This is a genomic window from Neisseria lactamica (assembly GCF_901482445.1).
Classification (GTDB): domain Bacteria; phylum Pseudomonadota; class Gammaproteobacteria; order Burkholderiales; family Neisseriaceae; genus Neisseria; species Neisseria lactamica.
This window is the reverse complement of record NZ_LR590477.1, coordinates 57,672-519,044: the sequence shown is the minus strand read 5'-3', so window position 1 is coordinate 519,044 and position 461,373 is coordinate 57,672. Positions and strand designations below refer to the sequence as shown.

The following is a 461,373-nucleotide window of genomic DNA, read 5'->3' as shown; positions in this document are numbered from 1 at the left end:
AGGGCTGCCTTAGCTGCGACTTTTGATAATTCCGTACGGGCTATCGAACATTTGAATGAAGAATATTCAGATATTCAGGCTGCTATCCATCTATTTAATAACGAGAACTGTGATTTTGTTCCTTTTATTGCCCCAAGAAATAAAGCTCAATGGTCTTATTTGGATTCCAAAAGTAAGACAAGACGTAAAGTCTTATTTGGTAAAATTGAATATTGCGGAAAAACATTTTGGCTAATTGAAATTCAAGCGCGAGATAATGAACATTTTGTTACCGCTATTCTTCATTTAGATACGAATAATGAAATAGATTATTTTGCTAATTTATTACATGAATTGGCGAAGAATAAAGGTATTTGGGGTAAACTTGTAGGCATACAAAATATGAAAACTTTTAAGCATACGCATACAGATATTAAAAGTTTTGCAGAGAAGATTTATACTAAGATTATTAACTTTAACAAGTAAGGATTTCCAATGATAGATAGTAAAATTCAAGACCAATGAACCAAAAGGCGCACATTTGATAGCAACAGATTCTTGGAAACAAGATTTCTTAAATGCGATTACCACACGATACGGTAAAAATAGGATTTTGCAAAAAGATACACCGCATTATCGTTTGATTGGCTTGCCGTTTTTTGCTGATAAAGAGAAAAATCCTAAACAATATGATAAGTTTGACCAGTTATTTCCATTGAGTTGATTTACCTGACAATTAGCATAATTTCAGGCTGCCTGAACAAGTAACAGGCAGCCTAAAAATCATAATTTGAAAAACAATCGCAATGGTTCATCAATCAATGCTTGAAAACCCATTTTTTCGTAAAACAATTTAGCTGATTCATCTTTTGCTTCTACCATCACAGCAAACGCAGCAATATCAGAACGGCTCACGCGCTGAATTGCATCAACCAACAATACTCGCCCTAATCCTTGTCCTATAAATCGTTCATCAACTGCTAATCGTCCCAACAATACACACGGAATAAGCGGATATTTCGGCAATTTTTTGGCTTCGCTTTCAGGCAACAAGTCAAGGCAAATACCTGTCGCTGCCAACGTGTAAAAGCCAACTATCTCGCCTTGTTCATTTTCCGCCACAAAACACGAACTCAATTTACGTTTTACATCTTGGCTAACGGTTTTCTGAAAATAGTGATTAAGCGGTTCTGACGTGCAATGAAAAGTTTTGCGATTGATGGATTTATCAAATGCTTTAATTTTAATCATGACTGAACCATTTTTTCGTGCAGTTTCATTGCTTCTTGCATGGCTACGGTAGGTTGGTTAGACGATCGCATTATTTCTACAAAACGCTGTTGGTCTGCCATAGATAATTTAACCATTTGATTTTCTCCAATGGTTTGTTTAGCTGCTTCTGATAGTGCTTTAATCATAAAATCGGTTAGTGTTCTTCCCTCCAAATTAGCAGCTTGTTTAATCATTTGCTGAATTTCAATAGGAATACGCGCTTCAATTCGGGCATAAGTCGTGGACATTTTCCTTATCCTTTTACTGATTAAGAAAATTCTATTTTACGGCAAATTGCCACATTTTGTGAAATGTTTTATTGTGAATTTGAAGACATATACAACTCTTTATGCACATTCCGATTCATTTGCGACACTATTTCCCGAAAGCTATCAGGACAATCCCGAAAATCTTTTAGTAAATGGTTGTAGCGAACCGCTTTATCCTGCCATGCCTGAATTAGGTTGTTGGGATAATCTTGCAGCAACCATAAGCAAGCGTGAATGGTGCTGTGTCGCTCGGCTAGGCTACGGCTTTCCCAAATTAGGCGTTTGCTGCGGTCTAGATTGAGTGGTTGCTGTTGAATTTGGTCACATAAATAGGCGTATAGATTGGGCGCAAGTCGTTGTGATGTAGCAATCACAACGAAATGGTGCAAAATTTTCAGCCAATCTATTTCAGGCTGCCTGAAATGATAATGTGGGTCGGCAATTTGGTTTAACCACGTTTGCCATTGTTGCCCTATTTTATCGTTGGTAAATACAACGCTTTCACTTAGGCTTTGGCTTAAATCGTATTGGCAATGCCAACAGTATTTTAATGCTGTGAAATGGTGCAAATTCGGTCTGCCTAATTCTTGGCGATGAAAGGCAATGTATGCACCGCATTCAGGGCAGCAGTCGTGTAACATGGTTAGATGTTTGGGGCAAAAGGTGTGCAAAGCTACGCGCCATGATTTGCGAAAATACGATTCTTGGTCTTCTGCAAAGCATTTGGGGCAATAGGCAATGGCGTTGTTGTCGCATTTGCGATGATTGGCTTTCAGGCTGCTTATCCATGCTAATTGGCTGAAAATTCTATTGTATTCAAATAATTTACCTTTTAGGCTGTCTAGCGTTGTTTCATGAATTTGAGCAATCGGGCAGCCTGTTTTTTCGGCTAGCGCGTGGATTAACCAATCGGGTGCGTGTCGGTCTATATCTCTATTCCAAATTTCGTAATCAGGAAACAGCAAATGGTAAAAAGTTTGCACTTTCAAACCATTGGCATGAGCTAACCGAATCAACCACGATGTAAACAATTCATCAGGATAAGGTTTCGGATGAGCGGGTAGAATCATCTGAGTTTATCCAATTGACGTTTACGTTGGCTTGGGCTAATCCAGTTGATTGAATTTAAGATTGTTTCGTTAATACATTCAGTTTGTTGTTGAATAGCGGCTACAGCAGCTTGTGTCAGCAAACGAGAAAGCTCTCCAATATATCCTTCACTCATGGCATATAACTTTGTAGCCAACGAAATTTCATGTAAATCCGACGGCTGACTAAGCGGCAGCATCCGTTCAAAGCTCATCAATAAACGCATAAAATCCTTATTTAATTCCCAACGAGGAAGCACCGCAGGTTCAAAACGGTTGGCCAACTGTGCATCAGTTTGAATGGCTCGATATGCGTCTTTAATACCTACACCTACAATCGGAATTTGTAATTCATTTCCTAAGTATTTAATTACATTTAAAAACGTTTTCTGCTTATTCAAACTCCCGGAAAGGATATGGTGGATTTCATCAATAATCAACATTTTAGTATTAACGTATTTGAGCAAATGAAGCACTTGGGCAAGTTTTTTATCTGTCCTGTCATGAGTTTTATAGGGGGCAAACAGTAAGTCTAAAATAGCATTGTAAAAACGGCTTTCATCAGGTATAGGCGGTGCTTGAATAATCACTACTGGTGCGATAATACCATTTCCATGTGGATTATCATGGGCTGGATGTTGCCGCAAAAAATGTTTAATCAACATGGTCTTACCGTTATTAGTATCACCAACCAACAACATATTAGGCATACGGTTTTGTTTCGGGAAACTTAGCAAATCTTCCAGTTTTACCAAAATCTGTTGAGCCTGCGGATAATCTATCCAACGAGGGGAACGTATGTATTCGATGCGCTCAATATCGCTATACTTTAGTTGTTCTTTTGCTTTGGGAGAAAGGTGAGGATAATTCATGATAAATCGTCCAAATCATCAAAAGGCTGAATATCATCAAACATATTTTCCTCATTTTCAGACGATATAATATTCCTCTAACCGGATTCGAACTGTTCCGATAAGGTATTGGAAAATACATCAATAAATCTGGGTCATAAAACCAAATCACGCTTAAATCACGTGGATCTATGCGAAAAATGAACTGGCGAGCCTGTCTAGGATTAGTCGGATTAGTTGCTGCAATCCACGGTCGTAAAACGTCATGCCAATAAGTGATTTTATGGATAACTACCCCATATTGCTGCACCGTTCGCATTTCAAACGGCATAAAGGTCAAGCGCAATAGTGTCTCATCAACCACTTTATCAGGTAGTCCTGTTCCTAGAGAAACATTATCTCCTAATACACCTGATTTCCATTTGGCTAACGGTGAGATTCCCAATCCAGAATGAGTACGCTGATGATAAACATCACAAATAAATAGTGTTAACCACGTTTCAAATTCAGTTAGCGTTAATGCCGACTTGCTTTCGGAAGCATAATCTTTTCTTTGTTGTGTATTTGCAAAAGTAGTACCAGTTAAACCGTGGACTTCATCCAAAATCGTACCCAGTAAACGCTCAATGTATCCTCCGAAATGAGGACGTGCCACAGGCCTCCACTCAATTTCAATACCGTATTGTTTACACGCCTTTTCCAGCATTTTGCCACGGAATTCTTTTGCATTATCCAAATGAATTTTGCGTGGCAAACCCCACACAGGCCACCGCCCTTTCACTCCATGTTTTGCCAACCAGCTTTCTTTAGACAAAATACTATGTGCTAAACACAAACCTGTAGATAATGCACTTGGTGGATCGAATGACACATAAAATCCCGTAACCATTCGGCTGAACACATCAATCGCCAGCGTAATCCACGGCCTACCAATAGGCTTACGATATACATCGTCAACTAAAATAATGTCTAACTTTGTATGATCTATTTGCACCACTGAAAGCGGGTAATCGGCATTTGGAAAGCTACCTTGTAAAGGAGAAAATTTCATTTCTGCTGCTTTATGGCTTAGCCGTTTAGCAGTTTTAATTTGAGGTGCAATATTTTTGATTCGAGAACGAATGGTATTAGCATGAGGAGCTGGTAAATTTTGTTTATGGCAACGCCGTGTAATTTCTCTAATGATTTTCTGTATTGATTTACGTTGTGTGCTTAAATAATCCACTTCCAATACTTGCCTGATAAGCTGTTCTACATCATCAGAAAGCTGTGTTTTACCACTATCACTACGCTGCTTACGTGTTAAAGCAGTCAGAACGCCGCTTTCCTTATAACTTTTTAACCAGCGATAAACCGTACTGATATGTACACCGCATTCGGCAGCTCTCACTTGAACATCAGATTTACTACGTTTTGGATTTCGGATAAGTGGCTCAATTACATCGAAATGTTGTTGAGCTAATTGCCATTTTTGCTCAGGAATACTATCTAAGTGGGTTAATTCAGCACTCTGGACTGTTGATAGATCCGCTAATTTTGCTTGGTAATCTGCACCGGTTACACTATCGCGTAACTGATATGTTTCTAAATCCAGGACTGCTGTAATTACACAGATTTTGTTTTGAAACAAAACCATTGCACCGACATTCACATTTAAAGTTGCTTTCATTTTTTAAACCATATAGAGGATTGCATAGTGAGTGGTTGATTTAAATCTGCGCCAATTTTTCGTTCTGCAATTAAGTACCACAATACAGGCAATAATTTTGCTTGATTGTATTCATCCTGAAAAGTCTGTTGAATAAGCTGTTTAGGTGTGGATTTTTTCAATTCGCGTAACGATTCATCCAATAAAGTCATATATGCTTCGCTGTATTCGCCAGATAAGCCATTTTGTTGATATGGCAATAAAAAGCGTACGTTGCATAAATAATCAGTATGAATCTCTAACTCTGTAATCAGTTTAAAATGCCAACCGTGTGATTTGCAAAAATGTAAGGCAGCCTGAAATTTAGGTTTAAGTTCACGCCAGTTTTTACGTAAATCGCTACGATATTTTACTTCGTAAATAATTACATCATTTTGATAATGAACCAAAACATCAGGGGTATAGATATGCTTCTTTCCTACTGGGTCAAACCACTCAATCGCGATAGGCTGTACTTCGAAATGCTGTACATTAGAATCAAATTCCAGCAGAGTTAAAAAATCACGCTCCAAAGATGACTCATAAGCTGCAATGCCTACAGCTTTGTTATATGGAGCGATGCCTGTAATATTTCGATAGTTTTTAGGAATTTTACGGATTGGCATAGTTTTATATGTGTAGTAGAAAAAGGATTAAAAGGAAGACAATCTTAATGAGTTAATGCCCTTTATCAATAACCCAAACTCAATTAGCTTTCTTATAATTTAGTCTCAAATAACAATATTATTTTCAAATCTTAGTGCAAAATTTTTGTTTTCAGTCGCAAATAACATTATTAAAAGTATAAGATTTTGCATATTCTAGTAGCAAACAACGTTGGAATTCACAGCGAAAGCCACGGCGGTTGCGGGCATCATTAAACTCAGGATACCGTTCCGAAGTAAAAAACGATTCCCTGCGCCTGCCGCTCCGTTTGGCGCAAGCTGCACCCGCGTTAGCCGCCTATGCCGTCTGAAAGCCCTTCAGACGGCATAATTTATTCTCCGAATCCGATGTAAATTCGGACACTATTTGCAACTTTATGACGATAAGCACGACCGGGCAGATATGGATCAACAACCGGTTATTGAAATTGCCGAATTTACACATAATAAATTTGTGGCGAATGGGTGGGTTAGAGAAGATTTTTTCCCAATTGAAAAATAACAACAAGCTGTTTATTGAAACCTATTTACGCCCGGTTAACTTTGCCGGTAACAATCAGGGTACGTTGTCAGTTTTTTATTGACAATTTAATTCAAATTTTCTATATTTTGTCCTTAACTATTCCTTACATTTCATCTAAGAAAACCCATCATGAACAAGCAATGCTACAAGGTTATCTTCAACAAGAAACGCAGTTGTATGATGGCTGTGGCAGAAAATGTTCATCGTGACGGCAAGAGTATGCAGGATAGTGAGGCGGCTTCGGTTCGAGTGACCGGCGCCGCTTCTGTTTCTTCTGCCCGGGCAGCCTTCGGTTTCCGTATGGCTGCCTTTTCTGTCATGTTGGCTTTGGGCGTTGCCGCGTTTTCCCCTGCCCCTGCTTCCGGCATCATTGCCGACAAATCCGCCCCTAAAAACCAACAAGCCGTTATTCTTCAGACGGCAAACGGTTTGCCGCAAGTCAATATTCAAACTCCGTCCTCCCAAGGCGTTTCTGTTAACCGGTTCAAGCAGTTCGATGTTGGTGGAAAAGGCGCAATACTGAACAACAGCCGCAGCAATACGCAAACGCAACTCGGTGGATGGATTCAAGGTAATCCCTATCTGGCACGCGGCGAAGCGCGGGTAATTGTGAACCAGATCGACAGCAGCAGCCCTTCGCTGTTGAACGGTTATATCGAAGTTGGCGGCAAACGTGCCGAGGTAATCATAGCCAATCCGTCGGGCATTCGCGTGAATGGCGGCGGATTGATTAATGCCGCTTCGGTTACGCTGACTTCGGGCGTTCCTGTTTTGAATAACGGCAATTTGACGGGCTTTGATGTTTCTTCGGGTAAAGTCGTGATTAGGGGCAAAGGTTTGGATACCTCCGATGCCGATTACACCCGTATCCTTAGTCGTGCTGCTGAAATCAATGCGGGCGTTTGGGGTAAAGATGTCAAGGTAGTTTCGGGTAAGAACAAATTGGATTTTGACGGCTCTCTTGCCGAAACAGCTTCTGCGCCATCTTCTTCGGATTCTGTTACTCCTACCGTTGCCATCGACACCGCCGCACTGGGTGGGATGTACGCAGACAAAATCACTTTAATCAGCACCGACAACGACGCCGTAATCCGCAACAAGGGTCGGATTTTTGCCGCAGCAGGCGGCGTTACGTTAAGCGCAGACGGCAAATTGAGCAACAGCGGTTCGATTGATGCTGCCGAAATCGCCATTGCCGCTCAAACCGTTGATAACCGCCAAGGCTTTATCCGCAGCGGTAAAGGCAGTGTATTGAAGGTCTCAGACGGCATAAATAATCAAGCAGGCTTAATCGGCTCGGCCGGTTTGCTGGATATTCACGATACAGGCAAAAGCAGCCTGCATATCAATAACACAGACGGCACGATTATTGCGGGCAAAGATGTCTCCTTACAGGCAAAATCACTGGACAACGACGGCATATTAACCGCCGCACGCGATGTTTCCGTTTCTCTTCATGATGATTTTACCGGCAAACGCGATATTGAAGCCGGACGCACACTCACGTTCTCCACCCAAGGCCGTCTGAAAAACACCCGCATCATACAGGCAGGCGATACCGTATCACTGACCGCTGCCCAAATCGACAACACTGTCTCCGGCAAAATCCAATCCGGAAACCGCACCGGGTTAAACGGCAAAAACGGCATCACCAACAGGGGCTTAATCAACAGCAACGGTATAACGCTGCTGCAAACCGGAGCCAAGTCGGACAATGCCGGCACGGGCAGAATTTACGGCAGCCGTGTGGCAGTTGAGGCAGATACCTTGTTGAACCGGGAAGAAACGGTCAACGGCGAAACCAAAGCAGCGGTGATTGCGGCGCGGGAGCGGTTGGATATTGGAGCCCGGGAAATTGAGAACCGAGAGGCGGCATTATTGTCCAGCTCCGGCGATCTTCATATCGGTTCTGCATTGAATGGAGGCCGACAGGCGCAAGGAGCAAATACATCACTGCACAACCGCAGTGCGGCAATCGAATCATCAGGCAATATCCGTATCGCTACAAAAGATTTGCAGAATACCAATGAGCATCTGCGTTTCCATACGGAAGAAACCCATCGCGAACACCGTATCGAATATCAGGCGGAAGGCAGAACAGAACGCTATCTGGAAGGTTCTCAAAAAGAGTCGGGCTGGGAAATATTTGAAGATGAGTCTTTACATATGCGGACTCCGGACGGCATCCCCCACTCTGTCTGGTACAAATACGATTACGAACGAATCACCGCCGAGAGCAAAATTACCGAATCCAAGCCCGGTCAAATCATCAGCGGCGGCAATTTGGTTTTAGATGCCGCCAAGCTGAAAAACCATAACAGCCGGATTATTGCCGGCGGCAGATTGATCGTCGGTACGCCCGAATCCGCATTGGACAATGATGAAACTTTGGGAACAAAAACCATAACCGATAAAGGGGACTTGCACCGTTACCACCGTCATCACAAGAAAGGGCGGGATTCTACTGGACACAGTCGGTCTCCCTACGAACCGGCTCCCGAAGTCAGCTCTATCCGTATGGGTATTTCAGCCTATAAAGGCTATGCACCCCAACAGGCATCTGATATATCCGGCACTGTTGTACCCGCTGTTGCCGAAAACGGCATCCATCCTACATTTACTCTGCCGAACAGCAGCTTGTTTGCCATTGCGCCAAACAACAAAGGCTATTTGATTGAAACCGACCCTGCCTTTACCGACTACCGCAAATGGCTGGGCAGCGGCTATATGCTCGCCGCACTGCAACAAGACCCGAACCATATCCACAAGCGTTTGGGCGACGGCTACTACGAGCAGAAACTGGTAAACGAACAAATCGCCAAGCTGACAGGCTACCGCCGCTTGGACGGTTATACCAATGACGAAGAGCAATTCAAGGCTTTGATGGATAACGGCATTACCATAGCCAAAGAATTGCAGCTTACTCCGGGTATTGCCCTGTCTGCCGAACAGGTTGCCCGTCTGACTTCCGACATTGTTTGGCTGGAAAACGAGACCGTTACCCTGCCCGACGGAACAACTCAAACCGTATTGAAACCCAAAGTCTATGTCCGCGCACGCCCTCAAGATATGAACGGACAAGGGGCGTTGCTGTCCGGCGGTGTTGTTGATATCGGCAGCGGCGCCATTGAAAACCGAGGCGGCTTAATTGCCGGTCGCGAAGCACTGATTTTAAACGCACAGAATATTAAAAATCTGCAAGGTGATTTGCAGGGCAAAAACATCTTCGCCGCAGCAGGCGGCGACATTACGAATACCGGCAGCATCGGCGCAGAAAACGCCCTGCTGCTCAAAGTGGGCGGCAATATCGAAAGCAGCAGCGAGACCCGCAGCAATCAGAATGAGCAAGGCTCGGTACGCAATATCGGCCGGGTGGCAGGCATTTATCTGACCGGCAGACAGAATGGAAGCGTCTTGCTGGATGCAGGCAACAATATCGTCCTGACGGCTTCCGAATTGACCAATCAATCTGAAGACGGTCAAACCGTACTGAATGCCGGCGGCGACATCCGCTCGGATACGACGGGCATTTCCCGCAATCAGAACACTATCTTTGATTCCGACAACTATGTGATTCGCAAAGAACAAAACGAAGTCGGCAGCACCATCCGCACACGAGGCAATCTCAGTCTGAATGCCCAAGAAGACATCCGTATCCGTGCAGCAGAGGTCGGCAGCGAACAAGGCCGTCTGAAACTGGCAGCCGGACGGGATATCAAAGTCGAATCCGGCAAAGCCCATACCGAAACCGAAGATGCCCTGAAATACACCGGTAGAAGCGGGGGCGGCACCAAACAGAAAATAACCCGCCATCTCAAGAACCAAAACGGACAGACCGTATCCGGCACGCTGGACGGCAAAGAAATCATACTGGTTTCAGGACGCGATATTACCGTTACCGGCAGCAATATCATTGCAGACAACCATACCGTCCTCTCGGCAAAAAACAATATCGTCCTTAAAGCAGCCGAAACACGCAGCCGCAGTGCCGAAATGAACAAAAAAGAAAAATCCGGTCTGATGGGCAGCGGCGGCATCGGCTTTACGGCGGGCAGCAAAAAAGACACGCAAACCAACCGATCCGAGACCGTCAGCCACACAGAAAGCGTCGTCGGCAGCCTGAACGGCAATACCCTGATTTCGGCAGGAAAACATTACACCCAAACCGGTTCGACCGTATCCTCGCCCCAAGGCGATGTCGGCATTTCCTCCGGAAAAATCAGCATCGATGCCGCACAAAACCGTTACAGCCAAGAGAGTAAGCAGGTTTACGAACAAAAAGGCGTAACCGTCGCCATTAGCGTTCCGGTTGTGAATACCGTAATGGGCGCGGTTGATGCCGTAAAAGCAGTCCAAACCCTCGGCAAAAGCAAAAACAGCCGGGTCAATGCGATGGCTGCCGCCAACGCCTTGAATAAAGGAATAGATTCCGGCGTGGCGCTCTATAATGCCGCCCGAAATCCCAAAGAAGCAGCCGGTCAGGGCATCAGCGTCTCCATTACCTACGGCGAACAGAAGAACATCTCCGAAAGCCGCATCAAAGGCACGCAGGTGCAAGAGGGCAAAATCACCGGCGGCGGCAAAGTTTCCCTGACTGCTTCAGGCGCAGGCAAAGACTCCGACATTACGATTGCCGGCTCCGATGTGTACGGCGGCAGAGGAACACTCCTCAAAGCAGAAAATGCCGTTCAGATTGAAGCCTCCCGCCAAACGCATCAGGAACGCAGCGAAAACAAATCCGCAGGCTTTAATGCCGGAGTCGCCATCGCCATCAACAAAGGCATCAGTTTCGGCTTCACAGCCGGAGCAAACTACGGCAAAGGTTACGGCAACGGCGACGAAACCGCCTACCGCAACAGCCATATCGGCAGCAAAGACAGCCAAACCGCTATTGAAAGCGGCGGCGATACCGTCATCAAAGGCGGGCAGCTTAAAGGCAAAGGCGTTGGCGTAACGGCAGAGAGTCTGCATATCGAAAGTTTGCAGGATACCGCCGTGTTTAAAGGCAAACAGGAAAATGTTTCCGCCCAAGTTACGGTAGGCTACGGCTTCAGTGCCGGCGGCAGCTATAACCGCTCGAAAAGCAGCTCGGATTATGCATCCGTCAACGAGCAAAGCGGTATCTTTGCAGGAGGAGACGGCTATCGGGTTCGCGTAAACGGCAAAACCGGATTGGTCGGTGCTGCCGTTGTTTCAGATGCCGACAAATCAAAAAACCTGCTGAAAACAAGCGAAATCTGGCATAAAGATATTCAAAACTATGCTTCGGCGGCGGCTTCCGCCTTGGGCTTGAGCGGCGGTTTTTCATACAGCCCGAAGCCTGCCGGCGGACAATATTCCACCAAAAAAGAAGCAGAAATCGGTAAAATCGGCGGCAAACCAGTCAGCCTGATGCGTTTTGACCAGGTTTCGGCGAAAGACGACGAGTTGAATGAAAAATATCGAAGTGAGCGTATTGAAAAAGGGGAAACCTTTAAAGAGGCAAATTTAAATCAAAACAACGCCGGCGGCTTGAAATTCGGTTTGAAGCAAAACGATATACACAGCAACGACAAATACGCCTTGGCAAAAATGGGTTTGGGCAATCTGTTGGGCAATGCCAAAGAATCAGAAAGCCGCCAATCCATTACCCGCTCCGTCATCAGTGAGGGAGATTGGCAAATTGTTTCCGCGCAGGGCAGGAAAAATATTGCCGGTATTGAAAAAGGCACTTCATCCGCACATAGGGCATTGGCAAAAGCAGACCGCGAAGGCTTGCTGAAAGAAGTCGAACTCAATAGGGATATTGCCAAAGAGTTTGTCAATGAGACGCTGATCGGCGGCATTGCAGACGAGGCCTACCGCAGCCAGTTTATTGCAGAACACCGCCTGATGACCTTTAAAATGGATGAAAACGGCGAGCCGATTGAAGATAAGCAGCTTGAAGAGGATATGAAAAAACAGTTTGACAACTCAGTAAAGTTGAAAAAAGAATTTGCCTCATCTACAGATTATTGGGAAGCCTATAAAGCCATGGGGGGAAATATCTATGAATTGCGCGAAGTATCCGACCAGGAACGGAAAAATCTGAAAACCGCCCGTTACACCGACCCGGAAACCGGCAAAACCGTCGAAAAAATCGTTGTCGGCGTCAACGGCATTTTCAATAATATCCAAGCGGCCGCCAAATTTGCCGCCCAACAATATGTGGGGCGTTTCAATCCCGAGAAAAACCGATATGAACGTGTCTATAAAAATGTTTATTTCCTGCACAATCCGGAAACCAATGGGCGGGGCTTTTCAAAATTGCCCGAAATCGCCGTTGCGGCCTTTCATAAAATGCTTGAAGGGGCAAAAATAGGCAATAAGACCATTATCGGATTGGGCAATTCAGGCTTGGCTTTGGGCAATATCATGGAAGACTACGGGAAAGATAAAAACGGTTTGTTTGTCGGCTCGCACAGCAGGGGAACCCTGGTGGTCGACAATGTACTCAATACCTTGAATACCCGAGCCAATCGGGATAAGAAAATTTTATCCAATACCGAACTGAAAATGGTCGGCCCTGCCGCCAACGTTGTCCGGGCAGATAAAAGGCTGTTTCAACTGCAGCAGGGGGTAACGACACCCAGAACGGCAGATTTCGCCCGTCAGTCCATCCAAATAGAAAACCACGAATTAGACCTTATCGGCATGCTGATTGGCAAGAATCCGGCAACAGTCGGAACCAATACCCGGCAAAAAAGCCAATGGCAGGCGATAAGGGATATTATAGGGGATTACACCTCGCCGCATAATTGCTACGGTATGGGTAATGATCGATGTGTAAACGATGGTTATAGAGATGACAAAAATAAACAAACCCAAAGTCCGACAGGTGTATTTGAAAGAGGAGTATCCAACGAAATCGAAATTATGTATCGTCCTGTACGCATTTATGATTTACAACATCCGAAAGGAAAAACAAAATGAAATATATCGTATCAATCTCTCTGGCTATGGGATTGGCTGCCTGTTCGTTTGGGGGATTCAAGCCTCCACCCGATGAATCGACATACTGGAAGTATTCTCGCCTTGAACAAGAATATCCGGCAACGATGAGTAAAAATATCAATTTACGCATATATTCTTATGAAGAATATAGCAAACAATTCGATGATTATTTTGCAAAAAAAAAGAAAGACATGAAAGATTGCGGCTATGACCCGATAGCCGGGGGAGGAGGAAGTGAAGCAAATGCCTGCCTGAGAAAAAAAGGCTGGTATCGTACGGGTTACGACCTTTATCCCGAAAACAAAAAATACGAATGGCCTCGCGAAAATTGAAACAAGGCTGCCTGAAGGGAAACTTTCAGGCAGCCTTGTTTTATTGTTTCGACAGCCCTTGAAACCTCATAATCCGTTTTCCTTTTTCACTCCCCCGGTGGTACAGCCACCTTATTTCACGTTCCGGAAACAGATGCACCAGCATTCTTTTCATCATACGGCTGTCGCCGAAAGGTGCGAACCAGTTGATAAGCCACATTCTGTTTCCGCTGCGCCGGTTTTCCGGGTGGCGCAGAACATCATCGGATTGGAGATATTGCCATTCGGTTTCTTCGTCGAAATAAGCCCAAGTGCAGTAGGCGACGGGGTGTCCGTTGCTGCTGAACAAGGCAAATTGCCCGTTTTTCAATACCGGCAAGATATTGACGGCGGCTTCTTGTACGCCGGCATGCCGATAAACAGGCGAAACTGCCCACAACCATACCAAAGCGCCGAATGCTTCGGTTTCATTGAATGCTTCCTGCGGGAACAGTTCCGGCGAAATAATATCGATATTTTCTATCTTCATGATTTTAAATTTAAGTTTTAATAAGGTTTGGAATAAATAGCGGATATTGACCCCGGCAGCCGTGCGCTTCGTCCTAAAATACCGGGCTTCTTCAAAGCTCCTGCCGCAAACACATCATACGACAGATTGCCCTTCGCATTAAACACACCCTCAAACCGACAGCCGCTCCAAGCAGCGTCTGTCCGGGCAGGCATGCCGTCTGAAAGCCCTTCAGACGGCATAATTTATTCCCAAAATCCGATAATCTCAAAAGAATCTGTCAGTTAATGAGAACGATTCATTATAAATTTTGATAAAAAACCGTGCCGTATTTGCTTTTCGCTATGGTTAATAAATGTAAATGTTCTTTATGGATGAGATGGATTCTTAGTTTTAGCAGCACAAAAAACCGATAAAAAACAGCATACTGATTTGGAAAGCATCAGCAAACCCACCCTATCTCTTTTGATAATTGTTTGTATTTTAAATAGAAAATTTGTCATGCCGACAGCTTTTGCATACAATGCACGCATCCCGAACAGTGCTACATCCACTGTTTAACCACACGAAACCCAAATTAAGAAAAGAGAAATATTATGCAAGGCAATCAAGCAGTTGTTGATTATATGAACGAATTGCTGTCCGGCGAGCTGGCGGCACGCGACCAATACTTCATCCACTCCCGCCTCTACTCCGAATGGGGCTACACCAAACTTTTTGAACGTCTCAATCACGAGATGGAAGAAGAAACCACACACGCCGAAGACTTCATCCGCCGCATCCTGATGCTGGGCGGCACGCCGAAAATGGCGCGCGCCGAGCTGAATATCGGCACGGACGTGGTTTCCTGCCTCAAAGCCGACCTGCAAACCGAATATGAAGTACGCGATGCGTTGAAAAAAGGCATCAAACTGTGCGAAGAGGCGCAAGACTATGTCAGCCGCGATTTGATGGTCGCCCAACTGAAAGATACCGAAGAAGACCACGCACACTGGTTGGAACAGCAGCTGCGCCTGATCGAGCTGATTGGTGAAGGCAACTACTACCAAAGCCAACTGTAATCCGTATTCGGAATAAAAGGAGTCCGTATGAAAGGCGACCGTTTGGTTATCCGCGAGCTGAACAAAAACTTAGGCTTGCTGCTGGTAACCATCAACCAATATTTCCTTCACGCCCGAATTTTGAAAAATTGGGGCTTTGAAGAACTGGGCGAACATTTCTTCAAACAGTCCATCGTTGAAATGAAAGCTGCCGACGATTTGATCGAGCGCATTCTGTTCCTCGAAGGTCTGCCGAACCTGCAAGAACTGGGCAAGCTTCTGATTGGCGAGTCCACCGAAGAAATCATTGCCTGCGATTTGACCAAAGAACAGGAAAAACACGAAGCCCTGCTTGCTGCCATCGCTACAGCAGAAGCGCAACAGGATTACGTCAGCCGCGATTTGTTGGAAAAACAAAAAGACACCAACGAAGAACACATCGACTGGCTCGAAACCCAGCAGGAACTGATCGGCAAAATCGGTTTGCCGAACTACCTGCAAACAGCGGCGCAAGAGGACTAAAACACAAACCACTGCCAAATATAGCAGTCCCCTGCACCATCAGACGGCATATCTGCATAAACGGATATGCCGTTTTTCTTTGCCGGTTTGCGAATAAAATCCAAATTGATTTGAATCAATACTCGATAACGGTTTTTGTTTGATAATACCAATATGAAATCTAGATTGCTTGTTTGCTGTTTCCCAATCTATCTTGATTTTATCTCTTTCCTCTTGATGTGTGTGTGTTTGGGTGTGGCTGCCGCCACCCCTTTTTTTTGGCTTTTATGTGAAGTAAAATCCGTAACAGCAAATGCTTAACTTTAACCATTTATCCGGAAACAAATGATGGGCAACAAATTGACTCTGCCTGCCGAACTGCCTGACGAACAGGATTTGCGGGCGGTATTGGCATACAATATGCGGCTTTTCCGCGTGAACAAGGGTTGGTCGCAAGAAGAATTGGCGCGGCAATGCGGTTTGGACAGGACTTATGTGTCGGCAGTCGAGCGCAAACGCTGGAACATCGCCCTGTCGAATATCGAAAAAATGGCGGCGGCTTTGGGCGTGGCGGCGTATCAGTTGCTGCTGCCGCCGCAGGAACGGTTGAACCTGATGACCAATTCCGCCGATACCCGACAAATGCCGTCTGAAAGCGGTATTTGACCACCGAACCACCCGCCTCCCTTTTTCCCGCCAATCGAAAGAATAAAAATGCCTGCAAACCTGTCTTCAGCACTGGAAACCTTCAAACAGCAGCGCGATACCGCCGAAGCGCATTATTTGAAAGCCAAGCGCGTGCCGGTATTTTTCAGAGAATACACGGCGGCAGTCGAAACCCTGCTGGCGGCATTGTGGGCAGAACATTTTCAAAACAGCGCGTTATGCCTGATGGCGGTAGGCGGCTTCGGGCGCGGCGAACTGTATCCTTGTTCGGATGTGGATTTGGCAGTGGTTTCACCCAATCCGCTTTCAGACGGCATTCAGGAACAGATTGCCCGGTTTGTCCAAACCCTGTGGGACTGCAAACTGATGCCGTCTGTAAAAAGCGGCGGCATTGACGAACTGTGCGAAAGCGTGCGCGACGATATTACGGGGGACACGGCGTTTTTAGAGGCCCGTTTTTTGTTCGGCAACCGCCAAACGGCGGACGAACTGGCGGAAAAAATGAACGCGCAGCGCAATGTGCCGGCGTTTGTCGAAGCGAAACTGGTGGAGATGGAACACCGCCACGCCAAATCGCAAGGCTCGGGGGCGGTATTGGAACCGAACATCAAAAGCTGCCCGGGCGGTCTGCGCGACATCCACACCCTGCTTTGGATAGCGAAGGCGCAAGGCTTGGCGGCCAACCTGCCCGACCTGCTCAAACAGCGGATTTTGACGCGTGCCGAAGCCGGTATGCTTTCGCACGGCTACCGCCGCCTCGCCCACATCCGCATCCGTCTGCATTTAAACGCCAAGCGCGCCGAAGACCGCCTGCTGTTCGATTTGCAGCCGCAAGTCGCCGAAAGTATGGGTTATCAAGATGAAAACCGCCGCCGTCAAAGCGAAGAACTGATGCGCGTGTTTTACCGTGCGGTCAAAACCGTCAAACAACTGAGCGGCATCCTCACGCCCATGCTGCGAAGCCGCGTTTCCTCCGCGCCGATGCGCGTTACCCTGCGGATTGACGACGACTATATCCAAGTCAACAACCAAATCGCCGCGCGGCACACCGATATTTTTTTGAGGCGGCCCGAACACATTTTCAAAGTCGTCGAAATCATGCAGCAGCGCAACGACATTACCGCGCTCGAACCGCAAACCCTGCGCGCCTGGTGGGGCGCGACGCGCAAAATCAACCGCAGCTTTTACCAAAATCCCGAAAACCGCCGCCGCTTCGCCGGTTTTTTCCGCAACGGCAACGGACTGACCCAAACCCTGCGCTTCCTCAATCTCTACGGCGTATTGGGACGCTACCTGCCCGCGTGGGAAAAAATCGTCGGCCTGCTCCAACACGACTTGTTCCACATCTATCCTGTGGACGACCACATCCTCACCGTCGTCCGCAACGTCCGCCGCCTTGCCTTGGATATGCACAGCCACGAGCTGCCCTACGCCTCTGCGCTGATGCAGTCCTTTGAAAAACAAGACATCCTCTATCTCGCCGCCTTCTTCCACGACATCGCCAAAGGACGCGGCGGCGACCACGCCATACAAGGCATCGCAGACGCGCGCCAATTTGCCGCCGACCACTTCCTGACCAAAGAAGAAAGCGACCTGCTCGCCTGGCTGGTCGAAAACCACCTCCTTATGTCTGCCGTCGCCCAAAAAGAAGACATCCAAGACCCCGACGTACTCGATGCCTTCTGCAAACGCGTGCAAACCCACGAACGCCTCAGCGCACTCTACCTCTTGACCATTTCCGACATACGCGGCACGAATCCCAAACTGTGGAACGCCTGGCGCGCCAGCCTGCTGGAAAGCCTGTTCCACGCCGCCGGACGCTGCCTCGCAGGCAACGGCGGCAACCCGCACGCCCTCTTCGGCCGCCGCCGGCAGGAAGCCGCCGAATTGCTCACTCGCGCCGCCGTCCCCGAAAAACAGCAGAAAAAACTATGGAACGCGCTCGGTTCCGCCTACTTCGCCCGCCACCAGTCCCGCGAAATCCTGTGGCACGCCGCCAACCTCGTACACGATTTTGAAACCCCCATCGTCCGCAGCCGCATCCTGCCCCAAAGCGACAGCTTCCAAGTGATGGTCTTTATGCCCAACGGCCCGCGCCTGTTCGCCCGCCTCTGCCGCATCTTCAGCCGCCACGGCTTCGACATTCTCGCCGCCCGCGCCTTCATCACCGAACACGACTACATCCTCGACACCTTCATCGTGCAAATCCCCTCGCAGCACGCCCCCGAAGACTACCCCGACATCCAAAGCGCGCTCGAAGCCGAACTCAACAGCTTTATCCACGGACACACCGTTGCCGAAACCCAAAGCCGCAGCCGCCGCATCAGCCGCCGCAGCCGCTATATGCCGATCGCACCGAGCATCACCATCACTCCCGAAGAAGACTATCCCGACTGGTATTCCGTCGAAATCACCGCCGTCAACCGCCCCTTCCTGCTCGCCGATATGGCGGAAGTCTTTTTCGCCCACAACGTCAGCCTGCGCTACGCCAAAATCTCCACGTTGGACGAACGCGCCGAAGACAGTTTTACCGTTTTCAGCCCTGATTTGAACAACCCCAAAATCCAGTCCTCATTGAAGCAGACGCTGCTGGAACAATTATCATAACGCCTGCCTTCAGACGGCATTCCGCCGCCGCGCCGTATGCCGCCTGAAGGCGGGGATATTGCAAACAATATAAACTGTCAAGCCGCCGGCAACGTGCTATAATGCCGTGCATCTTGCACAAACTGAAAGACCGAGCATTATGCGTATCGTAGAAAAAGCCTATACTTTCGACGATGTTTTGTTGGTTCCCGCACATTCGACCGTGCTGCCGCGAGACGTTAAACTTCAAACCAAGCTCACCCGCGAAATCACACTCAACCTCCCCCTGCTTTCCGCCGCGATGGACACTGTTACCGAGGCGCGCCTCGCCATTTCGATGGCACAGGAAGGCGGCATCGGCATCATCCATAAAAACATGCCGCCCGAAATGCAGGCGCGCGCCGTTTCCAAAGTAAAACGCCACGAAAGCGGCGTGGTCAAAGACCCCGTAACCGTTGCGCCGACAACGCTCATCCGCGAAGTCTTGGAAATGCGCGCGCAGCGCAAACGCAAAATGTCCGGCCTGCCCGTCGTTGAAAACGGCAAAGTCGCCGGCATCGTAACCAACCGCGACCTGCGTTTTGAAAACCGCGTCGATTTGCCCGTTTCCGCCATTATGACCCCGCGCGAACGCTTGGTTACCGTCCCCGAAGGCACAAGCATAGACGAAGCGCGCGAACTGATGCACACGCATAAAGTCGAGCGCGTTTTAGTCTTGAACGAAAAAGACGAGCTTAAAGGCTTGATTACCGTCAAAGATATTTTAAAAACCACCGAATTTCCCAACGCCAACAAAGACTCCGAAGGCCGTCTGCGCGTCGGTGCGGCAGTCGGCACCGGCGGCGATACCGAAGAACGCGTCAAAGCCTTGGTCGAAGCAGGCGCGGACGTAATTGTCGTCGATACTGCCCACGGACACAGCCAAGGCGTAATCGATCGCGTTCGCTGGGTCAAAGAAACTTATCCGCACATCCAAGTCATCGGCGGCAACATCGCTACCGCCAAAGCCGCTTTGGATTTGGTTGCCGCCGGCGCGGATGCCGTCAAAGTCGGTATCGGTCCGGGTTCGATTTGCACCACCCGTATCGTGGCAGGCGTGGGCGTGCCGCAACTGACCGCCATCCACAACGTCGCCGAAGCCCTCAAAGGCACAGGCGTTCCCCTGATTGCCGACGGCGGCATCCGCTTCTCCGGCGACATCGCCAAAGCCCTCGCCGCAGGCGCGTACAGCGTAATGCTCGGCGGTATGTTTGCCGGTACGGAAGAAGCACCGGGCGAAATCGAACTCTATCAAGGCCGCTCGTACAAATCCTATCGCGGTATGGGTTCATTGGGCGCGATGAGCCAAGGTTCTGCCGACCGCTACTTCCAAGACAAAACCGACAGCACCGACAAATACGTCCCCGAAGGCATCGAAGGCCGCGTTCCTTACAAAGGCCCGATTGTGAACATCATCCACCAGCTGACCGGCGGTCTGCGTTCCAGTATGGGTTATTTGGGTTGCGCCAATATTGCCGAAATGCACGAAAAAGCCGAATTTGTGGAAATCACTTCCGCAGGTATGAGCGAATCACACGTTCACGACGTTCAAATCACTAAAGAAGCACCGAACTACCACCGCTGATTCAAGCCATCTTTATTAAAATGCCGTCTGAAGCCCTGTTTTCAGGTTTCAGACGGCATTTTTGTTTGTTGAAGGCAAACCGCACGGGCTGATTGTGCGGACGGGCAAAGCCATTCGGACAGACGCACCGGAAGAATGAAAATGCCGTCTGAACGCCGTTTGAGCCACGTCTGCCGAATACCGCCGGCCTTTAAAACGGCGGTGGAAATAAACGCAATCTTTCAATACGGGCGTTTCGATTGGCCTGAAATGATGCGCCGGCCGCCATATCAAAAAATCGGGTGGAGGCTTCGGGAAAATATGCCCCGCCTCCTCAAGTCGCCCTGCCGGAATTATGATTTGCCTTTCCGTTTTTTAACCTTCATCGAAACCGGTTTCTTTGCCTTTTTCCCCGATTCGGCGGCGGCTGACCCGCCCCTTTCCCTTACTTTGCCGCCCCGGGCTGTTTTTTTCTCGGCGGCGGTTTTCGGTTTCCCTTTCCCCGCCGCCCCTGCCGGTTTGGCAGATGCGGATGATTTGACCTTCCGCCGCCTGCCGCTTCCGCCTGCAATCAGGACAAAATCGATTTTTCCGTCATCCAAATCGGCGCGCGCGACCCGGACGGCAACCCTGTCCCCCATATTGAAACGGATGCCGCTGCGTTCGCCCTCTATCGCCATAATTTCGGGGCGGAAGTTGAAATAATCTTCGCCCAAATCGCTGATATGTACCAAACCGTCGATATAAATATCGTCCAAAGTCACAAATATTCCAAAATTTGCCACTCCCGAAATTTTGCCTTCAAATATTTCGCCGACCTTATCGCGCATATAATAAGTTTTCAGCCAATTTTCCACATCGCGGGCGGCATCGTCGGCACGGCGTTCGCAAAACGAAGTATGCACGCCCAAAGCCTGCCAGCTTTTACCCGGTTCATAATTTTGTCCATTTAAAATCGCCTTGATGGCGCGGTGGACGGTTAAATCAGGATAACGGCGAATAGGCGAAGTAAAATGGGCATATGCTTCATAAGCCAAACCGAAATGCCCTTCGCAATGCGGTTCGTAAACCGCCTGCCGCATAGAGCGCAACATCATCACTTGCAGCAACTCGGCATCCGGCCTGCCTTTGAATTGTCCGGCAAGCGCGGCATAGTCTTTCGGCGACGGGTTGTTGTCGCCGCCAAGTTGAAGCCCCAACAGACCGAGCTGTTCGCGCAAGGCGGCGAGTTTTTCGGGCGTGGGGCCCAAATGGTTGCGGAACAATGCGGTATGCTTGTTTTTCAACAGAAAATCCGCCGCGCAAACGTTTGCCGCCAACATACATTCCTCAATCAGCTTGTGGGCATCGTTGCGGACAACGGGCACGATTTTTTCAATCTTGCCGTTGCCGTCGAAAAGCATTTGCGTTTCTATGCTTTCAAACTCCACCGCCCCGCGCGCCAGACGTTTTTTCTGCAAAATTTTAAACAGCTTATAAAGCGTGTCGATTTGGGTTTTGAACGGATGCCCGATGCCGTCTGAAAGCCATTTCCAAACTTGGTTGTAAGTCAGCCTTGCGTGGGAGCGCATCACGGCGGGATAAAATTGATATTCCTTGACATTGCCCGCGTAAGTGACGGTCATATCGCACACCATACACAAACGCTCCACATCCGGATTGAGCGAGCAAATGCCGTTGGACAGGTTTTCCGGCAGCATCGGAATCACACGGCGCGGGAAATAAACGCTGGTACTGCGTTCCTGCGCGTCCATATCGATCGCATCATCGGGACGGACATAATGGCTGACATCGGCAATCGCCACGACCAAACGGTAATTGCGCCCGATTTTCTCGGCAAACACCGCATCGTCGAAATCGCGCGCCGTTTCGCCGTCTATCGTTACCAAAGGCAAATCGCGCAAATCGACGCGGCCTTTCAAATCGCTTTTGCGTACATGGCCGGGGATTTTTTTCGCGGCTTTGGCACACGCTTCACTGAATTGGTGCGGCAAATGGTGTTTACGCACGGCGATTTCGATTTCCATACCGCTGTCGGCATAATCGCCCAAAACTTCGATGATTTTCGCCACTGCCGGGCGGTTTGCTTCAGGATAAGCCTCGATTTCACCGACGATGACCTGACCGGATTCGGGCTTGAAACGCGCCACGCTGTCGGGTTCCAAGACAATGCTTTGGTTCAGGCGTTTGTCTTCCGCTTCCAAAACCGCCACGCCGCGATCCATATAGAAACGCCCGACCACTTTGCTTTGCGCGCGTTCGACAATATCCAAAACCACCGCTTCCCGCCGCCCCCTGCGGTCGATGCCGGCAGGACGAACAGTGACAATATCGCCGTGCATAATGCCGCGCATCTGGCGTTCGTACAAAACAAAATCACCGTCTTTGGCGGGCGTGAGCGGCACGGCGAAACCGAAGCCGTCTTTGTGCGCCTCGACACAGCATTTGACCAAATCCAATTTGTCCGCCGCGCAAACCGCGCCCCGGCGGTTGATTAAAACCTGACCGTCCCGCGCCATCGCCTTCAGACGGCGTTCAAAAAAGACATACTCGTCTTCCGTAATCGAAAGCTCGCGCGCAAGCGATTCGATTTTTGAAGGTACACCTTTACGTTCAAGCAGCTCGACAATCCATTCCCGACTGGGCAAAGGATGCTCGTAACGCTGTTTTTCACGACTTAAAAACGGGTCTTTTTCCCGTAAATTTAAAAATTTAATATTTTTATTCATTTTGACCGTTGACATTCTTTTTATGGACTATATAATAGCGACTTCTTTTGCGGAGGCACACTGTACCGCAAAATACTCAATAAAGCAAAGCCCGGGTGGCGGAATTGGTAGACGCGCCAGCTTCAGGTGCTGGTATCCTCACGGGTGTGGAAGTTCGAGTCTTCTCCCGGGCACCAAATCAAATGCTTTGCTTTATTTCAATATTTAGATTGCCCAGGTGGCGGAATTGGTAGACGCGCCAGCTTCAGGTGCTGGTATCCTCACGGGTGTGGAAGTTCGAGTCTTCTCTTGGGCACCAAATAACAAATTATCCCGATTGGGATAATTTCCGCCATTAGAGAGGTGGATGAGTGGTTTAAGTCGCACGCCTGGAAAGCGTGTATACGTGAATAGCGTATCGAGGGTTCGAATCCCTTCCTCTCTGCCAAATACGAATCCCAAACTTTTACAGTTTGGGATTTTTTGTTACTTACGTATTGATTTTATTGCGTAAAATCAGCTACAACCTATTACCCTACGTTACCATTGATTACTATCCGTTACCGTTTTTTTATGGTATGTTTTATGGTACGTTTTAACCACTTTCCCCCGTACCACAAAAATGCCAAAAATAATCACCCCACTTACTGCCGCCCAAGTAAAAAACGCCAAGCCCAAAGACAGGCTGTACAAGCTGGCGGATGGCGGCGGGCTGGCGTTATGGGTTAAGCCGAACGGATCTAAGGTTTGGCGGTTTTCTTTCAACGGCGAAAACGGTAAACCGCAAACGCTGACATTGGGCGCGTATCCCCTATTCAGTCTCGTGCAGGCGCGGGAATGGCGGGACGAACAGAAGCGGAAGCTCGCGTTGGGGCAAAACATCAAACGTGTAAAGGTACGGACGGCATACACCTTGGAGAAAATCGCCCGTGAATGGCACGGAAAATGGCGCAAGGATATGGCTGAAAAATATACAGTCCAAGTTATGCGCAATTTTGAGCGGTATATTTTCCCCGTTATTGGAAACCGCGATATAAGACAAATCAAGACGATAGATGTTGTCGAATGCTTGCGCATTATGGAGCAGCGTGGCATTGCCGACAGCTTGCGGAAAACTAAAAACAGCCTGAATCTGGTTTTTTCCTATGCCGTGGGCAGCGGACTGATTGAGTATAACCCTGTTTTACAAATCGGCAAACAGGTGTTTGAAAAACCAAAAAATCAGCATATGGCAGCCCTACCCCCTTCAGAGCTTCCGCTCCTGATAGATTTTTTAGAGCAGCGCAACGGGTTTGCCAATCCGACCAACCGCCTGAAAATCACGCCGACGACACGGCTTGCTATCTATTGGCTGCTGCTGACTATGACGCGCGTACAAGAAACCGCACTGGCACGATGGGATGAAATAGATGAGAAATCGGGTCAGTGGATTATACCGGCGGAACGGAAAAAAGAACGCAGAGAGCATATCGTCCCCCTCTCCACTGCTATGAAGCTGATATTGCAGCAGGCGCGGGAACTGAACGTGAACGGCGTATATCTGTTTGAAAGCTACAATTACCGAAGCCACATCAACAGGGAAGCTCCGCGTATGGCAATGCAGCGTGCAGGCTTGAAAACGACCGCCCACGGCTTGAGAAGCCTTGCCAGAACGTATTTGCGCGAAGAGTTGAACATCGACAACGACGTTGCCGAGAAACTGCTTGCACACTCTCTCGGCACAAAAACGCAAACCGCCTACAACCGTTCCGAACTGCTGAAAGAGCGGGGAGAAGCATTAGAAAAATGGGGAAATGTCATTTTGACGATGATGGGCAATTCACAACAAGAGTAACGCCGGTGTGTGAAACTTTTGCCGTTTTTTTGACAGCCGATTAAAAGCCGCCTGATTTTTCTGGCGTCATAGCGTTTCAACATTTCAAAATACATCCATTAAGAACTGCTATAATAGCCGCCTGTCATCGTCAGGAGCGGCTAATGCCTTTAAAATTCCAACCACAGGAACGTTCGGTTGTCATGTGCGACTTTCGCGGTTATGAAGAACCGGAAATGGTCAAGAAACGCCCTGTTGTCGTCATAGCGCGAAACAGGCACAACGGCAAACTGGTAACGGTCGTACCCTTAAGCAGCACAGAACCTGTCCCTTTGGCGGACTACCACCACAAAATGAGTGAAAACCCCTTACCGGACAAGCCGCACATCCAATGTTGGGCAAAATGCGACATGACGGCAACAGTCGGATTGGCACGATTAGACCGATACAAACCCAAAGGGCGCGACCGCTGCATTCCAATAATCAGTGAAGAGGATTTTCAGGCGATTAAAACAGCCGTTGCCAAGGCATTCAAACTGTACTAGAATAAAACCGTTCCCTTAAAGGGGCTTGCAAGACTGTTCTGAAATATGGGCAGCCGCGCACGGGCGACAGGCGATGACAAGCCGTCCGTGCGTGTGATGGGGCGCAAAATGCGCCCCTTGTCATATCTGCAAACGCCTGCAAATCCCAACCGGCCTTTCAAGCAAAGCCGTTTTGGACAAACCCGCCTTTGCCGCCTCCTGTTCCAGTTTGGCTATCGTTTCCTGCTTCAGCTTGAACGAACAAAGCTTCACGCCCCGTTTTTCATCGCTTCGTTTTTGGATTTCCGCTTTCGCCATTGCCATTTTTCACGCCTCCGCAAAAGACCTGACCGCCAAGGCAATCAGCGCGGCTTGCGACACCCCCCGCCTTTCCGCCTCCGTTTTAATCAGCTCCACCGTTTCAGACGGCAGCTTGAAGTTTTTCTGCACGATACCGCGTTTCTCATCGCTTCGCTTTTGGATTTCCGTTCTTGACAGAGCCATCATTACCTCCTAATATTTTAGAAACCGCCGACGGGGTTGCCGCCCCGTCAGCGTCTTCTGTTACATCAAGCTATCGCTTTTCAGTATCAGAAGCAGGATGATGATTAAAATCAGCTTAATCATGATCCGTCTCCTTTGAAAGTGCCTTCAGCGGGATTGCAGGTTGGCGTTTTACCTGCCGGTTCTTGTTCAACCGACAGGTGCAATTACACGGTAGCCTACCATAAGACGCAAGCATTTTCAGCACAAAAGCCCGATTTTTCGGGCTTTTTTTATGCCGTCTGAAACCGCCTGACAAGCACGCGGTTTGGCAAAAAAAAACCGCCTGAACCACGGTTCAGACGGCATAGGCACTGTATAGGAAATAGAGGTTTAAGAAAGGGCAATATTCAGTTTCTTGCCCAGTTTGGCGGCGGCTTTTTCCAAAAAATCGATTTTGGTATTGTGGCGCAAATCAAGCAGGCGGTCGATTTGGGGCATATGCACATCCAAACGCCGCGCCATTTCCGCCTTACGTACGCCTTGAGCCAACATTTCATTCAGCAGCAGAACCTTGGCGGTTTCCAAAGCAGGCAGGGAAACGGCATATTGCCCGTCTTTCGGCATTGAAGGCAGGGGAATCGGGCGGCGGTCGTCAAAATAGCCGTCCAGGGCACACAACAAGCCGTCCAATGCTTCAATGGCGGCAGTTTCTTCGTCTTCGCCAACCGCTGCCGCTTCAGGTATATCGGGGAAAGTAACCAAAAACGTGCCGTTGCTGTCGGGCGTGAGGATATAGGGATAGTTCAACATGGTTTTCCTTGTAAAAATCGGTTTGCGGTGCAGACAGCCCTTTCGGGCTGCCCTTTTTATTTCAATCCCAAATCTTTTTTGATTTTGTTCGTCAGGTCGGAACCCATCTCCCTACTGCCGTGAAACGGGAAAACCGACGTTTTGTCTCCAAGCCTGAGATTGTAATGGCTGCCGCGCTTTTGGCTTTTGAACTCCACGCCCCGCGCTTCGAGCCATCGTTTGAACTCACTGTATTTCATATAACCTCCTTTCCTATACAGTAAAGATATAATACAACAAATTTGTTGCACTGTCAAATATTATTTAACAAATTTGTTGCCAATGTTGACGCAAACGCACGGCTTGGGTATGATGGCGTTCGTGGCGTAAGAACCACACACTAGCGGCAATCACTCCGTCAATGTGATTTTTTCATATCTGTAAGTTTCCTTTCGTGTTGTTTGTTTCGATGGCACAACCGAAGTTTCTTATGGACGCGTGGGCGACGAATACAATACCCGTAAGGGGAATAAGTCCGCCCATCTAGTGAGGGTTCTTAACCACGCGTCCGCCCTAACGGGCATTAAGAAAACTCACTAGGAAACTTCATTATGAACGTAATTCAATCATTTAATTTCAATACTACTTCTCCCGTTCGTGCCTTTGAAAAAGACGGCTTGACTTGGTTTGTTGCCGCCGATGTATGTAAGGCTTTAGAAATCCAGAACCCAACGCAAGCACTTGAAAAATTAGATGATGACGAGCGGTCTATGTTTAACATAGGGCGGTCTGAAATTCACGGAGGCGGCGGTAACGTGAACATCATCAACGAAAGCGGTTTATATATTTTGATTCTTCGCAGCCGTAAAGCAATGGAACAAGGCTCAACCGCTTGGAAATTCCGCAAATGGGTAACATCTGAAGTCCTGCCCACCATCCGCAAAACAGGCGGCTACCAAATTACCCCCAAAACCACCGCCGACGACCGTACCGGATTGCGCCAAGCCGTTGCCGCGCTTGTCGGACGCAAAGGTATAGACTACTCCTCCGCGTACAGTATGATACACCAACGCTTCAACGTCGAAGCCATCGAAGACATCCCCGCCGAGAAGCTGCCCGAAGCCGTCGCCTACGTCCACGCGCTGACCCTGCACACAGGCTTGACGGGCGAAGTCCTCGACCGCGAACCGCTGCCCGCGCCGCAACCTGCCCTGCCCATAAGCAGCAACGCTCTATACGACCTCGCCGTCGCCGTCAGATACGGCGCGTGGGCCATCCAAATGGGCAGAGACGTTTCCGCGCCGCTGTTTGCCAGTGCCAAAAGGGCGCGCATCGCCCAGTTGTCGGCGTGCGCGGCGGACATTTCGGTGATCAGGAACACGCGGCCTTTATCCCGCCCGTGTTCGATCGTGATTTGTTTGGTTTTCAACGCCATTTCAGATTTCCTCCGGTTTCACCACGATGCGGAAGCTGTAGGTTGCAGATTCCAGCGTTTTCTTGGCGGTTGTGCCGCCCGGGACTTCCACTAAAAATCCCGTGGCGGTGTAACGTTTTTTCACGGCGGAAATCTCAACCGAAAATTCCACCATACGCGTTTCCTGCCGTTGCAGGATGTCGTTGGTGAATTGGTCGAAGTAGTCGCGCGATTTGCTGGTGGGCGCGAGCTGGATGTTGAAGTCCACTTCATAGGGCGTGAAGCCGCCGGACTGTTGTCCGTCCACGCCCATCAGGGTTTCGCCGATTTTGCCCTGCCCGAAGTCGAAGGCGTTGTCGGCGGCGTAGCCTTCAATCTGTACGAAGTTGTCGTTAAAGCCTTTCACGCGCATCAGCAGGATGCTGTTGGCGGCGGTCAGGGTGCGGTCGGATACGGTTTGCATCTTTGGGTTCTCCAATAAAAAAGCCCGCAGATGCGGGCAGGACTAAGGCCGCCGAACCTTGCGGCGCGGCGGTCCGGCTGCGGTCAGGCAGCATTAGGGGTTAAAAATCATTCTGATGCGCCAAGCACGGAATCATTCTGTCTTCACGCGGAGACGTGATGTAGCTGACGAGATGGCGGTAGATTTTGCCGCCCTTCACGGTAACGGCGTAATGCGCGTTGCGGTTCAGGTTGAAGGGGATATTGGCCTGATTAGCAAACAGCTTCGGCACGGTTTCCAGATTCACGGCTTCGGCTTCGCGGTATTGCGCCCCTTTTTCTACGGACACCCGCGCCATCAGGCTCAACACTTCGGGAAACTGTTCGGGCGGCACGTCTTTGTAGCCGACCTTGAATTTCGATTTGACCGCGCTCCATAACGTAATCGCCAAAGCCTTCTGCTTCTCGAACGGCACGGATTGGAGCAGGATGTTGTGCAGGGCTTTGACTTCCGCCTGTTGTTCGTGGGTTAAACCTGACGGCAGGGCTTTGCGCGGGGCTTGCGGTTTCAGACGACCTGAAATTACTGCATCGAAGGTTCGGATAACCTGTAAAAAGAATTTTGCACTAATCCAAGTAGCGTAGGCATACACCAATTCTTTGCAGGCGTAAGTGCCGCGTTTGTTGCCGCCACGAACCACCTTGATAACCTGTTGATTTTCTTTCAAACCTGAAATTTCAGGTTTGGACAATTCATCAATCAATTCAGTAGTTTGCTGCAATTTCAGCCAGTTTGTCAGTTCATGGCGTTTCTCACCGCCGCTGGCTTTGTGCAAATCATTCAAATTGTAAAGGTTGTTTTCGGTTTGGCGGATAGCCACATTAGAGATTGCGATTGCGTTCATGACGAACTCCTATGTAAATTGATTGGATGGCCGCATAAGGGCGGCGGGCTTCAATCACCGTACATAGTCGGCGGAACTTATTCCCCCTTCCGGGTATTGTATTCGTTCTCTCGACCCGCCTTTGACTGGCATTCCCAAGTCTGGAAATCCAGCCTTGGAAGAAAATCAAAGACTTATATTTTGCAACAGATGCAAAAAATCCGCTCTGTCGGGGCGTTGCGTTTCCGCTATGTAAAGTGATGGCGCAATCATATCCAATCTTTTTATTTCATGCAAGACAAACAATATTCCTTTTTTTAAAGGCTGCCTGAAAATCAAGCCTGCTCCCGCCCGAAATTCAGCTTCGCCTTTCCGCATTGCTCCGCATTGGTATTGGCGGTGCGCGCCCAGCGGCAGGCTTCCTGCCAAAGCTCCTGCAGGCGGCGGTGGGCGGTGTCGATTTTTTCCATTTCGGCCACGGGGTCTAATTTCGGCACCGGCTGCCCGCCCGCCAGTTCGTCCAAAACAAACGGCAGTTGTTCGGCGGCGGCTCTAACCGTTCCCGCGTGCTGTTTCATCTCGCGCAGCAGCGGTTGCAGTTTTTCGCAGGCTTCGGTATAGCGGCCTAATGCTTCGTAGTTCATTGCGTTTCCTTTTCAGTAATGGTTAAAGTGCCGTCTGAAAGCCTTTCAGACGGCATTGTTGGTTTACTGGACGTTGATCGAGCCTAGGTTGATGTTGTGCACGCTGCCGCCGTCGGTGTACCACAGCTTCATCGGCATAGATTGGCGGTTGCCGCGCGTCTGCGCCGAGGCGTTCTGAATCAGCAGGAAGTAGCCGGTGCTTTCAATCTTCGCTGCGGCATCGGCGCGCGCTTCGTTGTTGATCAGGGCGCGTTGCTGTTCGCCCAACGGCACGCCCGGCTGAATGCTGCCGAAGTTCAAGGCCTCGTTAATCGGGTCTTGGCAGGCGGCGCGTTGCAGGGCGATACCGACGGCGTTGTACGGCACAGCCTTGGCAGAAGTGAGCAGGGTCATCAGGGCAAGCTGGAGCTGGCTGTTGAGGCGGATTTGGTTCACATAGGCATCAATCCATTTCCATTTGCCGGGCATCTGGCCGGGATAAAGGAAGGTAAAGCGGTCGTTGGCGGTTGCCCACGCGCCGTAGTAGTTGTAGCCGTTCTCTTTCAGGTTGTCGGCATCGGCGGCATTGTCCACGTCCACGCTCAAGCCCGATTGGTTTTTGAACGCCAGCGTGATGCGCCCTTGCGTTTCGGTAAAGTCGATGGAGGCAATCGCGCCGCACAGGAAAGCGGCTTTGTCCAGCCCGCCGTAAATCGGGGCGGTGCCGTCATAGGCGGCGGCTTTCAGTTGCGCGCCAAAGCAGGTCGTGTTGCCGGTTTGCAGCGCGGCGGCTTCTTTGCCCCAAGCGGCGTAAAGGAAGCGGTTGTTTTGCGCGTTGCTCCATTTTGCCAAAGCCAGCTTGTCGGCCGTTTCCGGCTCGAACACGGTGGTAAAGGTGGCAAAATTCAAGGTGGACTGAATCACGCCCTCCATCACGGTTTCCGCGCTGTCGCCGTCGCTGCCTTTGGAAATGATTGCGCCTTTGGCTTCGGTCAGGTTCAGGGCTTCGGCCAGCGTGCCGGCGGCAAAGCCGATTTCGGAACTCTTGCCTTGGATGGCGGAAACGATTTCAAACGCCTGCAACTGCTCGTCAAACTGCACGGCGGCATTGATGGCGGTGCCGATTTTGTCGGCGGCATCGGAAAAGCTGGTGGCGGCGGAAAGGTTGATGTTGTCGCCGCTCTTATCGCTGCCGTCGATGTTCACTTTCAGATTGCCCGAAAGTTTTTTCAGGGCGGCAAGGCTCATACTTTTCACGCTTGCGCCGCGCAGACAGGCGGCTTCTTTGCCGACGTTGTAGGGGTAGAAATACAGCGTGCCGGGTTTGATGTGCGAATTGTCGAAGCCTTTAAAGTACACTTGCGCGGCTTTAAACTCTTCGCTTGCCAAGCCGAAAAACTCGCCGACCGCCGAAGCATCGGGAAAGGCGGTGTGCCGGCCGGTGGGCAGGTTGTCGTTTTTACTCAAAAAGACGGCGTTCATCGACAGGGGAGAACCGCCGGAACTGAGTACGGCGGGATTCACGCTGACAATTTTACTTGCCGGAATAGATTGGAACATAGATATATCCTTTACGGTTGGGTCAGGGTTAAATCAAAAGCGTTTACAAACTGTTGCGGGTGTTCTGCCTGCGGCGCGTAGGCAAGATGGACGGTGGTCGTCCATCGTTCTTCGTATTCGCCCTCTTCGTTGGCGAGCGGCATAAAGCGTGTGGGGTCGGCATATAGCGGTTGGCAGGATTTCAGCCGTTCGCAGGCGTAGAAATCGCGCCAAAGCAAAACGGTTTTCTGCGCCATCTGCCCCGCCTCTGCGCCGTAGAAATCAAGCTGCATCTGTATTTCGGATTGGCGCGAAACGGCGGCGGTTTCATCCGCAACGGCGTAAGCGTGCTCATTCGTGGCGGCATCGGTTTCGTTCAGGATGTTCATCACCACGAACGGCGGCTTGGGCAGCGGAACATTGTTGCCGTATCCGCGCACGACTTCGCACGAAAAAAGCCCGAGCAGCATTGCCCGGACTTCAGTGTAAATATCGTCTAATGTTGCCGCCATAACAGCACCTTGCACCAATCCGGCCAGCTTTCCACCACCTGCTTCACCAGCCATTCGGTTGTTTCGGTTTCGCCGTAGGCAGCGAACACCAGCTTGTCCGCGCCTTTGCCGCTCTGCCGCCGCAAGCCGCGGAATTGTCCGGTTACATAGGCATAAAGCAGCGTTCCCTGCTGCGCCAATCCTTCAAACAAGGACAAATCCTGCGTGCTGAGGGTTTGGGTCTGCACGGTTACAGGATGCTCGCTGTAGCCTGATTTTCGTTTTCCCGAGGCATCGGTGGTGTAGCCGTCATTGAGTTTCAACACGGCGGGCAGGTTCGGATTGACGGATGTAACCGCGCCGTTGGCAATGGCTCTAAGATTCATCGGCTACCTCGCAATCAATACTGCGCCACAGCGTCCCCGTGTCAATCAACGGCTTGTCAAAGCCTTTTTTCTTCACGGTTGCGGCGGCGTTGGGCGGTTCGCGGAAGTTTTGGATGGTTTCCACAATCTGCCCCTTTACGCCTTCGCCCATCAATTCCAAGGTCTGCCGCACATCGCCGCCGTTGGCTTCCATCAGTGCGGCAGCCTGCTTCGGCCATTCGTCCTTATGTCGGGCAATGGTATTGCGGAAAAACGGGCGCGGGGGAATAGTTGCCGTGCCGTATTCATTCCAAAAGGCGACTTGCGCCACGCTTTCGCCGTCCGAACCTTCGTAGTTTGCCTGCTCGATGATGCCGACGCGCACCTTGCCCGTTGCCGCCTGCGCCGCCAGTTCGGACAGATGCCGTCTGAACCTATCGCCGCCGCGCATAACAGCCTCCCTGCACATAGCGGAAGCGGCGGTATTTGGCGGTAAGCTGCCAGTAGGTCGCGCCGTAAGGCGTTTGCAGATACCAGGCGGCATTGCCGCCCGCCGCGCCCATATCCGCGCTCACGGACACGCTGCCTTCGGAAGCCGAAGCAATGCGCCCCACCAATCCGCCCTGCGCGGCACGTTCGGCCAGCGCGGCGAAATGGCGCACCAGCAGGAACAGCAGCATTTCGCGCTCTTCCGGTTTTTTCACGATGCTGCGGCCGGTGTTGTCCAGCAGGCTTTCGGCTTGCGCGAACCACATTTCAAGCTGCGCGCCTGCCGCCCGTACTTCGGGATAGGCCGTCTGAAAGCGCGCTTTATCGAAGACGACGGCGGGCATAGTCAGTCTTCCTTGGCGGTGCTTACGCCGTTAGCCTTGTCATCGGGTTTGATGGCTTCCAACTTGGTTTCGTTGCCGGTCTTTTCCTGTGCTTCGGCTTTGGTGTCCTTGGCATTTTCGTGGGCGAAAACGAAGCCGTTTTTGACCATATCGCGGTCTTGGTGCGCTTCCATCCAAGCGTTGAAGAAATCGGCATCTACGTTGTAGGTAATGCCGTGGCCGCCGATGATGTTTGAAGCGTTCGCGCCGTTCAACTCTACCGACTTGCCGCCGGCTTCGATAATCAGACCGTTGGGCAGTTTGCAGCCGACGGTTACAGTTTTTTGTTTTGCCATTTGGGTTCTCCAATAAAAAAGCAGCCTGAAAGATTTCAGGCTGCTTATGCAGGTTACTATTTCTTTTCGGGCGGATCGGGCGGAATGAAAAGAAAAACCGCACCGAGAATAAGGGGAAGCAGAAATCGGGCATAGGGATACCACGGATCATCGACATACCAATAGCTGTATTTCCTATAATGAACAATGTCGTATTCGTAAGTAGCGGGGAAGAAGTTGATCCATACTGTCACAATTACCCAGATAGTGAGCTTTCTATGGTTGGCTACCCACCGCACCGGCTTGCTGTTGCGGATGCTTTCCGGTACCACTTTTTCCCATATCCAACGAAAAAACAGCCGATACATACCTGCCCCCTGCGGTTACAAGCCCGGCAGTTCGATTTCGACTTTTGAACGCCAACGGGCTTGTGCCGTAACAATACACATTCTTAATTTTCGGTCTGCCGCGCTGTATTTAATCCAGCTTTGAATAAAAGCCTCCAATACTTTGAGCGCATTTACCAATTCTTGTCCCTGTAATGCTCGGACAGGGCAATCAGTATTATCCACAGGCGGCAGACAAATCCGCTGACGCCGGCTGCCATAAACAGGAATTTTTCCCAAGCGTTCATAGGGGGCATAGGCGTTCGGCTGCCCTCAGTGGTCGGCCCGTCAAGCAAAATATAGATGATGACGGTAACAACATACAAAAGCACCGGTTTGCGATACAGCATCCAAATATGTTTCAGCCTGTCCAACATACCCCCTCCCGGACGAATCAAAGATCGAGAAAAGCCAGCTCCAAACGCGAGCGGTAGTTGAGTGCGGCGGTATTCACGCAGGCGACATACTGCCGCCGGCCGCGCAGCACCCTAATCCAACCGATATAGGTGGTAAGCGGATTGCGCTTATCATCATAGCATAGGTTTGCAATCATATCGGCAGCCATACCCTCAATCACTTCCCAAATCGTACCGGGAGCAGTATAGAGAAAGTTATAGGTAATATCTACTGCCAACAGACGCTTGGAGCAGGTTTTGATTTGGTTTACCGCATCGCTTACTACGGCAGCCACTTCCGGAGTAATGTTCTCGGGGCGGTTTGATGCGACACCGTCACCCCAAATCTCCTTGATGATGCCACTAATTGTTACACGAATATCGTGATCGGTAAAGGTTTTATTCTTCATCGTATTTCCTTTTCAGGTGCAGGGAAAGCCGCCTGTTTCAGACGGCCTTGTTTTTCAGGCAGCCTAGCTCACCGTCATGGAAGCAATGCAGAACGGACGGTAGATAATCGCGCCCCATGTGCCCTGCGATTTCTTCTGCTTGATGCTGGAGGCTTCCAAAACCATATTGTGCGCGCGCAGTTTTTCGGTGAAACCGCATTCCAAGGTGCGCTGGCCGTCCAACTCTTCCACAATCAGCTGCACCATCTCGCCCGATGCGGCGGAATATTCCGGCACGGTTTCGATACGCAGGTTGGGGAAGTTCTTTTTCAGTTGGTCGGTAACATTGACGTTGTATTGGTTGGTTTTGGTCAGTTCCACGCTGGCGGTCGGGCTGCACACCAGCAAGAGCGGCGTGTTCATATCAATCAGGCCGCCGGTCTGCTGCAACAGTTTTTGGAACAGCTTGCGGATGGATTCGTACACCTGCTCGCCGGTAGCGGCCGCCCACGTTTGGTCGGCGGCGGTGGCAGCCGGCAGGCTCGGGTCGTTGAGGATGCCGTAGTTCTGCAAGCCTTTGATACCGAACAGATAGGATTTGTTCTGGAAACGGTTCAAGGCGTTCACGCTTGCCTGATTGACGCGGTTCACATAGTCAATCTTCGCTTCGCCCGCGCGTGCCACTTCGCGTTCGCCCCAGCGGGTGAACACTTGGTAGTGGTAGCTTTGGCGTTGCGGGAAATTGACGTTGGCACCGCTCACGCCGTTGTTGTTGTAGTCGCCGTAGCCGGAGACTTCGCCGGTCGGTTCTACCAGCATGAACATGGCGGTTTCGGTCGTCCAGTCGCCTTTTTTCACTTCGCCGAAGATTTCGGCGGCCTTCATCGGCTGCAGGGCGACTTCAATCAGCTTCGGATCGACATAGGTCAGCATCCATGCGGGAATGCCGCTGTTACCGGCGGTAGTCAGTGCGGGCTGCGCGTCCATCGCCAAAGCAGCCTGCACCTGTTCGTTCATCAGCTTTTTGCCGCCGCCCATAAAGACGATGCCGGCATCGCGTTCGAGTTGTTGCAAGGTGTTCATTTAATCGTTACTCCCATGTGGTGATTTTGGCCAGTTCGCCCGCTGCGGCTTGGGAAGCCACTTTGAAGCGGGTCAGGGTATGGTCGGTTTCGGTTTCGTCGGCAGATGCTTTCAATGTGCCGTCGGCGTCTTTGGCAAACACGTTCTGGCCGATTTCGGCACCGGCGGGGAAGTGCGCCCAAAAATCGCCTGCTACGGCCAACGTAATGATTTGACCGGGCAGGATTTGGTTGCCGTGTTCCGCCAGATAGGCAGTGATGCTTGCCTGCTGTTCGCGGTGGACAAAGCCGATGCGCGCGCCGGCGGTTTTTTTGTTGGACACTTTGCCGTCTGCATCCGCCCAGGCAAACACGCCGACGGTTACGCCGTCCGTGCCGCTGACGAGCGCGCCTTCGCCCGCCAGCATGGAAGCGTTCGGGTTGTGGGCGGCAAAATCCCCCGCAACGGCGGGGGCTTGGTAAGGTTGGACTGCTTTTTGGAATGACATAGTTTAAGCCTTTCTGATTCGTGACAAACCGGGGAACTGTTGGGCGGTTTTGGCCGCATCTTGCGCCATCGGCTGTTTGGGTTTGCCCAACATACCGACCATCGCGCGGTAGGCGGAAGGATGCACGCCGGTTACATCAATGCCGCTCTGTTCCAGCGCGAACTTGTACACGTCCGCCGCATTATCCATCGCCACATCGCCGACAATGTGCGCCACTTCTCGCTGTGCCGCCGCCAAGGCTTGTGCGCGTTTGCGCTCCGCAGCCACGGCTTTTTGAATCGCCGCATCCATCGCCATTTTGGAAATGGCGGCATCTTGCGCGGGTTTGGGCGCGCCGCCTTCGGGTGCTTCCGGCTCTTCGTCTTCGGCGGGGGCGGTGTTGTTTTCGCCGTCCTCCGGTTCGTCTTCGTCCGTGCCGACATTCTCGACGTTTTCGGGCGGCAACTCTTTGCCGTCGTCTTGTGCCGTCTGTACTTCGTTGGTGAGCGAGCCGATGACCTGCAACAGTTCGTCGGGACTCAATTCGGCATCCTGCGCCAACAGGGGCTGCACGGCTGCCTGAATACGCGCTTTCGCGCCTGCTTTCAGTTTCATGGTGTTTTCCTTCTTGTTGAATGGGTCTGCATCGCTTACGACAACATCACGCCCCGCCCGACCCACATCGACAAGGGCTACATGGTTTCCGACAATATCGCGCATCACGCCGTCGTAATGCCTGCCTTCAAATTCGCCTGCGGTCATGTCGGCGGTGTAGTGGTACGCGCTGGACAGCTCCACCTGCTCGCCGCTCTCGATGCCGGCAATCGCCTCCGCGTCCCACACGGCCAGCGAACATTTCAGGTAGCCGTCTTCAAACACGGTATCGCTGCCGGTCGTGCCGGCAATCACTTCTTTCTGCGGTTCGTCCGCCGATACCGGAATGTGCTTGTTCAACAGCGGCAGGTTGTTGAAGGTCGGCGCGGCCTTTTCCAACTCTTCAGGGTCCCGCAGCAGGTAGTAAACCTTTTTCGGCTCAAGCCCCAGTTGTCGGTAATTGGGGATTTCGCCGCCGTAGTACGGATTTACCGTTGCCTTGCTGATGTTGGAGCTTTCAACGTGCAGCCTGCCGTCCTTATCGTAGGAGCGCAGGGAGCGGTCTTGGGCGAGGGTGTTTTTGTCCCTTGTTTTCATATTGTTTCCTTTTCGGCTGAAACCCCGCCCACTTGGACATCCGCCCTTTAAGGCGGTAGAATCAGAATTTATTTGGGAGGGGTGTAACCCTTCCAAATCAGGGCAACACATAGAGCGACGCTTTATGTGTCGTCCTGTGTGTTGAAACTGCTCTACGGTTTTTGCTAAACTCAATATATCCCCTGCGGAGCGGATTGAAGTCGGGTCAAGCCCGTCGGCTTGAACAGTCGAGTCAACCCATTGAGCCGCAGGGGATTTTTCGTTTAGCTCAATCGCTTCTATTGTGTAGTATTTGTTTTCCTGTTCCGGTATGGTTTCGTCGTAGGTTTTACTCACATCATTGCCTTTCGGGTCGGTGATTTTGAGGATGCGGAACAGTTGTACAGAATCGGCGGCAGGGGTATGATTTATGTCGGCAGTAAATAGCGAATCTGGTATCCGGGTGCTGTCCGCAGCAATGTCCGTGGAAGAGTGGCTGTTTACTGCTTTTTCTTCTTGCGCCGAATCGGCGGCCGGAGTAGGATTGACCTTGAAGGCAGTTGAACCAAATTCCAGTTTCCGGATGCTGTTCGCAGCATCGTCCGCGTGGAGGTTTTGACTGCCTTTTTCCGATTTTGAATCAATCTTCTTATACGCATAAGCGGCAAATTCGCAGCCTTGCATTTGGTTTTGGGCGGGGGTATGATTATCTGCGTAGGAAACAAAACCCGCCGCTTGGCCGCTGTCTTTTGCGGTTTCAATGCTTGCAGGCGCGTTTCCTACTTTTTCTTTGCCTGCCAAACGCTGGTTATAGGCAATCATCTCATCTGCCGCTTCCAATTCTCCGTTGGGCAACTCTCCCGCTGCGGCTTCCAATAACACCCGATAACCGTCAATCTCCACTTGTTTTTGATATTTGTGGAAAGCAACGAAATTATCTTTTCTTTCATGTGCAAGCTCTTCCCTGCCGATAAACCTACCCGTCTGAAACACATCGGCAACAAATGTGACTGCCTGTGCGTGCAGCTTTGAACGGCTGGCATTAAAGCTAAGATGGTCTGTGCTGTCGTTGCGGTTGAAAGTTACTTTTTTGCCGTCTGATGTCGGGACTGTTTTACCTTGCAGGTTTTCGGACAGCCATTGCTTGGCTGCGCGGCGCAAATCGCCCCTTGTCGGATTTTCAGGCAGGTTTAATCTGCCGTTTTCAGACGGCCTGCCGCTGCCGAACCGCCCGTTCTCCGCCCTCGGATGTTTGGATTCGTCCCATTCGGCATCCATCGCCGACAATCGGCTGGCTTTGCTCAAAATGGCTCTCTGTTGCGTATTCATGAGTTGAATCCTTTAATCACACTGCGGCTGGTACAGCGGCAGTTGATTTCCTCTCCGGGCTGTACCCATTTGCCGTCCAGATACATACCTTTGTCCACGTCAAACCGTTTGCCGTTGGCGGCAACGTGGCTCGGGCGCGGTTCTTTGCCTGCGTGGGAGTGCATCCATATGGCTTCGGTAATGCCCAATTCCTGCCGCCGCGCCTTTTCGATGGCGGCTTTTGCCTTATTGGTCTGGTCTCGCGCGATAAAGGCGGCGCGGCGTTCGCTGATGCCGTAATCCTTGCGCAGTTCGCGGGTCAGTTGCGCCATATCGTAACCTGCATTCACGCTGCGCCATACGCTTTCTTCCACGCGGTTCAAGTATTGTTGTCCGATGGAGCGTATCAGCGAGACGTTGCCGCCCAATACGGCCTGCAGGGCGGTTTGCTGCCGCGCTGCGGTACGGAAACGGACGGTAAAGCCCGCCTCCCGCAATGCCGTCTGAAAGGCCCTCTCTGTATGGTTCGCGCTTTGATTGGCGAATATCTCGGCAATTTGCGGGGCAAGCTTGTCCAACCGTGCCAGCCAATAACGCAACAGGGCGGACAAAGCAGCCTGCAAGCCGTCGGACAAGCCGTCTTGGGCGATGCCTTTCGGATAGTGCCGTTCAAGCAGGCCCTGCACGTCGGTACGCATTTCACGCAGCAGCTTTTTCAGGCTTTTGCGGTAGGCGGCTTCCACGCCGAGGTTGGGCCGTATCGGCTTTAAGACGATGTCTTTATCGGACGGAGCGGATAACTTCATGGCTTGCTTTCGGCGGTTGGTCGGCATACAATGGAATCAAGCGGTATCGCTAATCAATTAAGAGGTCGGTCGCATACGAACGCGCGAAGGTGCTGATTGATGATGCCGCTTCCCCAAGGCAACGGCGGTTCAATAACCCGGTCTTAGCAACCGGCGATATACCGTAGATTAAACGTTGCCTTTTTTCTGTTGCGTTTTTTTAGATGCAATACTAGAATGTCTATGCGGTTTTTCTGGGCAAAGAGGTGGCGTACTCAGAAAGCGTCAAGGTGCTGGCTTGAAAAAACCGCTTTTATTGTGTCTTTAAGTAGCCGTGGTCGTAATAACGTCTGCCGTCTGTTTGGTGTTTCACAGCTTGCTTTCATCTGATTAGCGGCATACAATAAAGACATACCCTTAATTTGAAGGCTGGGTTAAATGCTTGGTATCCAAGCTATCCCAGATGTACCGGATTAAGGGTTTTTTCATGCGTCCTTGATTTTCGGGGCGGGTGGAAATACAATACAGACAGTCCCTTATGTAAAGGCTGGGAGCCGTACTTGCCCACCTGGGTATCCGACCCAGAGCTACACTGCATAAGGGATTTTCTATTGGTCTTTCAAAATGAAGTGGTCGTAATGCTTATGACTGTCTTTCATTATCCTGTTGCTTTTTTTAATGGCGGCTATATAATGGGATTAAGCCATGAACAAGGGGCGCAGGACGTTATCGGACGTTTAGCGGACGCAGGCGAAAGCCGGGAGTCAGGCACTGCGTGTTTCATGGCTTTTTCTTCGCCTTCTTAACCCACATACTCTTCACAACCATCTTTTTCCTGCCTGTCCAAACTTCTTGGGCGCAGTAAATTTCATCATCTATCCGTTTTTTGACTAGAAACGTTTCGTTTCCAAATTCATTTGTCCCACTGTACTGCATATTGTCAAAATCGCTCAATATTTCAGGCAGCTTTTCTATATCCTGTCGAGTAACGGCACGCTGCCCACGGCTGTTTTCCGTTTTTTCGTTGCCATGTTTTTTCAGGATATGACGTATGTCAGCTTCACCGATACTGTGTCTCCAACCTGAAATATCGATACCTGTTTCAGCTTTGACAATCCCTGCTGTTTTCCCATCGATAACGGCAAAATCCGAATAAACGGCATTGCCGCCGCTGTTGGATATTGCCGTTTGGAACAGACTGCCCAAGTCTGTTTCCCCCTTTGACGGTTTTTTGGTCTGCTTTTCCCCGCTCCCTCCACCAAACCGCCCGTTCTCCGCACGCGGATGCTTGGATTCATCCCATTCGGCATCTTGGGCAGGTTCAGGCTTTGGGGCGGCTTGTCCTCCGACATCTTCCTCCGCGCCGTCATTCATGCCGTCTGAAAAGCCGTCATCGGGCATTTCGGGCACGTCTTCCACGTCGATGCCGTTGTAGCCGCTGCCCGGTTCGCCCGCCAGCCGTCCGCGTACTTCCTCCGCCGATACCACGCCCGCCTGAATGTAGGCAACATCGCGGTCGGTGTCGGATTTGCGGATGGTGGAAAGCTCGGTTTCGCTCATCTGCCGCAAGGGCACAAAGTCGAACGTGATGTTGTCGTCCACTTTGCCGAACAGGTGCAGTTGCACCAGTTTGAGCAGCTTGTCCAGCGGGTCGCGCAGCAGGTTTTCCTGCATGGCGCGGATGTGGTCGTAGTAAACGGCAATCTCGCCCTCCGTGCTGGCATTCAGGCCGCTGGGCGTGATGCCGAGCAGCTTCACCAGCGGCGTATGGCTGGGCGCGGCCATTTGCTCTTGGGATTGGGCAAGCAGCGCGTCCAAGCCGGACAGCGGGGTGTTGAACTGGAAAAACTCTTCTTCGTCTTTGCTCAACAGCATCAGGCCGCGGTTGTCGCGCAAACGGTTGTACAGTTCGGCACGCAGAATGATGCTGGTGTCGCCGTCGTCGCTGCCGCCCAGTATCGCGCTCATATCGGTTTTGATGCCGGACAGGGAGAAGCTGTGCAGCAGGTCGCTGACGGAATCCACGGATCATCGTCATCACTGCCCAACATCGAAGCCACCGCAAGCAACGTAGACACAAACGGCAGCCCCAAGATGCCCGAAGCCATCGCATGCGAAACCAACAGCCCCGCCAGCGTCTTACGCGCCTCCTTATCGCCCTTAAACGCAAGATAAGCATTACGCCCCAGCGCATACAGGATATTCTGCGAATACTGCTTAAACAGAAAGACCACCTTCGCCACATTGCCCATCATAAAGCGCGGACGGTTTTGTGCCGCATAATCAAAGTGCCCGTCATACGTCGCCTTTTTCGCCTGTTCGAAAGCCGTATCACTGTCCGCCCCCGCCTGTTTCGCCAAACGGTAGGCCGCAACAAACGTAACCTGGCGGTTAAACTTCTCCGCATGATGGAACAACCAGCTCGCCTTATCCATCACCTTCTGCCAAGCCGACCCCGCCAATCCCGGGTCTCCGTTTGCCACACCCGCCAGATCATGCGCCTGCGACAAATCAATCACACCATAATCCACCGCCTTTTGGAACGCCGCCTTCTCATCCTCGTTCAAACTGTCTTCAATCGTATTGAACTTCTCCCCGACCCTCAGCCCGATCTGTTTTGAAGCCCGCAACAATTCCCGCGCCGCATCGGCATAACCCCACTTCGCCGCCATCACCGGATAAGCCACCATCGCCGTCTGCGACAGGTTCACAATCGCCGAAGCAGGCGACATCCCCATCATCCACAAAAAGCCGAAGCCCGTTAAAGCCTGAGCCAGCTTGGAAGGATTCGGATTCATCACCGCCTCGTGGCGTTTCCTCATCTCATCCGCCACACGCTGCAACTGACGCTGGTTGAAACCCTCCTCATATTTGCGCCCGTCCACAAAATCCTGCATCACATCCAACTGTTCCGCCATACGGTCCGCATAGCGCAACTTCGCCAGATAATTCGCACCGCTGCCCATATTCTGCGCATATGCACGTCTCGCATCATCACTGAAGCCCGGCACACCCTTACGGTGGATACCGTGTTTCGCCCAAGACGTATCAGGCAGGGAGTTCAAATAAAGCTGCGTCAGCGTATCGTTCAATTGAGCCTGTTGCGCAGGGTCCAAATCCAACATACCGACAGCCTCGCCCAGCTCCTTCATAAAACCGCTGCCGACCGCATCACGGCTTTGAATATAATCCCTAGACTTCATCACAGGCGAAACCTTAAACCCCGCCCCGAAATCAGCCTTCAGCGCATCGCGCAGTTTTTCCGTCTCGCTCAAAGTTTCCGCGCGGGACACATTCACATTATTCCCGTCCGCATCCTTGACCACCACCAGATAATCGCCAAAACGCGCCAAAGGGAAATACACACCGCCCAGCTCATTATCAAAACGCTCCTTCAGACGGCGCACAATTTCCGCATCCTGCCCCGAACGCGCCAACCGCTCGGCAATCGCATCGCGCACCTGCCCGAAATGCGCCCTATAATCATCCCGCGCCTTGCGGTACACCTTCTGCGCCGCATCAGGCAGCTTGGCAAAACGGCGGTTCAACAAAGCAAGCCCCTCCAAAGCCTTTTGCGCCTCAACCTCATCCTTTTCCAAACGCTTCACATCCGCGCGCGCCTGCTTCAACATCTGTACCGCATCCGTTTTAGCCCGGCTTTCCGCCATCACATCCGCCTCGGCGTGCCTCAACGCCCGCTTCGCCTCCGAATCCGCATAAAACAGACGGCGCAGGCGCATATCCGCCTCATCCGCCAAAATCTCACGTCCGGCCTTCTCCTCAGCGGCAAGCAAAGCCGACTGAGCCTTCTTCGCCGCCTCCGAAGCCTTATTGTAGGCAGCATCCGCACGGGCGATACGCGCATCGGCAGAAGCAATGACCGCCTTCGCCTTCCCGATTTTACCGTCCGCAATATCCAAAGCCGTCCGGATACCGTCCAAACGCTTCTGAGCATCCACACGCATCAGCGGGTCGGCATCAACCTTCGCCAGCGTCGCATCGTGCATCAGATCCGCAAGCGCTTTCGCATCCTCCTTCTTCAACCTGCCCCATTCCCTGACAACCTTGTCCGCCTCCGTAACCGCCTTGTTCGCATCCGCGCCGAAGAGTTCCGACAAACGCCCGTATTCCTTCAGGCCGTCCAAACTGCCGCCGTAAATATCCTCGATCTGCCGCCTGCTGAATCCCCTTGGAAGCATCCCAGCGGTCTTTCAGCGCGTTTCTCAAATCGGATTTTTTACCCGTTATATGACTGATTGCAGCCCCGATGTTCGCCGCACGGGAAAAACGCACCGCCTCCGTATCGAAATCGGCAATGCCGCCCTTGCCCGCATCTTTATCTTGCAAAATCTGCAACAGGCGTTTATCATCAATACCCGATAAAGGCGATTGATTGGAAATCTCCGCACCTGATAAGCGAGAGGTCATTTCCAAAAGGTCGCCTTTTTCTATTCTCGTCAATTTATGGTCATAGTATTTATCGCCTGTTGTCGCAACGGCGATTGCCGCTTTTACCGTGTAATCAGTCCCGCCGATATTCAAGCCTGCAACATAATATTCATACTCTTGAATATCGGGATTTTTGGCTTTGTCTTCATTCGGCAAAGTATCGATATAAATCGACTTCTCGATAATCTGCGGGATGGCGGCTATGCTTTGCAAATGTTCAGGGTTGCTGACATCGTGATGCAACACCTCCGTTATACCCGCCCGTCCGAGTGAAATTTCACGCCCCGTGTCTTTATTCACATAAGACCCGCGCAACGATTTCCCATACTCCATTGCACGGCGACGATACTGGCGCAAATCATCACCCGCCTCAATCTCCCTGCCCGAAATGCGGATGGTTTCCGCACGGCGCAGCTTCTCAAGGCTTTCCGACTTGGAACGTTCCGCCGCCCTGCTGAAGCGTGTGCCGTCCGCCGTATTGACAGATTCATCCTTCGCGCGTACATTAGGCGTATCAGACGCTCCCACATCACGACGCGCAGGTGTAGGCGTGGTGTGCGTAGCGGCGGAGGTATCAAATCCTACCCCGTCGGCATCGTTCTGATACAGCTCATAGCCGGTAATCAACCAAGCGTTGTTTCCGGCATTTTTAATAAGGTTCGTTTCGTAACCGTTGTGCCGTAGCTGCAAACGTTCGGAATTACCGTTAACAACGTGTTTGTAAACCTTGCCTCGTGCGATAGCTTCAACAATATCATTAGTCAGCATCCCCACAACTTCATCACGGCTCATCCCGTCTTTGCGCATACGGCTTTCAATCACGTGCGCCAAGCCCATCGCGCCCTTAGTCTTGCCGTTTGGCAAAACCCTGCCCGTACTGCCCCAAACGAAATCAATCCAACCGATGTCGTTGCGGTACATCGCACGGCGCACATCCGCCTTTTCCACCAACGCCCGATTCATCGCCGCCCGTCCGCGCCGGATATTCGCGTCCATATCCTTCATCGCGCTCCTGCTAGGCTTCACACCGTCCGAAACCGCATCCCGCGCCCCTTCCGCATTCCCGTGCAAATCCGCCAGCATCGCAAACACATCCGCGTCCGACATCGCACCGTCAGCCTTACCCGTCAGCCGTTGCAGCACACGGCGCAATACCGCGCCGATACGCGCCAGCACGCCCGCAATACCGCGTTTCAAACCGTTGCCGACCTTCACGCCGTAACGGTTTTCAATGCCCGACCAATCGCCGGTACGCTGCGCCGCATAAAGCTCCACGATTGCCTCTTCCACCGCGGCAGACCGCACCGAAGCCGCCGCATCGCCCCTACCTTCGCGCTCTTCCTGTACCGCATCCGCAATACGCCGAATCAGGCTGTTGCCGTCCGCACGTTCCAATTCTTCACGGTACTTGGCAAAACCTTCCGCCGCAAAGCCCCTGTGCCCCAGCTCGTGCCACGCCGCCCATACCGCACGTTCGGGCGTAAGGTTTTCCGCCACCAGCGTAATTTTGCCCGTCCTGCCGTCAAACCAGCCCTCCACACGCTCCGACAACAGCATCTGCGCCTTGTCCGGTGCAGTTTCCGACACGGCGGCGACATCCACCTGTTCCGCCAGTCCGCCTATACTTTCGGCAAGGCGTTTTTTGATGCTTTCGGCGTGTTGCCGCGCCATTCGTTGCGCCTTGTCAACAGGAACCTGTTTTTTCGCGGATGAGTATTGCGCCAAATCGGAATCGGTTTTAATATTGCGCTTAACAAGGTCGGTATCTGACGTAATATCCCAATGCAATTGAAGCGGACGGGTAGTCAGGAAATGTCGGTCTTTTGCCTTGTCCAAATACAACAAATCCTGATTGAACGCACGGGTAAGCTGACCGTTGTTACGTCCGTACACACTCGAAATATCCAACAGTTCCAAACCGTTTTTCGCCCTGCCTAAATTCAAGGCGGCGATAATCGACTTGTCCTTGCCTTTCTCACGCTCCACAAGCTCCGTCAATACCACATAGCCGTCAGGATTACTCGAAGAAGCAGACGATTTGAATACCGCAATCGGACTGTTCAAATGGCGCGGCAAATCTTTCAACGCTTCCGCCGTAACAGAGTGTTTGCCGTTCATCGCCTTATCGATCACACCGCCGGAAATACGGACTTTCCCGTCAGGCAGGCCCACCAGCTTCCATACATCGGGCGTAGTGCCGAGACTGATAAAGCCTGCCGGCACTTTTCCACCCGTTACATCGTCCACCGCCCGCACAAAAGCAGAATCAGGCGATTCGTTGAGGCTGAAACGGATATCGTCATTACCCGAATCAAACGCGCCCGTATTGCCGGTTGCCGATTTGATTTGGTTGGGGCGCAATGCCGCATACTCAATGCTCAAATGCCCGTCATACGAATCATCTACGACAGTCCCGTCAAAACCATTTTGTACAAGCCCTTCCCTTAAAGCCTTACCGTCCTTCCCGCTGGAAATGACAGGTTTGTCTGCAGGATTCCTAATATTCAAAAACACCTGCATTTCATGACTTCCGTACTCCATCCCCATCTCAGGGTCTGTGGTAAAGAAGAAAGCGGGAATATCGGAACTTTGCCGCGCCTTATTCAGATTAAATGTATCAAACTGCTCCTCCGTGTAGTGATACACCACCAACGGCTCGCCCGTTTTCGGATTCACAACCTTGGACGCATTGTCGGGATCATTCTCCCAATCCCCGAACCAAGCCTTAAATTCAGGCGTGCGAACCTGCACCCACCGGCGGTAGGACAATACCGTTTTCCCATCCTTTTCCGCCTGCCTGTACGCCGCCTCGCCGCCGTAGCGTCGCGCCGTTTCCTCAAAGCTGCCGGAATGCCCGCCGTCGGTTTTCTTGGCCGAACGGCTGAACCTTAGCCCTTCAGACGGCATATTCTCAAGATACACCGCATAATCGAACTGCGTTTTCGTAATCGGCAGCGCATCACCCGACTGCTTGTGCTTCATCAGGTAAACAGTTTTAGGCGGATGCTTCTCCCGCAACGCCTCATCCGTTTGCGCCTTCAGCTTCGCATCGTCGCTGTTGTCATAATCGAAAGATGAATCTTCGCCGTATGCCTCGCGGTGCAACTTGAAGAACATTTTGTCCCGCTCTTTTCCCATACGCGCCGTCTGCTCCCGTATTTCCTCATACGGCACAAAACCTGCGGACAAGGTTTTCTCCACCTGCCCCGCCTTCGTTGTCCTTCCGTTCAATTGCGGATACTTCGCGCCGCCGTCCAAAAGCGCGTCAGCCGTCAAATGTTCCACGGCGCGTTTCTGTTGCAACTTAGGCAGGGTTACGGAGAAGGCTCGAACAGATTCCGGCGTGCGGTGCGTATCGGCTTCAGACTCAGGATTTGATTCAACTTGTACCGACGCTTCCGACACGGGATATATTGAACGGATAAAACGGTTCAACCTCTCTGCCGTCTCTTTCGGAGGCTCGGAAGGGTTGAAAACAAATTCAATTTCATCAAATTTCTTTTCAACCAGTCTGCTGTTGTAAACAGAAAAACCTATAACCGCATGTTCACTGTACAGGCTTTCCAGCCGCCGTAAAAAAACAACCTCCTCGCCATCGACACGAAACTCAAGCTTTCCATACTTCCTGTTATTGACCCGCCATCCGTCCAATTTGGACAGTTCTGCAACAAACTTCCGATAATGCGCCTCACTTATTCCTTTATAATCCTGACCTGATTCATAAAGCGATAAGCCGAAATAATCCTTGCCGCTCTTTGGTTGTGCTTCAGACGGCACACCCCCTGCTTCAGATTCAGCCTGCCGTTTCTGCTGTTTTTTACCGACAGATACGCCTTTACCCGTTTCCGTCTTGTATTCCAAGAGTTTTTTCAGTACACTGGCGATGTCTCCTGAATACAGTTTCCCACGCGGCTCGGACGCTTCAGCGTCAGCGGTGGAATCGCCGTCATATCCGGCAAGAGCTGTCTTCAGGAGATTTTCTTTTGTCGTCACGCTGTGCAGGTACATCCGTTTTTTATTTACATCGTGATGCACCAAAACGGTCACAATGTCTTGTTTGCCTTCAATCTCGACAGGCGCGCTGATGAAATAACTGCTTACGCGTCCGTGCCGTGTCCGAACAATCACAGCACCTTTTTCAACCACATAAGGCACAGCTTCAAATGCCGATGCCTTTTCAGGACTGATGCCGTGCGCCAAAGAATCTTTGACAGATTTTGCCGTTAACGCCACCTCCCCGATTTCAGGATTGACCGCCTTATTGCCCGCCTTATCGAACAGCGCGACCGCCCACTCGCGCAACGCCTTGTTTTCCCTGGGCGCGGTACGCTCTTTCACGGTATAAACAGGCTCTCCCTGCAAGACCCGCGCCTTGCGTCGTGCCTCTTGCGGATTGTCCAAAGCCGTTTTCACAAGCGTTTCAGGTTCGGCAGCCTTATCCGAAGACGGCTTTTCAGTTGTTGCATTTTTTGCAACAGCCGCCTTGCCTGCAACAGGCGCGTCTTTTGCCCGGGCAGACTGCGCCCTGCCCGCCGGTTTGCCGTCGGCGGCGGCATCGCGCGACCGCGCCATCACTTTGGCCAACGCCCTTCCTTCCTGCGTCAGACGATAATCCCAACCCGACTTGGACGGCACGGCTTCCAACAAACCGCCCGCCTGCAAGGTTTCCGCCTCCCGCCCCTTCAAATAACGGCGGCTGTCGAAGACAAGGCCGTCAGAATGGGAAGAACCGGCCATATCGGCAAACTCCTCCAACATCCCGCCTTTGCCCAGCCTGTCCAGCACACCCGCAAGCGCATCAATATGCTTACGGTTCGTATGCTCGAAACGGTATTCGCCGTCCCCCAAAGGCACACCCGCCTTTTCCAGCTTGCGCCTGTCCGCCGCCAAACGGCGCGTGAAATCCGCCGCCGCATCCGCCATCCGTTTCTTAGGCGATACCTTGACTGCCGATTCCGCAACCTGCGGATTCAGCACCGGCAACACCGTATCGGGGCGTTTGCCCGCAACAGGCGCACGTTTCCCGCCGTCCGTTCCGGCAAGGTTTTCAGACGCGGGAAGACCGGGCGCGGCACCTTCCGCGCGTGTCCGAACCTGTAAGTTTTGATGATGGGTTGGCGCATTACCGGACGCAACGGCGGCGGATGCGGGCAAACCCTGCAAGGCAGCCGCATTTGCATCAGCCCCCGCATCAGGGGTCAAACCCCTGCCGCCTTGGGTCAAACCCTGTCGCACATCCTGCTGCACATCCTGCGCCAAACCCTTATCTTCCATGGGTAAAGCCCGGGGTAAACCCCTGCCGCCGCCAACAACAGCCTCAGACGCGCCATCATCCGGCAACGCCGTCCGAACCCCTTGCAAACGCTCCCCCTCACGGCTCAACAGCGGCACGTTCCAACCGTTGTTGCGGCGGTAACCGTAAACCGCACGGTTAAGCCTGTCCAACACATCCGCCGATTCCGGATGTTCCGCACGGTAAGCGCGTACAGCCCTGACCGATTCCGCCAAACCCTCAGGATAATGTCCGCGCATATCCCGTGGCGCACCCTGCGTCAAACCCTCGTCTTCTCTTTCCGCCCGCAACGGCGGCTGCGCTCCTTGGTTTTCTTATCCCTTGGCTTGAAGCGGGAAAATAAGGAGTATTACCTAATGTCCGGATGCCTTCGGTACGGCTGAGTTTGACGATGGGGAAGACAATGAGAAGGAAATGGCAAACCGGCTTGTGAGCCACAGACCTTTGTTTCAAGAAATATAGTGGATTAACAAAAACCGGTACGGCGTTGCCTCGCCTTGGCTCAAAGAGAACGATTCTCTAAGGTGCTGAAGCACCAAGTGAATCGGTTCCGTACTATTTGTACTGTCTGCGGCTTCGTCGCCTTGTCCTGATTTTTGTTAATCCACTATATTAAAATGCCCCGCTGACACACGCCTGCCTCCATACAACTGCCCTGACGCATAAATAGTTCAAAAAACACCGGATACCGATGCAAAGCCCGCCCGAATAAAAAAATGCCGTCTGAAACACTTTCAGACGGCATTAGCTCATCATTTAAACATCAATCCAGCTTTTTAAAATGACGGCGGCGTTCCAATTCGCTCAGGTAGCGTTTACGCAGGCGGATGGATTGCGGCGTAATTTCTACCAGCTCGTCATCGTCGATAAACTCGACCGCGCCTTCCAGCGTCAGTTTGATCGGCGTAGTCAGGCGCACCGCTTCGTCGGTACCGCTAGCGCGGATGTTGGTGAGTTTTTTGCCTTTGAGCGGATTGACCACCAAATCGTTGTCGCGGCTGTGGATGCCGATAATCATACCTTCGTAGATTTTGTCGTTGGGCGATACGAACATACGGCCGCGGTCTTCTAAGTTCCACAAGGCGTAAGCAACCGCCTCGCCCTGCTCTTGGGACACCAGCACGCCGTTGTGGCGGCCGGGCATATCGGGTTTCACGGGTGCATAGTCGTCGAACACGTGGCTCATCAGCCCGACACCGCGCGTCAGGGTCATAAATTCGCCTTGGAAACCGATTAAGCCGCGCGCGGGAATATGGTATTCGAGGCGGGTACGTCCGTTGCCGTCGCTTTCCATATTGGTCAGTTCGCCACGGCGGCGGCCGAGTTCTTCCATTACCGCGCCCTGGTTGTCGTCGGGTACGTCCACGGTCAGGTTTTCATAAGGTTCGCATTTTTGACCGTCGATGTCGCGGTATACGACGCGCGGTTTGCCGACGGCGAGTTCGTAGCCTTCGCGGCGCATATTTTCCAACAAAATGGTCAGGTGCAGCTCGCCGCGCCCGGATACGCGGAACACATCGGCATCGGCGGTATCTTCCACGCGCAGGGCGACGTTGGTCAGCAGTTCTTTTTGCAGGCGGTCGCGGATTTGGCGGCTGGTTACGAATTTGCCTTCCGTGCCCGCCAGCGGGCTGGTGTTGACCATAAAGTCCATCGTCAGCGTCGGTTCGTCTACGCTCAACATCGGCAGGCCTTTGGGGTTATCTTTATCGGTGATGGTTACGCCGATGCCGATGTCTTCGATACCGGAAATAATCACGATGTCGCCGGCTTCGGCTTCTTCAAGCGGCACACGTTCCAAACCTTTGAAACCCAAAAGTTGGTTGATGCGGCCTTGGGCGATTTGCTGATCGTGGTTCATCACGGCAACGGTTTGGCCGGGTTTGATGCGTCCGTTCAGGATGCGGCCGATACCGAGGCGGCCGGTGTAGTTGTCGTAGTCGAGTTGGGAAATTTGCAGTTGCAGCGGCTCGTCCGCGCTGCCGCTCGGTGCAGGCGTGTATTTTAGGATGGTGTCGAACAGCGGGCGCATATCGCTGCTCTCGTCGGTTTCTTCCAGTTTGGCGAAACCGGACAGGCCGGAAGCGTAAACAATCGGGAAATCCAACTGTTCGTCGGTCGCGCCCAAGTTGTCGAAGAGTTCGAAAGTTTGGTCGATGACCCAGCTCGGACGGGCGGACGGTTTGTCGATTTTATTGATGACGACGATCGGTTTCAGTCCCAAAGCCAAGGCTTTTTTAGTTACAAAACGGGTTTGCGGCATCGGACCTTCTTGCGCGTCCACCAGCAGGACGACGCAGTCCACCATCCCCAAAACGCGCTCCACCTCGCCGCCGAAATCGGCGTGTCCCGGCGTGTCGACGATATTGATGTGGTAGCCTTCGTAATCGATGGCGGTGTTTTTGGCGAGGATGGTGATGCCGCGTTCTTTTTCGAGGTCGTTGCTGTCCATCACGCGCTCGTCAACCTGCTGGTTGGCGCGGAATGTGCCGGATTGGCGCAGCAGTTGGTCGACCAATGTGGTTTTGCCGTGGTCGACGTGGGCGATAATGGCGATGTTGCGGATTTGTTTCATAATTAATGTTTTTCAAAAACTGTAAGAGATAACTGCGCATTATACCACGCTTTACCGGACAGTATTTGGGAAATGAAGATGCCGTCTGAAGCCCTTGCCTTTCAGACGGCATCTTCTTACATACTTTCAGTTATCCAGTTGCGCAACCACCTTGCCGCAGGGGCGATTTCGCCCGCCAACAGCCCCGCCGCAATGCCTGCCGATTCTTTTATGACATCCGCCGCCGCACCGTGCAGCCAAACGCCGGCACACGCCGCTTCAAACGGTTTCACGCCTTGTGCAAGCAAACTTCCGATCATACCGCCCAACACATCTCCGCTTCCCGCCGTTGCCAGCCCCGCGTTGCCGCTATGGTTGGCATAGATTTCCGTATCGGGCGCGGCAACCAGTGTTTTGTGTCCCTTTAAAACCACGGTTGCGCCGAAAATTGCCCCTATCTTCCTCACTGCCGCCGTCCGATCCGCCTGAACCTGTGCAACCGTCGTTCCAAGCAGGCGCGCGGCTTCGGCGGGGTGCGGCGTTAAAATCAGGTTTTTACACCCACGCGCCAGATTTCGGGTTTCGGCATCGGTTGATAATATGTTCAGCGCGTCCGCATCCAAAAGGACGGGCTTGTCCGTGTGTTCCGCCAAAATTCCGGCAAGCGTTCCGACCGCCGCCTTATCCGTACCCAAGCCGCAACCTGCCGTCCAAGCGTTTATGCCTTGACGCTTGGTCAAACCGTCTGCCGTGTCCAACATAATTTCGGAAAAACCGGCAATGACGGCGAAAGGCAGCGTTTCCTGATTGAAACCCGCCCACACCTTGCCGCAGCCGAGATACATCGCCGCCGATGCCGCCAATATGGGCGCGCCGCTCATACCCGCAGCCCCGCCGACAACCGCCAGCGTGCCAAAAGTCCCTTTGTGCGAATCTTCCGCACGGGCTTTGAAAATATGGGGAAAACGCAATGCCGTCTGAAGCATCCGGCGGCGGCTCTCGCCTGAAAGATGAAAAACGGGAAACATTACCCCTCCAATCGGTTAAAATAAGGCTCGAAAACAAACCGATTCTACCGCCGGAAACCGATTATGAAAAACAAAACCAAAGTCTGGGACCTCCCCACCCGCCTTTTCCACTGGCTGCTTGCCGCATCCCTGCCCTTTATGTGGTATAGCGCGAAAGCCGGCGGCGATATGCTGCAATGGCACACGCGCGTCGGGCTGCTCGTCCTTTTCCTGCTCGTATTCCGCATCTGCTGGGGCATTTGGGGCAGCGATACCGCACGTTTTTCCCATTTCGTCCAAGGCTGGGCAGGCATACGCGGCTATCTGAAAAACGGCATTCCCGAACACCTCCAACCCGGACACAATCCCTTGGGCGCACTGATGGTCGTCGCGCTTCTGGCCGCCGTCTCATTTCAAGTCGGCACGGGGCTTTTTGCCGCCGATGAAAACACCTTCAGCACCAACGGCTACCTCAACCATTTGGTTTCCGAACATACGGGCAGCCTTATGCGGAAAATCCACCTCAACTTTTTCAAGCTGCTCGCCGTTTTTTCCGCAGTCCACATCGCCGCCGTCGCCGCATACCGCGTGTTCAAAAAGAAAAACCTCGTCCTCCCGATGATAACCGGCTTCAAATACATCGAAGGCAAAACCTCAATCCGCTTTGCAGGCAAAGCCGCGCTTGCCGCCGCATTATCGGTTGCCGCACTTGCCGCAGCCGCCATTTTATTCCTTTCCTGAAATTTGGACATTATGCCGTCTGAAGCCCTTTTCTGCCTTTCAGACGGCATTCCCCTCACCACGCAAACGGTCTGAATGCCCGAAACGGCTTCAGGCCGTTTTTCTTCCGAAACCGTTATAAAACGGAAAACCGCCGTATCCGCAGCCGCCCCCATATAGCTTTCAGCTTCTAACAAATACCTTTTTATTATTTAACCGGGGAAATCCTTTTGTCTAAAATGACTCGCGTTCCGACAAAAATACCGCGACGCACCATATCGGAAACAAGGTGCGGGCAAACAGCAAAGGAGTTCGCCAGTGAATTATTTCCCCATTTTCGCCAACCTCGCCGGCCGCCCCGTATTGGTCGTAGGCGGCGGTTCGGTCGCCGCGCGCAAAATCAGCCTGTTGCTGGATGCCGGCGCGCAAGTCAGGGTTGTTGCAAATCAGTTGAATGCTGAATTAAGTGCGCTGGCGGCAGAAAACAAAATCCTGTGGCTTGCCGAAGAATTTCGTGCCGAACACATCAGCACAGTTTTCCTCATCATTGCGGCAAGCAGCGACCAAGCCCTCAACCGGCGCGTTTTCCAGCTTGCCGAAAGCTGCCAAAAACCGGTCAACGTGGTGGACGATCGCGATTATTGCAGTTTTATTTTTCCTTCGATTATCAATCGCAATCCGATTCAAATTGCCGTTTCCAGTTCGGGCAGCGCGCCCGTCCTCGCTCGTTTGCTGCGTGAAAAACTGGAAGCCCTGCTGCCTCATTCTTTGGGCGATATGGCGGAAATCTCCGGAAGATGGCGCGATGCGGTCAAAGCCAAACTGAAATCCGTTACCGAACGCCGCCGTTTTTGGGAAAAGCAGTTCAACGGCCGTTTTGCCGCCCTCGTTAAAAATCAACAAACCGCCCAAGCCGAACAGGAGTTGGCAAAGCAGTTGGAACAAAATTATCAAGGCGGTTTTGTGTCTTTGGTCGGTGCGGGCCCCGGCGATGCGGGGTTGCTGACGCTCAAAGGGCTGCAGGAAATCCAACAGGCAGACGTGGTGCTTTACGACGCGCTGGTTTCAGACGGCATACTGTCCCTCGTCCGCCGCGATGCGGAACGGATTTTTGTCGGCAAGCGCGCGCAAGGCGGCTGCATTGCACAAGAAGAAACCAATGCGCTTTTGATCAAACTGGCCCGCGAGGGCAAACGCGTGGTGCGTTTGAAAGGCGGAGATTCTTTTGTGTTCGGACGCGGCGGCGAAGAATTGGAAGTGCTGGCTCGCCACCACATTCCGTTTTCGGTTGTGCCCGGCATTACCGCCGCCATCGGTGCGACGGCTTACGCCGGCATCCCGCTCACGCACCGCGATTATGCCCAAAGTGCGGTTTTCGTTACCGGCCACCGCAAGGCGGATGCGCCCGATATCGAATGGCAGACGCTTGCCCGCAGCCGCCAAACCTTGGTGATTTATATGGGCACGCTCAAAGCCGCGCTGATTGCCGAACGGCTGCAACAATACGGCCGCCCGCCCGACACGCCTGCCGCCGTCATCAGCCACGGCACGCAATCAACGCAATCAACGGCAATCGGCACGCTCGCCAACCTCGCCCGCCTCGCCGAAAACGCGCCGAAGCCGGCTTTAATTGTTGTGGGCGAAGTGGTGGAACTGCACGAAAAACTGGCTTGGTTCGGCGAAAACGCCAAAAAAGCAAGCAATCCGGCCGAACACGCGTATTTTGCATTGGACGGACTGGGCACCGGACAAGAACAACAAGCCGCATAAAGCAAGGCGGATAAAATGAAAATTTTCAAACCTGCTTTATGGAAAATTCCGCCGATTGAAAATGGCAGTGAAACGGCTTTGGCGGAAAAAACGGAAACCCTCAAACAACGCCTGCACCGGATTGCCAGCAGCCACCGGGATGCACGGTTTGCCAGCAGCCTTGCTGCGGAAGATATGGTAATTACCGACCTTATCGCCGGAGAAAACCTCAATATCGGTATTTTTACTTTGGATACGGGGCTGCTGCACGCGGAAACTTTAAATCTGTTGGATAGGATTGAACGTGTTTATCCGCATATGCAAATCAAGCGTTTCCAACCGATATGGGAAGATGCCCTGCATTATGTAGAAAGCAAAGGCAGGTTTGCCTTTTACGACAGCGTAGAAGCGCGCCGCGAATGCTGCCGCATCCGAAAAACCGAACCGCTCGACCGCGCCATTGCCGGGGCGGATGCTTGGCTTACCGGGCAACGCCGCGAACAGTCCGCCACACGCACGGAACTGCCGTTTGCCGAATATGATGCCGGACGGGGCATCGATAAATACAACCCGATTTTCGACTGGTCGGAACACGACGTGTGGGCATACATCCTTGCCAACAATGTGCCTTACAACGATTTGTACCGGCAAGGCTTTCCCAGTATAGGCTGCGACCCCTGCACCCGTCCCGTCAAGGCCGGCGAAGACATCCGCGCCGGGCGGTGGTGGTGGGAAGATAAAAACAGCAAAGAATGCGGGCTGCACAAATAATTCATAAGGATCAAACAGAGGAAATAAGGAATATCGTATGACGAAAACCGAACCGAACAACGCCCAACTCAACTGGTTGGAATCCGAATCCATCCACATTATCCGCGAAGTGGCGGCAGAATGCGAAAACCCCGCCCTGCTCTTTTCCGGCGGCAAAGATTCCGTGGTTCTACTCGCCCTCGCCTGCAAAGCCTTCCGGCTGGGCAGCCGGCCGGTAAAACTGCCCTTCCCGCTGGTGCATATCGACACAGGACACAATTATCCCGAAGTGATTGCCTTCCGCGACGCGCAGGCGGCAAAACTCAATGCCCGCCTGATAGTGGGGCGCGTGGAAGACTCCATCGCCAAAGGCACAGTAGTTTTACGCAAAGAAACCGATTCGCGCAATGCGGCGCAGGCGGTTACGCTGTTGGAAACCATCGAGGCAAACGGCTTTGACGCACTGATGGGCGGCGCGCGGCGCGACGAAGAAAAAGCCCGCGCCAAAGAACGGATTTTCTCGTTCCGCGACGAGTTCGGACAATGGGATCCGAAGGCGCAACGCCCCGAGCTGTGGTCGCTGTACAACACCAAGCTGCACAAAGGCGAAAATATGCGCGTCTTCCCGATTTCCAACTGGACGGAACTCGACATCTGGCAATACATCGCCCGCGAAAACCTCGAGCTGCCGCCGATTTATTACAGCCACAGGCGCGAAGTGGTCAGACGCAGGGGGCTGCTGGTCCCCGTAACGCTGCTCACCCCGAAAATGCCGTCTGAAACCTCCGAAATCCTTGATGTCCGCTTCCGCACCGTCGGCGACATCAGCTGCACCTGCCCGGTAGAAAGCACCGCGTCCACGCCGACGGAGATTATCAGAGAAACAGCGGTTGCCGACATTTCCGAACGCAGCGCGACCCGGCTGGACGATCAGGCAAGCGAGGCGGCAATGGAAAAACGCAAAAAAGAAGGCTATTTCTAAATTTCAAGAACCCTTTAAGCAGATATGAGGAAGAAAATATGACGGCACAACACCAGACCCCGCTCCGCTTCATTACCGCCGGCAGCGTCGATGACGGCAAAAGCACCCTAATCGGACGACTGCTCTACGACAGCAAAGCCCTGCTGTCCGACCAAATCAAAACCTTGGAATCCGGCAAAAGCAAAGGTTTGAAAGAAGCCATAGACTTCTCCATCCTGACCGACGGACTGGAAGCCGAACGCGAACAGGGCATTACGATCGATGTGGCATACCGCTATTTTTCCACGGCGAAACGGAAATTCATCATCGCCGACACGCCGGGGCACGAACAATACACGCGCAATATGGTTACGGGCGCAAGCACCGCTTCGGCGGCAGTCGTACTGGTTGACGCATCCCAACTGGATTTCGGCGCGCAGCCCTTGCAGCTTCTGCCGCAGACCAAACGCCATTCCGCCATCCTCCGCCAACTCAACTGCCCGCATATTGTGGTGGCGGTCAACAAAATGGATCTGCTGGATTACAGCGAAGACAAATTCAACGCCATTGTGGAGGCATACCGCCGACTTGCCGAACAGCTCGGTTTGAAAGACGTGCATTTCGTACCGGTGTCCGCACTCTTGGGCGACAACATCGTTTACCCCGGCGGCAATATGCCTTGGTATAAAGGCGAACCCTTATTGTCCATTTTGGAAAACCTGCCGGGGGAGGACGAAGTCAGCCGCACCGCCGACGATTTTTATTTCCCCGTGCAACTGGTCGTCCGCCAAGATGCCGACAAGGCCGATGATTTCCGAGGCTATCAGGGGCGCATCGAACGCGGTTCGGTCGCCGTCGGGCAAACCGTCCGCATCGAACCGAACGGGCTGACCGCCGAAGTGTCCGAAATCATCACGCCGAAAGGGGAAGTGGCGCAGGCTTTTGCCGGCGAGGCGGCAACCCTCCGGCTGGACCGCGACATCGATGTTTCGCGCGGCGACCTTTTTGTCGATAAAAATTCCCCGCTCGCCCCGCAAAAACATCTGGAAGCCACGCTTTGCTGGTTTGACGAACGTCCGCTCAACACCGCGCGCAAATACCTGCTCAAGCACGGCACGCAAACCGTGCCGGCAAAAGTCGGGGAAATTGAAAGCGTTTTGGATGTCCGCACGCTGGAACAAGAGGCCGGCGCGGAATCCTTGAAGATGAACGACATCGCCAAAGTCCGCATCAACCTTCAAAAACCCGTTACGGCAACGCCTTATGCGGAAAACACCGCCGCCGGTTCGTTTATCCTGATAGACGAAGCGACATACGGCACTGTTGCGGCAGGTATGATTTTATGAGTGAACACGATATGCAGAACACAAATCCGCCATTACCGCCTCTGCCGCCCGAAATCACGCAGCTCCTGTCGGGGCTGGACGCGGCACAATGGGCGTGGCTGTCCGGCTACGCTTGGGCAAAAGCAGGAAACGGGGCATCCGCAGGGCTGCCCGCGCTTCAGACGGCATTGCCGGCGGCAGAACCCTTTTCCGTTACCGTCCTTTCCGCCTCGCAAACCGGCAATGCGAAATCCGTTGCCGACAAAGCGGCGGACAGCCTGAAAGCCGCCGGCATACAAGTCAGGCGCGCCGAACTGAAAGACTACAAGGCGAAAAACATCGCAGACGAACGCCGCCTGCTGCTGGTTACGTCCACCCAGGGCGAAGGCGAACCGCCGGAAGAAGCCGTCGTGCTGCACAAACTGCTGAACGGCAAAAAAGCCCCGAAATTGGACAAACTCCAATTTGCCGTACTGGGCTTGGGCGACAGCTCCTATCCGAATTTCTGTCAGGCAGGTAAAGATTTCGACCGGCGTTTTGAAGAATTGGGCGCAAAACGGCTGCTCGAACGCGTTGATGCGGATTTGGACTTTACCGCCTCCGCAAACGCCTGGACAGATAATATCGCCGCACTCTTAAAAGAAGAAGCCGCAAAAAACCGGGCAACGCCCGCGCCGCAGGCAACGCCCCCCGCCGGCCTTCAGACGGCATCGGAGGGCAGGTACTGCAAGGCAGCCCCCTTTCCCGCCGCCCTGCTGGTCAATCAGAAAATCACCGCCCGCCAATCCGATAAAGACGTGCGCCACATCGAACTTGATTTGAGCGGTTCGGATTTAAGCTATCAGGCAGGCGACGCGCTCGGCGTTTGGTTTGACAACGATCCGGCACTGGTCGGGGAAATCTTAGACCTGCTCGGCATCGATCCGGCAACGGAAATACAGGCAGGCGGAAAGATGATGCCGGTTGCGCGCGCACTTTCATCTCATTTCGAACTCACGCAAAACACCCCGGCTTTCGTCAAAGGCTATGCCGCGTTCGCCGATGATGACGAACTCGACCGTATTGCTGCCGACAACGCCGTTTTGCAAGGCTTTGTGCAAAGCACGCCGATTGCCGATGTGCTGCACCGCTTCCCGGCAAGCCTGACGGCAGAACAATTCATCCGTTTACTGCGTCCGCTTGCGCCCCGTTTGTATTCGATTTCTTCAGCACAGGCGGAAGTGGGCGATGAAGTGCATTTAACTGTCGGCGTGGTTCGTTTTGAACACGAAGGCCGCGCCAGAACGGGCGGCGCATCCGGTTTTCTTGCCGATTGCGTCGAAGAAGACGGCACGGTGCGTGTATTTGTGGAGCGCAACGACGGCTTCAGACTGCCCGAAGACAAAAGCAAACCCATTGTAATGATAGGCTCCGGTACGGGCATTGCACCGTTTCGCGCTTTTTTGCAACAACGCGCCACAGAAAATGCAACAGGCAAAAACTGGCTGTTTTTCGGCAATCCGCATTTTGCCCGTGATTTTCTCTATCAAACCGAATGGCAGCAGTTTGCCAAAGAGGGTTTCCTGCATAAATACGATTTCGCCTGGTCCCGCGATCAGGAAGAAAAAATCTATGTGCAGCACAAAATCCGCGAACAGGCGGCAGAGCTTTGGCAATGGTTGCAGGAGGGCGCATATGTTTATGTGTGCGGCGATGCGGCAAAAATGGCAAAAGATGTCGAAGCCGCCTTATTGGATGTGATTATTCAAGCAGGACATTTAAACCGGGACGACGCAGAAGAATATTTAAATACGCTGCGTGAAGAAAAACGCTATCAGCGTGATGTTTATTGATTAAATGAAATCGGAAGGAACACAAAATGACCGTACAGACCAAGACAAAAGGTTTGGCGTGGCAAGAAAAACCGCTATCCAACAACGAACGCCTGAAAACCGAAAGCAATTTTTTACGCGGCACGATTTTGGACGATTTGAAAGACCCGCTCACGGGCGGCTTCAAAGGCGACAACTTCCAACTCATCCGCTTCCACGGTATGTATGAGCAGGACGACCGCGACATCCGCGCCGAACGCGCCGAGGCAAAACTCGAGCCCTTGAAATTTATGCTTTTGCGCTGCCGGCTGCCGGGCGGGATCATCAAACCGTCCCAATGGATAGAACTGGACAAATTTGCCCGCGAAAACAGTTATTACCGATCCATCCGGCTGACCAACCGGCAAACCTTCCAATTTCACGGCGTGCCGAAAACCAAGTTGCAGACAATGCACCGCCTCTTGCACAAACTGGGTTTGGATTCCATCGCCACGGCGGCGGATATGAACCGCAACGTGCTTTGCACCTCCAATCCCATCGAGTCGGCACTCCACCAACAGGCTTACGAATACGCAAAAAAAATTTCCGAACACCTATTGCCGCGCACGCGCGGTTATCTGGATGTTTGGGTGGACGGCAAAAAAGTTCAAAGTTCCGACGACTTCCTTCAAGAAGACGAGCCGATTTTAGGCAAAACCTATCTGCCGCGCAAATTCAAAACCGCAGTCGTCATTCCGCCCTTAAATGATGTGGACTGCTACGGCAACGATTTGGATTTCGTCGCCGTTTCAGACGGTAACGGACAGCTTGCCGGCTTCAATGTTTTGGCAGGCGGCGGGCTTTCGATGGAACACGGCAACACCAAAACCTATCCGAACATTTCACTGGAACTGGGTTTCGTGCCTCCGGAACACGCGCTGAAGGCCGCCGAAGCGGTGGTAACCACGCAGCGCGACTTCGGCAACCGCAGCGACCGCAAAAACGCCCGCACCCGCTACACCATTCAAAATATGGGCTTGGACAACTTCCGCGCGGAAGTCGAACGCCGTATGGGTATGCCGTTCGAACCCATACGCCCGTTCAAATTTACCGGGCGCGGCGACCGCATCGGCTGGGTGAAAGGCATAGACGGCAACTGGCATTTGACCCTTTTCATCGAAAGCGGGCGTTTGGTTGACGAAGGCGGGAAACAGCTTCTGACCGGCGTGTTGGAAATCGCCAAAATCCACAAAGGCGATTTCCGCATCACCGCCAACCAAAACCTCATCGTGGCAAATGTGCCCGAAGGAGAAAAAGCCCGGATCGAACAGCTCGCCCGCTCATACGGGCTGATACGCGACGGTATCAGCAAGCTGCGCGAAAATGCGATGTCGTGCGTTTCCTTCCCGACCTGCCCGCTGGCAATGGCGGAAGCCGAACGCGTGCTGCCGGACTTCATCGGCGAGCTGGATAAAATTATGGCGAAACACGGCACGTCGGACGACTACATCGTTACCCGCATTACCGGCTGCCCGAACGGCTGCGGACGGGCGATGTTGGCGGAAATCGGACTGGTCGGCAAAGCCGTCGGACGCTACAACCTCCACATCGGCGGCGACCGCGAAGGCGTACGCATCCCCCGCCTCTACAAAGAAAATATTACCCTGCCGGAAATCCTTTCCGAATTAGACGACCTGATCGGCAAATGGGCGGCGGGACGCGATACCGACGAAGGTTTCGGCGATTTCGCCATACGGACGGGCATCGTCAAACCCGTATTAAATGCACCTGTTGATTTTTGGGACGCATCCAAAGCCGTCGCGATTGCCCGCGCCTGAACCCGTCCCCGCATTCCTGCGGGGATTTTCTTTTTTGCCGCACGCCGTTTCAATCCCGCAAAATTCCGATACTTGGTATAAAATATCTTTTTTTTCATTTCAAAACACAACAAAAATGCCGTCTGAACGCCTTTTGCCGTTCAGACGGCATAGCAGACAAGGAAACACACTATGCCGGACTACCGCTCCAAAACCTCCACCCACGGCCGCAATATGGCGGGCGCGCGCGCATTGTGGCGCGCCACCGGCGTGATGGAAACCGACTTCGGCAAGCCCATCATCGCCGTTGCCAACTCGTTCACCCAATTCGTGCCCGGCCATGTCCACCTGCACAATATGGGCCAGCTGGTTGCCCGCGAGATTGAAAAAGCCGGTGCAATCGCCAAAGAATTCAACACCATCGCCATCGACGACGGCATCGCTATGGGACACAGCGGTATGCTCTACTCCCTGCCCAGCCGCGATCTGATTGCCGACTCCATCGAATATATGGTCAACGCCCACTGCGCCGACGCGCTGGTGTGCATTTCCAACTGCGACAAAATCACCCCGGGTATGCTGATTGCCGCCATGCGTCTGAATATCCCGACCATCTTCGTTTCCGGCGGCCCGATGGAAGCGGGCAAAGTTATCGGCGTGGCAAACATCCAACCCGAACGCCGTTTGGACTTGATTGACGCGATGATTGAATCGGCGGACGACAATATCAGCAACCGGCAAGTCGAGGAAGTCGAACAAAACGCCTGCCCGACCTGCGGTTCGTGTTCGGGTATGTTTACGGCAAATTCGATGAACTGCCTGACCGAAGCGCTCGGTCTGTCCCTGCCCGGCAACGGTTCGTATTTGGCGACCCACGCCGGCCGCAAAGAATTGTTCCTCGAAGCTGGACGTATGATTGTCGAAATCACCAAACGCTATTACGAGCAAGACGACGAAACCGTACTGCCGCGCAGCATTGCCACCAAAAAAGCATTTGAAAACGCTATGACGATGGACATTGCGATGGGCGGCTCTACCAACACCATCCTGCATTTACTCGCCGTTGCCAACGAAGCGGGTGTGGATTTCAAAATGGCCGACATCGACCGCTTAAGCCGCGTCGTGCCCTGCATCTGCAAAACCGCGCCCAACAACCACGACTACTATATGGAAGACGTGCACCGCGCGGGCGGCATCTTCGCCATCCTGAAAGAATTGGACAAAGCGGGCAAGCTGCACACCGACGTGCACACCATCCACGCGCCGACCCTGAAAGACGCGATTGAACAATGGGACGTAACCAATCCCGAAAACACCCGCGCCATCGAACGCTTCAAAGCCGCACCCGGCGGCGTACGCACCACCCAAGCGTTCTCGCAAAACCGCATGTGGAAAACCCTCGACCTCGATCGCGAAAAAGGCTGTATCCGCGATGTCGAACACGCCTACTCGCAAGACGGCGGTTTGGCGGTCTTGTTCGGCAATATCGCCGAGCGCGGCTGCGTGGTAAAAACCGCAGGCGTGGACGAGAGCATCCTCAAATTTACCGGCCGCGCCCGCGTGTTTGAAAGCCAAGAAGCCGCCGTCGAAGGCATTTTGGGCAACCAAATCGTGGCTGGCGATATCGTCATCATCCGCTACGAAGGCCCGAAAGGCGGCCCCGGTATGCAAGAAATGCTGTACCCGACTTCCTACCTGAAATCCAAAGGCTTGGGCAAAGCCTGCGCCCTCTTAACCGACGGACGCTTCTCCGGCGGCACATCAGGCCTCTCCATCGGCCACGCCTCGCCTGAAGCGGCGGAAGGCGGCGCAATCGGTTTGGTACACGAAGGCGACACCATCGAAATCGACATTCCCAACCGCAGCATCCGCCTTGTCATTTCCGATGAAGAGCTTGCCGCACGCCGTACCGAAATGGAAGCACGCGGCAGCAAAGCGTGGAAACCGGAAAACCGCGATCGCTACGTCTCCGCCGCATTAAGGGCTTACGGCGCGATGGCGACTTCCGCCGACAAAGGCGCGGTGCGCGACGTATCGCAAATCGAGAGATAAGCCCCAAAACGTGCGGCAAATGCCGTCTGAACAGTAAAGGTCTGATTATGGACAAATTTATCTGGGCGATGGCGGTATTTTCCGCAATTTTGGCCCTCGTTATCGGCAGCGGTTTTACCGCGCTCGAATATGTGAAAGAGCCGCTGCCGGCCGCCCCTTATGCCGTTTCCGCACCGCAAACCGCCGGGGTCAAGCCCTCGGCGCATCCTGCCGGAACGGAATCCCCCGTGCTGCCGATTGACAGTTCAAACCACGCGCCCGTTTCAAACACCGGCGATGCGGACGGACAGGATACGCCTGATGGAAAGGCAGCCGATACTGTTTCCATCATCGGGGTCGGCGACATTATGCTCGGCAGCAATTATCCGGTCGATTACCTGCCCGATACCAATATCCTGAAAAACATCGAATCCGTCTTGCAAGATGCGGACATTACCGTCGGCAACCTCGAAGGCACGCTGTTTGACGAAGGCGGTACGCCGAAAAAATGTGCAAACCCCCAAATATGCTATGCATTCCAAACGCCCTCCGCATACGGGCAATACCTTGCCGATGCGGGATTCGACTACCTCAGCCTCGCCAACAACCATAGCAACGACTTTGGTGCACAAGGCATCACGGCAACGGCAGGCAACCTTGACGAATTGAACATCAAATATTCGGGCATCGAAAACAGGTTTGAAACCGCCATCCTGAAGAAAAACGGCGTGAGATACGGCTTCGTCTCCTTCGCCCCCAACCTTGCCGCCGTCAAACTGAACGATTACGCCAAAGTTAGAAAACTGATTCGGAAAACCAAACAGAAAGCCGACATCGTTATTGTGATGTTCCACGGCGGCGCGGAAGGGAAACAGGCGGAACACCTGCCGTTCGATACCGAAATGTTCTATGGGGAAAACAGGGGCAACGTCGTCGAGTTTGCGCGGCTTGCCGTCGATTCCGGCGCGGATGTCGTATTCGGGCAGGGGCCGCACGTTACACGCGCCGTCGAACTTTACCGCGACCGCTTCATCTCTTACAGCAGCGGCAACTTTGCCACCTACGGCGCAATCAACACCTCCGGCATCAGCGGCATCGCCCCCATTTTCAAAATCATCACCGACAAACAGGGGCGGTTCGTTTCCGGCAACATTATCCCCATCACTCAAGCTGGCGACAAAATTCCCAAAATCGACCCTGAAAAAACCGTTATTGAGCGGATTATTTATCTGAACCACAGCGACTTCCCCAACGGGAACGGACTAGATGTCTCGCCCGACGGCAGCATCACGCGCCGGTAAAGAGATATTGGAAATGCCGTCCGAACAAATGCCGTCTGAAAGCCTTTTTTCGGGTTTCAGACGGCATTCAAGTTTCAGACGGCATTTTTGCAATCATCAATAATCGACTTTAATCCCCGAGGCTTTTTCCGCTCCGCCCGTGCCGCTACAAGAATGAAACAGCAATTTTAGCAATACAGATATACGGTAAAAACCTCAACCAATGGTCTGTTCGACAGAAAAACCATATAAATGCCAATACGAAGCATACAGCCCATACGCCCCAAGATGTTTCCGACAGCAGCATATGGATAGTTTTACCGTCGGTAATCAGCAGCAGGAGCGTAAACGGCAACGACATCAATAAAGTCCCCCATCGGTTTTTGACAAAGGGGAGGCGTTCGTCAAGAAACATCAGAAAGTCGATAATTTTTTCCGGCATAACCTGTCAAATTCCCATAAGCTCCATCTCTAAAGCCGACCGCCAATCCAATGCGGCGGCAGCGATACAAACACGATAGTGCCTGTCTTTTACTATCGTTTCAATCCATTTTTCGATCTTCCGGCTCGAACTGCAAGGGATACAGGTCGGGCTTTTCCAAATGCCGTCTGAAGCTCGTCAGGATTCTTTGGAAATGCTGTGAACAAATACCGTCCGAACCTTTCCGGGTTTCAGACGGCATCCGCGTTTCAGACGGCATTTTTGCAATCGTCAATAATCCACTTTAATCCCTGAGGCTTTTTCCGCCCCGTCCGCGCCGCCTTCCGGCTCGAACTGCAAGGGATACAGGTTGAGCTTTTCCATCAGGATTCTGTCGCCGTCTTCGTCCGGATTGCCCGTGGTCAGCAGCTTGTCGCCGTAAAAAATCGAGTTCGCGCCCGCCATAAAGCACATCGCCTGCATCGCTTCCGACATATTGCTGCGCCCTGCCGAGAGGCGGACATAACTTTGCGGCATCGTAATCCGCGCCACGGCGATGGTGCGGACAAATTCCGTCCAGTCCAAATCTTCGGCATCGGCAAGCGGCGTGCCTTCCACTTTAACCAACTGATTAATCGGCACGCTTTCGGGCTGCGGGTCGAGATTGGCGAGGCTGGCAATCAGCCCGGCACGTTCGGCGCGGGTTTCGTTCATCCCGACGATGCCGCCGCAGCAGACTTTCAAACCGGCGTTGCGGACTTTGCCCAAGGTGTCCATACGGTCTTCGTGTTGGCGGGTGTGGATGATGTCGTTGTAGCGGTCGGGGTCGGTATCGAGGTTGTGGTTGTAATAATCCAATCCTGCTTCTTTAAAGTCTTCCGCCATACCTTCTTCGAGCATACCGAACGTGCCGCAGGTTTCCATACCCAAACCCTTGACGGCTTTGATGATTGCGGAAACCGTCTCCACGTCTTTGGGTTTGGGGCCGCGCCACGCCGCACCCATACAGAACCGGCTTGCGCCGCGCGATTGGGCGATTTTGGCTTTTTCGACGATTTCATCCACATCCATCATCTGCTCTTTGCCCAGATTGGTGTTGTGGTGCGCCGATTGCGGACAGTAGGCGCAATCTTCGGGACAGCCGCCGGTTTTGATCGACAACAGCGTGGAAAGCTGGATTTCGCGCGGGTTGAAATTTTGGCGGTGGACTTCTGCCGCCTGATAGACAAGTTCTAAAAACGGCAGTCCGAAAAGTGCCTCGACATCGCATTTTTTCCAATAGCGTGCGGTGGGATGCGGCTTGCGCTCGGTCTTACGGCGCAAGGCGACGGGGGATATGGTCATAATGTGTTCTTTCGTATTTACAGCGGCGCAATGACGCTGACGTGCAGACCGCCGGCGCAATGACGGCGGTTGCGGGTAATCAAATGGCTGAAAACAGCGGCGGCAAGTGTAACGCGTTTGAAAATACGGGGCAAACGGTTTTTCCGCCTTTGTGCCGCGCAGGTGGAAAATGCCGTCTGAAGGGCTTTCAGACGGCATCGCCCAGACTATTTTAAAGCGTCCAGCAGCTTTCCGTGTATTCCGCCGAAACCGCCGTTGCTCATCACCAAAATATGGTCCCCGGTTCGGGCGTTTTTCACGATTTCGGCAACAAAGGCATCGAAATCCTTGCCGACGTGCAGCCTGCCGCCCAAAGGCACGAGGGCTTCGGCAACGTCCCAATCCACGCCGCCGGCGTAGCAGAACACTTGGTCGGCTTCTTTAAGGCTTGCGGGCAGGGCGGCTTTCATCGTACCCAGCTTCATCGTGTTGGAACGCGGTTCGAGGACGGCGAGGATGCGCGCGCCGCCGACGCGTTGGCGCAAACCTTGAATCGTGGTTTCGATGGCGGTCGGGTGGTGGGCGAAGTCGTCGTAAACGGTGATGCCGTTTGCCGTGCCTTTGATTTCCATCCGGCGTTTGACGTTTTTAAACGCGCCCAAGGCTTCGCAGGCCGTCCGAATATCAACGCCGGCGTGACGAGCGGCGGCGATGACGGCAAGTGCGTTCATACGGTTGTGCCTGCCCATCAAATCCCATTTGACGCGTCCGGCGGTTTTGCCGTCAAGCAACACGTCGAACGAGCCGTCGGCATTGGCTTCGCCGGCCTGCCAGCCGTGTTCCGTGCCGAATTTCTCCACCGGCGTCCAGCAGCCTTTGTCTAAAGTATCTTGCAGGCTTTGCTGCCGTCCGTTGCAGACGATGAGGCCTTCAGACGGCACGGTGCGCACGAGGTGGTGAAACTGGGTCTGTATCGCGCCCAAATCGGCGAAGATGTCAGCGTGGTCGAATTCCAGATTGTTCAACACGGCAGTACGCGGACGGTAATGTACGAATTTGGAGCGCTTGTCGAAAAAAGCGGTGTCGTATTCGTCGGCTTCGATGACGAAAAACGGCGATTGGCTGTTCGGGTCTTGGCGCGGCGTTTGCGGCAGGCGGGCGGAAACGCCGAAATTTTCCGGGATGCCGCCGATGAGGAAGCCCGGCGCGAGTCCGGCATATTCCAAGACCCATGCGAGCATAGACGCGGTGGTGGTTTTGCCGTGCGTCCCCGCCACGCCGAGCACCCAGTGCCGGTGCAACACGTTTTCAGCCAGCCATTGCGGGCCGGAAATATAAGGCAGCCCTTTGTTCAAAATCGCCTCGACCACATCCATCCCGCGCCTGGCGACATTGCCGATGACGTAAACGTCGGCTTGAAATTCCTCCAACTGCGCCGCATCGAAGCCTTCGTGTACGCCTATGCCCAAGGCTTCGAGCTGGGTGCTCATCGGCGGATACATCTTCGCGTCGCAACCGCTGACTTCAAACCCCGCTTCTTTGGCAATGGCGGCCACTCCGCCCATAAACGTGCCGCCGATACCGATAATATGGATGTGTTTCATCAAAGTTCCCCAATCGTTCAAATTTTGCCGTCCGACAGCGCAAGGGCTGATTCGGCTTCAATCAGTGCGGCTTGATGCCGGCAGCCGAACCGTCTTTCTGTGCATTTCCTTTCGGATTTTGGGCGGCTTCGTCCCTCACCGAATCCAAATGATCGTCAGTCCCTGCGTCTTCCGCCCTGTCTTTCACGGCAGGCCTGACCGAACTGTACACACGATCCCGCCCCAAACCCGCGTTGGTACAATGTTTTCCCGGAGTTTGGCTGTAACTGACCTTACCGTTTTGACGGCATTCATACACTGCCGCAGATGCCGTCTGAACCGCCACAGCCAGCATCAGCCCCGCAATAATTTTAGATGTTTTCATATCAAGACTCCTTCAAAACCATTTCCACCATATCCAAAACAAAGCCGCCACCATGACGGCATTGGACAATATGATGGCTTTCCACTGCCCGTCCTTCCGCAATGCCGCCTTCTTGGGCTTCAAAGCCCCCGCATAAAAAAACGGTGTCAGCAGCATAGAAGCGATACATAAGAAAATCAATACACCGTAATAGATTTTTTCAGACGGCATTTCTCTTCCTCAATACGCCGCCCGTTGGCGCATTTGTTCAAACAGGCAGATTGTCGCCGCCATCGCGACATTTAAAGACTCGGTTGCATCGTGCATCGGAATCCTGACACACTTGTCCGCCCTGTCTAAAACTGCTTTACCGACACCCGCGCCTTCGTTGCCAAACACCCAGGCTGTCGGTTCGCGCAAATCTTCGTTATACAGAACCGCCTGTTTTTCCTCACGCAACGCGGTGGCAAACACACGGTCTTCATAACGCGCCAACCATATTTCCAAATCCGCCTGCGGATAAATCTCCGACAAGAAATGCGCACCCATTCCGGCTCGCAGCACTTTGGGCGACCACGCGTCCGCACAACCTTTGCCCAAAACGACCGCGCCGATTCCTGCCGCCGCCGCGCTCCGCAACACCGTGCCGACATTGCCCGGATCTTGCACGCCGTCCAAAACCACACAGTCGCCTTTGTCCGGCAAAGCACCCGCATCCGGAATATCAATCAGCGCAAGCACATCATCCGCACAACTCAAGCTGCTGATTTTTTTCAATATGCCGTCTGAAACGGAAAAAACCTTGCCTTCCGGCACAACCGCCATCAATTTACGGACTTCTTCAGACGGCATTTTCGCTTCGGGAATATATACCCCGACCGGCCTTCCGCCGGATTGCAGGAAAACCTGAAGCAGGTGTACGCCCTCCAAAACGGTTTGGGCATACTGCCGTCTGAACTTTCCCTGCGACAGCAGGCGGTGCAGGTGTCTGATGTGTTCATTGTTTGCCGAACTGATATGCTTCACTTTACCGCCTTTTCAAGAATATATAATAGGCAACGGCGATTCCGATTCCATCAAAATAAAACGGGAAAATCCGGATGGACGGGCAAAATGCCGTCTGAAACCGAGATTTGAAAATCCGTACCGTAATTTGCCAACGCCAGCGGACGGTTGTCCTTGTCGGCGACGACCGGCCAAAACGGGCGCAGCGCGGGCAAAACCCGCTTTTCCTGAAGGATTTTCTTCACATCCTTATGGATACCGCCGACAGCCAGCCTGTCCGATGCCGCAACCGTCCGCAAGATTCCGTCCTGCTCCAAAAGATGCCCGGGAAGTCCGAACGGATGACGTTTTAAAACAAATCCCTGCCCCTTCAATATTTCCCTTAAATTTCCGCTTATCTGCCTGTCTTTCAAAAACCGCAGTTTATCCGTTTTTTCCAATTGGAACACAAACAGCCTGCCCGCATAATGATGCAATTCGAAGCCTTGCACGTTCCAACGTCCGGTTTTTGCCTCCGTCAAAACCCGGGCAATGTCGGCAAGGGCATTCTGATTCGGCACGGGAACGCCGTTTTCCTTCAGAAAATGCCGCAAAATATGGGTTTTCCGGCGCGGGGAAAACGTCAGCCACCGCGCCGTATCGAAATAACCCGCCCCGCAAACCCAACGGCAGTCTTGAACGACGACCTCGTCCAACAAAGCCAAATCCTCCTGCAAAGCACGGACATTGTTCAGCAGATGCCGCCCGAAATGGGGAATCTGCGCCGAAAGTTCGGGCAAAATACGGTGCCGGAAACGGTTTCGCAAATAAGCCGTATCGGTATTGCTTTCATCCTCGATATTCGGCAAACCGTGTTTTTGGGCATAATCCCATATGTCTTGGCGCGAAAAAGGCAGCAAAGGCCGCCAGATAATGCCGTTTTCCCCCAAAGGGCGGACGGCGGGCATAGCCGCCAAAGCACGCAAACCGCCGCCGCGCGCGACCGCCAGCATAAAGGTTTCGATTTGATCGTCCCTGTGGTGCGCCAACGCCAAAACGTCAAAGCCTTTTTCGGCAAACGCGGCATAACGCTTTTGCCGCGCCGCCGCCTCGATGCCCAAACCGTTTTTTTCCACGCAGACCTTAACCGTTTCCAGCCTCACCCCGAGCATATCGCAATAGTTTTGGCAGAAATCCGCCCAATCGTCGGCACGGGGGCTTAATCCGTGATGGATGTGCACGGCCTCCGGAATAAAGCCGCCCTTTTTTCCGGCGCGGACAAGCAGGTGCAGCAAAACCACGGAATCCAAGCCGCCGCTTAATGCCACCGCTGTTTTTTTTTCATTCAGACCTTGAGGAAAACAATCCTTCAAGCATTGCTCAAACGCATCTAAAGTCAGCACGGCTCCATCCCGATAAAGAAAAAGCAAGCAGTTTCAAACAAACTGCTTGCCGCCGGTTTCATTTGAATTATTGTTCGGAAAATTTGCCGTAAGCCATAATGCGGTCGAAACGGCGCGAAAGCAAATCGGCAAGCGGGATGCTTTGCGCTTCGTGCAGTTGTTTTTCCAAAACGGTTTTTACGTTGTCCATAACCTGCCCGAAATTCCGATGCGCGCCGCCCAAAGGCTCTTTAATGACGGTATCGACCAGTCCCAATTTTTGCAGCCGGTCGGCGGTAATGCCCAAAGCCTGTGCCGCATCCGCCGCCTTTTCGGCGGTTTTCCATAAAATAGACGCGCAGCCTTCGGGGGAAATGACGGAATAGGTCGAATATTGCAGCATATTGACGTAATCGCCCACGGCGACCGCCAACGCGCCGCCCGAACCGCCCTCGCCAATAACCGTACACAAAACAGGGACGTGCAGGCGCGTCAGTTCGTACAGGTTTTTGCCGATGGCTTCCGACTGCCCGCGCTCTTCCGCACCGATGCCCGGATACGCGCCCGGCGTGTCGATAAAGGTAATGACGGGCAAGCCGAATTTTTCCGCCGTCTTCATCAGGCGCAGGGCTTTGCGGTAGCCCTCGGGGCGCGGCATACCGAAATTGCGGCGGATTTTTTCTTTGGTGTCGCGCCCTTTCTGATGACCGACGACCATCACGCTTTGCCCGTTGAAACGTGCCAATCCGCCGACAATTGCATGATCGTCGGCAAAGTGGCGGTCGCCGTGCAGCTCTTCAAAATCGGTAAACAGCGCCTCAATATAATCCAAAGTATAGGGACGCTGCGGATGCCGGGAAACCTGTGAAATTTGGGCGGGCGTGAGTTTGCTGAAAATCGATTTGGTCAGGTCGTCTTTCTTTTTCTGCAGGCGCAGGATTTCATCGGAAATATCGACGGCCGAACCGTCCTGCACAAAACGCAATTCGTCGATTTTGCACGACAATTCGGCTATGGGTTGTTCAAAATCCAAAAAAACAGGCTTCATAAACAAAAACTCTCGTCAACGGGTTCTGCCGCCATCATACGCCCTTCGGATGTATTTGACAGGCGGTTTGCCATATTTTCACACCGGCTGCGCGGCAGGTAATTAAAAACAGGTAGTGCATCTGCACTAGCCGTTATCGGGCGTATCTTATGCTAAACTTGAAACAAATTCAAACAAATTCAATTTTTCAAACGAAACCGTATGAAAGACGATAACGATATTGCCGTCATGCGCCTGGATAAATGGCTTTGGGCGGCGCGCTTTTTCAAAACCCGCGCTTTGGCGCAAAAGCACATCGGACTGGGCAGGGTTCAGGTAAACGGTTCAAAGGTTAAAAACAGCAAATCCGTCTGCATCGGCGATATTATCGAGCTGACACTCGATTCCCTTCCCTATAAAATCAAGGTTAAAGGTTTGAACCACCAACGCCGCCCGGCACCCGAGGCACGGCTTCTGTATGAAGAAGACGCGAAAACGGCAGCATTGAGGGAAGAGCGCAAACAGCTCGACCGGTTCAGCCGCATCACTTCCGCCTATCCCGACGGCAGACCGACCAAGCGCGACCGCCGCCGACTGGACAAGATGAAAAAAGATGTTTGGTAACGCGCCTGCCTTTGCAAAATACGCGCCGGCGGCGGACAGGCTTCAGACGGCATCGGAAGGCGTTTATTCCGCTTCTTCTATCCACGCCTGTTGGACGGCCTCGAGGATGCGTTCGCCGCAACGCGCCGGATCGTCGTCAAAATCGGGCAATGCCATAATCAGGTCGCGCAATCGGGTAAAGCGCACGGTTTTGGGATCGATGGTTTCGCCGTGCAGGTCGTAGAGTTCTTCGGCGATGCGCCGGGTATCGGTCCATTTCATATAAATTTCCTTTTATCGTCCGGCATTGAAGCCGCATAAAATATGTTTCGGCAAAACGCCCTTTTTGAAGGATGATTTGTCGACCCCGCCCCGAGTGTTGCGCCGATCGGCAAGAGTGTCCCTCCGCTCGGACAAACCCGAATCCTACCGCCCCAGAGGGCGGGGTTTCAAGCATTAAAGAGTAATGATGAAGCACATATCCGCTGCAAAATTGTCCAAACTGGTTTATACCGCTTCCGACCATCCCGACCCACTGTCGGAGATGGAGGAGTTTGACCGCCTGATTTTGCTGATACGCAAACTGTATCAAATATTGGACGGGCAACATATCCTCTCCAGAGTAACGGTTTGCCTTCACTACCAAAACCGGCGCGGTCTGATTGCCTTGGAGAAAGCGGCTGCCGGTTGCGATGCGGCAATGTTGCGCACCCGGCGTTGGCGCATCTACACGCAGATTGCGGAACGCCTTGCCGGGTCGGACGGCGGCTTCACGGTTACGGCAGAAAGCGTGTCCGCCGCCTGCCCGGAGCTTGAAGGACGCTATCTCGAGCTTGTCCGCCGCGCCGCCGTTTCTTTCGGTTTCGCACAAGAACGGGGGAATCCGGCCGGCGGTCGGGAAGAAACACAATCCGCCCCGGATGCCGCATCAGGCCGTTCCGGCAGGAAACCGATTAAAATCAATATAGAAGCGAAAGTGGAACGCTATCCGGCATACCGCCCGACCGTCGCCCTGAAAGCAACCCGCCGACGGTTTTTCCGGCTGCGAAACCGGTGAATATCCGTAAATCGCGCCTGCGCGATTCCGCCTGTACGAACGCCTGTTTTCGGGCGATTGCGCCTTATCCGCGCAACAATGCCGTCTGAAGCGCACCGGCTTCAGACGGCCTGTTTTCAGTGTTCTTCGCGCGCGTGGTTGATGGTGTATTTGGGGATTTCCACAATCAAATCTTCGCCGGCGACAACCGCCTGACAACTCAGGCGCGAATCGGCTTCCAAGCCCCAAGCCTGATCGAGCAGGTCTTCTTCCAATTCGGTCGGCTCTTCCAAACTGTCGAAACCTTTGCGGATAATCACGTGGCAGGTGGTGCAGGCGCAGGATTTTTCGCAGGCGTGATCGACTTCGATATCGTGGTCGAGCAGTACGTCGAGGACGGTTTTGCCTTCCGGCGCGTCTTCGATAACCGCGCCTTCGGGGCATAATGTCGTGTGTGGGAGTACGGTGATTTTGGGCATTTTTATTGTCTTTCTGTAAAAAGTGGTTGCGTTCGTTTTTCGGAAAATTGTCTGCCTAATGTCGCGGTTCGAGCAGGTCGGCAACATTTTGCCAGCCCGTCAGGCGGGCAAAATCGAGGGCGGTATAGCCTTCCGATGTCGTTGAGGCAGGATTTGCGCCGTATTCAAGCATGGCTTGAACCATAAGTGCATTTCCTGCGATGGCTTCATGATGAAGCGGCGTATAGCCGTCTTCGTCCTGCTCATGCAGAAAATCCGAATTTTGGGACAACTGTTGCCGAAAATCGTCAATACAGTTCCGGCACATCGGATGCTCTTCCAGATTTTCGGGATGTTCTTTTTCTTCATACACCAGCAATACCTGCCCGGGATCGCCGAAATCGATTCCCCATGCAGCATCGTGTTCGGTGCGCTCCTCTTCCGTCATCTGCCCGCGCATTGCCTGTACGGTAAAGCCGCCGTAGGGAATGCCGTTGCACACGAACATCCAGTCGCTGATGTCGTCAACCGGAACGCAAACGCTTTCGCCTTGTTCGACATTAGTCAGTCCGCCGGGTTCATTGTTCAGCACACCGTAAATATAAAGACCGTCAAAATAAATATCGTCGATCCACATATGTTCGCAAATTTCGCCGTCTTCGCCGTCTTGGAAAAAAGGGACTTTGACCATGGCAAAATCCAGGGCGGGAATAATGCGGCGGCGTTCCCAAAAAAGCTCGCGCCAAAAGTATTTGAATGTTTTACGGGCGCGTTCGCCGGCACGGTTTACCGGTTCGTCTGCCTGTTCTACATAATAAATGACGGAATCGCCCATCATACTGCTCCTCAACGTGTACGGTATCTGTTTGCACCTTACTGCGGCTTTCTGCCTTCGGCATCCGATTCGGATTTGAAAAGTTCCAAATATTCGGAATAGGCTTTTTCCAAATCCGCCCGCGAAAATCCGCCCGCGAAAAACAGGTGTAAATATGGATGCCGTCTGCAATTTCGTCGGTCAGCCTCGTGCCGCTTTTGCCGAAATATGCTTCTTTAAAAAGGCGGATTTTCGATTTTCTCGGCTTGTAGGATGCCGCGCCCGCCAAAAGCCGGGGTAGCGCGTAAGGGTATTCCCGGTGTCCGCGCCGTACCAAATCAAGCAGTTGTTTGCGGCCGGACCCGGCATTCCCTTCCTGCCTGCGTTCGTGGACGCTTTTTTCAAATTCCGATTCCGCCGTTTCGTTTTTCGGGAATACGATTTCGCCGCGAAGCGATAAAAACAAACGTTTCACAAGGTTTTCGTCCACGGCGAACAATTCGGTATCGCCTATCCTGCTTTTGCTGAAAATTTCATGGAGCAGGTTTTCTTTTTCTTTGTAATTGTCGGTTTTGACGGCGAGGATGCGCTCCAATCCGGCAACGTTCGCATAGCCGTTGTTTTCCAAATGGCGCATTCTGCCTTCAAAATTGCTTACGTCCGAAATGCCGATTTTATACACGCCCTTGATGACGGTTTTCATCAGATAGTCAATGCCTGACTTTTCCATATCGATGTTTTCCAAGTGTTTTCGAGCCTTCAGATGGCATCAGGTTATCTCTATGCCGTCTGAAACCATTTGCCGTCAAATATTATCGACACTCTGCCCCGTCAGCGCGCGTTGGATGTTGCGGTTCATGCGTTTGGCGGCAAAGTTGTCGGTAATGCTGCCGAGTTTGGCGGCGGCGGCACGAATGTCTTCGGCTTTTCCGTCTTTCAGACGGCCTTGCAAATCTGTGATGCCTTGCCGAATCTGTTGCAATTCTTCGGCATCCAGCAAATCGCTGTCCAACTCGAGGGCGGCGTTGACGGCATCGGTCAGGCTTTCGGCTTCGACCACGGCTTCGGCGCGGGCGCGAGCCGCCATATCTTCGGCGGCGTTGTCCATACTGTCTTTAAGCATTCGGGTAATCGCGCCGTCATCCAAGCCGTAGGAGGGTTTGACTTCGATTTGCGCGTGTACGCCGGTGCTTTGTTCTTGGGCGGAAACGGACAGCAGCCCGTCCGCATCGATTTGGAAGGTTACGCGGATACGCGCCGCACCCGCCGCCATAGGCGGAATGCCGCGCAGGGTGAATTTGGCAAGGCTGCGGCAGTCGGCAACCAGTTCGCGTTCGCCTTGCACGACGTGTATCGTCATCGCGGTCTGACCGTCTTTGAAGGTGGTAAAGTCCTGCGCGCGCGCGGTGGGGATAGTGGAATTGCGCGGGATGATTTTTTCCGCCAAGCCGCCGTAGGTTTCCAAACCGAGCGACAAGGGCGTAACGTCCAGCAGCAGCCATTCGCCGTCGGCTTTGTTGCCTGCGAGGACGTTTGCCTGTATGGCTGCGCCGAGTGCAACGACTTCGTCGGGATTGAGGTTGTTCAGCGGGGTTTGTCCGAAGAAGGTGGCAACCGCTTGTTGAACGTGCAGCATACGGGTAGAGCCGCCGACCATAATCACGCCTTTGACATCCGCCTTGGTTACGCCCGCGTCTTTCAACGCCTGTTTGACCGGTTCGAGCGTTTTCATCACCAAATGCTGCGTCAGGTTGTGGAACTCGGCGCGACTGATGCTTGTGTCGATTGCCATGCCGTCTGAAAGCGTCGCCTGAATGCGCGCTTCGGTTTGCGTGGTTAATTGTTCTTTGGCGGCGCGGACGAGTGAGAGCAGGAGTTGGCTGTCTTGTTCGTTGAGTTGGGAGAGTCCGTTTTGTTCGAGCAGGTAGCAGAACAAACGATGGTCGAAATCATCGCCGCCCAACGCGCTGTTGCCGCCGGTGGCTTTGACTTCAAACAGTCCTTTGGTCAGTTGCAATACGGATACGTCGAATGTGCCGCCCCCTAAGTCATACACGACAAACGTGCCTTCCGAGGCGTTGTCCAGCCCGTAGGCGATTGCGGCGGCGGTGGGTTCGTTGAGCAGGCGCAATACGTTCAAACCCGCCAGACGCGCGGCATCTTTGGTGGCCTGGCGTTGGGCATCGTCGAAATAGGCGGGAACGGTAATCACCACGCCGACCAAATCGCCGCCCAAGGTTTCTTCGGCACGCGATTTAAGGGTTTTGAGGATTTCCGCCGACACTTCGACAGGCGTTTTCACCCCCTGCCGCGTATGCAGTTCGATAACACGTTGATTGTCGCCGAAACGGTAAGGCAGGTAATGCGTATTTTGATGCAGATCGGCAAGCGTCCGCCCGATAAGGCGTTTGGCGGAGCTGACGGTGTTCAGCGGGTCGGTTTTTTGGGCGGACAGGGCGGTTTTGCCGACTTCAATGCCGCCGTTTTCCAGATAGCGGACGACGGAAGGCAGGGTAACGTGCCCGTCGGCATCGGGCAGGCAGGCCGCACTGCCGCTGCGGACGGTGGCAACCAAGCTGTTGGTCGTACCCAAATCGATGCCTGCCGCCAAACGGTGCCGGTGCGGAGCGGCGGACATACCCGGTTCTGAAATCTGCAAAAGAGCCATAAATTCTGCCTGTCGGTGCGGTGTGTAAAGGAAGGAAAGCGGCATTTTAACAGAATTTGCGCCGATAGTTGAGCAAACCGCTAAGGATTGAGCCGTGCCGCCGAAATTGCCCTCTACCGCCAAATGCCGATAAAATCCGCCTTTCCCGCCCATCATTAGGAATATAAATCGTGAAAGTACTCGACTATTGCCGTCAAAAAGCTGAAGAAAGCCGCTCCAGTTTTTTATCGGGCTTCCGTTTCCTGACTCAGGAAAAACGGGATGCGGTAACGGTTTTATATGCTTTTTGCCGCGAATTGGACGATGTGGTTGACGAATGTTCCAACCCCGATGTTGCACAGGCAACATTGAACTGGTGGCGCGGCGATTTGGACAAGGTGTTCGGCGGCAAGATGCCGGAACACCCCGTCAATCAGGCCTTGCGGCAGGTTAAAGAAACCTTCAAGCTGCCGAAATATGAACTGGAAGCCTTAATCGACGGGATGCAGATGGATTTGGTTCGGGCGCGTTACGGCAGTTTTGAAGAATTGAAACTGTATTGCCACCGCGTCGCAGGCGTGGTCGGCTGCCTGATTGCGCGGATTTTGGGATTTTCAGACGGCAAAACGCTGCAATACGCGGATAAAATGGGACTTGCGCTGCAACTGACCAACATCATCCGCGATGTCGGCGAAGACGCGCGCAGGGGACGAATTTACCTGCCGATGGAGGAAATGCAGCGGTTTGACGTACCCGCAAGCGTGATTTTGCAATGCAGCCCGACGGACAATTTTGCCAAACTGATGGCGTTCCAAATCAAACGCGCCCGCGAAACCTACCGCGAGGCGGTGTCGCTGCTGCCTGATGCCGATAAAAAAGCCCAAAAAGTCGGACTGGTTATGGCGGCGGTTTATTACGAGCTATTGAACGAAATCGACCGGGACGGCGCGCAAAACGTCCTCAAATACAAAATCGCCCTCCCTTCGCCGCGCAAAAAACGCATTGCCCTGAAAACCTGGTTATTCGGATTCAAACCGCGCCCCGGCACGCCGGAACGGGCATAAGGCGCATACCGCCCGCCCTTCAGGAAAACCCAACCCCCGCCGCCCCGAAAAACGGGGTTTCAACCATTGGAGGAATAAATGATGAACACGCCGCATCCGCGCCCGAAAATCGCCGTCATCGGCGCAGGCTGGGCCGGCTTGTCCGCCGCCGTTACCTTGGCGCGGCACGCCGACATTACCCTGTTTGAAGCCGGCAGGCAGGCGGGCGGCAGGGCGCGCACACTGGCCGGAAATACCGACGGTTTCGGTTTTTTGGACAACGGGCAGCACATTTTGCTCGGCGCATACCGGGGCGTGTTGCGCCTGATGAAAACCATCGGTTCAGACCCCCGTGCCGCCTTTTTGCGTGTACCGCTGCACTGGCATATGCACGGCGGTTTGCAGTTCCGCGCCCTCCCCCTGCCCGCGCCGCTGCATATTTTGGGCGGCGTGCTGCTTGCCCGGCGCACACCGACCGCATTCAAAGCCAAACTGCTTGCCGATATGTCCGATTTGCAGAAGTCCGCACGCCACGGACAGCCCGACGCGACAGTGGCGCAATGGCTGAAACAGCGGAACGTGCCGCGTGCCGCCGTGATGCAGTTTTGGCAGCCCTTGGTTTGGGGCGCGCTCAACACGCCTTTGGAAACCGCAAGCCTGCGCGTGTTGTGCAACGTTTTGTCCGACGGCGTGCTGACGAAAAAATCCGGCAGCGACTATCTCCTACCCAAGCAGGATTTGGGCGCAATCGTCGCCGAACCCGCCTTGGCGGAACTTCAGCGGCTCGGCACGGACATCCGCCTCGAAACGCGCGTATGCCGTCTGAACACCCTCCCGGACGGGAAAGTGCTCGTCAACGGAGAACCTTTCGATGCCGCCGTCCCCGCCACCGCGCCCTACCACGCCGCCGCGCTCCTGCCCGAAGGCACGCCCGAACACATTTGGACGGCATATCAAAACCTTCGCTATCACGCCATCACCACCGTCTATCTGCGCTACGCCGAACCCGTCCGCCTGCCCGCCCCGCTGACCGGCCTTGCCGACGGCACGGTGCAATGGCTGCTTTGCCGGGGCAGGCTCGGACTGCCTGAAAACGAAGTGTCCGCCGTCATCAGCGTTTCCGACCGCGTCGGCGCGTTTGCAAACCGGACGTGGGCGGACAAAGCCCACGCCGACCTCAAACGCATCCTTCCGCATTTGGGCGAACCCGAAGCCGTGCGCGTCATCACCGAAAAACGCGCCACAACCGCAGCCGATGCCCCGCCGCCGGATTTGTCGTGGCTGCACCGGCACCGCATCTTCCCCGCCGGCGACTACCTCCACCCATACTACCCCGCCACGCTCGAAGCCGCCGTACAATCAGGTTTCGCTTCCGCGGAAGCCTGCCTGCAAAGCCTGAACGATGCCGTCTGAAAACGCCGGCCGGCATCAGGACGCTTTACAAGGTGCGGCAAAACGCTAAAATACCTTAACCGACAACCAAAAAGGAAAAAGTATGGCGACACTGACCGACAAAACCATCTTAGTGACCGGCGCATCGCAAGGGCTGGGCGAACAGGTTGCCAAAGCCTACGCCGCCGAAGGGGCGACCGTGATTTTGGTTGCCCGCCATCAAAAGAAACTGGAAAAAGTCTATGACGCAATCGTCGGCGCCGGACACCCCGAACCCTTCGCCATCTGCTTCGACCTGATGAGTGCGGAAGAAAAAGAATTCGAACAGTTCGCCGCCACCATTGCCGAAGCCACGCAAGGCAAACTGGACGGCATCGTCCACTGCGCCGGCTATTTTTACGCCCTCTCGCCGCTGGATTTCCAAACCGTCGCCGAATGGGTCAACCAATACCGCATCAACACCGTCGCCCCGATGGGGCTGACCCGCGCCCTGTTCCCGCTGCTGAAGCAGTCGCCCGACGCGTCCGTCATCTTCGTCGGCGAAAGCCACGGCGAAACACCCAAAGCCTACTGGGGCGGCTTCGGCGCGTCCAAAGCCGCGTTGAACTACCTGTGCAAGGTCGCCGCCGACGAATGGGAACGCTTCGCCAACCTGCGCGCCAACGTCCTCGTCCCCGGCCCCATCCACTCGCCCCAGCGCATCAAATCCCATCCGGGCGAAGCCAAAAGCGAACGCAAAAGCTACGGGGACGTACTGCCCGCATTTGTCTGGTGGGCAAGCACCGAAAGCAAAGGGCGGAGCGGCGAAATCGTTTACCTATAAACCCGGAAAAGGCAGGCTTCGCGCCCGTCCCGCCCCTTCAGACGGCATCGGATCGGACGGTTTCGCCCGCGCCGCGCTTCCGTCTGGAAAATATCCGCACCTTCCGTCCGTTCCGAACAGACAAACACCTTGACTTAAATTTACACAAGGACAATAATGATAACCCGTTATTTCCTTAACTTGACCTGAGGGTAAATTTTATGAAAACCGTTTCCACCGCCGTTGCCCTTGCCGCCGCTTCCGTCTTACTGTCGGCCTGTGCATCCGAATCTTCACGCAGCCTCGAAGTTGCCACAGTCGCTTCTTACAGCACCCAATACCACGGCGTGCGTACCCCGATTTCCATCGGTGCTTTCGACAACCGCTCCGACTTCCAAAAAGGCATTTTCTCCGACGGGGAAGACCGTTTGGGCAGCCAGGCGAAAACCATTTTGGCCACACACCTGCAACAGACCAACCGCTTCAATGTACTGAACCGCACCAACTTGAGCGCGCTGAAACAAGAAGCCGGCATTTCCGGCAAGGCGCAAAACCTGAAAGGCGCGGATTACGTCGTAACCGGCGGCGTTGTCGGATTCGGGCGCAAAGATGTCGGCGACCACCAGCTCTTCGGCATTTTGGGGCGCGGCAAATCGCAAATCGCCTATGCGAAAGTGGCTTTGAATATCGTTGACGCCCGCACTTCCGAAATCGTCTATTCCACACAGGGCGCGGGCGAATACGCACTCTCCAACCGTGAAATCGTCGGCTTCGGCGGCACTTCCGGCTACGATGCGACTTTAAACGCCAAAGTTTTGGATTTGGCCGTCCGCGAGGCAGTCAACAACCTCGTCCAAGCCGTCGACAGCGGCGCGTGGCAACCCCGCCGTTAAGGACAAATCATGAATCCGAAAACATTTATCCGCCTGCCGCTGTATGCCGCAGTCTTTGCTTTGGCCGCCTGCGGCGGCAGCGGGCATAAAGACCTGTATTATTACGGCGACTATCCCGATACCGTTTACGAAGGTTTGAAAAACAGCGATACCTCTTTGGGCAAACAGACCGAAAATATGCAAAAATATTTTGTGCAGGCACGCAACAAACAAATGAACGCCGCACCGGGTGCGCACGCCCATTTGGGACTGCTGCTTTCCCATTCGGGAGACAAAGAGGGCGCGTTCCGCCAGTTTGAAGAAGAGAAAAGGCTGTTTCCCGAATCGGGCGTATTTATGGACTTCCTGATGAAAACCGGTAAAGGAGGCAAGCGATGAAACCTTTGATTTTAGGGCTTGCCGCCGTGTTGGCGCTGTCTGCCTGCCAAGTTCAAAAAGCTCCCGATTTCGACTACACGGCATTCAAAGAAAGCAAGCCCGCCTCGATTCTGGTCGTACCGCCCCTGAACGAATCGCCCGATGTCAACGGCACTTGGGGGATGCTGGCTTCGACCGCCGAGCCGCTTTCCGAAGCCGGCTATTACGTCTTCCCCGCCGCAGTCGTGGAGGAAACCTTCAAACAAAACGGCTTGACCAATGCCGCCGATATTCACGCCGTCCGGCCGGAAAAGCTGCATCAGATTTTCGGCAATGATGCGGTTTTGTACATTACAATTACCGAATACGGCACTTCATATCAAATTTTAGACAGCGTAACGACCGTATCCGCCAGAGCACGGCTGGTCGATTCCCGCAACGGGAAAGTGTTGTGGTCGGGTTCGGCCAGTATCCGCGAAGGCAGCAACAACAGCAACAGCGGTCTGCTGGGTGCTTTGGTCGGCGCAGTGGTCAACCAGATTGCCAACAGCCTGACCGACCGCGGTTATCAGGTTTCCAAAGCCGCCGCATACGACCTGCTGTCGCCCTATTCCCGCAACGGCATCCTGAAAGGCCCGAGGTTTGTCGAAGAGCAGTCCAAATAAGCATATGCCGTCCGAACCTCTCCGAGCTTCAGACGGCATATGCGAATCTTGATACTTCCAAGCCGCACCGCCCAAAATCGGGCAGCCGATTTCAATATCCGAACAAGGTTCGGGTTCTGTATTTTGCAGAACCCGAACCTTTTATTCAAATTCAAACTTAATTCCGGCGTGGTTGTATGGTAAATTATAGTGGATTAAATTTAAACCAGTACAGCGTTGCCTCGCCTTGCCGTACTATCTGTACTGTCTGCGGCTTCGTCGCCTTGTCCTGATTTAAATTTAATCCACTATAACAAGCAATATGCCCTGACCGGCAAAACTTCCCCAAACTTCATCAAAAAATCAACTGTACCCGTCTTTTTCAGACGGCATTGATACCGTAAGAGACTTCCCATGCAGAAATGGCAAACCGAGCTTTATTCCACGCCGTCTTGGCTGTTGCAGACCTTATTGACGGTCGCCGCCGCTTCAGCGGTGATTCTGTTTTTGACACGGAAAACGCGCTTCGGGCGCGAGTTTGCCTATATCCTGCGCCTTTGCCTGACACCGAAAAGTACGGTCAAAGTCTTGCTGCTGATTACGGCGATGATTACGCTGCTGTTAACCGAAGTGCGGCTGAATGTGTTAAGTACCTTTATGTCCAAAGGGCTTTACGACTCGATGCAGGATTTGAATGCTTCGGCATTTTGGATGTTTGCCGCAATGAACGCGGGCGTGGTGCTGATACGGGCGTTTAACAACGTCGTCAACGACTTCCTCGATCAAGGCTTGGCGATTAAATGGTCGGAGCGTCTCAATGAAGTGCTGACCACGCGCTGGCTTGCCGGCAAAAACTACTACCGCCTGCAAATGCGCCGCCACGCGCCGGACAACATCGACCAGCGTATCCAACAGGACGCGCAGGAATTTATCGCTTCGACCATCGAATTTGTGCGCGGCATGGTCAATTCGGTCGTTACTTCTCTGGAATTTGCCGTTGTTTTGTGGGGCTTGGCAGGCATCCTGACCGTGTTCGGCTTCGACATTCCGCACGGCATTGTGTGGTTCGTCTTTATCTTTGTGATTTTGGCGACCTTTATCGCCATGTGGATAGGCAACCCCTTGATTCGTTACAACTATGAAAACGAAAAGCTCAACGGCGACTACCGTTATTCCCTCATCCGCGTGCGCGACCACGCCGAAAGCGTGGCGTTTTACAGCGGCGAAAAACACGAACACGACCGGCTTTCCGACCGTTTTAAAGCCATTATCCGCAACCGTTGGCGCATTGCGCGGCAAAGCGTCTGCTTGAGCGGCTTTAACGATATGTTCACCAACGGCATCAAACTCTTCCCGATTATTTTGCAAGCACCGCGCCTGTTTGCCGGACAAATCAAAATCGGCGACATCCAGCAGACCGTCCAAGCCTTTGCACGACTGCAAAACGCGCTGTCTTTCTTCCGGATGTTCTACAACAAATTCACCGCCTACCGCGCCCGATTGGAGCGTCTGCACGGCTTTTTGCTGAGTACCGAAGAACAACACAGCACGCAACAACCCGAGATTAGCGAAGTTTCAGACGGCATTGCGCTGGAAAACGTCGCCCTGTTCCGCCACAACGGCGAAGTTTTATTGGACGGCATCAATATCAACCTCAAAAACGGCGATTCCCTGCTGATACGCGGTCCGAGCGGTTGCGGCAAAACCTCGCTGCTGCGCGCGCTGGCAGGGCTTTGGCCGTTCGGCAGCAGCGGCAAAGTCAGCCGTCCGCCGCATCAAGACATCCTCTTCCTGCCGCAACGCCCGTACACGGCACAGGGCAGCCTGCGCGACGCGGTTTGTTACCCCGATATCGACAAACAGCATCCCGAGTTAGCCGAAGCCATGAACACCTGCCGCTTGGGTTATCTGATTGACAAATTGGACAAAACAGACGACTGGCAGCACAAACTCTCCCCCGGCGAACTGCAACGCGTCGCCTTCGTCCGCGCCCTGCTTTCCAAGCCCAAAATCGTCCTGCTCGACGAAGCCACCGCCGCCTTGGACGAGCCGGCCGAAGCCGCACTCTACCGCGCCTTAAAGCAAAAACTGCCCGACAGCATCATCATCAGCATCGGACACCGAAGCACGCTCAACGCGTTCCACAATATGCACCTCGATGTCGGCAACGTTGCCTGCGGTTGAACGATGCCGTCTGAAGCCGTTTTCAGACGGCATTTTTCAAATTGATAAAGCACGCGAAAACAACGTACAATAAACCCGTTTACCACCCCTCGGAATGCCGAACCGTGAACCAGCTTATTTTCGACTTTGCCGCACACGACTATCCGGGTTTCGACAAATTCCTCGGCACGGAAAACGCGGAACTGGTCTATGTCCTCCGACACAAACACGGACAATTCATTTATGTCTGGGGTGAAGAAGGCGCGGGCAAAAGCCACCTTTTGCAGGCGTGGGTCGCACAGGCGCTCGAAGCCGGCAAAAACGCCGCCTATATCGATGCCGCCTCCATGCCGCTGACCGATGCCGCGTTTGAGGCGGAATACCTCGCCGTCGATCAAGTCGAAAAACTGGGCAACGAAGAACAAGCCCTGCTTTTTTCCATCTTCAACCGCTTCCGCAACAGCGGCAAAGGCTTTTTGCTGCTCGGTTCGGAATACACGCCCCAGCAGCTCGTCATCCGCGAAGACTTGCGGACGCGTATGGCATACTGCCTCGTTTACGAAGTCAAACCCCTGACCGACCAAGAAAAAATCGACGCGCTCGCCAGTATGGCGGCGGCACGCCAAGTAACCGTCGATTCCGAAATTTTCGAATACCTGCTCAAACACTGGCGGCGCGATATGGACAGCCTGATGATGATGCTCGACACGCTGGACAACTACGCCGTCACGATGGGCAAACGCATCACCCTGCCGCTTTTGCGCCAGCTTTTGAAACAACAGGAAACCCAATGAAAAACCTCGCCATCTTCGACCTCGACAACACCCTCATCAACACCGATTCCGACCACGCCTGGCCGCAATACCTCATCAAAAAAGGCTTGGTTGACGCTGCCGAAACCGAAGCGCAAAACGAAAAATTCTACCGCGACTACCAAAACGGCTGCCTCGACATCGACGCATTCCTCAAATTCCACCTCGCCCCGCTCGCCCGTTACAGCAAAGAAGAGCTGGCGGAATTCCACCGCGAATTTATGGCGGAATACATCATCCCCCACATCTCGCCTATGCAGCGTATGCTGGTGCAGAGCCACCAAATGGCAGGCGACGAAACCCTCGTTATCTCATCGACCAACGAGTTCATCATCACTCCCGTCTGCCACCTTTTCGGCATTGCCAACATCATCGGCACGCAACTTGAAACCGGGCCCGACGGCCGCTACACCGGCAATTACATCGGCACGCCCAGCCTCAAAGAAGGCAAAATCACCCGCCTGAACCAATGGCTTGCCGAACGCGGTGAAACGCTCGAAAGCTACGGCAAAACCTATTTTTACAGCGATTCCAAAAACGACCTGCCGCTGCTGCGCCTCGTCAGCGAACCCGTCGCCGTCAACCCCGATGCCGAACTGGAAAAAGAAGCCAAAGAGAAAGGCTGGCCGGTTTTGAATTTCAAATGACGCGATGCCGCCTGAAGCCCGATTCGGCGTTCAGACGGCATTTTTATAGTAAATTCAAAGGGAAACCCCTCTATCATCATTCCCTCGAAAGCAGTTGCATAGGGCGTGCTGCAGTCCGGGCTGTAGGACGTGATGTAATCCTGGCGTAGGGTGGGCTGTAGGGTGGGCTTCAGCCCACCAATCCACCGACTCCCGCCATCTTCATCCTAAAATCCCGTCATTCCCACGAAAGTGGGAATCTGAAACGCAGGGTTGGAGAAACCGTTTTATCCGACAAGTTTCCGTGCCGACAGGTCTGGATTCCCGCCTGCGCGGGAATGACGAAATTTCAAAGTTATGGCGTTATCGGAAAAACAGAAAATCAAAGCCGGAGAATTTATCCCAAACAACCGGATTTCAAAAAACCAGATTCCCGGCGGGAATGACGGATCTTAGGCTTCTGTTTTTGTTTCTATTTTTTCAGGAATGACGGTTTGGAAATTGCCCGAAACCCCAAAAACAGAAACCGGACAAACGGGCTTCCCGCCCAAGCCGGCATCTTCCGACTTTGCTTCAGGCATCTTCCCCACTGCCCAAAATCATCGAACCGATACCGGCATCGGTAAAGATTTCCAGCAAAAGCGCGTTGGGCAACCTGCCGTCGATGATATGCGTGGCTTTCACACCGTTGACGGCGGCTTCGACCGCAGAAGCGATTTTCGGCAGCATACCGCCATACAGCGTGCCGTCGGCAATCAGTTCATCAATCCGTTTCGGCGTGAGTTTGGTCAGCAGATTGCCCGTTTTGTCCATCACACCGGCGATATTTGTCATCATCAAGAGTTTTTCGGCGTTCAATTCTTCCGCCAATTTGCCTGCCACCAAATCGGCGTTGATGTTGAACGCTTCGCCTTTTTCACCTACGCCGACGGGGGCGACGACGGGAATGCAGCCGCGTTCTATCAGCCCTTTAACCAAACCGGTATCGATGCTTTCCACCGTACCGACCTGTCCGATGTCCACGCCATTCTGTTCGGGCGTATCGACCAAAAGTTTCTTCGCCTTAATGAAATGATCGTCGCGTCCGCTCACGCCGACGGCGTGTCCGCCATATGTGTTAATCATCGACACGATTTCTTTGTTGACGTGTCCGCCCAACACCATTTCGACAATATCCATCGTCTCTTTGTCGGTAACGCGCATTCCTTGGACAAACTCGCCCTTTTTGCCGACTTTTTCAAGCATCGCATTGATCTGCGGCCCGCCGCCGTGAACGATGACGGGATGAATGCCGACCAGCTTCAGCAGCACGACATCGCGGGCAAACCCTTCTTTCAAGGCAGGTTCGGTCATCGCGTTGCCGCCGTATTTGATGACGGCGACAGAACCGGAAAAACGGCGGATATAAGGCAGCGCTTCGGCAAGGATACGCGCTTTGTCGGCGGCGGAAATAATGTTTTCAGACTCCATAACGATCCCTATTGTTGACAATTTCGGCTTATGTTAACGCCAAACGCCGTCTGAAACAATCTTCAGACGGCATCCGGCACACCTTCGGGCAGGTTGAAGCCTTGCAATACGGGCGGTAAAATCACAACTTATCCGGTTCGAGAAACCGGCCGACAGCAAGGACTCCCTATGATTAAAATCAGCACCCGCTTCGATGCCGGCTCCGTCATCGTCAAAGACTTAAGCAATCCTGACAACATCCGCCTCGCCCTGCGTCCCGACAATGCTTCCGATTTCGCACAATGGTTCTACTTCCGGCTGCAAGGCGCGGCCTATCAAAACTGCACCATACGTTTTGAAAACGCGGCAGAAGCCGCCTACCCGAAAGGCTGGGAAGATTATCAGGCTTGCGCCTCATACGACAGACGCAACTGGTTCCGCGTACCGACTTCCTACGAAAACGGCGTACTGACCATCAACCACACGCCGTTATCCAACAGCATCTACTACGCCTATTTCGAACCCTATTCCGAAGAACAACATTTAAACCTTTTGGGCGACGCGCAAGGCAGCGGGCTGTGCCGTATCGACGACTTGGGCAGCACCGTGCAAGGGCGCGACATCAATCTGCTGACCATCGGCAATCAGGCCGAAAGCGATTTGAAAATCTGGATTACCGCCCGCCAGCATCCGGGCGAAACGATGGCGGAATGGTTCGTCGAAGGGCTGCTCGGCAGATTACTCGACCCGCAAGACCCGACAGCACGCACCCTGCTCGACCGCGCCACGTTCTACATCGTGCCAAACATGAACCCCGACGGTTCGGCACTGGGCAACCTGCGTACCAACGCCGCCGGTGCGAACCTCAACCGCGAGTGGGAAAACCCGACGGTGGAAAAAAGCCCCGAAGTGTTCTTCGTGCGCGAAAAAATGCTGGAAACCGGCGTGGATCTGTTTTTGGACATCCACGGCGACGAAGGGCTGCCCTTTGTCTTTGTTGCAGGTACGGAAGGCGTGCCGAACTACTCGCCGCGCATTTCCGCGTTGGAAACACAGTTCAAAACCGCCCTTTTGAACGCCAGCCCTGATTTCCAAGACGAATACGGCTACGAAAAAGACGCGCCCGGTCAGGCCAACATGACCTTGGCGACCAACTGGGTCGGCAACCGTTTCAACTGCCTTGCCTACACGCTGGAAATGCCGTTCAAAGACAATGCCAATCTGCCCGACGACGATTTCGGCTGGAACGGTCAGCGTTCGCTGCGTTTGGGCGAAGCCGCGTTGTCCGCCATTTTGAACGTCGCCGGCGATTTGCGTTGACACTCCCCACTGAAAAATGCCGTCTGAAAGCCCTTCCCCTTTTCAGACGGCATTTGAAATTGAAATCAAGGAACATCATGATTACCCATCCCCAATTCGACCCCGTCCTTATCAGTATCGGCCCGCTTGCCGTCCGCTGGTATGCCCTAAGCTACATCCTCGGATTTATTCTTTTTACCTTTCTCGGCAGAAGGCGCATCGCGCAAGGCTTGTCCGTTTTTACCAAAGAATCGCTCGACGACTTCCTCACCTGGGGCATTTTGGGCGTGATTTTGGGCGGCCGTTTGGGTTATGTCCTGTTTTACAAATTCTCCGACTACCTCGCCCATCCGCTTGATATTTTTAAAGTATGGGAAGGCGGAATGTCGTTTCACGGCGGATTTTTGGGTGTAGTTATTGCCATGTGGTTGTTCAGCCGCAAGCACGGCATCGGCTTCCTCAAACTGACGGATACGGTCGCCCCGCTCGTTCCGCTGGGTCTCGCTTCCGGCCGTATCGGCAACTTCATCAACGGCGAACTTTGGGGACGCATTACCGACATTAACGCATTTTGGGCAATGGGCTTCCCGCAGGCGCATTACGAAGATGCCGAAGCCGCCGCGCACAATCCCCTTTGGGCAGATTGGCTGCAACAATACGGTATGCTGCCGCGTCATCCCTCGCAGCTTTATCAGTTTGCCCTTGAAGGCATCTGCCTGTTTATCGCCGTGTGGCTGTTTTCCAAAAAACCGCGCCCGGCCGGGCAGACTGCCGCGCTCTTTCTCGGCGGCTACGGCGTGTTCCGCTTCATTGCCGAATTCGCACGCCAACCCGACGATTATCTCGGGCTGCTGACCTTGGGGCTGTCGATGGGGCAATGGCTGAGCGTCCCGATGATTGTTTTGGGTATCGCCGGCTTCATCTTTTTCGGCAGCAGGAAGCATTAAGCCTTTCCGACAAAAACGCCGTCTGAAACGCAAACTGCATTTCAGACGGCGTTTTATTCCGCCCGAGCCGTCAATTCTTACCGCAACACGCCTTGTATTTCCTGCCGCTGCCGCAAGAACAGGGATCGTTCCTGCCGGTTTTTGCCCCTTCCCTGCGGACGGTTTGCGGCTTGTTGATGACCGCCTGCCAGTAGCGGTAAATATCTGCTAAGGCATAAGGCAACTCGGATTCCAGTTCCGCCAGCTCGCCTTCTGTGAATTGCAGCCGGATAGCGCCGTTTTCCTCTTCGTCGTAAATACCGCCCAACGCCATGATGGGATAAAACAACTCTTCAAACTCTTCATCATCGGCGGCTTCAAACCAATCGGTCGGCACAATATCCAAACCGTAAAGATAAGCATTGCACCAAGTGTAAAAATCGCTGCCGCCGTCTTCGTTTTCATACAGCCACAAATCGGGCAGCTTTTTATCCGACATCGCGGCGGTTATGTCCATCGCCATTGCCAAAACCAGCCGTTCGATTTCGGAACGTTCGGCGGCGGTAAATTGCGATTCGTCGCCCAACACTTCCGGCAGCCAGTCGAACGGTGTCAGTTTGTCCGGCCCGCTCAACAGTGCCGTCATAAAACCTTGAACCTCGTCGCAACGCATCGTGTTGCCGTGTTCGCTTTTGGCATCCAACAATTCGCCCAACCGCCGTTTGGATGCTTCGGTAAATTTTCGGGAATCCATCATTTTCCTTTTCAAATGGGTTTTGCGCCCTATTATCGCCGCAATGCCGTCTGAAGCCTTTTTCTGCTTCAGACGGCATTGCCCGCTTTCACGCTCAAATCGTACCGCTGCCCTGCGCTTTCGGTTTGGCGGCACTAAATTCCAGTTTGCTCAAGGCGGAGAGGTAGGCTTTGGCGGTGGCGACCAAAACGTCGGTATCCGCGCCCTGACCGTTGACGACGCGGTTGCCGCGCGCCAGACGGACGCTGGTTTCGCCCTGGCTTTCCGTACCTTGCGTGACGGCGTTGACGGAATAAATCTGCAAAGCCGCGCCGCTTTGCGCCACGCTCTCAATCGCTTTGAAAATCGCATCAACCGGGCCGGAACCGGTTGCGGAAGCGCGTTTTTCTTCGCCTTTGATGCTGAACACGATGTCGGCGCGCGGCTCTTCGCCGGTTTCGGTGCTGATTTTTTGGGAAATGAATTTATAGCTTTCGGTATTCATATTGCCCATTTCGTCCGACACCAGCGCGTGCAGGTCTTCATCGAAGATTTCGCGTTTTTTGTCGGCGAGTTCTTTGAAGCGGGCAAACGCGGCATTCAACGCCTCTTCGCTTTCCAACTCGATGCCCAAATCCGCCAGCTTGGTTTTGAAGGCGTTGCGGCCCGACAATTTGCCCAAGCTCAAACGGTTTGTTGCCCAGCCGACCGATTCGGCGGACATAATCTCATAAGTTTCCCGGTGTTTCAGCACGCCGTCCTGATGGATGCCCGATTCGTGCGAAAACGCATTCGCGCCGACGATGGCTTTGTTGGGCTGGACGGGATAGCCGGTAATGGTGGACACCAGTTTGGACGAAGGCACGATTTGCGTGGTGTCGATGCCGGTTTCCAAGCCGAACAAGTCGTGGCGCACTTTCAACGCCATCACGATTTCTTCAAGGCTGGCATTGCCCGCGCGTTCGCCCAAACCGTTGACGGTACATTCCACCTGGCGCGCGCCTGCCTGAACAGCGGCCAGCGAATTGGCAACCGCCATACCCAAATCGTTGTGGCAGTGGGTCGACCAGACTACTTTGTCGCCGTTGGGCACGCTTTTGATGATGTTGCTGATACGTTCGTACCACACAGAAGGAATGGAATAGCCGACGGTATCGGGAATATTGATGGTGGTCGCACCCGCTTCGATAACCGCCGTAAAGATTTTGGCGAGGAAGTCCAAATCCGAACGCACGGCGTCTTCGGCGGAAAATTCCACATCGTCGGTGTATTCTTTGGCGATTTTCACTGCTTTGACCGCCGCATCGATGACCTGCTGCGGCTTCATTTTCAGTTTGTGCTCCATATGGATGGGGCTGGTGGCGATGAAGGTATGGATGCGTTTTTTCGGCGCAGGCGAAACGGCTTCGCCTGCCTTACGCACATCGTTTTCAACGGCACGCGCCAACGAGCAGACTGTGGATTTGGTGATGATTTTGGCAATCGCATTGACCGAATCGAAATCGCCCGGGCTGGCAGCGGCAAAACCCGCTTCGATGATGTCCACGCCCAATTTTTCCAATTGGCGGGCGACGCGGATTTTTTCCTCTTTGGTCATAGCGGCGCCGGGCGATTGTTCGCCGTCGCGCAGGGTAGTATCAAAAATAATTACGCGGTTGGTCTGTGTCATTTCTGTTCTCTCCAGAGATTCGTTTTTTTGTAAAAAAGCATTCAAATCCAGCGGCCTGCCTTGCGCCTCTGCCAGCGCGGTCAGCTTTTGCAGTTGCGCCAGGGGCAGCGACCCGCGCGTGCGCCATTTGTAGATGGCGGCGGTCGTCGCGGCATTTTCGGGATCGTGCTGTTTCAACGCTTCGGCAAGCGCGTTCACGCCGCCGAAATAAGCAACCAAGCGGTCAATGTCTAATTGCATAATGTTCCTTGTCTAAAATCAATCTGCCCACAACAGGAATATGGATGGGATTATACGCATTTTAGACAAAACGGCAATATCGATTTGAAAAAATCTCAATAAGCCGCCATAGATTTTATTAATTTTATACATTTTGTCTATTTTATTGCAGATGCGGCGTGATTGTTGACAATTGCGGCAGAACAGGGCAAATTCGGCGGTACAAGGCGGCAGCCCGACGGGACAAACCAACAAGGACGGAAACAATGAAATATAAAAGAATCGTATTTAAAGTCGGAACTTCTTCGCTAACCTGTCCGGACGGCACGCTCTCGCGCGGCAAAATCCAAGCCCTGACCCGCCAGCTCGCCGCGCTGCACCGCGCCGGACACGAGACGGTTTTGGTTTCATCCGGCGCGGTTGCGGCAGGGTTCGGCGCACTCGGTTTCAAAAAACGCCCGGTTAAAATTGCCGACAAACAGGCTTCCGCCGCCGTCGGGCAGGGGCTGCTGATGGAAGAATACACCGCCTGCCTGTCTTCAGACGGCATCGTGTCCGCGCAAATCCTGCTCAACCGCGCCGACTTTTCCGACAAACGCCGCTACCAAAATGCCGCCGCCGCGCTTTCCGTACTACTGCAACGCCGCGCCGTCCCCATTATCAATGAAAACGACACGGTTTCTGTCGAAGAGTTGAAAATCGGCGACAACGACACGCTCAGCGCGCAGGTTGCGGCGATGATACAGGCAGACCTCTTGGTACTGCTGACCGACATAGACGGACTTTATACCGGCAACCCGAACAGCAATCCCGATGCCGTACGGCTGGATAAAATCGAACACATCAACCATGAGATTATCGCAATGGCGGGCGGCGCGGGTTCGGCAAACGGCACGGGCGGGATGCTGACCAAAATCAAAGCGGCGACGATTGCGACCGAATCCGGCGTCCCGGTGTATATCTGTTCCTCGCTTAAAGACAACGCCCTTGCCGAAGCCGCCGGACATCAGGCGGACGGCTCGTTTTTCGTCCCCCGTGCCAAAGGCTTGAGGACGCAGAAACAATGGCTGGCGTTTTACTCGGAAAGCCGGGGCGGCGTTTATGTGGACGAAGGTGCGGAACACGCCTTGTCGGAACAGGGAAAAAGCCTGCTGATGTCGGGCGTTGCCGGAATCGAAGGGCATTTTTCCCGTATGGACACCGTAACCGTGTACAGCAACGCAACCAAACAGCCTTTGGGCAAAGGGCGCGTCCTTTTCGGCTCTGCCGCCGCCGAAGACCTGCTCAAATCGCGCAAAGCGAAAGGCGTGTTCATCCATCGGGACGATTGGATTTCCATTACGCCCGAAATACGCCTGCTTCTGACCGAATTTTAGAAAAGGAAACCCATGTCAAACACACAAAAACAGCTTGCCCTTGCCAAAGCGGCAAAAAAATCCGCCAACACGGCGGATACGGAAGAAAAAAACCGCGCGCTGCTTGCTATGGCGGACAGCCTGGAAGCGGCGGCGGAAAATATTTTGGCGGCAAACCGTTTGGATTTGAAAGCGGCGGCAGGCAAAATTCCCGAAAGCATGACCGACCGCCTTTTGTTGGACGAAAAACGCATTGGCGCGATGGCGGACGGCATCAGGGCGGTTGCCGCGCTGCCCGACCCCGTGGGCGAAATACTGGAAACCTCGACATTGCCCAACGGCTTGGAAATCATCAAAAAGCGCGTAGCGATGGGCGTTATCGGCATTATTTACGAAAGCCGCCCGAACGTTACTTCCGATGCGGCGGCTTTGGCACTGAAAAGCGGCAGCGCGGTCGTACTCCGCAGCGGCAAAGATGCATTCCAATCCGCACGCGCCATCGTTGCCGCCCTGAAAACGGGGTTGGCACAAACCCGCATCGACCCCGACGCGCTCCAGTTGATTGAAGACACCGGGCGCGAAAGCAGTTACGAAATGATGAGGGCGAAAGATTATCTAGACCTGCTGATTCCGCGCGGCGGGGCGGGGCTGATACGGGCGGTGGTTGAGAATGCCGTCGTGCCGGTCATTGAAACGGGGACGGGCATTGTCCACATCTACGTCGATAAAGATGCGGACTTAGAAAAGGCAATCCGCATTGTCCGCAACGCCAAAACCAGCCGTCCGTCCGTGTGCAACTCGATGGAAGTGCTGCTGGTGCATGAAGACATTGCTGCCGACTTCCTGCCCAAGCTCGAACGGCTGTTGGTTCGCGACCGTATAAAAGCCGGACTGCCGCCCGTCCGCTTCCGTTTGGATCCGCAGGCGGCGCGGCATATCGGCGGCGAAGCAGCGGGTGCAGACGATTTCGATACCGAGTTTTTAGACTACATCCTCGCCGTGAAAACCGTCGCTTCGATCGAAGAGGCGGTTGGGCACATCGAAGCCCACGGCACGCACCATTCAGACGGCATCGTTACCGAAAACCGCCACACTGCGGACTATTTCACGACCCATATCGATTCTGCCGCCGTGTATGTCAACGCGTCCACGCGCTTTACCGACGGCGGCGAATTCGGCTTGGGTTGCGAAATGGGCATCTCCACGCAAAAACTTCACGCCCGGGGTCCGATGGGTTTGAAAGAGCTGACGAGTTACAAATACATCGTACAAGGCACGGGACAGGTTAGGGAATAATCCGAATTCAAACATCCGATAAAAATGCCGTCTGAAACAGTCTTCAGACGGCATTTCCATTTGCAAAAAATCAAGCATTGTCCAAGGGGACGAGAATCGTACGGTTGCCGTTGTGTTCCGGTGCGGACACAATGCCTTCCGCCTCCATCTGGTCAATCAGACGCGCGGCGCGGTTGTAGCCGATACGCAAGGCTCGCTGCACGCCCGAAATGCTGGCTTTGCGCGTTTTCAAAACGACAGATACAGCCTCGTCGTACATCGGATCGGTTTCGCCGTCGCCGCTGCGCCCGATGCCGGGCAGCTCTTCGCTGCCGCCGCCGCTCAAAATATCGTCAACATAGTCCGGCTCGCCGAACTGCTTCAGATATTCGACCACGCGGTGCACCTCTTCATCCGAAGCAAACGCGCCGTGTACGCGCTGCGGATAGGCCGTACCCGGCGGCAGGAACAGCATATCGCCCTGCCCGAGCAGGTTTTCCGCACCCATTTGGTCGAGAATCGTGCGGCTGTCGATTTTGCTGGACACTTGGAACGCGATGCGCGTCGGGATGTTCGCCTTAATCAACCCTGTAATCACATCGACGCTGGGGCGTTGCGTGGCAAGGATAAGATGGATACCTGCCGCGCGGGCTTTTTGGGCAAGGCGGGCAATCAGTTCTTCGATTTTCTTGCCTGTGGTCATCATCAAATCGGCAAACTCATCGACCACGACTACGATAAACGGCAGTTTTTCCAAAGGTTCGGGATCGTCGGGCGTGAGGCTGAACGGATTGCCGATTTTCTCCCCCCTTGCTGCGGCTTCGGCGATTTTTTGATTGAAGCCCGCAAGATTGCGCACGCCCATAAAGCTCATCAGGCGGTAGCGTTTTTCCATTTCGTTAACACACCAGTTCAGCGCGTTTGCCGCCAGCTTCATATCGGTAACGACAGGGGCGAGCAGGTGCGGGATGCCTTCGTAAATGCTCAATTCCAGCATTTTCGGATCGATCATAATCATACGTACGTCTTCCGGCGCGGCTTTGAAAAGCATAGACAGAATCATCGCGTTGACACCCACCGATTTGCCCGAACCGGTCGTACCGGCAACCAGCAAATGCGGCGCTTTGCCCAAGTCGGTTACGACGGGCTGTCCGGTGATGTCCTGACCGAGCGCGAGCGTCAGCTTGGATTTGGATCCGGCAAACTCGGGCGAATTGAAGATTTCGCTCAGGCGTATCATTTGGCGTTTCGGGTTCGGAAGTTCCAAACCCATACAGGTTTTGCCGGGGATGGTTTCGACAACGCGGATGGAAGCCACGCCGAGCGAACGCGCCAAGTCTTTTTCCAGATTCAGAACGGAATTGCCGCGCACGCCGACATCGGGTTCGATTTCATAACGCGTAATCACGGGGCCGGAATAAGAATCGACAACCTTGACCTTGACTTTGAACTCCGCCAATTTTTCTTCGATGGTGATGCTGTTTTCCAACAGTTCTTCTTCGGTTTGCGTCGCCTCGGGATTGAACAGCGGAGGCAGAAGCAGGTCGGTTGTCGGCAGGTGTTCGGATACCGCACCGGTTTCTTCCGATTGGAACGCCCCTTCATCCGCTTCCGTATCCGATGCCCGGCAGGACGGGCGTTCAGACGGCATCGCCGCATCCGTGCCGCGATACCGGGACGCTCCCCCATCGGACAGATATTGCCCGCCTCCGCCTCCACCTCCGTCTTCATCTTCGTTTCTTTCGCTGCCGGCCTGTTCCTCCCTTTCGTCCGAAAGATTGCCTGCTTCCCCGTCCTGCAAACCGCCTTCGGGCGTATCGCAGGCAAGGCGGGCTATTTCGGCAAGGCGGCGGCCGTACGCCTGCTCGAACCCCTCCGGCAAATCATCATCGCGCCCATAGATTTCCGACACGGGCGGAGGCGGCAGAATATCGATTTCAGGCACGGCAACCGCCGGCACTTCGGGCGGCTCGACCACCCACGCATCCGGCGCGGCAGGCTTTACGATACGGACATCGGCAGCTTCATCCGAATCCCCGGCCGGACGGGCTTCATCCGCCGCGTTTTCAGGTTCGGACGGCAAACCGCCGAACCGCACCGCACCGGCAGCCTTATGTGCCGGAATCAGCCGCGAAATCCTCGCCTCCGCAGAAACCGTCGCCTTGTTCGGCTCTTTCAAATTGATGGGAACGCGGCGGACTCCGGCAATGCCGTCTGAAACGGATTCCCCCCGGGGCGCAGCCGGCGACGTTGCCGCCGGCTGCGCGTCAAATCCGGCATTGCCTCGGGGTGGGAAATGCCCGGCTTCAATTTCACGGCGTGCGGGCCGGGACACACGTTCAAAATAGGGTTCGAACGCATCGTCCGAAGGCTCGGGGCTTTTGTCCGCATCGGAAACGAACGCGCGCGCGCGCTGAAGCACAGGGTCGTCCAAACCGATAATCGGCAGCCCTTCCATCGGCGTATCGGATACCCGTACCTTGGGCGCGGCCATTCCGTTTTTTTCAAACGTGCCGATATACCGCTCCTTCCTTGCCGCCGCAAGCGCATTGTTCAAAGCCCGCTTCGCCTCTTCCAATGTGATTTCCTGAAACGTTTGAACCACGGGGCGGACAGGCGGATACCCGCTTTCAGACGGCATAGGGATGCCGTTCTCCCGGTCGGAACAGATGCTGCGGTTGCCGATGATGGCGGTTTCAATATCTTCCCCGCCGTCCGTCCGCTCCTGCGGGGCGCATCCTACCGCTTCATCCGCTTTATCCGCCGTATCCCCGGCCTCATCCCGAAATTCAGGCGCACCGGACGCACCGTCTCCATCATCGGAAGGAGCCGGCCGGTCCGGTTCGGACTCGTGTGCCAGATAATTCCGGCAAAAACGGACGATGCCGTCCGACAGGCAGCACACCATCGCCTTAACCGCCCGGACAAGCATCAGGGCAAGCTCGGAAAAATCGGGCATCCCGTCTTTGATTTCCGGCAACTCCGCCCGTCCGCCGCCTTCCTGCCGCTCCGCCAACTCCCTTACCCACTCTCGTTCCGAGCGGGCGCGGACAACAAACAGGCCGGCAAGGGCAAGCAACAAAATAACAATCAAAACTATCCAAAACATATGCCGTTTCCCGCAAGACGAATGATGAACGATTAGACCGGCTTATTTTAACGTGTTTCCATCCCAAACAAAACAGCCGGCCGGCAATTCCGCACAAACCGGCGCGGCTTTCGGTTTGCCCCCGCCGACAGTATAATGGCCGGCATTTCCTTGTCTTTTCGGCATTGTTATGATTTTCCAAACAGTTTGGTTTTCGGATATGCTGCTGGTGGCTTCATGGATCGCACTCATCCTCCTATTGGCGGCATCCGCGCCGTCGGCATTCCGCTCGCTCGTCCGCTACCGTTCCGCCGTCCCCGCCTGCGTGGTCATTTTCTCCGCCGCGTGGTGTTTGAACGCCTCTGCCGGCGGCGGACAACTTGCCCAAATGAGCTATCACCTGCTCGCCGTCAACCTGGTCGCTCTGATGGTGGATACCTCTGCCGCCTTTTGGCTTGCCGCGCTGCTGATGTTGCCCTACTACCTGCTGTTTGCCGGTTCTGCCGGCGCATATCCGTCGAACGCTTTGGTGCTGATTCTGCCCGCACTTGTCGTCAACCGCCTGTCGCGTATGCTGGTCGACCGCCTGCCGCCCAATATTTTCATCTTTATTTTCGTCAACGGCTTTCTCGCTTCCGCCGTCGGCATTCTGCTGACCGGGCTGGTGCTGACCGGTATTTTGGATGCCGCAAACGCTTTTCCGTCCGAAATATTGTGGACGACCGCCCTGCCCGTCTTTATTCTGCTGGCGTGGGCGGAAGCCTTCCTCAGCGGCATAGCCACCGCCATATTTGTTGCACTGAAGCCGCATTGGATCAACACTTTCGACGACAACCGCTATCTGAAGTCCGACCGCGGCATATGGCGGTAGCCTTCAGACGGCATAGGCAGACAAAACCATGCTTTCCAACATCATCCCCCTTTCTATCGGTGCGGCATTCGGTGCAACTGCGCGCTGGTTGCTCAACTTCGCCGTTCCTGCCGCCATGTCGCCTGCCACAGGCAACCTGTTTGCCAACTGGATAGGCGCTTTTCTTATCGGAATCTTTGCCGAAACCGTCAGCCACCCGCAATGGAAGCTGCTGCTGATTACCGGTTTTCTCGGCAGCCTGACCACGCTTTCCGGATTTTCACTGGAAACCGTAACCCTGCTCCAATCGAATCGTCCCGCTTCGGCACTTGCCAATATTTTCCTACATACGGCGGGTTCGCTGCTGCTGACCTGGATCGGGCTGAAGATAGGGGCGGCAGTCAAATAACCGCAAAAAATTGCTTCCTTTGGTTTTGACATAATCTATGTATAATCAAGAAAGCATAAAGAGGACAAATTACTATAGTGTAAACGGAATCACATAGAGCAATTCCAATGGTACAAAAAAATGATAAATGGAAGAATATAGCTATTGTTTTAATAGAGTTACCTATTGTTAGCTTTTTAGCATTCTTTACACTGGATGGCCATCATAGTTTGATAACATATAAAGAGCATCCATGGTCAATTTTCATGCAGAGGTTTGTATTTACTTCTACCCCTATATTAATTGTTGAAATTCTTGTTTTTTCTTCTATAAACTTGATTTTTATGTTATTATCTAAGGAGGAAGCATATAAAGGTGTCGTCACTAAAAGGTTTTTTATAAAACATGTTTTATATTTATTATTAATGGTTCTCACGGTACTCTTCATCAAGTTCTTAATATTTGATTATTGTTAACAGTGAAAAATCTTCTTTAAAGTTATAATTCTCAAGAATTTACATATATTAGAAATCAAATAATAACCAGCGTTCAAAATGAAAATAAAGAATATTTTAATTGTCTTTATAATTGTAGGAGGTATATCTTATGCTCTTTACTGTTCATTAATTACAGATTTTTTATTAAAATATGGTGAAACAATACATACAAAAGCAGTTGTTGAAGAGAGATTAACAGGTAAGAGTTCATATCCAGTTCTTCGTTATAGATTTTTTTATCATGGTCAAGCCTATATAGGTTTTGTATCAGAAATTTCATGTTTACGAGTGTCTGATACTATTAATGTTGTATTCTTAAAAAGTAATCCATCAATGAATAGACCATTATATAAAAAAAAGGAAGAACAATAAATCGGCTTCGCTTGTTTAAATACTGGCTGTGCCAATTACCGTTCTCAAATTAAGCTGTTAGGTCTATAACAAAGAAAAAGCCTTGGTAGGTTTATCCTACCAAGGCTTTTTATTAAAAAAAACTCTCTATTGCTGCGTCTAAAAATGCAAAAAAAGTAACCATCATAACCCTTTTGCCAAAATTAATATCATCTATTAATTCATCATGCCATGCATTAATAGATGGTATATAAGAAAGAGCCAATAAACTAATAAACCAGTAAAAAAAATTAGTAACAAAGATTTTCATTATTAACCATTCTTAAAAATTATCACGTTCTTTTGGGTAATTATCAGCCCATACCATACCCTACTCCTATTACTAAAGCACAAATTACTTTAAAGGGCGCGTCCGACGGCAAGCCGAACCCTTGCCTCCCCGAAGCCGAAATCAGAAAAACCATACCCCATCCGCCAAACAAACTGCCCGCCGATCTACTCCGGCGGGCAGTTCCAACATCCTGTCAATCCTTCATCAACCAGTATTGCAAACCGATTAATGTTTTACCGTCTTTAATTTCATCGTTTGCCAATGCCTGACGGACTTCCTCCTTCGACATCAATACGGTTTCCGTAATCTCGTCTTCGTCATTGGCAAGCGTACTGCCCAAACATACGCCTTCCGCTTCGAACAGATACATTTTTTCGTTGCAAAAACCGACCGCCGTATAAAAACTGTAAAGCAGGCGCACGCTGTCGGCGGTATAAGGCGTTTCTTCAGCCAGTTCTCGCAGCGCACACGCCGCCATATCCTCACCCGCCACATCCAGCTTGCCCGCAGGAAGTTCCAATGTCGCCTGATTTGCCGCATAACGCCACTGCCGCACCAAAACGACCTTTTCATCATCCGTTACCGCCAACACGCACGCCGCGCCCGGATGACGGATGACGATGCGCTGCCCTTCGTTACCGTTGGGCAGCCTGACCTTATCCTTGCTGATACTGACGAAACCGCCCTCGTAAATGGTTTCGCCGCCTAATTTTACTTCCCTTAAATCCACTTCATATCTCCTTTCCGTTTCCTATTCTGCCGTTCAATCTTCACGCTTGCCGCGCTCGATTTCCACTCCAACCTCGCGCACGCCTTCCAAAATACCCGGCTTGACGATTTTCACGCGCACCCACACCGCGCCGAAATATCCCAAAACCAAATCGGCAATATATTCCGCCAACGCTTCCAAAAGCAGGAAATCCTGTTCTTTCAGATGTCGGCGCAGCGTTTCGCATACCTCGGCATAATGTACCGTATTGGCAATATCGTCGTCCGAACCCGCTTTCTCGGGAATGCCGATGTCCAAATCGACAATCAGGGTCTGCAACCGTTCGCGCTCCCAGCCGTACACGCCGATAAGCGTATCCGCCTTGATGCCGTGCAAAAAGATTTTATCCATAATCCGCCCCGTTTTTTGCTAAAATAACCGCACCATTCTAAGTAAAGTACCGCAAATGTTCAACATACCGGCTGTTGCCGTTTCCTATCTGATCGGCTCACTTTCTTTCGCCGTCATCGTTTCCAAGTATTACGGGATGGACGACCCGCGCACCTACGGATCGGGCAATCCCGGTGCAACCAATGTTTTACGCAGCGGCAAAAAAAAGGCAGCCGCGCTGACGCTCTTGGGCGATGCTGCCAAAGGTTTGGTTGCCATTTTGCTTGCACGCGTGTTTCAAGAACCGCTCAGTTTATCCGACAGCGCAATCGCTGCCGTCGCACTCGCCGCGCTGGTCGGGCATATGTGGCCGGTGTTTTTCGGATTTAAGGGCGGCAAAGGCGTGGCAACGGCATTGGGCGTGCTTCTGGCACTCTCTCCCGCAACTGCCTTGGTCTGCGCGTTGATTTGGCTTGTGATGGCATTCGGCTTCAAGGTGTCCTCCCTTGCCGCATTAACCGCCACAATCGCCGCCCCCCTTGCCGCACTGTTTTTTATGCCCCACCCTTCTTGGATTTGGGCGACGCTCCTTATCGCCCTGCTGGTGTTGTTCCGCCACAAAAGTAATATCGTCAAGCTGCTCGAAGGCAGAGAAAGCAAAATCGGCGGCAGCCGCTGATTTCCCATCCATCCCTGTTTATGCCGTCTGAACCCCGCTTCAGACGGCATCCGAATATCCCGCCGTTTTACCGACTATGCTCAGTTACAGACACGCATTCCACGCCGGCAACCATGCCGATATGCTCAAACACTTCACCTTGTTTTTAGTGCTGCAATATTTCAACCGCAAAGACAAGCCCTACTGGTACATCGACACGCACGGCGGCGCGGGTTTGTACAATCTCGAAGGCAACGAGGCGCAGAAAGTCGGCGAATACCGGCAAGGCATCGCCCTGCTCCGACAGGCGCAAAACCTGCCTGCCGAATTGTCTGACTTTGCCGCGCACATACAAAAAATCCTGCCCTCGCCCGAACTTTACTGCGGTTCTCCGTGGCTGGCGCAATCGCTGACCCGCGTCGGCGACAAATTGCGCCTATTTGAGCTGCACCCCACCGACTTTGTCCATCTGCAAAACAATATGGGCGAAGCAGAACTGGGCAAACGCGGACAAGTGTTGCGCGAAGACGGTTACAAAGGGCTGATTTCCCTGCTGCCGCCCCCGCCGCGACGCGCTGTTATTCTCATCGACCCGCCTTACGAGGAAAAACAGGACTACCGGCGTGTAACGGAAACGCTGAAAGCCGCTTTAAAACGTTTTGAGTCCGGCTGTTATTTGGTTTGGTATCCCTGTTTGAGCCGCGAAGAAAGCCGCAAGCTGCCCGAAGAACTGAAAAAACTCGTTCCCGACAACTACCTTCACGCCGAACTGCACGTCCACGCGCCGAAAACCGACGGTTTCGGTATGCACGGCAGCGGAATGTTCGTCATCAATCCGCCCTATCTGTTGGCGGAACAATTGGCGACAAACCTCCCCGCCCTCACGCGGCTGCTGGCGCAAGACAAAGGCGCGCGCTACCTGTTGGACAGCAAAATCCGCTGACCCCGATGCCGTCTGAAACCCTTCAGACGGCATCTCCCATCAAACAAAGCCGGACGATATACCGGCAACCGGCACTTTTATAGTGGATTAACAAAAATCAGGACAAGGCGACGAAGTCGCAGACAGTACAAATAGTACGGCAAGGCGAGGCAACGCTGTACTGGTTTAAATTTATCCACTATAAGAATAAATATCCCCTCATCCACCTACCGCGTTCCGACTTGCCCCGCGCCGTTTTTTTCCACTACAATCCCACGCGATATCCTGCGGAACGCGCCAATCAATTCCGTCCCGCAAGGAACGCCCCGCAGCAATCTGCCGCCTTTCAGACGGCACAAACCTTTCCGAAACGAGCAAACTATGGACACACTGACCCGATTCCTCCCCGAACATCTGCAACAAAACCGGCTGCCCGAAGCACTCGGCGGCGTTTTGCTGTCTGTCGTTTCCGCCTGCACCGAAATCAACGCCAAAGTCCGCCTTGGCGCACTGGCCGGCGTATTGGGTATGGCGGGCACGGGCAATATTCAGGGCGAAGACCAGAAAAAACTGGATGTTATCGCCAACAACATTATGATTGACACACTCAAAGCCAACCCTGCCGTTGCCGGTTTGGCAAGCGAGGAAGAAGACACTTTCGTAAGTGCCGGTGAAAACGGACGCTATCTCGTCCTATTCGACCCTTTAGACGGATCGTCCAATATTGATGTCAACATTTCCGTCGGTACGATTTTCTCCATCCTTGAAAAACCCGAAGGCGCATTGGCAACCGAATCATTCCTTCAAACGGGCAGACAGCAGCTTGCCGCTGGTTACGTTCTTTACGGGCCTCAAACCCAGCTCGTATTCACATTCGGACACGGCGTATATATGTTCACACTCAATGCCGAAAACGAATTCGTGCTGACCAAAGAAAACCCGAAAGTACCCGAAAGCACCAAAGAATTTGCCATCAATATGTCCAACCGCCGCCATTGGTTTCCTCCCGTACAACAATACATAGACGAACTCTTGGCAGGCGAAACCGGTACGCGCGGCAAAAACTACAATATGCGCTGGGTAGCCAGTATGGTTGCCGAAATCCACCGCATCCTGATGCGCGGCGGCGTGTTCATGTATCCGCAAGACAAACGCGACCCGTCCAAACCCGGCAAACTGCGCCTGATGTACGAAGCCAATCCTATGGCCCTGATACTTGAACAAGCCGGCGCATCGGCAAGCAACGCCTGTCAGGACATACTCGGCATCCGTCCCGAAAGCCTGCACCAGCGCGTCGCCGTCATTATGGGCAGCAGCGAAGAAGTGGATTACCTCAACCGCCTGCATTCAAAATAAACAGGCTGCCTGACCGATAAAGAAAGGCGGCAGCGCGCATCCGCCGCTGCCGCCGATATTTCGTTTATAGCCTTAAAAAGACAGAAAACCGCCTTTCCAAACGGCAAAAATGCCGTCTGAAAAGTTTTCAGACGGCATTTTAAAAATTAAAGCCCGAATTTATTTGCCCGCCGCTTTTTGCAGGATGGCGTACAACTCGTCTTTCAGTTTCAATTTGGCTTTTTTCAGCTCATCAATGGCTTCCGCGCCGCTGGTAACCGGATTGTTGACCAAACCGGCAATTTTGTCGTCCAGCTCGTTATGCTCGTCAAACAGACGGGCGAAATGGGAATCTTCCTGTTTCAATTTGGAAATCAAATCACGGTATTCTGGGAACATATCGCTTTCCTCTCTTCATTAACGGGTTAAAAAGCAAACTGAATCTTTACATTGATTATAACAAAGATAATATTTTTATCCAGTATTTTATCGGATGCGGCAAAATTTTCTTCCGATGCCGCCGTCCGGTTGATAAAACCGTTGACAATATCACGCTTTACGCATAAATTTCCAGCCCCTACCCCTGATGACACAAAGGAGCCGAGAAGATGTTTTCAAAAAGCGTTACCCTAGCCCAATACGATCCCGATCTGGCAGCCGCCATAGCCCAAGAAGACCGGCGCCAGCAAGACCACGTCGAGCTGATTGCTTCTGAAAACTACGTCAGCTGCGCCGTAATGGAAGCGCAAGGTTCGCAATTGACCAACAAATACGCCGAAGGCTATCCCGGCAAACGCTACTACGGCGGCTGCGAATACGTCGATATTGTCGAACAATTGGCAATCGACCGCGTAAAAGAACTGTTTGGCGCAGCCTATGCCAACGTTCAGCCGCACTCCGGCTCTCAAGCCAACCAAGCCGTGTACGCTTCCGTTTTGAAACCGGGCGACACCATTTTGGGTATGTCTCTGGCACACGGCGGCCACTTGACCCACGGCGCAAGCGTTAATATTTCCGGCAAACTCTACAATGCCGTTACATATGGTTTGGATGAAAACGAAGTTCTCGATTATGCCGAAGTCGAACGCCTCGCGCTCGAACACAAACCCAAAATGATTGTGGCCGGTGCATCTGCCTACGCGTTGCAAATCGACTGGGCGAAATTCCGCGAAATCGCCGATAAAGTCGGCGCATACCTCTTTGTCGATATGGCGCACTATGCCGGACTGATTGCCGGCGGCGAATATCCCAACCCCGTGCCATTCTGCGACTTCGTCACCACCACCACCCACAAAACCCTGCGCGGCCCGCGCGGCGGCGTGATTCTGTGCCGCGACAACACGCACGAAAAAGCGTTGAACTCTTCCATCTTCCCAAGCCTGCAAGGCGGCCCGCTGATGCACGTCATCGCCGCCAAAGCCGTAGCGTTTAAAGAAGCCTTGCAACCCGAGTTCAAACAATACGCGAAACAAGTGAAAACCAACGCAGCCGCTATGGCGGAAGAACTGGTCAAACGCGGTCTGCGCATCGTTTCCGGCCGTACCGAAAGCCACGTTTTCCTCGTCGATCTGCAACCGATGAAAATCACTGGCAAAGCCGCCGAAGCCGCCTTGGGCAAAGCGCACATCACCGTCAACAAAAACGCCATCCCGAACGATCCGGAAAAACCGTTCGTTACCTCCGGCATCCGCATCGGCTCCGCCGCCATGACCACACGCGGTTTTAACGAAGCCGACGCGCGCGTATTGGCGAACTTGGTTGCCGACGTATTGGCCAATCCCGAAGACGAAGCCAACCTCGCCAAAGTCCGCGAACAAGTAACTGCTTTGTGCAATAAATACCCCGTTTACGGCGCATAAGCTTTTTTTAAAACCGATGCCGTCTGAAACTTTTCAGACGGCATTTTTGCAATCGGTTAAAATACGCGGTCTGTTTTTCGGGAAGTATTTTTTTATGCTCGCATCTGCCATCGATTTTATCCTTCACATTGACCGGCATTTAATCGCTTTGTCGGCACAATACGGCTTATGGATTTATGCTGTTTTGTTTCTGATTGTTTTTTGCGAAACCGGTCTGATTGTTACGCCCTTCCTGCCCGGTGATTCGCTGCTGTTTGCCGCCGGCGGGATTGCCGCGCTGGGCGGTATGGATATTCATTTGATGGTTGCATTATTAAGCCTTGCCGCCATACTCGGTGACGCGCTCAATTTTACCGTCGGCAGGTATTTCGGCGGCAGGCTGTTCGCCAACCCCGATTCTAAAATCTTCCGACGCGAATATCTCGATAAAACCCACCGTTTTTACGAAAAACACGGTGGCAAAACGATTATCATCGCGCGCTTCGTGCCAATCGTCCGCACCTTCGCCCCCTTTGTCGCCGGTATGGGCAAAATGCACTACGCCAAATTTATCCGCTACAACATCATCGGCGGCTTCTTGTGGGTTATCCTGTTTTCTTATGCAGGCTATTTCTTTGCCAACTTCCCCGTCGTAAAAAACAATCTGGGCTTGGTGATGGGCGGCATCATTATTGTTTCCATCCTGCCCGGCATTATCGAAATCGCCCGCGCCAAACTTGCGGCAAAATCCGAACATTAATTGTTGGGAATTGACATTATGAATATATTATCCGTAGAAAACGCTTCCTTTGCCATCGGCCACGTCGCCCTGCTCGACAAAACGTCCTTCCAACTCGACAGCGGCGAAAAAGTCGGCTTGATTGGTCGCAACGGCGCAGGCAAGTCTTCCTTTTTAAAAATCCTCGCCGGCGTGCAAAAGCTCGACGACGGGCAGATTATCGTTCAAAACAACCTCAAAATCGTTTATGTGCCGCAGGAATCATTTTTTGACAAGGAAGCAACCGTATTTGATACCGTTGCCGAAGGCTTGGGCGAAATCCGCGATTTGTTGCGCCGTTATCATCATGTCAGCCATGAGTTGGAAAATGGTTCAAGTGAGGCTTTGTTGAAAGAACTCAACGAATTACAACTCGAAATCGAAGCGAAGGACGGCTGGAAACTGGATGCGGCAGTCAAGCAGACTTTGGGGGAACTCGGTTTGCCGGAAAACGAAAAAATCGGCAACCTTTCCGGCGGTCAGAAAAAGCGTGTCGCTTTGGCGCAGGCTTGGGTGCAGAAGCCCGACGTATTGCTGCTGGACGAACCGACCAACCATTTGGACATCGACGCGATTATCTGGCTGGAAAACCTGCTCAAGGCGTTTGAAGGCAGCTTGGTTGTAATTACCCACGACCGCCGTTTTTTGGACAATATCGCCACGCGCATTGTCGAACTCGATCGCGGCATTCTGCGCTCCTATCCCGGCTCGTTCTCCAAATACAGCGAGAAAAAAGCGCAGGAATTGGCGATTGAAGCCGAACATAACCGCCTATTCGACAAATTCCATGCTCAGGAAGAAGCATGGATACGCAAAGGCATCGAAGCGCGCCGTACCCGCAACGAAGGCCGCGTGCGCCGTTTGGAAGAGCTGCGCCGCCAACGCGCCGAACGCCGCAACGTGCAGGGGCAGGTCAACTTCAAGCTCGACAGCGGCGAGAAAAGCGGCAAAATCATCGCCGAGCTGGAACACGCTTCGTTTGCCTATGGCGACAAAGTTATCATGGATAAATTCTCCGCGATTTTGCAGCGCGGCGACAAAATCGGCTTAATCGGTCCAAACGGCATCGGCAAAACCACCTTCCTCAAGCTGATTTTGGGCGAATTGCAGCCGACCTACGGCAGAATCCGTATCGGCAGTAAGCAGGAAGTTGCCTATTTCGACCAGTTCCGCAGCGCGTTGAATGAAAACGACACCGTGTTTTATACGCTCGGACAGGGCAATGATTATGTCGAAATCGGCGGCAAGAAAAAACACGTGATGAGTTATTTGGAAGATTTCCTGTTTCACCCTGCCCGCGCGCAAAGCCCCGTCTCATCGCTCTCCGGCGGCGAACGCAACCGCCTCCTGCTGGCAAAACTCTTTACCCGCCCTGCCAATATCCTGGTCTTGGACGAACCGACCAACGACTTGGACATCGACACCCAAGAGCTGCTCGAAGACCTGTTGCGCGATTACCAAGGCACGGTATTCCTCGTCTCGCACGACCGTATGTTCCTCGATAATGTCATCACCCAAAGCATTGTATTTGAAGGAAACGGAAGGTTAAAAGAATACATCGGCGGCTATCAGGACTATATCGACGCAAAATTGCGCGAAGAGAAAATTCAGACGGCATCCTCACCCAAAGCACCCGATGCCGAACCCGCCAAAGAAAAAACCAAAGCCAAGCGCACAGTCAAACTTTCCTACAAAGAACAGCGCGAACTCGATGCCCTGCCCGACGAAATCGCCGCTTTGGAAGCCGAACAGGCAGAAATCAATACCCAACTTTCCAATCCTGAAATTTTCAAAGATTACGAAAAAGCCGGCGCATTGCAAAACCGCACCGAAGAAATCGAAACACTGCTTTTGGAAAAGCTGGAACGCTGGGAGCGGCTCGAAGCCAAACAGAACGGCAATGCCGTCTGAAGCCCTGCCGGCGGGAAAACGCGCCCAAAGCCTGAAGCCGCCGCCTGCAAAATGCCCGCTCCGCGTACCTGACGGGCATTCAAAAGCACGCCGCACCGCAAGCCGCACCCTTCAGACGGCCTCTCAGTCAGACTGTCAACAATTCCGATAAAATGCTATACTCGCGCCCGTTACCGCGCCGTCCGAAACCGCCTTTTGGGAAAGCAGAAATGATCAGCAAACAAGAATACCAAGCCCAAGCCGCCCAAGGCTACAACCGCATCCCGCTCGTGCAAGAACTCCTTGCCGACTTGGATACGCCGCTTTCCCTCTATCTCAAACTCGCCAACCGTCCCTATACCTACCTGCTCGAATCCGTTGTCGGCGGCGAACGTTTCGGCCGCTATTCCTTTATCGGACTGCCTTGCAGCCACTATCTCAAAGCCGGCGGCAAACACGTCGATGTTTATCAAAACGGCGAAATTGTCGAACAACACGACGGCAATCCCCTGCCCTTTATCGAAGCCTTCCACAACCGCTTCAAAACGCCCGAAATTCCAAGCCTGCCGCGCTTTACCGGCGGATTGGTCGGCTACTTCGGTTACGAAACCATCTACAATTTCGAGCATTTCGCCCACCGCCTGAAACATACTGCCAAAGCCGATTCACTCGGCACGCCCGATATTTTGCTGATGCTGTCGCAAGAATTGGCGGTCGTGGATAACCTGAGCGGCAAAATCTACCTGATTGTTTATGCCGATCCGTCTCAAGCCAACGGCTACGAACGCGCCCGCGAACGCCTCGAAGACATCCGTACACAGTTACGCCAAAGCTGCGCCATCCCGCTCTCGCTCGGCAGCAAACACACCGAAGCCGTCAGCGAATTCGGCGAAGAACCGTTCAAAGCCTGCGTCGATAAAATCAAAGACTACATCTTCGCAGGCGACTGCATGCAGGTCGTCCCCAGCCAACGCATGAGCATGGAATTTACCGACAGCCCGCTCGCCCTCTACCGCGCCCTGCGCACGCTCAACCCTTCGCCTTACCTCTTTTACTACGATTTCGGCGATTTCCACATCGTCGGATCTTCACCTGAAATCCTCGTCCGACGCGAACGCAACGACGTTATCGTCCGCCCCATCGCCGGTACGCGCCTGCGCGGCAAAACCCCTGCCGAAGACCTTGCCAACGAACAAGATTTGTTAAGCGATGCCAAAGAAATCGCCGAACACGTCATGCTTATCGATTTAGGGCGCAACGATGTCGGCCGCATCAGCAAAACAGGCGAAGTCAAAGTAACCGACAAAATGGTGATTGAAAAATACTCCCATGTGATGCACATCGTTTCCAACGTCGAAGGCCGTCTGAAAGAGGGCGTTACCAACATGGACATCCTCGCCGCCACCTTCCCCGCCGGCACACTCTCCGGTGCACCCAAGGTCCGTGCCATGGAAATTATCGAAGAAGTCGAACCGGGCAAACGCGGCATTTACGGCGGCGCGGTCGGCGTATGGGGTTTCAACAACGACATGGATTTGGCAATCGCCATCCGCACCGCCGTAGTAAAAAACAACACGCTATACGTCCAAAGCGGCGCAGGAGTAGTTGCCGATTCCAATCCTGAATCAGAATGGCAGGAAACGCAGAACAAAGCCCGTGCCGTTATACGCGCCGCGCAGATGGTGCAGGAAGGGTTGGATAAATGACTTATGAAAAACTTTATGAGCTTCGCCAAACACTCAGACCGACTACCAAAGACGGGCTCTATACAGATAATGAAAAAAATCGAGAAATCCTAACGGTTAGATGGAGCGGCAACACAGAAAATCCTAAAAATTTCTCAGCTGTCGCTATAGGAATTAATCCAAGTAAAGCAAATGATGAAAGAAGCGACAAAACCCTTACCCAACTTGCACGTTTCTTGGATATGTACGGTTTTACCAACTTCAAAATGTTAAATATTTTTTCCAGTTACTCTACACAGCAAACAGGAATTAGGGCAAACACCCAAACCGATTTTTCCAAATTTAAAGGATGTTTGGAAGATACTGATATGATTATTCTTGCATGGGGTACAGACCGCGGTGCTTATAAGGATGAAAAAAACAGAATACTGGAATTTCTAAAAGCAGAAAAATTTATGGAAAAAGTATTCTGTATTTCTGAAACTGGTAATTCCAGCGATACAAGACATCCGTCAAGAATTAGTTATAGCTATCAACTTGTACAATTTGAAGAATCAGCATGAAAAACATATCTCTTTCCCCGCCCGCTATGCTCGGCATCCTCGGCGGCGGACAATTAGGCAGAATGTTTGCCGTTGCCGCCAAAACCATGGGCTACAAAGTAACCGTTCTCGACCCCGATCCGGACGCGCCGGCGGCGGAATTTGCCGACCGCCATTTGTGCGCGCCGTTTGACGACCAAGCCGCTTTGGACGAGCTAGCAAAATGCGCGGCGGTTACGACCGAATTTGAAAACGTCAATGCCGACGCGATGCGCTTTCTGGCAAAGCATACCAACGTTTCCCCCAGCAGCGACTGCGTTGCCATCGCGCAAAACCGTATTCAGGAAAAAGCATGGATACGCAAAGCAGGATTGCAAACCGCGCCATATCAAGTGGTTTGCTGTTCAGACGACATCAGCGACGAAAGCGCGCAATTTTTGCCCGGCATCCTGAAAACGGCTACTTTGGGCTACGACGGCAAAGGTCAAATCCGCGTCAAAACAGTGGACGAACTCAAAGCCGCGTTTGCCGAACACGGCGGCGTGGATTGCGTTTTGGAAAAAATGGTGGATTTGCGCGGCGAGATTTCCGTAATCGTATGCCGTCTGAACGATGAAAACGTGCAAACCTTCGATCCCGCCGAAAACATCCACGAAAACGGCATCCTTGCTTATTCCATCGTCCCTGCGCGACTGAGTACCGACGTGCAGCAGCAGGCGCGGCAGATGGCGCAACGCTTGGCGGACGAATTGGATTATGTCGGCGTGTTAGCGGTGGAAATGTTCGTCGTCGGCGACACGCATGAATTGGTCGTCAACGAAATCGCCCCGCGCCCACACAATTCCGGCCACCATACGCTGGATGCCTGCGCCGCAGACCAGTTCCAACAACAGGTCCGACTGATGTGCAACCTGCCGCCTGCCGATACCAAATTACTGAGCTCTTGCTGTATGGCGAATATTTTGGGTGACGTTTGGCAGGAAGACGGCGGCGAACCGGATTGGCTGCCCCTGCAAAGCCGGCCGGACGCGCACCTGCACCTTTACGGCAAAAAAACCGCGCGCAAAGGGAGGAAAATGGGACACTTTACCGTTTTAACCACCGATTCGGACACCGCATTTCAAGAAGCAAAAAAACTGCATCAGTCCCTATAATCCGACCAACGGCACAGATGCCGTCTGAAGCCGCCGACATACCGCCATGAGCCTGCTGACACTGTTACGCCCTGCCACCGTGCAAGACTGCAAAGACATCTTCAAAGTCCACCTGCACTCCGTCCAATACACCTGCATCCTCAGCTACAACGAACACGCCCTAAAAGTATGGGAAGGCTTGTTAAACACAGAAAGCTACCTGCCGACCATTTCAGATCCCGATAAAGAACTTTGGGTAGCGGAATATAAAGGCAAGATTCAAGGCTTTTTTCAAATCGACTGCCGCGAAGCGCAGCTTGACGCACTTTACGTCCACCCCTTGTTCCACAATCTGGGACTGGGCACTTCGCTGCTTCATCAGGCGGAAACCATCGCCCGCCGGTCCGGCCTGGGTTTCCTGAAACTCTACGCCTCGCTCAACTCCGTCCCGTTTTACCTTCTCAACCGCTACGAATCGCTCGGTTCGGCAGTATTGCAACTTGACCCCAGCATCAAAATCAAATGCGAACTGATGCGCAAACACCTCTAATCCATCTTTATAACCAAAACTGATAAACTTCAAATCAAACATTATTTCCACAAGCGCCGACAGCCGTATAAAGTTGCCCCATCTACCAACCGACAGGACAAGCATATGAAAACCTACGCACCGGCACTCTATACCGCAGCCCTGCTCACCGCCTGCAGCCCCGCAGCCGATTCAAACCATCCGTCCGGACAAAATGCCCCAGCCAATACAGAATCCAACGGAAAAAACATTACCCTGCTCAATGCCTCATACGATGTGGCACGGGATTTCTACAAAGAATACAACCCATTATTTATCAAAGAATACCAATCCAAACATCCCGGCACATCCGTCAGCATCCAACAGTCCCACGGAGGCTCCAGCAAACAGGCATTATCCGTAGCCAACGGCCTTCAAGCCGATGTCGTCACCATGAACCAATCCTCCGACATCGACCTGCTCGAAAAAAAAGGGCTGGTAGAAAAAGGCTGGCAACAAGCCCTCCCCGACCACGCCGCGCCCTACACCGGCACTATGGTTTTCCTTGTCCGAAAAAACAACCCCAAACAGATCTGCGATTGGAACGACCTTGCCAAAGACGGCGTTAACATCGTCATCGCCAATCCCAAAACCTCGGGCAACGGACGCTACGCCTTCCTCGGCGCATACGGTTACGGCCTGAAAGCCACCAACGGCAACGAACAGGAAGCCCAAAAACTCGTCGCATCCATCCTCAAAAACACACCCGTTTTTGAAAACGGCGGACGCGCCGCCACCACCACCTTCACACAACGGAACATCGGCGATGTACTCATCACTTTTGAAAACGAAGCCAACTACGTCAGCAAAAAACTGACCCAAGGACAGTTTGAAATCGTCTATCCGAGCTACACCATTTCCGCCGAAAGTCCCGTCGCCGTCGTCAACAGCGTCGTCGCGAAAAAAGGCACGCAAAAAATCGCCCGCGCCTATCTCGAATACCTTTGGAGCGAACCGGCGCAAGAACTCGCCGCCTCACTCTACCTGCGTCCCCGCAACCCCGAAGTATTGGCACGACACAAAGCCGACTTCCCAGACTTAGACACCTTCTCTCCCGAAGAAAAATTCGGCGGCTGGGACAACATCATGAAAACCTACTTCGCCGACGGCGGCATATTCGACCAATTAACCGCCCAAAAATAAACAGCATCTCGCCCAAACCGCCCGATGCCGTCTGAACCACTTTCAGACGGCATTGTCCAACCATCCCGGCAAGCCCAAACAAATTCCCCTACAATCACATTTTCAAGCCAAAATAACGAAAAAACCAAGTAACAGGAAAAAACATGAATACCGACTTCCAAAACATCCTCAAACAACTGGGCAAACAGGCCAAAAAAGAAGCGGCAGAAAAACAGGAATCCGAAAAAAACAAGCAAAAACAAGAACAGGATTTGGATTTTTCACAAGCGGTCGGACAAGTCTCCCCATTAAAAAACCGGCAGCAATATTATGCGCCGCCCGACAAAACCCCCATCAAAGTCCGTCCCAAAGACAACCGCGCCGACGAAGAAAACTATTTCTACATCGGCAGCACATACAATGAACCGCCCGCCAGCTTCAGCAAAAACGGACAGGGAAAAAACGACATCCAACGCCTGAAAAACGGATACTATCCCGTCGTTACCGATGTTGACCTGCACGGCTACACCCAAGAAGAAGCCCAAAAAGTCCTCAACGAATTCATTGCATTCACCCAAAAACGCGGCGTATGCGGCGAAATCATCCACGGCAGCGGATTAGGTTCCAAAGGCTACACACCCGTACTCAAAAACATGACCCGCAACTGGCTGATGCAGCACCCTGAGGTACTTGCCTATGTCGAACCCCGGGAAGGCAACGACGGCTGCGTCCGCATCCTGCTCAAACGCAAATTAAGGCAGCAAGACTGACAAATTTCTCCGACAGACTTGGCAGCACCGCACAATATCCGTATAATTTGCAAACCATTTCTGGGGGCGACCTTGGTTTCGACGGGGGTTGCGAAGCAGATGCGGGCATACCGGGGTCTCAGATTCCCGTAAAACACTGAATTCAAATAGTCGCAAACGACGAAACTTACGCTTTAGCCGCTTAAGGCTAGCCGTTGCAGCAGTCGGTCAATGGGCTGTGTGGCGAAAGCCACCGCAACGTCATCTTACATTGACTGGTTTCCAGCCGGGTTACTTGGCAGGAAATGAGACTTAAGGTAACTGGTTCCCTAAAGGCCTGTCGGTCGGCATGACGGGGATAAGATTCCAAATAGATACGACTAAGTATGTAGAACGCTTTGTAGAGGACTTTCGGACGGGGGTTCGATTCCCCCCGCCTCCACCATACCCTATTTTCAGCAGTATCCTGCAATACGCATAAAGCCTTGAAGTTCAACAGTTTCAAGGCTTTTTTATTGTCTTGGATATGCCGGGGTACGCCTGAATCTTCATCATTTATGGGATAACTTTTTGGGTAACTTTTCAGAAATCATCCCCAAAAAACGCCTCTAAAATGTAAAAGTCATCACACATTTCTTAAACAGGTTACCCAAAACTTAAATGAAAGCCTTGATTTATAAGACTTGCAGCTTTCCAAACAAGTTACCCCAAAACGGATAAAAAATACCAAAGCCGAAACAGGCAGCCAATGTATAGTGGATTAACAAAAATCAGGACAAGGCAACGAAGCCGCAGACAGTACAAATAGTACGGAACCGATTCACTTGGTGCTTCAGCACCTTAGAGAATCGTTCTCTTTGGGCTAAGGCGGGGCAACGCCGTACCGGTTTAAAGTTAATCCGCTATAAAAAAGCTGGCCGGCGCGGTGTTAGAGCCTTCACCGAAGGATGCGGGGCAATGAAGACCATCACGGACAAACCGGCAAACCGGTTTAACGGCAGGAAAAAGGCAAATACGGAGGAAATTAAGATATTTAAATGCCGAAGATTCAAAAATGAACGTCGGAGATTCAGATTTGCATCGGTAATCACATTAACCGCCGCGCTGCTGTCGGGAAACGGCGGCAAAAGCCACCGGCATTCCCGCATCCGGATTTCATTCAATCAGATAACCCCGTATTTCTTTGGTTTTCGCATCGGTTTCCCTAATGCGGCAGTCGGATTGCGCCAAGCCGTATTCGTCGCCGTCGGCGCATTTGGCGTTCAAACCGTTTTGCCAGTTGCGGTACTCGGGCATAACGGTTTCGGCAATATCGGCGGGCAATGCCTGCACCGCGCCGTCCAATGCGGCTTTGGCGGCCCTCTCTTTTTTGTCCGACTCCCTGACCATTTCGTCAATCACTGCCTTCTTGCGGTTGTACAAACCTTCCAGCCGCGCCTCGGTTTCCGCCGTCCTGCATACCAGTTCGCTGATTTTTATACCGTTCGGCGTTTCGCCTTCGGCTTTTGCCTTGCTGGCGCAAATTTTGTCCATCCCGCTTTTCCAAGTTTTCTGCGAGGCTTGCAGTTTGTTTTGGACGGCCGGCGGCAGCCCTTTCCAAAACTGTTCGAACTCGCTGCGCGCCAATTGGTAGCGTTCCTCCCATTCCGATACGCGGGCGGCCTCCTGTTCTTGGCCCAATGCTTCCTGCGCCGCCGCCTCTTCCGCCGCGCGCGCTTCCTGTGCTTCCGCTTCTGCCGCTTCAAGCTCTTCGTTCATTTTCCTCGCCGTGTCCAACGGCTCTTTCATTAATGCCATAGACACCAGCTCGCTGACAGGGCGGATAACGTCGTCGGCCTGATTCAGTTCGGCAAAAATTTTACGCTTGTCGTCCGTCTGTTGGACGCTGTACGCAATGGTTTTGATGTAATACGCGCCTTCTTTGCGGTAATGGCGTTCAAAAAAATCGGGCGTTTTTTTATTACTGCCGCCTATTGCCCGATTGGCGGCGGCGGCGTAGCCGACGATATCCTCCGGTATTTCCAACCTTAATGTGGCTTCGCATTTCAGTTTGCCGGAGGATGCGGTTTTTTCGGTGGTGCGGACTTCATCGATGCCGATATCCAAGCGTTCGACCATATTGCGGATATGCGCTATGCCGATGTCGGCAAATGCCTGTTCTTTAAAGTCATCGTCATCAAAGGTTTTGACGGTTTCCCCTTCGGTGCGGTCGCGGACGAGTTGGATCAAAATCCCTTTAACCTCTTCGCTTCCGCAGGAAACTTCGTTTTCGGAAAACGGGTTGCCTATCCCCAAACGGTCGCAGCCGGTCAGAACCAGCATACTTGCCAATGCCAGCGCGGGTAAGTTTTTTTTCATCGGATTTCCTGTTCCGTCCAAACGGACTGTCGGTCTGCCTGTATATTCCCGCACACGGGGTGGCGGAATGTATGGCTGTAAATGTCTGAAATGGTGCGGCACATTATACGGGATTGCGGGATGCCTTTGCCCCCCGTTTTCAAAACCGTATCGGGCAAAATGCCGTCTGAAAGGTGTTCAGACGGCATTTTGCCCGGGGATTTTATGATTTGCGGTTGGTTTGCAGGTAAAGCCTGATCAGGCGTTCGGTCGAGCTGTCGTGCTTTTGCGGCACGGTTTCGCCGGTCAGTTCGCCCAAAATGGTTTTAGCCAGTTGCTTGCCGAGTTCCACACCCCACTGGTCGAAGCTGTTGATGCCCCAGATGATGCCTTGTACGAAGGTTTTGTGTTCGTACATGGCAATCAGGCTGCCCATATTGCGCGGGTTGACCTTGTCCATCAGGATGAGGTTGGTCGGACGGTTGCCGGAGAAGGTTTTGTGCGGAACCAGCTCTTCGATGCGCGCTTCATCCATACCCTGCGCTTTGAGTTCGGCACGGACTTCGTCGGGGGTTTTGCCGCGCATAAAGGCTTCGGCCTGGGCGAAGACGTTGGCAAGCAGGATTTCGTGGTGGCCGGGCAGGTTGCTGCGTTTTTCAAGCGAGGCAATCAGGTCGATGGGCGTGATGTGCGTGCCCTGGTGCAGCAGTTGGAAGAAGGCGTGCTGGCCGTTGATGCCGGTTTCGCCCCAGATAATCGGCGAGGTTTCGTAACCGACTGCTTTGCCGTCGAGGGTAACTTGTTTGCCGTTGCTTTCCATATCGAGCTGCTGGATGAATTTGGGCAGGCGGTGCAAATGTTGGTCGTAAGGTGCGATGACGTGGCTGCCGCCGCCATAGTAGTTGATGTACCATATGCCGATAAGGGCGAGGATGGCGGGCAGGTTGCGCTCGAGCGGGGTGTTGATGAAGTGTTGGTCCATCAGGTGCGCGCCGTTGAGCATTTCGATGAAGTTTTCTTCGCCGAGATACAGCATAATCGGCAATCCGATGGCGGACCACAGGCTGTATCGCCCGCCGACCCAGTCCCAAAATTCAAACATATTGGCGGTGTCGATGCCGAATTCGGCAACGGCTTTTTGGTTGGTGGAAACGGCGGCGAAGTGTTTGGCAACGGCTTCTTCGTCGCCCGCATGATTCAAAAACCATTCGCGCGCGGTCAGCGCGTTGGTCAGCGTTTCCTGCGTGGTAAATGTTTTGGAGGCGATAATGAACAGCGTGGTTTCGGGGTGGACTTTGGACAATACGTCGCGCAGTTGCGATCCGTCCACGTTGGAGACGAAGTGCATATTGAGGCGCGGATGACCGAAAGGTTTGAGCGCGGTACACATCATCAGCGGACCCAAATCCGATCCGCCGATGCCGATGTTGACAACGTCGGTAATGACTTGGTTGGTATAGCCCAGCCAGCTTCCGCTGCGGACCTCGTGTGCAAATTCGCCCATACGTTGCAAAACGCGGTTGACTTTGGGCATCACATCTTCACCGTCAACCACAATCGGCGAATTAGTGCGGTTGCGAAGGGCGACGTGGAGGACCGCGCGGTTTTCCGTCGTATTGATTTTTTCGCCGTGGAACATCTGCCGCATCCGCTCCGGCACGCCGGCTTCGCGGGCAAGCTCGAACAGCAGCGCCATCGTTTCGCTATTGATGCGGTTTTTGGAGTAATCCAACATCAACCCGCCGACCTGCAGCCAGTAGCGTTCCGCACGCTGCGGGTCTTGCTCGAACATTTCGCGCATATGGTGTGCTTTGGTTTCGTCAAAATGATTCCACAATTTTGACCAGGCCGGTAAGTCGTGAAGGTGTTTCATCTGTATGCTCCCGATTGAGGTTTTCCGTGACGGGGGGCGTTTCCGCACACTAGGGAGCACATAAGCTTCGCTCCTGCGTGCCGCCCCGATTTGGAAAGGGTTAGCCCTGCCGCCTTAAAGGACGGGGTTTCCGCCGTTAAGAAAATTCTGATAAAAGGATTGCCGAAACCTGTCCGGACGTTCAGACGGCATTTGCGGGATGCCGTCCGGACATCAGTCTTTGTCGTAATCGATATGTTTGTTATGTATGCTTTTTTTTACTTTTCTGAAGCTGCAGGCTGGCTTCTTCGCCCAAACGCAGCGCAAGCCCGATGGCGAGGATGTCGATAACGGCAAGTTGCAGCAGGCGTGAAACCATAGGGGTGTAGAGTTCCGCATTTTCCTGTGTGGCAACGCTCAACACACAGTCGGCAAGCTGCGCCAACGGGGAATCGTTGCGCGTCAGGGCGATGACGGACGCGCCGTTTTCTTTGGCGATGCTGACCGCATCCAAAAGTTCGATAGAAGATCCGGTGTTGGAAATGGCGACCAAAACGTCCCGCCCGGTCAATACCGATGCCGCCATCAGTTGCGTATGCGTATCGACATAGGCGACGGTGGAAATGCCGAAACGGAAAAATTTGTGCTGCGCGTCCTGTGCCACAATGCCGGAATTGCCCACGCCGTAAAATTCGACGCGTCGGGCGTGCATCAGGGTGGCGATGCCGTTTTCGAGTTCGGATTCTTTCAGAAACCTCCTCTCCCCCAACAAGGCTGCGGCGGCGTTGCCCAACACCTTTTCAACCACGCTCGCCATATCGTCGTCGGCATTGAGTTCTTCGTGGACATAGGGCATACCTTCGTGCCCGATGCTGGCGGACAGGGAGAGCTTGAATTCCGGCAGCCCCTTATAGCCGAGGCTGCGGCAGAACCGGATGACGGTCGGCTGGCTGACCGAGGCGCGTTCGGCGATTTCGGCAACGGCGGCGTGGACAAACCACTTGGGTTCCGCCAAGGCGCATTCGGCAACTTTGCGTTCCGCACCGGACAGGTCTGCCAATGATTCGCTGATTTTGCTTAACATAATGATATGCCTTCAATGATGCGACCCTGCTGCGAGGGCGGTCGCGGTTAAACGTTTTTCAAGTGGTTGCCGAGCGCCGCCGCCGCGCCGGAAATGCCCGGAAATTCGCTCAAGACGACATAAACGGGAATCGCGGCAAGGTAGGCTTCAAAACGCCCTTTGTTTTCAAAACGGCTGCGGAAGGGGGAGGTTTTGAAGTAATCCAACATACGCGGGATAATGCCGCCGCACAAATACACGCCCCCGCGCGCACCCAAAGTCAGGGCGAGGTTGGAAGCGACCGTGCCCAGCATCGCGCAGAAAATATCCAATGCCTGCCGGCACAGGGGCGATTCGCAATTTAATGCCTTTTCGGTGATTTCAGACGGCATCAGTTTTGCCGGCCCGGCTTTCTGCTTGGCTGCCAATGCTTCGTAAATCAGGCTCAAACCCGCGCCGCTGAGGAAGCGTTCGGCGGAAACGTGGCGGTATTTGTTTTTGGCGTACTGCCAAATCAGCACTTCCATATCGTCAAACGGCGGAAAACTGGTGTGCCCGCCCTCGCCTGCCAACGCCACCCAGCCTGCGGCGCTGTGCACCAATCCGCTCACGCCCAGGCCGGTACCCGGGCCGATAACGGCTTTGGGGGCAAATTCGACAGGCTTCTGCCCGCCTACCTGCATTAGGTCTTTGCTTGAAGTCTGCGTTACCGCCAATGCCTGCGCGGTAAAGTCGTTCAAAAGGATGAGGGTGTCTAGCCCCAAAGTCTGACGGGTGGTTTCGATGGAAAACGCCCAATGGTGGTTGGTCATCTGCACCCAGTCGCCCAAAATCGGGTTGGCAATGGCAAAGGCGGCGTGCCGCACGCCTTCCGTCCCGTTTTGTTTCAGGTAGGCGCGCACCGCGTCGGTAACCGTGTCGTACTCCTTGCACGGCAGGACGGCGACTTTCTCAATCACGCACGGCGCGGTTTCCAATGCGAAACGGGCGTTTGTGCCGCCGATGTCGGCAACCAGCCTCGGGTAATCGGCGTGTTTATTCGGCGTAGAAGACATGGCAGTCCACTCCTTGATGGTTCAAAACGAGGCTGATCGGATATTCGCGGTTTGCGCCTGCCGCCGCCCGATCGAACACGGTTTTTTTCTCCGCACCCTGAATCGCCAAAAAGATATTTTGCGTCCGGGCGATTGCGCCCAAGGTCATACTGATGCGTTCGTGCGGCGCGGTCACGGGCGTGGTATGCACCAGCGGCACATCCGCCGAACTGTCGATTGCCGTCTGAAACTGCGGGGCTTTCGGGAAAATCGAAGCCGTATGCCCGTCGTTGCCCATACCCAAAACCAAAACATCGGGCTGTTTGTAATGTTTCAGTGCATAATCGACAACAGCATCGGGATGTAATCCGGTTTCGGTTTTTCCGTCTTCCACCATAGGAATCCACACCGCCGCCGCAGCCTTGTTTTGCAGCAGGTATCGGCGTACCAGGCCGGTATTGCTGTCGGCGTGGGTGGTCGGCACGATGCGCTCGTCAACCAAAGTCACACCCACTTTGCCCCAGTCCAAATCTTTTTGCGAAAGCGCATTAAAAAATGCTATCGGCGAACGTCCGCCGGAGACTGCCAACACCGCGCCGCCTTTTTCATCCAGCGCGTCCTGCAATGAAACCGCTACGGCATCCGCCAAAGACTGCGCCGCATCCGCCGCGTTTCCGTATTCGTGCCAAACAAACATATTTGTGTCCTTTTGTGATTTCAGACGGCATATCCCGAGCGGGACTGTTTTTCCTGCCCGCCTTCCTTCAGACGGCATTGCAAACCCTATGCCGTCTGAAGCGCATTATTGCTCTTCGTGCCACTTGTTGCCGTCTCGCGCCAACAGTTCGCGCGCGGCTTCCGGCCCCCACGAATGCGCGTCGTAGCCGTGCGGCGGGGTGGTGTTGTTTGCCCAGTTTTCCAAAATCGGCATCACATATTCCCAAGCGGCTTCGAGTTCGTCGCGGCGGTTGAACAAAGCGAGTTTGCCGTTAATCACATCCAGCAACAGACGCTCATAAGCCTCGGCGCGGCGACCCTCTAAGGCTGCACCCAAGTCCACGCCAATCGGTGTCACTTCGACTTTGTTGCCCGCACCCGGGGTTTTCACTTGCGTGTAAAGGCGGACGGATTCGGTCGGCTGAAGCTCGATAACCAAACGGTTCGGCGCAGCTTGGCTGTTGTCGAAAATATGGTTTTGCAGCGGACGGAAGTTCAACACGATTTCCGCCACCTTGCCCGCCATACGTTTGCCGGTACGCAGGTAGAAGGGTACGCCTTTCCAGCGTTCGTTTTCGATTTCGGCCTTGATGGCGACATAGGTTTCGGTAAAGCTGTCTTGCGGCACATCTTTTTCTTCGAGATAACCTTTCATACCGTTTGCTGCAACATATTGCCCGCGAATAACATTTTCGTTGACGGATTCGATGGTCAGCGGTTTCAACGCTTTGATGACTTTCACTTTCTCGTCGCGCACGGCATCGGCATCCAAGCTAGCAGGTGCCTCCATCGCGGTCATACAAAGCATCTGCATCAGGTGGTTTTGCACCATATCGCGCAACGCACCGGTAATGTCGTAAAACTCGCCGCGCTCTTCCACGCCCAACTGTTCGGCGATGGTCAGCTGTACGCTTTCAATATATTTGTTGTTCCACAAAGGCTCGAACATCACATTGGCAAAACGCAATGCCGGCAGGTTTTGCAGGCTTTCTTTGCCCAAATAATGGTCGATGCGGTAGATTTGGCTTTCTTTAAAATAGCGGGCGACATCGGTATTGATTTGTTGGGAAGAGGCCAAGTCCGTACCCAATGGTTTTTCCAAAACCACGCGCGCGTTGTCGGCGTTCAAACCGATTTCGGCAAGGTTTTCACAGGCTTGTGCAAAGAATTTCGGCGCGGTGGAAAGATAGATGACGACATTGTCGGTTTCCTTGCGGGCTTTGACTTTTTCGCCCAAGGCAATGAAATCGCCTTTCTCTGTAACATCGACTTTCAAATACTCGATACGTCGGATAAACGATGCCCACGCTTCATCTGAAAAATTTTGTTTGATATGGATTTTAGAATTCGTTTCCACTTTGGCCAAAAAGCCGGCGGTATCCAATTCGCTGCGGCTTACGCCCAAAATACGACCTTCGGGATGAAGCAAACCGGCCACATGCGCCTGATACAGGCAGGGCAAAAGTTTGCGCATTGCCAAATCGCCGGTCGCACCGAACAACACCAAATCAAAATTTGTCTGTGTACTCATCGCATTATCTCGTCAGGAAAGGATTTTTCAATGTCGCCTTAACGCCGCCCTCCCCTCATCGCCGGAACGACGGTCATCAGGCAGGGCAATCGGCATAATGTGAGTAGTAATACTACTCATCGCTACACTTTTTGTCCATTCATATTTTTTACAATTTGTTTGACCTGCCCCAAAAATAAGGCAAATTTCCCCGCGTCCCGACAAACGTCGGGGTATCCTGCGCCTTAAACCAAGCTTCTCCCCCGAATGTCTGACTTTTTTTGTAACAAAATTACAAATTTTGTATTATAATAGCTCCGCTTCCCACTTCAGACGGCATACCTTCAAAATATTCCCCGTCCGAACACCCGATACAAAAAATCAGAAACGCGCAAACACAATCCCAATACATACCACCTTTCCGACAGGAGACCGAACATGAACCCCACTCCTATCCACCCCAAGCTCGCCGAAATCACCGGGCGCATTATCGAACGCAGCCGCCCGACGCGTGAAAAATATCTGGCAAAAATACGCAGCGCCAAACAGATGGGACGCTTGGAGCGCAACCGGCTCGGCTGCAGCAATCTGGCGCACGGTTATGCCTCTATGCCCAAAAGCATCAAAATCGAAATGCTTCAGGACACCGTCCCCAACTTAGGCATCATCACCGCCTACAACGATATGGTTTCCGCACACCAGCCGTTTAAAGACTTCCCCGACCAAATCAAAGACGAAGCACAGAAAAACGGCGCGACCGCCCAAGTCGCCGGCGGCACGCCCGCGATGTGCGACGGCATCACGCAAGGCTACGCCGGTATGGAATTGTCGCTTTTTTCCCGCGACGTGATTGCGATGAGTACCGCCGTCGGGCTGTCGCACCAAATGTTTGACGGCGGCCTGTTTATGGGCGTGTGCGACAAAATCGTGCCGGGTTTGATGATCGGCGCGTTGTCTTTCGGCCATATTCCCGGCATCTTTGTTCCGGCAGGCCCGATGTCCAGCGGTATCGGCAACAAAGAAAAAGCCCGCACCCGCCAGCTTTTCGCCGAAGGCAAAGTCGGTCGCGACGAACTTTTAAAAAGCGAAATGGGTTCTTACCACAGCCCGGGCACCTGCACTTTCTACGGCACGGCAAACTCCAACCAAATGATGATGGAAATGATGGGCGTACACCTGCCCGCCGCCGCCTTCATCCATCCCTATACCAACCTGCGCGAAGCCCTGACCCGCTACGCAGCCGGACACCTCGCGCGCGGCATCAAAAACGGCACGATTAAACCATTGGGCGAAATGTTGACCGAAAAATCCTTCATCAACGCCCTGATCGGTTTGATGGCGACCGGCGGCTCGACCAACCACACTATGCACCTCGTCGCTATGGCGCGTGCGGCCGGCGTGATTTTGAACTGGGACGACTTCGACGAAATTTCCTCCATCATCCCATTGCTGATTCGTGTGTACCCCAACGGCAAAGCCGACGTAAACCACTTTACCGCTGCCGGCGGCCTGCCTTTCGTCATCCGCGAATTGCTGGACGCAGGCCTGTTGCACGACGATGTCGATACCGTCGTCGGACACGGTATGCGCCACTACACCAAAGAGCCTTTCCTCATTGACGGCAAGCTTGAATGGCGCGAGGCTCCCGAAACCAGCGGCAACGACGACATCCTGCGTAAAATCGACAATCCGTTCTCCCCGGACGGCGGTTTGCGCCTGATGAAAGGCAACATCGGACGCGGCGTGATTAAAGTGTCCGCCGTGCGCGAAGGCTGCCGCATCATCGAAGCGCCCGCCATCGTGTTCAACGACCAGCGCGAAGTGTTGGCTGCGTTTGAACGCGGCGAGTTGGAACGCGATTTTGTGTGCGTCGTCCGCTACCAAGGCCCGCGCGCCAACGGTATGCCCGAGTTGCACAAACTGACCCCGCCTTTGGGCATCCTGCAAGACCGGGGCTTCAAAGTGGCTCTGCTGACCGACGGCCGTATGTCCGGCGCGTCCGGCAAAGTGCCCGCGTCCATCCATATGACCCCCGAAGCCCTGATGGGCGGCAACATCGCCAAAATCCGTACCGGCGATCTGATCCGCTTCGACTCCGTGACCGGCGAACTCAACGTCCTGATTGACGAAGCCGAATGGAATGCCCGCGAAGTCGAACACATCGACTTGGGCGCGAACCAACAAGGCTGCGGCCGCGAACTCTTCGCCGGCTTTCGCAGTTTGACCGGCGGCGCGGAAACCGGCGCGATGAGCTTCGGCGGCGAATTTGCCTGATGTGCGTTTCAGACGGCCTTTTCATAAAACGAGAGGTCGTCTGAAAACCGTCCCCCATCACGTTTGACCGCAGCAAAAACAATACCCCATTCCATCCGGAGAACCGAAATGTCCAAACTGACCCCCCGCGAAATCCTGACCGCCGGCGCAGTTGTACCGGTAATGGCGATTGACGACTTGAGTACTGCCGTCGATTTGTCCCACGCCCTTGTCGAAGGCGGCATCCCCACCCTCGAAATCACCCTGCGCACCCCTGTCGGCCTCGATGCCATCCGCCTGATTGCCAAAGAAGTGCCCAACGCCATCGTCGGCGCGGGTACGGTAACCAATCCCGATCAGCTCAAGGCCGTCGAAGACGCAGGCGCGGTTTTCGCCATCAGCCCGGGTTTGCACGAATCCCTCGCCAAAGCCGGACACAACAGCGGCATCCCCCTGATTCCCGGCGTTGCCACTCCGGGCGAAGTCCAACTGGCTTTGGAACACGGCATCGACACCCTCAAACTCTTCCCCGCCGAAGTCGTTGGCGGCAAAGCAATGCTCAAAGCCCTCTACGGTCCTTATGCCGACGTGCGCTTCTGCCCGACCGGCGGCATCAGCCTCGCCACCGCACCCGATTACCTGGCACTGCCCAACGTCTTGTGCGTCGGCGGCTCTTGGCTGACCCCGAAAGAAGCTGTGAAAAACAAAGACTGGGACACCATCACCCGCCTCGCCAAAGAAGCGGCGGCGTTGAAACCCAAAGCCTGAACCGCATCGTAAAAATGCCGTCTGAAGCCCTTTCCTGCTTCAGACGGCATTTTGCCGATTGGCGGCGCAGTCGGCATACACGGCAGCACCGCTCCGACATACCGCCCCTAAAATACCCATCCATCTTCCGCATAATAAAAATAACGGTCAGTCTATTCGACAAATACAGCAGCCGGACAGCCCGTTTTACACGGCTGAAAAAATGCCGTCTGAAACGCATTCAGACGGCATCCACTTAAAAAACAACTGATTCAACGCCGATTAATCCGCTTCCAAAACCACTTTCATGGCTTGGTTTTCAGCGGCGTGTTTGAACACGTCGTAGGCTTTTTCCAATTCGCTGAATTTGAAACGGTGGGTCAGCATTTTGGTGTAATCGACGGAGCTGCTGGAAATCGCCTTCATCAGCATTTCGGTGGTGTTGGCATTGACCAAACCGGTAGTGATGGCAAGATTTTTAATCCACAGTTTTTCCAGTTTGAAATCAACGGATTGACCGTGTACGCCGACGACGGCGATATGACCGCCGGGTTTCACGATGTCTTGGCACATATTCCAAGTTGCAGGGATACCGACCGCTTCGATGGCACAATCTACGCCGTCTTCGCCGACAATGGCGAAAACTTGTTTGGAGACATCGCCTGAGGCGGGGCTGATAGTATGGGTCGCGCCCAATTCTTTCGCCAGTTTCAAACGGTTTTCGTCCATATCGCAAACGATGATGGCGGCAGGGCTGTACAGTTGCGCGGTCAACAGGGCAGACATACCGACAGGGCCGGCACCGGCGATAAAGACGGTATCGCCGGGTTTGACATCACCATATTGCACGCCGATTTCGTGGGCGGTCGGCAAGGCATCGCTCAACAACAGGGCGACTTCTTCGTTGACGTTATCGGGCAGCGGAACAAGGCTGTTGTCGGCATAAGGCGTGCGGACGTATTCGGCCTGCGTGCCGTCGATCATATAGCCCAAAATCCAACCGCCGTTGCGGCAGTGTGAATAAAGTTGGATTTTGCAGTTGTCGCAAGTGCAGCATTTGCTGACGCATGAAATAATGACTTTATCGCCGACTTTGATGTTTTTTACAGCCTCGCCGACTTCTTCTACAATACCGATGCCTTCATGACCGAGGATACGACCGTCGGCAACTTCGGGATTTTTGCCTTTCCAAATACCCAAATCGGTACCGCAAATCGTGGTTTTGACGATTTTCACCACCGCGTCGGTCGGATCGATAATCTGCGGACGGGGTTTTTCTTCAAAACGGATGTCGTTTGCGCCGTGATAAACCATTGCTTTCATAATGATACTCCTTGCTTGTTGATAAATAATTTCAATACTGCAATAAAGTCTCTTTATGTGGTTTATATACCCCTATAATCTGTATGTCAATAAGAATTACTTTCACAATGTTATACCATAACATTTTGTTTTCCATATAAATAAAACCACCGATTGATATTAATGAACACACTCATCCCCTTCTCCGAACGGCTCATCCGCTGGCAAAAACAACACGGCAGACACCACCTGCCTTGGCAGGTGCAAAACCCTTATTGCGTCTGGCTTTCCGAAATCATGCTCCAGCAAACGCAGGTTGCCACCGTCTTAGACTACTATCCGCGTTTCTTGGAAAAATTCCCGACCGTACAAACGCTTGCCGCCGCGCCGCAAGACGAAGTGTTGTCGTTGTGGGCGGGTTTGGGGTATTACAGCCGCGCGCGCAATCTGCACAAAGCCGCGCAACAAGTCGTCGAACAATTCGGCGGCACGTTTCCATCCGAACGCAAAGACTTGGAAACCCTCTGCGGCGTAGGCAGAAGCACCGCCGCCGCTATTTGCGCCTTCGCCTTCAACCGTCGCGAAACCATTTTGGACGGCAACGTCAAACGCGTACTCTGCCGCGTGTTCGCCCGCGACGGCAATCCGCAGGACAAAAAATTTGAAAACTCGCTTTGGACGCTTGCCGAAAGCCTGCTGCCGTCTGAAAACGCCGATATGCCCGCCTACACGCAAGGTTTGATGGACTTGGGCGCAACCGTGTGCAAACGAACAAAACCCTTGTGCCATCAATGCCCGATGGCGGACATCTGCGAAGCGAAAAAGCAAAACCGCATCGCTGAGTTACCGCGCAAAAAAACCGCCCCAGAAGTGCAAACCCTACCGCTTTACTGGCTGATTGTCCGCAACCGAAACGGCGCAGTCTTGCTGGAAAAACGCCCCGCCAAAGGCATTTGGGGCGGTCTGTATTGCGTACCGTGTTTTGAAAGTTTGAACGGGCTTTCCGACTTTGCCGCCAAATTCTCCCTGACCATGACAGATATGGACGAACAAACCGCCCTGACCCACCGCCTGACGCACCGGTTGCTGATGATTACGCCGTTTGAAGGGCAAATGCCGTCTGAAAGCCCTTCAGACGGCATTTGGATAAAGCCGGCGCATTTGAAAGATTACGGTTTGCCCAAGCCTTTGGAAATTTATTTAAACAGTAAAAAGTTTGGGACTATATCAGATAGAGAAAGTTAAGCCTGACAGCATTGTGTACACGGACACCTTTCGTAGTTATGATACGTTTAATGTCAGTGAATTCAGACATTTTCACATCAATCACAGCACGCATTTTGATGGCTGTGACCCAATGGCGCAAACCATTGAATGAACCAAATATAGTCGCCACAGTTCCAATCGCTGTTGTCGCGCAAATGACGGTCAGATTGCAAATAATGCGCCTGCGCCACTTCATCAAAATAAGCCCATGAGATATAACCGATTGGTTGGGTACCCTTGCAAAACAAAGCGAACTGCCCGTTTTTTAACACAGGCAACACATAAGTCGGCATCAGGCAATAGGCACTTGGCGATGCTTAGGCGACTGATACCACAACCAAGTGATAGCACCGGGTGCTTCGCTTTCGTTCCATTGTTCATTGGGGTAGAGTTTAGGGGAGATGATGTTTAAGGGTGGAGTGATGGGCATATTTTAGGTTAGGGTTGGTGTTGGTTAAAACAAAAAATGGTTTCAGCCTGAAATGAAATATTTCACGTTAAAACATAGTTTTAGCATACTAGACTGAATTGTAGGGGGCAATAAGCAACGACCCTACCATTCAACAATTCTCGTTAATTGCACAGGTTACACTGGCTATTGCACAAACAAATGACCATACTACTTATCTTTATGAACATTATAACCACCATTACTTTGCCTACATTGATAAGGTGTTTTATCAGCATTTCTAATATAAGTCATATTGACTTATATTAGAAATATTTTTTGCTCCACAATTTTTAAAAAAGATTTTAATAGGATTAAATGAATAATAATCATCTAAAAGTTTAATAGCGACAACAAAATAATTATCTTTAGTTCGTTCTCCAAGAATTGTGTCTCCCCACCAAAACCAAACTCTGTTCTCAGGATGCATAGTTTCTGCCCAGTCACTCAATCGCCAGGATTCGTATGCTGCCTTTTTAGCTTCTTCTAATTTTTGCTTATATGCTAATGAATAGAACCAATCACGTTCTTTTTCCACCTCTTCTATTGTGAGTTCTCGCGCAAAATTTTTGGTAAATTGATGCGGTAAAATTGCTTTCCATTGTTCTATATCATCAATCCATTTATGTTTTATATACAAATTATTGAATACAAACAACACTTCTTTTACTAATTTCCTAACCTCCTCCACATTGCCATCACATTCAATTACATAGGTTTCACCATAAGAATTCTCGATAAAATCGGGAAAAGCATTGATAAGAAGTCTTTCTCTTTCGATTCTAACCCACTCATAAAAAGATAAATTATCTGCCATTTTTTCCACTTCCTTTAATGATTTGGTTTTCAAAATTTCTAAAATCATGCGGACGAATACCAAATTGATTTGTTGCTTTAGTTGGGTCAGCAATAACAGGTCGTAATCTATTTGGGTCGTATGTTTTCACTTTATTTTCAGGTAATGCTATCTTATTCAAATCATCTACAACAGATTTTGGTACAGTGAAAGTTTTAACTTGTACATCAGGCAAATTTTGTCTTACTTTTTGTTCTAAATATTGAATTGCTCTTTGTCTATTGCCAAAATTTAGGTATAGTGTTGTATTCCCTTGTATTTGAACCATTCCTGTATCAGAAATTAATAATCTAGTATTAGGTGTTCCCTCGATACGGTAAACAGTTACTCGCTTTGGATTTAATGTCGGTAGCGGAACATAATATTTTTGCCCCTCTATTCGTATATTAGGATTAACTCTTTTTATTAAACGACTTATTCCTCTTATCCCTGTTGAAATCTGCCTTCCTGCTAATCCAAGTGCAGGAAAATCATTTAATGCACCTACTATGAATCTTGTTGTTCCTTGATTAAAACTACTATCAGCTTCGGTAGCATATACTTGAGCGGCTTGAATTAACTGCTGATGAGTTGCATTTGGATAATGTTTTCGTAACTCCGCGACAACATTATTTATACCCATAGAATAAACCCATTGCTTATTCATAGCTGTCAGTTCATCACAATAACCAGCAGTACACTTAACTTTTGCCCAAGTTAAACGGGTATCTTGTGCTTGACTTAAGATTCTAGCCTCATCAACTACTCTTTGTTTACATATTTCATCAGTAGCACATGCAAAATATGTTTTATCTACTTCAATTAACTGTTTAACAGATAACCAGTTATTCCCCACCGCACTTTGCGCATTCAGGCTGCCTTGCGCTGCATTGGTTGTTGTGTCGCCAATAGCTGCTCCTGTTGCCGTTCCCAACAAGCTTGTAATCGCTGAAACAGTTTCTTTCTCTTCCGCCGCTAAGTCGCTTCCTTTTTCTTTGCCATATAACCATTTGCTGATGTAAGGCGCAGCCGCTTCCGACCCGCCCGCACCCAATGCTCCTGCTAGAGCATTGTTGTCTCCTGCTGCGGCAACCGCTGCTCCTAATACCGCGTGGGCAAGAACGTGTGCGGTTTCTTGACTGGCGGTTAGTTTGCCATTCGCGTTTTGACCGGCTAAATCTTTAAAGTGCTGTCCAATCGCATACGATACGGCCGGTGATGCGGTAGCCGCAGCGATGCCCGCTCCGCTTTGGGTCGGCGCAGCCAAGCCTGAGGCTAACATGTTGAGAATGACTTTGCCTTGTTGCCAATTATCTGCTTTTGCTGCCGCATCTTGAGCTTCATGGGCTTTGCGTTTGGCAGTTTCCATATCGCCATCGGCTAATGCCTCGGCTGCTGCTGTTTCGGCTGCTTCTTTGTCTGCTTTGAGTTTGTCTAAATGTTGGTTAATCTCGGTATTGGCTTGTTGAACATTTTTACTAAAATCTTGGCTGACGGTTCTTTGTAAATCCAGTTCACTTTGCACTCTATCTTTGTCAAATACGTTTTTCAGACGGCCTGTGTGTTGATCGGCGGTGTCTGTTGTTGTGTTGGTATATATGTCGGCTTTGCTTTCCTCCGCTGTTTTGCCTGTCAGCCGGATTTGTGAGGCTTCGTCTGTGATTTGAATGTTGCGGGTGTTGATGCCGCTTTTCGTGATGCTGCTTTGGCTGTCGCTGTCGCTGCCATAACCCACTGATGAACTTGCGCCGTTTTTATCGGCTACGCTTGTCAGGTGTTTGTTTTGAGGTTTATTTTGTGCTCCCTGTCCCAGTGTTTTGCCGCTTATGGACGCACTTGCGCCCAATCCAAAACTTTCGCCTTTGTATTGGCTGTGGTTTTGAATGTCGCTGGCAGTAAGGGTGGCCGTCTGAAAGCGGTTTTTACCCTTGTCTTCTGCGCTTTGGCTGCTGGTGATGATGCTGCCATCAAGTTGTGTGTGTTGTTTCACATTGACTTGATAGCCCGAATCGGAGAGGCTATGTCATTGTCCGAGCAGGACGGCTTTGAACATGGACAACAGGGGATAGGCGGGACGGCCTCGGTGGTCTCGAACGTAACGGGTTCTTTGACGATTCAGGTATTGCTCAATCGGTTGCCAATCAATCACTTGATCCAACTTCAATAGTGGGAAGCGGTCGATGTGTTTGGCAATCATGGCTTGGGCAGTTTGCTGGAAGAAGATGCTCATGGAAAATCCCCTAAATGTCTTGCTGTGAATTTAGGGGATTTTGGAGAATTTTGCAAAGGTCTCAGGCTACGCTGGCGGAAACGAAGTACAGCGAAGCGAAAGCCAAAACCGCGGTGTATGAATGCATAACCTATAATTGAAAATTTGCGTTAATTACAGATAATGCCAGCTGAAAATGTTTCAAAAAAATTGCATCCATTTTATTAGAATTTATAAGATTGAAATATCACCAATCTATTTTCCCCTGTTTCCTTAGCTCTTCTTCATAACAAGCAAATCCATATCCCAAACTAAAAATATCCTTTACCGAAGCAGTTGTTTTTACTGAGCAAAAAAATAATTCTATTTCTTCATGCACATTTACAATTGTAAAATCAGTATGATGCAGTTGATTGTACCGATTAATTTCATCTTCTAATAAATTAGGAGAAATTACATCAATTTCAAAAATTACTTCTTGTGCCATTATTTTTTTACTCCATCTATTAATGTTAAAGTTACATTTGGAAACATTTTTCTAAACTGTTGAATAACATTGGAACAAGAACTACAAAAAGGATTTTCAGAAACATTTTTTAAATGTCCTCTGATATTAGGATAAACATTTCCTGCTTTTGCCCCCATTTTATATGCAAAATCATTCAGCATCCTATATTCTGCATCAGTAATTCTATTCCATAACTTACCATTTACTCCAACAGCATTTTCAGCTGTAAAAATGTGTATCTCGCGTTCTGCTCTTTGTATTGATGTACTACGCCAAATTTTACTATCCACTTGTTTACCGTTAATAATCCCATCTAAATATCCAAAATTTCCACCTTTTGTTTTGACATTTGCACGATGCTGAGAGATCCGTTGTGCAGCATTTGCAATTTCTGTTTTGGTTGGCCTGCCAAACTCTTGAATAATCGAAGGAATTGGTTTTAGCGTATATGGAGGTAGATAATTATCCGCAGCGCGAGAAATTTTCCCAGCTACATAAACTACTTTTATCCCATTTATTGTCGCAGAGCCTGTTCTTTTTAATTGTGTCAAGGCGGCACTAAAATATTTTAAGGCAGAGGGCGATTTTGCTACAAGTTGTGCTGCTCCGCCAACAGCCAATCCAATATCTCCGGTTGAGCGCCCAATAACCATGCTCTGACCAAACACATCATTTTGTTTTACAAATAGGTCATATTCTTGTTGACGTTCATTTACCAATAAAACAAATCCCAATTGTAAAAGCTCTACTCTATCGGGAGAAGTTGCTAGAAGTTTTAAAGACTGTAATGTTTCTTTGGGATTTAATATTGGTGTCGCTAAATCGCCAATAGCTGCTGCTGTACCTAATAATGAACCTCCTATTCGCTTTATATCTTGTTCCGCATCTTCTAAATTGTAATTATTCCCCACCGCACTTTGCGCATTCAGGCTGCCTTGCACCCCATCTGTTGCGCTGTTGCCGACTGCCGCACCCGTAGCCGTACCCAATAAGTTTGTAATCGCTGTTACAGTCTCTTTCTCTTCCGCCGTTAAGTCGCTTCCTTTTTCTTTGCCGTATAACCATTTGCTGATGTAAGGCGCAGCCGCTTCCGACCCGCCCGCACCCAATGCTCCTGCTAGAGCATTGTTGTCTCCTGCTGCGGCAACCGCTGCTCCTAATACCGCGTGGGCAAGAACGTGTGCGGTTTCTTGACTGGCGGTTAGTTTGCCATTCGCGTTTTGACCGGCTAAATCTTTAAAGTGCTGTCCAATCGCATACGATACGGCCGGTGATGCGGTAGCCGCAGCGATGCCCGCTCCGCTTTGGGTCGGCGCAGCCAAGCCTGAGGCAATCATATTTACCAAAATATTGTCATGTTGATGCGAAAGGTGCAAGTATCCACCTTATCGGCGACCCACGCTACGCTTGCTATGGTTTATACCTATTTAAAGCTGGTACCCTTTCTTCGAAATCACAAGAAATAATTGTGATAATATTTGCATGGTTTAAATATTCTAAAAAATTATTAATTTTATTGATACATTCATCAATATCATATTGATTTAACATAATTATCTCTATGATAAATGGAAAATATAAAAAATTATCTTTAAAGTCAAAATTACGTTTTTCATCAAATTCATCATTATTAAAAAAATAAATATCTAACATTTCAGTTTCTATATATTTACCATTTATTAATGGCGATTTAAAGAAATTTTCAATCGCTGCAGAGATTAGATTTTTATCTTGACTACTAATAAATAATTTACAAAAATCAGAAATCATAAATTTTCCTTACTGAACTTTAATATAAGGTGGATTGTCAAATTTTCCACCTTGTTTAATGATAGAAATATCGACATCCATACCTAAATCTTTTTCTAATTCTTTACGAAAAGAAGATAATTTAGCTTCTCCAGATTGAATTTTTCCTGTTTGTATTGCGTGTAGCATAGTACGTTCTTTTGCCGAACCAGCATTCGGCTTTCCAAAGTATTTACTAATTAAATCATTGAAATCTTCGGAAGTTACTCTAATTGCAATATCTAAATCAGAATTTGGTTTGGCTGCTCCTTTTGCTCTACTACCTTGAATTAATATGTCACTGCTAATATTTCCTACTCGAGTTCGTAATTTTTGAGATAAGTTGGAAAATTTTTCATAACTAATTCCTTGTGGTAATTTTTTTGCTGTTTGGTAAATTCCTATTGTAGGTTTATGAACTTGGATAGGAGCTACATAATTATCCGCAGCACGAGCAATTTTACCACTAACATATACAACCTTAACTCCATTAATAGCTGCATGACCTGTCTTTTTCAATTGCGCCAAAGCTGTTTTAAATACAGCAGGTGTTTTAGATATCATAGTTACTGCAGAAGTAATATCAGCAACACTTCTACCAATAACCATGCTTTTACCAAATTCATCATTTAATCTAACAAAGGTTTCATAGTCTTGATTTCTTTCTTCCATTGTTAAAATTAGACTCATTTGTAAAACAGCTAATTTATCATCTGCATTGGCAAATTCTTTTAAACCGTTCCATGTATCAATCGGATGTAAAATAGGTTCTCCAGCAGAACCAATTGACGCGGCAACGCCTAATAATCCACCTGTTAATCTATTCCAATTGTCCTTTACATCTTGAAGTGAAAAATTATTCTCCACCGCACTTTGCGCATTCAGGCTGCCTTGCGCTGCATTGGTTGTTGTGTCGCCAATAGCTGCTCCTGTTGCCGTTCCCAACAAGCTTGTAATCGCTGAAACAGTTTCTTTCTCTTCCGCCGCTAAGTCGCTTCCTTTTTCTTTGCCATATAACCATTTGCTGATGTAAGGCGCAGCCGCTTCCGACCCGCCCGCACCCAATGCTCCTGCTAGAGCATTGTTGTCTCCTGCTGCGGCAACCGCTGCTCCTAATACCGCGTGGGCAAGAACGTGTGCGGTTTCTTGACTGGCGGTTAGTTTGCCATTCGCGTTTTGACCGGCTAAATCTTTAAAGTGCTGTCCAATCGCATACGATACGGCCGGTGATGCGGTAGCCGCAGCGATGCCCGCTCCGCTTTGGGTCGGCGCAGCCAAGCCTGAGGCTAACATGTTGAGAATGACTTTGCCTTGTTGCCAATTATCTGCTTTTGCTGCCGCATCTTGAGCTTCATGGGCTTTGCGTTTGGCAGTTTCCATATCGCCATCGGCTAATGCCTCGGCTGCTGCTGTTTCGGCTGCTTCTTTGTCTGCTTTGAGTTTGTCTAAATGTTGGTTAATCTCGGTATTGGCTTGTTGAACATTTTTACTAAAATCTTGGCTGACGGTTCTTTGTAAATCCAGTTCACTTTGCACTCTATCTTTGTCAAATACGTTTTTCAGACGGCCTGTGTGTTGATCGGCGGTGTCTGTTGTTGTGTTGGTATATATGTCGGCTTTGCTTTCCTCCGCTGTTTTGCCTGTCAGCCGGATTTGTGCGGCTTCGTCTGTGATTTGAATGTTGCGGGTGTTGATGCCGCTTTTCGTGATGCTGCTTTGGCTGTCGCTGTCGCTGCCATAACCCACTGATGAACTTGCGCCGTTTTTATCGGCTACGCTTGTCAGGTGTTTGTTTTGAGGTTTATTTTGTGCTCCCTGTCCCAGTGTTTTGCCGCTTATGGACGCACTTGCGCCCAATCCAAAACTTTCGCCTTTGTATTGGCTGTGGTTTTGAATGTCGCTGGCAGTAAGGGTGGCCGTCTGAAAGCGGTTTTTACCCTTGTCTTCTGCGCTTTGGCTGCTGGTGATGATGCCGCCTTTGAGGTCTGTATGGTTTCCGACCTTGATTTGATAACCGTCTTCACCCGCAAATATGCCGCTTTGTTCATTCACAGACGCATAATCGGCGTTGATTTTGCTTTGGCTGTAATCGCCACCGGCACTGAAGCCGTAACCTACGGTCACTTGTGCACCGGCGTTTTGTTGTTTGCTTTGATAAGTTTCTCTATCTTGTACGCTTTGAATACTTAAGTTTTTGGCATTGGCTTGTGCGCCTTTGCCGCGTACTTGCGCGCCTTTGATGGTAGTGTCGACACCACTTTGGATAAGGGTTTGGCTGCCTTTGTCGCCGATATGGCTATGGCGGTGGGTGATGCTGCCGCCATTGCCGTGGCCTTTGCCGACATTGCCGCCTGCGGTAACGCCTAATGACCAGCCTCCTTGTCCGAATGATACGGCAGCACCTGCGTTCCAGCCTGCCGATTTGTTTTGGCTGCGTTCGGTATTGCTTTGCTCGGCTGATTGGAGTGTGATGTCGTTATCGGCAATCAGGATTGTGCCTGCTTTGCCGGCAACATCTGAGCCTGCGATGTTGATATTGGATTGTTCTGCTGCGCCTGTGGCGATTAATGTGGTTTTGCCGCCTGCTTGAATTTGACTCGCTTGGGCTTGGCTTGCTTGAACTTGGGTGGTTTGTCGGTTTTGCTGTTCGCCGTAGGTTATGGAGATGCTGACTTGTTTGGCATTGGTTGTACCTTTGGCTAAGTTTTGTGCACTCTTACCTGTTTGATAGGCTTGCCAGCCTGCATTGGCAGCCGCCATGGCATTGACACGGTCGTTTTTGCTTTGTCCGACTTGTTTGCTGCTTTGTGCTACGGCAATCGCTTGTTGTGCCAAATCGGTAACGGGCGAACTGAATGCCACCGTTAGGCCTTTTTGTTCATAGGTTTGGGTGGTATTACTGTTTAATTTGTTGTGTGCCGCTTGAATGTCTATGCTTTGGGCATGGATGGTATTGTTGCCTTCCGGGCTGGAAACGGTACTGCCGATTTGTTCGTAGTGTTTGCCTGCAACAATGGTGGTATCGCCTTTCAGGCTGCCTACGGTACTGCCTGTATGTTCGTTGCTTTGGGATTGGTTTTCTTGTGTGTTTGTCTTGCTGCCAATAGTGAAGCCGATACCTGCGCTCATCAATCCTGATTTCTGGGTTTGATGATAGGTTTCGCTTTGGCTTTGAGTTTGGGTTGTACCAATGCGAACATGATTGCCTGCTTGAATCCGGGTGCCATTATCGGAAATAACATTGCTGCCAAGGATGTTGGCATCGTTTCCTGCCTGCAATACAACCTGCCTGCCTTCAAAGGTGCTGCTTTGGGCGGTTTCGTGATGGCTCTGGGCTTTGTCGGTAATAATCAATTTATTACCGCCGCCGCTTCTGCCTGTGTGTTTGGAAGCATCATCAACATAGGTCGTGTTGATGCCTGTGCTGATGTTGATGTCATTTTTGGCAGACACAGCGAGTGTGCCTTTTGCGCTGCCGACTTCGGCAGCTTTGGCATTGAGGTTATTGCCTGCTAACAGGGTAACATCGCCTTTTGTTTGAATGCTGCTGCCGACTTCGTTCGTTGAACCTCGGATGGTATGGTTATCGGCATCAAAATGGGTTGCTTGATGTTTGCCGGTTTGTACCGTATCCAGGTTAATGTCGCGCCCTGCCTGCAGCCGGGTTTGCCCTTGCTCTGATTGATTGCTGATTTGACCGGCAATGATGTTGATGTCTTTGCCTGCCTGCGCTGCTAAAACACCTTTTTCTTTGCCTGTGATATAAATACCTGCCATTCGGTCTAGGTAGGTGCTGCTGCCTTGTGTATTTTGACTGCCGGCGGTGGTGCTTTGGCTGTTGATGTTGTTGCCTGCGTTGAGCAATAATGTCTGTTCGGCAGAAAGCATGCCGCCAATATTATTGATGTCTTGTGTGGCCGTAACCGCTGATTTTTGCGCATGAATACGCCCACCGATATTGTCTAGCGTATCGGTATTGATAATAAGCGCATTGCGCCCTGCAATCGTGCCTGAGTTTTTCAGGCTGCCTGAAACATTGATTTGTGTATTGCTGCCTGACAACAATGCACCTTTACCGTCTATGTCGCCATTCTTAACGCGTACATAAACCTGTGGCACCAATACGGTTTGTGTGCCGCCATCAGAAAGTTTAACTTCTTTTTGTACCAACCAAACAATATCGCCGGTCAGTTGCGCTACTTGCTCGGCACTTAATGCAATGCCAACGCTGAGATTCATGGAGCGTGCCGCAGTCGCGCCATTATCCATCAAGGCTTTAAATTGTTCTTCGTCGTTTTGATAACCGTCTAAACGACGATGCCCTGTCAGCTCTGCGATTTGTTCATTGATTAAACGTTGCTCGTAATAACCATCACCCAAACGTTTATGTAAATTGTTTGGGTCTAGTTTGAGGCTGTCCAGCATATAGTCACTACCCAACCATTGACGGTAGTTGGCAAAGCGTGGATCGGTTTCAACAAGATAGCCTTTATTGGCAGGATTGATAATGTATAAACTGCTGCCGGGTAATGGGGTAAAAGAATTGGACGTATAGGGTAGCGAAATACCGTTGCTTTGCGGCAACTCAGTGCCTTGGCTGGGCGCATGATGGCTTAATGCTTTGCTATGCGATTCATAGGCAAATGAACCCAGTGAAATGTTGCGTGTGATTTCCTCCGGCAAAGTGTAATTTTGTTCGCTATGTCCCGTTGAGTCTCGTCCTTTATGTTTCTCACGCCAATAGCTGTGTAATTTGCCATTTTCACTGAATACTTTCTTTTCGCCAAAGGTTTGCTCGTTATGCAAACCGTCTTTTTCTGTTTGCACAAGCAAATCGCCGCCGGCGATGATTCGGCTGTCGGTATTAAATACTTCTTTACCATCAATGGTTAAATCATTACCTGAAATGATTTTGGCTGGCGCAGTTTGGGTAACTTGGGTTTTTTGGGTGACTTTTTCATAATCGTATTTATGCCAATTTTCATGCGCCACTCCATCAGGGGTGCGTAAGTGGTCTGATTCATCGTTATAGACAGACCAGCCTAATTCATGTTGCGTGCCTTCCCGCAATAATTCGTGTCGTCCAAATGCTTCGTAATCAACAATATGCTCGCGCCCTGTTTCCACCAACTGCGTTTGCAAGTGTTCATTGGTATTGAGCAGCTTTTCTACGCCTAAACGCATTTTGCCGGCGGCTTCAATGGTTGCGCCGGCATTGCGTATGCTTTGGGCTTTGCCTGTGGCTTGGCCATTGGTATCTAATGCGCCGCCAACCGCCATATCGTTACCGCTGTAAATCAGACTGTTTTCACGGTTGTTTAATTGTCCGATGCCTAAATTCAGGTTTTCGCGTGCCGCAATGGAGGCACCTGTACCGTTTTCATCTTGATTGTCTAAGCGGGTAGCCGCAATAGCGATATTGTCGCCATAAATCCGACCTGTCCCGATATTATTCACTTGCCCGGCTTGGATTTTGGTTTGTTGTCCGTCAATCAAGCCTCTATTGGTTAAATTGTGCTGCGTGCCAATATCTGTCGTACCGCCGGATTGAATGTTGCCTTGTGCTGCATTATCAAGGTTATTTGCTTTAATCCGAATGCGTTTTCCTGCTTGCAAGGTATGTGAATTTTTCAGGCTGCCTCGTGTACTGAGCGACAATTCATTGCCCGCGACGATCTTGCGTCCTACATAAAAATCATCTTGTAACGCAATATCCAGTTTATTATCAGCGGCAAGTGTGCCGTTGTTGGATAACGATTTTGCCTGAATAGCAACATCATGACCTGATTGTATCGTGCCGTTCGTATTATCAATGGCAGCGGTAGATTGCCGACCATCGTGAATAATCAGTTGTTGATTGGTAATTATTTCTCCATTTTGGTTGTTCAGGCTGCCTGAAACGGCTAGATCCGCTGTTCCTGCCGACAATAATTTGCCAGTGTTTTGAATCGATTGACTGTGAATTTGAGTGCCTTGTTGCGATACCGCCGTACCGCTGTTTTCAAAGGCTTGACTGCGGATATTGACTTTGTGTTCCGCTGTATTATTCATATCTTGCACATTGGCGGCAGCCATCGTGCCACTATTGACCAAACGGCCATTTGCATCAATCGCCACATTACCGGCAGAAGCAAACAACTGCCCTTGATTACGAATGCCTGCTTGTTCGGCCGTACTGATCAAGGTGATTTTGTTGGCATACATACCTCCTAATTTGCCTGTATCAATCGCAAATAAAGGGATATGTGTGCCGTTGTTGGCTGTATTGTTTGACGTATTGGCAGCAGCATTATTGAGAATAGGCGAATGTGCATCACCTGTTGCGGCCACATCGTTTTGTCCCGCGACGACACGAACATCTTGTCCCCATACGGGTGCATCAATTTTGGAATGATAACTGAGAATACGTGTGTAATCGGTATCTCGTGCATCCAAACCTTGTCCCGTGATCGCAACATGACCCGAACGAACCTGAAAGCCTGTTAATGCGCCTGTTTGATATTGCGGTTGGCCTGTCGTCAAAGTGGCACGGGAAGCATTGATAAAACCACCACCATTGACTGCAATCCCTGCCGGATTGGCAATAACGACTTCTGCACGTCGTCCGCCCACTTCAATATAGCCATTCAGTTGTGAAGAATGGCTGCTGTTGATTTGGTTTACAACCACACGTGCTTCGCCCCTTGCCAACCAAGGATTGCCTTGAATCCAACCGCCTAGCTGTGTTTGGGTGTTGCTGCGGCTGTTGTTTAAAATCGCCCCGCGATTACCCACATCAAACTGTGTATATTGATTAACAGAAACCCCTGCCGAAGTAGGGGTTTGAATATTGACTTGCGGTATGCCGTTACCTGTTTGCAGAATCGTGGCTTGTTGGGTTTTAGGAGCAGCTTTATCAGCAATAATGCCATCAGCAAAAGCAATATCGGCCGTACCTACAGCCAAACATAAAGAAAAGCCTAATGCAGAAAAGCAAAAGGCTTTGGAATGGGTAGGCGTGAAAGAAACAGATGGAACATGAACGCCGCCCGAACCACTATCGGCATAGCTTTTACCTTCGCGCTTGATGGTTTCAGCAACAGCTACCACAGCCCCGCGTTTGCGGTTGAAAATCACACGATAGAGGGTTTTATTCATGATTTCAGTTATTTGATTTTTATAGAGTTATTAGAAAAAATTGGGTAATCTAGCCATTCTATATCAAGGATTTTGGCGAGTCAATTACTGCCGTTTGTTCATTTTGAGCTGTATTTAATTTAAAGGAGGAATGTAAACGGCGTTTTAACAACAATGAAATAAATCTAAAATTTCAATTTTAAAACAATTAGTTAATGGAAATTTAATTTGGTTATCCGGACAGCCCCAAAAGTTTTTATATAAATAAATTGCCCTCCCCATTCTTTTGCCTCCTGAAACACAAATGCCGTCTGAAGCCTTTCAGACGGCATTTGTTGCTTTATATTCATTCTGCCTGCTTAGGCAAATTGCCGTGTAAAACCGACAAACTCCTCTTTTTTCGATTTGGCCCTACCTGAATCAATCGCTTCCCGTGCGGCAGATATGCCGTCTGAAAGCGAAGCAGCGATATTTCCGGCATACAGGGCGGCGGCGGTGTTGAGCAATACGATATCGCGTGCCGCCCCTTCTCTTCCTTCCAGCACCTCGTTCATTTTCAACAAAGATTCCTGAGTATCGGCAACTTTGATTTCATCCAAATTGCGGCGGGTTTTGATACTGAAATCTTCGGGGCGGATGTCGTATTCGCTGATTTTTCCGTCTTTGAGTTCGGCAACGCGCGTTTTGCCCGTCAGTGTAATTTCATCCAAACCGCCCTCCCCGCAAACAACTAAAACGTGTTTGGAACCAAGTTGTTGCAATACTCTGGAAAGAATACCGCACAAATCGGTGTGGAACACGCCCAAAAGTTGGTTTGGCGCGCCCGCAGGATTGGTCAATGGACCCAATATATTGAAAATACTTCGGAAACCGAGCGAACGGCGCACCGGGGCGACATAGCGCATAGCGCTGTGGTGATTGGGCGCGAACATAAACCCTATACCGGTCTGGCTGATACTTTGGGCAATCTGTTCGGGAGTCAGGTTGAGGTTTGCGCCCATTTGCTCCATCACGTCAGCCGCACCGCTGGAGGAAGAGACCGACCGGCCTCCGTGTTTGGCAACCTTCGCGCCTGCCGCTGCGGCAACAAACATCGAAGTTGTCGAAATATTGAAGGTTTTCGCACCATCCCCGCCCGTACCGACGATATCGACCAGCCCGTCCGCATCCTCCAGCGGCACTTTTGTCGCAAACTCGCGCATCACGGCGGCGGCGGCGGTGATCTCGGAAACGGTTTCAACCTTGATACGCAATCCTGTCAAAATGGCCGCTATCTGCTCCGGCGGAACCTGTCCACTCATAATCTGACGCATCAAGTCGGTCATTTCATCGTAAAACAACTCGTTATTGCTGATTAATCGTTCGATGGCCTGTTGCGGTGTAATCATTTTTTTGTCCTCCGTTCAATATTCGGACGAAAATGCCGTCTGAAGGGCTTCAGACGGCATCGCGTCAGATTTTTTGCGGTTTGAAGTTTTGAAATTCGATTAAAAAATTGTTCAACATATCATGTCCGTGTTCGGTCAAGAGGGCTTCGGGGTGAAACTGCACGCCCTCGACGGCATATTCCTTATGGCGCACACCCATAATCTCGCCGTCTTCCGTCCAAGCCGTGATTTCCAAGCAATCCGGCAACGTGCCGCGTTCGATAACGAGGCTGTGATAACGCGTACAGGTAACCGGATTGGGCAACCCCCTAAACATACCCTTGCCCGAATGGGACACGGGCGACACCTTACCGTGCATCAGCGTTTTGGCGCGGACTATCCTGCCGCCGAACGCCTCGCCTATCGTCTGATGCCCGAGGCACACGCCCATAATCGGCAGCCGGCTGGCAAAATGGCGCATCGCCGCCACGGAAATCCCCGCTTCTTTGGGCGAACACGGACCGGGCCCGATAACGAGATATTGCGGATTCAATGCCTCGATTTCCTCCAACGTAATATCATCGTTGCGGCGCACGGCGACTTCCTGCCCCAATTCAGCGAAATACTGGACGATGTTGTAAGTAAAACTGTCGTAATTGTCGATAAACAAAAGCATTTTGTGATTAACCTATTGATTTATAATTTGTTTATTATTAACTGTATTTCCGATACCCACATCCATACCCCTTATATCTTAGCGTGCCCGATGCGCCCTCGTGAATCTGGCGCAGAGCCTCGCGTTCTGACAAGTACGCCATTTTGCCACCTTTTCGACCATTCGGGAACGTACCGTTTTTATGCACTCATAAATTTTGGTTATCCCGCAGCCGAACATAATGGGCAAACATAGCGGAATCTGCGTCAACATCAACCGCGCCCCCGAATGACGGCGGATACAAATGAACACCGCCCAATGCCGCAACCGTGTCATTTGAAAAACTTTTGCCTATGCCCTCTGAGTATTCTCAAAATCTTATGATATAATGAATGTAATGTTATATAATAACAGACTTTTGAAATGCGACGAGAAGCCAAAATGGCACAAACTACACTCAAACCCATTGTTTTATCAATTCTTTTAATCAACACACCCCTCCTCGCCCAAGCGCATGAAACTGAGCAATCGGTGGGCTTGGAAACGGTCAGCGTCGTCGGCAAAAGCCGTCCGCGCGCCACTTCGGGGCTGCTGCACACTTCGACCGCCTCCGACAAAATCATCTCCGGCGATACCTTGCGCCAAAAAGCCGTCAACTTGGGCGACGCTTTGGACGGCGTGCCGGGCGTCCACGCTTCGCAATACGGCGGCGGCGCGTCTGCTCCCGTTATTCGCGGTCAAACAGGCAGACGGATTAAAGTGTTGAACCATCACGGCGAAACAGGCGATATGGCGGATTTTTCTCCCGATCACGCCATTATGGTAGATACCGCCTTGTCGCAACAAGTTGAAATTTTGCGCGGGCCGATTACGCTCTTGTACAGCTCGGGCAATGTGGCGGGGCTGGTCGATGTTGCCGATGGCAAAATCCCCGAAAAAATGCCTGAAAACGGCGTATCGGGCGAAGCCGGATTGCGTTTGAGCAGCGGCAATTTAGAAAAACTCACGTCCGGCGGCATCAATATCGGTTTGGGCAAAAACTTCGTGCTGCATACGGAAGGCTTGTACCGCAAATCGGGCGACTACGCCGTACCGCGTTACCGCAATCTGAAACGACTGCCCGACAGCCGCGCCGATTCGCAAACAGGCAGCATCGGGCTGTCTTGGGTGGGCGAAAAAGGCTTTATCGGCGCAGCATACAGCGACCGCCGAGACCAATACGGCCTGCCTGCCCACAGCCACGAATACGATGATTGCCACGCCGACATCATCTGGCAGAAAAGTTTGATTAACAAACGCTATTTGCAGCTTTATCCGCACCTGTTGACCGAAGAAGACATCGATTACGACAATCCGGGTTTGAGCTGCGGCTTCCACGACGACGATGATGCACACGCACACACCCACAGCGGCAGACCGTGGATAGATTTACACAACAAACGCTACGAACTCCGCGCCGAATGGAAGCAACCGTTCCCCGGTTTTGAAGCCCTGCGCGTACACCTGAACCGCAACGACTACCGCCACGACGAAAAAGCAGGCGATGCGGTCGAAAACTTCTTCAACAACCAAACGCAAAACGCCCGCATCGAATTGCGCCACCAACCCATAGGCCGTCTGAAAGGCAGCTGGGGCGTGCAATATTTGGGACAAAAATCCAGTGCTTTATCTGCCACATCCGAAGCGGTCAAACAACCGATGCTGCTTGACAATAAAGTGCAACATTACAGCTTTTTCGGTGTAGAACAGGCAAACTGGGACAACTTCACGCTTGAAGGCGGCGTACGCGTGGAAAAACAAAAAGCCTCCATCCGCTACGACAAAGCATTGATTGATCGGGAAAACTACTACAACCATCCCCTGCCCGACCTCGGCGCGCACCGCCAAACCGCCCGCTCATTCGCACTTTCGGGCAACTGGTATTTCACGCCACAACACAAACTCAGCCTGACCGCCTCCCATCAGGAACGCCTGCCGTCAACGCAAGAACTGTACGCACACGGCAAACACGTTGCCACCAACACTTTTGAAGTCGGCAACAAACACCTCAACAAAGAGCGTTCCAACAACATCGAACTCGCGCTGGGCTACGAAGGCGACCGCTGGCAATACAATCTGGCACTCTACCGCAACCGCTTCGGCAACTACATTTACGCCCAAACCTTAAACGACGGACGCGGCCCCAAATCCATCGAAGACGACAGCGAAATGAAGCTCGTGCGCTACAACCAATCCGGTGCGGACTTCTACGGCGCAGAAGGCGAAATCTACTTCAAACCGACACCGCGCTACCGCATCGGCGTTTCCGGCGACTATGTACGAGGCCGTCTGAAAAACCTGCCTTCCCTGCCCGGCAGGGAAGATGCTTACGGCAACCGTCCTTTCATCGCACAGGATAACCAAAACGCTCCCCGCGTTCCGGCTGCGCGTCTCGGCTTCCACCTGAAAGCCTCGCTGACCGACCGCATCGATGCCAACTTGGACTACTACCGCGTGTTCACCCAAAACAAACTCGCCCGCTACGAAACGCGTACGCCCGGACACCATATGCTCAACCTCGGCGCAAACTACCGCCGCAATACGCGCTATGGCGAGTGGAATTGGTACGTCAAAGCCGACAACCTGCTCAACCAATCCGTTTACGCCCACAGCAGCTTCCTCTCTGATACGCCGCAAATGGGCCGCAGCTTTACCGGCGGCGTGAACGTGAAGTTTTAAAATCGGAAACGCAGGCAGCCTGAAAAACACCCGTAGGTCGGATACTTGTATCCGACACCAAAAGTTCCCTTGAAATCAAAATGTCGGATTCGAGAATCCGACCTACTGCTGCTAATCTACGTCGGCCCCAAACAAAAAGCCATGTTTTAAGCCGTCCGATATGAATTAATCTTGACGTATTTTTTTTTTTTTTACTATAATTAATAAATAAGCTGCTTTGTTATTTTTTCGTTTATAAATTCAGAAGGAATAAAATTGAAACCTTATTTGTTGATTGTAGTATGTTTTTTAACTGGATGCGGTGTGCGTTCCGTGCGACTGCCCGAATGGCAGGCAATTGATGGCAGCCACGCTGATGGTACGGTTACTTTGGCTTATGAGCAAAATTTCCGCTCCCGCTTAATACCCCGCATAGGACAAGATAACGAGGTGGCGAAAACTCGTTGCCGAGTTTGGGGTTACAACAGTGCCGAGGCGTTTGGCGGTTCAACACGAAGCTGCGTGGCAACTCCCGCACGCGCCAATGCCAAAGTGCCGTGTCTGATTTGGCGATTTGAAAAACGCTATCAATGTACCAACCATGTCAGCGATAAAGTGCAACACACACCAGTGCAATACACGCCAATGCAACAGCAGCCCATTCAAAACAACATCACGATTGAATTAAGTCCCACCAACGTACCGCAAGTTAAAACGAAACAAACCAAATAGGCAACCTGAAAACCCATTTCAGGCTGCCTGAGACCTTTGTAAAATTCCCCAAAATCCCCTAAAATCCCACCAAGACATTTAGGGGATTTTCCATGAGCACCTTCTTCCGGCAAACCGCCCAAGCCATGATTGCCAAACATATCGACCGCTTCCCACTATTGAAGTTGGACCAGGTGATTGGCAGCCGATCGAACAGTACCTGAATCGTCAAAGAACCCGTTACCTCCGAGACCACCGCAGCCGTCCCGCCTATCCCCTGTTGTCCATGTTCAAAGCCGTCCTGCTCGGACAATGGCACAGCCTCTCCGATCCCAAACTCGAACACAGCCTCATCACCTGCATCGACTTCAACCTGTTTTGCCGTTTTTAGGCAAACAAAAAAGGTTTTCAGACGGCAGTCTGAAAACCTTTTTCTTACTTTAAACCAATTTTAAAACCGGCAATTAATCTTTCAACACATCACGCACAGCCGCTTGAATTTTAGCCGCCGCTGCTTCGATTTGCTGTTGTTCGGTAGATTGGCTTGCCGCTGTTTCAACCGAAGCAGCTTGTGAAACAGGCTCGGCTTGAGGATCAGTCAGTGGCAAACGCGCCAATACAGTGCTGACGCCGGTGACTTTATCGCCAATCGCCACTTGCGCCTGCGCATCGACAGGCAGATACATATCCACGCGCGAGCCAAAACGGATAAAGCCATAGCGTTCGCCGCGAGACAGTTTCGCACCTGCTTGGGTGTAGCACAAAATACGGCGCGCCACCAAACCGGCCACTTGAACAAAAGTAATTTCACGACCGGAAGCCGTAGTCGCCAACACCGCATTACGTTCGTTTTCCGTGCTGGCTTTGTCCAAATCCGCATTCACGAATTTGCCTTTGTTATAGACCACTTTCGTTACCGTACAATCGGCAGGCGATTTTTGCGAATGCACGTTGAACACGTTCATAAAAATACTGATTTTCAAAGCATCGACATCACGATACGGATCGCGTGCGCGCTCAACCACCACGATACGGCCGTCAACCGGACTCAACACCGCTTCAGGATTTTGCGGAATCTCACGCGCAGGGTCGCGGAAAAACTGTAGGGCAAATACGGTAAACACCCAAAACGGCAAAGACCACCAGCCGCAACACATCGACACCAGCAGGCTCAAAGCCAAACCGCCGCCGATAATCGGCCAGCCCTCACGGGCGATAATCGGGTGGGGGTAAAGACGGTTCATTTGTCATCCTTTTATTCAAGCGGGTTAAAATTGCCGCCATTATAACGGAATCCGCCGCGTTCCGCCGACAAATGCCGTCTGAACGCGGCTTCAGACGGCATCCGAGAAAGTGCTACAATATCGGTTTTCCTTTATTTTTCAGGCGGCATCCATTATGTGCAACCATCATCCCCAACATTCGCACGACAACGACACCATCCGCATACGCGGCGCGCGCACGCATAATTTGAAAAACGTCGATTTGGACATTCCGCGCCACAAACTCGTGGTCATAACAGGATTGTCGGGCAGCGGCAAATCGTCGCTGGCGTTTGACACGCTGTATGCTGAAGGGCAGCGGCGTTATGTCGAGAGCCTGTCCGCCTATGCGCGGCAGTTTTTGCAGATGATGGACAAACCCGATGTCGATTTGATCGAAGGCCTGTCGCCCGCGATTTCCATCGAGCAGAAATCCACCAGCCACAACCCGCGTTCCACCGTCGGCACGGTAACGGAAATCCACGATTATCTGCGCCTTTTGTACGCCCGCGTCGGTACGCCGTATTGCCCCGAACACAATCTGCCGCTGTCGAGCCAAACCGTATCGCAGATGGTCGATGCCGTATTGAAGCTGCCGGAAGACACGCGCGTGATGATTCTGGCGCCGGCGGTGCGCGAGCGTAAAGGCGAGTTTGTCGACTTCTTTGCCGACTTGCAGGCGCAAGGCTTTGCCCGTGTGCGCGTGGACGGCGAAGTCTATCAATTGGACGAAGTGCCGAAGCTGGAAAAAAACATCAAGCACAATATCGACGTGGTTATCGACCGCGTGAAAGTGAAGGCGGACATCAAGCAGCGGCTGGCGGAAAGTTTTGAAACCGCGCTGCGCCACGGCAACGAGCGCGCGCTGGCGATGGAGATGGACAGCGGCGAAGAGCATTGGTTTTCCGCGCGTTTCGCCTGTCCCGTATGCTCATACAGCCTGCCCGAATTAGAGCCGCGCCTCTTTTCGTTCAACAACCCGATGGGCTCCTGCCCGACTTGCGACGGCTTGGGCAACACCAATTTCTTCGACCCCGAAAAAGTGGTCGCGCATCCCGAATTATCCTTAGCCGCAGGCGCGATTGACGGCTGGGATAAGCGCAACCAATTCTATTTCCAAATGATTCAGTCGCTAGCGCGGCATTACGGTTTCGATGTGCAGGCTGCTTGGGAAACGCTACCTGCAAAAGTGAAAAAAGTCGTGTTGCACGGCTCGGGCAAGGAAGTCATTGATTTTACTTACCTGTCCGAACGCGGCACCACCTTCAACCGCAGCCACGCCTTCGAAGGCATCATTCCCAATCTCGAACGCCGCTACCGCGAAACCGACAGCGAAACCGTGCGCGAAAAACTGCGCGAATACCAAAACCACCGCGCCTGCCCGAGCTGCGGCGGTGCACGTTTGCGCAAAGAAGCGCGCTACGTTTACGTCAGCGGCGAACCTTTACACGAAGTCTCCGCTTGGCCGCTGACCAAAACCCACCAATTTTTCGAAACGCTGGATTTGGACGGCAACAAAAAACAAATCGCCGAAAAAATCCTCAAAGAAATCACCGAGCGGCTCGGCTTCCTGATTAACGTCGGGCTGGATTACCTGAACTTGAGCCGCTCCGCCGAAACCCTCTCCGGCGGCGAAGCCCAGCGCATCCGCCTCGCCAGCCAAATCGGCAGCGGCCTGACCGGCGTGATGTACGTTTTGGACGAGCCCTCCATCGGCCTGCACCAGCGCGACAACGACCGCCTGCTCGCCACCCTCAAACGCCTGCGCGATTTGGGCAACAGCGTGATTGTGGTCGAACACGACGAAGACGCCATCCGCGAAGCCGATTTCGTCGTCGATATGGGCCCCGGCGCGGGCGAACACGGCGGCAACGTATTGATTGCCGACACGCCCGAAAACGTCGCCAAATGCGAAAACTCCGTTACCGGACAATACCTCAGCGGCAAAAAATCCATTGCCGTGCCGTCTGAACGCACGCCCGTCAATCCCGGCCGAATGCTCGTCCTCAAAGGCGCGCGCGGCAACAACCTTAAAAACGTAACCCTTGAGCTGCCGCTCGGTTTGATTACCTGCATCACCGGCGTATCCGGCAGCGGCAAATCCACCCTGATTAACGACACCCTCGCCAAAATCACCGCCCGCGAACTCAACCGCGCCCAAGAAGAACCCGCCCCATACGACGACATCCGCGGTCTCGAACACCTCGACAAAGTCATCAACGTCGACCAATCCCCCATCGGCCGCACCCCGCGCTCCAACCCCGCCACCTACACCGGCCTGTTTACCCCCATCCGCGAACTCTTCGCCGGCGTACCCCTCTCGCGCGAACGCGGCTACAACGTCGGCAGATTCTCCTTCAACGTCAAAGGCGGCCGCTGCGAAGCCTGCCAAGGAGACGGCGTGATTAAAGTCGAAATGCACTTCCTGCCCGACGTGTACGTCCCCTGCGAAGTCTGCCACGGCAAACGCTACAACCGCGAAACGCTCGAAATCCAATACAAAGGAAAAAACATCAGCCAAGTCCTCGACATGACCGTCGAAGAAGCCCGCGAATTCTTCGACGCCGTCCCCACCGTATCGCGCAAACTGCAAACCCTGATGGACGTAGGCCTCGGCTACATCCGCCTCGGCCAGTCCGCCACCACCCTCTCCGGCGGCGAAGCCCAGCGCGTCAAACTCGCCCTCGAACTCTCCAAACGCGACACGGGGCGGACTTTATACATATTGGACGAACCCACCACCGGCCTGCACTTCGCCGATATTGCCCTGCTGCTGGAAGTGATAGGCCGTCTGAAAGGCAAAGGCAACTCGATTGTGATTATCGAGCATAATCTGGACGTGATTAAAACTGCGGATTGGATTGTGGATTTGGGGCCGGAAGGCGGCGACGGCGGGGGGAGGATTATTGCTTCAGGTAGCCCTGAACAGGTGGCGAAGGTTAAGGGGAGTTATACCGGCAAATATTTGAATGATATAGTATAATTAAACTGGAACAGTTCATTTAAAAGGATGTGTTTAAAATGTCTAAACGTATTGTTTTTTTCAATCATAAGGGCGGCGTGAGCAAAACAACCACAGTCTATAATATCGGATGGAAATTAGCAGAAAAATCTAGAGTGTTAATTATAGATGGTGATCCTCAATGTAACCTGACATCTCTGATATTAAAGGATAAGTTTGAAGAATATTACACACTTGAAGATACCAAAACACAAAATATTAAAGATGGTGTTAGTCCAGCATTTTCTGGCAGCCCCACACTTATATCCAAAGTAGTTTGCCCAACTGCAAGAAGAAATAGTTCATTATTTTTATTAGCTGGACATGCGAATCTATCAGAGTATGACGCATCCTTAACATTTGCTCAAACTGCTAATAATGCACTTGCTACTTTGCAAAATTTGCCTGGTGCTTTCAGTACATTAATTGAACAATGCGAGACAGAGTACAATATTGATTATACATTAATAGACCTAAACCCAGGATTAAGTGCAATTAATCAAAATCTATTTTTAAATTCTGATTATTTTATAATACCAACAAATCCAGATCCATTTTCTATAATGGCTCTTGAAACACTATCTAATATTCTCCCTAGATGGGGAAATTGGAAAAATTCTTCATTTGAGTCATTTTCTGAATCAGCCTATAAATTAAGAGAAGGCTTGCCAAAATTTATTGGAATTCTTACTCAGAGGTTTAATGTTCGAAATGGTAAGGCAGCAAAACCATATCGAGAAAATATTGATGAAATAAAAACTACAACTAGAAATCTGTTAGTCCCTAAATTAAAAAAAGCTGATATGCTATTAGATAATAAAAAATATTCTAGAAATTTAATTTCAAATAGTTATTGTTTAGCTGAGACACCAGATTTCGGCGGCTTATTACCTAAAGCATTCGATGCAGGAGTCCCCGTATTTGCTCTAACTCCTGATGATATTAGAGAGACGGGACCAATACTGGAAGGATTAAAGAATAAATCGAATCAGTTAAATAATATATTTACTGATACTTCTGACCTAATCATGGAAATGACTTCTGATGAATAATGCAAAACGAATATTTGATACTGAAATAGCTCGTATACGTTCATTTGGTCAATTAATAAATCATCTTAAAACCAATGGATTACATGATAATGAAACATATGAAAATATAAACAGAATGAAAATTGTATTTGCAGTAAGTGCTTTTGATAAATTTATGCATGATATTATAAAGGTAGGGATAATAGAAATGTTTCTCGGAAATAGAAATCACACAAATAAATATTCAAATGAACTTATTCCAATTTCAGTTTTAACAAAAATATATAATCAAGAGCTAATTCCTGCAGCAATGGAGTTTGAGACATCAATTTATGCTAAACTAAAAACAATATCTTATCAGGATCCTAAAAAACTAGCTGATGGATTAAGTTTTATATGGGACGAAAAACAAAAGTGGCAAAAATTTGCTTCAGAATTAGGATATCCTAATGATGAACAAGCTAGAAGTCGGTTAAAATTAATCATAACTAGAAGAAATGCAATTGTTCATGAGTCAGATTTGGAGCCTACTACTAATGAGAAACAAAATTTAGATGACATCTCAGCTGATGATAGTGTAGATTTTTTAGAAAATTTAGCTAACGTTATTTTTAATAATTGCTTTTTATCTGCTCATAAAAGCAAGCCGTAGCCTGCATACCCAACCGACCGCTTGCTACCTGTGAATTAACCAACGTGTAGGGTGTGTGTGGTACGCACGCACGCGGTTGCTTGATTAATGGTTTGCCGTTTCAACATTTAACTTCGTTAAAGCTAGCGCTTTCAGACGACCTCCAATGCCGTCTGAAAACATCAGCTTCAACAAAGTTAAAAACTTAAACAACAAACTATTCCTTCTTCAACACACGAACTATAAACAAAAATCCTATGGCGCGTTATCGCAGAAACTTCATTGCCGGCGGCACATTCTTTTTCACCGTCAAACTCGCCGCCCCAAAATCGCGCCATTTGGACGCTGCCGCCCGACGATACGGATTATTCCCTACTCCGGCGGCTGATTAAAACCAAATTCTCCGCATATTCCCCTCATACTAAAAACTTATCCGCCGGCAAACAGCGGCGGAACGAACGCGGTATTTGGCAACGGCGTTTTTACGAACACACCGTGCGCGACGAAACGGATTTGCAGCATTGCGCGGACTACATCCATTCCAATCCTATCAAACAAAAAATGTCGCGTGCTAAAACAGAATCCTGCAAAAAATAATATCAGTCTTTTCAAATGCGATACTTATCATTCCCTGACTTCAAAAAAGATATGTGCAACCTGACTTACGGGTTTGCTCCTGTTTGACCGATAAATATTCTGACTGCCTCAAAAGGCAAAAATATAGTGGATTAACAAAAATCAGGACAAGGCGACGAAGCCGCAGACAGTACAGATAGTACGGCAAGGCGAGGCAACGCTGTACTGGTTTAAATTTAATCCACTATAATGTGGGTATGTTGAGGCTGCCTCTTTTTTGAAACAACAAAAAAATGCCGTCTGAAACCCGATTTCCAGTTTCAGACGGCATTTGATGTTCAATCAGTTGTCAAACCTGATTATGCCAAACCTTTTGCTTTCAACACTTCCAGCATGGTAGTGCCCAATTCGGCAGGGCTGCGGGTGTAGGCGATACCGGCTTTTTCGAAAGCGGCGAATTTTTCTTCGGCAGTACCTTTGCCGCCGGAGATAATCGCACCGGCGTGACCCATGCGTTTGCCTTTAGGAGCGGTAACACCGGCGATATAGCCGACAACAGGTTTGCTTACGTTGGATTGGATGTATTCGGCCGCTTCTTCTTCCGCAGTACCGCCGATTTCACCGATCATGATGATGGCGTCGGTATCCGGGTCTTCTTGGAAGAGTTTCAGTGCGTCGATTTGATTCATACCGGGAATCGGGTCGCCGCCGATACCGATACAGGTTGATTGGCCCAAGCCCAGTTTGGTGGTTTGTGCCACGGCTTCGTAAGTCAATGTACCGGAACGGGAAATGATGCCGATGCGGCCCGGAGTGTGGATGTGGCCCGGCATAATGCCGATTTTGCACTCGCCCGGAGTAATCACGCCCGGGCAGTTAGGGCCGACCAAGCGGGTACCGTTGCCGTTGGTTTCCAAATAACGTTTGGCTTTAAGCATGTCCAGAGTCGGCACGCCTTCGGTAATCACAACGACCAAGCCTACGCCGGAATCAACCGCTTCAACGATAGAATCCAAAACAAACGGAGCGGGAACATAAATTACAGATGCATCCGCACCGGTTTCTTTAACCGCTTCTTTCATGGTGTTGAACACGGGCAGGTTCAGGTGGGTTTGACCGCCTTTGCCCGGGGTAACGCCGCCGACAACTTTAGTGCCGTAAGCCAGAGCTTGTTCGGAGTGGAAAGTACCGTTTTTACCGGTGAAACCTTGAACCAATACTTTGGTGTCTTTATTAATCAATACGCTCATTCTTTTCTCCTTAGGCGTTTACGGCTGCAACAATTTTTTCGGCTGCGTCATTCAGGCCGTCTGCAGAAGTCAGTTTCAGACCTGATTCGTTCAGGATTTTCGCGCCGAGTTCGGCGTTGTTACCTTCCAAACGAACAACGACAGGAACGTTGACATTGATTTCTTTAACGGCTGCCACGATGGCTTCCGCAATCATGTCGCAACGTACGATACCGCCGAAAATGTTGATCAATACGCCTTTAACGGATTTGTCTTCCAAAATCAGTTTGAACGCTTCAACCACGCGGTCTTTGGTTGCGCCGCCACCAACGTCCAAGAAATTGGCAGGTTGGCCGCCTTTCAGTTTGATGATGTCCATAGTGGCCATCGCCAAACCTGCGCCGTTCACCATACAGCCGATGTTGCCTTCCAAAGCAACGTAGTTCAGGTCGAATTCGGAGGCTTTCAGCTCACGTTCGTTTTCTTGGGATTTGTCGCGCAATTCGGCGATTTTTGGCAGACGGTAAAGCGCGTTGCTGTCGATGCCGATTTTGCCGTCCACGCAGGCGAGCGCGCCGTTTTCGCGAACTGCCAGTGGGTTTACTTCAAACAAGGCGAAGTCATTTTCGACAAACGCTTTGTACGCACCGGTCATCAGTTTGACGAACTCGTTGATTTGTTTGTCTTTCAAGCCCAGTTGGAAGGCAACTTCGCGAGCTTGGCAAGGTTGCAGGCCGACCAGCGGATCAACGGTTACTTTGAAGATTTTTTCTGGAGTTTCGGCAGCAACTTTTTCGATTTCCACGCCGCCTTCGGTAGAAGCCATGAATGTAACGCGGCGGGTAGAACGGTCAACCACTGCGCCCAAGTACAGCTCGGTTTGAACCGGATACATGTCTTCGCAAACCAAAACGCTGTTGACAGGTTGGCCGTTGGCATCGGTTTGGTAAGTTACCAAGTTGGTGCCAATCAGGCTTTCAGCCACTTCTTTGGCTTCTTCGCGGCTTTTGACGACTTTTACGCCGCCCGCTTTACCGCGCCCGCCGGCGTGTACTTGTGCTTTGACAACAGCGAATTTGCCGCCCAATTTATCATAAGCTGCAGCGGCTTCTTCGCCATTGTGTGCCAAAATACCGCCTTGTACGGGCAAACCGTAGCCAGCCAGCAGTTCTTTAGCCTGATACTCGTGTAGATTCATGGATTTCTCCTTAAGGTGAGTGGGTCTTAGGAATCGCCCTGCGGACAATCCTATATTTTCAGACGGCACTATTGTTTACTGAAAGGCAGCCACATCCGCGCCAACAAATACATAACTGCACCGCCGACTCCGAGAATAAAAAAGACGATGCCTTTTTTACGCGAATTCGGACAGAGTAGGTAAACGGCAAGGCTGAAACTGATAAACAACAATGCCACGCGCCAAACCAATTCTTTATCTTTGAAACGGTTGAGCGTATAAGTTTCGGTCATCATCACATACATCTGCCACAATGCGGCCATACACATACTGATGATGCCCGCCGGTATAAAGAAAATACCGACTATTTCTTTGTTCATAATGAATGTAAATGCTGTTTGTTTGCCTGACGGAATTATAAATCAGAAAACGAAGCTCTCGGAACATTCAATTTGTCGGAGGCCTTAAGGCCGTCTGAAAAGTTTCAGACGACCTTAATGTCTATCAACCGTGCAAAGCGCGTTTGTCGGCCGCCAATGCAGCTTCGTGAACCACTTCGGACAAGGTTGGGTGGGCATGGATAATGCGGGCGATGTCTTCGCTGCTGGCGAAGAATTCGAGCGCAGTCACGCCTTCGGTAACCAATTCGCTGACAACCGGACCAATCATGTGTACGCCCAAGATGCGGTCGGTTTTGGCGTCTGCCAACACTTTAACCGTACCTTTGGCTTTGCCCATTGCCAATGCGCGACCGTTTGCACCGAAACCTGAAGTACCTTTTTTGTACTCCACACCTTCGGCTTTGAGCTGTTCTTCGGTTTTACCCACCCAAGCGATTTCAGGGTCGGTGTAAATAACAAACGGTACGTTGTTGAAGTCGATATGCGGTTTTTGACCGGCAATGCGCTCGGCAACGGTAACGCCTTCGTCGCTGGCTTTGTGTGCCAACATCGGGCCGCGAACCACGTCGCCAATTGCCCATACGTTAGGCAGGTTAGTACGGCATTCGCCATCTACTTTGATAAAGCCGCGCTCGTCTTTTTCCAAGCCTACGGCTTCGGCGTTCAGACCTTTGGTGTTTGGAATACGGCCGATGGCAACGATCAGTTTGTCGAATACTTCGGTTTTGGCTTCGCCGGCAGCAGTTTCGTAGGCAACGGAAACACCTTTGCCTTCAGATTTGATGTCGCCGATTTTCACGCCCAATTCAATGCTCAGGCCTTGCTCTTTGGTGAAGTATTTGAAGGCTTCTTTGGCGATTTGTTGGTCGGCGGCAGCCAGGAAGGTCGGCGCAGCTTCAAGAATGGTAACTTCTGAACCCACGCGGTTCCATACGGAACCCATTTCCAAACCAATCACACCGGAACCGATCACGCCGAGCTTGGCAGGCACTTCGGTCAGGTTCAATGCGCCTTCGTTATCCAATATGTTCACGTTGTCGATAGCGACTTGCGGCAGCGGACGCGGTACGGAACCGGTGGCTACGATGACGTGTTTGGCTTCGATAACGGTTTTCTCGCCTTTGTTATCGACTTCGATTTGGTAAGCATCGCCATTTTTACCGGCAAAGGAAGCCGTACCGAACAGGCTGGTTACTTTGTTTTTTTGGAACAGGAATTTCACGCCGCCGGTCAGCTTGGTCACGATGGCATCTTTGCGCTCAATCATTTTGGCCGCATCGAATTTTACGTCGCCGACAGTGATACCGTGTTCGGCAAACTCGTGTTGCGCAGCGTGGAAATGTTCGCTGGATTGCAACAGGGCTTTGGAAGGGATACAACCTACGTTCAAGCAAGTACCGCCCAATGCAGGAGCATTGCCTGCTTTGTTAACGCCTGCATCGACGCAAGCGGTTTTGAAACCCAGTTGCGCGGCACGGATGGCGGCAACGTATCCGCCCGGGCCTGCACCAATCACTACTACATCATATTGAGACATCGTGTCATCCTTTACTTTTGGCAGTATCTCAAAATAAAAACGATACTTTTTGTTTCTTTTTTATTTTGAATGACTGCGTTTTGATGGTTTTAAGAAAAGACCGTCTGAAAGTCCATACCTACCGATTCATTCGAATCAAATGTTTCAGACGGCCTCAATCGTTTGTTGAGCCTATTGTAGCACGATACTACATTACGCTACATCTAAATAAAAATTCAGACGACCTTTTCATTAACAAATAAAAGACCGTCTGAAACGATTACAGATCCAACAACAGGCGAGCCGGGTCTTCCAACGCGTCTTTAATGGCTACCAAGGTCAATACAGCTTCGCGTCCGTCGATGATACGGTGGTCGTAAGACAGAGCCAGATACATCATTGGACGGACAACAACTTGGCCGTTTTCAACCACAGCGCGCTCTTTAGTGGCGTGCATACCCAAAATCGCAGATTGAGGCGGGTTGATGATCGGGGTAGACATCATAGAACCGAAAGTACCGCCGTTGGTAATACTGAATGTACCGCCGGTCAGATCTTCGATAGCGATTTTGCCGTCTTTGGCTTTTTTCGCGTAATCAACAATTGCTTGTTCGATGTCGGCAATGCTCATTTGGTCGGCATCGCGCAGAATTGGTACAACCAAACCGCGTGGGCTGCCAATTGCGATACCGATATCGAAGTAGCCGTGGTACACGATGTCTTTGCCGTCAACAGAAGCATTCACAACCGGGTATTTTTTCAGGGCGGCAACAGCGGCTTTAACGAAGAAGGACATAAAGCCCAGTTTCACGCCGTGTTCTTTCTCGAATTTTTCTTTGTACTTCGCACGCAAGTCCATGATCGGTTTCATGTTGACTTCGTTGAATGTAGTCAGAATGGCGTTTTCTTGTTGAGAAGCCAAGAGGCGTTCTGCAACACGGGCACGCAGGCGGCTCATCGGTACGCGTTCTTCAGGACGTGCGCCGGCAGGAAGTGCAACGGCAGGAGCAGCGGCTGCGGCAGGTTTGGCAGCGGCATTTTGTACGTCTTCTTTCAATACGCGACCGTCACGGCCGGAACCTTGCAATGCGTTCACGTCAACACCGGTCTCGGCAGCCAGTTTGGCGGCGGCAGGCATAGCGGCGTTGTTTTGTGCAGCAGCAGGAGCGGCAGCCGGGGCGGCCTCGGCAGGAGCGGCTACGGGTGCTTCGGCAGCGGCAGTAGCAGCTGTATCGATGCGTGCCAAAACTTGGTCGGCAACAACGGTTTCACCGTCTTGCGCTACGATTTCAACCAATACGCCGGCTTGTGGAGAAGGTACTTCCAAAACCACTTTGTCCGTTTCGATATCGATCAGGATTTCGTCACGGGCAACTGCTTCGCCAACTTTTTTCTTCCATTCCAAGAGCGTGCCTTCAGATACGCTTTCAGACAGCATAGGTACTTTTACATCAATAATCATTTTGTGTCTCCAATGGCCCTTTCAGACGGCCTGTTGTGTGTTTTTCATTCTGCATATGGGCATTCCGCCTGAGCAGCCTCAGATGGAATGCTGCTTGGCTTACAACGCCAAAGCGTCTTCAACCAATTGTTTCAATTGGGCAATGTGTTTGCTTGAGTAGCCCACTGCAGGCGATGCGCTGCTTGGACGACCGGCATAAGACAGTTTTTGCCCTTCGCTGATGACATCTTCGATGCGGTGGCGGATTTGGTAGAACGCGCCTTGGTTTTTCGGCTCTTCTTGCGCCCAAACCACAGATTTTGCGTTCGGATATTTCGCCAGTTCGGCTTTAACCTCGTCGTATGGGAACGGATACAGCTGCTCAACGCGGACGATGGCAACATCATCTTCCAGTTTACGCTCGGCACGGCCGGCTTCCAAGTCATAGTAAACCTGACCGGCACACAATACCACGCGTTTCACGCTGTCGTTGCTTGCACGTTCGGCTGTATCGCCGATAACCGGACGGAAGGTCGAACCTTCGGTGAAGTTTTCCAGCGGGCTCATTGCACCTTTGAAGCGCAACAGGCGTTTGGACATGAAAATCACCAGCGGTTTGCGGTATGAACCCAAGACTTGACGTTGCAAGAGGTGGAACATTTGCGACGCTTCAGACGGCATAATGACTTGCATATTGTTCTCAGAACACAGTTGCAACCAACGTTCTACGCGTGCAGAAGAGTGCTCGGGGCCTTGACCGTCGTAACCGTGCGGCAGGATGGTGGTCAGGCCGCACAAACGACCCCACTTGGTTTCGCCCGAAGACAGGAATTGGTCAATCGTCACTTGCGCGCCGTTGGCGAAGTCACCGAATTGAGCTTCCCAAATGGTCAGCTTGTCAGGTGCGGAGCAGGCAAAGCCGTACTCGAACGCCATCACGGCCTCTTCGTTCAAAATGGAGTCGATAACGAGGAATTCGCCCATTCCTTCGCCCATATGGCGCAGAGGAACATAAGTACCGTCGTCCCATTTTTCGCGTTTTTGATCGTGCAATACGGCATGACGGTGCGAGAACGTGCCGCGTCCCGAGTCCTCGCCGGAAATACGCACGCCGTGACCTTTGGTTACAAGGCTGGCATATGCGAGGGTTTCCGCCATACCCCAGTCGATAGGCTGTTTGCCGGATGCCATGGCTTTACGCGCTTCAATCACGCGTTTTGCAGTCGGATGCAGGGCAAAGCCTTCCGGCACGGCGGTAAATTTTTGGGTAAGACGCTCAATGTCTGCGGCAGGCAAACCGGTTTCGATGTGTTCGCGCCAATCTTTACCTTGATATTTGCTCCAATCGATTTGTGTGCGTTGGAAATTGCTCAAAGTTGTTTGCTCGACGTGTTCGCCTTTGTCCAAAGCATCACGGTAGGCTTGGATGTAACCGTCAGCCTCGGCTTGGGTTACCACGCCTTCGGCAATCAGTTGCTCGGTGTACAAAGCACGCGCACCCGGATGTTGCGATACTTTTTTATACATCATCGGTTGTGTCAAGGTAGGATCGTCGCCCTCGTTGTGACCCCATTTACGGTAGCAGACAACGTCGATCACGATGTCTTTATGGAATTTTTTGCGGTAATCCAAAGCGGCTTGGATGGCAAAGCAAACGCGTTCGGGATCATCGCCGTTGACGTGGATAACCGGGGCGGAAACCATTTTCGCGATATCGGTACAGTGTACGGTTGAACGGGTATCGCGGATATCGGAAGTGGTAAAGCCGATTTGGTTGTTGATGACGATGTGAACCGTACCGCCGGTGGTATAACCGCGCGTTTTAGACAGGTTGAATGTCGCTTGGTTGACACCCAAACCGATAAATGCGGAGTCGCCGTGAATCAATACGGGCAAGACTTTATCGCGGCCGTTTTCGCCCAAACGTTTTTGCTTGGCGCGTGCAGAACCTTCCACTACCGGATTGACGATTTCCAAGTGTGACGGGTTGAACGCCAAAGAAACGTGCATCGGGCCGTGCGGCGTGGCAATATCGGAGCTGAAGCCCATATGGTATTTCACGTCGCCGCTGGGCAGTTTGATTTCGGCACGGCCTTCAAACTCAGCGAACAAATCGCCGGGTTTTTTGCCCAAAATGTTAACTAAAACATTCAGACGGCCTCGGTGCGCCATACCGATGATGACTTCTTCCACGCCGTCCTTACCGGCGTTTTGAATCAGGTAGTTCAAACCGGCAATCGCGCTTTCGCCGCCTTCTACACCAAAGCGTTTTTGGCCGACATATTTGGTATGCAGGTAGCGTTCCAAAGTTTCGGCAGCAGTCATTTCTTTCAAGATACGGCGTTTTTGATCGGCATTGTAGTGCGGTGTGGACAATACACTTTCAAAATAATTGCGTACCCAACGACGCTCTTCGGTATTGGGAATATAGATATATTCCAATGCGATGTGGCCGCAGTAGGTTTGTTTGAGGTTGCTGATGATTTGGGATAAAGGCAGTTTGCCCCGATTGGCAAAATCGCCCTCGCCCATATTGAATTGGAGCGCCATATCGGTATCAGACAGACCATGGAATTTCGGATCGAGGGCTTCAATGTCGCGCGGCGGGATACGCTTGAGCGGATCAAGTTTGGCTGCGCCCACGCCTTGTATACGATAAGCAGAAATCAGCCGTAAAACGCTGACTTGCTTTTTCAGCATTGCCTCATCCGCACTGCCCGCAACGGCAGATGCGATTTTCTTTTTCGCCAAAGAAACAAATGATTCGCGAATCGGTGTGTGTGCGACATCGACAGCAACCGTCCCCGGCTGTTTGCTCAAATCGGTGAAATACTGCTTCCATTTTTCATCCACCGCATCGGGGTTTTCCAAAAAAGCCTCGTACAATTCCTCAATGTAAGGTGCGTTCGAACCGAACAGGTAAGAGAAATTGAGTTTTTCGTCCATCATGGCGTGCGCTCTTTTCTTTAAAATATAAACAAAGGGTAGAAGTCCGCGTCCTGACGGCTGAACTGATGCCGTCTGAAAAGACATTTTATTCTACCCTATTTTAAACCGGATTGCCTGTATTGATTTCATCCGACTACAATCAAATGTGTACAGAAAGCAATCCGATTCTCTAATATTGCCTGTTTGACAATATATTAATGTATGTTACCTCTCTCCTGCCGGCACATAATCGCGGCGTTCCGAACCGGTATAAAGCTGGCGCGGACGACCGATTTTCAGCGAAGGATCGCTGATCATCTCGTGCCAGTGCGAAATCCAACCTACGCTGCGCGACAGGGCGAAGATGACGGTAAACATTTCGGTCGGGATGCCCAGCGCGGACAGGACGATGCCGGAATAGAAGTCGACGTTTGGATACAGCTTGCGCTCCACAAAGAACGGGTCTTTCAGTGCAATTTGTTCCAATTCCATCGCCAGTTTGAATTTCGGACTGTCTTCCAAACCCAATTCTTTCAAAACTTCATAGCAGGTTTCGCGCATAATGCTGGCACGCGGATCCATGTTGCGGTACACGCGGTGTCCGAAGCCCATCAGACGGTATTTGCGTTGTTTCACACCTTCCATGTATGCGGCAACATTAGACACATCGCCGATTTCGTCCAACATTTTCAACACGGCTTCGTTCGCACCGCCGTGCGAAGCACCCCACAGGCAGGCGATACCGGCGGCAATACAGGCAAACGGATTCGCACCGGAAGACCCTGCCAAACGGACGGTTGAAGTTGAGGCGTTTTGCTCGTGATCGGCATGTAAAATAAAGATGCGGTCGAGCGCGCGTGCCAAAACAGGATTGGGTTTGTAGTCTTCACACGGTGTGGCGAACATCATATGAAGGAAGTTTTCGGAATAAGAAAGATTATTTTTCGGATAATTGAACGGCAGACCGTTTGAATAGCGGTAGCACATTGCCGCAATGGTCGGGATTTTGGAAATCAGGCGGTAAATCGCGATTTTGCGGTGTTCGGGATTGGTAATGTCCAAGCTGTCTTGGTAGAACGCAGACAGCGCGCCGACCACGCCGACCATCATCGCCATCGGATGCGCGTCGCGGCGGAACCCCCGGAAGAACCAAGTCAGCTGTTCATGCACCATCGTGTGGCGGCGGACGGTATTGTCAAATTCTGCCTTTTGCTCGGGAGTCGGCAGTTCACCGTAAATCAACAGATAGCAGACTTCCAAATAATCGGATTTTTCAGCCAGCTGCTCGATGGGGTATCCGCGATAATAAAGCAAGCCTTGATCGCCGTCGATATAAGTAATTTTAGACTCACAGCTTGCGGTTGAAACAAATCCGGGGTCAAAGGAAAACAAACCTGTATTTTTTGTCAGCCCCCGAATGTCAACCACATCGTGACCGATGCTGGCTTCCAATACCGGCAGCTCCAAGTCTGCTTGACCCGGCACGTTGAGTTTGATTGATTTGGACATATTATCGCTCCTTTGCAAGTTGTAACCCACGTTGCTGCATCCGCAGCACCTTCTTTGCTTTCAGACGGCCTTTGCATTTTGAAATCTGCCCGTAGGCAGATTTCAGATACTTCATACCCGTCTGATTTTTTCAAGCATAGGGATAAGGTGTCCTTTATCCGTTACCGAATGCCCGTTAATCAAGGCAAGCAATTCTTGATCTTGAAATTCAAGGATTTCGGAAAACTCGGACAGCTCTTTATCGCTCAAATGCTCGAATTCTTTTTCCATAAACCTGCCGAAGATTAAATCTAATTCCAACAATCCCCGGCGGGTTTGAAAACGGATTTTCCGTTTGGCAATATCGTCAAAAACCATCATTTCTTAAACGGCCCGCTTCAACATAATCTCTTTAATCTTACCGATGGCCCGGGTCGGATTCAAGTGTTTGGGGCATACGTCCACACAGTTCATAATGGTATGGCAACGGAACAAACGGTATGGGTCGTTCAAATTATCCAAACGCTCGTTGGTGATGGTATCGCGGCTGTCCGCAATGAAACGGTAAGCATTCAGCAAACCGGACGGGCCGACGAATTTGTCGGGATTCCACCAGAACGACGGGCAGGCGGTCGAACAGCAGGCGCACAAAATACATTCGTACAAGCCGTCCAACTCTTTGCGCTCTTCCTGAGTTTGCAGACGCTCTTTGTCCGCATCAATCGGATTGTCGTTAACGACATAAGGTTTAATGGAATGGTATTGTTTGAAGAACTGGGTCATATCCACAATCAAGTCACGGATGACGGGCAGACCCGGAAGGGGGCGGATTTTGACCGGTTGTTTCAGACTGCGTAAATCGGTCAGGCACGCTAAGCCGTTTTTGCCGTTAATGTTCATACCGTCCGAACCGCAAATACCTTCGCGGCAGGATCGGCGGAAAGACAAGGTATCGTCTTGCGCTTTCAGACGCACTAAAGCGTCCAAAAGTTTCACATCGGTCGGCTCCAATTCCAACTCGTAACGCTGCATATAAGGCTTGGCATCAACGTCCGGGTTGTAACGGTAAATTTCAAAACTCATTTTTTCCATGAGAAGTGTTCCTTTTCTCATCAACTGCCCAATGATTTTGTATTATGGATTCAGACAGTTCAATGTGGGTATGGTTAAGTTTCAGACGGCCTTTGAGGTAAAGGCCGTCTGAAAACGCATCAGTAAACGCGCTTGGCCGGTTTGATGTATTCCACGCTCAAGGGCTTGGTATGCACCGGTTTGTAAGACAAAGTATTGGTATCTGAATGGTACAGCGTATGTTTCATCCAGTTTTCATCATCGCGCTCAGGATGGTCGTCTGAAGCGTGTGCGCCACGGGATTCTTTACGTGCTTCGGCGGACACCAAAGTCGCTTTCGCTACTTCAATCAGATTATCCAATTCCAAAGCCTCGATACGCGCGGTGTTCCACACTTTGCTCTTGTCTTTGATTTCGGTGCGTTTCACGCGCTCGGCAATCTCCATAACCTGTTTCACGCCCTCTGCCAAAATCGCATCGGTACGGAACACGCCGGCATGCAGTTGGACGGAACGTTGCAGTTCGCGACGCAATGCATCAACGTTTTCACCATCGGTTTGATTGTCCAAGCGTTCGATACGTTGGCGGGTCAACTCGCCCGCATCGGCAGGCAGGGGTTTCCAGCCGCTTTGCTCTTTGATGAATTTAATCATACTGTCGCCGGCAGCTTTACCGAATACCACCAAGTCAAGCAGGGAGTTGGTACCCAAGCGGTTCGCACCGTGCACAGAAGCACAAGCGCACTCGCCCGCCGCATACAAGCCTTTTACAGGCACTTCGTATTCGTCTCCTTGCGGAATAACAACTTCGCCGTGGTAATTGGTCGGAATGCCGCCCATCATATAGTGGGTAGTCGGTACAACCGGAATCGGGTCTTTAATCGGATCGATACCGGCAAACTGGATGGAAATCTCGCGGATGCCCGGCAGTTTTTCCATAATTTTTTCGGCACCGATATGGTCGATTTTCAGCAGAACGTGGTCTTTGTTTTTGCCGCAGCCGCGACCTTCGTAGATTTCCATCGCCATCGCGCGGGAAACCACATCGCGTGAAGCCAAGTCTTTTACGGTCGGCGCATAACGTTCCATAAAGCGTTCGCCGTCGGCGTTCAACAGAATACCGCCCTCGCCGCGCACACCCTCGGTAATCAACACGCCCGCACCCGCCACGCCGGTCGGGTGGAATTGCCAGAATTCCATGTCTTCCAACGGAATACCCGCACGGGCACAGATGCCCAAACCGTCACCGGTATTCATATAAGCATTGGTAGAGGAAGCATAAATACGACCACCGCCACCGGTAGCAAACATCACGGCTTTAGCGTGAAAAATATAAACTTCGCCGGTTTCCATTTCCATGGCGGTTACACCGACGACATCACCATTCTCATCACGAATCAAATCTTGCGCCGTCCATTCCACAAAGAATTGTGTGTTGGTACGGACGTTTTGTTGGTACAAAGTATGCAGCATTGCATGACCGGTACGGTCGGCAACCGCACAGGCACGTTCTACCGCGCGCTTGCCGTGTTCGGCAGTATGACCGCCGAAAGGACGCTGGTAAATTTTGCCGCTTTCCACACGGTCAAAAGGCATACCCATGTGTTCCAACTCAATTACGGCTTCAGGCGCGGCGCGACACATAAACTCAATCGCATCTTGGTCGCCCAACCAGTCGGAACCTTTCACGGTATCGTACATATGCCAATCCCAACGGTCTTCCTGCACATTACCCAATGAAGCAGAAATACCGCCCTGCGCCGCTACCGTATGCGAACGGGTTGGGAATACTTTAGACAAAACGGCACAATTCAGACCGGATTTGGACAATTGGAGGGCTGCGCGTAAACCTGCACCACCACCGCCGACAATCACGGCATCAAACTTGCGAACAGGAAAACCCATACTTACCCCCAAATCACTTTAACTGAATACACCAGGCAGCCGGCCAGCCAAACGATGGTGGCAACCTGCAAAAACAAACGCACGCCGAAGGGTTTGATATAGTCCATCCACAAGTCGCGGATACCTACCCATGCATGCAGGAATACTGCCAAAAAGCTCACCTGGGTAAACACTTTTACCCAAGTTTGACTAAAAAATGCCTGCCACGCCGAATATTCTTTAGGCAGGGTAAACAGAACCACCAAAAGTGCAACGGTATAAATCAACATAATAACCGCAGTCGCACGCTGCATTGCCCAATCGCGCAAACCGTAATGGACGCCGGTTAATTTACGTTCTACCATAATAAAGCTCCCAAAACGACAGTCAGCACTAAAGCTGCGGTAAACACCAATTTAGCGGTATTGCGCGCAGTATTCAGCTCAAGACCTTTGTGCGCATCCAAAAATAAAAAGCGGATACCGGCGAGGGAATGGTGCAGATAAGCCCACAACACACCGATTAAAACCAGCTTGACCAAAGGATGGGAAACAATAGCGCGGTAAGTTTCAAATGCAGATTCTTGACTTAGGGTACCGGACAGGAAATACAGCAGGAAAGGCAGCATAATAAACAGCCCGACCCCGCTGATGCGGTGAAGGATGGAAACTATCCCGGGTATCGGCAGACGGATGTTCGGCAAATCCAGATAAACAGGACGCGGTTTGACAGACATAGTCAATTCCTCTGTAGTTATATATCGACTCAAAAACCGTAAGCCCATTGCTACACCGGGCTACATAAACGTTAATTTACCTGTTTTATCTCATTTTGAACAGTGTATTTTAAAAACAAACTGATAGATTTTGACAAACACGCGTGAAAACAGCAGATTAAAAAACGGATTTCTGATATGCCCTTTCCCCTTGCCTGAAATATCAACATCAGTTTCAATTACGGAAAGATAAAATGCCGTCTGAGAAATTTCAGACGGCATTCTTCACACATTAATCAAATTTTTAATTTCGCATCGGCATCGCGCAACGCGGTACGCAGACCTTCCTCGATAACGGGATGGTAGAACGGCATATCCAGCATTTGCGGAACGGTCATCTTCATTTGATGTGCCCAAGCCAACAAATGCGCCAAATGTTCGGCCGCAGGGCCTACGATTTCCGCGCCGATAAAGCGGCCGGTGGCTTTTTCGGCATACAGGCGCATATGGCCCTTGTTTACCAGCATCACGCGGCTGCGACCTTGATTCTTGAACGATACTTCGCCGATGACAAATTCGTCGGCTTGGTATTGCGCGGCAACCTGCGCGTATTTCAAACCGACAAAGCCGATTTGCGGACTGGTAAACACCACGCCGATAGTGCTGCGGCGCAAACCACCGCCGATATTCGGATAGCGTCCCGCATTGTCGCCGGCAATCTTGCCTTGGTCGGCAGCTTCGTGCAGCAGGGGCAGTTGGTTGGAAGCGTCGCCCGCGATGAAGATATGCGGAATGCTGGTCTGCATAGTCAGCGGATCGGCAACGGGTACGCCGCGCGCGTCTTTGTCGATATTGATGTTTTCCAAACCGATATTGTCAACGTTCGGACGGCGGCCTACGGCTGCCAGCATATATTCGGCAACAAATACGCCTTTTTCGCCATCCTGCTCCCAATGGACTTCTACATTGCCGTCTGCGTCGAGTTTGACCTCGGTTTTGGCATCCAGATGCAGTTTCAATTCTTCGCCGAACACGGCTTTCGCCTCGTCTGAAACGACGGGGTCGGAAATGCCGCCGATGATGCCGCCCAAGCCGAAAATCTCGACTTTCACGCCCAAACGGTGCAATGCCTGACCCAGTTCCAAACCGATAACGCCCGGCCCGAACACGGCAACGCTCTTAGGCAGCGTATCCCACGAGAAAACGTCGTCGTTGATAATCAAACGGTCGCCCAAAGACTGCCACTGCGGCAGGATGACGGGACGCGAACCGGTAGCAATCACGAAACTTTTTGCCGTGATTTGAGTATGGTCGTCGATTTGAACGGTATGTTCGTCGATAAATTTAGCCGACCCCATGATGCGTTTGTCGGCAGGCCATTCTTCCACATCGGCAACGACAAAGCCGACAAAACGATCGCGCTCGGATTTGACGCGCTGCATGACTTCTTTGCCGTTGACGACGATGCTGTCTTTGTCCAAATGCACGCCGAACGGGTCGGTATGCAGTGCGTGATGGCGCGCCTCTGCGGCGGCAATCAAAAGTTTGGAAGGCATACAGCCCACGCGCGCGCATGTTGTGCCGAACACGTTGTTTTCAATCAGATAAACATTGTCCGAATGTAAACGGGCATTGCGAAACGCACCCATACCGGCAGTACCGCCGCCGATTACGACGACATCTGCTTGAATTTTTTTCATAATCTTTGTCCTTCTTTATTAAGCGTCCGAAGCAGCATCAGCGTGATGCGTATCAGGTTTTCAGACGGCTTTTTTAATAAACTATCGGCAATATAAAACCAATAGCCATTTTAAAAGTTTCGATTTGAAACAATAATCTCAAATTCTACTTGTAAATATAGAGTTATTCAGAACGACCGTGTAGCGTATCGTCTGAATAACTCTATTTTTCTGTTCAGACAGCTTCGTTCAAACCGTCTTAAGCATCAGGCAATTAGTTTTTAGCCAAGTAAGCTTCCAAATCTTCGCTGCCGCCGATGTATTTGCCGCCGATGAAGACTTGGGGGGCAGTCATCTTGCCGGTAATGGCGCGAACGGAAGTAACGGTTGCATCTTTGCCCAATACGATTTCTTCGTAAGACAAACCCTTGTCTTGCAAAGCTTGTTTGGCTTTGGCGCAGAATTGGCAGCCGGGTTTAGTGAAAATTGCCACAGACTCTTGAGCCTTCCAATCGGGAGCAACGAATTTCAGCATAGTATCGGCATCGGATACTTTGAAAGGATCGCCCGGTTCTTCCGGCTCGATGAACATTTTTTCAACCACGCCGTCGTTAACCAGCATGGAGTAACGCCAAGAGCGTTTGCCGAAGCCCAAGTCTTCTTTACCGACCAACATACCCATACCTTCGGTGAATTCGCCGTTACCGTCAGGAATCATGTAGATGTTGTCGGATTCTTCTTCGGCAGCCCAAGCGTTCATCACGAAAGTATCGTTTACAGATACGCAGTAGATTGCATCAACGCCGTTTTCTTTGAACGCGCCGAACAATTCGTTGTAACGCGGCAGGTGGGAAGAAGAACAAGTCGGAGTAAATGCGCCGGGCAGAGAGAATACGACTACTTTTTTGCCTTTGAACAAATCATCGGTAGACACATCTTTCCAAGTGTCGCCAACGCGGGTACGGAATACTACGGAAGGTACTTTTTGACCGGTACGATCTTGCAAAGCCATTTTAAGCTCCTTAATAGATTGGTTTGAGAAATAATTGTGAATCGCTGGGCATTCTACCCCATACAAAATGATTTGTATAATTTATAGTTCAAATAATATAAATTATTTAAAACTATCGAATACAACTCTGGTTTGCTGTTTCCAATATATAAAGTCAAATTGGAGGAATACAAGCTGCAATGAGAAAATTTCCCGGCAACTGCACCCTTGCGCCGCAACTCAGGGCAAAATGCCGTCTGAAGGGCTTTCAGACGGCATTTGTTCATACGGTTCCGGCTTATTTCGCCAATTCGGCACGCAGTTTGCGGGTTACGTTCATCATCACTTGGAGTTGTTCCAGAGTTTCTTTCCAGCCGCGTGTTTTCAGGCCGCAGTCAGGATTCACCCACAGACGCTCAACCGGCACAACCTCGATGGCTTTACGCAACAGGTGCTCAACTTCGGCTTCAGTCGGTACGCGCGGGCTGTGAATGTCGTAAACGCCCGGGCCGATGTCGTTCGGGTATTTGAACTTGCCGAACGCGGTCAGGAGTTCCATATCGGAACGTGAAGTTTCGATAGTAATCACGTCGGCATCCATAGCTGCGATGGCCGGCAGGATGTCGTTGAACTCGGAGTAGCACATATGGGTGTGGATCTGAGTGCTGTCTTCACAACCGGCAGAGGACAGGCGGAAAGATTCGCCGGCCCAGTTCAGGTAGGCATCCCAATCGGCACGTTTCAAAGGCAGGCCTTCGCGGATGGCAGGTTCGTCGATTTGGATGACTTTGATGCCGGCTTTTTCCAGATCCAATACTTCGTCGTTCAGGGCCAGTGCGATTTGTTTGCACACGGTAGCGCGGGGAATATCGTTGCGGACGAAAGACCATTGCAGAATGGTTACAGGGCCGGTCAACATACCTTTCATCGGGCGTTTGGTCAGGCTTTGAGCGTAAGTGGACCAAGCCACGGTCATGGCTTCAGGACGGCTTACGTCACCGAAGATAATCGGTGGTTTAACGCAGCGTGAGCCGTAGCTTTGTACCCAGCCGTATTGGGTGAATGCAAAACCGCTCAACAGTTCGCCGAAGTATTCGACCATATCGTTACGCTCGGCTTCGCCGTGTACCAGTACGTCCAAGTCCAGTTTTTCTTGCTCTTCAACCACCAAGGCGATTTCTTTTTTCATCGCGGCTTCGTAATCGGCGGCAGACAGTTCGCCTTTTTTGAAGGCGGCGCGTGCCTGGCGGATTTCGGTAGTTTGCGGGAAAGAACCGATGTTGGTCGTCGGCAGCAGAGGCAGGTTCAACCATGCTTGTTGCGCTTTGATACGGTTGACAAATGGAGATTTGCGTTGGTCTGCGTTGGCAGGCAAATCGGCCAGGCGTTTGGCAACGTCTGCACGGTGGATTTCGCTGCTGTTGGCACGGGAGTCGGCGGCAGCTTGGCTGGCGGCCAGTTCTTCGGCAACAGAATCACGGCCTTCGTTCAATGCGGCTTTCAGAACGCGCAATTCTTGGGTTTTTTGCAGGGTAAATGCCAACCAAGAGTACAAATCGGGTTTGTTGGTTTTCAGTTTTTCTTCAACTGACAAGTCAAATGGAGTGTGCAGCAGAGAGCAAGAGCTGGAGATCCACAAACGCTCGCCCAGTTTGGCTTGCAGAGGCTCAACAGTTTCCAAAACTTTGTTCAGGTTGGCGCGCCAAATGTTGCGGCCGTCAATCACGCCGACAGACAGGACTTTGTCGTAGTCGGCAAATGCGTCCAGTTGCTCAGGGGCGCGTACCAAGTCGATGTGCAGACCGTCAACGAGCAGGGATTTCAGCAATGCGGCGTGTTCGGCAACAGAACCGAAGTAAGTGCCCAACAGGATTTTGGCGTTTACTTTGCTCAAAGTAGCGTAAACGTCTTTGTAGGCTTCCACCCATTCTTTAGGCAGATCGACAGCCAAAGCAGGCTCGTCGATTTGAATCCACTCGGCACCGGCCTCAACCAAAGCAGTCAGGATTTCAACGTAAACAGGCAGCAGTTTAGGCAACAGGCTCAGACGGTCGAATTCAACCGCACCTTTTTCCTTACCCACCCACAGGAAAGTCAACGGACCAACAACGGTCGGCTTGGCTTTCAAGCCCAAAGCTTGGGCTTCTTGCAGTTGTTGGACGTAGTGTTTGGCATTGGCTTTGAATTCGGTATCGGCGTGGAATTCAGGCACCAGATAGTGATAGTTGGTGTCGAACCATTTGGTCATTTCGATGGCGAATTGGTCTTTGTTGCCGCGCGCCAGTTGGAAGAATTGTTCCAAAGACAGGTTTTGGCTGTCGAAGCCGAAACGGGCGGGAATCGCGCCGGTAGCGACTTGCAAGTCGAGGATATGGTCGTAGAAAGTGAAATCGCCTACGGCAACGTAATCGGCGTTGGCAGCGGCTTGGTGTTTCCAGTTTTTCTCGCGCAAGTCTTTGGCAACAGCCAGCAATTCTTGCTCGCTGATTTCTTTGCGCCAGTATTTTTCTTGGGCGAATTTCAATTCACGGAAGGCGCCGACACGCGGGAAGCCTGAAAAATGTAATGTTGTCATACTAAACTCTCCAGTTGGATTTTGTAAGGACCGGTTCGATCCGAATCGGCCGGTATTGTAAATCAGAATGGCTCGGACGGGGCGGCGTTTTGCTTTTCAGACGGCCTCAAATGCCGTCTGAAGCCGTTTTCGGCTTTAAGGGCGCACGCCTAAAATATGGCAGATGGCGTAAGTCAGCTCGCTGCGGTTGAGCGTGTAGAAGTGGAAATCTTTCACGCCTTCGCGAGACAGGACTTTGACCATATCGATGGCGATACTTGCCGCAACCAGATTGCGCGTACCTTGGTCATCGTCCAAACCTTCATACATTTGCGACAGCCAGCTTGGGATTTTGACATTGGTCACTTGCGCCATTTTGCCCAGTTGTTTGAAATTGGTAACGGGCAGGATGCCGGGGACGATTTCCACATCGATGCCCAACATCACGCAGCGGTCGCGGAAGCGCAGGTAGCGTTCCACATCAAAGAAAAATTGGGTGATGACGTGGTTTGCGCCCGCATCGATTTTGCGTTTCAGATTAATCAGGTCGGCTTGTGCAGATTTCGCTTCGGGATGTACTTCGGGGTATGCTGCCACAGAGATGTCGAAGTCGGCGACGGAGCGTAATAGCTTAACCAAGTCTTCGGCATAAAACGGTTTTTTCTCGTAACCGGGCGGCTCGTCGCCGCGCAGGGCGACAATGCGGCGGATACCGCTGTCCCAATAATCTTTGGCAATTTGGCGCAATTCATCGGGAGAAGCGTCGATACCGGTCAGGTGAGGCGCGGCCTCCAAGCCGGTTTCCTGCTTGATGCGTTTGACGATGCCGTGCGTGCGGTCGCGTTCGCCGGAGTTGGCGCCGTAAGTTACGGATACGAACTTGGGATGCAGGGTTTGCAGACGGTGGATGGAATCCCACAGCATCGTTTCCATTTGTTCGTTTTTCGGCGGGAAAAATTCAAACGAAACGTTGATGTCGCCTTTCAAATCGGAAAGGCTGTTGTTTAACGCATTGATTTCTTTTGCGTAATTCATTGCTGTGTACCTTTTATTATCTTTTATATGATATTTCAGGCGACATAATAAAGTTGCACCGAATATGAGTCAATTTCAAAATTTTCAGGTTTATGATGAAAATTTTTAATATTTCGCAAAAACAATCTGCTTTTCTTGTACAAGCCTTCTAAATTATGATAAAGTTTGTTATGTTATAACACTTCAAATAAGGCGATATATGAAACCGAATATTCATCCTGACAATTACCGGACCGTCCTTTTTTTCGACAGCAGTGCCAATGAAGGCTGGCTGATTCGTTCTTGCGCCGAAACACACGGAAAAACGATGGTTTGGACAGACGGCAAAGAATATCCGCTGTTTTCGCTGGATACTTCTTCTGCATCCCATCCCGTCTATACCGGCAAACAGCGCAACGTCAATACCGAAGGCCGTGCCAGCAAGTTCAACCAACGTTTCCAATCCGTCATGTCATCGTTTAGAAAGGACAAATAATGCAGGTTCTGTCTTCACTCAAAACCGCCAAACAACGCCACCGCGACTGCCAAATCGTCAGGCGCAGGGGCAAAGTTTACGTCATCTGCAAAAGCAATCCGCGTTTTAAAGCGCGCCAACGCTGACCCCCTGCCCTTCCTGCTTCGGTTGTAAATCTCCTCCTGCCGCAAGCCCTTTTCAAAAAATGCCGTCTGAAACAGAAAAATAGCGTTTCAGACGGCATTTTTTTCCGTCAATACGAATCCGGAATGTGTTTGAAATACAGCATAAGCAGATACCAAAACAGCGTCGCGGCGGCCGCGCCGAGCAGCACCCGGGCACTGATTTCGGCGACTTCGCGCAGGGCGCGCTTTTGCCTGCGGCTGAAGAGGCGGTTGATAATCAGCGCGGCAAGTGCGAAAAAGAAAAAAATACGGAAAAGTCTGCCTATCATATCGGGAAGCGGGAAGCCGTCTGAAAAGTATGGTCCGTGTGCGGCGGTATGGGGGTCAAACGCGTCCGGCTGCCTGCCCGGCCGTGTCAAAAAGTCATACCGTTTGCGATATAATAACGCTTTTCGCCGCATTTGTTGGAACAGAATATGAGTCAAAACGCCTCGGTGGGCATTGTAACGCCCCAAAAAATTCCGTTTGAAATGCCGCTGGCTTTGGAAAACGGTAAAACTTTGCCGCGTTTCGATTTAATGATTGAAACTTATGGCAAACTGAATACACAAAAAAACAATGCGGTTTTAATCTGCCACGCGCTGTCGGGCAACCATCACGTTGCGGGCAGGCATTCGGCGGAGGACAAATATGCGGGTTGGTGGGACAATATGGTCGGTCCCGGCAAACCAATTGATACGGAACGATTTTTCGTGGTCGGTTTGAACAATCTGGGCGGCTGCGACGGCAGCAGCGGGCCTCTGTCGATCAACCCTGAAACCAACCAAGAATACGGCGCGGATTTTCCGGTGGTTACGGTGAAGGACTGGGTAAAATCCCAAGCCGCGCTTGCCGATTATCTCGGCATTGGACAATGGGCGGCGGTTGTCGGCGGCAGCTTGGGCGGTATGCAGGCCTTGCAGTGGACGATTTCCTATCCCGAGCGCGTGCGCCATGCTTTAGTGATTGCGTCTGCGCCGAAGCTGTCCACGCAAAATATCGCGTTTAACGATGTGGCGCGTCAGGCGATTTTGACCGACCCCGATTTCAACGAAGGACATTACCGCAGCCATAATACCGTTCCTGCACGGGGCTTGCGGATTGCCCGTATGATGGGGCACATCACCTATCTTGCCGAAGACGGTTTGGGCAAAAAATTCGGACGCGATTTGCGTTCCGACGGCTATCAATACGGCTATGGCGTTGAATTTGAAGTGGAATCCTATCTGCGCTATCAGGGCGACAAATTCGTCGGGCGGTTTGATGCCAACACCTACCTGCTGATGACCAAAGCTTTGGACTATTTCGATCCGGCGGCGGATTTCGGCAACAGCCTGACCCGCGCCGTGCAGGATGTGCAGGCAAAATTCTTTGTCGCCAGCTTCAGCACCGATTGGCGTTTCGCGCCCGAACGTTCGCACGAATTGGTCAAAGCCCTGATTGCCGCCCAAAAATCCGTGCAGTATATCGAGGTAAAATCCGCACACGGGCACGATGCCTTTTTGATGGAAGACGAAGCCTATATGCGCGCGGTCGCCGCCTATATGAACAACGTTTATAAGGAATGTCAGCAATGAACCTGCGCAATGATTTGCAACTGATTTACGACCGGATTCCCGAAGGCAGCCGCGTCTTGGACTTGGGCTGCGGCGACGGCGAATTGCTTGCCGCCTTGGTCGAACACAAAAAATGCAGCGGCTACGGCATCGAAATCGACACCGACAGCGTGATTGCCGCTATGTCGCGCGGCGTGAATGTGATCCAAGCCGATTTGGAAGAGGGTTTAACCGCATTCAACGATCAAAGTTTTGATGTGATTGTTTTGAGCCAGACCATCCAAGCGATGCAGAATACCGAAAAAATCCTGCGCTGCCTGATGCGCGTCGCCAAACAGGCGATTGTCAGCTTCCCGAATTTCGGCTACTGGCGCAACCGCGTCCAAATCGCACTCGGCGGTCATATGCCGGTTTCCGAACGCATGCCCTACCATTGGTATGACACGCCCAATATCCATTGGTGCACGCTCAAAGACTTTGATTTGTTGTGCGCCAAAAACAACATCCGCGTCCTCGAGCGCGCCGTGATGACGGGCAACAGACAGGTCAAACATTTCCCCAACCTGTTGGGCAGCCTGGCGTTTTACCGCGTCGGGTAAGACAGGTTGAGAACATTGTCGGCAATAACAGGTTCTTCGGTTCTATTAACAACAGGCCGTCTGAAAAATGAAACGGTAGGTTTTCAGACGGCCTCTTTAATACTGGAAACAATAGAATGAAAAACAAAACCTCATCACTTCTCTTATGGCTTACCGCAATCATGCTGACCGCGTGTTCTCCGAGCAAAGACGATAAAACCAAAGAAGTCGATGCATCCGCTGCTTCGTCCCCGGCATCCGCCGCTTCGTCTTCCGCGTCCCAATCCGATTTGCAACCGGCCGCATCCGCCCCTGATAACGTCAAGCAGGCAGAAAGCGCGCCGCCGTCAAATTGCACCGACCTGCACCCCGCCACCGGCATTGACGATCTTATGCAGCAAATCGCCGAACACATTGACTCGGACTGTCTGTTTGCCCTTTCCCATCACGAACTGGAAACCCGTTTCGGCTTACCCGGCGACTCTGACGACATACAGCGGCTGCTGTTTCCCGACATCCGCCCTGAAGATCCCGACTACCATCAGAAAATCATACTGGCAATTGAAGACTTGCGTTACGGAAAGCGCACGATCAGCCGGCAGGCACAAGATGCCTTGATGGAACAGGAACGCCGCCTCCGAGAAGCGACGCTGTTGCTGACACAGGGCAGCGAAGAAACCCGCGGGCAAGGCGAGGAGCCGAAACGCACGCGTTATTTTGAAGTTTCGGCAACCCCTGCCTATTCGAGCCGGCACAACAACGGTTTTGGCGGCAATTTCCAACACATCAGCCAATTGCCCGGCTATCTGAAAATACACGGAGAAATGCTTGAAAACCAATCACTCTTCCGGCTGTCCAACCGTGAACGCAATCCCGACAAACCGTTTTTAGACATCCATTTTGACGAAAATGGCAAAATCACGCGTATTGTCGTTTACGAAAAAAACATCTACTTCAATCCAAACTTGGGGCGAAGATAAAAAATGCCGTCTGAAACGTTTTCAGACGGCATTTTTCAATGCGGCAAATCAGGCGCGTTTGCGGAATTCGCCGGTGCGGGTGTCGATTTCGACTTTGTCGCCGTTTTCGATGTAAGACATCACTTGGATTTCAGTGCCCCCGACCAGGCGCGCGGTTTTCATCACTTTGCCTGAAGTATCGCCTTTGACGGCAGGCTCAGTGTATTCGACTTCGCGCACGATGATGGTAGGCAGTTCTACGGAGATAGGGTTGCCTTCATAGAAGGTAACTTCGCATTGGTCTTCCATACCGTCAACGATGAATTTCAACGCGTCGCCGATGTTGTCGGCTTCGATTTCGTATTGGTTGAATTCTTCGTCCATAAAGACGTACATCGGGTCGGCAAAGTAGCTGTACGTACAGTTCTTGCGGGACAGGATGACCACGTCGAATTTGTCGTCGGCTTTGTAAATGGTTTCGGAAGCCGCGCCGGTCAGCAGGTTTTTCAGTTTCATGCTGACTTTGGCGGAAGAGCGGCCGCCTTTGATGTATTCGGTTTTTTGAACGACCATAGGATCGTTGCCGACCATAAATACATTGCCGGCGCGCAGTTCTTGTGCTGTTTTCATTGTGATTTTCCAATCAAATCGGTTGTCGTAAAACGCGCTATTCTAGCGTATTTTTTGATGCTTTGAAACAAAGGCGGCGAGTTTTTCGGATGCGGACGGCTGCCCGAAAAGATAACGGCTCCAATCCTCCGCGCCTTGCCGCCAGCCGTTTTGGTGTTGTTGCAGGATTTGCCAACATTCGAGGCGTTGCGTGGCGGATAAAGCCTCTCCGCCGTTGAGGTCGTCTGAAAGGCGGCGGTGTGCCGAGGCGGTTTCGGGCGTGTAGAAACCGTGCGCCTTATCCCAAAAGGCGTGGAGTTTGTCGAGATGGACATTCTCATCTTGCGGGTAGATGTGCCAAAAAAAGGGTTTGCCGGCAAACTGGGTACGCACGAAACTGTCTTCGCCGCGGATGACGGCGCAGTCGGCGAGGTGCAGCAATTTGTCGAAGTCCTGTTGCGGCACGAAAGGAATCTTAACGAGGCGGACGGATGCCGTCTGAAAGACATCGCCGTCGTTTTGCAGGGCATCTTGCGGAATAACGCCGCTTTGTTTGAGGCTGTCGATAATTTGCGCCCCCGCCGGCAACAGGGTCATCGGGCTGCCTGCCTGTTGCCACATTTCCAGCCACTTTGCCCAAACATCGCTCCGATAGCCGAAAAGCAGCCATTCGGAGGCGTTTTTTTCGGGCAGCATCAGCCGCTCTCGCAGGGCTTCAGTATCGAAACGGACGGCATCTCGGTAATCGCGTTCGCGTATCAACCCGCCGCTTTTTTCGCTGAAACCCATAAACCAAAAATATTTTTGAACGCCCTCCTGCGGCGAAGGCATCAGGTGCAGCCTTTCATTGCTTTCTTCCGCGCTCAAATATTCCCAATTCAGCCAAAGCGGTTTGTGTCGGCGGATAATGTGCAACACATTCTCAGGCAGATCGCAGGCGAAAGTTTCGATGACGGCATCGGGAACAGGCGCGGTATCAATGTCTGCCGCATCGGAATGCCAAGTGCGGACATCAATATCCTGATGAACGCAGGGAACATCGGGCAAATCCGGGCAAAGCGCGCGCAAGGCGGACACATCGTCCGTCCACAAATGCACCTGCCAACCGAGCTCGCGGTGCAAAACACGGGCAAGCCGCCACGAAACGCCGATGTCGCCGAAATTGTCGATGACCTTGCAAAAAATCCAACAGACAGGAAAAGCGTGCGTATTCATAACCATCTGGAAAACAAGCTAAAACGCGCCGAAATAGTGGAACAAATACACAACCAGCAAAACAATCGGAACAAACAGAAACATAGTTTGACGTTTCAAATCAAACTCTTGTTTCAAATGATGCTTGATGGTGTCGAAAAGGACGAATTTGAACAAAAACGTCGCTTCGCAGGCAAGGATGATGCCGTTAATCAGATGCTGGGGTTTGTCTTCGGGCGGATTGGCGGCGAAAACGGCAAGCGTCGCCAAGGGTATCAGGCAGACGACAAGCCAGCGGACAAGCAGGTTTCGGGACATTGCAAGGCTTTCAAAAAAGCAAAACGCCATTATCGCCCCAAGCGCACGCCTTGTCTAACCGACGTATCGGCACAGGCTGCCGGCGATGCCGTCTGAAGCCTTGCCGCAGGAAAACGCGGTGCTGCCGCACCTTAAGGAAGATGGGGATTATGTAGAGCCGGTAATTGAATAGTGTATTAAAATAATTACGATATAATTTCACGGGTTCTGATAGTAAATAACAGATATTTGTTCAAAAAAAGATAGTTACAAATCGAAATTTTAGGAGGTACAGTATGTTAACGATAAGTGATATTCTCAATGACGATTTTGAATGGGACGAAGTCAAAATTGATGACGATGAATTTGAGAAATTAAGCACAGAGCTTATTATTGATTTTCTTAAGAAAAATACTCCGAAAGAAAGACAGCTATTAGCAATAAGTTGGAACTTTGATAATTCTAAAAAAGTAATCCAGTGGATAGTTGATCAGCCAGATACTGACAGAGGCACAATCCTTTATTTGTACTGGTACATGGCACCTGATTTTTATAAAGAGAACTGTGTGGACAGAAAAGAATGCGAAGAAAAATATTCATGGGGCTTAGAAGATTATGATATTTTAGATACCATTGAAACAAACTATCTTTCTGATTTTTATAATGATCAAATTTATGCATTTAATCCGGCTAACGATTTATATTCTGGAGGACATGATTGGACAAAAGGATATGACGATAGTAAAGCAAAATCAAAAATACCAGAAGTAATGTTTAAGGCGTTAGATGGTGAAATTCTTGAAAGTCCAGACTGGGATGAAGGAATTCCAGAAGCCCTTTCTGTAATTATGGACAAGCTTTACAACGCTTTGGATGAATAAAAAAGATAAATCCCAGTTTGTCGAGGTAATACCTTTTAACGATAACCTTAAGCTATCGTTAAAAAGTTCATGGATATGTTCCTACATACGAACGTAGCTACTTGACATACTTAGTGTTCACTCGTTAAATATACCTAGTGCGGACGTTCCCTGAAAAATCGGACACTGCCGCCGATGCCTGAGGACAAGGCTGCATCGGGCGTGGGCATATTGAAAACCCGGCGCATCGGTTTGAAATTTTATAAAGGCATACGGTAAACACGCCCCCTTGCCGTCGGCGTGCTTCTTCAAAGCAAAATATAAGGGCGGCGCGCTTTCCGCTATAATCCGCATTTTTCCAAACCCGAAACATTATGCCGATCCCGAAAGCCTTTGCCCTGCTCGGGCCGACCGCCTGCGGCAAAACCGCGCTCGCCCTCAAAATTGCCGAAACCCTGCCTGTCGAAATCATCAGCCTCGATTCCGCGCTGGTCTATACCGGTATGGACATCGGCACGGCAAAACCGTCCGCCTCCGAACGCGCCTTTGTCCCGCACCACCTTATCGACATCATTACGCCCGTTCAGACATACAGTGCCGCCCGTTTTGTCGCAGACTGCACGCGCTTGGTCGGGGAAATTTCCTCACGCGGCAGGTTTGCGCTGATTGTCGGCGGCACGATGATGTATTTCCGCGCCCTGACCCAAGGTTTGAACGATTTGCCCGAGGCCGATGCCTGCCTGCGTGCCGACTTGGACGAACAAAAACAAATGTACGGCTTGGATTTCCTCTACCGCACCCTGCAAAAAGCCGATCCCGAAACCGCATGCCGTCTGAAGCCGAACGACAGCCAGCGTATCGGACGCGCTTTGGAAGTTTATTATCTGACCGGCAAACCGATGAGCGAACACCTCGGCAGACAAAGCCCCCATACGCTCCCCTTCGATTTGCATACCGCCGCCCTGATTCCCGAAGACCGCGCCCGCCTGCACGAAAACATCGCCCTGCGTTTCCACCTGATGCTCGAACAGGGCTTTATCGGCGAAGTAGAAAACCTGCGCCTCCGCTATCCCGGCCTGACCGCCGACTCCCCCGCCATACGCTGCGTCGGCTACCGTCAGGCGTGGGAATATCTGGACGGAAAAACCGATTTCCCGGAATTTGTCGAAAAAGGCATTGCCGCCACGCGCCAACTTGCCAAACGCCAACTGACTTGGTTACGCAAAACACCTTTAGACTGCGTTGCCGACCCGTTTTCAGACGGCACTTCAGGCACGCGCCTGATTGAGGCGGCAAAACGGTTTTTCGGTGTATAAACTATGCTGACCACGCCGCCGCTCGCCCCCAAAACCGTCGCCGCCCTGCACAGGCTCGGTATCCGTACGCTCGAAGAACTGCGTCAAACCGGCGCGGTTCAAACCTTCTTGTTATTGAAGGCATCGGGTTTGACCCTCACGAAAAGCACGCTGTGGCAACTCGAGTCGCTGCTGGACGGCACGCCGCCGCAAGAAATGTCCCAAGCGCATAAAGCCCGCCTGCTTGCCGAGTTGAAAAACCATCCGCCCGTCGCCGCCTTTCCCCCGCAAGGCGAAATGGCGCATTTCATGGGTTTGGCATTGGAACAGGCAAAACTGTCCGCATTAATGGGCGAAATACCCGTCGGGGCAGTCATCGTTTCAGACGGCAAAATCATCGCATCGGCACACAACACCTGCATTGCCGACTGCAATGTCAGCCGCCACGCCGAAATCAACGCCTTGGCGCAGGCAGGCAGCGAAATGCAAAACTACCGCCTTGACGGATGCGACATATATATCACCCTCGAACCCTGTGCTATGTGCGCGTCCGCACTGATACAGGCACGAATCAGGCGCGTGATCTACGGTGCGGCAGAACCCAAAACCGGCGCGGCAGGCAGCATCGTCAACCTGTTTGCCGACAAACGCCTCAATACGCACACCGCCATACGGGGCGGAATCCTGCAAGAAGAATGCCGCGCCGTATTAAGCCGTTTTTTCCAAAACAAAAGAAAAGGTTGAAGCTATGACCGCCCTGCCCGTCATCCTCGCCCTCGCCCTGATAGCCGCCGGTACGGCGGGCATCGTTTACCCCGCCCTGCCCGGATTGGCATTGATGTTTGCCGGAACCTGGCTGCTCGCCTACTCCGGCGGCTACCAAATCTACGGCGCGGGCGTTTTGTGGACGGTCGGACTCATCAGCCTTGCCGGCATACTGACGGACTATATGGCAGGCATATGGGGGACAAAATATACCGGAGCGGGCAGGCTCGCCGTTCGAGGCGCATTGGCCGGCAGCATCATCGGCATATTTTTCTCCCTGCCCGGACTAATACTCGGCCCCTTTATCGGCGCGGCGGCAGGCGAACTCATCGACAGACGCAATATGCTTCAGGCAGGTAAAGCGGGCTTGGGTACACTGTTGGGACTTGTCGTCGGCACGGCGTTCAAAATCGGCTGCGCCGTATCCATCTTGTTTATCCTGTTGGTGAAATACATCGCCTACCTGTTTTAACCCCTTCAGACGGCATACCGGCAAATTGCTATAATGCCGTCCGAACCCTTTTCACAAAGCACCATCATGGCAAACCAAAGACCCATCTACGGCTTCCACGCCGTCAATGCCCGATTGTGGCAAAACCCCAAATCCATCGTCGAACTCTACATCCAAGAAGGCAAATCAGACGCACGCACGCGCGAAGTGTTGGAAAAGGCGGCAAACGAAAACATCCGCGTATATTTTGCCGATGCCGACCGCCTCAACGCCATCAGCAAAGGAGCGCGCCATCAGGGCGTAGTCGGATTTATCGATGCCTCCAAAAACCACGTCCACCTCGAAGACGTATTGGAAAACCTCAGCGAACCGCCGCTGTTGCTGATACTCGACGGCATCACCGATCCGCACAACCTCGGCGCGTGCCTACGTACCGCCGACGCAATGGGCGTACACGCCGTCATCGCGCCGAAAGACAAAAGCGCGGGGCTGAACGCCACCGTCAGCAAAGTCGCCTGCGGCGCGGCGGAAACCGTCCCCTACATCACCGTAACCAATCTCGCCCGCACCATGCGCGAGCTGAAAGAATACGGCATTTGGATCATCGGCACCGATATGGGCGGCGAGTCCGACCTTTACCATTGCAATCTGCCCGACAGCGCGGCGTGGGTAATGGGCAACGAAGGCGACGGTATGCGCCGCCTCACGCGCGAACACTGCGATATGCTGGTGTCCATACCCATGTTCGGTACAGTCGAAAGCATGAACGTTTCCGTGTCTGCCGGAATGGTATTAAGTGAAACCCGCCGGCAGCGCGTATTAAAAAACGAAAAAGCGTAAGCCTCAAAAACAATGCCGTCTGAAACAGGGATTCTGTTTCAGACGGCATTCGTTTTCAAAATCAGTGTTCCAAGTGATCGGTATCAAACTTGACCGCCGCCTCGGTTTTATCTTCGGGCAAGACCAAATTCAGCAAGACTGCCGTAATGCCGCCGGCGGAAATAGAGTTTTGGAACAAGACGGGCAGGTTTTTAAACACTTCCGGCTCAAACGCGACACCCAAGCCCAAACCGACCGACGTTGCCGCAATCACCGCCTCGCGCCTGCGGATGCCGTGGCTGACCAAAATCCGCACGCCCGCAATCGCAATCAAGCCGAACATCAAAACCATCGCGCCGCCTAAAACCGGACTCGGAATCGTCGTAAACGCGCGTCCGACAACGGGGAACAAACCCAACAGCACCAAAATCACGGCAATATATTTGCCCACATGGCGCGAAGCCACGCCGGTCATCTGAATCACGCCGTTGTTTTGCGCAAACGTCGTCAGCGGCAGCGAACCCAAAGCCGTCGCAATCACCGATACCAAGCCGTCCGCCAACACGCCGCCGCGCAAACGTTTGGTGTATTCCTCGCCTTCAATCGGCTGATCGGACACCATTGCCGTCGCCGTCAAATCGCCGACCGCCTCAAACACGCTCAACAGGAAAATCGCACCCGCCACAATAAATGCGTGCCAGTCAAAAGCAAAACCATATTTAAACGGTACGGGCAGCGTAACCGGCGGCAGGTTTTGCAGCGCGGAAAAATCCACCTTGCCCAAAAACAGCGCGACGATGTAGCCGGCAATCAGCCCGACCGCGATGCCGCTCATCCGCAACAGCGGGTTTTTCATGCAGTTGAACACCAACACAATCAGCAACACCAGCGATGCCAGCCCCAAGTTTTCCATCGAGCCGAACGTGCCGTCCGCCTTCGCGCCGAAGCCGCCGCCGAAATCGGTAATGCCGACGTGTACCAAACTCAGACCAATCAGCATCACGACCACGCCGCTGACCGTCGGCGTAATCACTTTTTTCAAATACGGCAGAAGCCACGCCGAGAAACACACCAAAAACGCGCCGACAAACGATACGCCCAAGAGCGTCGAAATCATCGCATCCTTAGTCAAACCGCCCTCTTTCATCCCCGCGCCCAGCGCAATCATGACGGTAACGAACGAGAAATTCACCGACTGGATGGACAGCATCCCCGAACCGACCGGCCCGAAACGGTTGACCTGCAAATAAGTGCCGACACCCGACGCAACCATCGCCATCGACACGAGATACGCCGTCATCTCCACCGGCAGTTCCAGCGCGCCGCCCACAATCAGCGCGGGCGTAATCATCGGCACGAAAATCGCCAAAAGATGGGTAACCGCGCTCAACAGCGCATTGCCGAACGGCGGCCTATCCTCCAAACCGTACACCAAATCAGGCGCATCCGCCCCTTTTCCCATATGACCGCTCATAATGTTTCCTTGCTTCAAATGTTGAAAAAACCAAAGCGCGGATTGTAGCGAATCCGCCATACCGCTTCAATTTCGATTTCGGACGGCATACGCGCCCGTCCGGCAAACAGATTCCGAACCGTCGCCGCCGGAATATCGTTTGCAAAACTCAATAACCTGATTTCAAACACAAAAATACAAACCCGACGCATCCGCCGTCAAGCCGCCCCGCTCATCCCGGACCCGCCGGATTTCACACCTGCGGTAAAGTAGGCTACAATCGGAAGCATTACCGCCCCCTACACCACAACTGATAAAAGGTTCTGTATGTTACAAGGTAGCCTGGTTGCCCTGATTACCCCGATGAATCAAGACGGCAGCATCCATTACGAACAACTCCGCGACTTAATCGACTGGCACATTGAAAACGGCACGGACGGCATCGTCGCCGTCGGCACGACAGGCGAATCCGCCACGCTTTCCGTAGAAGAACACACAAGCGTCATCGAAGAAACAGTCAAACACGTTGCCAAACGCGTCCCCGTCATCGCCGGCACGGGCGCGAACAACACCGTCGAAGCCGTCGCGCTTTCGCAAGCCGCCGAAAAAGCCGGCGCGGACTACACCCTCTCCGTCGTCCCCTATTACAATAAGCCCTCCCAAGAAGGCATTTACCGCCATTTCAAAACCATCGCCGAAGCCGCCTCGATTCCGATGATCATCTACAACGTGCCCGGCAGAACCGTCGTCAGCATGAACAACGAAACCATCCTGCGCCTTGCCGAAATCCCCAACATCGTCGGTGTGAAAGAAGCCGGCGGCAACATCGGCAGCAACATCGAACTCATCAACCGTGCGCCCGAAGGCTTCGTCGTTCTTTCCGGCGACGACCACACCGCCCTGCCGTTTATGCTCTGCGGCGGACACGGCGTGATTACCGTAGCCGCCAACGCCGCCCCGAAACTCTTTGCCGATATGTGCCGTGCCGCGTTGCAAGGCGATATCGCCCTCGCACGCGAGCTCAACGACCGGCTGATTCCGATTTACGACACCATGTTCTGCGAACCCAGTCCCGCCGCACCGAAATGGGCGGTATCCGCCTTGGGCAGATGCGAACCGCACGTCCGCCTGCCGCTCGTTCCGCTGACCGAAGACGGACAGGCAAAAGTCCGCGCCGCCCTGAAAGCCTCGGGACAACTCTAAATACAGCTATGCCGCCTGAACCGTTCAGACGGCATAACGCAACAAACACTTTAATATCCATCACACAGGATGACACGATGACCCATATCAAACCCGTCATTGCCGCACTCGCACTCATCGGGCTTGCCGCCTGCTCCGGCAGCAAAACCGAACAGCCCAAGCTCGACTACCAAAGCCAGTCGCACCGCCTGATCAAACTCGAAGTTCCCCCCGACTTAAACAACCCCGACCAAGGCGACCTCTACCGCCTGCCTGCCGGTTCGGGAGCCGTCCGCGCCAGCGATTTGGAACAACGCCGCACCCCCGCCGTCCAACAGCCTGCCGATGCCGAGGTATTGAAAAGCGTCAAAGGTGTCCGCCTCGAGCGCGACGGCAGCCAACGCTGGCTCGTTGTCGACGGCAAGTCTCCTGCCGAAATCTGGCCGCTCCTGAAAGCCTTTTGGCAGGAAAACGGCTTCGACATCAAATCCGAAGAACCGGCCATCGGGCAAATGGAAACCGAATGGGCGGAAAACCGCGCCAAAATCCCGCAAGACAGCATCCGCCGCCTCTTCGACAAAGTCGGCTTGGGCGGCATCTACTCCACCGGCGAACGCGACAAGTTCATCATCCGCATCGAACAGGGTCAAAACGGCGTTTCCGACATCTTCTTCACCCACAAAGCCATGAAAGAAGTGTACGGCGGCAAAGACAAAGACACGACCGTATGGCAGCCCTCCCCGTCCGATCCCAACCTCGAAGCCGCTTTCCTGACGCGCTTTATGCAATATTTGGGCGTTGACGGACAGCAGGCGGAAAACGCATCGGCAAAAAACCCGACCCTTCCCGCCGCAAACGAAATGGCGCGTATCGAAGGCAAAAGCCTGATTGTCTTTGGCGACTACGGCAGAAACTGGCGGCGCACCGCGCTCGCCCTCGACCGCATCGGGCTGACCGTCGTCGGTCAAAACACCGAACGCCACGCCTTCCTGGTTCAAAAAGCCCCGAACGAAAGCAATGCAGTTACCGAACAAAAACCCGGCCTGTTCAAACGCCTGCTGGGCAAAGGCAAAGCGGAGAAACCTGCCGAACAGCCGGAACTGATTGTCTATGCCGAGCCTGTCGCCGACGGCTCGCGCATCGTCCTGCTCAACAAAGACGGCAGCGCATATGCCGGAAAAGACGCATCCGCACTGTTGGGCAAACTCCATTCCGAACTGCGTTAAACCGTTCAAAACAAAAGCAGCTTCCAAACGGAAGCTGCTTTTTTGTGCGGAACTTTTTACAACAACCGAGGAAAAATATCCTCAACCGCCTGAACCAACGCATCCGCCAAAGGCGGATCGAACGCACAATGCCCTGCCTGAACCACCCTCAATTCCGCTTCGGGAAAGGCTTTCGACAGCTCCCACGCACTCTGCATCGGCGTACACAAATCATACCGCCCCTGCACGATAACGGTCGGGATATGCCGTATTTTGCCGATATTGTTCAAAATCGCCTTATCGTCCTGCAACCAGCCGCCGTTGACAAAATAATGGTTTTCCAAACGCGCAATCGACAGTGAGGCATAAGCATCTTCATCCACATCCTCCGGCTCGAAACGGATCAGATAGCTTTCCCAATCCGCCCAAGCCTTCGCGGCAGACAGGCACACTTCTTCATCTTGATGAAACAGCAATCCGTGATACGCCTCAATCAGCCGGTTCCGCCGATTTTCAGCAATCGGCGCGACAAATTTTTGCCATTGTTCCGGATAAATCCGGCTCACACCGCCCGCCTCGTTCAGCCACGCCGTTTCAGACGGCCTGCACAAAAATATCCCGCGCAATACCAATCCTTTTACCCGTTCCGGATGGGTTTGGGCATAAGCCAGCGACAAAGTGCTGCCCCACGAACCGCCGAACACCAGCCATTTTTCAATACCCAGCATTTCACGGACTTTTTCAATATCCGCCACCAAATCCCAAGTCGTATTGTCTTCCGCACAAGCATACGGGCGCGAACGTCCGCAACCGCGCTGGTCGATGATGACGATGCGGAACACATCGGGATTGAAAAAACCCCGACATTCAGGCGAAGCCCCCGCGCCCGGCCCGCCGTGTAAAAAAATGACCGGCACACCGTCGGGATTGCCCGACTCTTCCCAATAAATTTGATGAATTTCAGACACCTGCAAGTATCCGCTATGAAAAGGCTGTTTTATTTCATACATCATCTTCTCCCATATTGCTTCTGACAATCCGAACATCCCGACACGCAACATCACGCACGAGACACAAGCCGCCCCGAAAGGCAGATGCCGAAAAATCGCGATAAAAACCATCAATCGGAAAATATTGCATAAACAGGCGGAAATATATCATTTAAAAGAAAACCCATACAATGTCTGACAGAAACAAGCCTCTTTGCCATTATTTCCTAACAGTTAAACCCCCACCCTTCAAGGCGGCGGGTCGGCCTTGTTTCAAAATGGCGCAAGCCCTTTCCGGAAGCTGCAACGCGCAGGATTAAACCATAATGGCGGCTTTCTTATTGTTTCTTATTGAAACATCGCCCCAAACCCGATACAATCCGCCCTTGAACCATCAGTGAAAATCGTTCTCTTTTAATCAGTTAAACCGAATACGGAGCCGAAAATGAATCCAGCCCCCAAAAAAACCCTTCTCTTCTCTTCTCTTCTCTTCTCTTCTCTTCTCTTCTCTTCCGCAGCGCAGGCGGCAAGTGAAGACAATGGCCGCGGCCCGTATGTGCAGGCAGATTTAACTTACGCTTCCGAACTGATTTCTCGAGACTATCCTAAAGCAACCGATACCAAATTTGACAAAAACATCCATACGCATTCCATCCACCCCCGAGTGTCGGTCGGCTACGATTTCGGCGGCTGGAGGATAGCGGCAGATTATGCCCGTTACAGAAAATGGTACAACAATAAAAACTCCGTCCAAATCAAAGAAATAAATAACGTTCCACCTAACAGGAAAGACCTGAAGACAGAAAATCAGGAAAACGGTACATTCCACGCCATCTCATCGCTCGGTTTGTCCGCCGTTTACGATTTCGATACCGGTTCCCGCTTCAAACCCTATGCAGGCGTGCGCGTCAGCTACGGACACGTCAGACACAGCATCGATTCAACTAAAAAAACAACTGAAGTTGTTACAACTGCCGGTAGCAATGGAGCAGCAGATACAGTACTGCCTGGGGCAAGTACGCAAAACGCCTATCACGAAAGCCACAGCATCCGCCGCGTGGGCTTCGGCGCAGTGGCAGGCGTAGGCATAGACATCACGCCCAACCTAACCTTGGACACCGGATACCGCTACCACTACTGGGGACACCTGGAAAACACCCGCTTCAAAACCCACGAAGCCTCATTGGGCGTGCGCTACCGCTTCTGATTCCCCAATACCGATGCCGTCTGAACCTTCAGACGGCATTTTTGATGCACTTGCCGTTTACAGGCGCAGGACAGGCGTGGAAATACCCGAACCGTCATTCCCGCGCAGGCGGGAATCTAGACCTGTCCGCACAGAAACTTATCGGATAAAAACAGTTGCCCAAACCCCGCGTTCTAGATTCCCACTTTCGTGGGAATGACGGTTCAGTTGCGTAGGGTCGGATTGTCGAAAGGGGTGGATTCGATGGATTCGATGGATTCGATGAAAACGGTAGAAATGTTGGATTGATGGAAATGGCGGACTGAAGCCCACCCTACAGCCCCACCCTACAATACGCCTTGCGAATCTGCCCTACGCCCGCCCTTGTATGTCTCAAATGGGTTAAACTACATACTTCCCGACTTCCCGTTTCGGGCAGGGGTGCAGGTCCGATCTATATTTCAATAAAACAAGGAAACTTTATGCAGCACGAAGAAGGCAACCGCCAACGCCCTCAAGGCGAACTGCTCCTGCGTACCGTCGCTATGCCGCGCGATACCAATCCCAACCAAGATATTTTCGGCGGCTGGATTATGTCGCAGATGGATTTGGGCGGCGGCATATTGGCGGCGGAAATCGCGCGGGGACGCATCGTTACCGTCGCCGTTCAGGAAATGAACTTCATCCGCCCGGTCAAGGTCGGCAACGTCGTCTGCTGCTACGGGCATTGCGTCCGCGTGGGCAATACTTCCCTCCAGCTTAAAGTGGAAGTCTGGGTGAAAACTTTGATGAACGATTGCGTTACCGAAGACCGCCACCTCGTAACCGAAGCCGTGTTCACTTATGTCGCCATCGATGCGGAAGGCAATCCGCGCCCGATACCGAAAGAAGGCAACCCCAAATTGGCGGGCTTATTGCCTACTCCGTAAAAATACCCGTAAAAATGCCGTCTGAAACTGTCTTCAGACGGCATTCCGCATCATTTGAACCAGGACCTGATGCGGGAAAACAGCGACATACTCTGTTTTTCAAAGTCTTCCCGCACTTCCGGCACGGCTGTTTTTATGACCTTCATTCCTGCAAAAGTCTGCGCCACGGGCATAATTTCAATCGTGTTCACATTCATATGCGCCGGCCGGCGGTACAGCCACAATGCGGTTTCCGCAATATCTTCGGGGCGGATAAATTCCACACCCTCATACACGCCCGCCGCCCTCTCGTCATCGCCTTTGAAGCGCACGTTGGAAAACTCCGTATTGCCGCACAAACCCGGCTCGATATTGGTAATGCGGATGTTCTTATCCGCCAGCTCTGCGCGCAAATTCAGGCTGAACTGGCGGACAAACGCCTTGGTCGCCCCGTAAACGTTGCTGCCGGCATAAGCATAATTACCCGCAATCGAACCCAAATTCATCACATAACCGCCGCCCCGAGCCACCATATTCGGCAAAATCTTGCGCGTTAGAAACGTCAAACCCAAAACATTGGTTTGAATCATTGTTTCCCAATCTTCAAAATCCGCCTTGTCCGCCGTGTCCAAACCCAAAGCCAGCCCGGCATTGTTGATGAGGCAGTCGATGTCGGAAAATTCATCGGGGATGCCGTTTAAGGCGTTTTCCACCGACTCGCGGCGCGACACGTCCATTTCCAAAGGGTAAAACAAAGCACCCAATTCATCCGCCAAGGCCTGAAGCCTGTCCGCGCGGCGCGCCGCACCGATAACGCGGTATCCCGCCCCGACAAACGCACGGCACATCGCTTCGCCGAATCCTGCCGAAGCACCGGTAATTAAAACAGCCATTGTTTTTCCTTTCTTTCTCGTTTCCCAAACCTGTTTCAGGTATCATAACGCCTTTCAGACGGCATCGCGCCGGCTGAAAATGACAACAACCATACCACCACGACAGGACACATTCAATATGTTTCAACACACAGGACGACACATAAAGCGTCGCCCTATGTGCCGTCCTGATTCGGAAGGGATTGCACCCTTCCCAAATAAAATCTGATTCTACCGCCCCGAAGGACGGATGTCCAAGTGGGCGGGGTTTCAACCGAAAAGGAAACACGATGAACATTCAAACCCGCCTTGCCGCAACCGCCCTCGCCCTATTCCTTTCCGCCTGCGGAAACGGCGGCGCGCCCGCACAGCCCAAAGGCGAAATTTCCGAAAACCGCACCGCCGCGTTCAAATCTATGATGCCCGACTTCTCGCGTATGGGCAAAATGGTCAAAGGCGAAGAGCCTTACGATGTCGAAAAATTCAAACAGGCTGCCGCGGCGTTTGCCGAAAGCAGCAAGAAACCGTTCACACTTTTTGAGTCCGATCCGCAAGGCAACGGCCGCGCCCTGCCAGCCGTTTGGTCGGATGGTGCAAAATTTGAAGCCGAAAAAACAAAATTCGCCGCCGCCGTCGAAAAACTCAACGCCGCTGCCCAAACCGGCAAACTGGATGAAATCAAAGCCGCCTACGGCGAAACCGGCGCAAGCTGCAAATCCTGCCACGACAGCTTCCGCGCGCCGGAATAACATCCGAAACAGAACAATGCCGTCTGAAGCCTTCAGACGGCATTTTCTTTGTCATTTCAGCACGCGCAAAGCAATCAGAAATTATCGTCAATCCAAATGAAAAAACGCTATCCTTATTTTTACCCCACGCACTCCGCCATTTTCTATTTTGATTTGCTATGCGATTAATCTTTATCGTCAAATGTCAAAATCGGGATGCCGGATTGGGTAAACAGGGCATACACCGGCTTGAGCCAATAATCTTCCGGAAGGGAAGCCGGTTTCAATGCATAAACGTGCACATTGGGAAAATCCTTCATCGTCAACGCCGCGCCGCTGAAAAAGGTATAAATTTCATACCTCGTATGCGGGTTTTTCTTAATCTCGCGCAAAATATAGTCTTCGATGACATAGGGCGAATTTAATGTGGTTACGCCGGAAAGCTCGTAGGTTTGGCGGGGATGCGGTGCGACATATTGTATGTTGAAATCTTTTGCCGCCTTTTCCGAAATTTCCTTCATCTCTTTGTCGGGCGAACCCAAAAGTATCCGCACCGTGCCGCCCGTTTCATCCCCCGCCTTCAGTTCGGACGCATCGAACAGCGGCAGGTAAGTCATCTTGCGGCGGCCGTCGTCCATAATGTTTTTCAAACCCTTGAATATCGTGTAATGCTCGTCGGAAGCATTACGGGTTTTGGCGATGCTCCAATCTCCGATCATCATTCGGGCAAAATTCCGCTTGATCGTCCCGTTTACAGAAAACTCATCGCCCAAATAGCTGCTCTCCTGTATCAGGTTGTTTGTCCCGTCGTCAAAGGTTTTGATTTCCGCATCCGGGTAAGTGCTCAAAAAGGCGGCGATGCTGACTTTTTCCAAACTCGCCAAATAAATCCGCTTGACCTTCGGCAGCAGCATCGACTTCACCTTCAGCTCCGCCATCGTCGGAATGAAATTAAACGATTTGTTCAACCCGTAGGGCAGGTAGAAAAAATACGCCCGCTCCGCCTTATCCTTTATCTGATTAAAATAATAATCGTATTTTTCATTCCTGTTTTCAGACATCAGCACCACATAAAACCGCTCGCCCGGATGCTGCGCCATAATCCTTTCCGCCACCTTCATCTGCAATATGGTATAGCAGAAAATCAGATTGACCGGCTCCCCCTCTTCATTGAAGAGTTTCTCCTTCAGCAGGGAAACCGCATTCCTTTCCCCCTGATTTACCCGGTCAAATGTATAAAATATCCCGAAACAAAAAACAATCAGGCACAACACGGTCAAACAAGCCTTTTTCAAGCCCATATCCCTAAAACTCCATTCCGACAAATTAAACATACGCCCCGAGTGTCCCGGGGCGGAAAAATGCGGAATTTTAGCAGATATTCCGACAGTTACCGAATATTATAGTGGTTTAAATTTAAATCAGGACAAGGCAACGAAGCCGCAGACAGTACAGATAGTACGACAAGGCGAGGCAACGCTGTACTGGTTTAAATTTAAACCACTATAAAATCAATTTCACCGAAAATATGCCGCCGCACATCAGGCACAGCACCTCCGACACCGCCGCCAAACGCGGGAAAACCATTTCCCCCTTCCTTTCACGCTGCCGCGTTCAAACACGCCAAGATCGAACAAAGCGCGAACAAAGCCGCCAAAATATGCCATAATAGCCGCGCACATTCCCCGCGCAATGTGTTCCAAAAGAAAAAACCAACCTACAAGAGAATAATCCTATGACTCAAAAATCCACCATTGTTTATACCCATACCGACGAAGCCCCCGCGCTGGCGACCCAATCGCTGCTGCCGATTGTGCAGGCGTTTGCCCGCCACGCCGATATTGATGTCAAAACTGCCGACATTTCCCTGTCCGGCCGTATTTTGGCGGCATTCCCCGAATATCTGACCGAAGCGCAGCGCGTACCCGACGCGCTTGCCGAATTGGGCGAACTGGTGAAACAGCCCGATGCAAACGTAATCAAACTGCCGAACATCAGCGCATCCGTACCTCAACTGACCGCCGCGATTAAAGAATTGCAGTCTAAAGGCTTTGCCGTCCCCGATTATCCTGCCGACCCTCAAACCGATGAAGAAAAAGCCGTGCGCGAACGCTACGACCGCATCAAAGGCAGCGCGGTAAACCCTGTCCTGCGCGAAGGCAACTCCGACCGCCGCGCCCCCAAAGCAGTGAAAAACTTTGCGAAAAAAAATCCGCACAGCATGGGCGCGTGGGCGAAAGACTCCAAAACCCACGTCGCCACCATGCAAAGCGGCGACTTTTTCCATAACGAACAATCCGTTACCGTACCTGAAGCGACTTCCGTATCCATCGTGTTCACCGACAAACAAGGCAACAAAAAAGAGCTGCGCGCGCCTGTTGCCCTGAAAGCCGGCGAAATCATCGACGCGACCGTGATGAGCAAAAAAGCCCTGCTCGCCTTCCTTGCCGAACAAGTGAAAGACGCGAAAGCTAAAGGCGTATTGTTCTCGCTGCATATGAAAGCCACGATGATGAAAGTGTCCGACCCGATTATCTTCGGACACGCCGTCAAAGTGTTCTTCGCGCCTGTCTTTGAAAAATTCGGCGACAAACTGGCTGCCGCAGGTGTCAACGTCAACAACGGCTTCGGCAACCTGCTTACCAATCTGGACAAACTGGATGCGGACACCCGCGCCGCCGTCGAAGCTGAAATCGCTGCCGTTTACGCCGCCAACCCTGATTTGGCGATGGTTGATTCCGACAAAGGCATTACCAACCTGCACGTTCCCAGCGATGTCATCGTTGATGCTTCTATGCCTGCGATGATTCGTAACTCCGGCCGTATGTGGGACAAAAACGGCAAAGCGCAAGACACCAAAGCCGTCATTCCTGACAGCAGCTATGCCGGTGTTTACCAAGCAACCATCGATTTCTGCCGCGAACACGGCGCATTCGATCCGACAACAATGGGTACTGTGCCCAACGTCGGTCTGATGGCGCAAGCGGCGGAAGAATACGGCTCACACAACAAAACCTTTGAAATCGAAGCCGACGGCAAAGTCCAAGTCATTGATTCGTCAGGAAAAATCCTGATGCAGCACGACGTTGAAGCCGGCGACATCTGGCGTATGTGCCAAACCAAAGACGCTCCGGTTAAAGACTGGGTGCAACTTGCCGTCAACCGCGCCCGCCTGAGCAACACGCCAGCCGTATTCTGGCTCGACGAAAACCGTCCGCACGACAAAAGCCTGCTTGCCAAAGTCAAAGCCTACCTTGCCGAACTGGATACTGACGGCCTCGACATCCGCGTCCTCGCGCCCGAAGAAGCCGCCAAGTTCAGCTTGGGTCGTCTGAAAAACGGCGAAGACACCATTTCTGTAACCGGCAACGTCCTGCGCGATTATCTGACCGACCTGTTCCCGATTTTGGAACTCGGCACCAGCGCGAAAATGCTGTCTATCGTTCCATTGATGAATGGCGGCGGTATGTTTGAAACCGGCGCGGGCGGTTCTGCACCGAAACATGTTCAACAATTCCTCGAAGAAAACCACCTGCGTTGGGACTCTTTGGGTGAATTTCTCGCGCTTGCCGTATCGTTTGAACATCTGGCGCAAAAAACCGGAAACGCCAAAGCCCAAGTCCTCGCCGACACTTTGGATGCTGCTACCGAAAAACTGTTGTTGAACGACAAATCGCCCAAACGCAAAGCGGGCGAACTCGACAACCGCGGCAGCCATTTCTACCTTACCCTCTACTGGGCGCAAGAATTGGCAGCGCAAGACAAAGACGCGGAATTGAAAGCGGCTTTTGCGCCGTTAGCCAAATCGTTGGCGGAAAACGAAGCCAAAATCGTTGAAGAACTCTCCGCCGTACAAGGCAAAGCGGCCGACATCGGCGGCTACTACGCCGCCAATCCCGAAAAAGCCGCACAAGCGATGCGTCCGAGCGCGACCTTTAATCAGGCACTAAACGCCTTATAAGCACAAAGGCAAAAATGCCGTCTGAACATTTGTCGTTCAGACGGCATTAGTTATCCCTATCTGCCTGATTATAATTAAACGCCGCACCCATTGGATATAAATCATATAATCTTCAGTTTTGACCCTACGGAAAGACAATAATATGAAAGCTGTTCCAACCATCCTGATTAGCATCCTTTTGGCAACCGCCCTTCCCGCATCCGCACACGGTATGCATAAGAGCAAACCCCTGACTATGGACGAACTGCCGCCGATTTGCCAACAATATTTCAAACGCGCCGAAACCTGTTACAACAAAGCTGGAAACAAGGCAGATTTCGCACGCAACAACACCAAATTCCTATTCCAAGCCCTGCCTGCCGCCGATTTGGGCCAGCGCAAGCAAATGTGCCAAATCGCTATGGATTCGTTTGCAGAAAAAACCCGCAATCTGAATTGCGAATAAAGCCGCATCAGCAATAGCAATGCCGTCTGAAACAATGATTTCAGACGGCATTCTCACATCAAAACGCACCGGCTTGATAAAATCCGCCTTCCCCGCATCCCTGACCCGAACAGGATTAAACGAAGTAACGGCTTTAACCATTATGGCAAGTTCCCATTCTCAAAAATTACCATATAAATTACCATAAAAACCGTAATCAAAGCATCTGCCGATTGCGGTTCGTTGCAGGGCGTTACGGAAAATCATAGTAATCCAATGATTCTTTTATGGTAATTGTGCAGATTCGCGCAAAAAAGAACTGCCCTGATTCAGGGCGGTTTTGTTTTGTGGCGGAAACGGTGGGATTCGAACCCACGGAGGATTTGCACCCTCAGCGGATTTCGAGTCCGCTGCATTCAGCCTCTCTGCCACGTTTCCGATAATGAAGTAAAACCAAATAAAAATGCCGATGCTTTATGCTACTTCATTTTTATTTGGTTTTTGACCTCAAGGATTGGCGGAAGCGGTGAGATTCGAACTCACGGAGGGCTATCAACCCTCGACGGTTTTCAAGACCGTTGCATTAAACCGCTCTGCCACGCTTCCGTCTTCTTAAAGATTAGGAATAATAATGAAGTTTATACATTTTGCCAAGCACTTTTTTCGGAAAATACTTAATTTATTGTTTTCACTTTATTTGTTCCGAACGCATAAAAACCCATTCGCTTTCATTGGAAGCCGCGTCATTGAATGCGTAGCCTTCGTAATTAAAATTTTTCAGCATTTCAGGGTCGGTAATATTGTGTTCTGCCGCATAGCGCACCATCAATCCGCGTGCGCGCTTGGCATAGAAACTGATGATTTTATATTTACCGTTTTTCTCATCTTTAAATATCGGTGTAATCAGCCGCGCCCGAAGTTTTTTTACATTGACAGACTTGAAATATTCCTGTGAGGCAAGGTTGACAAGCGTATTGCTGCCTGCTTGGGCAAGCGTGTCATTTAAAAGGTTGGTAATGATGTCGCCCCAAAACTCATACAAATTCTTACCGCGCAAATTGGCAAATGCCGTCCCCATTTCCAAACGGTAGGGCTGCATCAGATCCAGTGGGCGCAGAAGACCGTACAGACCGGACAGCAGGCGGACATGGTTTTGCAGATAGCGTATCTGTCCAATATCCAATGTGTTTGCATCCATACCTTCGTAAACATCGCCGTTGAACATAAAGACTGCCTGTTTGGCGTTTTCCGGCGTAAACGGCGTGTGCCATTCTGCATTGCGCTGCGCGTTTAAGAGGGCGATTTTGTCGGAAACGTGCATCAGTTCGGCAATCTGTTGCGGCGCAAGCTCGCGCAACTGCTGCATTAGCATTTCGGATTCTGCCAGCAGGTCGGGTTGGGTAAACTCGCTGACAGGGGCAGGGTCTTTTTCGTTAAGGTTTTTCGCAGGGGAAAGGACAAAAAACATAATCTGCTCGGTATGGTGTCAAACATCGGAATTTTAGATTTAAAAGCATCCTCAGGCAAGCCGATTAATTGTGATGCAAATACCGTAATGGCAAACACAATTTAATGACAGAGATTTTTACAAAACCGCCAAATTTCAAAATTCAAAAATAATTAATTGAAATCTCAGTAATTTATTTTCAGTAACTATCTAAAATAAGGTATTGCAAAGGTTTCGATAATAAAAAATGCCGTCAGGAAAGTCCGAACGGCATTTTTTATTCTTTACCGATATAGGGAAACAATGGTTTCCGCAGCTTTGGCACAAGTTGCGACATCGGCAACCAAAGCAATCCGCACATAACCTTCCCCGGGATTGCCCTGTTCGGTATCCCGTGCCAAAAAACGTCCGGGCAATACTTGGATAGCGGCTTTTTGCCATAAATTGCGTGCAAATGCCAAATCGTCGCCATCGGGGACTTTCAACCAGATGTAAAACGAGGCATCCGGTAATTTAACGTCAAATACCTGTTGCAAAATGGGAATAACGCGCTCAAATTTTTCCTGATACATACGGCGGTTGTCGATAACGTGCTGTTCGTCATCCCAAGCGGCAATACTTGCGCGCTGCACGGGAATGCTCATTGCACTGCCGTGATAGGTTCTGTAAAGCAGAAAGTTTTTAAGCAGTTCGGCATCGCCGGCGACAAAACCGGAACGCAGGCCCGGAACATTGGAACGCTTGGACAAACTGGTGAACATAAGCAGTTTTTGCCTGCTTCGACCCAACTGTGCAGCGGCTTGCAGGCAGCCTAAAGGTTTGTTGCCGTCGAAATAGATTTCGGAATAGCATTCATCCGAGGCAATAATGAAACCATATTTATCCTGTAAATCAAAAACTTCTTTCCAGCCGTCCAAATCCAGCACGCTGCCGCTGGGGTTGTTGGGCGAGCAGACGAACACCAGTTTGGTGCGTTTCCAAACCTCTTCGGAAATACTGCGCCAATCGGGGTTGAAAGACGGCGCGGGACAATTGGCAAAATGGATTTCCCCGCCGCCCAAAAGTGTCGCACCTTCATAAATCTGATAAAAGGGATTCGGGCTGACGATTACGGGTTTGAGGCCGTCTGAAACAGGGTTCAACACGGTTTGGACAAAAGAAAACAACGCCTCCCTACTGCCTAAAACCGGCAGAATTTCATTATCCGCATCCACTGTCAAACCATCGTAACGGCGTTTTAACCAGTTCGCACACGCCTGACGCAGTTCAGGCAAACCGGCCGTCAGCGGATATTTTTCCAACTCGTGCAATGAGGCGGTCAGCGCATCCGTAATGACTTTCGGTGTCGGGTGTTTGGGCTCGCCGATGTGAAGGGGGACGGCTTCCAGACCTTCGGGCGCGGAAATGCCCTGCATCGCTTCACGCAGTCGGGCAAAGGGATAGGGTTTGAGTTGGTTGAGTAAGGTATTCATAATGTTCTCCGATTACCGGCATATTGGGAAGATATGCCGTCTGAACCTGACGGCACCCATCAGACGGCATTTTATATTCAATGCAAACCCGTACTGCCGAAGCCGCCCTCACCCCGACTGCTTCCGACAAACTCCTCAACACGTTTGAAACGCGCCTGCACGATTGGAACGATAACCATCTGCGCGATACGCTCAAACGGCTTGACGGCAAACGGTTCGCTGCCCCTGTTCCACAACGACACCTTCAATTCCCCTTGATAATCGGAGTCAATCAAACCGACCAAATTGCCCAAAACGATACCGTGTTTATGCCCCAAACCGGAACGGGGCAGCAAAACGGCGGCATATGAAGGATCGGCCAAATAAATTGCCAAACCGGTCGGCACAAGCAACGTTTCGCCCGGCTGCAAAACGACTTCCTCATCCAAACAGGCGCGCAAGTCCAAACCGGCAGAACCCGCCGTCGCATAGGCAGGGGCAAAATCCGCCATTCTCTCGTCCAACACTTTCATTTCTACTTCAATATTCATCGTCTTGCTCCTGCATACGGCCGGTTTCAAAGATGGGAGATTATACACAAGCCGTGTTTACGCTGAAACACGGCAAATCGGTTTTGTTTTGAAATCCGTTGCCAATGTATAATACCCGCCCTTCCGGTTATGAAGACGAACATTATGCACACACCTTCCCCGCATAACGAATTTATACGCGGCATCAAAGAAAGTTCGCCTATGCTGATTGGGCTGCTGCCTTGGGCATTGATACTCGGTATGCAGGGCGGGCAAAAAGGTATGACTTGGCTGGAAATGCTGCTGATGACCGGTATGAATTTTGCCGGAGGCTCCGAATTTGCCACGGTCGACCTGTGGGCGGAACCTCTGCCGATACTGCTTATCGCCACCGTAACCTTTATGATTAATTCGCGGCATATCCTGATGGGGGCGGCGCTTGCCCCACACCTGAAAGGAATACCGCTGAAAAAAGCCGTACCCGCACTGTTTTTTATGTGTGATGAAAGCTGGGCGATGGCATTCTCCGAAATCCAAAAACGGAAAGCAGCCGGTTTGCCCGCGTTCAATATGCCTTTTTATATGGGCGTATGCTTTATCCTCTACATTACCTGGATAGGGTTTGCCGCCCTCGGCGCGGCAGTAGGGCCAGTTTTCGGCAATGTGGCCGCTTGGGGATTCGGTATGGCGTTCCCTGCCGTATTTCTGGTTTTATTGAGAGGGATGTGGAAAGGTTTTTCCGCATCAAGACCATGGTTTGTCAGCCTGATTATTGCATCCGCCGTTTACCTGACCGTTGACGGCGCGTGGTATGTTCCTGCCGGCGCACTGTCCGGTCTGTTATCGGCTTATCTCTGGGGAGAACAAAAATGAAAGGTTTATTGTCGCTCCAATCATTCCTGTTGTTTGCCTCTATGCTTGCCGTTACCTACTCTACCCGGTTGATCGGCTTTTTCGCACTGCGTAACCGAACCTTAAGCCGCCGTGCCCAAACCATTATGGAAGCCGCGCCGGGCTGCGTCCTGATTTCCGTCATTGCCCCCTATTTCGTATCCGACAAGCCGCACGAACTTATCGCCATCGCGTTAACCGCCTTGGCAGCCTGCCGCTTTTCTATGTTGCCTACCGTATTGATAGGGGTCGGCTCGTCAGGCATCTTGGGATGGTTGATGACATAATTCATTTCAAAATGTCCGTAAAAAATGCCGTCTGAACATTGATTTTCAGACGGCATTGGCAAAACAGCCCTATTTTTTACGATTAGAGAAAGCTTCACAGCCGGCATCCGCGGACAAAGTCTCCGAATAGGCTCGGGCAGAAGCGGCATCACGGCATTTGTATCCGTCGCCCACGCTGTTCATCCATACCGACAAGGTATAACCCGTCCCCGCCTTCGGAACGCCGACCAACCTGTATGCCCTTGATTTTGCCGCATCGACAAATTCCCCCGAAACACTATATTTTTCAGCAATTTTCGGGTTCATCCGATAAGCCGGCGCAAACTTCTTCAGTTCCGTTTCAAGGTTTTGATTACTTTCCCCAGGATTTTTCAAAATAATCTGTTTGAAAGCATTGTTGATACTGACCATCTCCGTATAAAGCTGGGACTGATAGCCTTTTTCAATATAACTTTGATAAGAAGGTATGGCAATGACGCTGATGATGCCGAGTATCGCGACGACTATCATTACCTCAACCAATGTAAACCCTTTTTGCTCCATTTTATTGCTCATCATTATTGCTTACATAAGATTGTAGGACGACCACGGTATTGGCATTCTTACCCCAAGCCTTGGCAGTAACCCTATAAATATTTTGGTTATTCTTCACACCCAAATATTCGATAATATAACGCGGCATTTTGCTGACGCTTCCCGTACCTTTCCCATATACCATCCCTTTATTGTCAATACACAGGTTGGTAGAATTTGCAGGGCAAAAACGCTTCACGGCTTCAACGGTAGGCTTGCCTTGCACCACGATATTGTCAAAAGCCTCTTCATTATCATTATTTGTCCGCACATTCACTGCGGTACACAGGCCGTTTTCACAGTTTTCGCTAAATGTAACCTTACTGTCCGTAGTATATTCCAAATCCAAAACCTGAAATTCGCCGTCCCGCAAAGCCGCCTCGGCTAAAGACAAAGCCAATTTCCTGTCTGATTCGTTGGCACTGATCCTCTGCTCGGTATTGTAAGACTGCGCGGCAGTTACAACCAAAAAGGCCACGACGATCATCACCATCAGCACGATAAACAGTGCAAACCCTTTCTGTCCGTCAGAAGTCGGGATTCCCGTCAAAGTGTTCTGTTTGCGCATACATTTCCCCCGCGTATTGTCGCATCGATACGGTAAGCATAAATATTATTGTCTGAAGAAGCGGCAATCTTGGCATCAGTACCGCTATTCAATAAAACCTCCACCCCGGCAGGCGTAACAGCACCTTTGGAGCTGTCGAATTTATCCGTATATTTGAATTTTTCCTCTTTGCCGGCATCTTCATCTTCAGGACAGTCGGAAACATAGATATACCGCACATTCATATGGGTAATTTTTTTCACGAGCAACTGAGGATTACCCCATCCGCCATTAGTATTCAATTGGAAGCGGAACAAACCTTCCTCATCGGCAATCTTGCCGACCGCATAGGCATTGACCTCATGCCTTTGACGCGCAATATTGCCATTTTGCCTGTTATCCGTATCCGGAATCTTCAATTCTTTTTTTACATTTTCTAAAGTAAGGATTTGCTTGCCCGGTTTCGATATTGCGGCACAGCTGCTGACGACGGTAGTCGCGGCGCTTGCATTAGCATCATCGATACCGTATTGGAAAATCAATGCCTTACCGGACTGGGTAAAACCCGGATATCCGATATTTGAAGATTCCGCTATGGGAATAAGTTTATCTATACCGTTCCTTTTTAAGGAAAAAGGAGAATTTTGTTGCGTCGTATCGAAAATAACATCAGTTGCAGGATGCTCGGACATATTGAAACAACCGAAGCCGCCCGCCATTCTCGCATCGCGGACAATCAATGTTGCCGCATTCCGCAAATCCTGTTGCGCGGCAAGACGCTCGTTTGCCGCATCATTTAATTTCCGGGACGTAAAGTAACTCGATCCGACCGCCATCAGGACAATCATACTGAGCAGACCTGCAACCAGAAATTCAACAATGGTAAAACCCTTCATACCATCATAACTGCCTTTTGGTACGTTTAGCATTTTACGTTTCATTCCCGACCTCCGACCCTTGCCTGATAGGTATATACGATATTGTCGCCGTTCGCCTCAAGATTCGTACGGGCAATATCCGAATCCCCTGCCGAATCATTTACCCACAATACTTTAATTAAAGTATCTCCGTTTGCCTTATTGTCGCAATTTGAAGAAAAAACACCGCTGTCGGACAATGTCGGCGCATTACCCGACGAATCTTTGCAGACGGCGTAATGAATAGCTGCCGCATCCGGCAAGGCATTTTTCAATTCATAACCGAACCTGTCCAACTGAGCTTTTGCCAAATCCTTCTTGGTTTTCAAATTATTAGGCGTGAAATCGCCGTCGGAGGAAGAAGGGGCGTACGACCCTGTGTAAAGATTATAGTTTTTCTTGTTGCTGTCCGAATCAATGGTCGGATTCATCAACATCCCTTCCATCAGGTTTTGCGTGATTTGGCTGACGATGGTTTGCGTTTCCGCTTCCCTGACGGAAGCGACTGTCCGCAACTGCACGGACAGCAATGCCAAAATACCGATGGTCAGAACGAGCATAGCAACCAAAACTTCTATCAGCGCCATACCGGACTGGGGATTTTTCAGGCGGAAGCAATCATTATTCTTCATTTTTTTATTTCCCAAACCGACTAAAACAGTCATTGATGTTGGCATACGGCGCGCGTATCGTTTCTAGGACAAACCTCAACCCTGCCGCTGCCGTCAATCAAAACCACTGCCGAACGGAATTTCTTTTCATCGGCAGAAACCGCCTTCGCATCTGTCAACACGATTTGGATATAACCGTCAGAGTAAACAAATCTGGAAGTGCGCGTGAGATTCTGATCGGACGAATAGCCGAATGCCCCGTTTTGGTTGAAAGTCCAAACAACACGGTCGGCAGTCGGCTGTGTCTGACCGAAAGCGATATGGTTGAAGGCATAATTAATCCGGCTGTCGTCGGCATCATTCAACACCACGCTGCGGAGAAAAACATCCGCAGCATCGCCGTCATATGCCTTATTGCCGTTTTTGTCGCCGAAAGCCAACATTCCCTGCCCCTTCTTACTGAAGTCGCATTGGTTGTTGACCGTACCGTCTTTTTTAACTTGAACAGGACAGATATAGACAGGGAGATTGAGCCGGACGGCTTCGCCCCTGGAGAAACGCAAAAGGTTGGCAACCTGCTCCGCGTGACTGGCGATACGGCGGGATGCAATCCACCGGCTCATACTGGGGAGGGCTATCATCGCCATAATGGCTGCGATGACCATCACGATGAGCAGCTCTATTAGCGTGAAACCTTGTTGTTTTCGTGTACACATAAGCAATAGGACGTTAACTGTAATGTATTTTTCAATTATCTGCGGGCAGGATGGAAGGCATCCGGACCGCTTTTATTTTTAGGAAAACCGCATAGGCGATTCTAAACGATTTTGCCCATTTTTGCCTAATAATTTTTTATTTTATTATGCCGTTCGGCCTTCCGCCGCCGATTCCGGGATATAGGCGGCATTTCCGAATTTGGTAAACTGCCCCATCCAAGTCAGGATGACTTTTCCGACCGGGCCGTTGCGGTGTTTGCCGATGATGCATTCCGCAAAACCCTTCATCTCCGATTCTTGGTTATAGTATTCGTCGCGGTACATAAACATAATCAGGTCGGCATCCTGCTCGATTGCGCCCGACTCCCTCAAGTCGGACATCATCGGGCGTTTGTCGGTGCGCTGTTCGACAGTGCGGCTCAATTGCGACAGGGCAATGATGGGGACTTGCAACTCTTTTGCCAGGGCTTTGAGGGAGCGGGAAATTTCGCCCAGCTCGGAAGCGCGGTTGTCCGAACGCCCCGATCCCGCCATCAGTTGCAGGTAGTCGATGACGATCAAGCCTAATCTGCCGTCAAACCGGCGGGCGAGGCGGCGGGCGCGGGCGCGCAGCTCGAGGGCGGCAAGATTCGGGGTTTCGTCAATAAACATAGGCGCGTCGGAAAGTTTGACGACCGCTTCGTTCAAACGCCCCCAATGTTCGTCTTCCAACCTGCCTGTTTTCAGGACGCTCTGATCCAAGCGTCCGACCGAACCGAGCATACGCATGACCAATTGCGCCCCGCCCATTTCCATCGAGAAAACGGCGACGGGCAAATGTTTTTCAATGGCGACATACTCGGCAATATTGATGGAGAAGGCGGTTTTACCCATAGACGGGCGGCCGGCGACAATAATCAAATCTCCCGGCTGCAGACCCGAGGTTTTTTTATCGAGGTCGGCAAACCCTGTCGGCACGCCGGTTACTTCGTCAGGATTGTCGCGCGAATAAAGCATATCGATGCGCTGTACGACTTCTTTCAGCAAATCGGGCATCTCCAAAAAGCCCTGTTTGGATTTGGATGTGCTTTCGGCGATTTGGAACACTTTGTTTTCCGCCTCGTCCAAAAGCTGCCCCGCGTCCCTGCCTTGCGGATTGTAGGCGCTGCGTGCGATTTCCGTTCCCACTTCGGCGAGTTGGCGCATAATGGAACGCTCGCGCACGATTTCGGCATAACGCCGGATGTTGGCGGCAGACGGGGTGTTTTGCGCCAGGGAAATCAGATATTCGAATCCGCCTGCCGCTTCTAATTCTTCGTTCCGCTGCAAATCTTCCTGAACCGTAATCACATCGGCAGGACGGCTCTCATTAATCAGTTTGGCAACAGATCGGAAAATCAGGCGGTGTTCGTGGCGGTAGAAATCCTCTCCCGAAACCACATCGGCAATCCTGTCCCAAGCCGGATTTTCCAGCAACAGCCCGCCCAAAACGGATTGTTCCGCCTCCATTGAGTGCGGCGGAAGCGACAATGGGCTGATCTCACGGTCTTCAGACGGCATAGCCGCGTAATCGTTCATGATGGTGCATCCTATCTATTGTGCCGAAATTGCAATCTTCTATTATAGCGTAAAGCAGGTTCAATTGGTTTCCGCACCGCAAAACAGGTAGAATACGCAAGCTGCAGGGTTATTTGCAGCAACACTGCCAAAATACAACATTTAAAACAATATTAGGAGCACAAAATGGAACATAAGCTGCCGCAACTGCCTTATGAGCCGGACGCATTGTCCCCGCATCTGAGCAAAGAGACTTTGGAATTCCACTACGGCAAACACCATCAAACCTACATCACCAATCTGAACAATCAAATCAAAGGTACGAAATTTGAAAACCTGCCTCTGGAAGAGATTGTGAAAAAATCTTCGGGCGGCGTGTTCAACAACGCTGCGCAAACTTGGAATCACACCTTCTACTGGCTGGGTTTCACGCCCAAAGGTCAAGGCAAACCTTCCGGCGAACTGGCCGCCGCCATCGACGCGAAATGGGGCAGCTTCGAGAAATTCCAAGAAGCGTTCAATGCCTGCGCGGCCGGTACTTTCGGCTCCGGTTGGGCGTGGCTGGTAAAAACCCCTGCCGGCGGATTGGATTTGGTTTCCACTTCCAACGCGGTAACTCCGCTGACCACTGAAAACACTCCGCTGCTGACCTGCGACGTGTGGGAACACGCCTATTACATCGACTACCGCAACAGCCGTCCCAACTACCTGAAAGGTTTTTGGGAAATCGTCAACTGGGACGAAGTCGCCAAACGCTTCGCCGCATAAGCCGCAAACCGGCAAAATGCCGTCTGAACACATTTCAGACGGCATTTTTTACGGGAAATCCGAATCAATGTCCGCAAGCGCAAGCGTCGCCGTGGTACCCGCAACCTTTAGCCGCTTCGAGCCACGCGTCGTCATCGCCGTCAAACTCTTCCACTTCGTCAAACTCGCCGCGCTCGACCATGGCGCACAATTCTTCAAGGCTTTCCGCCCCCTCTACCCAAAAACACGGAATATCGGGAGGCGTATCCGGCGCAAGCAATGCCGCCAAACCTTGATGCCACGCAATCCAATAACCGTTTGCCGTTTGGACGAACTGCGCGTCCCGATGCACCGATTCTCCTTCCGTGCCGACGAGCATACGCTCCGCAATACTTTCCTGAAAAGATAAAATCTGCATAAGTGTTCCTTTATATGATGGTTTTCCGTCAAAACAAGGCGTTATTTTAAAACATCGAGCCCGCTTGAGAAACTGCCAACCGCTTTATAACAAATTCGTCTTTGCACCAAACTTTCCATTCTTTCCGTTTTTCGGACGGCATCGTTAAAGTAGCCCTTCCTTTTCCTTATTTTCAGCATTGTTTTATGTTACTGCTCAAAACGCCCGGCGTACTGCCCGGCTTCAAAATCAGCCTCGGTCTGACCGTATTGTGCCTGTCGCTTCTGGTGGTTTTGCCGTTTGCGATGATGACGGCGAAGGCGGCGGAAATCGGCTGGGGCGGCTTTTGGAACACAATTACCGAGCCGAACGTGTTGGCAGCGGTGTGGCTGAGTTTGCGGATGTCGTTTTATGCGATGCTGACCAATATCGTGTTCGGCACGCTGGTGGCGTGGGTGTTGGTGCGCTATGAATTCCCGGGCAAGGGTCTGGTGAACGCGCTGGTCGATTTGCCGTTTGCGCTGCCGACGGCGGTTACCGGTATCGCGTTGGCAACCCTGTATGCGCCAAACGGTTGGATAGGCCGTTTTTTCGAGCCTTTGGGCATCAAAATCGCATTTACGCCCGTCGGCATTTGGATTTCGCTGGTCGTCGTCAGCCTGCCCTTTATCATCCGCGCCGTGCAGCCGGTATTGGAAGAATTATCGGGCGAATATGAGGAAGCGGCGGCGACTTTGGGTGCAAACCGCTTTACGACGTTCCGCCGCGTGCTGCTGCCGGAAATCACGCCGGCACTCTTGACCGGCGCGGGAATGATGTTCGCGCGGGCAACGGGGGAATACGGCTCGGTGATTTTTATCGCGGGCAATATTCCGATGGTTTCCGAAATCTTGCCGCTGATTATTACGGGCAAGTTGGAACAGTTCGACGTACAGGGCGCGTCGGCAGTAGCGTTGTTTATGCTGATGATTTCGTTTGTCATCCTGTTTGCGCTGAACGTGATGCAGTGGGCGTTGGGCAGGCGTTCGGGCGCGAAGGGTTGATAGACCGTCTGAAAAACGTAGGTCGGATTCTTAAATCTGATGTTTTGACACCTGGAACTGAAACACCGGAACACCGGATATTTTGTCGGATTCAAGAATCCGACCTGCCTTCTAAAAAGGTCGTCTGAAAACCTGAACTACGCTGTTGCCGTCATTCCCGCGCAGGCGGGAATCCGCCACAAGGCAACAGGAAAACAGAAAATCAATAAGGCAGCCGAAATTCACTAATGGATTCCCGCCTGCGCGGGAATGACGGCAGCTAGACTTTTTTATTTCTCTTTTAACATAAAAGATAAAAGGTCGTCTGAAAACGAATCCGCTCCCCAAAACACAGTTTTTCAGACGACCTCCAAACATTTTCAAACCAACCGGGGAACACCACCGCTATGAAACCCTATTCCGCCAATCCCAACCTGACCGAACCGCGTTGGCTGCGCGTGTTGCTGATTACCGCCGCCTTGGGCTTTCTGCTGCTGATGCTGGTCGTGCCGCTCGTCGCCGTGTTTTACGAAGCCTTAAAAGGCGGTTGGGATTTGTACCTGAAATCCTTAAGCGATTCCGAAGCATGGTCTGCCATCAAATTGACGCTGATTACCGCGCTGATTGTCGTCCCCGTCAATGCCGTCTTGGGCGTGGCGATGGCGTGGCTGCTGACCCGTTTTGATTTTCGCGGCAAGCAGTTGCTGACCACCCTGCTCGATTTGCCGTTTTCCGTATCGCCCGTGGTTGCCGGTTTGATGTTCGTCTTATTGTTCGGCGCGCACACGGCATTGGGCGGCCGGCTCGAAGCGCAAGGCATACAGATTATTTTCGCCATCCCCGGCATTGTTTTGGCGACGCTGTTCGTTACCTTCCCCTTTGTCGCGCGCGAAATCATCCCGCTGATGCAGGCGCAGGGCGACAGCGAAGAACAGGCCGCCATGATACTCGGCGCAAGCGGCTGGCAGATGTTTTGGCGCGTTACCCTGCCCAACATCAAATGGGCGTTACTCTACGGCATCATCCTTACCAACGCCCGCGCGATGGGCGAATTCGGCGCGGTCAGCGTGGTATCGGGACATATACGCGGCGAAACCAACACCATTCCGCTTTTGGTCGAAATCTTCTACAACGAATACAATTTCACCGGCGCATTCGCCCTCTCCGGCGTATTGGCACTTTTGGCACTGGCGACGCTGGCGGTGCAAAACATCATCACCAAATTACAAGATAAAAAACTCGCCGCCGCCGAAAGGAACGCAGCATGAGCATCACCATCCAAAACTTAAACAAACACTTCGGCAATTTTCATGTGCTGAAAAACATCAACCTCAACGTCCCCACCGGCAAACTCGTTTCCCTGCTCGGCCCGTCCGGCTGCGGCAAAACCACACTTTTACGCATTATCGCCGGACTGGAAAACGCCGACGGCGGCAAGATTCTGTTTGACGGGCAGGACGTAACCGCCAAACACGTCCGCGAACGCAAAGTCGGTTTCGTGTTCCAACACTACGCCCTCTTCCGCCACATGAACGTGTTTGACAACGTCGCTTTCGGTTTGACCGTATTGCCCAAGTCCGAACGCCCGTCCAAAGGACAAATCCGCGCCAAAGTCGAAGAATTGCTGAAACTCGTACAACTCTCGCATTTGGCAAAATCCTATCCGCACCAACTCTCCGGCGGGCAACGCCAGCGCATCGCCCTCGCCCGCGCGCTTGCGGTCGAACCGAAACTCCTGCTTTTGGACGAACCCTTCGGCGCGCTGGATGCCAAAGTACGCAAAGAATTACGCACCTGGTTGCGCGACATCCATCACAACCTAGGCGTAACCAGCATTCTGGTTACGCACGACCAAGAAGAAGCCCTCGAAGTTTCCGACGAAATCGTCGTGATGAACCACGGCAAAATCGAACAAACCGGCAGTGCCGAAGCCATTTACCGCAAACCCGAAAACGCCTTCGTTACCGAGTTCCTCGGCGAAACCGACGCTTTTGAAGGCAGAATCGAAAAAGGCTTCTGGCATTACAACGGTTTCGCGTGGAAATTGGACGCGCAATACAAATGGCAGGAGCAAACCGCCACCGGCTATATCCGTCCGCACGAATGGCAGATCGCCGCCGAACACGAAACCCCGATGATTTGTGCCGAAATCGAAAAAATCCACGCCGTCGGCGCATTGACGCACGTTTTGGTGAAACACGGCAAACAGGACGTGCATATCACGCTGGCTGGCAGCGATGCCGCGCGCTACCCAATCGCCGAAGGAAAAGAATTGAAGCTGATTCCGAAACAGATTTATGTCTTTTCTCAAAACGAGCTGATCGAATATTCGATTTAACCTTGAAAGCACAATGCCGTCTGAAAGGCTTTCAGACGGCATTGTGTATTACCCATTAAGCAAGAAACAGCTTGTACGCGGCATTTTGCGTTTCCTCGTGATAGCTGTATCCCAGACTTTCCAAGAAACCGTCAAATGCGGCGGCATCGTGCGGCGGCACGTCGATACCGACCAAAATCCGCCCGTAATCCGCACCGTGGTTGCGGTAATGGAAGAGCGTAATATTCCACCCTCCCTGCATATGGTTCAAAAAGCGTGCCAACGCCCCCGGACGCTCCGGAAACTCAAAACTGACCAGCCGCTCGTTTGCCACTTTGTCCGTCCGCCCTCCGACCATATAGCGGATATGGATTTTGGCAATCTCATTGTTGGTCAAATCGACATTGGGCAATCCCGCCTCATCCAACCGGCTGCCGATAACCGCCAAATCCTGCGGGCCTGCCGCTTGAAGTCCGACAAAAATATGCGCTTTTTCATCGTCCCCGTAGCGGTAGTTGAACTCGGTAATATTCCTATTTCCCAATATATTGACAAACTTAAGGAAGCTGCCGCGTTCTTCGGGAATGGTTACGGCAAAAATGCCTTCGTTGCCCTCGCCCAATTCGCTCCGTTCCGAAACGTGGCGCAAACGGTGAAAATTCATATTCGCACCGCTGGTAACGGCAATCAGGGTCTGCCCCTTGATGCCGCCGCGTGCGATATAAGCCTTCAGTCCCGCCAATGCCAACGCGCCGGCCGGCTCGGTAATGCTGCGCATATCATCGAAAATATCCTTGACCGCACCGCAAACCGCATCGGTATCGACTGTAATGATTTCATCCAAAAGTTCTTTGCAGAGGCGGAAGGTTTCGTTTCCGACGACTTTGACCGCCGTGCCGTCTGAAAACAGCCCGACATCTTTCAAATGGACGATTTCTCCCGCTTCGACCGACTGCTTCATACAGCAGGAATCGTTGGTCTGTACGCCGATAACTTTGATTTCGGGACGAACCTGCTTGATAAATGCCGCCACGCCCGCCGCCAAACCGCCTCCCCCTATCGGGACGAATACGGCGTGAATATCATCCGGATGCTGGCTGACAATTTCCATCCCCACCGTCCCCTGCCCCGCAATCACATCGGGATCGTCAAACGGTGCGATATAGGTCAGCCCTTCTTTTTCCGCCAACTCCATCGCATAATCGTAGGCATCGTTGTATGAAACACCGCGCAAAACCACCTCGCCGCCACGGCTTTTGACCGCATCCACTTTGATTTTCGGCGTAGTCTCCGGCATAACGATAACGGCACGGCAGCCCAAACGCTGTGCGGACAACGCCACGCCTTGTGCATGGTTGCCCGCGCTTGCCGCAATCACGCCGCAGGCAAGCGCATCTTTCGGCAACTTGGACATTTTGTTATACGCGCCGCGTATTTTGAACGAAAAAACCGGCTGCAAATCTTCGCGTTTCAGCAAAACATTGTTTTCCGAACGTGCAGAAAGGCTGCGTGCCGGTTCCAAAGGCGTTTCCACCGCCACATCATAAACAGATGCCGTCAGGATGCGGATAAGGTAATCGGAATAAGGAAGGGGCGTGTTCATAATTCAATATGGGATAATCGGTTTGTTAAAATCACAAAACCCGAAACCATACGCCTAAGACAGCCCGAAAGCAAGAAAAATCCGCCCGCACGCCCATCCCGGGCGTATAATCGGCAAACTGAAGCGATTATACGGTTAACACCTTTCATGACTGCACATAAAGCCCTGTCAATCTTAATCCCCATCATTTTAGCCGCCTCTCCCGCACCCGCCGCCCTTTCTTCAAACAGGCTGCCGGTACGCGCGGCATCCTCCCCTCAAACGCCGGAAACCCTTGCTGCGGCACACGTCGTCATCGACCTCCAAAGCAGACAGACCCTATCCGCCAAAAACATCGATGCCCCCGCAGAACCTGCTGCACTGGCGCAATTAATGACCGCCTATCTGGTTTTCAAAAATTTGAAATCGGGAAATATCCGCCCTGAAGAAACCTTAAAAATACGCGAATCGGCGTGGAAATCGGAAGGCAGCAGAATGTTTGTCCGGCCCGGCGGCAGCGTTAGAACCGACACGCTCTTAAAAGGTATGATTGTCCTGTCCGCAAACGATGCCGCCCTAACCCTTGCCGGCAGGCTGGGCAACGGTTCGATAGAAAACTTCGTCAAACAGATGAATGAAGAAGCCCGACGCTTGGGTATGAAGAACACTTTATTCAGAAATCCGACCGGTTTGAGCCAAGAAAGACAAGTTTCCACCGCCCGCGACCTCGCCCTCCTTGCCGAAGCATTGATGCGCGACTTTCCGGAATATTACCCGCTGTTTTCCATCAAATCGTTCAAGTTTGAAAACATAGAACAAAACAACCGCAATATCCTTTTATATAGGGACAACAATGTAAACGGTCTGAAAGCCGGCCATACGGAAAGCGGCGGCTACAACCTTGCCGTGTCATACTCCGGCAACGGCAGGCACATCCTTGTCATCACATTGGGTTCGGAATCGGCGGAAACACGCGCATCGGACAACAGCAAGCTGCTGAACCGGGCATTGCAGGCCTTCGATACGCCCAAAATATATCCGAAAGGCAAAACCGTTGCCCAAATCCAAATTTCCGGAGGCAGCAAAAAAACCGTCCGCGCAGGCTTCCTCAAAGAAGTCTACATCACTCTGCCACATAAGGAAGCGAAAACAGCCGAACAAATTTTGGAAACCATACAGCCGATTCCCGCCCCGGTAAAAAAAGGGCAGATTTTAGGAAAAATCAAAATCAGACAAAACGGATACACCCTTGCCGAAAAAGAAATCGCCGCGCTGGAAAATGTAGAAAAAAGAAGCCGGTGGCAAAGGCTTTGGACGCGTCTGACAGGGCAATAGCCTTCCATATTCCCATTTCCGAGATAAGGGAATCAAAAGGTCGTCTGAAACAATCTTCAGTCCCCGATCGGTTTACCCAATCAAAGTCATTACCATATCCGCATCTTCGGTTGCCGCCGCCCCAATCCAACATCGCCATACTACGATTACACCTGTTTGTTTTAAGCCTGCTCCTCTTTTTCCGACTTTAAGTCCCCCACTTTTTCCACAACACGGTATGCCAAACCATCCAGCGCTTCAAAATGCCGCTTGCCGCATTTGATTTTCAGCCTCTCATTTTGGCGCAGCTTGTCCGTGTCCACGCCGGTCTGAATGCCTTTGCCGGTGTTTTTGGTTTCCGCAACGAAATACACTTTGTCCCGAACTTGTTTTACCACCGCCCAATCGGGATTGTAATTGCCCAGCGGGGTCGGGATTTTGAACCAGCCGGGCAGTTTGAAGTAAAACGCCACGCCGCCTTCATTTTCGGCATCATAATCCTCGCAATTTCGGGCAAAGGCTTGTTCCGTGCCGGAATCCAATGGAATATAGTTTTCGCAAATGGTTTTTTGCGGATTACTTACTGCAAATGTAAAGTTGTTTTCATAAAACTCGATGCCTTCGCGCGCCATATCTTCCAACAGCTTTTGGTCGTACACTTCGCCGGTTCTCTCATACTCGATTCCTGCCGCCATCAACGCGTGCAGGCTGCGGTTTACCGCTTCGGCGGCAAGGTCGATGAAGCGTTGCGGATTGCCCGGCACATCTTTCAGACGGCCTGACTGTATGATGATTTCGTACACCGTGCGCCGCGTCAGCCCCGTTTTTCTTTGAATCTCGCCGAGTATGTCCGGAATCTCCCATTGAACGTCCATTTCGCGGCTGCGGCTGGCAATTTCGACTGTTTCGATACCATAGGTTTGTGATTGTTTTAATTGTGCCTTACGGACGCGGATTTTCGGCTTTTGGATTTCCGGCAGGTTTGCCACCGCCGCCGAAGCCTGTTCGATCAATTCTTCCGTATCGAAGCGCACGCGGTAGCGCGTTTTGTATTTCAACTTGTCCCAAATTGCCTGAAATTCGGGATCGAGCGGAAAATCTTTGCGGAACAGCTGTTTTTTCTTCTTATTGCCGTTTTTGATGTTTTCGGCGGCAAATTTGATGCCGCATTCGTCTTCGTATTCCTTTTGCAGATTTGCGGCAAACAATTCGTAGCTTTCGTTCGGCACAACGGTCAGTATGTTCACGTTTTCATCGCGCACGCGCCGTCCTTCCTGATTGACGGCGATACGCAGCCCGCGCCCGATTTCCTGCCGCTTTTTCAGCGGCGAGCGGGTTTCGTTGAGCGTGCAGATTTGGAATACATTGGGGTTGTCCCAGCCTTCTTTCAGCGCGGAATGGGAAAAGATAAAGCGCAGCGGGCTATCAAAGGAAAGCAGGGTTTCCTTGTCGCGCATAATGAGGCGGTAGGTATCGTTGTCCGCCTGCGTCGTGCCGTCAGTGTTTTTCAGACGGCCTTTCTTGTCTTGCGAGAAATAGCCGTCGTGTACGCCCGCCGTATCGCTATTGCCTGCAAGCTCCCGATAGATTTCTTCAAACCAAAGGGCAAACTTGCCTGCCGTTCCGTCTTCTGTGCGGTAATTCTCCACGCGGTCGATGAAGAACAGCGACAACACCTTAATCCCCAGCGGATTCAGCCGTTTCTCCTTCGCCAAATGCTCCCTTACCGTTTCGCGGATTTGGTTTTTCATAATTTCATCGCGCACCGCGTCGCCGTCTCCGCCGCGCATAATGGTTTTACCGCTTGAGAACGCCAATTCCTGATTCTCAAAATCCAGGCCGTCGATGATGAAACCGTGGCGGTAGGCTTCGTTGCCGCCCGATTTTTCAAACAAATCGTCTCCCGATTTGACGGATACCTTTTTCTTCTTGGTCTCCTTTTTATCCTGATAATGAATGTTCAAATCGGCTTTCAGACGGCCTTTGGCCGCCTGTTTCACTTCCAGCAGCTCCGCAAATGCGCCGTTCACATCGTTTTCCGCCAATACCGGCAAAACTTCGATTTGCTTGACCAGCTTCAAATTGTATGCCTGCACGGGATTCAGGCTGTACACCTTGTGGTAAGGGTTTTTATGCGTTGCCGAATAGCGCAGGGTAAAGAGCGGATTGAGCGATGCCAAAGCGTTCAGACGGCCTTCCGTTTCCATATTTTGCGGCTCGTCGATGATGACGATGGGACACGTTTCCTGAATAAACTTAATCGGCGCGTCCCCGCTTTCGTTTACCTTATTGATTACGTTTCCGTCTTTTTCAAACGACTGGATGTTGATAACTAAAATTTCGATATGGTCGTTTACCGCAAAAGCGCGCAAGTCCGACAGCCTGCCGCTTGAATATTCCGAATAACGCATCACGGGCCTGCCGAACACCCCGTCAAAATGCGCCTTCATAATTTCCAGGCTTTTCAACACGCCTTCGCGTATCGGTACGCTCGGTACGACAATGACAAATTTCTTCCAGCCGTAGCGGCGGTTTAATTCGTAAACCGTACGCAGATAGACATAGGTTTTGCCCGTACCCGTTTCCATTTCCAGGGAAAAATTCCGCCCGTGCTCGCCAATTTTCGTTTTAGGCTGTCCGTTTTGCTTTTGTACCGCATTCAGATTCCGACCCAGCGTTTCCCAATCCAAATCCAAGCCGTTGCCGACAAACCGCCCCGTCCCCTGACTGGTCAAATCAAATGTCCGGGCGTGGTTCGGCTGCCCTGCAAAAAGATTCGCAACGGCATTTACCGCATCAAGCTGATAGGGCAGTTCTTCAAATTTCAATTCCATTTTTATTTCCTTCTATCCGCTGTCGCGCGGAAAATCCACCTCTTTGCCGTCATTCCCGCGCAGGCGGGAATCCAGACCTGTCGGCGCAGAAACTGATATATCGTCATTCCCGCGAAAGTGGGAATCTAGGTTCGTTGGGTTTCAGTCATTTCCGATAAATTCTTGCAACTTTGAGTTTCTAGATTCACGCCTGCGCGGGAATGACGGCAGACGGCACTTCCGGTTTTCCGCTGACTACACGCATTCGAACATCACGCCCGCGTCCTTCATCTGCAATACGGTATTGCCTTTGAGCGCGTCGTCGCCGTCGAACAGCCTGTCCAAAACCACCGCCTTGACGGGATGCTTCGCCAGCACGGCATCAATCAAATCCTGATTCACGCGTTCCAGCAGGAAGGCGTACAGTCCGCCCGTATCCTCGTCTTCCACAAAATACACGCCGTCTGAAAGCGAAACCTTGCAAGTCAGCTTCAAACCTAAACGCAGCATCAATTCGCAGAGCAGGTTTTCAGACGGCGTTTCAGACAGTACGGAATCAATGTTCAAGGACAATTCGCGTTGCAGGGCTTCCGTATCGGCTTGTCCGGACTGCCGCCATTGTTTGAAACCGCTTTCGGCAAGTTTGAAGACTTTAAAGCCCGTATCCACGTTTTGACCGCTTTGAAGGCCGTCTGAAATCTGCCTGCCCGCGCGGCGGATGCGTTCTTTGGCGATTTCGGCAATCGTGTCGAAACCCGCCTTGCGCGCTTCGGATTTTTCGTCGGTTTCTTCGGGAAGTTGGACGCAGATGAAACGGCGGCTGCCGCCGTCTTCGGCATTAAGCTGCATCACGGCGTGGGCGGTAGTGCCGCTGCCGGAGAAGAAGTCTAATATAATTGAATCTTTTTTATTTGATGCAATTTTAAGCATCCTTTTGATTAATGAAGGAGGTTTCGGAAAAGTAAATATTCCTTTACCAATCATGGATTCCAACTCTTTGCTGGCAGCATCTGTTGTTCCTGTTTCATCATGTTTCCATAAATCAACTGGCACCATTCCGCCATCCATCTCTGTGAGAAATTTCTTTAAGCGTGGATATTTGTTTTCTCCATTCTTTCCCCAATACAGTCTGTTATCTTCCTGATAGGATAAATATTTTGAATGCTCAAATTTCCATGCATTTGTTGGGTGTGTAATGACTTCTCCCGTGTGTGGATTTTGTATTTCATATGATAAATTCGGGCGTTGTTCCTTTGTTGCTGGGTTAACACAAGATACGCTTGTCCATACTCCTCTTGGGTCATTATCTGGATTGGTATAAGTGGAATCTGCTTTTTCATTTCTAGGCTCTTTTAACTCCTGTAAGTTATCAGATTTCCTGTAGCAAACTATCTGCTCCGTTAATGTTGTGAACATGCGGGCGTTGTTACTTCTGGTATACCTCTTCTCCCATATAATATTTGACACAAAATTCTCCGCCCCAAACACTTCATCACACAGCAGTTTCAACTGTGCCTGTTCGTTGTCGTCGATACTGATAAAAATCACGCCGTCTTCGCGCAGCAGGGTTTTCGCCAGATGCAGGCGCGGCAGCATCATAGAGAGCCAGTTGCTGTGGTAATGGCCGCTGTCTTTGCCGTTTTTGCGCCACGCGCCCTGGAACACGCCGTCGCGCTTCAGGTAGCCCGCGTCGTCGGTATCGCCCACGCGGCGGGCGTATTCTTCGCGGCTTTCGGAGAATTTGTCGGGATAGACGAAGGAATCGTTGCCGGTATTGTAGGGCGGGTCGATGTAAATCATCTTCACGCTGCCGGCGTAGGATTTTTGCAGGATTTTCAGTGCTTCGAGGTTTTCGGCTTCGATAAACACGTTTTGCGTGCCGTCGAAATCTGCGGATTCTTCTTTGCAAGGAACAAGGGTTCGGGAAGTGGGGCTTTGCAGGTTGAGATAGGCGGCGGTTTTACCCGCCCAATCGAGTTGGTAACGTTCGCCCGCGCCGGCAAGGTTTTCCGCGCCGAGGACGAGTTTGAGCTTCTCAAAATCGATTTGGCCTTCGCAAAAGACTTCGGGAAAGATTTGTTTGAGTTTTAATATGTTGTTTTGTTTGAAATTATTTTCTAAATCGTGTATAATTTCGGTTCGGTTCGGTTCGGTTCGGTTCGGTTCGGTTCGGTTCGGTTCGGTTCGGTTCGGTTCGGTTCGGTTCGGTTCGGTTGCCATAACTATGTCCATCAAGAGCGGGTTACGAAATATTCTTTTATCGGGATATTTCAAAAGTTGAAAGAAAAGTGATTTTCAGGATAAAAGTTGATCGACTATCTCTGATAGCCGGTTCGGATCGGGCGGCTGCCGGAATGTGAACGACATATCTTCTTCATTTTCATCCGGTAGGAAATGCCGTTTTTGAGCCAAGCATCCGTTGTCGCGCAATACGTCCGGATAGATTTCCACCCGAACGGAAATAAGCGGTTTTCCCTTATAAACGGATGAAATCAACCAAATATTGAAACACAGCCCAAAACAATAAGGCGGTACGCATCATATACGTACCGCCTGCTTTTCAATCAATCAGCGTTTTTTACCGGTAACGGTGGCAACAGCCAGATTTTCATTACGTTTCAAGGAAACGCTTTCTACACCTTCAGGCAATTTGATGTCTGGCAAATGCAAAATGTCGCCGGCAACCACTTCGGCACAATCCAAATCCAAGAAAGCAGGAATATTGGCAGGCAGCGCAAGCACTTCAACAGTAGTGTTCAACAGAGATACACGACCGCCTTGCAATTTAACGGCTTGAGAGTTTTCAGCGTTAACAATGTGCAGGGGAACGCGGATGCGTACAAGCTGATCGGCTTTAACGGCTTGGAAGTCGATGTGCTGGACTTCGCGGCGGAACGGGTGCATTTGGAAATCACGGACGATAACGTCTTTGGTTTCGCCGTTCAGAGACAATTTAATCAACGCGGTATGGAAAGATTCTTTTTCCAATGCGTAGAATACGGTCTTATGATCCACAGCAATCGCAACGGGCTCTTGACCTTCGCCGTACAAAATACCGGGGATTTGACCTTCGCGACGCAGGCGGCGGCTCGCACCAGTGCCTTGTGCTTCACGAACAGAGGCTTGAATTTCATAAGTCATACTAAATACTCCAAGTTAAATAAAACTACCGTCATCGGCCGCGACCAGCTTAAGACGGCTTCGGGCTTATGGCAGCAACATACTGCCTGTCATCACTTCTTCATTGAAAAGATATGAGACGGATTCTTCATTGCTGATGCGGCGGACGGTTTCGGCCAACAGACCGGCAATCGTTACCTGACGGATACGGTCGCATTGTTTGGCCGCATCAGACAAAGGAATGGTATCTGTTACAACAACTTGGTCGATTTCGGACGAGGCAATCCGGCTGACCGCCTCTCCGGAGAATACGGCGTGGCTGGCATAGGCCAAAACACGTTCCGCCCCCCGCTCTTTCAGGGCGACGGCAGCTTTACACAAGGTATTCGCGGTGTCAATCATATCATCCACAATCAAGCAAGTACGACCTTGAATATCGCCGATAATGTTCATGACTTCCGCCACATTGGCTTTCGGGCGGCGTTTATCGATAATCGCCAAATCGGCATTCAAGGATTTTGCCACTGCGCGGGCGCGGACGACCCCGCCGATGTCGGGGCTGACGACAGTCAGATTTTCAATCCGCTGCTGCTTGATATCGTTCAACAGAATCGGGGTGGCATAAATATTATCCACAGGAATATCGAAAAAACCTTGAATCTGGTCTGCGTGCAAATCAACGGTCAGAACACGATCAATGCCTGCCGAATAGAGCATATTCGCCACCAGTTTGGCAGAGATTGGAACACGGACGGAACGCGGACGGCGGTCTTGGCGGGCATAGCCGAAATACGGAATGGCTGCCGTGATGCGGCCTGCCGAAGCGCGTTTGAGCGCATCCGCCATTGTTAAGATTTCCATCAGGTTGTCATTGGTCGGCGCGCAAGTAGGCTGAAGGATAAAGACATCGCGGCCGCGCACGTTTTCCAAGAGTTCGACGGCAACTTCGCCATCTGAAAACTTGGATACGGAAGCATTGCCCAAAGAAATATCCAAATGTTTGACAACACGTTGCGCCAATTCGGGATTGGCGTTACCCGTAAACACCATCAAACTGTCATAAGCAGCCATATTCTCACCTGATTTTATGTTTAACTTCCGCTCAGAAAACATAATGTTTCCCTCCGCCTGTACCTTGTACCCAAGCCCGACATTATACCTGCAACATCCGGTGCGAACAAAGGCATTTCGATTTTTTTGCCCCGCCAACAACAAAGGCGTGCAAGTACCCTTACACGCCTTTATCTGGCTGGGGAGGAAGGATTCGAACCTTCGCATGCTGGAATCAAAATCCAGTGTCTTAACCGCTTGACGACTCCCCAAAAAAATATGGCTGGGGAGGAAGGATTCGAACCTTCGCATGCTGGAATCAAAATCCAGTGTCTTAACCGCTTGACGACTCCCCAACTTGTTTGGCTTGGCTGGGGAGGAAGGATTCGAACCTTCGCATGCTGGAATCAAAATCCAGTGTCTTAACCGCTTGACGACTCCCCAACAATGTTTAACCAGGCAACAGGGGGTGTATTGCGAGACCCTCTGCCAAATACGCCTCATATAAACATGAAACTTGTCGGTATATATTGTATGCGCTATCCCTATCCCGACAGGCTGTGAATACACACGCACCGGAACCTGTCATTAAGGCAAATCCATATCGGGACAATTCGGAATAGGCTTTCCAAACTTCAGGGTATTCTTTAAATACAACTGCCTGCATATCATTTCTAAACGGTTGCAGGTTTTGGAAAGTCGGCATTATGCTTGAGGCAGAATCCCGTGTCAAGCCTTCGTGTGTGAAAATTTTTGCGGTGGAAACGTGGACAGGCGGTTTGACAATGACATACCACTGTTTCGGAATATCCATTCCTATCAGTTTTTCACCTATCCCGCTTGCAAACGCATTTTTGCCGAAAATAAAAAACGGTACGTCCGCACCCAAAGCCGCGCCCAAGTCAATCAGCTGCTGCGTCGTTCGGGAACACTGCCACCAACGGTTCAATACCAGCAAAACCGTTGCGGCATCAGAACTCCCACCGCCCAAACCGGCCCCGGTCGGAATTTTTTTGTCCAGCCATATTTCCACGCCTGCAGGGGTGCGCGCATATTTTTGCAGCAACGATGCGGCACGGTAGCTTAAATCTGCTTCCTGCGGCATTCCATCGACCGGATTGTGCAGAATGATTTTGCCGTCGTCCCTTGGTTTCAAATATACGGTATCCTGCAAATCTATCAGGCAGAATATACTTTCGATATTGTGATAACCGTCCTCGCGCCGGCCGGTAATCCTCAAATCGAGATTCAGTTTTGCAGGTGCGGGAAACGCCTGCCGTCCGTCCGTAACACTCATATATCCGCCTTACCGTCTGCGTGCCGCGCATTGTTCTTGGGTTTCGGTTTCAGACGGCATACCAATCTCGGTGAAAACCAGCCTGATGTTCAATTTCCCGTTATCCAATTGCAGGATGCGGGCTTTTCCTTCGCTGCCTGCGGTTCTGCCGATTGTCCAACCGTATTGTTCCAACATACCGTCCGGCAGGATGCGGTAAGGCGCGCCCGCCACCCGCCTGCCGTCTGCCCAGATATGCAGATATTGGATTGGCAGCTTGAAACCAATAAGCTGCCGGCTCAATTCTTCCGCACTCTCTGCCTGATAAACATTTCCTTTAGCATCCACTGCCAATGCGCCGCCTTTATCTTGGCACATCTGTCCGAGCGTACTGCCCAAAGGGGTGTTGATATTGATGGTTTCCACGGGTGGGCGGTATGTCCAATCGAAATTTGCATACGAACCTTTCCCTTCCGCTTTGACTGCCAACCGCCCTTCCGCTGCAAAACTGCTGATGTGTTCGGACGGCTGCCACAGATTTTCGTTATTTTGAGGTAATTGCGCGCAAGCGGTCAAAAGCAGGATGACCGATGCGGATACGGTGTGTTTCATCAGAATTTCCTTAACGGATGCCATCCTGCCGACCGGCGGGTTCGGCGTGCTGCAAAAACGCGTGCGAACCGTGTGCCGTCTGAAAAGATTGGCCTGCATTATTTCCGGGGTTTCCGGGAAGCTTGGGGCAATGCGATGCCGTGACGTTTGAGCGTTTCGCGCCATATTTTTTTGTCTCCCGCAAGGTGTGCCGCCTGAGTCCACACGTCAACCGCCTGATCGCGTTCACCCAATGCCCACAACACCTCGCCCAGATGGGCGGCAACTTCGGGCTCAGGCTGGCTCTCAAACGAATAACGGAGATACGGCAGCGCACTTTCCGCATCGCCTTTCAGGTAATACGCCCAGCCTATGCTGTCGTTGACGGCAATATCGTCAGGGTTAATTTGATATGCCTTCTGAAGCAATACAAAACCCTCGTCCAAACGCTCGGAATCGGAAAGCAGGCTATAACCTAAATTATTCATAATCTGAGCGTTATCGGGTGCAAGCCTGAACGCCCTTTCAAGATCTGAAATCATTTTTTTCCGCTTGCCAAGCCGGTCGTAAACAACTGACCGCTGTACCAATGCCTCTGCCTGTAACTCTGTATTGCTGCCGACAGGCGGTTTTTCGATAATCTTGTCCAGCTCCCTTAAAGCCTCCCGTGTATCCGGCAATTTTGACAGTGCAAACAGCTGTACTTTAGACAAGTTGTCCGCCATAAAATAACGCCCCTGCTGCTCGGGAAGCTTCCGTACTTCCCTAATTTGCCGCAAAGCCGCCTTTGCACCATCCAGTTCGAGGGTTGCAACAACTGCCGACACACCTTTGTCAAACAAATATTCCGGCGCGGATACTTTTTTCAGCCACTGCCTGACTTTGGCGTAATCCCTGCGGTCGGCATACATCATCGCCGCCGTTAGCGCCGCCCTGCTCCGCTGTTCCTCCGTCCCCCTGCCGTATGCCTTTTCGACATAGCCGTCGATAACGGAAATATCTTCTTTCCGGTTTGTCGCCAATATTGCCGCCTGAATATACAGATCCGCATTCGGATTGGCATCCAGCAACACTTTCAAGCGTTCATATGCATCATCGGGCCTGCGCAGGGAAACAAGGTTCATAATTTCCATTTCCTGCCAAACGGTTGAAAGGTTTTTGGTGTCTGTTTGCTCGAAAAAACCACTGAGTATCTCGGGATAACGGCGCGCAACCAGACGCAAGGTTACCAGGGTCGGCGGTAGTATTTCTGTATCAAGTTTTGCCAAGCGTTGCAATGCCGCGATTGCTTTATCTTTTTCCCGTACTTGCACGTTAAAAACCACATCGGCAACCGCCGCTTCGGGCAGATGTTCATATTTCAACGCCGCGCGGTGGACGGCTTCGGATGCTTTTTGCGCCAATCCGTCCTGCTGCACGGCGGCTTGCGCCAGCAGCAAAAATACCCTGCGTTTTTGCACATCGTCCGATTGCGCCAGCACCTCTTCCAGTCCGTCCAGACGCTGATTTCCCCCTTCCTTCAGCACGTTCCTCAGCCATCCCGCCCGTTTTTGCGCGCCGCCCGGTATAGGCTCAATCTGCCGCCATTTCTGATAAATCATCTCAGCCTGTTCAAACGCATTCAGCGACACGGCCATTTCCAAGGCACGTTCGGCAACTTCGGGGGATTTTGTACGCTCCAACATCAGCATATAGGCGGCAAGTGCCGTTCCCGCCTGCCCCTTTTGCAAGGCGGTTTCCCCTCCCAGCAACGTAAATATCTGATTAACCCGTTCGCCCACTGCCGCAAGCCGTGCGCGTTCGTTTTTGATTTCTTCCTCGCTGTAACGCTGATGTTTCCTTAAAACCTTTCCGACTTCCTTCGGCTGTTTCATATCCCTCGCACCGCCTCCGGCGGCAGACACCTGTCCAGCAACCAAGGCTGCCGTCAACACAGTTAACATTTTGAAACGGTTAGGTAGCATAATCATCCTTTATCCGATATCCGTCTGAACTTTCAGACGGCATATAATCAGGCGTAACTTTATCACAAGCAGAATCGTTTGTAGATTTGCGAAACCCCGTTCAAAAAAATAAATGCCGTCTGAAATACTGCTTCAGACGGCATTACCAACGCTTGCAATTCAAGGGAGTTTTATTTCCACATTGTCAATCAGACGCGTCGCCCCCAAACGGGCCGCAGCCAAAACCACCAGTTTCCTATCTCCCGTCCGTGCCACTTCGAGCGTATCGGCGTGGCGGATTTCAACATAATCGACCGTCCAGCCGTGTTCCGTCAGAGATTGGACGGCCCGTTTTTCCAAACCTGCATAATCCAAACTGCCCTGCTTCAGCGATTCGGCAACCGCCTGCAGCTCGCGGTACAAGCGCGGTGCTTCGGCGCGTTCCTCAACGCTCAAGTACTGGTTGCGGCTGGAGAGTGCCAAACCGTCCGCCGCCCGCCCCGTATCGACGGGGACAATTTCGATGTCGAAATTCAAATCCTCGGTCAAACCTTTAATCACGGCAAGCTGCTGGTAATCTTTTTTGCCGAAACAGGCAACATCCGGCGCGACAATATTGAACAGCTTGGACACTACCGTTGCCACCCCGCGGAAATGTCCCGGACGGAACTTGCCGCACAACTCATTTTGCAGATTGGGCGGTTCGACGTTGTAACGCTGTTCCACGTTCGGATAGAGTTCTTTCTCATCGGGCGCGAATATCACGGCCACACCCTCGGCTTCCAGCTTGTCCGCATCCTGTTGCAAAGTACGCGGATATTTGTCGAAATCTTCACCCTGACCAAATTGCAAGCGGTTGATGAAAATGCTGACAACAACGTTGTCGGCGCGTTTTTTGGCTTCGCGAACGAGAGCAAGATGCCCTTCGTGCAGGTTGCCCATAGTCGGCACGAACGCCACCGTTCCCGCATTTTTACGCCACGCGCGCAGTTCTTGAATGGTATGTATGATTTGCATAACGGTAATCCTTATCCTTCGGGCTTCCTGCCCGACAAAACGCGCCGATTATACGCGCCGTGCACGGCAAAACAAAATGCCGTCTGAAACGGCTTTCAGACGGCATCGGCAGCAAACCTTGTTCAGTCTGCAAAAATATGTTCCGCAGCAGGGAAGGTTTTGGCTTTAACTTCGGCAACATACGCGCGAACCGCCGCCTGAATGCCGCTTTGCCCGTGCATAAAGTTTTTGACGAATTTCGCCGTCTTGCCCGGAAAAATACCGAGCATATCGTGCATCACCAAAACCTGCCCGTCGCAATCCGCACCCGCACCGATACCGATGGTCGGACAAGAAACGGATTCAGTTACCTTTTTTGCCAGTTCCGCAGGAACACACTCCATCAATACAACCGCCGCCCCCGCATCATCGTGCGCCTTGGCATCGTTAAGCAACGCCTGCGCCTTACTTCCGCGCCCCTGAACCTTGTATCCGCCGAAGGCAAACACGGATTGCGGGGTCAGACCGATATGCGCGCAAACCGGAATACCGCGCATTTGCAGAAATTCAGTCGTTTCCGCCATCCACACGCCGCCTTCGAGTTTGACCATATGCGCTCCTGCCACCATCAGTTCGGCGGCGGCGGCAAACGCCTGCTCCTTACTCTGCTGATATGCACCAAACGGCAAATCACTGACAATCATCGCATTTTTTGCACCGCGTGCCACACATTCGGTGTGATAGCACATATCGCGCAGGCTGACCGGCAGCGTCGACTGCCGCCCTTGAACCGCCATACCCAAAGAGTCGCCGACCAGCAGCATTTCCACGCCGGCATCGTCCATCAGTGCGGCAAAACTGGATTCGTAAGCGGTCAGCATCGCGATTTTCTCACCTGCCGCCTTCATTTTTTGCAGTGTGTTCACAGTAATCATCAGATATTGTTACCCCGCCCTTTTCAGACGGCCTTTTCAGTTTGAAACGGGCTATTATAGTGAAATGCCCGCAGCCCTGCCACCGACCGTGCCGCAAATGCAAAACAGCCCGACTGTTTTACACAATCGGGCTGTCAAATCTGGTGCCGGCACCAAGAGTCGAACTCGGGACCCCCTGATTACAAGTCAGGTGCTCTACCAACTGAGCTATACCGGCAAAGAAAGCGAATTATGCAGGCAACTTCACACTTTGGCAAGGAATTTGTTCGACCCCCTCATAAAAATACACTAAGTATCTTATTTAAAACAAAATTAATTTGAAGCAGGACAAGTACTGCCGTTCTGATAAAATATCCGCCTTTCAAACCGACCGTTCACACCGATGGCAAGACATCCCTACCGCCGCCTGCGTCCTGCAAAATCCGGCTTCCCCGAAGTCGGCATTTCCGAAGAAGGCAATATCCGTTCGCTTCACTTGGGCAGCGACACCATCCAAAGCTCAATGAACCTCGACCACCCGTCCGAGCTGGTGCTCTCTTACAGCCGCGCGATGATGGGCTGGCTGCTGTTTGCGGAACGCCTGCCGCAACATATCACCCAAATCGGCTTGGGCGGCGGCTCGTTTGCACGCTGGATAGATACCTACCTGCCCGATACGCGTCAAACTGCCGTAGATATCAACCCGCAGGTTATCGCCATTGCCCGCAACCTGTTTGAGTTGCCTTTCGAGGGCGAGAAATTTGAAATTATTGAAGCAGACGGTGCGGAATATATCAAAGTCTTCCGCCACAACACCGATATCATCTTGGTGGACGGATTCGACGGCGAACAAATCATCGATACGCTGGTTGAAGAACCGTTCTTCCGAGACTGCTGCAACGCGCTTTCTTCAGACGGCATATTCGTTACCAACTGGTGGAGCGGCGACAAACGCTACCAACGCTTCATCGAACGCTTATTGAACGTTTTTGAAGGGCGCGTATTGGAACTTCCTGCCGAAAGTCACGGCAATGTCGCGGTAATGGCCTTCCAAAGCAGCCCCAAAGAGCAAAACATAGACAAACTCAAAAAACGTGCCGACAAACTGAGCAGCGCATACGGATTGGACTTCCATCGTATGCTCGCCGGCCTGAAAGCGTCCAACCCCAACAACGGCAAGCATTTCTACCTTTAAGCCGCCATCTTCGCGGCTGCATCGGAATATGCGGAAAATCAAGAGGAAACCATTATGCAAAAACCCGAAACCATACACATACCCGGTCCTGCCGGCATTTTAGAAACCATCTATATCCCGTCCGAACAAGTACCGGCACGCGGTGTTGCCGTCATCAATCATCCCAACCCCCTCCAGGGCGGAACAAACACCAACAAAGTCATCCAAACCGCTGCCAAAGCATTGAGCAAACTCGGATTCCACTGCTACCTGCCCAACCTTCGCGGCGTAGGCAACAGCGAAGGCACACACGATTACGGACGCGGAGAAACGCAAGACTGCCTCGCCGTCATCGATTATGCCCGCGCCCAACATCCCGAAGCCCCAGAATTTGTCTTATCCGGCTTCTCCTTCGGCGGTTATGTCGCCACATTTGCCGCACAAGCGCGCACACCCGATTTATTGCTGCTCATCGGCGCGGCAGTCTGCCACTATACCGACCGTCCGGAACCGTCCGCCGTTCCCAACGTTGCCAAAACGCTGATGATACACGGCGCGGAAGATGAAGTCGTCGAAATCGGGAAAGCATTGAAATGGGCAGAACCGCAAGATTTGCCCGTCATTACCATCGCCGGTTCCACGCATTTCTTTCACGGCAAACTCATCGTCCTGCGCGACACCATCCTCCGCTTCGCGCCCGTATGCCTGAACGGATAAAGCCCCTTTCAGACGGCATCGATAATATCAAACCCGTATCGGCGGCATCTGCCGATACGGGTTTGCATTCCCTCTCATTATAGGCAAAACCTACTGTAAAACACCCTTTCCAGACCCGACAAAGGATCTGCAAACGCAATCTTTTTTGCCAATAGCTTCAAAGGTTTCCGATAATCCTCGCTTCCCGCTTCAGACGGCACGGGATAGAGCGCGTCATTCAACAACGGCATACCCAAGCCCATCATATGCACGCGCAACTGGTGTTTCTTGCCGGTATGCGGCGTGAGGCGGTAAAGGCTGAATTCCCCCCTGTTTTCAATCAGTTCGACCGTCGTATGTGCGTTTGGTTCACCTTCCGCCTCTTGCGTCGTAAAAAATTTCTCACCCCTCACCAAACGCGAAACCACATCGAGCGGATACGGCAAATCCGTCCTTGTCGGCGCAAGTGCCTCATACGTTTTCCATACCGTTTTGTTTTGAAACATCGTCTGATAAGCCCCGCGCGTGGCAGGATTGTGCGACAGCAACATCACGCCTGCCGTATCCTTGTCCAAGCGGTGCAGCGGCGTAATGTCTTCAACATTCAAATGCTGCAATTCGGGACGCAGGCGCAGACGTGTGAGCAGCGTTTCCCTCAAAAAACGCCCGCTGGGGATGACGGGCAGAAAATGCGGCTTGTCCACCACAATCAAATGCTCATCAATATGCAAAATCTTTTCTTCAAACGGAATACGCGGCTCATCCTCACTGCTGGTTTCCCGATAATAAAACATCGTCTTACCGGGCTCGAACAAGGTATTCTCATCAAACGGCACGCCATCCGCACCCACCACAAAACCGCTGTTCAACCGCCTGCGCCAGTTTTCTTCGCCGACAAAGGGAAAATGAGCGCATAAAAAATGCAGCAGCGGCAAGCCGTAAAACTGCTTTTCATGCGGCAAAACCAAGTAGCTGGGTTTGACACCGTTCAACAGCGGAAGAGGATTTTCACGTTTTTTCATACGGCGGATTGTAACCGTTTTTCACAAACTTTTCAGACGGCATATCAAAACATAATTGATAAAAACAAATATATCGTTTTTTTGATTTAAAAATTTATTTAGACAGAATTATCGGATATTCATTACTATTATTAAATAAGAATTAATATCGATAAGAGGAAATATGAAACGCATCTTTTTGTCCGCCTTGCCCGCCATCCTGCCTTTATCCGCTTATGCCGACCTGCCCTTGACGATTGAAGACATAATAACCGACAAGGGAAAATGGAAAATGGAAACTTCCCTTACCTACCTGAATAGCGAAAACAGCCGCGCCGCACTTGCCGCACCGGTTTACATTCAAACCGGCGCAACCTCGTTTATCCGCATTCCGACCGAAATCCAAGAAAACGGCAGCAATACCGATATGCTCGCCGGCACGCTCGGTTTGCGCTACGGACTGACCGGCAATACCGACATTTACGGCAGCGGCAGCTATCTGTGGCACGAAGAACGCAAACTCGACGGCAACGGCAAAACCCGAAACAAACGGATGTCCGACGTATCCCTCGGCATCAGCCACACCTTCCTTAAAGACGACAAAAACCCCGCCCTAATCAGCTTTCTTGAAAGCACGGTTTACGAAAAATCGCGCAACAAAGCCTCGTCGGGAAAATCGTGGCTCATCGGCGCCACCACCTACAAAGCCATAGATCCGATTGTCCTTTCCCTCACCGCCGCCTACCGCATCAACGGCAGCAAAACCCTTTCAGACGGCATCCGCTACAAATCGGGCAACTACCTGCTGCTCAACCCCAACATCTCATTTGCCGCCAACGACAGAATCAGCCTGACCGGAGGCATCCAATGGCTGGGCAAACAGCCCGACCGCATAGACGGCAAAAAAGAAACCGCAAGAAACACATCCACCTACGCCCATTTCGGCGCAGGTTTCGGTTTCACCAAAACCACGGCTTTAAACGCATCCGCACGTTTCAACGTTTCAGGGCAAAGCAGTTCCGAACTGAAATTTGGCGTACAGCATACATTTTAAGCAGGTTTTGATTTTCCAACGTTGTAATCCAAAGGAGTTGTTATGAAAAAACAAATCACCGCAGCCGTAATGATGCTGTCTATGATTGCCCCCGCAATGGCAAACGGCTTGGACAATCAGACATTTGAAAACCAAGTGTTCCACACGCAGGCAGATGCGCCGATGCAGTTGGCGGAGCTTTCTCAAAAGGAGATGAAGGAGACTGAGGGGGCTTGGGGACCGGTAGGTGCATTTATCGGAGGAGTCGGAGGCGGAATCGGATATATGATGAACCAGCAACTTAGCGGAAGCAGATTTTCTCCCACAGCATTCACTCTTGCCGTAGGGGCGGGAGCTTTTGGAGGGGCGACAGCAGGTCCGGCAGGGGTTGTATGGGGATTTAACCGATCTTTGGCAACAGGTATGGTTACGGGTGTTGCCCAACGATATGGTAAATAAATATATAAAAACAGCAATCAGCATAACCGCCATATCTATATTTTATCTTCTAACTCAAGAAAGCAGCGGCAAAACTGAAGAACCATCATATTTCTTGATGTTCATGTTTCTCAACTCGCTTTGGTTTGAAGAAAATAAAACAGTTATGGCTGCCGTTACGGCAATGATTGCCGCCCACCTTATATTTGTCACACTATCCGATTAATAAGCAAACAAAAAGGCTGCTTGGAAATTTCAGGCAGCCTTTCAGGAGGACTTTGATGAAACATTATCTCCTCCCTAAGAATTTGTTATGAAAAAACAAATCACCGCAGCCGTGATGATGCTGTCTATGATTGCCCTCGCAATGGCAAACGGCTTGGACAAAATGAATTAAGGACATTAGCTGTTTTTACAGAAATTTTTAAAATGGATGATTTGATTGTAGCTTTTTTAGGCTATTTATCAGGTAAATATAGCGAAGGGAAAATAAGCAGATTAGAAATATCCCTAACGGCAGGAAGTATTTTCTTTGCAGTATTCTTTATTCATGAACTGATAATTTTTATTGTTGATGGAAATAAGGAAAATCTTTGGAATTTTATTACTGAGATGATGAAAGATTTATTTTTATTTTCATGTTCTGTTTGTTTATTATTCTACTTCTTATTATTTATTGCGGAAACTATTGGGAAAACAATCAATAAAATTAAATAAGATATTTAAGCCGCTAAAACCATTTAAGTATTTTATCTTTTCTATGCGGCATTTATCTTGGAATTGAAATACTGCAATCGGACTGCCGTTACGGCAATGATTGCCGCCCACTTTATATTTGTCGCACTATCCGATTAATAAGCAAACAAAAAGGCTGCTTGGAAATTTCAGGCAGCCTTTCAGGAGGATTTTGATGGAACAAAAAAGACGGTTTGCCGCTTCCCTGCTCCTCGCCGCCGCCCTGCCGCTTTGTGCACATTCTTTTCCCTTTGCGGAAGAAAACCCCATAGCCTACGGCAAAGTCAAAATACAAAGCTGGAAAGCGCGGCGCGATTTCAATATTGTAAAGCAGGATTTGGATTTTTCCTGCGGGGCGGCTTCGGTGGCGACGCTTTTGAACAATTTTTACGGGCAAACGCTGACGGAAGAAGAAGTGTTGAAAAAGCTGGATAAGGAGCAGATGCGCGCGTCGTTTGAGGATATGCGGCGCATTATGCCTGATTTGGGTTTTGAGGCGAAGGGCTATGCCCTGTCTTTCGAGCAGCTCGCGCAGTTGAAAATCCCCGTCATCGTGTATCTGAAATACCGCAAAGACGACCATTTCTCGGTATTGCGCGGAGTGGATGGCAATACGGTTTTGCTTGCCGACCCGTCGCTGGGTCATGTTTCGATGAGCAGGGCGCAGTTTTTGGAGGCTTGGCAAACCCGTGAGGGAAATTTGGCAGGTAAGATTTTGGCTGTCATACCGAAAAAAGCCGAGACAATTTCAAATAAATTGTTTTTCACACAACACCCAAAACGGCAGACGGAGTTTGCAGTCGAACAAATCAGGCAAGCACGTGCAGAGTAAGTCAAATGCCGTCTGAAAACTGTTTCAGACGGCATTTTTCCCCGCCGGCAAACCATCCCCATCCTCTCAAACCCTTAAAAATCAGCTATAATGCCCAACTATTTGATTTTCGCTTATCCCATATTGAAATGGCACAAAAAATTCAATCTGTAAAAGGTATGAACGACCTTTTACCTGTCGAACAAAAAGATTTCAAACTGACGGCTGCGTTTTGGCAGGCGTTTGAAGATACGGTAAACCGCTGGACACGCGCTTACGGCTATCAGCAAATCCGTACCCCGATTGTCGAGCAAACCGGTTTGTTTGTCCGCTCCATCGGCGAGGAAACCGATGTGGTCGGCAAGGAAATGTACACCTTCTCCGATTCAAACGATTCTTTGAGTTTGAGCCTGCGTCCTGAAGGTACGGCGTCTTGTCTGCGTGCGGTGGTCGAACACAACCTTTTGTACAACAGCCCACAAAAACTGTGGTATATGGGGCCGATGTTCCGCCGCGAGCGTCCGCAAAAAGGCCGTTATCGTCAGTTCCATCAGGTCGGTATCGAGGCTTTGGGTTTTGAAGGGCCGGATATTGATGCGGAAATCATCGCGATGTCTGCCGACTTATGGGAAAAATTGGGTATTCGCGAATACCTGACTTTGGAAATCAACAGCTTGGGCAATCGTGAGGAACGCGCGGCACACCGTGCGGCATTGGTCGAATATCTGACCCGTTATGAAGCGCAACTGGATGAAGACAGCAAACGCCGTCTGAAAACCAATCCTTTGCGCGTTTTGGATACGAAAAACCCTGATTTGCAGGAAATCTGCAACGCGGCGCCGCGTCTGGTGGATTACTTGGGCGAGGCTTCGCAAAACCACTATGCACGCTTCAAGGCGATGTTGGACGGTTTGGGTATCCAATATGTTGAAAATCCGCGCTTGGTACGCGGTTTGGATTATTACAATCAAACAGTTTTTGAGTGGACGACCGACAAACTCGGCGCGCAGGCGACTGTGTGCGGCGGCGGCCGTTACGATGGTTTGATTGAAGAGCTTGGCGGCAAACCTGCGCCGTCTATCGGCTTTGCAATGGGTATTGAGCGACTGCTGCTTTTGGTGGGCGAATACGGCTCGCTGGAAGTGAACGCTGCGCCTGATGTCTATGCAATGCACCAAGGCGAAGGTGCGGACTTGCAGGTGATGAAATACGCGCAAGCCTTGCGCGCTCAAGGTTTCAATGTGATGCAGCATTCCGGCTATCAAAGCCTGAAAGCGCAAATGAAAAAAGCAGACAACAGTGGCGCACGCTTTGCCCTGATTGTGGCTCAGGATGAGCTGGCAAACGGTACGGTTACCCTGAAAGATATGCAGGGCAAACACGAACAACAAACCGTTGCCGCCGCTGATTTGACAGACACTTTACAACAATGGAAGAACACATAAATGGCAGCCCATTTGGAAGAACAACAAGAGTTGGACAACTTTAAATATTTTTGGAAAACCACAGGCAAATGGCTGTTTGCCTTGCTGATTTTGGCGGCACTCGGCTACTTGGGATACACGGTTTACCAAAACCGTACAGCTTCCCAAAATCAGGAAGCGGCGGCGGTGCTGGCGGACATCGTGGAAAAGGCGCAAAACAAAGCCCCTCAAAACGAAATCAATGCCGAATTGACCAAACTCCAACAAAGCTACCCGCATTCCATTTCCGCCGCCCAAGCCACGCTGATGGCGGCGGCAACCGAATTTGACGCACAGCGTTACGATGTTGCCGAAGGCCATTTGAAATGGGTGTTGTCCAACCAAAAAGACAGCCTGATTCAGGCGTTGGCGGCGCAGCGTCTGGGCGTTGTGTTGTTGCAACAAAAAAAATACGATGCCGCGCTTGCCGCGCTCGACACGCCGGTTGAGGCGGATTTTTCACCCCTGCTGATGGAAACCAAAGGCGATGTCTATGCCGCACAGGGAAAAAACCAAGAAGCCTTAAAAAACTACGGACAGGCTTTGAAAAAAATGCCTCAAGATTCTGTTGGTCGTGAATTGCTTCAAATGAAACTCGATTCGCTGAAATAAATGCCGTCTGAAATGCCGCCCCACCCTTTCAGACGGCATTTCCCATCACATTTTTTTCTGCCATTGCCTGCAAACCCATTAACCGTGTCTTTATAGGCACCTGCTCGTGTTCAGTTCTCCCGAACGGCACTTGACACAGAAAGACCCAGTCATGAAACCAACCATCGCGCTTGTCGGCCGCCCCAACGTCGGTAAATCTACTTTATTCAACCGTTTGACGCGCACCAAAGACGCACTCGTACACGACCTGCCCGGCCTGACCCGCGACCGCCATTACGGACACGGCAAAGTCGGCAGCAAACCTTATTTGGTCATCGATACCGGCGGTTTCGAGCCGGTTGTCGATAGCGGCATTTTGCACGAAATGGCAAAACAAACCTTGCAGGCTGTCGATGAAGCCGATGCAGTTGTGTTTTTGGTGGACGGCCGTACCGGTTTGACGCCGCAAGACAAAATCATTGCCGACCGTTTGCGCCAAAGTCCGCGCCCTGTTTATTTGGCCGTGAATAAAGGCGAGGGCGGTAATAGGGCCGTGCTTGCCGCCGAGTTCTACGAACTTGCCTTGGGCGACCCTTATGTGATTTCAGGTGCGCACGGCGATGGCGTGTATTATCTGATTGAAGATATTTTGGAAACCTTCCCTGAGCCTGAAAAGGAAGAGGAAGCAGCGAAACATCCTGTTTTCGCTGTAATCGGCCGCCCCAATGTCGGTAAATCGACCTTGGTAAACGCCATTCTCGGCGAAGAGCGCGTGATTGCCTTCGATATGGCAGGCACTACGCGCGACAGTATCCACATCGATTTTGAACGTGAAGGCAAACCGTTTACCATCATCGATACCGCAGGTGTGCGCCGTCGCGGCAAAGTGGATGAAGCGGTGGAAAAGTTCTCTGTTATCAAAGCTATGCAGGCGGTTGAAGCGGCAAATGTTGCTGTTTTGGTATTGGACGCGCAGCAGGACATTGCCGACCAAGATGCGACGATTGCAGGTTTTGCTTTGGAAGCGGGACGCGCGCTGGTGGTTGCCGTCAACAAATGGGACGGCATCAGCGAAGAGCGTCGCGAGCAAGTGAAACGCGACATTTCCCGCAAACTGTATTTCCTTGATTTTGCCAAGTTCCACTTTATTTCCGCGTTGAAAGAACGCGGCATAGACGGTTTGTTCGACAGCATTCAGGCTGCCTACAACGCGGCGATGATTAAGATGCCGACGCCGAAAATCACGCGCGTATTGCAAACCGCCGTCGAACGCCAACAGCCGCCGCGTGCCGGCTTGGTGCGTCCGAAAATGCGTTATGCCCACCAGGGCGGTATGAATCCGCCGGTGATTGTGGTGCACGGCAATTCGCTGCACGCGATTTCCGACAGCTATACGCGCTATCTGACCCAAACGTTCCGCAAAGCCTTCAATCTGCAAGGTACGCCGTTGCGGATTCAATACAATGTTTCGGAAAACCCGTATGAAAATGCCGACGACAAGCCGAAGAAAAAACCGTTGCGCCGCGTCAGCTTGAGCAACCGTATTGAGAAACGCGAAGGCCGCAAGGAAGAGAAAAATCGTTTCAAAAAGAAAACCAAAGTCAGCGTGAAAAAACAATTCAGCAGATAATTCCCGTCATTTCAAACAACAGGAAACATTATGTGGTTCAAACAAATCAGCTTTTACCTGCTCGACAAAGAAAAGCTGCCCGAATTGGAAGTCCTTTCCGACAAATTGGCGCAATCCGGATTTGCCCGCTGCCAGGGTTTGGACTGGTTTAGCGAAGGCTTTGCCGCGCCTGTCCCTTTCTCCCCCGATCCGGTCTTCCCTGCCGACGACACTTGGCGCGTCGCCCTGAAAAAAGAGGAAAAAGTCCTGCCCGCCGGCGTTATCCGCGATATTTTGGATGAAAAAATCGCCGAAATTCAAGACAATGAGGCCCGCAATGTCGGTCGCAAAGAAAAACAAGAGCTTAAAGAACAGATTACCGACGACCTGCTGCCCCGCGCGTTTACCCGCAGCAGCCGCACCGAAGCCGTTTTCGATACCCGGCGCGGCTACCTGCTCGTCAACAACGCGGCTTCCGCCAAAGCGGAAAACATCCTGACCAAGCTGCGCGAAGCCTTGGGCGGTTTGGAAGCCTCGCTGCCGAATACCAAACAATCGCCCTCTTCCCTGATGACCGGCTGGCTGCTGCAAGGGCATTGCGAAGGCGGTTTTGAATTGGACAGCGATTGCGAACTCAAAGGCGCGGGCGATGCCGCACCTGTCGTCAAAATCTCCAAACAGGATTTGACCGACGACGAAGTCGTCCAACACGTCAAAAACGGCAAAACCGTTACCCGGCTGGGCTTGGTGTGGCGCGAACAAATCGCCTTTATCCTCACGCAAGACTTCACGCTCAAGCGCATCCAATACCTCGACGTATTGCAGGAAGAAGCTGAAAACAGCGGCGGCGATGCCGCCGGCCTTGCCTTCGCCTCGCAAATCTTAATGGCGGAAGCAGTCGGTACGATGCTCGATGAACTGATTGCTTATTTGGGCGGCCGGCAAGATTGATTTTTCAGACGGCTTTTATACCGTCGGCCAAAATCCAATGGAATAACCCTTATGCTTAAACACCCCGCATTCCTACTGTCCGCCATTATGTTCGCCCTCCCCGCACCGGCCGCCGTCCTGACTTCCTATCAGGAAGCCGGCTGCACCTACGAGGGCGGTGTCGGCAAAGACGGCAAACCCTCCGGCAAGGGCATATGGCGCTGCCGGGACGGGCGCGGTTATACCGGTTCGTTCAAAAACGGCAAGTTCGACGGACAAGGCGTTTATACCGTTGCCGCCGGCCGCGAAGTATTTCTCGAACCGTTCAATTCCGACAGTACCAAATTCCGCAATATGGCATTGTCGGGCACGTTCAAAAAAGGCCTAGCGCACGGCAGGTTTACCGTCTCGCAGAACGGCGAAACCCTTTTCATTATGAAATGCGAAAACGGCATGATTAAAGAAGTGAAACTGCCCAAAAACAAATAAGACCCCGTTTTCAGACGGCATCCCCGAATGCTTTGTCCGAACACCGCAAGAAACAAGGAAAACACTATGAGCATCAAGTCCGACAAATGGATACGCCGTATGAGCGAAGAGTTCGGTATGATCGACCCCTTCGAGCCGAACCAAATCAAAGAGTCCGACGGCAAACGCATCATCTCCTACGGTACGTCCAGCTACGGCTACGACATCCGCTGCGCCAACGAATTTAAAATTTTTACCAACATCAACAGCACCATCGTCGATCCCAAAAACTTCGATCCCAAAAACTTCGTTACCGTCGAAGACGACTGCTGCATCATCCCGCCCAACTCCTTCGCACTGGCGCGCACGGTCGAATATTTCCGCATCCCGCGCAACGTCCTGACCGTCTGCCTAGGAAAATCCACCTACGCCCGCTGCGGCATCATCGTCAACGTTACCCCGTTCGAACCGGAATGGGAAGGCTACGTTACCCTCGAATTTTCCAACACCACCCCCCTGCCCGCCAAAATCTACGCCGGCGAAGGCGTGGCGCAAGTCCTCTTCTTCGAGAGCGACGAAGTGTGCGAAACTTCCTACAAAGACCGCAACGGCAAATATATGGGGCAAACCGGCGTAACCCTGCCCAAAGCCTGAAATACAAAATGCCGTCTGAACCGCATCATCCGGTTTCAGACGGCATCTGCCTGTTTATCCGCAGCTAGAATTGAACCGTCCCATTGACACTGATGCTGATTTCCTCCACGCCCGGCGCGACGGAATCCGTACCCTCCGCGCCGTAGCTTGCCGCCATCGGCATCGCGCGCAGCATTTTTGCCCGAACAGCTCCGCCACCCGCGATATGGCTGCCGATGTGTCCCAAATTCAATTTGACGATTTTATAACCGGGCGCACCCAAAACGCCCGCCAACTTTTCGGCACGCGCCTTGAAACGCAAAACAGCATCCTTGCTGACCTGATCGATGACCTCGTTGCGGCGTTCGCTCGACACATAAAAATCCGTATATTCCAACGCGGCATCCGCCTGAACATCGGCAATAAAACGGTTCAACGCGTCAAAATCCCTGCCCTCCGCCTTAAATTCCGCACGCTCCTCCCAGCCGGTTTGAATGCGTCTGCCGTTGGTATATTGATAGCGCGGCATCGCACTGCGCGATACCAATTCGGTTTTAAACCCCCCGTTTTTTGATTTTCTGATGAAATTGTTGAATTTTTTAACAAACTCGGCATTGACGGCATTTTTGTCCCGTCCTTCCGCCATCACTTGGAAACGCGCGGACATTGTATCCTGCGCCACCTCGACACCCGCCGATTCGGAAAATTCGACAATATTGTAATTCAATGCCTCAGCCGCCGCCGGAAAAGATACCGCCAGCAGGGAAGCCGCCAAAATAGAACGCAACATATCCGCCTCCTTACTTGAAAAACCGCCAATCTAACACACCGGCGCGCCAAATTGCGTTAGTGCGGGGCAATTATTTCAGACCCGCGTTTTTATTCCTGCCGCCCCGCAAACCCGTTATCGGCAGGCAGCCGCCAAATCCGATGCAAAAACGCCGGCAAAATAGATTAAAATCACACAATATCCAACCATTCGGATGAACATATGACCCATACCGTCCACCTGCATTTGGAAGAAACCGGCAACTCGGCGTTGCAACGCCTGTGCGGTTCTTTCGACAGCAACCTCGATTCGCTTGCCAAAGCACTCGATATCCACATCAGCCGCCGTTTTGAACATTTCACCCTCAACGGCGCATTTGCACACGCCGGCAAACGCGCCCTGCTCAAACTCTTGGAAACGGCGCAGACACGCGATTTGGACGACAACGACATCCGCCTTGCCGCCGTCGAAGCACAAACCGAAGATGCCGGGCATCAGGAAAAAAACCATGACCACGCCTATTATTTCCGCACCAAGCGCGGCAGCATCGGCGGCAGGACTCCCAGGCAGAACGGCTATATCCGCGCCCTGCTCAAGCACGACATCGTATTCGGGTTGGGGCCCGCAGGCACGGGCAAAACCTATCTCGCCGTCGCCGCCGCCGTCGATGCGATGGAAAAACACCAAGTCGAACGCATCATTTTAGTGCGCCCCGCCGTCGAAGCCGGCGAGAAACTGGGCTTCCTGCCCGGCGACCTGACCCAAAAAGTCGATCCCTACCTCCGTCCGCTTTATGACGCGCTCTATGACCTGATGGGCTTCGACCGTGTAACCAAACTGATTGAAAAAGGTCTGATCGAAATCGCCCCGCTCGCCTATATGCGCGGCAGGACGCTCAACGGCGCATACATCATCCTCGACGAGGCGCAAAACACCACGCCCGAACAAATGAAAATGTTCCTGACCCGCATCGGCTTCGGCGCGAAAGCCGTCATTACCGGCGACACCAGCCAAATCGACCTGCCCAAAAACATCAAATCGGGATTGAAAGACGCGCGTGAGAAACTGCGCGGCGTGGAAGGGCTGTATTTCCATACCTTTACCGGCGAAGACGTTGTCCGGCATCCTTTGGTTCAAAAAATCGTCGAAGCCTACGAATCGGCAGAACCTGAACGGGAATGACGGAGCGGATGCCGTCTGAAACCCGATGCACGGAAAATCGGGCAGAAAAAACGGATACGGAAGCAGGATTCCGTATCCGTTTCTTTATCCGTCCAAGCGATACATCAATCGAATTTTCTGCATCGGATTGCCTCATCTTCGCAAAACATTGCCGAAGTTTCGCGGTTGCACGCCTGACGCACTTTCTGCCGCGCCACGCCTTCATTCCGGCCGCCTGCCTCAAACGTCTTTTGAAAAGGCGTAACGCTGCATACATACATGGCGGAATTTGAACCGGAAAGGTCGGTTTTGACGGTATTGCCGCCGCTTTCCAATACGGCGACACGGTGTTCCAACTGTGCCAAACGTGCTTCCAAATCGCCGGTTCTGCCGGCAAATGCAGGCATGGCGGCACACGCGGTCAAAATGCCCAAAATACATTTTTTCATCAATTCTTCCTTGTTGCCCGAACCCTGCCCGCCCGGACATCCTTTTTCAGGGCGGCAGGGTCAGACTTTATTTGCAGGGATGAAGTCCCTCACAAATCAGGATAATACATGAAACGGCACTTTATGCTTCATCCTATGCGTTGAAACTTCATTGCTCCTTGTCTGTTGACCGTTATTCCCAATCCATTCCCGCAACTTTCGGTTTGGGCTTGCGCCTGCGCCGGCGGCGTTTTTTCACCTGTCCTTCGTTTTTCCCGTTCCGGGCGGCTTCGTTTTTGGTCATATCGGCCCGCTGTTCCGGCGATGCCGTCTGAAACGCCGTCCACCACTCGGCAAGGGCGCGGTCCGCATTGCCGGTTTCGGCGCGCAAGAGCAGGAAATCATAAGCGGCGCGGAAACGGGCCTGTGCAAACAGTTTGTGCGGCCTTGCGCCTTTGCGGTTCTCAAACTGCGGCTGGAACATCCAAATTTCGCGCATCGTGGCGGAAAAGCGTTGCGGCACGCCCCAACCGCGTTCGACGGTTTCGCGCATCGTATTGATTGCATCGGACATGGCGGGCGCGGGTTTCAAACCCTGTTGCAGGTTTGCCTGCCAACGGCGGTCCAATTCCGGCCACATTAGGGCGGCCAACACGAAGCCGACCGAAACCGATTTGTCGGCGCGCAGCCTTTCGTCGGTATTTTTCAGTGCAGACGCCGTCATTTTTCCGGCGATGCCGTCTGAAACGCCCAAGGCATCCAAAAGCGGGTGGATGCCGGTGCAGTCAAACCGCCGCAAAACCTGCAGACACGCCGCCGCGTGCCCTGAAAACAGCAGCTTCATGATTTCGTCAAACAGCCTTGCCACAGGTTCGTGCTTCAGACGGCATATCGATTCGGCAATCGGTGCGGCGGTTTCTTCCGACAGTTTGAAGCCCAATTTGCCCGACAGGCGGATGGCGCGCAAAATCCTGACGGGGTCTTCCTGATAGCGTTCGGCAGCATCGCCGATCATGACCAGCCGGCGCGCGGCAATATCGGCAACCCCGTTGTGGAAATCCAAAATTTCTTCTGTTTCCGGGTCGTAATACAGCGCGTTGCAGGTAAAGTCGCGCCGCATCGCGTCCTCCCCGATGCTGCCGTAGGTGTTGTCCTTCATGATTCTGCCGCGCGCGTTCTGCTGAACCTTCGCACCGCCCCGGAAAGTCGTTACCTCTATGGTTTCCGCTCCGTTCATAACGTGGACGATTTGAAAACGCCTGCCGATGATGCGGCTGCGGCGGAAGAGTTTGTGCACCTGTTCGGGCGTGGCATCGGTTGCGACATCGAAATCCTTGGGTTCGATGCCGAGCAGCAAATCCCTGACCGCGCCGCCGACCACATAAGCCTGAAACCCCGCCTCTTTCAGGCGGCGTATGACGTTTTCGGCGGCAAAGCTCAACATTTCGGCACGGATGTTGTGTCTTTCGGCAGGAATGACCGTTTTACTTTCCGCTTTTTTACTGCTCCGACTGGAAGGCAGCATCTTATTCAACCATTTTTTCAACATAAATACTCTGACCCGGAGAGCGGCATCTCCACGGGCAACCGTTTCAGACGGCATCGGGCGGTACGATTCCGCAAGATGTCGAAAACCATAAACAAAAGGCGTAGAAACTACGCCGTCCGAATCGCGCCGCCCTTGCGGCGGCAACGCGTCATTATAACAGATTGCCCTCCAAAAAAATCAGACCCTGCTTTTGCGGCAGAGTCTGAAATTTGATGCACCTTTTCCGATTGGGAACATTCCCGTCGTACAAACAACAGAAATCACATTCAAACAGCGTTCCGCCGCCTCTACGCCGCTTCCCAGTAGTCGATATAAAGCTGTAATTCGAGATTATTCCGCCATTCGTTGGCAACGGGGCGGTACACCGTGCGGATGTATTCGGGAATGTCTTCGCTACAACGCCAAAACATGGCTTCAAATTCGCAACCGTCTTTTTGCAGCCACGCTTTTTTGTGTTTACCCTCCGCGCCCAAAGGCTGCTGGCGGACAACATGAAATTCGTCGGTAAAACTCGGCGGCGCGAAGCCCTGTCCCCAAACGTGTCGGGCAAGGTTTTGCGCCTGTTCCAACGTGATGTCACGTGCAGGCAGGCTGCCGTCGGTGATGAAAGTTTGCGACAAATCGTCTTCGCACACCATTTCGCGCACGGCTTCTTCAAAGGCCGTCTGAAACGCGGGAATATTGTGTTCAAGTATGCTCAAACCCGCCGCCATCGCGTGTCCGCCGAATTTCAAAATCAAATCGGGATGGCGTTTGGACACCAAATCCAAAGCATCACGCAGGTGCAGGTTGGGAATGGAACGCCCCGAACCGCGCACTTCGCCGTTGTCGGCAGGCGCAAACACGATGGTCGGACGATAAAAACGGTCTTTGAGGCGGCTGGCAACGATGCCGACCACGCCTTGATGGAAGTCGTCGCGGTAGGCGACTAGGGTCGTCTGACCTGAAGGTAGGGTTTCGGGAAAGGCGTTCAACGCGTCTTGCAGCATAGATTGCTCGATTTCGCGGCGTTCGATATTGAGGTTGTTCAACTGCGCCGCCAGTTCCTGCGCTTCGGCATCATCTCGCGCCAACAGGCAGGCGATGCCGACCGACATATCGTCCAGCCGTCCGGCGGCGTTGATGCGCGGGCCCAATGCAAAACCCATATCGAAAGGCTGGGCCTTGCGCCAATCCCGTCGCGCCACTTCAAACAAGGCGCGGATGCCGGGGCGCATTTTGCCCAAACGCATCCGTTTCAAACCTTGCGACACGAGGATGCGGTTGTTGTGGTCTAGAGTAACGACATCGGCAACGGTACCGAGTGCGACCAAATCCAAAAGGTCGCCCAGATTCGGCTCTTTCATGCCGTCTGAAAAATAATTGCGGCGGCGCAATTCGGCACGCAACGCCGTCAACACATAAAAAATTACGCCCACGCCCGCCAAGCTTTTGCTTTGGAAACCGCAGCCTTTTTGGTTCGGATTGACAATGATGCAGTCGGGTACGGTCTCGGCAGGCAGATGGTGGTCGGTTACAATCACATCCAAACCCAAAGCCTGCGCGCGCGCCACGCCTGCGATACTGGCAATGCCGTTATCCACCGTAATCAGCAAATCCACACCTTGCTCTACCGCGATTTCAGCCAGTTCGGGCGTTAAGCCGTAGCCGTGCTCAAAGCGGTTGGGCACGAGGAAATCCACTTTCGCGCCCATCGCCGCCAAACCGTCCAAACCGACGGCACACGCAGTCGCGCCGTCGGCATCATAGTCGGCGACAATCAGGATTTTTTCCTTGCGCCCAACCGCATCCGCCAAACGGCGGGCGGCGGCTTCGCAATTCGTCAGCGTTTGATAAGGCAGGAGGGAAGCGAGTTTGTCGTCCAATTCGGCAGGACTTTGCACACCGCGCGAGGCACAAAGCCGGGCGATTAAAGGATCGGCACCGGCGGTGAGCAAATGATTAAAAACGTTGGTATTGACGGATCGGGTTTGGATTTTGACGGACATAGCGCGGGGTTTTACAGTGCGGGTGTGCTTGAAATGCCGTCTGAAGGCTTTTCAGACGGCATTACCGTTCATTTGTCTGAGGAATTCGAGACTGCAATCAACGCCGCGATAGGCAAGGCCAGCACCGCGCCCGCCGCATCCAGTATCAACGTGGTGGGCGTATATGCAATATTTTCAAACAGCTTGAGTTTGTCGGTATATTTTCCCTCAACCATATAATAAATCTCGACAGGCACACTTTGCTCAAAATGGTAATCGGCGTTCAGTTTTTGCGGTGTGGCGTAGTATTTGCCTTTGGCGGATACGCAGCGCGTGTAAATGGTCTGATTGTCGAGTTTGACCGCTTTAAACTCAAGCTGTTTCAGCTTGGCGATGTCGGCAGGTCTGTCGGTATCGTAGCGCAGGCAAAGGCCTCCGGTACTGAAATTCTGGCTGCCGGGTGCTTCGAGTTTGACCGGCAGGGCTTGGTGGCGGGCATAGCTCGGGGTATCCTCAACTATTTGGAAGGGCTTGTCCAGCCCGGCCTTCAAAATGCCCGTCAGCTTCGCCGAATCTTCAGGATTGACGACGAACCAGTATTTCCCGCCCATCATCACCAGGCTGCCCTTTTCCAATTGGGCATTGTCTTCGGCAACCACACCGAAGGCGCGGATTTGGTCTTTGTCAACGTGTTTGCGGGCGGTCGTTTCGCTGAACGGGTTGTTCACACCCCACATCATTACCGTACAGCCGTTAAGCATCAAGGTTGCCGCCAAAACGGCGGCGGTCGTTTTACGGAACAACATTTTATCCTCCAATCAGAATGACGGCGGATGCCGTCTGAAAATATGCCTAAATTTCCTCGTCCCCGTTTTCCATCACGGTTTTCAATTCTTGAAACAGGGCGCGGAAATTTTTCGGCGGTTTGTTTTGCTCCTGCTCTTTTTTGGTATTGCGGATGAGCGTCCTCAGCTTGCCCGCGTCCGCATGCGGAAAATTCGATATAAACTGCGTCAACGCACCGTCGTCTGCCAACAGCCGTACGCGCGCCTGTTCCACGCGTTGCAAAAAGGCATTGTGCGCCGCATCGTCGCCGCGCAGCTTGGCAAGAAACGCCTCGATGGGCGCGGGATCGGTATCGCGCATCAGCCTGCCGATAAATTGCGCCTGCCGCTTGAGCGCGCCGTTGGACGTAATTTTTTTATAGGTAACGACGGCTTCGTACAAATCTTCGTCCAAGCCGATTTTTTTCAGCGTGTCGCTTGAGAGCTTGGTCAGTTCCATACCCAAATCCTGCAAACCGTTCATCTGCTTTTTCATTTGGGTTTTGCTGATCCACTCGTCTTCTTGTTCAAACATCTTCATTCTCAAATTTTATCCGACGGGCGCATTTTAACAGAATGCCGCCGCGTTCAGACGGCATTTTGCACCGCACGCCCTGCAAACGGCGCGCTTTTGCCCCTGCCGCCCGAAACGGTTAAAATGCCGCAACGCTCCACCAAGAAAGATTGTTATGCTATTCAACCACACCGCTTCCGAACTCCTCGACCTCTGCCGCCGCACGCTCGACTTGGCAAAAGCGACGGGCGCAACCGCCGCCGAAGCCGATTTCAGCGAGTCGCTCGGTCAAAGCGTCAGCGTGCGCTTGGGCGAAATCGAACAAATCGAGTTCCAGCAGGACAAATCGCTGGACATTACCGTTTACGTCGGCAAACGCAAAGGCCGCGCCGGCACTGCCGATTTCTCCGAAAAAGCCCTGCAAGACACCGTCAAAGCCGCCATCGACATCGCCCGCCACACCGCCGAAGACGATTGCGCCGGACTTGCCGACCCCGAGTTGATGGCAAAACACATCGGCGACCCCGACCTCTACCACGAATGGGATTTGGATACGGAAGCCGCCGTCGGCTTGGCAAAACAATGCGAACAGGCAGCGTTGGACACGGACAGCCGCATCGAAAACTCCGAAGGGGCGGCGGTGCAAACCGGCCATTACCAATACGTTTACGGCAACACCCACGGTTTTGCCGCACACCGGCAAAGCACGCACCACAGCATTTCCTGCAGCGTCGTTGCCGCCGACGAAAGCGGAATGCAGCGCGACTACTGGTACGATTCCGCCTGCCGCCATCCGGATATGGACAGCCCCGAAACCATCGGTCAAACCGCCGCCCGCCGCACTTTGCACCGACTCGGCAGCCGCAGCATCCCGACAGGCAGCTACCCCGTCCTCTTCGATACCACCGTTTCGGGAGGTCTGATCGGACACCTCGTCGGTGCGCTCTCCGGCGGCGCGCTCTACCGCCAAAGCAGCTTCCTGATCGACAGCATAGGGAAACAAGTCCTGCCCGATTTCCTTAACCTGCGCGAAGAACCGCACATCCCCCGCTCTTTCCGCAGCAGCTATTTTGATGCGGAAGGCGTTGCTACCGCACCGCGCTTCGTAATTCAAAACGGCATTGTCGAAGGCTATTTCCTCAGCAGTTACAGTGCGCGCAAACTCGGTATGCAGACCACGGGCAACGCCGGCGGCGCGCACAACCTTTATTTGAACCATACGCACAAAACGCAATCCGACCTGCTGAAAGAAATGGGGACTGGATTATTGGTTACCGAACTGATGGGACAGGGCGCGAACACCATTACCGGCGACTATTCGCGCGGCGCGGCGGGTTTTTGGGTGGAAAACGGCGTGATTGCCTACCCCGTCCACGAGATTACCGTAGCCGGACGCTTGCAGGATATGTACCGCGACATTGTCGGCGTGGCGGATGACGCTTTGCGGCGTTCGTCCAACAAAATCGGCTCGATTCTGATTGCGGGGATGACGGTTGCCGGAAGCTGAACGCCCTGCCGATGCCGTCTGAAGACGAAGGCAGCACGTTTTGCCCCGTGCCTGCCCTTTTGCCGTCTTATGCCGCACCGCCTTTTACCGGCGACATTGCACATTTTTTCATCAGCACTGATTTTTCCTTATCCGTCAAAATACTAAGCCACTTGTCCACAACAGGGTACACACAAGTTCAGGATAAGGCGTGCGGAGATTGGGGGTTTTTCCGCCGTCGGCTTCAGACGGCATTTTGCCGTCGGGCGGGATGGGCGCGCCCAATCCGCAGGAAGTTTCCCGGTTTGCCTGCCGATGCCGTCTGAAGCCGGCTTTGCACCGTCCGGACCGCCCGACCCGGAAAACGGCAAAACAAAACGGCAGGACATCGTCTGTCCTGCCGTTTCACAATATACGGTTTCCCGTACACTCGGGATTAAGCAGCCTGAATGTTAGCAGCTTGTTTGCCTTTAGGGCCGGTGGTTACGTCGAAAGACACGCGTTGGCCTTCTTTCAGGGTTTTGAAACCTTCCATATTGATCGCTGAGAAGTGAGCGAACAAATCTTCGCCGCCTTCGTCAGGAGTGATGAAACCAAAACCTTTAGCGTCGTTAAACCATTTTACGATACCGGTTGCCATTAGAAACTTCCTATACTTAAAAATTAACAAAATCAGCAAAATAAGGCATACAGCAAACTTAAACGTTCAGCGTTTCTCCCCAGCTTTATATACTTGGTCGAGTGCCAGCTTCTGCTTAACCGTCTTTTTACATTTGTTAAGACAAAACGTCAAGCTATGTTTGCAAAAAAGTGGGAAAATAGGTAAAAGTACCGAAAATACAACAAAAATGCCGCTTGAACGCGGCTTTCAAATGGGACACGCTATGACCGCGCAACACCAATCCGACACGCTTTTGCACCGCCTGGACACGCAGCCGCCGAAACGTTACGGCGTATTTTTATTAAACGACGATTACACCACAATGGAATTTGTCGTCGAAATCCTGACCGAAATCTTTATGCTCGGGCAGGAGCAGGCGGTGGCGGTGATGCTTTTGGTTCATCACGAAGGCAAAGGCCTGTGCGGCACTTACACGCGCGACATCGCGCAAACCAAGCAGCGGCAGGTGATGGACATGGCGAAAGCCGAAGGGCATCCGCTGCAATGTATTGTCGAGGAGATTTGATATGCTTGCACCCGAATTGGAACAGATTTTGCAGCAGCTTTACCGCGAGGCGCGCAACGCCCATTATGAATTTATCAGCCTCGAGCATCTGCTTTTGGTACTCATCGAAGAAGATGCCTCCGTCCACAACGTTCTCAAGCTCTGCGGTACGGATTTGAAAGTGGTGTCCGAACAACTCGCCGCCAGCGTTGCCGAAAACACCCCCCTGATTCCCGACCACCTTTTAGACACGGTCGAAACCCGGCCCACGCTGGGCTTCCAACGCGTGATGCAACGGGCGATGGTGCATACCCAATCGGCAGGCAAAGCCGCAGTCGAACCGTTGGACGTTTTGGTCGCGCTGATGAGCGAAACCGACAGCCACGCCGTTTATTTTTTGGGTTTGCAATCGGTTACGCGTTTTGAAATTTTGCGCTGCATCGCCCACGGTTCGCCCGATGAAGATGAAGACGATGGCAACCCTGCTTCAGACGGCATCGCCGGCGATGGCGAAAGCCGCACCGCATCGGGCAAAAACCCTTTATCGGCGTACACCGTCAACCTCAACGCCGAAGTCAAAGCCGGCCGTATCGATCCCTTAATCGGCAGAAAACACGAAATGGAACGGCTGGTGCAAATCCTGTGCCGCCGCCGCAAAAACAATCCGCTTTTAGTCGGCGAGGCCGGCGTGGGCAAAACCGCGCTGGCGGAAGGTTTGGCACATCAAATCGTCAATGGCGACATTCCCGACGCGCTCAAAGATGCCGAAGTGTACGCGCTGGATATGGGTTCGCTTTTGGCGGGCACGAAATACCGGGGCGACTTTGAAGCGCGTATCAAATCCATATTGAAACAGCTCGAAAAAATCCCACACGCTATTTTGTTTATCGACGAAATCCACACCATCATCGGCGCGGGCAGCACCGGCGGCGGCACGATGGACGCGTCCAACCTGCTCAAACCCGCATTGGCGAAAGGTACGCTGCGCTGTATCGGCGCAACCACTTACGACGAATACCGCACCATTTTCGACAAAGACCACGCCTTAAGCCGCCGCTTCCAAAAAATCGACGTGGTCGAACCCACCGTGTCCGAAACCGTGCAAATCCTGCGCGGCTTGAAACCGATGTTTGAAGGCTTCCACCAAGTCCGCTACACGCAAGGCGCACTCGAAGCCGCCGCCGAACTTTCCGCACGCTACATCAACGAACGCTTCCTGCCCGACAAAGCCATCGACGTGATGGACGAAGCAGGCGCGGCGCAACGGATTCTGCCCAAATCCAAACAGAAAAAAGTCATCGGCAAAGCGCAAATCGAAACCGTCATCGCCAAAGTTGCGCGGATTCCCGAAAAAACCGTGTCGCACGACGACAAACAAGTGCTGCAATTCCTCGGCCGCGATTTGAAAAACATGGTTTACGGTCAGGAAAACGCCATCGACGCGCTGGTTGCCGCCGTCAAAATGTCGCGCTCGGGCTTGGGGCTGCCCGACAAACCGATAGGCAGCTTCCTTTTCTCCGGCCCGACCGGCGTGGGCAAAACCGAAGCCGCCAAACAGCTTGCCTATTCGCTGGGCATACCGCTGCAACGCTTTGATATGTCCGAATACATGGAACGCCACGCCGTATCGCGCCTCATCGGCGCGCCGCCGGGCTACGTCGGCTTCGAACAGGGCGGCCTTTTGACCGAAGCCGTCAACAAACAGCCGCATTGCGTATTGCTCTTGGACGAAATCGAAAAAGCCCACCCCGACATTTTCAACGTCCTCCTGCAAGTCATGGACGCAGGCAAACTGACCGACAACAACGGCAAGAGTGCCGATTTCCGCAACGTCATCCTGATTATGACCACCAACGCGGGCGCGGAAAGCCTCAGCCGCCCCGGCCTCGGCTTTACCGCCAAACGCGAACGCGGCGACGAAATGCAGGCAATCAACAAGCTCTTCACGCCCGAGTTCCGCAACCGCTTGGACGCGGTTATCCCGTTTGCACCCCTGTCCGAACCCATTATCGCCAAAGTCGTGGACAAATTCCTGCTCCAGCTCGAACACCGGCTCCTCGACAAGAAAGTCGAAGCCGAATTCACACCGGCCTTGCGCAAATATCTGGCGGAAAAAGGTTTCGACCCGCAAATGGGTGCGCGCCCGATGCACCGCCTGATTCAGGAAAAAATCCGCAAACCGCTCGCCGACGAACTCCTGTTCGGCAAACTATCCGACGGCGGCTTCGTGCGGATAGACTGGGATGCGGCAAAAGAAGAAGCCGTGTTGAAGTTTAAGAAAAGCAAGGTCAAAATATAGTGGATTAACAAAAACCAGTACGGCGTTGCCTCGCCTTGCCGTACTATTTGTACTGTCTGCGGCTTCGTCGCCTTGTCCTGATTTAAATTTACTCCACTATAAAAACCGCCTCCGCATAAAATCAAAAATGCCGTCTGAAAGGTTCAGACGGCATTTTCTTTCAAACAAAATTACCAATCGTGTTTAAGCCAAATTTTCCAGCATCCATTTGACGTAGCGGTCGACACCTGATTTGACATCGAAAAATTCTTCCTTGTATCCGGCTTCGCGCAATTTGGTAATGTCGGCTTGGGTGAAGCTTTGGTATTTGCCTTTGAGCGCGTCGGGAAATGGGATGTAGCGGATAAGTTCTTCTTCTACCAGCTCTTTCAAGCTCATTTCAGGTTTGCCTTCGGCGGCGCGGCAGGCGTTGACGGTGGCGGCGGCGAGTTCGTTGAACTGTTGGCTGCGGCCTGTTCCAAGGTTGTAGATGCCGGAGAGGTTGGGATGGTCGAAGAAGTAGAGGTTGACTTTGGCAACGTCTTCGACGCTGACGAAGTCGCGGGTTTGTTCGCCGTTGCCGTAGCCGTCGTTGCTGCCGAACAGGTTGACGTAACCGTGTTCGCGGTATTGGTGGAAATGGTGGAAGGCGACGGATGCCATGCGCCCTTTGTGTTGTTCGTGTTGTCCGTAAACGTTGAAGTAGCGGAAGCCGACGACTTGGGCAGTGAGACCTTCTTTCATGCGGCGGCGCAATACTTGGTCAAACAGGAATTTGGAGTAGCCGTACACATTGAGCGGTTTTTCCAGTTCGCGCTCTTCGCGGAAGATTTCGCCTTTTCCGTAAACCGCCGCACTGGAAGCATAAAGGAAGGGGATGCGTTCCTCCTGACACCAGTCCAGCAAATCCAGCGTGTACTGGTAGTTGTTTTCCATCATATACAAACCGTCGTGGTTCATCGTATCGGAACACGCGCCTTGATGGAACACGGCTTCGATGTTTTGATAAGGTAAAATGTGTTCCCTCACTTGGCGGATAAATTCGTGTTTGTCGAGATAATGGGCGATTTCGCACTCGGCAAGGTTTTTGAATTTTTCGCCTTTTGTCAGATTATCGACGGCAACAATGTCGGTAATACCGCGCTGGTTAAGTGCTTTGACGATGTTGCTGCCGATAAAGCCGGCCGCGCCTGTTACGATGATGGTCATATTGGGTTTCCTTTGTTTTGACTTTTCAGACGGCGTTGGAAAACACCCTGCCGCCCGGAAATAAAAATTTGTTGCCTCAATGATTTGCCTATACCGGCTTCAGACGGCGTTTAAACTTTTGAGGCCGTCTGAAACAGCAATTACTGCTCTTCCAATGCCTTGTTCAACTCGTCAAACGAGCAGACCGCCGTACCGAGTTTCGCCACGACAACCCCTGCCGCAGTATTGGCAAGGTGCATGGCTTCAGGCATCGTGCAGCCTGCCGCCAGCCCCAAGCCCATTCCGGCAATAACGGTGTCGCCTGCACCGGATACGTCGTAAACTTCTTGGGCGCGGGTGGGCTGGTAAATGGGTTCGCCTTCGCTGAACAAGGTCATGCCTTCTTCGCTTCGGGTCAGTAAAACGGCGGTCAAGTCGAGGTGGCGGCGCAGGTTTTGGGCTTTTTCGGTCAAATCATTTTCGTTTTTCCAACTGCCGACCACTTCTTTCAATTCGGCGCGGTTGGGCGTAATCAGTGTGGCACCGGCGTATTTTTCGTAATCGTCGCCTTTGGGGTCGATTAATACAGTTTTGCCCGCGTGTTTCGCCCAATCGATCATATCGGAGATGTGCGACAGGCCGCCTTTGCCGTAGTCTGAAAAAATAATTGCGTCGTATTCGGGCAAGATTTCGCGGTATTTCTGCTTGATTTGTTCCAACACTTCACGGTTGGGATGTTCTTCAAAATCAAGGCGGATAAGCTGCTGGTTGCGGGCGATGACGCGCAGTTTGACGGTGGTGGCGATTTGTTTATCGCGCATCAGATAGGAGGTAACGCCGTCCTGCACCATCAGCGCGTCGAGCGCGTCGGCGGCTTCGTCATCGCCGGTTACCGACAACAGCCCTGCTTTGCCGCCCAACGAAGCGATATTGCGCGCAACGTTCGCCGCACCGCCCGCGCGTTGGTCGATACGTCCGATTTTTGCCACCGGCACAGGGGCTTCAGGCGAAATACGGGACACGTCGCCAAACCAATAGCGGTCGAGCATCACGTCGCCGACCACCAGGACTTTGGCTTGCGAGAAACGGAATTTGAGGGTTTCTTGTTGAAACTTGGCGGGCATTTTATGCACTCCAAAATAAGTTGTTTTTTGTGTGTGAAAACTTCACTGTATTCTCAGTAATTATCTGACAAATTTACTGATTAATAATAAAATCCGGCTTTTTATTATTCTTCAAAGTCAAAAGGAGACCAATCGGTAACAGGTGAAAAGCAATCCTCTCCTTCTTTTTTCTCAAAAACGCTACCTATATCCGCCCAAAACAGCTCCCCAACATCTGCTTGATAATGAGTAAGCCGCGTCAAACTATGAAAGGTAAAATTTTCAGGGTTATTCGTGTATTCATCATCTTCTGTTCCGGAAAATACTCGCCATCCGCTGTCAAATGGTAAATCCCCTTGATGTTCCCGATACATAAATTTAATAGGAAGCCCCTCTTCGACAATTTTATGCGACACAATCGCATACCACCCGACAGGGGTATCCTTTACAAGCAAATCATCTTCTGGAAATGCATCATAATCAAAAATATTGCTCACATCCGAACCACATTGAGACATTGGATAAATTCCTTTCTAAGCTAAAATTTTCCGGCTATTTATCTACCGTATCAAAGTGAGGCAGTTTCTTTGAACAGCATCAAACTTGTTGATGTTTAAGCATTTGCCACGCGGTTCACTTCGCGCAATACGGCTACCGGATCGGCGGCTTGGGTAACGGGGCGGCCCATCACCAGATAAGTCGAACCTGCCGCCAAGGCTTCGGCCGGTGTCATAATGCGGCGTTGGTCGTCGTTGTTGCCGGCAACGTCCAAGCGGATGCCGGGCGTGACCAAGACAAAATCCTGCCCCAATTCGCGGCGCAGCGGCGCGGCTTCTTGGGCGGAACAGACCACGCCGTCCAAGCCCGAACTTTGCGCCAGTTTCGCCAAACGGATGACTTGTTCTTCAGGGGCGATGTTCAAACCGATTTCCGCCAAATCGCTTTGCTCCATACTGGTCAACACGGTTACGCCGATCAAGAGCGGCTTCGTGCCGTATCCGGCAACGGCTTCGGCGGCGGCTTCCATCATGCGTCTGCCGCCCGATGCGTGCATATCGACCATCCACACGCCCATGTCGGCGGCAACTTTGCAGGCTTGCGCGACGGTGTGGGGAATATCGTGGTATTTCAAATCGAGGAAAAGTTTGAAACCTTGATTGATTAAGCTTTCCGCCAAATTGCGCCCGGTTGCGGTAAACAGCTCTTTACCGATTTTGATTTGACACAATGTCAGGTCAAGATTGCGGACAAATCCGAGCGTGTCTTTTTCGTTGGCAAAATCAAGGGCGACGATGACGGGGGTGCGTTGTTGCGGAGTTTGGAAGTCGAAAATCAAGGGATTCATAAGATGCCTGCGGATAAACGGTTACAACTTCGATTTTAACAGCTTTCATACACAAAATGCCGTCTGAAAATATTTTTTCAGACGGCATTTCCGACTCGGCAAAACTTATTTGCCCAAACCTTTCAATACTTCGGCTTTCACAGCTTCTACCGGTTGAGTGCCGTCGACTTTGATGTATTTAGGCGCGTGTTCGCCTTCCAGTTTGCTGTAAAAATCGACCAGCACTTCGGTTTGCTCGTGGTAAACGGCAAGGCGTTTTTTCACGGTTTCTTCTTTATCGTCGTCGCGTTGAATCAAATCTTCGCCGGTTACGTCGTCTTTGCCTTCGACTTTGGGCGGATTGTAGGTAACGTGGTAGGTACGGCCGGAAGCCAAATGCACGCGGCGGCCGCTCATGCGGTCGACAATCACGCTGTCGGGTACGTCGATTTCAACAACCGCGTCCAAATCCACACCGGCTTCAACCATCGCTTCGGCTTGTGCCAGCGTGCGCGGGAAGCCGTCGAACAGGAAACCGTTTTTGCAGTCGTCTTGCGCGATGCGTTCTTTGACCATACCGATAATGATGTCGTCGCGCACCAAACCGCCTTCATCGATGATTTTTTTCGCTTCCAAACCCAGCGGCGTACCTGCTTTAATCGCAGCGCGGAGCATATCGCCGGTGGAAATTTGCGGAATGCCGAACGCGGCAGTGATGAATTGCGCCTGAGTGCCTTTGCCCGCGCCCGGCGCGCCTAAGAGTAATGCTTTCATAAAGTCGTCCTTTCCAATATATTTAATAAAGCCGAACAGATTGTTCACAATTCTACACGGCTTGGAGCAATAGTTCAAAAAACCGGCCGCGCACACCGCCGTTTGCAAGCAAATGTTTTGCATACATTTGCCGAGCTTAATATTCACAAGCCGGCAACTTTTTGGGACAATCCCCAAAATTTCAAAACATCGCACCCTACCAAAAAGGAACATCCGTGAAACGCATTTTTCTGTTTTTGGCGACCAATATCGCTATTTTGGTCGTAATCAGTATTGTTTTGGCGGTTCTGGGCATCAACAGCCGGGGCGGCGCGGGCAGCCTGTTGGCGTATTCCGCCGTCGTCGGCTTCACTGGTTCGATTATTTCGCTGTTGATGTCCAAATTCATCGCCAAACAATCGGTCGGCGCGGAAGTCATCGACACGCCGCGCACCGAAGAAGAAGCCTGGCTTTTGAACACTGTCGAAGCCCAAGCGCGGCAATGGAATCTGAAAACGCCCGAAGTCGCCATCTACCGCTCTCCCGAACCCAATGCCTTTGCCACGGGCGCATCGAGAAACAGCTCCCTGATTGCCGTCAGCACCGGTTTGCTCGACCATATGACGCGCGACGAAGTAGAAGCCGTATTGGCGCACGAAATGGCACACGTCGGCAACGGCGATATGGTTACGCTGACGCTGATTCAAGGGGTGGTTAATACCTTTGTCGTATTCCTGTCGCGCATTATTGCCAACCTGATTGCCCGAAACAACGACGGCAGCCAGTCGCAGGGAACTTACTTCCTGGTCAGCGTGGTGTTCCAAATCCTGTTCGGCTTCCTTGCCAGCTTAATTGTCATGTGGTTCAGCCGCCAGCGCGAATACCGCGCCGATGCGGGGGCGGCAAAACTGGTCGGCGCGCCGAAAATGATTTCTGCCCTGCAAAGGCTTAAAGGCAATCCTGTCGACCTGCCCGAAGAAATGAACGCAATGGGCATCGCCGGAGATACGCGCGACTCCCTGCTCAGCACCCACCCTTCACTGGACAACCGCATCGCCCGCCTCAAATCGCTCTAAACCGATTTGAAACGACAAAAACCGTACGCGCAAGCAGTACGGTTTTTTCGTATATACCGTCTGAAAACATCGGGGTTGCCATACCGGCATCGACCTTATCCGTTTCCGCACCGGATACGCCGCATTGATATACCCCGACAAACCGCGTCCAAACAGAAAATATCAGATAAAACAGCGGTAAAAATGCCGTCTGAAACCAATTAGGGCTTCAGACGGCATTTTCACTGCAAAACCTTATGCGAACGGATGATGCAGCACAATCGTTTCTTCGCGGTCGGGACCGGTGGAGACGATGGCGACCGGCGCGCCGCAGACTTCTTCAATCCGTTTCAAATATGCTTTGGCATTGTCGGGCAGTTCGTCATAATTTTTGATGCCGAAAGTCGATTCTTTCCAACCCTCCATTGTTTCGTAAATCGGTTTGCAGGCTTCTACCGCATCCGAACCGCAAGGCAGGATGTCGGTTTTGCCGCCGTCGGGCAATTCGTAGCCGACGCAGATATTGATGGTTTCAACGCCGTCCATCACGTCCAGCTTGGTAATGCACATACCGGAAATGCCGTTGATTTGGATGGAGCGTTTCAGGGCGGCGGCATCGAACCAGCCGCAGCGGCGCGCGCGGCCGGTTACCGAACCGAATTCGTGTCCGCGCTCCGCCAAACCTGCGCCTACTTCGTCGAACAATTCGGTCGGGAACGGGCCCGAACCGACGCGCGTGGTATAGGCTTTAACGATGCCCAAAACATAATCCAGCATTTGGGGGCCTACGCCCGCGCCTGCCGAAGCCGCGCCTGCGAGGCAGTTGGACGAGGTAACGAAGGGATAAGTGCCGTAGTCGATGTCCAACAGCGTACCTTGTGCGCCTTCAAACAGCAGTTTTTCGCCGTTTTTGTTTTTCTCGTTCAACACGCAGGATACGTCGGCAATCATCGGCGCAATGCGCGGCGCGACTTTTTCGATAACCGCCATCACGTCTTCCGCTTTCACCGGCTCGGCATTGTGCAGATGTTGCAGTTGGACATTGTAATAGGCAAGGACGGCATCCAGTTTTTCACGCAGTTTTTCGGGATGCAGCAAATCGGCGGCGCGGATGGCGCGGCGTGCCACTTTGTCTTCGTAGGCAGGGCCGATGCCGCGGCCGGTCGTGCCGATTTTGCCTTTGCCGCGCGATGCTTCGCGGGCTTGGTCGAGCGCGATGTGGTAAGGCAGGATCAGCGGGCAGGTCGGCGCGATTTTCAGACGGCCTTCGACGTTTTTCACGCCTGCCGCGTTCAACTCGTCGATTTCGCCCAACAGGGCTTCGGGGGAAACGACAACGCCCGAACCGATAAAGCAGTCCAGGTTTTCATGCAGAATGCCGCTCGGAATCAGGCGCAAAATGGTTTTTTTGCCGCCGACGACCAAAGTGTGTCCGGCATTGTGGCCGCCTTGGAAACGCACCACGCCGCCGGCTTCTTCCGCCAGCCAGTCAACGATTTTACCTTTACCCTCGTCGCCCCACTGTGCGCCGATTACTACAACATTTTTAGCCATAGCCATATAACCTATCGATATTGAAAATTATTGCGGAAAATCCCCAAACCGGCGCGGCTTTGCGCCCCGCAGCGATTTGCCTTTCATCCGCCGTGAACGGGTATTTAGCGTTTCACGACCTGCCAAACGCCGTCTGTCTTTTTCAGACGGCCTGCAAGCTCTTCCGAAACATTGTGTCCGATACCGTAATCGATCACGACACACTGCCCCTGCGCGCGCAGCGTTTCAATTGCTTCGCGCGCCGCTTCGGCATCTTCCGCATCGACCGACACGGCGGGCTGCCGTTCGATGGCGGGCAAACGCCCGATAAAGCTGCGCAAGTCGAAACTGAATCCCGTTGCCGGGCGCGCCCTGCCGAAATATCCGCCCAATCCGTCATAACGCCCGCCGCGCGCGACCGCGTCGTGGAAATCGGCGGCATAGGCGGCATACACCAAACCTGTGTGGTAATTGTCGACGCGCAGCTCGGACAAGTCGATATGGATTTCACAATCGGGAAATGCGTCGCACACCGCCTGCAATTCGTCCAACGCGTTACCGACCGCCGACAAATCCGGCAACCGTCCGCGCGCGGCGGACAACACTTCCCGTCCGCCGTACAGGCGCGGCAGCAGCGAGAATGCTTTTGCCCACATACCGTCCAGCTTCCAAGCCTTGACCTGCGCTTCGACCGCCCTAGTATCCTTATCCTGCATCAAGGCAAGCAGCGTTGCGGACTGCCCCGCATCCAAATGCGCCGCATCGGACAAGGCGCGGAATATGCCGATATGCCCCAGCGAAAGCAGCACTTTGCCCATATCGGCAATTTTCATGCTTTTCAGCATAAGGTCTATCAGCTCGATGTCGCCGCGGATGTCGGCGAAACCGTACATTTCCGCCCCCGCCTGCAAAGGTTCGCGCATATTGGACAGCCCGTCCGGGCGCGCGTGCAACACGGGACCCGCGTAGCACAATCGGTTAATCCCTTGATTGGCGGACAAAAGATGGGCATCGATACGCGCCACTTGCGGCGTAATATCCGCACGGATGCCCAGCTGCCTGCCGCTCAGCTGATCGACCACCAAAATGGTTTTCAAAGACAAGCCCGCGTCAATATGCGTCAGCAGGGAGTGGCTGTATTCCATCAACGGGGGTTGGACCAACTCGTAACCGTGTACGCGGAACAACGCCAACAACCGCTCCCGCGCGCTTTCAAGCTGCCGCGCGTTCGTGGGCAATACGTCGGCGATATGTTCCGGAAGCTGCCAAGTCTGCATAAGAATCCGCCTTTTGTTTTATCCTGTAAACACAAAAGGCCGCCGGCCCGGAATCATACGGCACACCCGCCGAACCGCACCATACCGCTTTCCAAGCGGCGGTGCCGCTTTCCGATTCCGAATCCGATCGGCCCCTATCCGGCAGCCTGCCGCCGCCAAATGATTAAAACCAAACTTTACCATAAAATACATACAACCTGAATATGCCTTTACACTCCCCCCGCCGCCTCCTGCCGGCAACACGCCCTTTACTATATAATAAGCATCTTTACCTTCCGTTGTTCCAGACTGCCGTTTCCTGCTTCAGACGGCATTTTTGTTGATTGAATGCCTATCTTATGCTGCTCGACCTCAACCGCTTTTCCTTTTCCGTCTTCCTGAAAGAAATCCGCCTGCTCGCCTCCCTTGCCCTGCCCATACTGCTGGCGCAGGTCGCGCAGGTGGGCATCGGTTTCGTCGATACCGTGATGGCGGGCGGTGCGGGCAAGGAGGACTTGGCGGCGGTGGCTTTGGGCAACAGTGCGTTTACCACGGTTTACATTACCTTTATCGGCATTATGGCGGCACTGAATCCGATGATTTCCCTGCTTTACGGCGCGGGCAAAACCGGCGAAGTGGGCGAAACGGGGCGGCAGGGGGTTTGGTTCGGGCTGTGTTTGGGCATATTCGGGATGATTCTGTTGTGGGCGGCGATTACGCCGTTCCGCAACTGGCTGACCTTGAACGATTATGTGGAAGGCACGATGGCGCGATATATGGTGTTTGCCGGGCTGGCGATGCCGGCGGCGATGGTGCACCGCGCCTTACACGCCTACGCGTCCAGCCTCAACCGCCCGCGCGTGATTATGCTGGTCAGCTTTGCGGCGTTTGTGTTGAACGTGCCGCTGAACTATATTTTCGTTTACGGCAAATTCGGCATGCCCGCTTTGGGCGGCGCAGGCTGCGGCGTGGCAACGGCGGCGGTGTTTTGGTTTGGCGCGCTGGCGTTGTGGCTTTATATCGCCAAGGAAAAATTCTTCCGCCCGTTCGGACTGACGGCAAAATTCGGCAAGCCGGATCGGGCGGTGTTCAAACAGATTTGGAAAATCGGCGCGCCCGTCGGGCTGTCTTATTTTTTGGAAGCCAGCGCGTTTTCGTTTGTCGCGTTTTTGGTCGCGCCTTTCGGCAGCGATTATGTCGCCGGGCAGCAGGTGGCTTTGAGCCTGACGGGGATTTTGTATATGGTGCCGCAAAGCGTGGGGCTGGCGGGATCGGTGCGCGTGGGCTTTTCGCTGGGGCGGCGCGGCTTCCTGACGGCGCGTTATATTTCGGGCGTGTCGCTGGCGTTGGGCTGGATGCTCGCCATTCTGACCGCGCTGTTTTTGGTTGTGATGCACCGTCCTTTGGCTTCGCTTTATACTGCCGATGCGGCGGTTTTGGGCATTGCTTCAACGGTTTTACTGTTTTCGGCGGTATTCCAATTGGCGGATGCCACACAATGTATCGCGTCCTACGCCTTGCGCGGCTACAAAGTGACCAAAGTGCCTATGCTTATCCACGCCGCCGCCTTTTGGGGCTGCGGGCTGCTGCCGGGCTACCTGCTCGCCTACCGTTTCGATATGGGCATTTATGGTTTCTGGACCGCGCTGACGGTTTCCCTCGCCATTGCCGCCGCCGCATTGGTATGGTGTTTGGAGCTTTGCAGTAAAGAGAGGGTCAAATCGCATAAGGCCGTCTGAAAACGCCGCCGATTAAAATATATAGTGGATTAACAAAAACCAGTACGGCGTTGCCTCGCCTTGCCGTACTATCTGTACTGTCTGCGGCTTCGTCGCCTTGTCCTGATTTTTGTTAATCCACTATGGAAACAATGGGCTGAAGCCCGCCGTCGACAATACCTGTTTTAAAGTTCAAATTATGCAACCCATCCGATACCGAACCGACCTCACCCCCTACAACACTTTCGGCCTGCACGCCCAAGCCCAAGCCTTTATCGCGCTCGAACACGCCGACGGGTTGCGCGACATCGTCCGACTGCCCGAGTTCGACCGCAATACCGTTTTATGGCTCGGCGGCGGCAGCAACATCCTTTTGATGCAGGATTACGCCGGACTGGTCGTGCATATGGAAAACAAGGGAATACGCGAGATTGCGCGTTCAGACGGCATGGTTCTGATTGAAGCGCAGGCGGGAGAAATTTGGCACGATTTTGTCCTGCACACCGTCGCGCTGGGCTTGAACGGTCTGGAAAACCTGAGCCTGATTCCGGGCACGGTCGGCGCGTCGCCCGTGCAAAACATCGGCGCATACGGCGTGGAAGCGAAAGACGTGATTCACAGCGTGCGCTGCTTCGATTTGGATACGGAAACCTTTGTCGAGCTTTCCAATGCCGACTGCCGCTTCGCCTACCGCGAAAGCCTGTTCAAGCAGGAAGGCAAAGGGCGTTATGTGATTGTTTCTGTCGTATTCGCCCTGAAAGAGCGTTTCGAGCCGAACTTGGGCTACGGCGATTTGGCGGCAGCGGTTGCCGAACGGTGCGCCGGCAGGGAAATAACGGCGAAAGACGTTTCCGATGCGGTGTGCGCCGTCCGCCGCCGCAAACTGCCCGATCCGGGCATTTTGGGCAATGTCGGCAGTTTCTTTAAAAACCCCGTCGTCAGCGCGGAAAAAGCCGCCACCCTGTTGCAGCAGCATCCCGATATGCCGCGCTATCCGCAGCCCGACGGTTCGGTCAAACTCGCCGCCGGCTGGCTGATCGACCAATGCCGTCTGAAAGGCTTTCAAATCGGCGGCGCGGCGGTACACGACAAACAGGCTTTGGTTTTGGTGAACAAAAACAATGCCTCGGCAAACGATGTTTGGCAGTTGGCGCAACACATCAAATTTACAGTATTTGCTCGGTTTCAGGTAGAATTGCACGCCGAACCTAATTGGCTGCCTGCCTCGTACAGCCTGTAAATCCAAGGAGTATGCCCGTGACCCGCACCGCCAAAATCAACACCTACACACGCATCATCGATGCCGGTCTTGCGCTTTTCAACGAGGAAGGCGAGCGCAACATCAGCACCAACCATATCGCGGCGCATTTGGGCATCAGTCCGGGCAATCTTTATTACCACTTCCGCAACAAAGACGAAATCATCGTCCAACTGTTCAAACGTTACAGCGAAGCCCTGCTTGCCTACCTGAATGAAGCCGTATTGCCGTCTGATGTGGAAGACTCCATCAACTATATGGCGGGCATTTACGACGTGATGTGGGAATACCGTTTCCTCTTTAGCGACGTGAACACCCTGCTTGCGCGCAGTGCCGAATTGTTGGGCGAACACAATACCTTCACGCAAGCCAAAGTCTCCCCGCTCTTGGTCAAGCTGCTCACCCAGCTCAACGGATTAAACATCATCCAAGCCGACCAAACCGCTATGAACGACCTCGCCGTCAATATGTGGATGATCACGAAATACTGGTTCGACTTCGACAGCTCGCTGCGCGGACGCACCAAGCTGACCGAAGACTCCAAAGCACGCGGCGTCCGTCGTACCTTAAGCCTCCTGCGCCCTTATCTTTTGCCCGAACACCGCGCGGAATACGACTGGAAAATCGGCAACGGCAACCTGTAAACCCATAATGTCCGAATCAGTTTTCAGACGGCACTTGCCCGACGGTATCAGCGAATGAGCACAGTTCCCCCGCCCCATATCTCCATCACGGGCCTAGGCTATCTCGGCCTGCCGCTGGCACAAAAGTTTTACGGACACGGCAGCCGCGTTTCCGCCGTCAAGCGCAGCCTGACTTCGGACGATATCAACCTGCCCATACACCTCGACACCATCGACCTCGGCAGCACCGGCGCCTTTCAGACGGCATTGTGGCGGCACCACGCCGACAAACCCGTCTGGTTCTTCCTGCTGCCGCCCTCCTCTCTGACGCATTACGCCGACACCGTCAAACAATGGGCAGAACTTGCCCGGGCGTGCAACGTGCAACACCTGATTTTCACAAGCAGTATCAGCGTTTACGGCGATACAGCGCGCGAATGCGACGAAACCGCCCTACCCGATCCGCAAACCGAGTCCGCCCGCCAAATCCTCGCCGCCGAACAACACCTGCTCGACAGCGGCGTTCCGAACATCGACATCCTGCGGCTGGGCGGGCTTTATTGCGCCGAACGCCATCCCGTCAGCCGCCTTGTTCAAAAGCAAAACATCCCGGGCGGCAACCGCCCCATCAACATCGTCCACCGTAATATCGCCGTCGAAAGCCTGTTTCAGACGGCATTTAACCCCGGCGGCAGGCGGCTGAAAAACATTATTGAACCGCGCCACCCGACACGACGCGAATTCTATACGGAAGAAGCCGCCAAACTCGGCTTGCCGGCTCCCGATTTCGCACCCGACGACAGCAGTGGCAAAATCATCCGTACCGTTTGCGATAACGGCTTAAGCCTGTAAAATAAGCGGCAACAGCAACAAACAGGCATTCTCCGCCCCAATCAGAAAATATGTCCGCCCTCCTCCCCATCATCAACCGCCTGATTCTGCAAAGCCTGGACAGCCGCTCGGAACTTGCCGCCTTTGCAGGCAAAACACTGACCCTGAACATTGCCGGGTTGAAACTGGCGGGACGCATCACGGAAGACGGTTTGCTCGCGGCGGGAAACGGCTTTGCGGACACCGAAATTACCTTCCGCGACAGCGCGATACAGAAAATCCTCCAAGGCGGCGAACCCGGGGCGGGCGACATCGGGCTCGAAGGCGACCTCATCCTCGGTATCGCGGTGCTGTCCCTGCTCGGCAGCCTGCGTTCCCGCGCATCGGACGAATTGGTACGGATTTTCAGCACGCAGGACGGCATCGGCAGCCGTGCCGCCGACATCGGACACAGTATCAAACAAATCGGCAAAAGCATAGCCGGACAAATCGGCGGATTTTCCCGCGAACCCGAGTCCGCAAACATCGGCGGCGAAGCCCTTGCCGACTGCCTCAACGAAATAAGCAGACTGCGCGACGGAGTGGAACGCCTCAACGAACGCCTCGATCGGCTCGAACGCGACATTTGGATAGACTAACCTTCAGACGGCATCCGACATGAACAGCCCTTTTCACAACATCGGCATCGTAACCCGCCCCAACACGCCCGACATCCAAGACACCGCGCACACGCTGATTACCTTTTTGAAGCAGCACGGCTTTACCGTCTATCTCGACGAAGTCGGCATAAGGGAATGCTGCATCTATACCCAAGACACCGACGGCTGCCACATCGTCAACAAGACCGAACTGGGGCAATACTGCGACCTGGTCGCCGTCTTGGGCGGAGACGGCACCTTTCTCTCCGCCGCCCGCGAAATCGCCCCGCGCGCCGTTCCGATTATCGGCATCAACCAAGGTCATTTGGGCTTTCTTACCCAAATTCCCCGCGAATATATGACAGACAAGCTATTGCCTGTTTTAGAAGGAAAATACCTTGCCGAAGAGCGCATCCTGATTGAAGCCGCACTGATCCGCGAAGGCAAAACCGCCGAACGCGCTCTCGCCCTCAACGATGCCGTCCTCTCCCGTGGCGGTGCCGGACAGATGATAGAATTTGAAGTCTTCGTCAATCGTGAATTCGTCTATACACAACGTTCGGACGGGCTGATTGTCTCCACCCCCACCGGATCGACCGCCTATTCGCTTGCCGCCGGCGGCCCCATTATGCAGGCAGGATTACACGCCTTCACACTCGTACCCATCTGCCCGCAATCCATGACCAACCGCCCCATCGCCATTCCCGACACGTCCGAAATCGAAATCCTCGTTACCCAAGGCGGCGACGCGCGCGTCCATTTTGACGGTCAAACCCATATCGACGTGCAAAACCTCGACCGCATTACCATCCGCCGCTACCGCAACCCCTTACGCATCCTACACCCGACCGACTACCAATATTTCAAAACCCTGCGCCAAAAACTGCACTGGGGCGAGCAATTGGTCTAAGCCGGCCTTTACCCGAAAGTACCCATGAATTCCAAAATTTCCTCCGACCATACAGAAGATACGATGCGCCTCTCCAAACGCATGGCGCAACTGGGACTTTGTTCGCGCCGCGAAGCCGACGGCTATATCGAACAGGGCCGGGTAACGGTCAACGGCAAAACCGCCGTACTCGGCCAGAAAGTTTTACCGGCAGACCGTATCGAACTGGACAAGAAAGCCCACGAACAGCAGGCGGCACGCATTACCATCCTGTTGAACAAACCCGTCGGCTATGTCAGCGCACAAGCGGAAAAAGGCTATAAATCCGCCGCCGAACTGATTACCCCTGAAAATCGCTGGGAAGGCGACACCGGCCGCATCCGTTTCGATCCGAAACACAAAATCGGCCTGGCTTCCGCCGGCAGGCTCGACATCGACTCGGTCGGATTGCTGGTGTTGACGCAAGACGGCCGTATCGCCAGGCAGCTTATCGGCGAAAACAGCGGCAGTGAAAAAGAATACCTGGTGCGCGTGCGCGGCAAATTGGACGAAAAAGGACTTGCCTTACTGAATCACGGATTGAGTTTGGACGGCGAGAAACTGCGTCCCGCCAAAGTAGAATGGCAAAACGAAGACCAACTGCGTTTCGTATTGAAACAAGGTAAAAAGCGGCAAATCCGCCGTATGTGCGAACTGGTCGGGCTGCGCGTCGTCGGACTGAAACGCATCCGTATGGGCAAGGTCAAACTCGGCAGGCTGCCGCCCGGCAAATGGCGTTATCTCGCTCCCGGCGAATCGTTTTAAATAAGCATAAAAAATGCCGTCTGAAAATCCTTGCGTTTTCAGACGGCATTGCCTTATGCCCAAATAACGGTTTCTTCCAAGGGCCTGCGCGCTTTCGTGGCGATTTCCTGAACGCGGTAGCCGAATGTCGCGGCGACGGACACGCCCCATTCTGCCGCATCGAACAAACCGAACTGCCCGGACAATACGCGTTCCATATCGGCATAGTTGAAACCTTCCACCGGACAGGAATCGATACCCGCCATAGCCGCACCCGTCATCATGTTGGCCAACGCGATATAGGTCTGGCGGCAACACCAGTCAAACAAGGCGCGCGGATTGTCTAAAATCTTGATATCGTCAGCTTGAAACTCCTGATACCTCGCCAAAGATTTTTCCACGGCATCCGGTTCGGTAACACCGCGCCGTTTGAGGCTTTCCAACATAAACGGGCTGTCGGAGCGGGCATTTTTCTTTGCCAAAAACACCACCAAATGACTGGCGGTATCCAAAGCATCCGCCATACCCCAAGAAAACGGCTTGATGGCCTGTCGGATTTCGGGATTTTGAACCACAACAAACTGCCAAGGCTCCGAACCGACCGAACTGGGCGACAAACGCCCGAGTTCTAAAATAAACTGAAAATCCCCGGCACTGATTTTGCGTGCCGCATCGTAATGCCGGCACGATTTGCGGTTTTTAAATGCGGATAGAACCTGCTCTTTACTTAATACTGTCATCGTGCATCCTTTTATTACTTTGATTGCAAATTGATTTCAAGCCGATACGGCGGCAGATTCGAGAATGCCGCCCCAATGCCCTTCAGACGGCATTTGGATCATCTCAAACACGCCTACGGATACGCGATATAGGCATAAGCCGAATGGTTGTGGATAGATTCGAAATTCTCGCTCTCGACAACGAAACTCTTGATGCGTTTGTCGGCAATCAGCGAAGTAGCGACATCGCGCACCATATCTTCCACGAATTTCGGATTTTCGTAGGCCTTTTCGGTAACGTATTTTTCATCGGGGCGTTTGAGCAGGCCGTAGAGTTGGCAGCTTGCCTGTGCCTCCACATAATCGATGACTTCCTCGATACCGACTTCGGCATCGGCAGTCAGGCTGACGGTAACGTGCGAACGCTGGTTGTGCGCGCCATATTGGGAAATTTCTTTGGAACACGGGCAAAGCGAGGTTACGGGAATCATGACTTTCATACTGTGGCCGTATGCCCCATCTTTGATTTCGCCCGTGAGGCAGACATCATAATCCAGTAAAGATTGAATACCGGAAACCGGGGCGGTTTTCTTGCGGAAAAATGGGAAAGAAACGCTGATTTTGCCTGAGTGGGAATCCAAAAGCGCGACCATTTCGGCAGTAAGCCTGTGCAATTGTGCAAAATCCAAGGCTTCGGTATGTTGCTCCATCAATGCGACAAAACGCGACATATGCGTACCCTTCTGCTCGGCGGGCAGGTAGACCGTCATGGTCAGGCGGGCAACCGTGGATTGCGTTCCTTCGGCGGTTTGCATGGTAATCGGGAAGCGCAGGTCTTTAATGCCGACCTGATTGATCGGCAGGTTGCGTAAATCTCTGCTGGATTGCACGTCTGCAATGGCACTCATGCGTTGTTTTTCCTTAATATTCATGTAATTGTTGAGATGTGTGCATGGTATGGCGTTTCCGCCGGGGAATATACCGTCAATCTGCAAATGCGAGATTATATCACTCGCTTTTAGCGGCTGCATTGATTGTTTCTATTTTCGGGATAGTGATAAAATCCCGACTTATTCATATCTTACAAGGCAGAAACAGATGAAATTCGCCACCCAAGCCATCCATTCCGGCTACGATTGCGACGAACACAACCGCGCGCTGATGCCGCCGATTTATCAAAACAGTATGTTTGCGCTGCACGAAATCGGCGAAAATGTGCCTTACCGTTATTCGCGCCTGAGCAACCCGACCCGTCAGATTTTAGAAGACACCGTTGCCGATTTGGAACACGGTGCGGCCGGCTTTGCATTTTCCAGCGGTATGGCGGGCATTGATGCCGTGTGGCGTACTTTCCTGCGCCCTGGCGATACCATTGTCGCCGTCGCCGATATTTACGGCGGCGCGTATGACTTATTGGTCGATGTTTATCAAAAATGGGGGGTGAACGTCGTTTTTGCCGATTTGGGCAATCCGGATAATTTGGACGAATTGCTCAAAGCACACAAGGTCAAACTGGTTTGGCTGGAAACGCCGTCCAATCCGCTTTTGCGCTTGGTGGACATTAAAGCCCTTGCCGCGAAAGCCAAAGCGGCCGGTGCGCTGGTCGGCATCGACAACACCTTCGCCACGCCGTATCTGCAACAGCCCTTGGATATGGGTTGCGATTTTGTGTTCCATTCCGCTACCAAATATTTGTGCGGCCATTCCGACGTATTGATGGGCATCGTCGTTGCCAAAACCAAAGAGCTGGCGCAGCCTTTGCACGATATGATGGTGCATACCGGCGCGGTTGCCGGCCCGATGGACTGCTGGCTGGTGTTGCGCGGCATCAAAACGCTTGCCCTGCGTATGGAGGCACACTGCAAAAACGCACTCGAAATCGCGCGCCGTTTGGAAGCCCATCCTGCCATAGAAAAAGTGTTCCATCCCGGCCTGCCGTCGCACGAACATTACGAACTGGCGAAAACACAAATGCCCAAAGGCATCGGCGGCGTGGTGACGGTTTATCTCAAAAACGACACGCGTGAAGCGGCAAACAGCGTGATTAAAAACATGAAACTGGTCAAAATGGCTTCCAGCCTCGGCGGCGTGGAAAGTTTGGTCAACCACTGCTACTCCCAATCCCACAGCGGCGTGCCGCATAATGTGAAAATGGAAATGGGCATCAAAGTCGGTCTGCTGCGCTTCTCCATCGGCACCGAAGACGCGGACGATATTTGGAACGATATTTCCGCCGCACTCGATACAACTTTGTAAACCGTAAAAATGCTGTCTGAAACCATAGTTTCAGACAGCATTTCAATATTGCGAATCAAATATCAACGCTTCAGCATCTTGGCCGCCTCAATGGCATAATAGGTCAAAATCCCATCCGCGCCCGCACGTTTGAATGCCAGCAGGCTTTCCAAAACCACTTTATCGCCATCCAGCCAGCCGTTGGCAACCGCCGCCTGCAGCATCGCATATTCGCCCGAAACCTGATAGGCATAAGTCGGTACGCCGAACTCGTCCTTCACGCGGCGGACAACATCCAAATACGGCAAACCGGGCTTCACCATCACCATATCCGCACCTTCCTGAATGTCCAACGCCACTTCGTGCAACGCCTCATCAGTATTTGCCGGATCCATCTGATAGGTCTTTTTATCTGCCTTGCCCAAATTCCCCGAACTGCCTACCGCATCACGGAAAGGGCCGTAGAATGCAGAAGCATATTTGGCGGAATACGCCATAATCCGCGTATGGATATGCCCGGCATCCTCTAAAGCCTCGCGAATCGCACCAATACGCCCGTCCATCATATCGGAAGGGGCAACCACCTGCGCACCCGCTTCAGCGTGGCACAAAGCCTGTTTCACCAAGACTTCTACGGTTTCATCGTTCATCACATAACCGTTTTCGTCCGTCAGTCCGTCCTGACCGTGAACCGTATAAGGATCGAGCGCGACATCCGTCATAATGCCCAGTTCCGGGAAACGCTCGCGCAAGGCGCGGACGGCTGTCGGCACGAGTCCTTCGGGATTGTACGCCTCCTCCGCACGCTCGGTTTTGTTTGCCGTAACCACGGGGAACAGTGCCAGCATCGGAATACCGAGCTTCACCGCCTCTTCCGCCGTAAACAGCAGCCTGTCCAAACTTTGACGCTTCACGCCCGGCATAGAAGGCACATCCTCCTCGCGCACCGATCCCTCCAATACGAACACCGGATAAATCAAATCATCGGCAGTCAGCGTATGCTCGCGCATCAGGCGGCGTGAAAAATCGTCCCTGCGCATACGGCGCATACGCGAAGCCGGAACATTGCGGTAAGGAAACTGCATAACATCCCTCCAATCATCCTGCAAATCACTCAAACCATATGAAACCTGCAACACAAAAACACTTGCAGACGGCATCGGGCAGATATACGGACAACCGTCTCCGCAACACCGAAAAACGGCTGTTTCGACATACCGCCCCTAAAATCAGGCTTCGATATTCTTACGCCACAATACCAAAAGTTTCCCGATATGTTGGATCAGTTGCGCGTCAACCGCCTCACACAAGGCATTACAGATTTCGACACGTTCGGCACGGTCGTCGCCGAACACGCGCACCTTAATCAACTCATGCGCCGTCAGCGCGGCATCGGTTTCCCTGATGACGGAATCCGTCAGACCCTGCTGCCCGACCATCACGACGGGATTCAAATGATGCGCGCGCGCTTTCAATTCCAAAATTTCTTTGGTCGTTAATTTCGTATCGGACATTTCACTGCTGCCTGAATAAAAAGGATAGCCCCGCATTGTACGCGATTTGGCACGGCAACGGCAAAATTAACGTACAATACGCAGTTTCCATTCCGACCCGCGAACCACTATGGCTGTACGTTCCAAATCCTCAAAAGCGTGGCTGCACGAACACGTCAACGATCACTATGTCCATATGGCGCAAAAAGACGGCTATCGCGCCCGCGCCGCATACAAACTGCTGGAAATCAACGAAAAAGACAAATTAATCAAACCCGGCACGGTACTTGCCGACTTGGGCAGCGCGCCGGGAAGCTGGTCGCAGGTTGCCGCCAAGCTGACAGGTACTTCCGGAGCAGTTTTCGCCTTGGACATCCTGCCTATGGAACCCATAGGGGGCGTATCCTTCATTCAGGGCGACTTCAGGGAAAACGACGTTTTGGCGCAATTTGAAGGCTTATTAAACAACCGCCCCTTAGACCTTGTAATCTGCGATATGGCGCCCAATATGTCGGGAAACGCCGTAAGCGATCAGGCGCGCAGCTTTTATTTGTGCGAACTGGCTTTGGACTTCGCCTCGCAACACCTGAAAACCGGCGGCAGCTTTTTAGTCAAAGTCTTTCAGGGAGCAGGCTATCAGGAATACATGGCGGCCATGCGCGAAATTTTCGGCACGGTGCAGACGCGCAAACCCGAAGCCTCGCGCAATCGCTCCAGTGAGATTTATTTATTGGGCAAAAATAAACGCTGACAATACAGACGGCGTGCTTTACAATCATTTCCGTTTTACACCTCAATTATGGAGCTTGGCTAAGTGGGGAACGCCTTTAAATCAATCCTTGTCTGGGTCGCCTTGGGTATCGGCCTGATGGCTGCGTTCAACGCTTTAGACCGTAAAAAAGAAGACAACGGGCAAATCGAATATTCGCAGTTCATCCGACAGGTCAACAACGGCGAAGTATCCGGCGTCAATATCGAAGGATCCGTCGTCAGCGGCTACCTGATTAAGGGCGAGCGCACCGACAAAAGCACATTTTTCACCAATGCGCCTTTAGACGACAATTTAATCAAAACGCTTTTAGACAAAAACGTCCGCGTAAAAGTAACGCCGGAAGAAAAACCGAGCGCGCTGGCTGCCCTGTTTTACAGCCTGCTGCCCGTATTGTTGCTGATCGGCGCGTGGTTCTACTTTATGCGTATGCAGACGGGCGGCGGCGGAAAAGGCGGCGCATTCTCATTCGGCAAAAGCCGTGCGCGCCTGCTGGACAAAGATGCCAACAAAGTGACCTTTGCCGATGTCGCAGGCTGCGACGAAGCCAAAGAAGAAGTGCAGGAAATCGTCGATTACCTGAAAGCGCCGAACCGCTATCAAAGCCTCGGCGGTCGCGTGCCGCGCGGCATCCTGCTGGCGGGCAGCCCGGGTACGGGTAAGACGCTTTTGGCAAAAGCCATTGCAGGCGAAGCCGGTGTGCCGTTCTTCAGCATTTCAGGTTCCGACTTTGTCGAAATGTTCGTCGGTGTCGGTGCGAGCCGCGTCCGCGATATGTTCGAGCAGGCGAAGAAAAACGCTCCCTGTATCATCTTTATTGATGAAATCGACGCAGTCGGCCGCCAACGCGGCGCAGGTTTGGGCGGCGGCAATGATGAGCGCGAGCAAACATTAAACCAATTGTTGGTTGAAATGGACGGTTTTGAGAGCAATCAGACTGTGATAGTGATTGCGGCAACCAACCGTCCCGACGTACTCGATCCGGCATTGCAGCGGCCCGGCCGTTTCGACCGCCAAGTCGTCGTCCCCCTGCCGGACATCCGGGGGCGCGAACAGATTTTGAACGTCCATTCTAAAAAAGTGCCTTTGGACGAATCGGTGGATTTATTGTCCCTCGCGCGCGGCACGCCGGGTTTTTCCGGCGCGGATTTGGCGAACCTGGTCAACGAAGCCGCCCTGTTTGCCGGCCGCCGCAACAAAGTCAAAGTCGATCAGAGCGATTTTGAAGATGCCAAAGACAAAATCTATATGGGCCCGGAACGCCGCAGTATGGTGATGCACGAAGACGAAAAACGTGCGACGGCGTATCATGAGTCCGGACACGCGATTGTTGCCGAAAGCCTGCCCTTTACCGACCCCGTCCACAAAGTAACCATTATGCCGCGCGGACGTGCGCTGGGTCTGACTTGGCAGCTTCCGGAGCGCGACCGCATCAGTATGTATAAAGATCAGTTGTTGAGCCAACTCTCCATCCTGTTCGGCGGACGGATTGCCGAAGACATCTTCGTCGGACGCATCTCCACCGGCGCATCAAACGACTTTGAACGCGCAACCCAAATGGCGCGCGAAATGGTAACGCGCTACGGTATGAGCGACAAAATGGGCGTGATGGTTTATGCGGAAAACGAAGGCGAAGTCTTCTTGGGACGCAGCGTAACCCGTTCGCAAAACATTTCCGAGAAAACCCAGCAGGACATCGATGCGGAAATCCGCCGGATTTTGGACGAGCAATACCAAATCGCCTACAAAATCCTGGACGAAAACCGCGACAAGATGGAAACGATGTGCAAAGCCCTGATGGAATGGGAAACCATAGACCGCGATCAGGTACTGGAAATTATGGCGGGCAAACAACCCAGTCCGCCCAAGGATTATAGCCACAACCTGCGCGAGAATGCGGACGCGGCGGAAAATAACGTGCCGCACGCTCCGGCTCGGGAAGAAACCGAAGCACCTGCCCCGGCAGACACCGCTTCGACAGAGTCCGGGCAGCAGCCTGAAAACAAGGCTTAACTTCCCGAACAAACGGCAGCCCGCAAGCTGCCGTTTTCCCATCCCGTTTTCAGACGGCATTTTCCGCCCAATGCCGTCTGAAACGCAAAGGCCGTATCGGTTTTTGCGAATCTGCGATATGGCGGTTTAAATTGAAATCAGAACGGGGCAAGGCTGTACCGGTTTAAAATTAAACCGCTATAATACCGCCCTTCGAATACACGCCCGCATTGGTGATGCCCGTGAAAAAAGTTGAAAAAAACATCTTGGTGCTGCACGGCGCGAACAAAATGTTCGAGCTGGTCGATAAGGTTGAAGACTATCCGCACTTTCTGCCGTGGTACAGCAAGACCGAGGTCATCGGGCGTAGCGGCAACGAACTGAAGGCGCGGCTGTTTATGGACTATATGCACGTTCGCCAATCGTTTGCCACGCACAACCGCAACATCCCCGGCAGGGAAATCCGTATGGAACTGCTCGAAGGCCCGTTCAAAACCTTACGCGGAACGTGGAAATTCATCGATTTGGGCGACGATATGTGCAAAATTGAATTCAAGCTTGAATACGATTTTTCCAATGCCGTTTTGTCCGCCTTAATTTCCCCCGTCTTCAACCACCTTTCCGCCACGCTGGTCGAAGCGTTCGTCAAAGAGGCAGACCGCCGTTATGCTTGAAATTGAAATTGTGTACGGTCTGCCCGACCGACAGGTTTTGAAAACCATGCAGCTTGCCGAGGGAATAACCGTCCGCGCCGCCGCACTGCAAAGCGGTTTGGACGGCATATTTGAAGATTTAAACCTGCATTCCGCGCCTTTGGGCATTTTCGGCAAAGCGGTCAAAGACGATACGCCCCTGCGCGACGGCGACCGCATCGAAGTGTACCGCCCGCTGTTGATCGACCCCAAAGAAGCGCGCCGCAAACGCGTTCAAAATCAAGAAGAATAACCATGCCGTCTGAAGCCTTCAGACGGCATTCGACAGAAACACGGAAAATATCATGTCAAACACAATCAAAATGGTTGTCGGATTGGGCAACCCGGGCAAAGAATACGAACAGACCCGCCACAATGCGGGTTTTTGGTTCCTCGACGAACTGGCTTGGAAGTGGAAGGCTTCGTTTAAAGAAGAAAAAAAATTCTTCGGCGAAACCGCCCGTGCCGCCCTGCCCGACGGCGATGTCTGGCTGCTCAAGCCGGCCACGTTTATGAACCGTTCCGGACAGTCGGTTGCCGCTCTTGCGCAGTTTTATAAAATCAAACCCGAAGAAATCCTCGTCGTCCACGACGAACTCGACATTCCTTGCGGCAGGATTAAGTTCAAACTCGGCGGCGGCAACGGCGGACACAACGGCTTGAAAGACATTCAGGCACGACTCGGCACAGCCGACTATTACCGCCTGCGCCTCGGTATCGGTCATCCGGGCGACCGCAACCTCGTCGTCGGCTATGTCCTGAACAAACCCAGTACGGAACACCGCCGGCAGATTGACGATGCCGTCGCCAAATCCCTGCAAGCCATACCCGACATCCTTGCCGGCAAATGGGAAGAAGCAACCCGCTTCCTGCACAGCAAATGACCCGATGCCGTCTAAAGCCCTTTCAGACGGCATTTCCCGATTTCCATATCCGAACAGTCATGACCGAACTCAAGCAGCTTATCCAAACCGAATCCGTCCCCGTCATCGAAGAAACCCTCGATTTCCTGCTCTACGAATGCAGCATAGACGATGCCCCTACCGCCCAAGAAATTGCCGTTTGGCGCGACATACTTGCCGCACGCGGCGGCAAATTCCTGCGCCTGTCCGAAATCTGCCAAACGTGGCTGGACGAGGAGGCGGCATGAAGCTGCCGCGCAACCACTTTGCCCTGCTTTCCGCATTGTGGTTTGCCGGCGGCATCTATGCGCTGCTCAAACCCGCCGACACCGCGCCTCCGCCTTTTCCGCATTTCGACAAAGCAGCACACCTCGCCCTGTTTTTCGCACAAATCTGGCTTTTGACCAAAGCATTCAGAACCGGAAAACTTCCCATCCCCTACCGCAGCCTGATTGCGTTCGCCTTCTGTTTTGCCGTAGTCAGCGAATGCGCGCAGGCATGGTTTACCGCAACGCGAACCGGCAGTTTGGGCGATGTCCTTGCCGATATGGCGGGTACGGTTCTCGCACTCTTTGCCGCCCGCGCCGCCTGCCGCCCGGACTGAATCGGTTTATTTCTCCCAAACAGGATGAATCCCCCCGATGCATCCTGTTTTTCTCCTTACATATCAATCCCATCTCATAAACAAAACCGACAAATCGTTTACAATATATTTACACTACATCGGATTACAAATATACTCGAACCAGTTGCAGAACCGGCGGTTTCGCAGACCGTTTCGAATTGCACGACACAAAAGAAAAACCGATTTTGTTGCCTTAAAGGAGCATTCATGAACCTGCATGCAAAGGACAAAACCCAGCATCCCGAAAACGTCGAGCTGCTCAGTGCGCAGAAGCCGATTACCGACTTTAAGGGTCTGCTGACCACCATCATTTCCGCCGTCGTCTGTTTCGGCATTTACCACATCCTGCCCTACGCCCCCGATGCCAACAAAGGTATCGCGCTGCTGATTTTCGTTGCCGCACTTTGGTTTACCGAAGCCGTCCACATTACCGTAACCGCACTGATGGTGCCGGTTCTCGCCGTCGTACTCGGTTTCCCCGACATGGACATCAAAAAGGCAATGGCAGGTTTCGCCGATCCGACAATTTATATCTTCTTCGGCGGTTTCGCACTCGCCACCGCCCTGCATATGCAGCGTCTCGACCGCAAAATCGCCGTCAGCCTGCTGCGCTTGTCGCGCGGCAATATGAAAGTGGCGGTTTTGATGTTGTTCCTCGTTACCGCCTTTCTGTCCATGTGGATCAGCAACACCGCCACCGCCGCTATGATGCTGCCTTTGGCAATGGGTATGATGAGCCACCTCGACCAGGAAAAAGAACGCAAAACCTATGTCTTCGTCCTGCTCGGCATCGCCTATTGCGCCAGTATCGGCGGCTTGGGTACCGTGGTCGGTTCTCCACCGAACATGATTGCCGCCAAAGCCCTGGATCTTGATTTCGTCAGCTGGATGAAACTCGGTCTGCCCATGATGCTGTTGATTCTGCCGCTGATGCTGTTCTCCATGTACGTCATCCTCAAACCTAATTTGAACGAGCGCGTGGAAGTTAAAGCCGAATCGATTCCGTGGACTTTGCACCGCGTTATCGCATTACTGATTTTCCTTGCCGCTGCCGTCTCTTGGGTATTCAGTGCCAAAATCAAAGCCGCATTCGGTATTTCCAACCCCGATACCGTTATCGCCCTGATTGCCGCCGTCGCCGTCGTCGTCTTCGGCGTGGCGCAATGGAAGGAAGTCGCCCGCAACACCGACTGGGGCGTATTGATGCTCTTCGGCGGCGGTATCAGCTTGAGCGCGCTGCTGCAATCTTCCGGCGCATCTGAAGCACTGGGCCAGCAAGTTGCTTCCACATTCTCCCATTCTCCTGCATTGCTGGTGATTTTCGTGGTTGCCGCCTTTATCATCTTTCTGACCGAGTTCACCAGTAACACGGCTTCTGCCGCCCTGCTTGTGCCTATTTTCGCCAGCATCGCCGCGCAAATGGGCCTGCCCGAACAAGTCTTGGTATTCGTCATCGGTGTTGGCGCGTCTTGCGCCTTCATGCTGCCGGTTGCCACACCGCCTAACGCGATTGTGTTCGGCACGGGCTTGATCAAACAACGCGAAATGATGAATGTCGGCATACTGCTGAATATCCTCTGCATCGCGCTGGTTTCGCTGTGGGCATACTTCTTCCTGATGTAAATCCGATTCCCTAAAACGATGCCGTCTGACATAATCCGTTCAGACGGCATTGGATTTTCCGCAAGCTGCCCAATTTTGCCTGTGATTTTCAACGAAAGGAAACCTATGATTATCCTGCACACCAACAAAGGCGACATCAAAATCGAACTCGATTTCGACAAAGCCCCCGTTACTGCTAAAAACTTCGAGCAATACGTCAAAGACGGCTTCTACGACGGCGTAATCTTCCACCGCGTCATCAAAGGCTTTATGATTCAAGGCGGCGGTATGGATGAAAACATGAACGAAAAAGCAACGCGCGATCCGATTCAAAACGAAGCGTCCAACGGTTTGCCCAACGATAAATACACCATCGCCATGGCACGCACTTCCGACCCCCATTCCGCCGGCGCGCAATTCTTCATCAACACCGCCGACAATGCCTTCCTCAACCACCGCTCCAAAGAAATGTACGGCAGAACCGTCGTCCAAGACTGGGGCTATGCCGTATTCGGCAAGGTAGTCGGCGGTTTTGACGTTGTCGATGCCATCGAAGGCGTATCCACCAAACGCCACGGCTACCATGATGATGTTCCGACCGAACCTGTCGTCATCATTAAAGCCGAAGCCGTATAAACCGACAATCCGGAAGCAGCCTGCATCAAAGGCTGCTTTTATTTCAGACGGCATATTATTTGATGTAACCGTGCTATGCCGTCTGAAAACCGGACGCAAGCCTTCAGACGGCATACCGCTATGTTAAAATATGCCCGTTTTTCCTAAACGGACACAAAGGAAACCTTATGGCAAGCATCGCCCGCGACATCTTCAAAGCCTACGACATCCGGGGCATCGTCGGCAAAACCCTGACCGACGATGCCGCCTACCTTATCGGCAAAGCCATCGCCGCCAAAGCCGCCGAAAAAGGCATTACCCGCATCGCGCTCGGACGCGACGGACGCTTGAGCGGCCCCGAACTGATGGAACACATCCGGCGCGGCTTTACCGACAGCGGCATCAATGTCCTCAATGTCGGTATGGTTGCCACTCCTATGCTCTACTTCGCCGCCGTCAACGAATGCGGCGGCAGCGGCGTGATGATTACCGGCAGCCACAATCCGCCCGATTACAACGGCTTTAAAATGATGCTCGGCGGCGACACGCTTGCCGGCGAAGCCATCCAAGAACTTTTGTCCATCATTGAAAAAGACGGTTTTGCTGCCGCCGGCAAACAAGGCAGCGTCACCGAAAAAGACATCTCCGGCGAATACCTCAAATACATTACCGGACACATCAGGCTCAAACGCCCGATGAACATCGCCATTGACGCGGGCAACGGCGTGGGCGGCGCGTTTGCCGGCAAACTCTACAAAGGCTTGGGCAACGAAGTAACCGAACTTTTCTGCGAAGTGGACGGCAATTTCCCCAACCACCATCCCGACCCATCCAAACCCAAAAACCTGCAAGATTTGATTACCGCGCTGAAAAACAGCGATGCCGAAATCGGCTTGGCGTTTGACGGCGATGCCGACCGCTTGGGCGTAGTCACCAAAGACGGCAACATCATCTATCCTGACCGCCAACTGATGCTGTTCGCCCAAGACGTGTTAAGCCGCAACCCCGGCGCGAAAGTCATTTTCGATGTCAAATCCACACGCCTGCTTGCCCCGTGGATTAAAGAACACGGCGGCGAAGCCATAATGGAAAAAACCGGCCACAGCTTTATCAAATCCGCTATGAAAAAAACCGGCGCGCTGGTTGCCGGCGAAATGAGCGGACACATCTTCTTCAAAGAACGCTGGTTCGGCTTCGACGACGGTCTGTACGCCGGCGCGCGCCTCTTGGAAATCCTATCCGCCTCCGACAATCCGTCCGAAGTGTTGAACAGCCTGCCGCAAAGCATTTCCACACCCGAACTCAACATCGCCCTGCCCGAAGGCGGCAACGGGCATAAAGTGATTGAAGAACTCGCCGCCAAAGCCGAATTTGAAGGCGCAACCGAAATCATTACCATCGACGGCGTGCGCGTTGAATTTCCCGACGGCTTCGGACTGATGCGCGCTTCCAACACCACGCCGATTTTGGTGTTGCGTTTTGAAGCGGATACGCAAGAAGCCATCGAGCGGATTCAAAACCAGTTCAAAGCCGTCATCGAAAGCAATCCAAATTTAATCTGGCCGCTGTAAACATCGAAAAAATGCCGTCTGAAGGCTTCAGACGGCATTTTTCACAAATGGCCAATCAAATCTTGGCAGATTGGATTTGGCTTAAAAATTTCCGCGTCCGTTCGTGTTGGGGGTGGTCGAACAACTCTTTCGGGCTGCCTTGTTCGACAATAACGCCGCCGTCCATCACGACGACGGTGGTTGCCACTTCTAAGGCAAACTTGATTTCGTGGGTCACGACAACCATCGTCCAACCTTCCCGCGCCAATTCCTTCATAGCGTTCAACACGTCTTGCACCAATTCGGGGTCGAGTGCGGAAGTGGGTTCGTCAAACAGCATCAATTCAGGCTGAATCGCCAATGCGCGGGCAATGCCGACGCGCTGTTGCTGACCGCCGGAAAGCTGGTAGGGATACAAATCCACTTTATCGCCCAAGCCGACTTTTTCCAACAGTTTCAAAGCCTCTTCACGCGCTTGGGCGGCAGGTTTGCCCTGTACGGCAACCGGCCCTTCCATCACGTTTTCCAAGGCGGTTTTGTGCGGAAAGAGGTTGTATTGTTGGAACACCATTCCGGATTTGCGGCGCAGTGCCAAAATATCGTGTTTGCTTGGTTTTTTAGAAAAATCAATGCTTAATGGCTGCGAATTGTCAAACTCGATCTGACCTTGTTCTGGCATTTCCAGCGCGTTTAAACAGCGCAGAAACGTCGTTTTGCCCGAGCCGGAAGGCCCAAGGATGACGACAACCTGCCCTTTGCCGACATCCAAATCGATACCGCGCAAAATGGTGTTTTCGCCAAAGGTCTTATGGATATTGCGGATTTTAATCATAGCGTTTCCTTATTTGGCGACATAGCGGTCGAAACGTTTTTCCAAGCGCGCCTGAATTAAAAACAGCACTTTACAGAAACACCAGTAAACCAATGCGGCTTCGATATAGACGGGCAAAAAGTCATAAGTACGGTTTGCCGTCTCTTGGGCGACACGGAAAAGCTCCGTTACCGTTACCACCGCTGCGAGCGAGGTGTTTTTGAACAAGCCGATAAACTCGTTGCTCAAAGGCGGCACGGCAACGCGGAATGCCTGCGGCGCGACGATGCGGCGGAACGTCTGCATATAGGTCATACCGATGGAGAAACCCGCTTCCCATTGGCCTTTAGGTACGGACAAAATTGCCGCGCGTATGGTTTCGGAAGCGTATGCGCCGACATTAAGCGAAAAGCCGATGATGGCGGCAGGAATCGGATCGATATAGATGCCGACGGAAGGCAGCCCGTAAAACACAATCACAAGCTGCACCAACAGCGGCGTACCGCGAATGACGGAAATATAAAATTCCACCAATTTCAGCAGGATTTTCCGCACGATACCGCCGGCGGGCATAATCCGCACCAAAGCCACGGCTACGGCAATCATCATACCGATAACGAAAGAAGCGATCGCTAAAGGCAAAGATACTGCGAAGCCGGCTTTGACCATAGGCAAAAACGCGCTGACAATCATATCGGCGCGTGTTTCCGTCATAAACGGCAGCGAAGCAAGGAAATTATTGAACACTGATGTCTTTTCCGAAGAATTGTTCGCCCAGTTTTTTCAGCGTACCGTCGGCTTTCAGCTCGTTGATTGCCGTACTGAATTTCGCCACGGCTTCGTCATTGCCCTTGTTGACAATCAGGCCGGAACCGACTTTTTCATCGGCAGGTGCGGACCAAACGATTTTCACGCCCGCATTCGGGTTTTTCTTCAGATAGTCCAAAACCGCCAATTCGTCGTTCAGGGTTGCATCGGCACGTTTTTGTTCAATCAGGGTCAGCGATTGCGCCAAACCGTCAACAGCCACCAAATCTGCGCCTGCAGCTTTGGCTTTTTCGCCGTAGTTGCTGGTCAGGGATTGTGCGGTTTTCACGCCTTTGATGTCGTCGATAGATTTGATGTTGCTGTCGTTACGGGCAACCAATACGGCACCGCTCCAGCTGTAAGGATCGGATTTGTCGAATGTCGCTTGGCGTTCGGGGCTGGTCAGACCGACTTGGTTTGCCACCACGTCGAAACGCCCCGCCTTCAAACCCGCCATCATCGAATCCCATTGCGTTTCTTTAAACTCGACTTTCACGCCCAGTTTTTCCGCCACGGCGCGGGTTACTTCCACATCGTAACCGGTCAGTTTGCCGTCCTTGTCGTGGTAGGTAAACGGTGCGTAAGTGCCTTCTGTACCGACGGTAACCGTACCTTTATTGTTGATGCGTTCGATTAAAGAACCGGACTCGCCGGCAGATTGGGCTGGAGCAGAAGAAGACGCGCTGCCGCCCTCTCCGCCGCAGGCCGCCAAAACCAATGCGGCAATGCCGCCGAGTACGAATTTTTTCAACATCATCCTCTCCTGTAAAAAGTGTGCAAGGGCTGCATTCTAAGTGAAATTGCAGCAAACACAAAGAATACTTTTTTTATATGGTTATTCCAAACCGGAATGGAAAAGATATGCCGAAGCCGCCGGAAGCGGGAATAAAGGCGGCAGGCGGCACGAAACCGAAAAGCAGCATCAGGTACGCAAACGGCGGATTCACGCACGCTGTTCCGGCAAAAATCCGCCTGCCGATTCGGTGCTATAATCCACCCGAAACAGATGACACCAAAAAGGAACATCATGAACACACCCCAATCCGCCATCATTCCCGACCACGCCCAAGCCGGCATCTTTATCGAAGCCGACTTCGCCGCCAACCGCCTCAACGATATTAAAGCCGCCTGCCGCGCTTCGCTTGACGCGTTAACTGCCTTGAAAGCCCGCTTTCCAGACGATATTTTGGGTCTGACCATCGCCTTCGGCAGCGAAGCCTGGAAAACATTCGGACACACGGACGAAGGCAGTGAAATCAAACCCTTCCCCAAAATGGGCAATGGGCTTGCACCATCCACGCAGCACGATATGTACATCCACATCCAATCCTTCCGCCAAAACGCCGCCTACGCGCTTGCCCAATCTGTTTTGAGCGCATTCGGCGACAGCATATGCGTCGCGTCCGAAGAACACGGTTTGCGTCTGTATCAGGATCGTGGGCTGGACGGTTTCGTCGACGGCACGGAAAACCCGCAGGGCGATGAAAAAATCCGCGAAGTCGCCATCATCCCCGAAGGAAAACCCGATGCGGGCGGCAGCTATGTCCTGCTGCAAAAATACCTGCACGATTTGAAAAAATGGGATGCCGTCCCCGTCGCCGAACAGGAAGCCTCGGTCGGACGCAGCAAGGAAACCAACGACGAATTCAGCCGCGATGTCCGCCTGCTCGATTCGCACCTCGGCCGCGTCAACCTGAAAGAAAACGGAGTCGGCCTGAAAATCGTCCGCCGCAGCCTGCCCTTCGGCAAAATCAGCGGCGAACACGGTTTGATGTTTACCGCCTACTGCCGCACGCTGCATAATATCGAAGCGCAATTATTGAGTATGTTCGGCGACACGGACGGCAAAACCGACCTGCTGCTCCGACACCTCTCCGCCGCCGTTTCGGGCGGATACTACTACGCCCCGTCTGTCGAACGCCTGCAAAACCTCTAAGCCGGACGATGCCGTCTGAAACCCTTTTTCAGACGGCATTTTCCCGTTTTATAGTGGATTAACAAAAACCAGTACGGCGTTGCCTCGCCTTAGCTCAAAGAGAACGATTCTCTAAGGTGCTGAAGCACCAAGTGAATCGGTTCCGTACTATTTGCACTGTCTGCGGCTTCGTCGCCTTGTCCTGATTTTTGTTAATCCACTATACCGTCCAACCGTTTTCCGAGCGCGCACTATGTCTGCAAGCATCCAAGCATTCGACCCGCTGACCGTCCCCATTTCCGGCACCAACCTGATTGAAGCCTCTGCCGGCACCGGCAAAACCTACGGCATTGCCGCCCTGTTTACACGTTTGATCGTATTAGAACAAAAAAGCGTCGAGCGCGTATTGGTCGTTACCTTCACCAAAGCCGCCACCGCCGAGCTGAAAACACGCCTGCGCGCACGTTTGGACAATGTGTTACAAGTTTTAGAAAGCAAAGAAATTGCCAAACTTGGAGACGACACGCTTTCAGACGGCATTGCCGCCTACTGCGCCGAACACCACGAAGGCGACACCTTCCTGCCCGAACTCTTAAAACAGGCTTTGCAAAAAGAGGGCCGGACGCGTCTGATTGTCCGCCTCAAAGCCGCCATCGGGCAATTCGACAACGCCGCCATCTACACCATCCACGGCTTCTGCCAGCGCATCCTGCGCGACTACGCCTTCCTGTGCCAAGCACCGTTCGATGTCGAACTGACCGAAGAAGACGGCGACCGCCTGCTTGTCCCGGCGCAAGATTTTTGGCGGGAACGCGTCAGCGGCGACCCTGTGCTTGCCGCATTGGCGTTTAAACGCAAAGCTGTGCCGCAAACCGTCCTTGCCCAAATCCGCGCCTACCTGTCCCGCCCGTACCTGAATTTCCGCCGTCCGCAAACCGATTTGCCGCAAGCCCGGGATGCCGCTTTGGCAACTTGGCAAAACCTTTGCGGAAATCTGGCTGAATTAAAAGAAACTTTTTGGCGCATCCACCCCCTTTTAAACGGCAATTCGTATCGGAAAAACAGTTTTGCCGAATTGTTTGACGCGTTGGAACAAAAAGCCCTGTCGCCGGATTTGCCCTTTTTGGAGGCAAAGCTGCACGAACGGCTCTTGAAACTCTCATCCGACAAACTCGAAGCCGGACTGAAAAAAGGCAAAACGCCCGATGCGGCAGTATTTGCCGAATTGCAGAAACTGGCAGACTTCGGGCGCGATTTGAATGCACTCGAAGAAGCGGAAGAAGCAACAATGATCCGGCTGCAACTGGATTTAATCGAATATCTCAACCGCAGCCTTGCCGAGATGAAAAAATCGCGCCGCGAACGAGGTTTCGACGACCTGCTGCTCGATGTCCACACCGCGCTGACCGACAATCCGCACGCCGAAACCCTCGCCCGCGCCGTTGCCGAAAACTGGGAAACCGCGCTGATCGACGAGTTCCAAGACACCGACCCGCTGCAATACGAAATCTTCCAAAAAATCTTCATCGCCCAAAACCGCCCGCTGTTTCTGGTCGGCGACCCCAAACAGGCGATTTACAGCTTTCGCGGTGCGGATATTTACGCCTACCTGCAAGCCGCCGGAGACGCGCAACACCGCTACACGCTCGCCACCAACTACCGCAGCCATTCCGCGCTTATCGGCAGCATAGGCGCGCTGTTCCGCCTCAAAGAACGCCCGTTCGTTTTGGAAAACATCGGCTATTCGGAAGTCGATGCGGCGCGTGCCGAAAGCAGGCTGTCCCCCGAACGCACCGCCGTACAAATCCGCTGGCTGCACGAAAACGACAATGAAAAAGCCAACAAAGACGTTTTGCGCCGCCGTGCCGCCGACTATTGCGCCGACGAAATCGCCCACGCGCTCAACGAAGCCGCCGGAGGCCGTCTGAATTTCAAAGGCTGCCCGCTGCAGTCGGGCGATATTGCCGTGCTGGTCCGCACGCACAACGAGGCGGTGATGGTTTCCGCCGCCCTGAAAAAACGGCAGGTGCAAAGCGTCCTGCTTTCGCGCGAATCCGTGTTCGCCTCGCCCGAAGCCGCCGCCCTGTCCGCACTCATCGGCTTCTGGCTCGAACCGCGCCGCGCCGGAACGCTGCGCTTTGTCCTGACAAGCAGCATATTCGGTTATGACGCGCAGCAATTGCACGACTTCAACCAAAACGAAAGCGAGATTTTGCATTGGGCGGAATCTGCCCGAACCGCACTCGACAACTGGAATCAATACGGCATTTTCGCCGCTATGCAGCAATTTTCCCAAACACACGGCATCGAAACGCGCCTCTTAAGCCGGAACAACGGGCGCAGCCTGACCAACTATTTCCAACTGCTCGAACTGCTTGCTGCCGAAGACGCGCAAAACCGAAACCCCGCCGCGCTGCACAAATGGCTGCGCGACCAAATCAGCCTTGCCGGCAACAACGGCGGCGACAACCGCGCCATCCGTCTGGAAAGCGACGAAGATTTGGTCAAAATCGTTACTATGCACGCCTCGAAAGGTTTGCAGTATCCGCTGGTGTACTGCCCGTTTGCGTGGGACGCGCAAGATACCGGGCCGTCCGACTGGCAAATCCTCCACCAAAGCGCAAACCGAACCGAACTGTTGGCAAAGGCGCAACTGTCGGAAGACGAACAGAAGCAATACGCCGATGAGGAAATGGCGGAACGCCTGCGCCTGCTTTATGTCGCGCTGACGCGTGCCGAGGAACAGCTCAACATCTACGCCGCCTATTCTTCCGATACCGCCGACAACCCCCTCGCCTACCTGATTGAAGGCTTGCCGCAAGACAGCCGCGAAACCGTCCGCCAAATCTATGACCGGGAAAAGGACGGCATCGCGATGCTCAAACGCAACTGGCAGCGTTTGACGGACAACGCCCCTTCCGGCACGGATTTCGCCTTCACAGAAGATGCGCCGCCCCCTGCCGCCTATCGCGGCAACGCCGGTCAAACCGCCGAATTTGCCGCAAACAGCATTCCCGAACGCAGATTCCGATTTGTCCGCCACACCAGCTTTACCGCTTTAAGCCGCCAAAGCCAAACGCCCGACGACGGCGAAGAAGATGCCTGCCCGTCCTTGGATGCCGCCGAAACCTCGGTGCCGGCGATGCCGTCTGAAACGCCGACGGCTTCAGACGGCATATCGATACACGACTTTCCGAAAGGCACGCAGGCGGGGCTGTGCCTGCACGAAATTCTTGAAGATTTCAAATTCGGACAAGCAGCCGCCGGACAGGAAACCCTCATCACCGACAAGCTGAAAAAATACGGATTTGAAGAAATATGGCTGCCTGCCGTTGCCGAAATGGCGGAAGCCTGCCGCAAAACGCCGCTGACGGGGGCATACTGCCTGTCTGACATTCCGCCCGAGTACCGCTGTCCCGAAATGGGCTTTACCCTCCACACCGAAGACTTCGGCCTCAAACGGCTGCGCGACTGGTTTGCCCGCGACGACATCAGGCTGCCCGAAGTCTGCCGTGCCGCTGCCGAAACGCTCGACTTCCACACCGTCAACGGCTTTTTAAACGGCTTTGTCGATATGATCTGCCAAGACCCCGACGGCAATATCTGCGTCATCGACTACAAATCAAACCACCTCGGCACGGATGCATCCGCCTACACGCGGCAGGCGATGGACGAAGCCGTCGCGCACCACCACTATTACCTTCAGGCACTGATTTACGCCGTTGCCGCCGCGCGCTACTTCAAACTGCGCAGACAACCGCCCGCCGCCGTTTCCGTCCGCTACCTGTTTTTGCGCGGATTGGATGGCAAAGGCGGCGGCGTTTGGCGTTGGGACATAGATGCCGCCGCTTTGGAACAGATAAAATAACTTCCCGTCCCTTAAGACGACAACCGCAGGAGAACCCTATGAATATCAAACACCTGATTACCACCGCACTCATTGCCTCAGCCGCCTTTGCCGCGCAGGCAGCCCCGCAAAAACCCGTATCCGCCGCCCAAACCGCACAACATTCAGCCGTTTGGATCGATGTCCGCAGCGAACAGGAATTTAGCGAAGGGCATTTGCACAACGCGATCAACATCCCCGTCGACCAAATCGTCCGCCGCATACACGAAGCCGCGCCCGACAAAGACACGCCGGTCAACCTCTACTGCCGCAGCGGACGGCGTGCCGAAGCCGCCCTTCAAGAGCTGAAAAAAGCAGGTTATACAAATGTTGCCAATCACGGCGGTTATGAAGACCTGCTCAAAAAAGGGATGAAATGACGCAATGCCGTCTGAAAGGACAGGCTTTCAGACGGCATACGGCGTTCCGGCACGCGGCGCGGCACCGGGCGCGGCGCGTGCCGCCCCATCCAAAGCCTGATAAACAAACCAATAAGGAACAATGATGTTTCAACACACAAGACGACACATAAAGCACCGCCCTATGTGTTGCTATGATTTGGAAGGGGTTACACCCCTCCCGAATAAAGTCTGATTCTACCGTTTCAACCAAAAAGGAAAAAGGAAATACGATGAAACACATACTCCCCCTGATTGCCGCATCCGCACTCTGCATTTCAACCGCTTCGGCACATCCTGCCGGCGAACCGCAAACCCAAAACGAAACCGCTATGACCACGCATACCCTCACCTCAAAATACAGCTTTGACGAAACCGTCAGCCGCCTTGAAACCGCCATAAAAAGCAAAGGGATGGACATTTTTGCCGTCATCGACCATCAGGAAGCCGCCCGCCGAAACGGCTTAACGATGCAGCCGGCAAAAGTCATCGTCTTCGGCACGCCCAAAGCCGGCACGCCGCTGATGGTCAAAGACCCCTCCTTCGCCCTGCAGCTGCCACTGCGCGTCCTCGTTACCGAAACAGACGGCAAAGTACGCGCCGCCTATACCGATACGCACGCCCTGATTGCGGGCAGCCGCATCGGTTTTGACGAAGTGGCAAACACTTTGGCAAACGCCGAAAAACTGATACAAAAAACCGTAGGCGAATAAGCCCGTCGCCGACATATGGCGGATGGAAATCAAATGCACACGCCCCTCATTCCCACGAAGTCGGGAATCCAATCGGTTGGATTGCCGTGATTTTCAATCATTGCCGAAACGGACGATTCCGAATTCCCGCCCTCGCGGGGATGAAGACAGTGTGCGTTTTTGCCATATTACAGGCAACTTTGCCGCAAATCTTATCTGTCGCCGGTATGCCTTCTTGTTTCAATCCGCCACAAACCAAATGCCGTCTGAAACCCGATTTCAGACGGCATTTCCGTTTATTCACTGCTGTCGCGGCAAATATCGATGGCTTCCTGCAAACTCGAAACGCCGTAGATTTTCAGGTTCGGAAACTCTTTGGCGTTGCGCGGCATATTGGCTTTGGGGACGATGGCGCGTTTGAAGCCGAGCTTTTCCGCTTCTTTGAGCCGCTCTTGTCCACGCGCGACGGGGCGGACTTCGCCGCTTAAGCCGATTTCGCCGAAAACAACGGTTTTTTCAGGCATAGGGCGGTTGCGGAAGCTGGAAAGCATCGCGAGGATGACCGCCAAATCCGCCGCCGGTTCGCCGATTTTCACGCCGCCGACGGCGTTGAGGAACACATCCTGATCGAAACAGGCGATGCCGCCGTGTCGGTTTAATACGGCAAGCAGCATCGCAAGGCGGTTTTGTTCCAGTCCGACGGTGAGGCGTTTGGGCGTAAAGCCGTGCGCGTCATCGACCAATGCCTGAATTTCGACCAAAAGCGGGCGGCTGCCTTCCTGTGTAACCAAAACGCACGAGCCGGGCGTGTCGTCGCGGTAGCTGGCGAGGAAGATGGCGGACGGGTTGGACACGCCTTTCAAACCGTTTTCGGTCATCGCGAACACACCCAATTCGTTTGCCGCGCCGAAACGGTTTTTGATGGCGCGTATCATTCGGTAGTTGGAATGCTGGTCGCCCTCGAAATACAGCACGGTATCAACCATATGCTCCAACACGCGCGGGCCGGCAATCGCGCCGTCTTTGGTAACGTGTCCGACCAATATCATAGCGGTGCCCATTTGTTTCGCCATACGCGTCAGTTGGGCGGCACATTCGCGCACCTGCGACACGGAGCCGGGGGCGGACGTGATTTGGTCGGAATACATGGTTTGGATAGAGTCGATGACGACAACTTCGGGCTGGTGTTGTTTCAACGCCGTCTGAATCGCTTCCATGCGGATTTCGGCAAGAAGGTTTACGCCGTCGGTCGGCAGTTCCAAACGTTGCGCGCGCAGGGCGACCTGCTGGGCGGATTCCTCGCCGGAAACGTACAGCACTTTGCGGCTTTGCGCCATTTTGGCGATGGTTTGCAGCAGCAGCGTGGATTTGCCGATGCCGGGGTCGCCGCCGAGCAGGATGACCGCGCCATCGACCAAACCGCCGCCCAATACGCGGTCGAGTTCGCCCATACCGGTCGGATTGCGCGGCACTTCGGTGGCGGTCACGGTGGAGAGGGACTGGACGGTCGAGGTATCCGCCGCCCAAGATTGGAAACGGGCGTTTTTCGGATCGGGCGCGGCTAAGCTTTCCTGAAGCGTGTTCCACTCGCCGCAATGCGGGCATTTGCCTTGCCATTTCGGGGAAGTGCCGCCGCATCCGGTGCATTGGTAAAGGGTTTTAAGCGTTTTTGCCATCGGTTTTCCCTGCATCTGAAAACAAAAATGCCGTCTGAAAATAAGGACGGTTGAAATTACGCCAATGCGACAACGCCTCCGCCGTCATGTACTATCCGTACACGGCGGATATTGCCGCATTGCCTTATTTTTACCCTAACCTGCCATCCCTCGGCTTTCAGACGGCATATCAGGCAGTTTCCTGCCGGCTTACCCGCCGTGATACTGCCGCGACAGTTCGTGTACGGTGTCGACTAAGATTTTGGCGTGTTTTGGGTCGGCGTGTTGGTTGATGCCGTGTCCGAGGTTGAAGACATGACCGCTGCCGTGTCCGTAGTCGGCCAGGATGCGTGCGGCTTCGGTGCGGATGGATTCGGGCGTACCGAAGAGGGCGAATGGGTCGAAGTTGCCTTGCAGGGCGACTTGCTTGCCGACGCGGCGGCGTGCTTCGCCAATGTTGCACGTCCAGTCCAAGCCCAATGCGTCCGCACCGATTTCTGCCATGCTTTCCAGCCACAGCCCGCCGCCTTTGGCAAACACAATCACGGGAACGCGTCTGCCTTCACTTTCGCGTTTCAATCCGGCAACGATTTGGCGGATGTATTTGAGGCTGAATTCTTTAAACGCCGCGTCGCTCAACACGCCGCCCCAAGTGTCGAAAATCTGCACCGCCTGCGCGCCCGCGTCGATTTGGGCGTTGAGGTAGGCGGTAACGGCTTGGACGTTGGTATCGAGGATTTTGTGCAGCAAATCGGGGCGCGAGTACATCATGGTTTTGATGGTGCGAAATTCTTTGCTGCCGCCGCCTTCGACCATGTAGCAGGCGAGCGTGAACGGGCTGCCGGAGAAGCCGATAAGCGGTACGCGACCGTCCAATGCTTTGCGGATGGAAGTTACCGCGTCGAAAACGTATTGCAGTTTTCCCATATCGGGAACGTGCAGCTTGGCGATGTCGGCTTCGTGTTGCAAGGCGCGTTCGAATTTCGGGCCCTCGCCTTCGGCAAAATACAGCCCCAAGCCCATTGCGTCGGGGACGGTCAGGATGTCGGAGAACAAAATCGCCGCGTCCAAATCGAAGCGTTCCAAAGGCTGGATGGTGACTTCGGTCGCCAATTCGGTGTTTTTGCACAAATCAAGAAAGCTGCCCGCTTTCGCGCGTGTGGCTTTATATTCGGGCAGATAACGCCCCGCCTGGCGCATCATCCAAATCGGCGTGTATTCGACGGGCTGTTTGAGCAGGGCGCGGAGGAAAGTGTCGTTTTTCAAAGAGGTCATGTGGGGCTTTCGGTTTGTTTGTAAAACGGGGAAGGAAAACGGTTTTCAGACAACCTTTGCGGCGGTTTCCGCAATGAAAGGTCGTCTGAAAAGGGAGGGACGGGCACATTTGCCTAGGTAATCATCAGTAGATGATTAAACGGCAGCAGGTTTTCATGGGGTTTCAATAGTGCGTTTATCTTCGATATGGATAACTTTGGGTTCTTCAGCATCACAATCGCGATGAGAGCGCCCTTCGATACCGATTTTGAAATCTTCATCCAATCCTTCTTCTTTTAGGATTAGCGTAAAAATTTCAGGATGATGGCATGAAACGGCATATCCATCGCCACTATCTAAAGTGATAATGCCAAAATCTGCAGATGGTGTTCCTATTTGAACCTTGCCCCATTTGCTTAATATCTCTTTAGCTTGTTTCTCCAGATCTTTTTCCGGTTCAAGTAAAATGACGCAAGTCCCATTTTCAAAGAGCACCCAAGATTTTTCGTTTCCATTAATGCTCTTTTTCCAAACATCAATTAACTTTTGTCGATAAGCAGGCGTTCCAATTTCAAATATTTCTTTCTTTTCCTTAAAGGAATCTGAAGGTCCCATCAAATTCTCCCAGATAAAGATATTTCCCAAAATCAGCTATGCTGCTCTAACGCTGTGTGGCGTTCGTCATCGGAGACGGCTTCCAAAACCAAGTTGCGCTGCGCCTCCGCCTTCTGCGTTTCTCCGGTTTCGTCAAAGACTTTCGCCAACACCAGACGCGCCGGAATACTCGGCTTCAGTGCAATGCTCGCTTCAAGGTAGCCTTTTGCCTTGCCCCAAAGTTTGCGGCCGTAGGCAAGCTGTCCGAGATACATCAAAAGCAGGGCATTGTCGGGCTGATCCTGAAGCCAAGCATCGGCAAAATCAATGGCTTTCTGCTGACCGCGTTCGTCCAAAAAGCGCACACTTCCGACAAATGCCTCCAAAAGCCCGGGGAGGCGGTTTTGCGGATAATGCTGCCTGACCCATTTGACCGCATCGGCATACAGCCCCAAACGCCGGTATTTTTCCGCAACCGATACGCTCAATTCTCCGTTTTTGAGGCTGTCGGGAATCCGTTTCAGACAGGTTTTCAAAGCGGCGGCATCGGCAGCGTCCGCCAACAGCCGGCGGTAGGCCCAATTTTGATACCGTTCCATTTCCGATTTGCCCAACGCGCCCGCCTTGGAAAGTTTTTCGGTTTTTGCCAACACCTGCGGCACATCGCCCCTGTCGAAGGCGTAGCGCAATTGCAGGCGCACGAGACGCGTCAGGCCGGCATTCATTTTGGCTGCCGCGTGCAGATTGGCCTCCGCCGCTTCGTAATCGCGCCGGTTCAACGCCGATTCCGCCAGCAGCAGGTAGCGGGAAAGCTGCTGTTTTTCCGGCAGTTTGGCGATTTCGGCAAGGTAGCGGTCGCGCAATTCGGTATTTTCCATCTGTCCGGCGGCGTGTGCGCCCAGCATCAATGCCAAAGTACGGTTGTCGCCCGCCTCTTTGTTGCCCAACACGCGCGAAGCTTCGAGTTCCGCCTTTTCAAAACGCCCTTCAAAATACGCCAAACCCGCCTTGTTCAAGGCAAGCGCGGCCTTGCGTCCTTTCCGCGCCGAACCGGAACGCCGCAGCTTTTCGGGGATATTGAGTACGCCGATAATGAATTTGAACAGGAAATACCAAGCCGCAACGGCAATCAGCAGCCCCAGCACAAAGGCGTGCAGGTTGATTCTGAGCATAGTCTGTCCGACGACGACGAACACATCGCCGGTATAAATGCCCGAAGCCAATGCCAGCCCGACGGCAGCGGCAAACAGTACGACAATCCAGACTACCGTTTTCATGCGCGTTCCCCTTTAACGGATGGCGAACGCGCCGCTTTTTCCGGGGCGTGTTGTTTCTTCGCCGGCTGCTCCGGCTTGCCTTCCGAAGGCAGGGACGGTGCTTCTATGGCCTTCGCATCGGGCGCGCCGGCCGGTTCCGATACTGTTTTCCCATTTGCCGGTTCGGAGGCATCCTGCACAGCCCCCTGATTTTCCGCCGTTGCCGCACGCGCGCCGTCGAGGTAGGCGCGGACGGCGTTCAGGCTGGCTTTCAAACCGTCGTCTGCCGACACCCGGACATCCAACGCCTTCAATTCCGCCAATTCTTTCAGCCACGACTGCGTGGCGGGCGATTTGGCATCGAAATACTGTCTGACGGCGGCTTCGGCTCTGCTCAAATCGCCCTGATAGATTTCGCTGTTGCGCTGCATCAGTGCGGTTCGCGCACCCAAAAGGCGCAGGCGCAGGTTTTCACGCACAAAATATGCCTGTTCGGGAGAAATCAGCATCGCATCGTTGTTATTCAAGCGGCGGATTTCGACCAGCCCTTTCAATGCTTCGAGGGATTTCCCCCAAGCGTCCTGCCACCAAGATGAGGCGGGCGCTTCGTTTTTTGCCTGCACGCCGGGCTTCAATACGCCTTCAAGGATCAGCGGCAGCCCGGATACGGCGGCTTCCAGCCTGTCGAGGCGCAATGCCGTGCCGGAAATATCGGCGTAGGGGCGGTTTTTCAATTCTGCCAAATCGCTGCCGACCGCCTGTTTGATCGGCAGCAGCTCCGCCTGATCGAAACGGGACAGTCGGCTGTCGATATGCTCCAACACGCCGACGGCTGCCTGTATGTTGCCCGTCAGCACCAGCTGCTGCGCCGCCATATCGAGCATCGCCTCGGCTTCGTCCGCCAGCCAGTCGGCGCGTCCTTTGGTCAGTTCGCGGTAGGCTTTTTGCGCCGTCGAAATCTGTTCGGCGTTGGTTTTGACATTGTCCCCCAAACGGTCGAGTTCGGACTGCATCGCCGCTTGGCGGTTGATGCCGTCTTTCAGCAGCGCGGCGTTTTCCGACTCGCCCAAGGCGGCTTTGTCGATTTTCTGGTTGAACGCCAATTCTTGGTTTTTCAGGACATTCTGCCCTTGTACGAACAAAAATCCGCCCGCACCCAAACCCAAGGCCGCCAATACCAGGGCGCAGATTGCCAGGGCGTTGCCGCCGGCCTGTTTGACGACGAATGGGCGGGCATCCTGCGCGTAACCCGTACGCACATTGCCGGTTTGCGCCTCGGATTCGGACTTTTTGTCCGGTAAAGAGGTTTCAGACGGCATTTCTTTTTGCGCCGCCGCCCCGCTGACGGGTTCGGATGATTTGTTTTCAGGTTCGCCCACCGTTTTGCTCCTTATCGATTGGGTGTTTGGGGAAAGTCATACCGTCTGAAACGGAAATGGGACAGCGCGGCTTCCAGTGAAGGGACGGTTTCCACCGCCTCCGCGCCTTCGCGCTTCAATGCCTCCGCAATGCGCGGATGATGGGTAAAGTATAACAAGGATTTGAAGAATCGGGAAAATTGCGGCGGAAGCTGTGCAAACAGCGAGCGCGCGAGTTCTGCGGACGTAATATAGGCGGCAGTAATATTTTCGGCTTGGAAATTTTGAAAGTTCAAAGGTTTATGCCGTCTGAAATACACTTCGGCCAATTCGGTTTGCAAACCCTTTTCCCGAAGCCGCCCCATAAGGAAATCGCGCCCGCCGTGTCCGCGCACAAACAATACGCGCGCGCCTTCCGGCAGGCCGTCCCAAACCGGCAGGCGCAAAACCGCCTCGCTGTCGTTTCCGTCATCCGGCGCGATGACCGTTCTGCCCAAACAGCGTTCCAATGCGCGGCGGCTGCCCTGCCCTACGGCAATGTGTATCTTTATGCCGTCTGAAAGGTCAAGGTGCGGGACGGCGGTTTCGATTGCGGTCGGACTGACCCAAAATACCGCATCGGCGCGGGCATATTGTTCGGACAAAAGTTCCAGTCCGGCAGCATCTGCTTCGATTTCGACCGGGCTCAATACTTCCGCGCGCCAACCGGCATTCAGGCAGGTTTCGACATCTTCTGCGGCCCTGGCGGACGGACGGACAATCAGCATAATGGGTTTCGCTGTTTCCATCGCCTTATCCGCCCCGATTACCAGGAAAAATCAGCATCGTTGAAATTCGCCTGCGCGGTTTTCGGTGTACAGCCGACCCGTGCGACTTCCTTGCCCCTACGCTCCACAACGACACCGCTGCTTTCCGTATGAGTCACGGAATCGAAGTCTGTCCATACGGTGTACATAAATTCGCCGTTTTGGAATTTCATCGTTGACCAGCGTCCTCTACCTATGCCTTGCCACCTGTCGGAACGCCCCAACAGGTCGGATTTGCTGTTGCGTATGGCAATTTCTTTTTTTGCCGCACTGCCGAACGAATATTCGTAAAGATTGCGGTTGATTTTTTGAACTTCTATATATTTGTTGTTGTCCGTCTTACAGGAAAATACCGAACCTGCTTGTGCAATACCTGCCGTGCCAATCATTCCTGAAAAAATCAAAATCAAGGTTCTTTTCATTGGAATCACCCGATGTCTTATAAGGATTTAATCTTTCACAAACCAAACCGTGCAGCCGGCGTGCGGAAATCATCATTCCGCTTTAAGGCAATGCCGTCTGAAAACGCTTTTCAGACGGCATTGCCTTGATTCCGCATCAGGCGGAGACAGGTTTCAGCAACAAGGTTTCGCCACTTTGCACGACTTTTTCCAGCAGGTCGATGTTCGGATGCTTGCCGGGATGGGCGCGCGCGTCGGCAACGTGTTCGGCAAACCATATCAAACCCTGCTCTGCCGCTTTTTTGTCCAATTTTCCGCCAAAACGTTCCGCCAAGGCATTATACAGCTTGAGCGAACCGAGCTTGCCCTGTACGGCGGGAATGTGGTGAACCGTTTTGCCGTCGGCATCCCGAACGTCCAAACCGCCCAGATGGTCGATTGAAGGAAATGTGGCGAGATAGTCTTGAAAATTCATATCAGCTCCAAAAATCAGTCAGTTAGCGCGTGCCGAAAATCTTGTCGCCCGCATCGCCCAGACCGGGAATAATATAGCCGTTTTCGTTCAAATGGCTGTCGAGCGCGGCGGTGTAAATCGTAACGTCAGGGTGCGCGTCATTAACAGCCTTCACACCCTCAGGGGCGGCAACCAAGACTAAGGCTTTGATGTTGCGGCAGCCTTTTTCTTTCAACAGGTCGATAGTTGCCACCATCGAACCGCCCGTCGCCAGCATAGGATCGATAATCAAAGCCGGACGCTCGTCCATACTGTCCACAAATTTCTCAAAATAGGAAACGGGTTTCAATGTTTCCTCGTCGCGCTGCAGTCCGACCACGCTGATTTTGGCAGTCGGAATCAGGTCGAGTACGCCGTCAAGCATACCCAAACCGGCACGCAGGATAGGAACGACGGTCAGGGTTTTGCCTTTGATGCGGTCGCCTTCAATCTGACCGCACCATCCGTCGATAAGGTATTTTTCGATTTCAAAATCACGGCTTGCCTCGTATGCCATCAGGCGCGCCAGCTCGGTGGCAAGCGTCCGGAATTTGTAGGTGCTGCAATCTGCCTCCCTCATCAGGGTTAATTTGTGGCGGACGAGCGGATGGTTGATAACGTTAACGTTCATCGCGGTGTTCCAGTGTGATTTTGAGACGCGTCATTATACTTTTTTTTAATTTGCCGGAAAAGAAAATGCCGTCTGAAACACGTTCAGACGGCATGAGCGGCCGAATCAGGCTTTGAGCAGATCCTGCAGCTCGCCTGCCTCATACATCTCCGCCAGAATGTCCGAGCCGCCGACAAATTCGCCGTTCACATAAAGTTGGGGAATGGTCGGCCAGTCGCTGTATTCTTTAATACCTTGACGTACTTCGGGATTTTCCAATACGTTGACGGTTACATAGTCGGTACAGCCTGCCGCATTAAGGATTTGTACGGCACGTGAAGAAAAACCGCATTGCGGAAACTGCTTCGTACCTTTCATAAACAATACAACGCGGTGAGTCGTTACTACTTCTTTAATTTGGTCGTGGATGGAAGCCATCGCTTATTCCTTTTGATAAAGTCGACAAAATTTGTCAGGTAGAGCGCATTATACGCAAAAGCGGAAACTTCCCACAACATCCGCCCTATTTCGTGCACATTTCAAAGGAAAAAAAGAAAACGCCCGTTTCCTTACAATTAACATCATCCTCAACTCCGCAGACAAAGCAAGCGAACAGTTCCGGCGCATCGATGAGTCAACAGCCGATTAGGATGGATAGGACTTGATATTACCCCCATCATTGTCCATTTCGGAATCGATTTCAAAGTCGGCGACATGATTAAAGTAACCATCACAAATTCTGATGAATATGATTCGTGGGGAAGTTGTTAAGTTAACGGTTTTGACATCCTCCCCACCCTAAAGGACGGGGATTCCTACTGCGGTCGGCGGTGTTCTGCCAAACCGCTTCGGCGGGTTCGTGCTGCTGACAACCTTACCGCATTGTTCACTTCACACGCGCTGCGGACATGTCCTGCCCTGATTTGACTGCTTATTACGCCGCCAAGATTTCCTGACCGCGTCGTAATATATTTATCGCCCCAACCGCATCCGCATTTTCCGTATAGCCGCATTCTACGCATTCAAAATCAGCCTGCGTTTGGCGGTTTTCCTTTGCGGTATAACCGCAACAAGGACAGATTCTACTTGTATTTTGCGGCGGTACGGCAATCAGATGTCCGCCGTTCCAAGCCAATTTATACGCCAACTGCCGTCTGAACTCAAACCAAGATTGATCTAGTATCGACCGGTTCAAACCTGATTTCTGTTTCACATTCTTGCCGTGTTCTTCCGCTATGCCTCTGGCTGATTTGGACATATTCGACACCTGTAAATCTTCAACATACACAACCGCGTGGTTTTTGCTGATTTTGCTTGAAGTTTGGTGCAGAAAGTCTTTACGGCAGTGAGCGATTTTGTGGTGCAATTTGGCGATTTTCGCCTTTAATTTCTGCCAGTTTTGGCTAAATTTAACCTTGTTTTTAAGTCGGCGTTGTAGTTTTGCCAGTTTGCCTTTCAGGTTCTTGAATGCGTTAATCGGCTCAAAACATTCGCCGCTTGAAAGTGTCGCAAAACGAACGATACCCATATCGATACCGATTTCTCCGCCTTTGGGTTGCGGTGTTTTTTGTTCAAATTCTGTTTGAACGGAAATATACCACTTACCGCATTTTCGGCTGACGGTTACGTTCTTCATTTAGCCGACGACATCGCGGCTGTTGCGATAGCGAATCCAGCCGATTTTCGGGAGATACAGGCGGTTATTTTGTTGTTCCAGTTTGCAGCCTTGCGGAAAGCGAAAGTTCTCTTTCAAGCCTTTTTTCTTGAATTTCGGGAAGCCGGAACGCTTTTGAAAGAAGTTTTTGAACGCACTTTCAAGGTCTTTTAACGACTGTTGGAGTACTTGGGAATGGCAGCCTTTGAGCCAAAGCAGTTCTTTTTTCCATTGCGGAAGCAGATTGGCTATTTTCGTATAACTGAACTTGACACTGTTATCTTGCCCATATTGCTCATTCTGCCAAGCCAACGCCTGATTAAAGACAAAACGGGAACAGCCGCAAAACTGTTTCATTCTGCGGATTTGTGCGCCGTTTGGCATGATTTCGAACTTAAAGGCTTTGCGTATAATCATAGTGGTATGATTATACCTTTGGTTTGTGTTTGTGCCTTATATCTCCGCCCTGAAGGACGGAGTTTTACGGCACAGGGCTGATAAACCAAATAAATGTTAATGGTGATCGTAGTTCAATTTCTCTAGGAAAATCACCTTCATGACTATTGATATTAGCTGTAATAGATAATGGAAATGTCATGATTTAGTTACTTATTAATTAATATATTAAAAACCATACAACGGCACATTCACCAGCCAATCCTGTTCCCGATAATCCGCCATGGAAAAGCGAATAGCCTGCTCAGGCTGAAATTGTTCTACATACACTTTCAAACTTTTCGCTTTTAGATTTTCTTCAGCTTTGACTTCAATCGGAATCACAGCTTGCTTACGTTGCATAACAAAATCGACCTCTGCCGTGCCTTTTTCAGTTGCCCAATAAAAAATAGGATTTTCTTGCGTGACGATCAGTTGTTGCAAGACATATTGTTCGGTCAATGCCCCTTTAAATTCGGTAAAAATACGGCTACCTTCTAGAAGTACACTGGCATCTAAGTTGCTTTGTGCGGCAAGCAGCCCCACATCTAAACCATACAATTTAAAGGCGTTATCTTGATAGGCTGAAAGCGGTAAATGTGGTTTCTTCACTCGAGGCACGCTATGTACTAAGCCACTGTCTTTTAGCCATTGCAGAGCAATTTCATAGTCTTTGCTTCTCGCCCCTTTTTGTAGCTGAGCATAGATAAATTTTTTATTTTCTTTGGCAAGCTGTTCAGGAATGGAAGCCCAAATTGACCGCACTTTTTGCACAGTTTGCCCGTCGTGAATATGTTTGGAAAAATCCTGTTCATACGCCATCAATAAATTACGTTGTATTTGACGCACTTCATCGACATTTTGTGTTTCGATAAATACTTTTACCGCTTCGGGCATACCGCCGACAAAATAATATAAACGGAGTAAATCAATATAGGTGGTTTTCATGGCTGAAATTAGCGGCCAGTCTTTCAGTTCAAGTAACTTCACCAAATCTTGTTTGCCAAGTGCGGTTAAAAATTCGTGAAAATCCATGGGATAAAGTGGTAGAAAGTCCACTTTGCCGACAGGAAAAGAGGCTTGATGATGTAGTGACACCCCAAGCAATGAGCCTGCCGTGACAATATAAAATTGAGGTGCATTTTCGTAAAAATATTTGAGTGATGATAATGCTTGCGGGACTTCTTGTACTTCATCAAAAATAATCAGAGTGTTTTCTGCTTGAATATCGACACCGCTTTCAATTTTCAAACCGAGCATTAAGCGATCAATATTATAGTTGCCAGAAAATAGCGTTTTCATGCGAGGGTTATTATCAAAGTTGATATACGCCACTTTTTCAAATGATTGCTCGCCAAAGTGTTTCATCGCCCAGGTTTTTCCTACCTGTCTTGCTCCTTGAATAATCAACGGTTTGCGGTTTGTTTTGTGCTTCCACTTTTCTAAGGATTGTATGATTTTACGCTGCATAATGTTTCTCTAAAACAAGGGATGTAGAGTAATTATACATTTTTTCCAACAATAGAGGGTTGAAATGCACAATTTTTAAAATGAAAAATAGTGAATTAACACACTTTTTAAAATGAAATGTAGGATTTTTTCAAGCCGTCTTTTGTTCTAAAGTGCTGTCAATTTGAAAAAAACCGCCATTATGTAGTAAAAGCACAATAAATTAAATCAATTGGTTACGCCCATCCTTTGCTTACAGAAAAAACGCCCGAGTTTCGGGCGTTTTTTTGTTTGGCTAGTTAGAAGGCTAGACTGCTATCTCATTTCTATTGATGGATGAGGAGATCGACTAAAATGCCAAGTACGTTTTTCTGGAGTACAACCAATATGGGATATGTATTTTGTTGCAATATTGTCACATCCCAAACTCCAAATCGTCTTCCTCAATATCAACTTCCCATTTTTGGGCGAGCCATTGATTCTGAACCAGTACGTCCCTGTTTTCTTCGTATACAGTCTCTTTAGCTTCTTGAATCCTTTCGATTATATAGCTACCTTCATCAGGATCGACACCACAATATTGCTCCCCAAATTGCAACAACGCTTTCTTTGTCGGATAACGCCTGCCATGTTTATTTGTTAAACTCAAAGCTAATTTATCGTCATATACCTCATGTACTCCATTGTTTCCTACCGCGTAAATTGATGTGTCTAAAATATCATAAGCCGGGGCAAGTCTCACATCCTCTTCACTACGATATAACACTGAAAAATTCTTCAGATGTGCGTCTCCGTTTTTTAAGAGACAGGTGCACGCTAATTGAGAGAAAAACTGAAGCAGATTCTCATTAGGATTACTTGAAACTTCTCGAATTATGTTACATAGAGAAGCATAGCTACCCATATATTTCTCACTGGCAGACCAATCTCTTAGACTTGTAAAATCCTCCATCCCTAAGAAATCCCCATTATTATCTATGTCGAAACGTTTGACTAACAATATAGAGGAGTCTGTAGATAATGATGTTTGGGCAGTTCGAATACCTGCTCTCTGAGCTACCTTCATACAAAGATATTCATTGGCTGCCAAACAGGGGGACTTCTCTTTATCAAACCCCTTTGCAATATACGCAACAGATTGCTTGGTGTTACGTCCAATGGTTGCAACCGACATTTTTTTCTGTACGCCTGAGACGGTTACAAATCTTCCTTTTGCTAAAATATTATTCAAATAATCATCAAAGTTCTGCTCTGTCAAATCTCCCAACAAATCCTGTACATTGAGTAAGTTGCTTGGTTGCTCCAAGGACTCAATCCACTCGTTGAATATTGGGTCGCTACAGCGAACACGAATGCGTCCTAGCGTTTCTCTCCCAAAAATTGCAAGACGCAACATCTCATCATCTTGGAAAGGAGCATCTGAGAATGGATATTTGCTATTAAGATAGGTTTCCAAAAAACCTTCCGGGAAATACTGTGCAAAAATATAGGGTAAATTTAAGGATTGGTAAATTTTTGCCCGATCAGAATAGTGCAACCCAAGTAAGGGGGCTTTTTCGCTTATATATTTAAAGCGAAACACAGAGTTTTTTTCTAAGATTCCTATGGTTTGATCATTTATCAGAATTTCCAATTCTTTGATTCTAGGCTTTATAAATCTAGCTTGTCTATTTACCGATATAGTTTTTATCATTAAATATCTCCTAAGGAAGCTCTTCTATTTTAAATGGACACGTTCGCACCCGATTGCTGTCAAAACCTGTAGCATAAAATCCGCTCCGAAAGCACCTCGGCAGATTTTGTTGCTGAGGTTGGGCGGATTCTCGTCAATTCCGAGTAATTTTAATCTTTCCGCCAATTCGGCATAGCCCATATTTCTCAAGGCCATTTCCGATTTCACAATACCTTTGGCTTTGTCACGCCAAGCCTGCTGTACCTCTTTGTTCATGGCAAGTTTTTCATAAAACAGTTACACCCCTCATTATCCGTAACAAGACAAACGTTGTTAAAACATATTAAATGAAATATAATCACTATATAAGATGATTTGGTATTCCTATCCTTTATTCTTTCAAGAACAGACAGGCAGGTTCTGCATCACGGCGCAACACTTCCTACTTTCCTCCAAATCCCGAACGCTGACACCGATTGAAATGGCGCAGCTGTCCGACGAATCGGCTCACCGTCTGTTGTGCAGAATCCGTTGGGGCGGCGAGGAACACGTCGTCTGTCCGAAATGCCGTATCCGGCACAAAGCCTACCGTATCGCCAGCCGCAGACAATGGCGGTGCAGGTTCTGCAACCACACCTTCAGCGTTACCTCCGGCACAGTGTTTGCCGGCAGAAAACTTTCCATCCAACACTACCTCTATGCCATCGCTCTGTTTGCCAACGCGGCAAAGTGGCTGTCCGCCTGTCATCTCTCCCGCGACTTGAACGTCCAGTATAAAACCGCCCTTACTCTTGCCCACAAAATTCGCGAAAGCTTGCTCGTCAAAGAGCAGACCGAACCGCTTTGCGGCGAAGTCCATATCGACGGCACTTATATCCATACCTATGTCAGACCCAAAAACAGGAAGACAGACCGTATCGACAGACGGCTGAAGGAAAACGCCAATCCGGACAAACGCGCCGTCATGGTAATGCGCAGCCGTTACAGCAGGGAGGAAACGGAAGTCTGTCCCTATGCCGTCGGTGCCAAACGCACCCTGACTTTCCCTGTTATGTCGGAAACCGCCGCAGTGGCAGAAAAACTGGCGGGAAGATATATCAAAGCAGGGAGCCGTATCCATGCAGATGAAAACCCAGCCTACGACGGACTGATTGTCCGTTACGACCTGCGCAGAGTGAACCATCAGCGCGAGTACGGCACTTCAGACGGCATCAACAATAATCTTGCCGAGAGCTACTTCGGCAGATTCAAACGGATGATAGTCGGCACCTACCACAAAATAGGCAACCGCTATCTCGACTGTTATGCCGGCGAATGCGCCTATCGAGAAGACCACCGCCGATACGACAACCGCAGACTGTTTGACGGAATGCTGGAAAGATGCCTGTGTTCCGTCGAAACAACGGATTGGAGAGGTTACTGGCAGGGAAGACACAGAACCGTGGAAAGGCTGGTTGCTTAATGGCAGGGAAAATCTACCGCAGCCAGATACTGAAGAAGCTGGAGCGACTGGAGCGGGAAAAGAAACAGGTGTTGGAACATCTGGATTTGGTTGAAAGCAGAATCCGGATATTGAACGAAGCATTGAGTGCAATGGAAGCCGAAGCCTTAACCGACGAATACAGCACCAAGCTCTATACCTACCGTACCTATAAACGCCGGTACCGGTGCAAACTCAGACCTGCCGTACTGGCAGAACTGAAAGCCGAACCCGAACGCTGGTTCACCGTGAACGAACTGGTATCAAGGGTATTGGCGAAATGCGGACAGGAAGCAGAAATCAGTCCGCAGCATACTGCCTCTATGCGCAATGCGCTGAAGCACTGGCTGAACAAAGGTGTTATTGAAAGAGATGCTGCAAATGTCGTAGATGTGAAATGGCGGTTAAAGCAGGATATTTGAACAGACAACAAAATCAAAACCCCGCAGTTGGAAGGCTACGGGGTTTTGATTTGGGCAAAAGGGGAGTAGGATCCGTTTGAATTGAATATAACCCATTGATTTAATTCATTGTGCTTTTACTACATAATGCCGAGAGAAAATGCAATGTTGGCATCAAGTATTTCGGCAGGCAGATTTTCGGCAGCGAAATTTTCAGGTAGCCAGTTTTGCAGAAAACGGCACAAGGCTTGCAAGCCTTCATCGTCGCTGTTTTGCAGTAAATCGAGATGGTATTGCTTGAAGGCATCAAAAGTTTTTTCAGACGACGTAAACGGTTTTTCTTTCGCTTCGGCTTTGTTTTTATTGGCTTCCACGCCGAGCGCGTATGCGGTTTTATCCCACAAAAAATTCGGTTTGATGCCTGATGTGCGTTTTTCAGGGCGCGGCACACTCATCAGCTTCGACTGCGGCTTTTTATCGGCGGTCAGATTCGGCACAACGGTTTTCAGACGGCCTTCTTTATCCAACACCAAAATCCAGCCGATTTTTTCCTCGCTAAAACCATAAGGCGGCACTTTCGGGTTGCCCATGTCATCAGTTTTTGCTGCCAAACGGCGGGTAATAGCGGGCAAGGGATGCAAGAATCATGCTTTCACCTCCTCGGCGTAAAACGGCGGCACATCAATCACGCCATCTTTCATTTGTGCGCGGAAAAAATGCGGCGTGTTGCCGTGATCAAAATCAATATCGTGCAGCATCCAGCCCAAATCGCGGCTTGCCTCGCTTTCCGATAACGCTGACGGCGGCAGCGGCTCGCCTTCGTCAATCAACGCAAAATCGGCAGGAAACTCACGCACGCCCCAACAAGGCTGCTGAAAGCATTGCCCCTTTTTCGCACGGCGTTTGAACATCTCGATATGCTTGGTAACGGTCTCATCCGCCCCCGCTTTTGCCGTCAGCACCGCATGGGCTTCAATCACATAAGCCACGTCTTTAAGCACCGTTGCCGCGCGCTGCTGGCGGTCGTCTTCAATCAGCGTATATAAATCGGCAACACTCTTGCGCTTCATCGCACCGCTGACCTTACCCGCCGAAATCTTGCCGCCCAACTCATTGCGTCGCACTGACTCAAACTGAATCGGCTTTAACACATAAATCTTATCTATCACCCACCGAATCGCGGGCTTCCAATGCACCGCCGCCAAAATCCCACGCGCCGCCGACGGCGTGATGACATCATAAGACACCCGCTCCACCTTCATCTCCGGACGGGTAAAACAGGCATAATCGCCCCAAATGTGTAGGCGAATTTGGTTCATTTGGTTCTCCTTTTGGTTGGAAAGTGCAGTTTCAGACGACGTTTTGAAAACGTTAGGGAAATTGACCGCACTTTGAATGATATTTTTATATATCTGTAATTTCTGCAAATCTTACTTCTGGAAGTGGATCATTCTTTGCCATTTCCAATATTCTTTTTAGCTCTATATCATTATTTTGTTCTTTATTTAAAATATCTCTAGCCAATCTAACGCAAGCAGCACGAACAAGTGAAATACTTACAGATTCTTGATTATATGGCGGAATCCTCTCGTAACTCGTACTATCAAAAATAACAGGAAGAATTTCACTTAGCGATTCAATATCTTCGTTTGAAAGATATTCTTTTTTATACATTTGATTAGCCGTCCAAAGAAGTGCTGCTAATCCTTGTTTTTGATTTGAACCAATTATATAAATCAATCGCTTAATTAATTTGTTTATAACTGGTGAATCTTGGAGCTCCCTCCAAGTAAGAAGAGCATAAGAGGTATATGCTAATTTATTAGATTCTGTAGATTGAAAACCTTTCTTTATAGAACCTTCAACTCTACCGACAAACATTTCATCTGATGCAGCAAAATATGGATACGCCATCAGAATTTCCGGTTTATCAAGTGCTATATGCATATCACACAACTTCTGGAAATTTTCTTCAGTTAATGCTTCTTTTGATAATGCAGGAACAATAGAACGCGCTAATACTTCACTAATTAATTCAGCCGTTTTAGAATTTATATTTTTAGAAAACCCTATTTCGTTATTATCTTTTTGAGGCAATCTCCAAGAAGTTAATTTTTCAAAATAATCAAGAGCTCGTTCTTCACTTGGCAATTCCTTAACATTTTTTCCAAGTGCTGCATTAGCAACATCCATTAAAAAACCCAATTTAAACAAGTTTTCTTCTTTCTGTTCAAATAAGTATTCTCTAACCAATGCTTTTACAGACAAAGAATCCATGTTTGGCAATTCAAGTAGAACGTAATTAAGCAATCCAGTTTCAGGTATATTTTTATAATCAGGATTATCCCCCCATATATTTAATGCAATTTGTCTGCATTCTTTTTCGGTAAGGAATTTACTCTTTATTAATGGTAATAATCTTAATAATGCTGGAGCATTTTTAGAAGAGTTTCTTTCTATAGTATCTATAATTTCATTAATACGTTTATCAATAAAAATATTTTGCTTACGCTCCCCCGGATTATCTATAACAGGATTAGCCCACTTACCATATTCATTTTTTTGAATTTCTGTTTCAAGTGGATAAGATAATGCATCAAGCAACACCTCATGTTGTTCAGCGTCAGGAATACTTTTAAGAGAAAATTCAATTAAGTCTTTAATTGAATCAAATAGCCATAAATGTTGAAGTTTATTATTCTGCCCTAAAGATACTGCTAAGCGAAATATTTGTTTAGCTTGTTCAGATGTTGCTCTTACAGAAATTCTAGCTAAAACTTCAATAAAAACACGTAAGCGATCAATTGCATAGTTTGTAATACCGCTTATACTCGCTTGAGTCTCTCGCTTTTTAGACCAATATTCAATTGAAGATATAGTTTTTTCTATTAAAAAATTAGCCTCATCCTGAGATAAACACGCAATTTTAATTCTAGAAAATACTCTTTTTAAGACATTAGATGTCTCACTACTGGCGGCTCTAATAGCAAGAGAGAAACGTTGGGTATTATCAATTTCAGTTAATTCGGCAATTTTTGCAGCTGAATCGACAAGAAAATTTGTATGCTGCCAACGTAATGGTAGTCCAACAGTATTAGATATACCTTCTAGTAGAAGTAGCGGGTGTAATTCATTACTCCAAGTTACAGTATTGGAGTTATCTTTGTAATGCCCTGGTTCAAATAAAGGCTCAATCTCTTGTTCTTGTTGCTTTGCTAATTTTTTGGTAATTTTTTCCTGCATGTGTTCTATGTAATCCCAAGGATCACATTTAGATTCTTTATAATCAAAAGAGAAAATTCTAATTTTCTCTTCCAGTTCACTCAAGTTAACACCTCTAGCTAACCAGTATGCCCAAGCTAGACGAGAGAGCAAATAAATAGAACCATGATTGTTTCTATACTGCTTAAGTAAATCACTATATGCTCCACTTATTAAGTGTTTACCTTCTTCAAAATTTCCAAGCTCTGCAAATAAAGAAGCCTTTTTTAACTTCCAAATAGGATCATTAGTGGTAATTTCTTCTGCATATTTCTCTAAAGCAGGATAATCAAATGAATCACGAGCTAAAATAGCGGAATAATAGGACAATTCATTACCAATCTCCGCCCAATATTTTTTTCCTTTTTCCAATATATGTCTTGTTATTAGAATAATATCTTTACTTTCTGACTGTTCCATCCAACGTGTATTTTTCAATAAAAGAAGCGCAATATCTAATTGCTGTTTCTTTGTTAAACAACAAGGTTTATCAAGATCACATACTGTTAGCAGTTCATTTACCAACCAATTTGGAAGAATTTCAAAAGTTACTTTATGGTGCCAAGCTATTTCATACAGCAGCTTAGCTCTTGAATCTTTATTCATTCTTGACAAATTATCAGGATTAGGCCAAGGATCTGTTAACTGCATATGCAAGGTAAATCTCAATCGATTTGGACATACCAACCACTCTGGGTAAGACAATCTATCTTTTTCTAAAGAAACTAATTGTCCTTCAAGAAGATGAGCTGCATGCTCATGATCTTGATAACGCCTATTTAATTCTTCTTCTGTCATTTCCGTTCGATGTAGCTGATTTGGCTCCCATTCCCATTTATTCTTAGGCTTTAATTTTTGCAAGGTCTGAAGAAATATTTCTGTGGCCTTAAAATGACGCATATCTGCATCATCATAATCTTTAACCAAACTATACAAATCTATTGGTGCAATATTGAGCGACTCTAAATATTTCCGTTTTGAAGAATTTAATCCTAAAGCTCCAACGAGATAAATCCGTCTAGAATGACTAGTTAAATGATCTCTAACCCAACCAGCCCACTGTAAGAAATTTGGGTCATCCCCAGAGAAACCCATTAGACATAGTTCATTTTCAATAAATACTTGCCGAGCAAAGTTCACAAATGCTGCATATTGTTGCGGATATGTACGGTAATCTTCCTGAGTAAAAATCAAATCTTTAGTTACATCAATAGTGCCATGCAATTTCACGATACGAGGTGATCTTGCACTTGAAAGATCTTCCTGTTTTGAAACAATACTATATACAGGCTGATGAATTTCTTCTGAAGCACGTTCAAGCAAAGTATCCCAGTTTGTAGTCAAAACCTCTGACCATGGTAATTCTAATAAGGATTTATGTAGTTCCCTCGGTATCCAGGCTGAATCATTAATTTCCTTCTTGATTAAATCATGTAATGCTTGTTTCCCGAAATATGCATTGTATTCTTCAGCTAGTCGTAATGGATCTGAGCTATTTGAATTCAATTCTTTAGTTAATAGTTCAGAAAAATTAAACCAAAGCGGAAGCTTTTTATTGCTATCTCCTGTTGTCGCAGCACTTCTACTAAAACCTGCACCTATCATAATAGCTGCACCATGATAAGAGCTATTTTGTTGCCAAAGAGCAGAAGCAAGTTTTTTTAATTTTGTATAGTCATCAAGTTGTGTAATGTCTTTAGCCATTCTAAATTCCTATGTAATTATCTTCTCAATTAATCAAAATAATTTTCCTTAAAACACCAAACTCTCCCCTTTCAAAAACACCGTATCCTCCCAAGAAAGCCCGGCCACCTCATCATATAAATCCAGCCCAATCAGCGATAAAACTGTTTGCCGAAGTTTTTCTCGTTAATCGGTTCGATACGCCCTGCTTTATACAAAGTGGCAAGGGCTTTTTCGGGGATTTGGACGGTGTAGGGTTGCAGTTTGCGTAAGAATCCACCGATATGGTCGGCATGGTGCAGGCTGCTAATGAGGTTTTCGGCCTCACCATCGAACGGAATAATCAGCGGCTGCATATGGCTTTCGATCATGCGGAATTTGTCGGCGATGGTTTGGAATGGGAAGCGGCGGCACAGGCAAAGTTTTGGGTAGCTTGATTTCTTGCAGCCATACGCTATCGAGTTCCGGAATATCTTTACCGAATTGCAACGCCAAACGTTGTTTCAAGGTGTTGCGGTTATCACCCTCGCCCGCACCGTTTGCCAAACCGGCATGATGCCCCGCAATGCAAAACGCCATGAGCTTGCCGATAGCAATGCTGCCCCAACACTCAAAAGCGATTTTTGCCCCGGCGGTAGAATGGTCGACAGGCTTACTCCCGCCATTTAATCTATCCTGAAATTCAAGCGAGTATTCTCCTAAATCGTGTAGTTGCCCGGTGTGATAAGCAATGTCTTGCGCGTCGAAAACTTAGGCAAAATTTGCAGCCGAATTGCTGACATTTTGGGCGTGGGATTGAAGGGTTTGCCAGTGTTCGTAAGGCAAAAGGTTGCAGAATTGGCCTTGGGCGGAATGAGCATAATAAACCTTCATCTAAACTCCTTATTTTTACAATTAAATTTTGATATTCTAAGAGACCTTTGCAAAATTCCTTTCCCTCCCGACAGTCGAAACCCCAACACAGGTTTTCGGCTGTTTTCGCCCCTAATTGCGCCTAATTTTACACAAATACCTCCTTAATCCTCCCCGGACGCCCCATAATCAGGCATCCGGGCCGCCTTTTAGGCGGCAACAGGCACACTTAGCCTGTTAGCCGCTTTCAACAGGTTCAAACACATCGCCTTCAGATGGCTTTGGGCACTCACTTTAATCAGCCCGAAATAGGCTGCCCGGGCATAGCGGAATTTACGGTGCAGCGTACCAAAGCTCTGTTCGACCACATAACGGGTCTTCGACAAATATCGGTTGCGTTTGGTTTGCACTTCCGTCAGCGGACGGTTGCGGTGGGCTTTGCGCATAATGCCGTTCAGCAACTGATGGTCTTTCAGATGTTGCCGGTTTTCCGCACTGTCGCAGCCTTTATCGGCATAGACGGTCGTATCTTTGGCTATACCTTCCAACAAAGGCGACAGGTGTTTGCACTCATGGGTATTGGCGGGGGTAATGTGCAGTTTCTCGATATAGCCTTCTTCATCGGTGCGGGTATGTTGTTTGTAGCCGAGTTTGTAAAAGATAGGGTGTATTTAGCCATAAAAAATCTGCTCCTTAATTAGTTGGATTAGAGTCCAACTTTTGGGGAGCTGATCATAATCCATATAATCATCTATCTGTTTCATCAATTCGTCCACCGTCAATTCTCCTGCGTTATAGAAACACTCCGTCTTCAACACCGCAAAGAAACTCTCCATCGGTGCATTGTCCCAACAATTCGCCTTTCGCGACATGCTTTGAACCATGGAATGTTGGGCAAGCAATTCCCTATACCCCGCCGTACGGTACAGCACGCCTTGGTCAGAATGAAGCATTGTTCCTTTATCAGTCAGCCGGGGTGCGGCTTTTTCGAGCATTTCCTTCACCATTTCACTGTCGGCTCTGCGGCTCATGGCGTAGGCGACGATCTCGCGGTTGAACAAGTCCAAGATCGGCGAGAGGTACAGTTTGCCGTCCTTTCCTTTGAGTTCGGTCACGTCTGTCAGCCATTTTTCGTTGGGCTTTTTGGCTGTGAACCGACGTTTGAGGAGGTGTTCCGATATTTCGCCCATGGCGGGATGGCGGTAGGCTTTTTTCGCCCGTATGAGGGCTTTCAGTCCTAGCTGTCTTATCAACCGCGCCACTTTTTTGCGGTTCCAACCCAATGCTGCGGCAATGCGCCTTTGCCCGTATCGTCCTTTATGCCGCCGGTAGGTTTCGACGAGGAGGGCTTTGTCGGCTTCATCGGGGTCGGGTCGGTCTTGGTGGTGGTAGTAAAAGCTGCTTTTGGGCAGGTTTGCGATGTGTAGCAGGTATTTGAGCGGGTGTTGCGCCCTCAGTGTTTGGACGGTTTGGCTTTGTTCTTTTCGGTCCGCTTTTTGCTGAGGGCTTTTAACTCCTTTAGGTAGGCAACCTTTGCGCGCATATAGCACAACTCTTCGATAAGCTCCGCCTGTGTTTTTTCGTGGTCGGGTTTGTCGGCGATGAAGGGGTTTTTGCGGTGGTCGGTCATGGTTTTGGATTGGGGATGTTCGAGTGCGCCGACGCCGCCTTCTTGATAGGCGCGTATCCATCGTCGCAGGTGGGTTCGGGAGATGCCGTAGTGGTCTGCGGTACGCTGTTGGCTGCGTATATGCAGGTAGTAGAGTACGGCTTGGTATTTGAAGTGTAATGTATATTTGCTCATAAAAAAACTGCACCTTGTGAGTTGGAGGGGATGTGTCCAACTTTTGGGGTGCAGTTCAGACTCTGAATGCTGACATCGTTGCTCCTTTTGCTTTTTCAAACAATTGCGTTTCTTTCTGAGCTTGGTCTTTAGCAACCAGTATGCCAAATAATTCAAAATTCCATAACATTCTGATATTGCACGTATTTCAAATCAGGTTGATGCATTTTAAACCTCAGTTTAAAGTTTTCGTTTTGTCTGACTTAAAAACTTGATTTCATCCACTGATAACCAGCGATCATCTATATCAGTGCCATGTCTGATATTCCTCTGGGGGTATTGCGTTTTGCTATAACCTCAATAGAGACAGGCAATGAATGATTTAAATATAAAATTACCCATTTTAATTTATCTTAAAAATAACCAGATGTCAAATATTTTTGGCTATGTTCTGACAATAGGTTGATAAATTCATCCCAATTTGACAAGATCCATTATAACAATTTGAGTTGTAAGGAATTTATTCATGTTGGCCATCACGAGAGAATTGGACATTCTGGAACAGTTGTTCCAAAATCTTACGGACAGCGATAAGCAGCAGTTTTTAGCCTCTGTTTCCCAAAAAATCGAAATAAAGAAAGTAGTCGAGCCGAAGAAAATCACCTGCTGTCCGCACTGCCAATCTGCACACTTTGTCAAAAACGGCAAAAAATGCGGCAACCAGATGTATCTGTGCCGCAATCCGGACTGCCGGAAATCGTTTGTAGAACAAACCGGCACCATCCTCTACAACACACAGAAAGATATAGAAGTCTGGGAAAAATATATTCACTGTATGGTAGAAAAATACCCGTTGCGAAAGAGTGCTCGGATTTGCGGTATCTCCCTGCAAACCGCTTTCTACTGGCGACATAAAGTTCTCGGTGCCTTACAGAATATGATGGCTGAAGTGGAATTGGACGGCATTGTAGAAGCCGACGAGACCTATTCCACCATTTCCTATAAAGGACATCACCGGGATTTTAAACTGCCGCGTCCTGCACACAGACGGGGAACACCGGCAGGGAAGCGTGGCTTATCCAAAGAACAGGTGTGTGTTCCCTGTGGCATCAATTTGGACGGAAAGTCTGTTGCCAAAATCAGCAATTTGGGCAAACCGTCTTTGAAAGACCTGCAAAAGGTGTTGTCCGATAAAGTTGCCGCTGGTTCCGTGTTTGTCACCGATTCCTTAAGACCATATCAAAAATTATCGCTGGATATGAATTTGAGCCATATCCGTATCCCGAGAGGACGGCGTTCCGTCGGTGCCTTCAATATCCAAACTGTCAACAGCTACCACAGCCGTCTGAAAAACCTGATTGTCCACCGTTTCAAAGGTGTGGCAACCAAGTATCTGAACAATTATTTGGTCTATCACAACTTCGTGAATTTTGCCAAAGACACACCGGCGAATAAGGAAGCGGTATTGCTGAACTTTATCCGCAATACACCATATACAATTAAATCAGCAGATGTGTCTAAACGACCCGCTGTTCCAGTTTGAAAGAACTTCTCATGATGAAGTCTATCCTCGCCGTATTCGGAAATCGTATGCGTAAACCCAGAATCACCCATTTGGATGTTTGGGCAAACGATGAAAGAATCGGTACTCTGGAAAAGGGGGCCATGTATCGGTTCACATACGACAATTCCAATTCTTCGTTGCTGGGCCTGCATCATCAAGACAGAAGCAAGGTATATATCAGCAACAACATGCCGCATATCTTTGTACAGTATTTTCCGGAAGGCTTTTTGGCTGCACACATCACAAGCAAATATGCTTTTCATGATGCGCCTTTTGAAGACAATGAGATGCTGCGCTTGGCAATTCTGGGCAGAGAGGCTTTGGGTCGGATACATGTGCGCTGTAATGACTCGCTTTTTAATGAATGGATTGACGGGTTGGAGATGAAAAATCCAAGAATATTGACTGAACGAGATTTGCTGGGCATAAATGCCCGACAGGTTTTTCAGCAATATATGGCAGAAATCTTCCATCACGGCCGTTTCGTCAGCGTATCCGGGATACAGCAGAAGATGTCCTTAGATGCCATCAGCAGAAATACCAAGCAAACTGACTCATACATTGCCAAGGGATTTGATCCGTCAGAATACCCGTGTTTGGCTGCAAATGAATTTTTATGTATGCAAACAATCAAACAAGCAGGTATTCCAGTTGCACAAACCAGCTTGTCGGAAGATTCATCCGTGTTGTTGGTACGTCGGTTTGATGTCGGCGAACAGGGTTATTTTTTAGGGATGGAAGACTTTACCAGTCTGCGCCAGTATTCGGTAGAAGATAAATATAAAGGCAGTTATGCGGCTATTGCACAGATTATTCGTCAGATATCTGGTAGACCCGATGAAGATTTAATCCATTTCTTTAACCAGCTTGCCGCCAGTTGCATATTGAAAAACGGGGATGCATACCTCAAAAATTTTTCAGTACTCTATCATGACGAATACGATGTACGTCTTGCACCTGCCTATGATGTATTGGATACATCAATATACGGAGTTGGAACACAAGGAACTTTTGATGCTTATGACGATATGCTGGCATTGAACCTAACTGACCTCGGTAAGAAAACATACCCTTCCAAGAATACATTGTTGGATTTTGCTGAGAAATATTGCGATTTGGGAAGAGAAGATGCATCCTTTATGATAGATACAATCGTTCAAGCTAAAGAACAGGTTCTTGTTAAATACTCGGATGTATTGCGCGATAACGGATGGCTGGCCCAACAATGGCATTTTATCCCGGATGAAAATGAAGAAGGTCTACCGTTTACATTCCGGTAGCTGCCGGGTCTGAACCGGCTGTCAGAGATGGCCGGTCGACTTTCACCCTGAAAATCACTTCATCTTATGGTGTTTGAAACCGAGAAATTAGAAGAATCGTATTCGGTAGGAGATATACTGGGAAGATTGGAAAACTGGTAAATCACTCTATTGATTGAGTTGGCGGCCTATATGTTTAATGTAGGCAAACGAGAAGGAATCATGTATTTCATGATTCCTTCTTAAATTTCTGTGTCAATCTAATATCAAAACACAGCCATCTCTTACCATAATCATGATAGGTATTTTATTATGAAAAGCTATATCTATAGTTACCGTTGATTTGACTATGCCGTTTTAAAACGTATAGCCTACCTGAAAACCGCTTGCCCATTTCCTTGATTGGAAAAATTCGGGCTTTTTCAATGCACGGCCGGTAAATATATCGTAATGCAGGTTGCCGCCAAGCTTTATCTGCCCGCGTATCCCAATTGCTGTGCCGGCTAAAGTTTGGCCCAATAACCATTTGGCGGATTGTCCTGAAACATGTCCTACATCAGCCCCAAGATAAAGCTGATGGCCTGGTTTAAATTGCCAGCTCAAATCGTTGCGCCAATACCATCCCCGCTCGGCAGACAAACTCATCTCACCGTCGAAGCCACGCACGGTGTGGTGTCCGCCGATAGCCAGTTTGTCTTGCGATGTTAGCGGGGTTTTGTTCCATTGTGCATGAACGGATGTGTCATAGGCAAATAGCTGTTTACCGATTTGAAAAGGAGTATTTACATCAGCCGACGCCGTCCAAATTTTCATACGTGACGTGCCTTCGCCAAAGGCTTCTTCAGGCGCGCGCAGAGCATCACTCATACCCGTCCCACGTTTATAAGCAATCTTAAATTGAGCCGTACTGTTGCCAATGTATTCTTTATGGCTTAACTCGGCTAACCAACCTGCCGTTCTACGGCGTTGCACTGTAATCTCCGCATCGTCAATATAGCTTTGTGTTCCGCGTGTCCATAATTTCGCACCAACATGTGTTTTGCGTTTGGCATCGCGGTAGATTAGGCGGTTGAAACCTAAATCGGTGTTGTAACTTTTACCGTTGTAATCATACGCTGCACTTAATCCTGCTACGGCTTGATGATAGCGGTAGCCGCTGTGATTGAATGCCCATGTCCATTTGCCAAACGGCACAGAGTAATGCAGCGCATAATTGTGTGTACCACCTTTTTTCAGGCTGCCTGAACTGTCTGTTTCATCGGGAACATTACCAATGGAACGTCCATAGTTCACATAAAACAAATCGCTTAATCCCAATGGATTATCCGCCGAGAAAGTAACATTGCCTTGATATTTACCTGTTGCCTTGGTACCCGAATCATCCATCCCCACACTCAAACGATAAGGCACCAATCTTTGCTGTCATTTCACCAGTACCGTACTTTGATTGGGTACCCCCTCCACAGGCACAATTTGAATATCTGCTTCCACTGTTGGAATACGCTTTAAATTCTCCAAACCCTGTTCCAAATCGCGCAAATTCAAGATGCCGTCTGAACGCGTGGGAAATTCATTTTGAAACGCCGCAATGCGTCCAGCATGGGTTTGATTCGCTTGCGACATATCCATTTCAACGTTTTTAAGATAACCTGCCAACACCGTTAAAACCAGCTTACCGCTGTTTAAATCCTGTGGCGCAGCCAAAATGCGCGTGGTGGTGTAACCCCGTCCAATCAAAATATTTTGCGCAACCGTCATAATGTGATTGATGTCGCCTGCATTCAAACACTTGCCAGCCTGAAAACCCGTTTCGCGCAAGGCACGTTTTAGGGCAAACTGAAACCGAGCATGGTGTTCGCCTTCCAACACCACTTCGTTAATGGCAAAACACGGTTGGCTGCTGTCATCGCCCATCAACTGATTAACCGTTTCCCCCGTGTTTTTTTGATGCAAACGCACATCGCTTTCAGGCTGCATGGTTTGGCGCAACTGCTCTTCGCGTTGGCGTTGCTGAATATCTTGCTGCATACGGATTTCGGCAGGGTTGGGGGAGGCCAACAAAGTAGCAGGAGCGATGATACCTGCCAATAAGCAGCACCAAGACAAAAAGCGAATATTAGGCAAATAGGATAAAGGAAGTTTCATGGCATGGTCGCAAAATCAATAAAATCATCAATGGGCATTCAATACACGATTGCATCAAGTTTTAAAAGTTAAAATTCTCAAACCCTTATCGCTCCCTTTATGATACAAGGCGCGTAGTGTCCTACTAGGAAATAACTGGCGCACAGCTGAGCGCATTTGATGACTGTGTCCCAATGGCGCAAACCATTGAATCAACCAAATATTGTCGCCACAGTTCCAATCGCTGTTGTCGCGCAAATGGCGGTCAGATTCTAAATAATGCGCCTGCGCCACTTCATCAAAATAAGCCCATGAGATATAACCGATTGGTTGGGTACCCTTGCAAAACAAAGCGAACTGCCCGTTTTTTAACACAGGCAATATATACGTCATCATCTCCACAATAGGTACTTGGCGATGCGTAGGCGACTGATACCATAGCCAAGTGATGGCACCGAGTGCTTCGCTTTCGTTCCATTGTTCATTGAGGTAGAGTTTAGGGGAGATGATGTTTAAGGGTGGAGTGATGGGCATATTTTAAGTTAGGGTTGGTGTTGGTTAAAACAAAAAATGGTTTCAGCCTGAAATGAAATATCTCACGTTAAAACATAGCTTTAGCATACGAGACTGAATTGTGGGGCAATAAGCAACGACCCTACCATTCAACAATTCTCGTTAATTGCACAGGTTACGCTGGTTATTGCACAAACAAATGACCATACTGCTTATCTTTGCGAACATCGTATCTGCCATCATAGTAAGTACATTGTCCAGAAATATGTTGCCCAATGTCACTATCTTGAACTTGGCTTGTTGATTGATAGTTAAATTTACTTCCTATTGCCGATAACACAACTTTATAGTTATTTGATCGACAATTATGAACTGATTTCACCCAGCGTGGATTGAGTTCGGAACAATTCCAGTTTGCACAACTGCCCCAAAAAGGGCAAGCTGTTAGCATTGTTGAGCAGAATGATATTAGCATTAAATTAGAAAGGGTTTTCTTCATATTTTTCTCCATTTGGTTTGTTGGGGACTACTAACTTGGGAACTGCATGATTGATATATTTTTCATTATTACCCATTTTAGGAACTCCCCACTTTTTCGTATAATCTTCCCAAGCTTCCGTTAAAACAGATTCGCCATTTTTCTCAATAATATCCCCATTCTTATCCCTTTGGTACTGTTCAGGCACTTCTGCAAAATAACTGCTATGCGGATAACAAAATATCCTACAAGCTCCTTTTGTTGTCTCATTATTTCCTAACAAGAAAAATGGCGGTATCCACATTGTCGATCTATTACCAATAAGATCCTTGTTATGCACAATCGAATAGGCTCCGCTGTTATAAGTTTTGCCGTCTGCACCCGTATAGGTATAGCCGTTTTTCTGTAAAACATCGGCGTAATCATTCTTCACATTTGTGGCTGTACCATAGAAACGTGCTTTTCTGATTGGGGCAATGCCATTTTGTTTTTGATTGTTTACCCAATCTTTTAAGGAAACGCTTGCTGTAATTCCCCCACGACTGTGATTACTGGTATCAACCGACCAGCCGTTACCCATTTTTTGAACCTCTCGATAAATATCTTGATTCAGTTTTTCTGAATTGGTTTTGGGTAAATAGCCTTGGAACACTTTATTATTTAATTGGTCGTAACCGACATACATCAGTTCAGAAACAAGACTTGAACCGAGCCATAAAAAATCTTTTATTGCGTTATTAGAATCAGATTTATATTTCCCTGTTGGAGGATTCATAACTGCAATAACACCACTACCGTTTGTACTATTACGATTTTGTTTTGCTGCGTTGCTTAATGAATCTTCTCGATTATTGAAAATACCAGGATTAGACACAGTAATAACTTTGCCATTTGTGTCTTGAATGCTTGCCAGTTCTTCCTTGCTTAAATCATTCAATGACCAAATTTGTCTGGTATCAAAGGATACTTTACCTGTTTTTTCATCTATTATCTTCTTATGGAACCACATTTCTTTAGGTGCAGTTGCAGACCTTACCGCTCTATCGGCTTGGGTTGTGGCAAACATACTCCAAGCCATATCAGAACTCCCTGCTCCCCAAACGAGTCCTAATCCCGCATCAAGCCAACGAATTTTTTCATCTAATTCATTAGCTTCCTTATTTAATGCTCTAGATTTATCATTGTCATATCCACCATTTTTGAGTCTCTCTTTTGTGGCTTGCGCTCGTTTGCTATCTACTACTGCATAAAGTTCTTGTTTCACTCCTTGTCTAGTTTTATCAAACTCTTGGGTTACTTCCCTTTGTAAATCCAGTTCACTTTGCACTCTATCTTTGTCAAATACGTTTTTCAGACGGCCTGTGTGTTGATCGGCGGTGTCTGTTGTTGTGTTGGTATATATGTCGGCTTTGCTTTCCTCCGCTGTTTTGCCTGTCAGCCGGATTTGTGCGGCTTCGTCTGTGATTTGAATGTTGCGGGTGTTGATGCCGCTTTTCGTGATGCTGCTTTGGCTGTCGCTGTCGCTGCCATAACCCACTGATGAACTTGCGCCGTTTTTATCGGCTACGCTTGTCAGGTGTTTGTTTTGAGGTTTATTTTGTGCTCCCTGTCCCAGTGTTTTGCCGCTTATGGACGCACTTGCGCCCAATCCAAAACTTTCGCCTTTGTATTGGCTGTGGTTTTGAATGTCGCTGGCAGTAAGGGTGGCCGTCTGAAAGCGGTTTTTACCCTTGTCTTCTGCGCTTTGGCTGCTGGTGATGATGCCGCCTTTGAGGTCTGTATGGTTTCCGACCTTGATTTGATAACCGTCTTCACCCGCAAATATGCCGCTTTGTTCATTCACAGACGCATAATCGGCGTTGATTTTGCTTTGGCTGTAATCGCCACCGGCACTGAAGCCGTAACCTACGGTCACTTGTGCACCGGCGTTTTGTTGTTTGCTTTGATAAGTTTCTCTATCTTGTACGCTTTGAATACTTAAGTTTTTGGCATTGGCTTGTGCGCCTTTGCCGCGTACTTGCGCGCCTTTGATGGTAGTGTCGACACCACTTTGGATAAGGGTTTGGCTGCCTTTGTCGCCGATATGGCTATGGCGGTGGGTGATGCTGCCGCCATTGCCGTGGCCTTTGCCGACATTGCCGCCTGCGGTAACGCCTAATGACCAGCCTCCTTGTCCGAATGATACGGCAGCACCTGCGTTCCAGCCTGCCGATTTGTTTTGGCTGCGTTCGGTATTGCTTTGCTCGGCTGATTGGAGTGTGATGTCGTTATCGGCAATCAGGATTGTGCCTGCTTTGCCGGCAACATCTGAGCCTGCGATGTTGATATTGGATTGTTCTGCTGCGCCTGTGGCGATTAATGTGGTTTTGCCGCCTGCTTGAATTTGACTCGCTTGGGCTTGGCTTGCTTGAACTTGGGTGGTTTGTCGGTTTTGCTGTTCGCCGTAGGTTATGGAGATGCTGACTTGTTTGGCATTGGTTGTACCTTTGGCTAAGTTTTGTGCACTCTTACCTGTTTGATAGGCTTGCCAGCCTGCATTGGCAGCCGCCATGGCATTGACACGGTCGTTTTTGCTTTGTCCGACTTGTTTGCTGCTTTGTGCTACGGCAATCGCTTGTTGTGCCAAATCGGTAACGGGCGAACTGAATGCCACCGTTAGGCCTTTTTGTTCATAGGTTTGGGTGGTATTACTGTTTAATTTGTTGTGTGCCGCTTGAATGTCTATGCTTTGGGCATGGATGGTATTGTTGCCTTCCGGGCTGGAAACGGTACTGCCGATTTGTTCGTAGTGTTTGCCTGCAACAATGGTGGTATCGCCTTTCAGGCTGCCTACGGTACTGCCTGTATGTTCGTTGCTTTGGGATTGGTTTTCTTGTGTGTTTGTCTTGCTGCCAATAGTGAAGCCGATACCTGCGCTCATCAATCCTGATTTCTGGGTTTGATGATAGGTTTCGCTTTGGCTTTGAGTTTGGGTTGTACCAATGCGAACATGATTGCCTGCTTGAATCCGGGTGCCATTATCGGAAATAACATTGCTGCCAAGGATGTTGGCATCGTTTCCTGCCTGCAATACAACCTGCCTGCCTTCAAAGGTGCTGCTTTGGGCGGTTTCGTGATGGCTCTGGGCTTTGTCGGTAATAATCAATTTATTACCGCCGCCGCTTCTGCCTGTGTGTTTGGAAGCATCATCAACATAGGTCGTGTTGATGCCTGTGCTGATGTTGATGTCATTTTTGGCAGACACAGCGAGTGTGCCTTTTGCGCTGCCGACTTCGGCAGCTTTGGCATTGAGGTTATTGCCTGCTAACAGGGTAACATCGCCTTTTGTTTGAATGCTGCTGCCGACTTCGTTCGTTGAACCTCGGATGGTATGGTTATCGGCATCAAAATGGGTTGCTTGATGTTTGCCGGTTTGTACCGTATCCAGGTTAATGTCGCGCCCTGCCTGCAGCCGGGTTTGCCCTTGCTCTGATTGATTGCTGATTTGACCGGCAATGATGTTGATGTCTTTGCCTGCCTGCGCTGCTAAAACACCTTTTTCTTTGCCTGTGATATAAATACCTGCCATTCGGTCTAGGTAGGTGCTGCTGCCTTGTGTATTTTGACTGCCGGCGGTGGTGCTTTGGCTGTTGATGTTGTTGCCTGCGTTGAGCAATAATGTCTGTTCGGCAGAAAGCATGCCGCCAATATTATTGATGTCTTGTGTGGCCGTAACCGCTGATTTTTGCGCATGAATACGCCCACCGATATTGTCTAGCGTATCGGTATTGATAATAAGCGCATTGCGCCCTGCAATCGTGCCTGAGTTTTTCAGGCTGCCTGAAACATTGATTTGTGTATTGCTGCCTGACAACAATGCACCTTTACCGTCTATGTCGCCATTCTTAACGCGTACATAAACCTGTGGCACCAATACGGTTTGTGTGCCGCCATCAGAAAGTTTAACTTCTTTTTGTACCAACCAAACAATATCGCCGGTCAGTTGCGCTACTTGCTCGGCACTTAATGCAATGCCAACGCTGAGATTCATGGAGCGTGCCGCAGTCGCGCCATTATCCATCAAGGCTTTAAATTGTTCTTCGTCGTTTTGATAACCGTCTAAACGACGATGCCCTGTCAGCTCTGCGATTTGTTCATTGATTAAACGTTGCTCGTAATAACCATCACCCAAACGTTTATGTAAATTGTTTGGGTCTAGTTTGAGGCTGTCCAGCATATAGTCACTACCCAACCATTGACGGTAGTTGGCAAAGCGTGGATCGGTTTCAACAAGATAGCCTTTATTGGCAGGATTGATAATGTATAAACTGCTGCCGGGTAATGGGGTAAAAGAATTGGACGTATAGGGTAGCGAAATACCGTTGCTTTGCGGCAACTCAGTGCCTTGGCTGGGCGCATGATGGCTTAATGCTTTGCTATGCGATTCATAGGCAAATGAACCCAGTGAAATGTTGCGTGTGATTTCCTCCGGCAAAGTGTAATTTTGTTCGCTATGTCCCGTTGAGTCTCGTCCTTTATGTTTCTCACGCCAATAGCTGTGTAATTTGCCATTTTCACTGAATACTTTCTTTTCGCCAAAGGTTTGCTCGTTATGCAAACCGTCTTTTTCTGTTTGCACAAGCAAATCGCCGCCGGCGATGATTCGGCTGTCGGTATTAAATACTTCTTTACCATCAATGGTTAAATCATTACCTGAAATGATTTTGGCTGGCGCAGTTTGGGTAACTTGGGTTTTTTGGGTGACTTTTTCATAATCGTATTTATGCCAATTTTCATGCGCCACTCCATCAGGGGTGCGTAAGTGGTCTGATTCATCGTTATAGACAGACCAGCCTAATTCATGTTGCGTGCCTTCCCGCAATAATTCGTGTCGTCCAAATGCTTCGTAATCAACAATATGCTCGCGCCCTGTTTCCACCAACTGCGTTTGCAAGTGTTCATTGGTATTGAGCAGCTTTTCTACGCCTAAACGCATTTTGCCGGCGGCTTCAATGGTTGCGCCGGCATTGCGTATGCTTTGGGCTTTGCCTGTGGCTTGGCCATTGGTATCTAATGCGCCGCCAACCGCCATATCGTTACCGCTGTAAATCAGACTGTTTTCACGGTTGTTTAATTGTCCGATGCCTAAATTCAGGTTTTCGCGTGCCGCAATGGAGGCACCTGTACCGTTTTCATCTTGATTGTCTAAGCGGGTAGCCGCAATAGCGATATTGTCGCCATAAATCCGACCTGTCCCGATATTATTCACTTGCCCGGCTTGGATTTTGGTTTGTTGTCCGTCAATCAAGCCTCTATTGGTTAAATTGTGCTGCGTGCCAATATCTGTCGTACCGCCGGATTGAATGTTGCCTTGTGCTGCATTATCAAGGTTATTTGCTTTAATCCGAATGCGTTTTCCTGCTTGCAAGGTATGTGAATTTTTCAGGCTGCCTCGTGTACTGAGCGACAATTCATTGCCCGCGACGATCTTGCGTCCTACATAAAAATCATCTTGTAACGCAATATCCAGTTTATTATCAGCGGCAAGTGTGCCGTTGTTGGATAACGATTTTGCCTGAATAGCAACATCATGACCTGATTGTATCGTGCCGTTCGTATTATCAATGGCAGCGGTAGATTGCCGACCATCGTGAATAATCAGTTGTTGATTGGTAATTATTTCTCCATTTTGGTTGTTCAGGCTGCCTGAAACGGCTAGATCCGCTGTTCCTGCCGACAATAATTTGCCAGTGTTTTGAATCGATTGACTGTGAATTTGAGTGCCTTGTTGCGATACCGCCGTACCGCTGTTTTCAAAGGCTTGACTGCGGATATTGACTTTGTGTTCCGCTGTATTATTCATATCTTGCACATTGGCGGCAGCCATCGTGCCACTATTGACCAAACGGCCATTTGCATCAATCGCCACATTACCGGCAGAAGCAAACAACTGCCCTTGATTACGAATGCCTGCTTGTTCGGCCGTACTGATCAAGGTGATTTTGTTGGCATACATACCTCCTAATTTGCCTGTATCAATCGCAAATAAAGGGATATGTGTGCCGTTGTTGGCTGTATTGTTTGACGTATTGGCAGCAGCATTATTGAGAATAGGCGAATGTGCATCACCTGTTGCGGCCACATCGTTTTGTCCCGCGACGACACGAACATCTTGTCCCCATACGGGTGCATCAATTTTGGAATGATAACTGAGAATACGTGTGTAATCGGTATCTCGTGCATCCAAACCTTGTCCCGTGATCGCAACATGACCCGAACGAACCTGAAAGCCTGTTAATGCGCCTGTTTGATATTGCGGTTGGCCTGTCGTCAAAGTGGCACGGGAAGCATTGATAAAACCACCACCATTGACTGCAATCCCTGCCGGATTGGCAATAACGACTTCTGCACGTCGTCCGCCCACTTCAATATAGCCATTCAGTTGTGAAGAATGGCTGCTGTTGATTTGGTTTACAACCACACGTGCTTCGCCCCTTGCCAACCAAGGATTGCCTTGAATCCAACCGCCTAGCTGTGTTTGGGTGTTGCTGCGGCTGTTGTTTAAAATCGCCCCGCGATTACCCACATCAAACTGTGTATATTGATTAACAGAAACCCCTGCCGAAGTAGGGGTTTGAATATTGACTTGCGGTATGCCGTTACCTGTTTGCAGAATCGTGGCTTGTTGGGTTTTAGGAGCAGCTTTATCAGCAATAATGCCATCAGCAAAAGCAATATCGGCCGTACCTACAGCCAAACATAAAGAAAAGCCTAATGCAGAAAAGCAAAAGGCTTTGGAATGGGTAGGCGTGAAAGAAACAGATGGAACATGAACGCCGCCCGAACCACTATCGGCATAGCTTTTACCTTCGCGCTTGATGGTTTCAGCAACAGCTACCACAGCCCCGCGTTTGCGGTTGAAAATCACACGATAGAGGGTTTTATTCATGATTTCAGTTATTTGATTTTTATAGAGTTATTAGAAAAAATTGGGTAATCTAGCCATTCTATATCAAGGATTTTGGCGAGTCAATTACCGCCATTTTACTGCCATTTGTTTATTAAATTAGGGACTGTACTAGATAACGGTTAAAAATCCCATTCGAACGAAATGGCAAGGTTTATACCGTCGTTGTCCCTAACGCGCAATCAGCAACATTATTGCCGATTCTCCGAGAGAAAGTTAAGTCTGATGGCATTGTGTATACGGATACCTTTCGTAGTTATGATGTACTTGATGTCAGTGAATTTAGCCATTTACGCAAGTTTTCCAGTATTTGACTGGTAATTTAAAACAATCGGAATTTGTCCCATTTCCGGTATTTGACGGGCAATTTAAAACAGTCGGAAGTTGTCCCATTTGTCGGCCAAGTCTTTACTTGCTTGGCCGTTTGAATTTAAAAAGCAGTCTATCTACTTTCCGACCTTTTTTCCTGTTGTAAGGTCTATAATCCAATAGCATTCCCAAAGAGCATTTTGGACGGTATTTAAAGGAATGTGAATAGCGTTTTAACAACAGTGAAATAGAATCTAAAATTCGGATTCGAAGACAATTAGTTAATGGGAATTTGGTCTAGTTATCTAGTACAGCCCCTTTTAATTTCGCCGACGACATCGCGGCTGTTGCGATAGCGAATCCAGCCGATTTTCGGGAGATACAGGCGGTTATTTTGTTGTTCCAGTTTGCAGCCTTGCGGAAAGCGAAAGTTCTCTTTCAAGCCTTTTTTCTTGAATTTCGGGAAGCCGGAACGCTTTTGAAAGAAGTTTTTGAACGCGCTTTCAAGGTCTTTTAACGACTGTTGCAAAACCTGACTGTGGCAGTCTTTCAACCAGGTTAATTCACGTTTCCATTCGGGCAGCAGATTGGCTATTTTCGTATAACTGAACTTGACACTGTTATCTTGCCCATATTGCTCATTCTGCCAAACCAACGCCTGATTAAAGACAAAACGGGAACAGCCGCAAAACTGTTTCATTTTGCTGATTTGTTCGCCGTTTGGCATGATTTCGAACTTAAAGGCTTTGCGTATAATCATAGTGGTATGATTATACCTTTGGTTTGTGTTTGTGCCTTATATCTCCGCCCTGAAGGACGGAGTTTTACGGCACAGGGCTGATAAAGAAAAGGTACGTTCTTTTTGAGAATACTCAAAACCCACCCTTTCAAAGCAGTAGGATTTAGATTTGTTTAACAAGAACTCACCCTTTCCAAATCGGCACGGCGTTGACACATTTGTCAACCTGCCCTCATATCGGGCACTTTTTTAAACAGCCGGTAAAAGTTTTCCGTCGTATATGCCGCAACCTGCTCCAATGTTTGATTCCGCAATTTGGCAATATGTTCGGCGGTATGGCGCACAAAAGCCGGCTCGTTCTGCCTGCCGCGCTTGGGAACGGGGGCGAGGAACGGCGCATCGGTTTCCACCAAAATGCGGTCGTCCGGAACGTATTTCGCCGCCTCCTGAACCAAGGGTGCGTTTTTAAAGGTAACGATTCCTGAGAAAGAAATGTAAAGCCCCAAATCCATTGCCGCTCGGGCAAAACCGATGTCTTCGGAAAAACAGTGGATAACGCCCGAATTAACCCGGCATTCTTTCAGGATAGACAAGGTATCCGCCGCCGCATCGCGCGTATGGACGATAACGGGCAGTCCGGTTTGATTGGCGGCTTCGATGTGGTCTGCAAAGCGTTTGTGCTGCCAAGACAAATCGCCTTTGCACCAGTAATAATCCAAACCCGTCTCGCCTATGCCGACCACTTTCGGCGAGGCGGCTGCGGCAACCATTTCCGCAATGGAAAATTCTTCGGCTTCCTTGCTGTCGGGATGTACGCCTATGGTGCAGTAAATGTGTCCGTGCGCTTCGGCAATGGCGGACACTTCGGCAAAACTCTGCCTGCTGACGCTGATGGCAAGCGCCTGACCCACGCCGTTTTCCTCCATATTGGACAAAACTTCGGGCAGGCGTTCTTTCAAACCTTCAAAATTGAGGTGGCAGTGAGAATCGATGATATACATAGCGTTACATCGTAAACGTGGGTTTGCCGCTGCCGAGCACGCTGCCCAACTCGACTTCGATTTGGTCTTTGAGCTTCAGGCAGTTTTCGTGTTTTGTAAATGCCAGCCCCACCCCTTTGGGTTTGGAAGAAGTGCGCGCCGGATTGATCCACGCCACCTGTGTCGGCAGGAACAATTTGGGATAATTGAGAATTTCCACGGCAAGCAGGATGTCCTCCCCGATGGAAAGCACGTCGTCGGTCTGCACAAACAAACCGCCATACTCCAAAAACGGCATATATGATTTATAAAGCAGGCTCATTTCCTGCAATTTCAACGACATCATCTTTACCGGGATATTTTGTCCGTCTGACATAACTCACCCTTTCCCTTTCTTTAATTCCAAATAATCGATAAGCAGAGATTCAATCTGCATTTTAACGTTTAAAGTATGAAACCCGTAAGGGGCGAGCCTTTTCAGCATATCCTCTGCGGCAAACACATTGCGCGGGCTAAAACCGGATGCCGTCTGAAGCAGCCGGGCCTCATAAGAAGGATAGTAGGCAGGTTTCATATTGTGCAGGCACAGACCCAAATCGGCCAGCCATTTCTGCATCCATTCGACAAACACGGCAAGCGGCAGCCCTTCCTTCTCGAACAAGGCGGCATAATCCAAAATCTTCAACAACCTCGGTTCTGCCAAAATATCCAACAGTCCGGCCCGCAACGCACGGACACCGTCCGCCTCTTCAAACAGCGGCGCGCCCGAATGGAACGCCAAAAATTCTTCCGGTTCCTCCACGCCCCTTTCGCGCAGATATGCCGATGCCTCCTCATAGGAAGGCGCAGGCAAAACCATTTTCCGGCAGCGGCTTTTAATGGTCGGTAAAACCTTGTCCGCCGCGTGGCTGACCAGCAAAAAGACCACTTGGGGAGGAGGTTCTTCCAACACTTTCAACAAACTGTTGGCGGCCTGGACATTCATACTTTCCGCAGGATGGATGAGTACCACGCGCAAACCGCCCCGTACCGAAGTCAGATACACGTTATCGATAATTTTCCTGACGGCATCGATTTTAATCTGCAACAGTTTGCGCCCGTTTTCGGATTCGTCCGACAAGGGGGTGATTTCGTAAAAATCCGGATGGCTGCCTTGTTCAAAAAAATGACAAGAAGCACAAGCCCCGCAAGCCCGGTGATCCGGACTCGGGTTTTCACACAATAATGCTTGCGCCGCAAAGCGGGCAAACTCGGTTTTCCCTATGCCTTTTTTGCCGGCAAACAGCCAAGCATTGGGACGGCGCTCCCAATGTTCCGCAATCTGCCGCCATTGCTCATTATGCCACGGATAAATCATTTCAAACCATCCGTCCGGGAATCCATACCCTTCATCAGAGCAATTCCAAATCCGGTCCGGAACTTTGCGCGCGGCGGCTTCTCAACTGAACAGCCAAACGCAAATCATGCGCCGAATCGGCATTTTTCAAGGCATCCTGCAAGGAAATATCGCCTTTTTCATACAATTGGTAAAGGTGTTGGTCGAAGGTCTGCATACCCAGGGTAGTGGATTTTTTCATCACTTCTTTGATTTCATGGATGTTGCCGTTGTGAATCAACTCCGAAATTAGGGGCGAATTGAGCAGCACCTCGACTGCCGCCACCCTGCCCTTGCCGCCGTCTCGCGGAACGAGGCGTTGCGAAATAAACGCCTGAAGGTTGAGCGACAAATCCGTCAGCAATTGTTCGCGCCGCTCCTCGGGGAAAAAGTTGATGATGCGGTCGAGTGCCTGATTGGTGCTGTTGGCGTGCAGCGTCGCCATACACAAATGCCCCGTTTCGGCAAAGGCAATGGCGTAGTCCATTGTTTCGCGGTCGCGGATTTCGCCGATAAGGATGACATCGGGTGCCTGCCGCAGCGTGTTTTTCAACGCCGCCATCCAGTTTTCCGTATCCACGCCAACCTCGCGCTGGGTGATGATGCAGTTTTTGTGTTCGTGGACAAATTCGATCGGGTCTTCGATGGTGATGATGTGTCCGAACGAATTTTCATTGCGGTAATCGATAAGCGAGGCAAGCGAAGTCGATTTGCCCGAGCCGGTGCCGCCGACAAAAATAACCAGCCCGCGTTTTTTCAGCGCGACATCCTTCAAGACAGGCGGCAGGTTCAGGCTTTCAAACTTGGGAATCTTGCTGGTAATCGCGCGGAATACCAACGCCGTTGCGCCGCGCTGTATCATCGCATTGACGCGGAAGCGGCTGGTGTCCGGCAGGCTGATGGCGAAGTTGCACTCGTTGGTCGATGAAAATTCTTCCGCCTGCTTCGCACTCATAATCGAAAAGGCGATTTCCATACATTTTTCCGCCGTCAGCGGCGTATCCGTGATGCGGGTAATTTTGCCGTCCAGCTTCATCGCGGGCGGGAAATGGGTCGTCACAAACAGGTCGGAACCTTTGTTTTTGTTCATATGGCGCAGCCAGGCGAACAGTTCTTCCTTTGCAGTCATATTTTCACCGGCAAACATCTTCATCCCCCAATCTTCAAACAATCTGTATCTTCCCATTCTACCAAAAACCCGCCGTGCCGTCTGAACCGGTTTCAGACGGCATTGACGTTCTGCCCCGCCCAACCCCGCCCCTTTAACGTGTATAATCCGGCACTTATCCGAAACTCACAACAGGCTGTCAATATGTCTTTGAAAACAGTGGCCGTTATCGGCGCGATGGAACAAGAAATCGAGCTTTTGCGCGAGGCGGCAGACAATGTAAAAACCTTGTCTTTCGGTCAATTTACCGCCTACGAAGGGCATTTGTCGGGCAGGCGCACCGTGCTTGCCTTAAGCGGCATCGGCAAGGTCAACGCGGCAGTTGCAACGGCCTGGCTTATCCATCAGTTCGCACCGGACTGCGTCATCAACACCGGCAGCGCGGGCGGCTTGGGCAAGGGTTTGAAAGTCGGCGACGTGGTTGTCGGCACGGAAACCGCGCACCACGATGTCGATGTAACGGCGTTCGGCTATGCTTGGGGGCAAGTGCCGCAACTGCCGGCAAGGTTTGCTTCAGACGGCGTTTTGATTGAAGCGGCAAAACGGGCGGCGCGGACGTTTGAAGGCGCGGCGGTAGAACAAGGCCTGATTGTCAGCGGCGACCGCTTCGTCCACAGCAGCGAAGGCGTGGCGGAAATCCGCAGCCGGTTCCCCGAAGTCAAGGCGGTGGAAATGGAAGCGGCGGCAATCGCCCAAACCTGCCACCGGCTCGACACGCCGTTCGTCATCATCCGCGCGGTTTCCGATTCGGCGGATGAAAAAGCAGACATCAGCTTTGACGAATTTTTGAAAACGGCGGCGGCAAGTTCCGCAAAAATGGTGGCAGAGATTGTCAAATCTTTATAAAACCTTTATCAAACTTATGCCAAAACAGCGGTTTTCGGCTAGAATGTCGGGCTGTTTATCCCGTTGCGCCCGACATTCGGACGCAGCGCCGTTTGTTCAGACGGCATTTCCCAAACCCACTGTCCGACATTCAAAACAACTCTAATGAAAAATATCCGAAATTTCTCCATCATCGCCCACATCGACCACGGCAAATCGACGCTTGCCGACCGCTTCATCCAATATTGCGGCGGCTTGGATTTGCGCGAAATGAGTACGCAGGTGCTCGACTCTATGGACATCGAAAAAGAGCGCGGCATCACCATCAAAGCACAAACCGCCGCACTCAACTACAAAGCACGCGACGGGCAGGTGTATCAGCTTAATTTGATTGACACGCCGGGACACGTCGACTTCTCTTATGAAGTATCCCGTTCGCTGTCCGCCTGCGAAGGCGCGCTTTTGGTGGTTGACGCGTCGCAGGGCGTGGAAGCGCAAACCGTGGCGAACTGTTACACCGCGATTGATTTGGGTGTGGAAGTCGTGCCGGTTTTGAACAAAATCGACCTGCCCGCCGCCGACCCCGAACGCGTGGAACAGGAAATCGAAGACATCATCGGCATCGATGCCGTCGGCGCGGTGCAGTGTTCCGCCAAAAGCGGTATCGGCGTGGAAGATGTTTTGGAAGAAATTGTTGCCAAAATCCCTGCGCCGACCGGCGACGAAAACGCGCCGCTGCAAGCCGTTATCGTCGATTCGTGGTTTGACAACTATGTCGGCGTGGTTATGCTGATCCGTGTGAAAAACGGCATCATCAAGCTGAAAGACAAAGTGCGCTTTATGAGCACCAAAGCGGAAACGCAGGTCGAGCAGCTGGGCGTATTCACACCGAAATCGGTTCAAAAACAAGAACTGAAAGCCGGCGAAGTAGGCTTTTTGATTACCGGTGTAAAAGAATTGGGACAGGCGAAAGTCGGCGATACGGTTACTTTGGTTGCCAATCCTGCCTCTGAACCGCTGCCCGGTTTCCAAGAAGTGCAAAGCCAGGTATTCGCCGGACTTTATCCCGTAGAAAGCCACGACTACGAAGCCTTGCGCGATGCTTTGGAAAAATTGCAGCTGAACGATGCTTCGTTGAAATTCGAGCCTGAAGTTTCCCAAGCATTGGGCTTCGGCTTCCGTTGCGGCTTCTTGGGTCTGTTGCACTTGGAAATCGTGCAGGAACGCCTGGAACGCGAGTTCGATATGGATTTGATTACCACCGCGCCGACGGTGGTTTATGAAGTCGTGTTGAAAAGCGGCGAAAAAATCGAAGTCGAAAATCCGTCCAAACTGCCCGACATCGGCAGCATCGAAACCATACTCGAGCCAATTATTACCGCAACCATCCTTGTGCCGCAGGAATATGTCGGCAATGTCATGACTTTGTGCAACCAAAAGCGCGGCGTGCAGGCCAATATGCAATATATGGGCCGCCAAGTCATGCTGACTTATGATTTACCCATGAACGAAGTGGTGATGGATTTTTTCGACAAACTCAAATCCACTTCGCGCGGCTATGCTTCGTTGGACTACCATTTCAAAGAGTTCCAACCGTCTGATTTGATTAAGCTGGATATTATGGTCAACGGCGAAAAAGTCGATGCCTTAAGCCTGATTGTGCATCGTCAAAGCGCCGTTCACCGAGGCCGCGAGCTGGCATCGAAAATGCGCGAACTGATTCCGCGCCAAATGTTCGACATCGCCGTCCAAGCCGCCATCGGCAGCCAGATTATCGCCCGCGAAAACGTCAAAGCCCTGCGTAAAAACGTTTTGGCGAAATGTTACGGCGGCGACATTACCCGTAAGAAAAAACTGCTTGAAAAGCAAAAGGCAGGCAAACGCCGTATGAAACAAGTGGGCAACGTGGAAATTCCGCAAAGCGCGTTCTTGGCGATTTTGCAGGTGAGCGACAAATAATATTTCGGCACATAGGGCGGCGCGTCGGGAACACCCCTCAAACCGCCCTGATTTCAGGGGCACGCGCCCGCAAACAAATTTTGCAATTTGCCGCCTTAAAACGGTTGCACGGACAGGCGGGTTTTTAAGCATTAAGGAACAACAATGAACACAATGCTAATGTCGGGCGCGGCTGCCGCGCTGCTTGCCGGCATCATCCTTTATTTCAAAAGCGACAAGAAGCGGCAGGAAAACGGTGAATGGAGTTCCGGCCTCGAATACGCCTATATCCTGACGGCGGTCGGCGTGTTTGCCGCTTTGTCCCTGTTTATGAGCTTTACCGCCGTTTTCCTGATTTTCGTTGTATTGTGCGGTACGGCTTGGGGGGTATATAAATACCGCCTGAAGACTCATCCCGAAATCTCGGAAAGCAGCCACTTCGGCGATTATTTCGGCGGTTTCTTCCCTACCGTTTTGGTATTGTTCCTCATCCGGTCGTTTATTGCCGAACCGTTCCAAATTCCATCCAGCTCGATGCGCCCGGGCCTGATCAAGGGCGATTTCATTTTGGTCGGCAAATTTTCCTACGGCTTGCGCGTACCCGTTTTAAACAATGTATTTATCCCCACAGGCAAAATCGAACGGGGCGATGTCGTTGTTTTTAATTATCCTCTGCAGCCGGAGATGACCTACATCAAGCGTATTGTCGGCATTCCGGGCGATGTGGTCGAATATCGGGATAAAGTTCTGACGGTAAATGGAAAACCGGCTTCCGAAATTCCTAACGGCACATACCGTTATCCCGACGACACCGACCCTTCCGAAATCCACAACACGGATATGTTCCGCAGCGGTTTGGACGGCAAATCCTTCAATATTCTAAAAAAAGAAGGACAGCCTGCCGTTTCCCTACCCGTATTGGGCAAATATACCTCCGATATTATGTCTGAAAACGGATATTCCATAGAGCAAAGCGGTTTGGAACACTGCCAATATGCCGACGACGGCAGCGGTTTCGTGTGCAAAGTTCCCGAAGGACGCTATTTCGCTATGGGCGACAACCGCGACAACAGTGCCGATTCGCGCTACTGGGGATTTGTGGATGACAAGCTGGTTGTCGGCAAGGCAATGTTCATTTTGATGAACTTCGGCGATTTCGGCAGAGTCGGCACGGCAATCCGTTAGGTCGGAAAATTACGCCGGAACATCAAAAATGCCGTCCGAACCCTGTTTCAGACGGCATTTTTATCATCAAACGCCTTGTTTCCCTGCCGGCAACCTCGGGGATAATATAGTGGATTAAATTTAATCCACTATATTTCCGTTTGTGTGGAAACCCATCCCATTGAATAAAGGGCATTTCGTCCGACTGACGGTGTGGGCGGCATATGGAAATACGGACATTATTTTAGTTGCATTGCCATTCCTGCGGAGGCGGCTTTTTTGATTCTGCCCGCCCCGATGCCGTCTGAAAGGGCTTCAGACGGCATTTTCCGCTCCGCGCCGTTGCCGGCGTGTTTGGTCTTGCCGGTTTTGACTGCCTGCCAGTTCAATCGTACGCAGGTTTGCCACGGCAGAAAACCTGATGCCGGACGGAGTCAAGGCTCGGACTGCTGTTCCAGCGAACCGAGGTAAATTGCCGAGAGCGTCAGTGCCACCCCTGCCCACTGCACGCCTTCAATCGGTTTGCCCAATACAAAATAATCGATGACCAAGGCGGCAACCGGTTCGGACAAAAGCAGCAGCCCCGTCAGCGACAGGGAAAGCAGCGGAATCGCATAGGCAACCATCGCCCACGCGAAGCACTGCATCACCACGCCGTACACAAGCACCAAACCGGCATCTTTCCAAGTCGTCGGATAAAGCGCGCCGCCGTCCATCAACAATGCCGGAACAAGCAGCGATACCGCGCCGCCCAAACTCAAAATCATCATTGAAGGGAAAAGTGCCACCGGCTCGACTTCATGAGTCTTGCGGACGAACACCATCGACAGGGCAAGCATCAGTCCCGACACCAAACCGCTGGCAAACCCCCAAACCGCATTGCCGTTGTATCCGAATTCCGCACCGGCAATCATCGCCACGCCGGCAACCGCCGACATCAAGCTTGCCGCTTGCAGCCTGCCCAAACGCTCGCCGAAAAAGAAAACACCGATTGCGGACAAGAAAAAGATTTGCAGGCTGTTGAGCAGGGTGGAAATACCCGGCCCGACCGCGTGTATGCTTTCGTGCCACAACGCCAAATCGAAAGCAAGGAACACGCCCGCCGTCAGGGCATATCGGACGGTTTTCCTGTTTTTTGGGAATTTTTGCCCGAAAAACCGTGCCAAAAACCAAAATACGAACACCGAAATCAGCAACCGCCAAAATGCGATTGCATACGGGCCGACGTGGACGAATCTGACAATCAGGCTGCCCAGACCGAACACCACGCAACCCAGCACCAGCAATGGTGCGGCATATTTTTTGCCGTCCACAATATCCCCTCCTCTCCCCATACGGCTGCCGCGCCGCCGGCAAAAATGCCGCCATTCCGAAAATCCGAAAATATGCCGTCTGAAGCCCAAAGCCCCGGCTGCGCCCGGACAAACGGCTGATTTTACGGGCAGGCCGGCTATTTTCCGTTGGGGCAAAATCCGTCCTGCCGGATAAAACCCGAATAAAAAATATTTCCCTCAAGCAATGCGGCGATACCAACACCTGATTAAAACACAACCGGCGTTTTCGGCATATACGCAAAAACGCATTTTCCGGCACGGCGTTACACCGATACCGAAAAATGCGTCTGAATGTTTCGACAATCCGATTAAAGCATTACGCCAAATCGGCAAACAGGGGCGTGGAAAGATAGCGTTCGCCATAAGAAGGCAGCAACACGACTATCAATTTGCCTTCGTTTTCAGGCTGTTTGGCAAGCTGCAACGCGCTCCAAACCGCCGCGCCGGAAGAAATGCCCACCAAAATGCCTTCTTTTTCCGCCATTGCGCGGGCGGTTTCAAACGCCGCTTCGTTCGGGACTTTGGCGATGCTGTCGTAGATTTTGGTATTCAAAACAGTCGGGATAAAACCGGCGCCGATACCTTGAATCGGGTGCGGGCCTTTTTCGCCGCCGCTCAATACGGGGGAAGCCTCAGGCTCGACGGCAACCACTTTAACTTCGGGTTTGTATTTTTTCAATACTTCGCCCACGCCGGTTACCGTACCGCCCGTGCCGACACCGGCAACGAAGACATCGACTTTGCCGTCCGTATCCCGCCAAATTTCCTCGGCAGTTGTTTTGCGGTGGACTTCTGGGTTTGCCTCATTGTCGAACTGGCGCGGCATAAAATAAGTGTCGGGATGCGCGTCCACCAAGGATTGCGCTTTGGCAATCGCGCCCGCCATACCTTCGGCGGCGGGGGTCAGAATCAGCTCCGCGCCAAACGCGCGCAACAGCATTTTGCGCTCTTTGCTCATGCTTTCCGGCATGGTAATCGCCAGTTTGTAGCCGCGTGCCGCACATACCATCGCCAAACCGATACCCGTATTGCCGCTGGTTGCTTCGACAATGACGGTGTTTTTGTTGATTTTGCCCGCTTTCTCGGCAGCCTCAATCATTGCTTCGGCAATGCGGTCTTTCACGCTGCTGCCCGGATTGAAAAATTCCAGCTTCACGGCAACTTCCGCCTTCAGTCCTTCGGTCAGGCGGTTCAATTTGACCAAGGGGGTGTTGCCGATCAATTCGGTGATGCTGTTTGCAATTTTCATCTTCTGCTCCTGAATAATAAGGTTTCGACAGTAAGGCGCAATCCCCATCGGCATCCCGTCCGATTGCAAGAGATTTGCGCCGAACCATAAACAAATTTCGGATATGGCTTTATCCTAAACCTATGCCGACTAAAAAACCAATACCCAAAATTTCTTTCTTTATAACTTTTTGTTCCGATACAGACGGCATCACAATCATCTGCCGATTTCGGCAAGCAGCATCGCCGTTACCGCAACCTGCATCAACGCCGCCGCCAACACGCCGAGTCGCAACTGCGAACCGCCGAACGTTGACGGCGGCTGCCGGTCTATACCGCAGCGGTGGACATAGGCAACCGCCATCAGCACAAACTGCAACACAAACCAATAAACCGGCTTCAGCGCATAAAGTTTGAGCAGTGCCGCAAACACAAACACTTGAACCGTTCCTGAAAAGCAATAATGCACCAACGCACATATTCCGACAAAAGCAAGCGTCATCGATACATTACTGACGGCAAACAGCCCGAGCAGCGGATGTTCGGGGTCTGCCTGCCATCCGTTTCCATCCGTTTTCCGGTTCCAATGCCCGATGAAAAAAAATATGCTGCCCAAAGTCAGGTAAAAATGGGGGATGAACAAAGGCGCGGCGTGGGTCATTCCCCATATGCCGGGCATCAGTTTCGCCCCCAAAACCGATATGCCGAGCCACAGCACGACACTCGCCCAAAACCATTGCAACATTCCTGCGCGGAATATCAGAAACAGAAAAACCGCCGCATACAGTAAAGCAGACAAAAAATCCAAATGCAGCAAAATCATGAATACGCCAACTCGCCTTCAAACACGGTTTCCGCAGGGCCGGTCATCATCACATCGCCGCCGCGGACCCATTCGATATATAAAGTTCCGCCCGGCAAAACCGCCTCTATCGTTTTCCCTTCATCCAACAGCCCCAAACGGATACCCGCCGCCACAGCCGCACACGCGCCCGTACCGCAAGCTTGGGTTTCGCCCACGCCGCGCTCGAACACGCGCAAACGAATCTCGGTTCGGCCGACAACCTGCATAAAGCCGACGTTGACGCGTTCGGGAAACTGCCTGTGCGCTTCGATAAGCGGACCGGTTTCGCGCACCGGCGCGCATTCCACGTCATCCACCACAATCACCGCATGGGGGTTGCCCATATTGACGCAACTGACAGGCTGAATGCCGGATTCGAGATGCACCCCGTAAATACAGGCATCATCCCCCTCGCCCGATTCGGGGACAAACGGTATTTCAGACGGCATAAACTTCGGTTTGCCCATATTGACCGTAACCATACCGTTATCGGACAGTTTCGGAAAAATAACGCCCTTCGCCGTTTCAACGCAAATTTCTTTCTTATCGGTCAAACCCTTGTCTGTGACAAAACGGGCAAAACAACGCGCTCCGTTGCCGCATTGCTCGACCTCGCTGCCGTCGGCATTGAAAATACGGTAACGGAAATCCACGCCTTCGGTTTCCGAACGCCCGACCACCAAAAGCTGGTCGAAGCCCACGCCCCGGAAGCGGTCTGCCCATTCCGCAATCGGCGCGTCCTCCGGGGTAAAATCCTGACTGACCGCGTCAATCACCATAAAATCGTTGCCCAAACCGTGCATTTTGGTAAATTTTAAAGTTTTCATATCGAACCAGACTGATACTAGATTGTTATATTCTAACGATGGATTGCTATATATAACAACTGATCATTATATCTCTGCAACACAAATTGGAACTTGGAAATAGGAGTATAACTTATGCAATTAGAGATTATCGGTAGTAAAATTTATACGGAACAAGATTTTCATAATCAAATTTCAAAAATATTTTCTATACAAAATTATTATGGGAACAATCTTGATGCTTTGTGGGATTTATTGAGCACAAATGTAGAACGACCGATTACTTTGGTATGGAAAGATGCTATGTTCTCAAAAAATCAATTAAAAAGTATATTTATTGAAATAGTAAAGGTTCTAGAAAGAGTTAAGAAACAAGATGAGGATTATGGATTCGAAGAAAAATTTAATTATATTTTAGAGTAAGCAAACCCTAATTACATTACTTACACAGGCTTAAAACTCCCCGGAGCCAATTAAGATTGTTCCGAAATCCCGTATCGTCTGTTGCTTCCGAATCCGAAATCCCCGTGCCGGAGGGAAATACTTCCATCTCCCGCCGCCTGAGGATTAAAATGAGCCATTATACTGTTTGTCAGCCCTTACAAGAAACACAATGTCCCGCCTGTTCCTGCTGCTTTTCCCTTGGGCAATCCTTGCCGCCTGCACCCGAAACATACCGGCAAACCCCACCGTTTCAAATTGCGCGCATCTTCAAAACCGCACCGTCCTGTATTTCGACGCACACGGCAAACCCGCCGACAGCGCAGTAAAGGGCGGATTTTACAGGACTGTCGAAATTCATGACACAAACCGCATCCTTATTCAAGACTTTAACAGCACGGGGAATGCCCTCACCAAACCCTATTGGTCGGACTGCCGGAAATTATCCGTTTTCCCCGACAAACATCTGACCATGAGCCGTCCATGAACCACGACATCACTTTCCTCACCCTGTTCCTGCTCGGCTTCTTCGGCGGAACGCACTGCATCGGTATGTGCGGCGGATTAAGCAGCGCGTTTGCGCTCCAACTCCCCCCGCATATCAACCGCTTTTGGCTGATTCTGCTGCTCAACACGGGACGGATAGGCAGCTATACGGCAATCGGCCTGATGCTCGGATTAATCGGACAGGTCGGCGTTTCACTCGACCAAACCCGCGTCCTACAAAATATTTTATACACCGCCGCCAACCTCCTGCTGCTCTTTTTAGGCTTATACTTGAGCGGTATTTCTTCTTTGGCGGCAAAAATCGAGAAAATCGGCAAACCGATATGGCGGAACCTGAACCCGATACTCAACCGGCTGTTACCCATAAAATCCATACCCGCCTGCCTTGCTGTCGGAATATTATGGGGCTGGCTGCCGTGCGGACTGGTTTACAGCGCATCGCTTTACGCGCTGGGAAGCGGTAGTGCGGCAACGGGCGGGTTATATATGCTTGCCTTTGCACTGGGTACGCTGCCCAATCTTTTGGCAATCGGCATTTTTTCCCTACAACTGAAAAAAATCCTGCAAAACCGATATATCCGCCTGTGTACAGGATTATCCGTATCATTATGGGCATTATGGAAGCTTGCCGTCCTGTGGCTGTAACACTCATTAATTCCCGATACCCGTAAAAAATGCCGTCTGAAACCTGTTCAGACGGCATTTTCACCCTAAGCGTTACTCGGCGGCATTTTCTTCACGGACAGGCGCATCCAGCAGGGCTTTGATGGACAGGCGCACACGGCCTCTGTCATCCACTTCCAATGCTTTCACGTTTACCACCTGACCGACTTGCAGGTAATCGCCGACATTGCGTACGCGCTCGTGTGCGATTTGGCTGATGTGTACCAAACCGTCTTTGCCCGGCATCACGCTGACAATCGCGCCGACGTTGTTGTCGAGGATTTTCACCACAGTACCTTCATACACTTTGCCCACTTCCACTTCGGCAGTAATCTGCTCGATGCGTTTTTTCGCCGCATCGCCGGCTTCTTGGGTCGTCGCGGCAATGGTAATCGTACCGTCTTCGGCAATATTGATTTCCGTACCGGTTTCAGCGGTAATCGAACGGATGGTTTCGCCGCCCTTACCGATAACTTCGCGGATTTTGTCTTGGTTGATTTTCATCGTGAACAAGCGTGGCGCGTGTGCGGACAGCTCTTGCGGGCCTGCAACGGCGGCTTTCATCTGATCCAAGATGTGCAGACGCGCTTCTTTGGCCTGCGCCAAAGCGATTTGCATAATCTCTTTGGTAATGCCTTGGATTTTGATGTCCATTTGCAGCGCGGTTACGCCTTCGGTTGTGCCGGCCACTTTAAAGTCCATATCGCCCAAGTGGTCTTCGTCGCCCAAGATATCAGTCAGGACGGCAAACTTATTGCCCTCCAAAATCAGACCCATCGCGATACCGGCAACGTGTGCTTTCAAAGGCACGCCGGCAGACAGCAGGCTCAGGCAGCCGCCGCAGACGGAAGCCATAGAGGAAGAGCCGTTGGATTCGGTAATTTCGGAAACCACGCGCATGGTGTAGCTGAAATCTTCAGGTTTCGGCAATACGGCCAACAACGCACGTTTAGCCAAACGGCCGTGGCCGATTTCACGGCGTTTCGGCGCACCTACGCGACCCACTTCGCCGGTAGAGTACGGCGGGAAGTTGTAGTGCAGCATGAAGCGGTCGGTGTATTCGCCGGACAGCGCGTCAATGATTTGCTCGTCGCGCGAAGTACCCAAAGTTGCAACCGCCAAAGCTTGGGTTTCGCCACGGGTAAACAGTGCAGAACCGTGCGTGCGCGGCAAGACACCGGTTTGAATGTTCAACGGACGAACGGTGCGGGTGTCGCGGCCGTCGATGCGCGGTTGGCCGTCCAAAATTTGGCTGCGGACGACATCGGCTTCCAAGTGTTTGAAAATGCCTTTGATTTCGTTGGCTGCCAGCGTGTCGGTTTCTTCGGTAAGCAAGGCTTCTTTTACCGCATTCCAAGCTTCGTCCAATTTTGCGGAACGCGCCTGTTTCTGACGGATTTTGAACGCTTCTTTAATGGTTTCGCCGGCAATCCCGCGTACTTTGGCAACCAGTTCCTCATTGGTTTCAGGTGCTTTCCAATCCCAAACTTCCGGATTGACTTCGTCGGCAAACTCATTGATGGCGTTAATCGCCGCCTGCATTTGATCGTGGCCGTAAACCACCGCGCCCAACATCACGTCTTCAGGCAGGATTTTGGCTTCGGATTCCACCATCAACACGGCTTTTGAAGTACCGGCGACCACCAAGTCCAATTGCGATTTCGCCAACTCGGCTTTAGTCGGGTTCAAAACGTACACGCCGTTTACATAACCCACGCGTGCCGCACCAATCGGACCGGCAAACGGTACGCCGCTCAACACCAGCGCGGCAGACGCGCCCAACATTGCAGGAATGTCGGAATCGATTTCAGGATCGACGGACACGACCATCGCTACGATTTGGATGTCGTGGTAGAAACCTTCGGGGAACAGCGGACGGATCGGACGGTCGATCAGACGGCTGGTCAGGATTTCTTTTTCGCTTTGTTTGCCTTCGCGTTTGAAGAAACCGCCGGGGATTTTACCTGCGGCGTAAGTGCGTTCCAAATAATCGACGGTCAGGGGGAAGAAGTCTTGGCCTTCTTTCACTTCTTTGTTGGTGGTAACGGCAACCAAAACCACGGTGTCGCCCATAGAGACTTTAACGGCAGCGGCGGCTTGGCGGGCAATTTCGCCGGTTTCCAAGGTAACGGTCTGATTACCGTATTGGAAGGTCTTAACGTGTTTGTCGAACATCATTGTTCCTTTCAAAATACCGCACTGCTAAAACACTAATAATGCACACTAAAATCCGAATGTGCATAGTTAGGGTTTCAGACCGTGCGGCAGGTTGTAAACAAGCTTTCAGACGGCATTTCGGACGCTGAAAGCAATTGCGGATTATAAAGGCAACCATCCTTAAAATCCAGTATTGATACAATAAAAAGACCGTCTGAACCATATTTCTTTCAGACGGCCTTCAAACTTAAAAATCAATCCTGAGTCAGCAAAGTCAATGCTTCCCGATACTTCTCGACTGTTTTCTGAATCACATCGGCAGGCACTTTCGGCGCAGGCGCTTTTTTGTTCCAACCGCTTTGCTCCAGCCAGTCGCGGACAAATTGTTTGTCAAAAGACGGCGGATTGGTGCCGACTTCATATTGATCCGCCGGCCAGAAGCGGCTCGAATCGGGAGTCAATACCTCATCCATCAGCGTCAGCGTACCGTTTTTATCCAAACCGAATTCAAATTTGGTATCGCAAATGATGATGCCGCGAGATTTCGCATATTCCGCCGCTTCCGTGTAAAGCCGAACCGCTTTGTCGCGCACTTCCGCCGCCAATTCTTTGCCGATAATGCGTCCGCATTCTTCAAAGCTGATGTTTTCATCATGATCGCCGACTGCGGCTTTGGTTGAGGGCGTAAAAATCACTTCGGGCAGTTGTTGCGCTTCCCGCATACCTTCGGGCAGCCGAATACCGCAAACCGAGCCGGTTTTTTGATAATCTTTCCAACCGCTGCCTGCCAGATAACCGCGCACAATCGCCTCTACTTTCACCGGTGTGAGCTTTTTAGCCACGACGGCGCGTTTTTCTAAAACTTTGGCTTCGTTCTCAGGCAAAACGTCGTACACGGTATCGCCGGTGAAATGGTTGGGCATAATATGCGCCAGTTTTTTAAACCAAAAATTGGAAATCTGCGTCAGAATCTCCCCTTTGCCCGGAATCGGATCATCCAAAATCACATCGAATGCTGACAGGCGGTCGGAAGCAACCATCAACATTCGTTTATCGTCAATTTCGTACAAATCGCGGACTTTGCCGGAATAAATTTTCACCAAGCCGGTTACACTCATTTCACATCACCCTGAAAATGCCTTAAAAAATACCGAAACGACACTCGACTATCGGAATCGGAACCGAATCGCGCTATTTTAGCCGAAGTCGGTATAAAACAATACTCTTCACACAAAATGCCGGCACATCGGACACCGGCAAAATTTTGGCACTATAATATCAACAACAGGTCTTACAATACATTTTTATCAAGGAAATTGCCTTATGAGGATTCTACTGACCGGCTCGAAAAGCCAGCTCGCCCGCTGCCTGCGCGACCGCATTCCGGAAGATTGGGAAACCATTGCAACGGATTCCGCATCTTTAGACATTACCGATGCCGATGCCGTCTGCCGTATGATTCAAAATTTCCAGCCCGATGCCGTTGTGAATACCGCCGCCTATACCGCCGTCGACAAAGCGGAAGGCGATGCGGCTGCGACATTCGCCGTCAATGCTTCCGCCGTGTACAACCTCGCTTCGGCGGCACACCGCGCCCACGCCCGGTTCATCCACATTTCGACCGACTATGTATTCGACGGCCAAGCCGACAAACCTTATTTGGAAAGCGACTTTACCAATCCGCCCAACATATATGGAAAATCCAAGGCTGCCGGCGAACTGCTCGCGCTGTCCGCCAATCCCGACAGCCTTATCCTGCGGACTTCTTGGCTGTTTAGCGAATACGGGGACAACTTTGTCCGCACGATGCTGAACCGTGCCGACGAACGTTCTTCATTACCCGTCGTCAGCAATCAAACCGGCTGCCCGACCTATGCCGGCGACTTGGCTGCCGCCATCATCCGCCTGTTGCAGCAATCATCGCCGGTACGCGGTATTTACCATTTTGCGGGCGGCAAATCCGTATCTTGGTACGAATTTGCCCGGCACATCTTTCAGACGGCATTGCGGCAGGATGCCTCTTTTCCCATTCCCGAACTGAAAGCCGTTTCGGATGAAGAGTATCCGGCTGCCGCTTCCAGACCGCCGTACAGCATTTTGGACTGCCGCAAAATCGAAAGCGGCTTCGGCATCAAACCGTCAGACTGGCAAAAAGCCCTTTCGCAAGTTGTCTTAAAGCTGCTTTGACCCCCACTCATTCATACCGTTTCCGCCGCCAAGCCCAAACTTGGCGGTTTTTATATAGTGGATTAACAAAAATCAGGACAAGGCAACGAAGCCGCAGACAGTACAAATAGTACGGAACCGATTCACTTGGTGCTTCAGCACCTTAGAGAATCGTTCTCTTTGAGCCAAGGCAAGGCAACGCCGTACCGGTTTTTGTTAATCCACTATAAAACCAGAAAGTAACACAACCGGCCATCATCTTTACATTGCCATACCCCCGCCCCGTTCAAAAAATGGTATGATTGCCGCCGATAACATCTCACAATGAATTTCATAACCTTTATTGGGAAAATCAATAAACCGAAATCTCCCGACCGACAAATAAAATGAAAGAAAGGGTTAATATGCAACATCGAAGAAGACTGGCAATTTACCAAGCATTCAAACGCGCCTCCTTTAACGGCAGGTTCTCTGTTCCGCAAAAACGCGAAGAACGTTGATTCAAGCTGAAAATGCCGTCTGAAGTCCTGCTTCAGACGGCATTTTTACGATTCGAGAACCTGCCTCAACTTTTCCTCATCCAAGTACCAGTGGCAGATTTCTTTATCACCTGCCAACAAAACAGGCACCAGCTCATTGTATTTTTCTTCCAAAGCGGGATCGTCATCCACGTCAAACACATCCAAGCCAAACCCGTATTCATCTTGAAAAGGTTTGAGTTCGTCGCGCATTTTGTGGCACAAACTGCAATATTCGCGAAACATCAAGGTCAGTTTCATCGGCACTTCCTTACCGTTCTGCTTCCACAATCCCAAGCCTTCAGACCAGAGACTCGGGGACGGGTTGCCAAGTGGTCATTTTTTCATAAATTTCATTAAAATATTTCTGCAAATCATCTACTTCATCTTTTTCAACGCCATGGATTATTTCAAATTCCCTTGCATCTACGCATACACCTGCATATATCTCACTCAAGGTAGCCCGTAAAACAAAAACTTCATCTTGAGTGAGTGATATCGTTGAGTTTTAATTGTTTATGGATAGTATGTCCATAGCCGGTTTCCTATAAGTCATGATATTCAACATCTTGATGTTTTACTATAAATCTATTCTTGTGCTTCCTTTATCAGATATTTCAAAACAAAAGATACATATGCATTCTCTAATTTTATTTGAGATAAAATAATGCATTGCTTTGTCGATACTGTTAAATAAATTACTTCCCTCGTAATACCAATTATCATATATTTGATAAAAATAATTATCTTTCTTGATATAAATATCTCCCCCCAATACAAGTATTCTCTCATTGATAAATAAATTTAATATGTCTATTGCAGCGGGGACGGGTAATGCGGCTTCTCTAATTCCAATTCCTGTCAAAGATTCCCCTTGTCTCGAATAAATTTCAAAAATCTCATTTAACATATTAATCCCTATCTGCTATTTTTCAGGAAATTGCCGGTTAGGGACAAATAATCTATGATTAATTTTTCCATCTGCTTCTCTGATATATTCAAAATTTCCATCTTTTCCTTGATAAGATTCGAGGATATAAAGTTTATGCCTTACAATATTATCTCCGCCAACTATTTGTATTGCTGTATATTGTTCGCCTGATACCGGTCTGAATGCCGCACCTCTATCATTAGAATTTTTATCTTGGATAACTATTATCCCTGTTTTATCGTCCCAATACATAGCGGAATCATCATTGAAGCAAATCGGCACTGTCTTAACACGCAGCCAAAAAACAGCAAAAATGCCGTCTGAACAGTTCAGACGGCATTTTTAAAACCGTTTTACGCTTGAACGCTAATGCCTGCCGTAACCGTCGGTTGCGCGTTATGCGCCGTCAGAAACGAGGCGGCAAGCTCTCCGCAGCAGCCACAGCAGCTCGCCACGCCCAATTGCGACTGCAAATCGCCCATTGTGGTCGCGCCGGCGGCGATGGTTTCCTTGATTTGATGGTCGGTAACGGCATTGCAGATGCAGACAAACATTTTGTGCTCCGTGTGTTCTCAAACTATCGTACCGATAGCGGCTTTTATTATCGTATGCAAATATAAATAAAAACAGTTCGTATTGCAAGGTCGGAGGACGCAGTTTTCTTGGTATTTTTTTATCGCATTTCTATTTTCGATTGTTTTTTATTAATCTGAAGCAGATGAGAGAACAAAACCTCAATTTCGGGAATGATGTTCTTTAACCACCTTTTGCAGCCGCACGTTGGCAATATGGGTATAAATCTGCGTCGTGTTCAAATCGGCGTGTCCCAACATATCCTGAACCACGCGCAAATCCAAGCCGTGCTGCACCAGATGCGTGGCAAAGGCGTGGCGCAGGCTGTGCGGGCTGATATGCCCGATACCTGCCTGGCTTGCATATTCTTTGACAATCATCCACGCCAGCTGCCGGGAAATGCCCGTTTTTTTCTGACTGACAAACAAGGCATCGCAACTCCTGCCCTTCAACAAGACCGGACGCGCCTCCGTGTAATAGCGTCCCACCCAATACGCCGACTCCTGCCCCATCGGAACCATCCTCTGCTTGTCGCCCTTGCCCAGCGCGGTAATGCAGCCCCTGTCCAAATCCACATTGCCGAAGTTCAGCCCGACCGCCTCGCTGACGCGCAAGCCGGTTGCATACATTAATTCAAGCAATGCCTTATCCCGCAAACCGTGCGGCGTTTCCGTATCCGGCGCATCCAACAGCCGGGAAACCTGCTGTTCGGTAATCAGGGGCGGAATATTCCTGTCGGTTTTGGGCGGTTTCAGCAGGCGGGTGGGATTGTCCGCCCTCATCCCTTCCCACTCCATCCACGCATACAGGCGTTTGCACGCCGATAATGCGCGCGCCTGCGAACTCCGTTGCTCCCCGTCGGCATAAACCGCCGCCGCCAAATCCGTTTCTTCCGCATCTGCCAGCGTTTTGCCGCACAAAGACAGCCGGCGGGCGATTTTTTCCAAATCCCGCCGGTAGCTGTCCAAAGTATTCCGACTGAGCCGCCGATCCAACCACAAAGTTTCCAGCAGCCTGTCAATCAAACCGTTTTCCATACCGTTCCAAACCGATGCCGTCTGAAGGCTTCAGACGGCATTGCGACATTCATCGGGAAAGCGTTTCCAATACCTCCTGCGCGTGACCCGCCACCTTGACTTTCCGCCATTCCCAGACGATTTCTCCGTCCTTATTCAAGACGAACGTACTGCGCTCGATGCCCAACGACTCTTTCCCGTACAGTTTTTTCAATTTGATGACATCAAACAGGCGGCATACCGTTTCATCCTTGTCACTCAACAGCTCGAACCGGAAACCCTGCTTGGCGCAAAAGTTCTGATGCGCTTTCACGCCGTCCCGCGAAATGCCGACCACGGTATAACCCAATGCCTCAAACTGTTCCAAACGCGCATTAAAATCCAAGCCTTCCGTCGTACAGCCCGGCGTACTGTCTTTCGGATAAAAATACACGACCAAAGGCAGATGTTCTGCCGAACGGAAATCCGCACCGCTGCTCGAAGGCAGGGTAAATTCATATTTCACACCCATTATCCGTACTCCCAATATTCCAACGATTAAAACAACGCATCAGCACACACCCGTGCATCAGCTTGATTCCAGACAAACCCCGATTCTACCGCCCCGGCGGCGGAATATCCAACCGTCGGGCAAACCCGGACGGCACACGGCGGCATAAAGGAAACCGCGCCAAACCATTAAATATGTTCCAATTTAAAAACAAAATGTTACAAAGCAAACAAAATAACAAGGCAACGAAACCGCCAAAAGGCGGACGGCTTTTTTTCAGGCGGCACACTTTACAGACGACTGTTTTTTCAACAAAATAACGCCGATATTCAAATACACGGAATCAAAAATGCCCGCCCGCCCCCTGAAACACCTGCGTCCCGCCCTACTCCTCGGTTTGGCTTTCCTGCTGCCCTCTGCCCGACTTTTCGCGGATACCGATATTTTGGGGCAGTTTTTAAAACAAAACCTGCCCGCCTCCTCCGATCCGATAGAAATATTCGCCGAAAGCACGATATATCCCGCCGATACCCAGGCTATTACAGGCGGGCTGATTCTGTCCTCCCAATCCGCACTGGTCGTCAACAACCAAACAGGGCAAATACTGTATCAGAAAAACGCCGACAGGATTATGCCCATCGCCTCCATCTCCAAACTGATGAGCGCGATGGTCGTTTTAGATGCCGATTTAAATATGGATGAAACCATCACCATCACACCCGACGAAATCGACCGCCTCAAAGGAACAGGCAGCCGCCTTGCCATCGGCACGTCCCTGACCCGCAGGGAGCTGCTTCATTTAAGCCTGATGAGCAGCGAAAACCGCGCCACCCACGCCTTAGGCAGAACCTACCCCGGCGGAATGGGCGCCTTTGTTGCCGCGATGAACCAAAAAGCCCAAAGCCTCGGTATGTACGGCAGCCGCTTTTACGAACCGACCGGCCTTAATTTCCATAATGTTTCCACCGCCAAAGATCTCAATCTTATGGTTAACGCCGCCGTCCGCTACCCCCTGATACGCGCCAACTCGACTTCCAATTATGCTTCGGTGCAGACTAAAAACGGGCAGCAAAACTATAAAAATTCCAACGCCCTGATCAGGGAAGGCAGATGGCGCATCGAACTTCAGAAAACCGGCTACATCCGCGAGGCAGGCAGGTCTATGGTCGTCAGGGCCAATATTCAAAACCAACCGGTTACCATCGTATTGTTAAACTCGCCCACATCCGCCACACGGGTCAACGACGCGCGCAAAATCGAATCGTGGATGTTGCAGCAGCATTCTTGACGCGCCCGGGCAGGCGGTGTGCAAATCGGTTTCAAACACAAAAAAATTGGTAATTTTTCCTATTAAAGGCTACAATCCCACACGTACAGGGCATTTGCCCGATTTCACAATCATAATAGCGGAGCTAAAAGATATGACAGCTAAAGGACAAATGTTGCAAGATCCCTTCCTGAACGCATTGCGTAAAGAGCACGTTCCGGTTTCGATTTACTTGGTTAACGGCATCAAACTGCAAGGTCAGGTCGAATCTTTCGACCAATACGTCGTCCTCTTGAGAAACACTTCCGTTACCCAGATGGTTTACAAACACGCCATTTCCACCATCGTGCCGGCTCGCTCCGTCAGCCTTCAGCACGAAAACAAACCCCAAGCCGCCCCCGCACCGGGACTCGTCCAAGTGGAGACCGTCCGACAAGCTGCCGAATAATCCGCACGATTTCATATATTTTAATACCTTATCGGAAACGGTAAGGTATTTTTATTTGACCGTATTTTCATACAGTGCCGATAAGCCTACTTATCTTCAAGGTATTCGACAGAGCCATTTTCCACAGGATAACTTCCTACCCGGCCGGAAAACAATTGTCTTTCCGAGACAAACCGTTAAAACCGGCGGATTATTAAGGCGCAGCCTTTTATTTTCAGGCGGCATTTCAAAATGTTATTGAAAAACATCATCCCATTCGCCCATTGCCTTTTACGGCAGGTGCTTCCCGAAGGCGGCAATGCTTTGGACGGCACAGCCGGCAACGGACACGACACCCTTTTCCTCGCCCAAACCGCAGGCATCCGGGGAAAAGTGTGGGCATTCGATATCCAGCCCCAAGCCCTGAACAACACCCGATGCCGTCTGCAGGAAGCAGGTTACAGCAATGTACGGCTCATCTTGGACGGACACGAAAACCTGAAACAATATGTTTCAGAACCGCTAAATGCCGCCATTTTCAACTTCGGCTGGCTGCCCGGCGGGGACAAAAGCCTTACCACCCGCACGGAAACCAGCATTACCGCCCTTTCTGCCGCCCTGTCCCTGCTGAAAGAAGGCGGTATGCTTATTGCCGTCCTCTATCCGGGACACGAAAACGGCAAACAGGAGGCAGAAGCAATCGAACAATGGGCAAAAAACCTGCCTCAAGAACAGTTTGCCGTTTTGCGTTACGGGTTTACCAACCGGAAAAACAACCCTCCCTATCTGTTGGCATTTGAAAAGTTACGTCAAAAATAAATGTTTGCGGTAAAATAAGCCGATTCCAACCCTTATTTTGATAAGAGCCGACCATGCAGTATCTGATTGTCAAATACAGCCACCAAATCTTCGTTACCGTTACCATTTTGTTGTTCAACATCCGCTTTTTCCTGCTTTGGAAAAATCCCGAAAAACCTTTGGCGGGCTTGTGGAAGGCACTGCCCCACCTCAACGACACCATGCTGCTGTTTACGGGATTGTGGCTGATGAAAATCACCCATTTCTCCCCGTTCAACGCGCCTTGGCTCGGCACAAAAATCCTGCTTCTGCTCGCCTATATCGCATTGGGTATGATGATGATGCGCGCCCGCCCCCGCTCGGTCAAATTCTATGCCGTTTACCTGCTTGCCATTTGTTGCGTCGCCTGTATCGTTTACCTTGCCAAAACCAAAGTCCTGCCATTCTGAAACACTGCCATGAACAACAGACATTTTGCCGTCATCGCCTTGGGCAGCAACCTTGACAACCCCGCACAACAAATACGCGGCGCATTGGACGCGCTCTCGTCCCATCCCGACATCCGGCTTGAACAGGCTTCCTCACTGTATATGACCGCGCCCGTCGGTTACGACAATCAGCCCGATTTCGTCAATGCCGTCTGCACCGTCTCCACCGATATGGACGGCATCTCGCTGCTCTCTTTGCTCAACCGTATCGAGGCGGATTTCGGGCGCGAACGCAGTTTCCGAAACGCGCCGCGCACATTGGATTTGGACATCATCGACTTTGACGGCCTATCCAGCGACGACCCCCGCCTCACCCTGCCGCATCCGCGCGCGCACGAACGCAGTTTCGTCATACGCCCTTTGGCGGAAATCCTCCCTGATTTTATTTTAGGAAAACACGGAAAAGTTGCCGAATTGTCAAAACAACTGGGCAATCAAGGTATCCGTCTTTTACCGGACAGGTAATTCCGCACACAGATGCCGTCTGAATGCCGGTTTCAGACGGCATTTTTACCCTGCCGCCAATCTGTACGCAAAAAAAATCGCCCCTTGAAAAAGGGGCGCAAAAGGAACACAAACCACTACCAAAACTTTAAATCTGCAACACTGCCTGCCGCATACTGTATCCGACAGGATATAAAGCCCTCACCAAATCGTTTTGAGAAATCCAAACTTCTTCATCGCCGACAGAAAACCTGCCTTTCTCCGGCACCAGCTCCAACAAAAACGGCTGAACCGCCGTATGCAGCTTGTCTTTACACCGCCCCAACTTTCTAGATAGCGCAGACAAGGCGCGCTTATAGGCATTATCCTTGCGGTCAAGCTCCCGCGCACTGCCGACCCAGCTCAAACGCAGGCTGCGGCTTTCATCTTCAATCAGCAAAATACCTGTTTTAACTTCTCCTACCTCGGGTTCGCACGAAAGCGCAATATAATATTTGCCGTCAATGTTGACATACGCCGCTTCATGCACCTGACAGTTGCAACCCGAGGTTGCGAGCAGGGAATAAACAGAATCACGGTGCAGCCTCAAAATATCGGAGGAAATCTGTTTGAAAATACTTTCCGGCATTTTTCCCTCCTTTCGTCTGCTGCGTTGTTTACTGGATTGACTGCATTATACAGACATCTCCCAATTTTGCAAATGATAATTGTTCCTATTTTTTAAAAAGTTTATAAATTATTGATAATTATGTGAATTAATTTTTAGGATTTGAAACCTTTGTCTCAAAAAACACAAAAATGCCGTCTGAAACGTGTTCAGACGGCATTGGCTGCACCGGCAGTCCGTTTAAAATTTCACGCCCTTATGCAGCGCGACGATGCCCGCACTCATATTGTGATAGTCCACACTGTCGAATCCGGCATCCAGCATCATCTGTTTCAAAGTTTCCTGATCGGGGTGCATACGGATGGATTCGGCAAGATATTGGTAACTCTCCGCATCTTTGGCAATCAGCCTGCCCATGACCGGCAGCAGCTTGAACGAATAAAAATCGTATGCGCCTTCGAGCGGCTTGTAGATTTTGGAAAACTCCAACACCAGCAACATGCCGCCCGGTTTCAAAACACGGTACATCTCTTTTAGCGCGGCATCTTTATGCGTCATATTCCGCAAACCGAACGCCACGGAAACCAAATTAAAATAATTGTCGGGGAAAGGCAGTTTTTCCGCATCGGCAAGCGATACGGGGAGAATCATACCTTCGTTCAAAAGCCGGTCGCGCCCGACGGTCAGCATAGAAGAATTAATATCGGTCAGCCAAACCTCGCCTTCTTTGCCGACGCGTTTTGCCCAACCGCGCGACAAATCGCCCGTACCGCCCGCAATATCCAGCACCTTGTCCCCTTTTTTCAAGTGTGCCGTATGGATGGTAAAGTGTTTCCATACGCGGTGCAGCCCTGCCGACATCACATCGTTCATAATGTCGTAATTTTTTGCAACCGAATGGAAGACTTCCGCCACTTTTCCGGCTTTCTCATCTTCGTTGACCGTACTGAATCCGAAATGCGTTTTTTGTCCGCCCATCTTCTGACCACCTCCCTGATGCCGTCCTCTGGCATCCCAAACTTAACAATCTGATTGCTTTTCAAAACGCGACGCACCAGCCGCCGCCAATTTGTCCAAATATTCCTGCCACATCGCATCGTATCCGTATGCCAGTCTGTGCAGATACGCCCAATCGTAAAGACCGCTATCGTGCCCGTCCGAAAAACTGATTTTCAGCGCATACTGTCCGACAGGCTGCAAATCCGTGATTTGGACATCCGCCTTGCCGGTCTGCAAAACATCCTGTCCCACGCCGTGTCCGCGCACTTCCGCACTCGGCGAATAGACGCGCAAAAACTCGGCAGGCAGATTTTTAGATTCGTCCCCGTAAGTCAAAACCAATACGGTACGGTTTTTCAACAAGCGGATTTCAACAGGAATATTATTCAAAAAACACCTCGGTTCGGCATACAATATCCGGCAGGCGCAGGCGTGCCTTCAAACGGCGCGTATTTTAACAGCTTTATCCCGATACCGATATTCAAACCCACATTTCAGACGGCATTGATATGGACAATCTCGCTTGGGGCGGCATTCCCGACATCCGCACGCTTTACAATATTATCGGCAAACGCGCGCAACCGCTCAACCTGATTATCTGCCTCCCCGATAATCAGATTCCCAATTTTCAAACCGCACAAGATGCTTCGGATGCAGAATGCCGTCTGAAGCACCGTTTGGATCAGGCAACGCAGTGCCTACAATTCAACAGCATCAACCTCATCGAACACATCCTGCCCGATGTCCGTTTTTGGCTGGTTCCGCCTTCACGCACTCACCGCCTGCACGAACATTTCCACCATATCTCTTGGCAGACCGAAGCCATCGCGCAAACAGAAAACACCCCCGACAAACCCTGGTTTGCACTTCCACAAACATCCGAACGGCAAAAACCGGAACACGTCTTCGTCATCGGCGCGGGCATATCCGGCGCGGCAACCGCCCACGCCTTAGCATCACACGGCATTTCCGTTACCGTATTGGAAGCCCGAAAAGCCGCCCAAGCCGCCAGCGGCAACCGCCAAGGGCTGCTCTATGCCAAAATCTCGCCGCACGATACCGAACAAACCGAACTGCTGCTTGCCGGCTACGGCTACACCAAACGCCTGCTCGGACACATCCTGCCCGAATCCGAAACCTGGGGCGGCAACGGCATCATCCACCTCAATTACAGCCGCACCGAACAACAACGCAATCACGAATTGGGTTTGCAAAAACACCATAACCACCTCTACCGCAGCATCACGCAGGCAGAAGCTGAAAAAATCGCCGGCATCCCGCTGTCCGTCCCATACGACCACCCTTCATGCGGACTATTCTGGCAGCACGGCGTATGGCTCAACCCGCCCGCATTCGTCCGCGCCCTCCTCAGCCATCCGCTGATTAAACTGCACGAAGACACACCGTTAACCGGCATTTCCCACGACGGGGAAAAGTGGATTGCAAGCACGCCAAACGGCATCTTTTCTGCCACACACATCGTCTACTGCACCGGCGCGCACAGCCCCTGCCTGCCCGAAACCAACCTCGCCGCCCTGCCCCTCAGGCAAATACGCGGACAAACCGGCCTCACACCGTCCACCCCGTTTTCCGAACAACTGCGTTGCGCCGTTTCAGGTGAAAGTTACATCAGCCCGTCGTGGCACGGACTGCACTGCTACGGTGCAAGTTTTATTCCCAACAGCAGCCATACCGGATGGAACGAAGCCGAAGAAACCTCAAACCGCCAAGCACTAGCACACCTTAATCCCGCCCTTGCCGAATCATTGTTTGCCGCCAACCCAAACCCTCAAAAATACCGGGGACACGCCGCCATACGCTGCGACAGCCCCGACCACCTGCCCATCGTCGGCGCACTCGGCGACATTGCCGCTATGCGGCAGACTTACGCCAAACTCGCGCTGGACAAAAACTACCGCATAGATTCACCCTGCCCGTACCTGCCCAATGCCTACGCCAACACCGCGCACGGCACGCGCGGACTCGCCACCGCCCCCATATGCGCCGCCGCCGTTGCCGCCGAAATCCTAGACTTACCCCACCCCCTCTCAAAACGCCTGCGCCACGCCATCCACCCCAACCGCACCGTCATCCGCGCCATCGTCAGAAGGCAGAACATGACTCCCTAACCCTTTGCCGCATACCGTCCCGACCGCAGAAAATCATATTCAAATAAACATACCAATCCTGACGGTAAAATTACGAATCCTCAAAAACAAACAAAAAAACGCCCTGTTACTTGTATCAAAGTAAAGGATGTTAATTTTTGTTAATAATCCCTTCTCGAGAACTCGATATATAAGAAATGGGAAGTGGGAAATGGGAAATGGGAAATGGGAAATGGGAAATGGGAAATGGGAAATGGGAAATGGGAAATGGGAAATGGGAAATGGGAAATGGGAAATGGGAAATGGGAAATGGGAAATGGGAAATGGGAAATGGGAAATGGGAAATGGGAAATGGGAAATGCCTCCGATCATATCGGAGGCATTTTGAATTGGCACGCCCACGGGGAATCGAACCCCGGTTACCGCCGTGAAAGGGCGATGTCCTAACCGCTAGACGATGGGCGCGTATTGTATTTTCTTACTGGCGCACCCGGAGCGATTCGAACGCCCGACCCTCTGGTTCGTAGCCAGATACTCTATCCAACTGAGCTACGGGTGCGGTACAATCACTTTTAAGTGATTGGAAAAATAGAATAATACCGTTTTATTTAAATTCTGTCTACTGTTTTGAACAAAAATTCCCAGTTATCCTAATAATATGTTGATTTTAAAATTAACTATTTCTTGATGCGAGTTGCAGCAATTCCGCAGCGTGACGGCGCGTCGTTTCGGTAATGACTTCCCCACCCAGCATACGGGCAATTTCCCCAATCCGTTGATTCTCATCCAACATACTGATTTCACTGACGGTTTGCCCGCCTTCGCTGTGTTTGCATACCCGCCAGTGGTTTTCTCCGCAGGATGCGACTTGGGGAAGGTGGGTAACGGCAAGTACCTGATGTTTTTTACCCAAAGCACGCAGGGCTTTGCCGACCATTTCGGCTACTCCGCCGCCGATGCCGGTATCTACTTCGTCAAAAATCAGCGTGGGGATTTGCGTGTATTGGCTGGTAACAACCTGCAAGGCAAGGCTGATACGGGCAAGTTCGCCGCCGGACGCGACTTTGTTCAGCGGACGGGGCGGATTGCCTTTGTTGGCGGCAACTTGAAATTGAACCTGCTCCAAACCGTGTGCCGTCGGGGAAGACGGCAGCAGGACAATATCGAAACGCGCGCCTTTCATCGCGAGATGCTGCATATTTTCCGTCGTCTCTTCGCCAAGCCTGCCGGCAGCCTGATGGCGCATAGCGGAAAGAATGTGGGCGGCTTCCTGATATTCGGCAAGGTTGCGGGCAACGGTTTGCGCCAATGCTTCCAAATCGGCAGCGGCTTGCAGGCTTTGCAGGTGCTCTTCGATTTCAGCCAGCTTTTGCGGCAATTGTTCAGGTTCGATGCGGTATTTCCGCGCCATCCCCATCAGTTCGCCCATACGCTGTTCCTGTGCCGCCAATTCATTGGGATTGATGTCGCTGCGTCCTGCCACATCGCGCATATTGGCACTGATTTCGCCCAATTCGGCTTCGATGCTTGCCAACATATTCAGGCTCTCGGCAAAACGCGGCTCGATATTTTGCAGATTGTCCAATAGTTTTTGACATTGATAGATATGGCGTTGGATGCCGTTGTCGCCGTCAATCTTACTCCCGACTTCTTCAGCGGCCTGCAACAGCTCGGCGGAATGGGCAAGGCTATCGTGGCTTTGGCTGAGGGCTTCCCATTCGCCTTGTTTAATGTCCAACTGGTTCAGTTCGTTAAACTGCCATTCCAAACGCTCCCGCTCGATAATGACGGCATCGGCGTGTTCCTGCGCCTCTTGAAGGGCTTTTTTCGCATTGGCCCAATTTTGATAAAGCTGCCTGACGGTTTCCGCCTGCTCCCTGCTACCCGCAAATGCGTCCAACAATTCGCGCTGGGCGGCTTCCTGATTAAGCGAATGATGGGCGTTTTGCCCGTGGATGTCGATAAGCTGGCTGCCGACGGATTTGAGTTGCGCCAAGGTAGCGGCCTGATTGTTGATAAAGCTGCGGCTTTTGCCTTTAGCATCGATAATGCGGCGGATACTGAGTTCTTCTTCTCCGTCGTTTAAAAGCCCCTGTTCATACAATTCTGCTTTTAAAACAGGCAAATGGGAAATATCGAACAATGCCGACAACTGCGCTTCTTTTGCACCGCTGCGGACTTGGCTGTAATCGGCTTTGTCGCCCAACAGCAGACCAATCGCATCCAAAGTAATGGACTTGCCCGCGCCGGTTTCTCCGGTCAATACGGTAAAGCCGCTTTGAAAATCCAGATTCAGATTTTCAACAATGACAAAATCACGCAAAGAAAGTGTTAGAAGCATCGTGAGGATTCCTTAGCAATTCTACCGACAAAAGCAATATCAACTTTAGATATTCGAATTATAACTAAGATTTTTTAAATTAAAAATAAGTTTTTCCTTAATTTTGCTTAGTGCTTGTTTTTATCTGCTTATTTGTTGCAATGCCGTCTGAAGCAATGTGCGTTTCAGACGGCATTTGGAATTTCAGTTGGGCAGGGTATCGGACGATACGGCTTCCGGCTCTTCTTCATCCGTCGGCGGCATTTCTATCAAATCGGGCAAAACCAATTCGCCCAGTTCGGTCAACGGCGGCAGTTCTTCCAGACCGTCCAAGCGCAAATCGCTGAGGAACGTTGCCGTTGTCGCCCACAATGCGGGTTTTCCCAATGTGTCCCGATGTCCGATGACTTCAATCCAACCCCGATCCTGCAAGGTCTGCATCACGTTCTGCGACACCGCCACGCCGCGTATGCCCTCGATGTCGCCGCGCGTTACGGGCTGCTGGTAGGCGATAATCGCCAGCGTTTCCATCACGGCGCGGGAATAGCGCGGCGCACGCTGTTCTTGCAGGCTGCCCAGCCGCTCGAATGCCGTCTGAACAATCTGAAAACGCCAGCCCTCGTGCGTATGCACCAGTTGCAACGCCCTGCCCTGCCAACGCGTTTTCAACTGCGCCAACACGTCAATTAATTTGTCCTGCGACAGCGGCGGCACACACAATTCGCGCATAGATTTTTCGTTTAGGGGTTCGGCCTGGGTCAAAAGCGCGGCTTCAATCAGCGCGTCGGGAGGGAGTTTTTCGTTCATAACATTAAGATTTGATTGTTTAAATATTTTTCAGACGGCTTTGGGCAAGGCTTCTTTTCAGTTTTATATGTTGGTTTTGAATTTGACAAATCAGGTTGTCCGGACAATCTGCTGAAGTTTCAGACGGCTTTTTAATGCCGCAAATGATTTGATATTCCACTATGCCGCCCTACTCGTCCGCAGGCTTCTGCCCTTTGCGCTCTGCTTTCCTTGCTTCGCGTATGGCTTTGAGTTCGGCTTCTTTTTGGCGGGCTTTTTTGAGCCAAGTTTCCCATTGGTTCGGCGTTTCGAGGGTGATTCTGCCGATTTTGCCTTCGCGGAAGTCGGTAAGGATGTTTTCGGCGGCTTTTTGGTAGTTGATCCGTCCGCCGCCGAGGACTGCGCCGCGTTTTTTGGCTATCCATTCGAGCCAAGCGTTGTCGTCCCAGTGGCTGCTGGGATCTTTGTCGGCCCGGTAGCGTTCTTGCAACATAGGGAGGTAATGGCGGCGGAGGTAGTCTAAAAGTTCGAGGGCGACTTCTTCTTCGTCCAGCGCGTTGCGTCCGACTGCGCCGCCGGCGGCGAGGTTGTAGCCGCCTTCTTCGACGATGATTTTCGGCCACAGCATTCCGGGTGTGTCGTAGAGCCAGAAGTCATCGGCGAGGAAAAGGCGTTGTTCGGCTTTGGTGATGCCGGGTTCGTTGCCGGTTTTGGCGGATTTTTTGCCTATCATACCGTTGATGAGGGTGGACTTGCCAACGTTGGGAATGCCGCAGATGAGGACGCGCAGGGGTTTGTCTATGCCTTGGCGGTGGGGAATCATCGCGCGGCAGGCTTGGGTGATTTTGCCGTGTGCGCCGGTTTCGGAGGAATCGAGGGCGATGGCGCGGGTGTCGGGGCGGCTGTTGTAGTGTTCGAGCCAGACCTTGGTACGCTCGGGGTCGGCAAGGTCTTGTTTGTTTAGGATTTTGAGTTTGGGTTTGCCTTTGGAAAGCTGGGCAAGCAGGGGGTTTTCGCTGGAGGCGGGCATACGCGCGTCCAGCATTTCAATCACCATATCTACGCTTTTTGCACGCTCGGCGATGGCTTTTTTCGCTTTGTTCATATGGCCGGGAAACCATTGGATTGCCATATCTTTCCTTTCTTCTCAATATTTGAAATGCCGTCTGAAACAGAAAATCGGGTTTCAGACGGCATCATCGTTCAACGGGATTAGCGGCTCGGCAGGTTTTGCATCTGTCGGTGTCGTATCAGCAATTCGTAACGCCCCTGCAGCCTGCCGGCAAGCTCTTCGACAACATAGACGGAACGGTGCTGTCCGCCCGTGCAACCGATGGCGACGGTAACGTAGCTCCTGCTTTCATCCTCCAAACGCGGCAGCCAATGCGTAACAAACCTTTCGATGTCGCCAACCATTTCCTGCACAAGCGGCTGTCCGTCCAAATAATCCCAAACGGGTTTGTCCATACCAGTGTAAGGTCTCAACTCGGAATCGTAATACGGGTTGGGCAGGCTGCGCATATCAAACATAAAATCCGCGTTGGCCGGCACGCCGTATTTGAATCCGAACGACTCCAAAATCACCAAAAGCCCGGTACGTTCGACCTTCAGCCACTGCCGCACGGCTTGGCGGAGCTGTTGGGCATTCATTTGGGAAGTATCGATACAATAGGCGATTTCTTTAAGCGGGAAAAGCCATTCCCGTTCTTTCTTCAGGCTTTCCAACAGGGTCATATCCTGATTGCTCAAAGGATGTCCGCGCCGGGTTTCGGAAAACCGGCGAACCAGCACGCCCTCTTCCGCCTCGACAAACAAAACTTCAACCCTGTGCCCCAGTCCGCGCAAATAGGCAATCTGCTCGCGCGCTTGGGCAATGTCTATGCCGGAACGCACATCGACGCTGACCGCCAATTCGGTTTCGTCCGCACGTTCGATATGGTAAGACACCAGCGCGGGCAACATTTCCAAAGGCAAATTGTCCACGCAGAAATAACCCGAATCTTCCATTTGGCGCAGTGCGACGGATTTGCCCGAACCGGACAGCCCGCTAATCAGGACGATCTTCATTGTGTTGCTCGTTTTCTTTAAGCTGCGTCTGATGACGTTCCAAAAATTCGCGCGTACTGTCTTTGCCGCGCAACTGGAGGATATAGTTGCGTACCGCCGCCTCAACCAAAACGGCGAGGTTGCGTCCGACGGCGACGGGCAGCGTAACCGAACGGACGTTGACGTTGAGGATGGATTCGGTTTCGGTGCGGATGCTCAACCGGTCGAGCTGCTTCATATACTCGTCGTCCGCCTCGACTAAATTGATAATGAGTTGCAGGATTTTTTTGGGGCGGATGGAAGTTTCGCCGAAAATATGGCGGATATTGAGTATCCCCAAGCCGCGCACTTCCAAAAAATCGCGCAGCATAGGCGAACAACGCCCTTCCAATGTTTCCGGACCGATGCGGAACAGCTCGACCGCATCGTCGGCAATCAGGCTGTGGCCGCGCGAAATCAGTTCCAATGCCAATTCGCTCTTACCCAGGCCGGAATGCCCGGTAATCAGCACGCCGATTTCAAACACATCGAGAAATACGCCGTGTTTGACGGACGATGCCGCCAGGGTGCGTTGCAGGTAAATCCGCAACACATCCATCAGATAGGGGCTTTCGAGTTTGGAAGTCAGCAGTGGAATATCGTTTTTATGGCAATAGTCGCGCAGCCCCGGGGAAACCGGCAAGCCGTTTGCCACAATGACCAAAGACATAGAAATGTCGAACAGGTCTCCGAACTGATAACCCGTTTCCCCCGATTCGAGACGGTTCAGATATTCCGACTCTGCCAAACCGACCACTTGGATTTGGTTGGGATGGATGAAATTCAGGTGTCCGACCAAAGCGAGGACGGGCTTGTCCGCCTCTACGCCGATACGGTTGTCCGCACCCGAATTGCCGGCGGCCCAGGCAAGTTGCAGTTTGTATTGATTGTCGTCAAACAGTCGGCGGACGGAGATACTGGGCATATTATTCTTCAGTCAGGATGGCACGGACTTCTTCCGCAGAAGAAACCGTCATCAGCGATTCTCTGATGCTTTTTTGGGAAAACTTGCCGGCCAGTTTGGATAAGACTTCCAAATGCTCGCCGGTTGCGTTTTCTGGAACCAGCAAGATAAAAATCAGGGAAACCGGCTTGCCGTCCGGTGCGTCAAATCCGACGGGTTCGCGCGTACGGATAAACGCGCCCGTTGCCTGCTTCACGCCGGCATAACGGCCGTGAGGGATGGCGACACCCTGCCCCAAACCAGTCGAACCGAGTTTTTCACGGGCAAAAAGACATTCGAAAACATCAGCATGGGACAATGAGGATTCGCGTTCCAAAAGCAGGCCCGCTTCCTCAAACAGCCTTTTTTTACTACCCACCTCCATATCCAAAACAATATGGGACAAAGGCAAAATTTCGCCGATAAGGCTCATAAGCTTCTCTTTTCAGACATCGCAAAACAGAAAGATTGTACCGACTGCCGGGGCAAATCTCAATCCCGCATACGGTACGGGCTGACATAACACAGCGTTTTAAAAACATATTTTAACGCTTTTCGGCACAGATAGAAATGCCGTCCAAAGCAGTTTGCGGCTCTTCAGACGGCATTGCCCTGCCTTATTTCGCAAAAAACGTATGGGCAAAAATAGCGGTAAACCACACCCAACCGATTCTGTTGTTTGCCAAAAACGTTTCAAAACAGATTTGCCGGACGCGGCTTTTGATGGCGGCATATTGGCGGTATTGCAGCAGCAGGACGATGGGGATTGCCGTCCAATATGTCCATGCCGCACCGATAACCGCCCCCAATGCCGCCATCAGCAGGGTAAAGCCGCTATGGCACAGCATAACGGCGGCGATATCGTAACGCCCGAACGTGACGGCGGAGGTTTTGATGCCGATTTTCAAATCGTCTTCTTTGTCCGCCATTGCATAAACCGTGTCATACGCCAGAGTCCATAACACATTGGCGGTAAAGAGTATCCACGCTTGAGGCGGCACGTTTCCGGCGACGGCGGCAAACGCCATCGGAATGCCGAAGGAAAAGGCAAGCCCGAGATAGAGTTGGGGAATCGGAAAAAAACGTTTGGTAAACGGGTAAGTCAGCGCAAGAAACAGCGCGGGCAGGCTCATCAGCCATGTCAGATGATTCAGCGGAATCAGGCACAATGCGGCAAGCAGGCACAAAAATGCCGTCAGCAGCAGTGCTTCTTTTTTTCCGACCCGGCCCTGTGCGAACGGACGGTTTTTAGTGCGCTCGACAGCCCCGTCAAAATCGCGGTCGGCAAAATCGTTGATGACGCAACCGGCACTGCGCATTAAAAACGTGCCGATTGTAAACGCCGCCAATACCGCCAAATCGGGAATGCCGTCTGAAGCCAACCACAATGCCCAGTAGGTCGGCCACAGCAAAAGCAGCGTCCCAATGGGCTTGTCCACCCTCATCAGTCTGATATAAACGTCCAAACGATCGGACAGTCGTAAAAATAAAGGGGATTTAGGATTCATATTGCCGCACAACTTGAAAAAACGGTATTTTATCCGATAAAGCGTTTCAGTTCGGGCAGAAAATACTCGGTCAGCAGCATTTCCTCGCCTTGATGGGAAAACCGAGAACGCCGTGCGGCAAAGTACCGACCGCATCCTTCGCCGGCAACGGCAAACTCAAATGCCGAACGCGCCCCTTCCAAATCGGCTTGAAATAGACGTTCGCCCAAAGGACGCGTGCCGCAGTCCAAAATGTTTTGCCAAAACGCCGAACCGATACGGCATTCGCTCCTTGCCGCGACAACAGGGATACCGTCCAGCTTCAACAAAACTTCGCGCACCAGCCGCCCTCCGCATTCCGTTTCCAATTCGCCCAGTTTCAGCAGTTCCACCGAAAACAGATGCGGCAAGGCGCGCAATGCGGCGGTCAGCGACCGGGCTTTCAATAACCGGCTCATCGGCAGGCCGATGCCGTCTGAAACGTCGGCGGGCAGGTCGGGCAGCCATTTCCCAAATAGGTGTTCCATATCTTTCCCAATCTTTATACCGCGTCTGTTTTATCCAACTCCAACCATTCCGCCTCGGGGAAACTGTCTTTCAGACGGCATTGCAGATAGTTCAGGCTGTCTTGCGCGACACATTCGTCGGAACTGTCGTGAATATGGTTGAAAATCAGGCTGTGCAGGCGGATGCCGTATTGTTTGAGCGCGGCGAAACTGAGCAGGGTGTGGTTGATGCTGCCGAGCCGTCCGCTGGTAACAAGAATGACGGGATAGCCTTGCTGACGGATATAATCAATAGTTAACAGCTTTTCCGTCAGCGGAACCATCAAACCGCCCGCGCCTTCGACCAAGACGATTTCGTATTGCGCCGCCAGTTGCTGCGTGGCAGTGCGGATTTTGTCCAAATCCAAAGCCCTGCCGTCCAGTCGGGCGGCGAGGTGGGGTGAAGCGGGATAGCTGAAGATTTCGGGCATAGTCAGCCGCTGTTTGTCCGCTTCCTGCATCGGGATGCCCATGATTTTGCGGTGAACGGCGATGTCGTCGGCAATGTTTTGGCAACCGGTTTGCACGGGCTTTTGCGTGATTACGCTTTTGCCCTGCTGCAACAATTGTTTTGCCAATACGCCGGTGGCGATGGTTTTGCCGATGTCCGTGTCTATACCGCTGACGAAGTAAACACCTTTCATTTGCTGTGCTCCTTCAAGATTTGCACGGTTTTATCCGCAAGTTCGGTCAATAGATCGTCTGAAATAATGTAAGGCGGCATCAGATACACCAGCCTGCCGAACGGGCGCACCCAAATGCCCTGCACCACGCAATCCGCTTGAAAACGCGCCATATCCACGCCTTTTTCCAACTCGATCACGCCGATGGCGCCCAAAACGCGCACGTCTTTCACACCACGAATGTCCCACGCGGTTTTCAGACGGCATTTTAAGATGCTTTCGATGCGGCGGATATTTGCCTGCCAGTCTTGGGACAAAAGCAGCTTGACCGAAGCGCAGGCAACGGCACACGCCAGCGGATTCGCCATAAAGGTCGGGCCGTGCATGAACACGCCCGCTTCGCCTCGCGAAATCGTTTCGGTAACTTTTTGCGAAGTGATTGCCGCCGCCAGCGTCATATAGCCGCCGCTCAAGCCCTTGCCGATGCACATAATATCCGGCACGACGTTCGCGTGTTCGCAGGCAAACATCTTGCCCGTACGCCCGAATCCGGTGGCAATCTCGTCAAAAATCAACATGATATCAAATTCGTCGCACAAATCGCGCAAACCGCGAAGATACTGCGGATGATAAAAATACATACCGCCCGCGCCCTGCACGACCGGTTCCAAAATAAAGGCGGCAATGTCCGTATGATGCGCTTCAAACAAGACGCGGACAGGCTGCAAATCCGCCTCGTCCCATTCATCGTCGAAACGGCTTTTCGGATTATCGACAAAATAACGCTGCGGCAACGCGCTGCCGAAAATATGGTGCATCCCCGTTTCCGGATCGCAGACCGACATCGCGTTCCAAGTATCGCCGTGATACCCGCGCCGCACCGTCGCCATATTTTGTTTTGCACGCAAACCCCGCGCCTGCTGGTATTGCACCGCCATCTTCAGCGCGACTTCTACCGAAACCGAACCCGAATCCGCATAAAAAATACGGTCCAGCCCCTGCGGCAAAATCCCGACCAACAATTTGCCCAGCTCCACCGCCGGCTCGTGCGTCAAACCGCCGAACATCACGTGCGACATTTGTTTCATCTGCGCCTCAACCGCCTGATTCAAAACAGGATGGTTGTAGCCGTGTATCGCACACCACCAAGACGACATCCCGTCAACCAGCCGCGTACCATCCGCCAATTCGATATGCACGCCCTCCGCTCGGCGCACTAGATAAACAGGCAACGGATCGGTCATGGATGTATAGGGATGAAGCAGGTGGGCGCGGTCGAAATCACGCAAAGATACTGGTTTTTCCTGTTCAGACGGCATAAGTTTCTCTCTTTTCTGATTGCATTATTTAAAATCAAGGCTTCATTCTACCTTCCAGACCGTATCCTTCCTACTTCGATACCATCGGGGCAGGCGCATTGAGGCTGATGGCGGCAATGCCCGGCATTCCGCCCGTCCGCCAGTTCCCAAGCGGCACAAATGCCGTCTGAACCTTCAGACGGCATCGGGTTTATATTGACCCATCCCTTTTATGCCCGATGGCATTTCGGCGTTGATTGCCGTCAGGTTCGGCAACCGTATATTCCCCCTCGATAATATCGTCATCGTAAGGGGCGTCCTTTTTAGCACCCGGCCGGTTCATATTGAAAAAATGCCCGGACCCGGCAGGCTGCAATACGGCAGCACCTTTAAACGGCAGCAGCAACAGCAAGGCCAATACGGAAGACACAAACCCCGGACTCATCAGACACACCGCCGCCACCGTATAACGGATGGGCCACAACATCTGATAAACAGACACCCGCCCGCCGCTTTTTACCGCCGCGCCCGCCAATAAAATACCGGACAGCCCCGTATGCCTGAGCATCAGCACGCCGGCGGCAAAGGCTGCCGCCATCAAAAACAGCGTCCAGCCGCCGCCCAGCCAATCGGCAACCCACACAATCGACATAATCTCCAAAAACAGCAGCACCAAAAAACCGATACCGAAGAATCTCATTGACCGTCATCCTTATATTTAAGTAAACAGCAAACCGCCCGAACAGGACTCCAAGCGACTTGCCTGTAAATGATTACAAAACCATGTGCTTCAAGCAGAAACAATGTGAAATCACGCAATAATTATTTTTTAGCGTGTAAAACAAAACCGGCTGCATACCTGCAACCGGCCTCAAATCAGCACAATTCCTTATCCAAATCCGCCAACAGGTCTTTCAGACCGTCTCCGATTTCCTGAAGCGTAACCGGACGGTTGCCGTCCGAACCCGACTCCGCACCTTCTGCATACGGTGCAAACGTGCTCTTCAGTTTCAACAGTTTCACCACATCCAAACGGGTGTAGCGTTCGCCGCCGTAACCGACAACCACACCGTGATCATGCTGCCATTGCGCAAAACCATAGGGGCTGATTTGCAACAGTCCGCACAACTCGTCCAGCGTGAAATAGCGTTTTGCAGGAATCGTCAAATCAACGTTGTTTGTCATAGTAGTGTTCCACCATACCTTTGAGTTTCTGGCTGGCATGGAAAGTAACGACGCGGCGGGCGGTAATCGGCACTTCCTCGCCGGTTTTCGGATTGCGGCCCGGGCGTTGCGGCTTGTCGCGCAACTGGAAATTACCGAAACCGGAAATTTTGATTTCCTCGCCGCGCGCCAAAGTGCTGCGGATTTCTTCAAAAAAGAGTTCGACGATTTCTTTGGCATCGTTTTTGGTGACGTTGCTGACTTTATCTACCAAAATATCGGCCAATTCGGCTTTAGTGAGAGTCATATGATTACCTTCTGTTGTAATAGTTGTAGATTATTACCAATTTTTATTTAAAATTCAAGCGAATATTTATTTTTAGCTGCGAAGCCGCGCCCCTGCCGCCGTTGCCGCGCCAACCAGTTTTCCGATAAGCGGCTCGACCGCCTCATCCGTCAGCGTGTTTTCCATATCCTGCAAAATCACTTTAACCGCCACGCTCTTCATCCCTTCGGGCAGACCTGTGCCGCGATACACGTCAAACACGCTGATTTCCTGTACCAACTTGTTTGCCGCGCCCTTCAAGGCTGCCGACAACTCGTTATGGGACATTGCCTCCGGCATCACAAACGCCAAATCGCGGCGCACCGGCTGGAATTTCGATACCGCCCGATAGCGCGTTTTCCCGTATTCCAACACGGCCGCCATATCGATTTCAAATACCAGCGGCGCTTGCGGCAAATCATATTTTTGCAGCCATTTCGGATGCAGTTCGCCGACAAAGCCGATAACCAGGCCGTCTGAAACGATATTGGCGGCACGTCCGGGGTGCATGGCGGGATGTTCGGTTTTGACAAACTCGACTGCTTTGTTTTTCAACAGATTTTCCACATCCGCCTTGATGTCGTAAAAATCCGCATTGCGCGTTTTCTCGCCCCATTGCTCGGGCATTGCCGCGCCGTACCACAGTCCGCCGATACGTTCGTTTTGCACGAACAGTCCGTCCGAACCCTTGCCGAACACGCGGGCGATTTCAAACACGCGCACGCGGTTTTGCTTGCGGTTCAAGTTGTTTTGCAGAATTTCCACCAAGCCGCCGATGAGCGTGGAACGCATCACGGCATATTGCGCCGCCAACGGGTTTTGCAGGCGGATGGGGTCGGCGTTGGCGGCAAAATCTTGTTCCCACTGCTCGTCAACGAAGGCATAACTGACCACTTCGCGGTAGCCGCGCGCCGCCATTTCGTTGTAAACGGCAAAACGCGGGCGGCGTGTTTCGGGCAGTTCCAGCATTTTCAGACGGCCTGACGTGTAATCGTCGGGGATGTTTTCATAGCCGTAAACGCGTCCGATTTCTTCAATCAAATCGGCCTCGATTTCGATATCGAAACGGAAGCTCGGTGCGGTAACGCGGAAGCCTTCTGCAGTTTTCTCAGGCCGCAGACCCAAGTGTTGCAAAATGGTTTCCACCTGTTCGGCAGGAATGTCCACGCCCAACACGGTTTTCAGACGGCTCAAACGCAGCCCAACCTGTTTCGCTTCAGGCAATTCGCCTTGCGCTTCCACCATTTCTCCTGCCGCACCGCCGCAGATTTGCAACACCAATTCGGTGGCGCGTTCGATGGCATCCGCCTGCAAACGGTAATCCACGCCGCGCTCGAAGCGGAACGAAGAATCCGAACCGAAACCGTATTGGCGCGATTTGCCGGCAATGATTTCGGGTGCAAACCAAGCCGCTTCCAGCACGATATTTTGCGTGCCGTCTGAAACCGCGCTTGCCGCGCCGCCCATCAGTCCCGCCAAACTCAACGCGCCTTTTTCGTCCGCCACGACCAATGTATTGTCGGACAGAGACACGGTTTTTTCATTCAAACATTCCAATATTTCGCCATTTTTAGCGCGGCGGACAATCAAACTGCCCGAAATTTTATCCGCATCGAAAACGTGCATCGGCTGACCGATTTCCAGCATCACATAATTGCCGATGTCCACCAGCGCGGAAATACTGCGGATACCGCTGCGTTCCAAACGCTGCTTCATCCAATCCGGCGTGGCGGCACGCGCGTTCACGTTTTCAATCACGCGGCTGATAAAGCGGCCGCAGTCGGCAGGCGCGTCAATTTTCACAGCCCGGGTTTTACCGCCTTCAGACGGCATTTTCCGGATTTCGGGCTGCCTGAACGCGCACCCCGTCAGCGCGGACACTTCGCGCGCAATGCCTTTGATGCTCAGGCAGTCGGCGCGGTTCGGCGTGATTTTCAGCGTAAACACCGTGTCGTCCAAATCCAGATATTCGCGGATATTAGTACCGACAGGAGCATCTTGCGACAGAATATGCAAGCCGTTCACGCCGTCGTCGGGCAGACCGAGTTCGTCGGTGGAACACAGCATCCCGTTCGACACCACGCCGCGCATCTTGGTCGGCTTGATTTTGAAATTGCCCGGCAACACCGCGCCCGGCAACGAACACGGCACTTTGATGCCCGGCTTGACATTCGGCGCACCGCACACAATCTGAACCAACTCACCCGTACCCGCATCGACTCGGGTAACGTTCAAACGGTCGGCATCCGGATGTTTTTCAACGGATTTCACTTCGGCAACAACCACGCCCGCAAACGCAGGCGCGGCAGTCCCGGCTTCTTCCACTTCCAAGCCGGACATCGTTAACAGGTGTTCCAGCTTATCGGCGGAAAGTTCGGTATCGGCTTGGGTTTTCAGCCACGAGTAGGAGAATTGCATGGTTTAACTCTCTATTAATGTTTCAACACACAGAACGACACATAAAGCACCGCCCTACGTGTTGCCCGGAATGGGAAGCGGCTGCTTCCGCCCCCGATCAAATTCTACCGCCCTGGACGGCGTGGTTTCAAACGAAAAGGAATCGGAATGAAACCATATGAAAATACTGAATAAAAATACTGACGCTTCTTTGTTTTCAACTGCTCAAACAAGCCGGGCTGCTTAAACAAACCGTCTTAAAAACCGCCTTTTTGGTTTCATTTTCCCTATATCCCGGACGGCGCACATTGCAGATTTTAGACATCACGCCATCCGAGTCTGATTAAAACCTGCCCGGCGACCGCCTGAACCGCCGGCACGGCAACCGAGTTGCCGAACTGTTTGTATGCGGAAGCATCCGCGACGGGGATTTTGAATGTTTCGGGAAAACCTTGCAGCCTTGCCCATTCGCGCGGAGTCATCTTTCTGATGCCCTCGCGGTTGACCTCGCCTTTAATATTGGTGGTCGGCGTAAAATCGGTAATGCGTTTGTCGATAACCAAATTCCGCTCCCGCCCCATACCGCCGACGACGATCGCATTGGCAATCCCGTCATCGGAAATAATTTCATATCCGAAGCCGTTGCCCTTTTCTTCGTGCCTTTGCTTGTGTTTCCTTAAAGTATCGATGTATTGGGTGGACAAATAATATTTTGTCGGCACGGTATCTTTTTCCCGTATATCCCGAAAGGCCGTCTGAATGCCCGTCGGTTCGGGATATTTGAAATCTTTAATATCGGTATCTCCCCGAAAGCCGACAATAAAAATCCTTTCACGGTTTTGCGGCACGCCGAAATCCTTTGCGTTAACAATTTCCGGCTCGGGCACAAAATATCCCAAATCTTCCCTCAGCGTATTCAATATCGTCTGCAAGGTCCTGCCCCGGTCGTGGTTGGTCAACCCTTTTACATTTTCCAAAAAGAATGCCTTGGGACGGTGCCTGCGGATAATTTCCGCCACATCGAAAAACAATGTGCCGCGCGTGTCTTCAAAGCCGCCGCGCCGGCCGGCAATCGAAAATGCCTGACAGGGGAAACCCGCACACAACACATCAAACTGCTCCGGAATGCATTGTTTGGTTTCTTCCAAAGTAATATCGCCGAACGGCACTTCTCCGAAATTGGCTTCGTATGTCTGTTTGGCTTTCTCGTCCCACTCGCTCGAGAACACGCATTCCCCGCCCAAGTTCTGCATCGCGATGCGGAAGCCCCCGATACCTGCGAACAAATCGATAAAGGTAAATTTGGCCCGAACAGTATCCTTGTTTGTAAAAAGGCGGGATTGCGCTGCTTTTTCTTCCGAGTGCCCGCCCTGCCCGTCATCCTTAATTTCGTTTTTGCAAATCACTTCCCCTCGCGCGGACGATTTCTTTGACTTTTTCGGCACAGCAGGTTGTATTTTTGACGACATCGTTACTCCAAAAACGTAAAACCGTCCAGCCCTCGACCTTCAGACGGCCTGTTACTTCCCTATCCCTCCGGATATTGCGCTCAATTTTGGCAATCCAAAATTCGCGGTTGCCCTTTATTTCCACCTTTCTCTGTTCCCAATCCTTGCCGTGCCAAAACTCACCATCGACAAACACGGCAACTTTATATTTTTTAAATGAAAAATCAGGCTTCCCAAAAATGCTTCCGCTATTTTTCCGATACCTGAGTCCCAAAGCCCACATCGCTTTTGCCAACACAAGCTCGGGTTTCGTCCCCTTGCTTTTGTTGGACTGCATACATTTTTTGCGCTGTTCGGGGGTTAATCTGTCCATTTCGTGAGGTCTGAAACGCGTTTATACGAAAGCGCATCCATTTTACGCGGCATCGTTGCGGATTTCGGCAGTTTTGCGCCCCTCGCAAGGAAACAACAAAACCCAAGCGCGCCGGAAGCTGCCTGTTTCGTCAGATTTTCCCGTAAAGCCTTAAGGTTCGCAGCCGCCCGGACTCAAAATTACCAAACGCCCATCCGCACAAATCTTCAAAAAGCATCCATTCATCTGCCGAAATTCCGCCGAAATCTTGCCGCAGGTTTTCCCAGCCCATCCTTCCGGACAATATGCGGTTGCGCTCCGCCTGCGAACCGCCCGCACCATTATTTCGCAAACTGCTTCAAAAAATTCAAATCGTTATCAAAAAACAAGCGCAAATCGTTCACGTTGTAACGCAGCATCGCAAAACGGTCGAGACCGATACCGAAAGCAAAACCGGTGTATTTTTCAGGGTCGATATTCACATTTTTCAACACGTTGGGATGTACCATACCGCAGCCGCCGACTTCCAGCCATTTGCCGTTTTCGCCCATAATGTCGATTTCGGCAGACGGTTCGGTGAACGGGAAAAAAGACGGGCGGAAACGCACCTGCAAATCATCGCGTTCGAAAAAGCGGCGGATAAAATCGGTGAACACGGCTTTCAAATCGGCAAAAGTCACGCCCTCTTCCACCCACAAACCTTCCGCCTGATGGAACATAGGCGAGTGCGTGGCATCGCTGTCCACGCGGTAAACGCGGCCGGGGGCGATAATGCGGACGGGCGGCTCTTTTTTGTCGAGCATATAACGGATTTGAATCGGGGAAGTGTGCGTACGCAAAACATCGCCGTTTTCAACATAAAACGTATCCTGCATCGCACGGGCAGGATGGTTTGCGGGGATGTTCAGGGCTTGGAAGTTGTGGAAATCGTCTTCGATTTCAGGGCCGTCCGCCACTTCAAAACCCATACCGTGGAACAACTCGACCACACGTTGCAAAGTCAGGGTGACAGGATGCAGGCTGCCGCCTTCCTGAGCGCGTCCGGGCAGGGTAATGTCAAGGGATTCGGCGGCAAGCCGGGCTTGCAGCTTGGCTTCGTTGAGGGCATCGCGTTTATTGTTGAAGGCCGTCTGAAACCGGTTTTTGCACTCATTAATATGCGCGCCTATGGTTTTGCGCTCTTCAGGCGACATTTGACCCAAAGTTTTCAGAAGTCCGGTCAACTCGCCGGTTTTACCGAGATAGCGTGCTTTAATTTGTTCTAAGGTATTGAAATCTTGCGCGGCTTCAATGGCGGCAATACCTTCTGCAACGATACGGTTTACATTTTCCATAATGGTTTATCGTCTGTTTGTTGATGGCAGGCCGCCTGAAACAACAAAGCCGCCTGTTGGGTTTGGCTGCAAACCCGTTCAGACGGCCTTTTACATCAGTGCGGCCAATCCGTTTGATAAGGAAAGGTTATTTTATCGCAAATTAGTATAAAAAAATAGAGTTTAAAGAAAGAAAATCAATTACATAGGATTTCTTTAAAAAAGAAAAAAGGAAGCACGGGCTTCCTTTTTGCAAACAACCTTATCGAATCAGGCAGCCAAAGCGGCTTTAGCCTTTTCAGCCAATTGTGCAAATGCGGCTTTATCGAACACAGCCAAATCAGCCAATACTTTGCGGTCGATTTCGATAGAGGCACGTTTCAGACCGTTCATGAATTTGCTGTAAGACAAACCGTTTTCACGCGCACCTGCATTGATGCGGACAATCCACAGTTGGCGGAATTGGCGTTTGCGCTGGCGGCGGTCACGGTATGCGTATTGGCCGGCTTTCATTACCGCCTGTTTGGCAACGCGGTAAACATTTTTACGACGGCCGCGGTAGCCTTTGGCTAACGCGAAGATTTTTTGGTGACGGGCACGGGCGGTAACACCGCGTTTTACGCGTGGCATATTCTAAACTCCTTAAGCGTAGGGCAACATTTTGGCAACGGAAGCCAAATCGCGTGAGTCCACCATAGCGGTACCGCGCAATTGGCGTTTAGTTTTCGTGGTTTTTTTGGTCAGGATGTGACTTTTAAACGCATGACCGCGTTTTACACCACCGTTACCCAGTACTTTAAAGCGTTTTTTCGCGCTAGACTTGGTTTTCATTTTAGGCATAGGAAAACTCCATTTGTTATTGGATAAGGCATCAGGGGGTTAAAACCGTCGGTTTCCAACACTTGAACCCAAAATGCCACGGTTTTTGCCGCCAATCAAAAACTTACTCCGAAGCGGCAGTCGGAGTAAGCTGAAAATTATAACTTTATTTTTTCTTCGGCGCAATCATCATCACCATTTGCCGGCCTTCCATTTTAGGGAAGGACTCGATTTGCGCCACTTCCGCCAAATCCTCTTTCACACGCTCCAAAAGTTGCGCGCCGAGTTGCTGGTGGGCCATTTCACGGCCGCGGAAACGCAATGTCACTTTGACTTTGTCGCCGTCGGCAAGGAATCGGTTGATGTTGCGCATTTTGATTTGATAGTCGCCTTCATCGGTACCCGGACGGAATTTGATTTCCTTAATTTGCACCTGTTTTTGGTTTTTCTTGGCTTCGTCGCGTTTCTTGGCCTGCTGGTACTTATATTTACCGTAATCCATCAGTTTGCACACAGGCGGCTTGGCGGTAGGGGAAATTTCCACCAAATCGACATCCTGCCCTTCGGCCATAGCCAAAGCTTCACGAACCGATACGACACCAAGCTGTTCGCCTGACTCACTGATTAAACGCACTTCTTTGGCGGTAATTTCGCCGTTGATTCGTGCTTCGCGTTCTTGAGCGATGATGAATACTCCTATAAAAATTAATGATTGACGAGGGCATCCGCGATTTCTTGCTGCAATTGTGCGATGAAATCATCCAAATCCAAAGAACCCAAGTCTTCTGCTTTGCGGCGTACCGCAACTTTGTTTTCTTGTTTCTCTTTATCGCCGACAACGATTTGATAAGGGAAACGATATTGGCTGTTGTCGCGGATTTTGTAACCGATTTTTTCGTTACGCAAATCCAACTCGACGCGGAAACCTGCTGCCTGCAACCTGGCAGCCACTTCGCGGCAATAATCCGCCTGATTTTCGGTGATGTTCATAATCACCATTTGAACCGGCGCAAGCCACAATGGGAACGAGCCGGCGTGGTTTTCAATCAAAATGCCGATAAACCGTTCCAAAGAACCCAAAATGGCGCGATGCAACATTACCGGACGGGCGCGGTCGTTGTTTTCGGTTACATATTCGGCATTCAAACGCTCCGGCAACACAAAGTCCAGCTGCAACGTGCCGCACTGCCAAGAACGCCCCAATGCGTCTTTGACGTGATATTCGATTTTAGGACCATAGAATGCACCTTCGCCAGGCAACTCTTCCCATTCTACACCGCAGGCAGTCAATGCTTCGCGCAGGCCTTGTTCCGCCTTATCCCACACTTCATCCGAACCGGCGCGCTTCCCGGGACGCAGCGAAAGTTTGACGGACACATCGTGGAAACCGAATTGCTTGTAAATTCGGACGAGCAATTCGTTGAATGCGCGCGCTTCGCTGACGATTTGGTCTTCGGTGCAGAAAATATGCGCATCATCCTGTACAAATCCACGGACGCGCATCAGACCGTGCAAGGCGCCGCTCGGCTCGTTGCGGTGGCAGGAACCGAATTCCGCCAAACGCATCGGCAAATCTCGATATGAACGCAAGCCGTTATTGAAAATTTGCACATGACCCGGGCAGTTCATCGGTTTAACCGCGTATTCGCGTTTTTCGGAACTGGTTACGAACATATTGTCTTTATAGTTTTCCCAGTGGCCGGATTTTTCCCAAAAGGTTTTATCCATAATTTGGGGCGTTTTGACTTCTTTATAGCCGGCGGCATTCAGCTCTTTACGCATATGCTGCTCGACAGCCTGCCACAAAGCCCAGCCTTTGGGATGCCAAAACACCATACCCGGTGCTTCGTCTTGCAAGTGGAACAAATCCAGTTGCTTACCCAATTTGCGATGGTCGCGTTTTTCCGCTTCTTCAATGCGCCGGATGTAGGCTTTTAATTCGTCTTTTGTCGCCCAAGCCGTACCGTAAATACGTTGCAGCATTTCATTATTGCTGTCGCCGCGCCAGTATGCGCCTGCCAGCTTGGTCAGTTTGAAGTTTTTCAGGAAGCGGGTGTTCGGAACGTGCGGGCCGCGGCACATATCGACATATTCCTGATGATGGTACATACCCATCGCTTCCACTTCGGGCATATCGTCAATCAGGCGCAATTTGTATTCTTCGCCGCGATCCTGGAAGATTTTGACGGCTTCGGCGCGCGGAGTCATGATTTTGATTACATCATAATCTTGTGCAATCAATTCCTTCATACGCGCTTCGATGGCGGCAACATCTTCGGGTGTAAACGGTTTTTCTGTTGCAATATCGTAATAAAAGCCCTCTTCGATAACGGGGCCGATAACCATTTTTGCGTTGGGATAAAGCTGCTTGACTGCGTGCCCGACAAGGTGGGCGCAAGAATGGCGGATGATTTCGACGCCTTCGCGATCTTTCGGGGTAATGATTTGGACGGTCGAATCTTCGGTAATCGGATCGCACGCATCGACCAATTTGCCGTTTACCTTACCTGCCACCGCCGCTTTCGCCAAACCTGCTCCGACAGACGCGGCAATCTGTGCCACGGTAACGGGCGATTCGTATTGGCGGACTGAGCCGTCCGGCAAGGTAATGTTCAACATCAAAAAGCTCCAAAACATTAAAAAATAACGGCATAAATGCCGTTTGGGGAATTTGGTAGGCACGATTGGATTCGAACCAACGACCCCCACCATGTCAAGGTGGTGCTCTAACCAACTGAGCTACGTGCCTGTTTAACAGGGTTCGGATTATAGACGATACTTCGGCGCGCCGGCAAGCCTGAAAACGGGGTTTCAGACGGCATCGGCGGAACATTGTGATTTTTTGAAACATTTTTTAACGGCGGGTATCCTGATACGCATTATGCATTCTGAAATATCCAAACGCCGCCGGTACGGTGAAAATCCTTTATAATCCCGTTTTCCCCAACCGTTTGACTGCACGGCAGCTGCGCGCGTCGTTTTTCTACATTATAGATATAAGTTATGCTCAAATTTACCTTACATAAAAAAGACGGCCACGCCCGATGCGGCACGCTGGAGTTGAACCACGGCAAAATCGAAACGCCCGTATTTATGCCTGTCGGTACTTACGGTTCGGTCAAAGCGATGAACCCGCAAAACCTGCACGACATCAAGGCGCAAATTATTTTGGGCAACACTTATCATTTGTGGCTGCGTCCGGGTTTGGAAGTTATCGGACAATTCGGCGGACTGCACGGATTTATCGGCTGGGACAAGCCCATCTTGACCGATTCGGGCGGTTTTCAGGTTTTTTCTTTGTCGGATATGCGGAAATTGACCGAAGAAGGCTGTACGTTCAAAAGCCCGATTAACGGCGACAAGCTGTTTTTATCGCCTGAAATTTCTATGAAAATCCAAACGGTTTTGAACTCGGACATCGCGATGCAGTTGGACGAATGCACGCCGGGCGAAGCAACGCGCGAACAGGCGCGAAAATCGCTGCAAATGAGCCTGCGCTGGGCGGAACGGAGCAAAAAAACCTTTGAAGATTTGAAAAACCCGAACGCGCTGTTCGGCATCGTGCAAGGCGCGATGTATGAGGATTTGCGCGAAGAGTCTTTGCGCGGCTTGGAGCAGTTTGATTTTCCCGGCATTGCCGTCGGCGGGCTGTCCGTCGGCGAACCCAAGCCCGAAATGTACCGTATGCTGCGCGCCGTCGGCCCGATGTTGCCCGCACACAAACCGCATTACCTGATGGGCGTAGGCACGCCGGAAGACCTCGTGTACGGTGTGGCGCACGGCATCGATATGTTCGACTGCGTGATGCCCACCCGCAATGCGCGCAACGGCTGGCTGTTTACCCGTTTCGGCGATTTGAAAATCAAAAACGCCAAACACAAGTCCGACAAACGTCCGATAGACGAAAGCTGCACCTGCTACGCCTGCCGCAATTTCAGCCGCGCCTACCTGCACCATCTGCACCGCGCCGGCGAAATCTTGGGCGCACAGCTCAACACCATCCACAATCTGCATTTCTACCAAGTCATTATGGCGGAAATGCGCGAAGCCGTCGAACAAGGCAAATTTGCCGACTGGCAGGCGCAATTCCACGAAAACCGCGCGCGCGGCACAGACTGATTCCCGGCGATGCCGTCTGAAGCCGCTTCAGACGGCATCCCCCCTCAAAACCGCCACTTTGAATGACGCACCGACCGATTATGCCCTTATTCCTCCCCGAACCTTCCTTGCCGTACTGCAGACAAAACCGTACCGCCGTCCTGTTGATCAACCTCGGCACGCCCGACGCGCCGACTGCCGGAGCCGTCCGCCCCTACCTCAAATCTTTTTTGTCGGACTTACGCGTCGTCGAACTGTCCAAATGGCTGTGGCAGCCGGTTTTACGCGGCATCGTATTGCCTTTCCGCGCCGGGAAAAGCGCGCGCGCCTATGAAAAAATCTGGCTGGAAGAAGGCTCTCCCTTGGCGGTTTACACCGCCCGTCAGGCAGCCGCGCTCGCCGAACGGCTGCCCGGCCTGCTTGTCCGTTATGCGATGACCTACGGCAATCCTTCAGTGGCAGACGTATTGTCGGAACTGAAGGCGCAAGGCGCGGGCAGGCTGCTGGTTATCCCGATGTACCCGCAATATGCCGCCTCAAGCAGCGGCGCGGCGCTGGACAAGGTATTCGGACAGCTTCTGCGCCAACGAAACCAGATGAGCATCCGCACCGTTTCGCGCTTTTATGACGATGCCGGTTACATTGATGCGATGAAAAACCATATTCTCCAATATTGGGCGGAACACGGGCGCGGGCAGAAGCTGATGTTGAGTTTTCACGGCATACCGCAAAGCCACTACGACCTCGGCGACCCCTATCCCGACGAGTGCCGCCATACCGCCGGACTGCTTGCCGAAGCACTGGAACTGACCGAAAACGAATATACCGTATCGTTCCAAAGCCGGTTCGGCAGGGCGGAATGGGTTACACCGAGCACGCAGGATTTGTTCGGCAAACTGCCCAAACAGGGGGTAACCGAGCTGGACGTATTCTGCCCGGGCTTTTTGGCAGACTGTTTGGAAACCATGGAAGAAATCGCCCTGATGGGGCGGGAACAGTTTTATGAAGCAGGCGGCAAAAACTACCGCTACATCCCCTGCCTGAATGACCATCCCGACTGGATAAGCGCGCTTGAAAGGCTCGTCAAAGAAAACCTCGGCGGAGGATATTGAAACAGCCGTCCGCCGCGCCGGAATGCCGTCTGAACGCTTGTTTTTTCAGACGGCATCGCGTTGGAAGGCAAACAGGGTTTCAAAGGGTTTGGGAAACGCGTTGCGCCCGTGTTTTTTATCAAACTGCTTGGAAACATTGGAAGAAACCGCACCGGCAGGATGCGGACAGTTTTATGAAGCAGGCGGCAAAAACTACCGCTACATCCCCTGCCTGAATGACCATCCCGACCGGATAGGCGCGCTTGAAAGGCTCGTCAAAGAAAACCTCGGCGGAGGATATTGAAACAGCCGCCCGCCGCGCCGGAATGCCGTCTGAACGCTTGTTCTCTAAAATCCGGCAAGGCGGTACTATCGGGGCAAATGGGAAAAATCGCAACGGCGCGGCAGACACCCGACAAAGCACCGATGCGCCTTATTCGGAAAATGCGGGGATTTTCTTGACACGCCCCAATGTTCAGACGGCATTCCGCACCGCTTTCAAGTATGATAATTCGGAACAAAACCAAGAAAGGACAACCCGATGGACACAATCCGCCTGCTGCCTGCCCTTGTTGCCGGCTTGCTCTATACCGCCGCTTCTGCCGCCGACACCCCGCAGGCGGCAAACGGGCAAAAAATCTACGAATCCAACTGCGCCGCCTGCCACGGCAAGAAAGGGGAAGGACGCGGCGCGGCGTTTCCGCCGCTTTTCCGGTCGGACTACATTATGAACAAACCGCACGTCCTGCTGCACAGTATGGTTAAAGGCATCAACGGGCCCATCAAAGTCAACGGCAAAAGCTACAACGGCTTTATGCCGGCAACCGCCATCAGCGATGCCGACGCTGCCGCCGTTGCCGCCTACATTATGACCGCCTTCGGCAACGGCGGCGGCACGGTTACCGAAAAAGATGTCAGGCAGGCGAAAAACAAAAAACCATAAGCGGAAGGCTGTGTTTGAATATTCGGCCGGTTCCATTTGTTTGCAAAGGGAAAATCGCTTATTCCCGTTTGACCGGAAACCGGTTCCATCGAATAAAAGGCATTTCGCCCGACTAACCAGAGACGCACCGGCGGAATATGAACACACAGCCAAACGGACAAATGCCGTCTGAAATCCGCCCGACCCGCTTCAGACGGCATACCGGTTCAAACTGTTGCCCGACGACGGCACACATTTCGGTACACAGGCAACGCGCCACCGCCGTGAAACCGGACAAAACACATCCGCACCGCATCCGCAATGCCGCCGCAAAGCTCCGGCACGAAACCGCGCAAACTCCCCCTCAACCCTGCTTTTCACACAGACCGCCGCCGGATGCCCGCCCCGAAAGCCGACGACAGACGCGCCGCCGGCAGCCTTCAGACGGCATCTGCGGCAAACCCTGCCGTCTGAAACCTGCCACGTCCCGGGTTCTCCTGTATAATGCCGAAATTTGCGCCTGCACACACCGCGTTTCCATCCGTTTCCGCGCACCCGGGCCGCCGGCCGGTTTGAAAACCCTTCCGGCGGGGGCGCGTGCCGATTTTCCCATACCCGGGCCGCCGTACCGCCCCCGGCACGCCGTTTCCGCAGACACCGAATTTTTCCCGATGCCGTCTGAAAACACCCGGACGGCACCACGCCAAACAGACAGACACCTATGCTTCCCAAACCGGACAAATACCTGCAGCACCCCTTCCTCCGCCTGCCCCTGATTATCCTCCTTGCCGCCGCCACCCCCTTCGCCTTCGCACCTTATTACCACTTTTGGCTGATGCCCTTGATTTTCGGCGCATTTGTCGGACTTGTCGAACTGCGCCCCCGTTTTGCCGTCTCATCCGCCTACCTGTTCGGGCTGACCGCGTACACGGCGCAATTCTACTGGATACACACCGCCCTGCACGACGTTTCCGGGCTTCCCGACCTCTATGCCGTACCGCTGACCTTCCTGCTCCCCGCCTACCTTGCCCTCTATCCGGCACTCTGTTTCTGGCTGTGGAAAAAATTTACCCTGCCTCGGGGCATAAAAACCGGCTTGGCGCTGCCGGTTTTGTGGACGCTGACCGAGTTTGCCCGCGAACGTTTTCTGACCGGATTCGGCTGGGGCGCAATCGGCTACGCCCAAATTACCTCGGACAGCCCGCTCGCCGGCTTTGCCCCATTGGGCGGCATCCACATGGTCACACTGGCGACCGCCTTTCTCGGCACTTGGCTCCTACTCGCCGCCGGCCGGAACATACGCCCGCTCAAACGCCTGTTTCCGATTATCCTGATTGCCGCCCTGCTGACCGCCGGCCATACCGCGCAACAGACCGACTTTACCCGCCCCGACGGCAGCCGCAGCACCGTCGCCCTGCTTCAGGGCAACATCGCCCAAACCATCAAATGGCGTGAAGACCAAGTCATCCCGACTATACAGAAATATTACGGACAAGTCGGCAAAACCACTGCCGACATCGTCATCCTGCCCGAAACCGCCATCCCCGTCATGCGCCAAAACCTGCCGGAAAACATACTGGCGCAATTTGCCGAACAGGCGCAAAACAACGGCAGCGCGCTCGCCGTCGGCATCAGCCAATACACTTCGGACGGCAACGGTTACGAAAACGCCGTCATCAACCTGACCGGCTATCAGGAAAACAAACAGGACGGCATCCCCTACTACGCCAAAAACCACCTCGTCCCCTTTGGAGAATACAAACCGCTGCCTTTCCTGACCACGCCGCTTTACAAAATGATGGATATGCCCCTTTCCGACTTCCGCAAAGGCGGCGGCAGCCAATCCGCCCTGATGATGAAAAACCAAAAAGTCGCCTTCAACATCTGTTACGAAGACGGATTCGGCGACGAACTGATTACAGCCGCAAAAGATGCCACCCTGCTTGCCAATGCCAGCAATATGGCGTGGTATGGAAAATCCAACGCCATGTACCAGCACCTCCAACAATCGCAGGCGCGGGCTATGGAACTCGGACGCTATATGGTCCGCGCCACCAACACCGGCGCAACCGCCATCATCTCCCCCAAAGGCAACATCATCGCCCAAGCCCAACCCGATACGGAAACCGTATTGGAAGGGCACATCAAAGGCTATGTCGGCGAAACACCCTATATGAAAACCGGCAGTTCATGGTGGTTGATGGGCATATTGACCCTAGCCGCACTGATTCTTTTCATCTTCCGAAACAAAGAACACTGATACCTGCACAGCCCGTCCGGGCGGGCTGTCTTTTTTCAAACCGGCTGTTTACATACAACTACGTATGTAATATAATTCTGAAATCGAATTGAGCCATCAGGTTTACAAAATCAATCAACCTTGCCTTACAAAATTTTCCTGTCTTTCAAACCTTAGCGTATATCTCCTGCCAAACATACAAAATACAAGCCAAGCAGTGATATACTGCATCCCAACACACCAAACCGCCGATACGCAGTTTCAGCCGAAAGGAGATGCCCCAAATGAATAACGCTTTCGCATTACCCGCCATCCAAAGCGGCAACGGCAGCCTCGAACAATACATCCGCACCGTCAACAGCATCCCGATGCTGTCCCAGGAAGAAGAAACCCGCCTTGCCGAACGCCGGATTAAGGGCGACCTCAACGCCGCCAAACAACTCATCCTGTCCCACCTGCGCGTCGTCGTTTCCATCGCGCGCGGCTATGACGGCTACGGCCTGAATCAGGCAGACCTGATTCAGGAAGGCAATATCGGCCTGATGAAGGCGGTCAAACGCTACGAGCCCGGCAGGGGGGCGCGCCTGTTTTCATTTGCCGTACATTGGATTAAGGCGGAAATTCACGAATTTATCCTGAAAAACTGGCGTTTGGTCCGCGTTGCCACCACCAAGCCGCAACGCAAGCTGTTTTTCAATTTACGCAGTATGCGTAAAAACCTCAACGCCCTGTCCCCAAAAGAAGCGCAAAGCATTGCCGACGACTTGGGTGTCAAACTTTCCGAAGTATTGGAGATGGAACAGCGTATGACCGGGCGCGACATCGCCATTATGGCGGACAATAACGACGACGACGACAACTTCGCCCCCATCGACTGGCTTGCCGACCACGATTCCGAACCGAGCCGCCAACTGTCCAAACAGGCGCATTACGCGCTGCAAACCGAAGGCCTGCAAAACGCCTTGGCGCAACTGGACGACAGGAGCCGCCGCATTGTGGAAAGCCGCTGGCTTCAAGACGACGGCGGGCTGACGCTGCACCAGCTTGCCGCCGAATACGGCGTATCCGCCGAACGCATCCGCCAGATTGAAGCCAAAGCTATGCAGAAACTGCGCGGTTTCCTGACCGAAGAAGCCGAAGCGGTTTAAACAGGCATAATGAAACACCCGGCAAATCAGTTTGTCGGGTGTTTGACATTCAAAACATCAATGCGGTTTATGCGTTGTGCCGTACGCGATTTTATCCGTCAACGCCATTGCAATTACCGATGCAAGAAAACACAAATGAATCAGGGGCCGCCACATCAATTGCTTTGATGATACATTTTCTGCATAAATATAGTCATAAACCGCCTAAACCGCAACCGGCTCCGTATAAACCGGCATTTGCAGCCGGCGGCTTGCAAAAATCATCTTTGCCGGCATTCCCATCTTTATTTGCTGTTTTTCAATCCGTCTTCAGACATTGCGCCCCTCGGGCAAACAAAGGCGCGGATTTTACTTCAAACCTCGATTTTTCCGTCCCGCAACGCCGGCGTGCGGGCGGATATGATATATTTGATACTGTTTTAACGGAATTTGGAAGATAATATGACGACCCACATCCACAGTATGACAGGCTTTGCCAACGCGGCGGCGGAATGCGGCAGCAAACGCATCAACCTCGACATCCGCGCCGTCAACCACCGCTTTTTGGACATTCAAATCAGGATGCCGGATGATTTGCGCCATTTGGAAAGCGGTATCCGCGAGAAAATTTCATCCCATCTGGCACGCGGCAAAGTCGAATGCAAAATCCAAATTCAAGATGCGGAAAACGGCAATCAGTCTTTGGAACTGAATCGCGATTTGGTCGGACAGCTTGCCGAAATCAACAAAGACCTCCGCAAGCATTATGATTTGGCAAAACTGGGCGTTGCCGATATTTTGCGTTTTCCGGGCGTATTGGCAAGCCAAAGGGAAAATGCGGACGCATTGGCAAAGGTGATTGCCGATTTGACCGATTCGGCACTGAAGGACTTTACCGCCGCACGCCGGCGCGAAGGGAAAAAATTGGGCGAACACCTGCTGCAACGCCTCGAGTCTATGGAAGAAATCATCGGGGCATTGGGCGAAATCTTCCCCGCGCTGGTAGAAGCGCATAAAGAAAAAATCCGCACCCGCCTTGCCGAAGCCGTCGGCAGCATCGACAACGACCGCCTGCAACAGGAGTTTGCCCTCTTTATTCAAAAATCCGACATCGACGAAGAATTCAGCCGCCTGCGCACCCACATTGCCGAAGTGCGCCGTATCGTTACCGAACACAAAGGCAGCAGCGGAAAACGGCTGGACTTCCTGATGCAGGAATTAAACCGCGAGGCAAACACTTTGGGCAGCAAATCCATTGCCGCCGAATGCACCCGAGCCTCGGTCGAGCTGAAAGTCCTGATCGAACAGATGCGGGAACAAGTGCAGAATATCGAGTAATCGGTTTCCCCCGATAAGCAAATGCCGTCTGAAGCCCTTTCAGACGGCATTTTTGCAGTTTGAAACCTTTGCGGTACAAAGGCTCAAGGCTTTGCTTTTACGTCCACCAACCTTGTCCCGGCAAGAAAATCATACAGGAACTGCCGGTCGGGATTCAGCAGGGCGAACCCCCACGGCAGAATCAGCCAAACCAATGCCGCGCCGGCCGCTCCCTTGGGCGGAATGCCGAGAAAGTGGCGCAATCCGGCATAAGCAAGGGCGGGGACGAATACGGTGAATATGCACGCCCAAATAAAGCGCAGGCGCAGCAGGTGCAAAGACGGCTGTATGCCGTTAAGGTCGCACAAGCCGATTTTCCATGTCCTCATCGCCAAAGTCTGCCCCTGCCCGTGCCAGTTGGCGCGGAAATAAAGCCACCACGAACCGATAATCAGGATGCTCGTAACCAATGCCGAAAGCGCAGCGGAGACGGGATTGAGGAAAATGGCGGCAATGCCGGCAAGCAATGCCGCCGGACAGGTTGCCGCGCCTGCCAGCAGCATTTCATACAATATGGCGGCAAAGCGGCGTTTGAGCGGGGCGGTTTTCAGTGTCATCATCTTTTCAATCGTAATATGCCGTCTGAAGCACGGGCGGGTTCAGACGGCATTGGTGCGGATATGCGCCGGCCGGATTAACGGTGCGGACGTTTCTGACCGCGCGACTGTTTTGCCGCCATTTGGTTGATTTCCTGACGGGTCGGGCGTTTTTTGAACATAGCGTGCGCCTCGTCCACCGAACATTTTTGCGCCAGGCAGATTAATGTGACGGCATCTTTTTGATATTGTCCGCCGCTGTGGTACATCCGGCGCAGGTTGGCCTCGTTGACTTTGCCTTTTTCCGGATCAATGTCGAATTTTTTCAAACGTTCGATAAACAGACGCTGCTGTCGGCGGGATGTCCAAACAAAACCGCCCGCAGCGGCAGCGACAATGATGGCGGCAAGTAGGATGGCGAGCGGCCAAGAATCGACGATGAGCACGATAATCAGGCTGAGGACGGCGGTAGTCAGTAAAATCAGGCCGCCCAAGCGCAGTTTGGTCTTATTGTCCATAGGGTTGATGTTCCTTTATTAAGGTGGTCGTGCCGTCTGAAATGTTTTCGGACGGATTGGTAAATACTTTTCAGGATTAACGGTATTTTACAGTATTTTCGTATTTTGGGGATTGCCGCTTTATTTCGCCAGCGACACGGCGAGTTGTTTGAACGCCGCCCACGCATCGCCTTCTTCCGCGCCTTTGATTATCCTGTCGATTTCGGCACAGGTTTTCAGCGCGTCAAGCAGGCGGGGGACGGAAATCCGTTTGACCGCAGCCGGAGCGAGCGTCTGCTTGTCGCCCCAAAGCCTGAGGCTGTTGCGGACGGCTTGGACGCTTTGACCCTGTTTCAAGGCGGCGGCAAGGCGGATCAGCGTCCTGATGTCTTCGGCAACCGCCCACAGAAGCAGCACCGGTTCCCCGCCTTCTTCCCGCAATCCGTCCAAGAGCCTGCATACGCGCGGGACATCGCCCTTCATCCACGCACCTGCCAGTTGGAACGCGTCGAAGCGGGCAACATTGGCGACGGCGGTTTGCGCTTCATCGATAGTGAGGGTATGCCCTTTCGGATACAGCAGCCCGAGCTTGTCGATTTCCTGACGTGCCGCCAGCAGGTTGCCTTCCACGCGCTCGGCAAACAGTGCCAATGCGTCTGCCTCGATACCTAAACCGATTTTGTCCAGCCGTCCGCGTATCCATTGGGGCAAGGCCGCCGCGCCGACCGGTTTGGCTTCCCACACTTCCCCCTTTGCCGCCAATGCGGCAAACCATTTGGACTGGAGCCGGGTTTTCTCCAGTTTGGGCAGTAAAACCAGCGTTACCGTATCTTCCGGCAGTCGGGCGGCAAAATCCTGCAACGCCTCGCCGCCGTTTTTGCCGGGTTTTCCGTTGGGGATATGCAGTTCCAACAGCTTCAAATCGGCAAACAGACCCGCACTGCCTGCGGTTTGCAGCAGTTCGTTCCAATCGAAGGCATTGTCTACCGTATAAACTTCCCGATTGAGGTAACCTTGTTTCTTTGCCGCCGCCCTCAATGCGTCCAATGCCTCGATACGCAACAGTTCTTCCTCGCCGTGGATGACGTACAGCGGTTTCAAAGGCGTGTCCGTATCGATGCGTCCGATATGTGCCACCACGTCATTCCGCCTTCAGAAAGGTCAGGCGGCGGACAATTTGTTCGGCGGCATCCTGCCGCATTTCCGCCCACAATGCCGCCTCCTCTTCCTGTTTGCCCAAGATTTCGTTGTCGGCATAGGCAAGGACGCGGCGGACGGACACGGTCATCGGTTTGCCGACAGCTTCGCCGTGCTTCAACGCCTGTGCCTCAACCGTCAAGATTAAAAGATATTCGTTGATGACTGCCGCGCGGGTAACGGTGTAGGTTTCCTTGTTTTGGGAAACGCTGTCTATACGCAGGGTCATCGGCGTGCCGCCGGCATCCGCAATCCTGCCCGAAGCCTGATGCAGCGCGGTTTCCAAAGGAAGCTGCAACGCCTGCCCGCCTTCGATGCGCCAGCTCCGGTAAGCCGCCGGCAGGGATGCGCCGTCCGAACCTTTCAGGTGGAAACCGCACGCGCCCAGCATCAGGGCTGCGGCAGTAAGGAATATTTTGTTCATCGCTCGCCTTTCTCAAAAGCACAAAATCGGTGAATTATATCAGCGGCGTGTTCAGACGGCATTCCCGTCCAGCCAGATCAGGCTTGCCATACGCCCCGTTGCTCCGTCTCGGCGGTAGGAAAAGAAGGTGTCCCGTTCCAAAACCGTGCAATGCGTGCCGCCGTACACGCCGCCTACGCCTTCGCGCTTCAGAATCAGGCGGGCGAGCGCGTAAAGGTCGGCAAGGAATTTGCCGCCGCCTATGCTTTCAAATGCGGCGGCGGCTTCGGGCAGGGGTGTGCAGAACGCATCAAACACATCCTGTCCGACTTCAAACGCATCCGCACTGATGGCGGGACCGAGATACGCCATAATTTCGACGGGCGCAACCTTCATCGCGGCAATGGTGTTTTGCAATACGCCGCCCGCCAAACCGCGCCAGCCCGCGTGTGCGGCGGCAACCGCCGTACCAGCCCTGTCGCAAAATAGAACGGGCAGACAGTCGGCAGTCATCACGGCACAGGCGGCCTTGCCCGTGTCGTCCACGGAAGCGTCCGCATCGGGCGTGCCGTCCAACGCTTCGGCAGCGTTGACGACGACGGTGCTGTGGGTTTGATTGAGGTAGGCAACGGGCAATCCGACCTGCTGTTGCACGATTTCGCGGTTGCGGCGCACGGCTTCGGGATTGTCGCCGACGTGCGTACCGAGGTTCAAACTCTGATACGCACCTTGGCTCACGCCGCCGTTGCGCGTGGTCATCAGGGTTTTCACATTGGTGGGCGCGGGCCAATCGGCGGTCAGGAAGTTTTTGCCTTTCGGGGCAAGATTTAGGGTTTCTGTGATGGTTTTCATTGGATATTGGAATAGGTGTGTGGCGGAAAGGGTTGATTAACTGCCTTCGGGGCAAATGGATGCTTGTTTTTTCGTCATTCCCGCACAGGCGGGAATTCGGAGATTCGGGATTGTTTTCAAACGTTCGGGTTCGGATTCTTGCCGGTGCAGGAATGATGCCCTTATATACTTTCTCCGAGCTTTATATGTTTCAACAGAGGACGGCACATCAAGCACCGCACTGCGTGTTGCCCGAACGAGGCTGCCCTCCGATTAGATTCTATCGCCATAAACAGACGGGTTTCAACCGGATGCAGTCCGTTTCCGACACCTCCCGGGCGATATGCCGTCTGAAAACCAATCTCCATTTTCAGACGGCATTGTTTAGGCACGGTCATTTTGCAAATTAAGGTTAAGGCGTGTATGCTTGCCTTCCCTTAAAAACAAACACGCAACGCATTATTATGAATATCCTCAGTAAAATCAGCAGCTTTATCGGAAAAACATTTTCCCTCTGGGCCGCGCTCTTTGCCGCCGCCGCTTTTTTCGCGCCCGACACCTTCAAATGGGCGGGGCCTTATATTCCTTGGCTGTTGGGCATTATTATGTTCGGTATGGGTTTGACGCTCAAACCTTCCGACTTCGATATTTTGTTCAAACATCCCAAAGCCGTCATCATCGGCGTAATCGCACAATTCGCCATTATGCCGGCAACCGCCTGGCTGCTGTCCAAACTGTTGAACCTGCCTGCCGAAATCGCGGTCGGCGTGATTTTGGTCGGCTGCTGCCCGGGCGGTACGGCTTCCAATGTGATGACCTATCTGGCGCGCGGCAATGTGGCTTTGTCGGTTGCCGTTACGTCTGTTTCCACCCTGATTTCCCCATTGCTGACTCCCGCCATCTTCCTGATGCTTGCCGGTGAAATGCTGGAAATCCAAGCGGCCGGTATGTTGATGTCCATCGTCAAAATGGTTTTGCTCCCCATTGTTTTGGGTTTGATTGTCCATAAGGTTTTGGGCAGTAAAACCGAAAAGCTGACCGATGCGCTGCCGCTGGTTTCCGTTGCCGCCATCGTGCTGATTATCGGCGCGGTTGTCGGGGCAAGCAAAGGCAAGATTATGGAAAGCGGCCTGCTGATTTTTGCGGTTGTCGCACTCCACAACGGCATCGGCTACCTGCTCGGCTTCTTTGCCGCCAAATGGACCGGCCTGCCTTATGATGCACAAAAAACGCTGGCCATCGAAGTCGGTATGCAAAACTCGGGCCTGGCCGCCGCGCTTGCCGCCGCACACTTTGCCGCCGCGCCGGTCGTTGCCGTTCCGGGCGCATTGTTCAGCGTGTGGCACAATATCTCCGGCTCGCTGCTGGCAACTTATTGGGCGGCCAAAGCCGGTAAACATAAAAAACCCTAAACGCCTTTCATCATAATGCCGTCTGAACGTGGCAAACGAAACCGGCGGTTTCTGCCCGACCCCTTCAGACGACCTTTGTTTGAAATCGGCAGGGACGATTGTCCGGCTGCTCCGGTTCGGCTGCCTGCGTTCGCCCCGCCTTTCAAGCCGCCTCACTCCCTTACATAAACCACTTCGACATCGTAGTCGTCTTCGTTCCAATCGTCATCGTCGTCCGCGCCGAATTTGTCCTGCCATTCCTCTTCATTGCTCAAAGACGAATCCAAACCGGCTTCAAGACGGAGGACGGACAACAAATGATATATGTCGTTTGGAATCGGTGCTTCAAACGAAACGGTTTCGCCGCTTTCCGGATGAGTGAAACTTAAGCGGTAGGCGTGCAATGCCTGACGCGCGCCCAGACTTTTAACGGCTTCTTTCACCGTGTCGCCGCACGGGTGGCGCAGGTTGCCGTACACGGGATCGCCGGCAAGCGGATGGTTGGCCTCGCGCATATGCACGCGGATTTGGTGCGTCCTGCCTGTTTCGAGCGAGCATTCGATATAGCTGTGGGCAAGATAGCGTTCCAACACTTTGACGTGGGTAACGGCTGGTTTGCCGCCGAATTTGACGACTGCCATTTTCAGGCGGTTGTGCGGATCGCGTCCGATTTGGGTTTCGATTTTACCGTCAAAGGGGACGATGCCGTTGGCGACGGCGCGGTAGATGCGTTTGACCGTGCGTTCTTGAAGCTGTTGCACGAGGGAATTTTGCGCCGGCAGGGTTTTGGCGACCACCATCAGCCCGCTGGTTTCTTTGTCCAAACGGTGTACGATGCCTGCACGCGGTACTTGGCTCAATTCGGGACAGTGCGCCAACAGGCCGTTGAGCAGGGTGCCGCTCCAGTTGCCTGCGGCCGGATGCACCACCAGTCCGGCCGGTTTGTTGACGACGATGACGGTATCGTCTTCGTAAACGATGTCCAAAGCCATCGGCTCTGGAACAAACGCCAGATTTTCCTCACTCGGACGGACGGTTACACGGATTTGCTCACCGCCTATCATTTTGTCTTTGGGTTGCGAAGGTTTATCGTTTACAATAACCGCGCCTTCTCTAATCCATGATGTCAACCGGCTGCGCGAATAGTCTGGCAGAAGTTTTGCCAATACCGCATCCAACCGCCCGCCGGCAAGCTTGGGCGGAACAGTCAGACAAATACAGTTTTCGGTTTCCGGGGCTGACGCAAAATCCGAATCATCGCTATAATCGGCTTCATTCTCAAAGGAAGTATTCTGCATGAAAAAAATTCTTTTAATGGTTTCGTTAAGTTTGGCACTGTGCGCCTGTGCAAGCAGCCAAGGCACGGTCGACAAAGATACCCAAACGACCCAAGGCTGGGGCGTGGAAAAACTCTATGCCGAAGCGCAAGACGAGTTGGGCGGCGGCAATTATACGCGCGCCGTCAAATTATACGAAATATTGGGCTCGCGCTTCCCGACCGGCCGCTACGCGCAACAGGCGTTGCTGGATACGGCCTACGCCTATTATAAAGACGACGAAAAAGACAAGGCGCTGGCGGCAATCGACCGCTTCCGCAACCTCTACCCGCAGCATCCGAATATGGATTACGCGCTGTACCTGCGCGGTTTGGTACTGTTCAACGAAGATCAGTCCTTCCTGAACAAACTGGCCTCGCAAGACTGGTCCGACCGCGATCCGAAAGCCAACCGCGAAGCGTACCAGGCGTTTGCGGAACTCGTCCGGCGTTTCCCCGACAGCAAATACGCCGCCGATGCGTCCGCGCGTATGATCAAACTGGTCGATGCCTTGGGCGGCAATGAAATGGCGGTTGCCCGTTATTATATGAAACGCGGCGCATACATCGCCGCCGCCAACCGTGCCCAAAAAATCATCGGCAGCTACCAGAATACGCGCTATGTCGAAGAATCGCTCGCCATCTTGGAACTCGCCTACCAAAAACTCGGCAAACCGCAGCTTGCCGCCGACACACGCCGCGTGTTGGAAACCAATTTCCCGAAAAGCCCGTTTTTGACACACACTTGGCAGCCCGACGATATGCCCTGGTGGCGTTACTGGCATTAAGCCCATCTTCTTCGTAATGCCGTCTGAAGCCCTTTCAGACGGCATTTTCCGTTCCGGCGCAAGCCTTTCCGTTCACTCAAACGGTTTTTTCTGCCAATAGAATTTATACCCTCTCAAACGTTGGGCCTTCACGCCGCCGCGCCCCAAGCCGAATTGCAGCGCGCCAGACAAATCGGTACGCAACAACTTGATACCGTGTGCGCGAACACGGTTTTGCACCGCTTCGGTCGGATGTTTGTAGGCGTTGGCATAACCGCTTGAAGCAACGGCATATTCGGGCGAGACGGCATTGAGGAACACGCCCGACGAGGACGTATTGCTGCCGTGATGCCCCAACACCAACACCTGGCTGTACAGGTTGCCTCCATACTTGCCGACCAGGCTTTCCTCGCCCTTCGTATCCAAATCGCCCGTTACCAGCAGTGCCGCACCACCAGCCACAACACGCAAAACACAACTTTTCCCATTATCATCGATGTTTTTGCGTTCAGACGGCCTCAAAAACTCGAAATCTACGCCGTCCCATTGCCAACGCTGTTCCGCACAATGCCGCGCCCCCTCATAAAATTCCGGCTGTCCGGCATAAATCCCGCCGTTCGGTATCTTGCCGACTGTCTGAAAACCGCCGTCGTGGTCACTGTCGTGATGCGACAGAACCAGCTTGTCCAAACGGCGGACACCCGCCGCATTCAAACTCGGCACAATCCCCGTCTGTGCCGCCGATGCAGTTCCGGTGTCAAACAAAAGATGATGATTTGCCGTCTGAACCGACACCGACAAACCCTGCCCCGCATCCCAAACCGTAACCGCAGCCTCATTTTCCGGCACGCCGGGCGGACGGTAAAACACAAACCCTGCCAACAGCAACACCGCCCACGGACGCAAACCCAAGCCGCGCGGCAGCAACAACAGCAAAGCGGCACACACCGCCAACACCAGCAGCGGCAAAGGTGCGGAGGCAACGGCAAACTCGGGCGACACATCGGCAAGCCACACCAAAAACCGCAAAGTGTATTCCGCCAAAAATGCCCCCAACTGTTGCAAAGGCGCAAACGGCACGACCGAACCCAGCAACGCCAGCGGCGTCAATACCCAAGAAAACCACGGAATCGCCACCGCATTGACCAAAGGGCTGATTAAAGGCAGCGAAGCAAACAGATAACCGAGCAAAACCAGCGACAACACCGAAGCCGCCCACTGCCCGCGCAAAGCAGTTTGCCGTTTCCCCTCGTGCAAACGCCCCGAACACGCCCATATCAGGGCCGCCACCAAACCGAAAGACAGCCAAGTCCCCACTCCCAAGACCGCCAAAGGGTCGAACAGCAGCACCGCCGCCAACGCCTGCCACCACGTCGCCCACGCCGACAATCTTCCCCTGCGCCACGCCCACGCAAACGCCGCCAACATCAAAACACTGCGCTGCGTCGGCACAGAAAAACCGGCAAGCAGCGCGTAAAACAGCGCGCCTGCACACCCCGCCGCCAAAACCCACACGCGCGGCCGGGCGGGAAGGCGCGGGGAACAGGCAAGCAGCCGTTTCGCCAGCCACGCAAACATCACCGCCACCATCGTAACGTGCAAACCCGAAATACTGACCAGATGCGTCAGCCCCAACGGTCGAAACGCCTGCCACAATTCGGGGCGCAATGCCGACTGTTCGCCCACACTCAACGCGCGCATCAGCCCGATGCCGTCTGAAAGCCCGCCGTCCGCATCCGCCTGCTGCCAATTACGGCTGATGCGGCTGCGCCAAACCGCAATCCCCCAACCGCTTCCGTCATGCAGCAAAACCCTGTCCGCACCGACCGTCCCCACGCCGCCTATCCCGTTGGATAATGCCCACGCCTCACGGTTCAAACCGCGCAGGTTCAACTCCCCGACGACGGGGTGCACACGTGCCGTTATCCGCCATCTGCTCCCGACCGCCCATTCGCGCCGTTTGTAGTCCGACAGCAGCAAATCGAACGTCCGACCACCGCTGTCCACAGCCTTTGCCGCAAACTGCACGCGCCGCCCGTCCGACCTCGGCATATCCGCCACTTCCACCGTCAACGGCACGCCTGAAACCGCCTCCGCCCGCCATTGCGAAGACAGTGCCGCCTCCGTCCTGAACACACCGTAAGCAGCCCCTGCCAAGACACACAACATCAAACCGGCAAACGCAAACCGCCTTGCAAACACAGCAAAAACCGCAAAAGCCGCCAGCCAAAACAGCCAATGCGGCACGACCGGCAGCGCAAACGAAGCCGCCGCGCCGACGACCCAACACGGCAAAAAACAACGACGGAACACGTCTCCCCACTCCCGATATTTCAAAAATAAACAGATAATAAAGCAAATCCGAAAAGCCGTCATAAAGGAAAGTTCGTAAAAATGCCGTCTGAACTCAGGCTTCAGACGGCATTTTTATCAGACGGACGAGGTTACAGTTTAATACCTTTGAGCTTCGCCACGGTATTGATGTCTTTGTCGCCGCGGCCGGACAGGTTGACCAAAATCACCTGGTCTTTGCCCATTTTCGGCGCGTTTTTCACCGCCCAAGCAACGGCGTGGCTGGATTCCAGCGCGGGGATAATGCCCTCGAAGCGGCAGAGCAAGTCAAAGGCTTCGAGTGCTTCGTCGTCTTTGGCAACGGTGTATTCGACGCGCTTGATGTCGTGCAGATGGCTGTGTTCCGGGCCGATGCCGGGGTAATCCAAGCCTGCGGAAACAGAATGCGTACCCAAAACCTGGCCGTTTTCGTCCTGCATCAGGTAGCTGCGGAAGCCGTGCAGTACGCCAATCGGTGCGCCCGAAGTAATCGGTGCGGCGTGGTCAGGCGTATCCACACCCAAACCGCCTGCTTCTACGCCGACCAAACGTACGTTTTCTTCTTCGATATAAGGGTAGAACAAACCAATGGCGTTCGAGCCGCCGCCCACACAGGCAACGGCAACATCAGGCTGGCGGCCGATGGCTTCCTGCATCTGCGCTTTGGCTTCGTTGCCGATAACGCATTGGAAATCGCGTACCATTTCGGGATACGGCGCGGGGCCGGCGGCGGTGCCGATGATGTAGAACGTATCGTCCACGCGGGCGACCCATTCGCGCATAGCTTCGTTCATCGCGTCTTTGAGCGTGCGGCTGCCGCTTTCTACACCGACCACGTTCGCGCCCAACAATTTCATGCGGAACACGTTGGGCATTTGACGCTGGATGTCGTCCGCACCCATATAGACATCGCAAGTCATTCCGAAGCGTGCGGCAACGGTAGCACTCGCCACGCCGTGCTGACCCGCGCCGGTTTCGGCAATCACGCGTTTTTTGCCCATACGGCGGGCGAGCAATGCCTGACCGATGGTGTTGTTGACTTTGTGCGCGCCGGTGTGGTTCAAATCTTCGCGTTTCAACCAGATTTGCGCGCCGCCCAGATGTTCGGACAACCGCGCGGCGTGATAAACGGGACTGGGCCTGCCGACATAATGTTTCAAATCGCGGTGGAACTCTGCCCAAAATTCAGGATCGTTTTTCGCTGCCTTATAGGCATCCGCCAGCTCTTGCAAGGCGGGAATCAGGGTTTCGGAGACATAAAGCCCGCCATGTTCGCCGAAAAAGCCCTTCTCGTCGGGCGCGTGGTAGTTTTTCATCGGATTTCTTCCTTGTGCTTCAAATTTTCAGACGGCAATTTATAGTGGATTAACAAAAACCGGTACGGCGTTGTCTCGCCTTGCCGTACTATTTGTACTGTCTGCGGCTTCGTCGCCTTGTCCTTATTTTTGTTAATCCACTATATTTTTCAAAATGCCGTCCGAACGGGAAATTGCCGGCAATTATAACTGTTTTTCACACAAACCCGCCATTTCGAAAAACGCCCGATACGCCGCTGCCTTTTTCGCCAAACTCAAAGGATAGGCGCGCGAAGTCGAAGGCAGGCGCGTCAGCGTCAAATCCCGTCCGGCAAACTGAAACGGCACGGTTTCGCCCGTTTTCGGCATTTTGATGCCGCCGCCCTGAATATCGAGCAGGATTTCCGTCGCCTTACCGCCCGTCGTACAAATATGGCGGCACTCGGGTATTTTCGCCAACACCGCCGCCAAATCGACGGTTTCGACTACCTGCAAAAACTTGTCGGACGCATTGCCGTGCTGACGTACCGCCTTCAACACGGTCGGGCAGGACGCAATCCCCCGTTCGTGCAAAAACGTTTTGATTTTCTCCGCGTCAAACGCTTTTTCAGAGTGCGCAGCCTCCCCGTGGGACGGCATCCGGAAATGCGCCGCATCGTTAAAAAACACCAGCCCGTAAACGCGCCACATATCGTTTTGGAAATTCGGATAATGAAACTGCATCGCGCGTTTGTCTTCCTTGGGCGGAAACGTCCCCATCATCATGACCGCAGCCTTCGGCGGCAACACGGGATCGAAGGGATGGGTTTCGATTTCAAGCAGATTTTCAGACACGTTCAATCCTCCGACAGGCAAACGGCAGACAGCCGGTTTTTGCACCAAACCGCCAAACACGGCAAGCCTTCAAACAGCATTATCACGCCCTGCCGTTTTCGGTTACAATGCCGACATCAAACGGATACTGTAAACACATTTATGTTCCAACACACAGGACGGCACATAAAGCACCGCCCTATGTGCCGTCCTGATTTGGAAAGGGTTACGCCCCTCCCAAATAGGGTCTGATTCTACCGCCCTAAAGGGTGTGGTTTCAACCGAAAAGGAAACCCGATGAAAGAACACAAAGCCCGCAAGCGTTTCGGGCAGAATTTTTTGCAGGACACGCGGATTATCGGCGATATCGTCAACGCCGTGCGCCCGCAGGCGGATGATGTCGTGATTGAAATCGGCCCGGGTTTGGCGGCGATTACCGAACCTTTGGCGAAAAAACTGAACTGCCTGCACGTTGTCGAAATCGACCGCGACATCGTATGCCGTCTGAAAACGCTGCCGTTTGCGGATAAGCTGGTGATTCACGAAGGCGATGTGTTGCAGTTTGATTTCAACAGTATCGCAGGCAAAAAGAAAATCGTCGGCAACCTGCCCTACAACATTTCCACGCCGCTTTTGTTCAAACTGGCGGAAGTGGCGGACGATGTCGTCGATATGCACTTTATGCTGCAAAAAGAAGTGGTCGAGCGTATGGTTGCCGCGCCGAAAAGCAACGACTACGGGCGTTTGGGCGTGATGCTGCAATATTTTTTCGATATGGAGCTGCTGATCGACGTGCCGCCCGAATCGTTCGATCCTGCACCGAAAGTGGATTCCGCCGTCGTCCGTATGATTCCGGTGAAACACCGCATCGGCAGGGCGGACGATTTCGAGCATTTTGCCAAACTCGTGAAACTCGCCTTCCACCAACGCCGCAAAACCATACGCAACAATCTGAAAGAACTGGCAACAGACGAAGATTTGCAGGCAGTCGGCATCAGTCCGCAAGACCGCGCCGAACATATCGAGCCGGAGAAATACGTGGCGTTGAGCAATTATTTGGCGGACAAAGCCGTCTGAAAAGGGACGCGGCGATGGAAGGCAACCTGCAAAAAACCGAACGTTTAATCCGCGAAATCAACCGCCTGCATGCACAATATTCGCAGGATTATTTTGAAACCGGCAAAGTGCGGAAAATCAATTTGAGCCGCACGCTCAAAAACGTTCCGACCGAACATATTTTGTCTTACCGCCTTAATTTGCACGAAGCGGTTAACGATTATTTAGCCTTTGCCGACACGCGCGGCATAGACTTTTTCTACCGCGTGAAAACCGCAGAAGGCATACATGATAAAATCAGCCGCTATTTGGCGCGCGACAACCAATATCCGGCCAACAACATCCTGAACGATATTTTCGGCGCGCGGCTGATTTGGCCGTCTGAAACAGTTGTCGGAATTTTGAAAAAACTTGACGGCTGGAAAACAGAACACGGCTTGAAAAACCGGTATTTGCGCGATGCCGGCGGCTATATCGGCATACACATTTATTTCAAAAACAGCAGCAATTTCTACTATCCGTGGGAATTGCAGGTTTGGGATGAAAAAGATGCCAAAGCCAATATTGAAAACCATATGATGTGCAAACGGAATTTTGTGCGTTGAATTGCCGGCGAGCCGCCTTGAAACCGTTTATAACTGTTTATAAGAGAATAAACCATAAAATACACAACCGTATTCCTGACTTTTCCTTTAACCGCCCGAGTGAACAAACTATGAAATACACAGCCGCACTCCTGACTTTTCTTTTAACTGCCTGCATGAACCCGAACGATGCGTTTTTCCAAAACCGGCGTTATCAAATGCTGGAGGCACAATTGAAGGGTTCAAATGCCATTTTCCATTACGGTTATTCCCAAAATCCCGATCATGATTTATTGGTCGACCAAGTCCGCGTGCCGGACGCGTACAGGGCTTCATTTGAGCGGGATTGGATAGCGAAGGAGCAAGGCTACCGCAAAAACGACTGCGTACTGGAAAAAGCGGAAAGCGGGGGCGTGACGTACTACACCTGCGATGCGGAAAAAGGATTCAACGGCACACGTTTCGTCATCTATGTCGTGAATATGAAAAACGACAAAGGCTACGTCAAAGTTTACCGGAGCATGAATAAGCCGAATCAGGAAGAGTTAACCAAATTGGTTGCCGATTTGAATAAGTTTTACCCTTAATCGATCAGACGGATTCAGACTGCCTGAAAAGAATGGACACTATGATCAAATTCAAAAACGTACACAAACATTTCAAAGACCTGCACGTCATCAACGGCGTGAACTTGGAAATCAAAAAAGGCGAAGTGGTCGTCGTCTGCGGGCCTTCGGGCAGCGGCAAATCCACACTCATCCGCACCGTCAACCAGCTTGAAAGCATCGAAAGCGGCGAGATTTGGGTGGACGGCGTCAACGTTGCCGACCCCAAAACCGATTTGAACAAAATCCGCGAAGAAGTCGGCTTCGTATTCCAAGGCTTCAACCTCTACCCGCACCTGACCGTGTTGGAAAACATTACCCTCGCACCGATGAAGGTTAAGGGGCAAAATGCGGAACAGGCGGAGAAAAAGGCAATGGAGCTTTTGGAACGCGTCGGGCTGGTACACAAAAAAGACGCTTTTCCGTCCCAACTTTCCGGCGGCCAGCAGCAGCGCGTGGCGATTGCGCGCGGACTGGCGATGGAACCGCGCGTGATGCTGTTCGACGAGCCGACCTCCGCACTCGACCCCGAAATGGTCGGCGAAGTGTTGAAAGTGATGAAAGACTTGGCGGAAAGCGGGATGACGATGATGTGCGTAACCCACGAAATGGGTTTTGCCCGCGAAGTTGCCGACCGGGTGCTTTTTGTCGATAAAGGGCAAATCCTCGAAGACGAAACGCCGGAAGCATTTTTTACCAACCCGAAACACGAACGCGCCAAACAATTCCTGCAGCAGGTCATGACCCACTGATGCTATGCCGTCTGAAAATTGAACGTTCAGACGGCATAGCCCGACACCGCAAGATAATTGAGAAAGAAAACCATGTATTTTGTTGACCGTACCGCCGTCGTCCTCAAGCCGACCGTCCGCTTTTTGGAATGGCTCAAAAGCACCGACGAAAATATGCCCGACCTGACCATAGAGCAGCTTCGTGCCAACTGTTCCGTCTTCCTCGTTCCGCAGTTCGACGAACCGGAAGCCGTCGTTTCCTACTTCGACGAACGCTACCGGCAGATTTTTGAAGCCGAACTCGCCGGCTGGGACATCGACAAGGACAAATGGCCGCAAGATATGGGGCTGAAGGCGTTTTGGGAATTTTTCGACATCGAAATCCACGATATGGTTTTAGACATGGAAGAAGCGGATTTGAACATCACGCCCGTGTTCGACAATATGATGTAAAGCCGTGCGCGCCTTTCAGACGGCATTGAAGCCGTCCCGCATTCTGAACATCCTGACCGTATCGCTCCACTCGGCTTCCATTGCCGTCTGCCTGACTTGGTTTTACGGCCGGATGATGTGGTTCGGGCTTGCCGCGCTGCTTGCAAGTTTCATCCACTCGCTGCGGATAACGAACCTGAAAAACCGCCGCGCCGTTACCGCCGTCATTATCGACCGCGACGGACGGGCGGAAATCATATCCGGCAAAGAAAAAACAGCGAAGGCGGCGGCACTTTCGGGCAGCAGTATGGTTACGCCTTATGCCTTATTCTTACAATGGGACACCGGTGGCAAAACCGTCCGCCACTGCATCACCCCCGATATGGCGGACTCGGAATCCTACCGCAGGCTGAAAGTCTGGGTGCTTTGGCGGCAGCCGAAAAAAACCGCCGAAACCGATACGCCAAGCTGATTTCAGACGGCATTTGAACACGGAACACTCAATGAAAACACTGCAAGACTGGCTCTCGCATTTGGAAACCGCCCACAGCGGCGGCTTGATCGATATAGGCTTGGAACGCGTAGGCGAAGTGAAAAAACGGATGAAGCTCGAGCCGCAATGCCCCGTCGTCGTCGTCGCGGGAACAAACGGCAAAGGCTCGGTCTGCGCCTATCTGACACAGATTTACAAACAGGCGGGCTACAAAACCGGCACATTAACCAGCCCCCATTTATTGCGTTACAACGAACGTATCGCCGTCAACGCCGAGCCGGTTTCAGACGACACAATCACCGCTTCCTTCGAACGCATCGAAACCGCACGCGGTGAAATATCACTGACTTATTTTGAATTCAATGCCTTAGCGGCCGTCGACATCTTCATACGCGAACAAGTCGATGTAATGATATTGGAAGTCGGCTTGGGCGGACGTTTGGACGCGGTTAATGTGTTCGACGGCGATTGCGCGGTGGTTACCAGTGTGGATTTGGATCATCAGGCGTTTTTGGGCGATACGGTCGAACAGGTCGGTTTTGAAAAAGCGGGCGTATTCCGTAGCGGCAAACCCGCCATCTGCGGTCAAAACCCCGCGCCCGAATCGTTGGTCGCACACGCCGAAGCCATAGGCGCGAAACTGCTGATGGTACAGCGCGATTTCGAGTTTCACGCGATGGAAAACATCCAATGGAACTACCGCTTCCGGCCGCAGCATTCAGACGGCCCCGCACGCAACCGCAATGCCCTGCCCTTCCCCGCATTGCGCGGCGCATACCAGCTTTCCAACGCCGCCTGCGCGCTGACCGTGTTGGAATGCTTGAACGGCAAACTGCCGGCGGACATTGGTGCAATCAAGCGCGGTTTGTTGCTGGTTGAAAACCCCGGACGCTTCCAAGTCCTGCCCGGCCGTCCGCTGACCGTTTTGGATGTCGGACACAATCCCCACGCCGCCCGCGCCCTGCGACGCAGCCTGATGAATCTGGCGTTTGCGCAAAAACGCACCGCCGTGTTCAGTATGCTGTCCGACAAAGACATAGGCGGCGTGTTGGAAATTGTCAAAGACCAGTTTGACGAATGGTATATCGCACCTTTGGACGTGCCGCGCGGAATGACGCTCGAGAGCCTGCAAGACAAACTGCACGAACACGGCATCGAAAACATACAGACATTCGCCGCCGTCCGCGAAGCCTACCGGGCGGCAGCCTCAAAAGCGGGCGAAAACGACAGAATCGTCGTATTCGGCTCATTTCATACCGTTGCCGACGTGATGTCGGTACTGTAAAAGGAAACTTCTATGTCCGAAAACAAACAAAACGAAGTCCTGACCGGTTACGAACAACTCAAACGGCGCAACCGCCGCCGCCTCGTAACGGCAAGCTGCCTGGTTGCCGCCTCCTGCATCCTGCTGGCGGCCGCCCTCAGCTCCGATCCCGCCGACAGCAACCCTGCCCCGCAGGCCGGCGAAACCGGCGCAACGGAAAACCAAACGGCAAACGCGGCACAAGCCCCGGCTTTGAAATCCGCCGCCGGAAACGGGGAAACCGCCGCCGGCAAACCGCAGGACGCGGCAGGCGGGGGCAAACCCGCCGACGACGGCGGAATCAGCGAACCCGAAGACATCGGCGCACCGCTGGTCATCATCAACAACCGGCTCGACGACAGCAATATCAAAGGTTTGGAGGCATCCGCAAAACCGCAACCGCAAGAAGCCGCCGAAAAACCGCAACCGGAAGAAACCGCCGCAACCGCACAGGCGGAGGCAAAACAAGGCGCGGCCGAAAAAGCGCAGGCAACTGCCGACAGTACGGATACGGCAGCGGTTGAAAAACCGAAACGCACTGCCGAAACAAAACCGCAAAAAGCGGAACGCGCCGCCGAAGCCAAGCCCAAAGCCAAAGAAACCAAAACCGCCGAAAAAGTTGCCGACAAACCGAAAACTGCCGCCGAAAAAACCAAACCGGATACGGCCAAATCCGACAAGCCGGTAAAAGAACCGAAAAAATCCGATAAGGCAGAAAGCAAAAAACCGGCTGAAAAAGACAGTTCGGACGGCAAAAAACACGAAACGGCGCAAAAAACCGACAAGGCGGACAAAGCCAAAACCGCCGGACCAGGAAAAACCGCCGAAAAAGAAAAATCCGACAAAACCGGCAAAAAAGCCGCCATTCAGGCAGGTTATGCCGAAAAAGAACGCGCCTTGAGCCTCCAGCGCAAAATGAAGGCGGCGGGCATCGATTCGACCATTACCGAAATTATGACCGACAACGGCAAAGTTTACCGCGTCAAATCAAGCAACTATAAAAACGCAAGGGATGCCGAACGCGATTTGAACAAATTGCGCGTACACGGTATCGCCGGCCAGGTAACGAATGAATAGCCTCCCCGTTGCCGACCTCCTCGTCTCCGCCGTCATTGCCGCCTGCATCCTCATTTCCGCGATGCGCGGCGTGATTGCGGAAGCGGGTTCGCTGGCGGCGTGGGTCATTGCCTTCTTTTTTGCCAAACTCTTTGCCGCACCCTTTGCCGACCTCGCCTTTGCCTCGTTCCAACCCCGCCTGTTTGCATTGGCTCTGTCGTTTATTTCCCTGTTCGTCATTGCCTGTCTGATCCAGAAAATGCTCCGTTCGCTGCTGACCGGCGCAGTTTCGGCGGTCGGTCTGGGCTTTGCCAACCGTATTTTGGGCGGCGTGTTCGGTGCGGCAAAAGGGATATTGATCGTTACCCTGCTGGTTATGCCCGCTTCCAAAACCGACCTCCCCGATACGGAAGAATGGCGGCAATCTTACACCCTGCCGTTTTTCGTATCGCTTTCCGAAGCGGTGTTAAACCATAGCGGCGGCACGGCGGAAACTTTGGAAGACGATTGATTGCCCTGCGGTCGTTTCAGACGGCATCAGGCTGATTCCGGTTTCCGATGCCGCCGCCAAAGACGGGGTTTTAAACATTAAAAACGCAACCGCCCAAGATATGCCCCGTGTACCGCGTGCCGCCCTCTTTGATGTGGGAGCGTGCCGAGGCGGCGGCAGGCGGTTTGGGCGACCCGCACACGGCGGCGGAAACCGCGTAAAAAATGCCGTCTGAAGCCTTCAGACGGCATTTTTGCGGGAAATATTTCCCCTGCCGCACACGCCGCCCCGCATAACCGGCCCGGCTTTATCCGCCATACCGCGCCTGCCCGCCCCTCATCGGGCATTGTCGGCAATTCGGGCAAAAAACCGCCGTTTGCTTTATAATTCCGTTTTACCCTTAAACCTCGAATCGGAGAAGACGATATGTGCGGCGTATTAGGTTTGGTCAGTCATGAACCCGTGAACCAGCTTCTGTACGACGGTTTGCAGATGTTGCAGCACAGGGGGCAGGATGCGGCGGGCATTGTAACGGCCGAAGGCGGCACCTTCCATATGCACAAAGGCAAAGGAATGGTGCGCGAAGTGTTCCGCACGCGCAATATGCGCGATTTGACCGGCAACGCCGGCATCGCCCATGTCCGTTATCCCACGGCGGGCAACGCGGGCAGCAGCGCGGAAGCGCAGCCTTTCTACGTCAGCTCGCCTTTCGGCATCGTTTTGGCGCACAACGGCAACCTCACCAACACTGCCGAACTGTATGAAAACGTGTGCAACAAACACCTGCGCCACGTCAACACCAGCTCCGATTCCGAAGTTTTGCTCAACGTCTTCGCGCACGAATTGCGCCGCGAAGTCTCCAAAAACGCCGATCCGCACCGGCTCAATATCGACAATATTTTCAACGCTGTTGCCGAAGTCCACCGTCTGGTGCGCGGCGCATACGGCGTGGTTGCCATGATTGCGGGCTACGGCATGGTCGCCTTCCGCGATCCTTACGGCATCCGTCCGCTGGCATTGGGTTCGCAAACCGACGAAGCAGGCAGAAAATCCTATGCCGTCGCCTCCGAATCCGTTGCCTTCAACGCGCTTGCCTACGATTTGGAACGCGACATCCGGCCGGGCGAAGCAGTATTCGTCGGCTTTGACGGCACAATCATCGCCCGCCAATGCAGCGATAAGGCCAAACTCAGCCCCTGCCTTTTCGAATACGTCTATTTCGCCCGCCCCGACTCTGTGATTGACGGTGTATCGGTTTACCAATCGCGCTTGGATATGGGCGTGTCCTTGGCGGAAAAAATCAAACGCGAGCTGCCCGTGGACGACATCGACGTCGTGATGCCCATTCCCGACACCAGCCGCCCCAGCGCGATGGAGCTTGCCGTCCACCTCAAAAAGCCTTACCGCGAGGGTTTGATTAAAAACCGCTATATTGGCCGCACCTTTATTATGCCCGGTCAGGCGACGCGTAAAAAATCCGTGCGCCAAAAACTCAGCCCGATGGAAACCGAATTTGCAGGCAAAAGCGTGTTGCTGGTGGACGACTCCATCGTGCGCGGTACGACCAGCCGTGAAATCGTCGAAATGGTACGCGCGGCGGGCGCGCGCAAAGTCTATATCGCCTCCGCCGCGCCCGAAGTGCGCTATCCCAATGTGTACGGCATCGATATGCCCACGCGCGAAGAGTTGATTGCCAATGGGCGCAGCGCGGCGGAAATCGCCGCCGAAATCGGCGCGGACGGCATCGTGTTTCAAGACTTGGGCGATTTGGAAACCGTCGTCAAAGCACTCAATCCGAAAATCGAATCCTTCGATTCGTCCTGTTTCAACGGCATTTATCAAACCGGCGACATCGATGATGCCTACCTCGACCGCCTGTCCGCCGAGAAATCCGGCTGCGGCGGCCTGAAAATCCACCCGAGCAGGATGGAACACAGCATCAGCATCAGCGATGCGGGCGACGAAGAATAAGACTTCCCAAACCGCGATGCCGTCTGAAATCCGAACGTTGGGTTTTCAGACGGCATTTCCCATATCGGCATCACATTTCCCATTTCATCCGCACGCAATATGAGTACCGAAACCAAAAACTACATCACGCCGACCGGCTGGCAGGCATTGAAAGACGAGCTGTATCAGCTGGTCAACAAAGAACGCCCCGAAATCGTCCAAATCGTCAACTGGGCGGCAGGCAACGGCGACCGCAGCGAAAACGGCGACTATCTTTACGGCAAACGCCGTATGCGCGAAATCGACCGCCGCATCCGTTTCCTGACCAAGCGTTTGGAAGCTGCCGTCGTCGTCGATCCCGAATTGCGCGAAGCGACCGACCAAGTGTTTTTCGGCGCGACGGTCGGGCTGTTGCGCGGCGACGGGCGCGAGCAAACCGTCAAAATTGTCGGCATCGATGAAATCGATACCGCGCAAAACAAAATTTCTTGGATTTCGCCGTTGGCTCGTTGTCTGATTAAAGCGCGTGAAGGCGACGAAGTGGTTTTGAACACGCCGGAAGGGCGTGAGGAAATTGAAATCCTTTCTGTCGAATACATCAAAATCGACTGATCGAGAATGCCGTCTGAAACGGCACAAACGCGCCGTTTCCCAAATAAAGGAATACCGAATGAGGAAAATCCGCACCAAAATCTGCGGCATCACCACACCGGAAGACGCAGCGGCCGCCGCAGCGGCAGGTGCAGATGCCGTCGGGCTGGTCTTTTTCCAAGGCAGCAGCCGGGCCGTCGATATTGCCCGCGCAAAAGAAATCGCCGCCGCACTGCCGCCGTTTGTCAGCGTTGTCGCCCTTTTCGTCAACGAAAGCGCGCAAAACATCCGCCGCATCCTTGCCGAAGTGCCGATACACATCATCCAATTCCACGGCGACGAAGACGACGTATTCTGCCGCCAGTTCCACCGCCCCTATATCAAGGCCATTCGTGTTCAGACGGCATCAGACATCCGAAACGCCACCCACCGTTTTCCCAACGCTCAGGCACTGCTGTTCGATGCCTATCACCCTTCGGAATACGGCGGCACCGGACACCGCTTCGACTGGACGCTGTTAGCGGAATATTCGGGCAAACCGTGGGTGCTTGCCGGCGGGCTGACCCCTGAAAACGTCGACGAAGCCATCCGCATCACCGGAGCGGAAGCGGTCGACGTATCCGGCGGCGTGGAAGCGTCTAAAGGCAAAAAAGACCCCGCCAAAGTTGCCGCCTTTATCGCAACCGCCAACCGCCTATCCCGTTAAAGCAACAAAAATTGCCGCCGGAATGACTTATAGTGGATTAACAAAAACCAGTACGGCGTTGCCTCGCCTTAGCTCAAAGAGAACGATTCTCTAAGGTGCTGAAGCACCAAGTGAATCGGTTCCGTACTATTTGTACTGTCTGCGGCTTCGTCGCCTTGTCCTGATTTTTGTTAATCCACTATAATCTAAAAAATTTATGTTATTAAATCAGTAATTTCTGATGAATTTTGAAAACCTAATCCCGTCATTCCCGCGCAAGCGGGAATCCGGCTCGTTCGGTTTCGCTTGTTTTAAGTTTCGAGTAACTTCCACTTCGTCATTCCCGCGCAGGCGGGAATCCAGTGCGTTGAGTTTCAGCTATTTAGAATAAATTTTGAAACTCTAATCGCGTCATTCCCACGAAAGTGGGAATCCAGTTTTTTGAGTTTCAGTCATTTCCGGTAAATTGCCTTAGCATTGAATGTCTAGATTCCCGCCTGCGCGGGAATGACGAATCCATCCATACGGAAACCTGCATCCCGTCATTCCCACGAAAGTGGGAATCCAGTTTTTTGAGTTTCAGTCATTTCCGATAAATTGCCTTAGCATTGAATGTCTAGATTCCCGCCTGCGCGGGAATGACGGCGGAGCGGTTTCTGTTTTTTCCGGTAAATACCCACAAGCTAAAACCCTGTTATTTTCACAAAAACAGAAAACCAAAAACAGCAACCTGAAATTCGTCATTCCCACGAAAGTGGGAATCTGGTTCGTTCGGTTTCGCTTGTTTTAAGTTTCAGGTAACTTCCACTTCGTCATTCCCGCGCAGGCGGGAATCCAGTGCGTTGAGTTTCAGCTATTTAGAATAAATTTTGAAACTCTAATCGCGTCATTCCCACGAAAGTGGGAATCCAGTTTTTTGAGTTTCAGTCATTCCCGATAAATTGCCTTAGCATTGAATGTCTAGATTCCCGCCTACGCGGGAATGACGGCGGAGCGGTTTCTGTTTTTTCCGGTAAATACCCACAAGCTAAAATCCTGTTATTTTCACAAAAACAGAAAACCAAAACAGCAACCTGAAATTCGTCATTCCCACGAAAGTAGGAATCCAGTTTTTTGAGTTTCAGTCATTTCCGATAAATTGCCTTAGCATTGAATGTCTGGATTCCCGCCTGCGCGGGAATGACGGCGGAGCGGTTTCTGTTTTTTCCGGTAAATACCCACAAGCTAATATCCTGTTATTTTCACAAAAACAGAAAATCAAAAACAGCAACCTGAAATTCGTCATTCCCACGAAAGTGGGAATCCAGTTTTTTGAGTTTCAGTCATTTCCGATAAATTGCCTTAGCATTGAATGTCTGGATTCCCGCCTGCGCGGGAATGACGGCGGAGCGGTTTCTGTTTTTTCCTGTAAAGACCCACAAGCTAAAATCCTGTTATTTTCACAAAAACGGAAAACCAAAAACAGCAACCTGAAATTCGTCATTCCCACGAAAGTGGGAATCCAGTTTTTTGAGTTTCAGTCATTTCCGATAAATTGCTTTAGCATTGAATGTCTAGATTCCCGCCTTCGCGGGAATGACGAATCCATCCGTACGGAAACCTGCATCCCGTCATTCCCACGAAAGTGGGAATCTAGGACGCAAAATCTCAAGAAACCGTTTTACCCGATAAGTTTCCGCACCGACAGACCTAGATTCCCGCCTGCGCGGGAATGACGACGGAAATCTTGTTTATATTGAATCAAAAAAACCTGCACCTTAATCAGTTGGCGGTTTAGTCCGACTTTTGGGGTGCAGATCAAGCTTTCAGACGGCATTTCCTTTAAAACTTCATTTCAAGCGCGAGGCTGAAGTTTCTGCCCGGTGCGGCATACCTTCCATAGTTGCTGTCTTCGCTGCGTCGGTTTGCCGTGCTTTCCGCAGTCTGGCGCAAGGATTCCCAAGTAACGTAGCGGTAGTTGCCGATATTGTAGATAGCCGCCCTCAAGGTCAGCCGTTTTTTCAGATTCAGATAAGCGGAAACGTCTGCCGTTTTCCAAGAAGACGTAACCCTTCCTGCCGAATATCGTTTTTGATCGCCTGCCAGATAAGCAAGTTCATCAGGGTTTTTCCCTTTGGAATAGGTCAGCATAATGTTTGCGCCCCATTTCCCCTCGGGCTGGTCGTATCCGAACCCCAAAACATAACGCGACGGCTGTACCGCATCCAAAGCATAGCTGCGGAGGGACAAGTCCGGCCGGTTGGATACCGATTTCGGTTTGATGCGGTTGTACGCCAAAGTCGTGTACAAACCTTCGGGCAGTTTGCCGTACACGCCGTTCCAGTCGATTTTTCCCAATATATTAATGCCTTGGAGCGACATATTTTGGGCATTGTAATAATCGCGTATATCAATCTCTGTCAATCGTCCTGTTGAATCCGGCAATTTGGTTTTTTGATCGGCAACGGCAATCATATCGGTATAACGGTTGCGGAAGCTGCTGATTTCCAAAAAGCCGAAGTCGCCCTTCCACTGCAAACCGATTTCGCGGTTGGCTGCCTTTTCCGATTTCAGGGCGGGACGCTGCCAGCCTTTCGGATAATCGTGATAAATATCTATCCCGAAAAGTTCTTGGAATGAGGGCGTTCTGAAGCCGCTGGAGGCGCGGTAAGACAAAGAAAAATGCCGGTTCGGTTTGAACACGATGCCGCTGTTCCACGAACGGTTAACATACCGCCCGCTGCGGACGAGTTCTTCCCGCGTGGTAAAGTTTTGCCGGTCGTACCTGCCGCCCAAGCTGAAATCAAAATATTTGCCGATTGAAAAACGATTGTTCAAAGAAATGTGGATATTGCTGCCGTTGATTTTTCTTGGCACGCATTTGCGGGAACGCAGGGTTTCGATGTAGCCGCAGACCGACCCTTCGACGACTTCGGGCTTGCCCAAACGGTACTTATCTTTATCGTCGTCGGTGTACTCCCCCGTGTGTTCCGAAATCCTTGCCGCATTGTGGGAAAGCTGTTCAGGACGGGAGACCGCTTTGGAAGCATCGTAACCGAAGCCCAAGGTCAGATGGTGTTTCGTCCATTTGTTTTTCAGCGACTTCTCAAACGAGGCATTCAAAACATTGTGCTGTTCGCGGTAGTGGAAACGGTCGCTGCTGTCGTAGGAATACGGTTTGTCTGCCGACGCGCGGCAGGATTTGTCCACGGAAGGATACACGGCGCAATTCAGCTTCAGCGCGTTGTTGTCGGTTGCCACGCCCTGTTTGTCAAACGACAACACCGCCTTGTCCGCCCAGTTGTCCGAGTATTTCTCATTTTCATAACGATACAGCAAACCCATACGGCGGCGGCGGTGATGTTCGTCGATAAATTTGGTGCGGGAATATTTCAAACCTATGCCCTTGACCAAATTTTTATCGCCTTTCCACTCTTCTATATTCGGCACAAAATACAAGCCGTCGCGGAAATCGTCGCCGTCGTACACCCCGCTCTTGTCGCTAAACTTTTTCGACTCGTCCGTACCGTAATACTGTTTTTCCGTCATATCGCGGATGTCGTAACGCTGTTTGGTATCCTCAAACACGCCGCCGACATAATGCCTGCCGCCGAAGCGGTAGCCCAGCTTGGCAAGCCAAGAGCCGCTGCGGTAATCCATCGGATCGGGCAATATCCTGCCGCCGCCCGTGTACGATTGGGCGGACAGGTTTTCGTGGCGCGCCTGCGCCTCCCGCACCATCGCTTCTTCTTCTGCACTTAAAGGCTGATTGTTTTTCTTACGTTCTTCCACCCAGCGGTTGAGCTGGTTTTTCAAATATTTCCCGTTGCCCGCCAATTTTGCCACGGGCTTGGGTTCACGCTCGCCCTCCGCCAGGAAATATTCCGCCTTTTTATTCGGATTCTGAATATCGTATGTCTGGCGGAACGCATCCAAACGGTCTATGCCGTATTCCACCCCGTCCGCAATATCGCCGTGCGGGCGCGTTTCCCGCCCTTGGCGTTCGGTTCGGATGAACAGCCCTTCCCAACCGTCTTTGCTGAAACCCGCGCCGAGCGACTTCATAAATTGGCGGTTTTTACTGCCGTAGGCGGTTTTTGCCTGTATTCCCCAGCTTTTTCCGTCTGAAATCAAATCCGCCGCCTCTTTGGTGCGGAAAGCGACCGCGCCGCCGAGTGCGCCGCTGCCGTGATCGGACGAACCGGCGCCTTTGTCGATTTCCACCGTGCTGATGTTTTCATATTCGATTTCGTTGATTGCACCGCTGCCGCCGCGTCCGCCGTATCCGCTCAACGATCCCTGCACGGTAAACGCCTGTATTTGGGCAACGCCGTCAACCGAAACCGCCACACGGTTTTTATCCACACCGCGTATCGAGTAGCCGCCGCTCGCGCCGTTGCCCTGTTCGACAACCGCCACGCCCGGATCGTAGCGCGTCAGGTCGCGGATACCGAGTACCTGTTCTTTGTTCAACGTTTCCGACGTTTTGACGATTTTGCCCAAACCGGTCGCCTCTTTCGATCGCCGTCCCACTTTGGCGGCACGGACGGTAACCTCTTTCAATGATTGACTTTGCGCCGCCGTTTCAGGGTTTGCCGCATAAGCCGGAAAAGCGGTTGCAATGGCCAAGGCAGTCAGAGTAAGCGGAAAACCGTGTTTCTTATTCATTTTTCCACCTCTTTATTATCTTTCTTCGCGCCGAATACCACGCCGAATTGGGGTTTAGCTTCAGGTTCTAACTGTTCGCCAACACCAGCTTCAACTTCATTTTCAACTTCATTTTCAATATCTTCAGTTATGTCAAGAGATTTCTCATCCTTATTGAAAATAGTGCCGCCCAATTCCGCCGCCTGCGGGCCGTAAAATCCTCCTTCTACACGAAGATCACTAGCTTGGAAGGTTTTGGGGTCGGTCGAACCATTTCCCGAAAGATTGATGCCGTTATCCCGAGTGCGTGCTGTTGCGTAGAAACCGTTGCCCTCAATCTTGCCGTTTTCAATATGGAAAGCAGGTTCTACACCGTTTTTCTCCGTCAGCGTTCCGGAAATCGATTTCCCGCCAAAATCAACATCAAACTCTGCTTTTGCCGCTTTATCCGCCTGATTATCCCATTGAATGGGTTTGCCGATACGCGCTTCCCAAGTGCCGGTATAATGCGCCGTTCCGGTTTTTGGAATCTCGGCTTCTGCCGTGCGGATGCCTTTTAAAAAGAGGTCGATGTCCCTGCCTTTAGGGGCTTCCGGAACGTGCGGGATGCCGTCTGAACCGCCGCCGCCTTCTCCTGCCGGCGATTCTTCTTCGGATTCTTCAGCTTCTTCGCCCTCCTCTTCTTCGATTTCCTCTTCATCAGCTTCTTCGTTTTCGCCGTTATCATCTTCGGAAACTTCGTCTTCTTCGCTGCCTTCGTCTTCTACGGCTTCGTCTTCCGTGCTACCTTCTTCATCGCCGATTTCGTCTTCGCCTTCTTCGCCTTTATCAATACTCGAATCCTCTTCGCCCTCCTCTTCATCCTGCGCCTTTGGTTTACTTGCCGGGCGGTCGGTTTTTATCCGTCCGAGTTTCACATAGGTCAGAAAATCGCAACAAGCACGGACGGTCATTTTCCTGCCGTCGGCAAGATTGATGATTTGTTCTTGGTTTACCAAAGGAATTTCACGCCCTTCGACAAGAAGTTTGTCGGGATGACCAAGATCGGGCATAGAGGAAATGGCAAACGGGCGGGGATTGTTATCACTTGCCTCGTCAACGGAAATTTTCAGAGAATCCAAGATTTTGGTGTGTTTTCCAGACGGCATAGCAGGATTTGTGCCTGATGCGTCTGTTTTTTGTTTGCCTGCGAATACGCCAAATACGCTGTTGTCGTTACTGATAAACCGTCCGGCAAGCTCTTCTCCCTTATCGCCGAAAAAACCGCCCTCAAGCCGCTGATCAGCATTGGTATGGAAAAACAAATGCTCCTTATTGGCATGGTTTTTCGCTAAATCAGGATTGACACTGGCACTGCCGGTAAAGCGGTTGCCGTCCAATGTTGCGGTAATGTTGTAAATGGTCAGCGGTTTTTTGGGCTCATTTGGATTACTTTTATTTTGCACATACTGATTTTTAATCAGCTTGCCATTCAGGGTTTTGTTATCAAAATCAACCGTATATTCAGCAGGATGCTTTTCCCTGTCGTCGGCATCCCTAGCCTCATAAGAAGCTGCCCCAATTTCATTACCATAATATGTGGTATAACCCAAATCCATACTGGAAACCGCCTTACCTGTCCGATGACGTTTGGCATCGGTCATATATTGCCAGTTACCGGAATATTGCACCGTTCCCGCGCTCGGTAAAGATTGGGAAGGATGTTCTCCGGAATAATATACAAAACCGTCATAACTAAATCGGTTAACAAACTCCTTACCATCAGAAGTCTTTTCTTTTTCATTCTCCTTTCCTTCCGCCTTGGTAAACACATAGCCCGCACGGACAAATTGATATTGATATTTTTCTTCTTCTTTTTGCGATGTGATAACCTTCACATCAGGATACCGTTCGTTGATTTTCTTTTTAAGTTTATCGGCCTGTTCTTGCGGCGTACCGTCCAAAAACAGGATATCCTCCTCTTTGAGCGGCAGATACTCCTCTGCCTGATGCTTGTCGGGAATTTCCGTACCGTCTTTTTTATAGGAAGCGATATTCCGCCTTGGCAGCCGCATTGCCGCACCAACGGCGGGCTGGTTGACCGGCGTGGTTTCTTTAGAAGGTTTGGCAGGAGCCGGAGCGGGCTTATCCGCAGGATTGGACGGTTTGAAACCTGCCGGGGTTTGCTCGGTCGGCGTTGGTTCGGCAACAGGCTGCACGCCGAAATTGCCGCCGATACAAGATGCCAAAAGTAAGGGCAATAAGGCGATGCCGCCATAATTCGGTTTACACATCCCTACTATTTTCCATATTTGATTAATAATAATTATCATTATATTAATATGTGCAGATAACATCAAGCCGTTTTTTAACAAAGATATTCCCGATTAAAACAAAATGCCGTCTAAAACCAAGTTCAGACGGCATTTTTGCGTCGGCCCCGACAGGGTTTGAAGCCGTAGGGGAATCAGATTGTCCTTTAAAGGTTTACAAACCCAGTTCCCGCAGGAAGCGGATGTCGTCCTCGCCGTTTCAACACACAGCCGCCTAGAGGCGGCTGAGGGACACTGGGGGGCGGTGCTTCCCCGTCTGTCGGTTTCAACACACAGCCGCCTAGAGGCGGCTGAGCCTCCAAGCCGTTGATGCTTCGGGCGTGCGTCTGTTTCAACACACAGCCGCCTAGAGGCGGCTGAGCTTGTTCATGTTTCTGCCTTTCAAAGGTTATTTTGTTTCAACACACAGCCGCCTAGAGGCGGCTGACCGATATGCCGCACACTCGTTGGTTGGTTTTGTTGTTTCAACACACAGCCGCCTAGAGGCGGCTGATTATGCGTCGCCCCGATGCTCGATTGTATCTATTGTTTCAACACACAGCCGCCTAGAGGCGGCTGACTATGATAGGACAAATTCCGACTATAAATGGGACGTTTCAACACACAGCCGCCTAGAGGCGGCTGATCTACAATCAGGGACAGATTGCCGACCACGGAACGTTTCAACACACAGCCGCCTAGAGGCGGCTGATCCAAGCGGAGCATCGAACAAAACCGCCGATTATGGTTTCAACACACAGCCGCCTAGAGGCGGCTGAGGCGAAATAAGCGTTTTTCAGCGCGGCGAAGACGGTTTCAACACACAGCCGCCTAGAGGCGGCTGATCCTGCTCTGTTGTTTTTAAAACGTTGTTCAAAAAGTTTCAACACACAGCCGCCTAGAGGCGGCTGATACGGTCTCAATGCAGTTGTTACTATTAAGACAAGGTTTCAACACACAGCCGCCTAGAGGCGGCTGATACGCTTTTAGGTTCGGGGCATACGCCGTCAACTGTTTCAACACACAGCCGCCTAGAGGCGGCTGATTCCTGCTGCGCCGTGGGGGTCGGTATGGTTTTTTGTTTCAACACACAGCCGCCTAGAGGCGGCTGAGTCCTAGATAGGCTACAAGCTGCTTTGCATGTGTGTTTCAACACACAGCCGCCTAGAGGCGGCTGAAGTGGTTTATTGTTTCTTGGATATAGGGCTTGATGTTTCAACACACAGCCGCCTAGAGGCGGCTGACCTTGGCTGCCGCTGCGTTGACTACGGCTGCGCTGTTTCAACACACAGCCGCCTAGAGGCGGCTGACCTATTTAACAGAGGACGACTACCGCCCCCGTATCGTTTCAACACACAGCCGCCTAGAGGCGGCTGAGCCTTTAAAGACGCTTAAATCAACTTCTAGTGCTAGTTTCAACACACAGCCGCCTAGAGGCGGCTGAGAACGCCGTATTTATCGAAAAAGGTTTTTTCATGGTTTCAACACACAGCCGCCTAGAGGCGGCTGAGTTTGCTGCGTATCTGTAACCGGTTTCTTCAATACGTTTCAACACACAGCCGCCTAGAGGCGGCTGACAAATATTTCCGCCCGGCACCCATTCCCGCGCCGGTTTCAACACACAGCCGCCTAGAGGCGGCTGACGCCCACCACTGCCAACATTGTTTGACTGGCAAAGTTTCAACACACAGCCGCCTAGAGGCGGCTGATACCAAAGCCGCCGAGATAATTGTTGATTTCGTTGTTTCAACACACAGCCGCCTAGAGGCGGCTGAGTGGGCAGCGAGGCGGTGGTGGTATTTGTGGCGGGTTTCAACACACAGCCGCCTAGAGGCGGCTGACCCGTATTGAGCAACGCGCCACCGAACTGCTGGCGGTTTCAACACACAGCCGCCTAGAGGCGGCTGAATCTTCGTGCATCGTGAATGACAACCAATCTATAGTTTCAACACACAGCCGCCTAGAGGCGGCTGAGCTTGCTCCTCTAGGTTTGCGGGGCGGCTAAAATTGTTTCAACACACAGCCGCCTAGAGGCGGCTGAAATTAAAGTAGTATCTTATATATTTCGTCCCTAAGTTTCAACACACAGCCGCCTAGAGGCGGCTGAGCTCCCAAGGCAACGCATTTGGCAGCTCTACTACTGTTTCAACACACAGCCGCCTAGAGGCGGCTGACTTGAAAATGTTATTGATTATTTCTCTTTTTTCTGGTTTCAACACACAGCCGCCTAGAGGCGGCTGAAGCCTCTTCCGAAAGCCTTACTACATCAGGCTTCGCAGCCCCGACTTCGCCAAACTCCCGAAAAAAGCACAAACATGAGTATAGCACAGCCTTATCCGCCATATCCACATTTGCAATATCCTGATTGTTAAAGAACAACCCAGATTCGCCAACCCTGCCGCATTTTTATGGGAACAACAGGTTGGCGATTCACACAATCAGCGTGTCCTTAAATATATCGACCGCCGGTTTTGCGCCGTGATGCTCCACTTTGCGCCGCCATTTGCTGCCCAGGTGGTAAAAGCGCAGGCTGTCTGTTTCGGGGTTGTAGGTTTTTAAAAGTTTGTCTTTTAAAACTACCCATTGGTCGGGTGCGATGTCGCATTCGAACACGGAATACTGCACGCGCACGCCGTAGTCTTGGCACAGTTTCGCTACGCGCCGCAGCCTTGCCTGCCCTTCGGCATTTTCCAACGAAATATCATAAGTTATCAACATCAGCATTTTCTTGTCCCTCCATGCCGTCTGAAGCCGGTTGCGTTCAGACGGCATACCCGGCTACCTCATCAAAAACGGCGGATATGCCGCCAAATCTCCGCGCAGATGCCGCGCCAAAAGCATAGCTTGAATATAAGGCAGCAAACCGATTTCCACTTCTTCGCCCAAAAACGGATGGGTGATTTTTTCCTGCTTTTTCGCCTGCAAAGACTGGAACAAAAGTTTGCGCGCATCGGCTTTTAAGCTCACTGCCCCGCTTGCCCCGACGACAAAATCCTGCGGCTTGATTTGCCCGCGGTTAATCAGCGACAGTACCAGCCTGTCCGCCCACCACGCGCGGAACTCTTCCAAAATATCCTGTGCAAGGCTGTCGCGCCCGGGTCGGTCGGCGTGCAGAAAACCCACCTGCGGGTCCAGCCCCACGCCTTGCAACGCACCGCTGATGTCCTTGCCCAAAATACTGTATAGGAAAGAAAGCAGCGCATTGACACCATCTCTTGGCGGGCGACGGTTTCTTCCGTCAAAAGCAAACCCGCTTTCTGCCTTAACCAACTGCCCGAACACGCCGAAGTAACGTGCCGCCGCATCTCCTTCAATCCCGCGTATCAAATCCAAACTGTCTGCCCGTTTCAACTGCTGCAAAGAGAAATTCAGCGCGGCAACCGCCGTCTGAATGTCCGCATTGCCGCCGTGGTTGCGAATCTGCCGCTGAAGCACCCGTTTGCCTGCTTGAATCTTCGCCGCGATGATATTGCGCGCAATCGGCACGGGATTTTGTTCCGACATCCGATACTGCGCCCGACGCAGCAGCACATTGCCGCTTTGCCGCCCCTGCAACCGCCCCAAGAAACGTCCGTTTTCGGTAAAAAACGCCAGATTCACATTATTCTCGCCGCAAAACCCCAGCAAAAACGGCGACACCAGCACGTTGCCGAAACAGAAAATATGCCCGATGGAATGCACCGGCAATTGCGCCACCTTCTTACGTTCCTGCTCCACCACCAGCGTTTCCCGCTCCTTATGCAGATAGCTGCCTTGCGTGGTGATATACAGCGTGTTTTGCAGTTTGCGCATAAGGTACTCCTTCATTTTTATTGCATTTCTAAACAGATGGTTTGGGACGGGTGAAATCTGCCGATGCAATGTCGAAAGCACCGACAACTGATAATATTTGGGGCTGTACTAGATTAGCCCTAAATTCCACACCAATCCCGTAGGATTTTTAGCTGCCGGGACGGTGTGCCGAAGTTAAATCGAAATTCGCATTCTTTCAAGAACAGCGGGAAAGATTTACGATCGATTCCGTTGTATTTTCGCAAGACGCGTTTTGACTGATTCCAAAAGTTCTCAATGCCGTTAATGTGGTTTTGACGGTCTGCAAATTCCTTGGAATGGTTGATACGGTAATGGATAAAACCGCTCACGTCCAACTTGTCGTAGCTGCTCAGACTATCGGTATAAACAATACTGTCCGGCATGATTTTCTTTTTGATGACAGGGAGTAACGTTTCAGACTTGGCATTATCTACGATAACGGTATAGACCCGTCCGTTGCGTTTCAGAATGCTGAAGACAACCACTTTTCCTGCCGCACCGCGACCACGTCTGCCTTTACGCCGTCCGCCGAAATAGCTTTCGTCCAGCTCGACAGGGCCCTCAAAAACCTCATCGGCAGCCAAGGCCAAATGATAATTGATAACCGTGCGGATTTTACGGTAGAACAGTGCTGCCGAATTGGGATGGATACCCAAAATATCGGCGGCAGAACGGGCGGTAACTTCCAGCACAAAAAAACGGAGCAGTTCTTTCTGTACTTTTTTCTTTAATTTGCAGTGTGTTATCTTCATACTTTGAGGGTAACATATCTGCTAATCTAGTACAGCCCCTAATATTTTATTGAAACCGATAAGGAAAGCACCTTCGAACTGCATTTTAAGAAAATCTAAAGGGCAACAAAATTCCATTATAGGCAAAACATCTTTCCAGACATCAAAATACGGAACATATAGGAAGTTCGGTTTGCCTTATTCCTGTCCTTGTATGAACAGAAATAACGGCGGCTTGTATTTCCTATTCCGGATTGACCACCCGATTGGCAACCGTATCCGCCCCTACCCCGTCAAACGTAATGTTTATCTTACAACAAAATTTTCATTTAATTGATATGAATCAAAATAATCCACTGTATTTATTTAAAAATGTAATAAACTTTTATTTAATTAAAATAGATATGAATAGAGGGATGAAACCGGGTGTCAGCCAAGCCGTACCGGATGCTTTTCCCGAACGCCGGGCGTTGATGCCGGTATGGGGCGGATTGCCGTGCCGTCCGTGCGTTGGCAGCAGCTTTGGCGGGAACAGGCGGAAACGGTTTTGCGGGAAGCTGCTTTAGCTTATCCGCATATTCCGTTTTGCGCCAACCACTGCGGCTTCTGCCGCAATGCTTGGAAAGGCGGCTGCAGCCGGGTTTGCACCGACAAAATCATTGCGGAGCCGGAATCCGTCAAGGAAGCGGCAAAATCCGTGCCGTCTATTTCGGCGGCGGTACGCCTACCGCTTTGCCGACCGGAGATTTGGTGCGCCTGATACGCGCGTGTTACCGCCGCCGCTTTGATTGACGACCGGAACACGCCGTCAGAACAGATATTTTCCGTAACCGGCCGAACCTGTCCCAATACGCAAATGCCGTCTGAACATACTTCAGACGGCATTTGCCGATATTTTTTCCGCAGCTTCTATGCCCTCTTTCGAGGACAAGGCGGAATAATGTGCGCTGCTCGGGGCCTGCATGCCGTCTGAAGCGGTGCAGGCGGCATTGTTGCCGTTGTACCCGAAATCTTCCGCCGGCAAAACATCACGTCAGCTATTTTGAAAGCGACCGGCGCAACGTCATCCTTTGAACTGCCAAACAAAATGCCGTCTGAAACCTGTTCGGACGGCATTTGCGTAAAGTTCGGCAAGAAAAACTACAAACCCAGTTCCCGCAGGAAGCGGATGTCGTCCGCCCAACCGGATTTGACTTTGACCCAGACCTTCAAAAACACTTTGGTATCAAACAGTTTTTCCATATCCAACCGCGCCTCGGTGGAAATCTTCTTCAAACGTTCTCCGCCTTTACCGATTAAAATCGCCTTTTGGCTTTCTTTGTCGACCAAAACGGCGATATAGATGCGGTTTAAACCGTCTTCCTCTTCAAACTGCTCCACTTCGACGTTCATCGCATAAGGCAATTCCTCGCCCAAATAGCGGAACAATTTTTCACGCACGATTTCCATCGCTAAAAAACGCGCCGATTTGTCCGTAACCATATCTTCGGGATACATCGGCACGCTTTCGGGCAGATACGGCTTAATCAGCTCCAACAGGTTGGCAATCCGCAATCCGTGTTTCGCACTGACCGCCTCCGCCGCCGCAAATTCAAATTCGGCGCGCACTTGGGCAACAAACGCCTCCAGCGCGTAACGGTCTTTCGCCTTGTCCTTGTCGATTTTGTTGACCACTAAAATGACCGGCGTGTGTTTGGGCAGTTGTTTCAACACGACGCGGTCGGCATCGGTAAAGCGCATCGCCTCCACGACGAAAACCACGGCATCCACACCGCCGAGCGCCTCGGTAACATTTTGATTCAGCCTGTCGTTGAGCGCGTTGCGGTGGTCGGTTTGAAAGCCGGGCGTATCGACAAACACGAACTGCGCGGTATCGTCGGTATAAATCCCCGTTACACGGTTGCGCGTCGTCTGCGCCTTTTTGCTGGTGATGCTGATTTTCTGACCGATTAGATGATTCATCAGCGTTGATTTGCCCACGTTCGGACGGCCGACAATCGCTACGAAGCCGCAACGGTAACCGTCGGCGGCGCGTTCCCCTGCAAGGAAGGTTTCAATATCCATATTCGCTTTCGTATCCATATGTTCAGACAGCATATTTACGCGCCGCCTTATTTCTTTTTCTTCTTCAGCGGCAGCTTCTCTTCCAGCCATTTCAAAGCCTCTTTCGCCGCTTCCTGCTCCGCCGCCTTGCGGCTCGTCCCTTTGGCGCGGCATACGAAACCCAGTTCGCCCAAATCGCAGGAAATCACAAACATACTGTCGTTGGCATGGCCGATTTGCTCTTCGATACGGTATTTCGGCAAGGCGAAACGGCGCGCCTGAAGCGCCTCCTGAAGCGCGGTTTTCGCGTCTTTTGCCTGATTTTGGAAATCGGCGCGCCGGACGCGGTCGGCAAACAAATGGCGCACCACCTTTTCCGCCGTGTTGAAATCCGCATCGAAGCTGACCGCCGCAAACATCGCCTCCATCGCGTCCGCCAGTATCGAAGGCCGTCTGAAGCCGCCGCTCTTCAACTCGCCCGCCCCCAAGTACAGGCCGTCGCCGACATTCATTTCCGCCGCCATTTCCGCCAGCACGCCCTCATTGACCAAACTCGCCCGCAACCGCGACAACTCGCCCTCGGTCAACTTCGGAAACGCGTCAAACAGCATCCGCGCCACTGTATAATTCAAAATCGAATCGCCGACAAACTCAAACCGTTCATTATGTTTCGTATGGCAGCTTCTGTGCGTCAAAGCCTGCCGCAAAAGCGAAATATCGCGGAACGCGTAGCCCAGTTTCTTCTGTATCGCCGCGTGTGCCTGCTGTTTCAAAACATCGTCTTTCATTACCGTCTTCCGCAAAAAACAGCCCGAATGCGTTTCCATACTCCAAAAATACAGAAACACCTTAAGGCTGCAAACGGCGCACATTGTACCACCAAACCGCCGCCGTCTGCCGACAACGCGGGAATCGTGGTAAAATCCGTAAGTTTTCCCCCAACGTATTCCCGTAATGAACGCATTTGCACAAGCACTTTCCTCGGCACTCGACCGCTGTATCGCCACCAACACCGTCGCCAAACAAAACCGGCCCGTCGGCTTCCTCTACCGAGAAGCCCCCGTTTTTGAAAACGACAGCGGCTGGCGTTTCTTCAGCGGCGACGAAACCGACGAATATACCGACGATCCGGACAACTTCAGCATCGTCAGCCTCGCCGAAATCACCAAAACCAACCCTGAAACCGCCGCACTGCTTTCCCAACCCGAAGGCAGCGCGTGGGAATTGGCAGAAGACGGCACATTCCAAACCGTCGCCGACTGGCAACCTAAGGACTGACCCTTCAGACGGCATTCCGAAACCTCCGAATACCAAAGGACACCCAATGAACACCATCGCCCCCAACCTTGACGGAAAACACCTCCGCATCGGCATCGTACAGGCACGCTTCACCAACGAAATCGGCAGCGAAATGCTCAAAGTCTGCTGCCGCACCCTCCAAGAATTGGGCGTGGCAGACGAAAACATTACCGTCGCCACCGTACCCGGCGCGCTTGAAATCCCCATCGCGCTGATGAACCTTGCCTCTTCCGAAAAATTTGACGCACTGATTGCCATCGGCGTCGTCATCCGTGGCGAAACCTACCATTTCGAGCTGGTTTCCAACGAATCCGGCGCAGGGATCGGCCGCATCGCACTCGACTACAACATCCCGATTGCCAATGCCGTCCTGACCACGGAAAACGACGCGCAGGCAATCGAACGGATTGAAGAAAAAGCCTCGGATGCCGCCAAAGTCGCCGTCGAATGCGCCAACCTCGTCAACCTTCTGCTCGAAGAGCAGTTTGAAGACGAAGAATAACAAACAGGGCGTACACCGATACGCCCTTTCCGCTTCAGACGGCATACCGTGCCGCCCAACCGTTTCAAGGAAAAATCATGAAAACAGCCCGCCGCCGTTCCCGCGAGCTTGCCGTACAAGCCGTTTACCAATCCCTTATCAACCGCACCGCCGCGCCCGAGATTGCTAAAAACATCCGCGAAATGTCCGACTTTGCCAAGGCAGACGAAGAATTGTTCAACAAACTTTTCTTCGGCACGCAAACCAATGCGGCAGAATACATCCGGCAAATCCGCCCGCTGCTCGACAGGGACGAAAAAGACCTCAACCCCATCGAACGCGCCGTCCTGCTGACCGCCTGCCACGAACTGTCCGCTATGCCCGAGACACCCTACCCCGTCATCATCAACGAAGCCATCGAAGTCACCAAAACCTTCGGCGGTACGGACGGGCACAAATTCGTCAACGGCATCCTCGACAAACTCGCCGCCCAAATCCGCCCCGACGAGCCCAAACGCCGTTGATATGTCGGATTAAAATCAGAAATACACAAATGCCGTCTGAAAAACCTTTCAGACGGCATTTTGCTTGACCGTTCGATCAATGTTGGCCGGTTTGGTTTTTGACGGCATCGGCCAGTTGGTAGGCTTGGGCACCGGCGGCATCTGATTATTTTGAAATTGCCATTTCAATGACTTGCTCAACATAGTTGTTTTCCAAATCAATCAAGTCTCCTTTTTTTTGATTTGATTTTTTTAGTTCATTATATGCATAAAAAATGACGATTTTCTTCCCTTCACAAAATAAATGTCTGTCGGATTTATTCATCATATACATACTTTCATTCCTTACGATGCCTTCACCATCTATAAAACTAAAACTATTCGGTATATTTCTTCGTTCCATTCCCGCTTCATATATTGACGATATCACTCCGGAAACGCTTCTGGTGATAATCTGTCCGGAATCAATATTACTCCACCATTCCTCTGATGCAAATAAGCCTTTGTCTTTTTTGATGCCAAAGATACTTTCGTCATTTAATGATAATAATCTTGTCTTTTCAATAAATTCTTTTTCTCTTTTCATGACTTTTTTAAAATCATAGATTAAATACATATCATCATCTAAATTTAAATAGCTCATTTTATATCTCCAATTTTTTCAAAACTGAACCGTCCAGCCGATTTCGCCGCCCGCGCGCATCGGGACAAGTTCGCCGTCGCCGTAGGGGACGCTTGCGGGGACGGTTTGGCTTTGTTTGATAAGGGTAATCGTGTCGGTATTTTCGGGAATGCCGTAAAACCTTGCGCCGTTTTTTGAGGCGAAGGCTTCGAGTTTGTCCAACGCGCCTGCTTTTTCAAATACTTCGGCGTAAAGCTCGATGGCGGTCATCGCGCTAAACATACCGGCGCAGCCGCAGGCGTTTTCTTTGGCGGATTTGGCGTGCGGCGCGGAATCTGTGCCGAGGAAGAATTTGTGCGCCTTTTCGCCGGTAACGGCGGCGACCAATGCCTGACGGTGGGTTTCGCGTTTGAGGACGGGCAGACAGAAATGATGGGGGCGCACGCCGCCGACCAAGAGGTCGTTGCGGTTGAGCAGGAGGTGTTGCGGGGTCACGGAGGCGGCAACGTTGTCGCCTGCTTCCAAAACAAGGCGGGCGGCTTCGGCGGTGGTGATGTGTTCGAACACGACTTTCAGCTCGGGCACTTGCGCCAAAACGGGTTTCATCACGCGCTCGATAAAGGCGGCTTCACGGTCGAAGATGTCGATTTCGGGGTCGGTTACTTCGCCGTGAACGAGGAACAGGATGTCCTGTTTTGCCATTTCTTCCAATACGGGGATGAGTTTGAACAGGTCGGTTACGCCGGAATCGGAATTGGTCGTCGCGCCGGCAGGATAGAGTTTGAAGGCGACGATACCGGCGGCTTTGGCTTCGCGCACGAGTTCGGGTGTGGCGTTATCAGTCAAATAAAGCGTCATCAGCGGCTCAAACGCACTGCCTTCGGGCAACGCCGCCATAATGCGCACTTTGTAGGCAAGCGCGTCGGCTACGCTGACGACGGGCGGTTTAAGGTTGGGCATAATGACGGCGCGCCCCATTTGGCGGGCGGTATAAGGGGCAACGGTTTTGAGCGCGTCGCCGTCGCGCAGGTGCAGGTGCATATCGTCGGGGCGGATGATGGTCAGGGTTTGCATAGGTGTTCCTTTTTAGGTTTTGGCTGCGTTTGAATACCCGGTCGATTCCATCCGTTTGCCGGGGGAAAGCCGGTTATTCCGTCTGGTCGGAAACCGGTTCCATTGGATGAAAGGCATTTTGTCCGACTGATTGGGTTGCATCAACGGAATCTTCAAACACAGCCTTTAGATTTTGATTGTGCTTGAGCCTTGCTTCTTTGCCGACGGCAAGGCGGTTAACAGTCATTCCGGAACAAATCGGCGGCGATACGCCCGAAATGCCGGCACTGCACGCCGGACGGTTTGTTTTTGAAACGGCACGCGGCACATACGATATTCAAAAACAACGCCGTCGGGCGGGACATCCGCATTTCAGACGGCATTTATTTGTGTTGGACGACCAACGTGAATACGCCTTCCTGCTCCGAAGCATCCAGCAGGATATGCCCGGTTTGGCGGCAAAAAGCCTCAAAGTCCCCCGGCGCGCCGCCGTCGGTCGCCAAAACGGTCAACACCTCGCCCTGCCGCATTTGCGCCAAAGCCTTTTTCGCCCGCAAAATCGGCAGGGGACATTTCAATCCGGTTACGTCTAAAGTTTCGCTGTTCATCGTTTGTACCGTTTAAAAAATGGGAATCGGGGGGAGATTATACCCCGGTTGCTTGCAGCCCCCTTTGCCAACCCATAAAATAACGCCGTTTTCAATTTGGAGAAACTTATGCGCCGCACCGCCCTCCTGCTGCTCGCACTTGCCGCCGGCACGTCCCTTGCTTCCGGCCTCAGCCAAAAAGACACGCCGATCAATACGCGCTACCGCGAAACGCCCGAAGAAGCCGCCGCCCGGGAATTTAAAGAACAGACCGCCGAACTGCCGCCGCTGCCCGATACGCACTCGGACGGCTGGTTCGACATTTATGTGGATGAAAATTACGGCAAACAGCCGAAAATCCTGCTCGACAGCCTGCAAATTATGCCCGCGCCCGACACCAGCATCCGCTATATCCTCAATATCCGCTCCGACAAAGGCTACGACAACCTGACTGCCGAAGGCATATTCTGCGCCCGTTCCTCCATCGGGTTCGGCAACGGCAAACCTTCCTCCTACAAGGTATTCGGCTACGGCGATACGGTCAACCGCCGCTGGATACAGCCCCGCAATACCGGATGGAAACCGATAGGCGGTACGCTTGGGCGCAACGACGCATTGCGCGGCGTACTGTATGACGCATTTTGCGGAGGCGGCGCACCCGCCGGCAACCGAGGGCTGATACAACGCTTGAAAGAACGCGCCGGACGCTATACCCGCCGATAAAGCGGTACGGCAAACAAACCAAATGCACAAATGCCGTCTGAAACATCTTCAGACGGCATTCGCATTATCAGGCTTTATGCGGCGGCAACCTTGTCCTGACGGAGCAGCAGCGTCATCAAACTGCTGATTCGCTGCTTCATCTCGCGCCGGTCGACAATCTGGTCGATTGCTCCTTTTTCCAGCAGGAACTCGGCGCGTTGGAAGCCTTCCGGCAGCGTTTCGCGCACCGTCTGCTCAATCACGCGCGGGCCGGCAAAACCAATCAGCGCGTTCGGTTCGGCAAGCACGACATCGCCCAAAAATGCGAAGCTGGCAGATACGCCGCCCATAGTCGGATCGGTCAATACCGATATAAACGGCAGGCGTTTTTCCGTCAGCAGGTGCAGCACGGCACTGGTTTTCGTCATCTGCATCAGCGAGTTTACACCCTCCTGCATACGTGCGCCGCCGGAAGCCGCCACACAGACGAACGGACAATTGTCGGCAGCTGCGCGGCGGACACCCTGCACGAAACGCTCGCCCACAACCGAACCCATCGAACCGCCGATAAAGCGGAATTCAAACGCGGCAACGACGACGGGCAACCCGTTCATCTTGCCTTTCACCACCACCAGCGCATCATCTTCCCCGGTCTGCTTGCGTGCCGCGCCCAACCGGTCCGGATATTTCTTACTGTCTTTAAACTTCAAAGGATCGGTCGGTTTGACATTGGCGGCGATTTCATCCCGACCCCCTTCATCCAAAAGCAAATCCAGGCGTTGGCGTGCCGACAACGGATTGTGGTGGTTACATTTCGGGCAGACCTGATGATTCTTCTGCAACTCGGTCGAATAAACGGTTGCCGCACAAGACGGACATTTGTGCCACAAACCTTCGGGAACATTGGAAGAACCGTCTTTGCTGCGGTTTTTGATTTTGGGCGGCAGGATTTTATCTAACCAACTCATAGGCAACTCCTAAAATATTCAGGATGCGGGACAGCCGTCAGCGCACGGCATCCTTCAACTCTTTGACCAAAGCACCGACGGCAGCAGCCTCGTTGCCCGTATTGTTTTCGATTTCTTTCACAATCCGGCTGCCGACAATAACCGCGTCGGCAACCCGGCCGATTTTGCGCGCGCTTTCCGCATTGCTGATACCGAAACCGACACCGATGGGAATATCGATATACTGACGCAAATACTCTATTCTACTCGAAACTTCATCCGTATCCAAACTTGCCGCACCCGTAACCCCTTTGAGCGATACATAATAGACAAAACCGCCGGCAAATTGTGCAATGGTCTTAATGCGTCCTTCAGTCGTCGTCGGTGCAATCAGGAAAATACAGTCAACCCCGCTGCCTTTCAGCTCGCGATATAAAGAATCGATGGTTTCGATGGGGGAATCCACCGTCAGCACGCCATCCACGCCCGCCTTTGCGGCCTCTTGTGCAAACTCCCGATAACCCATCTTATGTATGGGGTTCAAATACCCCATCAAAACAACCGGCGTTTGCGTGTCGGTTTCACGAAACTTCCTGACAACATCCAAGACATCGCGCAGGGAAACACCGTTTGCCAACGCCCGTTCCGCCGCACGCTGAATCACCGGCCCGTCCGCCATCGGATCGGAAAACGGCACGCCCAACTCTAAAATATCCGCACCGTTTGCAACCATACTGTGCATTATTGCCAAAGTCACCCCAATATCCGGGTCTCCAACCGTAATATAAGGAATCAATGCCTTTTCACCGTTTAAAGCGGCAAAAGCCTGCCGGATTCTGCTCATTTGTCTCTTCCATCCTATCGGCAAATATGCCGTAAAACACAATCGGTAAATTTTTCCCAGTATAGCATTTGCGGTACGGATAAGCGAATACGGAAAATGAAAACCGGGAAAGATTATGCCGTGCAGTTTTTTGTTTCTCAAAATTCCCCGCTCTTCCGAAACCCGCCCTTCAGGTCGGTCAAATCGGATTTTGCACGGGCGGGCACATTGCAAATCCAGGCAGCGCACGGCAGGCAACACCGCGTATCGGCACTTCCGCAACAAGGCGCGTAAAAAAAGACGCTGTAAAATACAGCGTCTTCTCATCTTGGCGGAGTAAGAGGGATTCGAACCCTCGATGCAGGTTGACCCCACATGCTTCCTTAGCAGGGAAGTGCCTTCAGCCTCTCAGCCATTACTCCTAAGGAAGCCGTAACTATAATTGACTTTCCCGACACCGTCAAGGGAAAACATAATGCGGATATTAATGTTTTGAAACTAAATGATATTTACCCTATCGATGCCCGGTTCGGCATTCTTTTCCTTTTGAATGGGAATTTACCGCCGGTGTCCGCCGAATGTTCAGGCAAAATGCTTTCGGGCATCCTGTTTGATTTCCTGAAACCACGCGTCTTCAGGAAAACGTGCAAGTGCCGCATCCAATGTTGACAGCAGGTTTTGCGACAGGGCTTTGGTCAGGTATTCCTCCTCGTTGGCTTCTGCCGCTTTGTCGGGCTGTTGTGCCAAACCGTCGGCACGGGCTTTGTGTCCGTGCGCCAAATAATTGAGCGCGGTAATTTTCTGCGCCCAAAGCTGCGGTATATCGGGATTGTCCTCAATCATCACCGATAGAATGGATACGGCGGTCGCCAGCCTGCCGCCGTTCATTCTAAGGTCGAGGGAACGGTTGGGCGGCAGGGTGCTGAGTGTTTCTGCCATTCTGAACCAAAATTCGCCGCCGGCTTCGTCGGGTGCGTTCAATTTGAGCATTTCATAGTGAACCTCCTGATCGTCGTTTTGCACGAGACCCCATACTTCGGCAAGGATTTTTTGTTCTTCCCGGCTCAAGTGTTGCCACTTTTCAATATGTTGCTGCATATCTTTTCCCTTTGAACCTGTTTTATACGGTCTGAAATACAGCGCGAACCCTGTCCAAATCTTCCTGCGTATCTACGCCGGCGGCGGGGGCTTCTTTGGCGGTTTCGACGGCGATGGGATAACCGTGCCACAGGACGCGCAGCTGTTCCAGCGATTCGATGGTTTCCAACGGCGAAACGCTCATTTCAGCGTAGCGTTGCAGAAAACCGGCGCGGTAGGCGTAGATGCCGATATGGCGCAGGACGGCGGTTTCAGACGGCATTTCGCGTTTTCCGGCACGCATTGCATCGCGCGGATAGGGAATCGGGGCGCGGCTGAAGTAGATGGCGTTGCGGTTTTTGTCGAGGACGACTTTGACGACGTTGGGGTTCATAAACTCGTCGAAATCGTGCAATTCGTGGGCGGCGGTCGCCATTTGTACGTTGTTTTCCACCAAGACTTCGGCGGTGCGGTCGATGAGTTCGGGTGCAATCAGCGGCTCGTCGCCCTGTACGTTGACAACCACCAGATGCTGCGGCAGCTTCAGCGCGGCGGCGGCTTCGGCAAGGCGCGTCGTGCCGCTTTCGTGCCGGTTTGAAGTCATAACGACTTCGACTCCGTGCGCCTGACAGGCCGTCTGAATGTCGGGATGATCGGTGGCAACGACGACGCGCGCGGCTTTGCTTTTTGCCGCCTGTTCGGCAACGCGCACGACCATCGGTTTGCCGTGGATGTCCGCCAAGGCTTTTCCGGGCAGGCGCGACGAATCCAGCCGCGCCGGAATCAATACGACAAATTCGGTCATACTTTGAGTTCCTCTTCGCTCAACGCTCGTACTTCGTTTTCCAGCATATAGGGGATGCCGTCTTTAATCGGATACGCCAGCTTCGCCTGACGGCTCCACAATTCCTGTTTGTCCTGATGATATTCCAGCCTGCCTTTGGTAACGGGGCAGACGAGGATGTCTAAGAATTTTTTTTCCATAGGGTCTCTTTCGAGTTTATAGTGGATTAAATTTAAATCAGGACAAGGCGACGAAGCCGCAGACAGTACAGATAGTACGGAACCGATTCACTTGGTGCTTCAGCACCTTAGAGAATCGTTCTCTTTGAGCTAAGGCGAGGCAACGCCGTACTGGTTTAAATTTAATCCACTATAATAGTTTAATCAATCGGATGCCCTCTGCAATATTTCAGACGGCTATTATTTATTTCCGATGCCTTTTCCCAAGCTGTCCGGCCTGCTTGCAGCCTGCATCGGGATTTTTACCGCCGCAGATGATGCGCCGCAACTCTTCCGTAAACTCGGGCAGATGATGTTGCGCGATTTTCCCTGACAATGCAGTCCAAGATACCGCTATTTCACTCATCGATTTCTTGATTAAGCGCGGATTTTTGGCAACGACGGACTGACCGACGGGCGAACCGTAAAAGGCAATCATGCCGTCAATTTCTTCTTGCGTGTATATCTCACGGGCATTCTTCAATAAAGTATTGCGGACGGACTGTTTCACTTCGGGCGTAATCAAATCTTTTAAAACATTCTCACGATAGCGGTTAAAGGCTTTTGCCGCCTGATCTTTTTTCTCTTCCGGCATTTCGGCAAGGGCTTTGTCCGCATACGGTTTAAATCCGGCATTAAAGCCCTCGATCATATTTTTTCTATATCCCGGTCAAAATTCTGCGTATCCAACCAACGCTCCAGCGACGCGTCGCTGGGCGGGGCGGCAAATGCGCCGGCGCACAATGCCAAAGAGGCGAAAGGTAATAACAGGGTTTTCAGCTTCATATCCAATCCTTTAATAAATGATTAATGCAGATAAAAAATACAACCGGCTTCCATTATTCCTGCGCAGGCGAGAATCCGGAGATTTAGGACTTCGGAAACCTCTTGGTCATTTCTGAAAAATCAAGATCCGGATTCCCACCTGCGCGGGAATGACGGCGTAGGGCGTTCTTATTCCAGTCCGTGATCACTTCGTCCAAACCGCGCTTTCAGACGGCCTTCGGCACCTTCCAACCGCTCCAGCACAAACTCCGCCAAATCAGGTTCGATTATCGCACAAACGGGCAGCACCCATATATGGTTCAAACCAATGCCGTCTGAAAACTTGACCGCATCCTTTTCTGTAATAATCACCGCGTCCGCATCGGGCAGATCTGCCGCCGAAATATCGGCGTGGTCGGGCAGCGCGACGGTTTGGTTCAAAGTGATGCCCATATGCCGCAACGAATCGAAAAACCGCGACGGCTTGGCGATACCGGCGACTGCCGCAACGGCTTGGTTTCCCAAACCCGCCAAATCCAATTTTTCGGACGGCCGGTTCAAACGGTAAATTTGTCCTGTTTCGATACGGCTGTGGAACATATTTTCAGACGGCATAAACGACGCATCAGCCTTGCCGCCGCTGACAACGACCGCATCCACTGAGTCCAGCCGCGACAAAGGTTCGCGCAAACTGCCGTTGGGCAGCAAATCCAAATCCGTACGCCCCGTATCCGCCGCCGGAAACACAACAATTTCTACATCGCGCCGCAGAGCGTAATGCTGCAAACCGTCGTCCGCCACAATCAGCCCAATATCGGGATGCGCCGCCAGCAACGCCCTGCCTGCCTCCGCACGACTGACTCCAACCGCCGTCGGCGCGCCGGTTTTGCGGAACAGCAGCAAAGGCTCGTCGCCCGCATCTTCCGCCCGGCTCTTCTCATTCAATACATGAACCGCCTTGCTCTTGCGCCCGTAACCCCGGCTGATGATGCCGACCTTGACACCCTTTTCCTGCAAACCCGACACCAGCGCGGCAGCAATCGGCGTTTTCCCCGTCCCGCCCGCGTGGATATTGCCGACCACGACCACAGGCACGGACAGCTTTTCGCTTTGCCGTTTTCCCGATAAAAAATCCGCCCGCCGTTTTGCCGCAATTTTGGCAAACAGCCCGGAGAGCGGCTTGAGCAGAAAAGACAAAACCGGATAAGGTTTTTGCCAATGCCGTTCGATAAGGGTATGAAGTTTAAAATAATTCGGCATATTCGATACCAGTCCCCGAAGCAGAATCAGCCGGGGCATTAATAATGCGTACCCAATGCAGACCAACCCATAAACAAGACCGAACCGATAAGCAAACCAATCAGGTAAATAAGCAACTGCGCTTTACAGAAATTGGCACGGTTGGGGTTGCCGATGCCGAATGCCCAAACAAAAAGCATAATGATGTTGACCAAAGGAATCATGAAAACAATCATCGTCAACACCCACTGTCCTGTCGTCATAACGGGGGCGGTTGGTTTTGAAGTCTCGGGCATATCGCCGATATGATAACGGACAGTCTCCATCTCTTTCATTTTCCAGTATCTTTCATTTATCAATCTGACAGCAAAATGCCGCCTGAAAACAGTTCAGACGGCATTTCAAACCGCAAACGGCTTACAGCTTCCATCCGCCCAGCTTGGCGGCGTAGGCTTCCAAATCTGCAATCGGACGAGTTGCCACGCCGCTTTCCATCGCCGCTTTGGCGGCAGCCGTAGCGACGCGCGGCAGCAGGCGGGAATCGAACGGGGTCGGAATCAGGTATTCCGCGCCGAATTCGAATTTCTTACCGTAAGCGGCAACCACTTCTTCGGTTACTTCTTCCATCGCCAAATCTGCCAAAGCATACACGCAGGCGCGTTTCATTTCTTCGTTGATGGTGGTCGCGCCGACATCCAACGCGCCGCGGAAGATGAACGGGAAGCACAATACGTTGTTGACTTGGTTCGGGAAGTCTGAACGGCCGGTGCCGATAACCACGTCCGAACGGGTTTCTTTCGCCAGCGGCGGCAGGATTTCCGGATTCGGGTTGGCCATAGCGAACACGATGGGTTTTTCGTTCATCGTGTTCAACATTTCCGGGGTCAGCAGGTTCGCGCCGGAGAGACCCAAGAAGATATCTTTGCCTTTGACGGCATCGGCAAGCACGCGTTGGCCGTTGTCTTCAATGGCGTAGAACTGTTTGGACTCATCCATGCGGTCTTTGTCTTCGCGGGTTTGGTAAATCACGCCTTTGGAGTCGCAAACGGTTACGTTTTCGCGTTTCAAGCCCAAATCCAGCAGTTGGTTCAGACAGGCAATCGCCGCCGCACCCGCGCCGGAGCAAACCAAGGTCGCTTCTTCGATTTTGCGGCCGGTAAAACGCAGGGCGTTCAATACGGCGGCGGCGGTAATGATGGCCGTGCCGTGCTGGTCGTCGTGGAATACAGGGATTTTGCAGCGTTTGCGCAATTCGCGTTCGATGTAGAAACACTCGGGCGCTTTGATGTCTTCGAGGTTGATGCCGCCGAAAGTCGGCTCTAAAGCGGCGATGATGTCCACCAGTTTTTGCGGGTCTTTTTCATCGATTTCGATGTCGAACACATCCACGCCGGCGAATTTTTTGAACAATACGCCTTTGCCTTCCATCACGGGTTTGCCCGCCAGCGCGCCGATGTCGCCCAAGCCCAAAACGGCCGTACCGTTGGAAATCACGGCAACCAAATTGCCTTTGGCGGTGTATTTGTAGGCATTTTGAGGATCGGCGTGGATTTCCATACAGGGGGCGGCTACGCCCGGAGAGTACGCCAACGCCAAATCTTTGTCGGTCGCCAGAGATTTGGTCGGAGTAACGGAAATTTTGCCCGGAACGGGTAATTCGTGGAACTTGAGGGCGGCTTCTTTCAATGAGTTTTCCATAATGTCGGTCCTGTTTGCGGGAGGTTTTTACAGCGGGCAGGTCTGAAACGGGCGGCTTCGGGCGTTTGAAACCGCCAAAGCCGGCTGTTAACGGACAGCCTCTGTAAGGGGCGGTAATCTTATCATATCCTTCGGGCGGCGCATACCGTTCCGGCTGCATTTGTTTTGATGTTCCGGCTTTATCGGCTTCACGCCCGAAACTTGTGTAATAATCTTTCTTGACGATGCCGGCGGACTTTCAGACAGCATTTCGTTCAAACTCAAACATTCAATCCGAAATGCCCGTCCAACGTCATTTCAATCTGATGCCCGACCGCTTCCGGACTCCGGCTGCCGTCGATGACGGCGTATCGTTCCGGCTGCCTGCCGGCACGTTGCAGATACACTTGGCGCACGCGCTTGAAAAACCCGGCCTCTTCTTGTTCAAAACGGTCTTTCTCGCGCGTTTGCCCGATACGCGCCATCGATACTTCCGGCGGCACATCCAGCAGCAGGGTCAAATCCGGCTTCAAACCGCCCTGCACCCAATGTTCCAAAATTTCAATGTCTTCAGACGGCATCCCCCGCCCGCCGCCCTGATAGGCGAAGGTCGCGTCGGTAAAACGGTCGGACACGACGTGTATGCCGTCTGAAAGCGCGGGCAGGATAACTTCCTCGATGTGCTGCATACGCGCGGCAAACATCATCATGGTTTCCGCGCGCAAACCGGCTTTGGTTGCCGGATTGAGCAAAATCTCGCGCAACGCCTCGCCCAACGCCGTACCGCCCGGTTCGCGCGTAAACAGGACGGGCAGCCCCCTCCGTTCAAACCATACTTTGATGGCGGCAAGATTGGTGGATTTGCCCGCGCCGTCTATGCCGTCCAAAGTAATAAATTGCGGCTTCATCTCCATTCCTTTCCGGTTGTCGAAACCCCGCCGTTTGCGGCGGCTGTCATTTTGTGCGGAAGCAGGCGCGCCCTCGGGACAACGTGCGGGGCGGTACTTGATGATGCCGTCCCTCGCGTTAAATCTCTAAAATGCCTCTGCATCCGAAACCCCGCCGTTTGCGGCGGAAAATCCGACAAAAGGCGGAAACGCCCGCTTCCCGTCCGAAGGCAGCCTGCAAACGGCGCACCGTTGCAGACACGCGCCCGAATCGGGATATGCCGTCTGAAAACCCGGCGGCGCGGTTTATTTTTTCAAAATATATTTGCGGACGGCGGCGTTGTGTTCATCCAAATCGCGGCTGAACCGGCTCAAGCCCGTGCCGTCCATTTTGGAAACAAAATAGAGATAGTCCTCGCCGGACGGGTGCGCGGCGGCATCAAGCGCGGCCTTGCCGGGCAGCGCGATCGGGGTCGGCGGCAGGCCGGCGCGCGTATAAGTGTTGTACGGCGTATCGCGGCGCAAATCCGCCTTTCGGATTTTACCTTTGTATGCGTCGCCCATCCCGTAAATCACGGACGGGTCGGTTTGCAGGCGCATACCGATTTTCAGGCGGTTGACGAACACGGACGCAATACGGGCGCGGTCGGCTTCATGCCCGGTTTCCTTCTCGATCAGGCTCGCCAAAATCAGCATTTCGTAGGGGTCTTTATAAGGCAGCCCTTCCTGCCTGCCCGCCCAAGCCTCGTTCAGGCGGCGTTGCATCGCCCTGTATGCCGCCTTGTAAATCTGCAGGTCGCTGCCGCCCGCACCGGCTTCGTAGCTGTCGGGGAAAAACCGGCCTTCCGGATTCCCGCCCGCCGCCTCCGGCGCGATTTCCGCCATCAGTTTTTCATCGCTCCACCCTTTGGTATCGTGTCCGATGTCGGGCGTGCCGTCGATGGTTCGGCGCATATGGGCAAAACGCGACCCTTCGATAATCTGCACAGTCACCGAATCCGGCCTGCCGCCGCGCATTTTCTGCAAAATATCCCAAGCCGACACTTCCGAAGGCAGCCTGTACGTACCCGTGTGCAGCCTGTTGTGCACGCCCAAAACGTAGGCCGCCGCCGCCAACACATACCTGCTGAACACGATGCGGTCTTCGGCAAGCTTTCTGCCGACCGAGGAAATACCCTGATTTTTAACAATTTTAATCCTGTATGCCCTGCCGTTGTCTTTAGGGACGAAAAGCAGCGCCGCAAAAACGGCCGCCGCCACGGTCAAAAAAACGGCAGACCATTTCAACAATTTTCTCAACATGGTAGGATTCCCAGCATTCGGAATACGTCTTAAAATTTCGGGCGACAGTATAACCCAAATTGCCCGCCGCAAAGGAGGAACATAATGGACGACCGCGATACGGCGCGCTGGCAGGGCGGCTGGCTGCAAAGCGTGCGCCGCACCCCCTCTCCGAACTTCGCCCCGAGGGAGGACGGAGAAGAGGTTTCCCTTATCGTCTTGCACAATATCTCGCTGCCGCCGTTCGAATACGGCACGGATGCTGTGGAAAAACTGTTCGCCAACCGCCTGGAACCGGACAGCCACCCGTTCTTCAGCCTGATACACACTTTGCGCGTATCCAGCCATTTCTTAATCAAACGCGGCGGCGAAACGGTGCAGTTCGTCTCCTGCGACGATATGGCGTACCACGCCGGCGTGTCTTCATTCGGCGGCAGGGAAAAATGCAACGCCTTTTCAATCGGCATCGAACTGGAAGGCTGCGATTTCGAGCCTTTTGCCGAAGCGCAATACCGTTCGCTCGAAACCTTGTTGGACGCGATTTGCCGCCGCTACCCCGTTGCCGCCGTTGCCGGGCATCAGGACATCGCGCCCGGCCGCAAAACCGACCCGGGGCATTTTTTCGACTGGCAAAAAATCCGGCAAAAAGGCTTTCCCGTGGACAGAAATGCCGTCTGAAGGCCGCGCGTCCCATACCGTGTTGCAGAAAATCCCCCCTTATTTCGACACACTGCTGTCATACCCCGCGATTTTCGTTATAATTCAAACATTATAACCGGCCGTTTTGCCAGAGTGCCGGAAACGCAAGCCCGATTGAACCGCAGCGCCGCACTTTTGCGTATCCTGCATCCCGAAATTTAAAGTGATTGCCATGATTTACATCGTACTGTTCCTCGCCGCCGTCCTCGCCGTTGTCGCCTACAATATGTATCAGGAAAACCAATACCGCAAAAAAGTGCGCGACCAGTTCGGACACTCCGACAAAGACGCGCTGCTCAACAGCAAAACCAGCCACGTCCGCGACGGCCAACCGTCCGGAAGTTCGGGCGTGATGCAGAAACCGCAAGCCGAGGTTAAAAAACCGGCCAAACCGCACGATCCCGCCCTGCTCAGCCTTCAGGAACAGGATGCCCTCTATATCGCCAAACACAAACAGGCGGCAGCTTCTCCGTTCAAAACCAAAATCGAAACCGTCTTAGAAGAAGGCGGCACGGCCGCCCCTTCCCCCGCAGCCCCGCAGCCCCAAACCGAAAAACCCGCGCCGCAGGCCGCACCCGTCCCGCAAACGCCGACAAAACCGCTGATTACGCTCCAAGAATTGTCCAAAGTCGAACTGCCCTGGTTTGACGTGCGTTTCGATTTCATCTCCTATATCGCGCTGACCGAGGCGGCAGAGCTGCACGCGCTGCCCCGCCTTTCCAACCGCCACCGCTACCAAATCATCGGCTGCACGACGGACGACCACTTCCAAGTCGCCGAACCCATCCCCGGCCTGCGTTACCAGGCCTTCATCATCGGCGTTCAGGCGGTCAGCCGCAACGGCCTCGCCTCGCAGGAAGAACTCTCCGCCTTCAACCGCCAGGTGGACGCATTCGCACAAAGCATCGGCGGCCGGACGCTGCATACCGACCTTGCCGCCTTTATCGAAGTGGCTTCCGCGCTGGACGCGTTTTGCGCCCGCGTCGATCAGACCATCGCCATCCATTTGGTCTCCCCCACCGGCATCAGCGGCGTAGAGTTGCGTTCCGCCGTATCGGGCGTAGGCTTTACACTCGGAGAAGACGGCGCATTCCACTACGCCGACGAATCCGGTTCGACGATGTTCTCCATCTGCGCGCTCAACAACGAGCCGTTTACCAACGCCCTTTTGGACAACCAGTCCTACAAAGGCTTCAGTATGCTGCTCGATATTCCGCACTCTCCGGCAGGCGAAAAAACCTTCGACGACCTCTTTATGGATTTGGCGGTACGCCTGTCCGGCCAACTGAACCTCAATTTGGTCAACGACAAAATGGAAGAAGTATCCACACAATGGCTCAAAGACGTGCGTACCTATGTTTTGGCACGTCAGGAAGAAATGCTCAAAGTCGGCATCCGGCCCGGAAGCCAAACCGCCCTGCGCCTATTCTCATAAATCCGGAATCCCGAAGGCGGATACATCGGCAGCGGTGCATCCGCCTTTTGTTTTCAGGTAAAATCCGACCGTTTCCAACCTGTTTCCCGTTCAGACGGCATCTTTAAAAATGCCGTCTGAAAACCTATCCGCCATGAACCCGACCGCACAACGCATACACGAACTCACCGACCTGCTCAACCGCTACGCCTACGAATACTACACCCTAGACGCGCCCAGCGTACCCGATGCCGAATACGACCGCCTGTTCCGTGAACTCGAAGCGTTGGAGTTAAACCATCCCGAGCTCAAGCTGCCCGACAGCCCGACCCAGCGCGTCGGCGGCGAGCCTTTGGCAGGCTTTGACGAAGTACGCCACGAAGTGCCGATGCTGTCGCTGACCAACGCCTTCTCCCCGCAAGATGAAAACGGCGTGTTCGACCACGCCGAAATGTATGCTTTCGATGAACGTGTGCGTAACGGTTTAAACGGCGAACAACCGGAATATGTAATCGAACCCAAATTCGACGGCCTCGCCATCAGCCTGCTCTACCGCGACGGCGTATTGGTGCAGGCGGCAACACGCGGCGACGGCACGACGGGCGAAGACGTGACCCAAAACGTCAAAACCGTCGCCAACATCCCCCTGCGGCTGCACGGCGAAAATACGCCCGAACTCATCGAAGTGCGCGGCGAAGTGTTGATGCTCAAAGCCGATTTCGCCGCGCTCAATAAACGTCAAGCCGACAACAATCAAAAACCCTTTGCCAATCCGCGCAACGCCGCTGCCGGCAGCCTGCGCCAACTCGATTCGCGCATCACCGCGCAACGCAAACTGCACTTTTTCCCCTATTCGATTGCCCGCCAGCAAGGCGGTTTCGCAGCCGAAGAACACATCCAAGAACTCGCCTATTTCCAAAAACTCGGCTTCAGCCTGCCCGACGGCAATTTCGGCTGTTTCAAAAATATCGATGAAGTATTGGCGTTTTATGAACAAATGCAGCAAAAACGCCCCGAACTGCCCTACGAAATCGACGGTATGGTCGTCAAAGTCAACAGCCTGGCGCAACAGCGCGAACTCGGCTTCATCTCCCGCGCGCCGCGCTGGGCGGTTGCCCACAAGTTCCCTGCCGAAGAAGCATTAACCATTGTCGAAGCCATCGATGTGCAAATCGGGCGCACCGGAGCCGTTACCCCCGTCGCCCGCCTGCAACCCGTATTCGTCGGCGGCGTAACCGTTACCAACGCCACCCTGCACAATCAGGACGAAGTGTCCCGAAAAGACGTGCGCATCGGCGATACCGTCGTCGTGCGCCGCGCCGGAGACGTGATTCCCGAAGTCGTGCGTGTGATTTTCGAACGCCGTCCGATGCGGGAAACCGCCGTTGCCGTTTCAGACAGCATCGGGCATCGGCAGGACGATTTGTTTGCCGAAACACCGTCCGCAAACCAAACCCGATCTGTCCCGCTCCACAAGCCCTACCGCCTGCCGACCCACTGCCCCATCTGCCGCAGCGAAATCGAACGCGAAGAAGGCGAAGCCGTCGCCCGATGCAGCGGCGGCATGCTTTGTCAGGCGCAACGCGCGCAAGGCTTAATCCACTTCGCCTCGCGTAAAGCGATGGACATCGACGGCTTGGGTGAAAAACAAATCGAACAGCTGGTCGCCCAAGACCTCGTCCGCCATTTCGCCGACCTCTACCGCCTCGACATCCCGACCCTGCAAAAAATGAAGGAAGCGGCGGACAAAACCGTTGCCGAATCGGATCAAATGCCGTCTGAAGGCAGTTCGGTCGGCGCGTCGGGCAAACATAAAAAACCACCGGTCAAGTGGGCGGAAAACATCCTCGCAGGCATAGAATCCGGCAAAACACCCGAACTCGCCCGCTTCCTGTTCGCGCTCGGCATCCGCCACGTCGGCGAACGCACCGCCAAAACGCTGGCACAGGCATTCGGATCGCTGGAACGCGTCCGCCGCGCGCCCGAACCCGTCCTCGCCTGCCTGCCCGACATCGGCACGGTAGTGGCGCGTTCCATCGCCCACTTCTTCGCCCAAGCCGAACAGCAGGCGATGATAGACGAGCTGCTCGCCGCAGGCGTTGCCCCGCAAACCCAAGCCGTTACCATCCCGCCCGCCCGCCACGCCGAACCGCAACGCTGGATTGCCCGCCTGCCCGGTTTCAAAATCAGCGAAAACAAAGCCCAAGCCTTATGGGAACTCGCCGGCCAAAGTATAGAAGGGCTGCAAACCGACAAAGCTCTTCCCACCGACTGGCAGGCGTGGCGCAGCGAAGCACAAAACGCCGCCCTGCTCGAAAACCTAAAAACCTTCTTCGCGCAAATGCCGTCTGAAGACGAAGCGGCGCAGCGTTCAGACGGCATCAATAAAGCCGTAGCAGGCAAAACCTTCGTGTTAACCGGCACCCTGCCCACGCTCAAACGCGACCAAGCCCAAGCATTAATCGAAGCCGCAGGCGGCAAAGTTTCCGGCAGCGTGTCCAAAAAAACCGACTACGTCGTCGCCGGAGAAGCTGCGGGCAGCAAGCTGGAAAAAGCCAATGCCTTGGGCGTTTCCGTCCTCAGCGAAGCCGAACTGCTTACCCTGCTCGGCTGAACCTGTGCCGTCTGAACTGCCTTCAGACGGCATTGTCCACTTTTCCGAACCACACCATGCACACCATTTCCTTTCCAAACCGCACCCGGCTCACCGCCCTACCGCCCCTGTCGCTTTACATCCATATCCCGTGGTGCATCAAAAAATGCCCGTATTGCGACTTCAATTCTCACAGTCTGAAAAACGGATTGCCCGAAGCCGCCTATATCGACGCGCTGCTGACCGATTTGCAGCTCGAATTGCCCAATATTTGGGGCAGGCCGGTGGAAACGGTATTTTTCGGCGGCGGTACGCCCAGCCTGTTTCAGGCAGAATCGATTGACCGTTTGTTGAGCGGCGTGCGTTCGCTGTTGCGCTTGCAGCCGGAAGCGGAAATTACGTTGGAAGCCAATCCGGGTACATTTGAAATCGAGAAATTTCAAGGATTTAAAGACGCAGGCATCACGCGGCTTTCCATCGGTGTACAGAGTTTCAACGACGATATGCTCTCAAGGCTGGGGCGCGTCCACAACGGCAAGGAAGCCTTAACCGCCATAGCTACCGCCCTGAAATTATTTGATAAAGTCAATATCGACTTGATGTACGCCCTGCCGAACCAGACCGTTCAGACGGCATTGGACGACGTGCAAACCGCCATCGCCACAGGCGCGACCCACATCAGCGCGTATCATCTGACGATGGAACCGAACACGCCGTTCGGACACACGCCGCCCAAAGGTTTGCCGCAAGACGAAGCCGCCCTCGACATCGAAGACGCGGTACACGGCGCATTGGAAAACGCCGGCTTTATCCATTACGAAACATCGGCTTTTGCGAAACCCGCCATGCGGTGCCGCCACAATTTGAACTACTGGCAGTTCGGCGATTATTTGGGCATAGGCGCGGGCGCGCACGGCAAAATTTCCTACCCCGACCGCATCGAGCGCACCGTCCGCCGCCGCCATCCCAACGACTACCTCGCCCTGATGCAAAACCGGCCGGGTGAAGCCGTCGAACGCAAAACCGTCGCCGCCGAAGATTTGCCTTTCGAGTTTATGATGAACGCCCTGCGCCTGACCGACGGCGTACCCGCCGCGATGTTGCAGGAGCGCACGGGCGTACCGAGTGCCAAAATCATGGCGCAAATCGAAACGGCAAGGCAAAAAGGCCTGCTGGAAACCGACCCGACCGTGTTCCGCCCGACCGAGCAGGGACGTTTGTTTTTAAACGATTTATTGCAGTGTTTTTTATAAGCGCAAACAAATCGGCGGCCGCCCGGGAAAACCCGCCCCGAACGCTGCCGGCAAATATGTTTATCGATGGAAACGCAGCCGCATCCCCTCCGGGGCGTTTCAGACGGCATCGCCGCCGGAAATGTCCGACGCTTAAGGCAACGCCGCACACAAAAAACCGTATGCCTGCACCTGCAACAATCCGACAGATACCGCTGTTTTTTCCAAACCGTTTGCAAGTTTCACCCATCCGCCGCGTGATGCCGCCATTTAAGGGCAACGCGCGGGTTAACGGCTTTGCCGTCGGCAGAGAAGCCGGCGTGCGCCGCGTATCTTGGGGCATTGAAAATATTACGATGCAAAAAGAAAATTTCAGTATAATACGGCAGGATTCTTTAACGGATTCTTAACCATTTTTCTCCCGATCATAAAGAAAGGAACCAAGATATGAAAAAAGCACTTGCCGCACTGATTGCCCTCGCCCTCCCGGCCGCCGCACTGGCGGAAGGCGCATCCGGCTTTTACGTCCAAGCCGATGCCGCACACGCCAAAGCCTCAAGCTCTTTAGGTTCTGCCAAAGGCTTCAGCCCGCGCATCTCCGCAGGCTACCGCATCAACGACCTCCGCTTCGCCGTCGATTACACGCGCTACAAAAACTATAAACAAGTCCCATCCACCGATTTCAAACTTTACAGCATCGGCGCGTCCGCCATTTACGACTTCGACACCCAATCGCCCGTCAAACCGTATCTCGGCGCGCGCTTGAGCCTCAACCGCGCCTCCGCCGACTTGGGCGGCAGCGACAGCTTCAGCCAAATCTCCACCGGCCTCGGCGTATTGGCGGGCGTAAGCTATGCCGTTACTCCCAATGTCGATTTGGATGCCGGCTACCGCTACAACTACATCGGCAAAGTCAACAACGTCAAAAACGTCCGTACCGGCGAACTGTCCGCCGGCGTACGCGTCAAATTCTGATATATGCGTTATTCCGCAAACCGCCGAGCCTTTCGGCGGTTTTGTTTTCCGCCGCCGCAACTACACAAGCCGGCGGTTTTGTACGATAATCCCGAATGCTGCGGCTTCTGCCGCCCTATTTTTTGAGGAATCCGAAATGTCCAAAACCATCATCCACACCGACAAAGCCCCCGCCGCCATCGGCGCGTACAGCCAAGCCGTGCGCGCGGGCGACACCGTTTACATGAGCGGTCAGATTCCCCTTGATCCCGCCACGATGACCGTCGTCGGCAACGGCGATTTCCGCGCCGAAGCCCGCCGGGTCTTTAAAAACCTGCAAGCCGTCGCCGAAGCGGCAGACGGCTCGCTGGACGACATCGTCAAACTCAACGCCTACCTGACCGACTTGGGCAACTTCGCCGTCTTCAACGAAGTGATGGCGGAATTTATCGCCGAGCCGTTTCCCGCCCGCGCCGCCGTCGGCGTTGCCTCGCTGCCCAAAGGCGTGCAGGTCGAAGCCGAAGCCGTCCTCGTTTTGAACGCATAATTCCACGTTCGGACTGCATGATATTTCAAAACCATGCCGTCCGAACCGCAACACTTTCCCACTTCACAACATCTGCAATGGCACATTACGCAATCGGCGACATACAAGGCTGTTTCGACGAACTGACCGCGCTGCTCGGCAAAATCGGTTTCAACCACGGCACGGACACCCTTTGGCTGACGGGCGACATCGTCAACCGCGGCCCGAAATCCCTCGAAACACTGCAATTCTGCATCCGGCACGAAAACAGCGTGCAAATCGTCCTCGGCAACCACGACCTGCACCTGCTCGCCGTCGGCTGCGGCGAAGGCGCGCCCAAACGCAGCGACACAATCGAACCCATACTCAAACACCCCGACGGAAAAAAAATGCTCGACTGGCTGCGCGCGCAACCGCTGTTGATACGCGAGGGCAGCCGCGTGATGGTACACGCCGGCATCCTGCCGCAATGGCGCATCGCCAAAGCCGAATCGCTCGCCGGAGAAGCCGAAGCCGAACTGCGCGGCAAAAAATACGTCAAATTCTTCTCCAAAATGTACGGCAACAAACCGTCCGCGTGGGACGAAGGTTTGGAAGGCTATGCCCGCCTGCGCTTCATCGTCAACGCCTTCACGCGGATGCGCGCCCTGACCTTTAAAAACGAACTGGATTTCGACTACAAATCCACAGTGAAAAAAATGCCGCTTTACCTGCGCCCGTGGTTCAAAGCCCCCGACCGGCAAAACCTCGACCATACCATCATCTTCGGACACTGGTCCTCGCTGGGCTACACGAATGCCGATAACGTCATCTCTTTGGACACCGGCGCGCTGTGGGGCGGGCAGCTGACCGCCGTCAACCTCGAAACGGAAGAAATTACCCAAGTCCAAGCCGCCGACGGCATAGACTGGAAAAGCTTCGCAAAATAACGGACCGCCCCACTATGCACAAAATCCTGCCCATCGCCCACGTCCTCTCCCGCCTGGGTATGCTGTTTTCCTTTATCCTGCTGATACCCGCCGCCCTCTCCTACGCCTTTTCGGACGGCGCGTACACCGCCTTCGCCACCACCGCGACCGTTACCCTTTCCGGCTCGTGCATCGTCCGGCTCGCCACCCTCCGGTTCAGGCGCGAACTGCGCCCGCGCGACGGCTTCACCCTCGTCCTGATGTTGTGGCTGGCATTTGCCGCTATGGCGGCGATGCCGATGTACCTGTATTTCCCGAATATGGGCTTTACCGACGCATTTTTTGAATCGATGTCGGGACTGACCACCACCGGAGCGACCGTCATCCCCCACGTCGACGGACTCGCCCCCTCCGTCAACTTTTGGCGGCATATGCTCAACTGGCTGGGCGGGATGGGCATCATCGTCCTTGCCGTCGCCATCCTGCCTATGCTCGGCGTAGGCGGCACGCAGTTATTCAAAGCCGAAATCCCCGGCATTGACAAAGAAAGCAAAATGTCGCCGCGCATTTCCCAAGTGGCGAAAAAACTCTGGTTCGGCTACACCCTGATCACCATCCTCGCGACAGCCTGCCTGCATTTTGCCGGGATGGGCTGGTTCGATGCCGTCTGTCACGCGATGGCGACCCTCTCGCTGGGCGGATTTTCCACCCACGATGCCAGCATAGCTTATTACAACTCCCCCCTCATCGAAGCAGTCATCATCGTTTTCACCATTGTCGGCGGCATCAATTTTGCCAGCCATTTCGCCGCCTTCAGCAGCCGCAGCCTCAAAACCTATTGGAAAGACGAAGAATGCCGGACGATGCTGCTGCTGCTCTCCGGCAGCATCCTTGCCGCCGCCCTGTACCTGTGGCACACCGGCTATTACGCCGGCTTCATCGAATCCCTGCGCTACACCGCCTTCAACTTCGTCTCCATCGGATTGGCAAACGGGCTGGCCAACACCGACTTCGCGCAATGGCCGCTCCTGATTTCCCTGTGGATGTTTTTCCTCGCCAACATCCTCGCCAACTCCGGCTCGACCGGCGGCGGCATCAAAACCATACGCGCCCTCGTCCTGTTCAAATTCAGCCTGCGCGAAATGATGGTGCTGCTGCACCCCAAGGCCGTCCGCACCGTCAAAATCAGCGGCAAGGCCATACCCGACCGCCTCGCGCTGACCGTTATGTCCTTCATCTTCATCTACTTTATGACCGTCGTCCTCTTCAGCTTCCTGCTGATGGCGAGCGGTATGGAATTTACCACCGCCTTCACCGCCGTCATCGCCTGCATCACCAATTCCGGCCCCGGCCTGGGCGAAGTCGGACCCGCCGGCAATTACGCCGGTTTGGACGTGATGCAGAAATGGATCTGCGTTACCGCCATGCTCTTGGGCAGGCTGGAAATCTTCACTGTCTTCATCCTCTTCACCCCCGCCTACTGGAAGAAATAAAAAATGCCGTCTGAACAGCTTTCAGACGGCATTTTGAAACGCTCCGCCCGCGATACAGACGGAAAACACGGACAAAAAAGCAGCCGTTTCAAAAACGGCTGCCTTATGTTTTTTGGTCGGAGTGAAAGGATTCGAACCTTCGACCCCTTGCACCCCATGCAAGTGCGCTACCAGACTGCGCCACACTCCGACTCGATAAGTTGCGGATTATAGTTTCCACCCGACGCTTTGGCAAGCATTAAAATCACAACCGCCCTTATCTTTTTGACACAACGGAAAATTTACCGGCAAACGCCGGTGCGCGCCGCCCGGACGGGAAAGGATGCGGAAAAGGACAAACGCCATAACGTGCGGCGTTTGCTATAATCAGCCCCTTCATCACCGCAGCCCGCCGAAAGATGCCGATGGCAAAACCGCTCAAATACCCCGTCTCCGCACTGGTCGTCCTTTATAGCGGGGACGGCGGCATCCTGCTCATCGAACGCACGCATCCGAAAGGGTTTTGGCAGTCAGTAACCGGCAGCCTCGAACCGGGCGAAACCGTCGCCCAAACGGCAAGGCGCGAAGTTTGGGAAGAAACCGGCATCCTGCTGGCGGACGGGCAGCTCCAAGACCGGCACGACAGCACGGTTTACGAAATCTACCACCACTGGCGGCACCGCTATCCCAAAGGCGTGTTTGAAAACCGCGAACACGTCTTCTGGGCCGAAATCCCGCGCGATACACCCGTCGTCCTGCAACCCGAAGAACACGTCTCCTACGGCTGGTTCGGCTTGGAAGAAGCGGCGGAAAAAGTGTTTTCCCCGTCCAACAGGCGCGCGATTTTGGAACTGGACAGGTTTTTGGGCAAACGGTAACACGCGCCCGTACACCCTTTCAGACGGCATCGGGCGCATTTTCAACCGGACGTTTGTGCTATACTTTCAAACTTCAAACCTTCCCAAATAAAGGAAACCAAATGGCAGACTTCAACCAAATTCTGACCCCGGGCGACGTGGACGGCGGCATCATCAACGTCGTCAACGAAATCCCCGCCGGCAGCAACCACAAAATCGAATGGAACCGCAAACTGGCCGCATTCCAACTCGACCGCGTCGAACCCGCCATCTTCGCCAAACCGACCAACTACGGCTTCATTCCCCAAACTTTGGACGAAGACGGCGACGAATTAGACGTGCTGCTCGTTACCGAACAACCTCTGGCAACCGGCGTATTCTTGGAAGCGCGCGTTATCGGCGTGATGAAATTCGTTGACGACGGCGAAGTGGACGACAAAATCGTCTGCGTACCTGCCGACGACCGCAACAACGGCAACGCCTACAAAACTTTGGCCGATTTGCCGCAACAGCTCATCAAACAAATCGAGTTCCACTTCAACCACTACAAAGACCTGAAAAAAGCGGGTACGACCAAAGTCGAATCGTGGGGCGATGCGGAAGAAGCGAAAAAAGTCATCAAAGAATCCGTCGAACGTTGGAACAAACAGGCATAACGCTCTCCCTGCCGTCTGAACGCCGCTTCAGACGGCATTTTTCCAGCCTCTAGGGAATACCGTCCCAATCGGCTATAATCCGAACATACCGTTTCCGACCGAACGCCATGAACCGCCGAAAAATCTATCTGTTGTCTGTTGCCCTCTTCACACTGGCATTTATGCTGCTCGTCCTCTTAGGCGCCTATCTGCTGACCGCCGGCAGCAAAGCCTTTGCCGTCGCCGCCTTCCTTTTCGCATTCGGCGCGCTGTTCGGACAAATCGGCGCACTCGCCCTCTATTTGCGGCACAAATCCCTACACGCCGCCCAATCCGCCACAAAGGAAAACCGCTATGTCTGAAAAACCGGAAAAAATCGTTTTGGCAAGCGGCAATGCCGGCAAGCTCAAAGAATTCGGCAACTTATTCAAGCCTTACGGCATCACCGTATTGCCGCAATCCGAATTCGGCATACCCGAATGTCCGGAACCCTATTCCACCTTTGTTGAAAATGCGCTGGCAAAAGCCCGGCACGCCGCCAAATACAGCGGGCTGCCCGCACTCGCCGACGACAGCGGCATCTGTGCCGCCGCCTTAAACGGCGCGCCGGGCATACATTCCGCACGCTACGCCGGCAGCAATCCCAAATCCGATACCGCCAACAACCTGAAACTTGCCGCCGAACTTGCCGGCAAAGCCGACAAAAGTTGTTCTTATGTCTGCGTATTGGTTTTTGTCCGCCATAAAGACGATCCGCGCCCGATTATCGCCGAGGGCGTATGGCACGGACAATGGCACGACACGCCGCTCGGGCAAAACGGTTTCGGTTACGACCCGTATTTTTATCTGCCCGAACACGGCAAAACCGCCGCCGAATTGGATTCGGAGGTCAAAAACCGCGAAAGCCACCGCGCGCAGGCACTCGCCGATTTAATCCGCAAACTCGCCCTTTAAACATCAAAACAATACAAAGGAAAAAGAATGAAACCGATAAAAAAAGCCGTTTTCCCCGTCGCAGGGATGGGAACCCGCTTCCTGCCCGCCACCAAGGCCAGCCCGAAAGAAATGCTGCCCATCGTCGACAAGCCGCTGATCCAATACGCCGTGGAAGAAGCCGTGGAAGCCGGCTGCACGGAAATGGTGTTTGTTACCGGACGCAACAAACGCAGCATCGAAGACCATTTCGACAAGGCATACGAACTCGAAACCGAGTTGGAAATGCGCCATAAAGACAAATTGTTGGAACACGTCCGCAACATCCTGCCACCGAACATTACCTGCCTCTACATCCGCCAGGCCGAAGCACTGGGCTTGGGACACGCCGTCTTGTGCGCCCGCGCCGCCATCGGAGACGAACCCTTTGCCGTGATTCTGGCTGACGATTTAATTGATGCTCCAAAAGGCGCGCTCAAACAAATGGTCGAAGTGTACGAACGCAGCGGCAACAGCATTTTGGGCGTAGAAACCGTCGAACCGTCGCAAACCGGCTCATACGGCATCGTCGAAACCGAACAGCTCAAACAGTTCCAACGCATTACCGGCATTGTCGAAAAACCCAAGCCCGAAGACGCGCCCTCCAACCTTGCCGTCGTCGGACGCTACATTCTCACGCCGCGCATTTTCGACCTCTTAACCAATCTTCCGCGCGGCGCGGGCAACGAAATCCAGCTTACAGACGGCATCGCCAAGCTGCTCGATCACGAATTTGTCCTGGCGCACCCCTTTGAAGGCACACGCTACGACTGCGGCAGCAAACTGGGCTACCTCGAAGCCACCGTCGCCTACGGTTTAAAACACCCCGAAACCGGCGAACCCTTCCGCCGCCTTTTGGAAAAATACCGCACCGAATAACCCCATCAAGGAATCCTTATGCACGACAAAACCTGGTCGGGACGTTTCAACGAACCCGTTTCCGAACTCGTCAAACAATACACCGCCTCCATCGGTTTCGACCGACGCCTTGCCGAATGGGACATCCAAGGCTCGCTGGCACACGCGCAAATGCTGAAAGAAACCGGCGTGTTGGACGAAGGCGATTTGGCGGACATCCGCCGGGGTATGGCGGAAATCCTCGAAGAAATCCGCAGCGGCAAAATCGAATGGTCGCCCGATTTGGAAGATGTCCATATGAACATCGAACGCCGCCTGACCGACAAAATCGGCGACGCGGGCAAGCGTCTGCACACCGGCCGCAGCCGCAACGACCAAGTCGCCACCGACATCCGCCTGTGGCTGCGCGACCAAATTACCGTCATCCGAAGCCTGATTCAAAACCTTCAGACGGCATTGCTGGATTTGGCGGAACAAAACGCCGAAACCGTTATGCCCGGCTTTACCCACCTGCAAGTCGCCCAGCCCGTCAGCTTCGGACACCATATGCTCGCCTACGTCGAAATGCTCGGACGCGATAACGAACGGATGGCGGACTGCCGCCGCCGCGTCAACCGTATGCCGCTCGGCGCAGCCGCCCTTGCCGGTACGACCTACCCGATTCGGCGCGAAATTACCGCCGAATTACTGGGTTTCGAGCAAATCTGCCAAAACTCGCTCGATGCCGTATCCGACCGCGATTTTGCCGTCGAGTTCACCGCCGCCGCCTCGCTGGTTATGGTTCACCTGAGCCGCCTGTCCGAAGAATTGATTTTGTGGATGAGTCCGCGTTTCGGCTTTATCGACATCGCCGACCGCTTCTGCACCGGCTCGTCCATCATGCCGCAGAAGAAAAATCCCGACGTACCCGAACTCGTGCGCGGCAAATCCGGACGCGTTATCGGGCACCTTATCGGCCTGATTACCCTGATGAAATCCCAACCCTTGGCGTACAACAAAGACAATCAGGAAGACAAAGAACCGCTGTTTGACACCGCCGACACGCTTATCGACACGTTGCGGATTTACGCCGATATGATGCGCGGCGTAACCGTCAAACCCGACAATATGCGCACCGCCGTAATGCAGGGTTTTGCCACCGCCACCGACTTGGCGGATTATCTGGTCAAAAAAGGTATGCCCTTCCGCGATGCCCACGAAGTCGTCGCCCAAGCCGTGCGCCACGCCGATGAAGCCGGCGTTGATTTGAGCGGACTGCCGCTTGAAGTCTTGCAAGGTTTCAGCAAGCTGATTTCAGACGACGTGTACGGCGTGCTGACACCCGAAGGCAGCTTAAACGTGCGCAACCACTTGGGCGGCACCGCGCCTGAACAAGTCCGTTTCCAAGTCAAACGCTGGCGTGAAGTGTTGGCTTAACCCCCAAATGCCATCTGAAGAAATGTTCAGACGGCATTTTTAAAAGGCAAGAACACGATGACCGATACGGATACCCAAGCCGACCGCTTCGAACAGATGATGTGGCAGGCGGTGGACAAACTTTTTGAACGGCATGACGGAAAACTCGAAAGCATGGACGGACGGGAACAGGAGCTGGTTTTGATTTGGCGGGCGGAAGCCGATATCGGCAACGGCGGCATACTGCAATTTGTCTGCAACTGGGGTTTTCCCGCCGCCGAAAAGACTTGTTCCGTTCTGAAAAAAATCGGCGCGGTACACAGCGCAATGCTGATCCATCTGGCGGCAGACGCATTGGACAAAGAAATCCGCCACCTCCAATCGGAAGGTAAAACCCTAAAAGAAATGTGGGATATAACAAAACATCTCGACAACAAAACCGCCTCACTGCTGAACAGTCTGGATGAACAATATTGGCGAGACCCCGACAAACTGTATCTGCTGGGATGGCAATACTATTCCGGCAACCCTGTTCGGACGGCGTTTTAAAGGGAAGGGTTCTCAAATATTCCGGCAAATCAAAATGCCGCCTTTACCCACATTCCGACACGCATTACCCGCCGCTTCCGCCTTACGGGCGCGATGCACGGAAAAAAATACAAGTCATAACAAACCATAACTGGACCGGACAACAACAAATTTAAAAAAATAATTATTTGCATTTATAAAAAAGAAGGAATACACTACACACCGTTATGTCTTAACAAGATATACATCCTCATTCATTAGGAGAAAATCGATATGAAAACATCTATCCGATACGCACTGCTTGCCGCAGCCCTGACCGCCGCAACCCCCGCGCTGGCGGACATTACCGTGTACAACGGCCAACACAAAGAAGCGGCACAAGCCGTTGCAGATGCCTTTACCCGGGCTACCGGCATCAAAGTCAAACTCAACAGCGCCAAAGGCGACCAGCTTGCCGGTCAAATCAAAGAAGAAGGCAGCCGAAGCCCCGCCGACGTATTCTATTCCGAACAAATCCCGGCACTCGCCACCCTTTCCGCAGCCAACCTCCTAGAGCCCCTGCCCGCCTCCACCATCAACGAAACACGCGGCAAGGGCGTGCCGGTTGCCGCCAAAAAAGACTGGGTGGCACTGAGCGGACGTTCGCGCGTCGTCGTTTACGACACCCGCAAACTGTCTGAAAAAGATTTGGAAAAATCCGTCCTAAATTACGCCACGCCGAAATGGAAAAACCGCATCGGTTACGCCCCCACTTCCGGCGCGTTCTTGGAACAGGTTGTCGCCATCGTCAAACTGAAAGGCGAAGCGGCCGCATTGAAATGGCTCAAAGGTCTGAAAGAATACGGCAAGCCTTACGCTAAAAACTCCGTCGCCCTTCAAGCGGTTGAAAACGGCGAAATCGATGCCGCCCTCATCAACAACTACTACTGGCACGCTTTTGCGCGTGAAAAAGGCGTACAAAATGTCCACACCCGCCTGAATTTCGTCCGCCACAGAGATCCCGGCGCACTCGTTACCTATTCCGGCGCAGCCGTGTTAAAATCCTCCCAAAACAAGGATGAGGCGAAAAAATTCGTCGCCTTCCTCGCCAGCAAGGAAGGACAGCGCGCCCTGACCGCCGTCCGTGCCGAATATCCTTTGAATCCGCACGTGGTATCCACTTTCAATTTGGAACCCATCGCCAAGTTGGAAGCACCCCAAGTGTCCGCCACCACTGTTTCCGAAAAAGAACACGCCACCCGGCTGCTTGAGCAAGCCGGTATGAAATAAGCCGTTTTCGGATTGTCAAACGGGTGGACATTTATACTGTCCGCCCGTTTTGCCGATAAAAAACACTATGTCTCCTAAAAAAATACCCATTTGGCTTACCGGCCTCATCCTACTGATTGCCCTACCGCTTACCCTGCCTTTTTTATATGTCGCTATGCGTTCGTGGCAGGTCGGCATCAACCGCGCCGTCGAACTGTTGTTCCGCCCGCGTATGTGGGATTTGCTCTCCAACACCTTGACGATGATGGCGGGCGTTACCCTGATTTCCATTGTTTTGGGCATTGCCTGCGCCCTTTTGTTCCAACGTTACCGCTTCTTCGGCAAAACCTTTTTTCAGACGGCCATCACCCTGCCTTTGTGCATCCCCGCATTTGTCAGCTGTTTCACCTGGATCAGCCTGACCTTCCGTGTCGAAGGCTTTTGGGGGACGGTGATGATTATGAGCCTGTCCTCGTTCCCGCTCGCCTACCTGCCGGTCGAAGCGGCACTCAAACGCATCAGCCTGTCTTACGAAGAAGTCAGCCTGTCCTTGGGCAAAAGCCGCCTGCAAACCTTTTTTTCCGCCATTCTCCCCCAGCTCAAACCCGCCATCGGCAGCAGCGTGTTACTGATTGCCCTGCATATGCTGGTCGAATTTGGCGCGGTATCCATTTTGAACTACCCCACTTTTACCACTGCCATTTTCCAAGAATACGAAATGTCCTACAACAACAATACCGCCGCCCTGCTTTCCGCTGTTTTAATGGCGGTGTGCGGCATCGTCGTATTTGGAGAAAGCATATTTCGCGGCAAAGCCAAGATTTACCACAGCGGCAAAGGCGTTGCCCGTCCTTATCCCGTCAAAACCCTCAACCTCCCCGGTCAGATTGGCGCGATTGTTTTTTTAAGCAGCTTGTTGACTTTGGGCATTATTATCCCCTTTGGCGTATTGATACATTGGATGATGGTCGGCACTTCCGGCACATTCGCGCTCGTATCCGTATTTGATGCCTTTGTCCGTTCCTTAAGCGTATCGGCTTTGGGTGCGGTTTTGACTATATTATGTGCCTTACCCCTTGTTTGGGCATCGGTCCGCTATCGCAATTTTTTAACCGTTTGGATAGACAGGCTGCCGTTTTTACTGCACGCCGTCCCCGGTTTGGTTATCGCCCTATCCTTGGTTTATTTCAGCATCAACTACACCCCTGCCGTTTACCAAACCTTTATCGTCGTCATCCTTGCCTATTTCATGCTTTACCTGCCGATGGCGCAAACCACCCTGAGGACTTCCTTGGAACAACTCCCCAAAGGAATGGAACAGGTCGGCGCAACATTGGGGCGCGGACACTTCTTTATTTTCAGGACCTTGGTGCTGCCGTCCATCCTGCCCGGCATTACCGCCGCATTCGCACTCGTCTTCCTCAACCTGATGAAAGAGCTGACCGCCACCCTGCTGCTGACCGCCGACGATGTCCACACGCTCTCCACCGCCGTTTGGGAATACACATCGGACGCGCAATACGCCGCCGCCACCCCTTACGCGCTGATGCTGGTATTATTTTCCGGCATCCCCGTATTCCTGCTGAAGAAATACGCCTTCAAATAACAGCTTAAGGAAGCACCGCCATGACCGCCGCCCTGTGCATCAGACACCTGTCCAAAAGTTTTCAAAACACCCCGGTTTTAAACGACATTTCGCTCAGTCTCGACTCGGGCGAAATCCTCTTCATCGTCGGCGCGTCCGGCTGCGGCAAAACCACCCTTTTACGCTGCCTCGCCGGTTTTGAACAACCCGATTCCGGCGAAATTTCTCTTTCCGGCAGAACCATCTTTTCAAAAAATACCAACCTTCCCGTCCGCGAACGCCGTTTGGGTTACGTCGTGCAGGAAGGCGTACTGTTCCCCCACCTGACCGTTTACCGCAACACCGCCTACGGATTAGGCAACGGAAAAGGCAAAAAAGCAGAGGAAAAACAACGGATAGAAGCTATGTTGAACCTGACCGGCATTTCCGAACTTGCCGGACGCTATCCGCACGAACTTTCGGGCGGACAGCAACAGCGCGTCGCCCTCGCCCGCGCCCTCGCGCCCGATCCCGAACTGATTTTGTTGGACGAACCCTTCAGCGCGCTGGACGAACAGTTGCGCCGCCAAATCCGCGAAGAAATGATGTCTGTTTTGCGGAAAAACGGCAAATCCGCCGTTTTTGTCAGCCACGACCGCGAAGAAGCCCTGCAATACGCAGACAAAATAGCCGTCATCCAACAAGGCAGACTACTCCAAACCGCCCCGCCTGCCGAACTTTACCGCCGCCCCGCCAACCTTGATGCCGCCCTGTTTATCGGCGAAGGCATCGTGTCCCCCGCCGTGCTCAACGCCGACGGCACCGCCGATTGCGGATTGGGCCGGCTGCCCGTTCAAAGCGGCGCATCCGCAGGCACGCGCGGCACACTGCTCATCCGTCCGGAACAGTTCAGCCTTCACCGCCAGTCCGCCCCAGCCGCCGAATTATCCGCCACCATCCTCAACGCCATACCCAAAGCACGGCATACCCAAATCCGCCTGAAAATCGGGCAAACCGTCCTGACGCTGGACACCCCCTATGCTCCCGATTGTTCAGACGGCACACAGACACGCATCTACTTAAATTCAGAAGCCCTGTTTTTCCCCGAACCGCCTGCCCATAAGGCAGAAGACACGATGCCGTCTGAAAGGCATAACGATGCCTGACGATATTTATCTTGTTGAAAACATAATTTATTTGTTAATATAAAAACACGCGGCAGCGTAAAACCGGCTGCCGCCCCAAAACAGAAAACACCTGTTTGCGCAAACCGGACGGGAAATAGCCTATCCCGACATTTCCCCTCAAATCCCAACACTTCCAACATACATGCCGCACACCGCAGCATACGAAAGGATATATTATGGCAAAAGTACTCATCGTACCCGTATCTGCCGGACTGAACGCCTCCGCCGCCGCACAAGCCTTTGCAAAAGCACTGGACGCACAAATTTTCCAAGCCGTTGACGCAACCGCCGAAACCCTGCTCGCGCAAGGCAAAAGCGACGACTGGTTCGACGCACTGGTCGGCAAAGTTGCCGCACTCGATGCCGCCAACCTCGTCATCGAAGGCATCGCGCCCGATGCCGACAAAATCTACCTCGCAGGCAAAAACGTCGAACTGGCATTGTCCCTTGATGCGGCAGCCGTCTTCGCCGTCCGTTCCGACAATGCCGATGCAGACGAACTGGCGCACCGGCTGAACCTTGCCAAACAGTTCTTCGCCGCCGCGCCGGGCGTATTGGAAGGTTTTGTCGTGGACGGCGCGGCAGCCTCCGTTGCCGAAGCGGCAGCCGAAAAAACCGGCCTGACCTTCTTCGGTTCGAGCGACGCGCTGAAAGACGTATCCGTATTGGCAGGCCGCGAAGCAAAACGCCTGTCGCCGGCGCAATTCCGCTACAACCTGATCGACTTCGCCCGCCAAGCCGGCAAACGCATCGTCCTGCCTGAGGGCGCAGAACCCCGCACCGTCCAAGCCGCCGCCATCTGTCACGAAAAAGGCATTGCCCGCTGCATCCTGCTTGCCAAACGCGAAGAAGTCGAAGCCGTTGCCAAAGAACGCGGCATCAGCCTGCCGGACTCTTTGGAAATCATCGATCCCGCCTCATTGGTCGAACAATACGTCGAGCCGATGTGCGAACTGCGCAAATCCAAAGGCCTGACACCCGAAGACGCGCACAAGCAACTGCAAGACACCGTGGTACTCGGTACGATGATGATGGCGCAAAACGATGCGGACGGTTTGGTATCCGGTGCGGTTCACACCACCGCCAACACCATCCGCCCCGCTTTGCAACTGATTAAAACCGCACCGGGCGCAAGCCTCGTGTCCAGCGTATTCTTTATGCTGCTGCCCAACCAAGTCCTCGTCTTCGGCGACTGCGCGGTTAATCCGAACCCGACCGCGCAACAGCTTGCCGACATCGCCATCCAGTCTGCCGATTCCGCAAAAGCCTTCGGCATCGACCCGAAAGTGGCGATGATTTCCTACTCCACCGTCAACTCCGGCAGCGGCCCCGATGTCGATACCGTCATCGAAGCAACCAAACTTGCCCGGGAAAAACGCCCCGACCTCGCCATCGACGGCCCGCTGCAATATGATGCGGCAACCGTGCCGGGCGTGGGCAAATCGAAAGCCCCGGGCAGCCCGGTGGCAGGACAGGCAACCGTTTTGGTCTTCCCCGACCTGAACACCGGCAACTGCACCTACAAAGCCGTCCAACGCAGTGCCAACGTCTTGAGCGTCGGCCCTCTGCTGCAAGGCCTGCGCAAACCGGTCAACGACCTGTCGCGCGGCGCGCTGGTGGAAGACATCGTGTTCACCATCGCCCTGACTGCCGTTCAGGCAAAACAAATGGAAGGCTGACAAACGGCTTTCCGGGTTTGAACCCTATGCCGTCTGAAGACAGATTCCCGTTTTCAGACGGCATTTTTATCAGCCCGGCACATTTGTTTGTTAAAATCGCAGCCATATTGCAAAAAAAGAGGAGGAAGCCATGCAAACCGCCATTATCGATTACGGTATGGGCAACCTGCATTCCGTATTGAAATCCGTCCGGACGGCGGGGCAGCTTGCCGGAAAAAATGCCGAAATCTTTTTAAGCAGCGACCCCGACCGCGTGTCCCGCGCCGACAAAGTCATTTTTCCCGGGCAGGGCGCGATGCCCGACTGTATGGCGGCATTAAAACGCGGCGGCTTGGACGAGGCAGTCAAAGATGCCTTAAAAAACAAACCCTTTTTCGGAATCTGCGTCGGCGCGCAACTCTTATTCGACCACAGCGAAGAAGGAAACACCGACGGCTTGGGCTGGTTCGGCGGCAAAGTCAGACGCTTTGGGCGCGACCTCCGCGACCGGCAGGGATGCCGTCTGAAAGTCCCGCATATGGGCTGGAACACCGTGCGCCAAACCCAAAACCACCCGCTGTTTAAAGATATTCCCCAAGACACGCGTTTTTACTTCGTCCACAGCTACTATTTCGCCCCCGAAAATCCCGAAACCATATTGGGCGAAAGCGACTACCCGTCCCCGTTTGCCTGCATCGTCGGCAAAGACAACGTATTCGCCACGCAATTTCACACCGAAAAAAGCCACGATGCCGGGCTGACGATGTTGAAAAACTTTTTAAACTGGTAAGCCGGACACGGCCCCGCACAAGGAGAAAAATTATGCTGCTGATACCCGCCATCGATTTGAAAGAAGGACGCTGCGTCCGCCTGAAACAAGGACTGATGGAAGAGGCGACCGTCTTTTCCGATTCGCCCGCCGAAACCGCACTGCACTGGTTCAAACAAGGCGCGCGCCGCCTGCATCTGGTAGATTTGAACGGCGCGTTTGCCGGCGTTCCGCAAAACCTGCCCGCCATCAAAGACATCCTTGCCGCCGTCGCCAAAGACATCCCCGTACAGCTCGGCGGCGGCATACGCGATTTGAAAACCATCGGACAATATTTGGATTTGGGTCTGAACGACGTGATTATCGGCACGGCGGCAGTCAAAAACCCCGACTTCGTGCGCGAGGCGTGCAAAGCCTTCCCCGGCAGGATTATCGTCGGACTGGATGCCAAAGACGGTATGGCCGCCATCGACGGCTGGGCAACCGTAACCGGGCATCATGTAATTGATTTGGCAAAACGCTTTGAAGACGACGGTGTCAACAGCATCATCTACACCGACATCGGGCGCGACGGTATGATGAGCGGCGTGAACATCGACGCGACGGTCAAACTCGCCCAAGCCGTCCGTATTCCCGTCATCGCCTCCGGCGGACTGACCGGCTTGGACGACATCCGCGCCCTGTGTGCCGCCGAAAAACGTGGCGTAGCAGGTGCGATTACCGGCCGCGCGATTTACGAGGGCAGCATCGATTTTGCCCAAGCGCAACAATTGGCAGATTCCCTCGACTAAAGGCATCCGATTATGGCACTGGCAAAACGCATCATCCCCTGTCTCGACGTAAAAGACGGGCGCGTCGTCAAAGGCGTGAACTTCATCGGTTTGCGCGACGCGGGCGACCCCGTCGAAGCCGCCAAACGCTACAACGGCGAAGGCGCGGACGAATTGACCTTCCTCGACATCACCGCCTCATCCGACAACCGCGACACCATCCTGCACATCATCGAAGAGGTTGCCGGACAAGTCTTCATCCCGCTGACCGTCGGCGGCGGCGTACGCACCGTTGCCGACATCCGCCGCCTGCTCAATGCCGGCGCGGACAAAGTCAGCATCAACACCGCCGCCGTTACCCGTCCCGATTTAATTGACGAAGCCGCCGGATTTTTCGGTTCGCAAGCCATCGTCGCCGCCGTCGATGCCAAAGCCGCCAACCCCGAAAACACACGCTGGGAAATCTTTACCCACGGCGGGCGCAATCCGACCGGTTTGGATGCGGTGGAATGGGCGGTCGAAATGCAAAAACGCGGCGCGGGCGAAATCCTGCTCACCGGTATGGACAGGGACGGTACGAAACAGGGTTTCAACCTGCCGCTGACCCGCGCCGTTGCCGAAGCCGTCGACATCCCCGTCATCGCCTCCGGCGGGGTCGGCAATGTCCGGCACCTGATTGAAGGCATAACCGAAGGCAAAGCCGATGCCGTACTTGCCGCCGGTATTTTCCATTTCGGGGAAATCGCCATCCGCGAAGCCAAACGCGCTATGCGCGAAGCCGGCATCGAAGTGCGCCTCTGACCGCCCGACTATGCCGTCTGAAAGGAAATATGGATAAAAACCTGCTTGAAGCCGTCAAATTTGACGAAAAAGGTTTGGTTTGCGCCATCGCCCAAGATGCCGAAACCAAACGTGTTTTAATGGTGGCGTGGATGAACGCCGAAGCCCTGCAAAAAACCGTCGAAACCGGCTTTGCCCACTATTACAGCCGTTCGCGCCAAAAACAATGGATGAAGGGCGAAGAGTCGGGACACACGCAAAAAATCCGCGAACTGCGCCTCGACTGCGACGGCGACGCCATTGTGATGCTCATCGCCCAAAACGGCGGCATCGCCTGCCACACCGGGCGCGAAAGCTGCTTTTACAAAGTCTGGCGCGGCGGCGCGTGGGAAACCGCCGATGCCGTCCTGAAAGACGAAAAAGAGATTTACGGCAGCACGCACTGACCCCCTCCAACATTGAATTATCAGGCATTTTTTTGTACAATCTCGCCGTCTCAAACACTGTCCGGGCCGTCTGAAAAGCGGCCTGAACCTTTTTGCAAAGAAAACCATGTCCCAAGAAATCCTCGACCAAGTGCGCCGCCGCCGCACGTTTGCCATCATCTCCCACCCTGACGCGGGTAAAACCACGCTGACCGAAAAACTCTTGCTGTTTTCAGGCGCGATTCAGAGCGCGGGTACGGTAAAAGGCAAGAAAACCGGCAAATTCGCCACTTCCGACTGGATGGAAATCGAGAAGCAGCGCGGCATTTCCGTGGCATCAAGCGTAATGCAGTTCGACTACAAAGACCACACCGTCAACCTCTTGGACACGCCGGGACACCAAGACTTCTCCGAAGATACCTACCGCGTTTTAACCGCCGTCGACAGCGCATTGATGGTCATCGACGCGGCAAAAGGCGTGGAAGCACAAACCATCAAGCTCTTAAACGTCTGCCGCCTGCGCGATACGCCGATTGTTACGTTCATGAACAAATACGACCGCGAAGTGCGCGATTCCCTGGAACTTTTGGACGAAGTGGAAAACATTTTAAAAATCCGCTGCGCGCCCGTTACCTGGCCGATCGGTATGGGCAAAAACTTCAAGGGCGTGTACCACATCCTGAACGACGAAATCTATCTCTTTGAAGCGGGCGGCGAACGTCTGCCGCACGAGTTCGACATCATCAAAGGCATCGACAATCCCGAATTGGAACAACGCTTTCCGTTGGAAATCCAACAGTTGCGCGACGAAATCGAATTGGTGCAGGCGGCTTCCAACGAGTTCAATCTTGACGAATTCCTCGCCGGCGAACTCACGCCCGTGTTCTTCGGTTCGGCGATTAACAACTTCGGTATTCAGGAAATCCTCAATTCATTGATTGACTGGGCGTCCGCTCCGAAACCGCGCGACGCGACCGTGCGCATGGTCGAACCGGACGAGCCGAAATTCTCCGGATTTATCTTCAAAATCCAAGCCAATATGGACCCGAAACACCGCGACCGCATCGCCTTCCTGCGCGTCTGCTCCGGCAGATTCGAGCGCGGTATGAAGATGAAACACCTTCGCATCAACCGCGAAATCGCCGCCTCCAGCGTGGTAACCTTTATGTCGCACGACCGCGAGCTGGTGGAAGAAGCCTACGCCGGCGACATCATCGGCATCCCGAACCACGGCAACATCCAAATCGGCGACAGCTTCTCCGAAGGCGAACAACTGGCGTTTACCGGCATCCCCTTCTTCGCGCCCGAACTGTTCCGCAGTGTCCGCATCAAAAACCCTCTGAAAATCAAGCAACTGCAAAAAGGTTTGCAACAGCTCGGCGAAGAAGGCGCGGTACAGGTGTTCAAACCGATGAGCGGCGCGGATTTGATTTTGGGCGCGGTCGGCGTGTTGCAGTTTGAAGTCGTAACCTCGCGCCTCGCCAACGAATACGGCGTAGAAGCCGTGTTCGACAGCGCATCCATCTGGTCGGCGCGCTGGGTATCGTGCGACGACAAGAAAAAACTGGCGGAGTTTGAAAAAGCCAACGCGGGCAATCTCGCCATCGACGCGGGCGGCAACCTCGCCTACCTCGCCCCCAACCGCGTGAATTTGGGACTCACGCAAGAACGTTGGCCGGACATCGTGTTCCACGAAACGCGCGAACATTCGGTTAAACTGTAAAACACAAAGGTCGTCTGAAACATTCAGACGGCCTTTTTTTCATTCGATATCAACCCAATAAATCCCAAGCAAACTTTCCAATGGTCAGGCACAGCAGCAACATAAATCCGTAACGCAGCTCAAATATTGTCTTATTTTAGCTTTTAGCACCTCACCAAACATTTTCGGAACAAATGTTGACTTTAACCTTAGGTCAAGGTTTATAATTTGTACTTATTCAGCTATTACATAGGCGAAAAACATGAAAAAACTTATGACTTTTATCACACTTAGTGCTGCTGCAGTTTCAATTCATGCCCACGCTAATGAACAACCGCATCAAGCACACATGAATATGCCAATGTCGACAGGTTCTGCAATGCAACAAGAATTAATGCAAGGTATGAATCAAATGCATCAAGACATGATGGCAGCTGCGCAATATAAAGATCCTGATGTTGCTTTTGCAGCAGGTATGCTGCCACACCATATTGGCGCAGTAAAAATGGCGGAAGTTGAATTAAAATACGGAAAGGATCCTGAGATGCGTAAGCTTGCTGAGGATATTATTAACGCACAACAAGCGGAAATTGAACAAATGCAAAAATGGCTTAAAGCACACAACAAAAAAAGCTCCGTAAAATGATCTGACCCCAAAAGTTAGACTGATTTAGTTCAAGGACTGAGTTCTGTAATTCACAGAGCTCAGTCCTTTTAGTTTCCCCTGAATGCGCTCATGGTTGTAATAATGAATGTACTCATGAATCGTTTTTTCCAGTTGTTAGAACGTCTCAAATCATTTACCGTAATAACATTCCATTTTTAATCGTCCAAAGAAGCTTTCCATCGCACTATTATCTAATAAGGTTTATGCTGTTAAGGTCTAATAAGTTGATATATAAGCTGATATTCCCGATAGTCACATTATTCGGGGTCGATATTACAGGCAGGATTTTAAAAGCAATCAGGGGGAATGTTTAATAAATCCTTTAACAATATATACCTTACCGAAGAAGGAAAAATGAACGCAATCCGAACTTTCCAAAACCGCACGCCCGAAATCCATGAAACCTGTATGATAGACGAAGCCTGCGTCGTCATCGGCGAAGTGTCGCTTGCCGAAGATGTTTCCGTGTGGCCGTGCGCCGTGTTGCGCGGCGATGTGAACAGCATCACCGTCGGTGCGCGCAGCAATATACAGGACGGCCTCGCCTACTTCGCGCCTAACCGCGTCAACCTGAATCTGACGCAAGAACGCCGGCGGACATCGTGTTCCACGAAACACGCGAGCACTCGGTGAAACTGTAAAGTAACAGAAAACAAACATGCCGTCTGAAACCCAAAATTTCAGACGGCATGTTTATTTAACCCGGAAATCTTATTCCGCTTGTCGGTACTGTTTCGACAGTTTCACATAATGCGCGGCGGAATACTTCAAAAAGGCTTTTTCCTCATCGGTCAGCACGCGCACCTGTCTGACCGGAGAACCGATATAAAGGTAGCCGCCTGCCAAGTGTTTGCGTGGCGGAACGAGGCTGCCCGCACCGATCATCACTTCGTCCTCAATCACGGCATCGTCCAAAACGGTGCTGCCCATACCGACCAAGACGCGGTTGCCGATACGGCAGCCGTGCAGCATCACTTTGTGCCCCCACGGTAACGTCTTCGCCGATAACCAGCGGCGACCCTTCGGGTTTGGCGGCGGTTTTGTGGGAAACGTGCAGGACGCTGCCGTCCTGTATATTGCTGCGCGCACCGACGGTGATGCTGTTCACATCGCCGCGCAACACGGCGCACGGCCACACGGAAACATCTTCGGCAAGCGACACTTCGCCGATGACGACGCACGCTTCGTCTATCATACAGGTTTCGTGGATTTCGGGCGTGCGGTTTTGGAAAGTTCGGATTGCGTTCATTTTTCCTCCTTCGGTAAGATATATATTGTTAAAGGATTTATTAAACATTCCCTCTGATTGCTTTTAAAATCCTGCCTGTAATATCGACTCCGAATAATGTGACTATCGGGAATATCAGCTTATATATCAACTTATTAGACTTTAACAGCATAAACCTTAAATGATACGCCCTTCTTCTTATACCAGCATCGCACTCTATATTTTTACTTGTCATTATAAAAAGCAAAACGAGATATTCGTAGGAAAGAAAAGAATAAAGATAACTTGATATATCCCTATCAAATTCCATTTCCGCATTTTTCTCCAAAATATATAATAATGACTTTATACTTTTTTCCGAAACAGTTCCCGTAATAGAATCTTTTCTTCCCTGCCGATAATAGTAATAACAACCGTCCAAATAAGAAAAAGTTGTTGCCGCATTAAATAACCTCATTGACCATTCGATATCTTCAGAATAAATCCCCTTTTCAAAAAATAGTTTTTCTTTGATGATCAATTCTCTTTTTATAATCTTATTCCACGCCGAACCCGGAAATTTTCTAAATCGGCATAATCCTTTCAAAACTTCGACTTTGGATTGATTGAGTATTTTTTCAGGCTGATAATCTTCGCCAAAATATGAAACACTTCCCTTATCATATTTAACCGCATTTAAAAAAACCACATCCGGCATATCAATATCATCTTTACTAAGAAAATCCAGCAAGACCTGACAATTAATAAAATCATCCGAATCAATAAAGACTATATATTTTCCGTTTGAATTTTTTATTCCGGTATTTCTCGCCTCCGACAACCCTTGGTTATCCTGATATATATATTTGATATTTGGTGTCCGGTGTTTGTTGTTTGTTGTTTGTTGTTTGTTGTTTGTTGTTTGTTGTTTGTTGTTTGTTGTTTGTTGTTTGTTGTTTGTTGTTTGTTGTTTGTTGTTTGTTGTTTGTTGTTTGTTGTTTGATATTTTATCTATATATTCATAACATATATCTTCACTTCCGTCTTTTGACCCGTCATTCACAAGGATAAGTTCGACATTTTCATTACTTAATATAGGTTCTATGGAACTTAAACACGCCTCCAAATAACTCTCGACATTATAAATGGGAACTACGATACTTAAATCCATATCTTTCTCATTTTACTAAATAATTTTAATCTTAACCCAATCATAACCGGCGGGCGGGGAAACGCCCCCTCCCTGTTTGATAACGGACGCGCCGTTTCCTGCCGCCCGAAAGGTTTCAGACGGCAGGGATTCCGGTTATTTGCCCGCTTTGAGCCCTTGCCACAGCTTCACGCCCAGTTTGGCGGATTCTGCGGATTTGGGCGATACGATGAAACTTTTTTCCATCAGTTCTTTGGTCGGGAAAATCGATGGATCGTTTGTGTATTTGGCTTCCATCAAATCACGCGCGGGCCGGCTGGCGGGCGCGTAGGTAACGAAGCTGCCGTTTTTCGCCACCACCTCGGGCCGGAGCGTGTAGTCGATATAGCGGTGGGCGTTGGCAACGTTTTGCGCGTCGCGCGGAATCATAAAGGAATCCACCCACACGCCCACGCCGGTTTTCGGGGTCAATACTTTGATTTCCACGCCGTTTGCGGCTTCTTCGGCACGGGTTTTGGCAATGTTCAAATCGCCGCCGTAACCGATGGCGGCACACAGGTTGCCCGCCGCCATATCGTCGATATAGCCGGAAGAGCTGAAGCGTTTCACGTCGCCCCGGACGGCTTTCATCATATCGACGGCGGCTTTGATGTCTTCGGGATTCTCACTGTTGGGGTCTTTGCCCAAATAGTGCAACGCCAAAGGAATCTGTTCGATTGCGCTGTCGAAATAGCTGATGCCGCAGGATTTGAGTTTGGCGGTGTATTCGGGTTTGAACACCAAATCCCATTCGTTTTCGGGCAGCTTGTCCGTACCCAATGCCTTTTGCACCTGCCGCGTGTTGATTGCCAAAGTGTTGATGCCCCAGAAATAGGGGACGGCGTATTCGTTGCCCGGATCGACGGCTTCCATCATTTTCAGCAAATCTTTATCGATGTTGCCGTAATGGGGGATTTGCGCCTTGTCGATTTTCTGATACGCGCCCGCTTTGATTTGCCGGCCGACGTTGGCGATGGACGGCGCGGTCAGGTCGTAGCCGGATTTGCCGGTCAGGACTTTTGCCTCCAGTGTTTCGTTGCTGTCGTAATAATCGGAACGCGTCTTGATGCCGGTTTCTTTTTCAAAGGCGGCGACGGTTTCGGGATCGACATAATCCGACCAGTTGTAGATATTGAGTTTGCCCGATTGTCCGGCTTCGGGCTTGGCGGAGGGGGTTTGGGCGGCGGTATCGCTTCCGCCGCCGCACGCAGTCAAGGCGAGGCTCAGGATTGCCGCCGCCACCAGTGTTTTTTTCATGGTTTTCGACCTTTCGTTCAAAAATAAAAAACATTGCAGGGACGGCCGGGCCGCCTGCATCGGAAGCTGTGGGGGCGGCCGGTCGGCTTTCTTGGCCCTTGGTGCAGCAAGGTTTGCATTAAACGGCAAAAACAGCCGGGGCGCAACCGTTAATTTTCACGGGTTTGCCGTTCCGGTGCCCGATCGGGCGGTAATGCGGGACATTGTTCCGCCTGCGTAAAAATGCCGTCTGAAGCCTCGGCGGCGTTCAGACGGCATTTTTCAAAACGGCAAATCAGTTGCTCAACACGTCCACGCCTTTGGGCGGGGTAAACTTGAACGCGCCGCGCGAGAGTTGGGGATCGGTATTCAAACCGCCGAAACTGATGGAGGTTTGGTTGCCGAAGCTGTCTTTAAGCTGCATGGCGGCGAGGTTGCCGCCTTTGAAGCCGATGCGGATGTATTGGTAGCCGGCGTTGTTGCGTTTGGGCGTTGCCAGCACATAATCGATGCCGTTGGACGAACCGTCCTCTTTCAGCGTGTAGCTGCTTTCGAGGGCGGTTTTGTTCGACAGGATGGCGGCGGGGCTGCCGCCTATGGCC

At 51.9% G+C, this 461,373-nt stretch carries 435 protein-coding genes, 14 tRNA genes, 1 other RNA gene, 28 pseudogenes and 1 CRISPR repeat array (2 of these 479 running past the window's edge); of the genes and pseudogenes, 211 read left to right on the top strand and 267 right to left on the bottom strand.

Translation table 11 applies throughout. From position 1 onward, the window contains the following. Nucleotides 1–465, top strand: partial view of a Tn7-like element transposition protein TnsE gene (locus FGL10_RS02910; protein WP_003710294.1) — the 3' portion only. The gene continues 1,269 nt to the left of window position 1, outside the view; 465 of the gene's 1,734 nt are visible here — the last part of the coding sequence; its start codon lies off the left edge, out of view; the stop codon is at nt 463–465. A 37-nt stretch (nt 466–502) separates the two neighbouring features. After that, a pseudogene (locus FGL10_RS02905) lies at nt 503–703 on the top strand (HI_1054 family type III restriction endonuclease); the annotation flags it as partial. A 59-nt stretch (nt 704–762) separates the two neighbouring features. Here the strand turns inward: FGL10_RS02905 and FGL10_RS02900 are convergent. The 6 genes from FGL10_RS02900 to FGL10_RS02875 all read right to left on the bottom strand — a co-directional run bounded on the left by FGL10_RS02900 (nt 763) and on the right by FGL10_RS02875 (nt 5,772). Next, complete coding sequence (locus FGL10_RS02900) at nt 763–1,230, bottom strand: GNAT family N-acetyltransferase (RefSeq protein WP_003710292.1); 468 nt, start codon at nt 1,228–1,230, stop codon at nt 763–765. Then, nucleotides 1,227–1,499, bottom strand: coding sequence for a type II toxin-antitoxin system TacA family antitoxin (locus FGL10_RS02895; RefSeq protein ID WP_003710290.1), 273 nt, complete (start codon nt 1,497–1,499; stop codon nt 1,227–1,229). Before FGL10_RS02895 ends, FGL10_RS02900 begins: the two co-directional genes overlap by 4 nt. 68 nt (nt 1,500–1,567) lie before the next feature. Further along, nucleotides 1,568–2,590: a TniQ family protein gene (locus FGL10_RS02890; RefSeq protein ID WP_003710287.1), complete on the bottom strand. Its 1,023-nt coding sequence runs from the start codon at nt 2,588–2,590 to the stop codon at nt 1,568–1,570. Beyond that, nucleotides 2,587–3,480 carry a TniB family NTP-binding protein gene (locus FGL10_RS02885; protein WP_003710285.1) on the bottom strand — a complete coding sequence of 298 codons (894 nt, stop codon included), beginning with the start codon at nt 3,478–3,480 and terminating at the stop codon, nt 2,587–2,589. The genes FGL10_RS02890 and FGL10_RS02885 overlap by 4 nt, the downstream gene beginning before the upstream one ends. Then, the gene (locus FGL10_RS02880) at nt 3,431–5,128 is read right to left on the bottom strand and encodes a TnsB C-terminal domain-containing protein (protein WP_003710283.1); all 1,698 of its coding nucleotides are present in this window, start codon (nt 5,126–5,128) and stop codon (nt 3,431–3,433) included. The genes FGL10_RS02885 and FGL10_RS02880 overlap by 50 nt, the downstream gene beginning before the upstream one ends. Beyond that, the gene (locus tag FGL10_RS02875) at nt 5,125–5,772 is read right to left on the bottom strand and encodes a heteromeric transposase endonuclease subunit TnsA (RefSeq protein ID WP_003710282.1); all 648 of its coding nucleotides are present in this window, start codon (nt 5,770–5,772) and stop codon (nt 5,125–5,127) included. The genes FGL10_RS02880 and FGL10_RS02875 overlap by 4 nt, the downstream gene beginning before the upstream one ends. A gap of 406 nt (nt 5,773–6,178) precedes the next feature. On the opposite strand from FGL10_RS02875, the gene FGL10_RS12750 reads away from it, so the two are divergent. The 3 genes from FGL10_RS12750 (at nt 6,179) to FGL10_RS02860 (ending at nt 13,638) form a co-directional block, all read left to right on the top strand. Continuing rightward, nucleotides 6,179–6,313 (top strand): hypothetical protein, encoded by a 135-nt coding sequence (locus FGL10_RS12750; RefSeq protein WP_003714281.1) that lies wholly within the window; start codon nt 6,179–6,181, stop codon nt 6,311–6,313. A gap of 150 nt (nt 6,314–6,463) precedes the next feature. Then, a complete protein-coding gene (locus tag FGL10_RS02865) occupies nt 6,464–13,285 on the top strand; it encodes a two-partner secretion domain-containing protein (protein WP_003710279.1) in 6,822 nt (2,273 codons plus the stop codon). Continuing rightward, a complete protein-coding gene (locus tag FGL10_RS02860; RefSeq protein ID WP_036475047.1) occupies nt 13,282–13,638 on the top strand; it encodes a hypothetical protein in 357 nt (118 codons plus the stop codon). The genes FGL10_RS02865 and FGL10_RS02860 overlap by 4 nt, the downstream gene beginning before the upstream one ends. Nucleotides 13,639–13,678: 40 nt before the next feature. Here FGL10_RS02860 and FGL10_RS02855 read toward each other — a convergent pair whose 3' ends face one another. Both FGL10_RS02855 and FGL10_RS02850 read right to left on the bottom strand, forming a co-directional pair. Beyond that, nucleotides 13,679–14,146, bottom strand: coding sequence for a protein-lysine palmitoyltransferase (locus FGL10_RS02855; RefSeq protein ID WP_003710273.1), 468 nt, complete (start codon nt 14,144–14,146; stop codon nt 13,679–13,681). Between the two features lie 17 nt (nt 14,147–14,163). Further along, the gene (locus FGL10_RS02850; protein WP_002222444.1) at nt 14,164–14,367 is read right to left on the bottom strand and encodes a hypothetical protein; all 204 of its coding nucleotides are present in this window, start codon (nt 14,365–14,367) and stop codon (nt 14,164–14,166) included. A gap of 354 nt (nt 14,368–14,721) precedes the next feature. On the opposite strand from FGL10_RS02850, the gene bfr (FGL10_RS02840) reads away from it, so the two are divergent. The 5 genes from bfr (FGL10_RS02840) to guaB all read left to right on the top strand — a co-directional run bounded on the left by bfr (FGL10_RS02840) (nt 14,722) and on the right by guaB (nt 20,542). Then, complete coding sequence (gene bfr / locus FGL10_RS02840; protein WP_002222445.1) at nt 14,722–15,186, top strand: bacterioferritin; 465 nt, start codon at nt 14,722–14,724, stop codon at nt 15,184–15,186. A 27-nt stretch (nt 15,187–15,213) separates the two neighbouring features. Continuing rightward, the gene (gene bfr / locus FGL10_RS02835; protein ID WP_002213535.1) at nt 15,214–15,687 is read left to right on the top strand and encodes a bacterioferritin; all 474 of its coding nucleotides are present in this window, start codon (nt 15,214–15,216) and stop codon (nt 15,685–15,687) included. 324 nt (nt 15,688–16,011) lie between these two features. Continuing rightward, a complete protein-coding gene (locus FGL10_RS02825) occupies nt 16,012–16,332 on the top strand; it encodes a helix-turn-helix domain-containing protein (protein ID WP_003710267.1) in 321 nt (106 codons plus the stop codon). Nucleotides 16,333–16,380: 48 nt separating this feature from the next. Then, nucleotides 16,381–18,939, top strand: coding sequence for a [protein-PII] uridylyltransferase (gene glnD / locus FGL10_RS02820; protein WP_003710265.1), 2,559 nt, complete (start codon nt 16,381–16,383; stop codon nt 18,937–18,939). 139 nt (nt 18,940–19,078) lie between these two features. Beyond that, a complete protein-coding gene (guaB, locus tag FGL10_RS02815) occupies nt 19,079–20,542 on the top strand; it encodes an IMP dehydrogenase (protein ID WP_002250181.1) in 1,464 nt (487 codons plus the stop codon). Nucleotides 20,543–20,874: 332 nt separating this feature from the next. Here the strand turns inward: guaB and rnr are convergent, their stop codons facing one another. Then, nucleotides 20,875–23,250 carry a ribonuclease R gene (gene rnr, locus FGL10_RS02805; RefSeq protein ID WP_036475301.1) on the bottom strand — a complete coding sequence of 792 codons (2,376 nt, stop codon included), beginning with the start codon at nt 23,248–23,250 and terminating at the stop codon, nt 20,875–20,877. An 89-nt stretch (nt 23,251–23,339) separates the two neighbouring features. Here rnr and FGL10_RS02800 point away from each other — a divergent pair. From FGL10_RS02800 to FGL10_RS02780, 5 genes are all read left to right on the top strand, one after another. Then, nucleotides 23,340–23,426, top strand: a tRNA-Leu gene (locus tag FGL10_RS02800). Nucleotides 23,427–23,461: 35 nt separating this feature from the next. After that, a tRNA-Leu gene (locus FGL10_RS02795) sits at nt 23,462–23,548 on the top strand. A gap of 38 nt (nt 23,549–23,586) precedes the next feature. Beyond that, nucleotides 23,587–23,677: transfer RNA gene (locus tag FGL10_RS02790), tRNA-Ser, on the top strand. 174 nt (nt 23,678–23,851) lie between these two features. Then, nucleotides 23,852–25,063: a tyrosine-type recombinase/integrase gene (locus FGL10_RS02785; RefSeq protein WP_003711059.1), complete on the top strand. Its 1,212-nt coding sequence runs from the start codon at nt 23,852–23,854 to the stop codon at nt 25,061–25,063. Between the two features lie 143 nt (nt 25,064–25,206). Continuing rightward, complete coding sequence (locus FGL10_RS02780) at nt 25,207–25,587, top strand: type II toxin-antitoxin system PemK/MazF family toxin (RefSeq protein ID WP_003711060.1); 381 nt, start codon at nt 25,207–25,209, stop codon at nt 25,585–25,587. Between the two features lie 120 nt (nt 25,588–25,707). Here FGL10_RS02780 and FGL10_RS11980 read toward each other — a convergent pair whose 3' ends face one another. The 4 genes from FGL10_RS11980 to FGL10_RS02760 all read right to left on the bottom strand — a co-directional run bounded on the left by FGL10_RS11980 (nt 25,708) and on the right by FGL10_RS02760 (nt 27,101). Next, on the bottom strand, nt 25,708–25,890 hold the full coding sequence (locus tag FGL10_RS11980) for a hypothetical protein (RefSeq protein ID WP_036470396.1): 183 nt from the start codon (nt 25,888–25,890) through the stop codon (nt 25,708–25,710). 3 nt (nt 25,891–25,893) lie between these two features. After that, on the bottom strand, nt 25,894–26,070 hold the full coding sequence (locus tag FGL10_RS02770; RefSeq protein ID WP_021439769.1) for a ribbon-helix-helix protein, CopG family: 177 nt from the start codon (nt 26,068–26,070) through the stop codon (nt 25,894–25,896). Nucleotides 26,071–26,442: 372 nt separating this feature from the next. After that, nucleotides 26,443–26,862, bottom strand: a complete 420-nt coding sequence (locus FGL10_RS02765; RefSeq protein ID WP_003711063.1) for a type II toxin-antitoxin system HicB family antitoxin — start codon at nt 26,860–26,862, stop codon at nt 26,443–26,445. Between the two features lie 56 nt (nt 26,863–26,918). Beyond that, complete coding sequence (locus FGL10_RS02760; RefSeq protein WP_003711064.1) at nt 26,919–27,101, bottom strand: type II toxin-antitoxin system HicA family toxin; 183 nt, start codon at nt 27,099–27,101, stop codon at nt 26,919–26,921. Between the two features lie 351 nt (nt 27,102–27,452). On the opposite strand from FGL10_RS02760, the gene FGL10_RS02755 reads away from it, so the two are divergent. Next, nucleotides 27,453–28,370: a BRO-N domain-containing protein gene (locus tag FGL10_RS02755; protein ID WP_003711066.1), complete on the top strand. Its 918-nt coding sequence runs from the start codon at nt 27,453–27,455 to the stop codon at nt 28,368–28,370. On the opposite strand, the gene FGL10_RS02750 is transcribed toward FGL10_RS02755, so the two are convergent. The 21 genes and pseudogenes from FGL10_RS02750 to FGL10_RS02625 all read right to left on the bottom strand — a co-directional run bounded on the left by FGL10_RS02750 (nt 28,278) and on the right by FGL10_RS02625 (nt 53,051). Beyond that, nucleotides 28,278–28,718, bottom strand: coding sequence for a phage tail fiber protein (locus tag FGL10_RS02750; protein WP_003711067.1), 441 nt, complete (start codon nt 28,716–28,718; stop codon nt 28,278–28,280). The two genes, FGL10_RS02755 and FGL10_RS02750, sit on opposite strands and share 93 nt — an antisense overlap. A 100-nt stretch (nt 28,719–28,818) precedes the next feature. Then, nucleotides 28,819–29,601: a KilA-N domain-containing protein gene (locus FGL10_RS02745; protein ID WP_003711068.1), complete on the bottom strand. Its 783-nt coding sequence runs from the start codon at nt 29,599–29,601 to the stop codon at nt 28,819–28,821. 314 nt (nt 29,602–29,915) lie between these two features. After that, on the bottom strand, nt 29,916–30,224 hold the full coding sequence (locus FGL10_RS02740) for a hypothetical protein (protein WP_003711070.1): 309 nt from the start codon (nt 30,222–30,224) through the stop codon (nt 29,916–29,918). A gap of 63 nt (nt 30,225–30,287) precedes the next feature. Further along, complete coding sequence (locus FGL10_RS02735; RefSeq protein WP_003711071.1) at nt 30,288–31,763, bottom strand: DUF3383 domain-containing protein; 1,476 nt, start codon at nt 31,761–31,763, stop codon at nt 30,288–30,290. 11 nt (nt 31,764–31,774) lie between these two features. After that, nucleotides 31,775–32,254 (bottom strand): phage neck terminator protein, encoded by a 480-nt coding sequence (locus FGL10_RS02730; RefSeq protein ID WP_003711072.1) that lies wholly within the window; start codon nt 32,252–32,254, stop codon nt 31,775–31,777. Continuing rightward, entirely contained in the window at nt 32,239–32,619 is a 381-nt protein-coding gene (locus FGL10_RS02725; protein WP_003711073.1) for a hypothetical protein, read from the bottom strand. Before FGL10_RS02725 ends, FGL10_RS02730 begins: the two co-directional genes overlap by 16 nt. Continuing rightward, entirely contained in the window at nt 32,609–33,049 is a 441-nt protein-coding gene (locus FGL10_RS02720; protein WP_003711074.1) for a hypothetical protein, read from the bottom strand. Before FGL10_RS02720 ends, FGL10_RS02725 begins: the two co-directional genes overlap by 11 nt. Continuing rightward, entirely contained in the window at nt 33,033–33,431 is a 399-nt protein-coding gene (locus FGL10_RS02715) for a DUF4054 domain-containing protein (protein ID WP_036475042.1), read from the bottom strand. Before FGL10_RS02715 ends, FGL10_RS02720 begins: the two co-directional genes overlap by 17 nt. Nucleotides 33,432–33,433: 2 nt before the next feature. Further along, nucleotides 33,434–33,766: a hypothetical protein gene (locus FGL10_RS02710; RefSeq protein ID WP_036470401.1), complete on the bottom strand. Its 333-nt coding sequence runs from the start codon at nt 33,764–33,766 to the stop codon at nt 33,434–33,436. Nucleotides 33,767–33,822: 56 nt separating this feature from the next. After that, entirely contained in the window at nt 33,823–34,113 is a 291-nt protein-coding gene (locus tag FGL10_RS02705) for a hypothetical protein (protein ID WP_003751934.1), read from the bottom strand. Between the two features lie 152 nt (nt 34,114–34,265). Next, nucleotides 34,266–34,508: a hypothetical protein gene (locus FGL10_RS02700; RefSeq protein ID WP_003711078.1), complete on the bottom strand. Its 243-nt coding sequence runs from the start codon at nt 34,506–34,508 to the stop codon at nt 34,266–34,268. A gap of 17 nt (nt 34,509–34,525) precedes the next feature. Next, nucleotides 34,526–34,936 (bottom strand): hypothetical protein, encoded by a 411-nt coding sequence (locus FGL10_RS02695; protein ID WP_003711079.1) that lies wholly within the window; start codon nt 34,934–34,936, stop codon nt 34,526–34,528. A 63-nt stretch (nt 34,937–34,999) separates the two neighbouring features. Beyond that, nucleotides 35,000–35,998, bottom strand: coding sequence for a major capsid family protein (locus FGL10_RS02690; protein ID WP_003711080.1), 999 nt, complete (start codon nt 35,996–35,998; stop codon nt 35,000–35,002). A gap of 7 nt (nt 35,999–36,005) precedes the next feature. Beyond that, nucleotides 36,006–36,485, bottom strand: a complete 480-nt coding sequence (locus FGL10_RS02685) for a structural cement protein Gp24 (protein WP_003711081.1) — start codon at nt 36,483–36,485, stop codon at nt 36,006–36,008. 3 nt (nt 36,486–36,488) lie between these two features. Next, on the bottom strand, nt 36,489–38,963 hold the full coding sequence (locus FGL10_RS12450; protein WP_003711082.1) for a DUF2213 domain-containing protein: 2,475 nt from the start codon (nt 38,961–38,963) through the stop codon (nt 36,489–36,491). Further along, on the bottom strand, nt 38,960–39,748 hold the full coding sequence (locus tag FGL10_RS02665) for a phage head morphogenesis protein (RefSeq protein WP_138251417.1): 789 nt from the start codon (nt 39,746–39,748) through the stop codon (nt 38,960–38,962). The genes FGL10_RS12450 and FGL10_RS02665 overlap by 4 nt, the downstream gene beginning before the upstream one ends. A gap of 759 nt (nt 39,749–40,507) precedes the next feature. Further along, nucleotides 40,508–41,695 (bottom strand): anti-CBASS protein Acb1 family protein, encoded by a 1,188-nt coding sequence (locus FGL10_RS12445; protein WP_332000813.1) that lies wholly within the window; start codon nt 41,693–41,695, stop codon nt 40,508–40,510. A gap of 53 nt (nt 41,696–41,748) precedes the next feature. Further along, nucleotides 41,749–46,276: pseudogene (locus FGL10_RS13085) on the bottom strand (PLxRFG domain-containing protein); the annotation flags it as partial. Between the two features lie 225 nt (nt 46,277–46,501). Further along, nucleotides 46,502–48,748 (bottom strand): annotated as a pseudogene (locus FGL10_RS13080) (ADP-ribosyltransferase-containing protein); the annotation flags it as partial. Between the two features lie 1,484 nt (nt 48,749–50,232). Further along, nucleotides 50,233–52,044: a translational GTPase TypA gene (typA, locus tag FGL10_RS02630; protein ID WP_003707496.1), complete on the bottom strand. Its 1,812-nt coding sequence runs from the start codon at nt 52,042–52,044 to the stop codon at nt 50,233–50,235. 116 nt (nt 52,045–52,160) lie between these two features. After that, nucleotides 52,161–53,051 (bottom strand): NAD(P)H-hydrate dehydratase, encoded by an 891-nt coding sequence (locus FGL10_RS02625; protein ID WP_036469228.1) that lies wholly within the window; start codon nt 53,049–53,051, stop codon nt 52,161–52,163. Between the two features lie 63 nt (nt 53,052–53,114). Between FGL10_RS02625 and FGL10_RS02620 the strand changes: the two genes are divergently transcribed. The 9 genes from FGL10_RS02620 (at nt 53,115) to FGL10_RS02580 (ending at nt 65,474) form a co-directional block, all read left to right on the top strand. Continuing rightward, on the top strand, nt 53,115–53,771 hold the full coding sequence (locus tag FGL10_RS02620) for a cytochrome b/b6 domain-containing protein (RefSeq protein WP_003707501.1): 657 nt from the start codon (nt 53,115–53,117) through the stop codon (nt 53,769–53,771). 297 nt (nt 53,772–54,068) lie between these two features. Then, nucleotides 54,069–55,520 (top strand): siroheme synthase CysG, encoded by a 1,452-nt coding sequence (gene cysG, locus FGL10_RS02615; RefSeq protein WP_003707503.1) that lies wholly within the window; start codon nt 54,069–54,071, stop codon nt 55,518–55,520. Between the two features lie 15 nt (nt 55,521–55,535). Further along, nucleotides 55,536–56,270 carry a phosphoadenylyl-sulfate reductase gene (locus FGL10_RS02610; protein WP_003707505.1) on the top strand — a complete coding sequence of 245 codons (735 nt, stop codon included), beginning with the start codon at nt 55,536–55,538 and terminating at the stop codon, nt 56,268–56,270. 37 nt (nt 56,271–56,307) lie between these two features. After that, nucleotides 56,308–57,231, top strand: coding sequence for a sulfate adenylyltransferase subunit CysD (gene cysD, locus FGL10_RS02605; RefSeq protein WP_003707507.1), 924 nt, complete (start codon nt 56,308–56,310; stop codon nt 57,229–57,231). 38 nt (nt 57,232–57,269) lie between these two features. Beyond that, nucleotides 57,270–58,556: a sulfate adenylyltransferase subunit 1 gene (locus FGL10_RS02600; RefSeq protein ID WP_003707509.1), complete on the top strand. Its 1,287-nt coding sequence runs from the start codon at nt 57,270–57,272 to the stop codon at nt 58,554–58,556. Beyond that, on the top strand, nt 58,553–60,367 hold the full coding sequence (locus FGL10_RS02595; protein ID WP_003707511.1) for an assimilatory sulfite reductase (NADPH) flavoprotein subunit: 1,815 nt from the start codon (nt 58,553–58,555) through the stop codon (nt 60,365–60,367). The genes FGL10_RS02600 and FGL10_RS02595 overlap by 4 nt, the downstream gene beginning before the upstream one ends. A 26-nt stretch (nt 60,368–60,393) precedes the next feature. After that, nucleotides 60,394–62,163 (top strand): assimilatory sulfite reductase (NADPH) hemoprotein subunit, encoded by a 1,770-nt coding sequence (gene cysI / locus FGL10_RS02590; protein WP_036475036.1) that lies wholly within the window; start codon nt 60,394–60,396, stop codon nt 62,161–62,163. 171 nt (nt 62,164–62,334) lie between these two features. Beyond that, nucleotides 62,335–64,194, top strand: coding sequence for a dihydroxy-acid dehydratase (ilvD, locus tag FGL10_RS02585; RefSeq protein ID WP_036469231.1), 1,860 nt, complete (start codon nt 62,335–62,337; stop codon nt 64,192–64,194). 47 nt (nt 64,195–64,241) lie between these two features. After that, complete coding sequence (locus FGL10_RS02580; protein ID WP_003707518.1) at nt 64,242–65,474, top strand: CapA family protein; 1,233 nt, start codon at nt 64,242–64,244, stop codon at nt 65,472–65,474. A 145-nt stretch (nt 65,475–65,619) separates the two neighbouring features. On the opposite strand, the gene FGL10_RS02575 is transcribed toward FGL10_RS02580, so the two are convergent. The 9 genes from FGL10_RS02575 to FGL10_RS02535 all read right to left on the bottom strand — a co-directional run bounded on the left by FGL10_RS02575 (nt 65,620) and on the right by FGL10_RS02535 (nt 72,558). Continuing rightward, nucleotides 65,620–65,895, bottom strand: coding sequence for a hypothetical protein (locus FGL10_RS02575; protein ID WP_003707520.1), 276 nt, complete (start codon nt 65,893–65,895; stop codon nt 65,620–65,622). Nucleotides 65,896–65,995: 100 nt separating this feature from the next. Then, nucleotides 65,996–66,154 (bottom strand): hypothetical protein, encoded by a 159-nt coding sequence (locus FGL10_RS11960; RefSeq protein WP_155270583.1) that lies wholly within the window; start codon nt 66,152–66,154, stop codon nt 65,996–65,998. A gap of 11 nt (nt 66,155–66,165) precedes the next feature. Continuing rightward, the gene (gene bioB, locus FGL10_RS02570; protein ID WP_003707523.1) at nt 66,166–67,218 is read right to left on the bottom strand and encodes a biotin synthase BioB; all 1,053 of its coding nucleotides are present in this window, start codon (nt 67,216–67,218) and stop codon (nt 66,166–66,168) included. 206 nt (nt 67,219–67,424) lie between these two features. Further along, a complete protein-coding gene (mpl, locus tag FGL10_RS02560; RefSeq protein ID WP_003707527.1) occupies nt 67,425–68,801 on the bottom strand; it encodes a UDP-N-acetylmuramate:L-alanyl-gamma-D-glutamyl-meso-diaminopimelate ligase in 1,377 nt (458 codons plus the stop codon). A 61-nt stretch (nt 68,802–68,862) separates the two neighbouring features. Beyond that, entirely contained in the window at nt 68,863–69,165 is a 303-nt protein-coding gene (locus FGL10_RS02555; RefSeq protein WP_003707528.1) for a DUF4124 domain-containing protein, read from the bottom strand. A gap of 12 nt (nt 69,166–69,177) precedes the next feature. Then, a complete protein-coding gene (locus FGL10_RS02550; RefSeq protein ID WP_003707530.1) occupies nt 69,178–69,375 on the bottom strand; it encodes a hypothetical protein in 198 nt (65 codons plus the stop codon). A 9-nt stretch (nt 69,376–69,384) separates the two neighbouring features. Further along, on the bottom strand, nt 69,385–70,170 hold the full coding sequence (locus tag FGL10_RS02545; protein ID WP_036475033.1) for a TrmH family RNA methyltransferase: 786 nt from the start codon (nt 70,168–70,170) through the stop codon (nt 69,385–69,387). 50 nt (nt 70,171–70,220) lie between these two features. After that, nucleotides 70,221–71,531 carry a tRNA lysidine(34) synthetase TilS gene (gene tilS / locus FGL10_RS02540; RefSeq protein WP_171007431.1) on the bottom strand — a complete coding sequence of 437 codons (1,311 nt, stop codon included), beginning with the start codon at nt 71,529–71,531 and terminating at the stop codon, nt 70,221–70,223. Between the two features lie 67 nt (nt 71,532–71,598). Further along, nucleotides 71,599–72,558, bottom strand: coding sequence for an acetyl-CoA carboxylase carboxyltransferase subunit alpha (locus FGL10_RS02535; protein WP_003707539.1), 960 nt, complete (start codon nt 72,556–72,558; stop codon nt 71,599–71,601). 201 nt (nt 72,559–72,759) lie between these two features. Here FGL10_RS02535 and hslR point away from each other — a divergent pair, with 201 nt between their 5' ends. After that, a complete protein-coding gene (gene hslR / locus FGL10_RS02530) occupies nt 72,760–73,161 on the top strand; it encodes an Hsp15 family ribosome-associated heat shock protein (RefSeq protein ID WP_003707541.1) in 402 nt (133 codons plus the stop codon). 63 nt (nt 73,162–73,224) lie between these two features. Here the strand turns inward: hslR and iscX are convergent, their stop codons facing one another. Then, nucleotides 73,225–73,422 (bottom strand): Fe-S cluster assembly protein IscX, encoded by a 198-nt coding sequence (iscX, locus tag FGL10_RS02525; RefSeq protein ID WP_003707543.1) that lies wholly within the window; start codon nt 73,420–73,422, stop codon nt 73,225–73,227. A 187-nt stretch (nt 73,423–73,609) separates the two neighbouring features. On the opposite strand from iscX, the gene FGL10_RS02520 reads away from it, so the two are divergent. Next, entirely contained in the window at nt 73,610–74,197 is a 588-nt protein-coding gene (locus tag FGL10_RS02520; RefSeq protein ID WP_118786880.1) for an amino acid permease, read from the top strand. 116 nt (nt 74,198–74,313) lie between these two features. Here FGL10_RS02520 and fdx read toward each other — a convergent pair whose 3' ends face one another. The 4 genes and pseudogenes from fdx to hscA all read right to left on the bottom strand — a co-directional run bounded on the left by fdx (nt 74,314) and on the right by hscA (nt 78,116). Then, nucleotides 74,314–74,655 carry an ISC system 2Fe-2S type ferredoxin gene (gene fdx, locus FGL10_RS02515; protein ID WP_002219289.1) on the bottom strand — a complete coding sequence of 114 codons (342 nt, stop codon included), beginning with the start codon at nt 74,653–74,655 and terminating at the stop codon, nt 74,314–74,316. Nucleotides 74,656–74,710: 55 nt separating this feature from the next. Then, nucleotides 74,711–75,472: a DUF2314 domain-containing protein gene (locus tag FGL10_RS02510; protein ID WP_013448871.1), complete on the bottom strand. Its 762-nt coding sequence runs from the start codon at nt 75,470–75,472 to the stop codon at nt 74,711–74,713. Between the two features lie 35 nt (nt 75,473–75,507). Beyond that, a pseudogene (locus FGL10_RS02505) lies at nt 75,508–76,178 on the bottom strand (GIY-YIG nuclease family protein). Nucleotides 76,179–76,253: 75 nt separating this feature from the next. Next, nucleotides 76,254–78,116 (bottom strand): Fe-S protein assembly chaperone HscA, encoded by a 1,863-nt coding sequence (gene hscA / locus FGL10_RS02500; protein WP_036469259.1) that lies wholly within the window; start codon nt 78,114–78,116, stop codon nt 76,254–76,256. A 170-nt stretch (nt 78,117–78,286) separates the two neighbouring features. On the opposite strand from hscA, the gene hpnD reads away from it, so the two are divergent. From hpnD to FGL10_RS02450, 9 genes are all read left to right on the top strand, one after another. Next, nucleotides 78,287–79,159 carry a presqualene diphosphate synthase HpnD gene (gene hpnD / locus FGL10_RS02495; protein ID WP_003707556.1) on the top strand — a complete coding sequence of 291 codons (873 nt, stop codon included), beginning with the start codon at nt 78,287–78,289 and terminating at the stop codon, nt 79,157–79,159. A gap of 78 nt (nt 79,160–79,237) precedes the next feature. Next, entirely contained in the window at nt 79,238–80,551 is a 1,314-nt protein-coding gene (gene hpnE / locus FGL10_RS02490) for a hydroxysqualene dehydroxylase HpnE (RefSeq protein ID WP_003707558.1), read from the top strand. An 82-nt stretch (nt 80,552–80,633) separates the two neighbouring features. Continuing rightward, nucleotides 80,634–81,353 (top strand): SDR family oxidoreductase, encoded by a 720-nt coding sequence (locus tag FGL10_RS02485; RefSeq protein ID WP_003707561.1) that lies wholly within the window; start codon nt 80,634–80,636, stop codon nt 81,351–81,353. Nucleotides 81,354–81,553: 200 nt separating this feature from the next. Next, nucleotides 81,554–82,225: a CsgG/HfaB family protein gene (locus FGL10_RS02480; protein ID WP_003707563.1), complete on the top strand. Its 672-nt coding sequence runs from the start codon at nt 81,554–81,556 to the stop codon at nt 82,223–82,225. Nucleotides 82,226–82,234: 9 nt separating this feature from the next. Beyond that, the gene (locus FGL10_RS02475; RefSeq protein WP_003707566.1) at nt 82,235–82,603 is read left to right on the top strand and encodes a DUF4810 domain-containing protein; all 369 of its coding nucleotides are present in this window, start codon (nt 82,235–82,237) and stop codon (nt 82,601–82,603) included. Next, nucleotides 82,600–83,247 carry a DUF799 domain-containing protein gene (locus FGL10_RS02470; protein WP_003707569.1) on the top strand — a complete coding sequence of 216 codons (648 nt, stop codon included), beginning with the start codon at nt 82,600–82,602 and terminating at the stop codon, nt 83,245–83,247. Before FGL10_RS02475 ends, FGL10_RS02470 begins: the two co-directional genes overlap by 4 nt. Before the next feature lie 393 nt (nt 83,248–83,640). Further along, nucleotides 83,641–85,410, top strand: a complete 1,770-nt coding sequence (locus FGL10_RS02460) for an ABC transporter ATP-binding protein/permease (protein WP_003707572.1) — start codon at nt 83,641–83,643, stop codon at nt 85,408–85,410. Between the two features lie 104 nt (nt 85,411–85,514). Continuing rightward, entirely contained in the window at nt 85,515–86,183 is a 669-nt protein-coding gene (hda, locus tag FGL10_RS02455; RefSeq protein ID WP_003707574.1) for a DnaA regulatory inactivator Hda, read from the top strand. After that, nucleotides 86,180–86,848: a histidinol-phosphatase gene (locus tag FGL10_RS02450; RefSeq protein WP_003707575.1), complete on the top strand. Its 669-nt coding sequence runs from the start codon at nt 86,180–86,182 to the stop codon at nt 86,846–86,848. Before hda ends, FGL10_RS02450 begins: the two co-directional genes overlap by 4 nt. 552 nt (nt 86,849–87,400) lie before the next feature. Here the strand turns inward: FGL10_RS02450 and argB are convergent. After that, entirely contained in the window at nt 87,401–88,297 is an 897-nt protein-coding gene (argB, locus tag FGL10_RS02435; protein ID WP_003707579.1) for an acetylglutamate kinase, read from the bottom strand. A 168-nt stretch (nt 88,298–88,465) separates the two neighbouring features. On the opposite strand from argB, the gene FGL10_RS02430 reads away from it, so the two are divergent. Further along, on the top strand, nt 88,466–89,596 hold the full coding sequence (locus FGL10_RS02430) for a M14 family metallopeptidase (protein WP_003707581.1): 1,131 nt from the start codon (nt 88,466–88,468) through the stop codon (nt 89,594–89,596). Nucleotides 89,597–89,673: 77 nt separating this feature from the next. Further along, the gene (gene lgt, locus FGL10_RS02425; RefSeq protein WP_003707583.1) at nt 89,674–90,522 is read left to right on the top strand and encodes a prolipoprotein diacylglyceryl transferase; all 849 of its coding nucleotides are present in this window, start codon (nt 89,674–89,676) and stop codon (nt 90,520–90,522) included. A gap of 70 nt (nt 90,523–90,592) precedes the next feature. Here lgt and FGL10_RS02420 read toward each other — a convergent pair whose 3' ends face one another. Together FGL10_RS02420 and FGL10_RS02415 are read right to left on the bottom strand one after the other, a co-directional pair. Continuing rightward, nucleotides 90,593–91,255: a YecA family protein gene (locus FGL10_RS02420; RefSeq protein WP_003712080.1), complete on the bottom strand. Its 663-nt coding sequence runs from the start codon at nt 91,253–91,255 to the stop codon at nt 90,593–90,595. Nucleotides 91,256–91,349: 94 nt separating this feature from the next. Then, a complete protein-coding gene (locus FGL10_RS02415; RefSeq protein WP_003707587.1) occupies nt 91,350–93,143 on the bottom strand; it encodes a 2-isopropylmalate synthase in 1,794 nt (597 codons plus the stop codon). A 245-nt stretch (nt 93,144–93,388) separates the two neighbouring features. Here FGL10_RS02415 and proB point away from each other — a divergent pair, with 245 nt between their 5' ends. Together proB and FGL10_RS02400 are read left to right on the top strand one after the other, a co-directional pair. Next, nucleotides 93,389–94,498: a glutamate 5-kinase gene (gene proB, locus FGL10_RS02405; protein ID WP_003707589.1), complete on the top strand. Its 1,110-nt coding sequence runs from the start codon at nt 93,389–93,391 to the stop codon at nt 94,496–94,498. A 12-nt stretch (nt 94,499–94,510) separates the two neighbouring features. Further along, the gene (locus FGL10_RS02400; protein WP_003707594.1) at nt 94,511–95,773 is read left to right on the top strand and encodes a glutamate-5-semialdehyde dehydrogenase; all 1,263 of its coding nucleotides are present in this window, start codon (nt 94,511–94,513) and stop codon (nt 95,771–95,773) included. A 70-nt stretch (nt 95,774–95,843) separates the two neighbouring features. Here FGL10_RS02400 and FGL10_RS02395 read toward each other — a convergent pair whose 3' ends face one another. Next, nucleotides 95,844–98,861 carry a DNA translocase FtsK gene (locus FGL10_RS02395; protein ID WP_003707596.1) on the bottom strand — a complete coding sequence of 1,006 codons (3,018 nt, stop codon included), beginning with the start codon at nt 98,859–98,861 and terminating at the stop codon, nt 95,844–95,846. A 169-nt stretch (nt 98,862–99,030) separates the two neighbouring features. Between FGL10_RS02395 and FGL10_RS02385 the strand changes: the two genes are divergently transcribed. From FGL10_RS02385 to FGL10_RS02375, 3 genes are all read left to right on the top strand, one after another. Continuing rightward, a complete protein-coding gene (locus FGL10_RS02385) occupies nt 99,031–99,711 on the top strand; it encodes an energy-coupling factor ABC transporter permease (RefSeq protein WP_003707600.1) in 681 nt (226 codons plus the stop codon). Between the two features lie 28 nt (nt 99,712–99,739). Then, entirely contained in the window at nt 99,740–100,099 is a 360-nt protein-coding gene (locus FGL10_RS02380; protein ID WP_003707603.1) for a fluoride efflux transporter CrcB, read from the top strand. A gap of 533 nt (nt 100,100–100,632) precedes the next feature. Continuing rightward, complete coding sequence (locus tag FGL10_RS02375) at nt 100,633–100,947, top strand: hypothetical protein (protein ID WP_080549628.1); 315 nt, start codon at nt 100,633–100,635, stop codon at nt 100,945–100,947. A gap of 503 nt (nt 100,948–101,450) precedes the next feature. Here the strand turns inward: FGL10_RS02375 and FGL10_RS02370 are convergent. Both FGL10_RS02370 and FGL10_RS02365 read right to left on the bottom strand, forming a co-directional pair. Further along, complete coding sequence (locus tag FGL10_RS02370; protein WP_003707610.1) at nt 101,451–101,987, bottom strand: NUDIX hydrolase; 537 nt, start codon at nt 101,985–101,987, stop codon at nt 101,451–101,453. Nucleotides 101,988–102,020: 33 nt separating this feature from the next. Further along, nucleotides 102,021–102,377 (bottom strand): dihydroneopterin aldolase, encoded by a 357-nt coding sequence (locus FGL10_RS02365; protein WP_002251344.1) that lies wholly within the window; start codon nt 102,375–102,377, stop codon nt 102,021–102,023. Nucleotides 102,378–102,432: 55 nt separating this feature from the next. Between FGL10_RS02365 and plsY the strand changes: the two genes are divergently transcribed. From plsY to FGL10_RS02345, 3 genes are all read left to right on the top strand, one after another. Then, the gene (gene plsY, locus FGL10_RS02360) at nt 102,433–103,035 is read left to right on the top strand and encodes a glycerol-3-phosphate 1-O-acyltransferase PlsY (RefSeq protein ID WP_036475025.1); all 603 of its coding nucleotides are present in this window, start codon (nt 102,433–102,435) and stop codon (nt 103,033–103,035) included. Nucleotides 103,036–103,111: 76 nt separating this feature from the next. Beyond that, a complete protein-coding gene (locus tag FGL10_RS02355) occupies nt 103,112–103,957 on the top strand; it encodes a 23S rRNA (adenine(2030)-N(6))-methyltransferase RlmJ (RefSeq protein ID WP_003707618.1) in 846 nt (281 codons plus the stop codon). Nucleotides 103,958–104,317: 360 nt separating this feature from the next. Then, complete coding sequence (locus FGL10_RS02345) at nt 104,318–105,292, top strand: class 1 fructose-bisphosphatase (RefSeq protein ID WP_003707623.1); 975 nt, start codon at nt 104,318–104,320, stop codon at nt 105,290–105,292. A gap of 159 nt (nt 105,293–105,451) precedes the next feature. On the opposite strand, the gene FGL10_RS02340 is transcribed toward FGL10_RS02345, so the two are convergent. Further along, the gene (locus FGL10_RS02340) at nt 105,452–105,670 is read right to left on the bottom strand and encodes an HP1242/YdcH family protein (RefSeq protein ID WP_003707627.1); all 219 of its coding nucleotides are present in this window, start codon (nt 105,668–105,670) and stop codon (nt 105,452–105,454) included. A 209-nt stretch (nt 105,671–105,879) separates the two neighbouring features. Here FGL10_RS02340 and glyA point away from each other — a divergent pair, with 209 nt between their 5' ends. From glyA to ssrA, 11 genes are all read left to right on the top strand, one after another. After that, a complete protein-coding gene (gene glyA, locus FGL10_RS02335; RefSeq protein WP_003707630.1) occupies nt 105,880–107,130 on the top strand; it encodes a serine hydroxymethyltransferase in 1,251 nt (416 codons plus the stop codon). Between the two features lie 94 nt (nt 107,131–107,224). Next, nucleotides 107,225–107,869: a DedA family protein gene (locus tag FGL10_RS02330; RefSeq protein WP_036469263.1), complete on the top strand. Its 645-nt coding sequence runs from the start codon at nt 107,225–107,227 to the stop codon at nt 107,867–107,869. Between the two features lie 18 nt (nt 107,870–107,887). Next, entirely contained in the window at nt 107,888–109,798 is a 1,911-nt protein-coding gene (locus FGL10_RS02325; protein WP_036469237.1) for an ATP-binding cassette domain-containing protein, read from the top strand. Further along, nucleotides 109,788–109,949, top strand: coding sequence for a hypothetical protein (locus FGL10_RS11955; RefSeq protein ID WP_003707637.1), 162 nt, complete (start codon nt 109,788–109,790; stop codon nt 109,947–109,949). The genes FGL10_RS02325 and FGL10_RS11955 overlap by 11 nt, the downstream gene beginning before the upstream one ends. 58 nt (nt 109,950–110,007) lie before the next feature. Next, nucleotides 110,008–111,483, top strand: coding sequence for an anthranilate synthase component I (trpE, locus tag FGL10_RS02320; protein WP_036469245.1), 1,476 nt, complete (start codon nt 110,008–110,010; stop codon nt 111,481–111,483). Beyond that, nucleotides 111,480–112,025, top strand: a complete 546-nt coding sequence (locus FGL10_RS02315; protein WP_003707643.1) for a DUF1643 domain-containing protein — start codon at nt 111,480–111,482, stop codon at nt 112,023–112,025. Before trpE ends, FGL10_RS02315 begins: the two co-directional genes overlap by 4 nt. After that, nucleotides 112,022–113,158, top strand: coding sequence for a 5-(carboxyamino)imidazole ribonucleotide synthase (locus FGL10_RS02310; protein ID WP_003707645.1), 1,137 nt, complete (start codon nt 112,022–112,024; stop codon nt 113,156–113,158). Before FGL10_RS02315 ends, FGL10_RS02310 begins: the two co-directional genes overlap by 4 nt. A gap of 46 nt (nt 113,159–113,204) precedes the next feature. Beyond that, on the top strand, nt 113,205–113,687 hold the full coding sequence (locus FGL10_RS02305; RefSeq protein WP_013448840.1) for a GNAT family N-acetyltransferase: 483 nt from the start codon (nt 113,205–113,207) through the stop codon (nt 113,685–113,687). A 105-nt stretch (nt 113,688–113,792) separates the two neighbouring features. Then, on the top strand, nt 113,793–114,848 hold the full coding sequence (locus FGL10_RS02300; RefSeq protein ID WP_003707650.1) for a sulfate ABC transporter substrate-binding protein: 1,056 nt from the start codon (nt 113,793–113,795) through the stop codon (nt 114,846–114,848). A 143-nt stretch (nt 114,849–114,991) separates the two neighbouring features. Next, nucleotides 114,992–115,597, top strand: a complete 606-nt coding sequence (locus FGL10_RS02295) for a Smr/MutS family protein (protein WP_003707652.1) — start codon at nt 114,992–114,994, stop codon at nt 115,595–115,597. A gap of 62 nt (nt 115,598–115,659) precedes the next feature. Continuing rightward, nucleotides 115,660–116,021: a transfer-messenger RNA gene (gene ssrA / locus FGL10_RS02290) on the top strand. Between the two features lie 710 nt (nt 116,022–116,731). On the opposite strand, the gene FGL10_RS12435 is transcribed toward ssrA, so the two are convergent. The 7 genes and pseudogenes from FGL10_RS12435 to zwf form a co-directional block, all read right to left on the bottom strand. Further along, nucleotides 116,732–117,934 carry a type 2 periplasmic-binding domain-containing protein gene (locus tag FGL10_RS12435; protein WP_003707657.1) on the bottom strand — a complete coding sequence of 401 codons (1,203 nt, stop codon included), beginning with the start codon at nt 117,932–117,934 and terminating at the stop codon, nt 116,732–116,734. After that, complete coding sequence (locus FGL10_RS02275; protein ID WP_036469250.1) at nt 117,931–118,122, bottom strand: hypothetical protein; 192 nt, start codon at nt 118,120–118,122, stop codon at nt 117,931–117,933. Before FGL10_RS02275 ends, FGL10_RS12435 begins: the two co-directional genes overlap by 4 nt. 14 nt (nt 118,123–118,136) lie before the next feature. Then, a complete protein-coding gene (pgi, locus tag FGL10_RS02270; RefSeq protein ID WP_003707659.1) occupies nt 118,137–119,786 on the bottom strand; it encodes a glucose-6-phosphate isomerase in 1,650 nt (549 codons plus the stop codon). 213 nt (nt 119,787–119,999) lie between these two features. Next, a pseudogene (gene hexR, locus FGL10_RS02260) lies at nt 120,000–120,849 on the bottom strand (DNA-binding transcriptional regulator HexR). 47 nt (nt 120,850–120,896) lie between these two features. After that, a complete protein-coding gene (locus tag FGL10_RS02255; protein WP_003707661.1) occupies nt 120,897–121,883 on the bottom strand; it encodes a glucokinase in 987 nt (328 codons plus the stop codon). Continuing rightward, nucleotides 121,864–122,559, bottom strand: a complete 696-nt coding sequence (gene pgl / locus FGL10_RS02250) for a 6-phosphogluconolactonase (RefSeq protein WP_003707662.1) — start codon at nt 122,557–122,559, stop codon at nt 121,864–121,866. Before pgl ends, FGL10_RS02255 begins: the two co-directional genes overlap by 20 nt. A 105-nt stretch (nt 122,560–122,664) precedes the next feature. Continuing rightward, entirely contained in the window at nt 122,665–124,110 is a 1,446-nt protein-coding gene (zwf, locus tag FGL10_RS02245) for a glucose-6-phosphate dehydrogenase (protein WP_003707663.1), read from the bottom strand. A gap of 417 nt (nt 124,111–124,527) precedes the next feature. On the opposite strand from zwf, the gene edd reads away from it, so the two are divergent. The 3 genes from edd to FGL10_RS02230 all read left to right on the top strand — a co-directional run bounded on the left by edd (nt 124,528) and on the right by FGL10_RS02230 (nt 127,349). Next, nucleotides 124,528–126,363 carry a phosphogluconate dehydratase gene (gene edd / locus FGL10_RS02240; protein ID WP_003707666.1) on the top strand — a complete coding sequence of 612 codons (1,836 nt, stop codon included), beginning with the start codon at nt 124,528–124,530 and terminating at the stop codon, nt 126,361–126,363. 108 nt (nt 126,364–126,471) lie between these two features. Beyond that, nucleotides 126,472–127,110 carry a bifunctional 4-hydroxy-2-oxoglutarate aldolase/2-dehydro-3-deoxy-phosphogluconate aldolase gene (locus FGL10_RS02235; protein ID WP_003707667.1) on the top strand — a complete coding sequence of 213 codons (639 nt, stop codon included), beginning with the start codon at nt 126,472–126,474 and terminating at the stop codon, nt 127,108–127,110. Between the two features lie 14 nt (nt 127,111–127,124). Further along, nucleotides 127,125–127,349: a hypothetical protein gene (locus FGL10_RS02230; protein ID WP_003707668.1), complete on the top strand. Its 225-nt coding sequence runs from the start codon at nt 127,125–127,127 to the stop codon at nt 127,347–127,349. A gap of 22 nt (nt 127,350–127,371) precedes the next feature. Here FGL10_RS02230 and FGL10_RS02225 read toward each other — a convergent pair whose 3' ends face one another. Beyond that, complete coding sequence (locus FGL10_RS02225; RefSeq protein ID WP_003707669.1) at nt 127,372–128,412, bottom strand: zinc-dependent alcohol dehydrogenase family protein; 1,041 nt, start codon at nt 128,410–128,412, stop codon at nt 127,372–127,374. 162 nt (nt 128,413–128,574) lie between these two features. Here FGL10_RS02225 and mutY point away from each other — a divergent pair, with 162 nt between their 5' ends. Next, a complete protein-coding gene (gene mutY, locus FGL10_RS02220) occupies nt 128,575–129,636 on the top strand; it encodes an A/G-specific adenine glycosylase (RefSeq protein ID WP_003707670.1) in 1,062 nt (353 codons plus the stop codon). Next, nucleotides 129,626–129,733, top strand: a pseudogene (locus FGL10_RS02215) (IS1595 family transposase); the annotation flags it as partial. The gene mutY and the pseudogene FGL10_RS02215, both read left to right, overlap by 11 nt. On the opposite strand, the gene FGL10_RS02210 reads toward FGL10_RS02215, so the two are convergent. The 12 genes and pseudogenes from FGL10_RS02210 to FGL10_RS02160 all read right to left on the bottom strand — a co-directional run bounded on the left by FGL10_RS02210 (nt 129,714) and on the right by FGL10_RS02160 (nt 144,604). Beyond that, nucleotides 129,714–129,950, bottom strand: a complete 237-nt coding sequence (locus FGL10_RS02210; RefSeq protein WP_115118827.1) for a toxin-activating lysine-acyltransferase — start codon at nt 129,948–129,950, stop codon at nt 129,714–129,716. The pseudogene FGL10_RS02215 and the gene FGL10_RS02210 sit on opposite strands and share 20 nt — an antisense overlap. Continuing rightward, nucleotides 129,950–130,087: a hypothetical protein gene (locus FGL10_RS02205; protein WP_003707673.1), complete on the bottom strand. Its 138-nt coding sequence runs from the start codon at nt 130,085–130,087 to the stop codon at nt 129,950–129,952. The genes FGL10_RS02210 and FGL10_RS02205 overlap by 1 nt, the downstream gene beginning before the upstream one ends. Before the next feature lie 259 nt (nt 130,088–130,346). Beyond that, a complete protein-coding gene (locus FGL10_RS02200) occupies nt 130,347–130,922 on the bottom strand; it encodes a hypothetical protein (RefSeq protein ID WP_003707674.1) in 576 nt (191 codons plus the stop codon). After that, a pseudogene (locus tag FGL10_RS12430) lies at nt 130,912–132,951 on the bottom strand (VENN motif pre-toxin domain-containing protein); the annotation flags it as partial. The gene FGL10_RS02200 and the pseudogene FGL10_RS12430, both read right to left, overlap by 11 nt. Nucleotides 132,952–132,966: 15 nt before the next feature. After that, nucleotides 132,967–133,170, bottom strand: a pseudogene (locus FGL10_RS02190) (transposase); the annotation flags it as partial. 226 nt (nt 133,171–133,396) lie between these two features. Then, complete coding sequence (locus FGL10_RS02185) at nt 133,397–133,636, bottom strand: hypothetical protein (protein ID WP_003711469.1); 240 nt, start codon at nt 133,634–133,636, stop codon at nt 133,397–133,399. Then, entirely contained in the window at nt 133,636–134,994 is a 1,359-nt protein-coding gene (locus tag FGL10_RS12425) for a deaminase domain-containing protein (protein WP_003711471.1), read from the bottom strand. The genes FGL10_RS02185 and FGL10_RS12425 overlap by 1 nt, the downstream gene beginning before the upstream one ends. A 73-nt stretch (nt 134,995–135,067) precedes the next feature. Further along, entirely contained in the window at nt 135,068–135,427 is a 360-nt protein-coding gene (locus FGL10_RS02175; RefSeq protein WP_003711474.1) for a hypothetical protein, read from the bottom strand. Between the two features lie 9 nt (nt 135,428–135,436). After that, nucleotides 135,437–135,775 (bottom strand): annotated as a pseudogene (locus FGL10_RS13075) (nucleotidyltransferase domain-containing protein); the annotation flags it as partial. Nucleotides 135,776–136,279: 504 nt separating this feature from the next. Continuing rightward, nucleotides 136,280–142,582 (bottom strand): annotated as a pseudogene (locus FGL10_RS02170) (two-partner secretion domain-containing protein); the annotation flags it as partial. A 338-nt stretch (nt 142,583–142,920) separates the two neighbouring features. Continuing rightward, nucleotides 142,921–143,949, bottom strand: coding sequence for an anthranilate phosphoribosyltransferase (gene trpD / locus FGL10_RS02165; protein ID WP_003709849.1), 1,029 nt, complete (start codon nt 143,947–143,949; stop codon nt 142,921–142,923). Between the two features lie 64 nt (nt 143,950–144,013). Further along, nucleotides 144,014–144,604: an aminodeoxychorismate/anthranilate synthase component II gene (locus tag FGL10_RS02160; RefSeq protein ID WP_003709848.1), complete on the bottom strand. Its 591-nt coding sequence runs from the start codon at nt 144,602–144,604 to the stop codon at nt 144,014–144,016. 420 nt (nt 144,605–145,024) lie between these two features. Here FGL10_RS02160 and znuD point away from each other — a divergent pair, with 420 nt between their 5' ends. The 3 genes and pseudogenes from znuD to FGL10_RS02140 all read left to right on the top strand — a co-directional run. Continuing rightward, nucleotides 145,025–147,301 (top strand): TonB-dependent zinc receptor ZnuD, encoded by a 2,277-nt coding sequence (gene znuD / locus FGL10_RS02155; RefSeq protein WP_036469946.1) that lies wholly within the window; start codon nt 145,025–145,027, stop codon nt 147,299–147,301. A gap of 255 nt (nt 147,302–147,556) precedes the next feature. Then, a complete protein-coding gene (gene yecR / locus FGL10_RS02150; protein WP_003709841.1) occupies nt 147,557–148,012 on the top strand; it encodes a YecR family lipoprotein in 456 nt (151 codons plus the stop codon). A 92-nt stretch (nt 148,013–148,104) separates the two neighbouring features. Beyond that, nucleotides 148,105–148,379: pseudogene (locus tag FGL10_RS02140) on the top strand (transposase); the annotation flags it as partial. Nucleotides 148,380–148,455: 76 nt separating this feature from the next. Here FGL10_RS02140 and FGL10_RS02135 read toward each other — a convergent pair. Next, nucleotides 148,456–149,235: a phosphatidylserine decarboxylase gene (locus FGL10_RS02135; protein WP_003709839.1), complete on the bottom strand. Its 780-nt coding sequence runs from the start codon at nt 149,233–149,235 to the stop codon at nt 148,456–148,458. Nucleotides 149,236–149,389: 154 nt separating this feature from the next. On the opposite strand from FGL10_RS02135, the gene uvrA reads away from it, so the two are divergent. The 4 genes from uvrA to FGL10_RS12260 all read left to right on the top strand — a co-directional run bounded on the left by uvrA (nt 149,390) and on the right by FGL10_RS12260 (nt 154,513). Continuing rightward, nucleotides 149,390–152,236 carry an excinuclease ABC subunit UvrA gene (uvrA, locus tag FGL10_RS02130; RefSeq protein WP_036469941.1) on the top strand — a complete coding sequence of 949 codons (2,847 nt, stop codon included), beginning with the start codon at nt 149,390–149,392 and terminating at the stop codon, nt 152,234–152,236. A gap of 38 nt (nt 152,237–152,274) precedes the next feature. Next, a complete protein-coding gene (locus tag FGL10_RS02125) occupies nt 152,275–153,306 on the top strand; it encodes a ParA family protein (protein WP_003709829.1) in 1,032 nt (343 codons plus the stop codon). After that, on the top strand, nt 153,299–153,937 hold the full coding sequence (locus tag FGL10_RS02120) for a HEPN domain-containing protein (protein ID WP_003709827.1): 639 nt from the start codon (nt 153,299–153,301) through the stop codon (nt 153,935–153,937). The genes FGL10_RS02125 and FGL10_RS02120 overlap by 8 nt, the downstream gene beginning before the upstream one ends. Before the next feature lie 261 nt (nt 153,938–154,198). After that, entirely contained in the window at nt 154,199–154,513 is a 315-nt protein-coding gene (locus FGL10_RS12260) for an REP-associated tyrosine transposase (protein WP_003709825.1), read from the top strand. A 338-nt stretch (nt 154,514–154,851) separates the two neighbouring features. Here FGL10_RS12260 and sucD read toward each other — a convergent pair whose 3' ends face one another. The 17 genes from sucD to metF form a co-directional block, all read right to left on the bottom strand. Further along, the gene (gene sucD / locus FGL10_RS02105; RefSeq protein ID WP_002222615.1) at nt 154,852–155,742 is read right to left on the bottom strand and encodes a succinate--CoA ligase subunit alpha; all 891 of its coding nucleotides are present in this window, start codon (nt 155,740–155,742) and stop codon (nt 154,852–154,854) included. 10 nt (nt 155,743–155,752) lie between these two features. Further along, a complete protein-coding gene (gene sucC / locus FGL10_RS02100) occupies nt 155,753–156,919 on the bottom strand; it encodes an ADP-forming succinate--CoA ligase subunit beta (protein WP_002258177.1) in 1,167 nt (388 codons plus the stop codon). A 68-nt stretch (nt 156,920–156,987) separates the two neighbouring features. Further along, nucleotides 156,988–157,278: a hypothetical protein gene (locus FGL10_RS02095; RefSeq protein WP_003709820.1), complete on the bottom strand. Its 291-nt coding sequence runs from the start codon at nt 157,276–157,278 to the stop codon at nt 156,988–156,990. Nucleotides 157,279–157,402: 124 nt separating this feature from the next. After that, a complete protein-coding gene (gene lpdA, locus FGL10_RS02090; protein ID WP_003709818.1) occupies nt 157,403–158,836 on the bottom strand; it encodes a dihydrolipoyl dehydrogenase in 1,434 nt (477 codons plus the stop codon). A 259-nt stretch (nt 158,837–159,095) separates the two neighbouring features. Continuing rightward, on the bottom strand, nt 159,096–160,277 hold the full coding sequence (odhB, locus tag FGL10_RS02080; RefSeq protein WP_002219391.1) for a 2-oxoglutarate dehydrogenase complex dihydrolipoyllysine-residue succinyltransferase: 1,182 nt from the start codon (nt 160,275–160,277) through the stop codon (nt 159,096–159,098). Between the two features lie 99 nt (nt 160,278–160,376). Next, the gene (locus FGL10_RS02075) at nt 160,377–163,205 is read right to left on the bottom strand and encodes a 2-oxoglutarate dehydrogenase E1 component (protein WP_036469937.1); all 2,829 of its coding nucleotides are present in this window, start codon (nt 163,203–163,205) and stop codon (nt 160,377–160,379) included. Nucleotides 163,206–163,409: 204 nt separating this feature from the next. Continuing rightward, nucleotides 163,410–164,693, bottom strand: coding sequence for a citrate synthase (gene gltA / locus FGL10_RS02070; protein WP_003709813.1), 1,284 nt, complete (start codon nt 164,691–164,693; stop codon nt 163,410–163,412). Nucleotides 164,694–164,804: 111 nt separating this feature from the next. After that, nucleotides 164,805–165,053 (bottom strand): FAD assembly factor SdhE, encoded by a 249-nt coding sequence (locus FGL10_RS02060; protein ID WP_003709811.1) that lies wholly within the window; start codon nt 165,051–165,053, stop codon nt 164,805–164,807. A gap of 3 nt (nt 165,054–165,056) precedes the next feature. Next, the gene (locus FGL10_RS02055) at nt 165,057–165,764 is read right to left on the bottom strand and encodes a succinate dehydrogenase iron-sulfur subunit (protein ID WP_003678833.1); all 708 of its coding nucleotides are present in this window, start codon (nt 165,762–165,764) and stop codon (nt 165,057–165,059) included. A gap of 119 nt (nt 165,765–165,883) precedes the next feature. Beyond that, nucleotides 165,884–167,647 (bottom strand): succinate dehydrogenase flavoprotein subunit, encoded by a 1,764-nt coding sequence (gene sdhA, locus FGL10_RS02050; protein ID WP_003709810.1) that lies wholly within the window; start codon nt 167,645–167,647, stop codon nt 165,884–165,886. A gap of 2 nt (nt 167,648–167,649) precedes the next feature. Then, nucleotides 167,650–167,991 carry a succinate dehydrogenase, hydrophobic membrane anchor protein gene (sdhD, locus tag FGL10_RS02045; RefSeq protein ID WP_003709809.1) on the bottom strand — a complete coding sequence of 114 codons (342 nt, stop codon included), beginning with the start codon at nt 167,989–167,991 and terminating at the stop codon, nt 167,650–167,652. Next, a complete protein-coding gene (gene sdhC / locus FGL10_RS02040) occupies nt 167,985–168,362 on the bottom strand; it encodes a succinate dehydrogenase, cytochrome b556 subunit (RefSeq protein ID WP_013449125.1) in 378 nt (125 codons plus the stop codon). Before sdhC ends, sdhD begins: the two co-directional genes overlap by 7 nt. A 90-nt stretch (nt 168,363–168,452) precedes the next feature. Next, the gene (locus FGL10_RS02035) at nt 168,453–168,623 is read right to left on the bottom strand and encodes a hypothetical protein (RefSeq protein ID WP_003709805.1); all 171 of its coding nucleotides are present in this window, start codon (nt 168,621–168,623) and stop codon (nt 168,453–168,455) included. A 14-nt stretch (nt 168,624–168,637) separates the two neighbouring features. Continuing rightward, complete coding sequence (locus FGL10_RS02030; RefSeq protein WP_003709803.1) at nt 168,638–170,041, bottom strand: dihydrolipoyl dehydrogenase; 1,404 nt, start codon at nt 170,039–170,041, stop codon at nt 168,638–168,640. A 253-nt stretch (nt 170,042–170,294) separates the two neighbouring features. Next, nucleotides 170,295–171,032, bottom strand: a complete 738-nt coding sequence (locus FGL10_RS02025; RefSeq protein WP_002221128.1) for a redoxin family protein — start codon at nt 171,030–171,032, stop codon at nt 170,295–170,297. Between the two features lie 277 nt (nt 171,033–171,309). Further along, entirely contained in the window at nt 171,310–173,586 is a 2,277-nt protein-coding gene (gene metE / locus FGL10_RS02015; RefSeq protein ID WP_036475011.1) for a 5-methyltetrahydropteroyltriglutamate--homocysteine S-methyltransferase, read from the bottom strand. A gap of 135 nt (nt 173,587–173,721) precedes the next feature. After that, entirely contained in the window at nt 173,722–174,600 is an 879-nt protein-coding gene (metF, locus tag FGL10_RS02010; protein WP_002217399.1) for a methylenetetrahydrofolate reductase, read from the bottom strand. Between the two features lie 199 nt (nt 174,601–174,799). Here metF and FGL10_RS02005 point away from each other — a divergent pair, with 199 nt between their 5' ends. Both FGL10_RS02005 and ykgO read left to right on the top strand, forming a co-directional pair. After that, nucleotides 174,800–175,075 (top strand): type B 50S ribosomal protein L31, encoded by a 276-nt coding sequence (locus FGL10_RS02005; RefSeq protein ID WP_002217400.1) that lies wholly within the window; start codon nt 174,800–174,802, stop codon nt 175,073–175,075. After that, nucleotides 175,075–175,200, top strand: a complete 126-nt coding sequence (gene ykgO, locus FGL10_RS02000) for a type B 50S ribosomal protein L36 (RefSeq protein WP_002213788.1) — start codon at nt 175,075–175,077, stop codon at nt 175,198–175,200. Before FGL10_RS02005 ends, ykgO begins: the two co-directional genes overlap by 1 nt. A gap of 107 nt (nt 175,201–175,307) precedes the next feature. Here ykgO and FGL10_RS11935 read toward each other — a convergent pair whose 3' ends face one another. Further along, a complete protein-coding gene (locus tag FGL10_RS11935; protein WP_036469955.1) occupies nt 175,308–175,508 on the bottom strand; it encodes a protein MIGRI in 201 nt (66 codons plus the stop codon). A gap of 147 nt (nt 175,509–175,655) precedes the next feature. Here FGL10_RS11935 and metX point away from each other — a divergent pair, with 147 nt between their 5' ends. From metX to FGL10_RS01980, 3 genes are all read left to right on the top strand, one after another. Beyond that, nucleotides 175,656–176,795, top strand: coding sequence for a homoserine O-succinyltransferase MetX (gene metX, locus FGL10_RS01990; protein WP_036469929.1), 1,140 nt, complete (start codon nt 175,656–175,658; stop codon nt 176,793–176,795). Then, nucleotides 176,792–177,373, top strand: coding sequence for a methionine biosynthesis protein MetW (gene metW, locus FGL10_RS01985; protein ID WP_003709789.1), 582 nt, complete (start codon nt 176,792–176,794; stop codon nt 177,371–177,373). Before metX ends, metW begins: the two co-directional genes overlap by 4 nt. A gap of 116 nt (nt 177,374–177,489) precedes the next feature. Beyond that, the gene (locus tag FGL10_RS01980) at nt 177,490–178,332 is read left to right on the top strand and encodes an NMB0938 family lipoprotein (protein WP_003709788.1); all 843 of its coding nucleotides are present in this window, start codon (nt 177,490–177,492) and stop codon (nt 178,330–178,332) included. 48 nt (nt 178,333–178,380) lie between these two features. Here the strand turns inward: FGL10_RS01980 and efp are convergent, their stop codons facing one another. From efp to FGL10_RS01965, 3 genes are read right to left on the bottom strand one after another with little or no spacing between them, the layout of a single operon-like run. After that, nucleotides 178,381–178,941 carry an elongation factor P gene (gene efp / locus FGL10_RS01975; RefSeq protein ID WP_002219406.1) on the bottom strand — a complete coding sequence of 187 codons (561 nt, stop codon included), beginning with the start codon at nt 178,939–178,941 and terminating at the stop codon, nt 178,381–178,383. Nucleotides 178,942–178,983: 42 nt separating this feature from the next. After that, on the bottom strand, nt 178,984–180,135 hold the full coding sequence (gene earP / locus FGL10_RS01970) for an elongation factor P maturation arginine rhamnosyltransferase EarP (protein ID WP_036469953.1): 1,152 nt from the start codon (nt 180,133–180,135) through the stop codon (nt 178,984–178,986). Between the two features lie 18 nt (nt 180,136–180,153). Beyond that, a complete protein-coding gene (locus FGL10_RS01965) occupies nt 180,154–180,432 on the bottom strand; it encodes a hypothetical protein (RefSeq protein WP_003709785.1) in 279 nt (92 codons plus the stop codon). A 275-nt stretch (nt 180,433–180,707) separates the two neighbouring features. On the opposite strand from FGL10_RS01965, the gene FGL10_RS01960 reads away from it, so the two are divergent. From FGL10_RS01960 to rlmB, 5 genes are all read left to right on the top strand, one after another. Continuing rightward, nucleotides 180,708–181,292 (top strand): DUF4274 domain-containing protein, encoded by a 585-nt coding sequence (locus tag FGL10_RS01960; protein ID WP_003709781.1) that lies wholly within the window; start codon nt 180,708–180,710, stop codon nt 181,290–181,292. Between the two features lie 353 nt (nt 181,293–181,645). After that, complete coding sequence (miaA, locus tag FGL10_RS01950) at nt 181,646–182,587, top strand: tRNA (adenosine(37)-N6)-dimethylallyltransferase MiaA (RefSeq protein WP_003709778.1); 942 nt, start codon at nt 181,646–181,648, stop codon at nt 182,585–182,587. Between the two features lie 3 nt (nt 182,588–182,590). Further along, nucleotides 182,591–183,310 carry a tRNA adenosine(34) deaminase TadA gene (tadA, locus tag FGL10_RS01945; protein WP_003709776.1) on the top strand — a complete coding sequence of 240 codons (720 nt, stop codon included), beginning with the start codon at nt 182,591–182,593 and terminating at the stop codon, nt 183,308–183,310. Nucleotides 183,311–183,314: 4 nt separating this feature from the next. Next, complete coding sequence (locus FGL10_RS01940; protein ID WP_003709774.1) at nt 183,315–183,803, top strand: DUF456 domain-containing protein; 489 nt, start codon at nt 183,315–183,317, stop codon at nt 183,801–183,803. Nucleotides 183,804–183,869: 66 nt separating this feature from the next. Continuing rightward, nucleotides 183,870–184,622: a 23S rRNA (guanosine(2251)-2'-O)-methyltransferase RlmB gene (gene rlmB / locus FGL10_RS01935; protein ID WP_036469951.1), complete on the top strand. Its 753-nt coding sequence runs from the start codon at nt 183,870–183,872 to the stop codon at nt 184,620–184,622. 61 nt (nt 184,623–184,683) lie between these two features. On the opposite strand, the gene FGL10_RS01930 is transcribed toward rlmB, so the two are convergent. Together FGL10_RS01930 and FGL10_RS01925 are read right to left on the bottom strand one after the other, a co-directional pair. Next, nucleotides 184,684–186,075, bottom strand: a complete 1,392-nt coding sequence (locus FGL10_RS01930; protein ID WP_003712262.1) for a nucleobase:cation symporter-2 family protein — start codon at nt 186,073–186,075, stop codon at nt 184,684–184,686. A 14-nt stretch (nt 186,076–186,089) separates the two neighbouring features. Next, a pseudogene (locus tag FGL10_RS01925) lies at nt 186,090–186,344 on the bottom strand (hypothetical protein). A gap of 37 nt (nt 186,345–186,381) precedes the next feature. Here FGL10_RS01925 and dapA point away from each other — a divergent pair. Together dapA and FGL10_RS01915 are read left to right on the top strand one after the other, a co-directional pair. Next, a complete protein-coding gene (gene dapA, locus FGL10_RS01920; RefSeq protein WP_003709767.1) occupies nt 186,382–187,257 on the top strand; it encodes a 4-hydroxy-tetrahydrodipicolinate synthase in 876 nt (291 codons plus the stop codon). Between the two features lie 8 nt (nt 187,258–187,265). Further along, nucleotides 187,266–188,462 (top strand): NlpB/DapX family lipoprotein, encoded by a 1,197-nt coding sequence (locus FGL10_RS01915; RefSeq protein ID WP_003709765.1) that lies wholly within the window; start codon nt 187,266–187,268, stop codon nt 188,460–188,462. A 56-nt stretch (nt 188,463–188,518) separates the two neighbouring features. Here the strand turns inward: FGL10_RS01915 and pip are convergent, their stop codons facing one another. Further along, nucleotides 188,519–189,451 (bottom strand): prolyl aminopeptidase, encoded by a 933-nt coding sequence (gene pip, locus FGL10_RS01910; RefSeq protein ID WP_036469948.1) that lies wholly within the window; start codon nt 189,449–189,451, stop codon nt 188,519–188,521. 424 nt (nt 189,452–189,875) lie between these two features. Between pip and FGL10_RS01900 the strand changes: the two genes are divergently transcribed. From FGL10_RS01900 to yciA, 3 genes are all read left to right on the top strand, one after another. Next, nucleotides 189,876–190,637 (top strand): opacity family porin, encoded by a 762-nt coding sequence (locus tag FGL10_RS01900; RefSeq protein ID WP_080718806.1) that lies wholly within the window; start codon nt 189,876–189,878, stop codon nt 190,635–190,637. A 13-nt stretch (nt 190,638–190,650) separates the two neighbouring features. Then, nucleotides 190,651–190,836 (top strand): hypothetical protein, encoded by a 186-nt coding sequence (locus tag FGL10_RS11930; protein ID WP_003707475.1) that lies wholly within the window; start codon nt 190,651–190,653, stop codon nt 190,834–190,836. A gap of 262 nt (nt 190,837–191,098) precedes the next feature. Further along, nucleotides 191,099–191,545, top strand: a complete 447-nt coding sequence (yciA, locus tag FGL10_RS01890) for an acyl-CoA thioester hydrolase YciA (protein WP_002213811.1) — start codon at nt 191,099–191,101, stop codon at nt 191,543–191,545. A 50-nt stretch (nt 191,546–191,595) separates the two neighbouring features. Here the strand turns inward: yciA and FGL10_RS01885 are convergent, their stop codons facing one another. Continuing rightward, nucleotides 191,596–192,417 (bottom strand): SDR family oxidoreductase, encoded by an 822-nt coding sequence (locus FGL10_RS01885; protein WP_002213812.1) that lies wholly within the window; start codon nt 192,415–192,417, stop codon nt 191,596–191,598. Nucleotides 192,418–192,686: 269 nt separating this feature from the next. Between FGL10_RS01885 and FGL10_RS01880 the strand changes: the two genes are divergently transcribed. Beyond that, nucleotides 192,687–193,145 carry a c-type cytochrome gene (locus FGL10_RS01880; RefSeq protein ID WP_002213814.1) on the top strand — a complete coding sequence of 153 codons (459 nt, stop codon included), beginning with the start codon at nt 192,687–192,689 and terminating at the stop codon, nt 193,143–193,145. A 164-nt stretch (nt 193,146–193,309) separates the two neighbouring features. On the opposite strand, the gene lst is transcribed toward FGL10_RS01880, so the two are convergent. Beyond that, complete coding sequence (gene lst / locus FGL10_RS01875; protein ID WP_025455648.1) at nt 193,310–194,425, bottom strand: N-acetyllactosaminide alpha-2,3-sialyltransferase; 1,116 nt, start codon at nt 194,423–194,425, stop codon at nt 193,310–193,312. A gap of 227 nt (nt 194,426–194,652) precedes the next feature. Here lst and FGL10_RS01870 point away from each other — a divergent pair, with 227 nt between their 5' ends. The 4 genes from FGL10_RS01870 (at nt 194,653) to FGL10_RS11925 (ending at nt 197,717) form a co-directional block, all read left to right on the top strand. After that, a complete protein-coding gene (locus FGL10_RS01870; protein WP_003707468.1) occupies nt 194,653–194,793 on the top strand; it encodes a hypothetical protein in 141 nt (46 codons plus the stop codon). 66 nt (nt 194,794–194,859) lie between these two features. Beyond that, nucleotides 194,860–197,085, top strand: a complete 2,226-nt coding sequence (locus FGL10_RS01865) for an NADP-dependent isocitrate dehydrogenase (protein ID WP_003707467.1) — start codon at nt 194,860–194,862, stop codon at nt 197,083–197,085. A gap of 142 nt (nt 197,086–197,227) precedes the next feature. Then, complete coding sequence (locus tag FGL10_RS01860) at nt 197,228–197,530, top strand: hypothetical protein (protein ID WP_003707465.1); 303 nt, start codon at nt 197,228–197,230, stop codon at nt 197,528–197,530. A 19-nt stretch (nt 197,531–197,549) separates the two neighbouring features. Then, a complete protein-coding gene (locus FGL10_RS11925) occupies nt 197,550–197,717 on the top strand; it encodes a hypothetical protein (protein ID WP_003707463.1) in 168 nt (55 codons plus the stop codon). Between the two features lie 140 nt (nt 197,718–197,857). Here the strand turns inward: FGL10_RS11925 and FGL10_RS01850 are convergent. From FGL10_RS01850 to dut, 5 genes are all read right to left on the bottom strand, one after another. Then, a tRNA-Ser gene (locus FGL10_RS01850) sits at nt 197,858–197,947 on the bottom strand. Between the two features lie 77 nt (nt 197,948–198,024). Further along, a tRNA-Ser gene (locus tag FGL10_RS01845) sits at nt 198,025–198,115 on the bottom strand. 82 nt (nt 198,116–198,197) lie between these two features. Further along, the gene (yaaA, locus tag FGL10_RS01840) at nt 198,198–198,977 is read right to left on the bottom strand and encodes a peroxide stress protein YaaA (RefSeq protein WP_003707461.1); all 780 of its coding nucleotides are present in this window, start codon (nt 198,975–198,977) and stop codon (nt 198,198–198,200) included. A gap of 263 nt (nt 198,978–199,240) precedes the next feature. Next, on the bottom strand, nt 199,241–200,428 hold the full coding sequence (gene dapC / locus FGL10_RS01835) for a succinyldiaminopimelate transaminase (protein WP_003707459.1): 1,188 nt from the start codon (nt 200,426–200,428) through the stop codon (nt 199,241–199,243). A gap of 77 nt (nt 200,429–200,505) precedes the next feature. Further along, entirely contained in the window at nt 200,506–200,958 is a 453-nt protein-coding gene (dut, locus tag FGL10_RS01830) for a dUTP diphosphatase (RefSeq protein WP_003707457.1), read from the bottom strand. Nucleotides 200,959–201,099: 141 nt separating this feature from the next. Between dut and FGL10_RS01825 the strand changes: the two genes are divergently transcribed. Both FGL10_RS01825 and FGL10_RS01820 read left to right on the top strand, forming a co-directional pair. Continuing rightward, the gene (locus tag FGL10_RS01825; RefSeq protein WP_036469214.1) at nt 201,100–201,810 is read left to right on the top strand and encodes an AzlC family ABC transporter permease; all 711 of its coding nucleotides are present in this window, start codon (nt 201,100–201,102) and stop codon (nt 201,808–201,810) included. Then, nucleotides 201,807–202,115, top strand: coding sequence for a branched-chain amino acid transport AzlD family protein (locus FGL10_RS01820; RefSeq protein ID WP_003707454.1), 309 nt, complete (start codon nt 201,807–201,809; stop codon nt 202,113–202,115). Before FGL10_RS01825 ends, FGL10_RS01820 begins: the two co-directional genes overlap by 4 nt. Nucleotides 202,116–202,184: 69 nt before the next feature. Here FGL10_RS01820 and FGL10_RS01815 read toward each other — a convergent pair whose 3' ends face one another. From FGL10_RS01815 to dnaB, 6 genes are all read right to left on the bottom strand, one after another. Further along, nucleotides 202,185–202,658, bottom strand: a complete 474-nt coding sequence (locus FGL10_RS01815) for a PilX family type IV pilin (protein ID WP_025457170.1) — start codon at nt 202,656–202,658, stop codon at nt 202,185–202,187. 1 nt (nt 202,659) lies between these two features. Continuing rightward, on the bottom strand, nt 202,660–203,256 hold the full coding sequence (locus tag FGL10_RS01810; protein WP_003707450.1) for a pilus assembly PilX family protein: 597 nt from the start codon (nt 203,254–203,256) through the stop codon (nt 202,660–202,662). Continuing rightward, entirely contained in the window at nt 203,235–204,176 is a 942-nt protein-coding gene (locus FGL10_RS01805; protein ID WP_003707448.1) for a PilW family protein, read from the bottom strand. Before FGL10_RS01805 ends, FGL10_RS01810 begins: the two co-directional genes overlap by 22 nt. After that, on the bottom strand, nt 204,173–204,784 hold the full coding sequence (gene pilV, locus FGL10_RS01800; RefSeq protein WP_036469211.1) for a type IV pilus modification protein PilV: 612 nt from the start codon (nt 204,782–204,784) through the stop codon (nt 204,173–204,175). The genes FGL10_RS01805 and pilV overlap by 4 nt, the downstream gene beginning before the upstream one ends. A gap of 29 nt (nt 204,785–204,813) precedes the next feature. Beyond that, nucleotides 204,814–205,479 carry a GspH/FimT family pseudopilin gene (locus tag FGL10_RS01795; RefSeq protein ID WP_003707444.1) on the bottom strand — a complete coding sequence of 222 codons (666 nt, stop codon included), beginning with the start codon at nt 205,477–205,479 and terminating at the stop codon, nt 204,814–204,816. Nucleotides 205,480–205,623: 144 nt separating this feature from the next. Further along, nucleotides 205,624–207,036, bottom strand: a complete 1,413-nt coding sequence (gene dnaB / locus FGL10_RS01790; RefSeq protein ID WP_003707443.1) for a replicative DNA helicase — start codon at nt 207,034–207,036, stop codon at nt 205,624–205,626. A 165-nt stretch (nt 207,037–207,201) separates the two neighbouring features. On the opposite strand from dnaB, the gene FGL10_RS01780 reads away from it, so the two are divergent. Continuing rightward, entirely contained in the window at nt 207,202–207,783 is a 582-nt protein-coding gene (locus FGL10_RS01780; RefSeq protein WP_003707439.1) for a superoxide dismutase, read from the top strand. A 64-nt stretch (nt 207,784–207,847) separates the two neighbouring features. Here FGL10_RS01780 and FGL10_RS01775 read toward each other — a convergent pair whose 3' ends face one another. Continuing rightward, a complete protein-coding gene (locus FGL10_RS01775) occupies nt 207,848–208,180 on the bottom strand; it encodes a hypothetical protein (RefSeq protein ID WP_003707437.1) in 333 nt (110 codons plus the stop codon). Nucleotides 208,181–208,365: 185 nt separating this feature from the next. Between FGL10_RS01775 and cysT the strand changes: the two genes are divergently transcribed. From cysT to FGL10_RS01760, 3 genes are all read left to right on the top strand, one after another. Further along, entirely contained in the window at nt 208,366–209,202 is an 837-nt protein-coding gene (cysT, locus tag FGL10_RS01770; protein WP_003707433.1) for a sulfate ABC transporter permease subunit CysT, read from the top strand. A gap of 386 nt (nt 209,203–209,588) precedes the next feature. After that, entirely contained in the window at nt 209,589–210,449 is an 861-nt protein-coding gene (gene cysW, locus FGL10_RS01765) for a sulfate ABC transporter permease subunit CysW (protein ID WP_003707429.1), read from the top strand. Further along, nucleotides 210,446–211,519 (top strand): sulfate/molybdate ABC transporter ATP-binding protein, encoded by a 1,074-nt coding sequence (locus FGL10_RS01760; protein WP_003707427.1) that lies wholly within the window; start codon nt 210,446–210,448, stop codon nt 211,517–211,519. The genes cysW and FGL10_RS01760 overlap by 4 nt, the downstream gene beginning before the upstream one ends. 55 nt (nt 211,520–211,574) lie before the next feature. Here the strand turns inward: FGL10_RS01760 and ilvA are convergent, their stop codons facing one another. After that, nucleotides 211,575–213,101, bottom strand: coding sequence for a threonine ammonia-lyase, biosynthetic (ilvA, locus tag FGL10_RS01755; RefSeq protein ID WP_003707425.1), 1,527 nt, complete (start codon nt 213,099–213,101; stop codon nt 211,575–211,577). Nucleotides 213,102–213,248: 147 nt separating this feature from the next. Here ilvA and FGL10_RS01745 point away from each other — a divergent pair, with 147 nt between their 5' ends. Beyond that, a complete protein-coding gene (locus tag FGL10_RS01745) occupies nt 213,249–214,415 on the top strand; it encodes a D-alanyl-D-alanine carboxypeptidase family protein (protein ID WP_003707424.1) in 1,167 nt (388 codons plus the stop codon). A gap of 161 nt (nt 214,416–214,576) precedes the next feature. Here FGL10_RS01745 and FGL10_RS01735 read toward each other — a convergent pair whose 3' ends face one another. From FGL10_RS01735 to FGL10_RS01670, 13 genes are all read right to left on the bottom strand, one after another. Then, entirely contained in the window at nt 214,577–217,228 is a 2,652-nt protein-coding gene (locus tag FGL10_RS01735) for a restriction endonuclease (protein ID WP_003707418.1), read from the bottom strand. A 234-nt stretch (nt 217,229–217,462) separates the two neighbouring features. Then, entirely contained in the window at nt 217,463–219,427 is a 1,965-nt protein-coding gene (locus FGL10_RS01730; RefSeq protein ID WP_050774456.1) for a site-specific DNA-methyltransferase, read from the bottom strand. 348 nt (nt 219,428–219,775) lie between these two features. Further along, a complete protein-coding gene (locus FGL10_RS01720; protein WP_138251411.1) occupies nt 219,776–220,348 on the bottom strand; it encodes a 50S ribosomal protein L25/general stress protein Ctc in 573 nt (190 codons plus the stop codon). 66 nt (nt 220,349–220,414) lie between these two features. Then, nucleotides 220,415–221,398 (bottom strand): ribose-phosphate pyrophosphokinase, encoded by a 984-nt coding sequence (locus FGL10_RS01715; RefSeq protein WP_013449165.1) that lies wholly within the window; start codon nt 221,396–221,398, stop codon nt 220,415–220,417. Nucleotides 221,399–221,573: 175 nt separating this feature from the next. Next, nucleotides 221,574–221,649, bottom strand: a tRNA-Gln gene (locus FGL10_RS01710). A gap of 8 nt (nt 221,650–221,657) precedes the next feature. Beyond that, nucleotides 221,658–221,733, bottom strand: a tRNA-Gln gene (locus FGL10_RS01705). 12 nt (nt 221,734–221,745) lie between these two features. After that, a tRNA-Gln gene (locus FGL10_RS01700) sits at nt 221,746–221,821 on the bottom strand. Nucleotides 221,822–221,828: 7 nt separating this feature from the next. Further along, nucleotides 221,829–222,674 (bottom strand): 4-(cytidine 5'-diphospho)-2-C-methyl-D-erythritol kinase, encoded by an 846-nt coding sequence (ispE, locus tag FGL10_RS01695; protein WP_003707411.1) that lies wholly within the window; start codon nt 222,672–222,674, stop codon nt 221,829–221,831. Nucleotides 222,675–222,683: 9 nt separating this feature from the next. Next, nucleotides 222,684–223,265: a lipoprotein insertase outer membrane protein LolB gene (lolB, locus tag FGL10_RS01690; protein ID WP_036469209.1), complete on the bottom strand. Its 582-nt coding sequence runs from the start codon at nt 223,263–223,265 to the stop codon at nt 222,684–222,686. Between the two features lie 98 nt (nt 223,266–223,363). Beyond that, nucleotides 223,364–225,208, bottom strand: a complete 1,845-nt coding sequence (locus FGL10_RS01685) for a tetratricopeptide repeat protein (protein ID WP_138251471.1) — start codon at nt 225,206–225,208, stop codon at nt 223,364–223,366. A gap of 159 nt (nt 225,209–225,367) precedes the next feature. Next, entirely contained in the window at nt 225,368–226,204 is an 837-nt protein-coding gene (panC, locus tag FGL10_RS01680) for a pantoate--beta-alanine ligase (protein WP_003707405.1), read from the bottom strand. 122 nt (nt 226,205–226,326) lie between these two features. Beyond that, entirely contained in the window at nt 226,327–227,118 is a 792-nt protein-coding gene (panB, locus tag FGL10_RS01675; protein WP_003707400.1) for a 3-methyl-2-oxobutanoate hydroxymethyltransferase, read from the bottom strand. Between the two features lie 141 nt (nt 227,119–227,259). Continuing rightward, nucleotides 227,260–227,335: transfer RNA gene (locus tag FGL10_RS01670), tRNA-Thr, on the bottom strand. A gap of 165 nt (nt 227,336–227,500) precedes the next feature. Between FGL10_RS01670 and FGL10_RS01665 the strand changes: the two genes are divergently transcribed. Both FGL10_RS01665 and FGL10_RS01660 read left to right on the top strand, forming a co-directional pair. Next, a complete protein-coding gene (locus FGL10_RS01665; protein ID WP_003707398.1) occupies nt 227,501–228,292 on the top strand; it encodes a polyamine aminopropyltransferase in 792 nt (263 codons plus the stop codon). 54 nt (nt 228,293–228,346) lie between these two features. Beyond that, nucleotides 228,347–228,988 (top strand): alpha/beta hydrolase, encoded by a 642-nt coding sequence (locus FGL10_RS01660; protein WP_003707396.1) that lies wholly within the window; start codon nt 228,347–228,349, stop codon nt 228,986–228,988. 77 nt (nt 228,989–229,065) lie between these two features. Here the strand turns inward: FGL10_RS01660 and FGL10_RS01655 are convergent, their stop codons facing one another. Continuing rightward, nucleotides 229,066–229,989, bottom strand: coding sequence for an RluA family pseudouridine synthase (locus FGL10_RS01655; protein WP_003707395.1), 924 nt, complete (start codon nt 229,987–229,989; stop codon nt 229,066–229,068). Between the two features lie 163 nt (nt 229,990–230,152). Here FGL10_RS01655 and FGL10_RS01650 point away from each other — a divergent pair, with 163 nt between their 5' ends. The 11 genes from FGL10_RS01650 to dcd all read left to right on the top strand — a co-directional run bounded on the left by FGL10_RS01650 (nt 230,153) and on the right by dcd (nt 238,700). After that, on the top strand, nt 230,153–231,022 hold the full coding sequence (locus FGL10_RS01650; protein WP_003707394.1) for a hypothetical protein: 870 nt from the start codon (nt 230,153–230,155) through the stop codon (nt 231,020–231,022). Nucleotides 231,023–231,064: 42 nt separating this feature from the next. After that, nucleotides 231,065–231,460 (top strand): hypothetical protein, encoded by a 396-nt coding sequence (locus FGL10_RS01645; protein ID WP_002223883.1) that lies wholly within the window; start codon nt 231,065–231,067, stop codon nt 231,458–231,460. Continuing rightward, the gene (locus FGL10_RS01640) at nt 231,450–231,665 is read left to right on the top strand and encodes a hypothetical protein (RefSeq protein WP_003707391.1); all 216 of its coding nucleotides are present in this window, start codon (nt 231,450–231,452) and stop codon (nt 231,663–231,665) included. Before FGL10_RS01645 ends, FGL10_RS01640 begins: the two co-directional genes overlap by 11 nt. A 203-nt stretch (nt 231,666–231,868) precedes the next feature. Then, nucleotides 231,869–232,156, top strand: a complete 288-nt coding sequence (locus FGL10_RS01635) for a hypothetical protein (protein ID WP_003707389.1) — start codon at nt 231,869–231,871, stop codon at nt 232,154–232,156. Nucleotides 232,157–232,349: 193 nt separating this feature from the next. Further along, on the top strand, nt 232,350–233,006 hold the full coding sequence (locus tag FGL10_RS01630; RefSeq protein WP_003707388.1) for a C39 family peptidase: 657 nt from the start codon (nt 232,350–232,352) through the stop codon (nt 233,004–233,006). A gap of 128 nt (nt 233,007–233,134) precedes the next feature. Next, the gene (gene hisS, locus FGL10_RS01625; protein WP_003707386.1) at nt 233,135–234,430 is read left to right on the top strand and encodes a histidine--tRNA ligase; all 1,296 of its coding nucleotides are present in this window, start codon (nt 233,135–233,137) and stop codon (nt 234,428–234,430) included. Beyond that, nucleotides 234,431–235,060, top strand: a complete 630-nt coding sequence (locus FGL10_RS01620) for a YfgM family protein (RefSeq protein WP_003707384.1) — start codon at nt 234,431–234,433, stop codon at nt 235,058–235,060. It abuts the gene before it with no gap. Nucleotides 235,061–235,211: 151 nt separating this feature from the next. Further along, on the top strand, nt 235,212–236,669 hold the full coding sequence (der, locus tag FGL10_RS01615) for a ribosome biogenesis GTPase Der (RefSeq protein WP_003707382.1): 1,458 nt from the start codon (nt 235,212–235,214) through the stop codon (nt 236,667–236,669). Between the two features lie 30 nt (nt 236,670–236,699). Further along, entirely contained in the window at nt 236,700–237,599 is a 900-nt protein-coding gene (locus FGL10_RS01610; RefSeq protein WP_003707380.1) for a recombination-associated protein RdgC, read from the top strand. Between the two features lie 51 nt (nt 237,600–237,650). Further along, on the top strand, nt 237,651–238,067 hold the full coding sequence (locus FGL10_RS01605) for an MORN repeat-containing protein (protein WP_003707378.1): 417 nt from the start codon (nt 237,651–237,653) through the stop codon (nt 238,065–238,067). Between the two features lie 66 nt (nt 238,068–238,133). Next, nucleotides 238,134–238,700 carry a dCTP deaminase gene (gene dcd, locus FGL10_RS01600; RefSeq protein ID WP_019272614.1) on the top strand — a complete coding sequence of 189 codons (567 nt, stop codon included), beginning with the start codon at nt 238,134–238,136 and terminating at the stop codon, nt 238,698–238,700. A gap of 64 nt (nt 238,701–238,764) precedes the next feature. Here dcd and FGL10_RS01595 read toward each other — a convergent pair whose 3' ends face one another. Next, nucleotides 238,765–239,469 (bottom strand): SIMPL domain-containing protein, encoded by a 705-nt coding sequence (locus FGL10_RS01595; protein ID WP_003707374.1) that lies wholly within the window; start codon nt 239,467–239,469, stop codon nt 238,765–238,767. Nucleotides 239,470–239,670: 201 nt separating this feature from the next. Between FGL10_RS01595 and FGL10_RS01590 the strand changes: the two genes are divergently transcribed. Next, complete coding sequence (locus FGL10_RS01590; protein WP_019272616.1) at nt 239,671–240,630, top strand: PhoH family protein; 960 nt, start codon at nt 239,671–239,673, stop codon at nt 240,628–240,630. Nucleotides 240,631–240,734: 104 nt separating this feature from the next. Here the strand turns inward: FGL10_RS01590 and FGL10_RS01585 are convergent, their stop codons facing one another. From FGL10_RS01585 to yjgA, 5 genes are all read right to left on the bottom strand, one after another. Beyond that, a complete protein-coding gene (locus tag FGL10_RS01585; RefSeq protein WP_003707368.1) occupies nt 240,735–241,058 on the bottom strand; it encodes a hypothetical protein in 324 nt (107 codons plus the stop codon). Nucleotides 241,059–241,230: 172 nt separating this feature from the next. After that, complete coding sequence (locus FGL10_RS01580) at nt 241,231–242,586, bottom strand: polynucleotide adenylyltransferase PcnB (protein ID WP_019272617.1); 1,356 nt, start codon at nt 242,584–242,586, stop codon at nt 241,231–241,233. A gap of 287 nt (nt 242,587–242,873) precedes the next feature. Then, nucleotides 242,874–244,574: a single-stranded-DNA-specific exonuclease RecJ gene (gene recJ, locus FGL10_RS01570; protein WP_003707365.1), complete on the bottom strand. Its 1,701-nt coding sequence runs from the start codon at nt 244,572–244,574 to the stop codon at nt 242,874–242,876. Between the two features lie 68 nt (nt 244,575–244,642). Continuing rightward, nucleotides 244,643–245,359, bottom strand: a complete 717-nt coding sequence (locus FGL10_RS01565; RefSeq protein WP_003707364.1) for a YidX family protein — start codon at nt 245,357–245,359, stop codon at nt 244,643–244,645. A 46-nt stretch (nt 245,360–245,405) separates the two neighbouring features. Then, entirely contained in the window at nt 245,406–245,912 is a 507-nt protein-coding gene (yjgA, locus tag FGL10_RS01560) for a ribosome biogenesis factor YjgA (RefSeq protein ID WP_036469181.1), read from the bottom strand. Nucleotides 245,913–246,066: 154 nt separating this feature from the next. Here yjgA and pmbA point away from each other — a divergent pair, with 154 nt between their 5' ends. Both pmbA and FGL10_RS01550 read left to right on the top strand, forming a co-directional pair. Continuing rightward, a complete protein-coding gene (gene pmbA / locus FGL10_RS01555) occupies nt 246,067–247,398 on the top strand; it encodes a metalloprotease PmbA (RefSeq protein WP_036469178.1) in 1,332 nt (443 codons plus the stop codon). Nucleotides 247,399–247,409: 11 nt separating this feature from the next. Further along, the gene (locus FGL10_RS01550; protein ID WP_080549626.1) at nt 247,410–247,703 is read left to right on the top strand and encodes a hypothetical protein; all 294 of its coding nucleotides are present in this window, start codon (nt 247,410–247,412) and stop codon (nt 247,701–247,703) included. A gap of 110 nt (nt 247,704–247,813) precedes the next feature. Here FGL10_RS01550 and FGL10_RS01545 read toward each other — a convergent pair whose 3' ends face one another. Continuing rightward, complete coding sequence (locus tag FGL10_RS01545) at nt 247,814–248,017, bottom strand: cold-shock protein (protein ID WP_002217533.1); 204 nt, start codon at nt 248,015–248,017, stop codon at nt 247,814–247,816. Nucleotides 248,018–248,261: 244 nt separating this feature from the next. Here FGL10_RS01545 and clpS point away from each other — a divergent pair, with 244 nt between their 5' ends. Together clpS and clpA are read left to right on the top strand one after the other, a co-directional pair. Beyond that, on the top strand, nt 248,262–248,564 hold the full coding sequence (gene clpS / locus FGL10_RS01540) for an ATP-dependent Clp protease adapter ClpS (protein WP_050774457.1): 303 nt from the start codon (nt 248,262–248,264) through the stop codon (nt 248,562–248,564). Nucleotide 248,565: 1 nt separating this feature from the next. Next, the gene (gene clpA, locus FGL10_RS01535) at nt 248,566–250,842 is read left to right on the top strand and encodes an ATP-dependent Clp protease ATP-binding subunit ClpA (RefSeq protein WP_003707352.1); all 2,277 of its coding nucleotides are present in this window, start codon (nt 248,566–248,568) and stop codon (nt 250,840–250,842) included. On the opposite strand, the pseudogene FGL10_RS12995 reads toward clpA, so the two are convergent. The 6 genes and pseudogenes from FGL10_RS12995 to adk form a co-directional block, all read right to left on the bottom strand. Next, a pseudogene (locus FGL10_RS12995) lies at nt 250,789–250,943 on the bottom strand (IS5/IS1182 family transposase); the annotation flags it as partial. The gene clpA and the pseudogene FGL10_RS12995 sit on opposite strands and share 54 nt — an antisense overlap. Nucleotides 250,944–251,025: 82 nt before the next feature. Beyond that, complete coding sequence (gene rfaD, locus FGL10_RS01530) at nt 251,026–252,030, bottom strand: ADP-glyceromanno-heptose 6-epimerase (protein WP_003707348.1); 1,005 nt, start codon at nt 252,028–252,030, stop codon at nt 251,026–251,028. Nucleotides 252,031–252,170: 140 nt separating this feature from the next. Then, nucleotides 252,171–253,133, bottom strand: a complete 963-nt coding sequence (gene hldA / locus FGL10_RS01525; protein WP_003707346.1) for an ADP-heptose synthase — start codon at nt 253,131–253,133, stop codon at nt 252,171–252,173. Nucleotides 253,134–253,237: 104 nt separating this feature from the next. Further along, nucleotides 253,238–253,630: a DUF2185 domain-containing protein gene (locus tag FGL10_RS01520; protein WP_003707344.1), complete on the bottom strand. Its 393-nt coding sequence runs from the start codon at nt 253,628–253,630 to the stop codon at nt 253,238–253,240. Nucleotides 253,631–253,725: 95 nt separating this feature from the next. Beyond that, nucleotides 253,726–254,457, bottom strand: coding sequence for an orotidine-5'-phosphate decarboxylase (gene pyrF, locus FGL10_RS01515; protein WP_003707342.1), 732 nt, complete (start codon nt 254,455–254,457; stop codon nt 253,726–253,728). 105 nt (nt 254,458–254,562) lie between these two features. After that, nucleotides 254,563–255,210, bottom strand: a complete 648-nt coding sequence (adk, locus tag FGL10_RS01510) for an adenylate kinase (protein ID WP_013449205.1) — start codon at nt 255,208–255,210, stop codon at nt 254,563–254,565. 215 nt (nt 255,211–255,425) lie between these two features. On the opposite strand from adk, the gene htpX reads away from it, so the two are divergent. After that, nucleotides 255,426–256,265 (top strand): protease HtpX, encoded by an 840-nt coding sequence (gene htpX, locus FGL10_RS01500; RefSeq protein ID WP_003707338.1) that lies wholly within the window; start codon nt 255,426–255,428, stop codon nt 256,263–256,265. A gap of 234 nt (nt 256,266–256,499) precedes the next feature. Here htpX and FGL10_RS01495 read toward each other — a convergent pair whose 3' ends face one another. Together FGL10_RS01495 and FGL10_RS01490 are read right to left on the bottom strand one after the other, a co-directional pair. Beyond that, the gene (locus FGL10_RS01495) at nt 256,500–257,798 is read right to left on the bottom strand and encodes an adenylosuccinate synthase (RefSeq protein WP_036475004.1); all 1,299 of its coding nucleotides are present in this window, start codon (nt 257,796–257,798) and stop codon (nt 256,500–256,502) included. A 104-nt stretch (nt 257,799–257,902) separates the two neighbouring features. After that, nucleotides 257,903–259,054, bottom strand: coding sequence for an ATP phosphoribosyltransferase regulatory subunit (locus tag FGL10_RS01490; protein ID WP_003707329.1), 1,152 nt, complete (start codon nt 259,052–259,054; stop codon nt 257,903–257,905). Nucleotides 259,055–259,392: 338 nt separating this feature from the next. On the opposite strand from FGL10_RS01490, the gene FGL10_RS01480 reads away from it, so the two are divergent. From FGL10_RS01480 to FGL10_RS01445, 7 genes are all read left to right on the top strand, one after another. After that, entirely contained in the window at nt 259,393–260,772 is a 1,380-nt protein-coding gene (locus tag FGL10_RS01480) for an MATE family efflux transporter (RefSeq protein ID WP_003707328.1), read from the top strand. A 178-nt stretch (nt 260,773–260,950) separates the two neighbouring features. Next, nucleotides 260,951–261,991 (top strand): UDP-N-acetylmuramate dehydrogenase, encoded by a 1,041-nt coding sequence (gene murB, locus FGL10_RS01470; protein ID WP_036469172.1) that lies wholly within the window; start codon nt 260,951–260,953, stop codon nt 261,989–261,991. Nucleotides 261,992–262,002: 11 nt separating this feature from the next. Continuing rightward, nucleotides 262,003–262,653 carry a TetR/AcrR family transcriptional regulator gene (locus tag FGL10_RS01465; protein WP_003707324.1) on the top strand — a complete coding sequence of 217 codons (651 nt, stop codon included), beginning with the start codon at nt 262,003–262,005 and terminating at the stop codon, nt 262,651–262,653. Nucleotides 262,654–262,707: 54 nt separating this feature from the next. Next, complete coding sequence (locus FGL10_RS01460; RefSeq protein ID WP_003707322.1) at nt 262,708–263,484, top strand: SDR family oxidoreductase; 777 nt, start codon at nt 262,708–262,710, stop codon at nt 263,482–263,484. Between the two features lie 50 nt (nt 263,485–263,534). Beyond that, the gene (locus tag FGL10_RS01455; RefSeq protein WP_036475001.1) at nt 263,535–264,101 is read left to right on the top strand and encodes a hypothetical protein; all 567 of its coding nucleotides are present in this window, start codon (nt 263,535–263,537) and stop codon (nt 264,099–264,101) included. A 19-nt stretch (nt 264,102–264,120) separates the two neighbouring features. Next, nucleotides 264,121–265,011, top strand: a complete 891-nt coding sequence (locus FGL10_RS01450; RefSeq protein WP_003707318.1) for an NAD(+) kinase — start codon at nt 264,121–264,123, stop codon at nt 265,009–265,011. Nucleotides 265,012–265,035: 24 nt separating this feature from the next. Beyond that, on the top strand, nt 265,036–265,794 hold the full coding sequence (locus tag FGL10_RS01445; RefSeq protein WP_003707316.1) for a pseudouridine synthase: 759 nt from the start codon (nt 265,036–265,038) through the stop codon (nt 265,792–265,794). 53 nt (nt 265,795–265,847) lie between these two features. On the opposite strand, the gene FGL10_RS01440 is transcribed toward FGL10_RS01445, so the two are convergent. Beyond that, nucleotides 265,848–266,513 (bottom strand): NAD(P)H-dependent oxidoreductase, encoded by a 666-nt coding sequence (locus tag FGL10_RS01440; protein WP_003707315.1) that lies wholly within the window; start codon nt 266,511–266,513, stop codon nt 265,848–265,850. A 113-nt stretch (nt 266,514–266,626) separates the two neighbouring features. Continuing rightward, a complete protein-coding gene (gene folE2 / locus FGL10_RS01435) occupies nt 266,627–267,400 on the bottom strand; it encodes a GTP cyclohydrolase FolE2 (RefSeq protein ID WP_036469204.1) in 774 nt (257 codons plus the stop codon). A gap of 190 nt (nt 267,401–267,590) precedes the next feature. Here folE2 and FGL10_RS01430 point away from each other — a divergent pair, with 190 nt between their 5' ends. Beyond that, on the top strand, nt 267,591–268,748 hold the full coding sequence (locus tag FGL10_RS01430; RefSeq protein WP_003707311.1) for a trans-sulfuration enzyme family protein: 1,158 nt from the start codon (nt 267,591–267,593) through the stop codon (nt 268,746–268,748). A 62-nt stretch (nt 268,749–268,810) separates the two neighbouring features. On the opposite strand, the gene hemB is transcribed toward FGL10_RS01430, so the two are convergent. Both hemB and yhbY read right to left on the bottom strand, forming a co-directional pair. Further along, nucleotides 268,811–269,812: a porphobilinogen synthase gene (gene hemB, locus FGL10_RS01425; RefSeq protein ID WP_036469168.1), complete on the bottom strand. Its 1,002-nt coding sequence runs from the start codon at nt 269,810–269,812 to the stop codon at nt 268,811–268,813. 144 nt (nt 269,813–269,956) lie between these two features. Further along, on the bottom strand, nt 269,957–270,241 hold the full coding sequence (yhbY, locus tag FGL10_RS01420) for a ribosome assembly RNA-binding protein YhbY (protein ID WP_003707308.1): 285 nt from the start codon (nt 270,239–270,241) through the stop codon (nt 269,957–269,959). Nucleotides 270,242–270,350: 109 nt separating this feature from the next. Between yhbY and FGL10_RS01415 the strand changes: the two genes are divergently transcribed. From FGL10_RS01415 to FGL10_RS01365, 10 genes are all read left to right on the top strand, one after another. Then, entirely contained in the window at nt 270,351–270,971 is a 621-nt protein-coding gene (locus tag FGL10_RS01415) for an RlmE family RNA methyltransferase (RefSeq protein ID WP_003707307.1), read from the top strand. Between the two features lie 63 nt (nt 270,972–271,034). Further along, a complete protein-coding gene (gene ftsH, locus FGL10_RS01410) occupies nt 271,035–273,002 on the top strand; it encodes an ATP-dependent zinc metalloprotease FtsH (RefSeq protein ID WP_003707306.1) in 1,968 nt (655 codons plus the stop codon). 221 nt (nt 273,003–273,223) lie between these two features. Continuing rightward, complete coding sequence (locus FGL10_RS01405; RefSeq protein WP_036469203.1) at nt 273,224–273,655, top strand: type II toxin-antitoxin system RatA family toxin; 432 nt, start codon at nt 273,224–273,226, stop codon at nt 273,653–273,655. After that, nucleotides 273,648–273,926, top strand: a complete 279-nt coding sequence (locus FGL10_RS01400) for an RnfH family protein (protein WP_003707304.1) — start codon at nt 273,648–273,650, stop codon at nt 273,924–273,926. Before FGL10_RS01405 ends, FGL10_RS01400 begins: the two co-directional genes overlap by 8 nt. Nucleotides 273,927–273,978: 52 nt before the next feature. Then, a complete protein-coding gene (gene pth, locus FGL10_RS01395; protein WP_036474995.1) occupies nt 273,979–274,557 on the top strand; it encodes an aminoacyl-tRNA hydrolase in 579 nt (192 codons plus the stop codon). Between the two features lie 59 nt (nt 274,558–274,616). Next, nucleotides 274,617–274,823 (top strand): hypothetical protein, encoded by a 207-nt coding sequence (locus tag FGL10_RS01390; protein ID WP_003707301.1) that lies wholly within the window; start codon nt 274,617–274,619, stop codon nt 274,821–274,823. Further along, complete coding sequence (locus tag FGL10_RS01385; RefSeq protein WP_003707300.1) at nt 274,820–275,179, top strand: VanZ family protein; 360 nt, start codon at nt 274,820–274,822, stop codon at nt 275,177–275,179. The genes FGL10_RS01390 and FGL10_RS01385 overlap by 4 nt, the downstream gene beginning before the upstream one ends. Before the next feature lie 228 nt (nt 275,180–275,407). After that, entirely contained in the window at nt 275,408–276,823 is a 1,416-nt protein-coding gene (locus FGL10_RS01375) for an SLC13 family permease (RefSeq protein ID WP_003707299.1), read from the top strand. Nucleotides 276,824–276,928: 105 nt separating this feature from the next. After that, nucleotides 276,929–277,438: a peptidylprolyl isomerase gene (locus tag FGL10_RS01370; protein ID WP_013449223.1), complete on the top strand. Its 510-nt coding sequence runs from the start codon at nt 276,929–276,931 to the stop codon at nt 277,436–277,438. A 167-nt stretch (nt 277,439–277,605) separates the two neighbouring features. Continuing rightward, nucleotides 277,606–278,988, top strand: a complete 1,383-nt coding sequence (locus FGL10_RS01365) for a phosphomannomutase/phosphoglucomutase (protein ID WP_003707296.1) — start codon at nt 277,606–277,608, stop codon at nt 278,986–278,988. A 55-nt stretch (nt 278,989–279,043) separates the two neighbouring features. Here FGL10_RS01365 and FGL10_RS01360 read toward each other — a convergent pair whose 3' ends face one another. From FGL10_RS01360 to FGL10_RS01350, 3 genes are read right to left on the bottom strand one after another with little or no spacing between them, the layout of a single operon-like run. Beyond that, on the bottom strand, nt 279,044–279,799 hold the full coding sequence (locus FGL10_RS01360; RefSeq protein ID WP_003707295.1) for an amino acid ABC transporter ATP-binding protein: 756 nt from the start codon (nt 279,797–279,799) through the stop codon (nt 279,044–279,046). 9 nt (nt 279,800–279,808) lie between these two features. Further along, nucleotides 279,809–280,525, bottom strand: coding sequence for an amino acid ABC transporter permease (locus FGL10_RS01355; protein WP_002222717.1), 717 nt, complete (start codon nt 280,523–280,525; stop codon nt 279,809–279,811). Continuing rightward, nucleotides 280,515–281,342: an amino acid ABC transporter substrate-binding protein gene (locus tag FGL10_RS01350; RefSeq protein WP_003707292.1), complete on the bottom strand. Its 828-nt coding sequence runs from the start codon at nt 281,340–281,342 to the stop codon at nt 280,515–280,517. The genes FGL10_RS01355 and FGL10_RS01350 overlap by 11 nt, the downstream gene beginning before the upstream one ends. A gap of 270 nt (nt 281,343–281,612) precedes the next feature. On the opposite strand from FGL10_RS01350, the gene FGL10_RS01340 reads away from it, so the two are divergent. From FGL10_RS01340 to FGL10_RS01325, 4 genes are all read left to right on the top strand, one after another. Continuing rightward, nucleotides 281,613–282,521, top strand: a complete 909-nt coding sequence (locus tag FGL10_RS01340) for a Dyp-type peroxidase (protein ID WP_036469158.1) — start codon at nt 281,613–281,615, stop codon at nt 282,519–282,521. 232 nt (nt 282,522–282,753) lie between these two features. After that, nucleotides 282,754–286,368, top strand: a complete 3,615-nt coding sequence (gene recB, locus FGL10_RS01335; protein ID WP_003710950.1) for an exodeoxyribonuclease V subunit beta — start codon at nt 282,754–282,756, stop codon at nt 286,366–286,368. Nucleotides 286,369–286,406: 38 nt separating this feature from the next. Continuing rightward, complete coding sequence (locus FGL10_RS01330) at nt 286,407–286,766, top strand: rhodanese-like domain-containing protein (RefSeq protein ID WP_003710949.1); 360 nt, start codon at nt 286,407–286,409, stop codon at nt 286,764–286,766. Between the two features lie 251 nt (nt 286,767–287,017). Continuing rightward, nucleotides 287,018–287,497 carry a DUF302 domain-containing protein gene (locus tag FGL10_RS01325; RefSeq protein WP_036470308.1) on the top strand — a complete coding sequence of 160 codons (480 nt, stop codon included), beginning with the start codon at nt 287,018–287,020 and terminating at the stop codon, nt 287,495–287,497. Between the two features lie 275 nt (nt 287,498–287,772). Here FGL10_RS01325 and radA read toward each other — a convergent pair whose 3' ends face one another. From radA to FGL10_RS01240, 15 genes and pseudogenes are all read right to left on the bottom strand, one after another. After that, nucleotides 287,773–289,152 carry a DNA repair protein RadA gene (radA, locus tag FGL10_RS01315; protein ID WP_118778960.1) on the bottom strand — a complete coding sequence of 460 codons (1,380 nt, stop codon included), beginning with the start codon at nt 289,150–289,152 and terminating at the stop codon, nt 287,773–287,775. A gap of 189 nt (nt 289,153–289,341) precedes the next feature. Continuing rightward, on the bottom strand, nt 289,342–290,406 hold the full coding sequence (hemE, locus tag FGL10_RS01310) for a uroporphyrinogen decarboxylase (protein ID WP_003710939.1): 1,065 nt from the start codon (nt 290,404–290,406) through the stop codon (nt 289,342–289,344). A 153-nt stretch (nt 290,407–290,559) separates the two neighbouring features. Further along, nucleotides 290,560–291,000 (bottom strand): hypothetical protein, encoded by a 441-nt coding sequence (locus FGL10_RS01305; protein ID WP_003710937.1) that lies wholly within the window; start codon nt 290,998–291,000, stop codon nt 290,560–290,562. Between the two features lie 32 nt (nt 291,001–291,032). Further along, nucleotides 291,033–292,256, bottom strand: a complete 1,224-nt coding sequence (locus tag FGL10_RS01300; protein WP_003710936.1) for a heme biosynthesis protein HemY — start codon at nt 292,254–292,256, stop codon at nt 291,033–291,035. Beyond that, nucleotides 292,253–293,614, bottom strand: a complete 1,362-nt coding sequence (locus FGL10_RS01295) for a uroporphyrinogen-III C-methyltransferase (RefSeq protein ID WP_036474993.1) — start codon at nt 293,612–293,614, stop codon at nt 292,253–292,255. The genes FGL10_RS01300 and FGL10_RS01295 overlap by 4 nt, the downstream gene beginning before the upstream one ends. Further along, a pseudogene (locus FGL10_RS01290) lies at nt 293,601–294,381 on the bottom strand (uroporphyrinogen-III synthase). The gene FGL10_RS01295 and the pseudogene FGL10_RS01290 overlap by 14 nt, the downstream one beginning before the upstream one ends. A 17-nt stretch (nt 294,382–294,398) precedes the next feature. Next, the gene (locus FGL10_RS01285; RefSeq protein WP_003710927.1) at nt 294,399–294,821 is read right to left on the bottom strand and encodes a protein Gly1ORF1; all 423 of its coding nucleotides are present in this window, start codon (nt 294,819–294,821) and stop codon (nt 294,399–294,401) included. 136 nt (nt 294,822–294,957) lie between these two features. Further along, nucleotides 294,958–295,275 (bottom strand): DUF2322 family protein, encoded by a 318-nt coding sequence (locus tag FGL10_RS01280; protein ID WP_003710925.1) that lies wholly within the window; start codon nt 295,273–295,275, stop codon nt 294,958–294,960. 22 nt (nt 295,276–295,297) lie between these two features. Then, nucleotides 295,298–295,924 (bottom strand): uracil phosphoribosyltransferase, encoded by a 627-nt coding sequence (gene upp / locus FGL10_RS01275; protein WP_002242442.1) that lies wholly within the window; start codon nt 295,922–295,924, stop codon nt 295,298–295,300. A gap of 105 nt (nt 295,925–296,029) precedes the next feature. Beyond that, nucleotides 296,030–296,341 carry a Grx4 family monothiol glutaredoxin gene (gene grxD / locus FGL10_RS01265; protein WP_002241342.1) on the bottom strand — a complete coding sequence of 104 codons (312 nt, stop codon included), beginning with the start codon at nt 296,339–296,341 and terminating at the stop codon, nt 296,030–296,032. Nucleotides 296,342–296,837: 496 nt separating this feature from the next. Further along, entirely contained in the window at nt 296,838–297,539 is a 702-nt protein-coding gene (locus tag FGL10_RS12420; RefSeq protein WP_003710923.1) for an RNA-guided endonuclease InsQ/TnpB family protein, read from the bottom strand. After that, nucleotides 297,540–297,974 (bottom strand): RNA-guided endonuclease InsQ/TnpB family protein, encoded by a 435-nt coding sequence (locus FGL10_RS12415; RefSeq protein WP_003710920.1) that lies wholly within the window; start codon nt 297,972–297,974, stop codon nt 297,540–297,542. It abuts the gene before it with no gap. A 207-nt stretch (nt 297,975–298,181) separates the two neighbouring features. After that, nucleotides 298,182–299,462 (bottom strand): ATP-binding protein, encoded by a 1,281-nt coding sequence (locus tag FGL10_RS01250; RefSeq protein ID WP_003710918.1) that lies wholly within the window; start codon nt 299,460–299,462, stop codon nt 298,182–298,184. A 394-nt stretch (nt 299,463–299,856) separates the two neighbouring features. Next, nucleotides 299,857–301,134: a type II toxin-antitoxin system HipA family toxin gene (locus FGL10_RS01245; RefSeq protein WP_003710916.1), complete on the bottom strand. Its 1,278-nt coding sequence runs from the start codon at nt 301,132–301,134 to the stop codon at nt 299,857–299,859. A gap of 24 nt (nt 301,135–301,158) precedes the next feature. Beyond that, nucleotides 301,159–301,389 carry a DUF6471 domain-containing protein gene (locus FGL10_RS01240; protein WP_003710914.1) on the bottom strand — a complete coding sequence of 77 codons (231 nt, stop codon included), beginning with the start codon at nt 301,387–301,389 and terminating at the stop codon, nt 301,159–301,161. A 94-nt stretch (nt 301,390–301,483) separates the two neighbouring features. Here FGL10_RS01240 and FGL10_RS01235 point away from each other — a divergent pair, with 94 nt between their 5' ends. Beyond that, nucleotides 301,484–302,575, top strand: a complete 1,092-nt coding sequence (locus FGL10_RS01235; RefSeq protein WP_050774467.1) for an IS1595 family transposase — start codon at nt 301,484–301,486, stop codon at nt 302,573–302,575. Beyond that, nucleotides 302,575–303,015, top strand: coding sequence for a hypothetical protein (locus tag FGL10_RS01230; RefSeq protein WP_036470302.1), 441 nt, complete (start codon nt 302,575–302,577; stop codon nt 303,013–303,015). Before FGL10_RS01235 ends, FGL10_RS01230 begins: the two co-directional genes overlap by 1 nt. A 131-nt stretch (nt 303,016–303,146) precedes the next feature. Here the strand turns inward: FGL10_RS01230 and FGL10_RS01225 are convergent. From FGL10_RS01225 to FGL10_RS01195, 9 genes and pseudogenes are all read right to left on the bottom strand, one after another. After that, nucleotides 303,147–303,642, bottom strand: a pseudogene (locus FGL10_RS01225) (type I-C CRISPR-associated protein Cas8c/Csd1); the annotation flags it as partial. Beyond that, nucleotides 303,639–304,313, bottom strand: a complete 675-nt coding sequence (gene cas5c, locus FGL10_RS01220) for a type I-C CRISPR-associated protein Cas5c (RefSeq protein WP_036470299.1) — start codon at nt 304,311–304,313, stop codon at nt 303,639–303,641. The pseudogene FGL10_RS01225 and the gene cas5c, both read right to left, overlap by 4 nt. 85 nt (nt 304,314–304,398) lie before the next feature. Beyond that, nucleotides 304,399–307,959 carry an SIR2 family NAD-dependent protein deacylase gene (locus FGL10_RS01215; protein ID WP_036474990.1) on the bottom strand — a complete coding sequence of 1,187 codons (3,561 nt, stop codon included), beginning with the start codon at nt 307,957–307,959 and terminating at the stop codon, nt 304,399–304,401. Between the two features lie 48 nt (nt 307,960–308,007). Next, a pseudogene (locus tag FGL10_RS12990) lies at nt 308,008–308,342 on the bottom strand (CRISPR-associated helicase/endonuclease Cas3); the annotation flags it as partial. Then, complete coding sequence (locus FGL10_RS12985; protein WP_415087386.1) at nt 308,263–308,670, bottom strand: CRISPR-associated endonuclease Cas3''; 408 nt, start codon at nt 308,668–308,670, stop codon at nt 308,263–308,265. The gene FGL10_RS12985 and the pseudogene FGL10_RS12990, both read right to left, overlap by 80 nt. A gap of 18 nt (nt 308,671–308,688) precedes the next feature. Continuing rightward, the gene (locus FGL10_RS12980) at nt 308,689–308,811 is read right to left on the bottom strand and encodes a hypothetical protein (protein ID WP_003710898.1); all 123 of its coding nucleotides are present in this window, start codon (nt 308,809–308,811) and stop codon (nt 308,689–308,691) included. 188 nt (nt 308,812–308,999) lie between these two features. Continuing rightward, nucleotides 309,000–309,446 (bottom strand): annotated as a pseudogene (locus FGL10_RS01205) (transposase); the annotation flags it as partial. A 15-nt stretch (nt 309,447–309,461) separates the two neighbouring features. Continuing rightward, nucleotides 309,462–310,340, bottom strand: a complete 879-nt coding sequence (locus tag FGL10_RS01200) for an IS3 family transposase (protein WP_080718803.1) — start codon at nt 310,338–310,340, stop codon at nt 309,462–309,464. Then, nucleotides 310,244–310,594: a helix-turn-helix domain-containing protein gene (locus tag FGL10_RS01195; RefSeq protein WP_003711431.1), complete on the bottom strand. Its 351-nt coding sequence runs from the start codon at nt 310,592–310,594 to the stop codon at nt 310,244–310,246. Before FGL10_RS01195 ends, FGL10_RS01200 begins: the two co-directional genes overlap by 97 nt. Before the next feature lie 505 nt (nt 310,595–311,099). Between FGL10_RS01195 and FGL10_RS01185 the strand changes: the two genes are divergently transcribed. Together FGL10_RS01185 and FGL10_RS01180 are read left to right on the top strand one after the other, a co-directional pair. Further along, on the top strand, nt 311,100–312,116 hold the full coding sequence (locus tag FGL10_RS01185) for an IS1595 family transposase (RefSeq protein ID WP_003711434.1): 1,017 nt from the start codon (nt 311,100–311,102) through the stop codon (nt 312,114–312,116). Nucleotides 312,117–312,127: 11 nt separating this feature from the next. Then, the gene (locus FGL10_RS01180) at nt 312,128–313,417 is read left to right on the top strand and encodes a type II toxin-antitoxin system HipA family toxin (RefSeq protein WP_036470677.1); all 1,290 of its coding nucleotides are present in this window, start codon (nt 312,128–312,130) and stop codon (nt 313,415–313,417) included. A 336-nt stretch (nt 313,418–313,753) separates the two neighbouring features. On the opposite strand, the pseudogene FGL10_RS12890 reads toward FGL10_RS01180, so the two are convergent. The 4 genes and pseudogenes from FGL10_RS12890 to FGL10_RS01155 form a co-directional block, all read right to left on the bottom strand. Further along, nucleotides 313,754–315,541 (bottom strand): annotated as a pseudogene (locus FGL10_RS12890) (ShlB/FhaC/HecB family hemolysin secretion/activation protein). A 54-nt stretch (nt 315,542–315,595) separates the two neighbouring features. Further along, nucleotides 315,596–316,054: a protein-lysine palmitoyltransferase gene (locus FGL10_RS01165; protein WP_003711517.1), complete on the bottom strand. Its 459-nt coding sequence runs from the start codon at nt 316,052–316,054 to the stop codon at nt 315,596–315,598. A gap of 163 nt (nt 316,055–316,217) precedes the next feature. Continuing rightward, nucleotides 316,218–316,532, bottom strand: a complete 315-nt coding sequence (locus FGL10_RS01160) for a hypothetical protein (protein ID WP_003712152.1) — start codon at nt 316,530–316,532, stop codon at nt 316,218–316,220. Then, nucleotides 316,513–323,439 carry a two-partner secretion domain-containing protein gene (locus FGL10_RS01155; protein WP_036474987.1) on the bottom strand — a complete coding sequence of 2,309 codons (6,927 nt, stop codon included), beginning with the start codon at nt 323,437–323,439 and terminating at the stop codon, nt 316,513–316,515. Before FGL10_RS01155 ends, FGL10_RS01160 begins: the two co-directional genes overlap by 20 nt. Nucleotides 323,440–323,594: 155 nt before the next feature. On the opposite strand from FGL10_RS01155, the pseudogene FGL10_RS01150 reads away from it, so the two are divergent. Then, nucleotides 323,595–323,753: pseudogene (locus FGL10_RS01150) on the top strand (IS1595 family transposase); the annotation flags it as partial. Between the two features lie 314 nt (nt 323,754–324,067). Here FGL10_RS01150 and FGL10_RS01140 read toward each other — a convergent pair. The 5 genes from FGL10_RS01140 to FGL10_RS01120 form a co-directional block, all read right to left on the bottom strand. Beyond that, on the bottom strand, nt 324,068–324,526 hold the full coding sequence (locus FGL10_RS01140) for an RNA-guided endonuclease InsQ/TnpB family protein (RefSeq protein ID WP_003708074.1): 459 nt from the start codon (nt 324,524–324,526) through the stop codon (nt 324,068–324,070). A gap of 200 nt (nt 324,527–324,726) precedes the next feature. Then, nucleotides 324,727–325,506, bottom strand: a complete 780-nt coding sequence (locus tag FGL10_RS01135) for a TatD family hydrolase (protein ID WP_003708070.1) — start codon at nt 325,504–325,506, stop codon at nt 324,727–324,729. Nucleotides 325,507–325,510: 4 nt separating this feature from the next. Then, nucleotides 325,511–325,861 (bottom strand): PilZ domain-containing protein, encoded by a 351-nt coding sequence (locus FGL10_RS01130; protein ID WP_003708068.1) that lies wholly within the window; start codon nt 325,859–325,861, stop codon nt 325,511–325,513. 3 nt (nt 325,862–325,864) lie between these two features. Then, a complete protein-coding gene (locus FGL10_RS01125) occupies nt 325,865–326,842 on the bottom strand; it encodes a DNA polymerase III subunit delta' (protein WP_003708066.1) in 978 nt (325 codons plus the stop codon). A gap of 34 nt (nt 326,843–326,876) precedes the next feature. Then, the gene (locus FGL10_RS01120; protein WP_036469395.1) at nt 326,877–328,007 is read right to left on the bottom strand and encodes a PilT/PilU family type 4a pilus ATPase; all 1,131 of its coding nucleotides are present in this window, start codon (nt 328,005–328,007) and stop codon (nt 326,877–326,879) included. Between the two features lie 165 nt (nt 328,008–328,172). On the opposite strand from FGL10_RS01120, the gene FGL10_RS01115 reads away from it, so the two are divergent. The 3 genes from FGL10_RS01115 (at nt 328,173) to lepB (ending at nt 331,976) form a co-directional block, all read left to right on the top strand. Then, a complete protein-coding gene (locus FGL10_RS01115; RefSeq protein ID WP_003708062.1) occupies nt 328,173–328,874 on the top strand; it encodes a 5'-methylthioadenosine/adenosylhomocysteine nucleosidase in 702 nt (233 codons plus the stop codon). Between the two features lie 144 nt (nt 328,875–329,018). After that, complete coding sequence (gene lepA / locus FGL10_RS01110; protein ID WP_003708059.1) at nt 329,019–330,812, top strand: translation elongation factor 4; 1,794 nt, start codon at nt 329,019–329,021, stop codon at nt 330,810–330,812. A gap of 144 nt (nt 330,813–330,956) precedes the next feature. Next, nucleotides 330,957–331,976, top strand: a complete 1,020-nt coding sequence (gene lepB, locus FGL10_RS01105) for a signal peptidase I (protein WP_003708057.1) — start codon at nt 330,957–330,959, stop codon at nt 331,974–331,976. 218 nt (nt 331,977–332,194) lie between these two features. On the opposite strand, the gene FGL10_RS11920 is transcribed toward lepB, so the two are convergent. The 5 genes from FGL10_RS11920 to dapF all read right to left on the bottom strand — a co-directional run bounded on the left by FGL10_RS11920 (nt 332,195) and on the right by dapF (nt 336,187). After that, nucleotides 332,195–332,344, bottom strand: coding sequence for a hypothetical protein (locus FGL10_RS11920; protein ID WP_003708054.1), 150 nt, complete (start codon nt 332,342–332,344; stop codon nt 332,195–332,197). Between the two features lie 45 nt (nt 332,345–332,389). Beyond that, nucleotides 332,390–333,289: a DMT family transporter gene (locus FGL10_RS01100; protein WP_003708052.1), complete on the bottom strand. Its 900-nt coding sequence runs from the start codon at nt 333,287–333,289 to the stop codon at nt 332,390–332,392. A 316-nt stretch (nt 333,290–333,605) separates the two neighbouring features. Beyond that, complete coding sequence (cysK, locus tag FGL10_RS01090) at nt 333,606–334,538, bottom strand: cysteine synthase A (protein ID WP_036469372.1); 933 nt, start codon at nt 334,536–334,538, stop codon at nt 333,606–333,608. A 195-nt stretch (nt 334,539–334,733) separates the two neighbouring features. Further along, on the bottom strand, nt 334,734–335,339 hold the full coding sequence (locus FGL10_RS01085) for a hypothetical protein (RefSeq protein ID WP_003708048.1): 606 nt from the start codon (nt 335,337–335,339) through the stop codon (nt 334,734–334,736). Next, nucleotides 335,336–336,187 carry a diaminopimelate epimerase gene (gene dapF, locus FGL10_RS01080; RefSeq protein WP_003708046.1) on the bottom strand — a complete coding sequence of 284 codons (852 nt, stop codon included), beginning with the start codon at nt 336,185–336,187 and terminating at the stop codon, nt 335,336–335,338. Before dapF ends, FGL10_RS01085 begins: the two co-directional genes overlap by 4 nt. 114 nt (nt 336,188–336,301) lie before the next feature. On the opposite strand from dapF, the gene FGL10_RS01070 reads away from it, so the two are divergent. The 3 genes from FGL10_RS01070 to FGL10_RS01060 all read left to right on the top strand — a co-directional run bounded on the left by FGL10_RS01070 (nt 336,302) and on the right by FGL10_RS01060 (nt 337,759). Next, on the top strand, nt 336,302–336,589 hold the full coding sequence (locus FGL10_RS01070; RefSeq protein WP_003708044.1) for a barstar family protein: 288 nt from the start codon (nt 336,302–336,304) through the stop codon (nt 336,587–336,589). A gap of 190 nt (nt 336,590–336,779) precedes the next feature. After that, on the top strand, nt 336,780–337,094 hold the full coding sequence (locus tag FGL10_RS01065) for a hypothetical protein (RefSeq protein ID WP_003708042.1): 315 nt from the start codon (nt 336,780–336,782) through the stop codon (nt 337,092–337,094). Then, the gene (locus FGL10_RS01060; RefSeq protein ID WP_003708040.1) at nt 337,091–337,759 is read left to right on the top strand and encodes a sulfite exporter TauE/SafE family protein; all 669 of its coding nucleotides are present in this window, start codon (nt 337,091–337,093) and stop codon (nt 337,757–337,759) included. The genes FGL10_RS01065 and FGL10_RS01060 overlap by 4 nt, the downstream gene beginning before the upstream one ends. A gap of 72 nt (nt 337,760–337,831) precedes the next feature. On the opposite strand, the gene pnp is transcribed toward FGL10_RS01060, so the two are convergent. Both pnp and FGL10_RS01045 read right to left on the bottom strand, forming a co-directional pair. Beyond that, entirely contained in the window at nt 337,832–339,955 is a 2,124-nt protein-coding gene (pnp, locus tag FGL10_RS01055; protein WP_003708039.1) for a polyribonucleotide nucleotidyltransferase, read from the bottom strand. A 233-nt stretch (nt 339,956–340,188) separates the two neighbouring features. Then, nucleotides 340,189–341,052 carry a phosphoribosylaminoimidazolesuccinocarboxamide synthase gene (locus FGL10_RS01045; protein ID WP_003708035.1) on the bottom strand — a complete coding sequence of 288 codons (864 nt, stop codon included), beginning with the start codon at nt 341,050–341,052 and terminating at the stop codon, nt 340,189–340,191. A gap of 205 nt (nt 341,053–341,257) precedes the next feature. Between FGL10_RS01045 and rfbD the strand changes: the two genes are divergently transcribed. After that, nucleotides 341,258–342,121: a dTDP-4-dehydrorhamnose reductase gene (rfbD, locus tag FGL10_RS01040; protein WP_003708034.1), complete on the top strand. Its 864-nt coding sequence runs from the start codon at nt 341,258–341,260 to the stop codon at nt 342,119–342,121. A gap of 524 nt (nt 342,122–342,645) precedes the next feature. Here the strand turns inward: rfbD and FGL10_RS01035 are convergent. The 7 genes and pseudogenes from FGL10_RS01035 to FGL10_RS01005 form a co-directional block, all read right to left on the bottom strand. After that, the gene (locus FGL10_RS01035; RefSeq protein WP_004467966.1) at nt 342,646–342,879 is read right to left on the bottom strand and encodes a glutaredoxin family protein; all 234 of its coding nucleotides are present in this window, start codon (nt 342,877–342,879) and stop codon (nt 342,646–342,648) included. Between the two features lie 40 nt (nt 342,880–342,919). Then, entirely contained in the window at nt 342,920–343,117 is a 198-nt protein-coding gene (locus FGL10_RS12885; protein ID WP_309473472.1) for a hypothetical protein, read from the bottom strand. Between the two features lie 89 nt (nt 343,118–343,206). Beyond that, nucleotides 343,207–343,528 (bottom strand): annotated as a pseudogene (gene imm40 / locus FGL10_RS01025) (Imm40 family immunity protein). Nucleotides 343,529–343,543: 15 nt separating this feature from the next. Then, nucleotides 343,544–343,714: pseudogene (locus FGL10_RS12410) on the bottom strand (MafB); the annotation flags it as partial. Between the two features lie 188 nt (nt 343,715–343,902). Then, on the bottom strand, nt 343,903–344,103 hold the full coding sequence (locus FGL10_RS01015) for a (2Fe-2S)-binding protein (RefSeq protein WP_003708020.1): 201 nt from the start codon (nt 344,101–344,103) through the stop codon (nt 343,903–343,905). Nucleotides 344,104–344,283: 180 nt separating this feature from the next. Continuing rightward, nucleotides 344,284–345,159, bottom strand: coding sequence for a site-specific tyrosine recombinase XerD (xerD, locus tag FGL10_RS01010; RefSeq protein WP_003708018.1), 876 nt, complete (start codon nt 345,157–345,159; stop codon nt 344,284–344,286). A 49-nt stretch (nt 345,160–345,208) separates the two neighbouring features. Continuing rightward, nucleotides 345,209–345,649 (bottom strand): peroxiredoxin, encoded by a 441-nt coding sequence (locus FGL10_RS01005; protein ID WP_003708017.1) that lies wholly within the window; start codon nt 345,647–345,649, stop codon nt 345,209–345,211. A 328-nt stretch (nt 345,650–345,977) separates the two neighbouring features. Here FGL10_RS01005 and FGL10_RS01000 point away from each other — a divergent pair, with 328 nt between their 5' ends. From FGL10_RS01000 to folK, 5 genes are all read left to right on the top strand, one after another. Beyond that, the gene (locus FGL10_RS01000; RefSeq protein ID WP_003708013.1) at nt 345,978–346,916 is read left to right on the top strand and encodes a serine hydrolase; all 939 of its coding nucleotides are present in this window, start codon (nt 345,978–345,980) and stop codon (nt 346,914–346,916) included. A 133-nt stretch (nt 346,917–347,049) separates the two neighbouring features. Beyond that, nucleotides 347,050–347,343, top strand: coding sequence for an RNA chaperone Hfq (gene hfq / locus FGL10_RS00995; RefSeq protein ID WP_013449257.1), 294 nt, complete (start codon nt 347,050–347,052; stop codon nt 347,341–347,343). Nucleotides 347,344–347,574: 231 nt separating this feature from the next. Then, on the top strand, nt 347,575–348,141 hold the full coding sequence (gene mnmM / locus FGL10_RS00990; RefSeq protein WP_003708007.1) for a tRNA 5-(aminomethyl)-2-thiouridylate-methyltransferase MnmM: 567 nt from the start codon (nt 347,575–347,577) through the stop codon (nt 348,139–348,141). Nucleotides 348,142–348,194: 53 nt separating this feature from the next. After that, the gene (locus tag FGL10_RS00985; RefSeq protein WP_002229237.1) at nt 348,195–348,569 is read left to right on the top strand and encodes a SirB2 family protein; all 375 of its coding nucleotides are present in this window, start codon (nt 348,195–348,197) and stop codon (nt 348,567–348,569) included. Between the two features lie 9 nt (nt 348,570–348,578). Further along, nucleotides 348,579–349,073, top strand: coding sequence for a 2-amino-4-hydroxy-6-hydroxymethyldihydropteridine diphosphokinase (gene folK, locus FGL10_RS00980; RefSeq protein WP_003708004.1), 495 nt, complete (start codon nt 348,579–348,581; stop codon nt 349,071–349,073). Nucleotides 349,074–349,200: 127 nt separating this feature from the next. Here folK and FGL10_RS00975 read toward each other — a convergent pair whose 3' ends face one another. From FGL10_RS00975 to FGL10_RS00965, 3 genes are all read right to left on the bottom strand, one after another. Next, complete coding sequence (locus FGL10_RS00975) at nt 349,201–349,680, bottom strand: NGO0322 family iron-responsive protein (protein ID WP_003708003.1); 480 nt, start codon at nt 349,678–349,680, stop codon at nt 349,201–349,203. A 219-nt stretch (nt 349,681–349,899) separates the two neighbouring features. After that, complete coding sequence (ubiE, locus tag FGL10_RS00970) at nt 349,900–350,637, bottom strand: bifunctional demethylmenaquinone methyltransferase/2-methoxy-6-polyprenyl-1,4-benzoquinol methylase UbiE (RefSeq protein ID WP_003708001.1); 738 nt, start codon at nt 350,635–350,637, stop codon at nt 349,900–349,902. Between the two features lie 42 nt (nt 350,638–350,679). After that, nucleotides 350,680–351,048, bottom strand: a complete 369-nt coding sequence (locus FGL10_RS00965) for a gamma-butyrobetaine hydroxylase family protein (protein ID WP_003707999.1) — start codon at nt 351,046–351,048, stop codon at nt 350,680–350,682. A gap of 119 nt (nt 351,049–351,167) precedes the next feature. On the opposite strand from FGL10_RS00965, the gene mnmC1 reads away from it, so the two are divergent. Further along, nucleotides 351,168–352,787 carry an FAD-dependent 5-carboxymethylaminomethyl-2-thiouridine(34) oxidoreductase MnmC1 gene (mnmC1, locus tag FGL10_RS00960; protein WP_003707997.1) on the top strand — a complete coding sequence of 540 codons (1,620 nt, stop codon included), beginning with the start codon at nt 351,168–351,170 and terminating at the stop codon, nt 352,785–352,787. 190 nt (nt 352,788–352,977) lie between these two features. Beyond that, nucleotides 352,978–353,154, top strand: a complete 177-nt coding sequence (locus FGL10_RS11910; RefSeq protein WP_162817102.1) for a hypothetical protein — start codon at nt 352,978–352,980, stop codon at nt 353,152–353,154. 2 nt (nt 353,155–353,156) lie between these two features. Here the strand turns inward: FGL10_RS11910 and FGL10_RS00955 are convergent. The 24 genes from FGL10_RS00955 to FGL10_RS00840 form a co-directional block, all read right to left on the bottom strand. Further along, nucleotides 353,157–353,231: transfer RNA gene (locus FGL10_RS00955), tRNA-Glu, on the bottom strand. A 17-nt stretch (nt 353,232–353,248) separates the two neighbouring features. Beyond that, nucleotides 353,249–353,325, bottom strand: a tRNA-Arg gene (locus FGL10_RS00950). A gap of 114 nt (nt 353,326–353,439) precedes the next feature. Continuing rightward, on the bottom strand, nt 353,440–355,107 hold the full coding sequence (gene recN, locus FGL10_RS00945) for a DNA repair protein RecN (RefSeq protein WP_003707993.1): 1,668 nt from the start codon (nt 355,105–355,107) through the stop codon (nt 353,440–353,442). A 183-nt stretch (nt 355,108–355,290) separates the two neighbouring features. Then, a complete protein-coding gene (gene scpB, locus FGL10_RS00940) occupies nt 355,291–355,893 on the bottom strand; it encodes an SMC-Scp complex subunit ScpB (protein WP_003707991.1) in 603 nt (200 codons plus the stop codon). Nucleotides 355,894–356,062: 169 nt separating this feature from the next. Continuing rightward, nucleotides 356,063–357,004 carry a ribosome biogenesis GTPase YlqF gene (gene ylqF, locus FGL10_RS00935; RefSeq protein WP_003707987.1) on the bottom strand — a complete coding sequence of 314 codons (942 nt, stop codon included), beginning with the start codon at nt 357,002–357,004 and terminating at the stop codon, nt 356,063–356,065. 80 nt (nt 357,005–357,084) lie between these two features. Then, the gene (gene rapZ / locus FGL10_RS00930) at nt 357,085–357,939 is read right to left on the bottom strand and encodes an RNase adapter RapZ (protein ID WP_003707982.1); all 855 of its coding nucleotides are present in this window, start codon (nt 357,937–357,939) and stop codon (nt 357,085–357,087) included. Further along, complete coding sequence (gene hprK / locus FGL10_RS00925; RefSeq protein WP_002225452.1) at nt 357,920–358,882, bottom strand: HPr(Ser) kinase/phosphatase; 963 nt, start codon at nt 358,880–358,882, stop codon at nt 357,920–357,922. Before hprK ends, rapZ begins: the two co-directional genes overlap by 20 nt. A gap of 1 nt (nt 358,883) precedes the next feature. Beyond that, nucleotides 358,884–359,333, bottom strand: coding sequence for a PTS IIA-like nitrogen regulatory protein PtsN (gene ptsN, locus FGL10_RS00920; protein WP_002232051.1), 450 nt, complete (start codon nt 359,331–359,333; stop codon nt 358,884–358,886). A 184-nt stretch (nt 359,334–359,517) separates the two neighbouring features. Continuing rightward, the gene (gene ubiA / locus FGL10_RS00915; RefSeq protein WP_036469369.1) at nt 359,518–360,408 is read right to left on the bottom strand and encodes a 4-hydroxybenzoate octaprenyltransferase; all 891 of its coding nucleotides are present in this window, start codon (nt 360,406–360,408) and stop codon (nt 359,518–359,520) included. A 29-nt stretch (nt 360,409–360,437) separates the two neighbouring features. Continuing rightward, nucleotides 360,438–360,914, bottom strand: a complete 477-nt coding sequence (locus FGL10_RS00910) for a chorismate--pyruvate lyase family protein (protein ID WP_003707977.1) — start codon at nt 360,912–360,914, stop codon at nt 360,438–360,440. 14 nt (nt 360,915–360,928) lie between these two features. Beyond that, the gene (bioD, locus tag FGL10_RS00905; protein WP_003707976.1) at nt 360,929–361,576 is read right to left on the bottom strand and encodes a dethiobiotin synthase; all 648 of its coding nucleotides are present in this window, start codon (nt 361,574–361,576) and stop codon (nt 360,929–360,931) included. After that, a complete protein-coding gene (gene bioA / locus FGL10_RS00900) occupies nt 361,573–362,874 on the bottom strand; it encodes an adenosylmethionine--8-amino-7-oxononanoate transaminase (protein WP_050774458.1) in 1,302 nt (433 codons plus the stop codon). Before bioA ends, bioD begins: the two co-directional genes overlap by 4 nt. 190 nt (nt 362,875–363,064) lie before the next feature. Then, nucleotides 363,065–363,553, bottom strand: coding sequence for an FxsA family protein (locus FGL10_RS00895; protein WP_003707970.1), 489 nt, complete (start codon nt 363,551–363,553; stop codon nt 363,065–363,067). 176 nt (nt 363,554–363,729) lie between these two features. After that, complete coding sequence (locus FGL10_RS00890) at nt 363,730–364,038, bottom strand: hypothetical protein (protein WP_003707968.1); 309 nt, start codon at nt 364,036–364,038, stop codon at nt 363,730–363,732. Continuing rightward, a complete protein-coding gene (locus tag FGL10_RS00885; protein ID WP_003675494.1) occupies nt 364,022–364,324 on the bottom strand; it encodes an integration host factor subunit alpha in 303 nt (100 codons plus the stop codon). The genes FGL10_RS00890 and FGL10_RS00885 overlap by 17 nt, the downstream gene beginning before the upstream one ends. A gap of 72 nt (nt 364,325–364,396) precedes the next feature. After that, a complete protein-coding gene (gene pheT / locus FGL10_RS00880; protein ID WP_003707966.1) occupies nt 364,397–366,760 on the bottom strand; it encodes a phenylalanine--tRNA ligase subunit beta in 2,364 nt (787 codons plus the stop codon). 296 nt (nt 366,761–367,056) lie between these two features. Next, on the bottom strand, nt 367,057–368,145 hold the full coding sequence (locus FGL10_RS00875; RefSeq protein ID WP_003707962.1) for a DNA cytosine methyltransferase: 1,089 nt from the start codon (nt 368,143–368,145) through the stop codon (nt 367,057–367,059). Further along, nucleotides 368,123–368,560, bottom strand: coding sequence for a very short patch repair endonuclease (locus FGL10_RS00870; RefSeq protein WP_003707960.1), 438 nt, complete (start codon nt 368,558–368,560; stop codon nt 368,123–368,125). The genes FGL10_RS00875 and FGL10_RS00870 overlap by 23 nt, the downstream gene beginning before the upstream one ends. A 320-nt stretch (nt 368,561–368,880) precedes the next feature. Next, nucleotides 368,881–369,873 (bottom strand): phenylalanine--tRNA ligase subunit alpha, encoded by a 993-nt coding sequence (gene pheS / locus FGL10_RS00865; protein WP_003707957.1) that lies wholly within the window; start codon nt 369,871–369,873, stop codon nt 368,881–368,883. Nucleotides 369,874–370,122: 249 nt separating this feature from the next. Further along, entirely contained in the window at nt 370,123–370,482 is a 360-nt protein-coding gene (gene rplT, locus FGL10_RS00860; RefSeq protein ID WP_003707953.1) for a 50S ribosomal protein L20, read from the bottom strand. Between the two features lie 12 nt (nt 370,483–370,494). After that, nucleotides 370,495–370,692, bottom strand: a complete 198-nt coding sequence (gene rpmI, locus FGL10_RS00855) for a 50S ribosomal protein L35 (protein WP_003675505.1) — start codon at nt 370,690–370,692, stop codon at nt 370,495–370,497. Nucleotides 370,693–370,837: 145 nt separating this feature from the next. Then, complete coding sequence (gene infC / locus FGL10_RS00850) at nt 370,838–371,359, bottom strand: translation initiation factor IF-3 (protein WP_010951024.1); 522 nt, start codon at nt 371,357–371,359, stop codon at nt 370,838–370,840. A gap of 17 nt (nt 371,360–371,376) precedes the next feature. Further along, complete coding sequence (thrS, locus tag FGL10_RS00845) at nt 371,377–373,290, bottom strand: threonine--tRNA ligase (protein WP_036469390.1); 1,914 nt, start codon at nt 373,288–373,290, stop codon at nt 371,377–371,379. 53 nt (nt 373,291–373,343) lie between these two features. Further along, nucleotides 373,344–373,420, bottom strand: a tRNA-Val gene (locus FGL10_RS00840). Between the two features lie 254 nt (nt 373,421–373,674). Between FGL10_RS00840 and tgt the strand changes: the two genes are divergently transcribed. From tgt to FGL10_RS00795, 9 genes are all read left to right on the top strand, one after another. Beyond that, complete coding sequence (gene tgt / locus FGL10_RS00835; protein WP_003707948.1) at nt 373,675–374,790, top strand: tRNA guanosine(34) transglycosylase Tgt; 1,116 nt, start codon at nt 373,675–373,677, stop codon at nt 374,788–374,790. 80 nt (nt 374,791–374,870) lie between these two features. Next, on the top strand, nt 374,871–375,881 hold the full coding sequence (gene hemH, locus FGL10_RS00830; RefSeq protein ID WP_036475289.1) for a ferrochelatase: 1,011 nt from the start codon (nt 374,871–374,873) through the stop codon (nt 375,879–375,881). A 22-nt stretch (nt 375,882–375,903) separates the two neighbouring features. Beyond that, entirely contained in the window at nt 375,904–376,164 is a 261-nt protein-coding gene (locus FGL10_RS00825) for a ferrochelatase (protein WP_036474984.1), read from the top strand. A 237-nt stretch (nt 376,165–376,401) separates the two neighbouring features. Beyond that, a complete protein-coding gene (locus FGL10_RS00820; RefSeq protein ID WP_003713765.1) occupies nt 376,402–376,803 on the top strand; it encodes a c-type cytochrome in 402 nt (133 codons plus the stop codon). Nucleotides 376,804–376,964: 161 nt separating this feature from the next. Beyond that, the gene (locus tag FGL10_RS00815; protein ID WP_036469359.1) at nt 376,965–377,558 is read left to right on the top strand and encodes a hypothetical protein; all 594 of its coding nucleotides are present in this window, start codon (nt 376,965–376,967) and stop codon (nt 377,556–377,558) included. Then, on the top strand, nt 377,504–379,042 hold the full coding sequence (lnt, locus tag FGL10_RS00810) for an apolipoprotein N-acyltransferase (protein ID WP_003707935.1): 1,539 nt from the start codon (nt 377,504–377,506) through the stop codon (nt 379,040–379,042). The genes FGL10_RS00815 and lnt overlap by 55 nt, the downstream gene beginning before the upstream one ends. 263 nt (nt 379,043–379,305) lie before the next feature. Further along, on the top strand, nt 379,306–380,169 hold the full coding sequence (rpoH, locus tag FGL10_RS00800) for an RNA polymerase sigma factor RpoH (protein ID WP_167533401.1): 864 nt from the start codon (nt 379,306–379,308) through the stop codon (nt 380,167–380,169). Nucleotides 380,170–380,207: 38 nt separating this feature from the next. Next, entirely contained in the window at nt 380,208–380,609 is a 402-nt protein-coding gene (locus FGL10_RS11905; protein ID WP_155270580.1) for a hypothetical protein, read from the top strand. A gap of 1 nt (nt 380,610) precedes the next feature. Further along, entirely contained in the window at nt 380,611–381,486 is an 876-nt protein-coding gene (locus FGL10_RS00795; protein ID WP_003707927.1) for a YicC/YloC family endoribonuclease, read from the top strand. 83 nt (nt 381,487–381,569) lie between these two features. Here FGL10_RS00795 and FGL10_RS00790 read toward each other — a convergent pair whose 3' ends face one another. The 5 genes from FGL10_RS00790 to pgeF all read right to left on the bottom strand — a co-directional run bounded on the left by FGL10_RS00790 (nt 381,570) and on the right by pgeF (nt 385,010). Further along, a complete protein-coding gene (locus FGL10_RS00790; protein WP_003707925.1) occupies nt 381,570–382,085 on the bottom strand; it encodes an RDD family protein in 516 nt (171 codons plus the stop codon). A 74-nt stretch (nt 382,086–382,159) separates the two neighbouring features. Next, nucleotides 382,160–382,579, bottom strand: coding sequence for a hypothetical protein (locus FGL10_RS00785; RefSeq protein ID WP_003707923.1), 420 nt, complete (start codon nt 382,577–382,579; stop codon nt 382,160–382,162). Between the two features lie 120 nt (nt 382,580–382,699). After that, on the bottom strand, nt 382,700–383,698 hold the full coding sequence (gene holA / locus FGL10_RS00780) for a DNA polymerase III subunit delta (protein WP_003707922.1): 999 nt from the start codon (nt 383,696–383,698) through the stop codon (nt 382,700–382,702). Between the two features lies 1 nt (nt 383,699). Beyond that, nucleotides 383,700–384,179, bottom strand: a complete 480-nt coding sequence (locus tag FGL10_RS00775; RefSeq protein WP_003707920.1) for an LPS-assembly lipoprotein LptE — start codon at nt 384,177–384,179, stop codon at nt 383,700–383,702. Nucleotides 384,180–384,230: 51 nt separating this feature from the next. Continuing rightward, on the bottom strand, nt 384,231–385,010 hold the full coding sequence (pgeF, locus tag FGL10_RS00770; RefSeq protein ID WP_003707918.1) for a peptidoglycan editing factor PgeF: 780 nt from the start codon (nt 385,008–385,010) through the stop codon (nt 384,231–384,233). Nucleotides 385,011–385,453: 443 nt separating this feature from the next. Between pgeF and FGL10_RS00760 the strand changes: the two genes are divergently transcribed. Then, nucleotides 385,454–386,401: a bile acid:sodium symporter family protein gene (locus tag FGL10_RS00760; RefSeq protein ID WP_002221255.1), complete on the top strand. Its 948-nt coding sequence runs from the start codon at nt 385,454–385,456 to the stop codon at nt 386,399–386,401. A gap of 152 nt (nt 386,402–386,553) precedes the next feature. Here FGL10_RS00760 and rluD read toward each other — a convergent pair whose 3' ends face one another. Beyond that, the gene (gene rluD / locus FGL10_RS00755) at nt 386,554–387,678 is read right to left on the bottom strand and encodes a 23S rRNA pseudouridine(1911/1915/1917) synthase RluD (RefSeq protein ID WP_003707911.1); all 1,125 of its coding nucleotides are present in this window, start codon (nt 387,676–387,678) and stop codon (nt 386,554–386,556) included. On the opposite strand from rluD, the gene FGL10_RS00750 reads away from it, so the two are divergent. Continuing rightward, a complete protein-coding gene (locus tag FGL10_RS00750) occupies nt 387,677–388,483 on the top strand; it encodes an outer membrane protein assembly factor BamD (protein ID WP_003707912.1) in 807 nt (268 codons plus the stop codon). The two genes, rluD and FGL10_RS00750, sit on opposite strands and share 2 nt — an antisense overlap. Before the next feature lie 72 nt (nt 388,484–388,555). Here FGL10_RS00750 and FGL10_RS00745 read toward each other — a convergent pair whose 3' ends face one another. The 3 genes from FGL10_RS00745 to FGL10_RS00735 form a co-directional block, all read right to left on the bottom strand. Further along, the gene (locus tag FGL10_RS00745; protein WP_155270579.1) at nt 388,556–390,775 is read right to left on the bottom strand and encodes a DNA internalization-related competence protein ComEC/Rec2; all 2,220 of its coding nucleotides are present in this window, start codon (nt 390,773–390,775) and stop codon (nt 388,556–388,558) included. A 131-nt stretch (nt 390,776–390,906) separates the two neighbouring features. Then, nucleotides 390,907–392,109, bottom strand: a complete 1,203-nt coding sequence (trpB, locus tag FGL10_RS00740; protein WP_003707908.1) for a tryptophan synthase subunit beta — start codon at nt 392,107–392,109, stop codon at nt 390,907–390,909. A gap of 183 nt (nt 392,110–392,292) precedes the next feature. Then, nucleotides 392,293–392,853 carry a uracil-DNA glycosylase family protein gene (locus FGL10_RS00735; RefSeq protein ID WP_232043753.1) on the bottom strand — a complete coding sequence of 187 codons (561 nt, stop codon included), beginning with the start codon at nt 392,851–392,853 and terminating at the stop codon, nt 392,293–392,295. A gap of 345 nt (nt 392,854–393,198) precedes the next feature. On the opposite strand from FGL10_RS00735, the gene rsmA reads away from it, so the two are divergent. The 9 genes from rsmA (at nt 393,199) to FGL10_RS00685 (ending at nt 399,672) form a co-directional block, all read left to right on the top strand. Continuing rightward, a complete protein-coding gene (gene rsmA, locus FGL10_RS00725) occupies nt 393,199–393,978 on the top strand; it encodes a 16S rRNA (adenine(1518)-N(6)/adenine(1519)-N(6))-dimethyltransferase RsmA (RefSeq protein WP_003707904.1) in 780 nt (259 codons plus the stop codon). Nucleotides 393,979–393,992: 14 nt separating this feature from the next. Beyond that, nucleotides 393,993–394,562, top strand: a complete 570-nt coding sequence (locus FGL10_RS00720; protein WP_003707901.1) for a nucleotidyltransferase family protein — start codon at nt 393,993–393,995, stop codon at nt 394,560–394,562. A 110-nt stretch (nt 394,563–394,672) separates the two neighbouring features. Further along, nucleotides 394,673–395,128 (top strand): hypothetical protein, encoded by a 456-nt coding sequence (locus FGL10_RS00715; RefSeq protein WP_003707899.1) that lies wholly within the window; start codon nt 394,673–394,675, stop codon nt 395,126–395,128. Between the two features lie 41 nt (nt 395,129–395,169). Continuing rightward, complete coding sequence (locus FGL10_RS00710; RefSeq protein ID WP_003713803.1) at nt 395,170–395,898, top strand: amino acid ABC transporter ATP-binding protein; 729 nt, start codon at nt 395,170–395,172, stop codon at nt 395,896–395,898. A gap of 72 nt (nt 395,899–395,970) precedes the next feature. After that, nucleotides 395,971–396,330 (top strand): hypothetical protein, encoded by a 360-nt coding sequence (locus FGL10_RS00705; RefSeq protein WP_002214147.1) that lies wholly within the window; start codon nt 395,971–395,973, stop codon nt 396,328–396,330. A 4-nt stretch (nt 396,331–396,334) separates the two neighbouring features. Next, nucleotides 396,335–396,781 carry a protein YgfX gene (locus FGL10_RS00700; RefSeq protein WP_036474978.1) on the top strand — a complete coding sequence of 149 codons (447 nt, stop codon included), beginning with the start codon at nt 396,335–396,337 and terminating at the stop codon, nt 396,779–396,781. 31 nt (nt 396,782–396,812) lie between these two features. Next, a complete protein-coding gene (folC, locus tag FGL10_RS00695; protein WP_036469381.1) occupies nt 396,813–398,087 on the top strand; it encodes a bifunctional tetrahydrofolate synthase/dihydrofolate synthase in 1,275 nt (424 codons plus the stop codon). A 12-nt stretch (nt 398,088–398,099) separates the two neighbouring features. Then, nucleotides 398,100–399,182, top strand: a complete 1,083-nt coding sequence (gene ftsN, locus FGL10_RS00690) for a cell division protein FtsN (protein WP_003707893.1) — start codon at nt 398,100–398,102, stop codon at nt 399,180–399,182. Next, complete coding sequence (locus FGL10_RS00685) at nt 399,175–399,672, top strand: CvpA family protein (RefSeq protein ID WP_003707891.1); 498 nt, start codon at nt 399,175–399,177, stop codon at nt 399,670–399,672. Before ftsN ends, FGL10_RS00685 begins: the two co-directional genes overlap by 8 nt. Before the next feature lie 70 nt (nt 399,673–399,742). On the opposite strand, the gene FGL10_RS00680 is transcribed toward FGL10_RS00685, so the two are convergent. Next, nucleotides 399,743–399,931: a hypothetical protein gene (locus tag FGL10_RS00680; RefSeq protein ID WP_003707888.1), complete on the bottom strand. Its 189-nt coding sequence runs from the start codon at nt 399,929–399,931 to the stop codon at nt 399,743–399,745. Nucleotides 399,932–400,077: 146 nt separating this feature from the next. Here FGL10_RS00680 and purF point away from each other — a divergent pair, with 146 nt between their 5' ends. The 3 genes from purF (at nt 400,078) to FGL10_RS00665 (ending at nt 402,898) form a co-directional block, all read left to right on the top strand. Continuing rightward, nucleotides 400,078–401,622 carry an amidophosphoribosyltransferase gene (gene purF, locus FGL10_RS00675; RefSeq protein WP_003713816.1) on the top strand — a complete coding sequence of 515 codons (1,545 nt, stop codon included), beginning with the start codon at nt 400,078–400,080 and terminating at the stop codon, nt 401,620–401,622. Nucleotides 401,623–401,721: 99 nt separating this feature from the next. Further along, complete coding sequence (gene greB / locus FGL10_RS00670; protein ID WP_003707882.1) at nt 401,722–402,213, top strand: transcription elongation factor GreB; 492 nt, start codon at nt 401,722–401,724, stop codon at nt 402,211–402,213. A 58-nt stretch (nt 402,214–402,271) separates the two neighbouring features. Further along, entirely contained in the window at nt 402,272–402,898 is a 627-nt protein-coding gene (locus FGL10_RS00665; protein ID WP_003707880.1) for a phosphoribosylanthranilate isomerase, read from the top strand. A gap of 1,639 nt (nt 402,899–404,537) precedes the next feature. Here the strand turns inward: FGL10_RS00665 and FGL10_RS11900 are convergent. From FGL10_RS11900 to FGL10_RS00615, 6 genes are all read right to left on the bottom strand, one after another. Further along, nucleotides 404,538–404,693, bottom strand: a complete 156-nt coding sequence (locus tag FGL10_RS11900; protein ID WP_155270578.1) for a hypothetical protein — start codon at nt 404,691–404,693, stop codon at nt 404,538–404,540. Nucleotides 404,694–404,698: 5 nt separating this feature from the next. Next, complete coding sequence (locus FGL10_RS00635) at nt 404,699–407,524, bottom strand: lactoferrin/transferrin family TonB-dependent receptor (RefSeq protein WP_003711392.1); 2,826 nt, start codon at nt 407,522–407,524, stop codon at nt 404,699–404,701. Beyond that, nucleotides 407,521–409,776: a transferrin-binding protein-like solute binding protein gene (locus FGL10_RS00630; protein ID WP_036470643.1), complete on the bottom strand. Its 2,256-nt coding sequence runs from the start codon at nt 409,774–409,776 to the stop codon at nt 407,521–407,523. Before FGL10_RS00630 ends, FGL10_RS00635 begins: the two co-directional genes overlap by 4 nt. A gap of 235 nt (nt 409,777–410,011) precedes the next feature. After that, a CRISPR array of direct repeats spans nt 410,012–412,035; the repeat unit is 32 nt; unit sequence GTTTCAACACACAGCCGCCTAGAGGCGGCTGA. A gap of 189 nt (nt 412,036–412,224) precedes the next feature. Continuing rightward, on the bottom strand, nt 412,225–412,518 hold the full coding sequence (cas2, locus tag FGL10_RS00625; RefSeq protein WP_003714710.1) for a CRISPR-associated endonuclease Cas2: 294 nt from the start codon (nt 412,516–412,518) through the stop codon (nt 412,225–412,227). Between the two features lie 54 nt (nt 412,519–412,572). Beyond that, nucleotides 412,573–413,586 carry a type I-C CRISPR-associated endonuclease Cas1c gene (cas1c, locus tag FGL10_RS00620; protein ID WP_036470737.1) on the bottom strand — a complete coding sequence of 338 codons (1,014 nt, stop codon included), beginning with the start codon at nt 413,584–413,586 and terminating at the stop codon, nt 412,573–412,575. Nucleotides 413,587–413,705: 119 nt separating this feature from the next. Beyond that, a complete protein-coding gene (locus tag FGL10_RS00615) occupies nt 413,706–414,359 on the bottom strand; it encodes an IS1595 family transposase (protein WP_036474973.1) in 654 nt (217 codons plus the stop codon). 383 nt (nt 414,360–414,742) lie between these two features. Here FGL10_RS00615 and FGL10_RS00610 point away from each other — a divergent pair. Then, nucleotides 414,743–415,115, top strand: a pseudogene (locus FGL10_RS00610) (heme anaerobic degradation radical SAM methyltransferase ChuW/HutW); the annotation flags it as partial. A 97-nt stretch (nt 415,116–415,212) separates the two neighbouring features. On the opposite strand, the gene FGL10_RS11895 reads toward FGL10_RS00610, so the two are convergent. The 3 genes from FGL10_RS11895 to rnc all read right to left on the bottom strand — a co-directional run bounded on the left by FGL10_RS11895 (nt 415,213) and on the right by rnc (nt 417,169). Then, complete coding sequence (locus FGL10_RS11895) at nt 415,213–415,362, bottom strand: hypothetical protein (protein ID WP_155270577.1); 150 nt, start codon at nt 415,360–415,362, stop codon at nt 415,213–415,215. Between the two features lie 116 nt (nt 415,363–415,478). Then, nucleotides 415,479–416,402 carry a GTPase Era gene (gene era / locus FGL10_RS00605; protein WP_025457366.1) on the bottom strand — a complete coding sequence of 308 codons (924 nt, stop codon included), beginning with the start codon at nt 416,400–416,402 and terminating at the stop codon, nt 415,479–415,481. A gap of 47 nt (nt 416,403–416,449) precedes the next feature. Further along, nucleotides 416,450–417,169, bottom strand: coding sequence for a ribonuclease III (rnc, locus tag FGL10_RS00600; RefSeq protein ID WP_013449307.1), 720 nt, complete (start codon nt 417,167–417,169; stop codon nt 416,450–416,452). A 166-nt stretch (nt 417,170–417,335) separates the two neighbouring features. Between rnc and FGL10_RS00590 the strand changes: the two genes are divergently transcribed. From FGL10_RS00590 to nusB, 3 genes are all read left to right on the top strand, one after another. Further along, a complete protein-coding gene (locus tag FGL10_RS00590; RefSeq protein ID WP_003709638.1) occupies nt 417,336–417,659 on the top strand; it encodes a DUF2185 domain-containing protein in 324 nt (107 codons plus the stop codon). 46 nt (nt 417,660–417,705) lie between these two features. Then, a complete protein-coding gene (gene ribH / locus FGL10_RS00585) occupies nt 417,706–418,182 on the top strand; it encodes a 6,7-dimethyl-8-ribityllumazine synthase (RefSeq protein WP_003709640.1) in 477 nt (158 codons plus the stop codon). 77 nt (nt 418,183–418,259) lie between these two features. Continuing rightward, nucleotides 418,260–418,685 (top strand): transcription antitermination factor NusB, encoded by a 426-nt coding sequence (nusB, locus tag FGL10_RS00580; protein ID WP_002214168.1) that lies wholly within the window; start codon nt 418,260–418,262, stop codon nt 418,683–418,685. Between the two features lie 145 nt (nt 418,686–418,830). On the opposite strand, the gene FGL10_RS00575 is transcribed toward nusB, so the two are convergent. The 5 genes from FGL10_RS00575 to FGL10_RS00560 all read right to left on the bottom strand — a co-directional run bounded on the left by FGL10_RS00575 (nt 418,831) and on the right by FGL10_RS00560 (nt 420,947). Further along, a complete protein-coding gene (locus tag FGL10_RS00575) occupies nt 418,831–419,307 on the bottom strand; it encodes an immunity protein RhsI2 family protein (RefSeq protein WP_003709645.1) in 477 nt (158 codons plus the stop codon). 18 nt (nt 419,308–419,325) lie between these two features. Beyond that, entirely contained in the window at nt 419,326–420,360 is a 1,035-nt protein-coding gene (gene pyrC, locus FGL10_RS00570) for a dihydroorotase (protein ID WP_003709646.1), read from the bottom strand. Between the two features lie 73 nt (nt 420,361–420,433). Then, on the bottom strand, nt 420,434–420,586 hold the full coding sequence (locus tag FGL10_RS00565; protein ID WP_003709648.1) for a hypothetical protein: 153 nt from the start codon (nt 420,584–420,586) through the stop codon (nt 420,434–420,436). Then, nucleotides 420,576–420,722, bottom strand: a complete 147-nt coding sequence (locus tag FGL10_RS12405) for a hypothetical protein (RefSeq protein ID WP_003709650.1) — start codon at nt 420,720–420,722, stop codon at nt 420,576–420,578. Before FGL10_RS12405 ends, FGL10_RS00565 begins: the two co-directional genes overlap by 11 nt. Next, a complete protein-coding gene (locus tag FGL10_RS00560; RefSeq protein ID WP_003709651.1) occupies nt 420,723–420,947 on the bottom strand; it encodes a sulfurtransferase TusA family protein in 225 nt (74 codons plus the stop codon). It lies immediately after the preceding gene. A 108-nt stretch (nt 420,948–421,055) separates the two neighbouring features. Between FGL10_RS00560 and FGL10_RS00555 the strand changes: the two are divergent. Beyond that, a pseudogene (locus FGL10_RS00555) lies at nt 421,056–421,690 on the top strand (CNP1-like family protein). A 33-nt stretch (nt 421,691–421,723) separates the two neighbouring features. On the opposite strand, the gene accD reads toward FGL10_RS00555, so the two are convergent. The 12 genes and pseudogenes from accD to mltG form a co-directional block, all read right to left on the bottom strand. Next, on the bottom strand, nt 421,724–422,596 hold the full coding sequence (gene accD, locus FGL10_RS00550) for an acetyl-CoA carboxylase, carboxyltransferase subunit beta (protein ID WP_003709655.1): 873 nt from the start codon (nt 422,594–422,596) through the stop codon (nt 421,724–421,726). Between the two features lie 37 nt (nt 422,597–422,633). Then, on the bottom strand, nt 422,634–423,419 hold the full coding sequence (trpA, locus tag FGL10_RS00545) for a tryptophan synthase subunit alpha (protein ID WP_003709657.1): 786 nt from the start codon (nt 423,417–423,419) through the stop codon (nt 422,634–422,636). 308 nt (nt 423,420–423,727) lie between these two features. Next, nucleotides 423,728–423,820 (bottom strand) — tRNA-Ser (locus FGL10_RS00540). Nucleotides 423,821–423,980: 160 nt separating this feature from the next. Continuing rightward, a complete protein-coding gene (locus FGL10_RS00535) occupies nt 423,981–424,496 on the bottom strand; it encodes a hypothetical protein (RefSeq protein ID WP_003709661.1) in 516 nt (171 codons plus the stop codon). 22 nt (nt 424,497–424,518) lie between these two features. After that, a complete protein-coding gene (kdsB, locus tag FGL10_RS00530; RefSeq protein WP_003709663.1) occupies nt 424,519–425,280 on the bottom strand; it encodes a 3-deoxy-manno-octulosonate cytidylyltransferase in 762 nt (253 codons plus the stop codon). After that, nucleotides 425,277–425,459, bottom strand: coding sequence for a Trm112 family protein (locus tag FGL10_RS00525; protein ID WP_003709665.1), 183 nt, complete (start codon nt 425,457–425,459; stop codon nt 425,277–425,279). Before FGL10_RS00525 ends, kdsB begins: the two co-directional genes overlap by 4 nt. A 223-nt stretch (nt 425,460–425,682) precedes the next feature. Further along, nucleotides 425,683–426,263: pseudogene (locus FGL10_RS00520) on the bottom strand (DUF2059 domain-containing protein). A 168-nt stretch (nt 426,264–426,431) separates the two neighbouring features. Further along, complete coding sequence (gene lpxK / locus FGL10_RS00515; protein ID WP_036469906.1) at nt 426,432–427,502, bottom strand: tetraacyldisaccharide 4'-kinase; 1,071 nt, start codon at nt 427,500–427,502, stop codon at nt 426,432–426,434. A 38-nt stretch (nt 427,503–427,540) separates the two neighbouring features. Beyond that, entirely contained in the window at nt 427,541–427,816 is a 276-nt protein-coding gene (locus FGL10_RS00510) for a hypothetical protein (protein ID WP_003709676.1), read from the bottom strand. Nucleotides 427,817–427,898: 82 nt separating this feature from the next. Next, nucleotides 427,899–429,179: a malic enzyme-like NAD(P)-binding protein gene (locus FGL10_RS00505; RefSeq protein WP_003709678.1), complete on the bottom strand. Its 1,281-nt coding sequence runs from the start codon at nt 429,177–429,179 to the stop codon at nt 427,899–427,901. A gap of 260 nt (nt 429,180–429,439) precedes the next feature. After that, nucleotides 429,440–430,066 carry a dTMP kinase gene (gene tmk / locus FGL10_RS00500; RefSeq protein WP_036469897.1) on the bottom strand — a complete coding sequence of 209 codons (627 nt, stop codon included), beginning with the start codon at nt 430,064–430,066 and terminating at the stop codon, nt 429,440–429,442. Nucleotides 430,067–430,351: 285 nt separating this feature from the next. Beyond that, nucleotides 430,352–431,347 carry an endolytic transglycosylase MltG gene (gene mltG / locus FGL10_RS00495; RefSeq protein WP_003709685.1) on the bottom strand — a complete coding sequence of 332 codons (996 nt, stop codon included), beginning with the start codon at nt 431,345–431,347 and terminating at the stop codon, nt 430,352–430,354. Nucleotides 431,348–431,431: 84 nt separating this feature from the next. On the opposite strand from mltG, the gene ampD reads away from it, so the two are divergent. The 8 genes from ampD (at nt 431,432) to FGL10_RS00445 (ending at nt 441,145) form a co-directional block, all read left to right on the top strand. Further along, on the top strand, nt 431,432–432,004 hold the full coding sequence (ampD, locus tag FGL10_RS00490; protein WP_003709688.1) for a 1,6-anhydro-N-acetylmuramyl-L-alanine amidase AmpD: 573 nt from the start codon (nt 431,432–431,434) through the stop codon (nt 432,002–432,004). A 193-nt stretch (nt 432,005–432,197) separates the two neighbouring features. Beyond that, entirely contained in the window at nt 432,198–433,460 is a 1,263-nt protein-coding gene (locus tag FGL10_RS00485; RefSeq protein WP_003709689.1) for a cell division protein ZipA C-terminal FtsZ-binding domain-containing protein, read from the top strand. Nucleotides 433,461–433,569: 109 nt separating this feature from the next. After that, the gene (ligA, locus tag FGL10_RS00480; RefSeq protein WP_003709691.1) at nt 433,570–436,053 is read left to right on the top strand and encodes an NAD-dependent DNA ligase LigA; all 2,484 of its coding nucleotides are present in this window, start codon (nt 433,570–433,572) and stop codon (nt 436,051–436,053) included. Between the two features lie 56 nt (nt 436,054–436,109). Next, nucleotides 436,110–437,285 (top strand): radical SAM family heme chaperone HemW, encoded by a 1,176-nt coding sequence (hemW, locus tag FGL10_RS00475; protein ID WP_003709692.1) that lies wholly within the window; start codon nt 436,110–436,112, stop codon nt 437,283–437,285. Nucleotides 437,286–437,711: 426 nt separating this feature from the next. Next, entirely contained in the window at nt 437,712–438,239 is a 528-nt protein-coding gene (nspA, locus tag FGL10_RS00460) for an outer membrane beta-barrel protein NspA (protein ID WP_002214205.1), read from the top strand. Between the two features lie 136 nt (nt 438,240–438,375). Further along, nucleotides 438,376–438,765, top strand: coding sequence for a RidA family protein (locus FGL10_RS00455; RefSeq protein WP_003709695.1), 390 nt, complete (start codon nt 438,376–438,378; stop codon nt 438,763–438,765). 77 nt (nt 438,766–438,842) lie between these two features. Continuing rightward, nucleotides 438,843–439,673 (top strand): symmetrical bis(5'-nucleosyl)-tetraphosphatase, encoded by an 831-nt coding sequence (locus FGL10_RS00450; protein ID WP_003709697.1) that lies wholly within the window; start codon nt 438,843–438,845, stop codon nt 439,671–439,673. Nucleotides 439,674–439,687: 14 nt separating this feature from the next. Beyond that, nucleotides 439,688–441,145, top strand: a complete 1,458-nt coding sequence (locus FGL10_RS00445) for a TrkH family potassium uptake protein (protein ID WP_003713458.1) — start codon at nt 439,688–439,690, stop codon at nt 441,143–441,145. 113 nt (nt 441,146–441,258) lie between these two features. Here the strand turns inward: FGL10_RS00445 and FGL10_RS00440 are convergent. Then, a tRNA-Pro gene (locus FGL10_RS00440) sits at nt 441,259–441,335 on the bottom strand. A 208-nt stretch (nt 441,336–441,543) separates the two neighbouring features. On the opposite strand from FGL10_RS00440, the gene nudB reads away from it, so the two are divergent. From nudB to copM, 17 genes are all read left to right on the top strand, one after another. Then, a complete protein-coding gene (gene nudB, locus FGL10_RS00435; protein WP_003709706.1) occupies nt 441,544–442,002 on the top strand; it encodes a dihydroneopterin triphosphate diphosphatase in 459 nt (152 codons plus the stop codon). 101 nt (nt 442,003–442,103) lie between these two features. Then, complete coding sequence (locus FGL10_RS00430) at nt 442,104–442,637, top strand: inorganic diphosphatase (RefSeq protein ID WP_003709708.1); 534 nt, start codon at nt 442,104–442,106, stop codon at nt 442,635–442,637. Nucleotides 442,638–442,744: 107 nt separating this feature from the next. Then, nucleotides 442,745–442,978 carry an NGO_0222 family membrane protein gene (locus FGL10_RS00425; protein WP_003709709.1) on the top strand — a complete coding sequence of 78 codons (234 nt, stop codon included), beginning with the start codon at nt 442,745–442,747 and terminating at the stop codon, nt 442,976–442,978. Continuing rightward, nucleotides 442,971–443,570: an RdgB/HAM1 family non-canonical purine NTP pyrophosphatase gene (gene rdgB, locus FGL10_RS00420; RefSeq protein ID WP_003709711.1), complete on the top strand. Its 600-nt coding sequence runs from the start codon at nt 442,971–442,973 to the stop codon at nt 443,568–443,570. The genes FGL10_RS00425 and rdgB overlap by 8 nt, the downstream gene beginning before the upstream one ends. A gap of 27 nt (nt 443,571–443,597) precedes the next feature. Continuing rightward, a complete protein-coding gene (galU, locus tag FGL10_RS00415) occupies nt 443,598–444,467 on the top strand; it encodes a UTP--glucose-1-phosphate uridylyltransferase GalU (RefSeq protein ID WP_002219636.1) in 870 nt (289 codons plus the stop codon). An 18-nt stretch (nt 444,468–444,485) separates the two neighbouring features. Next, the gene (gene argH / locus FGL10_RS00410; RefSeq protein WP_003709712.1) at nt 444,486–445,862 is read left to right on the top strand and encodes an argininosuccinate lyase; all 1,377 of its coding nucleotides are present in this window, start codon (nt 444,486–444,488) and stop codon (nt 445,860–445,862) included. A 57-nt stretch (nt 445,863–445,919) separates the two neighbouring features. After that, nucleotides 445,920–446,390 carry a DMP19 family protein gene (locus tag FGL10_RS00405; RefSeq protein WP_003709714.1) on the top strand — a complete coding sequence of 157 codons (471 nt, stop codon included), beginning with the start codon at nt 445,920–445,922 and terminating at the stop codon, nt 446,388–446,390. Between the two features lie 252 nt (nt 446,391–446,642). Further along, the gene (fbpA, locus tag FGL10_RS00395) at nt 446,643–447,638 is read left to right on the top strand and encodes a heme ABC transporter substrate-binding protein FbpA (protein WP_002214250.1); all 996 of its coding nucleotides are present in this window, start codon (nt 446,643–446,645) and stop codon (nt 447,636–447,638) included. A 67-nt stretch (nt 447,639–447,705) separates the two neighbouring features. Next, a complete protein-coding gene (gene fbpB, locus FGL10_RS00390) occupies nt 447,706–449,223 on the top strand; it encodes a heme ABC transporter permease FbpB (RefSeq protein WP_003709719.1) in 1,518 nt (505 codons plus the stop codon). A gap of 20 nt (nt 449,224–449,243) precedes the next feature. Beyond that, nucleotides 449,244–450,347 (top strand): ABC transporter ATP-binding protein, encoded by a 1,104-nt coding sequence (locus FGL10_RS00385; protein WP_138251409.1) that lies wholly within the window; start codon nt 449,244–449,246, stop codon nt 450,345–450,347. 197 nt (nt 450,348–450,544) lie between these two features. Then, nucleotides 450,545–452,047: a phosphate acetyltransferase gene (gene pta, locus FGL10_RS00380; protein WP_003709725.1), complete on the top strand. Its 1,503-nt coding sequence runs from the start codon at nt 450,545–450,547 to the stop codon at nt 452,045–452,047. A 130-nt stretch (nt 452,048–452,177) separates the two neighbouring features. After that, nucleotides 452,178–452,816, top strand: coding sequence for an imidazole glycerol phosphate synthase subunit HisH (gene hisH, locus FGL10_RS00375; RefSeq protein WP_003709727.1), 639 nt, complete (start codon nt 452,178–452,180; stop codon nt 452,814–452,816). Nucleotides 452,817–452,848: 32 nt separating this feature from the next. Beyond that, nucleotides 452,849–453,586, top strand: a complete 738-nt coding sequence (gene hisA, locus FGL10_RS00370; protein ID WP_003709729.1) for a 1-(5-phosphoribosyl)-5-[(5-phosphoribosylamino)methylideneamino]imidazole-4-carboxamide isomerase — start codon at nt 452,849–452,851, stop codon at nt 453,584–453,586. 12 nt (nt 453,587–453,598) lie between these two features. Beyond that, nucleotides 453,599–454,366 carry an imidazole glycerol phosphate synthase subunit HisF gene (gene hisF, locus FGL10_RS00365; protein WP_002222827.1) on the top strand — a complete coding sequence of 256 codons (768 nt, stop codon included), beginning with the start codon at nt 453,599–453,601 and terminating at the stop codon, nt 454,364–454,366. Nucleotides 454,367–454,395: 29 nt separating this feature from the next. Beyond that, nucleotides 454,396–454,791: a phosphoribosyl-AMP cyclohydrolase gene (gene hisI, locus FGL10_RS00360; protein WP_003709732.1), complete on the top strand. Its 396-nt coding sequence runs from the start codon at nt 454,396–454,398 to the stop codon at nt 454,789–454,791. Nucleotides 454,792–454,897: 106 nt separating this feature from the next. Then, entirely contained in the window at nt 454,898–456,493 is a 1,596-nt protein-coding gene (locus FGL10_RS00355) for a peptide chain release factor 3 (protein ID WP_003709735.1), read from the top strand. 241 nt (nt 456,494–456,734) lie between these two features. Continuing rightward, a complete protein-coding gene (gene copM, locus FGL10_RS00350) occupies nt 456,735–457,118 on the top strand; it encodes a CopM family metallochaperone (protein WP_003709737.1) in 384 nt (127 codons plus the stop codon). A 24-nt stretch (nt 457,119–457,142) separates the two neighbouring features. On the opposite strand, the pseudogene FGL10_RS00345 reads toward copM, so the two are convergent. Continuing rightward, a pseudogene (locus FGL10_RS00345) lies at nt 457,143–457,334 on the bottom strand (IS3 family transposase); the annotation flags it as partial. Between FGL10_RS00345 and FGL10_RS00340 the strand changes: the two are divergent. Together FGL10_RS00340 and FGL10_RS12400 are read left to right on the top strand one after the other, a co-directional pair. Further along, nucleotides 457,328–457,453 (top strand): annotated as a pseudogene (locus FGL10_RS00340) (sugar transferase); the annotation flags it as partial. The pseudogenes FGL10_RS00345 and FGL10_RS00340 sit on opposite strands and share 7 nt — an antisense overlap. A gap of 40 nt (nt 457,454–457,493) precedes the next feature. Further along, nucleotides 457,494–457,679: pseudogene (locus tag FGL10_RS12400) on the top strand (gamma carbonic anhydrase family protein); the annotation flags it as partial. 171 nt (nt 457,680–457,850) lie between these two features. Here the strand turns inward: FGL10_RS12400 and FGL10_RS00330 are convergent. From FGL10_RS00330 to lolA, 4 genes and pseudogenes are all read right to left on the bottom strand, one after another. After that, nucleotides 457,851–458,388 (bottom strand): annotated as a pseudogene (locus tag FGL10_RS00330) (gamma carbonic anhydrase family protein). A 40-nt stretch (nt 458,389–458,428) separates the two neighbouring features. Continuing rightward, a complete protein-coding gene (locus FGL10_RS00325) occupies nt 458,429–459,517 on the bottom strand; it encodes a glycosyltransferase (protein WP_003709743.1) in 1,089 nt (362 codons plus the stop codon). Between the two features lie 135 nt (nt 459,518–459,652). Then, entirely contained in the window at nt 459,653–460,792 is a 1,140-nt protein-coding gene (locus FGL10_RS00320) for a polyamine ABC transporter substrate-binding protein (protein WP_003709746.1), read from the bottom strand. Between the two features lie 274 nt (nt 460,793–461,066). Then, a protein-coding gene (gene lolA / locus FGL10_RS00310) for an outer membrane lipoprotein periplasmic chaperone LolA (protein ID WP_003709748.1) crosses the window boundary here: on the bottom strand, nt 461,067–461,373 show its 3' portion. Its footprint extends 317 nt past the window's final position; only the last 307 of its 624 coding nucleotides appear in the window; its start codon lies beyond the right edge, outside the window; its stop codon occupies nt 461,067–461,069.

Coding starts and splice junctions, on each gene's coding strand:
- mltG (WP_003709685.1), bottom strand. CDS start 431,347: ATGTTGAGAAAATTGTTGAAATGGTCTGCCGTTTTTTTGACCGTGGCG.
- FGL10_RS02160 (WP_003709848.1), bottom strand. CDS start 144,604: ATGCTTTTGTTTATCGACAATTACGACAGTTTTACTTACAACATCGTC.
- FGL10_RS01440 (WP_003707315.1), bottom strand. CDS start 266,513: ATGACAGTATTAAGTAAAGAGCAGGTTCTATCCGCATTTAAAAACCGC.
- efp (WP_002219406.1), bottom strand. CDS start 178,941: ATGAAAACAGCACAAGAACTGCGCGCCGGCAATGTATTTATGGTCGGC.
- metX (WP_036469929.1), top strand. CDS start 175,656: ATGAGTCAAAACGCCTCGGTGGGCATTGTAACGCCCCAAAAAATTCCG.
- lpdA (WP_003709818.1), bottom strand. CDS start 158,836: ATGTCTCAATATGATGTAGTAGTGATTGGTGCAGGCCCGGGCGGATAC.
- uvrA (WP_036469941.1), top strand. CDS start 149,390: ATGTGCAACCATCATCCCCAACATTCGCACGACAACGACACCATCCGC.
- FGL10_RS01885 (WP_002213812.1), bottom strand. CDS start 192,417: ATGGCTGTTTTAATTACCGGTGCTTCGGCAGGATTCGGCGAAGCGATG.
- FGL10_RS02865 (WP_003710279.1), top strand. CDS start 6,464: ATGAACAAGCAATGCTACAAGGTTATCTTCAACAAGAAACGCAGTTGT.
- FGL10_RS01930 (WP_003712262.1), bottom strand. CDS start 186,075: ATGAGCGGTCATATGGGAAAAGGGGCGGATGCGCCTGATTTGGTGTAC.
- hemE (WP_003710939.1), bottom strand. CDS start 290,406: ATGACCTCTTTGAAAAACGACACTTTCCTCCGCGCCCTGCTCAAACAG.
- greB (WP_003707882.1), top strand. CDS start 401,722: ATGAGTACCGAAACCAAAAACTACATCACGCCGACCGGCTGGCAGGCA.
- tadA (WP_003709776.1), top strand. CDS start 182,591: ATGCTGACCACGCCGCCGCTCGCCCCCAAAACCGTCGCCGCCCTGCAC.
- FGL10_RS01100 (WP_003708052.1), bottom strand. CDS start 333,289: ATGGGGAGAGGAGGGGATATTGTGGACGGCAAAAAATATGCCGCACCA.
- clpS (WP_050774457.1), top strand. CDS start 248,262: ATGACCGCGCAACACCAATCCGACACGCTTTTGCACCGCCTGGACACG.
- recB (WP_003710950.1), top strand. CDS start 282,754: ATGTCTGCAAGCATCCAAGCATTCGACCCGCTGACCGTCCCCATTTCC.
- nusB (WP_002214168.1), top strand. CDS start 418,260: ATGAAAACAGCCCGCCGCCGTTCCCGCGAGCTTGCCGTACAAGCCGTT.
- FGL10_RS00485 (WP_003709689.1), top strand. CDS start 432,198: ATGATTTACATCGTACTGTTCCTCGCCGCCGTCCTCGCCGTTGTCGCC.
- FGL10_RS01065 (WP_003708042.1), top strand. CDS start 336,780: ATGTCCCGCCTGTTCCTGCTGCTTTTCCCTTGGGCAATCCTTGCCGCC.
- FGL10_RS02210 (WP_115118827.1), bottom strand. CDS start 129,950: ATGCCGACTTATGTGTTGCCTGTGTTAAAAAACGGGCAGTTCGCTTTG.
- glyA (WP_003707630.1), top strand. CDS start 105,880: ATGTTTTCAAAAAGCGTTACCCTAGCCCAATACGATCCCGATCTGGCA.
- FGL10_RS01415 (WP_003707307.1), top strand. CDS start 270,351: ATGGCTGTACGTTCCAAATCCTCAAAAGCGTGGCTGCACGAACACGTC.
- hfq (WP_013449257.1), top strand. CDS start 347,050: ATGACAGCTAAAGGACAAATGTTGCAAGATCCCTTCCTGAACGCATTG.
- FGL10_RS02300 (WP_003707650.1), top strand. CDS start 113,793: ATGAAAACCTACGCACCGGCACTCTATACCGCAGCCCTGCTCACCGCC.
- ubiA (WP_036469369.1), bottom strand. CDS start 360,408: ATGAATCCTAAATCCCCTTTATTTTTACGACTGTCCGATCGTTTGGAC.
- typA (WP_003707496.1), bottom strand. CDS start 52,044: ATGAAACAAATCCGCAACATCGCCATTATCGCCCACGTCGACCACGGC.
- ykgO (WP_002213788.1), top strand. CDS start 175,075: ATGCAGGTTCTGTCTTCACTCAAAACCGCCAAACAACGCCACCGCGAC.
- FGL10_RS01035 (WP_004467966.1), bottom strand. CDS start 342,879: ATGAAACTGACCTTGATGTTTCGCGAATATTGCAGTTTGTGCCACAAA.
- accD (WP_003709655.1), bottom strand. CDS start 422,596: ATGAGTTGGTTAGATAAAATCCTGCCGCCCAAAATCAAAAACCGCAGC.
- FGL10_RS02275 (WP_036469250.1), bottom strand. CDS start 118,122: ATGCCGTCTGAACACCTTTCAGACGGCATTTTGCCCGATACGGTTTTG.
- FGL10_RS12415 (WP_003710920.1), bottom strand. CDS start 297,974: ATGATTATACGCAAAGCCTTTAAGTTCGAAATCATGCCAAACGGCGCA.
- FGL10_RS02135 (WP_003709839.1), bottom strand. CDS start 149,235: ATGAACCGTCTTTACCCCCACCCGATTATCGCCCGTGAGGGCTGGCCG.
- rplT (WP_003707953.1), bottom strand. CDS start 370,482: ATGCCACGCGTAAAACGCGGTGTTACCGCCCGTGCCCGTCACCAAAAA.
- FGL10_RS00820 (WP_003713765.1), top strand. CDS start 376,402: ATGGACACAATCCGCCTGCTGCCTGCCCTTGTTGCCGGCTTGCTCTAT.
- bfr (WP_002213535.1), top strand. CDS start 15,214: ATGAAAGGCGACCGTTTGGTTATCCGCGAGCTGAACAAAAACTTAGGC.
- FGL10_RS02460 (WP_003707572.1), top strand. CDS start 83,641: ATGCAGAAATGGCAAACCGAGCTTTATTCCACGCCGTCTTGGCTGTTG.
- FGL10_RS02355 (WP_003707618.1), top strand. CDS start 103,112: ATGCTCAGTTACAGACACGCATTCCACGCCGGCAACCATGCCGATATG.
- FGL10_RS02175 (WP_003711474.1), bottom strand. CDS start 135,427: ATGATTTCTGATTTTTGTAAATTATTTATTAGTAGTCAAGATAAAAAT.
- iscX (WP_003707543.1), bottom strand. CDS start 73,422: ATGAAATGGACCGATACCCGGCGCATCGCCGAAGAACTCTACGACCTG.
- FGL10_RS01445 (WP_003707316.1), top strand. CDS start 265,036: ATGAATTCCAAAATTTCCTCCGACCATACAGAAGATACGATGCGCCTC.
- FGL10_RS02555 (WP_003707528.1), bottom strand. CDS start 69,165: ATGAAAACATCTAAAATTATTGCGGGGCTGATGCTGGCTGTGGCGGTT.
- yciA (WP_002213811.1), top strand. CDS start 191,099: ATGCAGCACGAAGAAGGCAACCGCCAACGCCCTCAAGGCGAACTGCTC.
- FGL10_RS12420 (WP_003710923.1), bottom strand. CDS start 297,539: ATGAAGAACGTAACCGTCAGCCGAAAATGCGGTAAGTGGTATATTTCC.
- rdgB (WP_003709711.1), top strand. CDS start 442,971: ATGTCTGAAAAACCGGAAAAAATCGTTTTGGCAAGCGGCAATGCCGGC.
- rnc (WP_013449307.1), bottom strand. CDS start 417,169: ATGAAAGACGATGTTTTGAAACAGCAGGCACACGCGGCGATACAGAAG.
- FGL10_RS02725 (WP_003711073.1), bottom strand. CDS start 32,619: ATGAATCTTAGAGCCATTGCCAACGGCGCGGTTACATCCGTCAATCCG.
- FGL10_RS02060 (WP_003709811.1), bottom strand. CDS start 165,053: ATGATGGTTTTTGACGATATTGCCAAACGGAAAATCCGTTTTCAAACC.
- FGL10_RS01965 (WP_003709785.1), bottom strand. CDS start 180,432: ATGTCCCGAAACCTGCTTGTCCGCTGGCTTGTCGTCTGCCTGATACCC.
- FGL10_RS11910 (WP_162817102.1), top strand. CDS start 352,978: ATGGGAAATGGGAAATGGGAAATGGGAAATGGGAAATGGGAAATGGGA.
- rfaD (WP_003707348.1), bottom strand. CDS start 252,030: ATGACCATCATCGTAACAGGCGCGGCCGGCTTTATCGGCAGCAACATC.
- plsY (WP_036475025.1), top strand. CDS start 102,433: ATGTTCAACATACCGGCTGTTGCCGTTTCCTATCTGATCGGCTCACTT.
- yjgA (WP_036469181.1), bottom strand. CDS start 245,912: ATGTTTGAACAAGAAGACGAGTGGATCAGCAAAACCCAAATGAAAAAG.
- zwf (WP_003707663.1), bottom strand. CDS start 124,110: ATGAGTACACAGACAAATTTTGATTTGGTGTTGTTCGGTGCGACCGGC.
- FGL10_RS00615 (WP_036474973.1), bottom strand. CDS start 414,359: ATGAAGATAACACACTGCAAATTAAAGAAAAAAGTACAGAAAGAACTG.
- FGL10_RS01280 (WP_003710925.1), bottom strand. CDS start 295,275: ATGAATTTTCAAGACTATCTCGCCACATTTCCTTCAATCGACCATCTG.
- FGL10_RS02385 (WP_003707600.1), top strand. CDS start 99,031: ATGATTTTCCAAACAGTTTGGTTTTCGGATATGCTGCTGGTGGCTTCA.
- FGL10_RS01595 (WP_003707374.1), bottom strand. CDS start 239,469: ATGTTGCGTTCTATTTTGGCGGCTTCCCTGCTGGCGGTATCTTTTCCG.
- FGL10_RS02825 (WP_003710267.1), top strand. CDS start 16,012: ATGATGGGCAACAAATTGACTCTGCCTGCCGAACTGCCTGACGAACAG.
- FGL10_RS02745 (WP_003711068.1), bottom strand. CDS start 29,601: ATGAACGCAATCGCAATCTCTAATGTGGCTATCCGCCAAACCGAAAAC.
- FGL10_RS01760 (WP_003707427.1), top strand. CDS start 210,446: ATGAGCATCACCATCCAAAACTTAAACAAACACTTCGGCAATTTTCAT.
- FGL10_RS02510 (WP_013448871.1), bottom strand. CDS start 75,472: ATGATGGGCGATTCCGTCATTTATTATGTAGAACAGGCAGACGAACCG.
- FGL10_RS01590 (WP_019272616.1), top strand. CDS start 239,671: ATGACCCATACCGTCCACCTGCATTTGGAAGAAACCGGCAACTCGGCG.
- FGL10_RS11955 (WP_003707637.1), top strand. CDS start 109,788: ATGCCGTCTGAAGCCCTGCCGGCGGGAAAACGCGCCCAAAGCCTGAAG.
- FGL10_RS02785 (WP_003711059.1), top strand. CDS start 23,852: ATGCCAAAAATAATCACCCCACTTACTGCCGCCCAAGTAAAAAACGCC.
- FGL10_RS11960 (WP_155270583.1), bottom strand. CDS start 66,154: ATGCCGTCTGAAACGCGGATGCCGTCTGAAACCCGGAAAGGTTCGGAC.
- FGL10_RS01230 (WP_036470302.1), top strand. CDS start 302,575: ATGGCAGGGAAAATCTACCGCAGCCAGATACTGAAGAAGCTGGAGCGA.
- hisI (WP_003709732.1), top strand. CDS start 454,396: ATGGATAAAAACCTGCTTGAAGCCGTCAAATTTGACGAAAAAGGTTTG.
- FGL10_RS01350 (WP_003707292.1), bottom strand. CDS start 281,342: ATGATGTTGAAAAAATTCGTACTCGGCGGCATTGCCGCATTGGTTTTG.
- FGL10_RS00775 (WP_003707920.1), bottom strand. CDS start 384,179: ATGAACAAAATATTCCTTACTGCCGCAGCCCTGATGCTGGGCGCGTGC.
- FGL10_RS12980 (WP_003710898.1), bottom strand. CDS start 308,811: ATGAAGGTTTATTATGCTCATTCCGCCCAAGGCCAATTCTGCAACCTT.
- dcd (WP_019272614.1), top strand. CDS start 238,134: ATGAGCATCAAGTCCGACAAATGGATACGCCGTATGAGCGAAGAGTTC.
- copM (WP_003709737.1), top strand. CDS start 456,735: ATGAAAAAACTTATGACTTTTATCACACTTAGTGCTGCTGCAGTTTCA.
- FGL10_RS01820 (WP_003707454.1), top strand. CDS start 201,807: ATGAAAGGTTTATTGTCGCTCCAATCATTCCTGTTGTTTGCCTCTATG.
- FGL10_RS11900 (WP_155270578.1), bottom strand. CDS start 404,693: ATGCCGTCTGAAAGCTTGATCTGCACCCCAAAAGTCGGACTAAACCGC.
- tmk (WP_036469897.1), bottom strand. CDS start 430,066: ATGAAGCCGCAATTTATTACTTTGGACGGCATAGACGGCGCGGGCAAA.
- FGL10_RS02365 (WP_002251344.1), bottom strand. CDS start 102,377: ATGGATAAAATCTTTTTGCACGGCATCAAGGCGGATACGCTTATCGGC.
- FGL10_RS02380 (WP_003707603.1), top strand. CDS start 99,740: ATGCTTTCCAACATCATCCCCCTTTCTATCGGTGCGGCATTCGGTGCA.
- hisA (WP_003709729.1), top strand. CDS start 452,849: ATGCTGCTGATACCCGCCATCGATTTGAAAGAAGGACGCTGCGTCCGC.
- sucC (WP_002258177.1), bottom strand. CDS start 156,919: ATGAATCTACACGAGTATCAGGCTAAAGAACTGCTGGCTGGCTACGGT.
- FGL10_RS00425 (WP_003709709.1), top strand. CDS start 442,745: ATGAACCGCCGAAAAATCTATCTGTTGTCTGTTGCCCTCTTCACACTG.
- FGL10_RS00870 (WP_003707960.1), bottom strand. CDS start 368,560: ATGGACAGATTAACCCCCGAACAGCGCAAAAAATGTATGCAGTCCAAC.
- FGL10_RS01880 (WP_002213814.1), top strand. CDS start 192,687: ATGAACATTCAAACCCGCCTTGCCGCAACCGCCCTCGCCCTATTCCTT.
- FGL10_RS00405 (WP_003709714.1), top strand. CDS start 445,920: ATGACCGATACGGATACCCAAGCCGACCGCTTCGAACAGATGATGTGG.
- FGL10_RS02735 (WP_003711071.1), bottom strand. CDS start 31,763: ATGTTCCAATCTATTCCGGCAAGTAAAATTGTCAGCGTGAATCCCGCC.
- FGL10_RS02610 (WP_003707505.1), top strand. CDS start 55,536: ATGAAAATTTTCAAACCTGCTTTATGGAAAATTCCGCCGATTGAAAAT.
- FGL10_RS02430 (WP_003707581.1), top strand. CDS start 88,466: ATGATTAAAATCAGCACCCGCTTCGATGCCGGCTCCGTCATCGTCAAA.
- FGL10_RS00685 (WP_003707891.1), top strand. CDS start 399,175: ATGAATAGCCTCCCCGTTGCCGACCTCCTCGTCTCCGCCGTCATTGCC.
- FGL10_RS02095 (WP_003709820.1), bottom strand. CDS start 157,278: ATGAACAAAGAAATAGTCGGTATTTTCTTTATACCGGCGGGCATCATC.
- FGL10_RS00635 (WP_003711392.1), bottom strand. CDS start 407,524: ATGAATAAGAAACACGGTTTTCCGCTTACTCTGACTGCCTTGGCCATT.
- rnr (WP_036475301.1), bottom strand. CDS start 23,250: ATGAATAAAAATATTAAATTTTTAAATTTACGGGAAAAAGACCCGTTT.
- FGL10_RS02780 (WP_003711060.1), top strand. CDS start 25,207: ATGCCTTTAAAATTCCAACCACAGGAACGTTCGGTTGTCATGTGCGAC.
- lpxK (WP_036469906.1), bottom strand. CDS start 427,502: ATGCCGAATTATTTTAAACTTCATACCCTTATCGAACGGCATTGGCAA.
- FGL10_RS02765 (WP_003711063.1), bottom strand. CDS start 26,862: ATGTTGAACTATCCCTATATCCTCACGCCCGACAGCAACGGCACGTTT.
- kdsB (WP_003709663.1), bottom strand. CDS start 425,280: ATGACCGAATTTGTCGTATTGATTCCGGCGCGGCTGGATTCGTCGCGC.
- FGL10_RS02185 (WP_003711469.1), bottom strand. CDS start 133,636: ATGGCACAAGAAGTAATTTTTGAAATTGATGTAATTTCTCCTAATTTA.
- FGL10_RS02855 (WP_003710273.1), bottom strand. CDS start 14,146: ATGAAGATAGAAAATATCGATATTATTTCGCCGGAACTGTTCCCGCAG.
- FGL10_RS01480 (WP_003707328.1), top strand. CDS start 259,393: ATGCTGCTCGACCTCAACCGCTTTTCCTTTTCCGTCTTCCTGAAAGAA.
- FGL10_RS02895 (WP_003710290.1), bottom strand. CDS start 1,499: ATGTCCACGACTTATGCCCGAATTGAAGCGCGTATTCCTATTGAAATT.
- pgi (WP_003707659.1), bottom strand. CDS start 119,786: ATGAAACACCTTCACGACTTACCGGCCTGGTCAAAATTGTGGAATCAT.
- FGL10_RS00455 (WP_003709695.1), top strand. CDS start 438,376: ATGTCCAAAACCATCATCCACACCGACAAAGCCCCCGCCGCCATCGGC.
- hisH (WP_003709727.1), top strand. CDS start 452,178: ATGCAAACCGCCATTATCGATTACGGTATGGGCAACCTGCATTCCGTA.
- FGL10_RS00590 (WP_003709638.1), top strand. CDS start 417,336: ATGAACGCATTTGCACAAGCACTTTCCTCGGCACTCGACCGCTGTATC.
- FGL10_RS01360 (WP_003707295.1), bottom strand. CDS start 279,799: ATGATTAAAATCCGCAATATCCATAAGACCTTTGGCGAAAACACCATT.
- der (WP_003707382.1), top strand. CDS start 235,212: ATGAAACCAACCATCGCGCTTGTCGGCCGCCCCAACGTCGGTAAATCT.
- FGL10_RS01375 (WP_003707299.1), top strand. CDS start 275,408: ATGAACCTGCATGCAAAGGACAAAACCCAGCATCCCGAAAACGTCGAG.
- FGL10_RS02740 (WP_003711070.1), bottom strand. CDS start 30,224: ATGAACTACGAAGCATTAGGCCGCTATACCGAAGCCTGCGAAAAACTG.
- FGL10_RS01000 (WP_003708013.1), top strand. CDS start 345,978: ATGCCCGCCCGCCCCCTGAAACACCTGCGTCCCGCCCTACTCCTCGGT.
- cysD (WP_003707507.1), top strand. CDS start 56,308: ATGACGAAAACCGAACCGAACAACGCCCAACTCAACTGGTTGGAATCC.
- FGL10_RS01325 (WP_036470308.1), top strand. CDS start 287,018: ATGAAACACATACTCCCCCTGATTGCCGCATCCGCACTCTGCATTTCA.
- FGL10_RS02485 (WP_003707561.1), top strand. CDS start 80,634: ATGGCGACACTGACCGACAAAACCATCTTAGTGACCGGCGCATCGCAA.
- FGL10_RS00630 (WP_036470643.1), bottom strand. CDS start 409,776: ATGTGTAAACCGAATTATGGCGGCATCGCCTTATTGCCCTTACTTTTG.
- mutY (WP_003707670.1), top strand. CDS start 128,575: ATGAACACACTCATCCCCTTCTCCGAACGGCTCATCCGCTGGCAAAAA.
- fbpB (WP_003709719.1), top strand. CDS start 447,706: ATGTCTCCTAAAAAAATACCCATTTGGCTTACCGGCCTCATCCTACTG.
- miaA (WP_003709778.1), top strand. CDS start 181,646: ATGCCGATCCCGAAAGCCTTTGCCCTGCTCGGGCCGACCGCCTGCGGC.
- trpD (WP_003709849.1), bottom strand. CDS start 143,949: ATGATTACACCGCAACAGGCCATCGAACGATTAATCAGCAATAACGAG.
- rsmA (WP_003707904.1), top strand. CDS start 393,199: ATGAAAGAACACAAAGCCCGCAAGCGTTTCGGGCAGAATTTTTTGCAG.
- znuD (WP_036469946.1), top strand. CDS start 145,025: ATGGCACAAACTACACTCAAACCCATTGTTTTATCAATTCTTTTAATC.
- FGL10_RS02880 (WP_003710283.1), bottom strand. CDS start 5,128: ATGAAAGCAACTTTAAATGTGAATGTCGGTGCAATGGTTTTGTTTCAA.
- trpB (WP_003707908.1), bottom strand. CDS start 392,109: ATGAAAAACTACCACGCGCCCGACGAGAAGGGCTTTTTCGGCGAACAT.
- lst (WP_025455648.1), bottom strand. CDS start 194,425: ATGGGCTTGAAAAAGGCTTGTTTGACCGTGTTGTGCCTGATTGTTTTT.
- lgt (WP_003707583.1), top strand. CDS start 89,674: ATGATTACCCATCCCCAATTCGACCCCGTCCTTATCAGTATCGGCCCG.
- bioB (WP_003707523.1), bottom strand. CDS start 67,218: ATGACCATATCCCCCGTCGCCTTGCGCCGTAAGACCGAGCGCAAGCCG.
- FGL10_RS01980 (WP_003709788.1), top strand. CDS start 177,490: ATGAAAAACAAAACCTCATCACTTCTCTTATGGCTTACCGCAATCATG.
- FGL10_RS01685 (WP_138251471.1), bottom strand. CDS start 225,208: ATGCTACCTAACCGTTTCAAAATGTTAACTGTGTTGACGGCAGCCTTG.
- FGL10_RS02005 (WP_002217400.1), top strand. CDS start 174,800: ATGAAACCGAATATTCATCCTGACAATTACCGGACCGTCCTTTTTTTC.
- FGL10_RS00735 (WP_232043753.1), bottom strand. CDS start 392,853: ATGATGATGGGGACGTTTCCGCCCAAGGAAGACAAACGCGCGATGCAG.
- pnp (WP_003708039.1), bottom strand. CDS start 339,955: ATGATGTTCGACAAACACGTTAAGACCTTCCAATACGGTAATCAGACC.
- nudB (WP_003709706.1), top strand. CDS start 441,544: ATGCCGATGGCAAAACCGCTCAAATACCCCGTCTCCGCACTGGTCGTC.
- FGL10_RS12450 (WP_003711082.1), bottom strand. CDS start 38,963: ATGAATACGCAACAGAGAGCCATTTTGAGCAAAGCCAGCCGATTGTCG.
- hldA (WP_003707346.1), bottom strand. CDS start 253,133: ATGCCCGCCAAGTTTCAACAAGAAACCCTCAAATTCCGTTTCTCGCAA.
- FGL10_RS02200 (WP_003707674.1), bottom strand. CDS start 130,922: ATGGCAGATAATTTATCTTTTTATGAGTGGGTTAGAATCGAAAGAGAA.
- FGL10_RS01140 (WP_003708074.1), bottom strand. CDS start 324,526: ATGATTATACGCAAAGCCTTTAAGTTCGAAATCATGCCAAACGGCGAA.
- bioD (WP_003707976.1), bottom strand. CDS start 361,576: ATGAAAGGTGTTTACTTCGTCAGCGGTATAGACACGGACATCGGCAAA.
- FGL10_RS11935 (WP_036469955.1), bottom strand. CDS start 175,508: ATGATAGGCAGACTTTTCCGTATTTTTTTCTTTTTCGCACTTGCCGCG.
- FGL10_RS02030 (WP_003709803.1), bottom strand. CDS start 170,041: ATGAAAAAAATTCAAGCAGATGTCGTCGTAATCGGCGGCGGTACTGCC.
- FGL10_RS02625 (WP_036469228.1), bottom strand. CDS start 53,051: ATGTTTCCCGTTTTTCATCTTTCAGGCGAGAGCCGCCGCCGGATGCTT.
- yaaA (WP_003707461.1), bottom strand. CDS start 198,977: ATGTTTTTTGTCCTTTCCCCTGCGAAAAACCTTAACGAAAAAGACCCT.
- FGL10_RS01865 (WP_003707467.1), top strand. CDS start 194,860: ATGACTCAAAAATCCACCATTGTTTATACCCATACCGACGAAGCCCCC.
- rpmI (WP_003675505.1), bottom strand. CDS start 370,692: ATGCCTAAAATGAAAACCAAGTCTAGCGCGAAAAAACGCTTTAAAGTA.
- FGL10_RS02600 (WP_003707509.1), top strand. CDS start 57,270: ATGACGGCACAACACCAGACCCCGCTCCGCTTCATTACCGCCGGCAGC.
- ptsN (WP_002232051.1), bottom strand. CDS start 359,333: ATGAGCCTTATCGGCGAAATTTTGCCTTTGTCCCATATTGTTTTGGAT.
- FGL10_RS02400 (WP_003707594.1), top strand. CDS start 94,511: ATGTCAAACACACAAAAACAGCTTGCCCTTGCCAAAGCGGCAAAAAAA.
- FGL10_RS02340 (WP_003707627.1), bottom strand. CDS start 105,670: ATGTTCCCAGAATACCGTGATTTGATTTCCAAATTGAAACAGGAAGAT.
- FGL10_RS02875 (WP_003710282.1), bottom strand. CDS start 5,772: ATGCCAATCCGTAAAATTCCTAAAAACTATCGAAATATTACAGGCATC.
- argH (WP_003709712.1), top strand. CDS start 444,486: ATGCACGACAAAACCTGGTCGGGACGTTTCAACGAACCCGTTTCCGAA.
- FGL10_RS02120 (WP_003709827.1), top strand. CDS start 153,299: ATGAATAATGCAAAACGAATATTTGATACTGAAATAGCTCGTATACGT.
- pyrC (WP_003709646.1), bottom strand. CDS start 420,360: ATGCAAACCCTGACCATCATCCGCCCCGACGATATGCACCTGCACCTG.
- FGL10_RS01195 (WP_003711431.1), bottom strand. CDS start 310,594: ATGAGCAAATATACATTACACTTCAAATACCAAGCCGTACTCTACTAC.
- pip (WP_036469948.1), bottom strand. CDS start 189,451: ATGTATGAAATAAAACAGCCTTTTCATAGCGGATACTTGCAGGTGTCT.
- FGL10_RS02705 (WP_003751934.1), bottom strand. CDS start 34,113: ATGTATCGGCTGTTTTTTCGTTGGATATGGGAAAAAGTGGTACCGGAA.
- FGL10_RS02305 (WP_013448840.1), top strand. CDS start 113,205: ATGAGCCTGCTGACACTGTTACGCCCTGCCACCGTGCAAGACTGCAAA.
- FGL10_RS00910 (WP_003707977.1), bottom strand. CDS start 360,914: ATGGAACACCTATTTGGGAAATGGCTGCCCGACCTGCCCGCCGACGTT.
- FGL10_RS02690 (WP_003711080.1), bottom strand. CDS start 35,998: ATGAACACCTTGCAACAACTCGAACGCGATGCCGGCATCGTCTTTATG.
- FGL10_RS01805 (WP_003707448.1), bottom strand. CDS start 204,176: ATGAAACGTAAAATGCTAAACGTACCAAAAGGCAGTTATGATGGTATG.
- FGL10_RS02620 (WP_003707501.1), top strand. CDS start 53,115: ATGAAAAACAAAACCAAAGTCTGGGACCTCCCCACCCGCCTTTTCCAC.
- FGL10_RS00750 (WP_003707912.1), top strand. CDS start 387,677: ATGAAAAAAATTCTTTTAATGGTTTCGTTAAGTTTGGCACTGTGCGCC.
- FGL10_RS01960 (WP_003709781.1), top strand. CDS start 180,708: ATGTTAACGATAAGTGATATTCTCAATGACGATTTTGAATGGGACGAA.
- clpA (WP_003707352.1), top strand. CDS start 248,566: ATGCTTGCACCCGAATTGGAACAGATTTTGCAGCAGCTTTACCGCGAG.
- FGL10_RS01810 (WP_003707450.1), bottom strand. CDS start 203,256: ATGCGCAAACAGAACACTTTGACGGGAATCCCGACTTCTGACGGACAG.
- proB (WP_003707589.1), top strand. CDS start 93,389: ATGAAATATAAAAGAATCGTATTTAAAGTCGGAACTTCTTCGCTAACC.
- glnD (WP_003710265.1), top strand. CDS start 16,381: ATGCCTGCAAACCTGTCTTCAGCACTGGAAACCTTCAAACAGCAGCGC.
- FGL10_RS02900 (WP_003710292.1), bottom strand. CDS start 1,230: ATGATTAAAATTAAAGCATTTGATAAATCCATCAATCGCAAAACTTTT.
- FGL10_RS01655 (WP_003707395.1), bottom strand. CDS start 229,989: ATGAAAAAACGTGAAAATCCTCTTCCGCTGTTGAACGGTGTCAAACCC.
- FGL10_RS00720 (WP_003707901.1), top strand. CDS start 393,993: ATGGAAGGCAACCTGCAAAAAACCGAACGTTTAATCCGCGAAATCAAC.
- FGL10_RS12435 (WP_003707657.1), bottom strand. CDS start 117,934: ATGAAAAAAAACTTACCCGCGCTGGCATTGGCAAGTATGCTGGTTCTG.
- FGL10_RS01645 (WP_002223883.1), top strand. CDS start 231,065: ATGAAAAAACAAATCACCGCAGCCGTAATGATGCTGTCTATGATTGCC.
- FGL10_RS00985 (WP_002229237.1), top strand. CDS start 348,195: ATGCAGTATCTGATTGTCAAATACAGCCACCAAATCTTCGTTACCGTT.
- ispE (WP_003707411.1), bottom strand. CDS start 222,674: ATGAGTGTTACGGACGGACGGCAGGCGTTTCCCGCACCTGCAAAACTG.
- ilvD (WP_036469231.1), top strand. CDS start 62,335: ATGCCGGACTACCGCTCCAAAACCTCCACCCACGGCCGCAATATGGCG.
- FGL10_RS02755 (WP_003711066.1), top strand. CDS start 27,453: ATGAACGTAATTCAATCATTTAATTTCAATACTACTTCTCCCGTTCGT.
- FGL10_RS01745 (WP_003707424.1), top strand. CDS start 213,249: ATGACTGCACATAAAGCCCTGTCAATCTTAATCCCCATCATTTTAGCC.
- FGL10_RS01085 (WP_003708048.1), bottom strand. CDS start 335,339: ATGATTTTGCTGCATTTGGATTTTTTGTCTGCTTTACTGTATGCGGCG.
- FGL10_RS00325 (WP_003709743.1), bottom strand. CDS start 459,517: ATGGATTTAAGTATCGTAGTTCCCATTTATAATGTCGAGAGTTATTTG.
- hslR (WP_003707541.1), top strand. CDS start 72,760: ATGAAAGACGATAACGATATTGCCGTCATGCGCCTGGATAAATGGCTT.
- FGL10_RS00445 (WP_003713458.1), top strand. CDS start 439,688: ATGCACAAAATCCTGCCCATCGCCCACGTCCTCTCCCGCCTGGGTATG.
- FGL10_RS01165 (WP_003711517.1), bottom strand. CDS start 316,054: ATGCCCATCACTCCACCCTTAAACATCATCTCCCCTAAACTCTACCTC.
- FGL10_RS02315 (WP_003707643.1), top strand. CDS start 111,480: ATGACTTATGAAAAACTTTATGAGCTTCGCCAAACACTCAGACCGACT.
- ampD (WP_003709688.1), top strand. CDS start 431,432: ATGGACGACCGCGATACGGCGCGCTGGCAGGGCGGCTGGCTGCAAAGC.
- FGL10_RS01235 (WP_050774467.1), top strand. CDS start 301,484: ATGATTTGGTATTCCTATCCTTTATTCTTTCAAGAACAGACAGGCAGG.
- FGL10_RS02470 (WP_003707569.1), top strand. CDS start 82,600: ATGAAACCTTTGATTTTAGGGCTTGCCGCCGTGTTGGCGCTGTCTGCC.
- bfr (WP_002222445.1), top strand. CDS start 14,722: ATGCAAGGCAATCAAGCAGTTGTTGATTATATGAACGAATTGCTGTCC.
- dapF (WP_003708046.1), bottom strand. CDS start 336,187: ATGAAAACTTTAAAATTTACCAAAATGCACGGTTTGGGCAACGATTTT.
- FGL10_RS01115 (WP_003708062.1), top strand. CDS start 328,173: ATGTCTTTGAAAACAGTGGCCGTTATCGGCGCGATGGAACAAGAAATC.
- FGL10_RS02235 (WP_003707667.1), top strand. CDS start 126,472: ATGTCCAAACTGACCCCCCGCGAAATCCTGACCGCCGGCGCAGTTGTA.
- FGL10_RS01180 (WP_036470677.1), top strand. CDS start 312,128: ATGATGAAGTCTATCCTCGCCGTATTCGGAAATCGTATGCGTAAACCC.
- FGL10_RS01130 (WP_003708068.1), bottom strand. CDS start 325,861: ATGTCAGACGGACAAAATATCCCGGTAAAGATGATGTCGTTGAAATTG.
- FGL10_RS01005 (WP_003708017.1), bottom strand. CDS start 345,649: ATGGGTGTGAAATATGAATTTACCCTGCCTTCGAGCAGCGGTGCGGAT.
- FGL10_RS00430 (WP_003709708.1), top strand. CDS start 442,104: ATGGCAGACTTCAACCAAATTCTGACCCCGGGCGACGTGGACGGCGGC.
- nspA (WP_002214205.1), top strand. CDS start 437,712: ATGAAAAAAGCACTTGCCGCACTGATTGCCCTCGCCCTCCCGGCCGCC.
- FGL10_RS01720 (WP_138251411.1), bottom strand. CDS start 220,348: ATGACTTATGAAATTCAAGCCTCTGTTCGTGAAGCACAAGGCACTGGT.
- FGL10_RS01340 (WP_036469158.1), top strand. CDS start 281,613: ATGAACACACCCCAATCCGCCATCATTCCCGACCACGCCCAAGCCGGC.
- metF (WP_002217399.1), bottom strand. CDS start 174,600: ATGAATTACGCAAAAGAAATCAATGCGTTAAACAACAGCCTTTCCGAT.
- FGL10_RS11980 (WP_036470396.1), bottom strand. CDS start 25,890: ATGGCAATGGCGAAAGCGGAAATCCAAAAACGAAGCGATGAAAAACGG.
- hemB (WP_036469168.1), bottom strand. CDS start 269,812: ATGCAGTTTCCTTACCGCAATGTTCCGGCTTCGCGTATGCGCCGTATG.
- FGL10_RS01605 (WP_003707378.1), top strand. CDS start 237,651: ATGCTTAAACACCCCGCATTCCTACTGTCCGCCATTATGTTCGCCCTC.
- FGL10_RS02595 (WP_003707511.1), top strand. CDS start 58,553: ATGAGTGAACACGATATGCAGAACACAAATCCGCCATTACCGCCTCTG.
- FGL10_RS01730 (WP_050774456.1), bottom strand. CDS start 219,427: ATGGCAACCGAACCGAACCGAACCGAACCGAACCGAACCGAACCGAAC.
- guaB (WP_002250181.1), top strand. CDS start 19,079: ATGCGTATCGTAGAAAAAGCCTATACTTTCGACGATGTTTTGTTGGTT.
- gltA (WP_003709813.1), bottom strand. CDS start 164,693: ATGTCCAAATCAATCAAACTCAACGTGCCGGGTCAAGCAGACTTGGAG.
- FGL10_RS01250 (WP_003710918.1), bottom strand. CDS start 299,462: ATGCAGCGTAAAATCATACAATCCTTAGAAAAGTGGAAGCACAAAACA.
- FGL10_RS00665 (WP_003707880.1), top strand. CDS start 402,272: ATGAGGAAAATCCGCACCAAAATCTGCGGCATCACCACACCGGAAGAC.
- rfbD (WP_003708034.1), top strand. CDS start 341,258: ATGAGGATTCTACTGACCGGCTCGAAAAGCCAGCTCGCCCGCTGCCTG.
- FGL10_RS02075 (WP_036469937.1), bottom strand. CDS start 163,205: ATGATGGACGAAAAACTCAATTTCTCTTACCTGTTCGGTTCGAACGCA.
- FGL10_RS01815 (WP_025457170.1), bottom strand. CDS start 202,658: ATGGAGCAAAAAGGGTTTACATTGGTTGAGGTAATGATAGTCGTCGCG.
- rluD (WP_003707911.1), bottom strand. CDS start 387,678: ATGCAGAATACTTCCTTTGAGAATGAAGCCGATTATAGCGATGATTCG.
- FGL10_RS01455 (WP_036475001.1), top strand. CDS start 263,535: ATGTCCGCCCTCCTCCCCATCATCAACCGCCTGATTCTGCAAAGCCTG.
- edd (WP_003707666.1), top strand. CDS start 124,528: ATGAACCCCACTCCTATCCACCCCAAGCTCGCCGAAATCACCGGGCGC.
- FGL10_RS00710 (WP_003713803.1), top strand. CDS start 395,170: ATGATCAAATTCAAAAACGTACACAAACATTTCAAAGACCTGCACGTC.
- FGL10_RS02700 (WP_003711078.1), bottom strand. CDS start 34,508: ATGTTGGACAGGCTGAAACATATTTGGATGCTGTATCGCAAACCGGTG.
- FGL10_RS01860 (WP_003707465.1), top strand. CDS start 197,228: ATGAAAGCTGTTCCAACCATCCTGATTAGCATCCTTTTGGCAACCGCC.
- FGL10_RS01135 (WP_003708070.1), bottom strand. CDS start 325,506: ATGTATATCATCGATTCTCACTGCCACCTCAATTTTGAAGGTTTGAAA.
- dut (WP_003707457.1), bottom strand. CDS start 200,958: ATGAATATTGAAGTAGAAATGAAAGTGTTGGACGAGAGAATGGCGGAT.
- FGL10_RS01735 (WP_003707418.1), bottom strand. CDS start 217,228: ATGGAATTGAAATTTGAAGAACTGCCCTATCAGCTTGATGCGGTAAAT.
- mnmM (WP_003708007.1), top strand. CDS start 347,575: ATGTTATTGAAAAACATCATCCCATTCGCCCATTGCCTTTTACGGCAG.
- metW (WP_003709789.1), top strand. CDS start 176,792: ATGAACCTGCGCAATGATTTGCAACTGATTTACGACCGGATTCCCGAA.
- FGL10_RS00825 (WP_036474984.1), top strand. CDS start 375,904: ATGCCGTCTGAACGCTTGTTTTTTCAGACGGCATCGCGTTGGAAGGCA.
- sdhC (WP_013449125.1), bottom strand. CDS start 168,362: ATGTCTGTCAAACCGCGTCCTGTTTATCTGGATTTGCCGAACATCCGT.
- FGL10_RS02860 (WP_036475047.1), top strand. CDS start 13,282: ATGAAATATATCGTATCAATCTCTCTGGCTATGGGATTGGCTGCCTGT.
- purF (WP_003713816.1), top strand. CDS start 400,078: ATGTGCGGCGTATTAGGTTTGGTCAGTCATGAACCCGTGAACCAGCTT.
- FGL10_RS01390 (WP_003707301.1), top strand. CDS start 274,617: ATGACCGAACTCAAGCAGCTTATCCAAACCGAATCCGTCCCCGTCATC.
- hisS (WP_003707386.1), top strand. CDS start 233,135: ATGGCACAAAAAATTCAATCTGTAAAAGGTATGAACGACCTTTTACCT.
- FGL10_RS00975 (WP_003708003.1), bottom strand. CDS start 349,680: ATGCCGGAAAGTATTTTCAAACAGATTTCCTCCGATATTTTGAGGCTG.
- lepB (WP_003708057.1), top strand. CDS start 330,957: ATGAACACAATGCTAATGTCGGGCGCGGCTGCCGCGCTGCTTGCCGGC.
- FGL10_RS02450 (WP_003707575.1), top strand. CDS start 86,180: ATGAAAAACCTCGCCATCTTCGACCTCGACAACACCCTCATCAACACC.
- sdhD (WP_003709809.1), bottom strand. CDS start 167,991: ATGGTAGAACGTAAATTAACCGGCGTCCATTACGGTTTGCGCGATTGG.
- FGL10_RS02255 (WP_003707661.1), bottom strand. CDS start 121,883: ATGTCTTCTACGCCGAATAAACACGCCGATTACCCGAGGCTGGTTGCC.
- pth (WP_036474995.1), top strand. CDS start 273,979: ATGTCAAACACAATCAAAATGGTTGTCGGATTGGGCAACCCGGGCAAA.
- FGL10_RS01620 (WP_003707384.1), top strand. CDS start 234,431: ATGGCAGCCCATTTGGAAGAACAACAAGAGTTGGACAACTTTAAATAT.
- dapC (WP_003707459.1), bottom strand. CDS start 200,428: ATGAATACCTTACTCAACCAACTCAAACCCTATCCCTTTGCCCGACTG.
- cas5c (WP_036470299.1), bottom strand. CDS start 304,313: ATGAACCAAATTCGCCTACACATTTGGGGCGATTATGCCTGTTTTACC.
- lnt (WP_003707935.1), top strand. CDS start 377,504: ATGCTTCCCAAACCGGACAAATACCTGCAGCACCCCTTCCTCCGCCTG.
- FGL10_RS02760 (WP_003711064.1), bottom strand. CDS start 27,101: ATGAAATACAGTGAGTTCAAACGATGGCTCGAAGCGCGGGGCGTGGAG.
- ftsN (WP_003707893.1), top strand. CDS start 398,100: ATGTCCGAAAACAAACAAAACGAAGTCCTGACCGGTTACGAACAACTC.
- argB (WP_003707579.1), bottom strand. CDS start 88,297: ATGGAGTCTGAAAACATTATTTCCGCCGCCGACAAAGCGCGTATCCTT.
- ilvA (WP_003707425.1), bottom strand. CDS start 213,101: ATGAACACGCCCCTTCCTTATTCCGATTACCTTATCCGCATCCTGACG.
- era (WP_025457366.1), bottom strand. CDS start 416,402: ATGGATATTGAAACCTTCCTTGCAGGGGAACGCGCCGCCGACGGTTAC.
- radA (WP_118778960.1), bottom strand. CDS start 289,152: ATGGCAAAAACGCTTAAAACCCTTTACCAATGCACCGGATGCGGCGGC.
- FGL10_RS01400 (WP_003707304.1), top strand. CDS start 273,648: ATGCTTGAAATTGAAATTGTGTACGGTCTGCCCGACCGACAGGTTTTG.
- ribH (WP_003709640.1), top strand. CDS start 417,706: ATGAACACCATCGCCCCCAACCTTGACGGAAAACACCTCCGCATCGGC.
- FGL10_RS12425 (WP_003711471.1), bottom strand. CDS start 134,994: ATGATTGCCTCAGGCTTGGCTGCGCCGACCCAAAGCGGAGCGGGCATC.
- FGL10_RS02205 (WP_003707673.1), bottom strand. CDS start 130,087: ATGCCCATCACTCCACCCTTAAACATCATCTCCCCTAAACTCTACCCC.
- FGL10_RS01545 (WP_002217533.1), bottom strand. CDS start 248,017: ATGGCAACCGGTATCGTAAAATGGTTTAACGACGCTAAAGGTTTTGGT.
- hemH (WP_036475289.1), top strand. CDS start 374,871: ATGCCCTTATTCCTCCCCGAACCTTCCTTGCCGTACTGCAGACAAAAC.
- FGL10_RS01915 (WP_003709765.1), top strand. CDS start 187,266: ATGCCGCCTGAACCGTTCAGACGGCATAACGCAACAAACACTTTAATA.
- FGL10_RS00785 (WP_003707923.1), bottom strand. CDS start 382,579: ATGGACAATAAGACCAAACTGCGCTTGGGCGGCCTGATTTTACTGACT.
- FGL10_RS01015 (WP_003708020.1), bottom strand. CDS start 344,103: ATGTTTGTCTGCATCTGCAATGCCGTTACCGACCATCAAATCAAGGAA.
- FGL10_RS00885 (WP_003675494.1), bottom strand. CDS start 364,324: ATGACTCTCACTAAAGCCGAATTGGCCGATATTTTGGTAGATAAAGTC.
- FGL10_RS01660 (WP_003707396.1), top strand. CDS start 228,347: ATGCAAAAACCCGAAACCATACACATACCCGGTCCTGCCGGCATTTTA.
- FGL10_RS01060 (WP_003708040.1), top strand. CDS start 337,091: ATGAACCACGACATCACTTTCCTCACCCTGTTCCTGCTCGGCTTCTTC.
- FGL10_RS01285 (WP_003710927.1), bottom strand. CDS start 294,821: ATGAAAAGAACCTTGATTTTGATTTTTTCAGGAATGATTGGCACGGCA.
- FGL10_RS02695 (WP_003711079.1), bottom strand. CDS start 34,936: ATGAAGAATAAAACCTTTACCGATCACGATATTCGTGTAACAATTAGT.
- hisF (WP_002222827.1), top strand. CDS start 453,599: ATGGCACTGGCAAAACGCATCATCCCCTGTCTCGACGTAAAAGACGGG.
- FGL10_RS02685 (WP_003711081.1), bottom strand. CDS start 36,485: ATGTCATTCCAAAAAGCAGTCCAACCTTACCAAGCCCCCGCCGTTGCG.
- FGL10_RS02230 (WP_003707668.1), top strand. CDS start 127,125: ATGCCGTCTGAAGCCCTTTCCTGCTTCAGACGGCATTTTGCCGATTGG.
- dnaB (WP_003707443.1), bottom strand. CDS start 207,036: ATGAACGATTACGCGGCTATGCCGTCTGAAGACCGTGAGATCAGCCCA.
- FGL10_RS01490 (WP_003707329.1), bottom strand. CDS start 259,054: ATGCAGACTTGGCAGCTTCCGGAACATATCGCCGACGTATTGCCCACG.
- FGL10_RS02125 (WP_003709829.1), top strand. CDS start 152,275: ATGTCTAAACGTATTGTTTTTTTCAATCATAAGGGCGGCGTGAGCAAA.
- fdx (WP_002219289.1), bottom strand. CDS start 74,655: ATGCCCAAAATCACCGTACTCCCACACACGACATTATGCCCCGAAGGC.
- thrS (WP_036469390.1), bottom strand. CDS start 373,290: ATGTTGAACATTACCTTGCCGGACGGCTCAGTCCGCCAATACGAATCG.
- FGL10_RS02325 (WP_036469237.1), top strand. CDS start 107,888: ATGAATATATTATCCGTAGAAAACGCTTCCTTTGCCATCGGCCACGTC.
- FGL10_RS02475 (WP_003707566.1), top strand. CDS start 82,235: ATGAATCCGAAAACATTTATCCGCCTGCCGCTGTATGCCGCAGTCTTT.
- cysW (WP_003707429.1), top strand. CDS start 209,589: ATGAAACCCTATTCCGCCAATCCCAACCTGACCGAACCGCGTTGGCTG.
- FGL10_RS01460 (WP_003707322.1), top strand. CDS start 262,708: ATGAGCACAGTTCCCCCGCCCCATATCTCCATCACGGGCCTAGGCTAT.
- FGL10_RS01715 (WP_013449165.1), bottom strand. CDS start 221,398: ATGGCTGCTTATGACAGTTTGATGGTGTTTACGGGTAACGCCAATCCC.
- FGL10_RS02345 (WP_003707623.1), top strand. CDS start 104,318: ATGGACACACTGACCCGATTCCTCCCCGAACATCTGCAACAAAACCGG.
- pilV (WP_036469211.1), bottom strand. CDS start 204,784: ATGAAGAATAATGATTGCTTCCGCCTGAAAAATCCCCAGTCCGGTATG.
- cas1c (WP_036470737.1), bottom strand. CDS start 413,586: ATGCGCAAACTGCAAAACACGCTGTATATCACCACGCAAGGCAGCTAT.
- FGL10_RS02415 (WP_003707587.1), bottom strand. CDS start 93,143: ATGCAATTAGACATTGACCGCTTGGTTGCTTATTTCGGCGGCGTGAAC.
- FGL10_RS00510 (WP_003709676.1), bottom strand. CDS start 427,816: ATGAAAGAGATGGAGACTGTCCGTTATCATATCGGCGATATGCCCGAG.
- FGL10_RS01550 (WP_080549626.1), top strand. CDS start 247,410: ATGCCGTCTGAAGACGAAGGCAGCACGTTTTGCCCCGTGCCTGCCCTT.
- FGL10_RS00525 (WP_003709665.1), bottom strand. CDS start 425,459: ATGGAAAAAAAATTCTTAGACATCCTCGTCTGCCCCGTTACCAAAGGC.
- FGL10_RS02295 (WP_003707652.1), top strand. CDS start 114,992: ATGAATACCGACTTCCAAAACATCCTCAAACAACTGGGCAAACAGGCC.
- FGL10_RS01245 (WP_003710916.1), bottom strand. CDS start 301,134: ATGATAAAAACTATATCGGTAAATAGACAAGCTAGATTTATAAAGCCT.
- hprK (WP_002225452.1), bottom strand. CDS start 358,882: ATGCCCAGTATCTCCGTCCGCCGACTGTTTGACGACAATCAATACAAA.
- pheT (WP_003707966.1), bottom strand. CDS start 366,760: ATGCAATTCTCCTACTCGTGGCTGAAAACCCAAGCCGATACCGAACTT.
- FGL10_RS00385 (WP_138251409.1), top strand. CDS start 449,244: ATGACCGCCGCCCTGTGCATCAGACACCTGTCCAAAAGTTTTCAAAAC.
- hemW (WP_003709692.1), top strand. CDS start 436,110: ATGCACACCATTTCCTTTCCAAACCGCACCCGGCTCACCGCCCTACCG.
- FGL10_RS11925 (WP_003707463.1), top strand. CDS start 197,550: ATGCCGTCTGAAACAATGATTTCAGACGGCATTCTCACATCAAAACGC.
- mpl (WP_003707527.1), bottom strand. CDS start 68,801: ATGAAACACATCCATATTATCGGTATCGGCGGCACGTTTATGGGCGGA.
- pmbA (WP_036469178.1), top strand. CDS start 246,067: ATGCTATTCAACCACACCGCTTCCGAACTCCTCGACCTCTGCCGCCGC.
- FGL10_RS01610 (WP_003707380.1), top strand. CDS start 236,700: ATGTGGTTCAAACAAATCAGCTTTTACCTGCTCGACAAAGAAAAGCTG.
- hpnE (WP_003707558.1), top strand. CDS start 79,238: ATGATGAACACGCCGCATCCGCGCCCGAAAATCGCCGTCATCGGCGCA.
- folC (WP_036469381.1), top strand. CDS start 396,813: ATGAAAACACTGCAAGACTGGCTCTCGCATTTGGAAACCGCCCACAGC.
- FGL10_RS00505 (WP_003709678.1), bottom strand. CDS start 429,179: ATGGAAAACTCATTGAAAGAAGCCGCCCTCAAGTTCCACGAATTACCC.
- FGL10_RS00790 (WP_003707925.1), bottom strand. CDS start 382,085: ATGATGACACTGAAAACCGCCCCGCTCAAACGCCGCTTTGCCGCCATA.
- FGL10_RS02520 (WP_118786880.1), top strand. CDS start 73,610: ATGAAGCACATATCCGCTGCAAAATTGTCCAAACTGGTTTATACCGCT.
- FGL10_RS00355 (WP_003709735.1), top strand. CDS start 454,898: ATGTCCCAAGAAATCCTCGACCAAGTGCGCCGCCGCCGCACGTTTGCC.
- trpE (WP_036469245.1), top strand. CDS start 110,008: ATGATCAGCAAACAAGAATACCAAGCCCAAGCCGCCCAAGGCTACAAC.
- sdhA (WP_003709810.1), bottom strand. CDS start 167,647: ATGGGTTTTCCTGTTCGCAAGTTTGATGCCGTGATTGTCGGCGGTGGT.
- bioA (WP_050774458.1), bottom strand. CDS start 362,874: ATGCCGTCTGAACAGGAAAAACCAGTATCTTTGCGTGATTTCGACCGC.
- FGL10_RS02375 (WP_080549628.1), top strand. CDS start 100,633: ATGAAAATAAAGAATATTTTAATTGTCTTTATAATTGTAGGAGGTATA.
- FGL10_RS02580 (WP_003707518.1), top strand. CDS start 64,242: ATGGACAAATTTATCTGGGCGATGGCGGTATTTTCCGCAATTTTGGCC.
- FGL10_RS01565 (WP_003707364.1), bottom strand. CDS start 245,359: ATGTTGTTCCGTAAAACGACCGCCGCCGTTTTGGCGGCAACCTTGATG.
- sucD (WP_002222615.1), bottom strand. CDS start 155,742: ATGAGCGTATTGATTAATAAAGACACCAAAGTATTGGTTCAAGGTTTC.
- FGL10_RS01070 (WP_003708044.1), top strand. CDS start 336,302: ATGCAATTAGAGATTATCGGTAGTAAAATTTATACGGAACAAGATTTT.
- FGL10_RS02885 (WP_003710285.1), bottom strand. CDS start 3,480: ATGAATTATCCTCACCTTTCTCCCAAAGCAAAAGAACAACTAAAGTAT.
- FGL10_RS00760 (WP_002221255.1), top strand. CDS start 385,454: ATGAATATCCTCAGTAAAATCAGCAGCTTTATCGGAAAAACATTTTCC.
- galU (WP_002219636.1), top strand. CDS start 443,598: ATGAAACCGATAAAAAAAGCCGTTTTCCCCGTCGCAGGGATGGGAACC.
- FGL10_RS02025 (WP_002221128.1), bottom strand. CDS start 171,032: ATGGCTTTGCAAGATCGTACCGGTCAAAAAGTACCTTCCGTAGTATTC.
- FGL10_RS01185 (WP_003711434.1), top strand. CDS start 311,100: ATGTTGGCCATCACGAGAGAATTGGACATTCTGGAACAGTTGTTCCAA.
- panC (WP_003707405.1), bottom strand. CDS start 226,204: ATGCAAATCATACATACCATTCAAGAACTGCGCGCGTGGCGTAAAAAT.
- FGL10_RS01450 (WP_003707318.1), top strand. CDS start 264,121: ATGAACAGCCCTTTTCACAACATCGGCATCGTAACCCGCCCCAACACG.
- FGL10_RS01385 (WP_003707300.1), top strand. CDS start 274,820: ATGAAGCTGCCGCGCAACCACTTTGCCCTGCTTTCCGCATTGTGGTTT.
- cas2 (WP_003714710.1), bottom strand. CDS start 412,518: ATGCTGATGTTGATAACTTATGATATTTCGTTGGAAAATGCCGAAGGG.
- FGL10_RS02710 (WP_036470401.1), bottom strand. CDS start 33,766: ATGGCAAAACAAAAAACTGTAACCGTCGGCTGCAAACTGCCCAACGGT.
- FGL10_RS01640 (WP_003707391.1), top strand. CDS start 231,450: ATGGTAAATAAATATATAAAAACAGCAATCAGCATAACCGCCATATCT.
- FGL10_RS02550 (WP_003707530.1), bottom strand. CDS start 69,375: ATGCCGTCTGAAAAAATCTATTACGGTGTATTGATTTTCTTATGTATC.
- pgeF (WP_003707918.1), bottom strand. CDS start 385,010: ATGAAAACCATCACAGAAACCCTAAATCTTGCCCCGAAAGGCAAAAAC.
- FGL10_RS01125 (WP_003708066.1), bottom strand. CDS start 326,842: ATGATTTATCCGTGGCATAATGAGCAATGGCGGCAGATTGCGGAACAT.
- pgl (WP_003707662.1), bottom strand. CDS start 122,559: ATGTTTGTTTGGCACGAATACGGAAACGCGGCGGATGCGGCGCAGTCT.
- pyrF (WP_003707342.1), bottom strand. CDS start 254,457: ATGAATCCCTTGATTTTCGACTTCCAAACTCCGCAACAACGCACCCCC.
- FGL10_RS01120 (WP_036469395.1), bottom strand. CDS start 328,007: ATGTTTGCCGGTGAAAATATGACTGCAAAGGAAGAACTGTTCGCCTGG.
- FGL10_RS00450 (WP_003709697.1), top strand. CDS start 438,843: ATGGCACATTACGCAATCGGCGACATACAAGGCTGTTTCGACGAACTG.
- pta (WP_003709725.1), top strand. CDS start 450,545: ATGGCAAAAGTACTCATCGTACCCGTATCTGCCGGACTGAACGCCTCC.
- FGL10_RS01635 (WP_003707389.1), top strand. CDS start 231,869: ATGGATGATTTGATTGTAGCTTTTTTAGGCTATTTATCAGGTAAATAT.
- FGL10_RS02850 (WP_002222444.1), bottom strand. CDS start 14,367: ATGCCGTCTGAAGGGCTTTCAGACGGCATGCCTGCCCGGACAGACGCT.
- FGL10_RS00890 (WP_003707968.1), bottom strand. CDS start 364,038: ATGACAAACAACGTTGATTTGACGATTCCTGCAAAACGCTATTTCACG.
- folK (WP_003708004.1), top strand. CDS start 348,579: ATGAACAACAGACATTTTGCCGTCATCGCCTTGGGCAGCAACCTTGAC.
- ylqF (WP_003707987.1), bottom strand. CDS start 357,004: ATGGCAATCCAATGGTTTCCCGGCCATATGAACAAAGCGAAAAAAGCC.
- mnmC1 (WP_003707997.1), top strand. CDS start 351,168: ATGGACAATCTCGCTTGGGGCGGCATTCCCGACATCCGCACGCTTTAC.
- FGL10_RS01795 (WP_003707444.1), bottom strand. CDS start 205,479: ATGTGTACACGAAAACAACAAGGTTTCACGCTAATAGAGCTGCTCATC.
- upp (WP_002242442.1), bottom strand. CDS start 295,924: ATGAACGTTAACGTTATCAACCATCCGCTCGTCCGCCACAAATTAACC.
- FGL10_RS01430 (WP_003707311.1), top strand. CDS start 267,591: ATGAAATTCGCCACCCAAGCCATCCATTCCGGCTACGATTGCGACGAA.
- murB (WP_036469172.1), top strand. CDS start 260,951: ATGCAACCCATCCGATACCGAACCGACCTCACCCCCTACAACACTTTC.
- FGL10_RS01365 (WP_003707296.1), top strand. CDS start 277,606: ATGGCAAGCATCGCCCGCGACATCTTCAAAGCCTACGACATCCGGGGC.
- earP (WP_036469953.1), bottom strand. CDS start 180,135: ATGAATACGCACGCTTTTCCTGTCTGTTGGATTTTTTGCAAGGTCATC.
- FGL10_RS00575 (WP_003709645.1), bottom strand. CDS start 419,307: ATGAGCTATTTAAATTTAGATGATGATATGTATTTAATCTATGATTTT.
- grxD (WP_002241342.1), bottom strand. CDS start 296,341: ATGGCTTCCATCCACGACCAAATTAAAGAAGTAGTAACGACTCACCGC.
- ligA (WP_003709691.1), top strand. CDS start 433,570: ATGCCGTCTGAAAACCTATCCGCCATGAACCCGACCGCACAACGCATA.
- FGL10_RS02225 (WP_003707669.1), bottom strand. CDS start 128,412: ATGAAAGCAATGGTTTATCACGGCGCAAACGACATCCGTTTTGAAGAA.
- FGL10_RS01305 (WP_003710937.1), bottom strand. CDS start 291,000: ATGGGACCTTCAGATTCCTTTAAGGAAAAGAAAGAAATATTTGAAATT.
- recN (WP_003707993.1), bottom strand. CDS start 355,107: ATGCTTCTAACACTTTCTTTGCGTGATTTTGTCATTGTTGAAAATCTG.
- FGL10_RS02330 (WP_036469263.1), top strand. CDS start 107,225: ATGCTCGCATCTGCCATCGATTTTATCCTTCACATTGACCGGCATTTA.
- tgt (WP_003707948.1), top strand. CDS start 373,675: ATGCTCAAATTTACCTTACATAAAAAAGACGGCCACGCCCGATGCGGC.
- panB (WP_003707400.1), bottom strand. CDS start 227,118: ATGATTACTGTGAACACACTGCAAAAAATGAAGGCGGCAGGTGAGAAA.
- fbpA (WP_002214250.1), top strand. CDS start 446,643: ATGAAAACATCTATCCGATACGCACTGCTTGCCGCAGCCCTGACCGCC.
- FGL10_RS11930 (WP_003707475.1), top strand. CDS start 190,651: ATGCCGTCTGAACCTTCAGACGGCATTTTTGATGCACTTGCCGTTTAC.
- rlmB (WP_036469951.1), top strand. CDS start 183,870: ATGGCAAACCAAAGACCCATCTACGGCTTCCACGCCGTCAATGCCCGA.
- FGL10_RS00795 (WP_003707927.1), top strand. CDS start 380,611: ATGACGACCCACATCCACAGTATGACAGGCTTTGCCAACGCGGCGGCG.
- FGL10_RS01940 (WP_003709774.1), top strand. CDS start 183,315: ATGACCGCCCTGCCCGTCATCCTCGCCCTCGCCCTGATAGCCGCCGGT.
- FGL10_RS01520 (WP_003707344.1), bottom strand. CDS start 253,630: ATGTCTCAATGTGGTTCGGATGTGAGCAATATTTTTGATTATGATGCA.
- FGL10_RS01900 (WP_080718806.1), top strand. CDS start 189,876: ATGAATCCAGCCCCCAAAAAAACCCTTCTCTTCTCTTCTCTTCTCTTC.
- FGL10_RS01300 (WP_003710936.1), bottom strand. CDS start 292,256: ATGAAAACGGTAGTCTGGATTGTCGTACTGTTTGCCGCTGCCGTCGGG.
- FGL10_RS02730 (WP_003711072.1), bottom strand. CDS start 32,254: ATGGCGGCAACATTAGACGATATTTACACTGAAGTCCGGGCAATGCTG.
- FGL10_RS01330 (WP_003710949.1), top strand. CDS start 286,407: ATGAATATCAAACACCTGATTACCACCGCACTCATTGCCTCAGCCGCC.
- FGL10_RS01580 (WP_019272617.1), bottom strand. CDS start 242,586: ATGTTGAAAAAATGGTTGAATAAGATGCTGCCTTCCAGTCGGAGCAGT.
- FGL10_RS01240 (WP_003710914.1), bottom strand. CDS start 301,389: ATGAACAAAGAGGTACAGCAGGCTTGGCGTGACAAAGCCAAAGGTATT.
- FGL10_RS01160 (WP_003712152.1), bottom strand. CDS start 316,532: ATGAAGAAAACCCTTTCTAATTTAATGCTAATATCATTCTGCTCAACA.
- FGL10_RS02480 (WP_003707563.1), top strand. CDS start 81,554: ATGAAAACCGTTTCCACCGCCGTTGCCCTTGCCGCCGCTTCCGTCTTA.
- FGL10_RS01665 (WP_003707398.1), top strand. CDS start 227,501: ATGGCAAGACATCCCTACCGCCGCCTGCGTCCTGCAAAATCCGGCTTC.
- FGL10_RS01585 (WP_003707368.1), bottom strand. CDS start 241,058: ATGAAAAAATGTATTTTGGGCATTTTGACCGCGTGTGCCGCCATGCCT.
- FGL10_RS12405 (WP_003709650.1), bottom strand. CDS start 420,722: ATGCCGTCTGAAATGCGGATGTCCCGCCCGACGGCGTTGTTTTTGAAT.
- xerD (WP_003708018.1), bottom strand. CDS start 345,159: ATGGAAAACGGTTTGATTGACAGGCTGCTGGAAACTTTGTGGTTGGAT.
- FGL10_RS00705 (WP_002214147.1), top strand. CDS start 395,971: ATGTATTTTGTTGACCGTACCGCCGTCGTCCTCAAGCCGACCGTCCGC.
- FGL10_RS02720 (WP_003711074.1), bottom strand. CDS start 33,049: ATGCGCGGCGGCGATAGGTTCAGACGGCATCTGTCCGAACTGGCGGCG.
- odhB (WP_002219391.1), bottom strand. CDS start 160,277: ATGATTATTGATGTAAAAGTACCTATGCTGTCTGAAAGCGTATCTGAA.
- recJ (WP_003707365.1), bottom strand. CDS start 244,574: ATGTCCGTCAAAATCCAAACCCGATCCGTCAATACCAACGTTTTTAAT.
- pheS (WP_003707957.1), bottom strand. CDS start 369,873: ATGGAAAATGTAAACCGTATCGTTGCAGAAGGTATTGCCGCCATTGAA.
- FGL10_RS02035 (WP_003709805.1), bottom strand. CDS start 168,623: ATGCCGTCTGAAATTTCTCAGACGGCATTTTATCTTTCCGTAATTGAA.
- lolB (WP_036469209.1), bottom strand. CDS start 223,265: ATGAAACACACCGTATCCGCATCGGTCATCCTGCTTTTGACCGCTTGC.
- FGL10_RS02420 (WP_003712080.1), bottom strand. CDS start 91,255: ATGGATTCCCGAAAATTTACCGAAGCATCCAAACGGCGGTTGGGCGAA.
- FGL10_RS02750 (WP_003711067.1), bottom strand. CDS start 28,718: ATGCAAACCGTATCCGACCGCACCCTGACCGCCGCCAACAGCATCCTG.
- FGL10_RS02890 (WP_003710287.1), bottom strand. CDS start 2,590: ATGATTCTACCCGCTCATCCGAAACCTTATCCTGATGAATTGTTTACA.
- lepA (WP_003708059.1), top strand. CDS start 329,019: ATGAAAAATATCCGAAATTTCTCCATCATCGCCCACATCGACCACGGC.
- FGL10_RS01780 (WP_003707439.1), top strand. CDS start 207,202: ATGGAACATAAGCTGCCGCAACTGCCTTATGAGCCGGACGCATTGTCC.
- ubiE (WP_003708001.1), bottom strand. CDS start 350,637: ATGGGCGGACAAAAAACGCATTTCGGATTCAGTACGGTCAACGAAGAT.
- FGL10_RS00715 (WP_003707899.1), top strand. CDS start 394,673: ATGAAATACACAGCCGCACTCCTGACTTTTCTTTTAACTGCCTGCATG.
- FGL10_RS01630 (WP_003707388.1), top strand. CDS start 232,350: ATGGAACAAAAAAGACGGTTTGCCGCTTCCCTGCTCCTCGCCGCCGCC.
- FGL10_RS01650 (WP_003707394.1), top strand. CDS start 230,153: ATGAAACGCATCTTTTTGTCCGCCTTGCCCGCCATCCTGCCTTTATCC.
- trpA (WP_003709657.1), bottom strand. CDS start 423,419: ATGAGCAGAATCCGGCAGGCTTTTGCCGCTTTAAACGGTGAAAAGGCA.
- FGL10_RS01870 (WP_003707468.1), top strand. CDS start 194,653: ATGCCGCCGCACATCAGGCACAGCACCTCCGACACCGCCGCCAAACGC.
- adk (WP_013449205.1), bottom strand. CDS start 255,210: ATGAAAGCATTACTCTTAGGCGCGCCGGGCGCGGGCAAAGGCACTCAG.
- FGL10_RS12445 (WP_332000813.1), bottom strand. CDS start 41,695: ATGAGCGCGATACTGGGCGGCAGCGACGACGGCGACACCAGCATCATT.
- FGL10_RS00320 (WP_003709746.1), bottom strand. CDS start 460,792: ATGAAAAAAACACTGGTGGCGGCGGCAATCCTGAGCCTCGCCTTGACT.
- FGL10_RS01465 (WP_003707324.1), top strand. CDS start 262,003: ATGCCCGTGACCCGCACCGCCAAAATCAACACCTACACACGCATCATC.
- FGL10_RS02575 (WP_003707520.1), bottom strand. CDS start 65,895: ATGCCGGAAAAAATTATCGACTTTCTGATGTTTCTTGACGAACGCCTC.
- FGL10_RS01775 (WP_003707437.1), bottom strand. CDS start 208,180: ATGCAGATTTTATCTTTTCAGGAAAGTATTGCGGAGCGTATGCTCGTC.
- metE (WP_036475011.1), bottom strand. CDS start 173,586: ATGACAACATTACATTTTTCAGGCTTCCCGCGTGTCGGCGCCTTCCGT.
- hscA (WP_036469259.1), bottom strand. CDS start 78,116: ATGGCTCTTTTGCAGATTTCAGAACCGGGTATGTCCGCCGCTCCGCAC.
- FGL10_RS01495 (WP_036475004.1), bottom strand. CDS start 257,798: ATGGCTAAAAATGTTGTAGTAATCGGCGCACAGTGGGGCGACGAGGGT.
- FGL10_RS02770 (WP_021439769.1), bottom strand. CDS start 26,070: ATGGCTCTGTCAAGAACGGAAATCCAAAAGCGAAGCGATGAGAAACGC.
- FGL10_RS00815 (WP_036469359.1), top strand. CDS start 376,965: ATGCCGTCTGAAATCCGCCCGACCCGCTTCAGACGGCATACCGGTTCA.
- scpB (WP_003707991.1), bottom strand. CDS start 355,893: ATGAACGAAAAACTCCCTCCCGACGCGCTGATTGAAGCCGCGCTTTTG.
- folE2 (WP_036469204.1), bottom strand. CDS start 267,400: ATGAGTGCCATTGCAGACGTGCAATCCAGCAGAGATTTACGCAACCTG.
- FGL10_RS00565 (WP_003709648.1), bottom strand. CDS start 420,586: ATGACTGTTAACCGCCTTGCCGTCGGCAAAGAAGCAAGGCTCAAGCAC.
- FGL10_RS01215 (WP_036474990.1), bottom strand. CDS start 307,959: ATGGCTAAAGACATTACACAACTTGATGACTATACAAAATTAAAAAAA.
- FGL10_RS02715 (WP_036475042.1), bottom strand. CDS start 33,431: ATGCCCGCCGTCGTCTTCGATAAAGCGCGCTTTCAGACGGCCTATCCC.
- FGL10_RS01155 (WP_036474987.1), bottom strand. CDS start 323,439: ATGAATAAAACCCTCTATCGTGTGATTTTCAACCGCAAACGCGGGGCT.
- FGL10_RS00535 (WP_003709661.1), bottom strand. CDS start 424,496: ATGCAGCAACATATTGAAAAGTGGCAACACTTGAGCCGGGAAGAACAA.
- FGL10_RS02055 (WP_003678833.1), bottom strand. CDS start 165,764: ATGGAAAAAATGAGTTTTGAAATTTACCGTTACAACCCGGACGTTGAT.
- FGL10_RS02535 (WP_003707539.1), bottom strand. CDS start 72,558: ATGAAGCCTGTTTTTTTGGATTTTGAACAACCCATAGCCGAATTGTCG.
- dapA (WP_003709767.1), top strand. CDS start 186,382: ATGTTACAAGGTAGCCTGGTTGCCCTGATTACCCCGATGAATCAAGAC.
- FGL10_RS01045 (WP_003708035.1), bottom strand. CDS start 341,052: ATGAGTGTAACCGGCTTGGTGAAAATTTATTCCGGCAAAGTCCGCGAT.
- rpoH (WP_167533401.1), top strand. CDS start 379,306: ATGAATAACGCTTTCGCATTACCCGCCATCCAAAGCGGCAACGGCAGC.
- FGL10_RS00895 (WP_003707970.1), bottom strand. CDS start 363,553: ATGAGATTCTTCGGTATCGGTTTTTTGGTGCTGCTGTTTTTGGAGATT.
- FGL10_RS00560 (WP_003709651.1), bottom strand. CDS start 420,947: ATGAACAGCGAAACTTTAGACGTAACCGGATTGAAATGTCCCCTGCCG.
- yhbY (WP_003707308.1), bottom strand. CDS start 270,241: ATGTCCGATACGAAATTAACGACCAAAGAAATTTTGGAATTGAAAGCG.
- FGL10_RS01370 (WP_013449223.1), top strand. CDS start 276,929: ATGATTATCCTGCACACCAACAAAGGCGACATCAAAATCGAACTCGAT.
- rapZ (WP_003707982.1), bottom strand. CDS start 357,939: ATGAAGATCGTCCTGATTAGCGGGCTGTCCGGTTCGGGCAAATCCGTC.
- cysT (WP_003707433.1), top strand. CDS start 208,366: ATGTTACTGCTCAAAACGCCCGGCGTACTGCCCGGCTTCAAAATCAGC.
- cysI (WP_036475036.1), top strand. CDS start 60,394: ATGACCGTACAGACCAAGACAAAAGGTTTGGCGTGGCAAGAAAAACCG.
- FGL10_RS02395 (WP_003707596.1), bottom strand. CDS start 98,861: ATGTTTTGGATAGTTTTGATTGTTATTTTGTTGCTTGCCCTTGCCGGC.
- FGL10_RS02310 (WP_003707645.1), top strand. CDS start 112,022: ATGAAAAACATATCTCTTTCCCCGCCCGCTATGCTCGGCATCCTCGGC.
- cysK (WP_036469372.1), bottom strand. CDS start 334,538: ATGAAAATTGCAAACAGCATCACCGAATTGATCGGCAACACCCCCTTG.
- FGL10_RS02665 (WP_138251417.1), bottom strand. CDS start 39,748: ATGAAGTTATCCGCTCCGTCCGATAAAGACATCGTCTTAAAGCCGATA.